Genomic DNA, 456,565 nt, shown 5'->3' with positions numbered 1-456,565 from the left:
CCACCGAACAGGATCGCAAGATGGCGGCGCTGCTCGGCGTTGATGTCGACAAGACCATCTCCATCACCTTCATCATGGGTGCAGCACTCGCCGCGGTCGCCGGCACCATGTATCTGATGTATTATGGTGTTGCCTCTTTCAGCGACGGCTTCATTCCCGGCGTCAAGGCATTTACGGCAGCCGTTCTGGGCGGCATCGGCTCGCTGCCGGGCGCTGTTCTCGGTGGCCTACTGATCGGCCTGATCGAATCGCTGTGGTCGGCCTATTTCTCCATCGCCTACAAGGATGTCGCGGCTTTCGGCATCCTGGCTTTCGTGCTGATCTTCAAGCCGACCGGCATCCTTGGTCGCCCGGAAGTCGAGAAGGTGTGATCCCATGGCCAATATCGCTTCCGAAAACACCTCTTCCGGCCCCAGCCTGATGGCGACAGCCGTGAAGGAGGGCCTGATTGCGGGCGTCATCTCGTTCGGCATGTTCATTCTTTATGTCGGCATCGTCACCTATCAGGACATCAACAACCAGCTGATCTGGGGCACGCGCTGGGGCCTTCTGGCGATCTTCGTCGCCGTTGCCGCCATCGGCCGCTTCCTTATGGTCGGCTTTATCAAGCCGTCGCTGGATCGTCGCAAGCTGGCCAAGGCCAAGAGCGGCGTTCTGGAGATTTCCGAGGAAAAGGGCTTTTTCCACAAGCACTTTCTGAAGCTGGCGCTGGTTCTGCTGCTGCTTTATCCCGTTATCGCGGTGCAGCTCTTCGGTTTCCAGGGCTCGCTGAAATTCGTCGACAATTTCGGCATCCAGATCCTGATCTATGTGATGCTGGCCTGGGGGTTGAACATCGTCGTCGGCCTCGCCGGCCTGCTCGATCTCGGCTACGTCGCCTTTTATGCGGTGGGCGCCTATTCTTATGCGCTGCTCTCCAGCCAGTTCGGCCTGTCGTTTTGGGTGCTGCTGCCCGTTGCCGGCATTCTGGCAGGCTTCTGGGGCATCATCCTCGGCTTTCCGGTGCTGCGCCTGCGCGGCGACTATCTGGCAATCGTCACGCTCGCCTTCGGTGAAATCATCCGTCTCGTGCTGCTTAACTGGACGGATGTGACCAAGGGCACTTTCGGTATTTCCGGCATCGCCAAGGCGTCGATCTTCGGCATCTGGTCGTTCGATGTCGGCGCGCCGAACAATTTCGCCAAGGCGTTCGGCCTGTCGATGTCCTCGGCCTATTACAAGATCTTCCTGTTCTACGTGATCCTGCTGCTGTGCATGCTGACGGCCTATGTCACCATCCGCCTGCGCCGCATGCCCATCGGCCGGGCGTGGGAAGCGCTGCGTGAGGACGAGATCGCCTGCCGTTCGCTCGGCATTGATACGGTCATCACCAAGCTCACCGCTTTTGCCACGGGCGCAATGTTCGGCGGTTTTGCCGGTTCCTTCTTCGCCGCCCGTCAGGGGTTCGTTTCGCCGGAAAGCTTCGTGTTCCTCGAATCCGCCGTCATTCTCGCCATCGTCGTTCTCGGCGGCATGGGCTCGCTGACCGGCATTGCCATTGCGGCGCTCGTCATGGTCGGCGGCACCGAGCTTCTGCGCGAAATGGAGTTCCTGAAGCATGTCTTCGGGCCCGATTTCACGCCGGAACTCTATCGTATGCTGCTGTTCGGGCTTGCCATGGTCATCGTCATGCTGTTCAAGCCGCGCGGTTTCGTCGGCTCGCGTGAACCCACGGCTTTCCTTAAAGAACGCAAGGCCGTCTCCGGCAGCTTTACCAAGGAAGGTCACGGTTGATGGCTTCCGGAACAACTACAATGACACCCAATACCACTGGCGACACGATCCTCAAGGTCGAACATCTCTCGATGCGCTTTGGCGGCCTTATGGCCATCAACGACTTCTCCTTCGAGGCGAAGCGCGGCGAGATCACCGCATTGATCGGCCCGAACGGTGCGGGCAAGACCACGGTCTTCAACTGCATCACCGGCTTCTACAAGCCCACCATGGGCATGATCACCATGCGCCAGCAGGATGGCGAGACGCATCTACTCGAGCGCCTGCCGGATTTCGAAATCACCAAGAAGGCAAAGGTGGCGCGCACCTTCCAGAACATCCGCCTGTTTTCGGGCCTGACCGTTCTGGAAAACCTGCTGGTGGCGCAGCACAATGCGCTGATGAAGGCCTCGGGTTACACGATCCTCGGCCTTCTCGGCCTGCCCGCATACCGGCGGGCGGTGGATGCCTCTATCGAAAAAGCCAAATACTGGCTGGAAAAGGCCGATCTGATCGATCGCGCCGACGATCCGGCGGGCGATCTGCCCTATGGCGCGCAGCGCCGCCTGGAAATCGCCCGCGCCATGTGCACGGGGCCGGAGCTGCTTTGCCTCGATGAGCCGGCCGCCGGTCTCAATCCGAAGGAATCCCTGGCGCTCAACACGCTGCTGCGCGGCATCCGCGACGAGGGTACGTCGCTGCTCCTCATCGAGCACGACATGTCCGTGGTGATGCAGATTTCCGACCACGTGGTGGTTCTGGAATACGGTCAGAAGATTTCCGACGGCACGCCGGACCATGTAAAGAACGACCCGAAGGTCATCGCCGCCTATCTAGGTGTCGAGGATGATGAAGTGGAAGACGTGATTGCGGAAGAACTCGACGGAGGAGCGGCCTGATGTCCGGTGAACCGCTTCTGAAAGTCCAGGGTGTCGAAACCTATTATGGCAATATCCGGGCTCTGGCCGGTGTCGATGTCGAAGTGAAGAGGGGCGAAATCGTCAGCCTGATCGGCGCCAATGGCGCTGGCAAGTCGACGCTGATGATGACCATCTGCGGCAGCCCGCAGGCGCGCGCCGGCCAGGTGATCTTCGATGGCGAGGACATTACCCAGCTGCCGACCCATCTGATCGCCCGCAAGCGCATCGCCCAATCGCCCGAAGGCCGCCGGATTTTCCCGCGCATGACAGTGCTGGAAAACCTGCAGATGGGCGCCAATCTCGATAACCTGAAATATTTCAAGGAAGACGTCGAGAAGATCTTCGTGATGTTTCCGCGCCTGAAGGAGCGTCAGAGCCAGCGCGGCGGCACGCTTTCCGGCGGCGAGCAGCAGATGCTCTCCATCGGCCGCGCGCTGATGGCGCGTCCGAAGCTCCTGCTGCTGGACGAGCCTTCGCTGGGTCTCGCTCCGCTGATCGTCAAGGGCATTTTCGAGGCGATCAAGAAACTCAATCAGGAAGAGGGTCTGACCGTCTTCCTCGTGGAGCAGAACGCCTTCGCCGCGCTCAAGCTTTCCGACCGCGCTTATGTGATGGTCAACGGCAAGGTGACGATGAGCGGTTCGGGCAAGGAACTGCTCGCCGATCCACAGGTACGCGCCGCCTATCTCGAAGGCGGACGGCACTGAAAGATTTTACTTGCGCCGGAAATTTTGCGGCGCAAGACTGCAAACGGCGGTCCGTCGTCCTTTGGTCAAAACCTGAAGGATCCATGTCGGGGCGTAAACAATAAAATGCCCGGCGGCAAACGACGGGACGACAGACAAGGCAGGGCCTGGGTATTCAGCCCGGCACTGATGGGGAAAGAGATGCAGGGCCTTTTTTTCGAGACGGATAACGGCGTGCGGTATGTTCTGCGCGCGTTGGTTGTTCTTCTGGGTTTCTGGACGGCTTGGCGCACCGGCAAATCCGTTGCCGACGGCTGGGGTGGTTATACGCGGGTGGTGATCTACACGCTCGCGCTCGGCGTGGTGATGCGGTTTTTGCATCACGCGCTGTTCGATGGGCCGTTCATCAACGGCTTCTACTACGTGTTTGACGTCGTTCTTCTTCTGGTTTTTTCCAGCATCGGTTTCCGCATGCGCCGGACGAGCCAGATGGTCAATAATTACTATTGGCTCTACGACCGCACGTCGGCATTTTCCTATAAAAAGAAAAATTGACAGCCGGTATTTTCCGGGGTCACTAATACTCGGCAGAGTGGAACGTTTCCTGTTCGGTTAAGGTGGGTACTGAACAGGTCCTCGCAAACAACCCATCCAAAGGAACTGGGAGTAAAGTAATGAAGAAGTCTCTTCTTTCCGCTGTCGCGCTGACCGCCATGGTCGCGTTTGGCGGTTCGGCCTGGGCCGATGTCGTGATCGCCGTCGGCGCACCGCTGACCGGCCCGAACGCTGCTTTCGGCGCTCAGATCCAGAAGGGTGCCGAACAGGCTGCGAAAGACATCAATGCCGCCGGCGGCATTAATGGCGAGCAGATCAAGATCGTGCTGGGCGACGACGTATCCGACCCCAAGCAGGGTATTTCGGTCGCCAATAAATTCGTCGCTGACGGCGTGAAATTCGTTGTCGGTCACTTCAACTCCGGCGTTTCCATTCCGGCGTCCGAAGTTTACGCCGAAAACGGCATTCTCGAAATCACGCCTGCCGCGACCAACCCTGTGTTCACCGAGCGCGGTCTGTGGAACACGTTCCGCACCTGCGGCCGTGACGACCAGCAGGGCGGCATCGCCGGCAAGTATCTTGCCGATCATTTCAAGGACGCCAAGATCGCCATCATTCACGACAAGACGCCTTACGGTCAGGGCCTTGCCGATGAAACCAAGAAGGCAGCCAATGCCGCCGGCGTGAAGGAAGCCATGTACGAAGGCGTGAATGTCGGCGACAAGGACTTCTCGGCGCTGATCTCCAAGATGAAGGAAGCCGGCGTTTCCATCATCTACTGGGGCGGCCTGCACACCGAAGCCGGCCTCATCATCCGCCAGGCGGCTGACCAGGGCCTGAAGGCCAAGCTCGTCTCGGGCGACGGTATCGTATCGAACGAACTGGCTTCCATCGCCGGCGACGCGGTTGAAGGCACGCTCAACACCTTCGGTCCTGATCCGACACTGCGCCCTGAAAACAAGGAACTGGTAGAGAAGTTCAAGGCCGCCGGTTTCAACCCGGAAGCCTATACCCTCTACTCCTATGCAGCCCTGCAGGCGATTGCCGGCGCTGCCAAGGCAGCCGGTTCCGTGGAGCCTGAAAAGGTTGCCGAAGCGCTGAAGAAGGGTAGCTTCCCGACGGCGCTCGGCGAGATCTCCTTCGATGAGAAGGGTGACCCGAAGCTTCCTGGCTATGTCATGTACGAGTGGAAGAAGGGTCCGGACGGCAAGTTCACCTACATCCAGCAGGGCAGCTAAGCCTTTTTTTGCGACCCCCTATCGAAGCCCGGCAGTAATGCCGGGCTTTTCTTTTGCGCGACAGGCGCCACACTGGAGACAATAAGGCGAGAGACAAAACCTCCAGAAAACTGCAATGAGGGGTGGCAATGGCGATGAAACGGGTGGTGTCTCTAATCCTTGGTCTTGCCATGCTGGCGGTGGTGCTCGGTGGCGTTCATCTCTTCAGCAAATCCCGGACGACGCAATTGTTCGGAGTGATCATTCCGAGGGTCGAGACGCCGAAGCCGGTGGTGGCCCTGACGTTTGACGACGGGCCCTCGGTGCGTTTCACGCCTGAGGTCCTGGCGATCCTGAGGGAACGGGGGATCAAAGCGACCTTTTTCCTGACGGGCAAGGAAACTGAAGAATACCTGCCGCAGGCCCGCATGATCGTCAGCGATGGCCATCAGGTTGGAAACCACAGCTATACGCATTCCAACATGGCCTTGATGGGGTCCGCGCGGATCAGGGACGAGATCGAGCGCACCGATGCGGCCATTAGGACTGCGGGTCATAAAGGTGAGATCATGTTCCGCCCGCCCTATGGCAAGAAGCTGCTCGGCTTGCCATGGTATCTATACCGGCATGACCGGAAAACAATCATGTGGGATGTTGAGCCGGAATCCTATCCAGATATCGCCGAGGATGCAGCGGCTCTTGCGAAGCACGTTATCGAGCACACGAAAAACGGCTCGATCATCATCATGCATGTCATGTATCGCAGCCGCGAGGCTTCACGGCAGGCCTTGCCGCTGATCATCGATGGACTGCGTCAGCGCGGGTTCGAGTTTGTGACCGTGTCGCAGCTGCTGGAAAATCGCTGAGACAGCTGCGCTCCGTCCAGCCGCTCCAAAATGAAGTCAGCACGCTCTTCGACGCCTGATTTCGGAAGGACGACGGTTTCATAGTCAAGAGCTTGATAATCCCTGACGAGGCGGTCGTATTCGGCCACGGCCGCGGCAAAATCATGCCGACGCTCCGTGTCTGCCTGATAGATTTCCGGCCAGGGCGGGGTAAGGAAGACCAGCCTGTTATAGCGATGTTCACGTTGCAGCGTTTCGATGAGGGGGTCACCGCTGACCTCGCGTAGAGCCGAGGCGGCGTCGATCAGGCCGCGATCGAAGAAGACGGTGCCGTGCTCTGGCGCATGCTGACGGTCTTCGAGCGCCACAGCGATGGCGCGGCGCGCAAAGGCTTCGAGGTCTATCCATGGCAGGGCGGCGCCACCGTTGCGGGTTTCTTCGATGACGATGCGGCGGCCGGGTTCCTCCACGGTGGCGAAACCGCGCCGGGCGAGCTCGGCGAGAAGCGTGGATTTTCCGCCGCCGGAGCAACCGGAGAGGATGATGAAACGGTTCATGGGTGTGCGTTCCTGTATTGGGGTTCAGGGCAGGGGGTGGTGATTTTTTGGGAGGTGGTTGCCGCCTATTTCTTCTCCCCCGCCGGGGCGAAGGTGGCCCGAAGGGCCGGATGAGGGGGCTAGCTCCCCGAATATCTTTGCCCTCGCCCCCTCATCCCGCTGCCGCGGACTTCTCCCCGGCGGGGAGAAGAAACAAGAGGAGGGCGCTCGGCTAATCAGCGAGGGCTCGTCGCTCGGGCCTAAACATATATTAGCTTACCACATCACGCGCCGCTATTCACCCCTGATGCAGAATATGCGCCGCCTTGACCGCGGCAGAGGCGCGGTTCTCCACGCCGAGCTTCACATAGATCTGTTCGAGATGCTTGTTCACCGTCCGGGCCGACAGGCCGAGAATATCGCCGATATCGCGGTTGGATTTGCCCTTGGCGATCCACAAAAGCACTTCGGATTCCCGCGTGGTCAGCGCGAAATGCTCTTTCAGAAGGTGGTCATCTGACTTCTCGTTGGCGGCGGTCAGGCGAAACAGATGCTCATCCGGACCCATCGCGCCGAGGAAGGAGAGCTGCAAGGCCGGGCGTCCGGCCTGGGTGATCGTCAGCGGTGCATCGCGACCGGTTTCCGACGCTGCCCTTTCGCCAAGCCAGCGGCCGATATGGCTGACGACGATTTCCATGCCGTCATCCCGGCCGGTCGCAGCATTGACGAGCCGCGTTGCCTGCGGCGTAGACCAGTGGATGGCTCCATTGGCGCGCACGGCAAGCAGGTGTCGGCCGGCGGCGTCAAGCGCCACGCGGGCGCTTTGCGCGGAACGGGCATTGGAAAGATGCACGCGTATGCGGGCGCGCAGCTCATCGATATTGATCGGCTTGGTCAGATAATCGACGCCACCGGAGTCCAGCGCCCGCACCACATGTTCGGTCTCGGTCAGTCCCGTCATGAAAATGACGGGCACCTGCGCTACCGCCGCATTGGCCTTCAGGCGGCGGCAGGTTTCGAAACCGTCCATGGTGGGCATGACGGCGTCGAGCAGGATGATATCGGGCGTGATGCGTTCGGCAATGTTGAGCGCGGCCTGTCCCGATGTGGCGATGAGGGCGGAAAAGCCGGACTGTTCGAGCGCGTCGGTCAGGAATCCCAGCGCTTCCGGGCTGTCATCCACCAGCAATACGATGTCTCTCGGGGCCGCCGCCTGAGCGCTCATGCCTTGAGGTCTCCCCTGTCACTGTCTTCGAACCGCTTGAGAAAATGCGCGTAACCGGCCAGATCGAAAGCCTGCACATAGGCGCCGAGCTCCTGCGTGAAGGGTAGGTTTTCCGTGTTACGGGCAAGATCGGCGAGTTTCGCTTCGATGCCGCGTATGTAGCCTATTTCGCCCAGCCGCTGCAAATCCTGGATGTGAATGGCGCCCGGATGGACGATCTCGGCAGGCGGCTGCGGCTCCGGCGCGGGGGGCAGATCGGTATCGTAAATCCATTTCAGCCCGAGATGCACGGCGAGCCTGTCGCAGAGGTGGCGGATATCGACCGGCTTGGCGATGGCGTCGTTGTGATTGTCATCGCCGGCGCCCGCGACAGTGCCGTCGCCGATATTGGCTGAGAGCATGATGAGCGGGGCCGTCTGACCCGCCTCGCGCAGTTTCGTCACCAGCTGCCAGCCGGTCATGCCGGGCATGGAAATATCGATGAGGAAAAGATCGGGCTTCACCCCTTCGATAAGGGTGAGGCATTCGGGGCCGGATTGCGCCGTCAGCACGACGAAATCGAGCGGCGAAAGCACCTGCCGCATCAGCTCGCGATGATCCTCGTTGTCATCGACCACGACGATGGTGCGGCGTGGACCGGAATAGGAGCGGATGGTCTTTTCCGGCGCCGGCGCCGTGCTTGGCCGGTGCACGGCGGATAGCATGAGGCGCACGCGGAAGGTGGAGCCTTTGTCCTTTTCGCTGGAAACGGAAATCTCGCCGCCGAGCGTATTTGTCAGAAGCCTTGTAATCGTCAGACCGAGGCCAAGCCCTGGCATCGGGCGCACGCTTTCGGCCTCGCCACGCTGGAAGGGTTCGTAGATGCGGGCGAGGTCCTTTTCCGCAATGCCACGGCCGGTATCGGACACGGTGAAGCTCGCCACCTGGCTGCGATAACCGACATCGAAGGTGACGGCGCCATGATCGGTGAACTTGATGGCGTTTGAAAGCAGGTTGACGAGGATCTGGCGCAGCCGCTTTTCATCGGTTCGCACATATTGCGGCAGAGCGGGCGAGCGGTCGTGGCGGAATTCCAGCCCCTTGGCCTGCGCCTGCGGGCGGAACATATCGACGATCTGATCGAGGAAATCCTGAATGTTGATCTCGTTGGAATAGACCTGCAGGCGGCCCGCCTCGATCTTGGAAATATCCAGCAGTCCGTCGATCAGGCCCGAGAGGTGGTCTGCCGAGCGGCGGATGACCTTGATCGCCGATTGCCGGGGAGGGGGAATGGTCTCGTCGCGCTCGAGGATCTGGGCATAGCCGAGAACGGCATTCAGCGGCGTGCGCAGCTCGTGGCTGAGGCCGACGACATAACGGCTCTTGGCGCGGTTGGCGGCCTCAGCCGTTTCCTTGGCATCCTGAAGGGCCGCATCTGTCTTCTTGTGGGCGGCGATTTCCTTCAAGAGCAGCGTGTTCTGGCGGGAGGATTCCTCTTCCGCCACCACCCGGCTGTCATGGGCAAGGACGAGGAACCAGCAGACGATGCCGGCAATGACGGCGAAGACGAAAAACACGATGAGGATGGTGCGGTTCACCACATCTGCCGTTTCCGGCGAGGCCGTGCCGACCTGATGCGCGATCATGGCGAGAATGCCGCCGATTGTGGTGACGGCAATCGCCGCCGCCATGCCGTAGCGCCCGAGGCGTGTGGCGAGTTTTGCCACAAGCTGTCTCGGCAGGAAGGTCTTGGCGACGGTGGCGACCTGATAGTTCAGCTTCGCCTTCGGCTTGCACATGTCGTGGCAGCGGCTGTCCAGCGAGCAGCAGAGCGAACAGATCGGCGCGGCATAGGCCGGACACCAGGCCATGTCCTCAGGCTCGAAAGGATGCTCGCAGATGGAGCAGGTGATGCTGCTTTCTTCGCGCCACTGCTGGCGCGGCTTGCGGGCAAGGTAGAATTTGCCTTTGGTGCCCCAGGCAATCAGCGGCGAGGCGATGAAGGCGACGATGAGTGTGAGATAGGGCGCGAGCGAGGCGGCGAGCGGGCCGAAGGTGCCGAAATGCGCCATCAGCGCAATTGTGGCGGAAAGCGCCATGGAGCCGACGCCAACGGGATTGATGTCGTAGAGATGGGCGCGCTTGAACTCAATGCCCGGCGGGGCAAGGCCGAGCGGCTTGTTGATGAAGAGATCGGCCGAGATGGTGCAGAGCCACGCCATGGCGATGATGGAGAAGATGCCGAGTGTTTCCTCAAGCAGCCGGTAGATGCCGAGTTCCATCAAGAGCAGCGCAATGGCCACATTGAACACCAGCCAGACGACGCGGCCGGGGTGGCTGTGGGTGAGGCGGGAGAAGAAATTCGACCAGGCGAGCGACCCCGCATAGGCGTTCATGACGTTGATCTTCAGCTGCGAGACGACCACGAAGGCGACCATCAGCAGCATCGCCGCCGTCTGGTTTGGGATCATGTAGCCGAAGGCAGTGAGATACATTTGCGCAGGATCGGCGGCGCGATCGACCGAAACACCGGAACTGAAGGTGAGCACGACAAGGAACGAGCCGGCCAAGAGCTTCGGTACGCCGACGACCACCCAGCCGGCGCCGGCCAGAAAGACGGCGATGCGGTGGCGCAGGCGGCTCTGGCCTTCGGCGGGGAGGAAGCGCAGGAAATCCACCTGTTCGCCGATTTGCGACATCAAAGCCAGAATGACGGCCGAGGCCGCGCCGAATTCCACGAGATTGAAATCCGCGACGGTGCCCGGCGGGCCGGAGGCGTGGTGGATGCCGGCAAAGGCGCGCCAGAGATCGTATTTCTCCCAGTCCATCAAGGCGATGAAGATGAACGGGAGGATGTTCAGCACGATCCAGAAGGGCTGGGTGATGATCTGGAAACGGCTGATGAGGCGCACACCGTGGGTGACGAGCGGAATGACCATGACGGCGGAGATGATGTAGCCGATCCACAAGGGAATGCCGAGCGCCAGCTCCAGCGCGCCGGACATGATCGACGCCTCGATGGCGAAGAGCATGAAGGTGAAGGCGGCGTAAATCAGCGAGGTGATGGTGGAGCCGATGTAACCGAAGCTTGCGCCGCGTGTCAGCAGATCGATATCGACGCCGTGGCGGATGGCATAACGGCTTATCGGCAGGCCGACGGCCAGCATGGCGACGGCGGCGACAAGGATGGCGTAAAAAGCGTTGGTGGTGCCGTAGGAAAGCGTGATTGCCCCGCCGATGGCTTCCAGCGCCAGAAAGGAAATCGCGCCGATGGCGGTGTGGGAAATGCGGTTGGAGGAAAATTGCCGGGCGCTCTTGGCGGTAAAACGCAACGCATAATCTTCCAGCGTCTGGTTGGCGACCCAGCGGTTATATTCGCGCCTGACGGGGATGATGCGTTGCCGTGCCGCCATGCCTATTGAGCGCCTTTCCGCCCGCGGCCTTTCACAGGCGCACCGACATGCCGCCATCCACCGTCAGCACATGGCCGTTGACGAAGGAGGCCGCGTCGCTGGCCAGAAACAGGGCCGCACCGGCAATCTCGTCCGGTCTGCCCCAGCGCTCCAGCGGTACACGAAGCTTGGCAAAGGCCACCATCTCAGGATTTTCGGCAAGGGCGGCGTTGGTTTCGGTGGCGAACATGCCCGGCGCAATCGCGTTGCTGGTGATGCCGCGCGCGCCATATTCCACCGCGATGGCCCGCATGAGGCCCGTCAGCCCCTGCTTGGCGACAGGATAGATCGCATCGCCCGGCCGCACGATGTGGCCGAGGATGGAGGTGATGGTGATGATGCGGCCATGGGCCTTTGCCGCCATGGCCTCCGCCGCATCCCGCGACAGGGAAATGGAAGAGGTGAGGTCTGTGCGGATCAATTCCAGCACGTCCTCGTCGCTGAACTCGGACAGCGGGCGGCGGTCGCGCGCGCCGACATTGTTGACGAGAATATCGAGGTGGCCGAGTTCGCTCATGATGCGCTGGACCAGCGCCGCCCCGGCTTTGGTATCGGCAATATCGAAGGCGGCATAATCCGCCTTTCCGCCCGCTTCGCGCAACGTGTCGACCGCCTGTTGCAACGTCTCTGCATTGCGGCCGGTCAGCCAGACATGGGCGCCAGCTTCGGCGAAGGCTTTGGCGATTTCAAAACCGAGACCGCGGCCGCTGCCGGTGATGATGGCGGTGCGGTTCTTGAGGGAAAATTTTTCGAGAATGCCCATCGTTCACCTTTCTGCTCGGAAGCACATGGCCTGCTTTGAGGTACCGGGGCGAACCCTGTCCGGGTCAAGGAAGCAGCGATGCCATCGCTCAAAACCACGCAGATGCCTGCGCCGGGATGACTATGCCGCATGTGGCGACGGGCGAAAGGTCATCTGCCCGCCTTGCCGTTCGGTGGACAGAAAAATGGCGTCGCCCGGTTCGGGCGACGCCATCAATTCGATATCAGGCAGCAGCCGACTTTGCGAGCGGCACTTCCGCGATCGTCTTCAGAACGACGGAAGCGATCTGGTAGGGGCAGCCCTGCGAGTTCGGACGACGGTCTTCAAGGTAACCCTTGTAACCGTTGTTGACGAAGGAGTGCGGAACGCGGATCGACGCGCCACGGTCTGCCACGCCGTAGGAGAACTTGTTCCACGGAGCGGTTTCGTGCTTGCCGGTCAGGCGCAGATGGTTGTCCGGACCGTATACGTCGATGTGCTCTTTCCAGTTCTTGGCAAAAGCGGCCATGAGGGCTTCGAAATATTCCTTGCCGCCAACTTCACGCATGTACTTGGTGGAGAAGTTGCAGTGCATGCCCGAACCGTTCCAGTCGGTGTCGCCGAGCGGCTTGCAATGGAATTCGACGTCGATGCCATACTGTTCGCAAAGACGCAGCAGCAGGTAACGAGCGATCCAGATCTGGTCGGCGGCGCGCTTGGAGCCCTTGCCGAAAATCTGGAATTCCCACTGGCCCTTGGCCACTTCGGCGTTGATGCCTTCGTGGTTGATGCCGGCTTCGAGGCAGAGATCAAGGTGCTCTTCAACGATTTCGCGGGCAACCGAACCGACGTTCTTGAAGCCGACGCCCGTGTAATAAGGACCCTGCGGAGCGGGGTAGCCCTGTTCCGGGAAGCCGAGCGGGCGGCCGTCCTGGTAGAAGAAGTATTCCTGCTCGAAGCCGAACCATGCATCTTCGTCGTCGAGGATGGTTGCGCGGCTGTTCGACGGATGCGGGGTGACGCCATCGGGCATCATGACTTCGCACATGACGAGCGCACCGTTGGAGCGGGCCGGATCCGGGTAGATCGCGACGGGCTTCAGCACGCAATCGGAGGAGTGGCCTTCGGCCTGCTGCGTGGAGGAGCCATCAAAGCCCCAAAGCGGCAGCTGCTCGAGTGTCGGAAAATTCATCGAATTCCTTGATCTGGGTCTTGCCGCGCAGGTTGGGGACCGGCTTGTATCCGTCCAGCCAGATGTACTCGAGTTTGAACTTAGTCATTACGAACCTCTCATAGGTAACAATGCGAAGCCTTGAGGCCTCCCGCGGCTTTCACCACCGGAAGCGCATTCGCGTTCAAGGGCTGACCCCTTAGATGCATGCCGCGTGCCAGATTCGCGATATCCGGCGATTTTTTCGAAAAATCTTTCAGGGGCCGTTGGCGCAGGGCCTCTGGATTTCCTGCAAACGGGCTTCTGTTGCGACGCAGCAGGGTAAATCACCCCTCAAGTTTCATCATTGAATCCTGATAGATAGCTGGCGCCCGGCAGTCCCATGCGATGCTGCGATGCGGGAAATTCAATTGCGCGCGAGGGATTGGCATTTGCCCTAAAAACCAGCGCTTTCGGAATGGTTTTTCTTGTCGAAACCACTGTCTATGCCTATATTTTCCGCAACGTGATTTTTTTTTAATCAAAGGGAGCGAATCCGGCTTTCACGGGTTTGATTCCATGACCAAGTGCTTCGATGCAAACAGAGTGAGATGACCGAAATGGCGACTGGCTTTCATCGTGAGACGGCAACGATCTACCAATTCCCTGTTGGCGGGCGCGCCGGCGCGTCCAAGTTCCGTACAAATGGCTTGAGCGACCTCGAACGCGAGGCGAGGGAGCCGCATGTGGATTTCGGCTCCTGGTATCATGACGAGGCGATCCGGGACGAAGAGAGCGACCGCAAGCCGCATTCTTGATGTGAAACGTTGCCGCGCCTTTCTTTTCCCCGCCGGGGAGAAGAAACAAGCCGAGACCTCTCGGTCTACATAGGCCGCTCTGTCCGGTAGTCCCGTCCCCTGCACCTTTCGCCACCCCGCCTACGTCAATTGACGTATACGGTTTCGCGCTTACGAGATCGATAGTCCCTCCAGCAGCGGCCGAAGATGCCGCTGAGCCTCCACGAGAGGCCAACAAGGAGAGGGGTCCTTCCGATGATGTTCCGCAAGACGCTCAGTGCCGCGCTGCTTGGCGCAATCCTGTCCACCACCGCCTTCCACGGCGCCTTCGCTGCCGATGACACGATTAAGGTCGGCGTGCTGCATTCTCTTTCCGGTACGATGGCCATTTCAGAAACCACGCTGAAAGACGCCATGCTGATGCTCATCGATGAGCAGAACAAAAAGGGTGGCGTTCTCGGCAAGAAGCTCGAAGCCGTCGTGGTCGATCCGGCCTCCGACTGGCCGCTTTTCGCCGAAAAGGCCCGCCAGCTGATTTCGCAGGACAAGGTCGCCGCCGTTTTCGGCTGCTGGACGTCCTCCTCGCGCAAATCCGTTCTGCCTGTGTTCGAAGAGCTGAACTCGATCCTGTTCTATCCGGTTCAGTATGAGGGTGAAGAATCCTCGCGCAACATCTTCTACACGGGTGCCGCCCCCAACCAGCAGGCCATTCCGGCCGTCGATTACCTCGCCAATACCGAAGGCGTCGAGCGCTGGGTTCTGGCCGGCACGGACTATGTCTATCCGCAGACCACCAACAAGATCCTGAAGGCCTACCTGATGTCGAAGGGCGTCAAGGAAGAGGACATCATGATCAACTACACGCCGTTCGGTCATTCCGACTGGCAGACGATCGTGTCCGACATCAAGAAATTCGGCTCGGCCGGCAAGAAGACCGCCGTTGTTTCCACGATCAATGGTGACGCCAACGTGCCCTTCTACAAGGAACTGGCCAACCAGGGCATCAAGGCCGAAGACATTCCGGTCGTCGCCTTCTCCGTGGGCGAAGAAGAGCTTGCCGGTCTCGATACCGCGCCGCTGGTCGGCCACCTTGCCGCCTGGAACTACTTCCAGTCCGTTGATGCGCCAGTCAATGCCGAGTTCATCAAGACCTGGCATGCCTTCACCAAGAACGACAAGCGCGTGACCAACGACCCGATGGAAGCCGCCTATATCGGTTTCAACGCCTGGGTTAAGGCCGTGGAATCCGCCGGCACGACCGATACGGACAAGGTTCTCGACTCGATCATCGGCGTTTCCGTGCCGAACCTCTCTGGCGGTTATTCAACCGTCATGCCGAACCACCACATCACAAAGCCGGTGCTGATCGGCGAAATCCAGGCCGACGGCCAGTTCGAAATCGTGCAGCAGACACCGCAGGTGGTGGGTGACGAATGGTCGGATTACCTGCCGGACTCGAAGGATCTGATCTCGGATTGGAGAAAGCCGATGTCCTGCGGCAACTTCAACGTGGCGACCGGCAAGTGTGGCGGTAAGGGTAGCTGATTAGCGGGGGCGCTGTGATGGGCCGCTCCCTTAGTGGGGGCGGTTTTATCATTGGAAACTGAACAAGCATGCCCCCCTCTGCCCGGCAGGGCAGAGGGGGTAAGCCGCATACTCCTCGCCAAAAATACACCGCCGCTCCAAGGAACCCGACATGACGATCCGATCTTTTCTCGGAGCCATCTTCCTCTGGCTCACCATGGGGATCGCCGCCCAGTCCCTCGCGCAGAGCGACCCAAAGGCGCTGATCGACCAGCTCGGCACGGCTGATTTCAAGCAGGCCGAAGTGCTGATCGGGCAGATTGCCGCCACTGGCGATGCGCGCGTGGTTCCGGCGCTGGAGGCATTTGCGGCGGGTGATCTCTACGTGCGCAAGTCAGACAATCTCGTCTTCATGACCAAGCCTGCCGGTTCCGATTTCACGCTGATCGACCCGCTGACGGGTGAAAGCGCCGGCTCGGCGCCGAAGGCGACCGTTACCAAGATCAGGGTGAACAATAATCTTCGCCGCGTCATCCGCGCCGCGATGGGCGGGCTGACGTTGCTCAGCCCGGAAAAATCCGTGCGGCTTGCGGCGGCTGACGCCGTCCTGAAAGCGCCAAGCGCTGAAAATCTCGAATTGCTGGAAGCGGCCATCGCCAAGGAAACCGATAAGGAGGTGCGGACCCGGATGGAGGAGGCGCGGGCCGTCTCGCTGCTCTCCTCCGGCCGCCCCCTTGAGGTGAAGAAAGAAGCGATCGCCACCATCAAGGCCCTTGGCGGGCGCGATGCGATCAGCATTCTGATGGCGGCGACGCCATCGGTCGATCCGAGCCTGAAACCGGATGTGGACGAGGCGATTTCCAGCATCGAGAGTTCCCTTGCCTTCTGGGATTACGCGCAGAATGTCTGGTACGGCCTGTCACTTGGTTCCGTGCTGCTGCTCGCCGCCATCGGCCTTGCCATCACCTTCGGCGTCATGGGCATCATCAACATGGCGCATGGTGAAATGGTGATGATCGGTGCCTATTCCACCTTCATGGTGCAGGAGTTGATCCGCAGTCATTTGCCCGGCCTGTTCGACTGGTCGCTGGCGATTGCCCTGCCGGCCGCCTTTCTGGTCACGGCCTGCGTCGGCCTCGTCATGGAACGCGGTGTCATCCGCTATCTCTATGGACGACCTCTGGAAACGTTGCTCGCCACCTGGGGCATCTCGCTGATCCTGCAACAGGGCGTGCGCTCCATCTTCGGCCCCACCAATCGGGAGGTCGGCAGCCCGAGCTGGATGTCCGGCTCCTTCAGCGTCGGTTATCTCAATTTCACCTGGAACCGGGTGTGGATCGTCTGTTTCTCGCTCTCCGTCTTCTTCGCGTTGCTGGTTCTCCTGAAGCGCTCCGCCTTCGGCCTGCAGATGCGCGCCGTGACCCAGAACCGCCGCATGGCGTCTTCCATGGGCATTCGCACGCCTTGGGTGGATGCCTTCACCTTCGCGCTCGGTTCCGGTGTCGCCGGGCTTGCGGGCGTCGCGCTGTCGCAGATCGACAATGTCTCTCCCAATCTCGGCCAGAGCTACATCATCGACAGTTTCATGGTGGTGGTGTTCGGCGGGGTCGGCAATCTCTGGGGAACGCTGGTAGGCGCCCTGTCGCTCGGCGTGCTCAACAAGTTTCTTGAGCCGACGGTGGGCGCCGTGCTCGGCAAGATCCTCGTGCTCGTTCTTATCATCCTGTTCATCCAGAAGCGGCCGCGCGGTCTCTTCGCACTCAAGGGAAGGGCGATCGAAGCATGATTACCGGCTTCCTCCTGCGCGCGCTCGATCGCCGCATTTCCATCGCCATCGGCATCATCCTTGCCATCGCCGTGCTGGTTCCCGCCTCCAACCTGCTGCTGCCAGCCGACAGCGCGTTCCGCATCCCGACCTATATCATGTCGATGCTCGGCAAATATCTGGCCTATGCGCTGCTGGCGCTCGCGCTTGATCTGGTCTGGGGTTATTGCGGCATTCTCTCGCTTGGCCACGCCGCCTTCTTTGCGCTCGGCGGTTATGCCATGGGCATGTATCTGATGCGGCAGATCGGCACGCGCGGGGTCTATGGCCATCCGGTGCTGCCTGATTTCATGGTGTTCCTCAACTGGAAGGAATTGCCGTGGTTCTGGCACGGCTTCGACATGTTCTGGTTTGCGGCGCTGATGGTGCTCGTCGTGCCGGGGCTGCTCGCCTTCGTCTTCGGCTGGTTCGCTTTCCGCTCGCGCGTCAATGGCGTTTATCTCTCGATCATTACCCAGGCGATGACCTATGCGCTGCTGCTTGCCTTCTTCCGCAACGACATGGGTTTCGGCGGCAATAATGGCCTCACCGATTTCAAGGATATTCTTGGGTATTCCGTGCAGGCGGATGGCACCCGCGCCGTGCTGTTTGCCATGACGGCCGTGATGCTGGCGCTCTCGCTTTTGATCGCGTCGGGCATCGTCAATTCCAAGTTCGGCAAGGTGCTGGTGGGTGTGCGGGATGCCGAAAGCCGGGTGCGCTTTCTCGGTTTTAGGGTGGAAAACATCAAGCTCTTTACCTTCGTCGTTTCGGCGATGATGGCGGGGATTGCCGGTGCCCTGTTCGTGCCGCAGGTGGGCATCATCAATCCCGGCGAATTTTCGCCTGCCAACTCCATCGAAGTGGTGGTGTGGACGGCTGTCGGCGGGCGCGGCACGCTGGTCGGGCCGATCATCGGCGCGGTGCTGGTCAATGGCGGCAAGAGCTATTTCACTGGCGCGTTCCCGGAATTCTGGCTGTTTGCGCTCGGCGGTCTCTTCATCGCTGTCACGCTGTTCTTCCCCAAGGGCATCGTCGGTACCGTGCAGCATTATCTGGCCGGACGGCGGGAAAAGCGGGTTGCAAGCGCGGCGCGTGAGGCTGGCAACGACAGCGCGGTTGCGCAACAGGCGGCGGAGTAAGCCCATGAACACGGTTTCTGAAAACAGAGCGAAAAGCCTGCTTTATCTCGATGGCGTTTCCGTTTCCTTCGATGGGTTCAGGGCGCTGAATTCCCTCTCCTTCGTGGTGGAGCCGGGCGAGCTTCGCGCCATCATCGGCCCGAATGGTGCTGGCAAAACGACGATGATGGACATCATCACCGGCAAGACGCGACCGGACACGGGCACGGTTCTCTTTGAAGACAGTATCGACCTCACCAAGAAGGATGAGGCCGACATCGCCCAGCTTGGCATTGGCCGGAAATTCCAGAAACCGACGGTGTTTGAAAGCCATACCGTGTGGGACAATCTGGAACTGGCGCTGAACCGCAAGCGCGGCGTGTTCGCAACCCTGTTCTACCGGCTGACGGAAGAAGACAAGGCGCGCATCGAGGAAATCCTCGCCACCGTGCGGCTTGGCCACCGCCGCGGCGATCTCGCCGCCAATCTCTCGCATGGGCAGAAGCAGTGGCTGGAAATTGGCATGCTGCTCGCACAGGAGCCGAAGCTTCTCTTGGTGGACGAGCCGGTGGCGGGCATGACGGACGCCGAGACGGCTGAAACCGCGGTGCTCCTGAAGGAAATCGCCAAGACGCGTTCGGTGGTGGTGGTTGAGCACGATATGGGCTTCATCCGCGAGCTGGGGGTGAAGGTGACGTGCCTTGCCGAAGGCTCGGTGCTGGCTGAGGGGTCGATCGACTTCGTGTCGAGCGATCCGAAGGTGATCGAGAATTATCTGGGGCGGTGATGGTGGTGTTTGCGTTTGCGTTTGCCGTGACCGTACCCCCCTCTGCCCTGCCGGGCATCTCCCCCTCAAGGGGGGAGATCGGCAAGTGGCTTACACTGCGCCTGATCGCTCCCTCTCGATGGAGTGGGTGGGTGCAGCATCTGATCTCCCCCCTTGAGGGGGAGATGCCCGGCAGGGCAGAGGGGGGTAGCGCCGCCCACCATACCGTCATTGGAGTTTCACCATGCTGACAGTCGACAACATCAACCTCCACTACGGCGCAGCGCAGGCGCTCCGCGGCGTGTCGCTGAAGGCCGAGATGGGCAAGATCACCTGCGTTCTCGGCCGCAACGGCGTCGGCAAAAGTTCGCTGCTGCGGGCCGTGACCGGCCAGCAGGCCACCAGCGCCGGCACGATCCGTTTCGGTGATGCGGCGCTTGACGGGCTGGCACCTTACCAGCGGGCAAAACGCGGCGTCGGTTACGTGCCGCAGGGGCGCGAGATTTTTCCGCTGCTGAGCGTCCAGGAAAATCTGGAGAGCGGTTATGCGCCGCTGTCGCGCAAGGAGCGGTTCATCCCGGATGATATTTTCAGCCTGTTTCCGGTGCTGCAGACCATGCTGTCGCGCCGCGGCGGCGATCTCTCCGGCGGTCAGCAACAGCAGCTTGCCATCGGCCGGGCGCTGGTGACGCGGCCGAAAATCCTCGTTCTCGACGAGCCGACCGAGGGCATCCAGCCGTCGATCATCAAGGATATCGGCCGGGCGATCAAATATCTGCGCGATTCCACCGGCATGGCGATTTTGCTGGTTGAGCAATATCTGGATTTCTGCCGCGAACTTGCCGACTACGTCTACATCATGGACCGCGGCGAGATCGTGCATGAGGGGCTGGCAGAAACGCTGGATACGCCGGAAGCGCGGCGGCATTTGACGGTGTAAGGCTTCGCGCACCGATCACGGCATAAAAATGGTCGATTAATATTTTGAAAGTCTATGCGCCTGCGCATGGCTTTCATGCGTAATTTTAGCGTTTCATTAAGTAAAAGCCTATGGTATTGGGCGGATGAAATGCTGCATGCGAGACACAGGAAAAGTCTATTCGCACGCCGCGACAGTTGATCCCTTACATTCCACGCACGTCCGACGTATCGTCGGGAAACTGTGCCAATAAAGGCGTGTCAATGATTCAAGACTTTGCAGTGGGCCGGGCCTCCCGGTTGGTTCGTTCCGCACGCAGCCTGCTTCTTGGGCTGGCGATCAGCGCAGGCGCAGGAGCCGCAGCGTCGGCATCGACCTGCGGTCAGGGTATTGGCCCCGGCATGGAACCGGGTCGGCATGATTTTTCCATTCTCTCTAACGGGCAAAAACGCGACGGCGTCTATTTTGTTCCATCCGCCTATGATGGAAATAAGCCCCTGCCTGTCGTATTCGATTTCCACGGCTCGAACAGCAATCCGCATGGCCAGCTGAACCGCAGCGGCTGGGACAAGCTCGCAGAGCGTGACGGTCTCATGGTCGTGGCGCTGGCGGGCAGCCTGAACGGCGAGTTGCCGGGCACCCATGCCTGGAATGTCCCCGGCGTTACAACACGCCCCGGCGGGCTGGACGAGGTGAGCTTCATTCATGAAGCGATTGCCATGGTGAAAGGCAAGTTCTGCGTCGATGAGGAACGTTTTTACGGTTCCGGTTATTCTGGCGGCGGGCGCATGCTGTCGCAATTCATCTGCACCGGAGCCAAGGATTTTAATGCCGCCGGTTTTGTCGCGTCGCTGCGCGCGGGTTATCCGCTGGAGACCGAAGGCAAATGGGCACCGGATGCGGCAAGCTGCACACCGGCGCGGCCGATGTCTATCATCGCCTTTGCCGGGCTGAAGGATCCAGCCAATCCCTATCAGGGCGGCGGCAAATCCTACTGGCAATATAGCGGCGAGACGGCGCTGAAGCGCTGGGCTGAAATGGACGGTTGCAAGGGCGCCGCCAAAAGCAAGGTGGGCGAGAGCTTCACGGTCAATTCTTACGATGTCTGCAAGGCAGGCGCTCGTATCCAGTCCTATGTCATCAACGACTGGGACCACGCCTGGCCGCGCGCCACCATGAAGGCCGAGGTTCTGGCCGCAAACGCCGTTGTTACCCGCAAGCCGGGCGGCGAGCAGACACCGAAGGCGGAGCCCGCCGTGGAGCGCAAGATGCCCACAGGCGAAGTGACGCGGACTGTTGATGCAGCCGAGAGAATGTGGGATTTCTTCCGAAACACGGAAGGTCAGCTTGTCGTGGACGCCGTCGTCAAGAAGGATTGCGTCGCCAAGGCCAATCCCGCTTCCGCAACCGCTTCGGAGACCCCGTGCAGCAGCAACAGCAAGCCATCAGCCCTTCCGGTTGCGAAGACGCTCAACCTGTCCGGCAACAGCGCGCCCGTGGCAGAGGACGCATTGTAACCAAGGCAGTTGAAGGGCGCAGCCGGCTGGACGAATTGTTTCAGGAGGGCTGCGCCAAAATCCGCCTGCCGGAAACCTACTCGAACGAAGCAGAAGCCATTCTCATCAATTCCTCCGGTGGTTTGACCGGCGGAGACGAACTTGAATGGCAGGCAGTCGCCGGCGCCGGTACCTCGCTTGTGGTCACCACGCAGGCCTGCGAGAAGGTCTACAAGGCGTCGTCGGGCACAGCCACCGTGACCGCGCGTGTTTCCGCCGGGCCGGGTGCGAAGCTGCACTGGCTGCCGCAGGAAACGATCCTCTTCGACCGCGCGTCGCTGACGCGAAGGCTGGAAGCCGATCTTGACCAGTCCTCAGAATTCATCGCCGTCGAAGCCGTGCTGCTTGGCCGCCAGGCCATGGGCGAGGTGATGACGCACGGGCTTTTCCGCGACCGCTGGCGCATTCGCCACGGCGGCAAGCTGGTGCATGCCGAAGAACTTCTGCTTGCGGGCGAGGTGGCGGCGCTGACCGCGAAACCTGCGGTTCTGGCCGGGCAGGTTGCCTTTGCCACGCTGCTTTACATCGGGCCTCTGGCCGAGGCGCTTCTGCCTAAAATCCGGGCGATTGCCGGGGAAAGCGGCGGTGCCAGCGAGTGGCAGGGCAAGCTCGTCGTGCGCGTGTCCGCTGCTGATGGTTTCTCCTTGAGAAAATTGCTTTTTCCGATCATTTCGCTCTTGCGAAACGGCGCGCCAGTGCCGAAAGTCTGGAATCTGTAAACCCCTCGGATCGTCTAGTGACAGGCGTTCTTCGGGGTCTGTCAAATGTCGGATCTGGTCTCCAGCAAACCTCGTTTGTGGAGCAGATGCCAAGCCGTGGGACGACGATGAACCTTAGCCCAAGAGAAAAAGACAAGCTGCTGATTTCCATGGCCGCCATGGTGGCGCGCCGCCGGCTGGAGCGCGGCGTCAAGCTGAATTATCCCGAAGCGATTGCGCTGATTACCGATTTCGTGGTGGAGGGCGCACGCGATGGCCGCGCCGTGGCCGACCTGATGGAGGCGGGCGCGCATGTCATTTCCCGTGATCAGGTAATGGACGGCATTGCCGAGATGATCCACGATGTGCAGGTGGAAGCGACCTTCCCTGACGGCACCAAGCTGGTGACCGTTCACGAACCGATCCGGTGAGGTGACGTATGGCGCTGGAACTTCGGCCCAATTGCGAATGCTGTGACCGTGATCTAGCGCCCGACAGCCGGGACGCGATGATCTGCTCGTTCGAATGCACTTTCTGCGCTGATTGCGTGACCGGCGTGCTCAAGGGCGCGTGCCCGAATTGCGGTGGCGAACTGGTGCGAAGGCCCGTCCGCCCGGCGGGAAAGCTCATCAATAACCCGGCATCGACAAAACGGGTGCTGAAGGCGGAAGGCTGCGCGGCAGCCACGGCCGCATAAGAACGATAAGGGGAACACCGATGAAACCAGGCGAAATCATTGCCGCCGAAGGCACCATCGAACTCAATGCCGGCCAGCCGACCGTGACGATCGAAGTGGCCAATTCGGGCGACCGGCCGGTGCAGGTGGGCAGCCACTACCATTTCTTCGAGACCAATGCGGGTCTCATTTTCGATCGCGAAAAGGCGCGCGGCATGCGTCTCGATATTCCGGCCGGCACGGCGGTGCGTTTCGAGCCTGGCCAGAAGCGGGAAGTGACGCTGGTGCCGCTTTCCGGCAAGCGGGAGGTTTATGGTTTCCGTCAACAGGTCATGGGGAGGTTATGAAATGGCGACGGCGCATTATCATGGAAGCTGCCAGTGCGGCAGCGTCAGCTTCGAGGTCGATGCCGATCTCGATCACACTGTTGTCTGCAATTGCTCGCGCTGCAAACGTCTGGGCTCCACGCTCGCCTTCGCGCCACGTGACAAGTTCACGTTGCTTTCCGGCGAGGGCACGCTGAGTGAATATCTCTTCAACAAACACAGGATCCATCATTTTTTCTGCTCCACCTGCGGCATTGAAAGCTTTGCCTATGCCGACGGGCCTGACGGTACGCCGATGGTGGCGGTCAATGCCAATTGTCTCGATGGCGTCGATCCGCGGGCGCTGAAGCCCGCAGGCTTATGACGGCGCGGCGGCCTGAGCGATGGCGATCAGCAAGAACAACCTCGTCATGACCGCTCTCATCTGCGTAACCGCCGGTATTTCCATGCCGGTTGCCGCGCAGGAGCCGAACTGCAAGGAACCGCAGACGCAGGCGGACATGACGATTTGCGCCGGCAAGGATTACGAAAAGGCCGACAAAGAGCTCAATGTCGCTTATCAGAAGCTGCGCAAGCTGCTCATCGAACGTGACAAGGCGGCGGATGCGGATGGAAAGGGTGCAACCGACGCGCTGGTGACAGCTCAGCGCGCATGGGTGGCGTTCCGTGACGCCAATTGCGCACTTGCCGGTTTTCAGGCGCGTGGCGGCTCAATGGAGCCGATGCTGATCTCTTCCTGCCTGGCCGAGACGAGCGGCAAGCGGGCGGAAGAACTGCGCCAACTCTCGGAAGGTTTCTGAACCCATGGGGCGGCGGATCACGATCGTCGGAAACGGGGAGCTCCCGCCAGGCGCGGCCCTGCTTATCGACCGGTCGGATATCGTCGTCCGTTTTAATGATTGCCGGTCTCTTGGGCTGGGCGGTACGCGCACCGATGTCGTGGCCGTGTGCAACACCGGGCGGCCGGGCCGTGAGATGACCGAGGGAAGCGAATGGCGCGAGAGCCATGGTGTGCGCCAAGCCGCCGCCATCTGGTCGGTGCGCGATCCTGCGAAATTTGCCGAAATGGAACCCGGCATCCGCGCAGCCTGGCCGGAACTCACTGATTTCTGCGCCGATTATACCGGCGAATTCGCGGCCATCGCACGAGCTGGCGGCAAGAGCCATGTCGTTATTTCTCGCGGTGTGCATGAGAGGCTCGATACGGCGCTCGAAGCCTATAAGCCCGCACCATACGTCTGCCCCAGCACCGGGCTCGTTGCCATTGCCCATGTTCTTGAAAATGTCAGCGGCGATGATGACGAGGTGACGATTGCCGGTTTCAGCCACCAGGGCTGGAGCGGCCATCCCTTTACCGCCGAACAACAGCTGGTCGATGCCCTTGCGGGAACGGGCCGGCTGACACGATTTTCCCCCACATCGATTTTCTCCGCGTCCGAAGGAGCCTGAACCCATGCCATACAAGATTTCCCGCGCCGCCTATGCCGGCATGTTCGGCCCGACCGTTGGCGACAAGGTGCGTCTTGCTGATACCGAACTCTTCATCGAGATCGAGAAGGACCACACGACCTATGGCGAGGAAGTGAAATTTGGCGGTGGCAAGGTCATTCGCGACGGCATGGGCCAGAGCCAGGCGACGCGGGCAGAGGGCGCTGTCGATACCGTCATCACCAATGCCGTCATCGTTGACCATAGCGGCATCTACAAGGCAGATGTGGGCCTGAAGAACGGCCGCATTCACGCCATCGGCAAGGCGGGCAACCCGGATACGCAGCCGGGTGTCACGATCATCGTCGGCCCCTCGACGGAAGCGATTGCCGGCGAAGGCAAGATCCTGACGGCCGGCGGCATGGACGCGCATATCCATTACATCTGCCCGCAGCAGATCGAGGAAGCGCTGATGAGTGGTGTGACCTGCATGCTTGGCGGCGGCTCCGGCCCGGCGCACGGCACGCTTGCCACCACCTGCACCGGCGCATGGCATATCGAGCGGATGATCGAAAGCTTCGATGCTTTCCCGATGAACCTCGCGCTTGCGGGCAAGGGCAATGCCTCTCTGCCGGCTCCGCTGGAAGAAATGATCCTCGCCGGTGCCTCCTCGCTGAAGCTGCATGAGGACTGGGGCACGACGCCCGCCGCCATCGACAATTGCCTGACGGTGGCCGACGAATATGACGTGCAGGTGATGATCCATACCGACACGCTGAACGAGAGCGGTTTCGTGGAAGACACGGTTGCGGCTATCCGGGGCCGCACCATCCACGCTTTCCACACCGAAGGGGCGGGCGGTGGCCACGCGCCTGACATCATCAAGGTCTGCGGTAATCCCAACGTCATTCCGTCCTCGACGAACCCGACGCGGCCTTACACCGTCAATACGCTGGCGGAACATCTCGACATGCTGATGGTATGCCACCACCTGTCGCCGTCCATCCCCGAAGATATCGCCTTTGCCGAAAGCCGCATCCGCAAGGAAACCATTGCGGCGGAGGATATTCTCCACGATATCGGCGCGTTTTCGATCATTTCCTCCGATAGTCAGGCCATGGGCCGTGTCGGCGAGGTGGCGATCCGCACCTGGCAGACCGCTGACAAGATGAAGCGCCAGCGTGGCCGCCTGAAGGAAGAGACCGGCGAAAACGACAATTTCCGTGTTCGTCGTTACATCGCCAAATATACCATCAACCCGGCCATCGCCCAGGGTGTCAGCCACGAGATCGGCTCCATCGAAGTCGGCAAGCGTGCCGATCTGGTTCTTTGGAACCCGGCGTTTTTCGGCGTGAAGCCGGAAATGGTGCTGCTCGGCGGCTCGATCGCTGCCGCGCCGATGGGCGATCCGAATGCCTCCATTCCCACGCCGCAGCCGATGCATTATCGGCCGATGTTTGCCGCCTATGGCAAGCTGCGCACCAATTCCTCGGTGACCTTTGTCTCGCAGGCGTCGCTGGATGCCGGCCTTGCCCAGCGCCTTGGCGTCGCGAAGAAGCTGCTGCCGGTGAAGAATGTGCGCGGCGGCATTTCCAAGGCCTCGATGATCCACAATTCGCTGACGCCGCATATCGAGGTTGACCCCGAGACCTATGAAGTACGTGCGGATGGCGAGCTTCTGACCTGTGAACCGGCGACCGTGCTGCCGATGGCGCAGCGTTATTTCCTGTTCTGACGGCAGGCGCTCTTGAGACGCCTGACACGATGGATCGGCGGCGGCCTGCTGCTGCTCCTCCTGCTTCTTGTGCTGGGCACGGTTGCGCCGCGCCCGTTTTTTGCCGAGCAGGTGGGTGAAGGCGAAAAGAGCAGGGAAATCCTGCTCTTATCCAACCCGATCCACACCGATATCGCCCTGCCGGTTGATGACGATCTGCGGCGGGTCTTTGCCGCGTTGCAGGAGGGTGGGATCGCGGTCAATCATCCAGCTGCGGCCTATCTGGTGTTCGGCTGGGGCGGCCGCTCGTTTTACATTCAGACGCCCACCTGGGCCGATTTGAAACCGATGCCGGTTCTGCGCTCTTTCACGCTGGACAGCTCCGTCATGCATGTGGATGTGACAGGTGATTTTCCCGCTGATCTCGCCGGAGTGAAACGGCTTCGAATTTCCGAAGCGGGTTATCAGCGTCTCGTCGCGGGCATCCGGGCGAGTTTTGCCGGAAATGATGACGGTGTCAGGCCGGTATCCGGCGCCGGCTACGGCCTGACGGACGCTTTTTTCGAGGCGAATGGCCAGTTCAATGCACTCGCCGGCTGTAACACGTGGTCAGCCGCGATGTTGCGGGAAGCGGGCGTTCAAACCGGTTGGTGGACGCCCTTGCCGCCGCTGTTACGCTGGTCGATAGACCTGCACAATTGATCCCCAATTCCGTGCGGCATTTCGCGCATTTGGCGGCTGGAATCCCATTTTTATGCTGCACCGCAGCGCGTCTTGCGCTATGGAAACGGCAAAAGAATTCCGCGCGGATCGATCCCAAGCGATGCCTCGCAAAACGCCAGAACAGGAGACAAGACATGCTCGGCAAAAAAGTGCCCGCCGTAACCTTCCGCACGCGCGTTCGCGATGAGGCCGTTGGCGGCCCGAACCCCTTCCGTTGGCAGGACATGACCTCCGACGATTATTTCAAGGGCAAGAAGGTCGTCCTCTTCTCGCTGCCCGGCGCTTTCACGCCGACATGCTCGACCTACCAGCTTCCTGATTTCGAAAAACTCGCACCCGAGTTCCGTGCGCTCGGCGTCGATGAAATCTATTGCCTGTCGGTCAATGATGCTTTCGTCATGAACGCCTGGGCCAAGGGTCAGAACCTCGAAAACGTCAAGGTCATCCCTGACGGTTCGGGCGAGTTCACCCGCAAGATGGGCATGCTGGTCGCCAAGGACAATCTCGGTTTCGGCATGCGCTCCTGGCGTTACGCCGCCGTCATCAACGATGGCGTCGTCGAGCAGTGGTTCGAGGAAGAAGGCTATTCGGACAATTGCGATAGCGACCCCTACGGCGTTTCCTCGCCGCAGAACATTCTGGAAAACCTGAAAAGCCGCGCTGCGGCCTGATTTTGGTTTTACGATTTTTACGAAGGCCCGGCCGCAATACCGGGCTTTTTCGTTTTCTGGGACGTGATTGTTTTTCGCGGTGCCGCCTCATCCGCACACCGTCACCCCGGACCAGATCCGGGGTCCAGTGCGATCAAGTCCTTGATCGCGAAAGACTCCTCTCACGGCGCAGACGCGCCGTGACTGGATGCCGGATCCAGTCCGGCATGACGGAGGAGTAGTTGCCGGACGCCTCAAGTCTTTCTGCCGGCAATGCCGGCCTTTTTCACGCCTTGCATTGTATCCACCTTGAAATCCCCCCGCCTATCCGTCAAAAATCAGACCCCCAAAGACTGTTTCTGAAACGGATCATCCCATGCTGCGCGTCACCTCCTATCACCCGGCCGGAACCCCTGCCGACGAGCCCTCCGGCTATGTCACGCTGGCGCATGACCAGCGGCATCTGCGCCGCAAGCTTCTGCACCTGCAGAATGACGAGATGGTGATGCTAGACCTGAAGGAAGCCGTGCTGTTTGCCCATGGCGACCTTTTGGTGGTCGAAAACGGCGATCTGATCAAGGTTCGTGCGGCGGATGAAAAGCTGTTCGAAATCAAGGCGAAGGACCGCCTTCACCTGATCGAGCTCGCCTGGCATCTGGGCAACCGGCATCTTTCGGCGCAGATCGAGGAGGAGCGTATTCTCATCCTGCGTGACCATGTCATTCGAGCCATGCTGGAAGGTCTGGGCGCCACAGTGCGCGAGGTGGAAGAGCCGTTTCAGCCGGCGCGCGGCGCTTATCACGCCCATGGCGGCCACTCGCATGGCCATGATCACGGGCACGGGCATGGCCACCACCATCATGATCACGGCTGAGGCGTGAGCGGGGAAAGCGGCGTCGCCGCGCTGCTGCGCCTGATGGCCTGGATGTCGCCGGCGTTTCCTGTCGGCGGCTTTTCCTATTCGGGCGGGCTGGAAAAGGCGGTGGAGGACGGGCGTGTGCGTGATGCCGCCGAGTTGAGCGGCTGGGTGGAAACGCTGCTGCACCACGGCAGCCTGTGGAACGACGCGGTTTTTCTGGCAGATGCCTGGCGATGCTCGCAGGATGCCGCAGCACTCGGCGAAACCGCTGATCTTGGCCGCGCGCTCGCCGGTTCGGCGGAGCGTTATCGGGAGACAGTGCTTCTGGGGGACGCCTTCGTTTCCGCCGCCAGCGCCTGGCCGCACGAGGTTCTGGAGCTGTTGCCGAAAGAGGCTCCCTATCCCGTTGCCATAGGCGCTGTGGCCGCTGGCCACGGCGTGCCGCTGCGCGAGACGCTTGCCGCCTTTCTGCATGCAGGTGTTTCACAGATCGTTTCTGCCGCTATCCGTCTCGGCGTCGCGGGCCAGAAAGATGGCGTTGCCATTCTCGCCGCAAGCGAGGCGGGGATTGCCGAGGTGGCGGCACGGGCCGTCCAATCCACGCTTGATGACCTCGGCAGCGCCACGATCATCGCCGATACGGCGGCGATGCGTCATGAAACACAGGGGACACGGCTTTTCCGTTCGTGAAAGCGACGGCAATCGATGGGGCGAGCGCGTGCCACTTGTTTCTTCTCCCCGCCGCGGAGAAGGTCGCGGCAGCGGGATGAGGGGCAAGGGTAGAGATATACCGAGAGCCAGCCCCCTCATCCGACCCTTCGGGCCACCTTCTCCCCGGCGGGGAGAAGAAACAAGTGGCACGATCCTTGCGTATATTTGAGCTGTTGAGTGGTTGTCGTAAGATTGGACCACAGCATAGTGAAGGGAACAGAGTGATGAAATCGGGTAATGGTCCGCTGCGCGTTGGGATTGGCGGGCCGGTGGGTTCCGGCAAGACGGCGCTGACGGAAAAGCTCTGCAAGGCGATGAGCGCCGATTATTCGGTCGCCGTCGTCACCAATGATATCTATACCAAGGAAGATGCCGAGGCACTGGTGCGCATGCAGGCGCTGCCTTCCGAAAGGATCGTCGGGGTGGAGACGGGCGGTTGCCCGCATACGGCCATTCGCGAAGATGCCACGATCAATCTGCAGGCGATTGCGGGGCTCAACCAGCGCTTTCCCGATCTCGACGTGGTCTTCATCGAATCCGGTGGTGATAACCTCGCGGCGACCTTTTCGCCTGATCTTGCCGATATCACCATCTATGTGATTTCCGTCTGCCAGGGCGAGGAAATTCCGCGCAAGGGCGGGCCGGGCATCACCCGTTCGGACCTGCTCGTCATCAACAAGAAGGACCTTGCGCCCTATGTCGGTGCCGATCTGACCGTCATGGACAGTGATGCGACCCGCATGCGCAACGCCATGCCGTTCGTGTTTACCGACATGAAACGGGGCGATGGCGTGGACCGCATCGTCGGTTTCCTGAAAGAGCAGGGCGGTCTCTGAATAATGACGATGCCCCGCCGTTTCGGCGCTTACGAAGTTTCCCGTTTTGTCGACGGTGTCTACAAGGCACCGGTCAGCCATCTCATTCACCGCCAGGGTGCCGAAGCGCTGGCTGCGGCCCTTGCCGGCCATCACGGCGAAACAGTGGATATGGACGTCAACTGCTTCACGCTTTCGGGACCTGAGGGCATCTGGCTGATCGATGCCGGCTGCGGCACGGCCTGGGGCGAGGCCTATGGCCATGCCCGCGCGGCTATGATTGCCGCCGGTATTCAGCCCGATGATGTCAGCCGTGTCATCCTCACCCATATTCATGGTGATCACGCGCTGGGCCTCATCGATGGCGACCGGCCTTATTTTCCCAAGGCGGAGATATGGGTGCCGGAGGCCGATCTTGCCTTTTTCACCAGTGCAGAGGCGCGAAAGACATTGCCGCCCGCCCGGCAGGGCGGTTTCGATCTGGCTGCCCGCCTGATCGATATTTGCGGCGCGATGTTGCGGCCGATCTCGGTGGGGACGGTTGCCGAGGACATAGAGGCAATCGCGGTGCCCGGTCATACGGCCGGACAGATGGCTTACCTCATAGGAAGAGACGATAAGCGGTTGATGTTATGGGGCGATGTGCTGCATGTCGGGGACATGCAGGCGGCCGATCCCGGAATTGCTTTTGTCTATGATATCGATTCTGAACTCGCCCACGCGACGCGTCTCGAAGCGTTGTCGGCGGCGGCTGACCATGGTTGGCTGGTGTCCGGCGGCCATCTCGGCGGCTTTTTTACGGTCGAGCGGCGGGGCGACAGTTTCGGTTTTATGCCGCAGCCTGGATGACTTCCGTGCAATACCCCGAAGGGCGGAATGCCTGATGGCCTCCCGCCCTTCGTCCTCTCCCCGTATTTTCAGATCTGTTTCAGCGCCGCCACGTCATTGACCTGGACGATGCGACCGCGCACCGTGACGCCGGACTTTTTCAGGGTGGAGAAGGCGCGGGAGAGGGCCTCCGGCGCAAGGCCGAGCTTGCCGGCGAGCAGGCTTTTCTGGAACGGCAACCTGAGCGAGAAGGATGTCGCGTCGCGCGGGCCCTGATTGATGAGGTAATGGGCGACACGCTGCGGCGCCGTCTGCAGGCGGTCATTGGCAACGCAGTCCATGGCGGCCAGCAGGCTGTTGGACAGGCAGCGCATGACGGCCTTGGCGATGGCCGGTTCCTGATCGATCAGGCTGCGCAGCCTGGTGAGTTCGAAACGCGCCACGGTGCAGCTTTCCGCCGCCTGCGCGCTGTAACGATAGGTGTCGCTACCGAAGATCAGGCATTCATTGAAGGTATCGCCGGGGCCGCTGACGCGCACGTCCGCCTCGCGGCCGTGCCTGTCCAGCCGGTAGAGCCTGACATAACCCGACAGCACGCAATAGAAATGCTGGGCCAATTCGCCTTCCTTAAAAAGCACATGGCGGGCATTCACATTGGTGATGGTCGCCGCCTCCATCAGCTTCAGCGCCACCGCGTCATCCGCGATCCCGATCAAGGGCGCACGCAGCAGAATGTTCCTGTCCCTGTTGCTCAGCTTCACGGTCTTGTTCACGTCCATTCGGCTCCCGCTCAAACCTTTTGCCGGGCTGTCCGAAGCGATACGAAACCGGGGATGTTCCTTGCCCCTCACGCCCATCTGCACTGAACTCATCGCATTATCCTCGACCGGCAATTCCCGATGCGAGAGAGACTAGCAGTTCAGGTGGAAAGCGAATTGATTTCGATCAAACGGGGGTGCGGCCGTTGTGAGGAAGGAAATGATGGGGCTGCTCATGCTTCCAATCACAAGGGAAATATGGAGCGAGCGCGTGCGGCATATTTCTTCTCCCCGAGGGGGAGAAGTCCGCGGCAGCGGGATGAGGGGGCGAGGGTCGAGATATCAGGAGAGCTTGCCCCCTCATCCGACCCTTCGGGCCACCTTCTTCCCGGCGGGGAGAAGAAACGATCTGCTATGTCGTGCTCTCCCAAAGTATATGGAAACGCCGGGCACATGACCCGGCGTCTCAATCTTCAAGCTGCAGCATTCACTCCGCGGCAAGCGGCGGCAGTCGCAATATATTGCTGCCCTTGTCCGCGGCCTTGTCGCCGCTGCCCTTTTCCATGCTCGCCACCCGTGCCTCCAGCGAGGAAAGCGCGAGGCTGTTTTCGCGGGCGATCTCCGAGAGTTTCTCGTTGGAGAGGGCCTCTTCCTCCTCTTCCTTCTTGCCGACGAAACGGCCGAAGAGGTGGGCGAGCAGACGCGACAGGTCGTCCATTATCAGGAAGAAGGCCGGCACCACGATCAGCGACAGCACCGTGGAAACGATGATGCCGCCGATGACCGCAATCGCCATCGGTGCGCGGAACGAACCGCCTTCGCCGACGCCGAGCGCGGAGGGCAACATGCCTGCCGACATGGCGATGGAGGTCATGATGATCGGGCGGGCGCGCTTGCGGCCGGCCTCCACCATGGCATGCACCCGCTCCATGCCGTGACGGCGCATTTCGATGGCGAAATCCACCAGCAGGATGGCGTTCTTGGTCACGATGCCCATCAGCATCAGGATGCCGATGAGAACCGGCATGGAGAGCGCGTTCTGGGTGATGATGAGCGCGACTGCCACGCCGCCGATGGCAAGCGGCAGCGAGAACAGGATGGTGAAGGGCTGGATGACATCCTTGAACAGCAGGATGAGCACGACCAGCACCAGCATCAGGCCAAGCAGCATGGCGTTGACGAAGCCCTGCTGCATTTCGCCCTGCACCTTGGCGTCACCGCTTTCGGCAAGCCGAACGCTTGCCGGCAGGTTGGTTTCCGAAACGATGCGCTTGAACTCGGCCGTCGACGTATCGAGCGCCGTGCCGAAAGGCACATCCGAGCCGATGGAGACGACGCGGTTGCGGTCGTTGCGCTTGATCGAGCTCGGGCCTTCCGAGTAATCAATATCGGCCACGCTGTAGAGCGGCACCAGCGAACCGGAGGCGGTCTTGATCTTCAAGGCGCGGATGGTGGCGAGATCGCGGCGGGTATCGAGCGAAGCCTGCACGCGGATCGGGATCTGCCGGTCATCCAGCGAGATTTTCGTCAGCTGCGCATCGATATCACCGATGGTGGCGACGCGCACGGTCTGCGAAATCTGCTGCGGCGTGATGCCCAGGCGGGCGATCTCATCCTTGCGCGGGCGGATCTGCAGTTCGGGACGGGGCAGAGCGCCTTCCGAACTGACATTGGCAAGGATGGGCGAAGCGCGCAGGCGGCTTTCGAGAATGCCCACGGCGTCGTTCAGATCCTTCTCGTTGGTTGAAAGGAAGTTGAAGGAAAGCTCGCGTTCCGCGCGGTCGTTCAGCTTGATGATGCGAACATCCGCAATGCCACGCACCTGCGCGAAAATATCCCGCTCGACATCCCATTGCGGACGTGTACGGCCCTTCTCCTCCAGCTTGGGAAGATATTGGCCTATGAGCGGAATGGAGCCGAGCCCCTTGTTCACGAGGGTTTTCAGCAGCGAGTGATCGATATGCTCAAGGATGACATTGACGGTGGCGCGGCGCAGCTCCAGGTCCCCCTTGGGCGAAGCACCACCGAGGATGAAGACGCTTTCCACGCCGTTGATGTCACGGATCGCCTGGTAGATCTGCGTTGTCGTGCGGTCGGTCTCATCCAGCGTCGCATTGGGCGGCAGTTCAACGGACAGGGTGACGCGCGAGGCGTCATCAGGCGGCAGGAAGCTGCCGGGGACCTGGCTCAACAGCATCACTGAGGCGATGAGGAAGGCAATCGCTCCCAATAGCGTGAGATAACGCGCCCACCATTTCCGTGTGGTGGCGGTCACCATGCGCGTATAGGCCTTCATCAGCCTGCCGTCATTGTCGTGGTGATCGTCCATCGCGTCTTCGGCGCGCATCAGATAGGCCGCCATCAGGGGCGTGATGAGACGGGCCACTGCCAGCGAGAAGAATACAGAGAAGGCGACAGTGAGGCCGAACTGGATGAAGTACTGGCCCGGAATACCCGGCATGAACGAGACGGGCACAAAGACGGCGATGATGGTGAAGCTGGTCGCGATGACGGCAAGCCCGATTTCATCGGCTGCTTCGAGGGCCGCTCGATAGGGTGTCTTGCCCATCTTGATATGGCGGGCAATGTTCTCGATTTCCACGATGGCGTCATCCACGAGAATACCCGTGGCGAGCGTAAGCGCGAGGAAGCTGACGAGGTTGAGCGAAAAGCCCATGATGTCCATGATCCAGAAGGTCGGGATCGCGGAAAGCGGCAGCGCCACGGCGGCGATCAGTGTCGCGCGCCAGTTCCGGAGGAAGAGAAGGACCACGATAACGGCGAGGATCGCGCCTTCGATCAGCGTGTCCAGTGCGGCCTTGTAGTTGCCATAGGTGAAATAGACGGCGTCATCGACCATCTCGATCGAGACATCGGGGTGGTCCTTGCGGACCTGATCGAGACTTTGCGCGACGGTTTCGGCGACCGAAACCTCGCTCGCGCCCTTGGAGCGGAACACCGCAAAGGTGACGGCCGGATTGCCGTTGAAGCGCGAGAAGGACTTCTGCTCTTCATATGTGTCCGTAACCGTGCCGAGTTCGGAAAGCTTGACGAAGCGGCCGTTGGAAAGCGCAATCGTGGTGTTGGCAAGCTGGCTTACATCGCGTGTATCGCCCAGCGTGCGGATGGTCTGCTCGTTGCCGCCCACCTGGCCGCGGCCGGAGCCGAGGTCGATATTGGTGCCGCGCAGCTGGCTGTTGACTTCTGTCGCGGTGATGCCATAGGCATCGAGCTTTTCGGGGCTGAGCGAAACGCGCACCTCGCGGTCCGCGCCGCCGTAACGGTCGACCTTGCCGATGCCGGACTGGCCCTGCAGCGAGCGCTTGATCGTGTCATCCACGAACCAGGACAGTTCCTCCAGCGTCATGTTCGGCGAAGAGACGGCGAAGGTCTGGATCGCCTGTCCCTCGACGTCGATCTTGCTGACGACGGGCACTTCGATATCGGAGGGAAGATCGCTGCGGATCTTGTCGATGGCGTCCTTGGTGTCCTGAACCGCTTCTTCCGTCGGTTTTTCGATGCGGAACACGACCGTTGTCGTCGACTGGCCGTCGACCACGGTGGACTGAATTTCGTCGACGCCACTGATGGCGGCAACGGCGTCCTCGATCTCCTTCGTCACCTGCATCTCCAGTTCGGAGGGCGAAGCCCCGCTCTGGGTCACGGTGACGGCGACGACGGGCACGTCGATATTCGGAAAACGGGTGATCGGCAGCGTATTGAACGCCTGCATGCCGAGCATCATCAAAAGCGCGAAGCCGAGAAGCGGCGCAATCGGGTTACGGATTGACCATGCGGAGAAGTTCATTTCATTCCCTCAGTCAGTTGGACGCAGCCGTCTGGGCTTCCACCGGTCTTATCCGGTCACCATCACGCACGAATGCTCCAGCTTTCTCGACAACCTTGTCTCCAGCGGCAAGGCCGCTGACGATCTCGATGAATCCACCGTCTTCTATGCCGGTCTCGATCTTCACCTGCTTGACGACGTCGCCCTCTACCTTGCGGGTGGTCGAGCCTTCACGCCCGGAAGTGACAGCCGAAAGCGGCAAGGCGAGCGCATTCGTCTCCTCGATCACGATCTCTGCGCTGGCATACATGCCCGATCGCGCCGGGCTGTTTTCCGGCAGCACCACATGCACGGAACCGAGGCGCGTCGTCGGATCGACGGTCGGCGAAACGAGGCGCACCTTGCCTTCTATTTTCGCTCTTCCGCCAGCAACCGTCAAATAGGCTTTCTGGCCGACTTTCACGTTTTGAATGTCGGTTTCGGAAAGATCGGCAACAAGTTCGATGGCGCCGTCCTTGATGACGGTGAAAAGCGGGTTTCCGGCGCCGCTGGCAATCGCGCCCACCTTGGCGTTCTTGGCTGAAACGATGCCGGCGACCGGGGTTTTCACGCCGGTGCGCGTGAGCTTGAGATCGATATCGGCGATCTGCGCGTCAACCACCTTGATGTCGGCTTCGCCGGCGGAAACGGCCTGCTTAGCCGCATCGAGGCGAGCCTGCGCCACCTGCGCGAGGGCTTCGGTCTTTTCCGTTTCGGAAATGGAGCCTGAACCGGTCTGGCTGAGCTTGGCGGCGCGGTCGCGCTGGCGAAGGGCGTCTGCCAGATTGGCCTGCGCCTCCAGCACCTGCGCCTTGGACTGGGTGACGGAAGCTTCGGCCTTGGCCTTGTTGGCTTCGAGCTGGCTCTTTTGCAGGACGAGGCTATCGGAGGACAGGACGGCCAGAACCGCATTCGCCGCCACCCGGTCGCCGATATCGGCGTTCAACGTGTCGATCGACAGGCCGTCGACCAGGGGCTGGACGTAGATTTCGTCCACCGGGCGGATTGTGCCTGTCGCGATAACACGGTCCACGAGGTCGCGCTTTGCGACATGCGCGACGATGATCGAGGGCACGTTCTGCTGTTTCACCGGCGCCTGTGCCTCTCCCTCCGCGGCTGCTGGAAGGGGAAGCGCCGTTGCGGACAGAAGAAGAAGGAAAAGAATGCGGTTAAACGTGACTTTATGCTGCATATGTCTTGGCTCGCGCAATATCCGCTCACATGTCCTGCAGGCTGCGGCCCGTATCTTAAAAGGTCATGCGATGGCGAATGTGAAACAAGGGATCACAATACTCCCTTTTCGATCCTCCCGATTCGAACGCCCCTCAACGCGAATCTCAAGCACCTTTGCCCTGTGCTTTTTCTACAAGATCAAATTTGGCAGTCTTGTGGGCGGGACTGTAATTCTTGTTGTCGTGCAAATCAATCCGCATAGCCACGAGGGTTGATATACATTTTTGTATAGGTCGAGGTGTTGTAATTGGTTTGATGGGTTACCAATGCGTGACGCGGCCTGGAGTTCTGAGAACGCTTAATACGCCGTCATCCTCGGGTTTGACGCGGATCCAGGCACATCGCCGCAACCGAAACGTCGGTAGATCCTCGGGTCAAGCCTGAGGATGACGGAAGAGAGGTTGTCATTCAAGAAAATCGCGCGGTCATCGCCGCGCGATACAATCTTTTCGCCTGCGCCTACTTCAACGCAGCGTCGGTAATTTCGGTCGTATATGCGCCCGAGGGCTCCTTGGTGATAACGGGGTCGGAGCCGCCGCCGAGCAGGGTCTTTACTGTTCGCTCGTAATCCGCCTTGTCGAGAGCACCCTTCGAGCCGGCCGTCAGCTTTGCCACTTCGCCCATCATGCGCTTCTGGTGCTTTTCGGTCTGCGCGCCGGAGGCGTCGTTTTCGAGAACGATATCGGCGGCCTCGTCAGGGTTTTCCTCGGCCCATTTCCAGCCCTTCATGGAGGCACGGACGAATTTGACCATGTCCTCCTTGAACTTGGCGTCCTTCAGCTTGTCTTCTAGAACGTAGAGCCCGTCTTCCAGCGTCGCCACGCCTTCGTCTTCATATTTGAAGGTGACGAGGTCATCAGGCTTGATGCCGGCATCGAGGACCTGTCCATATTCATTATAGGTCATGGTGGAAATGCAGGCGGCCTGTTTCTGCAAAAGCGGATCGACGTTGAAGCCCTGTTTCAGCACGGTAACGCCATCGGCGCCGCCAGTGGTCGGAATTTTCAGGTGCGCCATCCACGACAGGAACGGATATTCATTGCCGAAGAACCAGACGCCCAGCGTCTTGCCCTTGAAATCCTCGGGCTTCTTGATGCCGGTTTCCTTCAGGCAGGTCAGCATCATGCCCGATGATTTGAATGGCTGGGCGATATTGACCAGCGGCACGCCCTTTTCGCGGGTGGCAAGCGCAGACGGCATCCAGTCGACGATGACATCAGCACCGCCGCCGGCCAGAACCTGCGCGGGCGCAATATCCGGGCCGCCCGGCTTGATATCGACATCGAGGCCCTCGGCTTCATAAAAGCCCTTGTCCTTGGCGACGTAATATCCGGCGAACTGCGCCTGGGTGACCCATTTCAGCTGAAGGGTGATCTTGTCGGCTGCCTGAGCGCTAAATGCGGTCAGCAGTGACGCCCCGGCAAGAAGCATGGATGCAAGTTTCATTTTCATCGCTGTTCCCTTTTTCGTTATTTACGTTCGTCCCCCACGGACGGACGGATGCCAGAAGGTGACGGCCCGTTCTGCGAGCGCCACAAGACCGTAAAAGCCCGAACCTGCGAGCGCCGCCACGGCAATCTCGGCCCAGACCATATCGACATTGCTGCGGCCCATCTCTGCCGAGATGCGGAACCCCATGCCGACGATGGGCGTGCCGAAGAATTCCGCGACGATGGCGCCGATCAGGGCGAGCGTGGAATTGATCTTCAGCGCGTTGAAGATGAAGGGCCAGGCGGCGGGCAGGCGCAGCTTTATCAGCGTGGGAAACCACCCGGCGGCATAGGTGCGCATCAGGTCGCGCTCCATGTGGCTGGCGGCAGCAAGCCCCTGCACCGTGTTCACCAGCATCGGGAAGAAGGTCATGATGACGACGACGGCGACTTTCGACTGCCAGTCGAACCCGAACCACATCACCATGATGGGTGCGACGCCGACGACCGGAAGGGCGGAGACGAAATTGCCGATGGGCAGAAGACCGCGTTGCAGGAAAGGCGAGCGGTCGATGAGGATGGCGACGAGGAACCCGAGGCCGCAGCCAAGGACATAACCCGTCAGTACGGATTTGATGAAGGTCTGGCGGAAATCCGCCCAGAGGATCGGCAGCGAGCCGAGAAGGCGGGCGAGAATGGCGCTCGGCGCCGGCAGCAGGATGGGCGGCACGGAAAATCCGCGGACCACCCCTTCCCAGAGAACCAGAATGGCAAGGCCGAACAGCAGCGGCACGGCGAGGCGGCTTATGCGTTTCGCGGTCTGGGAAATAAAGGCATGGCGTACCAGCCATTCGTTGAAGGCCCAGGCCGCAAGCCAGAAAAGGATAGCGCCGATAAACCAGCCGGGGTTGGTCATGGCCGTGCTCCCATTCGCTTGAGGACAGCGGCATGGGCGACGCCGATGATCGATACCAGAATGGCGGCGACACCGGCTGCCATGAACAGCGCCGCCCATATCTGTACCGTCTGGCCATAATAGGAACCGGAGAGCAGGCGCGCGCCGAGACCGGCGACGGCCCCTGTCGGTAGTTCTCCGACGATGGCGCCGACGAGCGCGATGGCGATGGCGATCTTCAGCGATGTGAAGAGATAGGGCAGGGCGGCGGGCCAGCGCAGCTTCCAGAAGATCTGCGCCGGTGAGGCATTATAGGTGTGCATCAGGTCAAGCTGCAGGGTTTCGGGGCTTCTTAAGCCCTTCACCATGCCGACGACGATGGGGAAGAAAGAGAGATAGGTCGAGATCAGCGCCTTCGGCAGCAGTCCGGAAATGCCGATGGAGTTCAGGACAACGATGATCATCGGCGCGATGGCGAGAATGGGGATCGTCTGGCTGGCGATGATCCACGGCATGACGGAGCGGTCCATGGCGCGGTTATGGATGATTGCGACCGCCAGCAGGATTCCCAGCACCGCGCCGATGGCGAAACCGAGCAGCGTGGCCGAAAGCGTGATGCCGGCGTGGTAGACGAGGCTGCGCTTGGAGGTGACGGCCTTGTTGACGGTGGTATCCCAGAGTTCCGCGATGATCTGATGCGGGGCGGGGAGAACCGGGCGCTCCTGTGCGAAGGTTTGCGGCAGGAGTTCGAGGAAGCCCGGCGTCTGGCCAGCGCGGGTGGCCTGGTCGCGGGCGAAGGGCATGTTGAGGTAGATGACGGCGAGATGCCAGAGGACGAGAATGGCGAGGAGGACGGTGAGGATGGGGAGGACGCGGTGGCGGAGGAGGGTCATGGGTTGGCCCTCAGTGGGTGAGGTTTATTTGCGCGTTGAGGGTGGGGCTTACCTCTAACTTGTGGGTGGAGCTTACCCCCCTCTGTCCTGCCGGACATCTCCCCCTCAAGGGGGGAGATCGACTCGTGGTGGGGTCTCGCCCGTCTCAACGTTTGCGAATGAAGCGGTGGTCGCGCCTCTTGCCGATCTCCCCCCTTGAGGGGGAGATGCCCGGCAGGGCGGAGGGGGGTAACGCTGGCGCTGACCTCACCCCTCATAGCTATGCCCCGCCTTCAACCCCTCGCGCACCCGATGCGCAATCGCCAGAAACTCCGGCGTCTCGCGAATTTCCAGCGGCCTTTCGCGCGGCAACGTGGATTCAATCACATCGGTCACCCGGCCCGGCCGCGGTGACATCACGACGATCTTGGTCGAGAGATAAACCGCTTCCGGAATCGAGTGGGTGACGAAACAGATGGTCTTGCCGGTCGTATCCCAGAGTTTCAGCAGCTGTTCGTTCAGATGATCGCGAACGATCTCGTCCAGCGCGCCGAAGGGCTCGTCCATCAGAAGCAGGTCGGCATCGAAGGCGAGCGCGCGGGCGATGGAGGCGCGCTGCTGCATCCCGCCGGAAAGCTGCCAGGGGTATTTCTTGCCGAAGCCGTTGAGGTTGACGAGGTCCATGGTGCGGTCGATGCGCTCGCGCTGCTCGGCCTTGCTGTAACCCATGATTTCGAGCGGCAGGGCGATGTTCTTTTCGATGCTGCGCCATGGATAGAGCGCGGCGGCCTGAAAGACGTAGCCGTAGGACCGGTCCTTGCGGGCATTTTCCGGCGTGGTGCCGTTGACGGTGATCTCACCCGACGTGTGTTTTTCGAGATCGGCGATGACCCGCAGAAAGGTCGTCTTGCCGCAGCCGGAAGGGCCGATGAAGGAGACGAAGTCGCCCTTTTTCACGTCGAGATCGACATTGGACAGCGCGTGAACCGGGCCGTCCCCCGTTTCGAAAGTGAGGCCCAGTTTTCTGGCGGAAACGACGGAGTAGGAAGAGGCCTGGTTCATCGCGGCTTGGTTTCACTTTCCGTAAGTGCGGCGCGCGCCAGCGGCAGCATCTGGGTTTCCGTCAGTCTGGCGATGGTGACGCCGGGGGTGCGGTCGAGATCGAGCCAGCGGACTTCCTCGATTTCCGCCTGCGGGGTGACCTCGGAATGAAGCCTGGCGGTAAAGGCATGGGCGACGACATCAGCGCCCGGCTCATTGGCTGCTTCCTCGCGAAAGATGCCTTCATAACGCGCGGCATTTTCGGGCAGCGTCAGGCCGATTTCCTCGGCCAGCTCGCGGTGAAGCGCCTGTTCCGGCGTTTCGCCTGGATCGATCTTGCCGCCCGGCTGCATGAACTGCGTGGTGCCGCGCTTGCGCACCACGAGCATCTGCCGCTTCTCGTTGAGGAGAATGGCGGCGGCGATGAGGATTTCGCGTTTCGGCTCGCTCATGATCACACGCCCGATGCCGGAATGCCCGTGCGTTCCACCTTGCGTGGCGATACGAGCTCCTTCCAGGTGGAAAGCGCCTGGCTGACGGCCGGATAGGGATCGCGGGCGATGAACTGGCCGTGGCCGGCCTGTGTCTCGATGGTGCCTTCCTCAATGCTCACCAGCCCGCGCGAGAGCGTGTAACGCGGCAGACCCTTTACCTTCTGCCCTTCGAACACGTTGTAATCGATGGCCGATTGCTGGTTTGCCGCACTGATGGTCTTTGTAAGCGCCGGGTCCCAGACAACGATATCGGCGTCGCTGCCGACAAGGATCGCGCCTTTTCTCGGATAGATGTTGAGGATCTTGGCGATGTTGGTGGAAGTGACGGCGACGAACTCGTTCATCGTCAGCCGGCCGGTTGCCACGCCATGGGTCCAGAGCAGCGGCATGCGGTCTTCCAGCCCGCCGGTGCCGTTCGGGATCTTGCGGAAATCACCGAGGCCGAAGCGTTTCTGCTCGGTCGTGAAGGCGCAATGGTCGGTCGCCACACATTGCAGCGAGCCGGAGGCGAGACCCGCCCAGAGGCTGTCCTGATGCTGACGGTTGCGGAAGGGCGGTGACATGACGCGGCGGGCGGCGTGATCCCAGTCGGGATTGGCATATTCGCCTTCGTCGAGGATCAGGTGCTGGATCAGCGGCTCGCCATAGACCCGCATGCCGTTTTGCCGGGCGCGGCGGATGGCTTCATGGGCCTGTTCGCAGGAGGTGTGGACGACGTAAAGCGGCGCACCGGCCATATCGGCGATGATGATGGCGCGGTTGGTGGCCTCGCCTTCGACGGAGGGCGGGCGGGAATAGGCGTGTGCCTCCGGCCCGACATTGCCTTCCGCCATCAGTTTTTCCTGCATCTGCGCGACGATATCGCCGTTTTCCGCGTGCACGAAGGGAATGGCGCCGAGCTCCGCGCAGCGCGAGAAGGAGGCGAACATCTCGTCGTCATTCACCATCAGCGCGCCTTTATAGGCCATGAAGTGCTTGAAGGAATTGATGCCCTTTTCCTGAACCACCGTCTTCATCTCGTCGAAGACCTGCTCGCCCCACCAGGTGACGGCCATGTGGAAGGAGTAGTCGCAATTGGCGCGCGTCGCCTTGTTGTCCCAGCGTTGCAGGGCATCGAGAAGCGACTGCCCCGGCTCCGGCAGGCAGAAATCCACCACCATGGTCGTGCCGCCGGAAAGCGCCGCCCGCGTGCCGCTCTCGAAATCATCGGCGGAATAGGTGCCCATGAAGGGCATTTCCAGATGCACATGCGGATCGATGCCGCCGGGCATCACGTAACATCCGCTCGCATCCAGCACGGTGCCGCCGGTGAGATCAGGTCCAATCTCGGTGATTTTGCCATCCTCGATCTTCACATCTGCCTTGTAGGTGAGGTCGGCGGTGACGATGGTACCGTTCTTGATGATGGTGGCGGTCATTGAACTATGTTCCCGGTGGCGAGGGCTGGCGAATAACGGTCGGGATGATCGGGCAGGAATATCTCGGCGTTCAAGACAGCGAGGATGGTATTGAGCGTGGAGGAGAGGTCTTCGAAAACGTCATGGTTCCAGAAACGTAGAACGGCGTAGCCGTGGCTGTTCAACCAGCGCGTTCTTTGCAGGTCATGCCTGGAGGCGGCGTGCTGCGATCCATCCAGCTCGACGATCAGCATTTTTTCTCGGCAGACGAAATCGGCGACGTAAGCGCCAAGTGGGACCTGTCGACTGAATTTGAAACCGTTCAGCCTGCGGCCCTTGAGTTCATACCAGAGGCGGTATTCGGCGTCGGTCTCCCCGCGGCGGAGTTTTCTGGCCTGCGCGGTTTTGCCTGGATGGCGTTTTGCTGCTTTTTTAACGGTGTGATTGACCATGACCCTTGCCCCCTCATCCGGCCCTTCGGGCCACCTTCTCCCCGGCGGGGAGAAGAAATGGGAGGCACCGTCGCAGGTTTTTACGACGCTAGTGATAATGGCAAAAACATCGCTGCCGGTTTCTTCTCCCCGCCGGGGAGAAGGTGGCCCGAAGGGCCGGATGAGGGGGCCTGCCATCGTGGGCACGGTCATTCCACGATCTCCGCAGTCTCCAGCACCGCATGCAGCAGCACGTCGCAGCCGGCCTTTGCCCATTCGGGTGAAATTTCCTCCGCCTCGTTGTGGGAAAGCCCGTCCACGCAGGGGCAGAAGATCATGGTTGAGGGGGCAACTCTGGCCGTCCAGCAGGCATCGTGGCCGGCGCCGGAGATGATGTCCATGTGGCTGTAGCCCAGTCTTTCGGCGGCGGAGCGTACGCGCCCGACCAGTACGGGATCGAAGGTGACGGGGTCGAAATGGCCGATGGCTTCGATCGAGCAGCCGACGCCGAGTTCTTCGGCGATGGCGGGCACCTCGCGCTCGAAGATGGCGCGCATGCTGTCGAGCTTTGCCTGCGAGGGGGTTCTGAGGTCGATAGTGAAGACCACTTTGCCGGGCAGCACGTTGCGGGAATTGGGCGTGAAGATCATCTGGCCGACGCCAGCCACCGCGCCCGGCTGGTGGGCCATCGCCACTTCCTGCACCTTTTCGAGAATGCGGGCGGCGGCGAGGCCGGCATTAACGCGCATGGCCATCGGGGTGGAGCCGGTGTGGGCTTCCTTGCCGGTCAGCGTTACTTCCAGCCACCACAGGCCCTGGCAATGGGTGACGACGCCGATCTGTTTATTTTCTGCCTCGAGGATCGGACCCTGTTCGATGTGATATTCGAAATAGGCGTGCATCTTGCGCGCGCCGACCTCTTCCTCACCCAGCCAGCCGATGCGCTTCAGTTCCTCGCCATAGGTCTTGCCGTCGGTGTCGGTGCGGCTATAGGCGTAATCGAGATCGTGAATGCCGGCGAAGACCCCCGACGCCAGCATGGCAGGCGCAAAGCGGGCGCCTTCCTCGTTCGACCAGTTGGTGACGACAATGGGGTGTTTCGTGCGGATATTGAGGTCGTTAAGGCTGCGCACGACTTCCAGACCGGCCAGCACGCCAAGCACGCCGTCATATTTGCCGCCGGTCGGCTGGGTATCGAGATGGCTGCCAATATAAACGGGTAGCGCGTCCGGGTCCTCGCCGGCGCGGGTGGCGAACATGGTGCCCATGCGGTCGACGCCCATTGTCAGGCCTGCCGCTTCGCACCAGCGCTGAAAAAGGCGGCGGCCTTCCGCATCCTCATCCGTCAACGTGCGGCGATTATTGCCGCCGGCAATGCCGGGGCCAATCTTCGCCATATCCATCAGACTATCCCACAGACGGTCGCCATTAACCGTCAAGTTCTTACCCGCCGTCATGAAGTGTCGTCCTCACCTGTTTTGTTTTTATCAAAGCAAAGCTTGTGCCGTTCCCTTTTTTGCCGGTTAAGATAACAGCCATTGCCTTGTGGCGGCGATGATGGATAAATTGACCGGCTGGTAAACATTGCAAATTCGCGATGGCGTCAGCAAGGGAATTTGTGACGAAACGCAGTAATTTTGCCTAAGCTATGAACGTCGATTATTTTTTAAGCATACTGTAGCGGCAATTGCATTGAAAAGAAACAGAGAGCTGAGAATGGCCATACCGCGCGCAGCGAAAACACAGAAGCGGACCCGCATTCAGGAGGAAAAGCAGGAAGCGATTCTTGAAGCCGCGCTCAGTGTTTTTTCCACGAATGGGTTCCGCGGCTCCACCATCGACCAGATTGCGGAAGCGGCCGGCATGTCGAAACCGAACGTGCTTTATTATTTCCGCACCAAGGAGGCGATGCATCGGGCCCTGATCGAGCGGGTGCTGGACACGTGGCTCGACCCGCTGCGCGCTTTCGATGCCGAGGGTAATCCTGAAAGCGAGATCCGCTCCTATATTCGCCGCAAGCTGGAAATGTCGCGTGATTTTCCGCGCGAAAGCCGGCTGTTTGCGAACGAAATACTGCAGGGCGCGCCGCATATCGAGGATGAATTGAAAGGCCCGTTGAAACAGCTGGTGGATGAGAAGGCCGAGGTGATCCGCGCCTGGGTGAAGGCCGGGCGGATGGCCAAATGTGACCCTTACCACCTCATTTTCTCAATCTGGTCGACCACCCAGCACTATGCCGATTTCGATGTACAGGTGCGGGCGGTTCTGGGCGACAAGAATGGCGGCGAGGGACGTTTCGAAGACGCGGCCCGCCATCTGGAACAGCTTTTCATGGGCGGGTTGCGGATAAGCGGCTGATCGGCCTGCTTCTCGCGATTATGTGATAAGCCCTCCGCATAAAAACATGAGGAAATTTATCACCTTTATACTTTACTCCAAACTCATCTTTATTATGGTGCCGGCATCCCGAACGTCGGGGCCCGATATCGGGGTATCAAAAACCAACCGGCAGGTGAGGGAATGGCACGCAAGGAAAAGAAGAAGGCCGAACGTGGCGGCAAGCAGGGCAAAGGCGCTCCCCAGACCGAGCGGGACGTGGCCGAACAGCAGCTTTCCGGTCCGAAAAGCTTTCTTTATGTCGGCGGCCGTGACTGTCAGGTTGCCCATCTTCGCCAGATCGCCAGCAATTTCGGCGCCGAACTGATCCACCACGACGGCGGCCTGCGTGAGGCGGTTTCGCGCATCGATACCGTGCTTCCTTCCGTCGACTGCGTTTTCTGCCCGATCGACTGTATCAGCCACGATGCGTGTCTGCGGGTGAAGTCCGGTTGCAAGAAATTCGGCAAGACGTTCATTCCGCTGCGCAATGGCAGCAAATCCAGTCTGGAGCGGGCGCTGCAGACGATGAATGAACGGAGCCCCAGCGATGAGCGACGAGCGCAATAATTTTCCCGACGAGCACCGCACCGCGGACAGGCCGTGTGGTGTGGAACTGCACAAGATGGCCGAACAGGCGAGCGATCCGGCCACGACGGAATTTTATGACATCATCGGCGAACGCGAAAGACGCAGCCGCGTTGCCGGAAGCGGCGGCAGTGTGGTGACCTTTCCTCATCAGCGCGCCCGCCAGCCGGGTGAAACGACGGCCTTTCAAACAGGTGTGGCCGCTGAAAAAGGCCGCAACATTCTGCCGTTTCGCTGGACGCGTGGTTAGCGTTAAATCCTTGCCGAGAGGGCAAGATGGCGCCAGGTGTGAGGGAGCTCAGCTCGCACTCCGGGTGACGATGCAGATGCCCTAAAAACAATCAGCCTTTCGGCTTCAGAAACGCTCCCGCGCACAACACCAGCCAACCCGCGATCATGCCGATGCCGCCCAGGGGCGCAGCGTATGGAAACAGGCTATGGCCGGAAAAATGCCTGATAACGAGATCGCCGGCGAAGATCCCCGTGCCGAGACCGAGCATCAAGCCCGCCGGAATGGCGGTCCTGATGCGATCCGCACCGATATGGAGCGCGATAAGAACCGGCGCATGCGCCAGCGCCATGGCGGAAGCATTACCGAGCATATATGTTTCGCCGGTATGGGTGGCAGCGGCGGCTAGCATGACGCCGGCAGCACCCAGCAGGCTGCCCAGCAACAGAATGAAGGCCCGTAATCTGGCCCCGGGCACGGTCGCTATGGTCGCGTTCTGCGTGGTCATTGGCTGTCCGCCTCCCGGTTCTGCATGTGAAAGGCGAGCCTCTCGATCGGGGGCCATATGATCTCGCGCAGCTTCGGGTTTTCGATCGTCTCCTCCATGGCGCGGCGGAAGCAGAGCAGCCATTCATCCCGCTCGGCAGGGCCGATCGGGGCGACGAAATGGCGGCGGCGCAGCATCGGGTGGCCGTGCTTCTCGACGTAGACCGGCGGTCCGCCAAGATATCCGGTCAGGTAATCGTAGAACTTTGCTTCGCTGCCGGAAAGATCGGCCGGATGGATGGCGCGGCAGCGGGCTGCTTCTGGCAGGGTATCCATCAGTTGATAGAAGCGCCGGGTGAGCGCCCTGACGGTCGCATCGCCACCGATCGCTTCATAAAGGGTAATGGTTTCGCCGGTCATAATCCGCCTCTTGTGGCCCTCCGGCTCTTATCGCTCCGTGGAGCCGGAAGAGCAACAGGCACGGGCAGGGTGCGACATTTCGGACATCACACCGAAAAGTACTCAGTTTTCACTTTCGATGGATCGTCGGATAGTCTCAACAGCAGTTTTAAGCGGTGCCACATAGTCGGTGACAACCGCCCAAACGATGTCGTCAGCGATTTTGTGGTATTCATGACGCAAAATATTACCGATACCGCGAACCTGCTTCCACGGGACATCCGGCGCCAGCTCCAGCAAGTCTTCGGGTAGGTGGCGGGATGCCTCGGAAACTATTTCCAGAGCGCGCTGCACAGCAAGTTTGAGAAGCCAATTTTGCTTGAAATCAGCAAGTGACAGACCTGCAGTATGGTTTTCAATGCCGTTTATGGCTTCCAGAATTTCGGCAAGAACAGGCTCGACCTTACGTGCGGCCATCAAAATATCCGCACCGCGGATTGTTCGATGTCATTGCGGAGCAGCGGGTGCAGGCTATTGCGTGTCGTCACGTCCACTTCCACCGCCAATTCCTCTTCCAGAAACTGCTTGATACCGACGAGATCGAGCAATGAGAAACGGCGACCCGGATCATAGTCAATGAAAATATCCAGGTCGCTCGAGGCAATGGCTTCATCACGGGCCGTCGAGCCAAAAAGATAAAGCGAGGTTGCGCCCATGCTTTCCACCGCTTGGGCGTGTTGCTTGAGTTTGCTGATGGCGTCCGCTTTCTTCATACAAGCAGTCTACACCATCGCGTATGCGGCATCCACTCTCATCCAAAATTTCGGATAAGGTCGAGCCCCTTGCTCAAAAGCGTCTCGGCCTCATCCTGATTGGCAGCTTCGACGTAGCAGCGCATTTCCGGCGCGTTGCCTGACGGGCGGAAGTGGATGGTGCTGCCGTCGGTCAATGACACGCGCAGGCCGTCGATGTCGCTCAGGCCTTTCACCGTGCCAACCGGGGCGAGGAAGGCTTCGAGATTGGTGCGCGAGGCGCGCAGATGCGCCATCAGGGCGGCGCTCTTTTCCTGCGCGAAATTTTCCAGGCGGTCGGCGGCGGCGACCGGAAGGTTATAGGCGGCGGCGATTTGCGACAGCGGTTTTTTCTGCTCCGACGAAAGAAGCAGCACGGCGAGAACGGGCAGGAAGCTGTCACGCGTGGGCAGCGGCGAGAGGGGCCTGCCGTTGAGCGTGAAGGAAGAGGCCGTCAGCAGGCCGCCATTCGCCTCGAAGCCCATCACGCCGTTCTTGCCGGCTGAAAGGGCGTCTGCCATGCCGGCAATGACGAAAGGCGAGCCAACCTTCGTACGAACGACCTCAAAGGAACCATTGGCCTCGATGCCGGAATTGGACGTTACAGGGGTGACAACGACGCCTGCGCCAAGGAAATTGGCGGTGATGAGGCCAATGAGGTCGCCGCGCAACGGTACGCCCCTCTCATCGGCCAGCAGGGGACGGTCACCGTCGCCATCGGCGGAAACAATGGCGTCGAGACTGTGCTCAGGAGCCCATTTTTTGAGAAGCGAAAGCGTCTCCGGCGAGACCGCCTCCGTATCAACGGGGATGAAGGTCTCCGAGCGGCCGAGCGGAACGACATCGGCGCCGTAATGGGCGAGAACGTCGACAAAGAGATCGCGCGCCACCGTGCTATGCTGGTAAACACCGATCTTAAGGCCTGAGAGAGCCTTTTCCGGCAGCAGCGCGATGTTGCGTTCGTAGAATAGTTCGGCTGCGATGGCGGAATGGTCTTCGGCAGTCGCCGTTTCGTCGCTGATGCCTTCCGCTTCGATTTCGGCGGCGAGGGCTGCGATGGCCGTCTCGTCCTGCTTGTCGATTTCGCCATCCGGGCGGTAGAACTTGATGCCGTTGCGGTCGGCCGGGATGTGGGAGCCCGTGATCATCAGCGCGCCCGCCTTCAGCGAAAGAGCATAAAGCGCCAGAGCCGGGGTGGGCACCGTGCCGCAATCGAACGGCGTGAGGCCTGCCTTTTTCAACGCCGCGATGCAGGTGGCGGACACATCGGGGCTCGAATCGCGGAAATCGCGGCCAACGAGAATGGGGTCGCCCGCCTTTGCCTGGCCCGATGTGAGAAGGTGCCTCGCAAATGCCGTGGCATAGACGGCCGACGCTTTTCCTTTCAGATCGACGGAGAGGCCACGAAGGCCGCTCGTTCCAAATTTCAGGCTCATTCTCAACTCCGCTTCCGTAAAATCCTTGAGGGCCAAATGGATAGTTCAAAAATGTAACGCTTGAAAGAACCGTATCGATCCATTCACGTCAATCCTCCCCTTCCCTGGAGGCCGCGAATAGGCGATGATGACGGCAATGATGCGGGTAACCTAAAATTCACCCGTCATATTTAAACTTGTCCGTCGATAGCGGCTATGGCGACGATGAGGATCATCGGTTGCCGGCTTTTTTTGGTTCGTTCGAGTTGGATTGGCTGATGTACAGGCTTCAAAAGGCGGGACATAAGCAGGTACGTCCGCTCGATGAAAAAACGGCGCCGGCCGCGAAAACTCATGGTTCCCTGCTGGATGATCTGGTGGATGACGACGAGGTTTTCGAGCGCACGGTGCTGAAAGAGCATCTCGAGCCGAAACCGGCCGCGGCTGCCGTCGAGCCCGCTCCGGCCGCGAGATCGGTGAAGGCGTCGTCGCCCAGCGGAAATCTGGCCGCAGCATTGCCGGGCCTCAGCCATATCGACAGGATCGGCGTTGACGACGTCCTCATCTGGCTTCGCAGGGGCATCGTCTGGATCGTTCTGGCAATCATTCTCTGCGTCGCGGCTGCGCTCAGCTATGCGTATATGACGCCGCCACGCTACACGGCCTATACGGATATCGTCGTCAATCCCTCCAATCTCAACGTTGTCAACGACGGCGTGTTCTCGCCGAACCAGCAGCGTGACACGCAGATTCTCGAAGTCGAAAGCAAGCTGCGCACGATCACGTCGCGCAACGTGCTGGCGCGGGTGGTGGAGGAACTGAAGCTCGATCAGGATCCGGAATTCATCAGCCCGCCGCCGCTCGCCCGGCTGAAGGCGATGTTTTCATCCAGGCCGGAAGATGGCGACAACCGGCTCGGTGCACTCCGCTCCCTCGGCGACCGGGTCGCAGCGGAACGCGACCCACGCTCCTTCGTGGTGACGCTTTCCGTCTGGACCAATGATGCCGACAAATCCGTGACGGTCTCAAAGGCCATCGTGAAGGCGTTTGAAACCGAGCTGTTCCAGACGACCTCCGACAGCAGCCAGCGTGTCGTCGACGATCTCAGGAAGCGGCTTGAGGAAATGCGCGAGAATGTTACTGCGGCTGAAAAGCGGGTGGCCGATTTCCGTCGCGAAAACGGCCTGCAGGAGAATAATGGCCAGCTTGTCAGCAACCTGGCCTCCGGTGAGCTCAATGCACAGGTTCTCGCGGCCCAGCAGCGCGTCATCCAGGAAGAATCCCGGCTGAAGCAGATGGAGGCGGCAATCGCGCAGAACCGCACGCAAAGCGATGCGATTTTCGATAGCCAGACCATGAACACGATCCGGGCGCAATACAGCACCCTGCAGCAGCAGATCGGAGCCATGACGCTGACCTACGGCGCGCGTCATCCGCGGCTGGCGACTGCAGGTGCGGAACGGGCCATGCTGGAACGCGGCATGGCCGACGAGGCGCGGCGCATTCTGCAGGCAGCCAAGACAAATGTCGCCGAAGCGCGCTCCTCGCTCGATGCGCTGCGACTGAAAGCCGTGGCGGAGCGTGCCAATGTCTTTACCGATAACGAAGCGCAGGTGCGGCTGAGGGATCTTGAGCGCGACGCCCGCTCGGCAGCGGCGATCTATGAGACCTATCTTACCCGGTCACGCCAGCTCGCCGAACAGCAATCGATCGATTCCACCAATGTCCGCGTTATTTCGCAGCCGGTTGCGCCGAACTCCAGAAGCTGGCCGCCGGGCAAGCTGGTCTTCCTCGTCGCTGGCGGCGCGGGCGGCCTGTTTCTCGGCCTCGCCATTGCGATCGCACTCGGGCTGTGGGGTTATCTGCGCCGGGACGATCATGCGGAAGCCGCGGCGCGTTAAACCTGGGACCCCGCGCCGACTTATTCTTCCGAGATCAGGCCATCATAAACTTCGAGGAGAGCGGCGGCGATGGCCGCACCCAGCGCATTGCCGGCATCGCGAATGCCTGCCTCGTCGCCATCACGGACGGAAACGGCGAGATCGGACGCCTCGTTGGCAACGATTTCCTTCGCCCGTTCTATTGCCCAGAGGCCGAAATCGCCGCGGTTGTCGATTGAAATGGTTTCCATGGCCGGGACCTTTGTCATTGATGTTTCCGTCCATTAAACCATCGGACGCCAAACGGGAATAGGCGAGGGGAAGGTCATTCAACCAGCGGGCGTGCAATTTCCCCGCCTCAAGCGGAGGATTTATAAAAATATTAATGATAGTTCTTCGTAGTGTTTGAAGCCTTCTATTTTATGCATATGCGTGCCCATAACAATGAAACGATGCCTATCTTGGACGCCGGACAGATTATGACAGGGAGAGAGATGCCGCAGACGGAGGAGACTGGTCATTCCTGGCCGGTTATTTCTCTTGCGTCCCTACCCATTACTGACGCAACCATCGATGAAACCGCGCGGGATTTCATCCTGCGTGCAACGACGGAGCGTACGCCGGGTGCAAGGCCGTTTTATTCGACATCCGCAAACGGTCAGGTCATCGCGCTCTGCCACCACGACCGCGAATTCGACGCCATGCTGCGGCAGGCGGACCAGATTCACGCCGACGGCATGTCGCTGGTGATCTTCTCCCGCAAGTTCTGTGCCCGGGCGTTGAGAGAACGGGTTGCAACGACGGATCTCGTCCATGCGGTGGCCAAGCGCGCCGAAGAGACGGGCAGCCGGTTTTATTTCCTTGGCGGTTCCGAAGAGGTGAACCGTGCGGCGGTCGAGGAAATGCAGAGGCTTTATCCGCGCCTCGTCTTTTCGGGACGCCATAATGGTTATTTCAGTCCGGGTCGCGGGGACGAAATCATTGCCGATATTGTCGCCTCGAAGACCGATATTCTTTGGGTCGGCTTCGGCATTCCGCTCGAGCAGCGCTTCGTTTCGCGCAATCTGGACAGGCTTTCCGGCGTCGCCGTGATCAAGACCTGCGGCGGCCTTTTTGATTTCATTGCCGGCAAGAACAGCCGGGCGCCGCAGTGGATGCAGGATATGGGGCTGGAATGGCTCTACCGGGCGATGCTTGAGCCGAAGCGTCTTGGAAAACGTTACCTGCTGACCAATCCGATCGCCATATATTCGCTGCTGAAGTATCGCTTTGGCGCTTCGGGGCAGAACCGCTAGATCATTGCGCCGTCTTGCCCGATAAATGTAAGGTTTTTCTAACTTATTGAATCAGCGCGCTGCGGCGCCGAAACCCGTTGCAACTGCGAACGGCTGCGCTACACTGCACAAATATTACAAATTTATTCGAATCAGAGATATTTCGAGGCCATCAATGGTGATTACGTCCATTTCTCTTTTCATATATGGAATTGGCACCGTTACCTCTCTCGCCATGACCTATATTGAAGGCGCCCGCCGCGACAAGAACTGGGATTTTTATCGGGTAACCGGCATTGTCCTTTGTTTTTTCTGGCCGGTGCTCGTGCCGCTTCTCGTACTTGCGACGGCCTTTTCGTCTTTCGGTTTGCAGAAGCGGCCCGCGAACCCGATGTCGTTCGGCAGGCAAAAGACGCTGGGTTAAACGTGACGGTAAGATCGGGCGTCAGCTTTTCTTCGCCGGTGCCTTATAGGGCGTGAGCGTGATGCCGAGGCTCGCCATCACCCGGCCCACGGACATGAGGGGCGGATGGGTGGCGGGCAGCAGCGAACCGGTTTTCAGCAATGCGGAAACGGCACGGAAGAGCGACAGGCACAGGCTGACGGCATTTTTGGCGGCGAGCAGCAGTCCGCCCTTCAGGCCGGGGCGGCGGGCGCGATCGATGCTGTAATTGATGATGCCGGTCCGGAGCGAGCGCTCCATGATCCAGCGCGGCGCCATGCGGCTTTCCGGCACGTATTCGATGATGAGGGCGTTCGCATTCCAGGCGAATTTGAAATCGGCCTTGCGGCAGCGTGTGAAGAAATCCATGTCGCCGCCGCCGAGGAAGTTGAACCGCACGTCGAATTCCGGCTTCGGCAAGGTTTCGAACACTCGCCGTGAAATCAGGCAATTGCCCGAGCCGTGGATCTGGTCGACCGGGCCGGTCGGTGCTTCTATGGAACCGAACAGCGGATGCGAAAGAACCGCCCTGGAAGCCGGGGCGTCGAATTCGCGATTGACGGGTCCGCCGACGATATCGGCGTCGAAGGATTTCGCCGCCGAGACCATTTGCCCAAGCCAGACGGGGGAGGCGGCCTCGTCGTCATCGATCATCAGAAACCATTGCGCGGAAGGATAGCTCTGCCGGGCGGTGCGGAACGCCGTATTGATGGCGTAACAATTGCCCTGTGTCGGTTCTACCAGGGCCAGCCCGGCCATGTCGTTTTCGGCAAAAAAGGCGCGCGCAACAGCGAGACCCTGCTGGCCTGCACCATCATTATCGACCACGACGACCGCGAAGGGAAAATCGACCTTCTGGGCTGCAAGCGATGCAAGTGTCTTCTTCAGGCCTTCCGGCCGGCGGAAACTGGGGATGCACACCACCGCTTCCGGCATGATATCGGACATGGAAACTCCTAAATTCCGGCAAGTGCTGCGGCGGAAAAAACGACGGCCCGGAGGCTCTGGCGCGGGCGATGAATGACGGTGTCGGCCAGTGCCGAAAAGGCTTCCCGGTAACGGCGGGCACGAAACGCCTGGGCAACGGTATAGGCGTTCATATGGTTTTCGGATTTGCGGCGAAGCCGTCCGAGCTCCTGCGGGGGAATGGCTGCGACGATGGCGGGATCGGAAAACACGGCTTCGATTGCCGGTTCGCAATCGCGGAAGGTCAAGAGCCGGTTCATCATAACGCTCGTCCGGTGAACCCGATAATCGAGGACGTGGCGGCCGGGAAGATAAACAAAGCGGCCCGCGGCGGCTAGCCTGCACCAGCCGTACCAGTCTTCCGCATACCGCAGGGTCTCGTCGAAGCCGCCGAAATCCTGGAAGATTCGGGTTCTGACCAGCATGATGCCGCCATTGACGATGAAGTTTCCGCCGAGCAGCGGCCGAAGGATGAAGCCGTCAGGCTTTTCGCGGCGACGGATGAGGTTGCGACGGCCGATCTTTGCACCGTTTTCATCGATACGCTCGTAATCGCCATAAACGGCAACGACATCCGGGCCGGTGACGCCGGCGCAAAGCGCCGCGACGGCGCCAGGCTTCAGGCGGTCATCTGCATCGAGAAACATCGTCCACTCGCCACGTGCCTGCGAAAGACCGAAATTGCGAACCGCGGAAACGCCCTGCCGTCCCTGCGGCCGGGCAAGCAGTTTAACGCGCGGATCGGAAAAACCCTGCACCTTTTGCGCCGTGCTATCAGTGGAACCGTCATCAACCACCAGCACCTCGCAGACGGTTTTGCCCTGAAGCAATGCGCTTTCGATCGCCTCCACGATGTAACGCTCGCCATTGCGAACGGGGATGACAATCGAAACGGATATCAAGCTTTAAACTCCGTGAGGCATGGGCCAAGAATTCGCATGGCGAAGTTACTACCGGATTAAGCGGCGCTGGCCAATTATGACGTGGTATAGCGGCGGTTAACCTTGCAAATCTTTAATATCCTTTTGGCATGATCAGAATGTTATGTTTTGAGAATGGAGCGTGCCGGGTCCATCCGGATGTGCGGGAACGCTCCGACATTTTGGGCTGCGCATCGTTGCTGGCGAAAATCGATCCCGGTTTTCCCTCGATGCGCCGGGGTTGTGGAGGCGGATGAATGCGGATCGGGCGGCGGAATTTTCTGGGCGGTGCGGCAAGCGCGGGCCTTTTGCACGCCCTGACCGGCACGGCCTCTGCCGCGCAGAAAAAAACCTCGACCAAAACCGCCCCTTACGGCGCGGCCATTTATCTGCCTGACCTCACCGCCGATAGCCGCATCGGCGAGGCGATCGTGAAATATTGCTCGCGCATCACCCCCGTGACTGAAATGAAATGGGAGGTCATGCGGCCATCGGAAGCGGTGTTCGATTTTGCGCCCGCCGATGCACTCGCCAACTTCGCGCGCCAGCACAAGCTTTCCATGCATGGCCATCCGCTCATCTGGTACGCCTCAAATGCCCCCTGGATTGCCGGCATCGGTGGCAGCGGCAAGGTCGAGAAGCTGATGGAAACCCATATCGTCAAGGTGATGGAGCGTTACGGGGATGTCGTTCATAGCTGGGACGTGGTGAACGAACCGATCCCGGATGTTCCCGGCAATGTGCGCGCCCGGCGTGACGCCTGGTATTACGGCGCCGGGCCGGACGCCATCAAGAAGGCCTTCGATATTGCCCATCAGGTCGATCCGAAAGCGCAGCTCGTTCTCAATGAATATGACGTGGAATTCGCGGTCGAAAAATCGCCGGCCAAGCGCGAGGCGTTCCGCAATCTCATTCTCGAGCTTCTGGAAAAAGGGGCGCCCATCAACGCCATCGGTCTGCAGGGGCACCTGCGCGGCGGCTGGCCGATCGCCAAGGACGAGCTTGCCGCCTTCGTGACGGAAATGCGCGGTTACGGCCTTGCCGTTCTGGTGACGGAGCTTGATGTGATGGACCAGACGCTGCCCGGTCCGGAAGCGGAACGCGATTTGCTGATCAACGGTCAGGTCCGGGATTTTCTTGAGGCGGCCTCGGCCGGCGGCCCGCTTTCCTCGATCACCACATGGGGTATTTCGGACCAGTATACCTGGATCCGCTGGGCCTATCCGCGTCGTGACGGCACGGCGAACCGACCGTTGCCGCTCGACTGGAGCTTCAACGAAAAACCCATGATGGCCATCATCAATGAATTCCGGAACCGTGGTGCGTGACTATGAATGCTGAAATGCCGCTTCCTCCCGTCCAGAAAGCGCTGCAGGTCAATCTGCATCCCTTCGACGCTCCGCATGCCGCATTGACGTTGCCGCATCAGCTACGGGTCTGGGGCGGACAGGTGGACCGCATTCTGCTGACTGTCGATACCGGCCAGGTGGGGGCGGGTCGCTACAAGGGCAAAGGCTTCGAAGCGTCGCGCAAACGACTTTTCGACATGCTGGAGGAAATGCAGATCAACTATCCGCATCTCGTCGTCGATATCGTCGATTACAGCGATGAGGCGCGCAAGGCGGTGTCCGAGACCTTCTTTTCCCGGTCGGCGGTTCCCTATCCCGCCAAGGCTTTCGACGGCGGTCCTTTCCACGTCTATTTCCACGGTCTTAAACGGGCCAACGCCCGTTACGTACTGCACATGGACAGCGACATGATGTTTGGCGGCGGCAGCCAGAGCTGGTTTTCCGAGGCGATCGCGCTGCAGAAAGCCAATCCGGATGCGCTGTGCATCACGCCGTTTTCCGGGCCGCCGACAGTGCGGGGCGATCTCGATATTTCCCGCCATGTCGGCATGCCCGGCGTGAAGAACATTCCTGAGCCGCGCAAGTTGCCGTCGCGTATTCCCACCTGGCGCTTCGCCACCGTTTCCACACGTCTTTTCATGATCGACATGGAACGCTTCGCCAAGCGGATCGGTTCGCTGGAACTGCTCAGGCCCGATGTCAAACGGCGCATCCGCTCCTATGCCTATAATCAGCAGCCCGTCTCGATGCCTGCTGAGGAGGTGTTGAGCACCAACATGATGCGCAGCGGCGTCTACAGGCTGGATTTTCTCGGTACGGGTAAAGGCATGTATTCACTGCACCCGCCTTATCGCTCGCCGGAATTCTATTCGGCGCTCGCTTCCATCGTCGAGCGGATCGAAAAGGGCGATATACCCGAAGGTCAGCTCGGCGATTTCGATATCAACGGATCGATGGTGGACTGGACCAGCGCGCTGGCGGCCAAGACACGCTCCAAACGTTACGCGAAGGCCCTGCGCCATCTGATATCGGCCAATGTGGGTCGTTTTACCAAGGCTTGAGGCGGCGGCCCGGCTCGTGTCGGTCTGCGCGGGGCCTCAATAATCGGTGATGAGTTTGCTCCAGCTCTCCGAGCATAGTCCGCCTATATAGATATCCCCGGCCAGCGCCCTTTCCCTCAGCAGATCGTCCCGGGTGGCCATGCAGAAATATCCGTCATGGCGGAAGCTCATGTGGTTCTGGCGGTAAAGCGCGTTGATCAGAAAGGGCTGCGCCATGCCAGTGACATGGGCGTAATTCTCATTGTCAAAATGGTGGAACAGTGTGTTGAGGACATCGTTTTCGCGGCCGGCATCACAGACGAGATTGAGCACATAGGCGGTTCGCGCCGGCTGCCCGAAAAACAGGGCGGCTCCCATGACATGACCTTCGGCCGTCTCGATCGCCAGGCTTTTCAGTTCGCCCAGGCTCTCATTCGTCCTGCTCATGCCGATCAGCCAGTGAAATTCGTCATGGGACCATTCCGGGCGGACGGAAAAACGCTCGATCATCGGCAGCGCTGCGCGGCGGAAGGTTTCGAAATCCACTTCTTTTACCCTGGCGCCCGGAGCCTGCTGCGGCCTGAGGCCTTTTTTCCATTTGCGCAGAACGCCGTCCACGAAGCCGAGCGCCGCCAGGGCAAGCGTTGTCTTGGCCAGTTTCGAACGGCGCGGCATGCGCAGTGCGATGGTTGAGAAGGGCTTCAGCGCCTTATGCCATTGCAGGCTTTCGATGGGCAGCATGTTGCCGCCGGTCGCAACCCAATGGTCGGCGCTGACAGGCGAGGCTGTATCCGAAAACAGCATGTCGTGTTTCGATGCCCGCATGCCGCGGGACAGGCGCGCGGCCCCGAGTGCGCCAAGTTTTCCATCCGACGCGAAAGCACAGAGCAGGCGCGCCGTAACGGTTCTTCCATTGGCGACAAACCGCATGGGCACGGCCAGAATGACGCTTGTCACGCCATTCTCTCCCGCATCGTAAACTACGCTGCCGTAATCCGGATCAAAAACGGGGCTGCTGAAGAACAACGTCTCTACATAGGAGCGAAAATCGAAGCTCGTCGTGGGCCCTGTCTTCCTGAATGCGCTGTTCAGTACCCGCTCGACAGCCGGCACGTCGTCCCTGCGCATGGGGCGGACGCCGGTTGAGCTTTGCGGCGCCGGGCATCGCGTCGACTGACCGTTATCGCTATCGTCCGTCCTAGTGTGCCTCGGAACGTCCACCCTGGGTCTCCAGCCTATGCGCATTTACGAAATCAACCCAAAGATATATCTTGAGTTGTTAATATACGCTAAATAGAGTATCTGCTGGCTGCGTGAGTATACCTCCGGCATGCGAAGACGGTTCTCTTGTCGTGCAAGTAGAGGCGGGCTTTTCGGGCAGGAATTTCGTGGTAAATATTAAGGAAATCAGCGCATTAAATTTTCGATGCGAAGTTAACGCCTGAGAGCCGTTCTTCAGAGCGCAGCTTCTTTCCCGGCAGTCCTTCTCCGTTTCTAACCCTTTGACCTCGTTCCGGAAGCGCGGTCGGAAATGACGGAATTACTATTCTTCCGTGCATTATATATAACTAAAAAATAGGATTTTGGGAGGATATTCGGGTAACCGGATAAAGCATCGGACGGGATGCCGAGGCGGTGGAAAGAGGAAGAGAAAAACCCCTTATGGATGCACCGCATGACGGACAGGGGCGTGGCTACTGGCGGGACGCATTGTTTTATGTGACGTTCCTGTACTTCACAGTCGGTTTTTCGCCCTATATCTCGCTCTCCTCCACCTATCTGGGCTCCGCCATGGCGGCCGGGTCCAACCTGCTCAACCAGCTCACCGCAGTCATCCTGCTCTGCAGTTTTGTGGCATTCATGGCCAGGGAGCGCTCGTTCTCCATCATCCTTGCGCCGCGCCTGCTGACAGCGGCAATTTTCGGCTGGTTCGCCTTGACCTCGCTTCTCGGTGAAGCACCATCGTTTTCTCTACGTCGGCTTGTCATGTGCGCCATCATCTGCGTGCTCGCCGGCGGGTTCCTGCAGCTGCCGCGCACCGAGCGGCATTTTACCACGCTGCTCGCCACCTGCGTCCTCATCATATTGTTCCTGTGTTATTTCGGCGTCGTCGCCCTGCCTTCGCGGTCCATTCACCTGGCAAGCGATGCGCTGGAGCCGCTGCTGGCCGGCAACTGGCGCGGGGTCTTCCAACACAAGAACGAGGCCGCATCGGTCATGGCGGTGCTGATCATCGTGTCGATTTATCTTTGCAGGCGCTGGTCCTTCATCGGCGGCCTCTCGGTGCTGCTGCTGTCGGTTTTCTTCCTGGTCAAGACAGGTGGCAAGACGGTGCTTGGCCTGATGCCGATCATCGTGGCAACCGGCTGGTTCATCGTTCGCTGGCCCCGGTGGCGTTATATGGTCGTGACCCTGCTTCTTTTGTTCTGCGCGGCCGTGACCGTGGGCACCACGGTAGACCCGGTGTTTTCACAGATGCTGACGAAAATGGGCATCGACGCCAGCTTTACGGGCAGAACCGATATCTGGGCTGTCGCCATCGATTACATCCGCAAAAGCCCGATCCTCGGATATGGCTACCAGGCCTTCTGGCGCAGTGATACGCTGATGTCGAGCTTCACCGAAGACAATAGCTGGGCGACCACCGCGCCGGCCTCCCATAGCGGCTATTTCGACCTGCTGCTGGAAGGTGGCGTACCGGGACTGGTTCTGGTGCTGATGTGGATTTATCTGCTGCCGCTCCACAATCTCGGCAAAATGGACAGCGCCACGCGCAACAGTCCGTTGACGCGGCTTTATGTCGGCGTCTGGCTTTACGTCCTGCTATACGGCTTTCTGGAGACCCTGTTTCTTCTGAGCGCGGGTTTCGTCTGGTTTTTCCTGCTCGTCGCGATGATGGGCCTGCATCTGCAGGCCCATGCCAGCCTCGTCGAGGAAGAGGCAGAGCGGGAACCCGGCCAGTCCGGCGGCCCCGTGCGCAGTGCAGCGAAGCCGGGCGGGCCGCCTGCCGCACAACCGCAGGTCCTGCATTCCCGTTGACGGTTCGAGATGCGCCGCCACCGCCGGCCGCGCTGCGTCGGGTAATGATGCAAGATCACTGCTCCATACTGGTTCCATCATTTGATGTCGCGGGCAGCAGCTGCACCGCGAATCCCTGTCGGCACCTGCAATTTTTCGGCGTGAAGAAATTATAAAGTTTTTGATCATAATTATTTTGCGATAAAAGGAATCACGAGCAGCCCATCGATCGGCTCTGCTCAGCTTTTCCTCAAGATGCGGCCTGGCGCCTGGCCTTTCAGGGGCGCCATGCCACGGGGGGAGACGACCTGTGCGTATTGCAGGGACAGGCCCGGACTTTCTTCGGCGTATGCATGATGCAGAGGCAATCCCAGCCGATGATGCGGCTATCGAAGCCCTGATGACCGGGGTCCTCGACGTGCCATGCCAGCCTTGCCGAACACCTCCTGTGGCACGGGGAAGGAGCGGTTTTTTCATGACGTGAGGTTTCCGTGTCCTTTCTCCAGAACGCCAGCATCCGCACAAAAATTCTTTCCCTCATTCTGCCGATCTGCATCGTCGGTCTTGGCGCCACCGGCTTCATGTCCGACCGCTACAAGCACGCGGACACGGCCTATTCCGATTTTATCGCCAAAGACAACGCCGCCCTGGTGGAGCTTGCCCGGGCAAACCGAAACCTGCAGTCCATGGCCTATGGTGCGTATCAGATCATGGTTTATGACGCCAATAGCCCCGACTTTAAAATCGTGAAGCAGGAATATGCGGGGGACAGGGCAGAGGTGGTAACGCGGCTGGACGATGTCAAAGCCATTTTTCCGGAAGAGACAGCAGCACTCGACGGGCTGTTGCGAGACGTCAAGGCCATTATCGACATCACGGACAAGGCCGTGGAATTCGGTTCGGCCAACCGCAACCAGGAATCCGCTGCGGAGCTTCTGAAGGCTGACGTTGCCATGCGCGCTACGGGCGCCGACATCGCCAATCTTCTTGACAGGCTTGCCAAGGGTGTCGTCAAGGGAAGCGACGACCTGACCGATCAGACCAATTCGACCATCCTCACCTCGCTGATGGCTGTCGGCGTTGCTTTCGCGGCCGGCATTATTCTGGCGCTTTTCGTGGCTTCGCGCGGCATCACCGCGCCGATTGCCCGCCTGCGCGAGCGCATGGTCTCGCTGGCCGCCGGTGAAACGACGGCGGAAATCGACGGAATGGCACGCAAAGACGAAGTCGGCCAGATGGCGCAGGCGGTTCAGGTTTTCCGTGAAAATGCCATCGAGCGCATTCGTCTCGAGCGGGAAACCGAAGCGAACCGCAGCCTGTCGGAACAGGACCGGATCGACCGTGAGCAGCAGAAGGCGAAGGAAGCGGCCGACGTCAAATTCGCCGTCGACAACCTCGCTGCCGGTCTCTCGAAACTCTCCGACGGCGATGTCTCCTACCGCATCCGCGAGCCGTTCACGACAACGCTCGATACCGTGCGCAACGATTTCAACACATCGGCGGAAAAGCTGCAGGCAGCCCTGACCCGTGTTGCGCAGAACGCCAACGGCATCGGCGCGGGGGCAAACGAAATCAAATCGGCCGCTGACGATCTGGCGAGACGTACCGAACAGCAAGCGGCGGCCGTGGAGGAAACCGCCGCGGCCCTGGAGGAGATAACCACGACCGTGCGGGATTCCACCAAGCGCGCGCAGGAGGCGGGCCTGATCGTCAGTCGCGCCAAGGCGGGCGCGGAACAATCTGGCGAAGTGGTGCGCCGCGCCGTGGTCGCCATGGAGCAGATCGCCAATTCTGCCAATGAAATCAGCAATATCATCGGGGTGATCGATGAGATCGCCTTCCAGACCAACCTGCTTGCTCTGAATGCCGGCGTGGAGGCCGCCCGCGCCGGTGAGGCCGGCAAGGGCTTCGCCGTCGTGGCCCAGGAGGTGCGCGAGCTTGCGCAACGCTCCGCCCATGCTGCCAAGGAGATCAAGGCGCTGATCACCACCTCGAACGATCAGGTGCAGCAGGGCGTGCAGCTGGTGGGTGACACCGGCAAGGCGCTGGTGACGATCGTATCCGAAGTGCAGGAAATCAACCGCCACGTGGTTTCCATCGTGGAGGCTGCGCAGGAGCAGTCCTCGGGACTGCAGCAGATCAACACCGCGGTCAACCAGATGGATCAGGACACCCAGAAAAACGCGGCGATGGTCGAAGAAACCAATGCCGCAAGCCACAGCCTGGCCAAGGAGGTGGCCTCTCTCAACCAGTTGCTGTCGCAATTCCGCCTCGGCGACAGCGCCTATCAGCCGCAGAGCCAGCCCGCGCCGGTGCGCACCGCCGCCGGCGGCGAAAGACCGGTGGCATCACCCGTGCGTGCGCTCGGCCACAAGCTCGCTGCCGCCTTCGCGGGCAATGCCGCCGTCGACAGATCGAGAGATGAATGGCGTGAGTTTTGATCCTGCGACTTCATTCGCCTGAAACCAGCGCCCGGTGCTTCGACCACCGGGCGGCTTTTTGCCTCTGGGTTGTCGAAGAACGGATAGCTTATCTCAGACCACCACTGATCCGCCGCCGCCAGCCTTCGCCCATCGCCTTTAATGCTTCAGTAATATCGATCGGGACGGAGTCTAGCGGCGTTTTCGGGGAAGACTGTTGCGACGCGCAATTGTCAAGCACGCTGCCTAGCGGATGAGGCAACGCCATACATGCTTTCCATAGGCTCCGTCGAAAAACGAAGCGTGGCAATCCGGGTGAAAAGTTCTCCGTAAAATGGCGCGCCACGCCGGGTGAAGATGATAACTACGTTTACGCTATAGCACTCCTTTAACTCGGTTCGAAGCCTACATGCTCCGCTGCGGGATGGCATTCAGTCAATTGCAGGGCGGGAGTGCCCGGAGCGACTATTGGCTCGATGCGAGCTGAGCCAAAGCCACGATTGGCGTCTTACGCAAAAGTGTCGGCGCCTTGCGCCAATGCTTCCGTCTGGTCCGCCTGCCATTCTTGTTGGCGTTCTTAGCAACAGGGATCAACAGCATGCCGGAAAAAATCTGGTTCATTACAGGTGCATCCAGGGGCTTCGGCCGCATCTGGACCGAAGCTGCACTGGAACGTGGCGACAAGGTTGCCGCCACAGCCCGCAACACGGAAAGCCTCTTGGAACTCGCCAGCTGTTTCGGGGATAGCGTGTTGCCCCTTCAGCTCGACGTCACCGATGCCGAGGGCGTCAGGCAAGCCGTTGCAGACGCGCACCGGTACTTCGGACGGCTGGACGTTGTCCTCAACAACGCCGGCTATGCATTGGTCGGCGCGGTCGAGGAAATCGATGAACAGGATCTTCGCGCCGAGCTGGACACCAATGTGTTCGGAATGCTCCGCGTCATCCAGGCGTCACTTCCCTATGCGCCGCTGCGGGAGCAAGCCTTCGCAGCCGGAGCGAAGATGGAATTCGGCGATCCGCGTTCGACGGGCGCGGCCATCCTGAAGCTGGTGGATGTGCAAACCCCGCCGTTGCGGTTTTTCCTGGGCACAGAAGGCCTGCCGGTGGCACGCGCCGCCTATTCCGCGCGGCTTTCTACCTGGGAGGCATGGGAGCCCGAATCCAACGCCGCTCAGGGCAACGGCAAACAGCATACCATTGCGACGCTGTAAGAGCCGATCGACCAGAAACATCCAGGCCATACGGCCAAGTACCGAGGATTACTAGAGTGCATACATTGACGGCATCCCGCCGATCGCTGCTTCTCGCGGCGTTGGCCATGACAAGCTTGGCCATGGCTGGCTCCGCATTCGCTCAGCATACACAGCAAGACGCCATACTTGGCAAGTGGGCGGCAGATGACGGCAGCGTAAAGCTCGAGATGTTCAAAGCGGGCGCGGAGTTTCGGGCGCACCTTCTCTTCGGGAACCAGATCATGGAAGGCGACAATACGACCTTCAAGAGAGACGCCAAGAACCCTGATCCTGCCTTGCGAAGCCGCTCGCTCGAAAACATCGTATTCATCCACGGACTGCGTTGGGATAATGGCGAATGGACCGGAGGCTCGCTTTATGACGCCTCGTCCGGAAGGACTATCGTTGCAACGTCGAGATGAAGGGCAACAAAATGCTGCTCAGAGGCTATCTCGGCATCTCGCTTTTGGGGCAGACTAGAGGGTTTCATCGCTTTTGAAGCCACGCTGCTCCCACGTCGCGAAGGCCAACGTGGGCGCGACGGGCCGTTTCCCCTGGAAGCCGAAACTGACCGCTGCGTCCAATCGAAAGACTGCATCACTGCAAGTTTGCGAAGCTTGCACTTACACACCCTATTCCAACCCGCCGGAGACCTATTTGCAAAGCGATATACTGACGTTTCTCAAGTCCTGGGCGGCCAAGCCGCTTCAGGTGGCCGCCATTGCGCCGTCGGGCCGCGCGCTCGCCGATCTGATGACCCGTGACATCGGAACATTGACCGGGCCGGTGATCGAACTTGGCCCTGGAACGGGAGTTTTTACCCGTGCCCTTGTGGCACGGGGCGTGGCTTTGCAAGACCTCACGCTGATCGAGTACGGCTCCGCATTTACCGATCTCCTCGGTTCGCGATTTCCCGGTGCACGGGTGATCCAGATGGATGCGGCCCGACTTAAAGGCGTCAGCTTCGACGAACTGCAGATGGTCGGCGCCGTGGTAAGCGGATTGCCGCTTCTCAGCATGCCGCCTCGCAAAGTCATGGCAATCCTTGCGGGATCGTTCTGGCATCTGCGGATCGGAGGCGCATTCTATCAGTTCACCTACGGCCCGCGCTGCCCTGTATCACGCCCGATCCTCGATCGGCTCGGCCTCAAGGCGAGCTTCGTCGGCAAGACAATGCAGAACGTACCGCCTGCCGCAGTCTATCGCATTGTCCGCCGCGCTCCTCTGAGCGCTCTGCTCCCTGCTGCGACACCGGGCTAACGGCGACCCGCTCGGCTATCCCCGTTTCTGTGCTCGATAATGGCTCAATGAGACAGCATTCGCTGGCAGGCACCTTACTGCGCGCCGCGTTGCGGGTGCTTCGCGCCAATATCTTGGCGTAATGAGCAAATTTTGTGGCATATTGCGCCAATGTGATGGCGTGTCGTCTTCGCTATTTGATGTCCAGAAGACATTACCGCCTTGGCACGGCGGCAAAAGCAATCGGTTCAAACAAAAAGGAACGACGCACATGGCCACCAAAGTTGCACTCGTCACCGGCGCTTCGTCTGGTATCGGTGAATCCACCGCTCTCAAGCTCAAGGAGCTTGGCTACACAGTCTATGGCGCGGCCCGCCGCGTTGACCGGATGCAGCATCTGACCAGGTCCGGTATCCGAATTCTGGCAATGGACGTCACCGATGACGCGTCCATGCAGGCCGGTATCGACACGATCATCGGCGAATCCGGTCGCATTGACGTTCTCGTCAACAATGCCGGATACGGCTCCTACGGTGCGGTCGAAGACGTGCCAATGGAAGAGGCGCGCGCCCAGTTCGATGTCAACGTCTTCGGTGCGGTGCGGCTGATACAGCTTGCCTTGCCGCATATGCGGGCGCAACGTTCGGGCACGATCATCAACATCACCTCGATGGGCGGCAAGATCCACACGCCGCTTGGCGCCTGGTATCACGGCACGAAGTTCGCACTGGAGGCGATCAGCGACTGCCTGCGCATGGAAGTACAGCCTTTCGGCATCGATGTCGTCGTGATCGAACCCGGCGGTATCAAGACCGAATGGGCCGGCATTGCCGCCGACAAACTGAAACAAACGTCCGGTCATGGCCCTTACGCCGTGCAGGCCAACGCCATGGCGCAATCCATGATCGGTGAAGCCAGTGTCAAGCGCCAGTCTCCGCCGCAAATCATCGCCGACACGATCGCCAAGGCGGTGACCGCCGCCAAGCCCAAGACCCGCTATGCGATCGGCTTTGGAGCCAGGCCCATGATCTTCATGCGCGGCATCCTGTCCGATCGCGCCTTCGACGGCATGATGCGGATGGCGACCGGCATCGCCAAGGCCATGAAGAGCCAGAAAGTCTAGTCGGAGTGTCCTTGATGCGAGATATTCTGAAGAACGACATCGATGACGCCCGGGTCGCTTCAGCGGGAGTTGATACGCAGGACATCATCAATCCGGCCACCGGCCCGGTGGCGAGTCGACTGCGGGCGGCTCAGGTGATCCTGAATGGCGCTCAGGCTCGCTCTTGCGGTGCCTTTGCGTTGGTTAAAAGCAATCCGGTAACAGCCGCCGCCAGGCTTGGCGAGTTTGAAGAATATCTGGAGACGAAGGCGATCGTAGGAGGTCGATGATGGTGCAGGTCGACAAATGCAAGGTCCCGCAAGCGTTCTGGCGGGCGGCTGAGCAGTTCGGTGTTCCGCCCGCCGCGCTGTTGCGGCAGGCCCGGCTGCCGGCAACGCTTCATCTGGGCGCACAGGCCTTCGTCACCACGGCACAATATTTTGCACTGATGCAGGCAATAGCGGACCTGTCAGGCGACCCCGCGCTTGGCATCCGGATGGTGCAATCGGTCGATACGGCGGTTCATCCGCCGTCGAGCCTCGCTGCCTTCTATGCCCGTGACTATCGCGATGGGCTGACCCGGCTCGCACGGTTCAAGCGCCTGTGCACGCCGGAGCAATTGCAGATTGTCGAGGCCAATGGAGATTGCATCATATCTGCAGAATGGCCCTTCGCCATCGCAGCAGAACCCGGCATCTCCGTCGATATTACGTTCGCCACGTTGGTGGAGCTGGGACGGCGCGCTACCGGGCGCGCCATCGTGCCACGACGTTTGGATCTAACCCGACCGGGACCGGTGGGCGCCATTTATGCGGACTATTTCGGCTGCCCAATCCGCACCGAGGCTCCGCGCAACCTTCTGGTACTCGACACCGCCGACCTCGATCGTCCGTTCCCGGGACACAATCCCGAGATGCTCGAGATGCTGACCCCGGCGCTAAGGGCGGCGCTCGGTGAGTTGGAAGCGCAAAGCTCCATTTCTGAACAGGTGAAGATCGTGCTGAAGCGCAGCCTTGCGAGCGGCCAGCCTGGCCTTTCCGACGTGGCGAAGCAACTGGGCATGAGCGATCGAACCCTCCAGCGTCGCATCACAGGAGAAGGCTCGACCTTCCGTGACTTGCTGTCAGAAGCGCGCCGGGATCTGGGTCGCCATCTCTTGATCGACCCGGCTACGGACATCGATGAAGTGGCCTGCCTGCTCGGCTATCAGGACACCACATCCTTCTACCGCGCATTCCGGGAATGGGAAGGTATGCCCCCGAACCGCTGGCGCGAATCGAACATGAAGAGGCCTCACGCGCCTGAAACAGCCGGTCTGCATTGATGTGGTGAAGCCGTGCGGGAGGGGCATGATTGTAATCCTCTTGGAAAAGGAGCAGCCGGATGACCCGTCGCATCCTAATTGCCGGTAGTACCGGATTGGTGGGCGGCCTCGTTGGTACACGGCTGGCTGGCAGACCCGACGTTGATGTTATCCGCCTCGTGCGAAAAGGGGCGTCGGCGTCCGGCCATGCTATCGATTTCGAGCGGCTTTGCCAGGAGCCCGCAGGCGCATTGGAGTCGGTCGCGCCTGACGGCGTCGATATCGCTATCTCCTGCCTGGGAACGACGATAGCCACGGCCGGCTCGCAAGCCGCGATGTTCCGCGTTGATCACGACTATGTTCTCGCGGTCGCTCAAGGTGCGAGAGCGCTCGGCGCGCGCCAGTTCATCCTCGTGACCGCGGCAGGGGCCGGCGGACCGGGATTCTATCTTCAGACCAAGGGCAAGATCGAACAGTCCGTCACGGCTCTCGGCTTCAAACGGGTCGATATTATCCGCCCCGGCTTCCTGCTCGGCACACGCGGCGAGCGGCGAGTGTGGGAAGCGATCGGCCAAAGGATTTTCGCAGTGCTCACGCCGATACTGGTTGGCCAATTGTCGCGGTACGGCGCTATCCCCGCAGATACGGTGGCCGATGCAATCGTCACACTCATCGGACAGGCGGCATCCGGTTGCAACATTCATGAGAATAATGACCTGCGCCGACTCGCGGCACCAGCGAGCTGAAAATTACTCGATCCACTTTCGATGGAACGGTGGCCATCTCAGGGATCAGCTCCTGCCACCAAACGAGGATGACGTCTGCTGGCAACAGTTGGCCCCCAATACCCACAGTCGGGGTCGATCGGATCAAAGAGCATAATCGGCGGTATGTAGCTGACCGCGTGGGATTCGAACATAGACGCCGAAGTAATCGGCTGATGCTTGGCTACTTCATAAGCAATGTCGGCTTTTGGGAAGTCTCAAGTGTCCGTCGAACGGCCGGAATGAGGACACATTCCCGCCATACCAGGCCGCAACGTATTCTTGTGGCAATCACTCGACCGAAAGCGATTCGAACTTTTCCGCCGCCGAACGCCGCCGTTCCTACGCTCTTTCGCGCGATCCGACCCCTGCCAGACATAAAGGCGTAGGTTCAGCAGCCATAGAGTACTGTAGAGGGAAATCGGCGGTATTTGGCGCACCCGACAGGATTCGAACCTGTGACCTTTGGAATCGGAATCCAACACTCTATCCAGCTGAGCTACGGGTGCAGCGGCCACGCTTGAATCGCGTGCAGCGGTTGGTTCATACCCTAGCTTTCTTTCCGCATCAATGACTAAAAATCCAAGATTTGCGAAACCTTGCCAGTTTTCGAGACCGCAGGGTGAAGAGGGCCGGAAGTGCGGGCGTGCGGTTTTTGGGCGTCTTTGCGAGCGGGGCTGCGTCGTTTGGCGTCCCAGGTCTCGCGGAAATCGATTTCACTTATAAGTAGTAGCTTGTCACGGATCCCGCATGCAGTTTCAGCATGTTCATCCGTCGTGGACCGGAGTGCCCGTATGCCTGCCAGACAAGGGTGGCCCCGCGGTTCCGGCCCCTCAAAATTGGCGGGTAAATAGTCATGCTTTCGGCGCAGATTTTGTCGCCAGATGGCGGGCAGCATTGGGTTTCCGACCATTAACTGTCAAATTCTTATACAATATTAGTATCATCTACATTTATTTAGGATACAGTTTCGTGACTTTGTCAGTTATGATTTCGGCAGGGTAAAGGACGAATCAGGCGGGGGATCGGATGGCTTTGCGATTGGCACATAGCAACGGGCCGCGGACGGAAAAGGTCGAAAGCGGCAGCGCGCAAACGACGCATCTCACCGCGATCGATTACGGTTTGCTGACGACTGCGATCAGCTACCATTTGCGGCACTCGCAACTTGCCGTGGCAAACGGTTTTTCCGATGTGCTGGCGGAGCAGGGATTGCGGCCGGCCGATTTTTCCGTTCTCGTCATCGTCGGCGGAAATCCGGGCCTTAAACAAAGCGATGTGGCCGAGGCGCTCGGCATCCAGCGGGCTAATTTCGTTGCCATCGTCGACAGCATGGAAGAGAAAGGTCTGCTCGTCCGCCGCAGGTCGGAAGAGGACAGGCGCGTTCATTTCCTCGACATGACGGCCGAGGGTAGCCGTCTTCTCGACCGCCTTTCCGATGTCTGGCGCGACCGCGAGGAAAAGCTGATCGACCGTATCGGCGGCAAGAAGGCCCGCGACCAATTGCTGGCGCTGCTCGGCCGCCTGCGTGACTGACGTCCGGCGCCGGTGTTTCCCCATGCTCAGATCGGCAATGCTGGCCGGAAGGGCGGCGGATTTCATCCGTGGTGGCACGTTGCCCCCGGTTATCCGGTAATCTCCATCACGGCAGCCTGATATCCCTCGGTCCGATTTGCGTTGCAATTTGTCTGCGAAACGGTCAAGACGCATGGAATTCCCGTGCCATGCGGTGCCGCGCGGCAGCGAGCGACTGACCGGAAAAGCCAGAGACGGAAACACCATGCTGAATATCGATACGAGTCATCCGCTTTATCGTCCCCTGTGGGTGCGGTTGCTTATCGTCGGTTTCTGTGTGGCATGGGCTGTCATCGAATTCGTCAATCGCGAGTTTTTCTGGGGAACCGTCGTGGGCGGCATAGGCGTCTATGCGGCCTATGAACTGTTGGTAAAATTCAAACCCGCAAGCGACGGCGACAAGGGTGGGGACGGGGCGGTTGCGCCCGCCGCCGAAAATCCACCCACCGATAAGGACGATGCCGGCTGACGCGTCGCGATTTTCCGTTCATCGCCTGTCTTGAGCTGCCCGCCTCTTACCGGAAATGCTCTCGCATCCGAAGCATGCGGAGCGCCTGGTCGATCAGGAGATTGGCTGCCGTCATGCGCAGTGTCGCATTGTGCCGGAACTGCGGTTTCACCCGGTCGGGATGATTGAGGCGGGCGAAGGCGCGGCGCTTTTCCGCGAGCGTTGCCGCAGTGTCGGTCTCCTGGATCGCCAGTTCCGCCGAAACATCGGCAAGTGAGGTCTTTTCGAGGTGGGCCGGCATCGGTTCCGGTTCGCTCTCCGGTTCCGGCTGGGGTTCCGCCGGTGGCGCGGGGTCTTCCAGGAAGGCGAGATAAGCGTCGAGATTGCCGTTCGCAGCCGCCGGCGCTTCGATATGCGTATCGACAACGAAGCCTGAGCTGAAGCCGGCAATGCGGTGATCCGCGGGCGGGGGCGGCTCTGCGCCTTCGTCTTCTTTCTCCTGCTCCAGTCTTTCGACGACAGACTGGAAAACGGATTGTCCGAAGAGCATACGGCTGTTCCTTCGCCGGTCACGATTTCCGGCCCTTGTAGCGGATGAAGGTGGCGTCTGGCTTGCCGCCGTCACTGGGCAGTCAGCTTGCGGCTTTCATCCAGCACCAGATCGTAAAGCAGGCGGGCGCTGGGCGGCAGGACGCGCCCCTTGGTGGTGATGATGCTGTAGGGCTTGACGACCAGTTCGAAATCCGTCGGCAATATGCGGGTCCGGCCGATATCGGCCCGCTGGCCGGCCACGAATTCGGCCATGTCCTGCGCAATCGGCGCAATGGCATCGGTGTTGCAGACAAGCGCAAGCGTGAGAACCACGGATGGCGTGTTGATGACGTTGCGCGGCATGGCGACGCCGTGGGTAAGGAAGACATCCTCCATGGTGCGCCGCAAAAGCGCGCCAGGGGGCTGGAACACCCAGTCGTAACCGGAAAGATCCTGCAGGGTGACGGGATCGCCGCCCAGAAGCGGGTGACCTTCGCGCACCACCAGACAGGCGCGCTCAATGCCGATTTCGTGGATGGAGAACAGGCCTGGATCAAAGTCATCCGGTATGCGGCCGATGATGAAATCGTGGCGCGCAGCCAGCAATTCCCGCGCCAGCACGTTGCTGCTCTCCACCTGAACATTGATTTCAATGCCGGGATAGGTGTCCATGGCCCGTCTTATGGCGGGAACCACGAGGCTGATGGCGGGCGCGGTCACCGCGCCGATGAAAACGGATCCGCCGCTGCCGGACTTCATCTGATTGAGTTCGCGACTCGCCTCACGCAGCTCCAGCAATATGGTGCGCGCCCGTCGCGCCAGCGCCTCGCCGAACTTCGTCAGAACCACACCGCGCGATGCTCTCTGACAGAGCGGCGATTTGACGATCGCTTCCATTTCCGAGAGCATGCGCGAGGCCGCCGGCTGCGTCATGTTCATGGCGGCGGCAGCCGCGCTGACCTGCCCGTGCTCCTCGATCATGACCAGCATGCGCAGGTGGCTCATCTTCAATCCGGCCCGCAGCAACGGGTTGTCTTCAAAGACAAAAAGGGCATCCGTTGTTTGCGCCTGCTCATACACTTTCTGGTTGCTCATTCGCGATTTTATACCCCTCATCGGTTTTTGTATCGATTTAATATATCATAATTGATATATGGAAACTGATTTATTCTATTTGACAGTTATATGGATTCAGAACAATTTGCGGAATGCCGGGGAGGAGCGGCAGCTGTTCCATTTCGCAATTGCGAAAAGGGAGCGAGCAGGGCGCGGCTTCTTCCTCTGACGGCATGAATTTCCTGGTGCACCGCAACATGCGGGTCCAGAGAAGGGCTCAAGGGAGAGAGTTAATGAAGTCCATTATTTCGCTGATGGCAGCTTGTGCCATCGGTGCTGCGTCTTTCGCAGTGCCGGCTTTCGCACAGGACAAGGGCGCTGTTGGCATCGCCATGCCGACCAAGTCTTCCGCGCGCTGGATCGATGACGGCAACAACATCGTCAAGCAGCTTCAGGAAGCTGGTTACACGACCGACCTGCAGTATGCCGACGACGATATTCCGAACCAGCTTTCCCAGATCGAAAACATGGTCACCAAGGGCGTCAAGGTCCTCGTGATCGCCTCGATCGACGGCACCACGCTGTCGGACGTGCTGAAGCAGGCCGGCGAGCAGGGCATCAAGGTCATCGCTTATGACCGCCTGATCCGCAACAGCGGCGACGTCAGCTACTACGCCACCTTCGACAACTTCCAGGTTGGCGTTCTGCAGGCGACTTCGATCGTCGACAAGCTTGGTCTGAAGGATGGCAAGGGTCCGTTCAACATCGAACTCTTCGGCGGCTCCCCTGATGATAACAACGCCTTCTTCTTCTACGACGGCGCTATGTCTGTTCTCCAGCCTTACATCGACAGCGGCAAGCTCGTCGTGAAGTCCGGCCAGACCGGCATGGACAAGGTCGGCACGCTGCGCTGGGATCCGGCAACGGCCCAGGCCCGCATGGACAACCTTCTCTCGGCCTACTACACCGACGCCAAGGTTGACGCCGTTCTGTCGCCTTATGACGGTCTTTCCATCGGCATCATCTCCTCGCTGAAGGGCGTTGGTTATGGCACGAAGGATCAGCCGCTGCCGGTCGTTTCCGGTCAGGACGCTGAAATCCCGTCCGTGAAGTCGATCATTGCCGGCGAACAGTATTCCACCATCTTCAAGGACACCCGCGAACTCGCGAAGGTTACCGTGAACATGGTGAATGCCGTTATGCAGGGCAAGGAGCCTGAAGTGAACGACACCAAGACCTATGAAAATGGCGTCAAGGTTGTTCCGTCCTACCTGCTGAAGCCGGTTGCAGTAACCAAGGAGAACTACAAGCAGGTTCTCGTCGATGGCGGTTACTACAAGGAAGACCAGCTGAAATAAGCCTGATACACATGCGGGGATGGCTTGGCGTCATCCCCGTTTTTCCATAAAAATAAAAACGCCGGAATTAATCGGGCGCTGGATTGCGATATGGCCAATACCATTCTCGAAATGCGGAACATCACCAAGACGTTTCCGGGCGTGAAAGCGCTTGAGAACGTCAACCTCAAGGTTAAGGAAGGTGAGATCCACGCACTCGTCGGTGAGAACGGCGCGGGAAAGTCGACCTTGATGAAGGTCCTTTCCGGTGTTTACCCCGCCGGCACCTATGAGGGCGAAATCCACTATGAAGGCGCAGTGCGAAACTTTCGCGCCATCAACGACAGTGAAGATATTGGTATCATCATCATTCACCAGGAACTGGCGCTCGTGCCGCTCCTGTCGATTGCGGAAAACATCTTCCTTGGCAACGAGGTCGCCTCGAACGGCGTGATCAGCTGGCAGGAGACCTTCAATCGTACCCGCGAACTTCTGAAGAAAGTGGGCCTGAAGGAATCACCGGAGACGCTGATCACCGATATTGGCGTCGGCAAGCAGCAGCTGGTCGAAATCGCCAAGGCGCTGTCGAAAAGCGTGAAGCTGCTTATCCTTGATGAGCCGACCGCTTCGCTGAACGAAAGCGATTCCGAGGCGCTGTTGAACCTGCTGATGGAATTCCGCAAGCAGGGCATGACCTCGATCATCATCACCCACAAGCTGAATGAAGTGCGCAAGGTGGCCGACCAGATCACCGTGCTGCGCGACGGCATGACCGTGAAGACGCTCGACTGTCACAAGGAAGAAATCAGCGAGGACGTCATCATCCGCAACATGGTGGGCCGCGATCTCGAAGATCGTTATCCGCCGCGCGACGTGCCGATCGGCGAAACCATCCTCGAAGTGAAGAACTGGAACGCCTATCACCAGCAGCACCGCGACCGCCAGGTTCTGCATGATATCAACGTCACCGTGCGCAAGGGCGAAGTCGTCGGTATTGCCGGCCTGATGGGGGCAGGGCGCACCGAATTTGCGATGAGCGTGTTCGGCAAGTCCTATGGCCACAAGATCACCGGTGAAGTGCTGATCAACGGCAAGCCAGTTGACGTCAGCACCGTGCGCAAGGCAATCGATGCCGGTCTTGCCTATGTCACGGAGGACCGCAAACATCTCGGTCTCGTGCTCAACGACAACATCCTGCACAACACCACACTCGCCAATCTTGCCGGCGTCTCGAATGCCAGCATCATCGACGACATCAAGGAAATGAAGGTGGCGAGCGATTTCCGCACGCGCCTGCGCATCCGCTCGTCGGGCATCTTTCAGGAAACGGTCAACCTTTCGGGCGGCAACCAGCAGAAGGTTGTGCTCTCCAAGTGGCTGTTCTCCAATCCCGACGTGCTGATCCTCGATGAACCGACCCGCGGTATCGATGTCGGCGCGAAATATGAAATCTACACCATCATCAACCAGCTCGCTGCCGATGGTAAAGGCGTTCTGATGATCTCATCGGAAATGCCCGAACTGCTCGGCAATTGCGACCGCATCTACGTCATGAACGAAGGCCGCATCGTCGCTGAATTGCCGAAGGGAGAGGCGAGCCAGGAAAGCATCATGCGCGCTATCATGCGCTCAGGGGAGAAGAACTCATGAGTTCGGCAAACACAACAAACGAAGAAAGTAACGTCGTCTCGGTCACATCCTATATTCGCTCCAATATCCGCGAATATGGCATGCTGATCGCGCTCGTCGCCATCATGGTTTTCTTCCAGTTCTACACCGGCGGCATCCTGTTCCGCCCCGTGAACCTGACCAACCTCATCCTGCAGAACTCGTTCATCGTCATCATGGCGCTGGGCATGCTGCTTGTCATCGTGGCCGGGCATATCGACCTTTCGGTCGGTTCCATCGTCGCCTTCGTCGGCGCGATCGCGGCCATACTGACCGTGCAATGGGGCATGAACCCCTTTCTGGCGGCATTGATTTGTCTCGTCATCGGCGGCATCATCGGTGCGGCCCAGGGTTACTGGATCGCCTATCACCGCATTCCGTCCTTTATCGTGACGCTGGCGGGCATGCTGGTGTTCCGCGGCCTGACGCTCTTCGTGCTCGGCGGCAAGAACATCGGTCCGTTCCCGACCGATTTCCAGATTATCAGCACCGGCTTCCTGCCCGATATCGGCGGCATTGAAGGTCTCAACACCACCTCTATGATCCTGACGGTGCTGATTACCGTCGTGCTGTTCTATCTCGCATGGCGTCGCCGTGTCGTGAATGTGAAGCATGGCATCGATGTCGAGCCTTTCGGTTTCTTCATCGCCCAGAACCTGCTGATTTCGGCCGCGATCCTGTTTCTTGGCTACCAGCTTTCCACCTATCGCGGCCTGCCGAACGTGCTGATCGTGATGCTTGCTCTCGTTGCGCTCTACAGCTTCGTGACGCGTCGCACGACGATCGGCCGTCGCATTTACGCCATGGGCGGCAATGAAAAGGCGACCAAGCTTTCGGGTATCAACACCGAACGCCTGAGCTTCCTGACCTTCGTCAACATGGGCGTTCTGGCTGGTCTCGCCGGCATGATCATCGCGACCCGCCTCAACTCGGCAACGCCGAAGGCCGGCGTGGGCTTCGAGCTTGACGTGATCGCGGCCTGCTTCATCGGTGGTGCTTCGGCATCCGGCGGCGTTGGCAAGATCACCGGTGCGGTCATTGGCGCCTTCATCATGGGTGTCATGAACAACGGCATGTCGATCGTCGGTCTCGGCATCGACTTCCAGCAGATGGTCAAGGGCCTCGTGCTGCTCGCCGCCGTGTTCTTCGACGTCTACAACAAGAACAAGGGCTGATCGGCTCACCCCTATCGCAGTCCAAAAAGTGGCCGGTTTCCGGCCACTTTCATAAGATGCAGGCGCAAGGCGCCGCGTAGAAGAGATAAAGGCGCACTGCGCCGGAGGAAGGAAATCCCGTGCTCATTTCACAGATTAAAGATGCCAGCGGCAACATCACCGTAGCGGTTCGCGAAGAAGGCGGAGAGGCACGCGCAGTCAAGGGCGCAGAGTCCGTTTATGCGCTTGCCATGGAAGCCGCCAATGGCGACAAGAACCTTGCAGATGTCATTTCCGCGCATGGTCTGGGCGATGCCGTCGATCTTGAAAAGGCTTATGCCGAAGGTCGCTTCCTGCCGCCGATCACCCATCCCGATCCGGCCCATCTGCATCTGACCGGCACCGGCCTTACCCATCTCGGTTCGGCCGCGACCCGCGACAGCATGCACAAGAAAACCACGGAAGCCGCCGAGGAAAGCCTGACGGACTCCATGAAGATGTTCCGCATGGGTCTGGAAAACGGCAAGCCGAAGGCCGGTGAAAAGGGCGTTCAGCCCGAGTGGTTCTACAAGGGCAACGGCCATGTGGCGGCAGCGCCCGGTGCGGCGCTCACCTCGCCTTCGTTTGCGCTGGATGGCGGCGAAGAGCCTGAGATGGCAGGCATCTACGTGATTTCCGACAAGAGTGAAGCGGTGCGTATCGGCTTTGCCGTCTCGAACGAGTTTTCCGATCACGTCACCGAGCGGATCAACTATCTCTACCTCGCCCATTCCAAGCTGCGCCCGGCAAGCTTCGGCCCGGAAATTCGCGTCGGAGCTCCGCCGTCCGATATTCGCGGCACCTCGCGCATCCGTCGCGGTGATAAGGTCATCTTCGAAAAGCCGTTCGTTTCGGGTGAAGACAACATGTCCCATACCTTCGCGAACCTCGAATATCACCACTTCAAATATGGCCTGTTCCGTGCGCCTGGCGATGTGCATGTGCACATGTTCGGCACGGCAACACTTTCCTTCGCCGAAGGTATCAAGCCGGAAGCGGGCGACGTCTTCGAAATCGAAGCCGCCGGTTTCGGCCTGCCGCTGAAGAACCCGCTGGCGGTCGATGCGGAAGAAGAGATCGTGGTTCGGCAGATCTGATCTGCGAAAGTAGCACGTAAAGGGTTGAGGTGTGGTCTCGGAGTATTCCCACCTGTCAACGTCATCCTCGGGCTTGACCCGAGGATCCACAACCCGGCGCTCACATGGATCTTCGGGTCTAGCCCGAGGATGACGCTAGAGTTTAGGTTTTGTGTCCAATCGTCCCTTTGCGAGGACGATTTTCAAGCGGGCTCTTGTCAGCCATCACCGTTAGTCAGATGCGAAACATCCGCCAGTGAAACGACGGCGCGGTTCTGCCAGTAATCGTCTTCCTTCAAATGCGTTATGCTGCCGGAGCGCGCCGGAAAGCTGACATAACCGGCGCTGTCGATCGGCATCTTGATCCATGCCGCGATGACGAAGGTCAGGGCGAAGCCATGGGTCACGATGATCTGCGTGGCGCAGGGCCGCGCGATGATCATGTCCACGGTCCGATATACCCTCTCAGCAAATTCGCGTCTCGTCTCGCCATCGGCAATACCGCCACGATGGTCAAGGCGATTATGGTGCGGTGCCGGGATTTGACGCTCATCGAGCCATTGCTGCGGCATGCCTTCGGCCTCACCGTAGCTCATTTCCCTCAAGTCACGCATGGTCTCCATTCGCTGCCCGAAGCGTTCCGCGATGATTTCTGCGGTCTGCGAGGCGCGAAGCAGGTCGGAGGTGAAGATTTCCACGGGCTCACCACCGACCAGCGTCGCCAGTCTGGCAGCCGCCGCCCTGGCATCGGTCCTGCCGTGCGGCGTCAGTCCGGTATCATACCAGCCGCCGACCCGGTTCTCGACATGGTGGACCGACTGAGGATGAGTTACGACATAGATGTTCTTCACGGTGGCGTCCTGTTTCTTTGCGGTCAGCCCTGTTCAAATCCCCAGAGCTTGCCTTCTCCCACTTCCACCGAGTTCCCGGAGGGGTCGCGGATATAGACGGAATAGCTATCATTCGGCCAGCGGTGATAGTGCTCGATAGGAATCCTGAGCGTTTCGAAGTGCGCTTTCCAGCCGTCCACCTCCGACTTGTCCCTTGCGTAAAAGCAGAAGTGGCCTTCACCTGCCGTGCCATGGCGAGGGATGGGATTATCGGGATCGGCCTTGCGCGACTTCTCGGGGTCGAAAACCAGCAGTACCTGCCGCCCGCACCTGAAAAAGACGAAGCTTCCGGGCACCTTGCGGATGATCTCCAGCCCGAAGACATCGCGGTAAAAAGCCTCGGCGGCTTCGAGATCATTCACATAGATCGCGGTTTCCATGATGGCTGTTGGCGGTTGCATGGTGCCTCCTATGGTCGAGATGTGGTGAGGAATGATGGGTAGGCGGCGGGCGGCGTCATGTCTTGTAGGTCAGCACCGTAAGATCGTGCTTGCCGACGCCCCGTTCGAGGATGGTCCAGCCGCAGTTGAGGTAATAGTCCTCAAGACTTGCCTCGCAGCAGAGGTAGCACGTCTCGTGACCGAGTTCGGCGGCCCTTTTTGTTGCGGCCTGCATCAACGCGCGCGCCACGCCAGAGCGTCGGCGGTCTTCTTCCACCCACAGGGCCGCGACCCAGGGAAGATAGTGCGGGCGCTCCTCGAGATCGCAATGAATGAGAAAAGCGGAGCCGACATAGGCGTCGCCATCACGGGCGACGAAACCGGTGGGGAGGGCGTGAGGATTTGTCATCTCTTTCAGGTGCTCGAGGACATCGCCCACCTTGAGGCCGCTATCTTGCCACCAGGCCGTCCAGACCCTTTCTGCTATGATGGGTCCATGCGACTGGCAGTCGCGATAGTCGGAAATGCTGTACAATGCCGTCTCCCGGCCGGTTTTGTCCCAAAAGGATAAACCGGATCATGCTTTCAACTGAGAACGGCGATTAAAACGGGTGCTGCGCCTTTTTGCAACCGTCAACCTGTCGCGGTTGGTCAGTGCTTTTTGGCCGTGACATGCAGCCAGTCTGTCGGCAGCTTGTCGTAACCGCTTCCCTGCCGGGCTTCGATCTCTACGCCCGTCCAGTCATATTGCCCGTAAAGCTCCTCCAGCCATGACCTGGACGGATAATTGTAATAGCGGCCGAACGTATCGCGTCCTTCAGCCTCTCCGGCCTTGAAGCTCGCATAAAAGATGCCGCCCTGTTTCAGTGCCGTGTGGATGCGGCCGATGATGCCCGGCAGGGCAGGGCGGGGCACGTGCAGCAGGCAGGCATTGGCCCAGATGCCGTGATAGCGTCCGACCTCATCGATATCTTCGAACAGCAATGTCCTGACAGGAATGCCGAGTCGGGCTTCCGCAGCCTTCGCTATATCGGGCGTTCCATCGGTGGGATGCACGTCGAAACCGGCTGCCAGCATATATTCGCTGTCCTGCCCGCCGCCGCATCCAAGTTCGAGGATGGTCGCGCCTTTTTCCAACTGCGACAGAAATGTCTTGAGATGCGGGCGGTCTGCTGCCTGCCCGCGGGTGGTATAGGCGGTTGCGTTGTCAGTATAGAAACCGATCGTATCGTCGTCTCTGGCGGCCATGATCTCAGCTCTGGGACTGGCTCTGGCTCTGCGATTGCTGCACGGTAACTGAAACGCTCAGCGTCTCACCGGCCGGGCCGATGCGCATGCCAGATATAGGCGCGCAATCGCGATAGCAGAGACCGGATGCGATGCGGACATAACGGTCATCGGGGCAGATATTGTTGGCGGCGTCGAAGCCGACCCATCCAAGGCCCTGCAGATGCACCTCGGCCCAGGCGTGGGTAGCGGTTTGTTCCTCCACCGCCTCCATCATCAGATAACCGGATACATAACGGGCAGGCAGGCCCATCTGCCGGGCAGCGGAAATGAGAATATGGGCGTGGTCCTGACAGACGCCCCTGCCAGCCTCCAGTGCCGCTTCGGCCGTGGTTTCGATGTCGGTGGAGCCGGGAACATACTCCACCTTGCCGTGAATGTTTTCCATGAGATTGTGGAGGCGGGCAAGCTCGCTCTCGCCGACGCTCACCTTCACCAGTTCGCGTACCAGCTTTCCCGGTTTGGTCCGCGGCGTTTCCCGCAGGAAGAGCCAGAGCGGCGCGTTGCCGATGTGGTGACCGAACACGCCGGCCTTGTCCTGCGTGTTCACCGTGCCGCTCGCCACCACTTTGACCCGCTGCTGTGGGCCTTCCGTTTCCACCAGCGCGACGCGATTGCCGAAATGGTCGTCATAGGTCACTTCCACGGTGGCGCCATCGACCGAGACATCCCAGTCCTCCACCGTCTGGCTCGGGCCGGTCTGCGGTGTCAGGCGCAGCCGCTGCAAGGCATAGGGCATCGGCTCGTCATAGACATATTCCGTCGTATGGGTGATTTTCAGACGCATAAGCTGTCCCCGTCTACGCGCTCATTGATAGAAGCGGTAGCCTTCCGTTATTTCCTGTCCCAGTTGCCCGTTGCGATGGACGAATCTTTCCAGAAACTCGTGCAGGCCCTCGTCCATGACCCGGGCGATGGTGGTCGCGCGCAGACTGTCGCGGATGCTTTCCGCCGTATCGTGTGCCTTGTGCCGCTCGCTGTAGTCCTCGGCGATGTAATTGAGGTTGCTGGCGATCTTCTCGTAACAATAGGCAAGCGAACGCGGCATGCGTCCATTGAGAATGAGGAAGTCGGCGATGTTGGCCGGTTTGTATTCCGCATCATAGACCCAGCCATAGGAACGGTGGGCCGAAACCGAGCGCAGAATGGATTCCCACTGCGCATTGTCGAGCGATGAGCCGACATGCGCCACAGCTGGCAGCAGCACGTAATATTTGACGTCGAGAATGCGCGCCGTATTGTCGGCGCGTTCGATGAAGGTGCCGATACGGGAGAAATTATAGAGATCGTTGCGCAGCATTGAACCGTGGAAGGCGCCGCGCACCAGACCGGCGCGGTGTTTGATCACGTCGATGGTCTGCGGCAGTTCCGCATGGTTGAGCTTGCGGCCGAGGATGTTCTTCAGCTCGATCCAGAATTCGTTGGTGGCTTCCCATGTCTCGCGCGTCAACGCCGTGCGCACCATGCGGGCATTGTTGCGCCCCGCTTCGATGCAGGACATGACGCTGGATGGGTTCGATTTCTCGCGAAGAAGATAATCGATAGCATTTGCCGCCGTCACCTTTTCGCGTGTTTCGAGGAATTCCTCGTGCACGCCCGCGCTTTGCAGCACGCCGTCCCAATCCTCGTCGCCGCTGCCTGAGCGCGTCAGTGAAACGCGCAGGCCCGCATCGATGAGCCGGGCGATGTTTTCAGCGCGCTCAATATACCGGAACATCCAGTAGAGCCCGTTTGCCGTTCTGCCCAGCATGGCTTAATCCTCCAGTACCCACGTATCCTTGGTGCCGCCGCCCTGGCTGGAATTGACCACCAGCGAGCCCTGCTTGAGCGCAACGCGGGTCAGGCCGCCGGGAATGATCTGCACCTTGTCCGAAACAAGCACATAAGGACGCAGATCGACATGGCGCGGCGCGATGCCGTTCTTGACCATGATCGGCACGGTGGAGAGCGACAGCGTCGGCTGCGCAATATAGTTGGATGGGCGTGCTTTCAGCTTTTCGGCAAACAGCGCCCGTTCCTTTTTCGATGCGGTGGGACCGACCAGCATGCCGTAACCGCCTGAACCGTGGACCTCCTTGACGACGAGATCGGCAAGGTTGTCGAGAACGTATTTCAGGCTGTCCGGCTCGGAACAGCGCCAGGTCGGCACGTTTTCTAGGAGCGGCTTGCGGCCGGTATAAAATTCGACGATCTCGGGCATGTAGGAATAGATCGCCTTGTCGTCGGAAATGCCGGTGCCGGGGGCGTTGGCGATGGTGATGTTGCCGGCGCGATAGACATCCATGATGCCGGGAACGCCAAGCGCCGAATCCGGCCGAAAAGTCAGCGGGTCGAGGAAGTCGTCGTCGACGCGGCGGTAGAGAACGTCGATGGCCTCATAACCGCGTGTCGTGCGCATCTTCACCTTGCCGTCCATGACGCGAAGGTCGGAACCTTCCACCAGTTCCACACCCATCATGTCGGCGAGGAACGAGTGCTCGTAATAGGCGGAATTATAGATGCCGGGGGTCAGCACCGCGACGCGCGGCTTGCCGGTGCAGCCCGGAGGGGCAAGCGAGGCAAGCGACTGGCGCAGCAGATAGGGGTAATCCTCCACCCGTCGCACGCGGTTTTCATGGAAAAGTTCCGGGAACATCTGCATCATCGTTTCGCGGTTTTCCAGCATGTAGCTGACACCGGAAGGCGTGCGGGCATTGTCTTCCAGAACATAGAACTGGTCTTCGCCGGTGCGGACGATATCCGTGCCGACGATATGGGTGTAGACCCCGCCAGGCGGCGTGAAGCCGATCATTTCCGGCAGGAAGGCTTCGTTCTTTTCGATGATCTCACGGGGGATGCGCCCGGCGCGGATGATTTCCTGTTTGTGGTAGATATCGTCGAGGAAAGCATTGAGGGCGAGAACACGCTGTTCGATGCCCTGGGCCAGTTTGCGCCACTCACGGCCGGAGATGATGCGCGGGATAATATCGAAGGGTATCAGTTTTTCTGAACTATCGGCGTGGCCATAGACTGCGAAAGTAATGCCGGTTTTTCTGAAGATGTTTTCCGCGTCTTTTGATTTCTGGATCAGGTGTGCCCTGTCCTGCCGGCTGTACCATTCGTTATAGTTTTCATATGGGCTTCGCGGCGTGTTGTCCGCATTTATCATTTCGTCAAATGCCAACTTCGATGTCCCCTTTTTTGCCATATGAATACAACGACAAATGCAATGCAAGAACTATGCAGGCCTCCCCGAGAAGATTTTTTGTCGCTCTAGAGTTTTAAAAAAGAAGCGTTTTTTCGGCTTCCGCCTATAAATGCGGCATCGGCAAATTGGTTGCGGGGCGACGAGCGGTGTAAGCGGGCGGTGGCGCTGTTTGCGCCGTGGGCGAATGCATAAATTTTGTTCGCTCGCTTTCGGTTGATGAATGTCCGGCGTCGCATCAGAAAATCTGAAAGATGTGATCACCAAAACGCCTTTGACCTTTTGCCGGGATGCGGATACCGCCATGCTGAACACCCGGCTCGACTATTCGCCGGTTCGCGTGAAGCCGCAGAAATATCAATTCGCCGTCTGTTCCGCACCGGTAGCGGACATCATGCTACACAGAGGATGCGCCTATGTCGCTCGACCGTTTGGCTCCGGCCATCTTCGTCTTTCTCTGGTCGACGGGCTGGGTCACCGCCAAATATGCGGTCTATTATACCGGGCCGCTGACCTTCCTCTGTCTGCGCTATCTTCTGGCGGGCGTTTTGCTGTGGGCGATCTGCCGCTTTTCGTCCATCCAGTGGCCCGAAAGTCGTGTCGATATCTTCCGGGCGATCCTGTCAGGCGTCTTCCTGCACGGTCTTTATCTCGGCATGATCTGGTGGGCGATAGGGCAGGGCGTGCCGGCGGCGATCGGCGGCATTATCGCCGGCCTGCAGCCGCTGATGACGGCGGTGGCCGCCCGTTTCATGATCGGCGAAAGGATTTCGCCGCTGCAGCGCGCCGGCCTGCTCATCGGCTTTGCCGGCATCGCCATCGCGGTGCTGCCGAAGGTCATGGCCGCGGGTGCTGGCGGGCTGTCGGTGCCGCTTTACGCCGTGGCGGTGAATGTGCTGGGCATGACCTCGGTCACCTATGGCACGCTCTACCAGAAGAAGTACGTGCATGGCGGCAACATCATGGCGGTGGCAACGCTGCAATATGTCGGCGCGCTGCTGGTAACGGTTCCCTTCGCGTTTCTGCTGGAAGATGGGCATGTGGACTGGAGCCTCGGCCTTGCCGCCACGCTCGCCTGGTCTGTCGGCGCGATTTCCATCGGGGCCGTGGCGCTGCTTCTTTATCTGATCCGGCGCGGCCAGGTTTCGCGCGCCGCTTCGCTGATCTATCTCGTGCCGCCGCTTGCCGCGGTGGAAGCCGCCCTGCTTTTCGGCGAGACGCTGACGCCTGCAATGATTGCAGGCACGGTTCTGGCGGTGACAGGCGTTTATCTCGCCAATCGCAAACCTGCCGCATCGGTTGCGGCGGGTTAATTACTGCAACCTCATATTAGGGGTTTGTTAACCATAAAATTATACCTCTCGTTAATCACATGATTTGGCGGGGGTTACATGTCTATTTCACGTCGTGGTGTTCTGTTTGGATTGCCGCTGTTTCTGGCTGGCTGCGCAAACACCGGCATCGGCCAGCACAGGCTGGATTACGCGGCGAAGCCGGAGGAAAAATTCCCGCTTCCCGCCATGCATCTCGATAAGGTGAAGCCCGAACTGCGCCGGCAGGAGGTGGCCTATGATACGCGCCATCCGGCTGGAACGGTGGTTGTGGATACGCCGGCGCGGCGGCTTTATTATGTTCTCGGCGACGGTCGCGCAATGCGCTACGGCGTCGGTGTAGGCCGCCAGGGTCTTGCCCTGAAGGGTGACGCCTATATCGGTCGCAAGGCGGAATGGCCATCCTGGACACCAACCGCGAACATGATGCGCCGCGATCCGCGCAATCTGAAATTCGCAGCCGGCATGCCCGGCGGCCCGAACAATCCGCTTGGCGCCCGCGCGCTCTATCTTTATCGCGGCGGCAACGACACCATGTTCCGCCTGCATGGCACCAACCAGCCGCAGTCCATCGGCCACGCCATGTCGAGCGGCTGCATCCGCATGCTGAACCACGACATCATCGACCTCTATAGCCGCGTGCCTGTCGGTTCGAAGGTGGTGGTGCTGCAGGCGTGAGGCGGGACGGTTTTTCCGCCTGTTGCGATCGAAAAAATGTCTGAAGCCCTGAGTTGATTTTTCTGTAAGAAAGTCAATTTTCTATGGTGAAATCAACTATTTGTAGAAAATGGCGTTTTGAGTATTTTAGGTAGTTCTGCAATATCGGAAACGTGATTTCCGCTATTTCGGAGGTGTATCCATAAACGTGCCATCGCGCTCTTATCGGCGCTTCACCACTTCAACGGGGACACATCAACATGGCAATTTTCGATTCTCTCTCCCGCTATCGCCCACAGGCACTCGGGGCGCTGCGCATCATGACGGCGCTGCTTTTCATTTCGCATGGAACGCAGAAGCTGTTCGGTTTTCCGGCATCGCAGATGGAAGGCTCCCTGCCGACGATGCTGCTGGTGGCGGCGATTCTGGAATTCGTCGGCGGCATTCTCGTGCTGATCGGCCTTTTCACGCGTCCGGTCGCATTCATCCTGTCCGGCCAGATGGCGGTTGCCTATTTCATCGCGCATGGGCCGAAGAGCTTCTTCCCGGCACTCAACGGGGGTGATGCCGCCATCCTGTTCTGCTTCATCTTCCTCTATCTGTTCGTGGCCGGTCCGGGCGCTTTCTCGGTGGATGAGCGCCGGGCCTGATCTGCCTGACCGGACATCGATTTGTTTTGCCGAAACCCCGCGTGGTCAACGCCGCGCGGGGCTTCTTTTTAGAGCAGGATCGATACTTCGGCCGCGGCCGAAGCATAGGCGCCTGTTTTCCGGTTAAGAACGGGTCACCCTCAATCTAGTTGGAAATCGATCCGTGTCCTCTGAGAACCCCATCGCCCGCGAATTGCTGCTTCTGGCCCTGTTGTCCACGCTGTGGGCCGCATCCTACACTTTCATCAAGATCGGGGTGGAGACCATTCCGCCCCTTACCTTCATCGCATCGCGCACAATGATCGCCGGTCTGCTGCTCTTCGCGGTGATCCGGCTGCGCGGGTTGCGTTTGCCTACGGATTTAGCGACGTGGCGGCTGTTCTTCATTCAGGCCTGTATCAACAGCGTTCTCCCCTTCACGCTGATCGCCTGGGCTGAACAGAGCATCGATGCCGGCCTCGCCGTCATTCTCAATGCCACGACGCCGATCTTTACCTTTCTTCTCACGGCGCTCGTGATCCGGCATGAGGCAGTCAGCGGGCGCAAGCTGTTCGGCACGATTGCTGGCATGACGGGCGTTTGCCTCATTATCGGCATGGAGGCACTTGATGGGGCGGGCGAGGCGATATGGAGCCAGCTCGCCGTGCTGACAGCGGCATTTTCTTATGCCTGCGCGGCCATTTTCAGTAAAAATTTCAAAGGGCTCGATCCGATCATGCCGGCCGCCGGCTCGCTTATCTGCGGTGCTGTCCTGCTGCTGCCCGTGAGCCTGATTGTCGACCGACCCTGGACCTTGTCGCCTTCGGCGGCATCACTGGCGGCGCTGTTGTGCCTTAGTGTGTTTTCGACCGCGCTCGCCTTCATGATCTATTTCCGGCTGATGCAGACGCTCGGTTCGGTCGGTACCACCTCGCAGGCCTATCTCAGGGTGCCGGTCGGGGTCGCCATCGGCATGGCGTTTCTGGGGGAAATGCCGACGCCCGCCATGTGGGGTGGGCTCGTCTGCGTGATTGCGGGCGTGCTGGCGATGACCCTGCCGTCACGGCGTCGTCCGGTCGCGCAGGGGAACTGAAGGCGAAGAAAAGCCCCGCTACCGGGTGTGGCTGCGGGGCTTAATTATTGGCGAGCGCGTGCCGCTTGTCTTCTCCCCGGCGGGGAGAAGAAACGCCCGGCAATGCCGCGGCGTCCTCAATCCATTCAGAACGACTTAACGGTTGCGGCCGCGATGGCCGTTGCCGGAAGCGCGTTTTTCCTGACCGTTGCCGCCGGCAGGGGCGTGGCGGTTGGCGCCGCTGCCGCCGGGCTTGCGGGCCGGACGACGATGCTTGCGCGGGCCAGCCGGGCGGCCTGCGTCGCCTTCGGCCTGCTTCACGCGCTTGAAGTCGGATGTGACTTCAAGATCATTGTCCGCATCGCGCGGCGCGTGGTGGCGAGACGGGCGGGATTCGCCGTTGTGGCGTCCGCCTTCGCGCGGGCCGCGCTGCTGGCCGCCATTGTTATTGCGTCCGCCGCGGTTGTTGTTGGGGCGCGTCGGGCTGGCAAGACCGGCCGGGCGTTCACCAGAAGCAACCGGAATATCGATCTTCATCAGCTTTTCGATGTCGTGCAACAGGCGGGTCTCGTCCGGTGCGCAGAAAGCAATGGCGATGCCGTCGCGGCCGGCACGGGCGGTACGGCCGATGCGGTGGACATAAGCGTCCGGTACTTCCGGCAGGTCGTAGTTGAAGACGTGCGTCACGGCCGGGATATCGATGCCGCGGGCCGCGACGTCGGTTGCGACCAGAACCTTGATCTCGCCGTCCTTGAAGCCCTTCAGGGCGCGCTCGCGCTGGCCCTGGCTCTTGTTGCCATGGATGGAGGCGACCTTGAAGCCGATATGTTCGAGATGCTTGTAGAGCTTCTCCGCACCGTGCTTTGTGCGCAGGAATACGATGGCGCGGCCATCCGGGTTCTCGTTGAGCGACTTCTTCAGAAGCTCGGTCTTGTCGTTCTTGCCGGCAACAAAGTGGACATATTGCTCCACCTTGTCGGCTGCCTTGCCGGGCGGGGTCACTTCGACCTTCAGCGGATCGGTCAGGTAGCTGTGGGCCAGATCGGCGATCGCCTTCGGCATGGTGGCGGAGAAGAGCAGCGTCTGGCGCTTGGCGGGCACCATCTTCGAGATCTTGCGCAGATCGTGGATGAAGCCGAGGTCGAGCATCTGGTCCGCTTCGTCCAGCACCAGATAGGTGACCTTGGAGAGCGAGATGGCGTTGCGGGCGATGAGGTCAAGCAGGCGGCCGGGGGTTGCCACCAGAATGTCCGTGCCCTTTTCGAGCTGGAGTTGCTGCTTGTTGATCGATGCGCCGCCAACCACCTGGTTGATGCGCAGCGGCGTCTTCTTCACGAAAGCGCGGAGGTTTTCGCCGATCTGGTTCACCAGCTCGCGGGTCGGGGCAAGGATGAGCGTGCGGCAGGTGCGGTTTGCCGGGCGGTCCGCCTGCTTCATTAGCATTTCGATGATCGGCAGGCCGAAAGCGGCGGTCTTGCCGGTACCGGTCTGTGCGAGGCCGATCAGGTCGCGGCCTTCGAGCAGCAGCGGGATGGCTTTTGCCTGAATGGGGGTCGGGGTTGTGTAGCCAAGCTGGGTAACGCTGGCAACAATCTTTTCGGAGAGGCCGAGTTCGCTAAAACTGGTCAATATAATGCCTTTCGGGGCGCCAAAAACCAATCGTCCGGAACAGGGCTGCTGTCCGGCGGTTTCGGCGTCAAGAACCCCGCGTGAATTGGGAACTTGTGGGTTGGAATAACTTTCTGCGCATCAGTGCGGCACATGCCGTCTTCTGTATTCTCTGCGCTTTTCCTTCATGCGGGCCAAGTCTCTCTCGGACCAAGTCTTCTCAACATACGCTGCAGCTCACGCGGCTGCCGAAGGTGAAAGCTTGACCGGCATGTGGGCGTTTTACTCGCCAAAGTCAAGCGATAGTTTCATGACATGGCTGCCGGACGGCGCATGGCAGCCATGCGGAACGCCGCCGCCAGCTGGCCGAAGAGTTGAGTCGCAGCGAATAATTATGGTTAAAAAAGTGTATTGCCGGGCAGGGCGCATAGCAAAAACAGATTTTCTCACATAACGTTTTTGCGAGTCATCTAGAAATATTTGATTCGACAAAAGTGAAACTGCACGCTGTGGAGTATCGATTGACCGAGGGCAGCGGGTTGCTGGAAAAGGCTTGCAGGGCTGTGGCCGCCCTGAACCTGCCCGCGTGCATCAAGGACAGCGAGCTGCGCTATCTCGTGGTCAACGCCGCCTACGCACGGTTGATGGGGCGTCCCCTCAGGGCGTTCGAAGGCCACACCAGCCTTTCCCTCTCGGCTGATATCCGTGATGCGGAGCGGGAGGACAGGGAGCGCCGTTCACTCGTTTTTGCAACGGACGAGGTGATCGCCTGCCATGCCTCGGTTTCCTCCCTGCCATACACGCTTCGCTGCGAGCGCTTCACCGATGATGACGGCAGCCTGTTCCTGTTCGAAACGGTGGAAGACATGCCCTTGGGCGTTCTGACGGGGACGGCGGACATCGGCGGGGCGTCGGACCTGCTGTTCAGTAGCGGCCTCATGGATTTCATCGATGCCGGCATCGTCGTCTACGATGCGGAAAACCGGCTGGTTTATTGCAATGCCCGTTTCGCGGAGTTCTATAGCGGTTTTGGGGTCGAGCTGAAGCCGGGCATCCGGCTCGAGGCGCTGATGGAGGCGCTCTATTTTTCGAGCGGATATCGTCGCGTCAAAGAAGACGACCCTGCGTTCGAAGGCTGGATGCGGGAGCAGTTGCGTGATTTTTCCCTGCCCTATCTCGAAAGGGTGGAGCAGTTCGCCGATGGCCGCTGGGTGCGCATGGTCAACAAGCGGCTGGAAAACGGCATGCTGGTTGGCCTGCGCATCGATGTGACCGAGTTCAAGGCGCACGAGACCCTTCTCAGCGCCCAGATCCGCGAGACCTGGTTGCTGCGCGCTGCCCTCGAACAATTGCCGGTGGGGGTTTTCCTGAGGGATCAGGACAGGCGGCTGACCTATGCCAATGCCGCCTATGATGCATTTCTCGGCGGCAATCTCGCCGACTATATCGGCAAGACCGAATCCGAAATGTTCCCGCAGAATGGCTCCCAGTTCCAGCAGGAAAACGAACGGATCTTGCAGACCGGGGAGGCGCTCGAACGCACGGGAAACATGCCTCAGCGCAACGGACGAGCCATTCCCGTCATCACGCGGCTCGGCCGCGTTGCGACACCGGATGACGAATATTACCTCGTGGGTTCCGTCACCGATGTCAGCCTCCTGCAGGAGCGGGAGAAGGCGCTGATCGCGACACAGGCCGAAGCCGAGGCGCTGCATCGCCAGCTCGAAGCGGTACTTCACGCGCTGCCCGTGGGGGTGCTGCTTCTCAGCGCCGATCTCGTCATCGAATATGTCAATCCGTTCTTCTACCAGGTCTGGGGCGAAATCGGCGGCGAGAAATCACTTGTGGGCAAAGACTATCGCGAATTCATGAGGATGAATTTCGATAGCGGCCTTTATGATTATGGCGATCGGCCTTTCGACGAGGTCTATAGCGAGCGGGCGCAGCGGCTCCTGAAGGATGAGGCCTTTGCCCCCCGCGAGGTGCGCAGCAAAAGCGGCAAGGTGACCGTCATCTCCAAAACGCGCCTCGAAGGCGGAAAAATCCTCAGCACCTATGCCGATGTGACGGATGTGCGAATGCGCGACGCCGAAATCAGCAAGGCGAAGGCCGAGCTGGAGCGCGTCGGCGAATATATGCAGGGCGCGACGCGCGCTATGGCGCAGGGCCTGGTGCTGGTGGAGCAGGGCACGATCATCATGTCCAACGAGGCGATGGCGCGGATGTTCGATGTGCCGCCCGAGCTGCTGGAAAAGGATCGCGACTGGTCCGGCTTCTTCGCCCATTGTGCCGCGCGCGGAGATTTCGGCACGGCCGAGGAAGCGGCCGCGATGCTTAATGCCTGGAAAGACAACATTGCCGCCAACCGGCCGTTCTCCTGGCTAATCCATGTCGCCGGCAAGAGCTGGCTCAACCTGGAAGCCACCAACAGTTCCGGCAATTACTGGCTCGTGATCGTCACCGACGTGACCGAGATGAAGATGCGCGAAGGCGAATTGCAACGTCTGCTTTCGCGGGCGGAAGCGGCGGACCGCGCCAAATCGGAATTTCTGGCCAATATGAGCCATGAGATCCGCACGCCGATGAACGGCGTGCTTGGCATGGCGGAGCTTCTGGCCAAATCCAACCTCGATACGCGCCAGAAGACTTTCACCGACATCATCGTCAAGTCAGGCAATGCGCTTCTGACGATTATCAATGACATCCTCGATTTCTCCAAGATCGAAGCCGGGCAGATGAAACTGCGCAGCGTATCTTTCGATCCGGCGGAAGCCGTTGAGGATGTGGTTTCGCTCCTGTCCTCGGCGGCGCTGGAGAAGAACATAGAGCTGGTGGTGCGGATCGATCAGTCGGTGTTCGGCAAGGTCATCGGTGACGCCGGACGCTTCCGCCAGATTGTTACAAACCTCGTCGGGAATGCCGTCAAGTTCACCGAAACCGGCCATGTGCTGGTGGAGCTTTCTGCGCAGTCAGCGGAAGCTTCGGAGGCTATCCTGTCGCTGCGTGTCGAAGACAGCGGGATCGGTATTCCCTCCGACAAGCTGGAGACGATCTTCGACAAGTTCAGCCAGGTCGATAGTTCCGCCACGCGCCGTCACGAAGGAACCGGGCTCGGCCTGGCGATCACCGTCGGCCTTGTCGGGCTGTTCAACGGCAAGATCGATGTCGTCAGCGAAGTGGGCAAGGGGTCGAGTTTCGAGGTCAACATCCCGTTTCAGATGACCGAAAGGCGGAGGGATGTCCCACCTCTTTCGGTGGCGATCGAAAATATCCGGGTGCTCGTCATCGATGACAACGATGTCAACCGGCGCATCCTGACGGAGCAGCTGCAAAGCTGGGGCATAGACGGCCATGCCGTCGAGGGTGGGCCCACGGGCCTTGCAGTGCTGCAGGAAGCCGCAGCGGTGGGTCTTTCGATCGACGCCATCATTCTTGATTATCACATGCCTGTCATGAACGGCCTGGACGTCGTGGAGCGGATCAGGGCGGATCGCCGTTTCGACGACATCGCCATCATTTTCCTCACGTCCATGGATGTCGTGGGTGACGAGACGCTCTTTACCGATCTCAACGTGCAGGCCCATTTGATGAAGCCCGCGCGGGCGCGGCTGTTGCGCTCCACCCTGTTCGACGTGGTGCGCGACGTGCGGCTGAAACGCGCGCGGCCGGAAGCTTTCGCAGGTGTCTCGGACGGCGGTTCGTCCCGGCCGGAAGGTCCTGCTTCAGAAAAGAAGCGGCGGGCAGAGGTGCCGACAGTTTCCGTCCGGCTGCGGCCCAGCCTGATCGATGTGCTGGTGGCCGAGGACAATGACGTCAACCAGATTGTTTTCACGCAGATTTTGCAGCAGACGGGTCTGCGGTTCCTGATCGTCGGCAATGGGAAAAAGGCCGTTCAGGCGTGGGAGGAATATAATCCCGCGATCATCCTCATGGATGTCTCCATGCCTGTCATGAACGGGCATCAAGCAACGCAGGCGATCCGGACGGCCGAACTTGCGGCCGCCGAAGGCCGGCATGTGCCGATCATTGGCGTGACGGCCCATACGCAGGATGCTGACCGCGATCTATGCCTGCAGGCCGGCATGGACGATTATCTGTCGAAGCCCATCAGCCCCGAAATTCTCGAAGACAAGATCGCCCAGTGGCTGGGTGAAGATATTCCGCGTCGGGTATCTGATGACGCAACCGGTCGCTGATGTCGTTTTGGTCAAACCGGGGGCCTGGTGCCGCAGAGCATTTCCCGTTTTCCTGCGAAACCCTTGCGTCGTTCCACATCAAAACCGGCGGCGATGAGATTGCGGCGGACGAAGCCTGCGGCGGCATAGGTGGCGAAGGTGCCTGCCGGCGCCGTCCTGGCGAACAGTGCCTGCATGATCTCCAGCGACCACATGTCCGGGTTGCGCGCAGGTGCGAAACCATCCAGGAACCAGGCATCGAAGGTTTCGTGGCTGTTGGAAATACCGGCGAGCGCCTCGCCGCAGACCACCGTCAGGCGTGTTTCACCATCGAGTTCAATCTCCACCTTCCCCTTCGGTTCGGCGGGCCAGAGGGCGGTGAGCGCCCTGCGTTCGGCGTCCACCTCCGGCCAGCGGCAAAGTGCCCGGCCGATCTCGTCCGCCTTCATCGGGTAGAGTTCGAAGGAGATGAAATGCAACGTGGAGCGGCCGTTGCGGACCTCTTTCCATTGGCGCCATGTCTCGCACAGATTGAGCCCGGTGCCGAAGCCCAGTTCCCCGATGCGGAAGACGCCTTCGCGTTCCCGCCAGCGTTGCGGCAGGCCGTTTCCTGACAGGAAGACGTGGCCACATTCCAGCCTGCCATCCGTCTGGCAATAAAAATGGTCGTCAAAAGCCAGCGAATAGGGCATATCCCCGTCACGCCAGTCGAGTGCAGTGTGGGTTTCGCCGGTTGCCGAACCGGCCTGTGCGCCAGTCTCTCTGATAGTGTCGTTGGAATCTTTCATGGCTAAAGCCGATAATCCCGCTTTCGAACAGGGTCAATCACCAAGAACGCCTTTGCCTGCTTCCGTCCCTCTCCTGATCGTCGGGGGTGGTATCATGGGTCTATGGGCTGCGGTTAAGGCGGAACGGCTCGGCATCGATACGTTGCTGGTGGAGGCGGACCACCCCGGTGGCGGCGCGAGTGGCGGGCTGCTCGGCGCGCTGATGCCTCATATGCCGGACCGCTGGTCGGACAAGAAGCAGTTCCAGTTCGCCGCCCTCGTGGCGCTGGAAAAAGAGATCGCCGGGCTGGAGGCGGAAACGGGGCTTTCCGCCGGTTATCGCCGCTCTGGCCGGATCATCCCATTGCCGAAGCCGCATCTGCGTCCCATCGCCGAGCGGCATGAAAGGGATGCGCAGGAGAACTGGGTCTCGGGTGAGCGCCGGTTCCATTGGCATGTCGGTGACAGCCCTGCGGTTGCGGGCTGGGTGGATGACGCGGCTGGCGCAGCGGGTTTCGTGTTCGATACGCTGGCGGCGCGGGTGGCTCCGCGTGCAATGATTGCGCTTCTTTCGGCATTTCTCGGCAAGGCGCGGCATGTGCGGTTGATCAAGGGTTGCCGCGTCCTTTCGCTTGACGCGGAGACAGGCCGGGCGGCGCTGTCTTCGGGTGACGAGGTCGTGTTCGGCCACGCCGTGATCGCCAACGGACATCGATCCTTTCCCCTGATCCGGGACGCACTGGGTCTCGACACCGGCCTGGTGCTCGGGCAGCCGGTGAAGGGGCAGGCGGCGCTGCTCGACGCGGCAGTCGATCCGGCCATGCCTGTGGTGTTCCTGAACGGTCTTTACATCGTGCCGCACGAAGACGGAACGGTCGCCATCGGCAGTACCAGCGAAGATTGTTTTTCCGACCCATTCGATACGGATGAGAAGCTGGAAAAACTGCTTGCGGATGCGGCTGCGATTGTCCCCTGCCTTGGCGGGGCGCCGGTTCTCGAACGCTGGGCCGGGCTGCGGCCGAAGGCTGCGGGCAGAGACCCCATGGTGGGAACGGTTGCCGGTCACCCGAAGCTTGTGGCATTGACGGGCGGCTTCAAGGTGAGCTTCGGTCTTGCCCATTCTCTTGCCGATGCCGCGCTACAGGCCGTCTGCGGAAAGGCACCGGACGTGCCACGGAGTTTCCAGCTTCAAGAACACGTGAACATAGCCATGGCGGGCATCGGAAAGTTCTGACCAGACCGCTTACGTCGTTAATCTGTCACGCAAATCACTTATTTGCTGGCCTGCAACGAGGCAGGTTTGTCCGCTTTTGCGGCGAGGTGACAGCGCATGCGATACGCCATTCATTTCACGCCTTCCCCCAATGACCCCCTGACGCAGGTAGCCGCTGCGTGGCTGGGGCGCGATGCCTATTCCGGTCAGGCGGTTGAGCCGCCCGGTATGATCGATCTTGGCATGCAGGAGATTTCCTATCACACGGCCCTGCCGCGTCGGTATGGTTTCCATGGCACCATCAAGGCTCCTTTCCGCCTTGCCGAGGGTCAGTCCGAAGCGGCGCTCCTGCGCGACCTGATGTATTTTTCCGGCAGGCAGGAACCCTTTCCGTTGCCGCAACTTGTGGTGGCGAGGCATGACAATGTCTTCAGCCTCGTCCCCGAACGGCCCTGTGAAGTGCTGCATTTTTTCGCGGCCCGCGTCGTGCAGGAATTCGACCGTTACCGGGCGCCTCTCACAGAGGCGGAGATCGAGCGTGCCGATCCGGACCGGCTGTCGGCCTCGCAGCTCACCAATCTGCACCGCTGGGGCAGCCCGCATGTGATGGACGAGTTCCGGTTCCAGATGTCGTTGACCGGCGGTGTGGAACCTGCCAGCAGCCAGAGGATCGAGCGGGCCGTGCGCAAGGTGTTCGAGCCGCTGCTGTCCCGGTCCCTGCAATTTTCCAGCCTTGCGCTCTTCATCGAGGATGAGCCGGGAGCGCCTTTCCGGGTGCACTCGCTTCATCCCATGGGCCGCGTTTCCGCCCGCAAGATTGCCTGACTCGCGCGTCATCATAATCGTATACAAAAAAGCTTCGGAATGTCGGCAAAATTGATCTCGACATTCCGTATGCGAATGCTACCGTTCGACATCGCATATTCGAAGTGCGCTGCGTCATCCGTCTGGATCAGGCATCTTCGAAGTTCTGTTTGTGTCTCCGAAATCGGTTGCCGATTGGGAGAGATGGTCTGGGTGGCTGAATGATTTCCGAAAACTACTCCCGCAATCTGGTGGGCTATGGCCGCAATGTTCCCGATCCGAAATGGCCGGGCGGTGCGCACATTGCCGTGCAATTCGTCATCAATTACGAAGAGGGCGGCGAGAGTTGCATTCTCGACAATGACAAGGCGTCGGAATCGCTGCTGTCGGAAATCGTCGGCGCCCAGCCCTGGCCTGGCCAGCGCAACCTGAACATGGAATCGATCTATGAATATGGCTCGCGCGCCGGCTTCTGGCGGCTGTGGCGCATGTTCACCGGGCTTGGCGTCACCACCACCGTTTACGGCGTGACCGCAGCCATGGCCCGCAACCCGGAAGCGGTTGCGGCGATGAAGGAAGCGGGTTGGGAAATCGCCAGCCACGGATACCGCTGGCTGGAATACAAGGATTTTTCCGAGGAGGAAGAGCGTAAGCACATCGTCGAAGCGGTCCGTCTGCACACGGAGGTCACCGGCGAACGTCCCTATGGCATGTATCAGGGCAAGCCCTCGGACAATACGCTGCGGCTTGTCATGGAGGAGGGTGGTTTTCTCTATTCGTCGGACTCCTATGCCGACGATCTGCCCTATTGGGTGAAGGGTGTGAAGGATGAGCCTTTCCTGATCATTCCCTACACGCTTGAGACCAACGACATGCGGTTTGCCACGCCGCAGGGCTTCAATTCCGGCGACCAGTTCTTCACCTATCTGAAGGACGCTTTCGACGTGCTTTATCAGGAAGGTGTCGAAGGTGCGCCGAAGATGATGAGTGTCGGCCTGCATTGTCGTCTTGTCGGCCGTCCGGGTCGCGCAGCGGCACTTCGCCGCTTCATCGAATATGTGCTTGGCCACGAAAAGGTGTGGATCCCGCAGCGCATCGAGATCGCCCGTCACTGGCATGAGCATCACAAGCCGGAGGCGCTTTGATGCTGACGCGTGAGGACTTCGTTACCCGTTTTGGCGGCGTGTTCGAACATTCGCCATTCATTGCCGAGCGGGCCTATGACGCTGGTGGGGCCGGCCTGGAACTGACGGCGAAGGCGGTTCATGCCGCGCTTAGCGCGCAGTTTCGCGCGGCTTCCGAGGCGGAAAGGCTTGGCGTTTTGCGGGCGCATCCCGATCTTGCCGGGAAGCTGGCAATTGCCGGCGAGTTGACGGCAGACAGCCGCAACGAACAGGCCGGTGCCGGGCTCGATAGGCTTACCCCGGAAGAGCACGCCCGTTTTACCGAATTGAACAGCGCCTATACCGATAAATTCGGTTTTCCTTTCATCATCGCGGTCAAGGGGCTGAACAGGCACGATATACTCTCGGCCTTCGAGACACGCATAGGTAACGGCGCAGCCGAAGAATTCGCGACCGCCACGGCGCAGGTTGAAAAGATCGCCTGGCTTCGTCTTTGCGCAATGCTGCCGGAGGGATGATTGGCGCGTTGCGACCATTCTGCTAGAATCGCGCCGTTTGGAGATGACGATGAGACCTTCCGAGGTGCTGGAAAAGAACAGGGAAGCGATCCGCGAAGCGACGAAACGCTTCAATGCGGCAAATCCCCGCGTGTTCGGCTCCGTCGCCCGCGGCGAGGACAGGCCGGACAGCGATCTCGACATTCTGGTGGACGCGCTGCCGGGTACGACGCTGTTTGATCTCGGCGGTTTGCTGGAGGAACTGAAGACGATGCTTGGTGTCGAGGTCGATGTCGTCACCTCGGGCGGCTTGCATTCGGATATTCGGGCGCGCGTTCTGAAGGAAGCCAAAGCGGTATGAGTACGGATCGGCTTCTGCTCTATCTGAAAGAGATCGATGTTGCTGCTTCCAGGATACGGGATTTCATTCAGGATATGGATGAGGCCGCTTTTTCTTCCGACACGCGCACGCAGATGGCGGTGATGATGGGTCTTGCCCTGATTGGCGCGGCGGTCGCCAAGCTCGACAGGCACTACCCAGCGTTTTTACAGCAGCACCCGGAAATCCCCTGGATCAAGATGAAGGGTATGCGCAATCTGATCGTGCATGATTACTTCCGAGCAGAACTCTCGGTCGTCTGGAAAACGATAACGCAGAGTATTCCGGATTTGCAGGCGCGCCTCTCCCTTCTCCGAAACTGGCATGCCCAAGGTGAATGACATTTGACTGATTTTCTCAACATACAACCTCTTACCAAGGAGGCGTTTGCCTCCTTCGGCGACGTGATCGAAACAACACCTTCTTCCATGCGGTACATCAATGGCGGCCAGACGGAGCGGCATCATGCGCTCGCAGCGCCGGAGGCGGCAGGCGAGGGGGCACGTGTGATCCTCAATATCTTCCGCGGGCAGCCGCGCGCCTTTCCGCATGAAATCGAGATGATGGAGCGGCATCCGCTCGGCAGCCAGAGTTTTTCGCCGCTTTCCGGCCGGCCCTTCCTCGTGGTCGTTGCCGAAGACGATGGCGGCCGGCCGGGGCGGCCTCGGGTGTTTCTGGCGCGGGGCGATCAGGGCGTGAATTACCGCCGCAATGTCTGGCACTATCCGCTGATGCCGTTGCAGGCGGTTTCGGATTTTCTGGTTGCCGACCGTGACGGGCCGGGCAACAATCTGGAAGAGTATTTTTTCGACAGGCCCTATGCAATCGCGGAGCCCAGCCTATGACCGGTCTGACAACCCATGTTCTCGACGCCGCGCACGGCACGCCTGCCGAGGGGCTGGTGATCGATCTCTACCGGCTCTCCGGTGATCGCCGTGACAAGCTGAAGACGGTGCAGACAAATGGCGACGGCCGTGTCGATGGCGGGCCGCTGCTCGTTGGCGACAGTTTCAGGGCCGGTGAGTATGAGCTGGTTTTCCATGCCGGCGATTATCTGCGAGGAAAGGGTGTCGTGCTTCCGAAGCCGGCCTTCCTCGATATTATCCCGATCCGTTTCGGCATTGCCGATGAGAGCGGTCATTACCATGTGCCCTTGCTGCTCTCGCCTTATAGCTATTCCACCTATCGAGGAAGCTGACACCGATGATCTTTGCCGCCATTGCCGATATTCACGGAAACTGCGCCGCGCTGGAGGCGGTGCTTGAGGATATCGCCAGGCTCGGTATCGAGGACATTGTCAATCTCGGCGATTGTTTCAGCGGTCCGCTGGAGGCCGGTTTTACCGGCGACATGCTGGTCGGCAACTGGATTCCCAGCATCCGCGGCAATCACGACCGGGAACTGATCGAGCGTGCGCCGGAGGAGATGGGGAGCTGGGAAAGGCCCGCCGATGCGCAGCTGAGCACTGCGCACCGGGACTGGTTGCAAACTCTTCCGTTCAGCATGGTGTTCAAGGACGTCGCTTATTGCTGTCATGGTTCGCCCCGTGACGATCTGGAATATTGGCTGGAAACGCTGTCGCCTGAAGGTGTCCTGAAATTGCGGCCTCTGGCCGAAATCGAAGCCATGGCTGAGGGTATCACGCAGCCGCTGATGCTTTGCGGCCATACCCATATCCCACGCGCCGTGCAGCTTTCAGATGGCCGGCTGATCGTCAATCCGGGCAGCGTCGGCTGTCCTGGGTGGAGGGACGATACGCCTTTCGATCACCACGTTGAGGCCGGTCACCCGCTCGCCACCTATGCGGTTCTCGAAGAAACCGCACGCGGCTGGCAGGTCTATTTCCGCAATATCCGTTACGACAACCTGGCCATGTCCGAAATGGCTCGGGTCAACGGTATTCCTTATCTGGCCGATGCGTTGGAAAACGGCTGGCTGAAGCGCTAGGGATCACCCCTCGCTGGTCATCACCACACATGCATAAGAGCGTGCCTTCAGCGCCTTGCAGGCGGAGACTGCCGAGGACTGGTCTTCGAAGCCGGTGAAGCGGGCTCTGTAGAGCGTCGCCGATCCGCTCTGCACGGCTTCGGTGTAGGGGGCGATGCCGGAATAGTTGCCGATATTGGAGCGCGCATTGGCGAGCAGCGAGCGGGCGGCGGCTTCGCTGTCGGTGGCGGCGATCTGCACCTCCCACCGGCTGCGCTGGCCGGAAGGGGCCGCGGCGGGAGCAGGCCGCGGGATGGCCGAGACCTGCATCATGTCCGCCACATCGGCGTTTGCGGTGGCAATCTGCATGGCAACCGGATCTGCCCGGCGCTCGGCGAACATCGGCAGCGGCACGGCAGCCGGCGGCACGGCGGCGGCAACATCGAAGGTGCGGCTGACATTGGCACTGGCGACGAGCTGTTCGGTGTTGCGGCCTCTCGATGCCTGCGGCACGGCCTTGTCGAGAAGTGCAGCCATCTGGGCATCGCGGCTGCGCGCGGTCTTGCCGCCCAGCACGACGCCGACGACGCGGCGGCCATTGTGATTGACTGCACTGACGAGATTGAAGCCGGAGGCGTTGGTATAGCCGGTCTTGATGCCATCCATCCCCTGATAACGATACATCAGATTGTTGTGGCCGCGGATGCGCTTTCCACGAAAATTGAAGGATTGCGTGGCGAAGAGACCGTATTCTTTGGGAAAATCCCGTTGCAAGGCAAGACCGAGCTTCGCCATGTCGCGTGCCGTCGTCACCTGAGACTTGTTGGGCAGGCCGGACGCGTTGCGGAAGACCGTTTTGGTCATGCCGAGCTGGCGGGCCTTGCGGGTCATCATCTCGGCGAACCGTGCCTCGGAGCCGCCGAGGTGATCGCCCATACCTTCGGCCATGTCATTGGCGGATTTGACGATCATGCCGTAGACGGCTTCGCGCACGGTGAAGGTCTGGCCCTGACGCACATAGAGCTTCGAGGGGATGACCGATGCCCCATTCTTGGACATGGTTATCTTCTGGTCCCAGCGAAGTTTGCCGGCATGCAGCGCCTCAAAGGTCAGGTAAAGCGTCATCATCTTGGTGAGCGAGGCGGGGTGGTTCAGCACATCGGCATTGCGGGCGGCCAGAACCTTGCCGGTATTGGCGTCCATGATGAAATGGGCATAGCCCGCCTGCGCCGGCGACGCATGGAGCGAGAGGATCGCGCAAAAGAAGGCGAGTGCAAAAATCCAGGCACCCGCCATTCCCCGTTTGATCATTCCCGACATAGTTCACCCCTTTTGTTCGATCGCCGCGCTGGGCAAAGTTTTACTGACACTTTCCGGCAACAAAACCGCTAAAACTTTAGAGATCGCTTTCATGCTTAATTAAGTATGAATTTCAACCCGACAGCTGCCCTCACAATTTCCTTGAAAAGAAACCAACCATCCGGTATGTTTTTTGGCATGACAAACGCTCATGAACGCAAGAAGCAGCCTGAGGTGGTGCGCCGCAATCTACTCGATTGCGCGGCGAAACTTGCTGCTGAGCAAGGGGTTGCAGCACTTTCCGTGCAGGCGGTGGCGGATGCGGCGGGAGTGACCAAGGGCGGGCTGTTTCACCATTTTCCTTCCAAGCAGGTGCTGCTCGAAGCCGTCATGACTGACCTTCTGGCGGCGCTGGACAACGAGATCGATGCGCTCATCTCACAGGATCGTGAAGCTTCTGGAAGCTTTACGCGGGCCTATGTGAACGCGGTTTTCTCTGATCGGGGCAGGGATTCGGGTCGGCAATGGGCAGCGATCTCGGTTTCCATGGTCGGCGAACGGTCGCTTCGGCGCATGTGGAACAGTTGGATCGAGGGTCGTCTTGTCCGTCATAAAGAAACGGATGACGGGGTGGTACTGGAGATGGTGCGGCTGGCTGCCGACGGCATCTGGTTTGCCGATCTGCTGGCCGACGACGGCAAAGCGGGTGGCGACAGGGCGGCTCTGAGGGCCCGGATGATCGCCCAGACGAAGAAGGATACCTGACGATGAATACCGCGGTCTTCACTTATGGCGCGCTTGTCGCAGCCATTGTCTGCGAGGTAATCGCCACCTCCTTCCTGCAGCAATCGCAGCAGTTCACCAGGCTGGTGCCGACAGTGCTGATGGCGTTGTTTTACGGTGCAGCCTTTTATCTTCTGTCGTTCACGCTGCGGGCGCTGCCGGTCGGCGTGGCCTACGCGATCTGGAGCGGGCTTGGCATCGTGCTGATTTCCGGCATCGGATATTTCGTGTTCCGCCAGACGCTGGATATTGCCGCCGTCATCGGCCTCGGCTTCATCATCACCGGCGTGGTGATCGTGAATGTATTTTCGAAGACGGTGGGGCATTGAGGGGCTGGGTGGTGTAGCGCGAAGGCTATACCGACCGCCTCATCCCGGCTTTGAGCCGGGATCCGGCGCGATCAAGTCTTTGATCGCGAGAGACTCTTTCGCGGCGCAGACGCGCCGCGGCTGGATGCCGGATCTAGTCCGGCATGACCGTAGAGAGGTCCGCGAGCTGTGGTTGCCATGCCGGAAGTTCTGCCCTTCTGACATCACGCCAGAATGCTGCGATCCACATCGGTAATCAGCCGCTTGCCGCAGAGCGCCATGCTGACATCCATTTCCTTGCGGATGATCTCGAGCGCTGTCGTCACGCCCTGCTTGCCATCCGCACCGAGGCCATAGAGAAAGGGCCGGCCGATATAGGTGCCCTTTGCGCCAAGCGCCACGGCCTTCAGCACATCCTGACCGGAGCGGATGCCGCCATCCATGTGCACCTCGACCCTGTCGCCAACGGCATCGACGATTTTCGGCAGCATGGCGATGGAGGAGTGCGCGCCGTCGAGCTGGCGGCCGCCATGGTTGGAGACGATGATGGCATCGGCGCCGGTATCGAGTGAAGCGCGGGCGTCTTCCTCGTCAAGAATGCCCTTGAGGATAAGTTTGCCGCCCCAGCGTTCCTTGATCCATTCAACGTCTTTCCAGGATAAACGCGGATCGAACTGCTCGGCCGTCCAGGAAGAGAGCGACGAGAGGTCGGAGACGTTCTTGGCGTGGCCGACGATGTTACCAAAGCTGCGGCGCTTGGTGCGCGCCATGTCCAGGCACCATTTGGGCCGGGTCGCCATCTGCCAGATGTGTTTCGGGGTGAATTTCGGCGGGGCCGAGAGGCCGTTGCGCAGATCCTTGTGCCGCTGGCCAAGGATCTGCAGGTCGAGCGTCAGCACCAGCGCCGAGCACCCGGCGGCCTTGGCGCGGTCAATGAGGTTGTTGACGAAGTCACGGTCCTTCATCACATAAAGCTGGAACCAGAAGGGTTTCGAAGTGACGGAGGCCACATCCTCGATGGAGCAGATGCTCATGGTGGAGAGCGTGAAAGGCACGCCGAATTCCTCCGCCGCCTTGGCAGCCAGCATTTCGCCATCGGCATGCTGCATGCCCGTAAGGCCCGTAGGGGAAAGCGCTACCGGCATCGAAACCTTCTCGCCGACCATTTCGGTGGCGAGCGATCGGTCGGTCATATCCACCAGCACGCGCTGGCGCAGCTTTATCTTGGCAAAATCATCCTCATTGGCGCGGTAGGTGCTTTCCGTCCATGCGCCGCTATCGGCATAGTCAAAAAACATTTTCGGCACACGGCGCTGCGCCTGGTTTTTCAGGTCAGCTATGGTCAGGATTTTGCCCATGGATAAAGCCTTCACATTTGAATGATGGCTTCACTTAACATGAATAGCAGGGTTGCGACATCGAAATCGTCATTGGTGTTTCACCAAAAAGCGCGCAGGGACAGTTCGCAGCCAAGTACGAGCAGGCAGATGAGGAACCAGCGCCGAAATGTCGCCGGGCTAACGATATGGCGGATTTTCTGGCCGAGCCACATGCCGAGAAGCGCTGGCAGGACGGCGAGTGCGGAAAGCGACAGATGCTCGACATGAAAAGCATTCTGAGAAGCGAGACCGGCGGCAAGTGCAAGGGTGGAAATGGTGAAGGAAAGGCCGAGTGCCTGCACCAGATCGTCTCGGCTAAAACCCAGCGATTGGATATAGGGCACTGCGGGTACGACGAAAATTCCGGTGCCGCCGGTGAGAAGGCCCGTCACCAGCCCCATGATGGGGGAGAGTTTTGGTTCCAGCCTTGCCGGTATTGAGATCGGTTTGGCAAGCAGGCTGTAGGCTGCGTAAACCGCGAGGCACAGGCCGAGCGCTGAGGTGGTCCAGACGCCGGTGCCCGCCGTCATCAGCCGGATGCCGATGAGGGTGCCGAGGGTGATAGCGATCATCATCGGCCATAGCCGCTTCACGATGGCCCGGAAATCAGGCCCGGCCAGCAATTGCCAGATATTGGTGATGAAGGAGGGCAGGATGAGCAGGCCGGCGGCGATGACTGGGGGCATGAAGAGGCCGAGCACGCCCATGGCAACAGTCGGCAGCCCCATGCCGGTCACGCCCTTGACGATGCCGGCAACGATAAATGTCGTGAGGATCATCAGCAGGGTGGTTGTGTCTAGGTTCGGCACCGGGCACTCCAGAGGTCATTCGCATTTCGTCCGAAATGGCGTCAGGCAATCATGTGGAGCGAGCGAGTGCCACTTGTCTCTTCTCCCCGCCGGGGAGAAGGTCGCGGCAGCGGGATGAGGGGGCAAGCTCTCCGAAATCCGGCAACGTTGCCTCCTCATCCGACCCTTCGGGCCACCTTCTCCCCGGGGGGAGAAGAAACTAGCGGCACACGCTCGATCCAATAGGTGACGGATGTAAACGAGTTAGCCGCTTTATGTTTCGGCCGCAGCCGAACTATGCCAGCACGCTCTTCATCGGCTGGCCGGCCACATAGGTCTCTACCACTGTGCGGTCGTCGCCCATGGTCAGCATCAGGAAGAGTTCTTCCGTGAGGCTTTTGACCACCTCCATCTTCAGGGCCATGGCTGACGTCGAGGAGGCGTTCAGCACCGTGATGTCGGCATCCGTGCCGGCCTCCAACGTGCCGATGCGGTCGACCATGGAGAGCGCTTCGGCATTACCACGGGTCATCAGATACCAGCTTTCCAGCGGGTTGAGACGTTCGCCCAGCAATTGCTGGATCTTGTACGCCTCGTCCATGGTGCGCAGCATGGAATAGCTCGATCCGCCGCCGATATCGGTGGCAACCGCGATACGAACAGGCTTTTCGCGCCTTTGCAGCTTTTTCATCGGGAAGAGGCCGGAGCCGATGAAGAGGTTCGATGTGGGGCAATGCACTGCCACCGCGCCGGTTTCCGACAGCACATCCGCCTCGCGATCGGACAAATGAATGGCATGGCCGAGAAGGGTCTTTTTGCCCATCAGGCCGTAACGCACATAGATGTCGGTGTAGTCGGTCGCTTCAGGGTAAAGCTCGCAGGTATATTTGATCTCGTCCAGATTTTCAGACAGATGCGTCTGGATGAAGAGATCGGGAAACTCCTGCGCCAGCGCCTGTGCTGCTTCCATCTGTTTCGGCGTGGAAGTGATGGCGAAGCGCGGGGTGATGGCGACGTGGTTGCGGCCCTTGCCGTGCCAGTCGGCGATGACCTGGCGTGTCTCGTCATAGGAAGTTTCCGGCGTATCCAGCAGGCCCTGCGGGGCATTGCGGTCCATCATCACCTTGCCGCCGACCATCAGCATGTTGCGCTTCATGGCTTCCGCGAAGAAGGCGTCGGCGGAGGTTTTGTGCACGGAGCAATAGGCGGCGGCCGTTGTCGTGCCGTGGCGCAGAAGCTCGTCGTAAAAATGCGTGGCGATGCGTTGAGCATGCGCGGTTTCGACGAAGCGGCATTCTTCCGGGAAGGTATAGGTGTTCAGCCATTCCAGCAGGTTGGCGGCATAGGAGCCGATGACCTGCATTTGCGGGAAATGCAGGTGCATGTCGATGAGGCCCGGCACGATAAGGTGCGGGCGGTGGTCCTTTTCCTCGACGTCTTCGGGTGCTGTCTTACGGATATCGGCGTATTCGCCGATGGCGGCGATCTTGCCGTCTTCGAGAAGCAGGCCGCCATCTTCAATATAGAGATAGCTTTGCGTATCGTCGATTGCGAGCGGCGCGCGGCGGAAGCTCAGCAGGCGGCCACGCAGCAGAACCAGGCTCATTCAGTCTTTCCTTCGGCTTTTCCAGCCCCGGAAACCGCACTTTCATACCATGCGGTCAGCACCTTGCGCTCATCCGGGGTGATGGCGGTGATGTTGCCGGGAGGCATGGCATGGCTGCGCCCGGCTTGCAAATAGATTTCACGCGCGTGGGCGGCGATCTGTTGGTCGGTTTCGAGCTTTACCGATTTCGGCGTGAAGGGCACGCCGTCCCACGCCGGCTCGGCGGCATGGCACATGGAACAGCGACCCTGAACGACGTCACGGGCCTTGGTAAAATGGGCATCGCTGACGAATTGCTGCTGCATGGGTGAGAGGGTGGCAGCCTTCTCTTCCTGTTCGCCGGTCAGCACTTTCGGCACGGTGGAAAGCCACATGATGACGATGAAGATGAGGGCGGTCGCAAGCCATGTCCATGTCGGCTTGCCCTTGCGGGCATGGGTGGTGTTGAACCAGTGGCGGATGGTGACGCCCATCAGGAACACCAGCGCTGCGATGATCCAGTTAAACTGCGTGGCAAAAGCCAGCGGATAATGGTTCGACAGCATGAAGAAGATGACGGGCAGCGTCAGGTAGTTGTTGTGCAGCGAGCGCTGTTTGGCGATGCGGCCATATTTCGGGTCCGGCGTTCGCCCGGCGATCAGGTCTGCGACGACGATCTTCTGGTTGGGGATGATGATGAAAAAGACGTTCGCCGACATGATGGTGGCGGTAAACGCACCCAGATGCAGGAAGGCGGCGCGACCGGTGAAGACCTGCGTGTAACCCCAGGCCATCGCCACCAGCGCGACATAAAGCACGATCATCAGGCCCCAGGTATTGTTGCCGAGCGGCGATTTGCAGAGGAAATCATAAAATAGCCAGCCGATGGCGAGCGATGCCAGCGACAGGGCGATGGCCTGGAACTGAGTGAGATCAAGCACGGAATGGTCGATGAGGAACAGGTCCGCGCCGCCATAATAAACGATGCAGAGCATGGCGAAGCCGGAAAGCCAGGTGACGTAGCTTTCCCATTTGAACCATGTCAGGTGCTCGGGCATCTGGGCAGGGGCGACCAGATATTTCTGGATGTGGTAAAAGCCGCCGCCATGCACCTGCCATTCCTCGCCATAGGCCCCCGGCGGCAGATGCGGCCGCTTGACCAGCCCGAGATCGAGCGCGATGAAATAAAAGGATGAGCCGATCCAGGCGATGGCGGTGATGACGTGGAGCCAGCGGACGGCAAAGGCCATCCATTCCCACGCAATGGCGTATTCGTACATGCGGTTCCCCTGATCCTTGTGCAGCGCACCTTGCGAGAAATTTGGCCTTTAGGGAAGGGAAAAGCAGAGACCTGGCAGAGATTGTTCACAATGCAAAGCGGTTGTGTCTGCAATCCTGGGCCGGTCCGTTCCGGCTGGGCGATCAAGCCCTCGAAAGCTGGAAACGGTCTATCCTGTCGTTGAGTTTGTGCTTAGCTGGCTAAGGCGACTCAGCTATGATCCTGTGTGCAGCCTGCTGATGTGTTAGAATATCAGGCTGTGGACTCTCGCGCCGATGCGCAGGGCTCCCATGACATGTTTCGCTGGCGGTTTTTCCGAAAGCGGGCGCTGCGAACCCTGGGCGGAGCAGATCAGGGGGCAGGTGTCGCAGTTCCCGGTGCCATTGTGTCCGGGTGTGAGTGATATGAGATTTTAAGTCAAGGGACGCAATGATCTTCCGGCTGCCGCCGTTGTTTTCAACGGAGACCGTGCCGATGCGCCTTGTTCTGACGGTTCTTTTTCTGCTTTTTGCATTCAGCGCCACCGCGCTTGCCCATGAATCCCACAAGGGATTCAAATATGAAAGCTACTGCTGCAACGGCGATGCCGAAACCGGCGACTGCCAGATGATCCCAACACGCAGCGTTCGGGTGACGTCTGATGGTTACGAGGTCTCGCTTGCGCCCGGCGATCACCGCATGGTCACGCGACGTCACGTTTTCAACTGGTCCCAGAGTCAGGCGCGTCGATCCGAAGACGGCGAGTACCACCTCTGTCTGTTTCCGGATGAGGATACGCCGCGGTGCTTTTATGCGCCGGATATGGGGTATTGAGGCTGCTGCTGCGGCCGGCTTTCCTCGATCCGCTTCAAAATCCAGTCGCGGAACAGCCTTATCTTGCGAATGTTCCGGCGGTTTTCGGGGTAGACCAGCCAGTAGTTCTTGCCCTCGCTGCTAAGATGCTCGAAGGGTTGATAAAGGCGGCCGAGCGCAATCTCATCGGCATAGAGTTCCGGGGTGAGCATGGCGACGCCCTGGCTGGCGATCGCCGCTGCGGCCTCGAAGGCCTGCACATTGAGACGGCTGCGGGGATAACGGTCGAGACCGGGATTTTCAACGCCCACTTCCTTGAACCACTGGCTCCACCAGATATCGCCGGGATCGATGATGCGCAGGCGCAGCAGATCTTCCGGGCGGTGCAATCCGCCGATGCTGTCAGCAAGACTTGGGTGCAGCATCGGCGTATAAACGCCGCGCAGCAGTTGATGGTAGATCAGCCCTTTACCGTTATCTTTGCTCCAGCGAATGGCGACATCGCAGTCTGATTGGGAAAAATCGATCAGTGAGCTCGATGTATCAAGCCGCACCGCGATTGAGGGATGTTCAAGCTGGAAAGCGCCCAGATGCCGAGAAAGCCAGCGCGACGCAAAGGTGGCGGTTGAGTGGATTGTCAGCGTTGCGTCGGGCGCGTCGCGCACGCTATCGACAGCCTCCTTTAAGGTATTAAAGGCTTCCGCAACTTTCGGCGCTAATTTTTCTCCAGCCTCGGTCAGCGAGACTTGCCGCGCCTTTCTTATGAAGAGCGGCTCTCCGATATTCTCCTCCAGCAATTTCACCTGATAGCTGACTGCCGTCTGCGTCATGCCCAATTCCTCGCCGGTCTTGGTGAAGCTCATGTGTCTTGCGGCGGCTTCGAACACCCGCAGGGCATTCAGGGGGAACTGGCGTGACATTTTCATGGATAAGTTCTCTTTATGCCAATTGCCGAAGGTTTCATTGGTTTTAATTCGGAAATCAGAGCATTTTTAGCGCAATTCATCAACTGAGCTTCTGACATTTTTGAACGGAGACGAACATGCGCACAGCACTCTTGCGCGCGTGGTCCCGCCTGCGCGCGGGCCTGCGGACAGCGGAACGGTTTACCCTTGACAGCCTCCAACCCGACAATCTGGCGGATGAAAGCCTGCCGGACGCGCTCAAGCGAGATCTAGGCCTTGAGGATGGCCGTATTGATTACCGCTGCGGCGGGTTTCGGCAGCGGAAAATGCTTGAAGCAACTCGGCTGCCACAAGGGCCGCTATAACGGCGGGACGCTTGTCCCTGACGCTGCTGCCGCCGATGGGTAGGATGAGTTTCGCAAGAAGGGAAGGCGGCTCGTCTTCCCGCTCCAGCCAATGGGCAAAGGTAGCGCGTTTGGTCTTCGAGCCGATCATGCCGACATAGGCGAGATCGTTGCGAGCGAGCGCCTCCTTCGCGATCATGAAATCGAGTGCATGATCGTGGGTGACGATGACCGCGGCCCCATTTGCCGGGATTTTCCGAACGAATGCCTCCGGCATGGGGGTGAGTATGGACGCCGCTGCCGACGGAAGATCGCGCAGTTCGTTTTCGCGTGTTTCGATCACGGTCAGGGTCAGGGGCAGCAGCGACAGGGCCTCAGCCAGCGCCTTGCCCACGTGGCCGGCACCAAAAATGAAAACGGCGGGCTGCTGCTCGGCTTCGCCCTTCTGCCTTGCCTCAAGCGCGGCGGCAATATCCGCCGTGACCAGCCGAAAGCGCAGGAGGGTGCGCCCGCCGCAGCATTGGCCGATTTCGGGGCCGAGCGGTATATCCATGCGGTCTTCGGCAACACCGCTGCGCAGCATGGCGCGGGCATGGTCTATCGCCATATATTCGAACTGGCCGCCGCCGATGGTTTCCCAGATGGCCTCCTGGCTGACCAGCATGAAGGTGCCGGCCTCGCGCGGTGACGAGCCTTTCACGGCTTCGATTTCCACGAGGATTGTGGAGGTGTAGCGGGCGAGGAAAGTGGAGAGGGAGGCGTCAGGCATTGGGGCTGGCCCCCTCATCCGGCGCTGCGCGCCACCTTCTCCCCGACGGGGAGAAGAAACCCGGAGCACTGGCTCCGTCCATCTTACGTGCTTGCAGGAAGGGTGAGGCGATGCGGCATCTTTCTTCTCCCCGACGGGGAGAAGGTGGCCCGAAGGGTCGGATGAGGGGGCTCGTCCGCATGGATACGTCCTCCCTCAAACCTTCTTCAACCGTTCCACCGCCATCAGCACCCGCTCCGGCGTTGCCGGCGCATCGAGGCGCGGGCAGACCTTGTAATCTGCCACGGAGGCGACGGCCATGGAGAGGGCTTCGAGAACCGAGATGGCCAGCATGAAGGGCGGTTCGCCCACGGCCTTGGAGCGGCCAATGGTGGGTTCGGCATTTTCCGACCATTCCGCCAGCCTGACGTTGAAGCTCTTCGGCCGGTCGGAGGCGAGCGGGATCTTGTAGGTGGAAGGCGCGTGGGTGCGCAGCCGCCCCTTGCCGTCCCACCACAATTCCTCCGTGGTCAGCCAGCCCATGCCCTGCACGAAGGCGCCCTCGATCTGGCCGATATCGATGGCCGGGTTGAGCGACTTGCCGACATCGTGGAGGATATCGGTACGTTCCATCAGATATTCGCCGGTCAGCGTATCGATCGATACTTCCGAACAGGCCGCGCCATAGGCGAAATAATAAAACGGCGTGCCGCGTCCCGCGGCGCGATCCCAGTGGATTTTCGGCGTCTTGTAAAAACCGGCGGCGGAAAGCTGCACGCGGGCGAAATAGGCCTTTTTGATGAAGTCGTTAAAGGCGATTTCTTCGAGGCCGATGCGCACCCGGTTCGGCAGGAAGACGACTTCCTCTTCCGGCACGTTCCAGTTCTCGGCAGCGAATTTGACCAGTCGCTCGCGGATCTGGCGTGCGGCGTCATAGGCGGCCATGCCGTTCAGGTCGGTGCCTGACGAGGCGGCGGTGGCTGAGGTGTTCGGCACCTTGCCTGTGGTGGTGGCGGTGATTTTCACCCTGTTGATATCCACCTGGAAGGCATCGGCCACGACCTGCGCCACCTTGGTGTAAAGGCCCTGGCCCATTTCGGTGCCGCCATGGTTCAGATGGATGGAGCCGTCATTATAGATATGCACCAGCGCGCCGGCCTGGTTGAAGGCGGTCATGGTGAAGGAGATGCCGAATTTGACAGGGGTGAGCGCAATGCCCTTGCGGATGACCGGGCTGGTTTTGTTGAATTCGACGATCGCCTCGCGTCGTGCGCGATAGTCGCTTGACGTCTCCAGCTCCTCGACAACGCGGGCGATGATGTTGTCCTCGACTTCCTGATGATAGGGCGTCGTGGTGCGGCCGGAACCGGTCTCGCCGTAGAAATTCAGCTTGCGGATATCGAGCGGGTCCTTGCCGACGGCATAGGCGATTTCTTCGATAAATCGTTCCGCGCCGAGCATGCCCTGCGGGCCGCCGAAACCGCGAAAGGCGGTGTTGGAGACGGTGTGGGTTTTGAGCGGCCGCGAGGTGAGGTGCACATGTGGATAGAAATAGCTGGAATCCGCATGGAACAGCGCTCGGTCTGTGACCGGGCCGGATAGATCGGAAGAAAAACCGCAGCGGGCGGCATAGGTGGCATCGACGGCGTGGATGCGGCCCTCATCATCGAAGCCCAGCTCGTAATCGACGCGGAAATCGTGGCGTTTGCCTGTTGCCGTCATGTCCTCGTCGCGGTCCGGCCGGATTTTCACGGCCCGGTTCAGCTTCTTGGCGGCGATGGCGCAGAGCGCGGCGAACTGGTTGCCCTGCGTTTCCTTGCCGCCGAAACCGCCGCCCATGCGGCGCACCTGCACGGTGACTGCATTGGATGGCACCTGCAGGATGTGGCTGACGATGTGCTGGATTTCGCTCGGATGCTGGGTGGAGCTCCACACCGTCACATCATCGTCTTCGCCCGGCACCGCCATGGCGATGTGGCCCTCGAGGTAAAAATGTTCCTGTCCGCCGATCCGCATCGTGCCGGTGAGGCGGCGTGGCGCGACATCCATTTCCAGCTTCGCATCGCCACGCTTCAGCGTCATCGGATCGATGACGAGCGCGCCGCCATTTTCAATCGCTGTATCGATGTCGGTGAAATGCGGCAGATCCTTATAGGTGATCTTTGCTTTCCGGGCGGCCTTGCGAGCAATATCGCGCGTCTCGGCGAAGACCGCGAAGATCGGCTGGCCGTGGAATTCGACCTTGGTTTCGGCAAGCAGCGGCTCGTCGTGACGGCCGCCGGAGGAAATGTCATTTTCGCCGGGCACGTCCTTACCGGTCATCACCCAGAGAACGCCCGGTGTGGCTTCGACCTCGGAGAGGTCTATCGACACAATTTCCGCGTGGGCACGGTCCGCCATGCCCAGCGCGCCGTGGAGGAGGCCCGCGGGTTCGGGAATATCGTCGATATATTCGGCGCTGCCCGTCACGTGCTTGTGGGCGGAATCGTGCCGGAGCGAGGTGTGCATCGGGCCGTCGATTTCGGTCTTGGTCTTGTCGAAGCTTGTGGTGTCCATGGTTCAAGCCTCCTCCAGCGAGAAGCGGGCAAGTTCCTGCTTTTCCCCTGCTGTCTCGAGGAAAAACCGTGTCAGCAAATTCTTGGCCGTCAGTTGCCGATATTCGGCGGTCGCCCGCCAGTCGGTCAGCGGGGTGAAATCCTCGTCCAACGCATCGCGCGCGGCATCAATCGTGTCCTGCGACCACGCTTTACCGAGAAGCGCCGCCTCTAGATGTGCAGCGCGTTTCGGCGTACCGGCCATGCCGCCGAAGGCGATGCGGATGTCTTCGACTGCGCCCTCAGCATCAAGCGTCAGATTGAACGCTCCGCACAGCGCGGAGATATCCTCGTCGCGGCGTTTGGAAATCTTGTAGACGGCATAGCGGCTTGCAGGATTCAGGAACGGAATGAAGAGCTTTTCGACGAATTCGCCGCTCAGCCGGTCCTGTTTGCCGTAATCGATGAAATAGCTTTCCAGCGGCAGGCTGCGGTTTCCCGAGGAAGAACGCAGGGTCAGCGTCGCGTTAAGCGCGATCAGCGCCGGCGGTGTATCTCCGATAGGCGAGCCATTGGCGATGTTGCCGCCGATGGTGCCCATGTTGCGCACCTGCTCGCCGCCGAGACGATCGAACAACCGGGCAAGCGGCGGGAAATGCTCTGCGATGGTCTTGAAGGCCTGGCTGTAGGTGACGCCCGCGCCGAGCGTGATACCGTCTTCGCCCGCCGTGATGGTCTGCAGGTCGCCGAGATTATTGATGAAGATGACAGGGTTCAGCGCCCGCATCTGCTTCGTCACCCACAGGCCGACATCGGTTGAGCCGGCAACGATGGTCGCTTTCGGCTCCGCGGCGTAGATTTCGGTAAGATCAGCAAGCGTTGCCGGAATTATGGTGCGGTCTTCGCCGCTGACGATCGTGATCGTCTCGTTTTCGCGGATCGCCCAAAGCCGCGCCATGATATCGGTGCGGTCCCGTTGCAGCGGGTCGAACAGGGCGCTCGGGCGGGCGGCAGCGATTTTTTCGGCGGCCTTTACGATCGGCTCGTAACCCGTGCACCGACAGAGATTGCCTTGCAGCGCCTTCTCGATATCGGCGCGGCCGGGGTTTTCGCTGGTCAGCCACAGGCCGTAAAGCGACATGATGAAGCCCGGCGTGCAGAAACCGCATTGCGAGCCGTGGAAATCCACCATGGCCTGCTGCACGGGGTGCAACGTGCCGTCGCGGGCTGCCAGATGCTCCACCGTCACGATATGGGTGCCGTGCAGCGAGCCCAGAAAACGGATGCAGGCATTGACGCTTTCATAACGCAGCGAACCGTCCAGCAGCCGCCCGACCAGCACCGTGCACGCGCCGCAGTCGCCTTCGGCGCAGCCTTCCTTGGTCCCGGTCAACCGCTTGCTGATGCGGAGGTAATCGAGAAGCGTATCCGTCGGTCCGAAATCCCTAAGCGAGATGGTTTCGCTGTTGAGGATGAAGCTGATCGCGTCTTTCATGCAATGCCTTGCTGTTTGACCGGCTGCCGAGCCGGTTTCTTGTTGTTCATCTATGCACGCCCCGGCGGGCATATCGATTTCCGTTTTGGCAATTCATTCTTTCCATAATGGAAAGAAAATTTGGCGATTATTGTGCCGTCCATCCACCGTCGACGGAAATATGCGTGCCGGTGATGTTGCTGGCGGCGTCGCTGGCCAGGAATATGGCCGCGGTCGCGACATCATCGACGGTGACGAATTGCTTCGTCGCCTGCAATTCCAGCATCACGTCGTTCTTCACCGCCTCTTCGCTGATGCCACGCACCTTGGCCATCTCAGGTATCTGTTTTTCCACCAGCGGGGTGAGCACATAACCGGGACAGATGGCGTTGACGGTAACCCCGGTCTGCGCAAGCTCCAGCGCCGCCGTTTTCGTCAGGCCCATGATGCCGTGTTTGGCCGCCACATAGGCCGATTTGAACGGCGAGGCGACGAGGCCATGGGCCGAGGAAATGTTGATGATGCGGCCTTTGCCAGCCTTCTTCATCAGCGGTATCGCGGCGCGCATGGTATGGAAGGAACTGGTCAGATTGATGGCGATGATCCAGTCCCATTTTTCCGTCGGAAACTCCTCGATGGGCGCGATATGCTGGATGCCGGCATTGTTGATGAGCACGTCGACGGAGCCGAGCTTATCGTGCGACGACTGGATGAGATCGGCGATCTCGTCCGGTTTCGTCATGTCTGCGGGATGGTAAAGCACGCGCCCGCCGCTTTCGGCTTCCAGCACCAGACGGAGTTTTTCGATCTCGTCCTCGTCGCCGAAACCGTTCAGCACGACATTTGCGCCCTCCCTTGCAAATCTCTGGGCAATGGCAAGGCCGATGCCGCTCGTGGAGCCTGTCACGATAACTGTCCGATGCATGCTTTCCCCTTTTTGCATTACTTCGCACATATTTAACCAGCGTATGCCCAAGAAGGCAGGCTGGCAATCGCCATTTCTGTCCGGGGTCACAGGACACGGATCCGGCGGCGCCCATCCATTTTTTCGAAGCTAAACTTCCATATTATGCGTTTGTCTGCGGGGGCCTCAGTCCCTATCTCTCGGACAGGCAAACAGAGGTATGTTCATGGAACTCGGTCTTTACACTTTCGCGGATGTCAACCCGAACCCCGCCGATGGGCGGGGGCCGGAAGGCGCGCGCCGGCTCAGGGAGCTTCTGGAGGAAATCGAACTTGCCGACCAGGTAGGTCTCGATGTGTTCGGGCTCGGCGAACATCACCGCCCGGACTATGTTGTGTCCTCGCCCTCCACCGTGCTTGCTGCGGCGGCGGTGAAGACGAAGAACATACGTCTGACGAGCGCCGTTTCGGTGCTGAGTTCGGATGATCCCGTTCGCGTGTTCCAGCAGTTTTCCACCGTCGATCTCCTGTCGAACGGCCGTGCCGAGATCATGGCGGGGCGCGGCTCCTTCATCGAATCCTATCCGCTGTTCGGTTATGATCTGGAAGATTACGACGTGCTGTTTGCCGAAAAGCTCGATCTGCTGCTGGCGCTGCGCGAACAGGAAATCGTCACCTGGTCGGGCACCAAGCACCCGGCCATCAACGGTCGGGGCGTTTATCCCCGACCGCTGCAGGAACGTCTGCCTGTCTGGATCGCCGTTGGCGGCACGCCGCAATCTGTCGCCCGCGCCGGCGCCATGGGGCTGCCGGTAGCGCTCGCCATCATCGGCGGCGAATATCGCCGGTTCGCGCCGCTCTTCGATCTCTACCACGAGGCTGCCCGGCGGGCCGGTCAGGACAAGACGACACTGCGCACCAGCATCAACGTGCATGGCTTCATTGCCGATACCACCGACAAGGCGGCCGATCAGTTTTACGGTCCGCAGGCGGAGGTGATGAACCGCATCGGCCGCGAGCGCGGCTGGGGGCCGACCAACCGCGCCCATTTCGATGCAGCGCGTGGCCCGGAAGGCAATCTTTTTCTCGGCGAGCCGGAGCTGGTGGCAGAAAAGATCATCAAGGCGCATGGGGTATTCAGGAATGATCGCTTCCTGCTGCAGATGGCCATCGGCCTGATGCCACATGATCAGATCATGCGCGGCATCGAGCTTTATGGTACGAAAGTCGCTCCGATCGTCAGAAAAGAATTGACGGGGAGCGCCGATCCGGTGAAAGCCACGGCCTCATGATTACCAAGGCGGGCGCCACGAGACCCGCCATTCACAATGACGGAAAGACATATGGTTATCTCCACCGACGAAGAACTGGTCATGCTGAAGGATATCGGCCGCATATGCGCCGTTGCCATGCAGACCATGGCGGATGCGCTGGAACCGGGCATCACCACGGCCGAACTGGATGCCATCGGCCGCAAGGTGCTCGAGGATAACGATGCGGAATCGGCGCCGGAGTTCTGCTACAAGTTTCCCGGTGCGACCTGCATCAGCGTCAACGAGGAAGTGGCCCACGGCATTCCGGGAGCGCGCATTATCAAGGCGGGCGACCTCGTCAATATCGATGTCTCGGCCGTGAGGAACGGTTTTTTCGGCGACACGGGTTCGTCTTTCGCCGTGCCGCCGGTCAAAAAGGAAATCGAGCGGCTGTGCCGCGATGGCAAGCGCGCCATGTGGACAGGCCTGCAGCAGGTGAAGACAGGCCGGCCCTTTGCCGACATCGGTAATGCCATCGGCGCTTTCGCCAAGAAAAACCGCTACACGCTGATCACCAATCTGGCGAGCCATGGTATTGGCCGTTCGCTGCACGAGGAGCCGAAGGAACTGGCGACCTGGCCGGATAAGGATGAGCGGCGCATCATGCAGGAAGGCATGGTCTTCACAGTCGAGCCATTTCTTTCGACGGGGGCTTACTGGGCGGAAGACGGCGATGATGATCCGTGGACGCTCTATAGCGATCCGAGCGCGCCGACGGTGCAATATGAACACACCGTGGTCGCGACCAAGAACGGGCCGCTGGTGCTGACGCTCGCGGACTGACGACGCCTCCTTAGCCGCCTCGTTTTCGCTGTCGGAGCGGGCGCGTGCCGCTTGTTTTTCTCCCCGGCGGGGAGAAGTCCGCGGCAGCGGGATGAGGGGGCAAGCTCTCCGAAATCCGGCAACCTGGCCCCTTCATCCGACCCTTCGAGCCACCTTCTCCCCGGCGGGGAGAGGAAATAAGTGGCACCCTCGATGCTCACCGCGTGACCGATAACGACCGCTTATAACGCCGATCAAAATAACTCGCTTGTCCCTTATCCTCCCCGTTGCGATAAGCCATGCATGAGCATCGACAAGCCACTTTCCGCCAGACATCTGACAGCGCTCGGTTTCGCCGGTGCCCTGATGATGGCCTCCGCCATGGGCTTCGGCCGTTTTTCCTTTACGCCGATCCTGCCCGGCATGATGGCGAATGTGCCCCTGTCCGCGGGGGATGCGGGGATCGTGGCGGCTGGTAACTTTGCCGGTTATCTGGCGGGTGCGGTTCTCGCCGCCTATTCATGGGGCTCGGGACGGGAAAGGCTGGTGGCGCTGAGCGGCCTGTTTGCAACCGGAGCGCTTTTGTTGGCGATGGCGGCTTTCAATTCCGTCGCCGCTTTCACAGTCATCCGGTTTCTCGCCGGCATAGCCAGTGCGCTGACCATGATCTTCACCTCGCAGATCGTCATCGGCCATGCCGTCAAGGCCGGCAGGGACAATATCCAGGCGTTGCATTATGGTGGCGTTGGCGCGGGGATCGCAATCTCCTCGCTTGCGGTCTATCTCATCGGTGTCGTGTTCGATGGGGGTGGCGCCTCGTGGCGGGAGGAATGGATCGCCGGCGCCGTCTTCTCCTTCCTGACCTTTATGCTCGTCTTCAGGATATTGCCGGCAGGCCCGCCGCGGCATGCTTCCGCGGTGGCGGAACCGCCGCTCAGCTGGACACGACCGCTTTTCCTGACGACGTTGGCCTACGGTCTTTTTGGCTTCGGTTATGTCATCACAGCCACCTTCATCGTGGCGATAGCGCGCATGGCAGCAGCCGGTGTTTTCGTGGAGTTCCTCGCCTGGTTCATCACCGGCTGCGCCGCTGCGGTATCCCTGTTCCTCTGGAAGCCGCTATTGAGGGCGCAGGGGCTGAAACGTGCTTTCGTGATCGTTCTTGCCGTGGAAGCCGTCGGCGTCTTCGCCTCCGTGATGCTGCCGCCCGTGTCCGGTGTGCTCATGGGCGGTCTGCTCCTGGGGCTGACCTTCATGGTCATCACCGCTTACGGGCTACAGCTCGGCCGGGAATTTGCGGGTCCGAGCCCGCGTCGCGCCTTTGCGCTGATGACGGCCGCTTTCGGGACGGGCCAGATCGTCGGGCCGCTTGCCGCCGGCTGGATTGCCGAGGCGACGGGAAGTTTTACCGCGCCCAGCGTTCTCGCCTCCGCCGTGCTCGTCGTCAGCATTCTGCTGATGCTGCCGGTGCTCGCCACGGAGCGGCGTGGTTAAGGCCGCGGGCCGCTGTCTCTTCCCCTTTCATCCTGCGTTTCCGCTGGGTATCGTCCACGGACTCTGCCTTACATCTTGTTAAGGTCAGCGCTTCGCCGTTGCTGTGCACAAATTTCTGCCCTAGGTTCGGGCAATCTAGTGCTTCGCCAATAATGGCTGATTTCAAACGCGCGTGAGTTCGAAACGTGTTTCATTCCTTCTTTCCCAAACCGAAATTGTTCTTCACGTCTGCCTTCGTCTGGGCGATGGCCATGATCGGCGTTTGGTATGCCGGCGGCCGCAATTGGGGCGCCGCCATTGGTCTGCCGCCTTTGCCTGCCGGACAGGAGCCTGTCATCGGCGTTTCGGTTTTCTGGTCCACGCCGTTCCTGTGGTTCTACATCTATTACGCCGTTGCCGCGCTGATCTTTTCCGCATTCTGGTTCTGGTATCGGCCCCATCGCTGGCAAAACTGGTCAGTGCTCGGTTCGGCGCTTATTATTTTCGCGACGTATTTTTCGGTGCAGGTGAGTGTTGCGGTGAATGCCTGGTACGGGCCGTTCTACGACCTCATCCAGCAGGCTCTGGCGCGAACGGCGCCTGTTACGGCTGAGCAGCTATATATGGGGTCGCTTGGTTTCGCAGGCATTGCCTTCGTCGCCATCTTCGTTGGCGTTCTAAATCTGTTTTTCGTCAGCCACTACATTTTCCGGTGGCGCACGGCGATGAACGAATTCTACATGTCGAACTGGGATCGTCTGCGGCATATTGAAGGTGCCTCGCAGCGTGTGCAGGAAGATACGATGCGCTTTTCCTCCACGGTCGAGGGGCTGGGCGTGGGCTTCGTGCGTGCGATCATGACTCTGATTGCATTTCTACCTGTCCTGTTCACTTTCTCGGAAACCATCACGGACCTGCCGTTTTTCGGGACCGTGCCGCATGCGCTGGTATGGGCTGCGATCGTTTGGTCAGTGTTCGGAACCGTTTTCCTGGCGCTCGTGGGTATCAAACTGCCCGGCCTCGAGTTCCGCAATCAGCGCGTCGAAGCGGCGTATCGAAAAGAACTTGTCTATGGTGAAGACCATGAAGATCGCGCGGATCCCCTGACCATCAGCGAGTTGTTCGCGAATGTCCGGAAGAATTATTTCCGCCTCTATTTCCACTATCTCTACTTCAACGTCGCCCGCATCTTTTATCTGCAGGCGGACAACATCTTCGGCACACTGGTACTCATCCCGTCGATCGTTGCCGGCAAGGTAACGCTCGGGCTGATGAACCAGGTACTCAACGTCTTTGAACAGGTCCGTGGCTCGTTCCAGTACCTCGTCAACTCATGGACGACCATTGTTGAACTCCTGTCGATCTACAAACGTCTTAAAGCTTTCGAAGCGGCCATCGAAGGGCAGGAACTGCCTGAAATCGACCAGCGCTACCTGCTTCGGGAAGCAAGAGGCGGCGAGCTGGATGCTGATCGCCCATGACCAAACAAAAAGGCGGCCAATCGGCCGCCTTTTTTCATGAACAGGTTTCAGCCCTCGGTCTTCGCCTTCTTGCGCGCCTCGATCATCGGCATGGCTTCAGCATAGCTCACACAGGCGACATCGGTCTTGTGGCAAACCTCGCGCAGCAGCCTTTCATAGGCGTTCCAGTAGGCGCCGCCATTCATTTTCACGAAGTGAAAGCCCATCTGCAGGGGAATGCGTTCGCCATTGTACTGCCTGTCGAAAGCGTTGCGGAAGGCAGTGTAGGCGCGCTCTTCGAACTCGCTCGAGCGATCGGGCGTTTCGACGCCGACGGAGTGGCGGATGAAGAGGTTGTAATCCATGGCAATGATCGGGCGGTTGCCCGGGCCTTCGGGTATCAGCGGCAGGCCGAAATGCTGGATACCTTCCCGCTCCACCGGCCATTCCGGTCCCTTGGTGATGCTGGTGGCGTCGTAAACGAAGCCGTGCTTTTTCTGCGCGGCGGTCAGCGCCGGACCCTGCGACAGATAGGGTGCACGGAAACCATTGATCTTTTTGACCATGTCGCGCCAGCCTTCGGGCTCCTCGCCCTTCTTGCCGATCATCTGCCAGGCGTTTTCCAGCGTGCTGGTGAAGGTGGTGAATTCGCCGTCCCACTGTTCGGCGGTCCATTGCCCGCCGTCGAAATGGCCGCAGGTGTGGTTGGCGATCTCGTGGCCTTCGCGATAGGCGGCCCAGATGTTTCTAAGCCTTGCCTCCACCTCATCCGGCGACTGGCCGAAGCCGACATTGGAGCGGCCGGCCTTCTGGCCCGGTCCCTGATAGGTCTTGGCGCTGGTCTTGCGATCCATCACCAGCGTACAGGCGAGAAAATACGTGAAATGCGCCCCGACTTCTTTCGCCGTCGTCCGGCTTCTTTCCCACAGGGTATTGTCGCCCGCACCGTCGAAGGAAACGATGACAAGCTGCTTCGGCTTCTGCACCTCTTGCGCAAAAGCGGGAAGGGCGGCGAGAAGCGACAGGGAAAAGGCGGCAAAGGGGCGAAACATCAGTCTTCCGTCATATGAACACCGTGGCCTTTTGCGGGTGGAATAAGGCGAAGCTTTGAATAGTCTGGCGTTTTCATGACTTTCAGCCTAATTCCTGTTCTTGACTGCGGTGATTGAGCCGCTTCGTTCCACTCCGGGGGCCGTGTTCCATGCTTTTTCTCGCACTCTGTCTTGCCTTGTTTTTGCTCACCCATCTCCTGAAGGTGATCGCACCGCAGTTTCGCGCGCGCATGATCGCGACGATGGGTGAAGGGCCATTCAAGGGCGTTTATTCCGTCGTCAGCCTCATCACGCTCGGCCTTGTCATTTACGCTTTCGGCGAAGCGCGGCAGGAGACGGGCATGCTGTGGTATCCGCCGGTCTGGATGAGCCACATCGCCATTACCCTGATGTTGCTGGCGATGATCTGTCTCGTGGCCAGCCTCATCCCGGCTGGCCATATCGCAACGAAGACCAAACATCCGCTCATTCTGGCCGTCAAAATCTGGGCGCTCGCGCATCTTCTCGCCAATGGAGAAACGTCTTCGATCCTGCTTTTCGTGTCGTTCCTTGCCTGGGGCGTGGTGATGCGGATTTCGCTGAAGCGCCGGGAACGGGCAGGTGAAAAAGTGGTCCGGGACTTCGTTTCAAGCCGCTACGATCTGGTGGCGGTCGTCGGCGGCATCGTTCTGTGGGGGGCTTTCATCCTGAAACTGCACGAATGGTTGATCGGCGTTCAGCCCATCGCCATGTAGGAAATCGACGTTTCCCCCTTACATATCAGGCAAAATAGGCTAGAAGGCCGACCATGACCCGGTTGGCCTTACTTTTGCCGATCCGGGTAAGCGGCTTGGTATGTCCGCGGACGGATGGATCGGGACACGATCTCCGCGCGGGTAACGGAGAATTTGATGGCAAACGAGAATGATACCTTTATCCGCGAAGTGAACGAGCAGATCCGCTCCGAGCAGCTGTCGCGCTTCTGGGGCCGTTACGGTATCGTGGTCGTGGGTGCCGCCGTCCTCGTTGTTCTCGGTGCCGCCGGTGCCGGCATATACGAATACTGGAACACCAGCCGTGCCTCCAATTCCGGCGATCAGTTCCTGGCGGCCCTGACGCTCGCTTCCGAAAACAAGACGGATGAGGCGCTGAAGGCCTTCGCCGATCTCGAAACCTCCGGTCACGGCAACTATCCCGTTCTGGCGAAGTTCCGTTCGGCAACGCTGCTGTCACAGAAGGGCGATGCGGCCGGTGCGATCGCCGCCTTCACCGCGATCGGCAACGATAATTCCGCGCCGCAGGTCTTCCGTGATGCCGCCAAGGTTCGCGCCGCCTGGCTGCTGGTCGATAATGGCACTTATGATCAGGTGGCTGCGCTTGCCGAACCGCTCAGCACTGACGGCCAGACCATGCGCGCTTCCGCCCGCGAGGCGCTCGGTCTTGCCGCCTATAAGGCTGGCGATTTCGCCAAGGCCAAGCAATGGTTCGAGCAGATCGTCGGCGACACGCAGGCGCCGCGCAACGTCACCAACCGCGCGCAGATCATGCTCGATAACATCACCGCTTCGGGCAAGGCTGCCTAACGCCGCTGCCCCGCCCGAGATCGCGCCGACAATCTTCGCATTGCCAAAGCGATCCAACGCATTATTTTACGCATGTCCTTTGCCCAAAACAGGTAACGTTTTGGGCAGACGTGCTTTAAGGAACCAGGATCAATGAGCTTCACCGTCGCCATAGTCGGGCGCCCCAATGTCGGCAAGTCCACGCTTTTCAACCGTCTCGTCGGAAAGAAGCTGGCGCTGGTGGATGATACGCCCGGCGTGACCCGCGACCGCCGGCCTGGCGAGGCAAAGCTCGTCGACCTGCGTTTCACCATCATCGATACCGCCGGTCTGGAGCAATCCGGGCCGGAAACGCTTCAGGGCCGCATGTGGGCCCAGACGGAAGCGGCGATCGACGATGCCGACGTGACACTCTTCGTCGTGGATGCAAAGGCAGGCCTGACGCCGGCCGACGAGACGCTGGCGGAAATGCTGCGCCGACGCGGCAAGCCGGTGGTGCTGGTGGCCAACAAGTCCGAAGCGCGCGGTTCCGACGCCGGTTTCTATGATGCCTTCACGCTCGGTCTTGGCGATCCTTGCCCGATCTCGGCCGAACACGGCCAGGGAATGATCGACCTGCGCGACGCCATTGTCGAGGCAATCGGCGAAGACGTCGCCTTCCCGCCGGAGGTGGACGAGGCGGAAACGGATATCGTTCTGCCACGCAGCGAGCCCGGCAGCGAGGACGAGGAAGACGAAGAGCCCGTCTATGACGAGACCAAGCCGCTGCGCGTCGCCATCATCGGCCGGCCGAATGCGGGCAAGTCGACGCTGATCAACCGTTTCCTCGGCGAAGATCGCCTTTTGACCGGCCCCGAAGCCGGTATCACCCGCGACAGTATTTCCGTCGAATGGGACTGGCGCGGCCGCACCATCAAGATGTTCGATACGGCTGGCATGCGCCGCAAGGCCAAGGTGACGGAGAAGCTGGAAAAGCTCTCGGTTGCGGATTCGCTGCGCTCCATCCGCTTCGCCGAAACCGTCGTCATCGTGTTCGACAGCACCATTCCGTTCGAAAAGCAGGATTTGCAGCTGGTCGATCTCGTCATCCGCGAAGGCCGCGCCGCCGTGCTCGCCTTCAACAAATGGGATCTCGTCGAAGACCCGCAGGCCTATCTGGCCGATCTGCGTGAAAAGACCGAGCGTCTGCTGCCGCAGGCGCGCGGTATTCGCGCCGTGCCGATTTCCGGACAGACGGGGTATGGTCTCGACCGGCTGATGCAGAATATCATCGATACCGACAAGGTCTGGAACCGCCGCATCTCCACCGCAAGGCTTAACCGCTGGCTCGACGCGCAGACCACGCAGCACCCGCCGCCGGCCGTCTCCGGCCGCCGCCTGAAGCTGAAATATATGACGCAGGTCAAGGCCCGTCCGCCCGCCTTCATGATTTCCTGCACGCGGCCGGAAGCCATTCCGGAGAGCTATACGCGGTATCTCGTCAATGGCCTGCGCAAGGATTTCGACATGCCGGGCGTGCCGATCCGCGTGCATTATCGCGGCTCGGACAATCCGTTCGAGAGCAAGGCGAAGAAGAGACGTTGATTCTGGCGTGAGACGTCGCGGCAATTTTCTTCTCCCTGCCGGGGAGAAGAAACAAGCGGCGGACGCTCATCCAACGCCTTGTTTTGAAGAGTAAAAATCATGCTGATCAAGCAGACCGACTATCAGCGGATCTACCGCGTCATCAACAGCCTGCTCCTCGCCCAGAATGCCGATCCCGCTTCGGCCTCGATGTATTTCAGCACTTTCAGCGCCTTCATCCTGCAGCAGCACTACAAGGTGAAAGCGGTGCCGAAGGGCGGGCTTGCGGCCTATAATCTTGGCGGAAAGGTGCTCCTGTTCGCGGATCATCGCGACGATGGTTACGTGACAGGTGCGGGCGAGAATTTCCACTGCTGGATCGAGGCCGATGGCTGGGCGATCGATTTCATGGCGCCGGCTTTTGCTGATAGCGCCCGGGGGCTGTCGGTGCCGGCAAAAATGTTCCAGCGGCCACTCTCCGCCATGGCGGCATCCATCAACGATCTCGGCCAATCCGGCGATTTCTTCTATCGTTCGGAGCCTGAAGCAACAGCCAGGCGCTTTGCCGAATGGCACAAACAGGCGGCGATCGGAGATATGGCAAGCGTCGCCGCCAACTGGTTCCGCAAGTCACCCAAGCAGATGGCCGCATCTCTTTCGGTCAAGGACCGAGACGGAAAGGAACGGGCCGTGCCGCTGACGGGAGAATCTCTGGTCGGTGCCTGGTAGGCACCGGTTTATCGGACTAAAGGACGGCCAGCGTAATCTCGCGGCAGCCGCCTGACGTCAATCAGCAGCCCGACCCCGTTCTAAAGATAACGGCAGTCGCGTCCTGATCGCCTTGTGACATTCCCGATCGGTTTCGTCCACTATCCCTGAAGAAAATCTCGGGGATCGACTCATGCAAGTTGGGAGCGGGAGAGCAGCGGCAGCGATTTGCCAGCGGCATGAATGACATTGTCGAGGAATTGCCTGGATGCCTTTTCCCAGCTGTAGCTCCTGGAGAGCGCCAGCGCCGCCTGGGGCGAACAATGAAGGGCGGCAAGACAGGCATCGCGAAGATTGTCGTCCAGCGCTCCGGCCGCCGGGTTGCCGCCAAGGATGTCGATTGGTCCGGTAACGGGGAAGGCGGCCACGGGCACGCCGCTTGCCAGAGCTTCGAGAATGGTGTTGCCGAAGGTGTCTGTCTTGGACGGGAAAACGAAGACATCGGCCTGCGCATAGGCGTCGGCAAGATCCTCGCCGGTCTTGACGCCGGTGAAAAGGACGTCAGGGTATTTTTCCTGCAATTCATGGCGGGCGGGGCCGTCGCCGATGACGACCTTAGATCCCGGCAGGTCGAGATCGAGGAATTCCGGCAGGTTCTTCTCCACCGCTACACGTCCCACGGTCATGAAAATCGGTCTCGGCAGGTCGAAGGGCAGCTTTGCCTTCGGGCGGGGATGGAAAAGCTCGGCGTCGATGCCGCGGCTCCAGCGTTTGAGGTTGCGCACGCCGCGCGCCTCCAGTTCTGTCTCAAGGCTTGGCGTCGCCACCATGCAGGTGTTGCCGCCATTGTGGAACCAGCGCACGAAGGCATAAAGCCAGCTTTCCGGCACGGGAAAGCGCGCCGCCACATATTCGGGGAAGCGGGTGTGATAGCTGGTTGAAAAACGCATGCGGTTCTTGACGCACCAGCGCCGCGCCATGAAACCCAGCGGCCCTTCTGTGGCAATATGCACGAAGGAGGGCTGGCTTTTTTCGATCTCCGCCGCCACGCGGCGATAGCCGGCAACCGAAAGGCGGATTTCCGGATAGGTGGGGCAGGGGATGCTGTAAAAACTCTGCGGCGTCACCATGCGCACATCGACGCCGAGCCGCGCGAGTTCGGTATTGGTGTTTTCGATCGAGCGAACCACGCCGTTGACCTGCGGGTGCCAGGCATCTGTGACAATCGTGATTCTCGTCATGAACACCGATCCTGCTCATCTGCGCACGGGCGAATCCCCATTGCCCGGCTTCCGCCCGTATATGCGGCGCGCGTGTTACAGGATCATGTCAGGGTCTGTGACGGCTGCAAAACCTTGTTTGCTGGCCGGGCGTGGCGGCTATCCGACGAGAGGGAGCAATTCGGGGCTGATCAGCGCGCCGTGGTGGCCAATCACGGTTGCCGCCGCCCTAGCGGCAAAAGTGGCCGCTTCTTCCGGAGAGCTTCCGGTCACATAACGGGCGAGGAAGGCGCCGTTGAAACTGTCGCCGGCGCTCGTCGTGTCCACCACCTCAACGGCCTTCATCGCCGGGGCGTGGCTACGGTTGCCGCCGAAATCGAGTGTTGCGCCCTTGGGGCCGTCCTTCACAACGATGTTTTCAACACCGAGCGAACGGTAACGGGCAATGGTCGCTTCCACGGAGGTATCGCCGAAATGGCTCGCCTCGTCGTCGAAGCTCGGCATGACAAGCGTCGCGGCGCGGGCGCCATTGGAGATCGTCTCCAGCATGATGTCCTTGTCCGCCCAGAGGCGCGGGCGGATGTTGGGATCGAAGACCACGAGCTTGCCCGTCGCCCTGGCGCGGCGCAGTTCCGCAAGGAATGTATCGACATCATGGGCAGAGGCGAGGATGGCGAGCGTAATGCCGGAGAAATAGACGACGTCGGCGTTTTCGACCGTTTTGCGCAGGTGGTCCGCGTCCGCAGCGAGCTGTCTTGCCGCCGCGGCATTGCGCCAGTAGCTGAAGGTGCGTTCGCCGTCTTTCAGGTTGATCAGGTAAAGGCCGGGCGTGCCGCCCTTGATGCGGCGGATTTTTTCCGTGCCGATGCCGGCTTCCGCAATGAATGCCAGCATGTCTTCCGAAAGCGGATCGTCGCCGAGTGCGGTGAAATAATCGACGGACCAGTCCTCTGGCAGGCAGGCGCGCGCATACCAGGCGGTATTGAAGGTGTCGCCGGCAAAACCCTTACGCAGCAGCCCGTTGCCGGCCTGCGACAGTTCCACCATACATTCGCCAATCGACAGAAATCGTCCGCCCACGCCGTCATCCTCCCGTTTTTTCCAGCCATGCGGCTTACGACGAGTGCGCGCTGCTGACAAGGTGGTTTTGGCCGTTTGTGCAGGTGCGAAGTTAAGGTTTACGCGGAGGCGGCGGCTTTATATTCTCTGCGTCAGACACGATCAGGAGATTGCCGATGACGTTATCCCATGCCCCGGTCCACAAACCCCAAGCGCAATCGGACTGGTGGAAGGGAGCGGTGATTTATCAGGTCTATCCGCGTTCGTTTCAGGACACGACGGGCGACGGCTATGGTGATCTCGCCGGCGTGACCAAGCGCTTGCCATACATCGCCTCGCTCGGTGTCGACGCAATCTGGCTTTCGCCCTTCTTCACCTCGCCCATGGCGGATATGGGCTATGACGTCTCGGATTATTGCAATGTCGATCCGCTGTTCGGCACGCTCACTGATTTCGATGCGCTGATGGCCGAGGCGCATCGTCTCGGCTTGAAGGTCATCATCGACCAGGTCATCTCGCACACGTCGGACCAGCATCCATGGTTCGTGGACAGCCGGGCGAGCCGGACGAACAGCAAGGCTGACTGGTATGTGTGGGCCAATCCCAAGCCGGACGGCACGGCACCGACGAACTGGCTTTCAGTTTTTGGCGGGCCGGCCTGGGAGTGGGATGGCGTGCGCAAGCAATATTACATGCACAGCTTCCTGACGTCGCAACCGGACCTGAACTTCCACAATCCCGAGGTTCAGGATGCGCTGCTGGAAACGGTACGCTTCTGGCTGGATCGCGGCGTGGACGGTTTCCGGCTCGATACCGTCAATCACTATTTCCACGACAAGCTCCTGCGTGACAACCCGCCGCTGTTCGACGAGGAAAGCTTCGGGCTCGACGCTTCCGACGTCAACCCCTACGGCATGCAGGACCATCTTTATGACAAGACCCGGCCGGAAAATATCGGTTTCCTGAAGCGCTTCCGCGCACTGCTCGATGAGTATGAGGGCCGCGCCACCGTGGGTGAAGTGGGTGACGGCGCGCGATCGTTGAAGACCGTTGCTGCTTACACGTCCGGCAACGACAAGCTCAACATGTGCTACACCTTCGACCTTCTGGGGCCGGATTTCACCGCCAAACACATCCGCGGGTCGGTCGAGACTTTCGGCAAGGTGGTGACGGACGGGTGGGTCTGCTGGGCCTTTTCCAACCATGACGTGGTGCGCCATCTCAGCCGGTTTTCGGAAGGCGCCGAAGAACAGACGCGGGTTGCCAAGCTTGCCATCTGCGTTCTCGCCAGCCTGCGCGGGTCCATTTGCCTCTATCAGGGCGAGGAACTTGGCTTGACGGAGGCTGAGCTGGCTTTCGCTGATTTGCGTGACCCCTATGGCATCCGCTTCTGGCCAGCCTTCAAGGGGCGCGATGGATGCCGCACGCCGATGGTCTGGGAAACAGGCAAGCAGAATTCCGGCTTTTCGACCGCTGAAAAACCGTGGCTGCCGGTGCCCTATGCGCATGCCATGCACGCCGCGGATGCGCAGGAACGAAGGCCGGACTCGATCCTGAACCATTACCGGGCGGTTCTGTCGTTCCGGAAAAGCCATGGCGCGCTGCGTGACGGGGACATGACGTTCCTGAAAACCAATCTCGACGTGCTGGCCTTCACGCGTTACAGGGGCGAGCATACGCTGCTTTTCGTTTTCAACCTGACGCGCAAGCCGGTGGAGTTTCCCATCCCCAGGGGCATGAACGTGACGACAATCCTGCCGATGCCGGGTTTCGAGCCGCTGTTTGATGGCGGCATCGTCAAGCTTGAGGGGCTGGACGTGTTTTGCGGGAGCGTTGAATGAGCGGGACTTTCGACGTCCGAAATGCTGGCGACTATCCGGATGACTGGTGCCTTCTGCGACACCGTCTCTGGCCCGATACGGCGCCTGAAGACCATCGGGCTGAGTTGCAGGACGTTTGCGAAACCGGGGCTGGATTTATCGTTCACGATCTTGACGGATCGGCCATTGGTTTTGCCGAGGTCAGCCTGCGGCGGGATTACGTCAACGGCTGCGATACGTCACCCGTGGCGTTTCTTGAGGGAATCTACGTGGAGGAGGCGTTTCGCAGGCAGGGCGTCGCCGCCCTTCTGGTGGAGCAGGTGACCCGATGGGCCATCGACCAAGGCGTCAGCGAACTTGCCTCCGATGCCGATATCGCCAATCTCAGCTCCCATCGCACGCATGCGGCCCTGGGATTTGAGGAAACGGAGCGCGTCGTTTATTTTCGCAGGTCGCTGATCCCGAAGCGATAAGCTGCCTGTGCTGATCCGCGAAGAGTCTCTGGCTGCGGGGCGGGTTGCCACCGCCGCATGTGACGTCATGGCTTTGTCTTAACGTCGTAACGAAGCTATTTAAGTATATTCATAATTTAGAATGTTTATATTATCGTTTTCCTCCGCATAAATAATGGTTTCGCATTTATTTCGGCTGTAATGCAAGTCTTGGGCAAGCTTTCGGCGTCAAACATCGAGTCCTGTATATTTCCATCACCACTCGTTAGTGAAGCAGGAATTGTCATGTCCGTTTCAATCAAGAATTTCAATCAGCCCAATAGCGGTAATACTAGGTCCTCAGGCGGCAAAGCCAAGGCTGCCCTTCCGTCCATCCGCGATGTATTTCCTTCCGGGAAATCGGCGGCCCGCACATCCTCATCGACACCAGCGGCAAAAACCTCTTCGGCCGACTATATCGCGTCGCCCGCTTTCATGCGGAATTTGAAAGCGAAGCTCTCGTTGGCTGGCGACGATCCGGCGCAATATCTGCGCTCCCGGGCAATGGTAGGCGCTCTCGAGCGCGGGGCCCTGCAGGTTACCAATCCCACTCAGGGTAAAACGATCAATGCGTGGGATCCCAACCAGAAAAATGCAACGCCGACCACAGCTACCGATACCGCCAAGACCAACTGGGTCGACTTCCTCAATACTCAACTGAAGCGCAGCGAAGACGGTGCGCTTTCCAAGGACGGAAACGGGAGTTATGTCGAAAAGGCGACGGGAAAAAATGCCTATTTCGGCAGGGTCGCGGGCAAATATTATTATGTCACCTGGCCTGCGGAGACGAAGGCATGAGGCCGCGCCAGCGGCGTCAAAAACGGAGGCGAAGCGTTCTTCGCTGCCGCTGGTCGCCAAGCCACCATCAGATCAGTGCAAACCGGTCCACATCCACCATGCCCATGTCGGAAATCTTGAGATGGGGGATGACGGGCAGGGGCAGGAAGGCGACCTGAAGGAAGGGTTCTTCCAGCGTGGTGCCCAGCGCATAGGCTGCTTTTCTCAGGGTGTGCAGCGTATCGCGAACGGTCTCGTAGGGTTCAAGGCTCATCAGCCCGGCGACGGGCAAAGCGATTTCGCCTGTCACCCTGCCGTCTTCCACCACGACAAAACCGCCCTTGATTTCGCCCAGCCGGTTAGCGGCCAGCGCCATGTCGTCTTCGCTCACCCCGACAACGCAGATATTATGGCTGTCATGACCGACGGTGGAGGCGATGGCGCCCTTTTTCAGGCCGAAACCTTGAACGAAACCATTGGCATGGTTGCCGTTCTTGCCGTGGCGTTCGATGACGGCGACCTTGATGATATCGTTTTCGAGATCGACGGTGGTCTGGTTGCCGTCCGTCGGCAGTCTGTAGCGACGGTGCTCGGTAATGATCTTGCCGGGAAGCACGCCCATGACAGGGCTTTCGCCTTCCGTGACCGGCACGCCAAAATGCGAGGCGAGCACGGGTCTTGCCTTGACGCTGTCGAGACCGACCGGTGCGACCGGTTTGCGCGTGGCAAAGAGCGCATCGTCGACGATCCGGCCGCCGGAAAGAACCATGCTGGCTTTGCAGCTTTGCAGACTGTCGATCACCACGAGATCGGCGCGCCAGCCCGGCGCGACCAGGCCGCGATCGCGCAGGCCAAAGGCTTTGGCGGCGGAAATAGAGGCGGCGCGATAGATGGCGAGCGGTTCCACGCCGCTGGCGATCGCGGTGCGGATCATGTAGTCGAGATGGCCCTGTTCGGCGATGTCGAGCGGGTTGCGGTCATCGGTGCAGAGCGCCAGATAGGGGGACAGCCGCTCGGTTATGATGGGCATCAGGGCATGCAGGTCTTTCGAGACCGAGCCTTCGCGCACCAGAATGTGCATGCCCTTGCGGATTTTCTCCAGCGCTTCCGTCGCACTCGTGCATTCATGCTCGGTGCGGATGCCGGCAGCGAGATAACCGTTCAGCGCTGTTCCGGAAAGAAGCGGTGCGTGCCCGTCGATATGCTGGCCCTGAAAAGCCTCCAGCTTCGCCATGCACACCGGGTCCTTGTGGATGACCCCGGGGAAATTCATGAATTCAGCAAGGCCGATGACCTTCGGGTGGTTCCGGAACGGCAGCAGCTTTTCAATCGGCAGGTCGGCGCCAGCGGTTTCCAGGTCAGTGGCGGGCACGCAGGAGGAAAGCTGCACGCGGATGTCCATGATGGTTTCCATGGCGCTGTCGAGGAAGAACTGAAGCCCCTCCACCCCGAGCACATTGGCAATTTCATGAGGATCGCAAATGGCGGTGGTGACGCCATACGGCAAAACGCAGCGATCGAACTCATGCGGTGTCACCAGCGACGATTCGATATGGAGATGCGTATCGATGAAACCGGGGACGACGATTTTGCCGGAAATATCGATTTCCCGGTAACCCTCATAGCTTTCACCGGTTCCCACGATCGTATCGCCACAAATGGCGATATCCGAGGCAACGAGTTCTCCGGTGACGAGATCGAAGAAGCGGCCGTTCTTGAGAACCATGTCTGCCGGTTCACGGCCCGTACCCTGGTCGATGCGCTTTTCAAGTCTGGAATTCATGCGGCTTTCTTCGGCTCCTGATTTACGTCGTATGCGGGAATCTTCATTATTTACATTCGAGGGTTGTTTCTGGATCTATTCGAATTGATTCTTTGAGTTTTAAATATATCGAGAGTAAAAAATTTTCATATTTGTGGTATCTAATCTTCGAGGTTCAAGTTTAGGCGGGATTGGGAAGGCTTGACTTCACCTTTATAGTTCAACCGGTTGTGCGCCGGCATTTTTACGAATTGCGGTTTTAGGTTATATTCCCGGGAAGGAAAATAAAAGCGTCTGATGCTCAAACGAATTTCCACCCAGCAACTAACACTTGGTATGTTTATCGAAGCGGTCGAAGGAACGCTTTCGAATCAGGGATTTTTAAAGCGGCACCGCTTTCTTTTGCGGCAGGAGGAATTGATGCGGCAACTGAAATCAAGCGGCGCTGAAAGCATCATCATCAACACGGCCAGGGGATACGATACCGAAGGCGGCAGGCGTTCGGCTGCGGTTTCGCTGGCGCCGGACAAATGCCCGGAAACCATTGCCGCCGTAACCCATGCGGTCCGATCTGCCGCAGGCACTATTTCCGAGACCTTTGCTTCCGCAGAAGCCGGCGGCCTTGTGTCGCTGAAGGGCATGGCGGCGGCGGCGGGCAAGATTTCCGATGCCGTGCAGTCGAACCCGGCGATCTTCATCGGGGTTACCCGCCTGAAATCGAAAGATGAAACGACTTTCGTGCACTCGGTTTCCGTCAGCGGGCTGATGATCCTCTTCGGTAATTATCTCGGGCTCGACCGCGGAACGGTCGATCTGCTCGGCGTCAGTGGCCTGCTGCATGATATTGGCAAGGTGGAAATACCCTCGTCCATTCTCAACAAGGCGGATGGGTTGAGCACCGACGAACGCAAAATCATCAATCTCCACCCGGCATTCGGGCGGGAAATATTGTCGCGAAACGAGCAGATGCCTGAGATGGTGCTTGATGTCTGCTTCAATCATCATGAGCGAATTGACGGCGGCGGTTATCCCAGCGGGCGTGCCGGCAGCGAGATCAGCCTTTACGCGCGTATCGCGGCCATCTGCGACGTTTACGACGCCGTGACTTCGGTCAGACCCTACAAGAAGCCATGGACGGCGAATGACGCGCTGACCTGGATGCTGCGTCGGGAGGGACATTTCGACCTGCAGCTGCTGAAGAAATTCGCGCTTTGTATTTCCGCTGCGCTGCCGAGGGGTTAGTTGCCGAGGAAGATCGCCATGTTCAGGCTGTCGATATAGCGCCCGTCGATCAGAACGGCATCGCGGGCCCGGCCCTCATGCACAAAGCCGATTTTTTCGTACAGCGCTATGGCTCTGGCGTTGTCCGCATGCACGCTCAGCTCGACACGATGCAGCCCGCATTGACGGGCGGAATCGAGCGCTCGCCGCATCAGCTGCGCGCCAAGTCCCTTGTCACGGTAGGCCTGTAGGATACCAATGCCGAGTGTGCCGCAATGGGCGCGGGTTACTCTGTCCTGGCGGCGAATGTCGCACCAGCCCGCCACTTCGCCATCCGCAACTGCAACGAATTGCGGATGGTTGTTCTCGATCATGTCGAGAACGAAGGCGCGCACCGCATCGAGCGGCGGCGCCTCCAGGAAGCTCAGATATTTCCGCTCGCGCGATACCGCATCGAGCGCACGGTGAAAGCTCTCAACGTGCTCCGCCCGTATCGGCTCGATGTTGGTGGTATCGGCGGCAGCCATCACGCGGCTTTCGTCTTCGCCTTGCGGGTCAGATGCACCACCACGTTCTCGATCATGCGCATGCCGGCGTCCTGGCCAAGCGTCATGATCGATTCCGGGTGGAACTGAACGGCAGCCACGGGTTCCTTGGCATGTTCGATGCCCATGATCGTGCCGTCCTCGCTTTCGGCCGTGATGATGAAATCACGCGGCAGGGTGGAGGGGTCGGCAAAGATCGAGTGGTAACGGCCAACGGTCACTTCCTTGCCGAGACCGGAGAAGACGAGGCCCGGTTCCAGCACGCGGATGCGCGAGGGTTTGCCATGCATCGGCACCGCAAGCTGGCGAAGCTCGCCGCCATAGGCTTCCGCCAGAGCCTGAAGGCCGAGGCAGACGCCGAAGACCGGCAATTCGCGGGCGCGGGCCGCCTTGATCGTCGCCTTGCAGTCGAAGTCCGTCGGGCTGCCCGGTCCGGGGGAAAGCACGACGAGATCGGGCTGGAAGCGATCGAATACGTCGGCTGCGACCGGCGATCTGACGGTGGAGACGGTCGCACCGGTCTGGCGGAAATAATTCGCCAGCGTGTGGACAAAGCTGTCTTCGTGATCGACAAGCAGGATCTTCACGCCAGTACCGACCTTGGCCGCATCGCGCTTGGTGGAAGCGGCGTTGGTGGCTTTCGCGTCGCGAATGGCTGATATCATGGCGGACGCCTTGAGTTCGGTTTCGGCTTCTTCTTCCTGCGGATTGGAATCGTTGAGCAGGGTCGCACCCGCACGCACCTCGGCAATGCCGTCCTTGATCCGGATGGTGCGCAACGTAAGTCCGGTGTTCATGTCGCCGTTGAAGCCGACCATGCCGATGGCGCCGCCATACCAGGCGCGCGGGCTCTTTTCATGGCCTTCGATGAAGCGCATGGCCCAGAGCTTCGGTGCGCCGGTGACGGTCACGGCCCAGGCGTGGCTGAGGAAGCCATCAAAGGCGTCCATATCGTCCCGAAGGCGGCCTTCAATGTGGTCCACCGTGTGGATGAGGCGCGAATACATCTCGATCTGGCGGCGGCCAATGACCTTGACCGAACCGGGTTCGCAGACGCGGCTCTTGTCGTTGCGGTCCACATCCGAGCACATGGTCAGTTCGGACTCATCCTTCTTCGAGTTGAGCAGCTTCAGGATCTGCTCGCTATCGGCAATCGGATCGTCACCGCGCTTGATGGTGCCTGAGATCGGGCAGGTCTCGATGCGGCGGCCGGAGACGCGCACGAACATTTCCGGCGAAGCGCCGACCAGATATTCCTGATGGCCGAGATTGATGAAGAAGGAGTAGGGGGACGGGTTGATCGCCTTCAGGCGGCGCGAAATCGCCGACGGGTTGCTTTCGCAGCGTTCCATGAATTTCTGGCCGGGGACGACCTCGAACAGATCGCCGCGGCGGAAGCTTTCCTTGGCCTTCACGACAAGTTCGGAATATTCGCCGGGACGGTGATCGCCCTTGGGCGGGATCGTATCGGTTGTCTTGAAGGGATCGGGTGCTATGTCGGAGGACTTGCCGTCCGTCGTCACGCCGCCCTTTTCGAAATCGTAACGGTCGATCCAGGCCTTGGCGGAATAGTGATCAACGACCAGGATTTCATCGGGCAGGAACAACACCATGTCGCGCTGGTCTTCCGGGCGCGCCAGCGACAGCTTGATGGCGTCGAACTGGAAAGCGAGGTCGTAACCGAAGGCACCGAACAGGCCGATTGCCGAATCCGCGTTCGAATAGAAGAGGTCGACTATGGCGCGCAGCGCAGTGAAGACGGTCGGGATTTTTGAGCGTTCTTCTTCGGTGAAGACGCGGTCCGGTTCGTTGACGGTGAGATCAAGACGACGCGTGGTGGAAGCGCCGAGCGTGAGATCGGGCGTCGCCTTCAGCTTTTCGGTGATGAAGGAAAGCAGTACTTCGCCGCGGCCATTATAGGCCTCAATCCACATCTTGCGGCCAAAACAGGAAATTCCGAGCGGTGGGTCGATGATGGCCGTGTCCCAGCGCGTGTAGCGGCCGGGATATTCATAGTTGGACGAGAAAACCGCGCCGCGATGGGAATCGAGTTTTTCGACATAATTGTCGATGGCGTTGGCATAATCGGCAGGCCGGCGCTTTCGGCTGACCTTGATGCCGCCTTTCGTCTCGTAGGTTTCCGCTCCGTCATCCTGAATGATCGTTACCATTTCTTTCGCACTTCCCGTTGTTCAGGCCCGATGACAGGCGGCAAGATAACAAAAAAGCCGCCTGAAAATTCGGGCGGCTTGGACTTTGTCTGAAGACATGACTGGTCAAGGCCGCGTAAAGCTGCTCCACCACCAGTTAGCAATGTTCTTAGACACGATGTTCATGCGAAAATTGTTAGCGTGCACGATCCGCCTTGGCAAGCGGATTTCGGCAGGGGAATGAACCTTACGGGCCGCCGCCGCGTTGCACCCCTGCCGAAACGGTCAGGAGTGCCCCGTAAAATGCTTCATCGCCTGTGTCTTCTGGTAACCACCCTCGCACTGATTTCTGCCTCTGAACCGCCGGCGCAGGTGCCGGTGCCGCAGCCGAAACCGGGTGAGGGGCAGTCCTCCACCCCTTCGGAAAAGCCATCCGACGAGACGCCGCAAAGGCCGGCGGAAGCACCCAAACCCGTTCCCAAGCCGCAGCCCGAGGAGCAGCCGGTCGCGAAACCCGATGCTTCCGGAAACCAGCAATCCGATGGTGAAAAGACACCCGCAGACAAGGGTTCCGATGACGCCAAGAAGGAAGGCGAGGACAAGGATGGCGTGGAGCAGAAGAAACCGACTGTCGAAACGGCGAAACCTGATGAGAAGCCACCGGAGCCGGTGAAGCCGGAGGACCCGGCCGCACTCCAGGCATGCCTTGCCTCCTTGAAGGGGATCGGTGCAGAGTTCAAGCAGCTTGAGCCGATCCGCGATACGGAACAGGGGTGCGGCATCGACGCGCCTGTCGAGCTTTCCGTGGTTCTGCCTGGCATCAAGCTTGAGCCATCTGGAACCATGCGCTGTGAAACCGCGCTTGCGCTTTCACGCTGGACCAAGGAGATGATGGTGCCGGCGACGGCTCTCGCTTTCCCGGACAGAAAGGTGACCGCGATCGCCAACGCTTCGACCTACATTTGCCGCAACCGCAACAGCGCGGAAAACGGCAAGATTTCCGAACATGCCAAGGGCAATGCCGTGGATATTTCTACCATTTCCTTCGATAAGGGCGAGCCGCTGGTGATGAAGCCACGCGGTGAGGACGGGACGCCGGAAGGCGCTTTCCAGCGCACGATTACCGCTGCCGCTTGCCTGTTTTTCCGCACCGTCCTTTCGCCCGGCAGCGATGCTACCCATCAGGATCACCTGCATCTCGACGTGCTGGAGCGAAAAGGCGGCTATCTCTATTGCCGCTGACAAAAAGGGGCGACCCGAAAGGCCGCCCGACTGGAGTTGATGCTTCCGCCCCGGATTTAGAACTTCTGGGTCAGGGAGATTTTGAAGGTGCGGCCTGCTTCCGTGTAGAAATCGACCGGCTGATTGACCGTGCTGACCGAATTCGGGTTCACGTCGCGGACGCCGACGGCATTCCAGTATTTCCTGTCGAACAGGTTGTAGATGCCGGCCTGGATGCGCAGGCCCTTGGTCTGCTCGGGTTCCCACCAACCGGTCAGGTTGAAGACGCCGTAACCGGGGGCGTCGAAAGTGTTGGCCAACCTGTCGTCACGCATGCCGGCGGAGAAAACGCCCGTAAGTTCCGTGCCCCAGACATCCTGCGCATAGCCGACGCCGAGGACGGACTTGAACGGTGCCACCGTGCGGATGAACTCGTTGGTGTCGGTGTCCTTGCCATAGGCGTAGGCGAGCGAAGCGTGGGCGAAGAAGCCGTTTGCCAGATCCTTGCGGACCTTGGCCTCCACACCGGAGATTTCGACGTTGTTGCGGTTGCGATAGGTAAAGAGCGATCCGTTGCCCCTGCCGCCGAAGCCGGGGAAGAGCGTTGTCGAGGTCGTATATTGTTCGATGAAGTTCTTGTACTTGTTGTGGAACAGCGTCAGGCTTCCCGTCAGGTCGCCGGAGGCGTAGTTCGCACCGATCTCGAAACCGTTGCTGGTCTCGGGATTGAGGGCGGAGTTGCCGACAACAGCGTAACCGGAGCTGACGTTGGAGAAGTTCAGATACAGTTCGTTGATCGTCGGGGCACGATAGGCCATCGACCATTGTGCGAAAAGCTGTAGTTCGGGCGTGACGTCATAGGTGGCAAGAAGCTTCGGCGAGAAGCGCGAGCCGCTATTGCCGCTCGGCAGGCCGAATGTTCGGTAGCCGCTGTTGCTGGAAACGGAGCCATCGGGATCGTAATCGTAGGAATCGAAGCGCAGGCCGGGGGTCAGGCGGAAGCCGTTGCCGAAGGCGATTTCGTCATCGAGATAAAGGCCGAGGCTCTTGCCGCTCACGTCAGGCATGTCCGATTGCGACGATGAGGTCGAACCGGCCGTATTGGCGAAAAGCTCCTGGCTGAAATCGGTGGTCATGGCGTTGCCGCCGAAACGGACGGTGTGCTGCACGCCGCCAAGCTCGAACCCGGATTCCAGGCCGCCGACGATACCGAAGGCGCTGTTGCGCATGCTGTCTTCGCGAATATAGAGGGAATTATTGGTCAGCCGGTCGCCGGCGCCGGATTCCTTGGAGAGGCGCGTCCAGTAGAGCGACAGATTGGCGGCATCGATCACGCTGTCAGTCGAGGGCGCCTCGTATTCATAATCAAGCGAGACGCGGTCGCGCTCAGTGTCCTCGTAACCGCGGTAATCGCCGATGCGATAGGTCGAGCCCGATACGCTGACACCCTGAAGGGTTTTCATGTCGCTGCGGTCTCTCAGCGAATACCGTTCGGCAGTAAGTCCTATGCGGTGGCCACCTTCCAGATCCTGGCGGATCTTGAACATCAGGTTGCTTTCATAGGTGTCGGCGGGGTTGGGCTTGGTGCGGCGCGTGCCGTAGATGTCGGCCGTACCCTTGTTGTCCGTTTCATTGCCGCGTTTGTAGGAGCCCTGGAACAGGACCGAGGTGTTCTCGATCTTCTTGGCGACGGCGAGCGATCCGCCCACGCTTCTGTCCTCGCTGTCATAGGTGGTCTTGGCGACACCGCCCCAGTCCCTGCCTTCACCGATCAGGTCCTCCGGTTCGAGCGTGCGCAGTACCAGAGCGCCGCCAAGGGCACCGGAGCCGATGCGGCTGGAATCGGCGCCACGCACCACATCGACCGTCGAGAGCGAGGAAAAATCGAAGCTTGAGCTTGTGTCGCTGAGGGTGGTGGTTGCCTGACCCTGACGGGCGAAATTGTTGAAGTAAGGAACGGGAATATTGTCGATCAAAGTGACGACGCGTGCGCCGCCGAGGCCGCGAATGAACAGGCCGCCGGGCCGGCCGGGCTTGGCATCGACGTAATCGACGCCCGGTTCCGTACTGTTGCCGAGGTCCTTGATGCTGCCGATGTCCTTCTTGCGGATGTCTTCCGCAGTCGTCTGGCTCGCCAGCGGCGTATCGGCGACGGCATTGGCGCTTTTTACGCGCTTGCCCTTGACGACGATTTTTTCGAGCGTGGTGGTGCCATTGGTACCGGAAGCGGCATCCTGTGCCTGTGCGTGGCCGGTCAGGGGCAGAAGAGACATGGCGGTGCAGAGAAGCAGCGCGGAATGCGTGCGTGAGATGGACATTGATTACCCCCGAATATGCGCGCACAGGAGCTACGGCGCGCAAAAACGCGCCGCGCTCAGGCGCGGCTGGATATGTTCTGATTGGTTACGGGCGAGCCGATAAGCGAGGACTAAAAAACATGACGATAACTGTCAACATATTATATATGACTTTTTGCATCATGTTTTAAAGCGGGGCGCTATGTTGCAAAAATATTACGTTTGCGGTCCGTGGCCAAAAAAGATGGGTCAGGGCGAAAACGCCACGATGCGGTCAAAGTGCCGACATTGATGCTTGCTACGATCTTCGCGGCCAGTTTACATGGCGAAAGAAAGCATACCCGAAAATAACAGTTTAATAATCGGATACGGAAATGAAGTCTCTTGAACTGCTCGTCGAGCGGATCATTCTCTCCAGCCGCTGGCTGCTGGTCGTTTTTTATCTCGGCCTGGTCGCGGCACTGGCTGTCTACGCCTTTTCTTTCGCGCTCAAGTTTCTGAAAGTTGCGAAGAACGTTTTTACCTACGACGAAGCCGACATGATCCTTGCCATGCTGGGCCTGATCGATGCGGCACTCGTCGCCAGCCTGATCGTCATGGTGATGATTTCCGGTTACGAGAACTTTGTCAGCCGTTTCGACGATGCCGATGCGGAGGTTTCGTTTCTGGGCAAGCTTGATGCCGGAAGCCTGAAAATCAAGGTCGCGTCGTCAATCGTGGCCATTTCGTCCATTCACCTGCTGCAAATCTTTCTCAATGCCAATCAGTACTCGGACAGCAAGCTGATGTGGTTCACGATCATCCATCTGGCTTTTGTCGCCTCGGCGGTCATGCTTGGTTTCCTGGAGAAACTGATGGCCAAGCCGAAGGACAAGGCCGAAAAGCCGGTGCTTTAGCAGGGTAATCCAGACGATATGAAGGTCGCAACCCCGTCATGGCCACGCATTTTTTCGCTCCTGGCGTCAAGACCCGGCGCGGAGAAGGGGCGTGAATGGTGAAGACGGAGCGTCAGGCGAGGCTATGCGATGATCTGTCGGCTGCTGCCGACAAGTCCCAATGGCTGGAGGCGCTGCAGGAAGTGATGCACGCTTTCGGTTACGCCTATGTGACCCTGCTGCTCCTGCCCGGCGGCCAAAATGCCTATGGCTTGCCGACGGTCATTGAAAGCAGCCTGCCAATCTGGGTCGTGAATGCGATGACCAGCGACGGTGCGCTCGGGGATTGTCCCGTCATCAGGCGCGGCGCATCATCGATGATGCCGCAATATTGGTCGTTGCAGGACCCGGACATTGCGTGTGAAACGCTTCAGGATGCCGTATCCTCCGTGCGCAGCATGGGCATCACTTCGGGTCTCATGGTCCCGGTACACGGCATGAACGGCAATCGGTATCTGATGAATTTCGCAGGCGATCGCGATACCCTGCAACAGGCCGCGCTGAACGAGCTGGGCATGATCGCGCTACATGCGCTGGAGGTCTATGACCGGCTTTGCCGCACCGGCTCCAGAGGGCCTTCACCGCTGACGAAGCGGGAACTCGACGTGGTGCGGTGGACGGCGCAGGGGAAGACCTCTGTGGAGATTGCCGAGCTTCTCTCCATCTCGGAACATACCGTCAACGCCTATATGAACAACGCCATCCGCAAGCTCGACTGCGTGAACCGCACCCAGCTGGTGGCCAAGACCATACGCCTTGGCCTGATCGTCTGATCGGTCCCGCCCTTCGGGGAAACCTGCGCCTTATCGGTCGAGAACCGAGCGAAGCTCGACGAGATTGGAGCGAACCCGCAAAACGTAAAATCCCATGGTTGCCAGGTGCGACGGCATGATCCAGCCGCTCTCGTCACCATTGGAGATGATCGCCGGCTGGATGCGCAAGGCTGCGCGGGTCTGCAGGAGCGTGTCGTTCCACAGGTTCGTGAGGTTGCGTTCGCGGATGACCTGCGCGAAGTCGGATCCGGCTGCGGAAAGTACGCCATAATAACCGTAGAGCTGGCCATAGGCGAACCAGAAACGGTCGTCGGCGCGGGTATCGAACCAACCGCCATTATAGTTTTCCGAACGCTCACGCAGGATGGCCGATGTCGAGCCGATATCGCCGGCAATGCGGTCGATGAACTGGATCAGGTTGTCGGCGCGGGTGTCGAAGACGGCCTTGCAGGCGACGAGCTCGCCATTGAAGGCCTGGAAGCTGCGGATCGCGGCGCGGTAATAGCTGGGGGTCGGCGTCTTCGGGCCGAAAGGATCGAGACCGAAATACCAGGAATATTCGCTGAACTGCATATTGCCACGCGCTTCCTGGAGGTTGTTGTTGATGCCCGATGTCCCGCGCACGCGCCCGAGCGTATCCACCAGCTCCACCGAGGTGCGGCGCACGGCTTGGTTCACGCCGCGCTGGAATGAAGCCTTGTTGTCGAGAAACGGTGTGCTATCCCAGTCCATGCCGAAGAGACCGAGGCGATAGAGCAGCATGGAGGAAATCCATGCATTCTGGTTGACGTTGAAATCGGTGAGATCGGCGGCAGCGTCAACGATGGCCGAGCGCTGGCACACCGGCGCGGATGTGTTGGCGGCTGCACCGGTTGCGCCAGCGGGCGACGTCGGGGAGGCGGCCGGCAGTTCCTGTCCGGGCGGCACGGTCCGTTCAGCAAGCTTGTAACGGGAAATGTAATCCGGATCGAAATTGCTCCAGACCTGCGTTTGCCAGACGAAATATCCGTAGAAGCCGGCAAGCAGGATGAGAACCAGAGCGATCGGGCCCTTGATGAGCCAGTTGCGGCCGCTGTACCAGCCATGGGCGGCCATGAAGGGCCATAAAAGCCAGGCGACGAGAAGACCGGCGGCCCTGCCGATGGCACTGAAGGCTGCCTGAATCGTGGCGGTGATCCGGTCTATCATGTCGTCATAGTCTCCTCTGCCCGTGGGGCTGGATGCCGGAATAAAACCGCCATCCGGTGGGGCGCCCTTCGGCGCCTGGTCGGACTCCGGTCATTTACTGTCCTGCAGATATGTCCCGGTCAACCGGGATGCAACATGATTGCGAAACTTTTCTCAACCTGCGGTCCGCGCCCGCCACCATCGCTCTCTATACGGACTGCGACGTAACGGCCGCCGCGGAGCCGGAGGGCAAGCAGTCAGAGGCCGAGCCTGGCGATCTCCTCATTCAGCCGGTCGCGTGCCTTTTTCGGCAGTTTGCCGCTCTTGACGGCATCGAGGTTGGCCGGCACGGCGTCGCCCACGACAACGAGCGCGACCATGCCCATGCCGAGATGCGGCGTGCATTTGACGACGTAGGCGCCTTCCTTCTCGACCGTCAGCTTAACCGCCTCGTTCATCTTGCCCTTGAACTCGGAAACCCCCTCGGGGATCATATCCTTCACGGCTGCCGCGTCATGGCCCTTGTCCACCGGAATGAAGGTGATGACGTCACCTACGGCAGCCTTGACGGTTGCGGGCTCGAAGACCATCGCCTGACCATCGCCGCCCTTGTTGAGCATCTTCACTTCGATTTCGGCAGACAGGGCGGGGAAGGCAAAAAGTCCAGCAATGACGAGGCTGGCAAATCCGGCAATTTTGTTCTGCATAATTTTGCTCCTGAGAGAAAGCACATCCAAGCGGATGTGTCCCCGCCGTTCTAGCGCAGGAGCCGGGCGGTCATCTTTGCGAAAAATCAAATGCGGCAACCGGACGCAGCCGCTCAGCCGCCGTTGAACGTCTCCACCCAGTGGCGGCGGCAGAAGGAAACATATTTTTCGTTGCCGCCTACCTCAATCTGCGCGCCTTCCGTGACGACATTTCCTTCATTGTCGAAGCGGGCCACCATCGTCGCCTTGCGGCCGCAATGGCAGATGGTGCGGATTTCGCGAAGCTCGTCGGCAATCGCAAGCAGTTCTTTCGAGGCAGGGAAGAGCTTGCCCTGGAAATCCGTGCGCAGACCATAGGTCATTACCGGGATGTCCAGCCGGTCGACAATCTCGGCAAGCTGCCAGACATGGTGTTCTGAGAGGAAATTGGCCTCGTCGACGAAAACGCAGGCGACGGGCGCCTGTACATGCAGGGCCGATACTTCAGCGAACAAATCGGTATTTTCATCGAAGGTCAGGGCGTCGGAGGACAGACCGATGCGCGAGGCGACACGGCCGACGCCGGCGCGGTCGTCAAACGCGGCCGTGAAGATCAGCGTGCGCATGCCGCGCTCCTGATAATTATAGGACGCCTGCAGCAGCATGGTCGATTTGCCGGCATTCATCGTCGAATAATTGAAATAGAGTTTTGCCATTATCCACTCCCGGAGCGCCTTCGCGCCTTTCGGACGCCTCGCAACCTCACGAAACGGCGCGCCGGATTTCACCAGGCGATCACAAAGCCCGGTCCGATGCCGCATCAGGCGTCTTTTGACGAGGAAGATGTGGATTGAAAAGTGCGCAGGCGCGAAAAACACAGATTTCTGCGGTCCGCTCTTTCCCATTTGCAGGTTCGAATCCCGACGCTTTTGCCGTTTTTGTCGCAAACGGGCGGGCCAAAGCACGCAAATGCACGCGAGTTGATTGTGGCCGGAAGATATTGATAATGGCAAGGGAACGAAAAAAAGGGAGCAAACAATGTTTGCAAATAGACGTCGCTGTCTGGTTCTGGCCGCAGCAATCTCCTCCATGACGTTCAGCGCGGCCGGTGCCGCCGAACCGGCAAGCTGCGGCACGGTGCGGTTTTCCGATGTGGGCTGGACCGACATCACCGCCACAACGGCCACCGCCACGGTGCTACTGAAAAGCCTAGGCTATGAAACCGACGTCAAGCTTCTCTCGGTTCCCGTTACCTATACATCCCTGAAAAACAAAGACATCGATGTCTTCCTCGGCAACTGGATGCCGACCATGGAAGGGGATATCGCGCCTTATCGCGAAGACAAATCGGTCGAAACGCTGCGGGAAAACCTGACCGGCGCCAAGTATACGCTGGCGACCAACGCCAAGGGTGCCGAACTCGGCATCAAGGATTTCAAGGACATCGCCACGCACAGCGACGCGCTTGGCGGCAAGATTTACGGCATCGAGCCCGGTAATGACGGCAACCGCCTGATCCTCGACATGGTGGCCAAGGATACATTCGGATTGAAGGCGTTCGAAGTCGTCGAATCCTCCGAGCAGGGGATGCTGTCGCAGGTCGCCCGCGCGGAAAAATCCGGCGAGCCGATCGTTTTCCTCGGCTGGGAACCGCATCCGATGAATGCGAATTTCAAGCTCACCTACCTGACGGGCGGCGATGAGGTCTTCGGTCCCAACTTCGGTGGTGCGACGATCTACACCAATGTTCGCAAGGGTTATGTCGAGGAATGCCCCAATGTCGGCGCCTTCCTCAAGAACCTGCAATTTTCCCTGCCCATGGAAAACGAGATCATGGGCAAAATCCTGAATGACGGGCTTGAGGGCGAAGCTGCCGCCACCGCATGGCTGAAGGCCAATCCGGCTGCGGTCGAGCCCTGGCTCGCCAACGTCAAGACCAAGGATGGCAGCGCCGACGCCCTGCCCGCCGTCAAGAAGGCGCTTGGCCTTTAAAACGCAAGACTGTGCATGACTGTATCCGGCCTGCGCGACAGGCTGGATACAGCGGGAAATATCGATGCCCATGCATGACCTTGCCCGCGCATTTTCAACGCATTGCAGGTCATGCGCCAGCACCGCGTCCGGCCGCCGTCTGCCGGTCGTTTTTTCTGCATTTGTTTAAGAAAGGTCTTTTCTTACCGTGGAATGGCTCAGCGCTCCTGAAAACCGCCTGCCCGTCGGCCGATATGCCAAGGAGGCCATCGACTGGCTGACCGGCAATCTCGCTTTTTTCTTCGATTGGCTTTCCTTCATTTTCCAAAGCGTCATCAACGCCCTGCTTTATGTGCTCCAGGCGCCGCATCCGCTGGTCATCGTGGCGATTGTCACGGCGCTTTCGGCCTGGACGCGACGCTCGATCGGCATGCCCGTCTTCACCGCACTCGGCCTGCTGCTCATCATCAATCTCGGCTATTGGAAAGCGACGACGGAGACGCTGGCGCTGGTGATCGCCGCCAGCGCCGTGTGCATGATCATCGGCATACCGCTTGGCATATTGGCGGCGAGGCGCAAATGGATCTATGCCGGCATGCGCCCGGTGCTGGACCTGATGCAGACCATCCCCACCTTCGTTTATCTCATTCCGGCGCTGGTGCTGTTCGGCCTTGGCATGGTTCCGGGGCTGATCGCCACCGTCATCTTCGCCATTCCGGCTCCGGTGCGGCTCACACGCCTCGGCATTGTCTCCACGCCGCCGGCGCTGGTCGAGGCGGCCGTCGCCTTCGGAGCAACGCCGTCGCAGGTGCTGCGCAAGGTGGAGCTGCCCTTTGCCGCGCCGCAGATCATGGCCGGTCTTACCCAGACGATCATGCTGTCGCTGTCGATGGTGGTCATTTCCGCGCTTGTCGGCGCCAATGGTTTGGGCGTGCCTGTCGTGCGCGCCTTGAACACCGTCAATATCGCCATGGGCTTCGAGGCGGGATTGTGTATCGTCATACTGGCGATCGTTCTTGACCGGCTTTTCCGCCTTCCCGGTACGGAGGATGATCTATGAGTGACGCCATCATCTTCGGAAATGTCGATATCGTCTTTGGCGACCGGCCCGATGCCGCGCTGCCGATGATCGACAGGGGCAGTACGCGCGACGAGATCAATGCCGAGACCGGGCTGGTGCTCGGTGTCGCCAATGCATCGCTGTCCGTCAGCGAAGGCGAGATACTCGTGCTTATGGGGCTTTCCGGCTCGGGCAAGTCGACGCTGCTCAGGGCCGTCAACGGGCTTGCGCCCGTGGTACGTGGCAATGTGGGGGTGAAGACCAAGACCGGCTTTGTCGATCCCTATCGCTCAACGGCCAAATCGCTCCGCGACCTGCGCATGCATACGGTTTCCATGGTGTTCCAGCAATTCGGTCTTCTGCCGTGGCGTAACGTGGCCGACAATGTCGGTTTCGGGCTCGAGCTTTCCGGCGTACCGGAAGCGGAACGCAAACGCATGGTGGCCGAGCAGCTCGAACTGGTCAATCTTTCCGCCTGGGCCGACCGCAAGGTGGGAGAGCTTTCCGGCGGCATGCAGCAGCGTGTGGGACTGGCGAGAGCGTTTGCCACCGGCGCGCCGATCCTGCTGATGGACGAACCATTCTCGGCGCTCGACCCCCTTATCAGAAGCCGCCTGCAGGATGAGCTTCTCGAATTCCAGAGCCGGCTGAAGAAAACGATCCTCTTTGTCAGCCACGATCTGGATGAGGCTTTCCGCATCGGCAATCGTATCGCCATGATGGAAGGCGGACGCATCATCCAGTGCGGGACGCCGCAGCAGATCGTCAAGCAACCGGCCACGCAATATGTCGCGGATTTCGTGCAGAATATGAACCCGATCTCCATGCTGACCGCTGCGGATGTGATGAAGCGGGGCGTAGATGAACGCAACGGCCAGATGACCGTTGCGGCCACCGCCCGCCCGTCATCCCCCCTGATCGACATTCTCGATGCGCTGGCCAAACATTCCGGCGCAATCGGTGTCGTCGACAATGGCGCGATCGTCGGCACGATTTCCGCTGACGAAGTCGTGGCAGGGCTGACCCGTCATCGCAAAAAATAACTGGCTTTTGCCAGGAAACAAAAGGGACCTCCCTCACCGGGGGTCCCTTTTGTTTTTCCGCAGATATTCCGGGCAAGTTACCTTCCCCCTGTTGGAAAGAGTATCTTTGACATCATAAGTTATGCATGAAAATTATTACTAATAAAAACCATATTGCAAATTTCGAGAAAATTGCGCAAAGTAAAACTAGATTCTGTAGCGCGTTGCTAAATTTAAGGTGGTATAAGCTTAAAGCCTCAAAATCGGTCGCGGGTTATGGTGATTTGGGAGCTGAAATTTTTATCATTTGTTGCTTATGAATACTTATTCTAATACATGTTTTTATTGTAAATGTGATAAAAATCAGGCAGAACGCCGATATTTTAGGTGAAGTGTCTTAGATGGATAATTAGTGAAGAATAGTCTTTGAAAGGGACACGATATAAGCAAGATTTAGGTATATACAACGTATCCACCGAATTATAAAAACACCTTTTGGAACACCTATAATAGCCACCATGACCGTCTTTCCGACTGTCATCAGGAGACTTGAGCGTATGGATAACCAATCTCTGTCGGAACATAGCATCGCCGCTGCAGACTTGCTCTCAGCGATGGCGAATCCCAAGCGCCTGATGATCTTATGCACGTTGGTGGATACGGAAGTGCCGGTCGGTGTTCTCGCCTCTCAGGTTGGTCTCAGCCAGTCCGCTCTTTCGCAGCATCTTTCGAAATTGCGGGCCCAGCGGCTGGTAAAGACACGACGGGATGCGCAGACCATCTATTATTCCAGCAACTCCGAATCCGTTAAGAAAATCCTGGCCTCCCTTGAGGAAATTTATTGCCAGGCGCAGAAGAGCAGCAAGACAGCCGCCTGATCCGGGGCCGTCAGGCCTCCGGCAGCATTGAATTGAAACCGGCGCTTGACGCCGGTTTTTCGTTTGTGAGTTACCTGACCGGGCGGTGATCCCGCAAGGAGCGCGCTGGTCTTTGCGCCGGGTGCGATCAGCGGGCGGGCACAGCCTGCATCTGCTGCTTGAGCAGGGTTGCTGCAGCCGCATATCCGCCGTCAGCGCCGTCCACGAAATGCATGTGATCCCGTGAAAGCGGGGAGGGTACGATACAGGTCATCAATGCGGCGTCCTGCTCATGCAGGCCGAAATAACAGCTTCCAGACAGGCGGCCTTGCTCCAGCCGGTCGCGAATTTTTTCGAGCCTTGCGCCGTCGATATCCACGGTCATCTTCAAACCGTCGTCGAATTTCCTGAAATCGGTATTGCTGGCGACGGAGCGCCGATAGCGCTCCGCATTGAACCGTCCGAGCGAAAGACCCGTCAAGCCGAGCAAATTGATAAGCAGGGTCTCGCCGAGAATACGGGACGAACGGCGCAACTGGCCCCAGACGTCGCGATGGGCCGCTCCTGCGCGTGCCTCGAGATTCAGTCCCTCCCGCACGAAACCGAGCTTCGGGCCCTCCTCAGGCACGGGGTGGCCATGCCTTCCGTCCTGCTCGGCCAGATCGACAAGATCGGTAACAAGCTTGCGGAATGCCGGCATGTCCCGCGACTGCCCCGGCACCGCTATGATGGATACAACCTTGCCACGGGTCGCCGGAATGGGATTCCAGCGGCATGAGAGGCCGGTCAGATCCGGGCGTTCGCCTGCGGCTGCGGTGGGCAGGATATAAAGGCCTTCCTTCATCCGTGCTTCAGCCCAGCTATTGCCGCCACCTGAAAACATCGCATAGGATACATCGTCGCTTGCCTGAAAACGCGCGACGCGCACATCGAAGCCATTCTCACGAATATCCTCAACCGGAACCAGCGCTACCCGCATCGTAAGGTCGAGATCGTCCTTCACCCAACGCTGAACGGAAGAAAGAGCGGCGCTGGCAAGCGGCAGCCCGCCCGGGGGCACGGTGACGGCGGCGCCATCGCCGCCGAAAACGAAGGGCAGGTCGTGACGTCCGAGACTGTTCGACACACCGGAAATGACCGCCGCGCCGGCCATGTTCACCGCCTTGTATCGGCCGGTCTGGATCGCCGCCGTTGAATCGACGATATCGGCGATGGCAAGCCCCCATCCCGGTGGCAGGGCACGATAAAGCGTCGGATCAACCACGTCCTCAAAGCGCTGGAAAACGGGCAGGCCCGTCAGAAATTCGTCATCTGCTGTGATCATGCCGCGATTATCCTCCAGCGGCGGCCAAACGCCAACCATTTCCATGGGGCGATACCGTGCTTCGGAGTGATAGGATCATGGCCCGCTTCGCGTTTGATTTACCTCTAATAGACCTAATCCAGCAAAGGTGACTTGCATAGATCATCAATCCTTCCGTATGAGTTGAGTGGAAGGCTCGGAATTCAAAAATGGAACGAGTTTTCGCCGGGAGGCGTCCGATAGTTTCATTCGGTCGGCGCCCATGGCGCTCACCGGGTCCCGCGACCCCCTTTAAGGAGACACCAGGATGAAACTGAAGACATTGACCAGCGTGACGCTTGCAGCGTCCTTCGCATTCGCACCCCTTGCCCATGCCGAAATCGTCATCGGCCTGATTGCGCCGCTTACCGGTCCTGTCGCCGCTTATGGCGACCAGGTCAAGAACGGCGCCCAGACGGCAGTCAATGAAATCAACAAAAAGGGCGGCATCCTCGGCGAACAGGTCGTGCTGAAGCTGGCCGACGATGGCGGCGAGCCGAAGCAGGGCGTTTCAGCCGCGAATCAGCTGGTTGCCGAAGGCATTCACTTCGTCGTCGGTCCGGTGACGTCCGGCGTCGCCATTCCCGCTTCGGACGTCTTTGCCGAAAACGGCGTGCTGATGGTGACGCCGACGGCGACTGCGCCGGGCCTTACCAACCGCGGCCTTTCCAACGTCTTCCGCACCTGCGGTCGCGATGACCAGCAGGCCGAGGTTGCGGCGAAATACGTTCTCGCCAACCTCAAGGACAAGAAGGTCGCCATCATTCACGACAAGGGCGCTTACGGCAAAGGCCTGGCAGATGCCTTCAAGGCGACGCTGAATGCCGGCGGCGTGACCGAAGTTCTCTACGATGCCCTGACGCCGGGCGAAAAGGACCTCGGCGCGCTGACGGCACGTCTGAAGTCCGACAATGCCGAGATCATCTATTTCGGCGGTTACCATCCGGAAGCCGGTCTTCTGGTGCGCCAGTTGAAGGATATCGGCTCCAAGGCTGCCGTTATCGGCGGTGACGGCCTGTCGAACAGCGAGTTCTGGAACATCGGTTCGCAGGCTGGCGAAGGCACGATCTTCACCAATGCTTCCGACGCGCTGAAGAACGCTGATTCCAAGGCTGCCGCGGAAGCGCTGAAGGCCGCCAACATTCCGGCGGAAGCCTTCACGCTTAATGCTTACGCTGCTGTCGAAGTCCTGAAAGCCGGCATCGAAAAGGCTGGCGCCAAGGATTCCGAAGCGGTTGCCAAGGTCCTGAAGAGCGGTGAAGCCTTCCCGACCGCAATTGGCAAGGTCACCTATGGCGAAAGCGGTGACCTGACCTCGCAGACCTTCTCGCTGTTCAAGTGGCAGGACGGCAAGATCGTCGCAGCCGAATAAGCTGACCTTACCGGCCGCACCTGTTGCGGCCGGTTTCATTTTATGGCCTGAAGAGGGTGAAGGCAGCATGGCCGATGCCGGGACGCGCATAGACGGAGATATCGCTTTCGAGCGGATATTCCCCATCCTCAGGATGTTCGACGAGGCCAAGGCACGGGAGTTCTATATCGATTTTCTCGGTTTCGAGGTCGACTGGGAACACCGCTTCGGCGAAAATTTCCCGCTCTACATGCAGATTTCACGCGCCGGAATGGGGCTGCATCTCAGCGGCCATCATGGCGATGCGACACCGGGCTCGAACATCTTTGTCACGATGCACGGCGTTCATGCCTTTCAGCGCGAACTGGCAGCGAAGGATTATCGCTTCATGAAGCCGGGTGTCGAAGAGTTGCCATGGGGCGACGTGATGGAGGTGACCGACCCCTTCGGCAACCGCATCCGTTTCTGCGAACAGAAAAGCCGGCCATGAGGCCTTGAAGGCCGCTACGGCTCTTGACCTTTGTCATGGTTTGAACGATAGAACGCGCAAATTGCGAACCGCGCGCACGGGTACCCCCGTGCGCGCGGTTCGTGCGTTTTGGGACTTGATGATGCAATTCGTTCGCATCCGCACGGGGACAGAAAATGAACGTTGAAGGCAATGCGCTGGTCAGGAAGCTCGCATTCTGGGGCATTCCGCTTTCTTTCGGTGTGCTCGGCCTGAAGCTCGTGGCCTGGTGGGTTACCGGCTCGGTCGCGCTGCTGTCCGACGGTCTGGAATCGACCGTCAACGTGGTCGCGGCTTTCATCGCCTATTTCGTCATTCGTTATGCGCAGAAGCCCGCCGATGACGACCACCAGTTCGGCCACCATAAGGCGGAGTATATTTCCGCTGTTGTCGAAGGGGTGCTGATCGTTGTCGCCGCCCTGCTGATCGTGCAGGAGGCCTGGGGCGCACTCTTCAATCCGAGACTGCCGGAAGCGCCGGTACTTGGTCTTGCCATCAATGCCGCGGCCGGGATCATTAACGCTGTCTGGGCGACAATATTGATCCGCGTCGGCAAACAGTATTCTTCGCCGGCGCTTGCGGCCGACGGCCACCACATCATGTCTGATGTCGTGACATCGGCAGGCGTACTTGTCGGCCTCGTCCTGGCATTGCTGACGGGCTATGCCATTCTCGATCCCGCGCTTGCCATTCTCGTGGCCGTCAACATTCTGTTTCAGGGCTCGAAGGTCATCCTGCATTCGCTGGGTGGCCTGATGGATCGGGCAGTGGAGCCCGAGGAGGATGAGGCGATCAAGAAGGCGATCGCAGCCAATTCCGGTGGCATTATCGGTGTCCATGATCTCAGAACCCGCCGCGCCGGTTCGGCCGCCTTCATCGATTTTCACGTCGTCGTACCGGCGATCATGACGGTGCGTGAGGCGCATGATATTTGCGACCGCCTTGAAGATGCCATAAGGGACGTCATACCGGGCGCCAGCCTTGCCATTCACGTCGAGCCGGAAGGCGAAAAGGCGCATGGCGTCAAAGTGATCGTTTAAAAAACAGGAGTTTTCCATGTCCGTGACGGATGTTTCCGGCCTGTCGCAGCTGGGCACGAAGGTCGATACGCCAGAGAGCCCTGAAAAGGCCGTTCTCGAAAAGGTGCCCAACGGCAATGCCGGCACCGATTATGTCGTGCGCTTTACCGCGCCCGAATTCACCTCGCTCTGCCCGATGACCGGCCAGCCGGATTTCGCCCATATCGTCATCGATTATATTCCCGGCGACTTTCTGGTGGAATCGAAGTCGCTGAAGCTGTTCCTGCAGTCCTTCCGCAACCATGGCGCATTCCATGAGGATTGCTCGGTCTATATTGCCAAGCGCCTTGTGGAGTTGCTGCAGCCGAAGTGGCTGCGTATCGGCGCCTACTGGTATCCGCGCGGCGGCATTCCGATCGACGTCTTCTGGCAGACCGGACCGGCGCCCGAGGGCGTGTGGCTGCCGGATCAGGGCGTTGCCACTTATCGCGGCCGCGGCTGATCCGGCTCTTTAGGTGATAAAAAGCTCAGACGAACGAGCTATCGTCGCCTGAATCGAAATCGGCATCATCGGCGCTGTCGTCGTAATCGGCCTGCTGGATATCATCGTCATTGTTATCCTGCGGGCTCGCGCTGTCACCATAATAGTTGTTGATGACCGTTTCTTCGACCGGCGCATTGCCAGTGCCGCTATTGCCGCCGAAGGGCGAGCCGAGGCCGAGCGACGACATGTGGCTGCCGAAGATGCCGCTCAGCGAGTTCGCAAGCAGCATGCCACCTGCAACGCCGGCTGCGGTGCCAAGCGCGCCCTGCAGGAAACCGCCGCCAGACCGGCCGGCTGCTGCCGGCTGCTGACCCCACGGTCCACCGGGCTGCTGCTGGGCTGCCTGCGATGCCCACGGACCGGCCGTCTGGCCAGCGGTATCGTTGCGCCACGAGGCCGGCGCGGCAGCAGCAGGTGCTGGTGTCGGAGCTGGCGGCTGCGGCTGGCCGGTGCCGAAGATGGAACTGAGAAAGCCGCCCTGCGCTGCGGCCTGAGGGGCCGGGTTGGCGCTTTCCAATGCGTGGATGCGCTCTTCGAGCTGCTTGATATGGGCTGCTGCCGCTTCCAGTCCCTTCTCCTGCACGATCACCGCCTGAGCGAGATAATAGGGAGCTGCGGGCTGATCGCGCACGGCGTCTGCGATCAACGTTTCCGCCTCGCGGTCACGCGGGGTGGCGGATGCGGCCTTGGTTCTTTCGAACAGGCCCTTGAGAAGCTGGCTTTCTTCCGGTGACATGTGCTGCCTCCTTACCGTGAAGCGAAATTCTACGATAAGGAGGTAGGCCACAATTTTGGCTTTTCAAAGCGGTCCGAATTTTAAATTTCGGTAATGATCCTCAGCCGCCGAAAGCGAGCGAGAGGCCCGCAATCGCCGTGAGCGCGCCAACCGTGCGGCTGGCGACCGAGCCGAAGCGGGCGATGCCGAGACCGAGGGCGATGCCGGCAAGGTGCAGGATGGCGGTGGCGATCATGAAGCCGATGCCGAATTGCAGCGCGCCCGCGCTGCCGAGTTCGCCGCCATGCGCATGGCCGTGGAAAAGCGCGAAAGCGCCGACAACGGCCGCGGCTGCTGCGGTGGGAAGCTTTGCCGCCATGGCGACCAGAAGGCCAAGGCCGATGACGGAGGCGAGAATGGCGGGTTCGACGAAGGGAAGGTCGATGCCGTAAACCGCCATCAGGAAGCCCACAGCCATGGTGCCGACGAAGGCGGCGGGCACGATCCACAGCGCCCTTCGATCACTTTGCGCGACAGCAATCTGGGAGGCCCAGATGCCGACCGCCACCATCGCCAGAATATGATCCGCACCGAAGAAGGGGTGAGAGACACCGGCCATGAAGGAGCCGTGTTCTTCCGGGTTCAAATGCGCGAAAGCGGGCAGGGTGGTAAGGCCGAGCGCGGCGGCTGCAAGGCTTAGTCTTTTCAGCATGGTTCCCTCTTAAGATTATCGCCGCCCACCTGCTGTCTTGGGGTTCGCGCAGCGTGCGGCACTGCAATGAGACGCTGACGATATCGCGAAGACGAACGAGCTGTCCATGCGTCATCTGCCGGGGGTGCTGTTTATTGTTCGGGCGCGAACCTTGTCTTTTTTGCTCATTGCCTTACGTAACAAGTCGCACTATGTCCGAAGGGCATGCACGAATTTTGCTGGAGAGAGCCGTTGATGAACGAAGACGAAGACGACAAGAGCAAGGAACTGCCGATCGGCAAGGAAACGGAAGCGAATCTTTTCAAGTCGCGTTCGATCTTCATCTATGGTGGCATCACGCAGGAACTGGCGCAGAAGGTCTGCACGCAGCTCGTGGCCCTTGCCGCCGCCAGCGACGACGACATCCGCGTTTACGTCAATTCTCCGGGCGGTCATGTCGAATCGGGTGATTCCATCCACGACATGATCAAGTTCATCAAGCCGAAGGTTTACATCATCGGCACGGGCTGGGTCGCCTCCGCCGGCGCGCTGATCTATGTTTCGGTGCCGAAAGAACGTCGCCTTTGCCTGCCGAACACCCGCTTCCTGCTGCACCAACCCTCCGGCGGTACGCGCGGCATGGCGTCCGACATCGAAATCCAGGCTCGCGAAATCATCAAGATGAACCAGCGCCTGATCAAGATCTTCTCCAAGGCCACCGGCCAGAGCGAAGAAAAGATCGCCAAGGATATCGATCGCGATTACTGGCTCGGCGCGGAAGAGGCCAAGGACTATGGCCTCGTCGGCAAGATCGTCGAAAGCCAGTCGGAACTCTGAGTTCCGGATTTTCAGTCGAGAAAGCCCGTGTCGGTGAAAACCGATGCGGGCTTTTTCCTTTCGGGCCGTTGTTATTTCATCATATCGCAGGCCTTCATCATGTCGGCTTTCTTCATCTTGTCCATTTCCATACCGGCCTTGTGCATGCAGGCCTTCTTGCCGGTCACGGACATGCCATCTTTTTTCATCGTCTCCATTTTCATCGCGTCGGGCTTCGTGGGGTCGGTCTTCATGCCGTCGGCATGGGCGATGCCCGTGAGGGAAACAGTAGAGAGCAGGGAGGCGGCGGCAAAGGCGGTGAAAATGCGGGTCATGAAGGGTCTCCTCTGGACGTTATTGAATGTCCGCCGGCATCATGTCGGGGATCACGATTGTCCATTCGGGAGAAATGGGCGGTCGTTACAGCTTCACACGTTTGTGACAAGATCTTCGGGCGAGATTTTTCAAACCACCGTGTAACAATATGCTGCCGACCGCGAATAACCCGATAGTGACAATGACAGGCAGCCTTTCAGAAGACACTTTAAAGACGCTGATGCTGCGTTCCCTCGACGGGGACGAAGGCGCCTACAGGCATTTGCTTCATGCCCTGCGCCGGCTGCTGACTGCTTACTACGGTCGGCGCATGGACGCCGCTTCAAGGGGAGAAGTGGAAGATCTTGTGCAGGAAACGCTATTGTCGCTGCATGCGAAGCGGGCGACCTATGATCGCTCAAGACCGTTCACGGCCTGGTTTTTTTCGATAGCGCGCTACAAGCTCATCGATCACTATCGCAGGGGCGCGCGCATGCGGGGGGAGGTGGAGCTGGATGAGACCCTGGAGGCGGATTGGTCTGTCGACGCCGTCACCGCGCGGATGGATGTCGAACGGCTGCTCGAGGATTTGCCGGAGCGGCAACGCGAGCTCATTCGCAGTGTGAAGCTTGAAGGGAAGTCCATCGCCGAAGCGGCAAAAAAAACCGGCCAGACCGAGCTTGCGGCACGAGTCGGCATTCACAGGACATTAAAAACCCTGGCGGCGAAGTTGCGAGGCGACACGTGAAGAAGACGGAAGATATTATCGAGCGACTGGCAGCAGATCTCAGGCCCGTTCCGGCTTTTGCGCTCGAGCGTCGGCTGGCCTTTGCAGCCCTGCCGGCGCTTGGCGTTTCACTTCTGCTGATGTTCATCATTTTGGGACCGCGCGGCGATATGCGGGATGCGGTGAGCGAGCCAGCTTTCTGGGTGAAGTCTTTCTACAATGCCCTGCTGGCGATGGTCGCTTTTTTCGCGGTCAGGCGTCTTGCCCGGCCGGAGGGAGAAAGAAGCTGCCTGTTTGTCGGGATCGCGGTGATCGTTTCGGCAATGGCGGTGATGGCCTTCGTACAGCTGGGATTTGCCCTGCCTGAAGCCTACCGCAGGCTCATCCTGGGTTCTTCAGCCCTGCATTGCCCGCTCTTGATCGTCGCCTTTTCTGTTCCGGTGTTTTTTGCGAATTTTGCCGCTCTCAAACGATCTGCTCCTGCCGATCCCGCCCTGGCAGGTTTTGCTGTGGGACTTGCGGCCGGAGCGGCCGGAGCCTGGGTCTATTCCTGGTTCTGCAGCGAAAACGGCCTGGCCTTCGTGCTGATCTGGTATTCGCTGGGTATTCTCCTCACCGGTCTGATCGGGGCCTTCGCCGGTTCACGTCTTCTCCGCTGGTGAAGGCAGGTTTCCTGTTGTGTCGTGTCCGCTCATGCCGGCGCTGTGGGCTGTCAGGGGCCGGCACGATCCTTATCGTGTGTTACTGACCGAGGTTTGCCGGCACTGCGAAGGCTGCAAACTGGGTGAACTGCTTGCCCGGGTTGAAATTATCGTCCGAGGCGATGACAAAGAGCTGTTTGCCATCCACGACCGGTCCAAAAGCAAGGCTTTCGATATTGTCTATGTCGAGGCCGAAGTCGCCTTCCTTGATTTCGAACCATGCCGATTTGGAAACGGCGGCCACGGATGCCGGATCGATCCTGTCCTTGCCGAGAATATTCTCGGCGCGGGAGAGGTCGACGACGAAGAAGCGGATATGGTTGCCGACCCCGGAGGCGAAATTGCGCTCGACGGCGACGAGGCGGCCGTCCGGCAGGGCCGCAAGAGCGGAGAGGCCATTGTCATTGTATTTCGGCTCGGCGGCTGTCGGTGTGTTGGAGATCGCCTCCGTCACATAGATATGTTCAGCGACCGGCTTCAGGGTCGCGGTATCGATGACGAGAATACGGGCCGGGCTGCCCGCCTGCGGCGTCGCCTTCGGGCCATCCTGAATGAGCGCATTTTCGGTGGCGGCGATCAGTCTGCCAGGTGTCAATGTCAGTCCTTCGAAGCCGAGATTGTTTTGCACGCCCCTGGTCTTCGCGTCATCGATGAGATAGGCGTCGGGCAGCGCCAGCCGTTTGACATCGCTTCCATCGAGGTTTGACACATAAATCGCCGGCTGGTTTTTCAGGTCGCGTTCCGAAGACCAATAGAGCTTGCCGCCCTTGGGGTCGAGTGTGATGCCTTCCGCGTCGATGCCTTTGGGAGCGAAGGCCGCGCCGGTCTCATCCTTCAATTCATGCATGGCGGCGATATTGAGGGTGGCGACGCCTTCCGACACCGCCAGTTCCAGCTCGTAATAACGGGCCGGGCCCTTTTCCACGCGGTCGTCGGAAATTGCGAGATAACGCCCGGTTTCGCTGTCGAAAGCGAGATCGGAGATCCCGCCGAAGGTGACGCCATCGATGGAGAGGCCAGAGGGAACGACGATCTGGCCCAGAAAGGCCGGCTGCGGCAGGGTCTGGGCAGCCGCCGGAAGGGCTGCAAAACCCAGGGCTGCAATGGTGACGATACGAAACATGAAGCTCCCTCCTGTGGCGGATGATCCGTTGCGATGCAGGGAGGATTAGCGTGCTGCCGCTAAACTTTGATGACGTTTTCCATGCCGGCGTACCCGAAGTCCGGCGGTTCATCTTGCCAAGCCCCGTCTTTTTTGATCCTGAATATAGCCATGCTTCATCCAGAGCGTGCTGCTATCTTCAGATTCGCGCTTCACGCTTCAAATTTGTTCGTGTCCGTCGCCAGTGCAGATCGCTGCGGTTTCTTGCGACGGGCAGCAGGCCGCAGAGTGCTTCATGCTGAGAGATTTTTCCGTCCAGAGCCTGTTTATGGGCTGCCTCACCGCCTTTGTCGGTTTCGCCAGTTCCTTTGCCGTCGTGCTGCAGGGCCTCAAAGCCGTGGGCGCGACCGATTTCGAGGCCGCGTCGGGACTGATGGCACTTTCGGTGGCGATGGGGCTTTGCGCCATCGTTCTTTCCGTCGCCACCCGGCTGCCGGTCAGCATTGCATGGTCGACGCCGGGCGCCGCACTTCTGGCCACGACGGGCGTGATCGACGGCGGTTTTCCTGCGGCTGTCGGCGGCTTCATTGTCTGCGCCGTCCTGATCATCGTTGCCGGCCTGTTCAAGCCGCTCGGACGGGCGGTTGCCTCCATTCCGGCGCCACTCGCCAATGCCATGCTGTCGGGTGTCATCATCGGCCTGTGTTTCGCCCCGATCAAGGCGATCGGCTTCAACCCGGCGCTTGGCCTGCCGATCATTCTGGCGTGGATTGTCGTGGGGGCTTTCAGGCGGCTGTTTGCAGTACCTGCGGCCCTTGCCGCCTTCGTGCTGGTGATGATTTTCGGCGTCGATATTCCGGCGGGTGCGTTCGATAGCGTCGCGCAATCGCTGACGCCGCCGATGGAATGGGTAACGCCCGTCTTCAGCCTGCATGCCGTCGTCTCCATCGCGCTGCCGCTCTTCATTGTCACCATGGCCTCGCAGAATATTCCCGGCATTGCGGTGCTGAAGGTCAATCACTACGACCCGCAGCCCGGCCCGCTTTTCGCCGCGACCGGCTTTTTCTCGCTGCTTTCCGCGCCCTTTGGCGGCCATGCGGTCAATCTTGCGGCAATAACGGCGGCGATGTGCGCGGGCGAGGATGCCCATCCTGATCCAAAGCGGCGCTATTGGGCGGCGATCATCGGCGGTGTCGGCTATATTATTTTCGGTCTGCTAGCCGGCGTGGTCACGGCCTTCGTGGCGCTTGCGCCGCCCATCCTCATTCAGGCGGTGGCGGGGCTGGCGCTGGTCGGCGCCTTTTCCGGCTCAGCGGTCGCCGCGTTCAAGGACCCCGAAACCCGCGAGGCTGCGGCCATCACTTTCCTCATCACGGCCTCCGGCCTCTCCTTCGGCGGCGTTTCCGGTGCTTTCTGGGGCTTGATCGGCGGCGGGTTGATGATGGCGTTGCAACGGTTGGTAAGGCGTGGTTAGATAGTGGAAATGGTATAGTTTTTATATTATATTCTCATGGAATTCGAATTTGATCCCGCCAAGAGCGCTGGCAATAATGACAAGCACGGGATTGATTTTGTCGATGCTCAGGCGTTGTGGCACGACAAATTCGGTTTGACCGTTACCGCGCTGGGCGTCGGTGAAGAGCGGTTTGCGCTCATCGCTCTTCTCGGCAGCAAATTATGGCTCGCAGTGCATACGCTGCGGGATGGGCGTATTCGAATCATTTCCGTTCGGCGCGCCCGTGAGTTAGAGAGGCATCATTATGAAGACAATAAGCGCAGAAGAATTCGACAGAATGGCTGATGATGGCGAGGACATCGGTGAGTATCTCGACTGGACAACGGCGCGGCATCTGAATATCGAGCCCAAACGTGTCAACATCGATTTTCCGACGTGGGTCGTCAACGACCTGGACAATGAGGCTCGGAGACTTGGGGTGACCCGGCAGTCGCTTGTCAAATTGTGGATCGCGGAAAGGCTTGAGATCGGCCGACACGCAAAATAGGCCTGCACCGCACAAGATCACTTGTCAGACCGCCAGCCGCTGTTTATACACATCGCCATGAGCAACAGCATCGCAACCATTTCCGGCATGAGCGCGCAGATTTCTGCGAAGGCCTCGCCGTGCGGTGCACTCTCGCTTCTTAGCCTCGACCTTACACGCGGTTGCCGGGTCCAGTGAGGAGCGCCCGGCGGCCGAAAGCCCGCTGGTGCAAACGCTCCTCATCTCGAAATCTCATTTTATACTGGATTTAGGCCCTCAAGGGCCGCGCATCCGCCGATGGCTTGAATAAGCCCGCGGATGGCGCAAGGAGGAAGCGACATGGACGCCAAGACCACCACTGTTTCCAAGGGCATGACCGACGCGAGCGTGAAGTATCGCCCTTATCCCACGATCAACATCCCCGACCGCACCTGGCCTTCCAAGACGATCACCAAGGCGCCGATCTGGTGTTCGGTGGACCTGCGCGACGGTAATCAGTCGCTGGTCAACCCAATGGGTCACGACCGCAAGGCCCGCATGTTCAAGCTGCTGCTCGAAATGGGTTTCAAGGAAATCGAGATCGGTTTCCCTTCCGCGTCGCAGACGGATTTCGATTTCGCCCGCTGGTGCGTGGAAGAGGGCAATGTGCCCGATGACGTCTCGTTGCAGGTTTTGGTGCAATGCCGCCCGGAACTGATCACCCGCACCTTCGAAGCGCTGGAAGGCGCTAACAAGCCGATCATCCATTTCTACAATTCGACATCGGAACTGCAGCGCCGCGTGGTGTTCGGCAAGGATGTGCACGGTATCAAGCAGATCGCCGTCGATGCGGCCAAGATGATCACCGACATGGCGGCCAAGGGCCGGCGGCGGCTACCGCTTCGAATATTCGCCTGAGAGCTTTACCGGCACAGAGCTGGAAGTGGCGCTGGAAATCTGCAACGCCGTCGTCGAGGTTGTGAAGCCGACGGCCGACAACAAGCTGATCTTGAACCTGCCATCGACGGTGGAAATGGCGACGCCGAACATCTATGCCGACCAGATCGAATGGATGTGCCGCAATGTCGACAATCGCGAAAACGTCATCATCTCGCTCCACCCGCATAATGACCGCGGCACGGGCATTGCGGCGACCGAGTTGGGCCTGATGGCGGGTGCGGACCGCGTTGAAGGCACCCTGTTCGGCAATGGTGAGCGCACCGGCAATGTCGATGTCGTGACGCTGGCGCTGAACATGTATACGCAGGGTGTGGACCCTGAGCTGGACTGCCGCGATATCGAGCGCATCAAGGCGGTCTATGAATATTCCAACGAGATGACGATCCCCGAGCGCCACCCTTACGTGGGCGAACTGGTCTACACGGCGTTTTCCGGCTCGCATCAGGACGCCATCAACAAGGGCATGAAGGCGATCAAGGTCGCCAATCATCCCGTCTGGGAAGTGCCCTATCTGCCGATCGATCCAAAGGATGTGGGACGCTCATACGAGGCGATCATCCGCATCAACTCGCAATCCGGCAAGGGTGGCATCGCCTATATCCTCCAGCAGGATTACGGCATCAACCTGCCGCGCAATTTGCAGGTGGAGTTCCGCGAGGATATCCAGCGCATCACCGATGAAGAGGGTGTCGAGCTGCCGGCCAAGCGCATCTATGAGCGCTTTATCGAGCGCTACGTGACGCAGCCGAATGCGCGCCTCAAATTCGTCGATCACCACACCTATCCGGCCGGCGATTTCAAGGGCGTGCGCATCGTTGCCGCCGAGATCACCGACAATGGTGAGGTGAAGCGCATTGAAGGCAAGGGGACCGGTCCGATCGACGGGTTCATCAATGCGCTGTCGGTTTATCTCGGCATTGATCTCTCGGTGAACGATTATTCCGAGCACTCGCTGCAGCACGGCTCGAATGCCTCGGCCATCGCTTATGTCGAGATGGAACATCCGGGCGGCAAGCTGTTCGGAGCAGGGGTGAATACGAATATCGTGGCGGCTTCGCTGGAAGCGATCGTTTCTGCGGCCAACCGGGTGCTGGAAGAGCGGGCGAAGTAAGGCTGGCGTTGAGGGTGGGGCAAAGCCCCCCCCTCTGTCCTGCCGGACATCTCCCCCCAAGGGGGGAGATCGACTCCCGGACAGGTCTCGCCCATCTCAACGTTTGTGAATGAAATGGCGGTAGCGCTTTCCGCTGATCTCCCCCTTGAGGGGGAGATGCCCGGCAGGGCAGAGGGGGTAAGCCGCACGCGCTAAGGTTTACTCCTCCGGGCTCTGCTCCGCAGGCCGCGAAAACCCCAGCGGCCGCCCGTTTTCATAAAATACCCTGATATCCTCAAGCGCGACACCCGTTGCCGTCTCATTGAGGCTGTGCCGTTCGCAGGTCACGTTCCAGGTGCCGGGACCGCCGGAGATGTTGAAGAGATTATAGGCCGCGCGCGGTTTTTCTCCACCGGGCCCCTGGCTGGCAGAGGCGATGCCGACCACGGGAATGTGGTCTTCACCATGGTGCGTGTTCAGCCAATAGACTGTGTTCAAATGTGTATGGCCATGCAGCACGAGCTCCGCACCGCCGACGCCTAGCGCCGCGGCGAAACGGCGTATGCCGATCATGCGCTTGTGCGTTGGGGCGGCGCCACGGATCGGCGGGTGGTGAATCATCACGACGCGGAACAGCCCCTGTTCCCCGGCTTTTTTCAACAGTTCCGCGGTGGCGCGCGCCTGCCGGTTGCCGAAATAGCCGGTGGCCGAGAAAGGTGGCGTCGCAATCGAGGTGGAGCAGCCGATCAGCGCGATGGGGCCGCGCACGCGCATATAGGGGAATATCTTGCGGTCGTCGTCCCACTCGGCAGGGTCGCCATCGCCACGAACATAGGGGTACCAGGCCTGCATGGCCTTGTCATGCGCGCCGGACACATAGGCGTCGTGATTGCCGGGAACGACGGAGGTCTTTTCGGGGTCACCCACCTCTTCCAGCCAGTCGGCGGCGGCGCGAATTTCAATGCCGGTCGCAAGATTGACGAGATCGCCGGTGATAGCCAGATGATCCGGTGATTTTGTCTCCAGATCGTCCAGCAGCTTTTCCAGCGTATCGGTGAAGAGATGCTTGCGGCGGTTGCGATGCCAGTTGACGAAACCGGTGATACGCTTGGATGCAAGTTCGCGAAAAGTGAGTTTTGGAAGTGGCCCCAAATGGACGTCTGAAATATGCGCAAGTTTGAACATGGCGGCAGAGATAACCTATGATATGCCGCACGTCCAACAAAAGCCGGCAGGCGGGGAGAAACAGGGTGAATGACGAGACAACCGGGCGGCAGGCCCGTCCGTTCCATATGCGCGTCTTCATTCGTTTGCTGCATTTCGTTTTTCTGTTCACGCGCGGCGCAACTCTTGGCGTGCGTGCCGCCTGCTATGATGGAACCGGCAGGATTTTCCTCGTCCGCCACACCTATCTGCCGGGCTGGTATCTGCCGGGTGGAGGGGTGGAGCGGGGTGAAACCCTGCTCGCGGCGCTTCACAAGGAAATTCGGGAGGAAGGCAATCTCGAAGCCACGTCAAAGCCTGAGCTTTTCCATGTTTATCTCAATCTGGAAGGCAGCAATCGCGACCATGTCGCGCTTTATCGGCTTGAGGTTACCCAGACCAAGCCGAAAAAGCCGGATCATGAAATTGCCGAAAGCGGCTTTTTCGATCTTTCAAATTTGCCCGAAGGGGTGACGGGCGCAACCCGTCGCCGCCTTGCAGAACTTGCCGGCGAGGCGGCGCTCGCCGATCACTGGTAGCAGTGTCCACCCTCGTCAGGAAAGCGGGTCGCGGCCATGGGCCTTTGTCAGGTCCAGCTCGGGGCCGATGGGCACGATGCCTGTCGGATTGATGGTGCGGTGGCTGCGGTAATAATGTTCCTTGATATGGCGCATATCGACCGTGTCAGGCACGCCCGGCGTCTGGTAAAGATCGCGCAGGTAACCCGTGAGGTGCGGATAGTCGTGGATGCGGCGGATATTGCACTTGAAATGGCCGACATAGACGGGGTCGAACCGAACCAGTGTGGTGAACAGGCGCCAGTCCGCTTCCGTCTGCTCCGAACCTAACAGGAAACGGCGGTGCTTCAGCCGGTCTTCCAGCATGTCCAGCGTTTCGAAGACCTTGACCGCATTCTGCTGATAGGCATCCTGCGTTGTGGCAAAGCCAGCCTTGTAGACGCCATTATTGACGGTGTCGTAAATCACGTCGTTCAACGCGTCTATTTCGGCGCGCAACGTCTCGGGATAATAATCGGTCTGCGAGCCGGTGAGGTCGTTGAAGGCGGAGTTGAACATGCGGATGATTTCTGCCGATTCGTTGGAAACGATGGTGCCGCGCTTCTTGTCCCAGAGCACCGGCACGGTCACGCGGCCGGAATATTTGGGATCCGCTTTGGTGTAGACCTGCCAGAGCGAGGATGAACCGAAGAGGTGATCCTCGGTCGCACCTGGCGTCCGCTCACCTCCAGGCTTAAATTCCCAGCCGTTTTCCAGCATCAAAGGGTCGACAACCGAGACCGAAACAAGCTCTTCCAACTTTTTCAGCTTGCGAAAAATCAGGGTTCGGTGCGCCCAGGGGCAGGCGAAGGAGACATAGAGGTGGTAACGGTCCTTCTCCGCTGCGAAGCCGCCTTCTCCTGAAGGGCCGGGTGCGCCATCCGCCGTTATCCAGTTGCGAAATTGCGAGGCGCTGCGCTTGAAATGCCCCTTGGTTTCCTTGGTGTCGTACCAGACGTCTTTCCATACGCCTTCCACCAGCATGCCCATGACGATCTCCTTGATTGTTTCCTTGGTGGCAATCCTACCCGTTTCACTCGTTGTCGCGAACCCGCAAGGCATTGAACAATGCGTTTCCGTGCCGCAGAGCTGGAATGGGGCGGCGACGAGATTTGTTCTGGACGGGTCGTTATTTTCCTGATAATTGCGATTTTCACAAATCTGAGGAAATTTTTGATTATGATCGAACTACGGATGCTCCGACGACGCTGACGCTCCTGAACGCCCTAACCGGCGCAGCCGTCATCTATTGTCGCATCCGCATTCTGGAAGTTTCGGTCTCTTCATGTCCAAGCACGATCTTGTCTACCTCACCGAGGACGCGTCGCACGACGCCATCATCGAAGTCATCAACGAAGAAGCATTTGGCCCCGGCCGGCACACCCGTGCGGCAGCACGCATCCGCGAGCAGGGTCCGCATGACCGGTCGCTCTCCTTCGTCTGCGCCGATGATGGCGAGACGATTGCCTCGGTGCGCATGACGCCGGTTCTGGCAGGCAATGTGAAGGGTCATATGCTTGGCCCGCTTGCGGTTCGGCCCTCTCACAAGAACAAGGGCATCGGCCGGGAACTCGTCCGGATCGCCATTGCGGCGGCAAGGCGCAAGGGCTCCGAAGCCGTGATACTGATCGGCGATCCGCCCTATTACATGCCGCTCGGGTTCGAGAAGGTCGCTTATGCGGCGCTTGATTTTCCGGGGCCGGTTGATCCGAACCGGGTGCTGGTCGTGCCGCTTGGCAATGACGTGCACCAGCGGCTGAAGGGCAATATCGGCTGGCGCAAATGCGAGGCCGTGATGCCGGCCGCGACAGTGGAAGATGAGGGTTTCGAGGCGCCTCTTCGGGTTTACGGGTGACGGGATATCCGAAGAGCTTTTTGCTTCTTGGCGCAACATAAGCCCCGTCATTCCGGCCTTGAGCCGGAATGCAGCCAGGCCAAGTCTTTGGGCTGAAAAGGACTCTTCCCACGGCGCAGACGCGCCGTGACTGGATCCCGGCTCGAGGCCGGGATGACGGAAGGGGCGTTGCGCGCTATGGCAAACATCGAGACTGCCGTGCAGATCTTTTTTTCTGGTAAAATCTTCTTCCGGTAGCCTGTTTCGAAACAACGCGTCTCCCTCCACAGAATTCAATTCCGTTTCCTCCCCCCATACGATAGCAAGTGAAAGTCGGTTTTTGCGAAGGGACGAGGCATGACGGCAATCACCATGAATGATGCGCTGGAGCGCGCGGGCGCAGGCGCCTATCAGCGCAGGCTGATGGGCATATTCGGCCTCGTCTGGGCGGCGGATGCCATGCAGGTTCTGGCCGTCGGTTTCACTGCGGCCTCCATTGCCGCAACCTTTGGGCTGACGGTGCCGCAGGCGCTGCAGACCGGAACAGCGTTCTTTTTCGGGATGTTGCTGGGTGCTGCGGGTTTCGGACGGCTGGCGGACCGTTACGGCCGTCGCCGGGTGCTGATCGTCACGGTGGCCTGTGATGCCCTGTTCGGCGTGCTTTCGATATTCTCGCCGGATTTCACCATTCTGCTTGTCCTGCGCTTTCTCACCGGGGCCGCCGTGGGCGGCACGCTGCCGGTGGATTATGCGATGATGGCGGAATTCCTGCCCGCCAAGAATCGTGGGCGCTGGCTCGTCTTTCTGGAAGGTTTCTGGGCTGTCGGGACGCTGATCGTGGCGCTTGCAGCCTGGGGTGCCAGCCTTGCCGGTGTTGCCGATGCCTGGCGATATATCTTTGCCGTAACCGCGTTCCCGGCTGTCCTCGGCCTTGGCCTTCGCTTTCTCGTGCCGGAATCGCCGCTTTATCTCCTGCGCACGGGTCGGTCGGAGGAAGCAAAGGCCGTCGTCAACCGTATGCTGGTCACGAATGGCCGCGCCCCGCTCGATGCCGGGACAGGGCTTTTCCAGCCTGAAGTGTCCAAGGGGCAGGGGATATTTTCACCGGCGCTGCGCCAACGCAGCATCATGATCCTCTCAATCTGGTTTCTCGTTTCCGTTTCCTATTACGGCGTCTTCACCTGGATGCCGGCGAAGCTGGCGGGAGATGGCTTCGGTTTCGTACGCGGTTATGGTTTCCTTGTGCTGGTGGCGCTGGCACAGATCCCCGGCTACGCGCTCGCGGCCTATGGTGTCGAAAAGTGGGGTCGCAAGCCGACGCTGATCGGCTTCTGCCTGCTCTCCGCGCTCGGATGCCTGCTTTTCACGCTTGCTTCCGGCGGTGCGATGATTGCCGCCTCGCTTCTCATCATGAGCTTTGCGTTGCTCGGCACCTGGGGCGCTCTCTATGCATTCACGCCGGAACTTTACCCGACGGAATCACGGGCAACCGGCATGGGTGCCGCAGGGGCGATGGCGCGGCTTGGCGGCCTGCTGGCGCCATCACTCCTCGGTTATGCCATTGCGCAGGGTTTTGGTGTCGCGATCGGCATATTTGCCGGGCTGCTGGTACTGGCCGCCATTGCGGCGACGATGATCAATGCGGAAACGCGCCAGGTGGCGCTGACATAGGGTGTCAGTGCGGGACGATGGCCTGACCCTTGAGGATCAGGCCATTCTGTTCGGCTTTATAGCGTCGTGTAATTCACCGGCAGCCAATCATAATTGGTGCTGTCGGTGCGCACATGACCGATGCCGGGGAAGGCGATATGCGCGCCTGCCACCAGATATTTGCCTTCCACCGCCTGTTTAAATGCCAGATCACGCGTGGCGACGGCTGCCTTCTGATCGACGTCGAATGCGACGGCGACATCAGGTTCATCGAACTGGAGGATATCGCCATGGGTAATATCGCCCCAGAAGACGATTTTCTGGCCGTTGCTTTCGAGAACGATGCCGCTGTGGCCCGGCGTGTGGCCGGCGTAAAGGACTGAGCCGAGACCGGGAACCGGCGCGGCATTGTCGCCGAACGTCTCGAACTTGCCGGCATCGATATAGGGCTGGATGCTTTCTTTGGCTTCGGCATAGCCCTTCTTCAGCGCCTCCGGTGCTGCCTTGGCCTTTGCCTCGTCCAGCCAGAAAGTGGCTTCGCGCTTGTTCACGCGCAGGGTCGCATTGGCGAAGACGCGCTTGCCATCCGCGGAGAGACCGCCGGAATGATCTGTATGGATATGGGTGAGAACGACATCATCTATCTCATCCGCTTTGTAGCCGGAGGCTTCGATATTGGCGACGAGCCTGCCGAGGCTTGGGCCAAGATAGGAGCCGGTGCCGGCATCGATCAGCACCAGCCTGTCACCGGTGTTGACGAGAAACGCATTGACGGACGTAGGCGTCTCTTCCGGAAGGAACGCATCCTGAAGCGCCTTCGTCGCATGTTCCGATGTGGTGTTGGTGTAGATTTTGGCAAGCGGCAGCGCAATGACGCCGTCCGAAAGCGCAGTAACTTCCACCTTGCCGACCATCAGCCGGTAGAAGCCGGGCGCCTGCGTGGCGACAAGCGGTGCCTTGGCAAATGCGACGGTGGGCGCAACAAAGGGGGCGGCGATGAGGGCGCTGGCGGCGCCTTTGAGAAGTGAGCGACGTGATGGCATTGAAGGCTCCTGGGTTTAGGAATGTCTTGAAACTTTCCGATCTCCAGTTAAGTGTAGGCAGGTTAGCAATCAAATCGATGTGACTTATGCAAACTATCGATCATTTCAATCTCCGTTCCTTCGACCTCAATCTCCTCGTCGCTTTCGATGCGATGATGGAAGAGATGAACGTCACGCGCGCGGCACGGCGGCTGAAAATCCAGCAACCTGCCATGAGCCATAATATCTCCACCCTGCGCACACTGTTTCAGGATGAGCTGTTCATTCGCGTGGGGCAGGAAATGAAGCCGACGGCGCGGGCGCTCAATCTGGCGGGGCCGGTACGCCAGGCGCTGAGACAAGCGCAGGCGGCGGTGCTGACGGCTGATGTGTTCGATCCGGCGACCGAGCGGCGGACGTTCCGGCTCGGCATGTCCAGTGAGGTGGAGCTGCTGCTTTTGCCGGATCTGTCCGCGCGGCTGCGCGAGATCGCACCCGGTATCCGTATCCTTGCGCGCAACGGGCAACAGCAGGAAATCACCGCTATGCTGGATACGGGCGTGATCGACATGGCTGTCGGATGCACCTATTCGAAGGAACAGCGGCACCATTGCGAACCGCTTTATTCTTCCAGCGTGCTCTGCTGCTTCAACCCGGCTCTGCTCGATCTGCCCAATCCCGTTGGACTGGACGCCTATCTGTCGGCCAAGCACGCGGTCATATCACAGACCGACAGTCTGCATGGCTGTATTAAGGACGCGCTGGAACTGACCGGACTGGAAATCGACGTCGTCGCCGCTGCGCCGGATTTTCTTTCGGTGCTGGCAACGGCGCGCTCCTCAGCCGTGCTGGCGACCGTGTCTTCGCGCATTGCTCAGCGTTATGCGCCCATGCTGGGACTGGAAGTGAGCCCGGTGCCGGTGACGTTGAATTTCCCCCCTGTCGCCATGGTCTGGACATTGCAGACCGATGCGGATGCGGGAGCCGTGTGGCTGCGTCAACAGATTCGCGACACCATGGGACGCACGGTCGACAGCGAGGTGTCGGGCATCGCCGCCTGAAATTTGCGTGGCCGGCGCTCTAGAACCGTTTCTCCAGCCAGGTGATGGATTGGCCGCTGGAGAGTGGCCCAAGCGAGCCGATCTTGGTGAAACCGTACCGTTCGTAAGTCCTCAGCGCATCCGGGTTCATCGTGTCGATATAGGCGCCCATACAGCCGCGCTTTTTCGCCTCGTCTTCGGCCATGGCCAGAAGTTTCGCGGCCGTGCCTTGTCCGCGCATCGTCTCCGGCACGAAAAGAAGCTGCACATAAAGCCAGCCGCGGGCGGTGTGGCCCACCAGGCCGCCGGTGACCTCATTGTCGTCATTGCGGATGGTGATGATAATGTCGCGTTTGTCGCTTTCGCCGAAACGAGCAAGATTATAGGCCACCAGAGGATCGCGGATGGCTTTTTCGGCCTCTGGATCGGCGGCATCGCTTAAAACGAAATTCATATTCATCTTCCCCGGCCGCCGGGCGGTGGCCGTTTCCCGTTTACGTGCCGAGACGAGGGGAAGGCCCCACGATCTTTGCTGGAACGCCCTTACCGGCCTTCACGCCACCATAGAGCGGAGAAGGCAAGCAGCAACGCGCCTAGCCCGGCGAAACCTGCAAAGAGCGGCAGGGTGTTGACGCCTTTCAGCACCGTCTCGTCGGTCATGCGTATCAGCATGCGATCCTCATCGGCAACCCTGATATCGCCGCGGACCGGCAATATATCCGGCAGTGCGACCCGGTCGGAATTATCGGCGACACGGTGCACGCTGCCTTTGGTGGCATCTGCCAGCGGCTTCAGCGTTTCGGTCGTTGAAATCATCGCCTTGAATTCGGGTGCGTCCACTGCGCCAACATGGACGAGGGTGGTGAAATCGCCGTTCTTGATTTCGAACAGGCCGGTCTCATCCATGCGGCGTTCGATCCTGTAGAGACCGGGCTCGCTGCTGGTGAAAGCCATGTTTTCGGTTTTGCCGGAAGGGAAACGCACGCTGGCCTGACCGGGATCGTCACCGATGGTCTGACGGGTGATCTGCAGGGTGCGGCCGTTGGCGCGCGCCGTCAGCGCCTCTTCCTCAAGCTCGGGTTCTTTCATCAGCCAGTGGGCGATGCGGCGGTAAAGCGCCACATGCGGGCCGCCGCCTTCATAACCACGCGCCCAGAGCCAGCCCTGATCCGACAGCAGCATGGCGACACGGCCTTCACCCTGGCGGTTGAGCACCAGCAGCGGGTTCTGACCATCGCCCAGCATCACGGTCTGGCCCTGCGGCGGGTCGACGCTGATGGTGCGGAACCAGCGGCCCCATTGCGGCGGCTCATTGCCCGATCCCTCTAGCCCGCGGGTGACCGGGTGTTTCTTGCCCGCTTCCGAAAGACGCGGATAGAAGGCAGCCTGATGCACCTGCCCGGTCGGCTGCGCCGGCAGCACGGAGGCCAGAGGCGTCATGGCGATTGAATCCTGACCGGCATGTTCCGGCCCGGCGGCAATCAGCAGCGCGCCGCCTTTTTCGACATATTGGGCGATGTAATCGTAATAGAGGATCGGCAGCACGCCGCGATGCTGGTAGCGATCGAAGATGATGAGATCGAAATCATTGATCTTCTCGACGAACAGCTCCCGTGTGGGGAAGGCGATCAGCGAGAGTTCGTTGATCGGCGTGCCGTCCTGCTTTTCCGGAGGACGCAGAATGGTGAAATGCACCAGATCGACCGAGGCGTCGGATTTCAGGAGGTTGCGCCATGCCCGCTCGCCGGCGTGCGGTTCGCCGGAGACGAGCAGCACGCGCAGGTTCTGACGGATGCCTTCGATCAGATGAACGGCGCGGTTATTGGCAACAGTCACTTCGCCCGGGATTTCGGCGACGGAAAATTCCATGACATTGTTGCCGCCGCGTGGGACCTTGAAGCGGAACGGCGTCGGCTGACCGGGTGTCGCCTGTAGTGTGGCGATCTCTTCGCCATTCATCTTCACCGTCACCTCAGCCGCGCCACCGCCTGCCGGGCGTCCGTCATCGAAGACGCGCAGCGTCAGTTGCTGTTCCTCATTGACGATGCCGAAGCGCGGGGCGCGAACGATTTCGATACGGCGGTCGAACTCATCAGCCTTGCCCGTGATCAGGCCGTGCACGGGCGCGCGGAAGCCGAGCGCCTGCTCGGCGTTGGGCAGGGCATTGGGAATATCGTGAATCTGGCCATCGCTCAGGAAAATCGCGCCACCCACGCGGGAAGGCGAGACATCCGAAACGGCGGAGGACAAGGCCGAGAAAAGCTGGGTCGAGGGCGAATCGCTCTCGCCATTGTCGCGCACTTCAACGATGCGCGGCTCGATGCGCGGGAAGCGGGACAGCCGGTCTTTCAGCGCGTTAAGCGCCGTATCCGTCATCTGCGGCCGGTCCTGCACGTCCTGGCTCTGCGAGCGGTCCACGATAACGGGGACGATGGTGGAAAGCGGTTCGCGCTCCTCCTGCGTCAAAAGCGGATTAACGATGGCGGCAAGCAGGGCAGCGAGCGCCAGCCCGCGCAACCATGCGCCACGCACGCCGCGCCACAGGCCGATGAAGGAAAGGAGAAGTGCTGCGACGGCCAGAACGGCGATCACGATCCATGGCAGGAAGGGGGCGAAGGTCAATGTCATGTCACTGCCCCAACCGTTCGAGAAGTGCCGGAACATGGACCTGATCGGCCTTGTAGTTGCCGGTCAGCATATACATCATGATGTTGACGCCGGAGCGGAAGGCATGTTCGCGCTGCATCTCGTCAGGCGGCACGGTGGGCAGAACCGGTGCGCCCTGCGCATCGACGGCCCATGCGCCGGCGAAATCATTGCCGGTTATCATGATCGGCGTCACGCCGTCCCCGGAGGAGGAGAGGCCGGAGGTGGTCTTGGCGGCACCCTGACGCGATTCCACCCAGAGCGGCGAGCCATTGTAACGGCCGGGGAAATTGGTGAGCAGGTAGAAGGAACGCGTCAGGACGTGATCCTCCGGCACGGGCTCCAGCGGCGGAATATCGATATTGGCGAGGATCGCCTGCAAACGCTCGCCATTGGCTGTGGTCGCGCCGGTATCGAGCGAGGAGAACTGGTCACGCGTATCGAACAGCACGGTGCCACCGGCGCGCATATAGGCGTCGATGCGCGAGATGGCGGCGCTGGACGGCATGGGCGCGGAGGCCGAAACCGGCCAGTAGATGATTGGGTAGAAGGACAATTCATCCTTGGAAATATCAAGGCCGACAGGCTGCCCGGGCTCCAGCGTCGTGCGCCAGGTCAGGAATTCGCTCAAACCCTGCAAACCCTGTTCTGAAATGCGGTCGACATCGTCTTCGCCGGTGCGGACATAAGCGAGATGAGTGGTGTCGAGCCGCTCGAATATCTGCTCGTCGCCGGGTTTGGGATCGTCGGCGCGGGCGTCGTTTGGCGCCATGGCGGCAAAGGCACCAAGCGCCAGCAGCATTGTGGCCACTGTGGCGCTTCTGGCTTTCGGCAGGCGGGCAAAGGCACCGTTCATGAAAAGCACGATCAGGCTGTCGGCAATCAGCATCAGGAAGGCAACGATGAAGAGGGCGGGACGCAGCGATTTCGCCGTCTCGCCAATCAGCGCTTCACTTGACGTGCTGACACCGGCGGCCGAGGTATCGAGCGGGCGCAGCGTCGCACCTGCGGGCAGGAGATTGAGAGCCACGAAACCATCCTCTGTGCCGTAAAGGCCGGGGGGATTGTCGAAACCGGTGCGCGGAAGCTGGCCCGCGCGCATTTCCAGCGGCCGGGCAGTGCCGATTTCGGCAGATAGCGCGCCTTCCGCCGTCAGCAGCCGGAAGGGTGGCAGAGCGGCGGCCGGGGCATTGGCGGAAGCCGAAGCGCCGCCCGCCTTGGACAATTGCACAATACGGCGAAGCATATCGACGAAGTGGCCAGATATCGGCAGGTCGGACCAGCTGGCCTCGGCGCTGACATGGAACAGCACGATGCGGCCCGCCTCGACGTTGCGGGTGGTGACGAGCGGCGTGCCATCGGCAAGGCTTGCCCACGTGCGTTCGGCGAGGTCCGGTGTCGGCTCGGCCAGAACCTGACGTTTGACGAGAATGCCATCGGCTTTCGGCATGCCGGCGAAAGCGCCGAATGCAGGGAAATCGGCAAGCGGTTGCGGTTCAGCCCAGGAGAGTGCGCCGCCGAGCGCGCGTTCGCCCTGTCTCAGCGTCACCGGCACCAGCGGGTCGTCGGCGGGGGCTGCAGCAAGGCGTGGCCCGGCGAAGCGGATCAACGTGCCGCCGCCCGCAAGCCATTTTTGCATCGGCTCATATGTTTCCTGCGGCAGGCGGCCGATATCGGCCATGACAATGACGGAGGGGTTGGATTGCAGGATTTCCGGGATGGCCTGCGCCAGATCGGCCTGCCGCTGCGGAATGAGATCGACGAAGGGCTGAAGTGCGCGGCTGATGTAATAAAGCGGTTGCAGCAGCGGCTGGAAGTCGTTGCCGGTTTCGCCTGCCAGCAGCGCCACGCGGCGGCGGCGGAAGCCGTCATCGAGAAGATGCACTGCACCCGCCGTGGAAACACCTTCAAGGGAAAGACGGGCGAAATCGTTGCGCAATTCGAAGGGTGCTTCCACCGTTGCCGTTGTTTCAGCCTGGCCGGGGGCGAAGGTGGCGATGCCATTGGCGAGGATGCGGCCCTGGCTGTCCTGCGCGTTGACCGTCAACCGGGCAGCTTCCGCAGTATCGAGCCTTGAAAGCGAAACGCACATGGCGTCGGCATTGTTGGTTGCGCCCGTTATCGCGGCAATGGCCTTGCCGTCGCCGCTGACGATACGGAATTCGGCTGGTGAAAGACTGGCCAGCGTTTTCAGGGCGCTTTCGTCCTGCGCCGTCTGCACGCCATCAGCGATATAGGCGAGGGTGCCGGGGGTCGTGCCGTTAAGCGCTTCGGTGATGGCTTCGGCCGTACGGACACGATCGGGCACGAGCGGCTTCGGTTTTGCCGCTGCCAGCTTTTCCAGGGCGACCGCTGTCGTTCCGGGTACGGCGTCATGTTCGGCATCGGCTGTAAAAGCGATGGCGACGGGGCGCTCGGCACGCTCTGCATCCCCGATCAGGGCTTCCGCGGTCGCCACGCGCCGCTCCCAGTCGGGCGCAGACGCCCAGCTATTGTCAACCACCAGCACCAGCGGGCCGCTGCCGGCGATGCCGCTGTTGCGTGGATTTACCACCGGATCGGCGAGAGCAAGAATCACGGCGGCGGCAAGCGCCATGCGCAGCAAGGTGAGCCACCACGGGCTTTTCGACGGCGTTTCCTCGCGTTTCAACACCGTCGCCAGAATCTTCAGTGGCGGGAAGACCTCTGCCTTGGGGCGCGGCGGGGTAAGCCGCAGCAGCCACCAGATGGCAGGCAGCGCGAGCAAGCCGAAGAGGATGTAGGGACTGGTGAAGACGAAAGGCAATGCGCTCATCGGCGGCCACCGCCTTGCCCACCGCCCTGTGCCGGCGCGCCGGAAAGATACATGTGCATGGCCACCAATGCCTCGGAAGCGAGATGGTCGGTGCGGTGGAACACGAAGTTCCAGCCCAGCCGGCGAAGCGACGAGGAGAGTGCCTCGCGCCTTGCGAGATAGGCGCGGGTATAGTCTTCGCGAATGGTCTCGGCGCGGCCGGACACCAGTTTTTCGCCGGTTTCCGGATCGCTAAATTCGGTGCGGCCGGAATAGGGGAAGGTTTCTTCGGCCGGGTCGGCAATTTCCACCACGTGGCCGCGCAAGCCCCGTCGTGCGAGCGGTGAAATGCGCTCCATCACGGCCTGTGCATCATCGAGAAAATCGCCGATCAGCACGATGTCGCTCGCGCCACGGATCATGCCCGTTTCCGGCATGCCTTCGGTCGGCGGCGCATGCATGATCGCGGTGGCGAGCCGTTCGGCGGCATTCCGGGCCGAAACCGGTTCCATGATACCGGGGCAGCCGATGCGCTCGCCGGAGCGCGCGAGGATTTCCGCCAGCGCCAGCATCAGCACCAGGGCCCGGCTTTCCTTGGAAACGGAACCGAGGGTCGATTTGAACATCATCGACGGCGACATGTCGGCCCAGAGCCAGATTGTATGGGCCGCTTCCCATTCGCGATCACGTACATAGGTATGGTCGTCGCGGGCGGAGCGCCGCCAGTCGATGCGCGAGAGACTTTCGCCTTCTGCATAGGGCCGGAACTGCCAGAAATTTTCGCCGATACCGCGCTTGCGGCGGCCATGCCAGCCTGCGGTGACGGTGTTGGCGATGCGCTTTGCCTCGACCATGCAGTCCGGCACCAGGGCGGCGCGCTGGCGCGCGCGCGCCAGAACTTCGCTACCCGGCGTCTTGTCTACGATCTGGCCGATGGATGCCACATGCAGTCCTTTCGCGAACGTCGCTTCAGTTCTTCGCCTGCTCCACGAGGGCAGCGATGACATCGCGCACCGACATGCCTTCGGCGCGGGCCGCAAAGGTCAGCGCCATGCGGTGTTCCAGCACCGGTTCGGCCAGCGCATAGACATCGTCAAGCGAGGGCGCGAGCCTGCCTTCGTAAAGCGCACGCGCACGGGCCGTCAGCATCAGCGACTGGCCGGCGCGCGGACCGGGACCCCAGGCAACGTTCTTATCGGTCAACTTGTTGCCGTGGCCGGGGCGGGCGGAACGGACGAGCGACAGAATGGCGTCCACCACCTTGTCGCTGACCGGCATCTGGCGGATGAGCGCCTGTATCTCCATCATGCGGGGCGCATCGATGACGCCGCGTGCTTCGCCCGAGGCGGTGCCCGTGGTGTCGAGCAGGATCTGGCGTTCGGCGGCAAGTTCGGGATAACCGACATCCACCTGCAGCAGGAAGCGGTCGAGCTGGGCTTCGGGCAGCGGATAGGTGCCCTCCTGTTCCAGCGGGTTCTGCGTTGCGAGAACGTGGAACGGCTTCGGCAGCTCATAGGTCTGGCCAGCCATGGTGATGTGGTATTCCTGCATGGCCTGCAGCAGCGCGGACTGCGTGCGCGGGCTGGCGCGGTTGATTTCATCGGCCATCAGCAACTGCGCAAAAACCGGTCCCTTGATGAAGCGGAACGAGCGGCGGCCGTTTTCATCCTGGTCCATGACTTCGGAACCGAGAATATCTGACGGCATCAGATCCGGGGTAAACTGGATGCGGTTGGCGTCGAGGCCAAGCACGGTGCCGAGTGTGGTGACGAGCTTGGTCTTGGCAAGGCCGGGAACGCCGACAAGAAGGGCATGGCCGCCGGAGAGGATGGCGAGAAGCGTGTTCTGCACCACCTTTTCCTGGCCGAAGATAACCTTGGAGACTTCCGCGCGGATCGCCGCAATGTCGGACAGCGCCTTTTCGGCCGAGGCGATGATCGCCTTTTCATCGAGGGTTTCGCCGGTATTCATCACGCCCATGTCGCTCTCCTCATACCTTCGCCGCTGTCACATTTGCATTCCGGTTTTACTGGCCGCCAGCCGGAACGGATTTTGCGCTGCATATAGCTTATTGCTCTCTTGGCCGCTGACAAGCGCCATTCGAATGACTATGTCGTGACTTAGTATTTCCTTATCGGCAAAGCGAGACTCGAATATGGCAGCGGAGACGATAAATTCGGCTGATGATGCGGCTGGCCTTGCGGCGTTGATTTCCCGCGCCGCGGAACAGACCGGTGACGCCAGGCGCGGACCGGCCCCGGTGGACCGCTGGAATCCACCCTTTTGCGGCGATCTCGACATGGAAATCCGCGCTGACGGCACCTGGTTCTACCTCGGCACGCCCATTGGCAGGGCGCCGCTGGTGCGGCTGTTTTCGACCGTTCTGCGCAAGGATGAGGATGGCAAAACCTATCTTGTAACTCCTGTGGAAAAAGTCGGCATCCGGGTCGTCGATGCGCCTTTCGTCGCCGTGGAAATGAAGGTGACGGTGGGCGAGGAGGATGGGGAGCCTGTGCTCACTTTCCGGACGAATGTTGGCGACGTGGTAGAGGCGGGGCGGGAGCATCCGCTGCGGTTTGAAATTTCGGGCGAAAACCGCGAGTTGAAGCCCTATCTTCTGGTCCGCGGCCGTCTGGAAGCGCTTGTCTCGCGAGCCGTGATGTACGACCTCGTCGCCCTCGGTGAAGTGATCGAGGTAAACGGCGTCGACATGTTCGCGGTGCGCTCGGGTGGCGTCGTTTTTCCAGTCATGCCCGCCAATGAACTGGAACGGCTTTCGCAATGACGACCACGACAATAGGCCTCAAGGCTTTTACTGCCAGCGACTTCCGCCGCCGGGTGCTGCAGGAGGGCGAGGGCGTGGCCGAGCGCGAAAATGGCGACCATGTCCTCAATCCGGGCGTGGTGCTGTCCGGGAACGGCATCAAGCTGAAAGACGCCGCCGTGCTGGTCCCGGTTATCGATGACGGCAATGATGCCCGGGTGATCTTCACCCAGCGCACCTCCACCTTACGCAAACATTCAGGCCAGATTTCCTTCCCGGGCGGCGGTATCGACGCCGAGGACCGCACGCCGGAAGAGGCAGCATTGCGCGAAGCGGAGGAGGAAATCGGTCTGTCCCGGTCCTTCGTGGAAACGGTGGGGCGATTGCCGGATTATATCTCCGGCACGGGTTTCCGGATAAAGCCGGTGCTGTCCGTTGTTCGGCCGGGCTTCGACCTCACGCTCAATCCGGCGGAAGTGGACGAAGTTTTCGAGGTGCCGCTGTCCTTCCTGATGAACCCTGAAAACCACGCGCGCGGTAGCCGCATCTTTCAGGGGAAGGAGCGGTTTTTCTATGAAATGCCCTATGGTGAACGCTACATTTGGGGCATTACGGCGGGCATCGTCAGGACGATTTACGAAAGGTTTTATTTATGAACAGCCTTGCCGGCCAGGACTGGTTCGAAAAACCGGCGCTGAAGCGCATTTTCGCGCTTTTGAATGCCGATGGCGGCGAGGTGCGGATCGTCGGCGGCGCGGTGCGCAACGCGCTGATGGGCCTGCCGGTGGTCGATATCGACATGGCCACGACGCTGACCCCCGACGTGGTTGTTGCGCGGGCCAAGGCTGCGGGCATCAAGGCGGTGCCAACAGGCATCGAGCATGGCACGGTAACGCTGGTCATCGACGGTGAAGGTTTCGAGGTAACGACGCTGCGCCGCGATGTGGAGACCAATGGCCGCCACGCACAGGTGGCCTTCGGCACCGACTGGCAGACCGATGCCGAGCGGCGCGATCTCACCATCAATGCTCTCTATGCCGATGAAAAGGGCGAGATCATCGACCTTATCAACGGGTTGCCCGATATCGAAACCGGAACCGTGCGCTTCATCGGCGACGCGGCGACGCGAATTTCGGAAGATTATCTGCGGATTCTCCGCTTTTTCCGCTTTTTTGCCCATTATGGCTCTGGCCGCCCGGATGCCGATGGCTTGCGAGCCAGCGCACGGGCCAAGGACAGGCTGGCGACGCTTTCGTCCGAGCGGGTGTGGAGCGAGTTGAAAAAGCTGCTTTCGGCCCGCGATCCTTCCCGCGCCCTGCTCTGGATGCGGCAATCGGGCGTTCTAACGGAAATTCTTCCCGAAACCGAGAAATGGGGTATCGACGCCATTCACGGTCTGGTCGCGACGGAGCAGGCTCTTGGCTGGGCGGTAGATCCAATGCTGCGGCTTGCCGCGATCGTGCCGCCGGATGGCGAGAGGATGGCCTCTCTGGCCGCGCGGCTGAGGCTGTCGAAGGCAGAAGCTGCCTACCTTGCCCATTGGGCCGCGGCCCCGCCGGCAGATCCCGAACTGAAGGAGACGGCGCTCGACCGGCTGCTTTATCGTCAAGGTGTCGAAGGCGTGAAGACGCGGCTGAAACTCGCGCTTTCCTCCGCTCGTGCCGATATTTCGGCCGGCGAGACAGCCATGCAGAAGGTTGCGCGGTTTTCGACACTGCTGGCGAGGGCGGAGAAATTCCAGAAGCCCGGATTTCCGTTAAGCGGTGCAGACGTGATGGCAGCGGGAGTCGCGGCCGGTCCGCAGGTCGGCGAGGTGCTGAAAAGCCTTGAGGAAAAGTGGATCGACGTCAATTTCTCGCTTGACCGGGCAGCGTTGACCGCCCGGCTTAAAGAGATGCTTCAGAACTGATATTGCCAGAGCGCTGACACTCCGGTCTAAGCCGCATTCGCCTCGTCGCGGATGCGGGCCTTGATGTTCTCGATCATATTTTCGCGGATAACGGTTTCGCCGTGGGCCGAGCGCATATGCTCCACCGTGCGGCGGACGACTTCAGCATCGTCATCTGCGCGTGTATGCCAGGCGCAGCCCGGCACGAGCGTTCCACATTCAAAAAGTCTCATGGTCTTGCCTCCCTGCTTCAGAAAAAGGCAGCATTGAAGTGACGTGCTGCCCTTCCGTTATGAAACAAAAGTCCGCCGCTTATGTTCCAAAGCGGCGTCCTTGAGCGCTGATACCGGACTTATTCGGGCATCGCCCAGCACTGGAAAACGGAGGACGTCCCGGCCGGCGGGATTTTTGTGCTGGGTCGTTCGTCGTTATCCGCGCGCTTCACGGCTTTTCCGGCGAGCGTGCGTTTCACCTGTTCGACATAAAAAGAATGCGGCAGTTCGCGATCGCCTGTTGAGCGCATTTCGGCGGCCAGGCGGTCAATCAATGCGGTGGTATCGATGGATTGCGATGCTCCCTCAGCGGAAGCAGAAATAGGCATGCTGTTCGAAGTAATCATGACGATAGCTCCTCCAGTACGTCTGCGGAAGGAGACTACCACTGCCTTGATTTTTCCATAAGTCCTAATTTACGCTATTTGCGACAAAATGGCTGATAAGCGTCAAATTTGCGTGAGGTTTTCAGGGCCAGCGCACTACCGGCGGCAGGGAGGACAAGATCGATTCGACATTGCCGCCGGTCTTCAGTCCAAAGATGGTGCCGCGATCGTAGAGAAGGTTGAATTCCACGTAGCGGCCACGGCGAATAAGCTGCTCGTCGCGGTCCTCTTCCGTCCAGTTCTGGTTGAAATTGGCGCGGACGATCTTCGGATAGACCAGATTGAAGGCCCGGCCGACATCCTGCACGAAGGCGAAATTGGCGTCCCAGCCGCCATTTTGCTCTTGCGGATGCAGCCAGTCGAAAAAGATGCCGCCGGTGCCGCGCGGCTCGTCGCGGTGCTTCAGGTAGAAATACTCGTCGCACCACGTCTTGTATCGTGGATAGTCCGCCACGGGATGGCGGTTGCAGGTGATCTCGAAGGCGCGGTGGAACAGCTGGGTATCGGCGTCCTGTTGCGTCCGCCTGCGGCCAAGCACCGGCGTCAGGTCGGCGCCGCCGCCGAACCAGTGGCTGGTGGTGACGACCATGCGGGTATTCATATGCACGGCCGGCACATTGGGATTGACCGGATGGGCGATGAGCGACAGTCCCGATGCCCAGAAGCGCGGGTCTTCTTCAGCGCCCGGTATCTGCTTGCGGAATTCCGGTGAAAATTCGCCGTAGACGGTGGAGGTGTGCACACCAACCTTTTCGAAGACGCGCCCTTCCATCATAGACATCTTGCCGCCGCCGCCTTCACCATTGTCACGCAGCCAGTCTTTCTGGACGAAACGGCCCGGTTCCTGATCGGACAAGGGGCCGGTCAGTTCGTTTTCCAGGGTTTCGAAGGAGGCGACGATGGTGTCGCGCAGATGCTGGAACCATGCCTGGGCAACGGCCTTCTTGTCTTCAATGTCCTCGGGCAAGCCCTTCGGCAAGATCGGCCGTTCCATGTCTCATTCTCCTGCGGTGTAGTCTGTCATGCCGCCTCTAGCAGGTGTTTGCGCCGCGCACAAATTCGACTCGCCAAGTCAGCGTGTCGACACTATCTTTAAAGACGTAGGTGCCAGAGGTGAATATCATGACGAAATTTACCGGACCGCCGCCCCTCGACGGGCTGAAGCGCAGAATTGCCAATCACCGCAGGGAGCGCGACAGCGCCGGCGGCGAACAAAAGCGTGAGGGCATGTTCGTGCGGCAAACGTTTTGTCTGGGACGCGAAGAAGCCCGCGCCAAGGCCCGAGAATGGTTCGACAGCTTTCCCAAGGCCGCTTACTGGACGGAAGTGGAAAGCTGGCGGCAGCTGGAAGGTGACCGCATCGAATTCACTATGCGCCGGCTTCCCTCGGCAGACTGATTTTTAGAGTGCTTTCGTCTTTCCGTACCGAAAAAACGGACCAGATTTTCTAAAATCCTCTAGGCGCGCGGCTCAGCATATCGCAAACGGCTTTCGATCAGCACGCCGCTTTCATCCAGAATGGGGTGCGCCACCGAAACGATATGGGCGTTGATACGCTTGAGGTCGCGCAGCATGTCGAGATGCAGCGAGCTTGTCTGCATGCTTTCCGTCAGCCCGTCGCGCAGCCGCTCCAGATGGCGGTTGGAGGATTGTTTTTCGAGGCGGCGAATATCCACCTTGCTTTCCATCAGCCTGCGGGCAAGTTCGAAATCGCCGGTCACCAGAATGCTCTGGGCGGCGCGCAGGTTCTCGATGGTCATGTCGAACAGGGTCTTCAACTCCTCATAACCGTCATCGGAAAATTTGAAGCTGTTCAGCACCTTCTTGCGGATCTGTTCGCAAATGCCCTTTTCGATGATGTCGCCGATATGTTCGAGGTTGATGGCATAATCGATGATTGCGATCGAACGGCGGGCATCCTCATCGTCAAGCCCCTTGCGGCCGAGCTGGGACAGATAGACCTTTACTTCCTGCTGGCGGCGGTCGACCTTTTTTTCGAGCAGGGATATTTCGGCAAGTGGCGCCAGGTCGTTGTGCTTGAAGGCGTTTTCGGCGCGGATCAGCATTCGCTCGATGCTGTCGCCGACGACCAGGACCTCCCGCGTTGCATTGGCCAGTGCCACCACCGGCGTTGCCAGCGCCTGTTGATCGAGGAAATTCGGGCCGTCTTCGGCTTTCGGATCACCGGGAACCAGCTTCGTCATCAGATCCGAGATGAGGCCCGAGAAGGGCCATGCGAGCGCGGCCAGGATGACGTTGAAGATGAGATGGGCGTCGACCGGCAGTTTCGCGGGTGAAAGCGGCAATTGCTGCAGGAACTCCGCGCCATAGGAGGCGAGCGGCAGGGCGATGAGGCAGCCAGTGGTGCGCACCGCGAGATTGCCTATGGTGATGCGCCGCGCCGAGGCGGGGCCGGAAAGCGTGGCGATGACCGGAGGAATGGCGCCGCCGAGATTGGCGCCGAGAATGAGGACGATGACGAGGCCGGTGGAAAGCGTTCCGGTGGCCGCAAGCGACAGGATCAACACCACCACGGCAAGGCTGGAGGAGGAGACGAAGGCAAGCACCGCGGAGAAAATCAGCGCAACCGGCCAGGCCCCGTCGAGCAGGCCGATAAAGACGGCAAGCGCGGGCGAGGCGCGCATGGGCTCGGTCGCGCCGCTCAGCAGATGCAGTGACAAAAGCATCAGGCCGATGCCGATCAGCGCCGTTCCGCCGCCCTGCCTGGCGTTGGAGCTTCCCTTCTTGAGCACGATGCCCGCGAGGATCAGAAGCGGTGACAACCATTCGACGCCCGCCGCCACGATCCACGCGGTCACGGCGGTGCCGACATTGGCGCCAAGCAGCACAACCTGCGCCATGCGCGGCTTGATGAGGTCACGTTCGGCGAAGGAGGCGACGGTGAGAGCGGTTGCCGTGGAGCTCTGCAGCGCGACGGTGGCGAAGAAGCCGGAAAAGAAGGATCGAGGCGCGTTCTGGGTGCCGGTGGCGAGTACGCTCCTCAGTTTCACGCCAAAGGCACGGGTCACGCCATCCTTCACCTGGGCGAGGCCGAAGAGCAGCAGCGCGACCGCGCCGAGAAGATTGACGATGACAATGGTGGACTGCATGCGACGTCTCCACACACCCGCCGGCGGACCGTCTCGGCGAGGGCGATTTTTATTGTCCGGCTAATCAGTATAGGAGCGTGAACGCCTCCGGTACAGGCCGGGTTGCGACAGTTTCGCGGCAAAAACGGCCAATTTTCAAATTTGCCTGAAAAATTGGCTGTAAAGATGGCAGGTCAGGACCATGAGGTCTGGCGCAAGGCCTCGCCGGTGACCATCGCAGCCGACATCGCAACGTTGATCGAGCGCTGCCCGGCGACCATCGGAATGATGATTCGCTCATCCGCCTTTTCATGCACGTGATCAGGCACGCCCGCACTTTCGCGGCCAAAGAGCAGGATATCGTCGGCACGATAGGTGATATCAGTATAGGGCTGGGCTGCCTTGGTGGAGGCGAGGACGAGCCGCCGGCCGGTGGTTGCCCGCCATTCCTCGAAGCGATCCCAGCTGACATGGCGCGTGAGGGCGGCCGCCGCAATGTAGTCCATGCCGGCCCGTTTCAGATTGCGATCCGAGATGTCGAAACCTGCGGGTTCGATGATGTCGACGCCAAGGCCAAGGCAGGCGGCCAGCCGCAGGATGGTGCCGGTATTGCCGGGAATGTCGGGCTGGTAAAGGGCGATTCTGATTTCGGTCGTGGTGCCGGACATGGAGATCTCACTGCGGTTGCTGTGCTCGTCCGATTATCACGCGCGGACAGGGGACGACAGGCAGTTTGCGAAAAGTCCCTCTCGGGTGTCATTCCAGACCGGATATTCATGCGCGTGACACACTGGGCGGCTACCCATTCACCAGTACATCATCAGGCTTGCCCGAACCATCGGGAACGGTTGACGTCGGCCTACTTGAGCCGGATCTTCTGCACGCAGGAACAGGGGGATAGCATGTCCGAACGGGTGAATTTCGTCCATCTGACCGATCTGCATGTGGGCAATCCGCAGGTGCAGGATGACGATCTTTATTCAGAGACCTCGGCCACGCTTTCCACGACGCTTGCGCAGATCAAGGCGCTGGTGCCGCCGCCCGAATTCATCATCGTCAGCGGCGATCTGACCAATCGGGGCGATGCCGGCAGCTATGAGGAGCTCAAGCGTCTGATAAAGGAAGCGGAACTCGGTATGCCTGTGCTCTTCGCGCTCGGCAATCACGACCGCCGCGATGGATTTTATCCCGTGATGCTCGATCGCCACGAGGATCTGGACGAGCCCTATGACCATGCCGAGGTGATTGCCGGCATTCACATCATCGTCATGGACACCAGCGTTCCCGGCAAGGTCGGGGGTGCTTTCGAACCCGGACAGGTCGAATGGCTTGAGGATGAGCTGGAAAACCATCCCGAATTGCCGAAGCTGCTGGTGATGCACCATGCGCCGGCGCTTGATTTCGACCGTCCCGATGCGGAGTGGGAATCCCTGTCCTTTGACGATACCGAGATTCTGGACGAGCTGCTGTTCGAACATGATGTCATTGGTATTCTGGCAGGCCACATCCATTACGACCGCATGTCACACTGGCAGGGCATTCCCATCGTGGTCGGTATCGGCCAGCATTTCGCGACCGATCCTCTATGGCTGCATGAGGGCGTACGCATGCTCTCCGGCGCATCTTTCGCCATCGGCACGATAAGGGATACCGGCCTGACCGTCACCTTTGCCCCGCAGCCCAGCGACCGGCGGGAACTCAAGCGCCATACTCAGGCCGGAATGATCGAGTTGATCACGGAATATGAGAGTGGTCAGGCGCAGGACGCAGCCGAATAAGGCGGTGCAGCACGGCAGGCGGCGGTCGGAAACCTTTGCGGGTAAATCCGTCCCTTTGTGCTACTCGACACATCTCGAGTTTTCGAGCGTGTCGGTGTCTTTCCGGCTGGTCATTGCTTAATTTTTGCGCTACAAGGCCATATCTTCAACACCAGCCAAGGGAGGTTCTTATGCCAAATGACATTCGTATTCGCCTCCCGGCCCCAGTAGTGCTGCTGCTGGCCTAGGTGTTACTCCGCGGCTCGGCCGCGTTTCCCATATTCCGATTCGTCATGTGGCTGTCACGGCCATGTTCAAAGACTTTTCCGTTCCGTCGTGGGCCATATTGCGTCCGCTTACCTTTGACGACGGGGCGATTTATTGCCGGAGCTTGGCCTATGTTTGGCTGGTTTGAAAAACGTCTCGATCCCTTTCCGTCTTCGACGCCTTCCGTGCCGCCGAAGACGCTTCTGCCGTTCCTGTGGCATTATGTGAAGCCCGCCTGGCCGTGGCTGCTGCTGCTCGGCCTGATGTCGATGGGCATCGCCGTTGCGGAAGCGATGCTTTACAAATTCCTCGGCAATATCGTCGACTGGCTTTCCACGGCCAATCGCGAGACGTTTTTTGCCGATGAGGGCTGGCATCTGATCATCATGGCCGGGCTGGTGCTGTTTCTGCTGCCGCTGATGGGCGCGATCCACACCATGACGATGCACCAGACGCTTGCCGGCAATTTCGGCATGATTGCGCGCTGGAAAATGCACCGTTTCCTGCTGCGCCATTCCATGACGTTTTTCGCCAATGAATTTGCCGGCCGGGTTTCGACCAAGGTCATGCAGACGGCGCTGGCGATCCGCGAAGTGGCACTGAAGGTCATCGACGTCTTCGTCTACGCGATCAGCTTTGTCGTTTCGATGCTGTTCATGGTCGCGGCTGCCGATTGGCGACTGGTTATCCCCCTTTTGGTCTGGCTGGGTATCTACATGGGTATCCTCGCCTATTTCGTGCCCAAGCTCGGCCGGCTGGCGCAGGAGCAGGCCGATGCGCGCTCCATGATGACGGGCCGGATCGTCGACAGCTATACGAATATTTCGACGATCAAGCTGTTTTCCCATGCGGGCCGCGAGGAGAGATACGCGCGTGAGGGCATGAACGTGTTTCTCGGAACCGTTCACCGCCAGATGCGCAAGATTTCCGGCTTCAACATCCTGATCGACCTGAACAATGCGGTGGTTCTGTTTTCAACGGCCGCGCTCGGTCTCTATTTCTGGATGCAGGGTTCGGTGACGGCCGGTTCGGTTGCCATCGCCATCAGCCTTGCGATGCGCGTCAACGGCATGTCGCAGTGGATCATGTGGGAAGTCACCTCACTGTTCGAAAATATCGGCACGGTCTATGACGGCATGTCGATGATGACGAAGCCGCATGACATCGTCGACGTTCCGAAGGCTCCGGAACTTGCGGCCCCGCAGGGCGGCATCCGCTACGACAACGTCCGCTTCCACTATGGCAAGAACAAGGGCGTGATCGACGGGCTGACGCTTGATATCAAGCCGGGCGAAAAGGTCGGTCTGGTCGGGCGTTCGGGGGCGGGCAAGACGACGCTGATGAACCTGCTGCTGCGTTTTTACGATCTGGAAGGCGGCAGGATCACCATCGACGGTCAGGACATCTCCAAGGTGTCGCAAGACAGCCTGCGAGAATTGATCGGTGTCGTGACGCAGGATACGTCGCTGCTGCACCGCTCGATCCGCGACAACATTGCCTATGGTCATCCGGAAGCCACCGACGAGCAGGTGATTGCGGCAGCAAAGCGGGCCAATGCCTGGGATTTCATCGAAACGCTGGTCGACATGCATGGTCGCCAGGGCCTCGATGCCCAGGTAGGTGAACGCGGCGTGAAACTGTCGGGCGGCCAGCGCCAGCGTATCGCAATTGCGCGCGTCTTCCTCAAGAATGCGCCGATTCTGGTACTTGATGAGGCGACCTCGGCGCTCGATTCAGAAGTCGAGGCGGCAATTCAGGAGAACCTGTTCTCGCTTATGGAAGGCAAGACGGTGATCGCCATCGCCCACCGTCTCTCGACGCTCACCGAAATGGACCGGCTGATCATTCTGGACAAGGGCCGGATCGTGGAAGCGGGCAGCCATGCGGAACTGGTGGCAATGGGCGGCATTTACGCCGATCTGTGGCGGCGCCAGTCCGGCGGCTTCATAGCCGATCACGAGGCGGAAGCGGCCGCGGAGTAAGGAAAGACGGAGGGCGGGAAACAGGGTTCCCGCCCTCCGTCTTTTATTCCTGCCTTTTTCAGTTCCCGAACGTTACCGAAATATAATCTCTCACCGTAGCCTCCGCGGCTGTTCCCGCACCGGGAATCCGCCTATATCCGGATCATGCTCATTACCCGCATCTTCGAGTATTTCGAGAACTGGATAAAGCCCTTCGACCGCAAGGACGATTTGCGGCCGCCGGAAAGCACGTTCGCCTTCATCTGGTTCTATATTTCGCAGGCGAAAGCGCCGTTCTTCGCGATGCTGGTGCTGGGTGGGCTGACTGCGGCCATCGAGGCGGCGCTTTTCTGGTTCGTCGGCCGGCTTGTTGATATTCTCTCGACGGTAAAACCGGAAGAAGGCTGGGCCGGGTTGCTTTCCACCCATGGCGGCGAACTCGTCGGCATGCTTGTCCTGATCGGCGTCATCCGCTTCATCGTCACGATGCTGACGGCGCTGGTGGATCAGCAGATCATCACGCCCGGCTTCTACAACCTGGTGCGCTGGCAATCCTACATGCATGTGGCGCGGCAGTCGCTGACCTTTTTCCAGAACGATTTTTCCGGCCGCATCGTCACCAAGGTCTGGTCCGGCGGGCAGGCGGCGGGCGACCTTGTGACCTCGTTGATGGAAAGCGTATGGTTCGTCGGTATCTATTCCGTCTCGATGCTTTTGCTGATCGGGGGGCTGGACTGGCGGCTTGCGGTCGTTGTCGTTGTCTGGGTGGCGATCTTCTCGCTGCTGGCGCGCTATTTCGTGCCGCGCATCCGCTATCATTCAAAAGAAACGGCGGAAGCCGCCTCCATGCTTTCCGGCCGCATGGTAGATGCCTACAGCAATATCCAGACCCTGCGGCTGTTCGGGCGCGACGACGCCAATGACCGCTACATGCGGCAGGGCTTCGATATCTTTCAGCGTGCGACGATGACGTTCACGCGGTTCATTACCGGCGTGCGGGCATCGATGGCGCTGCTGTCAGGCGTTATGATCACGTCCATGGCGGCTCTCTGCATCGATCTGTGGCTTTCCGGCAAGATCAGTTCCGGTGCGGTGGCCTTCACGCTGGCGCTGGTGCTGCGTCTCAATTTCCTGCTGGGGCGCCTGATGACGCAGTTCAACGGCATCATGCGCAATTTCGGCACGGTGCAGAACGCCGCCGAGTTGATCTCTCAGCCGATCGGTCTCGTCGATGCGCCTGACGCGGTTATGCTGGAGGTTAAAAAACCGAGCATTCGTTTCGAGAATGTCAGTTTCCACTATGGCCGAAAGAACGGCGTCATCGACCATCTCAATCTCGACATCCGGGCAGGGGAAAAGGTCGGCATCGTCGGACGCTCCGGCGCGGGAAAATCCACCCTCGTTAATCTGCTGCTGCGGTTTTACGATGTCGAGAAAGGACGCATTCTCATCGACGGGCAGGATATTGCGGGGGTAACCCAGGAATCGCTGCGGGCCCATATCGGCATGGTTACGCAGGACACCTCGCTGCTGCATCGCTCTATCAGGGACAACATCCTGTTCGGCCGCACCGACGCCAGCGAAACGCAATTGCAGGAGGCGACGCGACGGGCCAAGGCGGACGACTTCATCAAGCGGCTGGAGGATCAGCGCGGACGCACCGGTTTTGACGCCCATGTGGGCGAACGCGGCGTGAAACTCTCCGGCGGCCAGCGCCAGCGTATCGCCATTGCCCGTGTGATGCTGAAGGATGCACCAATCCTCGTGCTTGATGAGGCGACCTCGGCGCTCGATTCCGAGGTAGAGGCTGCGATCCAGAGTAATCTGGACGAGCTGATGCAGGGCAAGACGGTGCTGGCAATCGCCCACCGCCTTTCGACCATCGCGGCGCTCGACCGGTTGATCGTGATGGATCAGGGGCGCATCGTCGAGCAGGGCACACATTCGGAACTGGTCTCGCGGGGCGGACTCTATTCGGAGCTCTGGGCGCGGCAATCGGGCGGGTTTCTCGCGGCAGACGAGGCGATCCCGTAAAGCGCGGCGCTATTTGCCGATCATGAAGTCGGCCATCAGGCCGTAATGATTGGAGCCGAGACTGTCCGGCAGGCGCGTGGTTTTTATCAGCGTTGCCGGTTCACGGGCGAAGATATGGTCGATGGCTATGCCGAAACGTCCTGCTTCCGTTGGCCAAGTCGCGGGCTCCCAGGGCGCTTTCCTGAGATCGTTGGCGGCCAGAAAATCCCGCATATCGGGAGCGATGCTTGCCGAATTGAAGTCTCCTGCAAGAATGAGCGGCCCGGTGACGCGGTAGAGAATTTCGCTGACCTCGTCCAGCTCGTCGCGGTGATAATCGTCGAAATAGGGCTTGGTAAGATGGGCCGCGGCAAGCGTGACTTCCCTGCCGTCGAGATCGATTTTGGCGATCGCGAAACGGTCGCGGCGCAGGTCGCTAAGACTATGAAAATGGCCTTCGTGCAAAGGCCGCTTCGACAGGATCACGAGGTCACAGCCCGGCGTTCCCTCGAAGCAGCCCAGCCTGTGCGGATATGTCTGTTGCAGACGCGGCAGAGCCGATTGCAGAGCGTCCGCTTCAAAGAGATAAACCGCATCGGCGTGTGATTCGACAATCGCGTCGGCAATCAGCTCCGCATTGGCGGCGTTATCCATCAGCACATTGAAGGAAAGCAGCCGGAACGGCTGCGCATCCGGTGCGGCCGTGGCCGATGTCGAAAAATCCAGAAGCATGGCCACCGCATGGACGGCGAGCGCAATCGACCAGACCAAGAGCACGGCGGAAAAGGCGTCGCGCATGAGCCAAAATACCAGCCATGACAACAGGATGCAGATAATGGCGATATGAAGCTGGAAGCTGGTGACGAAGGCAAGAAGCCAGAAATCGGTGATGTAGCGCAGACTGGCAATGACGAGAACGGCAGCAACCGCCGTGGAGACCATGCACGAGAGCTTCGCCGTCATCCGAATCCCTGCTTTCCAAGCTCTCCCTCGTAGTCTCCTAACATGGCGCCTTTGGGTGCACAATGTTGCCCGACTGCCAGAGGCGGCGAAAAAATGAGAAGCAAATCGGGCGCTTCGGGCAGAATTACGGCAGCTTTGTGTGCTTTGCTCTTGCCAAGTCGGTCAATATTTTGCGATCACACAGAGTGACGCGGTTTCTTGATGCCGCAGTTGTGTCCAGGACGGTGGGACGGAGATTGTCCTGGATCAAATCATAGCGGGAGGACTCATGCGATTTACGGCAAAAACAGCGCAGAGGATGGTGTAGCGGTGAGCGAGCACGTAACCAATCACGACGCTTCGGGTGAACCGACCCGTCGCGATTTTCTTTATCTAGTGACAGGAATGGCGGGCGCCGTCGGTGCCGCCGCAGTTGCATGGCCTTTCATTGACCAGATGCGCCCCGATGCATCGACGCTGGCGCTGGCCTCCATCGAAGTGGATGTCGCGGCGGTCGAGCCGGGCATGTCACTTACCGTCAAGTGGCGCGGCAAGCCGATTTTCATCCGCAACCGCACGGAAAAGGAAATCGAGGAAGCCAAGGCGGTCGCTCTTGGCGAACTCAAGGATCCGGTGGCGCGCAACGCCAACATTGCCGCCGACGCGCAGGCGACCGATATTGACCGTTCCGCCGGCGAGGGTAAGGAAAACTGGATCGTCATGGTCGGTTCCTGCACCCATCTCGGCTGCGTTCCGCTTGGCCAGGCCGGCGATTTCGGCGGATGGTTCTGTCCCTGCCATGGCTCGCACTACGATACGGCGGGCCGCATACGTAAGGGTCCGGCGCCGCAGAACCTCGCCATCCCGACATTTGCATTCACATCCGATACCGTGATCAAGATCGGATAAGGGGACAGATATTCATGAGTGGTCATTCCAGTTATCAGCCGTCTACCGGCATCGAGAGGTGGATCGATTCGCGGCTTCCCTTGCCGCGCATGATCTATGACAGCTTCGTTGCCTATCCTGTCCCGCGTAATTTGAACTACGCCTATACTTTCGGCGCGATGCTTTCCGTCATGCTGATCGTGCAGATCCTCACCGGCGTCGTGCTGGCCATGCATTATGCGGCCGAAACGACGGTTGCCTTCAATTCCGTCGAAAAGATCATGCGCGACGTCAACCACGGCTGGCTGCTGCGCTACATGCATGCCAACGGCGCGTCGTTCTTCTTTATCGCGGTTTACCTGCACATCGCCCGTGGCCTCTATTACGGCTCCTACAAGGCGCCGCGTGAAATCCTCTGGATTCTTGGCTGCGTCATCTTCCTGCTGATGATGGCGACGGGCTTCATGGGCTATGTTCTGCCCTGGGGTCAGATGTCCTTCTGGGGCGCGACCGTCATCACCGGCTTCTTCACGGCGTTTCCTGCCATCGGCGAATGGATCCAGCAGTTCCTGCTCGGCGGCTTTGCCGTGGATCAGCCCACGCTGAACCGCTTCTTTGCGCTTCACTATCTGCTGCCCTTCATGATTGCGGGCGTCGTTATCCTGCATATCTGGGCGCTGCACGTCACCGGCCAGACCAATCCTACCGGCGTTGAAGTCAAGAGCAAGACCGACACCGTTCCCTTCACGCCCTATGCGACGCTGAAGGATGCGCTCGGTGTTTCCGTGTTCCTGATCGGTTATGCCTGGTTCGTCTTCTACATGCCGAACTTCCTTGGCCACCCTGATAACTACATCATGGCAGATCCCTTGAAGACCCCGGCGCATATCGTTCCGGAATGGTACTTCCTGCCGTTCTACGCCATGCTGCGCGCCATCACCTTCAACATCTGGGTCATCGATTCCAAGCTGGGTGGCGTTCTCGTGATGTTCGGCGCAATCGTCGTGCTGTTCTTCCTGCCCTGGCTCGATACGTCGAAGGTTCGCTCCGCCGTCTATCGTCCCTGGTACAAGATGTTCTTCTGGCTGTTCGTGGTGAATGCCATCATGCTCGGCTGGCTGGGTTCGCGCCCGGCGGAAGGCACCTACGTCATCATGTCGCAGATCGGCACGCTTTATTACTTCGGTTTCTTCCTCGTCATCATGCCGATCCTCGGTCTGGTCGAAACGCCCCGGCGTATTCCGAATTCGATTACCGAGGCCGTTCTCGAAAAGAACGCCGCCAAGTCGGGTGCCGCGCCTGCGGCTGCCGAAATCTGAGCGCGAAGGAAGGATGACGACAATGAAGAAGCTTGTAACGAGCATCGCGCTTTTCGCCGCCATCGGCTGTTCCTTCACCGTCGCCTCGGCGGCGGAGGAGAGCCATGACCTCGCCACCAAGACGGAACATGCGATTGCCGGGGGCCACTTCCCGGTGATCAAGCCCGAGGAGCAGAGCTGGTCATTTGCCGGTCCTTTCGGCAAATATGACAAGGGCCAGCTGCAGCGTGGTCTCAAGGTCTACAAGGAAGTCTGCTCGGCCTGCCATTCCATGAGCCTTGTCTCTTTCCGTACGCTGGAGGATCTTGGCTATTCGGAAGAGCAGGTAAAGGCTTTCGCCGCTGAATATGAAGTGCAGGACGGTCCGAATGCCGACGGCGAAATGTATAATCGCAAGGCCGTGCCGTCAGATCATTTCCCGTCGCCATTCCCGAACCATGAGGCGGCTGCTGCCGCCAATGGTGGCGCCGCACCGCCAGACATGTCGCTGCTTGCCAAGGCGCGCGGCGTGGAGCGTGGTTTCCCGCAATTCATCATCGACATGATCCCGATCGTCGGCGGTTATCAGGAGGGCGGCCCGGATTACATCCATGCGCTGCTGACCGGATATCAGGACCCGCCGGCTGGTGTTGAAGTGGCCGAAGGCACACATTTCAATCCGTATTTCGTCAGCGCGGTCGCGTTGAAGATGGCGCCGCCGATCAGCGCCGATCAGGTGACTTACGACGATGGCGCGCCGCAGACCGTGGATCAGTATTCCAAGGATGTGGCCGCCTTCCTGATGTGGGCTGCAGAACCGCATCTGGAAGAGCGCAAGCGCACCGGCTTCATGGTCATGGTGTTCCTGTTCATCTTCACCGCGCTGATCTACCTCACCAAGAAATCGGTCTACGCCAACAAGGAACATTGATCGGCACTACGGTGCCGGCAGTCATCGGCCCCCATGGTCTCCATGGGGGCCTTTTTATTAGAAGTCTGGCATTGACCTGGTTGTCGTTCACAAGATGCGGATTTGCGATGCTCCATACCGATCGCGTTGGCCGAAGGTTGCGCCGGTCCTTTTTAGTTGGTGCGCCGCCGTCAAGTTGATAGGGTGGCCCGAACCATCCATTTCCCATTTTTAACTGGAAATACCATGACCGTTATCGCTTCGGAGCTTTCCGCTGCCATCCGTTCCATTCCCGACTATCCGAAGCCGGGCATCATCTTCAGGGACATCACCACGTTGCTTGGCAATCCCCGCGCATTCCGCCGCGCCGTGGACGAACTCGTGCAACCTTATGCGGGAACGAAGATCGACAAGATCGCGGGCATGGAAGCGCGCGGCTTCATTCTGGGCGGCGCGGTGGCGCATCAGCTTTCGGCCGGCTTCGTGCCGATCCGTAAGAAGGGCAAGCTCCCGCATGCCACTGTAAGGGTTGCCTATAGCCTGGAATACGGCGTCGATGAAATGGAAATGCATGTTGATGCGGTGCAGCCGGGTGAAAAGGTCATTCTGGTCGATGATCTGATTGCGACCGGCGGGACTGCCGAGGGCGCGGTCAAGCTTTTGCGCCAGATGGGCGCGGAGATCGTCTCCGCCTGCTTCGTCATCGATCTGCCTGATCTCGGCGGCCGCAAGAAACTCGAGGACCTCGGTGTCGAGGTACGGACTCTGGTGGAATTTTCCGGTCATTGAGCGGCGGGTGGGGCAGGTCGCAATGACATGCCCCGAAGCTCGCTTATTCGAATTCCAGAACCCCGCTCTGGAAAGTCAGGACGGTCTCTCCCGACTGGTTGACCCCTTCGTTAAATGTCGTGTTCAGCCAGATACCGGCCCGGGATTCCAGCGCCCGGGTATCGAACAGGGTGACGAAGTAGGTGACATCGTCTCCCGCGAAGACCGGCTTTTTCCATTTAAGTTCGCGAAAGCCCGGTGAAGGGCCGAGTTTTGGCGGTTCAAGGCCCTCAAGCTTCAGTCTTTTAACCTCTTTGGCCCAGTACGACAGAAAACACTTCATCCAGCCTGCACCAGTGTGCCATCCAGATGCGCAAAGTGCGCCGAAAACGCTGTTCTTTGCGGCTTCGGCATCAAGATGAAATGGCTGCGGATCGAAATCGCGGGCGAAGCGAATAATGTCGTCGGCGGAAAAATGCAGCGTATCGAGGGTCACTCGTTCGCCGATCGGGGAGAGTTCTGCCAGTCTCATGCCGCAATACCTCCATTGCTGCGCATCAGGAACATCACGGTGTTTTCGCCGTGCGACACCAGAACGCCGCGCTGGTTATAAAGCTCGTGGCGAAATTTCACGAGGCCGATACCGGGGCGCGAAGCCGAAGGGCGCTGCTCCAGCACGATGGATTTCCCAGAAAGCGTATCTCCTGCCAGAACCGGCTTCTTCCAATCAACGTAGTCGATGCCGGGGCTGCCCTGCGACGTCGAATCCGAGATATAGCTGTCCGCCATCATCCGCATCAGCAGACTGCAGGTGTGCCAGCCGGAAGCTGCAAGCCCACCAAGAATGCTCTGGCGGCCTGCTTCTTCGGAAAGATGCATGGGTTGCGGATCGAATTCGCTGGCGAAAGCAATGATCTGCCCTGCGGAGATCGGTTGCGGTCCAAGCGGAAACTCCCGCCCTACCGTGAAATCCTCGTAAGCATAGGTCGCGACCGGCGCCATGGTTTCCTCCCTTCGCACAGTCAATACCGTCGCATCTAAGAGGATTTTTCCCTTTACGTAAAGGTCAAATCGGTGGCGCAATATCGGAGCGGGAAGGCGCTATGGAGCGAGCGGATGCGTCTCGCATCTTCCCCCGCCGCGGAGAAGGTCGCGGCAGCGGGATGAAGCGGGCGAAGGTAGTGAGCTGCGGCAACGTCGCCCTTCATCCGACCCTTGGGGCAATCTTCTCCCCGGTCGGGGAGAAGAAACAAGCGGCTGGGTCCGCCCCATAAAAGAAGCAAGCCCGTTCAGATCAAATCAGGTATTAAAGCGGAAGTGGATGACGTCACCGTCCTGAACCACATATTCCTTGCCTTCGTCGCGTCCCTTGCCAGCTTCCTTGGCGCCGACTTCGCCCTTGTAGGTAACGTAATCGTCAAAGCCGATGGTGAAGGCGCGGATGAAGCCGCGTTCGAAATCGCTGTGGATGACGCCGGCGGCGGCGGGTGCTTTGGTGCCGCGCACGATCGTCCATGCGCGTGTTTCCTTGGGGCCGACGGTGAAATAGGTGATGAGGTCGAGCAGGTGGTATCCCGCACGGATCAGCCGGTCGAGGCCGGCCTCGTTAAGACCAAGGGCCGAGAGGAATTCTTCGGCTTCATCGGCTGGAAGCTGCGCGACTTCGGCTTCGATCGCCGCCGAGATGATCACGCATTCCGCACCCTGTTGCTTCGCCATTTCTGCGACGGCTGCTGTGTGCTCGTTGCCGGACGATGCGTCGGCTTCCGAGACGTTGCAGACATAAAGCACCGGGTGCGATGTCAGAAGGTTGAGGCCTTTGAGGATTTCGATTTCCTCGTCCGCCAGTGTCTTCAAAAGCAGGCGTGCCGGCTTTCCGTCGGTGAGCAGCGCGATGACGGCTTCCATGACAGGCAGTTGGGCCAGCGATTCCTTGTCCTTGCTGGTGGCGCGCTTGCGCGTCTGCTCGACGCGGCGTTCCAGGCTTTCGAGATCGGCGAGCATCAGCTCGGTCTCGATCGTTTCGGCATCGCCAACCGGGTTGATGCGGCCTTCGACATGGGTGATATCGTCGTCTTCAAAGCAGCGCAGCACGTGTACGACGGCATCGACTTCGCGGATGTTGGCGAGGAACTTGTTGCCGAGACCCTCGCCCTTCGATGCGCCGCGAACCAGACCGGCAATATCGACGAAGGAGATGCGGGTCGGGATGATTTCCTTCGAGCCGGCGATGTCGGCGAGGATTTTCATGCGCGCATCGGGCACCGCCACTTCGCCGGTATTCGGTTCGATGGTGCAGAAGGGATAGTTGGCGGCCTGTGCGGCGGCCGTTTTCGTCAGCGCGTTAAAAAGAGTGGACTTGCCGACGTTCGGCAATCCAACGATACCGCATTTGAAGCCCATGGCTTGAAACCTGTCCGTTTGAAAGAATTCGTTGAGGAGCCTTTTGCGGAAAGGGCGGGGGAAGGTCAAGCCCGCGGGTCGATTTGGGCCGGCAAAGGCTTCTTAAAGGCGAGGAATTCCTGACAGACTTGCCGATGGCGTGGTTGCGGCGCAATATAAGCGGGTCAAGCGATCGATCTTTCGTCATCAACGGGGTTTTCCCATGAGCAACCGCGATGAACGGCAGGCACGAGCGGCCATGATGAGCGACAGTCCTGTCGATCTCAAACCAAAACCGAAGGTCAAGCCAAAGCTGGAGCGGCCGAAGCTCTACAAGGTCATTCTGCTGAATGACGACTATACGCCACGTGAGTTCGTGACTGTGGTGCTGAAAGCCGTGTTCCGCATGAGCGAGGAGGCCGGCCACCGGGTGATGATGACGGCGCACCGTTTCGGCAGCGCGGTGGTCGTCGTTTGCGAACGTGATATTGCCGAGACGAAGGCCAAGGAGGCGACCGATCTCGGCAAGGAAGCGGGATTTCCGCTGATGTTCACGACCGAGCCGGAGGAGTGAGCATCAATCCTGCCGGATCTGGAAGCCGGTCTTGTTCTGCACGAAGCCGCAGCTTTCGTAAAAGGCGTGAACCTCCGGGCGTTGTTGCCCTGTCAGCAGCATCACCTTGTAACAATTCGCCGCAAAAGCCGCCTCGACGGCATGGCGCACGACCGCGCGGCCATATCCGCGGCCGCGACGGTTTTCCATTGTCACCACGTTTTCGATAAGAGCATAGGGACGGGCGGCGCGCGTGAGATTTGGAACAATCTGCAGCGTGGCGGTAGCGACCGCTTCCTCGCCTTCGGTCGCAAGAAACACGGTCAGACCCGGCTGAGCGAGCATGGCCGCAAAAGCCGTCTTTGCTTCTTCTGTCGTCATTTCCGGGTCGGATGGATTAAGCGCCCGGTAGAGATCAAGCAATCCAGCCAGATCGCTGGTTCCTGCTTCGCGCAGGGTGATGGTCTTCGAAGACATTCGCGATCTAATCCTTCTTGCCGAACATCCGCTTCAGCATCTCGGCCATCGGCCCGGTCTCCGGCAGCTTTTTAGGCTGGGCGCTGTTGCGTGCCTGGTGGATATGAGACTGCGCGGTTGGTTTGGCCGCCTTGGCCGGCTTCTCGGCTTCGGGCTTGCTGCCCGTGGCCAGCGCCAGCTTGTTCATCAGCTGGGAATCCTCCGCCTTCACCAGCATGGCGGCGTTGTCGGCAATCGCATCCAGCAGCGGCTCCAGCCAGACCCGGTCGGCCTTGGCGAAATCGCCCAGCACATGGCCATGCACGCGCTCCTTGTCACCGGGATGCCCAATGCCGAGGCGCAGGCGTCGGTAGTCCTTGCCGCAATGGGCGTCGAGCGATTTCAGGCCGTTATGGCCACCGTGACCGCCGCCAGTCTTGATGCGCACGCGCCCGGCCGGAAGATCGAGTTCGTCATGGATGGCGATGATGTCCGCCGGCGTGAGTTTGAAGAAGCGCATCGCTTCGCCCACGGATTCGCCCGACAGGTTCATATAGGTCTGCGGTTTCATCAGCAGGACCTTTTCTCCGGCGATCTCGCCTTCGGAAATCTCGGCCTTGAATTTCTTTGACCAGGGCGCGAACGAAGGCAGGCGCTGTAACGCATCCACCGCCATGAAGCCGATATTGTGCCGGTTTCCGGCATATTGCGTGCCGGGATTACCAAGTCCTGCGATGATCTTCATGAAGCATGTCCGCGTTGTGCCTGATGATGCTGTTGTCACCACCCTGAAATCCGCTGGCTGTCAATCTTTTTGTGGGGTTGCGGCAGTGCCGGCCGACGCTCAGGGCCTGATGAGATCGTAACGGTCGAAGATCCGCTGTTGTGTCCCGTCGGCGATCAGCTCATCGAGACGGGCCTGCAATTTCGCGATAACCTCGTCCGGCACGCTCTTGTTGCAGGCAAGCCCAAGCTGCTGTCTCGACAGCGTTATCACTTCCCTGAAAGTGTGCGCCGGCAGGCTTTTGAAGGTGCTTTCCGACATGGGCATAAGGTCGATGCGTCCGGCCGTCAGCTTGTGAAGCGTGATCTCGAAATCCGCGCCGACATCCACCTGCGGAAAACCGAGCGTTTCCAGAAGGGTTTCGGTGTAGTCGCCGCGCTGGGTTCCAACCCGGTATTTCTTGGCGTCTTCGAGGCTCACGACATTGATATTCGCCTTGCGCCGCGCCACGAGAATGTTGCGATCGATATGGATTGGCGAGACCCATTTGAAGAGCTTTTCCCGCTCGGCGGTCCTGGCCGTGGCGAAGGCACAATGCATCGGCTGTGTTGTGGCGAGGGCGATCGCCCGGGCCCACGGCATGACGGCGACCTCGTAGCTGGTGCCGGTGTCCTCAAGAATGATCTTGAGCTGGTCGAAATAGACGCCGCGTACGCTGCCGTCACTGCCCTGCAGGTTGTAGGGCGGGTAGACTTCCGTGGTCAGGAAAAGCTTGGCCGCGCAGACGGGATTGGCAAGAGCAAGAAAGACCAGGCAAAAGCGGATCAATCCCATAACTACTCCCCGCGGCTCAGGCTTGTCGCGCCGCTGTGCGGCTTTGTCCAGACCCGGCCTCATAGGCGGCAATCAGCCGCTCGACGGGCTGCGGGCGAGCGAAAAAGTAACCCTGGCCATAATCGGCACCCATATCCGCCAGAAGCAGCTTCTGCTCCTCCGTCTCGACACCCTCGGCGATGACAACGCAATTCATCTTGTGCGAGATGGCTGCGATACCTTCGACCAGCATGCGGTTGCGCTGCCGGATTTCCACCGTATCGTCGCAGATCGAGCGGGTGAAGGATTGGTCGATTTTTACAATATCGACCGGAAAGCGGCTGAGATAGCTGAGCGACGAGTAACCCGTGCCGAAATCATCCAGCGCGATGCGGCAACCCAGCTGATGGATGGCGGTGAGGATCGCCCGGATCTGCGGATCGTCCTTCATGATGACCGCTTCGGTGATTTCGATGACCAGCCGCCCGGGAAGAATGCCGTGCCGGTGCAACAGTCCGGCAATGCGTGTCGGCAGTCCCGGTTCGAACTGCAATGGCGAAAAATTCACCGCCACATAGGTTTGCGCCATGCCCGGCAGGCGCGACAGCCTGGCGAGATTGGCGACCGACTGATCAAGGATCACGTTGCCGATACGGTGAATGGTTCCGTTCTCTTCCGCAAGGCTGATGATGGCAGCAGGGGAAAGCAGCCCCTTATCCGGATGGTTGAGGCGCAGCAAGGCCTCGAAACCCGCTGTCTGGCCGGTTGCAATGTTTTGAATTGGCTGAAAATAGGCCTCGAACCAGTCTTCGGAAAGCGCCTGCGCGATATCCCGTTCCAGTTCCGCATGTTCGCGGGCCCTGTCCATGATCGAGCTGTCGAAGACCTGGGAGCCGTTCTTGCCCGTCCGCTTGCGGGTATACATGGCCATGTCGGCGTTCTGCAGAAGCTCGGAGGCACTCGCGGCGTGAAGGGGGGTAGACCGCCATACCAATACTGGCGCTGAGGCGGATGCTGTTGTTCTCGATTTCGAATGGAGTGTCCAGCAGGGTGCAGATGCGCTCACAGAACTGCAGGGCGCGCTCTTCCACCTTGTCACCGGCCAGCAGGATTGCGAACTCGTCTCCGCCCAGACGCGAGGCGCTGTCCAGCGGTGTCAGCAGCGGCTGCAGTTTTAATGTGAATTCGCGCAGAACGGCATCGCCTGCGGCGTGACCGAGATTGTCGTTGATGGCCTTGAACCGGTCGAGATCTATGAACAGGCACGCGAGTTCGCTGCCGTTCCTGTCCGCATCGCGAATCTGCAGGTCGAGGATGGCCTCGAAGCCCTGACGGTTGAAGAGGCCGGTCAGATGGTCGGAAATGGCCTGCTGGCGATTACGCTTTTCCGACTGCCGAAGTTCGGTCACGTCGGTCATAACGCAGAGGCAGGTGCTGTGATGGGCCGTATCGCTGGAATCGAGGGCTTTTTCGAGGATAAGGGCATCCATGACGCTGCCATCCCTGCAGTGGAAGCGAACGGTGATGCCTGCCTGTTGGGTGTCAGCCGCCTGATGCGCCGCCTTGCGTTCCTGGAATAATGTCCGGTCATCGGGGTGGATGAGGTCGGCGAAATTCAGGCCGAGTATTCTGGCGCGGTCATAACCGGTCGCCTGCACCCAGTAGTCGCTGACGGCGGCGATCCTGTCGTGCCTGTCCAGCGAAAACAGCATGGCCGGCGTGCGGTTGTAGATTTCCGTCTTGCGGGCGTGGGCGTTCTTTATCTCCAGCTCTTCTTTTTCGAGCTGGCTCTGCATTTCGTTGAAGCTTTTCGCCAGCCGGCCGATCTCGTCTTTCGACCGCCAGTCGACGTGGTGGCGGGAGCCGAGGCGTCGTGTCGCTTCTATTGCCGCGGCCAGCCGCATCAGCGGGCGGATGACCATGAAGCGGTTACCGGCAATGGCGGCAAGGACCATGGTGAGAATGGCGAGGATGAAAATCGTGATAAAGGCCAGTTCGGTGCGGCTGAGGGAGGTCAGAAGACCGACATCATCGTAATATACCGTCAATTGGCCGACCGTGACGGGCCCCTTGGTCGTCTTGTAGATGACATCGCGTGTCGTCGAGGCGGCATCCTGGATGATGTCGCTGCCGGCGGTCTGAACGACATCAAGCTGGCCGGACGTATCCTTGACCTCGACCATACGGATCATGGGATCGGAGACAAGGGTTCCGGTAATCTGGTTTATCGTGTCGTCATCGAGGTCCCACAGGGGGCGGGCCAGCGCCTGCGTATTCGTCGACAGCAGAATTTCGATATGGTTGCGCTGGCTGCGAATAGCCTCGTTATAGGAAAGTGTCAGCAAAAGCGTGAAGAGCGGGGCGACCACTGTAAGAAGTGCGCCGGAAACAATCGCGATAAAGCGACTTTCGACGGAATGAGCCATGTTCGATTGCAGCTACCCTTTGCCCCAGACTTGCTGCGCCCTGTTTCATCCTTTCGGACAGAGATGCGTCAGATTCCGGGCCGAGCCCTTTCCCCACGCTATTTCTCGACCCGCCGGTGTTTCCATGAGGGCGCAAGGGTATCGTTTCATGGAAGTGTTAATCGACGCTGAAACAGGGCCCGCATCGCTGGCGGGGAGCGGGCTTTCTGTTTTTAAAGTTCATAAAAACTAAAAGGCCCGTTCCGGAAACGGAACGGGCCTCGTTCTTCAAAGCTGTCCGGCCTTGTGGCCGCCGATTTTATTCCTCGGAAGCTTCTTCAGTTGCTTCTTCTTCAACGCCTGCTGCCGGGGCAACGATCGTTGCGATCGTGAAGTCACGGTCGGCGATAACGGGCGTGATGTTCTTCGGCAGCTTGACGTTCGAGATGTGAACGCTGTCGCCGATCTTCAGGCCGGAGAGATCAACCGTGATGGCTTCCGGAATGTCGTTGGCCGGGCAGTGGAATTCCACCGTGTGGCGAACGATGTTCAGAACGCCGCCGATCTTGATGTCCGACTTTTCTTCGTTTTCGAAGTGAACCGGAATTTCGACGTTGACGAGCGTGTTGCCCGAAACGCGCAGGAAGTCGACATGCATGGTGAAGTCGCGGACCGGATCAAGCTGGTAATCCTTCGGGAGAACCTTGATCTTCTTGCCGTCGACGTCGATCGTCGCAACCGTCGTCATGAAACCGCCGGCGTGGATACGCTTGGTGACTTCGTTGGTGGACAGGGCGATAGAAATGGGGGCCTGCTTGTCACCATAGATGACAGCGGGAATCAAACCGTTGCGGCGAAGTTCACGAGAGGACCCCTTACCAACTCGTTCGCGCGCCTCGGCCTTGAGCTCATACGATTCTTTGCTCATGGCAATTCCTTTCGAGGTTATATGGAGAGTTCATGCCCGCGGGCGCTGAACTGGGGAGGCGGCAAGCGCCATCCCACCCGCGTTGCCTCCAAGGGTGTCTACACGGGTGCGGGCGCTATAATACAAACGGGAGACAAAGACAAGAGAGGCCTGCTTTTCGATCGCACGCCTTGCGGGTTTATTAGGTTGTACTAATTCACTCGCATGTTGCAACTTTTAATATGTGCTTATCCATTCATGTAAACCGGGCGAAAACTTGGCGAATGATAAGGCTACGCGAAATTCCAATTGCGTAGATGACAATGCTCAAAGTTCTCCAGTGCCTTACCATCGATCACGACTATCGATATACCGTCGCAGCGGTTTTCGTCTGCATGCTCGGTAGTTTCGTGTCGATGCGCCTTTTTTCGAAAGCACGCCTGGCGACGGGGGTGCAGAAGGTCAACTGGCTGTTTCTGGCAGGTGTCAATGGCGGCGCGGCGATATGGACAACCCATTTCGTGGCGATGCTGGGCTATGTTGCCGCGGGTGACGTGGGATACGATCCGTATCTGACCGGGCTGTCGCTTCTGATTGCGATTACCACAACGACTGCCGGTTTCGGAATTTCTGCCTATGGCGGACGCAGCGTGCTGGTGGAAGCCGGCGGAATCATCCTTGGTCTCGGCATTGCAGCCATGCACTACACCGGCATGGCGGCCTACAATGTTCAGGGCATGGTTTTCTGGGATCAGAACTATGTCATCGCGTCCCTCATGCTGGGGGCAGTGCTGGGCGCCGTTGCAGTCAATCGGGTCTCGCGGCCCGTCAATCGGTTCTGCCAGTACAGCGCGGTGGCGTTTCTGATCCTGGCGATAGCGTCGATGCATTATACCGGCATGGCCTCCATGTCTTTCGCCTTCGACCCGCGCATCGTCATTCCTGAAAATCTGCTGCCGCCGGCCATCATGGGCGGAGGCGCCATTGCGGTAACGCTGTTGCTGCTGGCACTGGGGCTTTCCACTTATGTCATCGACGCCCAGTCCACCCAGCAGGCAGTCGCCCGCTATCGCCATCTTTCCCTGCACGATCCGCTGACCGGCATTCCCAACCGGGCAGCCTTCATTGAACATCTCAATCGTCGCACCCGTCATATTTCGTTGGGCGCACACACCGCGCTTCTTTCCATCGATCTCAACCGTTTCAAGGAAATCAATGACGTTCACGGCCATGCGGCGGGCGACGCCGTGCTTCGCACCATCGCCGACCGGGCGAGTTCCGTGCTGAAGGCCGGCGAATTTCTGGCGCGCATGGGCGGTGATGAATTCGTGGCGATGACAAATTCCTATTATACCCGCGCCGACGGCACCGAATTCGCCCAGAGGCTGATCGACCAGATCAGCAGGCCGGTGGAATGGAACGGGCAGACATTTTCGGTCGGTGCGAGTGTGGGCATTTCGGTCCGCAATACCGGCTCCATCGACGCCGATACGCTGATGGCGCAGGCGGATGTCGCGATGTACCGGGCAAAAAGCGGCAGTTCGGATACGATCTGCTTTTACGATAAATCGATGGATGAGGCCGCGCGTGAGCGCAATGTGCTTGCCGTCGCCATGCGCAGCGGCCTCGCCAATAACGAGTTCGAGCTTTATTACCAGCAGCAGAACGACACCAGAAGCGGCAGTATCGTCGGCTTCGAGGCGCTTTTACGCTGGAACCATCCCGATCGGGGCATGATTTCTCCCGCCGAATTCATCCCGATCGCGGAGCAGACGGGGTTCATCGTCGAACTCGGCGAGTGGGTTCTGAGAGAAGCCTGCGCGCAGGCGGCACTCTGGAAAAAATCGCTTTCCATTGCGGTGAATGTAGCGCCGCAGCAGCTTGCGGATAACGAGTTCCCGGACAAGGTCGAAAAAATCCTGGCAGAAACGGGCCTTGCGCCTGAAAGGCTCGAGCTGGAAATCACCGAGGGCAGCATCATCGCCGATCACCGCCATGCGCTTGTCACCATCCGCAAGCTCAAGGCGCTCGGCGTCAAGATCGCGATGGATGATTACGGCACGGGCTATTCCTCGCTTTCGACGTTGCAGAGTTTCCCTTTCGACAAGATCAAGATCGACCGCGCCTTCATCGACGGGCTGTCGACCAATGTGCAGTCCGAAGCGATCGTGCGTTCGACGCTCATTCTGGCGCATAGCCTGAATATTCCCGTGCTTGCGGAGGGTGTGGAAACCAAGGCCCATGTCGAGTTCCTGCGCCGCGAAGGCTGCCTGCAGGTGCAGGGCTTCTTTTTCGGCAAGCCCGGTCCGCTGACATCCATTGCCAGCCTCGTGGATGACACCTTCCTGTCCGTTGAGGACGAACCGGAGGTCACTGCCGGCAGGCGTTACTTCAAGGCGGTCTGACCGTCAGCTGCGCCTCCGATGCCGGTCGCGAAGTTTTTTGTTGAAACATCGACGCTTCCAGCGCACCATCGCCCAAAAGCTTTGGGAGGAGCGCATGCCGACAGACATCGCCCATGCGGAACGCGTGTATGAAACCGCACGCCACCGTTCCGCAGCCGCAAGTTCGCCGATTGTCGCCTCGTGGCGTCGCTGCATGGTCAAGCACCGTCTTGCACCGGAAGAAAATCGCAAGCCGATCTTTCTCAGCGAGACGGAGTTTCGGCGCGCCCGTGAAAGTGCGGCTGGCCTGATTGCCGAAAGCACCGACGAACTTGACCGAATTTTCCACAGTGTCGGGAGATCCGGCTGCTGCCTGCTCCTGACCGATGCTCAGGGCGTTGCGCTGGAGCGGCGAGGCGCGTCCGGCGATGATCGCGATTTCCGGGCGCTCGGCCTCTGGTCCGGCGCCGTCTGGAGCGAAGAGAGCGTTGGCACAAACGGCATAGGCACCGCGCTCGTCGACGAGCGTTCGGTGGTTGTCTATCGTGACCAACATTTCTTCACGTCGAATACGGAACTGTGCTGCACCACGGCTCCCATTCGCGATCATACCGGCCGGGTGACGGGTGCGCTCGATATTTCCACCTGCCGCGATGACATCAACGAGATGACCTTTTCTTTTGTCACCCAGGCGGTGAAGGACGCGGCGCAGCGCATCGAGGGCAATCTGTTCCGCCGTGCCTTTCCGGGGGCACGCATCGTCGTCGTGCCAAGTGGGTTCGGGGCGGCGCTTTCGCTGCTCGCCGTGGATCAGGACGATCTCGTGCTCGGCGCGACCCGCGCCGCTCGTCTTGCGCTGAAGCTGGACGATGCCCGCATCGCGCAGGGTCTCCCGGCCGCGGATATCCTGCAGGAACAGCGCCATGACAGCGGTTCCGACCTCGCGGAAGCGGAGCGTTCGGCGCTGCGGCGCGTGTTGTCGCGCACCAACGGCAATGTCACGCAGGCCGCGTCCTTGCTCGGCATCAGCCGGGCCACGCTTCATCGCAAGATGAAGAAATTCGACGTTCATTGACGTTCTTGTTGTTGCGATCCGGCCGATCGCGCCGGATCAACGCGGCTTTGTCGCAGATGTGAGACAATGTGCGCTGCGGAACCGCGTCGCCCCTCTACCGAACCGCGCCATCTGGGCCCACCTTCCTTTCATGCGGTCCGCTCAGGATCGTTTTCATCAGGGAGGATGAAATCATGAATATTCAGGTTCAGCAGAAAGCGGGCGAAGCGCCCTTCAAGCTGAAATACGGCAATTACATTGGCGGCAAGTGGGTGGAGCCGAAATCCGGCCGCTACATGGACAATCTCTCGCCGGTGACCGGCCACAAGATCTGCGAAGTGCCGCGTTCGGATGCAGCCGACATCGAGTTTGCGCTCGACGCGGCCCACAAGGCCCGCGACAAATGGGGCAAGACGAGCATAACCGAGCGCTCCAATATCCTGCTCAAGATCGCCCAGCGCATTGAAGACAATCTAGATCTCATCGCCCGGGCTGAAACCTGGGATAACGGCAAGCCGCTGCGTGAAACCACCAATGCGGATATCCCGCTCGCCATCGACCATTTCCGCTATTTCGCAGGCTGCATCCGCGCTCAGGAAGGCACGATCGGCGAGATCGATAACGATACCGTCGCCTATCACTTCCATGAACCGCTCGGTGTCGTCGGCCAGATCATTCCATGGAACTTCCCGATCCTGATGGCTGCGTGGAAACTCGCACCGGCGCTTGCAGCAGGCAATTGCGTGGTGCTGAAGCCGGCCGAACAGACGCCGGCCTCCATTCTCATCGTGATGGAGCTGATTGAAGACCTTCTGCCGCCTGGCGTCCTCAACATCGTCAATGGTACTGGCCTTGAAGCCGGCAAGCCGCTGGCGCAGAGCAACCGCATCGCCAAGATCGCCTTTACCGGTTCCACCTCGGTCGGCAAGGAAATCATGCGTTATGCCGCCGACAACGTCACCAACATCACCTTGGAACTGGGCGGCAAGTCGCCGAACATCTTCTTTGCCGACGTGATGAACGAGGACGATGCCTTCCTCGACAAGGCGCTCGAAGGTTTTGCCTTCTTCGCGCTGAACCAGGGTGAGGTCTGCACCTGCCCCTCTCGTGCTCTGGTGCATGAATCGATCTATGACCGCTTCATGGAAAAAGCGATCAAGCGCGTTCAGGCCATCAGCCAGGACGATCCGCTCAATCCGTCGACCATGCTGGGCGCACAGGCCTCGCAGGAACAGTTTGACAAGATCATGAGCTATCTGGAGATCGGCAAGAAGGAAGGCGCCAAGGTTCTGACCGGCGGCGACCGCAAGACGCTGTCGGGTGATCTGAAGGACGGTTATTACATTCAGCCGACCGTCTTTGAGGGCAACAACAAGATGCGGATTTTCCAGGAGGAAATCTTCGGACCCGTTGTCTCCGTCACGACCTTCAAGACGGTGGAAGAGGCGCTCGAAATCGCCAATGACACGGTTTACGGTCTCGGCGCTGGCGTCTGGAGCCGTGACACGAACATCGCGTATCGCGCCGGGCGGGGCATCGAAGCAGGCCGTGTGTGGACGAACTGCTATCACGTCTATCCGGCGGGTGCGGCCTTCGGCGGCTACAAGCAGTCTGGCATCGGTCGCGAGACCCACAAGATGATGCTCGACCACTACCAGCAGACCAAGAACCTGCTCGTGTCCTACAGTCCGAACAAGGTTGGTTTCTTCTGAGGTCCTCCCCGGAAGCCGGCGAGGGGCTGTGGTGCCAGGTCGCCGGCGTGTTCCCAGGGGCTTCTGCCCCTGGGAGCCCGGATCGGGTTTTCAGGCAAAATAAAAGGCCGGAGGTTTTGCCTCCGGCCCTTTTTGTTTCGCATCACGCCGCGTAACGCTGGTCTCGCCGGCGGGGATCGCCCACGGAGAATTGCCCCACCTGTTCGGTCAGGCCATCCGCCTCGTTGGCGAGCGAGAAGGCGGCGGCCGTTGTCTCCTCCACCATGGCGGCGTTCTGCTGCGTCACGTGGTCGAGTTCATTGACGGAGGCATTGATCTCGCTGAGACGGCCGGATTGTTCGCGCGACGCGGTGGCGATTTCGCCGATCTGGTCGTTGACCGACTGGATGCGTTTCTGGATCTGTTCCAGGCTTTCACCGGTCTTCAGCACCAGCGCCACACCGCTTTCCACATCACCCGCAGAGGTGGCGATGAGCTGCGTGATGTCGCGGGCGGCGGCGGCCGATTTCTGGGCCAGTTCGCGAACTTCCTGCGCCACAACTGCAAAGCCCTTGCCGGCCTCGCCGGCGCGCGCTGCTTCAACACCGGCATTCAGCGCCAGAAGATTGGTCTGGAAGGCAATCTGGTCGATGACATCGATGATCTGGCGGATTTTGGCCGAAGAGGTCTCGATGCGTTCCATGGCAACGATCGCTTCTTTGACGACAGCCGTTGATCTATGGGCATCCTGCATCGTATCCGCCGTAGCGGCGACGGCGACATTGCAGCGCGACAGCGACAGATTGACAGCCTGCGTCATGTCTCCGAGCGCCGCTGCCGCCTCCTCGAGGGCTGCTGCCTGACGTTCTGTGCGCCGCGACAGGTCTTCCGAGGCGCTTTTCAGCTCGCCGGAACCGGAGCGGATGGCATTGGCGCTTCCGCCGATATTGGAGATCGTCGCTTCCAGCCCTGCCATGGAGTTGTTGAAGTCGATGCGCAGATGATCGAGTGACGGAACGAAGGATTTTTCGATGCGAAGATCGAGCCTGCCGGCGGCGAGATTGGCAAGACCGGTGGCGAGCGCGTCCACGGCTTCTTCCAGTTCCCTGGCGCTTCTTGCCTTCTCCATCTCGCGCTGGGCGCGTTCCTCGTCCAGTTCTTCACCCTTGCGGTGGGCTTCGGCTTCCATCCGCTGCTTGTCCAGAATGCCCTGGCGGAAGGATTCCAGCGCGCGAGCCATGGTGCCGATCTCGTCGCCACGGGAAACTGCCTTGATCTCGATGTTGTTTTCACCGCCGTTCAGGCGTTCCATAAGACCGGCTAGTCCGGTCAACGGCTTGGTCAGGCTCGCGGAAACGAAAATCCCGATCAGCGTCATTATTGCAAGTACGGCCAGCGTTGCGACCGCTGCCCAGAAGGCGAGATCGTTGGCAGCGGCGAGAACCTTGCTTTCCTGCTGGCCGATGGCAAGAAGATGTTTCTGTCCGAAGACGGCGACCGGACGATAGGCATAGAAGATATTGCCCGCAGGGGTCTGCGCCATGACCGTTCCGGCGTCGTTTACGTTGGAAAGGGCAGCGAGACTTTCGGAAACGGCAGCATCCGCACCGCCCGAGAGGACGCCAGCCCTGAGTTTCCCGTCGGCGCTCAGGAGAACGGCGTCGTCGATGGTCTTGCCGGTTTCCTCGGGCGTCACCACCGCGCCGATGCGATCGGCGGCGATGCGCATGATAACGGCACCCTTGCGCTGGAGCTGACCCCAGTTGGAGACGGCGAGCGGCATGCCGATCATGGCCGAATTATTCTCGCCATCGCTGAAGCCCGTGGTGCTGACGACGCCGTCCTTGCCGGCTTCGATGCGGTCGAACAGCTCCTTGATCGCGGCGTTCTGCGGTTCCGTTACATTGGTCAGGAAGTTCTTTCCCTTGGTCACGGAATAGATAATCAGGCCGTTCTTGTCGATCACGTAGATATCGCTGACGCGGGTATTACGCCAGACGCTGGCAATGGCGGCGTTGATGGTCGCATGACGAATGGCGTAGAGCAGCCGCAACCCTTCGCCGTTGAAGGAGGCGCGCTCCTCTTCGGAGACGCCCTCTCGGCGGAAAGCCTGGATGATGGCGTCCTTTTCCGTTGGAACAACGGTGGTCATTGTTTCCAGCGCCTGGGCCACCGCGGCATTCTGCGACAGTTCGGAAATGCTCTGTTCGACGCGCAACGTATAGGCATCAAGCTGCTTGGACTGGTTGCCTGCAACCGTTTCGAGCCTGATCTTGCTGGCGTCGATCAGCCCCGATTTACCCATCTCGTAGGACAGCAGCCCCACCGACAGGCAGGAAACCAGTGTCGCACCGGTAACGAGCGCGGCAAATTTGGCTTTGATTGACAATGATTTAGCTTTGACAGCAGTCGGATTTCCACCCGGCATCCTGTTTTCCTCCCCCCAAAAAACGTGGCCGTACCGTTGCAAAAATTGTTTACGGTCGCGTTAAAGGACAGGGAATTGTAGGATAATTTCCCGCATGGCGTGAAAAAATCGAAGAGCCGCGCCGATAGGCACCACGTAATAAAACTGCAACAGAACGGGCGCATATCCAGCGAAGATCAACGGCTGTTCATGTTCATGCAAGCTTTTCACGCTCCTTCTCTCGCCACAATCGATGATGTTTGCGGAACCCGCGCAGACGGATGTGACGGAGCCAATTTGCGATCTGCCCCGGATTTTGCCGTTGTCGTGCCCATGCACAATGAAGAAGCGAGCGTTGAAACGCTGGTGGCAGAGATCGTGAGCGCCTGTGCGCCGGTCGGCCGCTTCGAGATCGTTGTGGTGGATGACGCTTCTTCTGACCGCACGGCGGAAGCGGTTATGGCGCTCGCTGCCCGTTACAGCATGTTGCGGCTGGTGCGGCACGACCGCCAGGGCGGTCAATCGGCTGCGATCCACAGCGGAGTGCAGGCGGCGCGCGCGCCTATCGTATGTATGCTGGACGGCGACGGCCAGAATCCGCCGGATAATCTGCCGGCACTTCTTGCACCGCTTCTGTCCGCCAATGCACCGCGCCGGCTTGGGCTGGTGGCCGGCCAGCGCGTCGGCCGGCGCGACACGCTGGGAAAACGCCTTTCCTCCCGCTTTGCCAACGGGCTTCGGGCGCGAATTTTGAAGGATGGCACGCGCGATACCGGCTGCGGCCTCAAGGCCTTTCGCCGCGACGCCTACCTCGCTTTGCCCTATTTCGACCATCACCACCGCTACTTCCCGGCGCTGTTCAATCGTGACGGCTGGCAGGTCGCCCATGTCGACGTCACGCACCGGGCGCGGCTGCATGGAAATTCCCATTATACCAATATCGGCCGGGCGCTGGTGGGCATCCACGACCTGATCGGCGTCGCATGGCTTTTGCGCCGGCGCAAGCGGTCAAGCTGGGCTGAAACTTTCATAACGGAGACATTGCCGTGAACGTACCGGCTTTATGGTCCATGCTGCATGTGAACAGCTGGGAAGAATTCGTATGGGTCTTGACCGGTTTCATGGGCCAGATGCTGTTCACCATGCGTTTTCTGGTTCAATGGATTTCATCGGAACGGGCGAACCGGTCGGTCATGCCGGTGGCTTTCTGGTATTTTTCGATTCTTGGCGGTGTGGTGCTGCTCTCCTATGCACTGTGGCGGCGCGATCCGGTCTTTGTTCTCGGGCAGGCATCCGGCCTCTTTATCTATGCTCGAAATCTCTGGTTGATCCATGCAGAACGCCGCCAGCATGCATGAGGCGACGACCCTGCCTTATGCGCGGGCAGGCGTTGAGCGCCAATGGCTGACATTCGCGTTTTCGGCGATTGTCCTCGTAACTGCCCTGCGCGTCCTTGGGCTCGCCTTCAACCGCACCGACCTTTTTGTCGATGAGGCGCAATACTGGCTGTGGGGTCGCGAAATGGCGCTCGGTGCCTATTCCAAGCCACCGCTCATCGGCTGGCTTATTCGTGCGGCCACCATTCTGGGCGGCGGGGAGGGCACGTTTCAGGTGCGGCTCGCCGCACCCGTCGTGCATGGCGTTGCGGCGGCGGCCATTTTTGTGCTCGGCCGCATGATCTATGATGTCAGGCTGGCCTCGCTTGCGGCGGTGATCTATCTGACCTTGCCAGCCGTGACGCTCGGCAGCCTGCTGATCTCGACCGATACGCCGATGATGCTGTTCATCGTGCTGTCGATGATATCCGTGCGCAAGCTTGCGCTCGCCCGCAGCGAGGGCAGGGCGGCGTTGGGTTGGAGCATCGCTCTGGGTCTCTGTTTCGGCCTCGGGCTGATGTCGAAATATGCGATGATCTATTTTCTGCCGTGCTTCATCGCCGCCGGCTGGCTTTGCGAAGCATGGCGGATCCGGCTGCGTGACGCGGCCATTGCTGCGCTCGTCTGCGTTGCCGTCATCGCGCCCAATCTGTGGTGGAATGCGGCCCATGATTTCATGACGGCACGCCACACCGCCGACAATGCCAACTGGCACGGTGTCCAACTCAAGATCGGCTCCGCGCTTGAATTCTTCTTTTCCCAGGCAGGTGTGGTTGGGCCATACGTCTTCGTCGGCATGATTGTTGCGACAATCCGCGCAAAAACCGGTGAAGCACGGGCGCTCGTCGCTCTTTCTGTACCGATCGTGCTTTTGATCACGGCACAGGGCCTCATGTCGCGGGCACTCGCCAATTGGGCGGTGGGAGCTTATGCGGCAGGCGTACTGCTGGCGGTGCCGATCCTGGCATCGCGACGTTGGCTCATCGTATCCACACTGGTCCTCGGCGGCATCGTCGCAATCGCGCTGCCGCTGGTGACGATAGTGGGAACGGGCTTGCGCCTGCCGAACGGTAAACTGGCGATGGCACGTTATCTTGGAAGCTCCGAGCTGGTATCGACCGGCCTGTCGCGGGCGCGTGAAGCAGGTGCGGACGCTATTGTCGCCAATGATCGTTCGATATTGGCCGAACTCTTTTACCAGTTGCGGGACGAGAAACAGATGTTGACGCGTGGGCTTCCGGAAACCGGCGTGCCGTCCAGCCATTATGCCCTTCTTTATCCATTGAAGCCGGGCGAAGCGAAAAATCCGCTGTTTCTGGCAAGTGCCGATGGCTTGCCGGCGTGTCTTGCAGGCGAGGCGCCGGTGGCGCACTGGACCGCCGGCCCGGGCTTTGTCGAGGGCAGGGAAATCGGGCTGTGGCGCCTGCCACCACAGTGCATCCCGGAGAGCGCCAATGGACAATGATCTCTCGCATATGCGGATCACCATCTGGGTTACGTTCGCAGCGCTTGCGCTGGTGATCCTGTTTGCGACCTTTCCCTCTATAGATCTGCGCTTTTCCGCCCTGTTTTTCTCGCCGGTGGGCCAGCCATGGCCTGGCCGGGAGCCGTTTCCCGAATGGCTGCGCGACACGTTGCGGGAAGGTGTCGAGCTCGCCGCGCTTCTGACTTTCCTGGTCCTCGTCGGCAATCTCCGGCTCGGCACTTCGCAGCGAACCGGCTGGCGAGTCTGGGCGTTCCTTTGTGGCCCTGTGATCCTCTGTGCCGGGCTGCTGGTCAACGGCGTGCTGAAGGCCATGATCGGTCGCGCGCGTCCGTTCAGCGTTACCGAATTTGGCGGGCATCAGCTTTTCACGCCACCTTTTCAGTTCAGCACGCAATGCTATTCGAACTGTTCGTTTTCTTCGGGTGAAACCGCGCTGATCGCGAGTTTTTTCCTGCCCCTCTGTGTGCTTGTCTGGCCGCGCCTGCGGCCCTATGGGCGATGGGTAGTTGGTGCCCTTGCCGCCGGGGCAATCATTCTCATGTCCGGTCTTCGCATCGCGGCCGGCGGGCATTTCCTCAGCGATGTGGTGATGTCCATCCTATTTTCGGCCCTGACGACACTGTTTCTGTACCGGGTGCTGGCGATAAGCCACCACCGTCACCTCTTCAGCGGTGCTGCCATCTCGGCCGATACGATCAGCCTTTGGCGCAATGGCCGCCACGCCATACTTACCCGCGTTCGGGGCTGGTGGCCGAAAATCAGGGCTGCAGCCACCCGTCTCCAACGGCCCCCGGACACGGGTGCGGCGTCGTCTTAGTTGGGAGTTCGAGGTGCAGCATCGCTTGGGTGGGAGCGAGCGGCAAGACAGTTCCGACTTATCCTCGGGGTTGTCCCTATTGCCCGCGCGCCTTGATTTTATCGACGTGGTTAGCTCCTCGGCACAAGGCCGAGGATCACGTTGAGTGAATATGCGCCCACTTTGGCTCAAGCGCATGCCGGAAAAACCGGCAGACGTAGGCAACCCTCAGCGTGATTGCTGAATTTATTCAGTCGAACAGGCCGGAAACCGACTGTTCCTGCGCGGTCCGGTTGATTGCTTCGCCGAGCAGGCCGGCGGTGCTCACCACGCGGATATTATGCGCGGACTGGACACCGGTGGTCGGCTGGATGCTGTCGGTGATGACGAGTTCGCGCAGCTTGGAAGAGGCCACGCGGGCCACCGCGCCGCCGGACAGTACGCCATGGGTGATATAGGCAGTAACGCTGGTCGCGCCCTTTTTCAGCAGGGCTTCAGCGGCGTTGCAGAGCGTGCCGCCGGAATCGACGATGTCGTCAATGAGGATGCAGTCCTTGCCGGAGACATCGCCGATGACGTTCATGACTTCGGATTCGCCGGGACGGTCACGGCGCTTGTCGACGATGGCCAGAAGACAGTCGAGGCGCTTGGCCAGCGCACGGGCGCGAACCACGCCGCCGACGTCAGGCGAAACGACCATGACATTGTTGGTGTCGTAGTGATCCTTCACGTCGCGGGCGAGAATCGGTGCTGCAAAGAGATTGTCGGTGGGGATATCGAAAAAGCCCTGGATCTGTCCGGCATGAAGATCGAGGGTGAGAACGCGGTCGGCGCCGGCTTCGGTAATGAGATTGGCAACGAGCTTGGCGGAAATCGGAGTGCGGGGGCCGGCTTTGCGGTCCTGGCGGGCGTAACCGAAATAGGGAAGCACCGCGGTAATTCGTTTGGCCGAGGAGCGGCGCATGGCATCGATCATGATGAGCAGTTCCATCAGATGATCATTTGCCGGGAAGGAGGTGGACTGGACGATAAAGACGTCCTCGCCGCGCACGTTCTCGCTGATTTCTACGAATATTTCCTGGTCAGCAAACCGCTTTACAGTGGCATTTCCGAGAGGAACATTAAGATACTTGCAGATCGCTTCGGCAAGGTGCCGGTTCGAATTGCCTGCGAAAACCTTCATTGCGGCCGCCTGTTTCCATGCCATCGCCTTGCGCCACGGGGCTCAATCCGCCGTAACCAAGCGTCGTTCAAGGGGAGGAACATCCGGCTGAAAAGCCTTTGCCGGATACGCCTTGTTGCCATGCGCGCCTTAATAGCGCTGTTGCTTCCGATTGCAAGAGGACTCCGCGCTTTCACAATGATTTTCGTGAAATCTCTGTGACTTCTCCCGTCGTTTCACCTCATCCGCTTTGAGACTGCTTCCATGACGTGTAGTCGTTGAGTGTTTTTGCAGCGATGTCCTGCATGACTTTGTCGGTCACGGCGGCCCATGGATCACTGCCTCGCGCGGTCACTGCCTCCTGCCCCTGCAGGCGGTGCAGCCGCACGCCATTGGCGTCGAGAATGTCCCACACGTATACGACATTGACCTTGCCGCCATCGGCAAAGGCGGAAAAATATCCCTTCAGAATATTTTCGGCGGAATTGTCGTTGGATGCGCGGATTGTCAGCCCTTTGGCCCGCGCTTCGGCCCCCAGTTGGCGGGATAGCGGTGTCACCGCCTGTACCGGTGCGCCGATGATGGGCAGGAAGCGGATGGAATTCGCGGCGGTGGCAGGTGCAAGGGAAGCCGTCTGCTGTGATGGCGGTTGTTGCGTGACGGCGGGGGCCGCGGCCGCTGTCTGGTTCTGACGGAGCGGTTCCCCGTACTGGCTGCCATTGGACAGCGCCTGTGCCTGTGCCTGCAGGGAGTTCTGGGGTGCATAGGCAGGGACGGACGATGCGATTGCCGGCCCGCCTGCGGGTGCGCGGTCGGCGGCTGCCGCCATCTGGTCGAGATCACCCTGTGTTACCGGCGTCGACTGTGATGCATTGTGGCCGACATCCACCTGTGGCGTCAGCGCTTCCGTGGTGTTGCAGCCGGACAGGATCAGTGCCAAAGCCGGAACGATGAGGGCAACCCCCAACCGGCTCATGCGATTTTCCCTCTCATGTTCCGCTCCTTCTTGCCCAAGGTGGCGCAATGTAAGGGCGGTTTTCCCGCTGTGTCAAACCCGGGGGCGATTTAAGCTGTGAGAAGATCGAGGCTGTGACGCGACAGTGGCTCCGGCGCGCCGTCCGTGGTCAGATATGTCTGGCCGAGCGTCATGGCCGTGCCGGAATCGGAATCCATCACGATCATATGCACGAAGAGTGTCATGTCGGGCGTGATCTCCTGCGGGTTGCCGGCATGGAACATCTGATGCTCCATCCAGGAGGGCGAAAAACGCGCGCCGAGCGAGTAACCGCAGGAGTTCAGCCGATGGCGGGTGAGGCCGCGCTCGTCCATGACGCGGGCATGCACATCGAAGACATCGCCAAAGGTCTTGCCCGGCCGCAGCACCTCCTCGATGGCGGTGAGGTTTTGCAGGCAGGCGCTGTAAAGCTCCTTCTGGCGGAAGTCTTGTTCGCCGATCACCACCGTGCGCATCATGGCGGCATGGTAATGGGCGCTGACGCCGGCCCATTCCAGTGTCAACTGATCCTTGTTGTCGAGGACACGACGGCCTGCCTTGTAGCGGCATAGAAGCGCATCCGCGCCTGAGCCGATGATGAATTCATTGGCGGGGTAGTCGCCGCCGCCCGCGAGCACGGCACCCTGCATTGCCGCAAGAATGGCGGCCTCGTCCGCGCCGGGCTTGATGAGCGGCAATGCTGCATCGAGAGCCTCATCGGCCAGCTGGCCAGCCTTGCGGGCATAGGCGATTTCGGCGGGACTTTTGACGAGCCTGAGGGTGCTGACGAGATACGACGCATCGGCCATCTGGCCGAAGCTCGCAAGCTGGTGATCCAGCAGGCGGGCGACACGGCCGGTCATGCCGTGGGTGTCATATTCCACGCCGATCTTTGCGCCCAGAAGGTCCAGATCGCTCAGCAGGTTTTTGAGATCGAGCGTCGGGTCGGCATTGGGTCGATCGACCCAGAGGAGGACGTTCTCGATGATCGAAGTATTGCGGGCCTGACGCAGATCGGCCGAGCGTGTCAGCAGCGTCATGGAGCCGTCCGATTTCACCACCAGCGTCTGGAAGAAGCAGTAGCCGAAAGTATCGTAGCCGGTCAGCCAGTACATGCTTTCCTGGGCGAAAAGCAGCAGCGCATCCAGCTTCTCCTCGGCCATTTTCGCGAGCAGGCGCTCGCGGCGGGCATCGAATTCCGAAAGCTCGAAATGCAGGGCCATCTTAGTCCTCCAGAATTGCGATTGCGGAAATCTGCCGGCCGTAATCGGGTTCGGCGCGGTGGGTGGTGCGGCGGTAGGAATAGAAGCGTTCTTCGTCCGGGTAGGTGCAGAGACCAAGATTTTCCGCCTTCACACCGGCTTTGGTCAGGCGGTCGATGGTGAACTGCTTGAGATCGAACAAGGCGTGGCCCTCTTTCTCCGCTCTGGAGAAATAATCCGCGTAAGCGGGCTCGATATCGGTGAAACGCGCGACATATTCCGGCCCGACCTCATAATTGTCCTGGCTGATGGAGGGGCCGAGCGAGGCAGCAATACGATCGCGGCTGGCCCCGAGCTTCGTCATCGCCTCGATCGTGTTTTCCAGCACGCCGAACAAAGCACCCTTCCAGCCGGCATGGGCGGCACCCACGACGCCCGCTTCCGCATCGGCGAACAGGATGGGGCCGCAATCGGCGCTCAACACGCCGAGGACGAAACCGGGTGTCGCTGTCACCATCGCATCTGCCTGCGGACGGCTGCCGTCATAGGTTCCGTCAACCACGACAACCTCGGGGGAGTGGACCTGATGGACCGTGGCGAGGCGGTCTGGGGCAAGGCCGAACCATTGGGTTACGCGGCGGCGGTTTTCCTGCACCCGTTCCGGCTCGTCATCAGATCCGAGCCCGACATTGAGGCCTTGATAAAGACCATCGGAAACGCCGCCCTGCCGGGTGAAAAAGCCATGGCGGATGCGATTTTTATCGAAGGCGGCGAGGAGGGGACTCTGGATGGGGAGCGGCAGCGTTACGTTCTGCATGGTGCGGGAGTTCCTTGGAGAATTTCGCTGTAGCCCAGTGGAGCAGGGTCAAGCGAGATGTTTCCTGTTGCCGCGGCGTTGCGCGGCGTGTGTGATGCAGTGTGCCTGCTTCGTGTGTCGCGACGATGTTGGCCCAGAGGTTATTACGCTGTCAATCCACCGCACGAAACGGCAGAAGATGGAGCGCGGGACTGGAAACGGCGATGACTTTGAAAAGTTCCCCCATCTTGCCGGCGCCTTCGCCGGCGAGGCGGTTGACGGCTTCGGCGATGGCGAGGGTCTGGTCCGCGGTTGCCTTGGCGGCGAGCGCGCCGGCCCGTTCCTTGAGGCCGAGGCCGTAGAGGAAATCGCCCTGTCTCAGGGTGCCGTTAACGTGAACACCGGTCGCCTCGGCCGTTTTCACAAGACTGTCGAAATCGACATGGCTGGTCAGATCGGCTTCGCCTGGATGGGCGAGCGGCGGATCGAAGGCATGGTTGCGCATGGCCTGCAGCGTGTCGCCATAGCCGGCAACCAGATGGCCGTAATCAATGGCGAGCGCGGTGCCGCCATGGGCGGACAGGCGCTGGCAGATTGCGGTCATCACCGCTTCCCGGGCAGGCGAAATCTCGAATATCGTGCCAAGCGGCTGCCGTTCGGGCTGCGGCGGAAGCAGCGCCGGGTCTATGCTGGCAAGACCCGTGGAGAAGACGAGGTCGCCATTGGCATCGAGGCTGACCACGCGTTCGCGGAAACCCTGCGGCGTCCTGACGAATTGCCGGATCGGAATGGCGTCGAAAAGTTCGTTGGCGACAAGCAGCAGGAAACCATCAGGCACATCGTCGAAACTGTCATGCCATGCCAGTCGACCCGCATGTTCGGCCAGCGTTTCCTTCTGGATGGCGGAAAGGCGGGGGCTTGTCTCCACCAGATGCACCCGCATCGTCTCATAGAGCGGCGGCGCGATGCGGCGGATGACGCGCAGCATGTCCGCCATCATGGTGCCGCGGCCGGGGCCGATTTCCACCAGCCGGGTTTCAGCGGGTGCACCGTGCCTCTGCCACGCATGAACCACGAAAACACCAAGCATTTCACCGAAAAGCTGGCTCACCTCCGGGGCGGTGATGAAATCACCCGAACGGCCGAAGGGCTCGCGGCTCTTGTAATAGCCATGTTCCGGATCGGCGAGGCAAAGTGAAAAGAAGTCGGTTACGCTAAGCGGACCGTTGAGCCGGATAAGTGATTTGATGCGTTGCGCGAGCGGTGTGGTCATGGCTGGCCATACCGCTTTAGGCGACTTTTGTCGCGCGGCGCGCGCGCAGGACGGCCCAGAGGCCCAGAAGGAACATTGGAGTGGACAGAACCATGCCCATGGTCAGCCAGTTGCCGGCGAGGTAACCGATCTGCGCGTCCGGTTCGCGAAAGAATTCCACGAAGATGCGTGACAGCGCATAACCGCAGACGAAGATGCCAGTGACGGTGCCGGGCCGCTTCAGAGCCTTGAAGGCGTAAATGGCGATGGCCAGAACGATGGCCAACACGAGGCCTTCGAGGCCAGCCTCATAAAGCTGGCTCGGATGGCGCGCGAAAGGGCCGCCTGTGGGAAAGACGACCGCCCATGGCACATCGGCAATGCGGCCCCACAACTCGCCATTGATGAAATTGGCAATGCGCCCGAAGAGCAGCCCGATGGGCGCCACGGCCGCGACGATATCGAACATGCTCCAGACAGGAATGTCGTTCTTGCGGGCGAAAAGAAGCATGGCGATCGTCGTGCCGATCAGGCCGCCATGGAACGACATGCCGCCATTCCATATTTCGATGGCTCTGATGGGATTGGCGGCGACCGCAGCGAGATCGTAGAACAGGATGTAGCCGATGCGTCCACCGAGCACGATGCCGCCAGCAGCCCACAGGATGAAATCGTCAAGATGCTGCGCCGAGATGGGTGAGGCGTCGTTAGGCCACAGGCGATCCGTGCGGGCGAGGCGGCGGGCGTAAAGCCAGCCGAGCATGATCCCCGCAACATAGGCGATGCCGTACCAGTGGATCGCCAGCGGACCGATGGACAACGCTATCGGGTCGATGTTCGGGAAGGGCATGATGGCGAGTGAAGTGGGAGCGGCTATCAATCCGTATATATTCCGTCATCGTTGCTGGGCGGACAACGGATCATCCATTGTCTCAAAGGACCGGGCGATGATGCTCACCGGTTCTTTGACGCCAAGGAAAATGGCGATTGCGGTGGCGGCGGTCAAGGTGATTCTTTAAGCTATGGCTCAACATACCAAAGGTGACGCAAGCTCTTGGGATTTTTTCGATTTCGCTTGCAAGGCGACGGTGGAGTGCCTACCTGAATGCTATCAACAGCGGGCAAGACGATGCCCCTGAACCGACGAAGGATGAGCGCCATGAGCACGACAGGCACCAATCGTTTTCTGGATGAATTCGCCAAGCTGATGACGGATGCGGCCGGCGCGGCCCAGGGCGTGCGCAAGGAAGCCGAGGCTGCGTTCCACGCACAGGCCGATCGCTGGCTGAACAGTCTGGATGTCGTCCGGCGCGAGGAATTCGACGTCGTGCGGGAGATGGCTATCCAGGCGCGGGATGAAAATGACGCCCTGCGCGCCCGGATCGAGGCTCTCGAAGCAAAGCTTTCGGCCACGAAGGACTGATTCTTCATCACTTTTCTCAGAAGCCCCGGATCGCAGGCGATTCCGGGGCTTTTTGTTTTTCGGCTCTCTGTGGCCGACTTGATCTCCGGTTGCCGAAAGTCGTGCTCAGACGCGAATTTTTTGGGCCTGTGGACACTTCCAAAAAACACAATCGGCAGAGTCGCTTAAGACTCTCGCCTGAGGTGATGGGGGAGAAGATATCCACTGCTCAAAAAGCAAAAATGGCGAGCGAGGGGTGGCAGCGGGACTCGGCCATTATACACTGATTTTAAATGATGATTCGAAAAGACCGGTAAGCTCCAGACAGGGTGAATGCGTTATTCTGGTGGTGTCGGGCAATCGTCTCAAATGTTTATCCCGGTTTGTATGTGCGTTTTGTGCCCGGCGTTCAAAACACGACATTCCGACCGGCTGAGAAGGTGCCGCATGAGTCTGATAGAATTTGAAATTGAGCGTCAGTCCAATCCCGTCGATATGATCGAGATTGTCGCTGCCTCGAATGACTGGTCGTTCGAGCGTTCGGGCGAGGACGAGATCGCCATGACTGTGGCGGGCCACTGGGCCGATTATCACGTTTCGTTTGCGTGGATGGAAGATTTCGAAGCGCTGCATCTTGCCTGCGCCTTCGACATCAAGGTGCCCGATCACCGTGTCAACGAAGTCATTTGCCTGCTGTCGCAGGTCAACGGTCAGGTGCTGATGGGGCATTTCGATCTGTGGCGGCAGGAAGATGTCGTGATCTTCCGCCAGTCGCTGCTTCTGTCAGGCGGTGCCGAGCCGAACAACCAGCAGGTAGAAGTGCTGCTCTCCAGCGCGCTGGAGGCCTGCGAGCAATATTATCAGGCATTCCAGTTCGTCGTCTGGTCGGGTCTGGATGCGAAAAGTGCAATCGAAGCGGTCATGTTCGAGACCGTTGGAGAAGCGTAACATGGTGTACAAGGCTTCCGGGCCGCTCGTCCTCGTGGGCGCCGGCAATATGGGCGGCGCCATGCTGTCTGGCTGGCTGAAAAAGGGCGTGCCGGGATCGCAGGTCATTGTCGTTGACCCGCGGCCCTCCGACGCCATGCGCACAACGATTACGGAAGCGGGTGCGGCCCATAGCGAAAGCGCGCCTGAAGGCGTCAAGGCCGGCATTCTTTTCGTGGCAGTGAAACCGCAGATGATGGAAGCAGTGCTGCCTTCGCTGAAGCCCCTGCTGGGCCCGGAAACGGTCGTCGTTTCCATCGCGGCGGGCACCACCATTGCCACCTTCGTTTCGCATTTCGGTGCGATTGCCGCGGTGCGCGCCATGCCCAATACGCCAGCGATGGTGGGCCGTGGTGTTACCGGCGCATATGCAAATGAACTTGTGACACCCGAGCTTAAAGCCGTGGTGGACGGATTGCTGAAGGTCAGCGGTCCGGTCGAATGGGTGGATGCCGAAAGCGATATCGATGCCGTGACCGCGGTTTCGGGCAGTGGGCCAGCCTATGTCTTTTATCTCGTGGAATGCATGGCTGAAGCCGGCCGCAAAGCAGGTCTGCCGGCGGATGTGGCCATGCGTCTGGCGCGTGAAACCGTGGCTGGCGCCGGCGAGCTTCTGCACCAGTCCTCCGACGAGGCGGCGCGCCTGCGCCAGAATGTGACTTCGCCGGGCGGCACCACGGCTGCCGCACTTTCCGTGCTGATGGCCGAAGACGGCATGCAGCCCCTGTTCGACAGGGCGGTCGCCGCTGCCAAGACCCGCGCTGAAGAACTGGCGGGCTGAGGAGGCGGGCGATGAGCGGCGAAATTTCCTATGCCGATTTCGAGAAGGTGGATATCCGCGTCGGTACGATCGTGGAAGCCGAGCCTTTTCCCGAGGCGCGCAAACCCGCAATCAAGGTGAAGATCGATTTCGGGCCGGAGATCGGCATCAAGAAGTCCTCGGCGCAGATCACGGTGCACTATACGCCGGAAAGCCTTATCGGCCGGCAGGTTCTGGGCGTGGTGAATTTTCCGCCGCGCCAGATCGGGCCGTTCCGCTCCGAGGTCCTGACGCTTGGCTTTGCCGACGCCAATGGAGATATCGTACTCGCTGCGGTTGAAAGGCCGGTGCCTAACGGCGAGAAAATGTGCTGATTGGCGGCCTGCCGTCAAGCCGGGATTTTGACGATAACCCTCAATCCGCCCATCGGGCTTTTATCCAGCGACACGTCGCCGCCATGGCTGCGGGCGATGTCGCGGACGATGGAAAGGCCAAGGCCGGTGCCCGAGGCATTGAGGTTGCGCGCCTCGTCCAGTCGGAAAAACGGCTTGAATACATCCTCGCGTGAATTCTCCGGAATGCCCGGTCCGTCATCGTCAAAGGTCATGATAATGGAGCGTGGCGCCTTGCGGATATCGACGTGGAGGTTGCTGGCGTAACGCCGGGCATTTTCGGCGAGATTGGCGACGAGCCGTGAAAGTGCGTTCGGTCGCGCGATGATCCTCTCGATATTATAGAGTTCGTAGCTGAATTTCTTGCCGTGCAGTTCGAAATCATGGCCGATTTTTTCGAGAAGTGCGGGAAGCTCCAGCGTGCCGACATCCTCTTCCACATCGGTACGGGCAAAGGTCAGATAGGCTTCCAGCATCGACTGCATGTCTTCCACATCCTTGTCGAGCCCCTCGATATCCGGATTGTCGCCGGCGAGCGCCAGCTGCAGCTTGAAGCGGGTGAGGATGGTGCGCAGGTCGTGGCTGACACCGTTCAGCATGGCGGTGCGCTGCTCCATCTGCCGTTCAATGCGCTCCCGCATCAGGATGAAGGCAAGGCCCGCCCGGCGTACTTCATCCGCGCCGCGGGGAGAATAGGCGCTGACCTTCTGGCCCTTGCCGAAATTCTCCGCCGCCTTGGCAAGCGCTTCTATCGGCTTGATCTGGCCGCGCAGGAAGAGGATCGAAATGGCGATGAGCACCAGCGATGCGCCAACCATCCAGACAAGGAAGATGTGGGTATTGGAGGCATAGGCCGCGCTTCTGCTGGTGAAGACGCGGAGCGTCTTGTCATCGAGCTGGACACGGATTTCCACCAGTGAGCCGTTGCCATAGGTATCGATCCAGAAGGGCCTGCCGATCTGTTGGCTGAGCTGGTTTGCGAGGATGGTATCGAGAATCGAGAACAGCGGCTCCGGCCGTGGCGCGGGCAGGTCCGTCTTGGGCTCAATATAGACGCTGAGACCCAGCTTGTCGCGGGCGATGCGGATGACCCGCTGATAGTCATCCTCTTCGGGGTCTGTCTGTAGAAGTTCGATGATCGCGGCGATATCCCGGGTCACCGCTGCCGAAAGGCGTTCGGTCACCAGCTGCCAGTGGCGCTCCATGAAGACGGCCGCGACCACGGCCTGCAGCAGGATCATCGGCAGGATGATGATGAGGAGCGAACGGGTGTAAAGCCCGGTGGGCAGCCAGTGTCGCAGCCATCTGCCGATGGAGCGCCAGGTCTTTGCGACGGCGCTTTTTTTAAACGTGTCGAGAAAATCGAGGCTCGCCATGGTCGTGCGTTCGCCCTTCGTTGGGTGCTCGTCAGTCCACGCTGAGGCGGTAACCGATGCCACGCACCGTTTGCAGATAGACCGGGTTGGCAGGGTCGTCCTCGATCTTGCGGCGAAGACGGTTGATCTGCACGTCGATCGTTCTTTCGCCCACTTCCGACTCCGCTTCCACCAGCTCGTGCCGCGGAATGGTATCGCCGGCGCGTAGCGCAAAAAGCAGCATGATCTCCTGTTCGCGATCTGTCAGGCGGATCGTTTCCGGACCGCGCCGCAGTTCCCTCCTGGGAATGGAGAAGCTGTAGGGGCCGAACATGATCTGTTCGATCTTGGGCGTGTCCGGGGAGGTGTTGCGCCGCAGAATATTGTTGATGCGCAGGACCAGTTCGCGCGGATCAAAAGGCTTGGCGAGATAATCGTCCGCTCCCGCTTCCAGCCCGGCAATACGTGAATCCGCTTCCGAGCGGGCGGTCAGAAGAATGACCGGCACGGATTTGTCTTCGTTCAGCGAGCGCGTCAGCGAAAGCCCGTTCTCTCCGGGCATCATCACGTCGAGGATCAGCAGATCGAAACGGATGCCCACCATCTTGCGGCGGGCTTCTGCTGCATCGGCCGCAACGGAGATGCGATATCCCTTGTCGCCAAGAAAACGCTGCAGGAGATCGCGGATGCGAGCGTCATCGTCGACGATCAGGAGATGAGCCGCATCGTCGTCCGCTGGTGGACGTTTTGCCGGAGCTTGCGCCATCGTCACTCATCCTCCACGCTGGTCATCGTCGCCGGGCTGCGCATCTGCGCCAGAAATTTGCGCACGCAGGCGCGCGCATCGGGACCGAGGCCTTCCAGCGCGCGGTCGATGCGGCGTGATTGTGGTTCGCTGAGCGCCAACGCCAGTTCGCGGCCTGTCAGCGTCGGATAGAGCCGGCGCTGGCGGCGGTCTTCAGGACCTGCCATCTGGCGGATGTAACCGTCGTCGATCAATTGCTTCAACACTCGGGCGAGGCTCTGTTTGGTGATCTGCAGCGTATCGAGCAGATCCGCCACGGTCATGCCCGGCTGCCGGCTGACAAAATAGACCACCCGGTGATGCGCGCGTCCATAATCAAGTTTCGACAGGATGACGTCGGGATCGGAGACGAAATCGCGATAGGCGAAAAACAGCGCTTCGATCGTGTCGAAGTCAATCTTGCCGTCGTCAACCTTCGGCAGTGCCGGTGTCTGTCTGGCGGCGGCGGTTTTGAGCGATTGCGGTGGCACTGCGGTTCCTTCATATTCTGCGGCTGTCTGATCATATGTTGCAGGCGTCGATGCGCCAATATTCTGTAAACATAGCCGAAAATGCGTCCGCTCGGGAGAATGCCGCGATCATTTTCTGTTGCGGTGGATAATATGGCGAGGGTGCCGGTGCAACTGGAATCCTGAGCGACCTTTACCGCAAATACAAAAGAGCGCGGAAACTCCGCGCTCTCAAGCATTACTGTGGTCATGGCCGTCTTACTGGTAGACGTAGACGATACGACGTGTCGAGGGTTCTACGAGTACAGGTACATCGTTCACCCGCACATACCGATACTGATAATCTGGAACTTCAACCAGACGGGTATCGGCCGGCAGGACGCTGCCAACGGCAATGTCACCGTCATAGGTGATGGTATCGGCAGGGTGCTCGTCGATATAGGTGATGACCGACTGCGGCGGATCGACTTCGCCGACGCGGCCCAGATTCGGATCGCCGGGGTTCGGTTCAGCCTGGACACTCGAAGTTTTTTCGTAGGTCACGACCGGCACGCTGAGTTCCGTGCGGCGTTCCTTGAGAATGACGGGCGAACCTTCATACATCACGTTCAGGTAATCGGCATGGGCCCAGCCGCGCAGACCGTTCACCTCGATGCGACACCAGCTGCTGCCTTCCATGCAGCCGTCCAGCACGGCATTGCTGCCACGCGTGGCGAGGCCGACTTCCGGATAGTCGTCACCGGGGCCAGACCGGACAGAAATATCCGAGGCGGTTGTTGCGACCATGGCGGCATTTGCATAGCCTGCCATCAAGGCGAAGGCGCCACCAGCGATCAGCATTTTAAGCGTCTTGTCCATGTGTCTCACTCCTTTCAAGACTGGTGCTACAACGTCGCAATCCCCAGGGCGTTCCACATTTTTCGGGAAGATCATGTCTCATCAAGCCGCCTCTTCGTGTTATCTAACTGTATGGAATAGGGATTTTCTTCGTGAATTCGCCGCTGAGAACAAGGCGACCTGTCGCCATTGTGCCGCAACCGGTAGCGGGCTATAGGATGGCTGATCTTTCAGACAGGAGACACGGGATATGGGAAAGTTGCAGGCCGGGATTATTCCGGTCACGCCATTTGAGCAGAATTGTACCGTCCTGTTTGATCAGGACACCAAGGAAGGCGTCGTCGTCGATCCTGGCGGGGATGTGGACGTCATTCTTCAGGTGGTTGCTGAAAACGGCATCACGCTCAAGGAAATATGGTTGACGCACGGCCATCTCGACCATGCCGGTGGTGCGGATGAGTTGCGCAAAAAACTCTCCCTGCCGGTGATCGGGCCGCATGAAGATGACCGGCCCCTGCTGGAGAGAATTGAGGTGCAGGCGCAGAAATACGGCATCAGCGGTCTGAAGAACGTCGTGCCGGATTCATGGCTGAAGGAAGGTGACAAGGTTTCCTTTGGCGATCACGTGTTCGAGGTCTATCATTGCCCGGGGCACGCGCCTGGTCACGTAATCTATTACAACCGCGACCAGAACTTCGCCCATGTCGGCGACGTGCTGTTTGCCGGGTCGGTGGGACGCACGGATCTGCCGGGTGGAAACCACGAGCAGCTGATGGCGTCCATTCGCGATAAGCTGCTGCCGCTTGGCGACGATGTCGGTTTCATCTGCGGCCACGGCCCGGGCGGACGGCTGGGTGAGGAGCGGCTGACCAACCCCTATCTCAAGGGACTGTGAGCGCCGGACGGCTGCGGCCTGCGGCGCGCACAAAAAAACCCGGCATTCCTGCCGGGCTTCAACTAGAAAAGAAAGCCGTTTTAGGGTCAGCCAGCAATCTGCAGATTGACTGCCTTCGGCCCTTTGCCGCGACGATCCGGTTCCGTGTCGAAGCTCACTTTCTGATTTTCTGAAAGTCCGGACAGGCCGGAAGCCTGTACGGCAGAGATGTGAACAAAGATATCAGCGCCACCATTGTCTGGCTTGATGAAGCCGAAGCCTTTGTCTGTATTGAAGAATTTTACGGTGCCAGTTTCGGCCATGCATCAGGTCCTTTTCGCTCTGCCCGCGTTCAGCTACAGGCAGCATTACAGTTTTGCCCCGCGTGGGCGTTGGCAGGCAGTTTTTGACTATTGAGAAAATGGACCTTCGCAGCGGGAAGTAATGGCGTTCTCATCCAACGTTTTTCGTCCCACCGCCCGAGGTTTATAGCGTCCCCAGTGCGCAAATTTATAGGCCTTCCCATGCTCGCAAATTGCCCGAACCGCAGTAGATTGCTGCGTTTATCGAAAATTGGCAAGCAAAAGTTTTTACGGGCTTTTTGTCAGATAAAAAACCTGCGGTAGAGTTACGCGTGGGAACCGCACATTTTTTTCGCATAAGTGATAGTTGATGAAATAATTGCCGGTCGGTCTGAGCTTTCCCGGCAAAAATTTGGACGCGTGACCGCGATTTCCCGAGAAAACAGAAAAAACAGTTCTTTTCGCGTCACGCCGCTTCTGTCGCGGTTTTTTGCCGTTTGCGCGTCAGTTCCGGTACCAATTCCACGATCAGGATGGCGGTGAAAATGATCAGGCAGCCGACATAGCCGGCACTGGAAATGGTTTCCTTGAGGAAAATCGAGGCCAGCAGGGCGCCGAAGAGCGCCTCCGACGACAGGAAAATCGCGGCCTGCGGCGCTGTTGTGTAGCGCTGGGCAATCACCTGAAGCACAAAGGCAAGGCCGGAAGAAACGAGGCCGACATAGAGAATTTCCACTATCGACGCCTCGATGGCGCCCATGCTGATCGGTTCGGACACAACGCCGATCATGCAACTAAGAAGGGAGCAAACCGCGAATTGTGTGCAGGAGAGCGCAAGCGGCCGGCCGCTTTCGGAGACGAAGCGCCCTGCTAGCGTAATCTGGATCGCCCAGAAGAAAGCGCAGATGATGCTGAGAATATCCCCTTTCGTCAGCGTCTCGAAGGCGCCGCCGGAAAGGAGGAATATACCGCCGAGCATCATCAGCGCGCAGGGCCAGACGACCCAGTGGGGGTGACGGCGGTAAAGCAGAACGGCAATCACGGGCACGAAAATGACATAGAGCCCGGTCAGGAAGCTGGAATTAGTGACCGTCGTGGTCAGCAGCCCGACCTGCTGGGTGGTGGCGCCGCCGAACAGCGCAAGACCGACGAGAATGAAGCTGCCGATCTGACGCGGGCGGGGCGGTGATTTCAGGGACCGGGTTTCCATGAGCGCGAAGGGCAGCACGGCGATGGCGGCGATGGCGAAACGCAAACCGACGAACCAGAAAGGGCCAATCGAGGCCATGGCTGAGGATTGTGCGACAAAGCCGCCTCCCCAGATTGCTGCGGCGAGCAGAAGCAGCATATTGGCCTGAATTCGCGTCATTATTGGCACCAGCAATGCGGGGCCGGGAGATCATTGACGTCACGGCCGGGCAAACAGGGGATTTTGTGAGGTGTCATCCAGCTGTGTCGGACGACTGTTTCCCGGGTGCTTTAGCAGCAACATGCCGATGCCGCAAGTCGAGGGGAGGGCCGTTATCTATAACGGCGGGCCTCGTCCTTCAGGCTGCGCCGGGTAAGCATCAGGCCGCCAAGGCCGAGGCCGACGAACGCCGCGGCCGAGAGGACGATGAGCAGGATATGCGGACCTGCCTTCGTCGTCGCAGCCACCTGCGGTATGGCGGAGGTATGCAGGGTGTCCACCGCTTGCGCAGCCGCATTGGCCGATGTCGCGATGCCGGCTGCCATGGTGATGATGACAAGAAAAGCCGCGACCGCCATCCAGAGGGAAAACAGCGTTCTCTGTGCCCTTAACCTTTCAACGGAAGTGCGGTCGTTGGTAAACATGGCTGTCGCCTCTTGTCCCTGTTCTTAAAGGACAAAAGAGGCTTCGAAATGGACGGCTTGGAGACCGAATTCTGGCGTTCCGCGGCATTTATTGCGGCAATATTGTGGCGGGGGCGTTTTTGAACCGGAATTGGCGTCAGAGGCCGCGTTTTCCGAAGGTCCGAGTCTGGCGAAGGGGATGCGCGTCAGAGGTGCGCTCCTCACGGAAAAAAGCCGCGGAGCCTTTTTCCATTCGTGCGGCAGGGGAAAAATATGCGCTGCCCAGCTCGGGAAAGCGCGCGTCGAAACTGGTGGGCGCAAGTTCCGGTTTTGCCAGAATGTAGCCCTGCATCAGAAAAACGCCGAGTTCTTCACATTGCTCCACCTGCCAACCGGTTTCCAGCCCCTCGAAAACCGGCTCTATCCCATCCTCCCGAAACTGGCTGACAATGACGCGCAGGAGAGCGGCGCCCGCAGAATTCTGCATGAAGTCGCGCACCCAGCCCGCTTCGAATTTCACATAGTCCGGCTTGATGAGCTTTACCCGTTCGATGGCGGTATCGCCGGCGCCGTAGTCATCGAGCGCCACGCGAAAGCCGATATCGTGCATGTGGTAGGCGAAATCTGCGACCATCTGGGTGTCGGAGGCCTTCTTCTCGGAGATTTCGCAGACGATACGGTCTGCCGTCATGCCGGCCTCGTGGGCTGCGAGACGCATGCGCTCCACTTCCTGCCGCATCTTGGCTGGCGTCTGGAACAGGCCGGGATGGAAATTGACGAAGATGCGCGCGCGGGAGCGGCTGAGCCTGCCGGTGTTGAGAATGTGGACGGTCCGCAGGATGCTGTCGATATTTTCGATGTCTTCCGGTGCCACCAGCGAGAAAAATTCACCTGGTGTTACCGGTTCGCCGTTGCGGTGGGGGCGCACAAGACCTTCGAAGGAATCGATGTCCAGCGGGCCGCCTGATGTGCGACGGAATATGGGCTGCAGGGCGGACTTGAGGTTGAAGCTGTTATAGGCGGTGGACCATGTGCCATCGGCCTCGCGGACAAGACTGGAAAAGATGCTTTTGGGCGCCATTTTTCAACCAGCTATAGAGAGACACGACCCCTAGGCTCGCGAATGTAGCTCAACAAGCGTTACTTCCGGGTTAAGGAAGGCTTAAATTGTACCCCACGGCGGATAGGCTGGCTTTTGGCCTTGAAACTAGGCCCGTCTTTCGACATAGAAATTGCCGCAGCAGACGAGATTTCCAAGCTCTGCGATGTCAACCCCAATAGGACCGATTAAAAATGGCCTTCCTTGCCGACATTCTCTCCCGCGTAAAGCCATCCGCCACCATCGCCGTTAGCCAGAAAGCCCGCGAGCTTAAAGCGCAGGGCCGCGATGTGATTAGCCTTGGCGCCGGCGAGCCGGATTTCGATACGCCCGACAATATCAAGGAAGCGGCCATTGACGCGATTAAACGCGGTGAAACGAAATACACGCCTGTTTCCGGCATTCCGGAACTGCGCAAGGCGATTGCCGACAAGTTCAAGCGTGAAAACGGCCTCGACTACAAGCCGGAGCAGACGATTGTCGGCACCGGCGGCAAGCAGATCCTGTTCAACGCTTTTATGGCGACGCTGAACCCCGGTGATGAAGTCGTTATCCCGGCGCCGTACTGGGTCAGCTATCCCGAGATGGTCTCGATCTGCGGCGGTACGCCGGTATTCGTCGACGCGACGCTGGAAGACAATTTCAAGCTGAAGCCGGAAGCGCTGGAAAAGGCGATCACGCCGAAGACCAAGTGGTTCGTGTTCAACTCGCCGTCCAACCCGTCGGGCGCGGCCTATTCGCACGACGAGTTGAAGGCGCTGACCGATGTGCTCGTCAAGCACCCGCATGTATGGATCCTCACGGATGACATGTATGAGCACCTGACCTATGGCGACTTTAAATTCGTCACGCCGGTGGAAGTAGAGCCTTCGCTCTATGACCGCACGCTGACGATGAACGGCGTTTCCAAGGCCTATGCCATGACCGGCTGGCGTATCGGTTACGCTGCCGGCCCGCTGCCGCTCATCAAGGCCATGGACATGATCCAGGGCCAGCAGACCTCGGGCGCGAGCTCCATCGCACAATGGGCCGCGGTCGAAGCCTTGAACGGCACGCAGGATTTCATTCCGGCGAACAAGAAAATCTTCGAAGGCCGCCGTGACCTGGTCGTCTCCATGCTCAACCAGGCCAAGGGCATCAGCTGCCCGGCTCCGGAAGGTGCGTTCTACGTTTACCCGTCCTGCGCCGGCCTGATCGGCAAGACCGCGCCGTCGGGCAAGGTCATCGAGACGGATACGGATTTCGTCTCCGAGCTTCTTGAAGCCGAAGGCGTTGCCGTTGTGCAGGGCTCGGCCTTCGGTCTCGGCCCGAACTTCCGCATTTCCTATGCCACCTCGGAAGAGTTGCTGGAAGAGGCCTGCAAGCGCATCCAGCGCTTCTGCGCCGATTGCCGCTGATCGGTTTGTAACCTCGATTGAAGAAGCCCGGCAGCGATGCCGGGCTTTTTTCGTTTCGGTCAGAGCCCCAGGAACAGCAGCATGATGAAGGTGGCGAAGAGAATGAAATGCGTCATTCCTTCAATCGCGTTGGTTTCACCGTCATTGAGGTTGATGGCGGCGGCGATGAGGGTGATGAAGACCATGACGGTCTGAACGGGCGTCATGGCCATGATGAAGGGCTGGCCGGTATAGAGCGCGATACCCTCCATCACGGGCACGGTCAGGATAACCGTCGAGAGCGATGCGCCCATGGCGATATTGACCACGGCCTGCATACGGTTGCGCAGGGCGGACCTGAGCGCGGTGAGGATTTCCGGCGATGCCGAGATCGTCGCCACCACCACGGCCATCAGCGCTGGCGGTGCGCTGGTGCCTTCAAGACTTTCGCCCAGGAAGGCGGACATGAATTCCGCCAGTACGCCGATCAGAACCACGCCGGCGATGATGAGGCCGATGGAGAGTGGTACGTTGCCTTCATCGTCCTCTTCCGCATGGCTGCCTGCTGGCTGGCCGGCCGGATGTGGCTTTCGAGGGTAAGTGTAGCTGAAAAAATAGCTGTGCGGGCCCACCTGCATTTTGAGGAACAGCGCATAAAGCGCAATCATCGCCACGATTGTGAACACCGAGTAGATGTGCCAGCTCTGTTCAGGAATGAACTCAGGCACTATCATCGATATGCTCATGGCCGTCAGGATCATCACGCCATAGGTCTTGCCGGAATCATCGTTATACGGCTGTTCTCCGTGGCGAAGGCCTCCAAGAAGCGCGGCGAGACCAAGAATGCCGTTGATGTCGATCATCACGGCGGAATAGATCGTATCCCGCACCAGCGTGGGTGAACTGGATTCGCTCATGATGATGGCGAGTATCAGCACTTCCACCGCAACCGCCGACAGCGTCAGGATCATGGTGCCATAGGGGTCGCCCACCTTGGCGGCCAGGATTTCGGCGTGATGGGCAACCCGCATCGAGACGAGAACAATGAGCCCGATCAGCACGACGGCAGCGATGATCGTCGCCGTCTTTCCCGCTTCGAAGATTGCATGTTCGGCCAGATAGGCGACGATTGCCGCCGGTATCGCCAGAAGCAGCATACGCTCCTGTTTCAGAATAGAACCCGCCATTGATTTCCCTTCCCCCGGATCGGCTTAGGCTGTGACGTATCGTCCCTCAGATCAAGCAGGATTTGCGCTTGAGTGCTTTTGGTAGGATAGTGATGTCGCAGGACATGCTGCTCATGCCGCGGTGTCCCCATCGGGTGCAATGCTTGAAGCGCGGTTGTGGTTGCCATGTCGCCTACCGAAACAGGAGGAACATGCATGACCAAAGTGGTGTATGAAATCGTCGAACATGACGGAGGCTTTGCCTACCGCATGAACGGCGCTTATTCCGAAACATTTCCTACCTATGCGGATGCCGTCGAGGCTGCGCGAATCGTCGCTGCCGAACAGCAGGTGGGTGGCGATGACGAGGAAATCAGCTATCAGGATGAGAGCGGCCACTGGCATGAAGAATACAGCCAGGGCGGCGACCGCCCGGAAGCCGAGGTGGTGGATAAGACAACGCAGCAGGCCGAACCGTTCTGACGGGCGATCCGTGGATTTTAAGCAAACCAGGATCGCTTTTCCGTTCCGCCGGTCCCTTTCAGGTGCGGATCGCGGGCTGCCTCGTATCGACGCGGTATTGCCTTAGCGCCGTTTCGGTGGCGCGCCCGGATCGGTTTCCTTGAGATGACCCTTGAGGCCTTCGACCAGGGCGCTGAAGACGGCGCGGCATCGCGGTGAGGTCTTGAGGTTTTCGTGCATCGCGACCCAGGTATGGAGCGGGATATCGATGTTCGGCAGAACCTGAACCAGTCGCGGGTCCTTGCGGGCCAAGCCAATCTGACAGACGCCGATGCCCGCGCTGGCGCGGATCATGGCAAGTTGTGCAAGGTTGCTGTCGGCGCGTATTTCGAAGGAAATTTCCTCAACATCGGGGATGTCAGGATCGAGCGAACGCATCCGCTGGATGGCCGCCCGGATGAACGGCGTCTTGCGGTCAAAACCAACCATCCGGTGGTGGTTCAGGTCTTCCATGCTCTTTGGCGTTCCGGCTTTTGCCAGATAGTCGCGCGTCGCATGAAATCCCAGACGGAAATTGCCGATGTAACGCATGACGATCGCGTCCTGCAGCGGCTCGGTCATGCGAATGGCAATATCCGCCTCGCGTCTTAGAAGGTCTTCCAGCGTATCTGATAATGACAGCTCGATTTCGAGCCGCGGGTGAACCTCCTGCATGGCCGTGATAATCGGCGGCAGCATTTCGACGCCGATGATGTCAGATGCGCTGATGCGCACCGTGCCTTCGATCTTGCCGACTTCGCCGGAGGCCGCGCGCATGAGGGCGGCGGTCGTCGCCGCCAGATTTTCCGCATAGGGGCGGAGCGCAAGGGCTGCTTCCGTCGGCATCAAGCCGTGCGGCGAGCGGATGAACAGAGGAAAGCCGACGGCCTCTTCCAGCGCGCCGATATGACGTCCCGCCGTCGGCTGGGTGATGCCAAGCTCGCGGGCGGCGGCGGACAGCGAACCGTCGCTCAGCACGCTAAGGAAGGTGCGATAAAAATCCCAGCTGATGTCGCGGTTCTTGCTCATAAAATTTTGTATAGCCGATCCACTGATTTCGATAATTTCGTATATCGCGAAACGCGACGATACTCCATCCCAGAACAAGGAGTACGGCGATGATATATGAAAACAACGCAAATTCAGCAGAGAATGATCGGCCACTGGCGCTGGTTCTGGGCGTGAATGGGGGTGTCGGCGGCCAGATCTCCCGTATGCTGCAGCAACGGGGATGGCGCGTGAGGGCGATGACGCGGCGGAAGGCGGCTTCCCACATCACTGGCGATGACGAGTTCGTGGTGGGTGACGCCATGAGCGGTCAGGACGTCTTGAAGGCGGCACAAGGTGTTCGGCTGATCGTCCATGCGGTTAATCCTCCCGGATACCGCGATTGGGAGAAGCAGGTATTGCCGATGCTGGACAACACGATCGCGGCTGCTGAAAGCTGTGGGGCGAGGATTGTTTTCCCGGGGACCATCTATAATTTCGGCTCTGACGCCTTTCCGCTGCTGAGCGAGGAGAGCCCGCAAAAGCCCTTTACCCGCAAGGGCGCATTGCGTGTGGAGATGGAGCGGCGGCTTAGATTGGCTTCAATGCGCGGCGTGCCGGTGCTGATCGTCCGGGCGGGCGACTTCTTTGGGCCAGATGCGAGAAACAACTGGTTTTCGCAGATGCTGGTGCGGCCCGGCAGGCCGGTTCGCAGCGTGCAGAACCCTTCCGCCCGCCATGCAGGACACCAATGGGCTTATCTGCCTGACGTGGCGGAAACCGTTGGCCGACTGCTCGACCGTGCAGACGAGCTTCCGGCCTTTGCCGTCTATCACATGGAAGGTTTCTGGGATTTCGACGGGCTGCAACTGATTGAAGCGATCGAGCGGGTTGTGGGCCATCCGGTCAAGCGGCGACGTTTATCCTGGACAGGCATCAAATTGGTTGCGCCGTTCATTCCGCTGTTCCGCGAAGTGCTGGAAATGCAATATCTCTGGCAGATGCCGATCAGGATGAGCAATCGTAAGCTGACGGATTTCCTTGGAAGCGAGCCGAAGACACCTATCGACATTGCGGTGGCGACCACTTTGGCGGGTCTCGGCTGCCTTGACGAGAGGCCGCAGCCGTCGAACCTTGCGCATCCGGCCGACGCCGAAGGCAGGGCGTGATGGGCGCGGTTGCGAACGGAATGTCGACCAGGCGTCGCGCCTTTGCCGCGATTTCGGCAAGCGTGCCCGTGCTGATCTTCGCTCAGGTGCTGCTGGCCGGGCTGTCGATCTATTACGATGGATCGCTGCTGTCGCTGCACAAGGGGCTCGGCCTTTTGATCGCCGTTCCGATCCTGTCGCTGGCGGTCCTCGCTTTGCGATACGAGGACCTGCGGCCCAATCTTGGCCGTTCGCTGGTGCTGCTTGCTATCTATTGTCTGCAGGTGGCGCTGATGAGCATCGGTCGGGAAACGGGCAATGGGCTGTTGCAGGCGCTGCATCTGCCCAATGCCTTCGTAATGGGCGCCTTTTCCGATTTTGCCGCCCGGCAGGCGAGAAGCGCGCAATGAACGAAAACGCCGCATCGCTTTTCAACGATGCGGCGTCTTTTTCATTGCTATTGGGCGAGGGCCGGATAGTCGGTGTAACCTTCGGCGCCGCCGCCATAGAAGGTCGGCTGGTTCGGTTCGTTCAGCGGCGCGTCGTTTTTCAGGCGGCGCACCAGATCAGGATTGGCGATGAAGGCCTTCCCGAAAGCAACGGCATCAACCTTGCCACTTTCCACGGCTTCGATGGCGCTCTGCCTGTCGTAACCATTGTTGGCGATCCACAGGCCCTTGCCCCCGGCATTGCGATAAGCCGCCTTGAAGGACGCGTAATCGAAAGGCTTGTCGCCCTGCTTGAAATCGCGCGGACCGCCCGTCGCCCCTTCTACGACATGGATGAAGGCGAGATTGCGCTTGCCCAGCTGCTCCAACCACGTAATTATAGAGCGGTTGCGGATCAGCCTCGAAAATATCGTTGGCAGGGGTAACTGGCGAGAGGCGGATGCCGGTGCGGCCGGCGCCGATCTCTTCCGCCACCGCGTCGACGACTTCCAGCAGGAAGCGAGCGCGGTTTTCGATGGAGCCACCGTAATCATCCGTGCGCTGGTTGGTGCTGGATTTCAGGAACTGCTCGATCAGGTAACCATTGGCGGCATGGATTTCGACGCCGTCGAAACCGGCCTCCAGTGCCGCGCGCGCGCCGCTGCGGTAATCCTCGAGGATGAGGCCGATATCGTCGATGGTGAGGGCACGGGGCTCGGAGGTTTCGGCAAAGGCACCGGTGCCGTCATCATTGATGATATAGGTCTTCGATTTGGCGGTGATGGCCGAGGGGGCGACCGGCTGGCCACCATGCGGCTGCAGCGAGGTGTGGGAAATTCGGCCCACATGCCAGATTTGGGCAACGATCTTGCCGCCCGCCGAATGAACGCCGTCGGTGATCTTTTTCCAGCCTTCAATCGCTTCCCGCTTATAAAGACCGGGAACATCGGCGTAACCCTGGCCCTGCTGGGAAATGGGCGTGCCTTCAGTGACGATCAGGCCGGCTGTCGCCCGCTGCTCGTAATAGGTGGCGTTGAGATTGTTGGGAATGGCGCCCGGGGAGCGATTGCGGGTGAGAGGGGCCATGACGATGCGGTTGGCGAGTGCGATATCGCCGGCCTGTGCCGGTTCGAAAAGACTGGTCATGCGACTTCACTTTCTGGTCGGTTGGCGAAATTGCGCGGCAGGCGCGCTATCCTGATATGGGTGCCGGTGCGAAACCGTGTCGCGGTTCCCGTCCGGCACCCCGGGGCTCAAAGCTTGGGAGGCTCAGAGATTGGTTTGCAGATAATTGCGGAAAGCATCGATGGTTTCCTCGTTGCGCTCAAAAAACACCCATTGCCCCACCTTCTTCGACCTTATGAGGCCCGCCGCCTGCAATACCGCAAGATGCGAGGAGACGGTGGATTGCGACAGGCCGCTGATCTGAAACTGGTTGGCGCAAACACCCATGCTGAGCGGATGCTCCTGACAGAAGTGACTTTCCGGAGACTTCAGCCATTCCAGAAATTTCAGCCGTGCGGGGTGCGAAAGGGCTTTGAGGACTTCCTCCGGGTTCATTGGGGTTTCTTCAATATCTGACATACCCGATATTTATATCGACCATTATCGATATACAATTCACGTCTCTGTGAGGACCGCAAGGGCGCGGTGGCATCGGCAAAAAAAAGGCCGCTGGATATTTCCGCGGCCTGATAAGTTTGAAGGTCAAAACCTCCAGAGGGGAACAGCTGTCGCGTGCCTGAGCGAGCGTGACAGCCAACCAAGATATGGTGGGAGCGACAATGCAAAACAAGGTTGCATCATCCGATATTTCGCCAATTTGGAGAAAATTCTTGCGGGTAAAAAAAGAGGGCCGCCGGATGTATCCAGGGCCCTTTAAGTGTGAAGGTCAAAAACCTCCAGAGGGGAACAGCTGATGCGGTGGAACTGGGAGGAAAAGCCACCGTGTGCATCAGCTGAGAGCGATATGGTGCTTTTTTGTGCACGAAACAATTCTTTTTTGTGCAGGTCAGGCATGCGTCGGGTGCAGGCCTCGATATTTCAGGTATATTTTATGTGCAAAGCTGGCAAAGGGCGACTGGTCGCCCTTCCATGAATTCCCCTGTATTTCCTTGAAAAATAACGTCTATTTCAGCCGTTCGGCTATTTAAACGTCAGAAATTCCAGTTGCGCGCCTTGGCGACGATAAAATCGCGGAAGGCCTTCAGCTTTGCAGCATTTTTCATCTCGTCCGGATAGCAGAAATAGGTGTCGAATGACGGAATGTCGGCCGCGAGCGATAACTGGATGAGGCCGGGGTCCCGGCCGACAATGTAATCCGGCAAGCAGGCGATACCTATTCCCAGCAGGCAGGCGCGCTTGATCGAGGTCTGGCTGTTGATCTGCAGATGCGGGGTGCGGGTATTGTCGGAAGACCGCCCGGCATTTTCGAGCCAGTTGACATCTAGCAGGTAGTTCGGCGCGGGTTCGCCAAACGAGATGATGCGATGGTTGTCCAGATCCTCAACCGACTGGGGCTCGCCATGGCGATTGATGTAAGACGGCGCGGCATAGACGTGCATGTGCACCGTGAACAGCTTGCGCTGGATGAGGTCCGATTGCTGGGGCTGGCGCAGGCGAATGGCGCAATCTGCGTGGCGCATATTCACATCCAGCTCCTCATTGTCGAGGATGAGCTGGATCGACATTTCCGGATAGAGCTGCAGGAATTCCTGCACCTTGTCCGTCAGCCAGCCCTGACCGAGGCCCACCGTCGTCGTGACGCGGAGCTTGCCGCTCGGCTTTTCAGTCGTTTCGGTGAGCTGCATCTTCACCGTTTCGAGCTTCAGCAGCACATCGTGAGCGGTGCGATAGAGCAGTTCGCCCTGTTCGGTAAGAATCAGGCGCCGCGGGCGTGGCGATGAAACAGCTTGACGCCGACATCCTGCTCCAGCGCGCTGACCTGGCGGCTGATGGCCGACTGGGACAAATGCAGCTTGTCGGCAGCATGGGTGAAAGACCCTGCTTCGGCTGCGGCATGAAATATGCGCAGTTTATCCCAGTCCAATGGCATTGCCATGCCTATCCTGCCTTTCAGTTATTCCGCTGCGACAGCAAGCGGTTGATGCGCGGTGAGATAACGTTCCGCTTCCAGCGCGGCCATGCAGCCCATGCCGGCGGCGGTGATTGCCTGACGGTAGATGTCGTCGGTGACGTCGCCGGCCGCGAAAATGCCCTCCACGTCGGTGGCGGTGGAATCGGGAGCGGTCCACATATAACCGTTGTCCTTCAGCTTCACCTTGCCCTTGAATAGCTCCACGGCAGGCGCGTGACCAATTGCGACGAAGACGCCGTCAATGGGCCTTTCGCTGATCGCGCCGGTTTTGGTGTCGCGCAGCTTGACGCCGGAAACGGAGGGCGGCATCGGCGGTTTTGCGGGCGCGCCGGTAATTTCGGCAACTTCCGTGTTCCAGAGGATATTGACGTTGTCCTTGGCAAAGAGCCGTTCCTGAAGGATTTTTTCCGAACGGAAGCTGTCGCGTCTGTGCACGACCGTTACCGTCTTGGCGATATGGGCGAGATAAAGCGCCTCTTCCACGGCGGAATTGCCGCCGCCCACCACGATCACATCCTTGTTGCGATAGAAGAAACCATCGCAGGTGGCGCAGGCGGAAACGCCGAAGCCCTGGAAATGTTGCTCGCTCTCGATGCCGAGCCACTTGGCCTTGGCGCCGGTGGCGATGATCAGCGTGTCGGCGGTCCATACCTGGCCAGAATCGGTCTTCACGACGAACGGGCGAACGCTGGTTTCAACTTCGGTCACCAGGTCACTGACGATTTCCGCGCCGACATGCGTCGCCTGCTTCAGCATCTGGTCCATCAGCCACGGGCCCTGGATAGGGTCTGCAAAGCCCGGGTAATTCTCGACATCGGTGGTGATCATCAGCTGACCGCCCTGTTCCATGCCGGCGATCAGCACCGGCTTCAGCATTGCGCGCGCCGCGTAGATCGCCGCCGTGTAGCCTGCGGGACCGGAGCCGATGATCAATACCTTGGTATGGCGGGCAGGCATGGGAAATTTCCTTCTCAATAGCAGGGTCTTCAGTCGAGGGCCTTCCAGCCGCGGCAGGGCGGACGGGCCATAACCCCTTCGTTGGCGGGTATTTAAGGTTGTCTAGTGCCTTTATTCAAGGGCAGCCTTGCGTTACCAACAAGGCAGTTGTGGATGCACGCGCAATTTTGTGACCGGTTGGCGGCATATTGTTGCGAATCCCGCGCCGAATAGTACAAGGAAGTTCTCCAGCTTAACGAGGTACTCCTCCGTGACCAGCGTCGAACTCGATGCCATCGATCTGAAAATCCTGCGCGAATTGCAGCGTGACGGGCGCATGACCAATGTGGAACTGGCCGAAAGGGTCGGTATCTCGGCTCCTCCGTGCCTAAGGCGTGTGCGCAAGCTCGAGGAGGCGGGGGTGATCGAGGGTTATCACGCCATGTTGAACGCGCCGAAGCTCGGTTTTGATCTCGTCGCCTTCTGCATGATCGGTCTCAAGCGCCAGTCGGACAGCAATCTGAAGGCCTTTGCCGCGGCGACGGCCGGGTGGCCTCTCGTGCGCCAGGCCTGGATGGTATCCGGCGAAAGCGACTTCCTGTTACATTGCGTCGCAAGAAACCTGACGGAATTTCAGGACTTCGTGATCGAGGTTCTGACTGCGGATGAGAATGTCGATACGGTGCGCACCATGCTGACCATCCGTCAGGTCAAGCGCGTCGGTCTCGTGGAAATCTGATTTTCCGGTTTGCGACGCATTACCCCCGCCGCAACGCCTCATAGACTTCGCCAAGACTGGCCGCTTCTTTTTCCAGCGGAAAAGTGCTGCGCACATGCGCAAGTCCGGTACTCGCGTGGACTTTGGCCATGGCGGGATCGGCGAGATAGGTCTTTATCGCATCCCTCAGTGATGCATAGTCCCCCGCTTCAACAACCGCCCCGGTCTCGCCCTTGACGATCATTTCCTCGTAGGCACCGGCATTGCTGGCGACGACGGCCGTTTCCGAGGCCATTGCTTCAAGCGGAGTCAGCCCGAAGCCCTCGTTGCGCGAAGGCGCGACATAGAGCGTCAGCCGCCTGTACCACGGCTTGATGTCATCAACTTCACCCTGAAACACGATACGATCTGCGAGGCCGGCGGCCCTGACATCTGCTTCAAGGGTTTCGGCAAAAGCCTTGTGTTCCGCCGTCACGCGGCCTGAAACCACAGCTGTCCATTGCGGATAGGCGGGCAGAAGTTCGATCATGGCACGCACGAAAAGATCGGTGCCCTTCTGGTGGCGGACCCGCCCGAAGCAGCCGATCAGATATTGTCCCGGCAAGCCGGTCGCGGCTATCGTGTCCTCAGGACCGGTTGCCGGATGGAAAAGTTCGGTATCCACGCCATGCATGACAACGCGATGGGGCACTTCAAGAAATGAGCCCGAGCGGATGTTGGTGGCCACCACGGCATCCATCCTGGAGATCAGGAAACGGGTGTAGGCGGAATGCCGCCTCTGCGCGGCCGAGGTGAAGAGAAGCTTCACCCTCATGCGCAGCACATCACGCATGAAAATTCCCGGCAACATTTCGAGGTTGCGGCGGGCATGCCAGATGCGCGGACCGCCAAACGGGCCGCCTTGCCAGAGCCGCCACAGGTCGCGGAAACGCACATGCGGCAGATGCGGCGGCAGGCCGGGGCCGATGGTGGCGACCTTCTGTCCCATCCGGTTCTGCACCGGTATCAGCTGAACGATTGTGGAGGTGACGCCGGAGAGCCTGCGTTTGAAATTCGGCGCAAGCACCTGCACATCTTTCAGGCTGACGTGGGACAAGATGGGCTTCCGTCTTTGCGGCTGGTTCAGGGGAGCAACAGGTCAAAAGCAATGCGCCCGCTGGGGGGCGCATTGCATGGGGCAATCAGCCCCACTGAACCGCGAGGATCTCGTAACCCTTGGCGCCGCCAGGCGCGTTGACTTCGATGCTGTCGCCAACTTCCTTGCCGATCAGGGCGCGGGCAATCGGCGAAGAGATGGAAATACGGCCGGCCTTTACGTCGGCTTCCTGGTCGCCGACGATCTGATAGGTCTTTTCCTCATCGCTGTCTTCGTCAACCAGCTTCACGGTGGCGCCGAACTTGATCTTCGAACCCGACATCTTGGAAAGGTCGATGACTTCAGCGCGCGCCGTCAAATCTTCGAGTTCCGTGATGCGGCCCTCGTTATGGCTCTGCGCTTCCTTGGCAGCATGGTACTCGGCGTTTTCCGAAAGGTCGCCATGGGCGCGCGCTTCCGCAATCGCCTCGATGATGCGGGGGCGTTCCTCCTGCTGGCGCCAGCGAAGCTCCTCCTGAAGCTTGACGAATCCACCCTGGGTCATCGGTACTTTTTCTACCATTTTTTTATCCTTCGCATTCCGGTCGCTTTACCTGCAGACACAAAAAGAAACAGGTTCCGGAGGGGAACTCCGGAACCATGCCAAAATCATAACTGAGCGGACTATATCAGAAGACGACAGCGAAATGCCAGCAAATTTGAGGCATCAATATTTCTTTGTCTTTCCAATGACTTGAATATCCTGATTGACAATCCTCAAGAGAACATATAGTGAACATTACTATGAAGAAGTCAATCAGGCAACGGCTGGCCATTCTCTCTGACGCCGCGAAATACGACGCCTCCTGTGCATCGAGCGGGACGGCGAAACGGAACTCCGCAGCCTCTGGCGGATTGGGCTCGACAGAAGGGTCTGGCATCTGTCATGCCTATGCGCCGGATGGGCGCTGCATATCGCTCCTGAAAATCCTGCTCACCAATTTCTGTATCTATGATTGCGCTTATTGCATCAACCGTTCTTCCAGCAATGTGGAACGGGCGCGGTTTACCGCAGAAGAGGTGGTGTAGCTGACGCTCGAATTTTACCGGCGCAACTATATTGAAGGGTTGTTCTTGTCCTCGGGTATCATCCGTTCCTCTGATCACACGATGGAGGAGATGGTGCGTGTGGCGCGTGAACTGCGGGTCACCCATGGCTTTCGTGGTTACATCCACCTCAAATCCATTCCGGAAGCGTCTCCGAAATTGATCGAGGAGGCGGGGCTTTATGCGGATCGGTTGTCGATCAACATCGAGTTGCCCACCGATAGCGGCATCGGCCGTTTTGCGCCGGAAAAGCAGCCCGCCAATATTCGCCGCTCTATGGCCGATATTCGCCTGAAGATCGAGGAGGCGGGCGAGCCTACCGTCAGAACGCGAAAAACCAAGCGTTTTGCGCCCGCCGGACAGAGCACGCAGATGATCGTGGGCGCCGACGGCGCCGATGACAGCACCATTCTTTCCACCAGCGCGCGGCTCTATGGAAGCTATGGTCTGCGGCGCGTCTATTATTCGGCGTTCAGCCCAATTCCGGATTCGTCGAAGAACCTGCCACTCATCAAGCCGCCCCTGATGCGCGAACACCGCCTCTATCAGGCGGACTGGCTTTATCGTTTTTACGGTTTCGATATCGGCGAGATAACCGCTATCGGCGGAAACGGCATGCTGGATCTTGACATCGACCCGAAGCTTGCCTGGGCATTGAAGCATCGCGATCAGTTTCCGGTAAACGTCAATGCGGCGGATCGCGAAATGTTGCTGCGTGTACCCGGTTTCGGCACCAAGACGGTTGCCTCGATTCTCTCGTCGCGGAAGTTCCGCAGCCTGCGGCTGGAAGATATCGCCCGCTTCGGCGTATCTCTCAAAAAGGTGAAGGCCTTTATCGTCGCTGAGGGATGGACACCGGGCAAGCTGATCGAACGGCCGGATCTGCGCGCGATGTTTGCGCCGCAGCCTGAACAATTGTCGCTGTTGTGATGTATGGCCCTGTGCTGGAGGGGCGGGGGGATTTCACCGAGTGGCGCGATGCTGCGCGCGCGGCGCTTGCGGCCAATGTACCGCCGGAGAAGATCGACTGGCGGCTGCAGGATGACGGGTTTGGGCTTCTCGACTTTTCCGGTGCGCCATTGCCAACGGAGGGCGCCGCCCCGGTTTCCGTATCTGCCGCATTTGTCGCACTGGCGCAGGCCGTCATCTGCCACAGCGATCCCGGCCGTTTCGCGCTGCTCTACAGGTTATTGTGGCGGCTGAAACGGGATCGGGCCCTGCTGCAGTTCAAGTCCGATCCGGATGTTTCCGATGTGCGGCTGCTCGAAAAGTCTGTCCGTCGCGATTATCACAAGATGACGGCCTTCGTGCGTTTCAAGGAGTTGCCATTGCCGCAAGGGCAGGCCGGGCGACGGCGGTTCGTGGCGTGGTTCGAACCGGACCATTTCATCATCGAACGTACGGCTCCGTTTTTTCAACGTCGCTTCACCGACATGGACTGGTTGATTGTCTCGCCGAAGGGCAGCGCCCGATGGGACGGAAACCTGCTGCAGACATCACGGGAGGCTGCCGCCAAGCCTGATCTCAAGGATGAAACGGACGATCTCTGGCGGACCTATTACGCCAATATTTTCAACCCGGCCCGCTTGAAGATCAAGGCCATGACAGCGGAGATGCCGAAGAAATACTGGAAGAATCTGCCGGAAGCCGAGCTCATCCCTGACCTGATTCTGGGCGCGGAGGCGCGGGTGCTGGAGATGGCGGCGAAGGAGGCGAGCCAACCGAAGCCGTTTCACCATCGCCTCCAGGCAGCGGCTTCCGCACGGGAAGAGCAGCCACCTTTGCCGGGTGGCACGCTTGCTTCGCTGGCGCATGAAGCGCGCCACTGCACACGGTGTGCCCTGCATTGCAAGGCGACGCAGACCGTTGTTGGTGACGGGCCGGAAAACGCGAAGATCATGGTCGTCGGCGAGCAGCCGGGCGATCACGAGGATCTGGCCGGAAAACCTTTTGTCGGCCCCGCCGGCCAGCTGTTCGACAGGACGCTCAGCGAGATCGGTGTGGACCGCGGCGGGCTTTACGTTACCAATGCCGTGAAACACTTCAAATACGAAACGCGCGGCAAACGGCGTATACATCAGCGCCCCAATGCGGGGGAAGTGGAGCAATGCCGCTGGTGGCTCAACCAGGAAATCGCGCTTGTTCAGCCGAAGCTGATCGTTGCGATGGGTGCGACGGCGCTATATGCGCTGACCGGCGGTAAAGAAAAGGTCTCGGAGATTCGCGGCCGTCCCCTGCCAATGCAAGAGGGGCGGACGCTTTTTGTCACCGTGCACCCATCCTACCTGCTCCGCCTCCCTGATGAGCAGGCTAAAGAGATGGAAATCAAGAAATTCAAACAGGACATGCTTTATGTAAGAAATTTTGAATAGTCTTTTCTAAGTATATATTCTATCGAATATCAACTTGGCGTTGTTATGCTTTACGCATCGTTAGTTTTTCGTTTTAATTGAAATTTATTCGAGTCATTTTATATGTCTCATCAAAATATTTATAGACGGGCGTATTATGCTTGGTGAACTTGACCTTGCAACAGTCATACTAATGCAAAAATGCTCCTACATCGTGGGGCTAATGAGTTTTATCTATTTGATGCTGACCAATCGTGGCCTGCGCGGTCCTGTCACTCTTGCCGCGGGCTTTGCGGCAATGGCCGTCGGCTCAACGCTTGCCGGATATGGCGAGTGGAAGATATTGTCGCCGGCCTTGTGGCGGTTGGGCAGTATCGTATCCGGTATTGCAGGTTATGCGCTTATCTGGCTTGGTCTTAAAACGTTGAGCGACGGCCGTTTTGTATCGCAGAAAACTCTGCTTGGGACTTGTCTTGTCGTGGTGCTCGGGATTGTCATCGCGTATGAGGTGGCGGAGAACAATGCGTTGCGCGCTGCGCTGTTCAATGGCTGTGCGGCGCTTGCCTATCTCGGCGCGGCCGCGGTGCTGTTTAGCGGCTGGCGCAAGGAGCCGCTTCTTTCCCGCATCGCGCTGGGCGCGATCACTACCGTCTCGGGGCTGATTTCACTTCTGGTGGTAAAGGGGGTGCTTTCACCCTCTCTCGCCTCCATCAACATCGTCAATGCGTTCTTCCTCATCATTATGCTCAACTTTGCGATTGCCCTGTTCGTGATGGTGCTGGTGGCTGAACGCTCGGAGCGGAAACTGTTGATCCTTGCCAATACGGATCCGCTGACAGGCGTGAAGAACCGGCGCTTCTTCTTCCAGACGATGCCCACAAGGCCTGATCCCACCGATGCGACAATGCTGCTCGATATCGATCACTTCAAATCGATCAACGACCGCTTCGGCCATTCCGTCGGTGACAGCGTCCTGCAGGAAGTGGCAAAGCGGATCGGCGGCAGTATTCGCAGTGGCGACGTGCTGGCCCGTTATGGCGGCGAGGAATTCATCATCTTCCTGCCCGGCGCAGGAAGCCAAAAGGCGTCAATGATAGGCGAGCGCATTCGCAACGCGGTTGCTTTGAAAGAGGTGGACTGCGGCGGGCTGCGTGTCGGTGTGACAATCAGCATCGGCATTGCGACAAGCGGCGAGATACACTGTGATCTCCAGACGCTGGCCGACATGGCCGACCGTGCGCTGTACCGCGCCAAGAGCGAAGGCCGCAACTGCGTCCGGGAAGCACTGGCGGCTTAAAGCCTGCCGTTTCAGATGCTATTCGCTCTCATTCGATTTTTGGCCCATGTCATGGCCTACCTCTCGCTCACGCTGCCTGAGGGCTTCTTTCAGAAGAATTTCGATCTGCGCGTTAATGCTGCGCAGCTCGTCGCTCGCAGTCTGGCGGACAGCGTTCAAAATCACCGGTTCGATGCGCAGTGGGAAAGCTACACGCATCGGGCCGGGCGGTCGTCCAGTCATGCTTTTACTCCAGATGCGGCTTCAGGAACTGGGTGATCGGCGATGGCGGAGAATTCTCGGGACAGGGAAAAATCGTCATCGGCCTGCGGGTGGAAATGATGTTTTTTTGATACCGGCGTTGGATTGCAGGTGTATTACGCAATGAGAAACGCCGCCAACCTGGTGGTTCGCGGCGTTCATTCAGTTCGTCAGGCTTTCTTGCTGATCTCTTAGTTGAAGTAGCTCTGCAGCGGCTTCACTTCCAGATTGCCGGCCTTCAGCGCCTTGATGGCGAGGGCGGCTGCTTCGGCACCTGCCATCGTCGTGTAATAGGGCACCTTCTGCATCAACGTTGCGCGGCGCAGAGACTTGCTGTCTGAAATTGCCTTGTTGCTGTCGGTGGTGTTGATGACGAGCTGGACCTGACGGTTGCGGATTGCGTCCTCGATATGCGGACGGCCTTCCTGCACCTTGTTGATCTTTTCGGCGTTGATGCCTTTTTCGGCAAGGAAACGCTGGGTGCCGCCGGTGGCCAGCACTCTGAAGCCGCTTTCCACGAGAATGCGGATGGCGGGCAGAACGCCTTCCTTGTCCTCATCACGGACCGAGACGAAGACCGCGCCGGAGCGCGGCAGGTCAACACCGGCGCCGAGCTGGCTCTTGGCGAAGGCGAGCGCGAAATCAGTGTCGAGGCCGATGACTTCACCGGTCGAGCGCATTTCCGGTCCGAGCAGAATGTCGACGCCGGGGAAGCGCGCGAAGGGGAAGACGGCTTCCTTGACGGCAATGTGCTTGAGGTTACGCGGATCAGGCTTCTCGCCGTAAGCGGCAATCGCCGGATCGAGCTTCTCGCCCGCCATGACGCGGGCGGCGATTTTGGCGATCGGCGCGCCGATTGTTTTCGCGACGAAAGGCACGGTACGCGAGGCGCGCGGGTTGACTTCGAGAACGTAGATCGTGCCGTCCTTGATGGCGTATTGAACGTTCATCAGGCCGCCAACCTTGAGCGCCTTGGCAAGCGCCGTCGTCTGGCGCTCCAGTTCGTCGAGCGTTTCCTTGCTGAGCGAACGCGAAGGCAGCGAGCAGGCCGAGTCGCCCGAGTGGATGCCAGCCTCTTCGATGTGCTCCATGATGCCGGATACGAAGACGTTTTCGCCATCGCACAGCGCGTCGACGTCCACTTCAACGGCGTTGGTCAGGTAGCTGTCGAACAGCAGCGGGTTCTTGCCGAGCAGGGTGTTGATCTGGCCGGTCTTGTCGTTCGGGTAACGCTGCTTGATGTCCTCGGGTACGAGACCCGGAACCGTGTCGAGCAGGTAGGTCTGGAGCTGGCCTTCCGAATGGATGATCTGCATGGCGCGGCCACCCAGAACGTAGGACGGGCGAACCACCAGCGGGAAGCCGATTTCAGAAGCGACAAGGCGGGCCTGCTCGACCGAATAGGCGATGCCATTGTTCGGCTGGGCGAGATCGAGCTTCATCAAGAGCTTCTGGAAGCGGTCGCGGTCTTCGGCAAGGTCGATCATGTCAGGCGCGGTGCCGAGGATCGGGATACCGTTCTTTTCCAGCGCTTCTGCAAGCTTCAGCGGCGTCTGGCCACCGAACTGCACGATGACGCCAACGAGTTCACCCTTTTCCTGTTCGGCGCGCATGATCTCGATCACGTCTTCGGCCGTCAGCGGCTCGAAATAGAGGCGGTCGGAAGTGTCGTAGTCGGTGGACACCGTTTCCGGGTTGCAGTTGATCATGATCGCTTCAAAGCCGGCATCCTTCAGCGCGAAGGCGGCGTGGCAGCAGCAATAATCGAACTCGATGCCCTGGCCGATACGGTTCGGGCCGCCGCCGAGGATGACGACCTTCTTGCGGTCGGAGACCTGCGCTTCAGAGCGGGCGGCGCCGACGAAGGGCATTTCATAGGTCGAATACATGTAGGCAGTCGGCGAGGCGAATTCGGCGGCGCAGGTGTCGATGCGCTTGAAGACCGGGCGGACGTTCAGGCTGTTGCGCAGTTCGGCCACTTCCTTCGGACGCTTGGAGGTCAGGCTGGCGAGGCGGGCATCGGAGAAGCCCATGGCCTTCAGCATGCGCAGGTTTTCGGCGTCCTGTGGCAGGCCGTGCTCGCGGATGCGGGCTTCCGTATCGACGATGGCCTTGAACTGGGCGATGAACCAGGGGTCGATCTTCGAGTTCTCGTGGACTTCCTCTTCGGTCATGCCCATGCGCAGCGCCTGGGCGACCATGCGCAGGCGATCCGGCGTCGGCGTGCCGATGGCAGCACGGATCGCGTTCTTGGAGCCTTCGCCCTCTTCGTAACCGGGAATTTCGATTTCATCGAGACCGGTAAGGCCGGTTTCGAGACCGCGCAGCGCCTTCTGCAGGGATTCCGCAAAGGTGCGGCCGATGGCCATGACTTCACCGACCGACTTCATCGCGGTGGTGAGGATCGGCGACGCGCCCGGGAACTTCTCGAAGGCGAAACGCGGGATCTTGGTGACGACGTAGTCAATCGATGGTTCGAACGATGCCGGGGTGGCGCCGCCGGTGATGTCGTTTTCGAGTTCGTCCAGCGTGTAGCCGATGGCCAGTTTGGCGGCGATCTTGGCGATCGGGAAGCCGGTTGCCTTGGAAGCCAGCGCAGAGGAGCGCGACACGCGCGGGTTCATTTCGATGACGACGAGGCGGCCGTCCTTCGGGTTGACGGCGAACTGCACGTTGGAGCCGCCGGTTTCCACGCCGATCTCACGCAGCACCGCAATCGAGGCGTTGCGCATGATCTGGTATTCCTTGTCGGTCAGCGTCAAGGCTGGCGCGACAGTGATGGAGTCACCGGTGTGGACGCCCATCGGATCGATGTTTTCGATGGAGCAGATGATGATGCAATTGTCCGCGGTGTCGCGGACCACTTCCATCTCATATTCCTTCCAGCCCAGAACCGATTCTTCGACCAGAACTTCCGTCGTCGGCGAGGCGTCGAGGCCGCCGGAGACGATGTCGAAGAATTCCGAGCGGTTATAGGCAATGCCGCCGCCCGTGCCGCCCAGCGTAAACGACGGGCGGATGATGGCGGGCAGGCCGACATGATCGATGGCCTGGGCGGCAATGGCCATGGCGTGGGCCATGTAACGCTGCTTGCGGTCGGTTTCGCCGAGGTTCCACTGGTTTTCGAGGTCGTCCAGCGCCTTGTCGAGTTCGGGGCCGGAGAGCTTGCCCTTCAGCTCCGCCCGCGCAGCTTCATGCTTCTTGCGGTCGGCATCCTTGATTTCAGTGGCGTTGGCGAGCATCGAGCGCGGGGTTTCAAGGCCGATGCGGGCCATGGCTTCGCGGAAGAGGGCCCGGTCTTCGGCCATGTCGATGGCTTCGGGCTTCGCGCCGATCATTTCGACATTGTAGCGGTCGAGAACGCCCATGCGCTTGAGAGAAAGCGCGGTGTTGAGCGCGGTCTGGCCGCCCATGGTCGGCAGCAGCGCGTCGGGACGCTCCTTTGCAATGATCTTGGCCACGACCTCAGGGGTGATCGGCTCGACGTAGGTGGCGTCCGCGAGACCTGGATCGGTCATGATCGTCGCCGGGTTGGAGTTGACCAGAATGACCCGGTAACCTTCTTCCTTCAGCGCCTTACAGGCCTGCGTGCCGGAGTAATCGAATTCACATGCCTGACCGATAACGATCGGTCCCGCGCCGATGATGAGGATGGACTTGATATCTTGGCGCTTCGGCATGGGCTCTCTCGTTCCGCTTTTCGGTTGCGCAAAACACCGGCCAGGGTGGAAGATCACCGGCCGGGGAGCGCAATTCAAATGTTTTCAGGCTAGAAGCGGCTTATAGGCAAATGTTTTTGAGAACGGAACCCCATAAATTCCGGAATCGACAGAAACTCTTAACGGGCAGGGGCAAGCGCGGTAAAACGGGCCTGTACCGCCGCAGCATAGGAGCGACTGACGGGGATCTCGGAACCGTCCCTTGTCATGAGAAGCAGGCGGCCTGTCTGTTTACGCAGCGCGACGACATCCGTATCGGCAATCCAGTGGGAGCGGTGCACCTGCAAGCCCTGCGTCTCGCCAATCTCCTTCAGCGCATCGGCAAAACGCAAGAGGACGAGTTGACGCCCGCGCGTGGTGACGATTTCGGTATAATGGTCCTGCACTGAGAGCCGCAGCAGTTCGCCACGCTTTTGCGGTGGAATCCGCTCCAGCAGCGGTGCGAGGCCCTTAGCGTGTTTGATGTCTTCGTCTCTGACCTTAGAGGCATTGGCCGTCGTCTCGAACGACTGGCAGGCGGTGAGATAACTCAGCAGGCAGAAGATGGCGCAGAGAGGCAGGGAGGACAGGCTGCTCTGCACAAAGGGGCCGAAACCCATTTCCCTGCCTGAAAAGACCCCGTTTGTGATGGTAAGCAAGAGCCCGATCGGCAAGGCGGCCGTCAGCGAGCCGATCATCATGCGCGCCAGCATATTTTCGATGCGGCCGGCAAGGATGCTGTTGGCGATGATGGAAAAGGATATGGCAAATATCCAGGCGCCGGCCTGAATGATTGTCCAGTAAAGCAACCGGTCGGCGAAGCTCATGGTTTCGCTCGTTCCGAAGGGCCCGGTCACGATGAAGATCGCCAGCACCGCGAGGAATGTCAGCCACAGCCTGCGCGATTGCAGAACGGCGTGCATTTCACGAAGCGTGGACTGCAGATACGGGTGATCCACGAAGTTTTCCTGCTGATGGCGCCAATCCGTTTTTCCTGTCCGCATGTTTCGCCGAAATTGCCGGTGATTTCAACCGAGCCGAAACAGCACCCATGTCATTCCAGCCTCTGTTAGACGCACCGCTCGCCGTGCAATTCCATGTCGCCACCGTCATGCCCGCAGCCATTCTCGGGGCCTTCATCTTCCTGCGTCCCAAGGGAACCGCCATCCACCGGCTGCTCGGCAAGATCTGGGTGATGCTGATGGTTTCGACTTCCATTTCAACCTTCTTCATCCATGAATTGAGGATGTTTTACGGTTTCAGCCCGATCCATCTCCTCTCCGCTTTCACGATATATGGCTGTCTGCAATCGATCTACTTCGCCCGGCGTGGCGATATCAGACGCCATATGCGGATTATGCAGAGCGTTTATCTGGGCGGCATCGTTATTGCGGGAGGATTCACCTTCGTTCCCGGACGCCTCATGAATAAGGTTGCTTTCGGTGGCGGCGGAGCGGGATTTGTGGCCGTTTCCGCCGGCGCTCTGGTCTTTGCCTTCCTGTTTCTGACCGTGCTGAAACAAAGACGCAGAGCCGCATGAAAGACTCCGCTGACCGCCTCTGCTTTCTTCCGGAACAAGATGTATTATAGTGCCGTTATAAGGCAGCTTGTTGAGGCGATAGTCGCCGGGAGAATAGCATGGAATGGAGAGGGCGCCGCCAGTCGGACAATATTGAGGATCGGCGCGGCATGTCGGCGGGGCCGAGTGATCCTTTTTCCCGAGGCGGGATGCGCGTGCCAATCGGGCGTCGCGGCGGCGGTATCGGGATTGGCGGTCTTCTGGTCATTCTGTTGATCAGCTGGGTGCTCGGCATCAACCCGCTGACGCTGCTGACCGGCGGCGATCTGTCGATGGATGGCGGCGGTACGACGCAATCGGGGACCCAGCAGTCCGGCACGCGACCACAGGGGCAATCGTCCGACGAGACGACCGCCTTCGTCCGCACCGTTCTTGCCGAGACCGAGGATACGTGGAGCGGCATTTTCCAGTCGGCAGGCGAAACCTATCAGAAGCCGACGCTGGTTCTGTTCTCCGGGCAGGTGTCTTCCGCCTGCGGTTATGCTTCCGCTGCCAGCGGTCCGTTCTATTGCCCGGGCGACCGTAAGGTCTATCTCGATACCAGCTTCTTCAAGGAACTGGACCAGCGTTTCGGCGCGGCTGGCGATTTCGCGCAGGCTTACGTGATTGCGCATGAGGTCGGCCACCACATCCAGAACCTGACCGGCGTTTTGCCTGAGTTCAACCGCCGCCGTCAGTCGATGAGCCAGACGGACGCCAACAAGATGTCGGTGCGTGTGGAGCTTCAGGCGGATTGTTATGCGGGCATCTGGGGCAAGTTTACCGAACAGAAGGGCATTCTTGAGACCGGCGACCTTGAGGAAGCCCTGAACGCCGCCCACCAGATCGGCGACGATACGCTGCAGAAGCAGACTCAAGGCTATGTGGTGCCCGATAGCTTCAACCACGGCACCTCGGCGCAGCGCATGGAATGGTTTAAGCGCGGCTTCCAGAGCGGCCGGGTCGAGGACTGCGATACTTTCTCGGCGAATATCTGAGGAGAGGGGGCTTTTCAGCCCCCTTTTCGTTTAGCGCATCAAGAGCGCCACGACATACATGCCGAGGGCGAAGATGGTATGGGCCACGAGGTTGAGGACGCGAACCTTCGTTGGGTTCGGTGTCTTCGATGCAGCCCAGCCAATGCCGAGACCCGGCTGCAGCAGGAACCAGCCTGCGCCCACCGTTATGATGCCGACGACCCACGGCGCTATGAAGGACGGGTTTGCAAACCAGGCGGGCGGGACCACCAGGGCAAGAATGACACCATAGAGAATCCCGACGGCGTAATGCGAAATCCAGCCGAGCGCCAGTTCATGCTCGTAGGGTTCAGCCGTGGCGATGCTGTCGTGAAATATCCTGCCTTTCGGCACATGCCAGAACCAGCGGCCGACCGGCGCCCAGTTCGGGGCGGACTGGCCGAAAAACCGGTGCAGTATGATTGCCCATATGTCCATAAACACGGTGCCGCCAATGCCCATGGCAATGCCGCGCCAAATCAGTTCCAGCATGAATCCCTCCGCATGATCATGATCGATCAAGCTCTAGCGGATCGTGTGAATGGCGGGAACCGACTATTAGGAGGGTGGACAAAAAAATGGCCGGATCGCTCCGGCCATGAGGTGAGAAAGGCGTAAGATTTCACCTCCGTCATGCTCGGGCGTGTCCCGAGCATCTGCGACGTATGTTTTACACGAGACGTGGTTGGATCCTCGGGACAAGCCCGAGGATGACTTCGAGCGTGGTGATGGTTGGCCATGATCCGGTGCTATAACGATCGGCCAATATCCATTCTCCCTTAAGCAGCCCGCCCATATTCCGCCTGCCGCCGCGTAGCCGTGGCGAGCTGGAACTGCGCTAGCAACTCATTCAGCGCCGCCGCTTCCGAGGCGAGGCCATGACTTGCTGCCGTCTGCTCCTCGACCATGGCGGCATTCTGCTGCGTGCCCTGATCGATGGTGTTGATGGCGGTGTTGATTTCCTGGAGGCCGGTCGACTGTTCGCGCGATGCGGTGACGATCGCGTCGATGTGGCGGTTGATCTCCTGCACTTCGCGGACGATGGTTTCCAGCGCCTTGCCGGCATTGCCGACGAGTTCGACGCCGGACTGCACCTGCGAGGTGGAGGCGTTGATCAGCGTCTTGATCTCCTTTGCCGCATTGGCGGAACGCTGGGCAAGTTCACGGACTTCCTGGGCGACAACCGCAAAGCCCTTGCCGGCCTCACCGGCGCGGGCGGCTTCAACACCGGCATTCAGCGCGAGCAGGTTGGTCTGGAAGGCGATCTCGTCGATCACGCCGATGATGTTGCTGATCTCTGACGATGATTTTTCGATGCCTTCCATGGCGCGCACGGCATTTTCCACGATGACGCCGGACTGTTCGGCATTGCCGCGGGCGCGGTCGACCAAGCGGCCGACTTCTTCCGCACGGCGGGCGGAATCCTTGACAGTCGTGGTGATTTCCTCAAGCGCCGCCGCCGTTTCTTCCACGGAGGCTGCCTGCTGTTCGGTGCGTCGCGCCAGATCGTCGGCTGACTGGCGGATTTCGCCGGCACCGGCATCGATCGCAAGCGCGTTCTGTCCGACGGTGCTCAGCGCAGCATTCAGCTTCGCAACGGAATTGTTGAAGTCGTCGCGCAGGCGATCGATGCGGGACACAAACGGTGTATCGATACGATAATTGAGATCGCCGTTGGAGAGATGAGCAAGACCCTTTGCCAGTGAATCGACTGCAAACTGAATATCGGCCGCGTCTTTTGCTGCCAGTCTTTCCCGCTCGTTACGCTCCTGTTCGGAAAGTGTGCGGTTCTGTTCGGCGTCCCCTTCGAGCCGCAGGCGTTCCATGGCGTTCGAGCGGAACACGGCAACGGCCGCAGCCATTGAGCCGATCTGATCGGTGCGTTCCTGGCCAGGAATGGCGACTTCGAGATTGCCGGCAGCCAGGCCTTCCATGGCGGAGGTCATCTGCGTCACCGGGCGAACGATGAAGCGGGAGAGCACGGTCGCCAGCAGGCCGATCATGATCGTGGCGGCGAGAATGGTGGCGATGGTGGCGGCCATGCGGAACTGCCCGATGGCGCCATAGGCAACATCGGAATCAACAACAAAGCCAAGATACCAATCGACCGAAGGCAGGCCGGCAACGGGAATGAAACTGGTGATTTTGCCCTTGCCGTCGATTTCCGTCTGGGAAATTGCAGAAGAAATCACCGGCGTATCGACTTTGAAGAGATCGGTCAGCGGTTTGTCGACGAATTTTGCATCGGGGTGGATGAGAATCTTGCCATCCTTGCTGACCAGGAAGGCATACCCGTCCTTCCCGGCATCCACGGACGTGATCATCTTGACCAGGGAGTCGAGCGAGAAATCGCTGCCTGTCACACCGGCAAGCTTGCCGTTGACGGAGACGGGAATGGCGGCCGTGATGATGAGCCCGCCGGTCGAGGCGTCGTTATAAGGCTCGGTCAGCACCGTCTTGCCGGCTTTCACCGCATCCAGGTACCACGGGCGTTTGCGTGGATCGTAACCTTCCGGCAGCGGTGTCTTCGGGAAGGTGGTGAAGGTGCCGGTTTCCGCATTGCCAAAATAGGTGGACATGAATTGCGCGGTCAGCACCTCATTCTCCAGAAACTGCAGCTTCGCACCGTCCTCGGGAAGCTTGGCAAGCGTCTTTGCCACGGTTTCCGTCAGCATGATGCGGCCATTCAGCCAATTCGCGATGCTCTGGGCGGCCTGCTTGCCGGAAGAATCGATATTTTCCGCCACCGCTTCGGTGGTGACCCGATGCTGAAGGCTGTCGATATAATACGAGAAGCCCGCAAAGGCGGCGACGACAAGAGATGACGCGGCAACCAGAATGCGCGTCATAAGATTGGTTTTCTTTGGCAAGCTACAGATCCTTGAAGCCCGATGCACCGATAAGGTCATCTTGAACAATGGTTGGGGAAACATGCCTCGAAGGCGGGAATATTCTGCGTCATGCAGCTTATGATTTTAGAAGAACTATTCGATGTTCTAATGGATAACGGCGAATGGTAAAATTCGACTAAACTTGTGTTTGGTGAGGGCTCGTATTGCGAATTTGTCGAGCCTTTTCAGAACTGCGTAATTTTTAACCATGCACTGCTGCCGGTTGCATGCAGACAGCGATTATTTTATTCATCCTCGTGCTGCCGTTGCGCAAATCGCGGGCAACGGCCAATGTTCGGGTGAATTACAATGTCTTCGTCGGTTGTTGCAGGAACCGTTCCGTCCGGATCGGGGTCGTGGTTTTCGCATTTCAAGGCTACGCTTGTTCTCGGAATCCCTCTTATTGGCGCGCAGCTCGCGCAGCTTGGCATCCATACCACCGATATGGTGATCGTCGGTCAGCTGGGGGCCGAGAAGCTGGCGGCGATGGTGCTGGCCGGGCAGTTCTTTTTTGTCGTTTTTATTTTTGGTACAGGCTTCTCGGTCGCCGTTGTGCCCATGGTGGCGCAGGCTTACGGGCAGGGCGATGCGACATCTGCGCGCCGCTCGTTGCGCATGGGCATGTGGGTGGCGATCGCGTACTGGCTTCTGACGCTGCCGATCTTCATGAATGCCGAGCGCATCCTGGTTGCGCTTGGGCAGAACCCAGATGTTGCGTCGCTGACAGGCCATTATCTCGCCATCGCCAAGTTCGGCCTGCTGCCGGCATTGTTGTTTTATGTGCTGCGCGGCCTTGTCAGCGCCATCGGCCGGGCAGGCATCATTCTTTATGCCACCATCATCATGCTTGTCATGAATGGCATACTGGCTTACGCGCTGGTTTTCGGACATTTCGGGCTGCCGGCCATGGGCATGAATGGCGCGGCCGTGGTTGCGGTCATCGTCAACGCCTTCAGCTTCATCTTCATCGTGGCGTATGTGCAGACGCGCGAGGAAACGAAGAAATACGAGCTGTTCGTGCGCTTCTGGCGGCCAGACTGGCATGCGCTTTTTGAAGTGCTGCGTCTTGGCCTGCCGATCAGCATCACCATTCTTGCCGAGGTGACCCTGTTTGCTGCCGCCTCGATCCTGATGGGGCAGATCGGCACGGTACAGCTCGCGGCGCACGGCATTGCCCTGCAGCTCGCTTCCATCGCCTTCATGATCCCGCTCGGCCTTTCGCAGGCTGCGACCGTTCGCGTCGGCGTGGCGCGGGGCCAGGGGGACTTCAAGAACCTCATCCGCGCTTCCATCATGATTTACGCCATCGCCTGCGGCATCGCCCTGTGCGGTGGCATCCTGTTTGCGGCGGTGCCGGAATTTCTGGCGAAGTGGTTCCTCGATCCGAAATTGCCTGAGGCCGCCGAGGTGCTCGCTTATGCCAGCAGCCTCGTGGTGATTGCCGGCATCTTCCAGCTTGTCGATGGCATTCAGGCGGTCACGGCAGGCCTGCTGCGCGGGTTGAAGGACGCCCGCATACCGGCGATGCTGGCGTTGATCTCCTATTGGCCGATCGGCCTGGCGCTTGCCTGGACCATGGCTTTTCCGCTCGGTTTCGGCGGGCGCGGTGTCTGGTTCGGCTTTGTGATCGGTCTTTCGACAGCCGCCGTTCTTCTCACCATCCGCTTCGTGCTGCTTGTGAAGCGTGAAATGAAAACGGCCCGCTGAGAAGCGGGCCGTATGTAACGTCCGGATTGGAAAAGTATCAGCGCTCGGCGAGCGCTGCCTCACCCTTCTTTTCACGCAGCAGGTTGACGAAGCGGCGGAAGAGATAGTGGCTGTCCTGCGGGCCCGGCGATGCTTCCGGGTGGTGCTGGACGGAGAAGACCGGCTTGCCGGTGATGCGCAGGCCGCAATTGGTACCGTCGAACAGCGAGATGTGGGTCTCTTCGACGCCCTCGGGCAGCGACTTGGTATCCACCGCAAAGCCGTGGTTCATCGAAACGATTTCCACCTTGCCGGTCGTGAAGTCCTTGACCGGATGGTTCGCGCCATGGTGGCCCTGATGCATCTTTTCGGTCTTTGCGCCAACCGCAAGGCCGAGCATCTGGTGGCCGAGGCAGATGCCGAAGATCGGCAGGTCGGTCTTGATGAGGTTCTGAATGACGGGAACGGCATATTCGCCCGTCGCGGCTGGGTCTCCGGGGCCGTTAGACAGGAACACGCCATCCGGCTTCAGCGCCATGATGTCTTCAGCCGAAGTCTGGGCCGGAACGACCGTGACCTTGCAATCGAGACCGGCAAACAGGCGCAGGATGTTGCGCTTGACGCCAAAATCGACGCAGACGACGTGATACTTGGCATCGGCTTCGCCGAGCGTGCCGTAACCCTTGTTCCAGACCCACGGCGTTTCAGCCCAGGTGGAAGACTGGCCGGAGGTGGCTTCTATGGCGAGGTCGAGGCCGACGAGGCCGCTCCATGCCTTGGCTTCCGCCTTCAGCGCTTCGATGTCGAAGACGCCGTTCGGATCATGGGCGATAACCGCGTTCGGGGCACCGTTTTCGCGGATCCATGCCGTCAGGGCGCGGGTGTCTATGCCGCAGAGGCCGATGACGCCGCGGGCCTTCAGCCAGGCATCCAGATGCTTGACGGCGCGGAAGTTCGAAGGGTCGGTGATGTCGGCCTTGAAGATGACGCCGACGGCGCCGCGCCGGGCGGCGGGCGTCAGGTCTTCGATATCTTCTTCATTGGTGCCGACATTGCCGATATGCGGGAAGGTGAAGGTAACGATCTGGCCGAGATAGGAGGGGTCGGTGAGGATTTCCTCGTAACCCGTCAGCGCCGTGTTGAAGCAGACCTCGGCCTGAACCTTGCCGGTTGCGCCTATGCCTGTTCCTTCAATCACCGTGCCATCGGCAAGAACAAGCATTGCGGTCGGTTTGCGGGTAGTCCAGGGCGCTGTCTCGGTCATCTCGTTCCGTTTCTGCCGCTTCGCACCCCGCCTCTTGAAAGGCAGGGGGTAAGGGGCCATTTTTGTCGCAGGCTTCGTGACATAAAGGGGCGCGCGATAAAGCTCGCGTTCCGACCCTTCGTTAAAATCTCGTGCAGGTGCCGGAAAATAACGAAAGCAGCCCAAGCGGTCAACCGCAGGGCCAAGATTTACGTGGAATTAAACCATCGTATTTTCAAGGTCTTATGCATTTGATTTGCTTGAGCGTGTCGGCTCGTTTATGTCGTTTCGCAAAATGAGGTGGAAAGTTTCCGTATCGAGAAGCTGCGGAAAGCGCTTTCCCAAGGAGAAGAAAAATGATGCGCGACACGTTCGCAAACGCTTTGAAGGACGCATTGAAGGCCCGTGATGCACGCCGCACCTCGACCGTGCGTCTCATCCAGACGGCCATCAAGGATCGCGATATCGCCAATCGCGGCGTGGGCAAGGACCCCGTCAGCGATGAAGATATCATGCAGATTCTGACCAAGATGGTGAAGCAGCGGGAAGAATCCGCCAGCATCTATGAAGGTGCGGGCCGTCCCGAACTTGCCGCTCAGGAGCGCGAAGAAATCGTCATCATCAAGGAATTCATGCCGGAAGAAATTCCGGCCGAGAAGGTGCGCGAACTTTGCCAGGCCGTCATCGCCGAAACCGGTGCTTCCGGCCTGCGTGACATGGGCAAATGCATGAATGCGCTGAAGGAACGTTATCCCGGTCAGATCGACTTTGCGAAGGCCTCTGGCGTCGTGAAGGATCTGCTGAAGTAGGTTTGCCGCTCCAGAAAAACCAAAAGCAGGGCAGCCATGGCTGCCCTGTTTTTTTGTCCGCAGAGACCCACTCAGGTGAACCGAAATGTTGTCATGCGCAGGTATCAAGGGCGGCGTAAAAGCCCGCTCGGCTGCGGCATAAAAATCCGGCAGTCCGAACAAAACAAGTGGTATGATCGCATTTGCCCCATTTGTTTTGTCACATCCAAAGGCTTGTTCGCTGGTGGGATATTAACAACGGAGTGGGTCGTGAATTTCAGTCTCGATGCAGCATCGGTAGCCGATATGTCTGCTGTTCAAAATATGATGCAATTATACACGCATGATTTCTCCGAATTTTGGGCTGGGACGCCGCGAGGTGAACTTGGCCAAGATGGCAGATTTCCCGATTATCCGATCGCGCCGTATTTTGAGTGCCCCCGGTGGTCAGCTTTCCTGTTTAAGATAGACGATAAGCCTGTTGGATTTGCACTTATCAATGATAAGGGCCACTCGGCCTTACCGACCGAATATTCCGTCGGAGAGTTTTTCATCGTGCGAAAGTATCGCGGACAGGGGCTTGGTCTGATTGCGGCACAGAGACTTTTTCATCGGTACCCGGGGGCCTGGGAAGTTGCCGTCGCCAGAAAAAACACGACGGCGCTGGTATTCTGGCAGGGAGCAATCCGGAAATGTGCCGCTGAGGGCAGCGTTTCCGAACTGGACTGGAACCGTCCTGAATGGAATGGCGCCATCTTCCGGTTTCGCATTTGCGCATAGGAACGCGCCGGAGCCAGAAGTATAGCGAAAAAGTAAAGGCAGGGCAGATGTGGGCTGCCCTGCCTTTTTCTGTCGACGAAAACGCATTCCGGCGGATCAGAATGCTCTCAAGCGCAGGCGTTTTTCGGGGGACGTGCCTGCGGGCGTCGGCAGATTTCTGCGATTTCGTTGCTTTGGCTGTGGCTGTGTTTTTACATCGCGCGGACGGACTGCTCAAATTACAAAAACATAATTTTTAGTGATGATGCAGCGCCACAAATTTGCCTAAAGCAGGCGCAAAGGGCTTTGCCAGCTTTTGCGCCACCCTGTGAATAACGGGTATTGTGGCTGTGAACTGGTTCATAGGGTTGGTGCTGGCGCCATTCTGCGCTTATATGAAAGACTGGCCTCGAACAGGTAACCCATGCGCTTTTCCAACTCTTTCCTTGATGAGATACGCGACCGCGTGAACATCTCCGATGTGATCGGCAGACGTGTGTCCTGGGACAAGAAGAAGACCAATGCGCCGCGCGGGGATTATTGGGCCTGCTGCCCGTTCCATGGCGAAAAAAGCCCGAGCTTTCACTGTGAGGACCGCAAGGGGCGGTATCATTGCTTTGGTTGCGGCGTTTCCGGCGATCATTTCCGCTTTCTGACCGAGCTTGAGGGCTTAAGTTTCCCGGAAGCCGTGCAGCAGATCGCCGATATGGCCGGCATTTCCATGCCGCAGCCCGATCCGCAGGCGGAGAAGCGGGAGCGTGAGCGCACCTCTCTTCAGGACGTCATGGAAATGGCGACGCTGTTCTTTCAGGATCAGCTGCAAACGGCGCTCGGCGCTCGGGCTCGGGCTTATCTGCGCGATCGCGGGCTGACCGGGCGTACCATCGAGACTTTTCGGCTGGGTTATGCGCCTGATAGTCGCAACGCGCTGAAGGAGCATCTTGCAAGCAAGGGTGTTTCCAAGGAGCAGATGGAAGCCTGCGGGCTGGTGGTCCATGAAAACGTGCCGGTTTCCTATGACCGTTTTCGCGACCGCATCATGTTCCCGATCCTGTCCTCGCGGGAAAAGGTGATTGCCTTCGGCGGCCGCGCCATGGCTTCGGATGCGGTGGCGAAATATCTCAATTCCAACGAGACCGAGCTCTTTCACAAGGGCAATGTTCTCTATAATTTCGCCCGTGCACGTCGGGCCGCACAGGCGGCGGGCGGCACGGTCATTGCAGTCGAAGGGTATATGGATGTCATCGCGCTTTATCAGGCGGGCGTCGAAAATGCCGTCGCACCGCTCGGCACTGCCTTGACCGAAAGCCAGCTCGATCTGCTCTGGAAGATGTCGCCGCAGCCGATCCTCTGCTTCGATGGCGACGGCGCCGGCATTCGCGCCGCCAACCGTGCCGCTGATCTCGCCTTGCCACATATCAAGCCGGATCGCTCCGTCAGCTTCGCGCTTCTGCCCGACGGCAAGGATCCGGATGATCTCGTGCGTCTGGAGGGTAGGGCGCCTTTCGACCGCGTTCTTTCCGAGGCAAAGCCGCTGGCCGCGATGATCTGGAGCCGCGAGACCTCAGGCGTTACTTTCGATACGCCGGAAAAGCGTGCCCAGCTTGAGAGCCGCCTGCGGCAGATCGTGGCCGTTATTGGTGACGAGACGGTGCGGCGCTTCTATCAACAGGACATGCGTGACAGGCTGAATGCCTTCTTCCAGCCGCGCTTTCAGGCAAGCGGGCAGCAGGGTGGCAATTTCCGCCGCAATGGCGCACAGGCGCCGGGGCGTGGCTTTCAGCGCAACGCACCGGGCCGGGGTGGGGCTATGGCGACATCTGCCAGCAGTATTTCTGAACGGTTGGCGCAATCCGGCCTCGTCAGGGGTTATCAGACCAAGCCGTCGCTTCGGGAGAGCGTTCTGGCCATCACCATCGTCAACCATCCCGAACTGCTTCTCGAGGAATATGACGAGATCGCCGCGATCGACTATGAGAACCGTGACCTGCAACGCCTGTGGTCTACGGTTCTGACCTACGCGGCCGAAAATGCGGCTGCGATATCGCGGGCGGGGCTGATCGAGCGCCTGTCGCAGCAGGGCTTCGACGTGCTGCTGAAAACCATGGATCAGCAGGTGCGCAATGCCCGTCTGTGGACGGCGACCGGCGAGGCGGCGATGGAGGATGCACGGGAAGGTTACGTGCAGGCGCTTTCCCTGCACAAAAGGACAAAGTCGCTCCTCTGGCAGAAAAAGGAGCTGGAGCGCGAAATTGCCGAGGCGACGGATGATGAGCGCGGGACCCTTCTGGTGCGCGCGCTTGCCGAGGTTCAGCTGGAGATCGGCCGAATGGAAAATCAGGAGGCCATCATCGATGGTTTCGGGGTCATGTCCGGCCGGGTGAAGGGACCGGCCGTCGGTCATGGATGATCGTCGCGGCAAGAATTGAAAGGTGTGTGGGGTTGCCTTTTGCGGCAGGCGTCCTAAATAGGGGATAGTCTGGTGATAATTCGCAAAATGCGGCTCTTTTTAAGAATTTCCGTGGCTGTCTCGCCTTCAAAGGCTTGACGGGGCGGGAAATAGCGGGAATCACCAATTCAGGAAAAGTAAGGTGGAATGAGCCTTGGCGGATAGAAATTGCATGAGCAAGCATTTCCGGGTGCACTGTCCTTGCATTCTGCCTGAGGCTGCCGTGGTTAATCGGCAATTAAAGATCACTCCGTTAGGTGTCTGACAGTGATTCGCGGCAATGCGCCGGATGCTCAAGGGGCGGACGGCGATGCGGCGGAACAGGTGTTAGCGTCAGGGAAAGCGACGAGATAGATGGCAACCAAAGTCAAAGAAAACGAAGAAGCAGAAAACGAACGCGACGGTGCGACGGACGGCCCGCTTCTCGACCTTTCGGATGACGCGGTCAAGAAAATGATCAAGGCCGCCAAGAAGCGCGGCTATGTGACGATGGACGAGCTGAATTCCGTCCTGCCGTCCGAAGAGGTGACCTCCGAGCAGATCGAAGACACGATGGCGATGCTGTCCGACATGGGCATCAACGTGATCGAGGACGAGGATGCCGAGGAAGCCGCCGGTGGCGATGACGACGGCGATTCCGATGGTGACGATTCCGAGGGTGGCGAACTTGCGCCTTCCAGCGGCACCGCGCTTGCGACCGCCAAGAAGAAAGAACCAACCGACCGCACCGACGACCCCGTGCGCATGTATCTGCGCGAGATGGGTTCTGTCGAGCTTCTGTCGCGCGAAGGCGAAATCGCCATCGCCAAGCGCATCGAGGCTGGCCGCGAGACGATGATTTCGGGCCTGTGCGAAAGCCCGCTGACGTTCCAGGCGCTGATCATCTGGCGCGACGAACTCAACGAAGGCACCACGCTGCTGCGCGAGATCATCGATCTCGAAACGACCTATTCCGGCCCGGAAGCCAAGGCTGCGCCGCAGTTCCAGAGCCCGGAAAAGATCGAGGCCGACCGCAAGGCCGCCGAAGAAAAGGAAAAGACCCGCAAGCTGCGTGCTCCGACCGGTGACGAGGATGTCACCGATGTTGGTGGTGACGGCCTGCCGCCGGAAGAGGAAGAAGAGGACGACGACGAGTCCAATCTTTCCCTTGCCGCGATGGAAGCCGAACTGCGTCCGCAGGTCATGGAAACGCTCGACACCATTGCCGACACCTACAAGAAGCTGCGCAAGCTTCAGGATCAGCAGGTGGAAGCGCGTCTGGCCTGCACCGGTACGCTTTCTTCCGGCCAGGAGCGCCGTTACAAGGAATTGAAGGATCAGCTGATCACGGCCGTGAAGTCGCTTTCGCTGAACCAGAACCGCATCGACAGCCTTGTCGAGCAGCTCTACGACATTTCCAAGCGTCTGATGCAGAACGAAGGCCGGCTGCTGCGCCTTGCGGAATCCTATGGCGTCAAGCGCGACAGCTTCCTCGAGCAGTATCACGGTGCGGAACTCGATCCGAACTGGATGAAGTCGATCGCCAATCTGGCCGCCCGCGGCTGGAAGGAATTCGCGCGCGAAGAAAGCAACACGATCCGGGAAATCCGCCAGGAGATCCAGAACCTCTCCACGGAAACCGGCATTTCCATCGCCGAATTCCGTCGCATCGTTTCGATGGTGCAGAAGGGTGAGCGCGAAGCGCGCATCGCCAAGAAGGAGATGGTCGAGGCCAACCTGCGTCTCGTGATCTCGATTGCGAAGAAGTACACGAATCGTGGTCTGCAGTTCCTCGATCTCATTCAGGAAGGCAATATCGGCCTGATGAAGGCGGTGGACAAGTTTGAATACCGTCGCGGTTACAAGTTCTCGACCTATGCGACATGGTGGATCAGACAGGCGATCACCCGCTCGATTGCTGACCAGGCCCGCACGATCCGTATTCCGGTGCACATGATCGAAACGATCAACAAGATCGTTCGCACCTCGCGCCAGATGCTGCACGAGATTGGCCGCGAGCCGACCCCGGAAGAGCTGGCCGAAAAGCTGGCCATGCCGCTGGAAAAGGTGCGCAAGGTTCTGAAGATCGCCAAGGAGCCGATCTCGCTCGAAACCCCCGTGGGTGACGAAGAGGATTCGCATCTCGGTGACTTCATCGAGGACAAGAACGCGCTGCTGCCGATCGACGCCGCCATTCAGGCGAACCTGCGCGAAACGACCACCCGCGTATTGGCCTCGCTGACACCGCGTGAGGAACGTGTTCTGCGCATGCGCTTCGGCATCGGCATGAACACTGACCATACGCTGGAAGAGGTCGGCCAGCAGTTCTCGGTTACGCGCGAACGTATTCGCCAGATCGAGGCGAAGGCGCTGCGCAAGCTCAAGCACCCAAGCCGCTCGAGAAAGCTCCGCAGCTTCCTCGACAGCTAAGCTTTTGCTTCCTTTAAAATTGAACCCGGTCAGTCAGCTCTGGCCGGGTTTTTTGTTTTCCGCACTGGCGAACTCTGCGACAAGCCTTATGTGTGAGGCAGGCGATCCGCTTCCGCTGGATATGTCCGGGTTCGATTTGGTTCGGTAAGATGCAACAGGTTTCGGCAGGCAGGTGGCGGTGGAAGGGATGGGCTATGCCCGTCTCCGTTCTTCTGCATCTTGTCGTCGTGGCGATTTTCCTTTTCGAATTGCCGGAGCGTGTAGCCGAGCCGCAGGAACCGGAAAGCATCAGCGTCGATCTGGTGCCACCGCCTGAGGAAAAAAAGGCAGAAGAGGCCCCGCCGCCCGGTGAGGAGAAGGCGAAAGAGGAAAAACCGCAACCTCCGCCACCACCTCCCGCGCCACCGGCTGAAGAAGCGAAACCGGTGCCGCAACCGCCGGCGACGTTGCCTTCCATCGCCATCCGGCCGGACGAGGCGCAGGCAGACCCTGAGGACAAGGCCGGCAAGACTGAAGAAGCGGAAAAGACACAGCCATCCGCAGAACCGCCGCGCGAGCCCGAGAAAGCGGCCGAGGAAAAGCCTGCGCCCGCCGCCGCCAACAGCGACCTCAAAGCTTCCGCCGAGCAAGGAGAGATCGCGGTTGCGCCGATGAAAGAAGAAACGTCACCGGAGCAGCCGCCAGTACCGCAACCAAAGCCGCCTGAGGAAAAGCCTTCTGAGGCAATGGAAAACAAGCCCGCGAAACTTCCTGCGGCTAAGAGTTTGCTTTCATCGGCTCTACTGACACTGGCGCAGAGACGGCAGATGTTTGGCGATCTACCGCCGCGGCGTCGTATCGTGCAGCTTTGCCAAGCGGAAGCACTGGCCCAAATAAGACAGGTTTACGCTGATACCCGTGGCATGTATGGCTTTTCCGACACGGGCGGACGTATATCGGGCAATGTTCTTGACGCTACTGGCGGCGCATTCAACGTCGGAGACGTCTGGCGCGATGTCACGTTTCAATGCGAGGTGGATGTCAATAACTATGCAGTGACGGCCTTCAGAATTAAGATGGGGGACGTCATCACGCCAGCTGAAGCAAGGAAACGGGGTTTCACCGGTCGGTAGCAGATCGGTCGTCGAATTAAAAATGATCCGCCCCCAAACGCACGGAAAACCTCGGTTGACGTTTGTCACTTGTCGCTCAAACGCGCTCCGTATCGCCCACCAAAACCCCAATCCCGGCCATCAGCGCGTCCTCATCATAGGGCTTCCTGATCACCGGAACAGCGCCGAATTCATCCGGCACCATGCTGCCATCGGCGTAGCCGGTAGCGAACATGAACGGGATGCCACGGCGGTGAAGTTCCCGGGCGACGGGAATGGAGGTGTCCGAACCGAGATTGATGTCAAGAATTGCCACGTCAGGCACATAGCTTTTCAGCTTTTCAATTGCCATCGCAGACGAAGTCGCCGTTTCGATGGTTTTGATGCCGTTATCCTCGAGCATGTTTTCGACGTCCATGGCGATCAGCATCTGATCTTCGACGAGTAATATTTTCAACGGCTCCTCCCGGTTATAGCGGCTGGATTGCCGCGCGGGCTCATTTTCTGTGGGTACTTCGACACTTTCGGTGGCCGACGAGACATGACGGAAGGGCAGCATAATTTCTGCCTCCAATCCATCGGGCAAATAGCGCAACGTACTGCGTCCGCCGAGATCGTAAGGAATGCTGCGGCTGATCAGCGCCGTGCCGAAGCCGGCGCGGGATGGCGTCGGCAGTTTGGTGGTCAGCACTTCCCGCCACTCGATTTCGCAATCGCGGTTTTCGTTGACCCACCAGCGCACATGCAATTGCCCACCGTTCTGCGAAAGCGCGCCGTATTTGGCGGCGTTCGTCGCCAGTTCGTGCAGAACGAGCGCCATGACGGAGAAGGCGCGCGAATCAAGTGTGACGTGGGGACCTTCGAGTTTCACCGTCCTTTCCGGGGAACGATGCGGCGACAATTCCGCGTCGAGAAGATCGCGCAGCGCGCCGCCGCCTTCGCCTCGGATGATCTGATCATGGGCAAAGGACAAGGCTTGAATACGGCCCTTCAGGGCAGCCACATATTCCTGCAGGGTCTTGCCTTCCTGTGAGGGATTGCCGACCAGCGATTTGATGATGGCGAGAACATTCTTGACGCGGTGGTTGAGCTCCTCGTTCAACATGCGCTGCCGCACTTCGGCGCGTTCCCTTTCGCCGGCCATTAGCTCGCTGTGATGGAAGGCGACCTCGACCAGCGCAATTCTGGCGGCTTCTGCTATTTCCCGGTCATCTTCCGACCAGGGCTGCGCCCTCTGATGCACCGTCTCTTTCCAGATCGCGAAACTCTTGCGTGGTGTGAGACGGTCCCCCATCGGGCCGGTTTCATAAGATTTTTCCGGATTGCCGGCCCAGTTCAGATTTTGCACGATCTCTTTGCGGAAAAACAGGAGATAGTCCTGTTTCACCTGAGAAAGTGGGATGGCGAGCATTCCAGCTGCCGTGTCGGCGTAGATTTCCGCCTCAGGTATCGCCTGCGACAGCGCATGGGTCGCCCAGACCCTGCCTTCCGAAGCCGAGGCGACGAAACGCGCGAGCCTTGGAATGGCGTCATGCGGTGGCGTTGCGCCATGGCCGTGCCAGTTGTTGTCTACCCAGAGACCTACACCATCACACGGCATCAGATCGGCAAAATCCTGAAAACTGTCGATCAGCAGTTCTTCGATATTGGCGTGGTGCGCGGCGAGCCGCAGGAAGCGATCGAGCGCGGCATGGGCATGGTTGACGGTGTCCAGCCGACGTTTCTGCTTGAGGACCTGCAAATGCATGGAGAAGAATTCTCCAAACATTTCAGCGGCAATCCTCACCGGCATGGTCAGGACGCGCGGGGAATAATGGTGACAGGCGATCAGACCCCAGAGGGCGCCATCGACAATCACCGAAATCGACATGGACGCGGCGACGCCCATATTTCGAAGATACTCGCAATGGATGGGAGAGACGCTGCGCAGATGCGCGAAAGAGAGGTCGAGCGGTTCGCCGGAGATATCGAGGGCGGGCAACACGGGAATTCGTGTGCCGCTGGCATCAGAGATGATCCGGAGCGTGTTCTTGAGATAAAGCGTGCGGGCCTGCTGGGGTATGTCGCTGGCGGGGAAATATTGGCCGAGGAAGCTTTCCAGTTCCGGTTGCTTTGCTTCCGAGACGACCTTGCCGGCTCCATCTTCCTCAAAGCGGTAAATCATTACCCGGTCGTAGCCAAGCGTCGCCTTTACCAGCCTGGTCGTTCTGGAGATGAGGCTTTCCACGCTGTCCGCCTCGCGAATGCGATCCACCATCTTGCGTGCGGTGCCCAGGGGCTGGGTTTCGCTGCGGGACGGTTCGAATTCGATGATCGTGGTGGATTTGTAGCGGTGAAGCGAAATGTCGAAGCTTCTGCCATCGCCCATTTCCGTTGCGGGCAACATGGCCGGGCGCGTTGTCCTCCCGGTTACAGTCAGCGCGTTGCGGAGGTTGTGTACGAGGTCCTTGCCCAGAACCTCTTCGGCGGTCCGGCCATTGATATCGCCTTCCACACCCAGAATGTCGCAGCAATTTGCCGAATGCCGCAGCACCATGCGCAAAGCGTTATCGCAGGCGATGAGACAGCCGTGGGGTTGAATATAGCCGGGGATATGGATGGGCTCGCGGTCGCAATTGGTCAGATCGACACGATAGTCAGTGGGTGCCATGAGAAAGTCTTTCGCACCCTGTGTCAGTCCTGCGCTGTAAATGCCGTGTTCGTCTGTGGAAGGGATAGCCTGGATAATTCATTATTATATTGCCAACCCTTCCCCGTTTTATGCAACTGCAGTGGCGGTTTTCCGTTCTGCTGTCATGGGCTGTTATCGCCCTGTCGTCTTATACCTATCGCCATCGGATAGAATTTGACATGGTGCAACGTTCGCAGCGCCGATTTTGTTCCCGACTATTTGAAAGAAAAACGTGCCGCAGAAGAAAATAATCATCTCTACCCACGGGCAGGGCCTTTACGAGTTTACCTCTGAAGCAAAAGGCTTCGTAAATCAGGCCGGGGTAACGGAAGGCTTGCTGACAGTCTTTGTCCGGCACACGTCCTGTTCCCTGCTCATCCAGGAAAATGCCGATCCCGACGTCCGGCGCGATCTCACGGAGTTTTTCTCCCGTCTCGTCCCGCCTTCTAGCGATCCTTCCATGCGGTGGGTTGTCCACACCCTGGAGGGGCCCGACGACATGCCCGCCCACATCAAATCGGCGCTCACAATGGTTTCCATCGGCGTTCCCATCACGGATGGCAGGCTCGTGCTTGGCACCTGGCAGGGCCTTTATCTCTTCGAACATCGCGATCAGTCGCATCGGCGCGAAGTCGTGCTGCATATCTCGCCGTGATGTGCGGATCCTGATCGGGGTGTGCGCGTTAACCACCCTGAACGCCTGCTGAACATTCGGTTCTGCTGATATTCAGATGGACGAGTCTAGGGTCTCGTCAATCGCCGGGGGATGTTCCCCCGCCGTCAAAGAAACAAACGGAGTGAGTTCATGTTCAGCACCTTCGCAAAAGCCGGCCTGGCTGCCCTCATCGCCCTTGGTGGTATTTCCGTCACCGCTCCAGCTGCTTCGGCCGGCTCGGATGTACAGTTCCGAGTTCAGGTTCAGGATGGTTATGGTCATCGTCCCGGCTGGGGCCGCCCGGATCGCCCGCGCCGTGGCTGCTCGCCCTGGCTTGCGGAAGAAAAGGCAAGCCGCATGGGTCTTCGCCGCGCGCGTGTTGTTGATGTATCTCCGCGCCGCGTCGTCGTTGCAGGTTTTGACCGCCACGGCCGTGACCGCATCGTATTCGCCAATGAGCGCGGCTGCCCTGTGATCCGCCGCTAAAGGCAGCGATCCTGATCGATCTGCCGGCATCCCCGTCCCGGCAGATGGACAAAACGCCCCTCGCTTCCTGCACGGTAGCGAGGGGCGTTTCATTTTATCTGTGCTATCGCGGAGGCTGAGCCGGTGCGGGCGACCCAAAAGCCGCCCCTTGCCGATTACTGCTCGAGCGCGAAGGTGACGTTGACCACAACGCTGTAGCTGTTTTCACCAGAGGCAATCGGGACACTGTCCGCTTCCTTCGCCATGGAGGCGCGCATCATGGCCTGCGGCACCGGCATCGGGCGCTGCGTGTTTTCGGTGATCTGGATAACGCGGCCGAGCTTTACGCCAGCAGCTTCCGTCAGGGTCTTGGCCTTGGAAAGAGCGTCGGCCACGGCCTGTTTGCGAGCCTCGGTGACGGTGGCTTCAGGCTTGTCGTTGGTGAAGCTGATGTCTCCACCCTGGTTGATGCCGAGCTTGACGGATGTATCGAGGATCGCGCCGAGTTTCTTCAGATCCCGCACCCGAACGGTCAGGCCGTTGGATACCTGGTAACCGGTGATTTCGGGAGCGACATAGACGCCGTCCTTTGGCTCATAATGCTTGTAAAGCGGCTGCACCGAGAAGTTGCTGGTCTGCAGGTCACGATCCTCGATCGCCGCCTCCTTCAGTGCCTTCAGAACATCGGCCAGCGCCTTTGAATTTTCCGAAAGAGCGGCCGCCGCGGTTTCTGCCTGCTTGACGACGCTGAACGACAGGATTGCCATATCAGGAGCGATGGCCGCCTGGCCTTCGCCGGAAACGCTGATTGTGGCTTCACGCGGGGTGGCCTCCTGCGCGAGCAACTGGCCGGAGAGCGGCATCATGGCTGCTGCTGTCATTGCGGTAAGTGCAAAAAGGCGGGCCGATTTTGTCTTCATGGTGTTTCCTCGTTGATTGAGTCCCTTGAACGGGTATTGCCTTAGATTGTGTAGCTAATACGGCGGCACTGTTTAGCGAAAGCATCAATGGCTTGTCGGGCTGTAAAAATTGCGTTAGAGCGTGACCACCGGATTCGAACCATTGCGAAACCGGTGTTTCGGATAGCGTTTTCCGAAGGGGCCTGTAGCTCAATGGTTAGAGCCGGCGGCTCATAACCGCTTGGTTGGGAGTTCGAGTCTCTCCAGGCCCACCATTTTTCTTTTTTTTATCAGATGGTTGTTGATTTTCTGTGCTGATCGCAGGGGTGCTGTCGCGCCGCACGCAGTATCGGTGAGAGCGCGTGGTGGGGATGAAAATCGTATCCCGCCATCTCATTCGCTGAAAGCAGCCCGGCTTGCCATTTGAAGCAAACCAGGCCGCAGGATCGGACATCAGTTGCAGACCCGCATGCTTTCGGTGTGCCAGCCGCCGTCATAGGAATTCGGAACCCGCCGGTCTTCAAACCAGCAGCGCGGCGGCGGCGGTGGCGGTTCGTAATAACGGGGGCCGCTATTATTGGCGATGGCGCCGCCGATCAGGCCACCGATGACGCCTGCGGCGAGGCCTCCGGCAATGGCTGCGCCATCATTGTGGCGACGGTGTTCGCGATAGGGCGGTGGCGGCGGGCCGCCACGGTCGTAGCCCCGATCGTAACGCGGACGGTAGGGATAGTCCTGCGCGCTGGCGCTGCCATAGGATGCGAAAATGCTGCCAGTGGCAACAAGCGCGGCAATCGTGGAAAGAATTATCTTTTTCATCGGGCTACTCCATAAGCCTGCTTCGGGAGATAGAGGCTCATTATGCCCGCATGATGGCACGGAAGTGCTGAACGGCTTGTGAATGTTTCATTTTTACGGAGTTCATATTGTTCCGTTTTTTCGCAGAGCGGATCGTAGCCTGCGCTGATCCTCTGCAACGAAAAAAGCCCGGCGGATGGCCGGGCTTCGGGTCTACAAAACTCGATTGTGATCAGAACTTCACGCCGAGGCCCACCTTGACGGTGTGCTGGTCAAGGTCGGTATTGATGCCAAATATGTCCTTGTCGCCGTAATCGTTGTAACGATATTCCAGCCTGCCGAAGACATTGTCGGTGAAGGCGTAATCCAGACCTGCGCCAACCGTGTAGCCGTTGAAGGTGGCGCTATCCTTGCCGGCGCCGGGGGTGTCGATGAAGCCGCGTGTGGCGGTCCAGCCGGCGGTGCCATAAAGCAGGGCGCGATCGAAGGCATAACCAACGCGGCCACGAACGGACCCTTGCCAGTCGGTGCCAATGTTCACACCCGCATAATCATTGTCATTCCAGTTATAGTCGACGTCACCCTCGATGCCGAGAACAAAATTATTGTCGAACTGGTAATTGTAGCCGGCGAAGGCGCCGAGAATGCCGCCATCGAAATTATCCGAGCCTATGGGGGCACCGGCCGAAAAATCACCATTTGCCCAGCCCGCGCCACCTTGAATACCAAGATAAGGACCAGACCAGGTGAAGACCGGCAACGTTTCCTGTGCGACCGGAGGCGCCGGTGTTTCGTAGACGGCATCCGCGGCCATTGCGGTGCTGGCCGAAAGGGCCAGGAGCGACGTTACGATCAGCGTTTTCATCGTTTTCTCCCTGAGCTGACTGATATGTAGCATAGTTTAGTAACTTTTAATATGGGGTGGCTTTCGGCGGTGCCAAGGGGCGGCTTGTCGTCCCTGCCGGCTGGCCTACTGACCTCCATGCCGCGGCGTTTCGTTATGTCCCGCCATGCTGTTCTGATGCTGCGAACGTCTTCGGCGGCGTTTGGTTCCTTTCGCCGTTCTTTCTGAGGACGGCAATGCCGGCGCCATCTGTCACGCTTGGTTGTCTTGACACCGGGGGGAGCACCCATAGAGTTGTGGCTGACGGCTGCGATGCCGGTACGTCGCGCCATATGCTAGAGGCTCGAGCCGCCGTTGAGATAATACCCCAACGACCGCCTCGCGCGGCCGTTTGTGGCTGGAAGGGCATGGGAGGGCAGAAACGTATGGAGCTTTATTTTAGCGGAGGAGGGGCGACGTGATTGTCGGAGCCGTTCTCAGCGCCATTCTTCTCCTCACCCTTATTGCATTTCCGCGGCATCTAAAACCGGTGGTCATCTGCCTGCTCCTGATATGGGCCGGCACGGCTGCCTTTGTCATTTACGACTGGCGTCGCAGCAGCCAGCGGTTGGAGCATATCGTCGCGACTGCCGGGTTCGAGGCCGCCTGTCCGGATCCTGCACTGCCCATTCGCGTCAGCTTCCGCAATGATAACAATGTCGCGGTGCAGCGTCTGACCTACACGCTGGAGGGCTTCGAACCGGCCTTTCGAGCTTCCGTATCGTTCGATCCCTATCAGGTCAGCGAAAGGCGGATCGAAGCCGGGGAAACCTTCGCCGCCTGCCGGACATTTCGCCTGCGCAACAACGAGCGGGTGGAACCGCAAAGGCTGGAGTGGCGGGTTACCGTCATTTCCGCCGAATTTGATTGAAGAGATCACACCGGTGCCGGCAATCACGGTATTTTGAGAATTTATGCTTGGGTCCAAAGGCCCTGCATTGCAACCGCTCCATGGGCCTGCCGTGCCCCGGCTGCTTGCGAAGCGCACGGGCCGCGACGGGGCGTGACTTGTTTTCGCCGGTTTGCGGTGTCATCTGCCACACATTGGATTGATGTCGCGGGTTGATGTTTTGCGTATTTTTCTGAAGTTTTTGAAGATCACGGCCATTGGCCTCGTTGCCCTCCCGGTTTTGGCCGGCGCACATATGGGCATCGGCCAGCTGACGGGGAATTTTCACGAGGTCATTCCCGGCGAGCTTTATCGTTCGGCTCAGCCGAGTGGCAAGGACATCGCCGCTTACGCCAAGGCCTATGGCATCAAGACCATCATCAACCTGCGCGATGAAAAGCGTGAAGCCTGGTATGATACCGAAAGCAAGGCCGCGAAAAACAACGGCATCCGGCTGGTCGACTATCCGCTGAGCTCAAGCGAGAAAGTCTCGGTGGAAGATTCAGAAACGCTGGCGGCGGTGCTGCGCAACGCGGAAAAGCCTGTTCTCATCCATTGCGAACATGGGGCGAACCGCACCGGGCTTGCCTCTGCGATCTATGTTGCCGCCGTGGCAGGCAAGAGCGAGGCGGCCGCCGAGTTTCAACTTTCGCCCTATTACGGCCATGTGCCGATCCCCGGCATCGGGCGTTATGAAATGTATCAGTCCTGGGATGACTTCGAGGAAACAATCGGGTTTTGACTGTTGCTTTATCCTCGGCCCAATGCCGGGGATCTAACCGCGTTGCGTCCGGCCGATAGGCTGCAGATGCCCGGGACAAGCCCGAGCATGACAGTGGAGAAGTCTTCGAACGCCGTTGCGAACAACGCGCTTAATAAACCCCGCCGCTTTCCCCGATCACCCTTGTCAGGCTGCCCGTAGCCGGGAAAAGCGGGATGAGGCAGGCCTGGAGGGCGTGGTATATATCACCCTTGCCTGGGAACAGCGTGTGAGCGGGAACCAGATTTTCCGTCAGTTCCTCATGCCAGCCGCCATTTTCATGGTCGATGAAGCTGTTGGCGATCGTGCTCCAGATGCGGCGGTAGCTGTCTTCATAGAAAGGGTCCGCCGGCAGGTTTTCGTTGAGAAAATGGGCCGCACCCGCCGCTTCGCACATTGGCCACCAGAGCTTTGCCCGCTTGTCGGGAGTGTCGTTCCAGTCGAGCGTATAAAAGAAGCCGCCCTTTTCCCGATCCCAGCCAAGCGCCATGGACTGCACGAACAGCGATTTGGCGGCCACCGGCATCCAGTCGTGGCGGCGATCACCCAACACCCAAAGCTGGAGTAGGAGGCGCGCCCATTCCAGCCAATGGCCGGGGGTGGAGCCGGAGGGACGGAACATCTCGTTGCCGCGATAGTCCTTGTCGAGTGTCCAGTTGTCGTCGAAATGCTCCGGAACCCGGAAATCCAGTTCACCGGCGCGACGGCGGATGAGAAGATCGGCGATGCGTTCGGCCTTGCCGAGGTAGTTTTTGTCGCCGGTCACCTCATAGGCGGCCATCAACGCTTCGGTCAGATGCATATTGGAATTCTGGCCGCGATAATTATCGATGGGCGACCAGTCGCGGTTGAATTCCTCGGCGATCGCGCCGTGTTTTTCTTCCCAGAAACGGGTTTCCAGCACTTCGGTAATATCGGCCAGCATCTGGTCGGCGAGCGGGTGGCCGACGGTCTTGGCGGAGGAGGCGGCCAGAAGCACGAAGGCATGGCCGTAACCCTGCTTGGTGGCGTCCACGGGGCCGGCATCGTTAACCTGCCAGAAATAGCCGCCATGCTCGCTGTCGCGATGCCTGTTCCAGAGATAGGTCATGCCGTGGTCGACAATATCGCCACAGCCCGGACGTCCGAGCAGATGGCCGATGGAGAAGCAATGCACCATGCGCGCGGAGGCATGGATGCCGCGCACGGGATCGTTTGCCTGCAACGGCGCGCCCTTGCCGTCCAGATCGAAGAAGCCGCCGGCGGGATTGAGCGCCCGGTAGTGGAAGAAGTCGAAAAGCCCCTCGGCCTGTTTTACCAGCCACTGGCGGTGCCAGGGCAGGGTATTCCAGTTTCGGCTGTTGTGATCGTCCTCAGACATCGCGTCCTCCATGCGGTTTGCTGCTTCGGCTTATATCCTTGCCTTATAAGCCTGTCATCTGTCAGCGATATTTCGTAACGTGACGCAACGACGCAAAGCCATGTCTGTCCCTTGAAGATATATTGACATAAACATATCTTTATGTGACTTGACGACTTGCGATCTTGCAAATCGAAATGAGGAGTGTGCCCGTGTTTGACGATCTGTTTGGCCCTGAGGGGGCAAAGCGCGACGGCGCGGAAATTTTCAAGGCGCTGCGCGAAGCCGCCAGCGAGCGCATCCTCATTCTCGACGGCGCCATGGGCACGCAGATTCAGGGTCTCGGCTTTGACGAAGATCATTTTCGCGGTGATCGCTTCATCGGCTGCGCCTGCCACCAGCAGGGCAATAACGACCTTCTGATTCTGACCCAGCCGGACGCTATCGAAGACATCCACTATCGCTACGCCATGGCGGGTGCGGATATTCTCGAAACCAACACGTTTTCCTCGACCCGCATCGCGCAGGCCGATTACGAGATGGAAAATGCGGTCTATGACCTCAACCGCGAGGGTGCGCAGATCGTCCGCCGCGCCGCCCAGCGCGCCGAGCGGGAAGATGGCCGCCGCCGTTTTGTCGCTGGCGCCATCGGCCCCACCAACCGTACGGCCTCGATTTCGCCAGATGTCAACAATCCCGGTTACCGCGCCGTCAGCTTTGACGATCTGCGTATCGCCTATGGCGAGCAGATCGACGGCCTGATCGATGGCGGCGCCGATATCATCCTCATCGAGACGATCTTCGATACGCTGAACGCCAAGGCGGCGATCTTCGCCTGCGAGGAGCGTTTCGAGGCCAAGGGCATCCGCCTGCCGGTCATGATCTCGGGCACGATCACAGACCTATCCGGCCGCACGCTTTCCGGCCAGACGCCGTCTGCCTTCTGGAATTCGGTGCGCCACGCCAACCCCTTTACCATCGGCCTCAACTGTGCGCTCGGTGCGGATGCCATGCGTCCGCACCTGCAGGAGCTTTCAGACGTCGCCGACACCTTCGTCTGTGCCTATCCGAATGCAGGCCTGCCGAACGAGTTCGGACAGTATGACGAAACGCCTGAGATGATGGCGCGTCAGGTGCAGGGTTTCGCCCGCGACGGCCTCGTGAACATCGTTGGCGGTTGCTGCGGCTCGACGCCGGAGCATATCCGGGCGATTGCCGAAGCGGTCAAGGATTACAAGCCGCGCCCGATCCCCGAGCACAAGCCCTTCATGTCGCTTTCGGGCCTTGAGCCCTTCGTGCTCACCAAGGACATTCCCTTCGTCAACGTCGGCGAGCGCACCAACGTCACCGGCTCGGCCAAGTTCCGCAAGCTCATCACCGCCGGTGATTACACGGCGGCGCTGGCCGTTGCCCGCGATCAGGTGGAAAACGGCGCGCAGATCATCGACATCAACATGGATGAAGGCCTGATCGATTCCGAAAAGGCGATGGTGGAGTTTTTGAACCTCATCGCTGCCGAGCCCGACATCGCCCGCGTGCCTGTCATGATCGACTCGTCGAAGTTCGAGATCATCGAGGCAGGTCTGAAATGCGTTCAGGGCAAGTCGATCGTCAATTCCATTTCGCTGAAGGAAGGCGAGGAGAAGTTTCTCCAGCAGGCGCGGCTCGTCCACAATTATGGCGCGGCAGTCGTTGTCATGGCCTTTGACGAGGTGGGGCAGGCGGATACCTATCAGCGCAAGGTGGAAATCTGCGCGCGGGCCTACAAGCTGCTGACCGAAAAGGCCGGGCTGGCGCCTGAGGACATCATCTTCGATCCGAACGTCTTTGCTGTCGCGACAGGTATCGAGGAGCACAATAATTACGGCGTTGATTTCATCGAGGCCACCAAGACCATCCGCGAAACCATGCCGCTCACGCATATTTCCGGCGGCGTTTCCAACCTGTCCTTCTCCTTCCGCGGAAACGAGCCCGTGCGTGAGGCGATGCATGCCGTGTTCCTTTACCACGCCATTCAGGTCGGCATGGATATGGGCATCGTCAATGCCGGCCAACTTGCGGTCTACGACAACATCGATGCCGAACTGCGCGAGGCCTGCGAAGACGTGGTGCTGAACCGCCGCGACGATGCGACCGAGCGTCTGCTTGAAGTGGCCGAGCGTTTTCGTGGCACGGGTGAGAAGCAGGGCAAGGTGCAGGATCTCTCCTGGCGCGAGCTTCCCGTCGAGAAGCGGCTGGAGCATGCGCTGGTGAACGGCATTACCGAATTCATCGACGCCGATACGGAAGAGGCGCGCCAGAAGGCGGAGCGTCCGCTGCATGTCATCGAAGGGCCGCTGATGGCCGGTATGAACGTGGTCGGCGATCTCTTCGGCTCGGGCAAGATGTTCCTGCCGCAGGTGGTGAAATCCGCTCGCGTGATGAAGCAGGCCGTTGCCGTGCTTTTGCCTTACATGGAAGAGGAAAAGCGCCTGAACGGCGGCTCCGAGCGCAGTGCCGCCGGCAAGGTGCTGATGGCGACCGTAAAGGGCGACGTGCACGATATCGGAAAGAACATTGTCGGCGTCGTTCTCGCCTGTAACAATTACGAGATCATCGATCTCGGCGTCATGGTGCCGACGACGAAAATCCTCGAAACGGCAATCGCCGAAAAGGTGGATGTGATTGGCCTTTCCGGTCTCATTACGCCGTCGCTGGACGAGATGGTGCATGTGGCCGCCGAAATGGAACGACACGGTTTCGACATCCCGCTCTTGATTGGCGGCGCGACGACAAGCCGTGTGCACACAGCAGTGAAAATCCATCCGCGTTATGAGGCGGGGCAGGCGATCTATGTGACTGACGCCTCACGCGCCGTGGGCGTCGTGTCGGCACTTCTCTCGGCCGAGCAGAAGCCGGCTTATATCGACGGCATTCGCAGCGAATATGCCAAGGTGGCGGAAGCCCATGCCCGCAATGAGCGCGAAAAGCTGCGCCTGCCGCTTTCCCGTGCCCGTGAGAATGCACACAAAATCGACTGGTCGACCTATAGCGCCGTCAAGCCGCAGTTCTTCGGCACCAAGGTGTTCGAGACCTACGACCTGGAAGAGCTTTCCCGGTACATCGACTGGACGCCCTTCTTCCAGACCTGGGAGCTGAAGGGCCGTTTCCCGGCCATTCTCGAAGACGAAAAGCAGGGAGAGGCGGCGCGGCAGCTTTATGCCGATGCGCAGGCAATGCTTGCGAAAATCATCGAGGAGAACTGGTTCCGGCCGCGTGCGGTGATCGGCTTCTGGCCTGCCAACGCTGTCGGTGACGATATCAGGCTGTTTACCGATGAGAGCCGCAATGAAGAGCTGGCGACCTTCTTCACGCTGCGTCAGCAGCTTTCCAAACGCGATGGACGCCCGAATGTGGCGCTCTCCGATTTCGTCGCGCCTGTCGATAGCGGTGTTGCCGATTATGTCGGTGGCTTCGTGGTGACGGCCGGTATCGAGGAAGTGGCGATTGCCGAGCGGTTCGAGCGGGCCAATGACGATTATTCGTCCATTCTCGTCAAGGCGCTGGCTGATCGTTTCGCCGAAGCCTTTGCCGAGCGCATGCATGAACGGGTGCGCAAGGAGTTCTGGGGTTATGCACCGGAAGAGGCCTTTGCCGGTGAAGAGCTGATCGGCGAGGCCTATGCCGGTATCCGCCCGGCACCCGGTTATCCGGCCCAGCCCGATCACACCGAGAAGAAAACGCTGTTCGCCCTGCTCGACGCCACCAATGCGGCGGGTGTGGAACTGACGGAAAGCTATGCCATGTGGCCGGGCTCTTCTGTCTCCGGCCTCTATATCGGCCATCCTGAAAGCTATTATTTCGGCGTTGCCAAGGTGGAGCGTGATCAGGTGCTGGATTATGCGCGCCGCAAGGATATGCCGGTTGAGGAAGTGGAGCGCTGGCTCGGTCCGGTGCTCAACTACGTGCCGACGAACGGCGAGGAGAAAATCGATAGCGCGGCCTGATGGTTCACGCATTGCCGGGACAAATAAAAAGCGCGGGTCTTGCCCGCGCTTTTTTGTTTACTGTGGAACCTACGACCGCAATGCCGCCAGTTCCTCAATACCGACATGGCTCTCTATCTCGCTGCCGCGCAGATAGAGGTAGAGACCGATCGCGAAGGCGAGGACGGCGATGAAGACCAGATACCAGGCGTGGGCCATGGGGTTGATCGCAAGCGCCGTCGTCACGCCGATCGGCGTCAGCCCGCCGAAGACGGCATAAGAGACGTTGTAGGCGAAGGAGAGGCCGGAGAAACGGACGGATGCCGGGAACGCCCGCACCATGACGTAGGGCACCGCACCGGCCATGCCGACCGAAAGGCCCATGACGCCGTAAAGCAAGAACATGGTCTGAAGCGAGGTGCCGGCGTAGCTGTAGAAGGTGAAGGTGGCGATACCGAAGAAAATGCTGGCGCCCATGAAGAAGAGGCCGGAGCCGATACGGTCGATCAGCGCGCCGGCAATGATGACGCCGAAGATCAGGAACAGCGTGCCGAAGCTGGTGCCGGCGAGCGCCTGCGTTGGCGTATAGCCGTAGAGCTTTTGCAGGAAGGTCGCCGTCATCAGCGTGGTGACGACGATTGCCGCTGACAGAACCCAGGTCAGCAGGGCGGAGATGATCACGCCGCGCATATGGTGCTTCAGCACCAGCCCGAGCGGCAGCTTGTCCGTCAGTGACTTCGACTTCTTCATTTCCATGAAGATCGGCGTCTCTTCCAGCCAGCGGCGCAGATAAACGGCGATGAGGCCGAAAATGCCGCCGAGCAGGAAGGGGATGCGCCAGGCGTAACCGGCCACGTCTTCCGGCGTGAAAAGCGAATTGATGGCAAAGGCGATCAACGAGCCCAGCATGATGCCAAAGGAAAGACCGGAGGTGAGGAAACCACAGGCAAGCCCGACCCGGCGGAAGGGCACGTGTTCGGCAACGAAGGTCCAGGCGCCGGGCACTTCACCGCCGATGGCGGCACCCTGCAGCATGCGCAGGATGATGAGCAGGATGGGAGCGGCCACGCCAATGGTGGCGTAGGTCGGCATCAGTGCCATGCCCAGCGTGGAAAGAGCCATCAAGAGGATTGAGAAAGCGAAGACACGCTTGCGGCCGTAACGGTCGCCATAATGCGCCAGTACGATACCGCCGAGCGGCCGCACCAGATAACCGGCGGCAAAGATGCCGAAGGTCTGGATCATCACCAGCCAGTCCGGCATCTCAGGCGGGAAGAACAGATGGCCGATCACGGTCGCGAAAAATACGAAAATGATGAAGTCGTAAAATTCGAGCGCACCGCCCAGGGCCGAAAGGCCGAGCGTTTTGTAATCCTGGCTATTGAGGGGCCGGGCTGCCGCCGGTGTGATGGTGGGAGACATGAGGCTGCTTCTTTTCTAAATTTCGTATTACTTATGGGAATGCGGCAAGCGCAGCGCGATTTCAAGCCTTATGCTGTTCAATCACTCAGGTATTTCGATGGGCTGTCGAGAAAGCGCCGCAGGAAGATTATGGTCTCCAACTCGTCATAAAGACGTTCGGTGATGCCATCCTCGTCGAAATGATAAATCGTTGCCTCTGGAATGGCCAGAAGGACGGGCGAATGGGTGGCGATGATCAATTGCCCGCCTCGATCGGCCGCATGGCGGATGAGCGCGGCGAGTTCGAGCTGTTTCTGCATTGAAAGCGGGCTTTCCGGTTCGTCCAGAAAATAAAGACCGGCACCGTGCAACCTCTGCTGCATGATGTCCATAAACCCTTCGCCGTGGGAGCGGCGGTCGAGGATATTGTTCCTGACGATCCTGCGAAATGTCTCGGGCGTTTCCTCTGGAAAATTCTCGCCTTTTTTCAGTGCCTTTTCCCGCTCCCAGCGAAAATCGTCCAGCGCTTCCTCATTCTGGCGGCGGATATAACCAAGCACGTCTTCGGCGCGCAGAAACATGCGGATTTTCGGATATTTCTTGCGGGCGAAATAGAACGACTTCGCTACGGTCTCGGCGTGCTGAAGGTAAAGGTCGCCGGTTACCTGACCGTGATTGCCGATGGCATAGGCAGTCATTCCCGCCGCCAGTCCTTCCAGCAGTGTTGATTTGCCCGAACCGTTATTGCCGGCGAAAAAGGTGATCGGCGTCTTGAACTCAAGACGTTGCAGATGGCGCAGCGCAGGGACGGAGAAGGGATAGACGTCGCTTCCGTCGAGGTTCTCTTTTGTGGTTACGCTATCGAGAAACAGCATGTTGGGCTCCTCCTGACGGAAGACACTTAAACGGTGCCCCGTGTCAAAAGCCATTATCCCTATTCGAAACGGTCGATGATGCTGATGCCGCTTTCCCTGAAGCTGTCCATGGCGGGCAGGGCGGTTGCGGCCTCGGAAAGCGTGATGTGGCGGCCGATCAGCTTTTCCGGCGCGAGCCTGCCGCTTTCGATCATAGCCAGCATGTCCTCATAACGCCACGCCTGCATGCCGTGGCTACCATAGATCTCCAGCTCATGCGCGATCACCCGCGCCATGGGAATGGCGGGCATGGCGTGGTCGGCGAGCATGAGCCCCACCTGCACATGGCGGCCGCGCCGGCGCAGGTTGCTGATGGAGTTGCAGCAGGTCTGCGGGTGGCCGAGCGCATCGACAGAGACATGTGCACCGCCACCCGTCACCTCGCGAACCGCCTCGGCAACATCGGCAACCGCGCGGCTGTTGATGGTGGCGGTCGCGCCGAGCTGCCGCGCAAGTTCGAGCTTGTCTTCGGCAATGTCGATGGCGACGACCTGCGCGCCGAGGCCGGCGCCGATCATGATGGCGGAGAGGCCGACGCCGCCGCAGCCATGCACCGCCAGCCATTCGCCGCCCTTCAGGCGTCCCTGATCGGTTACGGCACGGAAGGAGGTGGCGAAACGGCAACCGAGGCCGGCGGCGGTGGCGTAGCTCATCGTATCCGGCAGATGCACGAGGTTCTGATCGGCATAATCGATGGCGACATATTCGGCGAAGGAGCCCCAATGGGTGAAGCCGGGCTGGAACTGCGCCTCGCAGACCTGCTGGTTGCCGGAGCGGCATTCATGGCAATGACCGCAGCCGGAGACGAAGGGCACGGTGACGCGGTCGCCGGTCTTGAAGCGGGTGACGTTTTTGCCGACAGCGGCAATCACCCCGGCGAATTCGTGGCCGGGAACATGCGGCAGGCGAATATCCGGGTCATGTCCCATCCAACCGTGCCAATCACTTCGGCAAAGGCCGGTGGCCTTTACCTCGATGACCACACCGCCATCTGTCGGTTCCGGATCCGGCAGGGACGCGACAACGGGGGTCTCACCGAATCGTTCGTAATAAAGCGCGCGCATCATGGCCTCACATCGTTGGTATGCAGGTTCGAAGTCATACCTGCTCTACCATCTCCCGCAAATGGGCGAAGCGGTTTTGCGTCTGGAAAAGCGTTTTAGTCCTTGATGAGCATCAGGTCGCCGGCTGCGAATTTCAGCGTGACCTGCTCACCGACGGCGGGCGGTGCTGTGCCGGGATCGTTGAACATGTCGAATGACAGCGTGGATCCGCCGAGATCGAGGCGGGTGCGGATGACCGAGCCGAGGAACTGGCTGGAGGTGACCGTGCCGGAAATGGCGACATCGCCTTTCGCGTCGCTGCCGAGCGAACCCGCTTCAGGGCGCAGGGCAAGGGTGATTTTTTCGCCGTTTGCCGCATTGACCGGCTTTTGCAGGGTGATCTGCTGCTCCCCGACCTGGATGGTGTTGGATGAGGAGTCCGCCACGATCGCGTCGATGAGGTTCAGCGTGCCCACGAAGGAAGCGACGAAGCGGGTCGCGGGCGTGTTGTAGATATCAAAGGGCGAGCCGATCTGGTCGGCGCGGCCGGCATTCATGACAACGATGCGGTCAGAAATCGACAGGGCCTCTTCCTGATCGTGGGTCACGAAAATGGTGGTGATGCCGAGTTTCTGCTGAATCTGGCGGATTTCTTCGCGCAGCGAAACACGAATCTTGGCGTCCAGTGCCGAGAGCGGTTCGTCCAGCAAAAGCACTTCCGGCTTCGGCGCGAGCGCACGGGCCAACGCCACGCGTTGCTGTTGGCCACCCGACATCTGGTAGGGATAACGGTCAGCCAGATGCTCCAGGTGGATGAGCTGGAGCATTTCTTTCACGCGCGCGTCGATTTCGGCTTTCGGTTTGCCAGCGACTTTCAGGCCGAAGGCGACGTTTTCATAGACGTTCATGTTCGGGAACAGCGCATAAGCCTGGAACACCATGCCAATATTGCGCTGGTTGGGCCGGAGCGTTGTCTGGTCCCTGCCGTTGATGACGATCGAGCCTCCGGTCGGGATTTCGAAACCGGCGATCATGCGCAGTACCGTGGTCTTGCCGCAGCCCGATGGCCCGAGGAAGGAGACGAACTCGCCCTTTTCGATGGCCATGTTGAAATCATGTACGACCTGGACGGAGCCGAAGGATTTCTTGATGTTGCTAAGTGTCAAAAAGCTCATGAAATATTGTCCTCAGGCCTTGGGAGGCGCGCCCTTCTGGTAGCGTGAAACGAGTTGGATCAGACCGAGGCAACCCCAGGTGATGCCGAAGGAAATCACGGCAAGCGCGGCCGGTTCATAGGCGCGGTTGGCACCCAGCAGCTGCATGTAGGGGCCGAAGGCCGGGCGGTTCAAAAGGGCTGCCATGGTGAACTCACCGATGACGATGGCAAAGGTCAGGAAGGCGCCCGACAGCACGGCGACCAGAACATTGGGCAGGATGATGCGCGAGAGGATGGTCGTCCAGCCCGCGCCAAGGCTCTGCGCCGCTTCCGTCAGTGTCGCCACGTCGATGGTTCTGAGGCCGGTATCGACGGCGCGGTACATATAGGGCAGGGCGAGCGTGGCATAACCGAACATCAGAAGCAGGTTGGTGCCGAAGCTCGTGCCGGTCAGCGGCAGCCAGCTGGAGGTGTTGTAAAGCCTGATATAACCGAAGACGATGACGATGGCCGGGATGACCAGCGGCAGAAGCGTGATGAATTCGATATAGGGGCGCAGGCCCGGCAGTTTCAGACGCACCCAATAGGCGGTCGGCACCACCAGCAGGACGCCGAAAATGATGGTGAACAGCGCCATGACGACGGAATAGCTGAAGGTTTCCTGGAAGCGCGGGTCGCCCAGCACCTTGGCATAAGCGTCGAAAGAATATTCGCCGCGCCGCATTTTCAGCGAGAAATTGGTCATGCCGATCAGCGGCAGGGCGAAATAGAGCAGGCCGAAAATCAGCGCGCCCCAGGCGAAGAAACGCTTCATTTCAGCCACCTTTCGCTGCGGGCGCGCAGCCAGATATAAAGTGCATTGGCAATGCCTGTCACGACGATCATGCCGAAGGCGAGCGCGTAACCGAGATGCGGATTGCCGAGAACGTCGCCGCGAATCTGCGCGAAGAGCAGGATCGGTACGATGTTGAGCGAGGAGCCGGTGAGCGCAATTGCGGTGGCCACTGCGCCGAAGGCATTGGCAAACAGCAGCGACATGGTGCCGAGCAGCGACGGCAGCAAGATCGGAAAGGCCACCATGCGCCAATATTGAAAGCCGGTGGCTCCGAGAATTTCCGCCGCTTCGCGCCATTCGCGCTTCAGGCCGTCAAGCGCGGGCGTGATGATGAGGATCATCAGCGGAATCTGGAAGAACAGATAGGTGACGGTGAGACCCCAGAAGGACAGGATGTTGAAGCCGAGCATCCTGAGATCGATGCCGACCTGCGTCTTCAGGAAGACGGTCAGGAGGCCGACCGGGCCAAGCGTGGCGATGAATGCGAAGGCAAGCGGTACCCCGGCGAATTGCGAGGCGACGCCTGAAAAGGTGAGAAGCGGTCCGCGGATACGCTGCGGCAGACCACCGAGCACTACGGCCGCGGCGACGGCAAAGCCGATGAGGCAGCCGAGCGCTGCAGAAGCGAGGCTGATCTTTATCGAGATCCAGTAGGCCGAAAGGATGGATGCGGTAAAAAGCCCTGCAATATTTTCAAGCGTGAAAGTTCCGTCTGTCCGCTGGAACGCGCCAACGACGATCTTCATCGTCGGCATAATCAGAAACAGCAGCACAAAAACGGCAAAAGGTACGACGCCTATCCAATGCAGCGGCAGCTTTCTGCGCGCGTCGGATGGTCCGCCGGTGTTGGTTGATGGCATCCTTGTCCCCAAACGCCGTTTTCAAACGGTCTGTCTATAAAGGTCTATATTATAAAAGAAGCACCCCGGCTTTGATCGGCCGGGGTGCGTTTTCAACAATTTACTTCACGTTCGCGCCGACAACGCTATCCCAGCCGCCAGTGACGGCCGCCTTGTTGGCATCGACTTCCTCGAGCGTCGGGAAGATCGCCTTTTCATAGGCTGCTGCCGGCGGCAGGCTGTCGATCAGGTCCTGCGGAACCTTGCCGGCCTTGACCATGGCGTTGAAGCGGATCGGGTGGCAATAACCCTTCAGCCAGCCGAGCTGACCGTCGTCGGAGTAGAGGTGCTCCATCCACAGCTTGGCAGCATTCGGATGCGGGGCGTAAGCGGAAATGCCCTGCACGTAAACACCGGCGAGAACGCCCTTCTCGGGAACGACGACTTCCGTCGGCGGGTTGTCGTTCAGCGTCTTCTTCCATGACAGCGCATTATAGTCCCAGGCAACGATAATCGGCGTGGCACCCTGTGCAAGTGTACCGGCCTTGCCAATAGTCGGCAGGAAGTTGCCAGCCTTGTTGAGGTCGGCGAAATATTTCAGGCCGGCTTCACCGGCTTCCTTGCCGGATTTTGCTCCGGTTGAAAGACCGGCGGCGAGAACACCGAGGATAGCCTGGTTGGAGGCGCGCGGGTCACCCGCAAGCGCGACCTGACCGGAATAGTCAGCCTTCAGAAGGTCTGCCCAGTCCTTCGGCGTTTCCTTGACAAGATCCTTGTTCACGAAGAACGACATCACGCCGTAATAGTCGCCGTACCAGTAACCTTCGGGATCCTTGACGTTGTCAGGAATTTCGTCCCAGGTGGAGACCTTGTAGGGCTGCAGCAGGCCTTCGGCCTTCATCTGCGGGCCGAAAGCAAGACCGACGTCAATGACGTCAGGCGCCTGCGGGCCCTTATTGTCCTTGTTTGCCTTGACTGCTTCGACTTCGTCGGCGGAGCCGGCGTCGGGGTTCAGTTCATTGACGGTGATTTCCGGATATTTCGCCTTGAAGGCGGCGATCACGTCGCCGTAACCACACCAGTCGTGCGGCAGGGCGATGGTGGTCAGCATGCCTTCCTTCTTGGCGGCGGCGATCAGTTCGGCGCTCGGCTCAGCGGCGGCAATAGCGGTGGAGGCGATGACCAGTGCGGTGGTTGTAGCAAGCAGTCGGCGGCAGTGAGAGATCACTTTTTTCTCCTCTTCGTGTTCTCATATTGCGGACGCTGATACGGATTCTCGATGAAGCTAATGTGACGGCTGGATGGCAATTCATTTATCCGGATTCCGCCACTTTAAACCCATTTTCCGCCATTATCGGGCTTTTTGCCAGCAATTGCGGGAGTTGACCGTTTTTGTCCGTTAGACCAGATGCGTTCCCCAGCTTGGTTTTTCCCCTGCTTTATCGTGCTGGTAGCGATCGCAGGTATCCAATCAGCGTGCGGCATCGGCGTCAAGTCGTATGCCGGCTACGCATATTCACGTTCTGTCAGGGCGTCGGAACAGGCGTGTCTGTTCAAACAGGCCCTCCAGTGCGTTCATGCGTTCCTTGGTTTCGTCCCACGTGCCGCTCTGCACCGCTTCGATCAGCGCCTCGACGACAAAAAGCGTAACGACAGACGAATCCCACGCGGACGGGGCCTCTATTTTGACCCGGAAAATATGCAGCGCATGACGCGCCACCGGCGATGTCCACTGGTCGGTAAAGAGGATTATCTGCACCCCATTTGCCTTGGCCACCTCTGCCAGCGTCGTCATATCGTGCTCGTAACGGCGGATGTCGAAAATGACGAGCACATCGCCGGCGCTCATATTCAGCATATATTGCGGCCAGGCGCTGGAGTTGGACGACATCAGCGTTGTCTTCGGCCGTATCACCTGCATGTGGGTGAAGAAATATTCGGCAATCGCACCGGTGATGCGCCCGCCGACGAAGTAGATGCTGCGCTTGCGGTCGGAAAGCAGCGCGGCGGCATTGTCGAAGACGGCGGTATCGAGATCCCCAAGCGTATCGCGCAGATTGCCGGTAATGGCGTCGGCAAAACGGTTGAGAATGTGCAGGCCCGGCGCATTGGTTGCCCAGCGGTCATGTTTGGCCACCGGACCGGAGATCGTCGCTTCCAGCTCCTGGTGCAGATGCGCCTGAAATTCGGGGTAGCCCTTATAGCCGAGCTTCTGCACCATCCGCGCCACTGTCGGGGTGGAAACACCGGCATTTTCGGCAATCGTGGTGATGCTGCCGAGGCCGGACACCGGATAATTGCCGAGCAAGCTTTCTGCCAGCCGTTTTTCGGAACGTGTCAGCGCGTCGTAATGGGCATGGATGACGTCCGACACGGTGGCCGCGGTGTTGCGCAAATCTTTCCCCTTCCGGTCTTTCTGCCGGTGTGTGCGCTAAAATAAACATCTCTGCCCGTGATTGAGTCAATGGAAAAATGAAGAGAAAATTTCAAAATTCCATTTGACACCTGCCATAATGTGAAGAATTCTTTTCGCCGTTAGGGAAGACGGTTTTCCGGGTGGGGTACGTGCATGACGGTGCGTTCGCGGTTTTTCACAGAAGCGGAAGGGCAGGCCGTTGGCATCGAGAATGCCGGTGCGGCGGGCGATGTCCTGCTCGTCTGCGAACATGCTTCGGCCACCGTCCCGCAAAGATTAAGCACGCTCGGCCTGTCGCCCGAGGTTCTTTCAAGTCATGTGGCATGGGACCCCGGCGCTCTGGCCGTTGCCCGTCTGCTTTCGGAGAAGCTCGACGCGACGCTCATTTATCAGAGGTTTTCCCGCCTGGTCTATGATTGCAACAGGCCCCCCGAATCGCCGTCCGCCATGCCGGTAAAAAGCGAAGTATATGATATTCCCGGCAATTTCGACCTCACCGAAGCGGAGCGGTTTGCCCGAACGTCAGCGCTGTATGTGCCGTTTCACGACCGGGGTGAGCGAGATCATCGCCGAGCGGCAGGCGAAGGGCCGCAAGGTGGTGGTGGTGACCATCCACAGTTTCACGCCGGTTTATCACGGCCGGTTCCGCGAGGTTGAGATCGGCATCCTGCATGATACCGACAGCCGTCTCGCTGACGCCATGCTGACAGGTGCCGAAGGGGCCTCGCTCACGGTCAATCGCAACGATCCTTATGGCCCGGAAGATGGCGTGACGCATACGTTGCGACTGCATGCGCTGCCGGACGGGCTTTTGAACGTCATGATCGAGATCCGCAACGATCTGATCGCCGATGAAGGAGAGCAGGCGAACATCGCCGCATTTCTACACGAGCTTATGGGAAAGGCACTCGCATCGATCGACGAGTGAGGGAGCAGGGGCCGGCCGATGGTGAACACACCGGGGTCAGGCATCGAAGGGAGACTGCCGCCATCCGGTCAAAGAAGCCGGAAAACGAAGCGGTACGGGAACAGCAGATGCGTGCGGCGCGATCCGGGAGTTTCCTGATGGCGCCGAAGACTGGGGCACAATCGGCCAATAACGGCTGACTGGCTTGTTTTTTTCTTATCAGGAGAGAAGGGCATGGACAGTTCATCGTCAGGCGTCAGCTACAAGAAAGCTGATGCATCCTATTTCGAAAAACGCGGACTATCCCGTTATGCGGGCGTGTGGTCGCTCTGGTCGCTTGGCGTCGGCGCGGTCATATCAGGGCATTTTTCCGGATGGAATTTCGGTTTCTCCACTGGCGGCTGGGGCGGCATGCTGGTGGCGGGCATCATCATCGCCATCATGTATCTCGGGCTGACATTCTCGATCGCCGAAATGAGCCCGGCGCTGCCACACACGGGTGCGGCCTATTCCTTCGCCCGCACGGCCATGGGCCCATGGGGCGGCTTCATCACCGGCCTTTGCGAGAATGTTGAATACGTGCTGACGCCGGCGGTCGTCGTCACCTTCATCACAGCCTATGTGAACTCGATTCTCGGCCTCGATCCGGCCTATTCACCCTTCGTGTGGATAGCGTTTTACGCTATATTCCTTGCGCTAAACGTCTTCGGGCTTGAGCTTTCCTTCAAGGTGACGCTCGTCATCACGCTGATTTCGCTCGCCGTTCTGGTGTTCTTCTGGATCAGTGCCATTCCCAATATCGATTTTTCGCGTTTTGCGCTCAACATCGGCGTCGGACCTGATGGCAAGGCGGTGGAACTGCCGGAGGGCGGTGGCTCGTTCTTCCCGTTCGGTTTTTCGGGCGTTCTCGCCACGCTGCCTTTCGCGGTCTGGCTGTTCCTCGCCATCGAGCAGCTGCCGCTCGCGGCTGAGGAATCCGTCGATCCGAAACGCGACATGCCGAAGGGTATCATCCTTGGCATGGTCACGCTGATGGTTTCGGCCTTCATGATCGTGCTGCTCAACCCGTCGCTGCCGGGCGTCGGCGCCTTCCATCTCAGCTCCTCGCTTGAGCCGCTGCTTGATGGCTTCAAGGCGATCTATGGCGATGGCGGTGTCGTGCTGCTTGGTCTCGTCGCGCTTACCGGCCTCATCGCCAGCTTCCATACGATACTCTATGCGCAGGGTCGCCAGATCTATTCGCTGTCGCGTGCGGGTTATTTCCCGACGGTGCTGTCGATCACCCACTCGAAATACCGCACGCCATACGTGGCCAACATCACCGGCGCGATCGTCGGCCTTGCGGTCATGCTGGTCATCTGGTTCGCGCTGGGTGCGGAACAGGGCGGCAGCATCATCGGCAGCGTGCTTTTGAACATGGCTGTGTTCGGCGCGATGTTCTCCTACATCATGCAGGCGATTTCCTTCATCCTGCTTCGGAAGAACCTGCCGCATATCGAGCGGCCGTTCCGTTCGCCCTTCGGCATTCCAGGTGCGGTGCTGACTGTCATCATCGCCATCGTCACGCTGCTTTACCAGATCCAGGATCCGAACTTCACAAAGGGCGTGCTCTGGGTCGCCGTCTGGTTTGCGGTCGCCATCGCCTATTTCGCTTTCATCGGCCGTCATCGCCTCATCCTCTCGCCGGAAGAGGAATTCGCGCTGGAGCACAAGCAGGCTGCCATGGCAGCGGCGGCTGCAAAGGCCTGATGCTTAAACAAACGGGCGGCCGCATTCCGGCCGCCCGGTCACGACAATAAAGGGAACGGATAAAATGACGAGCTACACATTTGACGCGCTTAAAATGGATGTCGCCGAAGGGCGCATCGACACGGTTCTGGCCTGCCTTGTCGACATGCAGGGGCGTCTGATGGGCAAACGGTTCCAGGCTGAATTCTTCGTCGAAAGCGCCTTTGAGGAAACCCATAGCTGCAACTATGTGCTTGCCACCGATATGGAGATGGAGACCGTTCCCGGTTACAAATCCTCCAGCTGGGAGAAGGGTTACGGCGATTATGTCCTGAAGCCCGATCTTTCGACGCTGCGCCGTGTGCCGTGGCTGGAAGGCACGGCGCTGGTGCTGTGCGACGTGCTCGATCATCACACCCACGAAGAGGTTCCGCATTCGCCGCGCGCGCTTCTCAAGAAGCAGGTGGCTCGGCTGGAGGCCATGGGGCTGAAGGCCTATATGGCGACCGAACTTGAATTCTTCCTCTTCGACCAGACTTTCGACGCGGCGCGCGCCAGCGGTTACAAGGGGCTGAACCTCGCCAGCGGCTATAATGAAGATTACCACATCTTCCAGACGACCAAGGAGGAAAATGTGATGCGGGCGCTGCGCAAGGGCCTGCAGGGGGCCGGCATTCCTGTTGAAAATTCCAAGGGCGAAGCGTCCGCGGGGCAGGCGGAGATCAATGTTCGTTATGCCGATGCGCTGACCATGGCAGACAGGCACGCGATCATCAAGAACGCCACCAAGGAGATCGCGTGGTCCAAAGGCAAGGCCGTGACGTTTCTCGCCAAGTGGAACTACAATGCCGCCGGCAGTTCCTCACATATTCACCAGTCGCTGTGGAGCCTTGACGGGAAGACGCCCGCGTTCCTGGACAAAGATGCGGAGCACGGCATGTCGCAATTGATGCGGCATTATGTTGCCGGGCTGCTGGCCCACGCCAGTGAAATCACCTATTTCCTCGCCCCGTACATCAATTCCTACAAGCGTTTCATGGCGGGTACCTTCGCGCCCACAAAAGCGATCTGGAGCCTCGACAACCGCACGGCGGGATATCGCCTCTGCGGCGCCGATACCAAGGGCATCCGCATCGAATGCCGCGTGGGCGGCTCCGATCTCAACCCCTATCTCGCCATGGCCGCCCTGCTTGCAGCAGGCATTGACGGCATCGAAAATAAACTTGAACTTGAGCCCGAATTTGTCGGTGATGCCTATGGCGGCAAGGACGTGCGCGAGATACCCAAGACATTGCGTGACGCCACTGCGTTTCTGGACGGATCGAAAATGCTGCGCAGCGCCTTTGGCGACGATGTGATCGATCATTACGTCCGCGCCGGGGCGTGGGAACAGGAAGAATACGACCGCCGCGTGACCGACTGGGAAGTGGCGCGCGGTTTCGAACGAGCCTAATCATTACGGGAAAACATCATGACCATGATCCAGAATATCTCGCCCATCGACGGCTCGGTTTATGCCGAGCGGGAGGCGATGTCGCTGGAGGCGGCACGGGCCGCCGTTTCAAAGGCGCGCAAGGCGCAGAAGGACTGGGCTCGACGCCCGCTTGAGGACCGCGTTCAGCTGGTTCTGAAAGGTGTCGCACGCCTCAACGAGATGGTGGATGAGGTCGTGCCGGAACTTGCCCATATGATGGGCCGTCCGGTGCGCTATGGCGGCGAGTTCAAGGGGTTTAACGAACGCTCCAACTATGTCGCCTCCATTGCAGCCGATGCGTTGGCGCCGCTCGTCATCGAGGAAAGCGGCAATTTCGAACGCCGCATCGAGCGTGAGGCGCATGGCGTGGTCTTCGTCATAGCGCCCTGGAACTATCCTTACATGACGGCGATCAACACCGTCGCGCCGGCTTTGATGGCCGGCAATACGGTCGTCATCAAACATGCGGCGCAGACGCTGCTGGTGGGCGAGCGCATGGTGCGGGCTTTTGTCGAGGCCGGTGTGCCTGACGATGTTTTCATCAATGTCTTCCTCGACCACGGCACGACCTCGGCGCTCATTTCCGAGGGCCTTTTCAACTTCGTCAACTTCACCGGTTCGGTGGAAGGCGGCCGCGCGATCGAGCGCGCCGCTGCCGGCACCTTCACCGGTCTCGGGCTTGAACTCGGCGGCAAGGATCCCGGTTACGTCATGGAAGATGCCGATCTCGATGCCGCCGTCGATACGCTGATGGATGGCGCCACCTATAATTCCGGGCAATGCTGCTGCGGCATCGAGCGCATCTACGTCAACGAAAACCTCTATGACGCCTTTGTCGAGAAGTCGGTCGCGTGGGTGTCAAACTACAAGCTCGGCAATCCGCTGGAGCAGGAAACCACGCTCGGGCCGATGGCCAACAAGCGTTTTGCCAAGGTGGTTCGTGCGCAGATTACCGATGCCGTCTCGAAGGGGGCCAAAGCACTGGTCGATCCGAAGCTGTTTCCTGCCGATGATGGTGAGAGCGCCTATGTCGCGCCGCAAGTCCTCGTCAATGTCGATCATTCGATGGAGTTCATGACCGAAGAAACCTTCGGCCCGGCGGTGGGCATCATGAAGGTGAAGAACGACGACGAAGCCATCGCCCTGATGAATGACAGCAAATACGGGCTGACCGCCTCACTCTGGACACAGGATGCCGCCCGCGCCGGGCGCATCGGTCGCGAAATCGAAACCGGCACCGTGTTCATGAACCGCGCGGACTATCTCGACCCGGCGCTTTGCTGGACCGGTGTGAAGGAAACGGGCCGTGGCGGTTCGCTCTCCGTCCTCGGTTTCCAGAACCTGACCCGTCCGAAATCCTACCATCTGAAGAAAGTCACGAAATGAATATCGTCGCCAACTGGAGCTATCCCACCGCCGTCAAGCTTGGCCGTGGCCGGATCAAGGAATTGGCGGAAGCCTGCAAGACGCTTGGTATCAAGAAGCCGCTTCTCGTTACGGATCGCGGCCTTGCCAATATGGCGATCACCGCGCATGCGCTGGATGTGCTGGAAGAGGCGGGTCTCGGCCGGGCGATCTTCGCCGAGGTCGATCCGAACCCGAACGAAATCAACATGGAAGCGGGTGTGAAGGCCTATCGCGATGGCGGCCATGACGGCGTCGTCGCTTTCGGCGGCGGCTCGGGCCTCGATCTTGGCAAGACCATCGCCTTCATGGCTGGGCAGACCCGCCCGGTCTGGGATTTCGAGGATATTGGCGACTGGTGGACCCGCGCGGACGCCTCAAAGATCGCGCCCATTGTCGCGGTTCCAACGACGGCCGGCACCGGTTCGGAAGTCGGTCGCGCCAGCGTCATCACCAATTCGCAGACGCATGTGAAGAAGATCATCTTCCATCCGAAGCTCTTGCCCGGCGTCGTCATCTGCGATCCGGAGCTGACGGTTGGTATGCCGAAAGTCATCACGGCCGGCACGGGCATGGATGCTTTCGCCCATTGCCTGGAGGCCTATTCCTCGCCCTTTTATCATCCCATGAGCGCCGGTGTGGCGCTGGAGGGTCTGCGTCTCATCAAGGAATTCCTGCCGCGCGCCTATAAGGATGGCACGGATATCGAAGCGCGCACCAACATGATGGCGGCGGCGGCCATGGGGGCGGTTGCCTTCCAGAAGGGCCTCGGCGCCATCCATTCGCTCTCGCATCCGATCGGCGCTGTCTACAACACCCATCACGGCATGACCAATGCCGTCGTCATGCCGGCGGTGCTGCGTTTCAACCGTCCTGCCATCGAGGACAAGATTGCCCGCGCCGCTGCCTATCTTGGCATTTCCGGCGGTTTCGACGGCTTTTATGACTATGTGCTGGAGCTTCGCAAGGAACTCGGCGTGCCTGAGAACCTCACCGCCATGGGCATCAAGCCGGATCGTATCGACGAACTGGCGGCGGAAGCGATCAAGGACCCGAGCTGCGGCGGCAATCCAGTGCCGATGACGCTGGAAAATACGAAGAAATTGTTCGAGGACTGCTTTTAAGGGGTAGGCACAGCACCATGAGGTTCTCAGTTTTTTCGCCATTGCTCGCAATGGCGTTTCTAAGCATACCCGTCGTGGCGCAGGCCGCTTCATTTAAGGAGCTTTCCGGTCAGGGCTATAAGGTGGGGGCCCTGACGAACAATAAAGCGGGAAACCAGGGATGGAATTTGTCCAAGGGCTCAGATCGCTATTTCTGTGAAATGCGCGCAACTATGGCGTATTCGGGAAAGAAGGGCATTGTGTCCTTCACCAGCGCTGGACGCTTGATCAAGCTTGATCGCGCAACTGTTGAGAAAAGGGTGGGCGGTTCCCTGGATCTGCCAAAATATGAAGACCTCAAAGCCGGCCGCCTGCGGGCTGACGATGTGGGTTCCTGCCGAAAGCTAACGTGATCAATATGATGGCAGAGGCCCGCGATATCAGTCGCGGGCTTTTCTCATAGCGCTTCGTCCCGGCGTTAGTGTTTTATTAACCCTGTTCGTTAAGATTATGGAAAGCACCATGAAGTGCGTCGGTGCGTGAATGAGCATGAAACGGCTCTGACAAACAGGGGGTATCATGTCAGTCATCACTTTCGCCAATACCAAGGGCGGCGCCGGAAAAACCACGGCCGTGCTGCTTCTGGCGACCGAACTCGCCCGTAGCGGCCATCGGGTGACGGTTCTGGATGCCGATCCGCAATTGTGGATTTCCCGCTGGTACGAACTCTCGGGCATGGTAGAAAACCTGTCAGTGATTTCGCATGTGACGATGGCTTCGCTTGAAGGCCACATTCGCGAAAACCGGGCCAATACAGACTGTTTCATCATTGACCTGCCCGGCGCAAAAACGCCGCTTTTGACCATGGCGCTCGGTATCTCCGATCATGTTCTGATTCCGGTACAGGGATCGGCCATGGATGCGCGTGGCGCTGCAGAAGTTCTCGATCACATCGAATTCCTGAACCGCAAGATGGGCAAGGCGATCGCCCATTCCATCGTGCTGACACGGGTCAACGCCATGGTGGCAACGCGTTCGCTGTTGCTCGTCAAGATGCTGCTGGCGGAAAAGAACGTCTCCGTGCTCAACACGGCGATTGTCGAGCGGGCGGCCTATCGCGATATTTTCGACTATGGCGGCACGCTTCTCTGTCTGGATGGCAAGAAGGTCAGCAATATCGACAAGGCGGTAGAAAATGCGGCGGCCTTTGCCGAGGAAGTCATCAACCTCCTGCCGAAAAGACTTCCGAGGCGCGTTGCGCACCTGGCACGTCTCGTGACACGCAGGGCTGCCTGACCTCGCGTTGCGAATCCCGCCCGGTTGCGGCGACGGTGCGACGGTTTGGTGAAATGGGTTCCCCACCAAAATGCGGAGAAGAGGCGGCCTTTACGAGGCGCTCCCACGTCCTCTTCATGGCGCGAAATTTTTGCTTGATTTGGAAATGATCGTTTCCTATATTCCGCTCATGAGCAATTTCAGCCAGCCCCTTTCCCCGGAACAGCGCCATCGCGGCCGCCCGCGCGAGTTCGATCTTGAACGCGCGCTCGATGGCGCGATCAAGGTATTCTCGCGGCGCGGTTATCACGCCACCTCGGTAGGCGATCTTACCGATGCGATGGAGCTGGCCCAGGGTAGCCTCTACAAGGCCTTCAAGGATAAGAAAGCCGTCTTCATCGCGACGATGGAGCGCTACAGGATCATACAGACCGAGCGTTTTGAGGCAGCTGTGGCCGGTTTCGACACCGGTTATGAGCGGGTGAGAGCGGGGCTGATGTTTTACGCCGAACGATCCCACGGCGGCGTCGGCTCCGACGGATGTCTGGTGGTTGGTGCCGCTGCTGATCTGGCGGCACTGGACGACGACATCGCCGTTGTGGTCGAGAGGGCCGTGAAGGCGAGGGAGCGGATCGTCGCCCGCCTCGTTGCCGAAGGGCAGAAGGATGGTTCCGTGCGGTCCAAGGCCGATCCCGATGATCTTGCGCGGGCGATGCTGTGCATGATGTACGGTATGCGCGTGGTGGGAAAGACAGGGCGGAGCCTTAAAGACATGGTGGCCGTGGTGGATATTGCCATGAGGCTTGCCGAGTAATTTTGTGAATATTTAGGAAACGATTGTTTCCATATTGGAGAAAATGATGACGACGCGTGTAATTGATGGCGATGATATTCAGGCACCATCCATTTCCCCGGCTTTGACTTTCCTGCTGGCGACAGCCTGCGGATTGATCGCGGCCAACCTTTATTATGGTCAGCCGCTTGCCGGCATCATCGGTGCGGAGCTCGGTCTTTCCGCTGGCGCGACGGGGCTGATCGTGACCCTGACACAGATCGGTTACGGTGTCGGTCTGCTGTTTGTCGTGCCGCTCGGCGATCTCGTGGAAAACCGCAAGCTGGTCGTCGGCTCCGTCTCCATGGCGGTGCTTTCCCTTGCGGCCGCAGCATTCGCGCCACATGCGACGCCGTTTCTGATCGCAGCCTTCCTGGTAGGGGTCAGTTCGGTGGCGGTGCAGGTCATCGTTCCCTATGCGGCCCATATGGCGCCGCACGCCATTCGCGGGCGGGTGGTCGGCAATGTCATGAGTGGGTTGATGGCCGGCATCATGCTGGCGCGGCCGGTTTCCAGCCTTCTGTCGGAAATTGTCTCCTGGCGCGGTGTGTTTCTGACGTCTGCGGCCGTCATGGCGCTTCTTGCCGTGGTGCTTTTCCGGCTCCTGCCGACCCGTATGCCTGAAGCGCGGCTGAGCTATGGCGCCTTGATGGCTTCGATGGGCCGGCTGGCGCTTCACACGCCGGTCCTGCGGCGGCGGGCGATCTATCATGCCTTTCTCTTCGCGGCCTTCAGCCTGTTCTGGACCACGACGCCTCTTTATTTGAGTGGGCCGCATTTCAATCTCAGCCAGGGTGAGATCGCACTCTTCGCACTGGCTGGTGCGGCCGGCACCGTCGCCGCCCCGATTGCCGGGCGGATGGCGGATCGCGGCTGGACGCGGGCGGCGACATTCTTCGCACTGCTGGCGGTAGCACTCTCTTTCGCCGTCACGCATCTTGCGCCCGAGGGATCGCATCTGGCGCTCGCCATTCTTGTCATTGCCGCAATCGTTCTGGATTTCGGTGTCACTACCAATCTGGTGCTCGGGCAGCGGGCGATCTTCACGCTGGGGGCGGAATTCCGCAGCCGCCTGAACGGCATCTATATGGCGACGTTTTTCATGGGCGGTGCAATTGGTTCCGCCGTTGGCGGCTGGGCCTATGCGGTTGGCGAATGGCAAGCCGCCTCCTGGATCGGCTTTGCTCTTCCGGTAACCGCGCTGCTATATTTCCTGACGGAAAAGCGCGACTGAAACGTCATAACTAAAAAAGCCCGGACCGCCGGGCTTTTTCCTTTTCTTCCAGTCGATTTATTCCGCGAATTCGACCACCACACCGGGACGGACCATTTTCGCCAGTTCGGTGGCATCCCAGTTGGTCAGGCGAATACAGCCATGGCTGTTCGTCTTGCCGATCTTCGAGGGTTCCGGCGTGCCGTGAATGCCGTAGGTCGGCTTCGACAGGGCGATCCAGACCGTGCCGACAGGACCGTTCGGGCCCGGCGGGATCTGCAGGATCTTGTCGTTCTGACCCTGCTTGAAGTTGATCTTGGGATTATAGGTGTAGCCCGGATTGAGCGCGATACGCTCTACCGTATGGGTGCCGCTTGGCGAGGGCGTGTCCGTGGAGCCGATCGTGGCTGGATAGGCGGCAATCAGATTGCCGTCCTGGCCATAGGCGAAGACCTGCTTGATACCCTTGTGCGCAACGATGCGGGCGACCTGCCCCTTCTTCGCCTCGCCGGGATTGACGACCTTGATGATAGTGCCGGGCACGGAGAAATCGACGCCGGGGTTCAGCTCTTTCAGATAGTTCTCATCCATATGGAAGCGTTCGGCCAGCGCTTCCGAGGTCGACGTGAAGGAAAGGGCAGGAAGCTGCGATTTCTCGGCATAGTCGTCCGGGATGGAGGCCACGTAGGGGCCGGCGGCATCGGCGGCGGTGATCGTGTAATCCACAATCGGCATGCCGCCCGAGGCGCGCAGGCGTTCCAGAATGTCTTCTGAATTGTTCGGGTCGAGCTTTTCGCCCGTCATGTCCTGCCAGGCGGCTATGGCCTTGTTGACATTGTCGCCCATCTTCCCGTCGATCACGCCGGGGGAGATGCCCTCGCGGTCGAGGAAGGTCTGGAGCGCGACGATTTCCTGGCGGGAACGGTTGACCGGCGTCGTTACCGGCGTATGCCGCTCGATCAGGTGGTCCGGTTGCGGAACGGCGGCCGTGGTGCTTTCTCCCGGCATCGGCTGGCCGAGCGGGCCGCTTTCCACCGCGCCGGGGGCTGGCACGGAACCGGTGGAGAGATTCTCATCGGAGCCGTCGCCGCGATATTCACGATAATCGCGCACGTTGCCGTTGTCCTGATAACCGTAGTCGCGCGGCGGCTCACGATACTGGCCACCGGGGGCGGGTGGATAATAGGTGGTGTCGCGCTGGCGTACCTGCTGCCGCTGCTGGTAGCCGGAGGGCATTTCGGTGGCCAGCAGGTTGCCGTACTGGTCGTAGAACACGGTACGACCCATTGCGTCACGGCTGATGACGATGTCGCCACGTTCCGGCATGAAATCGAGAACGCGGCCATCTGGCGTAACCAGCATGGTCTGTTCGCCATAACGCTGCTGCGCGCCAGCCTGTAGCGGAGCGAAAATCGACGCCACGGCGATCGTCAGGCCCAGAGCTGCGTTAAGAAACTGTTTCACGATTCTGCTATCCCTTGCTTCGTCACCGATAAACACACCGTAATCTTGACCCTATTGTGAAAAAGGTGAATTCGCGGTTAATGCAATCTTAATTTCCGTCACGGTTAGTAGCGTTTCCGTGAACCATGCGTTTTTACTGCCACAGGGAGGTTGTCTTGCGTTCGTTTCAGGCTGGCAGATCGCCACGCATTTTCCTCGATGAGACCTCCGTTTTCGATATCGGCGCCTGCGTCGTCGATGGCATAGACATCGCGCCCGGCCGCGCCATTCCCGATGATGGCGATGCGCGTATCGACCACTCGCTTGAAGGCTTTCTTTTTACCTGTGGTCCCGATCATATCCGTCATCCCGAACCGATTGATGGTGACCGCGAGGGGCGTCGATATCCCTTGCATGGCTCCTTCTCCTCGCATCCCGCAACGATCACCGCGTTCGATGTTCTCGAGTCCAATGCGCTGGCGCGCGTCGAGGTTCCCGTGAAGCTTGCCGATGGCGGCACGGCGCTGCTGGAACGGACATGGAAGATCGATGGCGAAAGCGGCGAGGTCAGCCTCGATGACAGGATCGTCAATACGTCCGGGCGGCCGATCCCAGTATTCCTGATGTACCATATGAATGTCGGCGCTCGCCTGTTTGACGATGCGGTGCGGCTTGAAGGCGCAATGCTGGATGGCGGCGGCCATGGCTGGCGTTTTGGCGAGGAGCCGGGCACTGTTTTCTGCGTCTCGGCCGGCAAGACTGAATGGGCGGAATTGAAACTCGGCCCGATTGCGGCCATTGGCGGGAAGACGCTCACCGTGCGTTTTCGCACGGAGACGCTGCCCTATCTGCAGATGTGGCGCAACCAGCAGGCACCGGCGAACGTGCTCGGCATCGAGCCGGTTTCGCATCGCTGGGTGGGGCGTAGCGAGCTTGAGGCAGCCGGTGAGTTCAATATTCTTCAGCCGGGCGAAAGCCGTTCCTTCGGTCTGCGCTTTTCCATCCTCTGAGCCGTACCGAATGAAGACCGGGCATCATTGACGCATGGGATTTGACCGCTTACATCGGATGCGGATTTCTAGATCGTTTTGGCTTTTCTTCGAATCGCCAAAACGATCTAGCTCTTTGATTTTACGCGTTGTCCGGACGTAAAAGCGTTTCCGCTTTTACTGGAAACGCTCTAAGGATGACGTCCAGCGGCGCGGACGCCGGTTTCAGGAGGCATGACATGGATATCAGGCGCATAGACGACGAATATTCGGTAACTGGACAGATCAGCGTCGCCGATCTGGATGAGATCAAGGCACTCGGCTTCAAGTCGATCGTCTGCCACCGCCCGGACGGCGAAGAAGACGGTCAGCCGCTTTTTGCCGATATTGCCGAGCGTGCAGAGCAGCTTGGCCTGACGATCATGCATGTGCCGGTCGGCCGCTACGGCGTCGACGCCGATGCCGTTGCCGGCATGGTGGATGCGCTCGATGAATTGCAGCGCCCGATGCTCGGCTATTGCCGTTCCGGCGCGCGCTCCACGGCGATCTACGAAAAGACCCATCACCTGCGCGGCTGATTTTTCGCGCGTCATTCTATTTTTCAAGTGCCAATCAACAGGAGTTTTCCATGACCATCAAGCGTATCGAGCCGGGCAAGCGCATGAGCGGCGCCGTCGTTCACGGCAATACCGTTTATCTGGCCGGCCAGGTTGGCGAAGGTACGAGCGTGACGGAACAGAGCAAGTCGGCTCTCGCTGAAGTCGACCGCCTGCTGGCCGCTGCCGGTTCCGACAAGTCGAAGATCCTGCAGACCATCATCTACCTCTCCGACATGTCCACCTTCGGCGAAATGAACGCTGTCTGGGAAGGCTGGATCGACCCGGCAAACCCGCCGGCCCGCGCCACCAGCGAAGCCGCGCTGGCAACGCCGGATTACAAGGTTGAATTCATCGTCACCGCTGCTCTCTGAGCATCAGTCTGATCTTTAAGAAAAGGCCGGGTCGCGGAATGCGGCCCGGCCTTTTTGATGGGATGGGGTCAAAAACTCTCCCCGTCATGCCGGGCTTGACCCGGCATCCAGCCACGGCGCGTCTGCGCCGTGAAAAGAGTCTCTCGCGATCAAGGACTTGATCGCGCTGGACCCCGGATCTAGTCCGGGGTGACGGCGCGGCGCGGCGACATGGCCACAAAATACCAAGTAGAAGCAATTTTCATGTTTTTTGAATCGCTTGCGTCCGTCACCTCACCGGCGAAGCAAGCGCCTTCTCAAACTGCTTCAACGTCTCCACCCGCTCCGCAAACCATAGTCGCGCCAGATCATTTGCCGAGGCGAAATCGATACCATCCGGATCGATGGAGGTGATCGTCCAGCGGCCAGCCTTTGCGCCAGCTAGAGCGGCGAGCCGAGCTGCTTCGCCCTTGATGGCGTTAAGGCGGGTCGCTTCGCTTTCCGCCGCCGCCATCAGTTCTTCTGCGCCTGACAGATCGGTGCGCAGATCGGCGGGGATGATATTGCTGGCGTTGCGGGCCGGGCCGCCATTAATCTGCACGCCTTCCGTCCGCAGCCGGTAAAGCCTTGTGTCGGGAAGGGAGAGATAAAGTTTCGCTTTGGGGTAGCGGGCAATGTAGCGCGCGATGGCGATCGGCACTTCATCCGGGCTGATTTGTTCCGCCCTGCCCACCAGTGTCAGGCGCGGCAGCGTCAGCGCGTCACCCTTGCCGAAAGGGGCGAGTGTCAGCGAGATACGAGAATCGCTTTCCATATTGCGGGCGTGCAGCGTCAGCCCGGCCGCGAAGAAGAACGGCGTGCCATCCGGCTCGATGCCGATATTGGTCGCGGTTGTATAGGGATAACCGCTGACGGGATCGAGCGTGGCGAGTGCTGCCGTGCGGGACGTGTGCAGCACATCGCGGGCCACGCGCACTGCCTCGAAAGGCGCGCCGGCCGAGGGCTCGATCTTCGCGCCGCGTGGGGTGATGACGGGAGGGGCTGTATCCGGCATGGCGTTTCCTAAGCTGTGAGTCACAGTCAGGATTTACACCATGCCGAAGCCATGTCCATGCGCGATATCAGCTTCGGGTTCTGATCTGCGTCAGGGTACGCGTCGGCGTGATCGCTTCCGCATCCAGCTTCACCTCGATGATCGCCGGTTTGCCGCTTGCCCGTGCCCGTTCGAAGGCGGAGGCGAAGTCTTGCGTTCTTTCCACCGTTTCGCCGTGTCCGCCATAGGCTTTGGCAAAGGCGTTGAAATCCGGATTGACGAGATCGGTGCCGCTGACACGACCGGGATATTCCCGCTCCTGATGCATGCGGATCGTGCCATAGGTGCCGTTATTGACCAGCAGGGTGATGATTGGCAGCCCGTAACGCACGGCGGTGATGAATTCCTGCCCGTGCATCATGAAGCAACCGTCACCGGCAAAGCAGATCACCTCGCGCTCCGGGAACAGGTGCTTGGCGGCCACCGCCGCCGGCAGGCCGTAACCCATGGAGCCTGATGTCGGGGCCGATTGCGTGTTGAAACGGCGGAAGCGGTGGAAGCGGTGCAGCCAGGTGGCGTAATTGCCGGCGCCATTGGTGAAGATGGCGTCTTCAGCAACGTTCGCCTCGATCCAGTCCATGATCGGACCCATCTGCACGGCGCCGGGGCCTGTATGCGGCGGCGTTGACCATTTGAGATAGGCCTCATGCATTGAGGCCGTGCGATCGGCCCAGGCGGCATTGCCGGCAAGATCGATGGAGGCAAGGGCGGCAACGAAATCGTTCGGGGAGGCGCAGATAGCGAGGTCCGGCCGATAGACGCGGCCGAGCTCTTCCGCCTCCGGATAGATATGGATGAGCTTCTGCGACGGGTAGGGAATATCGAGCAGCGTATAACCGGAGGAGGGCATTTCGGAGAGGCGGCCACCGAGCAGCACCACGAGGTCGGCTTCCTTGATTTCCCTGGCCAGTGCCGGGTTGATGCCGATGCCGACATCGCCTGCGTAGGAGGGGCTCAGATGATCAAACAGCATCTGGCGGCGGAATGAACAGCCCACGGGAAGTTTGTGCTTTTCCGCAAAAGCCTTGAAGCCCGTCACGCTTTCCTCGGACCAGCGGGTGCCGCCGGCGATGAAGACCGGGCGTTTTGCCTCGCCCAGCATTTTGGCGAAGGCGGCCATTTGCGACAGGCCTGGATGTGCCTCGACGGGCGTATAGGGCTTTGCCTCGGGAGCTTCGACCTCTTCCACCAGCATGTCTTCGGGCAGCGTCAGCACCACGGGGCCGGGGCGGCCGGAAGTGGCGACGGCAAAAGCGCGGGTAACGAATTCAGGGATGCGGCGGGCATCATCGATCTCGCCCACCCATTTTGCGAATTCGGTAAAGGCGCGGCGATATTCCACTTCCTGAAAGGCCTCGCGCTCGCGGGCATCCCGCTGCACCTGACCGATGAACAGGATCATCGGAATGGAATCCTGCCTTGCAATGTGCAGGCCGGCCGAGGCATTTGTGGCACCGGGGCCACGGGTCACCATGCAGATGCCAGGCTCGCCCGTCAGCCGCCCCCAGGTATCGGCCATCATGGCTGCGCCGCCTTCCTGACGGCAGACCACGGTTTCGATGCCGCTTTCATAAAGCGCATCCAGAACGGCCAGATAGCTTTCGCCTGGAACGCAGGAAACGCGGGAGACACCATTGGCCTTCAGCGCTTCGACGATCAATTGCCCGCCTGTTCTTTTCATTCCGGCTGCAGTCATGGCGTCGTGGTCCTTTCGATGTTTTCCAGTTCGGCCAGCACCTGCGCCTGATGTTCGCCGAGCTTAGGGCTCGGGTGTTCATAACGCAGCGGCGTCTGAGACATGATAATGGGTGTGCGGACACCGGGGATGACAGTGCCGTCTTCCGCCTCCAGATCGATACGGAGGCCGCGTGCCTTCACCTGCGGATCCGCGAACATTTCCTCGATGGAATTGATCGGTCCGGCGGGGACGGCGTTCTTCTCGCAGGCGGTCAGAAGATCGCGCTTCTGCCATTTCAGCGTCTCCGTGGAAACGATCTGCCGCACCTCGACCTTATGCGCCACGCGGGCCTTGTTTGTCGCGTATCGCTCGTCATCGGCGATCGCGCCGATGCCGAGGATATTGCAGAGGCGGCGGAACTGACCGTCATTGCCGACCGCGAGGATCAGGAAGCCGTCGGCCGTTGGCACCACCTCATAGGGGGAGATATTTGGGTGGGCGTTGCCGAGCCGGACGGGAGGCCTGCCGGAGATCAGGTAATTCATGTTCTGGTTGGCGAGAACGGCCGATTGCACATCGAGAAGCGCCATGTCGATATGCTGGCCTTCGCCAGATCGAATGGCGTGGATCAGGGCCGCCTGAATGGCCGATACGGAATAGATGCCGGTGAAGATATCGGCAACCGCCACGCCTGCCTTCATCGGCTGTCCGTCGGCTTCGCCCGTAATCGACATGAAGCCGGACATGCCCTGCACGATATAATCGTATCCGGCGAGATCGGCATAGGGCCCGGTCTGGCCGAAGCCGGTGATGGAGCAATAGATCAGCTTCGGATTGAGCGCCCTGAGGCTTTCGTAATCGAGGCCATATTTTGCAAGTCCGCCGCGCTTGAAATTCTCGATGACGACATCGGCGGTGCGCACCAGCCGGCGCACCAGTTCGCAGCCCTCGGGTGTTTTGAGATCGGCGACGATGGAGCGTTTGCCGCGATTGGTGGCGTGGTAATAGGCGGCGGAGAGGTTTTCTCCGTCATCGCTCTCAACGAAGGGCGGTCCCCATGCGCGTGTATCATCGCCGCCTTCGGGGTTTTCGACCTTGATAACGTCTGCGCCCATATCGGCCAGCATCTGCCCCGCCCAGGGACCGGCGAGAACACGCGCCAATTCGATGACGCGGATGCCCGATAGCGGCGGTTTCCTGTTCGGCTTGTCGGTCATCTATCCCCCGGTACTTGGTGTCTGCCGGTTTATAGACCGCTGCTTGCCGCGTCGCATGTGATTTTATCTCATGGACTTATTCCGTTTTGGAACGGCACTAAACTGGGGCTGATACGGCAGCTTCGACATTCGGTATTTTGAGAGTCCCCTAATTCCGTCATTCCGGCTCAAGGCCGGAATGACGGGGAGGGCGTTTTACTGTCATCCACGACGCGGCCGCACCAGGCGGCAAAATCCGCCGCGACGGCCTGCCAGCCGATTTCGTTCAGGGTTTCGTGCCGCATGCCGTTGTAAATCGTGTGCTCGACATGGCTGAAGCCCGCCTCCCGGAAACGTTCGGCAAGCCACACGATCTCCCTGCCGTCATTGGTGGCGGCGTCCTCATCACCGCTCACCAGCAAAAGCGGCAAAGCCTTCGGCAGACGCTCGATAAGTTTCGGGCCGCGATAGGAGAGTGCAAAGACATCCTGCCAGAGGGAAACGCTCGCCTCGAACTGGCAGAGCGGGTCTTCCACATAGGCGTCAACCGCCGCCTTGTCGTGGCTCAGCCAGTCTGCATGGGTGCGCTTTTCCGGCATTTTCGCGTTCCAGGCGCGGAAGGTGGCTTTCGGCAGGATGGCGCTCGGCACATCCGAGCCTTTCAGCATTTTTTCCAACCGCAACACAATCTGCGCGAAACGGCCCATAAGACCGGGATTGAGATTGGAATTCCAGATCGACAGACCATCGAAGGCGTCGGGGTAACTGACAGCGGTATTGAGCGCCACGAGGCCCCCCATGGAGTGGCCGAACAGGATCACCGGCAGGCCGGGATGCCGCTCGCCGGCCAGCCGGCGCATCGCCATGACGTCGGCCACGACCTTGTCCGCGCCATCCTTCCAGGCAAAGCGGCCGAGAGGCGCATCCGCCGCTTTCGTGCGACCGTGGCCGCGATGGTCGTGGGCATAGACCTCGAAACCCTGTTGCGCCATGACGTCGGCAAAACGGCGGTAACGGCCCGCATGTTCCACAAGGCCGTGGCAGATCATCAGCACGCCGCGGGCGGGAGCAAGGGCGGAAGGTTGATGTCGGAAGGCGATGGATGCGCCGGAAGGGGCTTCCAGCCTCTCAATCCGGCTGAATGCGAAGTTATCGGTCGTCTCATTCATCGTCGCACCCGTCGTCTCATCGCGCAGCGTGTCATAATCATGGGGTCATAATCGTGCCAGAGGTTGCCCCAAGGTCCTATTTACCCTACATAGCGGCAAATTTCCCGATACGTACTCTTAAAAATCCGATGTGGAGCATTCGCTACAATGGCACGTCAATTCATCTATCACATGGCTGGGCTGAACAAGTCCTATGGCGCGAAGAAGGTTCTGGAGAATGTGCATCTCTCCTTCTACCCTGACGCCAAGATCGGTATCCTCGGCCCGAACGGCGCGGGTAAGTCGACCGTTCTCAAGATCATGGCCGGCCTTGACAAGGAATATACCGGTGAGGCGTGGCTCGCCGAAGGTGCGACGCTCGGTTATCTCGAGCAGGAGCCGAAGCTCGACGAAAACAAGACCGTGATGCAAAACGTCATGGAAGGCGTGGCGAGCAAGACGGCGATCGTTGACCGCTACAACGAGCTGATGATGAACTATTCCGATGAAACGGCGGAAGAGGGCGCGAAGCTTCAGGACATCATCGACAGCCAGAACCTGTGGGACCTCGAAAATCAGGTCGAAATGGCCATGGACGCCCTGCGCTGCCCGCCCGGCGATTCGCCGGTGACCGGCCTTTCGGGTGGTGAGCGCCGCCGCGTGGCACTGTGCCGCTTGCTGCTGTCGCAGCCGGACCTGCTGCTGCTCGACGAACCGACCAACCATCTGGACGCTGAAACCATCGCCTGGCTCGAAAAGCACCTGCGCGACTATCCCGGCGCCGTGATGATGATCACCCACGACCGCTACTTCCTCGACAACGTCACGGGCTGGATTCTCGAGCTCGATCGTGGTCGCGGCATTCCTTACGAGGGCAATTACTCCGCTTACCTGCAGGCGAAAGCCAAGCGCATGCAGCAGGAAGCCCGCGAAGATGCTTCGCGTCAGAAGGCCATCAGCCGCGAACAGGAATGGATCGCCTCCAGCCCCAAGGCCCGCCAGACGAAGTCCAAGGCGCGTATCAAGGCCTATGACGAGCTGGTGGAAGCAGCGGAAAACCGCCGTCCCGGCGATGCGCAGATCGTCATTCCGGTCGCCGAGCGTCTGGGCCGCGTCGTCATCGAGGCTGAGAACCTCACCAAATCCTATGGCGACCGCGTGCTGATTGAGAACCTGTCCTTCAAGCTGCCCCCGGGCGGTATTGTCGGCGTCATCGGCCCGAACGGCGCTGGCAAGACCACGCTGTTCAAGATGATCACGGGTCAGGAGCAGCCGGATAGCGGTTCGATCACGGTCGGTGATACCGTCCAGCTCGGTTACGTCGACCAGAGCCGCGACGCGCTGGCGGGTGACAAGACCGTGTGGGAAGAAATCTCCGGCGGCAACGACATCATCAAGCTCGGCAAGTTCGAAGTGAACTCGCGCGCCTATTGCGGCGCCTTCAACTTCAAGGGCGGCGATCAGCAGCAGAAGGTCGGCAACCTCTCGGGTGGTCAGCGCAACCGCGTGCACCTTGCCAAGATGCTGAAGGCGGGCGGCAACGTACTGCTGCTCGACGAACCGACCAACGACCTTGATACGGAAACGCTGGCAGCGCTCGAAGAAGCGCTGGAAGCTTTCGCAGGCTGCGCCGTTATCATCAGCCACGACCGCATGTTCCTGGACCGCCTCGCGACCCACATTCTCGCTTTCGAGGGTGACAGCCACGTGGAATGGTTCGAAGGCAACTTCGAAGACTACGAAAAGGACAAGGTCCGTCGCCTCGGCCCGGAAAGCATCAAGCCCGGCCGCGTGAGCTACAAGCGTCTGACACGCTGATCCGTTTGTCATCACTTCAAAAAGGCCCGCCGCAAAGCGGGCCTTTTTCCGTGTAATAAGTGGAGATGATCGTCTCGCGCGGCACTTTGCGCTTGCATCTCGCGCCACATCGACATAAAGATATCTTTATATCTTGATTAGCTTGCGAGGCGCGGCAGAGTGGCGTTCGGTCTGGACAAATTGGTGGATCTCCTGAAGGCGGCGGGTGAGCCGACGCGCTTCCGGTTGCTGGCGCTTCTTTCGGCCGGCGATCTGACGGTGACCGACCTTACCGAAATCCTTGGCCAGTCGCAGCCGCGTATCTCCCGTCACCTCAAGCTTTTGACGGAAGAGGGGCTGATCGAGCGTTATCAGGAAGGTGCGTGGGCCTATTTTCGCTTGCGGCAGGATGGCGAGCCTGCGGGTGTCGTTCGGCAGTTGCTTGCAGCGGCCTCGCCTTCCGACGCGGTTCTTCAGCGTGACAGTGAGCGACTGGCCGCCGTCAAGCGGGTGAGGGCGGAGCGGGCGCAGGATTATTTCAGCCGTAATGCGTCCGCCTGGGACGAACTGCGTCGCCTGCATGTCAGCGACGAAGCCGTGGAAGGCGCGCTACTGAAGCTGGTGGGCACCACGCCCGTCGATTCGCTGCTCGATCTCGGCACGGGCACCGGCCGTATCCTGCAGCTTCTGAGCGGCATTTATCGCCGTGCCATCGGCGTGGATGCGAGCCGCGACATGCTTTCGGTGGCACGCGCCAATCTGGACAAGGCGGGCGTGGTGAACGCCTCCGTGCGCCATGGCGATATTCTCAATCTGCCGCTTGAGGGACAGGATTTCGATTTGATCGTCATCCATCAGGTGCTGCATTTTCTCGACCAGCCGGAGATCGCCCTTTCGGAAGCCGCGCGTATGCTGCGTCCGGGCGGTCGGTTGATCGTCATCGATCTTGCGCCGCATTCCTTTGAATATCTGCGCGACGAACACGCGCATGTGCGGCTAGGCTTCTCGCACCCGCTGATGGAAGAGTGGATGAAGAAGGCTGGGCTTTCTCTGGAGCGTGCCGTCGATCTGCATTCTGAAAAGGCGTCCGACGAAGCTCTGGACGTCACGATCTGGGTTGCCCGCGACCAGCGGCTGCTGATGGCAGACGATGTGGCGCAAGAGGCGGTTTTACTTCGCTCCGGGAGGGCATGATATGTTGAGGTCGGAAACCGCACGCCGTGATGGCGACATCCGGTTGTCTTTCGAATTTTTCCCGCCCAAGAACGCCGAGATGGAAACCCAGCTCTGGGAAACGGTTGCCGAGCTCAAGAAGTGGAACCCGGATTTCGTCTCCGTCACCTACGGTGCCGGTGGTTCCACCAAGGCGCCGACGCTGGACGCGGTGCGCCGGATGATCGGTGACAGCCACCTGGCGACGGCCGCACATCTGACCTGCGTGGACGCGAGCCGCGATGAGGTGCACCAGGTCGTCGACGAGTTCCGTAATGCGGGCGTTCGTCATTTCGTGGCGCTGCGCGGTGATCCCTCCACTGGTATCGGCACGGCTTACCAGCCGCATCCGCAGGGTTACGAGAACGCCGCAGCGCTGGTAAAGGGCCTCAAGGAGCTGGGCGACTTTGAGATTTCGGTCTCCGCCTATCCTGAAAAGCATCCGGAAAGCGCAAGTGAAGCTGTTGATATCGACATGCTGAAGCGCAAGGCGGATAATGGCGCTACCCGGGCGCTGACGCAGTTCTTCTTCGATAATGACGTGTTCGAACGTTACATGGAACGGGTTACGGCGGCGGGGATCACCATTCCGGTGGTTCCGGGCATCATGCCGATCCAGAATCTCACCCAGCTCAAGCGTTTCGCCGGACGCTGCGGCACAAGCATTCCTGCGTTTCTGGATGAGCGTTTTGAAGGCTATGACGAGGATCTGGAGGGCCGCGCCCGCGTGGCTGCAGAGGTTGCGGCCGAGCAGATCGCCGATCTCCAGCGGCGCGGCGTCAATGAGTTCCACCTCTATACCATGAACCGCGCGCCGCTGGTTGATGCCGTGCTTGAAAATCTGGGCCTGGAGCGTCTGCGTCGCAGCGCCGCGTGATTTCAGCCAGGCTATTTTCGGACAGAAAAAAGCGCAGGTCCCTCGGGGCCTGCGCTTTTTAAATTCGTGTCATCTACGGTTCTTCACTGCGTTTGGTCTTCACGTCTCGTCAGATGAAAAGCATCATCGCTACGAACAAAAACGCCAAACCGACTGCCAAGGCATTGAGAGATTTTGTAAGTCCCATGGGTGCCTCCTCTTGTTGACAGCTTCGATAATATGACCGTTTTGTGGCAGTTGAAAAGCGGTTTTTGTGATGCGGTGCAGCACGTCTTTCAGGGTCTCAAAAAAGGAATTTCCGTAATTATTTGAAAATGAATGGTTATTTTCTTATCACGCAGTGCTTCATATGTTTAAAAAAAGTAAATGACCGGGGTTTTATCCCCAGTCATCCGGTCGAGATTAGCGATTTCCGCCTTGATTCCGGCCGACAGATTAAGGGCCGGAGAGCAGCGTTAAGACAGGTTAAAGCGCCTGTAGAAGAGCTGCCGTAGGCCAGCCGTCCGCCGGCATGCCGAGGCGCTGCTGTTCCTTCTGGATGGCGACGCGGGTGCCAGAACCGAGAATTCCATCCACCTTGCCGACATTGTGGCCGCGTGCTTCGAGCTTGGACTGAAGCTGCTTCATGGTGGCGTCATCAAAGCCGGGATCTGGGTTGCCCTTGTCATAGACCGGGCCGCCCATCAGGCGGGTAGCGAAATAGGCAGCCGAGGTCGTGTAGATGAACGACTGGTTCCATTCCAGATAGATGTTGAAGTTCGGATAGGTGAGGAAAGTGGGACCCTTGCGGCCCTGCGGCATGATGAGTGCGGCGGGAAGGGAGGCGAAGTTCTTGTTGCCATCGCGCGGGGTGACGCCAAGCGCAAACCATTCGCCGGCGGTCAGCGGGCCGCCAAGGCCGGATTTTTCCCAGGGCAGGTTCTCGGGGAGGGAAACTTCCTGAATCCAGGGTTCGCCCTTTTTGAAGCCGAGGTGCTGGATGAATTTTGCAGCCGTTAGAATGGCATCGGGCGCACTGCTCTTGACGTTGATGTGGCCGTCACCATCACCATCGACGCCGAAGGCGATGATATCCTTCGGCAGCATCTGTACCTGGCCGATTTCGCCGGCCCATGCGCCCGTATTGGTGGCAGGATCGAGATCGCCATGCTGAACCATTTCGATCAGCGCGAGCAGCTGCGGGCGGAAGAGCTCCGGGCGGCGGCAATCATGCGACAGGGTTACCAGCGCGTTGCGGGTGTTGAAATCGCCCTGAACGGCGCCAAAATCGGTCTCCATGGCCCAGAAGGCGGCAATGACGCCAGCGGGCACGCCGAACTCGTTTTCGGCGCGGGCGAAGGTGGAGGAGAGCTCCTGCAGCTTCTTGCGGCCGATATCAAGGCGGGCCTGGCTGACGGTGCGCTGCGAGAATTCGAGGAAAGTCTGGCGGAAAACGCCCTGCGCGCGGTCACGCGATAGCACCTTCTGGTCGATCTGTGCGCCCGCCAATGCCTTCTGGATCGCATCTGCCGGAATGCCCTTGGCAAGCGCATCGGCCTTGACGCCTTCAAGAAACGTACCGAGATCACCACCGCAGGCGACCTGCTTGGGATCGTCAGGCGATGCAACCGGTGGCGTGGCGAGGGCTGCGCTGGAAGACAAAAGAGACAGAGCGGCGGCAAAGATGATGCTGCGCGACCGGAACGTGGGCATGGGAATTTCCTCGATAGGTTGTTAGCCCGCTTTACCCATATGTTTGCGACAAAAAAACGGATCGGGCGATCTGACGTGGTTGAACAACGCCGAATTTTGGAAAGTGTTGCTTCTTGGCCGTCCTATTTGGCCGAAGCGATCCATTTCCGCCAGTTTTTCTCGCTTCCGGCAAAGACATTGATGTCGGTCGGGCCATTCACGCCGGGTACGACGCCTGTTGCGGTGTATTGCCAGAAGGCCCATTGCCGGTCTTCATAGATCTTGGTCGGATGCGCGGCGACGGACCGCACCCAGAAATGATAGTCCTTGAACTGGCCGACGAGATTGTCGCGGTGGAAATCAACCGAGGTATAGATAATCGGACGTTTGCCGTAATGGGCTTCGATGCGGTCGAGGAAGCGCTGCATTTCGGCGCGTACGATGCCGGGAGCCGGGCGCGTCTTGCAGGTGGGGGAGGCAGGGTTCCACTCCACGTCGAGAACCGGTGGCAACGTAACGGCGTCCTTCGGCACGTTGCGAATGAACCAGTCGGCCTGCGCGTCTGCCGTCGAGCAGAAATAATAGAAGTGGTAAGGCGCATGCAGAATATTCGCGGCTGCGGCGCTGCGCCAATGGTCGCCGAATTTCGGATCGATTCGATCCGACCCCTCCGTTGCCTTGATGAAGACGAATGACACGCCCGACTTGCGCACGGTCTGCCAGTCGACATCGCCATTCCATTTGGATACGTCGATGCCGTGCACCTCATGGCGGTGCGGGTTGTTGACGCCGAAATCCTGCGGGTCGGTATCGGAAAATTTTGGCTTGGATACGGACGCGGTTTCGAGCAGATCGTAACTCGTGGAGGTGCAGCCGCCGATCAATAGCAAAGCCGACAATAGTGCCGATAAACGCAGCCGCATTGGAACCCTGATGAAAATATTGCCCCTATACGGCCGCCAAAACGGCGCGCCGTATCTCCCGATTTACGCATAACATGGTAAACAAACTGATATGGCAAGTGGCAACGTGCTTTTTGCACCCGACAGTCGCTGGATTTGAAGCGATTTGCGCATTCATCGCCGAATAAGGCGCTGCAGGAGCCTTGACGGTGACGCCCCTCGGCGCTGCGCGGGGTCCGTTCTACCTTCTGCAATCAGGCGTCGGCCAGGATGCGGTGGATTTTCGGTTGCTGCGCTTCAATGACCGGAAGGGTAATGACAGCCCGCCAGGCGTAACCACGGGCGATTTCCTCAAATTCGAGGTTGCCATCAAAACGGCCTGCCATATTTGCCAGGACATAGCGAAGATTGGCGCGGGGCGTAACATGGAAGCGCGTGAGCCAGCCGTGCAGGAGCGTGCGGAACCACTTCGGCAGCTGTTCCTGCTGGCCGAAATCGACAATATGCAGCGCGCCACCGGGTTTCAGCGCCTTGAGCGCCTGTTCCACTGCCTTTTCCCAGTCCGGTATCATCGACAGCGCATACGGAATCATGACCCGGTCGAACCCGTCGGGCTGACCGAACTCGGAGGGGCGGAAAGCGGTGGCGTCGGCCACGCGTAAAATCGGGCGTTCCGCCCTGCCGGCGAAATTCTCGGCTGCGGTCAGCAGCATTTCGGCAGAGATGTCGAGGCCGAATAGTTTGGCGTCAGGAAACCTGCGGCCGGCCAGCAGCAGGTTGCGACCGGTGCCGCAGCCGACTTCCAGGAGCGTGCCGCCCTTTGGTACGTTCAGGCCGGAAATGGTCCGGTCGCGGCCAAGAAGGTAATATTTGCGGGTGATATCGTAGATATGTCGCTGGTGGCGATACATGCGGTCCATCAGGCTCGCATGTGCACTATCTGCAAGACTTACATTCTCACCGACGGTTTTCATGCCATAGCCCTCTGGTAAATATGGAAACCGCCATAAATGGCCGAGCGGTCCAAGGCGTTGAGCTCGCTGGAGCGCTCTTCCAGATAGACCCACTGATTGCGGATATCGGGGGAAAGCCGGCCTTCGATCACGCTCTTTTCGGCTGCGGTGCGGAAGATGACGCGAGCGCCCGATGCGGCGGTGCGGCTGATCTGCGACCACAATTCGTTGAGCTGCACATCCGTCATCCAGTCCTGCGCGTCCAGGAGGATATAGCGGTCGACGGCGCTTGCCGGCTTTTTGGAGAGAAGCTCGGTGTAGGTGGCGTGATGCACGGCGACGCGCGCCGTATTGTTGCGGATTGTCTCGTAATATTCGGACTTGAGATAGGCGGGCAAAGAGCCTTCATGCGGCTCCGGATAACGGCGTGCAAAGGCCTGCCAGGCAAAATAATTGTCGCTCAGCGGAAAGTTGCAGGCGAGTTTTTCCAGCCGCTGCTTCAAAACCGAGGCAACCGTGCCATCATCGGAAAGGCTTGCCAGTTCGTCATATTGGCGGGGCGGAATGCCGAGACCGAAGAGGGAGCTTTTGCGTTTCGTCAACCAGCGGACCACCTTCTTGTCGAAGAGCGGCGCGACCTTGCTGTCGAAAAACTGGCGCTGTTCTTCGAGCGTCCGGGTCCTGGCCATTTCGGTGAGCTTCACACCGTGCAGCCTGGCCATGAGATGGCCTGCGCCGATGAAGCGTCCGAGCAGGCCGGTGTGATAGATGTTCCTGTCAAACACCGAAATGCGACGACGGCCGGAAAGCGTGCGCTTCGACCAGTAAGCCTTGGTCGTGGCATCAAGATGTTCGGCGATGAAGCGATCGTAACCGTGGCTATTGCTGCGCATATTGGCGCGGCCGAAGTGACGCACCACGTCCTGATGGGCGGGCAGATGGCGGAAGGCGGCGAGCTTCAGCTTGTTCAGCGCAATGTGATGCGGATTGAGGTCAACCACGTCGATTCTGGCCGGGTTGCGCGAGAGATAGGCCAGCATGTTGCAGCCGCCGGAACCGATGGTGACGATACGGTGACCTTCGCCAAGCTCCATCGCCTCCATGTCGATCTCGGGATCTTCCCAGATTTGCGGATAGACGAGGCCGGAGAAAAGAACGCCGAAGAACCGTTCGGAGAGGCCGCTTTTCGAGAGAGCCTTGTGCTGGAGCAATGCGGACTTCAGTTTCGTGTTCTTGCTGAAGCCGGTCTTGGGTGCCGCACTCGTCATTTGTTCACCTCTCAGTCGATTGAGAGGCGTCTACAGCCGTGACGCTACAGTTTGATGACAGGGGCTGTGGGCGAAGGCGGGGAATGATGGAGACGCTGGAAAACCAGACGGGGCCGGCAGTACGGTACACAAAGAACCGCCCCAGCGCCGGATGGGGAGGCGACTGGCGCCGCTACGGATACGTCGCCTCGGGCTTGTCCCGAGGATCTGCACGTCCTGATATTTGCGAGGTTTTCAAATCCTTGGGACAAAACCAGGGATGGCGAAAGGAAAATGCCCGACGCTCAAGGACAAACGGCTGCACCGCGCTCAGAGCGACGCCAGAGGCGATCACTTGCGCAGAACGTGCAGCATGCCCTTGCGTTTTGCATCGTAATAATAACCGCGCGCGTAAAGCCTGACGGCGTTGTCGCGGTCGTTGCCCGCTACCACCCATGCGCCGCGTAAATATTTGACGGCGTATTTGAGATTGGTTTCGGCGTCGAACAGGCCCGAGGCGGGGCCATCGAAGCCCATGGAGCGTGCCGTAGCGTGCCTAATCTGCATCAGGCCGAAGTTACCGCTGTTATAGGCGCCGGGATTATACCGGCTTTCGCGCTGCACCACGCGATGAACCAGGTCTTCCGGTACATCATACATGCTGGCGTATTTGGAAATCAGCCCGCTCAATTTTTCGCGTCCGGCAGGTGGCGTATTAAGCGGCGCAGTCATCGCTTCATTCTGCCGGATGGCGGCAAGGGCGGCGTTGGTCGGCCCGGCGGCATAGGCGAGAACGGTGCTGTCCGGCTTGGGCAGCGGAATGACTTTGCGTTCGGCCGTCAGTTCGGTGCCGATGGAGGGTGAGCCGGGCGGCGGCGGTGCCGGCGGGAAGCTGCCCTTGACGGCAACCACCTGCGGCAGATCGGCCGCGGCATTATGGGAGGCAGGTTTGGCCGTCGCAGCCGCCGTTTCGATGGCTGCCGCCGCGGGAGCGGCGCTTGCCGGTGCGAGTGCTGCGGCCGCGGTGGGTGCAGATGCCGCCACGGCGGCTTGGGCGACCTCGGTCTGCTGCGGCTGCATCTGGGCAGTGATCGCAGCGGCGGCAGCTATTTCGGAAGCCGGCGGCAGCGCCACGCGTCCGCCCTTGACGGCGACGGCTGTGGGAAGTGCTGCTGCCTGAGAAGAGGCTGCGGTTTCGGCGGTCTGAACCGATGCAGCTGTCGGGGTTGCTGCTGCGGCCTCGGTCGCTGCTGGCTGCGCGGATGTCGACGCAGGAGTGGTCGCGGGGTTGACCGTTGCGATTTTAGGGCCGTTTGGCCCATCCTTCGCGGTATATTCGACGCTGGTGCATGCGCTCAATGCAAGTGCCAGACCCACGGTGGAAGACAGAAGAAGTGTCCTTCTTCCGCGGAATTTGCCCGAATTTCGCATGTTGCCGCCTTCGTTATGCCTGTCTTTCGATACCCCCGCGTCGAGCGAAGCAGGCAGTGTCCCGTCGAGCTTCATTAACCTATTGTAAGGAAAGCGGCAAGCCGGGAGGCGACTTGCAGTGTTTCAGGCCGCGATGCGCCTGTATCCGGCGCTGACCGCGCGGCCGGAAATGAAGTGCGTGCGGTACTTCTGGCGGATTTTCTTGTCGCCAGACATGCGCCGCACCAGTGCCAGAGTCGATTCGGGAAACAGCCCCTGCACGATGAGAATGGCCAGAGCCAGAAGCAGGACTACGGCCTGCGCCACGGCAAACGTCTCTACCGCATTGCCGGTGGTGGAGATGAATTGCGGCAACAGCGCCAGGAAGAAGGTGAAATAGCGCGGCCTCAGGGCGGCGGTTGCGTAACAATCTCGGAACGTTCCGCTCCCGGACTTGCCAGCCAGATTGTCATTATCGGCATTGGCCGCCTGGGCGGCGGGAGTGGCGAAAGTCCACAGGAAAAACAGCATCAGCCAACCGAGCCCGGCCCATTGCACGATTTCCACGAAAGACTGCGGCATATAGGCAAAGCCGGCCACAGGAATGGCTGAAATCGTCATGGCGGTTACGATACCGAGAGCGCCGCCGCTGACGGAAGCCAAAAGCGTCTTTTTGCTGCGGATGGCGGCATAAGAGGCGACAGAAAATACAAGGGGAGAGGGGAGTGCGAACACCACGGCACATGCTGCGCAAAAAATCAGCCAGGCCTGTCCAGACATTCTCTTCCTCCTTGCCCTCCCTGTCGCCGTCTTATTTTAGCCTACCGTAAAATCAGGCCGCTGTGAACGGCTGACCGACATGTTCCATCACTTCGGTAAACCATTTGGCAGAGAGGTCGAAATGCTTTCCGCCCTTGATACGCGGAAATTCGATGGTCCGCAATTTGCCATTCTGGTCTTCGTCGTGGCCGGTGACACCGGAGACCTTGTTGAGTGCGCTTTCCACGGCGAGATCGACCATGCCCTGGATGAGGCGCAGATCGTCACCATTGGCGGGGGCAGAGCGGGCGAAATAGCCCGATTTTTGCACCATGGAGCGTTCTGCGCCGATGAGGCTGGCAAACTGCTTCTGGAACCAGCCGCCGACATTGATCGTGTCGATCTTCACATGGCCGAAGGCATCGCGCTTTACCGCTTCGCCGGAAGCCTCGCGTTCAGCGACGATGGAATCGAGACCGGCACCTTCGGAGACGAACAGCGTGACGTAGCCGTGTCTGTCCATGATTTCCTTCAGGCGCTCGGCTTCCGCTTCGATGTCGAAGGCCATTTCCGGCAGGTAGATGCCGTCGATGTTCTTCATCTGCGTGTTCATCATCAGGCCTTCGACATATTCGTTGCCGTTGGTCTTCTGGATATAGGCACGGGCGGTGGCCGCCGTCAGCCAGCCGCAATGGCGGCCCATGACTTCGTGGATAACGAAGGTTTTGGGGGCTGCGCTCTGCTCGTTGCTGACATTGTCGAAGAAGGACGCGCCGACTTCGGCGGCCGTCCAGGCGCCAAGCGACTGCTTGATCGGAACCACGTCATTGTCCACCGTCTTCGGCAGACCGACGACGGTGAGGTCGTAGCCGTTGGCGCCGAGATAGGCGGCGAGGTCCGCTGCGGTCGTATTGGTGTCGTCACCGCCGATGGTATGAAGAATGGTGACGCCGTCGGCCGCCAGCCGCTCGGCAGCGACACGAAGCGGATTATCGCCTTCCTTGACGAGGCCGCGCTTGGCGCAATCGGCGGCGTTGGTAAGCTTGACGCGGCTGTTGCCGATCGGCGAGCCGCCGTAACGATGCAGCAGATGCGCCTTTTCCCGCATGTCTTTGCTGATTTCGATGCGATCACCCAGAAGCACGCCCTGATAACCGGAGCGGTAAGCGATGATGTCGATCTCAGGCGCTATATCGCTGTATCGTTCGATCAGGCCGCCCACGGCCGAAGAGAGACAGGGCGCAAGGCCACCCGCGGTCAGCATTGCGACTTTCTGTTTGGCCATCATGGCTCTCCTTTTGCGTATACTCAAACACATGTCTGGACATGTCTGGCAAATGGATGCGACAGCCGCGTGTAGGTGTAAAGTGAATTATCAAGAAAAACGCCGATTTCTCGCGCTTTTTCAGCGGCTTGACCTGACCGGGCAAATATAATCGTTTCAATAGGCCCATTGCGGACACGGGCCCAGTGCCCTGTGGAAAACCCGGAGTTCCGTTCATCCCGCTATCTTGTTCCTGAAGCAAAACTGTCGCAAAGATGAATAAAAGTTAATGCCGCTTACCCGCTGTGGATATTGCATTCGCGGCAATATCCCGTCATGCTTGCGGTCATGATGTTCGATTTCGCCTGTTTGCAAATTTCATCCCTGTGGGAACGGCTGCTCGGCGCAATCGGCGACGCGGCAGGGAACGCGCTTGGTCGCGTGGTGGAAGCCATCCGCACCCTGTTCGAAGGTGATCCGGAAACGCGCCGCAAGGTTTCTTTTTCCGTGGCCATCATCGCGCTTTCCGCCAAGATGGCGAAGGCCGACGGCATCGTCAACGATGCCGAGGTGCGGGCCTTCAGGCAGATTTTCGATTTTCCGGAAGAAGAAGCCAAAAACGTAGCCCGTCTTTATAACCTCGCACGTCAGGACGTTGCGGGTTACGAAGCCTATGCGGAGCGGCTGGCCGGTCTTTGCGGTTCCGGTCACGATAATTGCGAGATGCTGGAAAGCGTCATCGACGGCCTGTTTCATATCGCCAAGGCGGATGGCCTGATCCACGAGCGTGAGCTCGCCTTCCTCGGCCGTATCGCGGAAATCTTCCATATCACCGAAGATCATTTCGAAACGATCATGGCGCGGCATGTGCATATGGATGGGCGCGATCCCTACCGCGTGCTCGGTGTTTCGCCGTCCGACGACTTCCTGGATATCCGCAAGCGTTACCGTTCGCTGGTGGCGGAGCATCATCCCGACAAGCTCATCGCCCGTGGCGTTCCCATGGAATTGCATGCGGCTGCGAATGAGCGTATGGCGGCTCTCAACGCCGCCTATGCGGCCATCGAGAAAGAACGCCGCGTCGCATGAGTGAATGTCTGCCGGATTTTACCCCGGATTTCGGGGGCGCAACTGTTGCGCCTTCGCCTAATCACGGCGAGAGGATCGGCGTGCCCGGTCCCGATATCATTCTTCTTCATTATACCGGCATGACGACAGCCGATGGCGCTCTGTCGTGGCTCTGCAATCCCGAAAGCCAGGTATCGAGCCACTACTTTGTTTTCGAAGACGGGCGCATCGTCCAGCTTGTGCCGGAGACCCGACGTGCATGGCACGCGGGAAAAAGCTCCTGGGCCGGGGACGAGGACATCAACTCCCGCTCCATCGGCATCGAAATCGCCAATCAGGGTCATCCCGGCGGGCTGCCGGAATTCCCCATGGAGCAGGTGGAAGCCGTCATCGAATTATGTCGCGATTGCGGCCAGCGGTGGCATATCGCCCCTGAAAGGGTGCTTGCCCACTCGGACGTGGCGCCGATCCGCAAGGTCGATCCGGGCGAAAAATTCCCGTGGGACATCCTGTCGCAGCACGGTGTCGGCCATTGGGTTGAACCCGCGCCAATCCGCGGCGGGCGTTTTTTCCAGCGCGGCGACCATGGCCAGCCCGTCGAAGCGCTGCAGTCGATGCTGTCCATCTACGGTTACGGCGTTGAAATAACGGGCAATTATTGTGAAAAAACCGAGGGCGCCGTGGCGGCGTTCCAGAGGCATTTCCGGCCCGCACTGGTGGATGGCATTGCGGATTTTTCCACCATTGACACCCTGCACCGGCTGATTGCCAGCCTGCCGAAATTTTCGGTCGCCTGAACGCAGTTTCTGGAAAACGAATCCCGGTTTGCCGCGCTCCGCAAGTCGCTTTTTTTGGGTTGCCACAGTTAATCCGCATTGAGGAAGTTTAAGAACAGCACTGTATGCGGTGACGTTCTTCAGGGGAACCTGCCGTCAATATCAATCAAGGAGACCGGACAGCGGAGAGTCGCGATCGACTTTCCGGGCGTTGACTAATTGTGCCGATTCATTGTTCCGGTCCTCCGATCTGGAGACTTTTTCTACATATGAACAGGGTTGTTGTTGCTGTCGTAGTGGGTATTGCTGTACTCGCTTCGCAGGCGGGGATTGCTTTTGCCAAAGATGAAGACGTGAAGACCAAGACCGTGACGCTGGAGAATTTCTTCCGCAAGCCCGGTTATCCCATGCCAGAAAAGAGCCTGCCTTCTTCGCTCAGGAACGATTATTCCGATCTGATCGTCAAATATGCCAAGCGTTACGGCGTTCCCACCAATCTGGCGCATGCCGTGGTTTCGGTTGAAAGCAAGTTCAACCCCAAGGCTCGTGGCAGCGCCGGCGAAGTCGGGCTGATGCAGATCAAGCCGGCAACGGCGCGGATGATGGGTTATCGCGGCACGACCAAAGCGCTGTACGACCCCGAGACCAACATTCGCTGGGGCATGCAATATCTGGCGACGGCGCATCAGTTGGGCGGCGGTCAGGTTTGCAGCACGATCCTGCGGTACAATGCCGGCCATGGCGCTACCCGCATGAACCCGGTCTCCAAGCGTTATTGCGGCAAGGTGCAGGCGCTGCTGGCCGGCTGAGGCCTCCATCGTCTGAGAAATTGCGAAAAGCGATTCCGCTTCCACCCGGCATGCTGTAGTCAGAAGCAAAGCTGATACGGAGCATGACATGCCGGATTTCAAATATATCGTCGTCGGGGCCGGGATGATGGGAGCGGCTGCGGCGCGGCATCTCTCAGTGCAAACGGATGGCGTGGTGCTGATCGGCCCGGGTGAACCCGCCGATCCCAAGACCCATAAAGGCGTGTTCTCAAGCCATTACGACGAGGCGCGCATCACTCGCGGGTTTGACGGCGATCCCGTCTGGGCGGAACTGGCGCAACGTTCCATCCACCGTTATGACGAGATCGAGGCTAAGAGCGGCATCCGCTTTTTCACCGAAGCGGGCTGCCTGTTCACCGGCAACGGCAAGGGTCTTGCCGGTGATTATGTCTCGCGCGCCCTTTCCTCGGCCGACCGTCTAGGCCTTGGCGTAGAGACGCTGGGCCATGATGTGCTTGCCGACCGGTTCCCGATGTTCTCCCTGCCAGCCGATCACGGCGGTTATTTCGAGGCGCGGAATGCCGGTCACGTCAATCCACGCGCCCTGGTGAAAGCGCAGTGCGCCATCGCGGAAGCGCAGGGCGCACGGTTGCTGCGCGAGACGGTGGCGCATATTCGCGATACCTCCCGCGGCGTTGAGGTTTCGACCCGCGAAGGGGCCATCCACACCGCCGAAAAGGTCATCGTAGCCGCCGGCGGTTTTACCAACATGGCAGAACTTCTTCCATCGTCGGTCGATATGGCGGCAACGGGCCGAACCATCGTGTTTTTCGAGTTGGATGAGGCAAGGCAGGCCCTGTTTGGAGCGATGCCATCCACCATCGTCCTCGCGGAAACCGAGGACGACATCGTCTACATCCTGCCGCCGGTGCGTTATCCCGACGGCAAGGTCTATCTGAAGATCGGCGGCGAGAGCGAGAAGGGCAGGCTGGAAACGCTGGCTGACGCGGTTGGCTGGTTCCATTCGGACGGCACGCCTGAGGAGGTGGAGTTTTTGAAGAAGCGGGCGCTATCACTGATGCCGGAGCTTGCCGGCTGCCCCGTGACCTCCGGCTCTTGTGTCGCCTCCATCACCCGCAGCGGCTATCCCTACATCGGCTATACGCTATCTTCCAACATCGCGGTTCTGACCGGCGGCAATTTCGTTTCCGCCAAATCTTCGGACGAAATCGGACGGCTGGGAGCCGTGCTGCTTTTGAACGGTCAGCTGGCAGAGGATGAGTTCGCCGCCGAAATGGCCCCGGTTTTCGTCTGACATTTTCGGGCGAAGCGGCTAAAAGGTTTCGACGGAAGTGAGCGGGTAAAGAGGGGCGGCATGTCGGGACATTTCAAATATATCGTCGTGGGCCCCGGCATGATGGGTGCCGCCGCCGCCCGTCATCTGGCCGAAACAGTGGATGGCGTCGCGCTGATCGGTCCCGGTGAACCTGCCGACATCAAATCGCATCAGGGTGTGTTCGCCAGCCATTATGACGAGGCGCGGATTACCCGCACCATCGATGGCGATGCCGACTGGGCGTTGCTCGCTAACCGTTCCATTGCACGTTATGGCGATATTGCGACACGCAGCGGTGTCGAGTTTTACGCGCCGGTCGGCTGCCTGATGGTTGGACCTGAGCGGGGCGGCGCCAATCCCTTTGTCGATGATGTTCTGAAGGCGGCTGCTCGGCTCGGGGTTTCCACGGAACTCCTGGATGACCAGAGCCTGAAAAGCCGCTTTCCCTATTTCTCCTTCGAACAGAGCTGCGAAGGCGTCTTCGAGAGGGATAATGCCGGTTACGTCAATCCCCGCGCGCTGGTGAAAGCACAGACCATACTGGCGGAAAAGGCGGGTGTTACGCTGATCGACGATATCGTTGTTTCCACGCGGGAAGAAAGTGGCCGGGCATCGGTTCATACGGCATCAGGTGCGGTTTACACCGCAGACCGGGTGTTGGTGGCGGCTGGCGGCTTCTCGATTACCAAAGATCTGTTGCCCCAGCCGGTAGCGCTGGATGTCTATGCCCGCACCGTTGCTTTCTTTGAGATAGATGAGGGTGATCTGGATCAATATGCCGGCATGCCGTCGCTGATCTACGAGCCGCGCGATACGACAAAACATATCTATCTTCTGCCGCCGGTCCGCTATCCCGATGGCAAATTCTACCTGAAGATTGGCGGCGATCCCGATGACAAGCGGCTCGGCAGTGATCCGGAAATCCGGGAATGGTTCCGTTCCGGCGGACGTGAAAGCGTGCGGGATCATCTCGCTGACATCGTCGGAACGCTGGTGCCTGCCATCGATCTCTCGCGTGTCTCGATGGCCGCCTGTGTCGTCTCCAAAACCGGCAGCGGTTATCCCGCCATTGGTTTCACAGCCTCGCCGCGCATCGCCGTTCTGACCGGTGGTAACGGCACGGCGGCCAAGAGCTCCGATGAGATCGGACGGCTTGGCGCGTTGCTGCTACGAGACGGAGAAATCGCCGACGGTGCTTTCTCGACGGATTTCAAACCCGCATTTCTTTAATCTTGGCCGTCGCTTTTCGGTGGCTTTCGCTGCGGAACATGGTTATGCAGCCCATGCCAGTTGGCCGGGCAGCCGCGCTTTACCAATGTCGAAAGACGGTAAGGTGAGGAAAGTCCGGGCTCCACGGAAATACGGTGCCGGATAACGTCCGGCGGGGGCGACCCCAGGGAAAGTGCCACAGAGAGCAAACCGCCATGCATCGCATGGTAAGGGTGAAAGGGTGGGGTAAGAGCCCACCGCGCTTCTGGTAACAGCGGCGGCAAGGTAAACCCCACCGGGAGCAAGACCGAATAGGGATGACACGGGGCGGGCGAAAGCCCGTTCACAGCCGGTTTCCGGGCCCGTCATCCGGGTGGGTTGCGCGAGGCGGCATGCAAATGCCGTCCCAGATGAATGGCTGCCACGTTCCGGGTCAAACCGGGGCCATACAGAACCCGGCTTACAGGCCAACTGGCGAATTTCCTCTTCGGCTTCGAGGGTGGAAATTTTGGCGGGATGAAGACATCCTGTTGTTTCATAAAAGAAAATATATTTTTCCATGATGCATTTTTGCGTCGTGAAGGCGGGTTGCTGCGCGCAAAGTAAACCATTCGTTAAACTTAACGGCTTATGAATTTCCGATGCGAAGGCGGTATCGTGCCGGCTTCATCCCATTGACGCCCATAGTGTCCCATGGTATCCCAAATGCACACCACATTGGGTCGTGTTTTTGACCCGCAATCGCTGAAACGAGTGAGGAGCCTGCAAGGGGCTGCTGCAGGGCACGTCGCCCTGGCGCTTGGCGATGTGTCGTGCGTACCGGTGTCGGCTGCGGGGCGGATGAATCGCTTTGCGGCATGCGGTTTTGGCGAGTTGAGTAATGGACCGCTTTTTATCGAACGTGACGAACAGGATCGACGCCAAGGGGCGCGTTTCGGTTCCGTCTCCGTTTCGTTCGGTGCTGGCGAAGCGCGGCATTCAGGAGCTTTATTGTCTCCAGGATTTTGCGTTTCCGGCAATCAGTGTCGGCGGTCCGGATCTGCTGGAGCGCTACGAGCGGCAGATCGCGTCCATGGATGCCTTCTCGCCGGAAGCGAACGCAATGTCGCTGCTGGTTCACGGCGGCGGTGTTTTCATGAAGCTCGACCAGGAAGGTCGATTGATGGTGACGGATTTTGTGCGGGAATTCACCGGCATCTCTACCGAGGTCACCTTCGTCGGACGAGCGGATCATTTTCAGCTTTGGCAACCGGATGCGTTTTTGGCGGCGCAGGCGGAAGCAAGAGCGGGGCGCGGTTTTTCGGCTGCTCGCCCCGCCTAGGACGGGGACAGTCAATGGCGGCGAATTCTGGCGGACGATCTTCTGATGCCGATGGCGGACCTCAGCGCCATATCCCCGTGCTGCTTCGTGAAGTCATCAGCGCGCTTGAACCCGCCCCCGGCAAAATTATTCTGGATGGCACTTTCGGCGCCGGCGGCTATACCCAGGCCATTCTCGATCACGGCGCAAATGTCATCGCACTAGACCGCGATCCAACGGCGATCTCCGGCGGTCAGGCAATGGTCGCAGCCAATGGCGGCCGGCTTTCGCTCATCCAGTCGCAATTTTCCGATCTCGCGAAACATGCGCCCGAGGGCGGCCTTGATGGCGTCGTTCTCGATATCGGCGTATCCTCCATGCAGATCGACGAGGCGGAGCGCGGTTTTTCCTTCCAGAAGAACGGCCCGCTCGACATGCGCATGTCCGCTTCCGGCGTTTCGGCAGCCGATGTCGTCAACCGCGCCAAGGTTGGCGATCTCATCCGCATCTTCGGTTTTCTCGGGGAAGAAAAGCAGCCGGGTCGCATTGCCCGCGCCATTGAGAAGAAGAGGGCGGAAGAGCCTTTCCGCACCACGCGCGATCTGGCGGGCCTGATCGAGATCGTCACGCCACGGAAAGCCAAGGACAAGATTCATCCGGCAACGCGGGTCTTCCAGGCGCTGCGTGTTTTCGTCAATGATGAGCTGGGTGAGCTGGCGCAGGCATTGTTTGCCGCCGAGCAGGTTCTGAAGCCCGGAGGTCGGCTGGTCGTCGTCACCTTCCATTCGCTGGAAGACCGTATCGTCAAGAAATTCTTCTCCGACCGTTCGGGCAAGGCAGCCGGTTCCCGGCATCTGCCGATGGTGGAGGACAAGCCCTCCATTTTCGAGAATATCGGGAAGCCGATGATTGCTGCCAGCGACGAGGAGGCGGAGCTTAATCCGCGGGCCCGTTCGGCCAAGCTCCGCGCTGGCCTGCGCACCACGGCAACGGCGCGCGCTGCGGATTTCTCGATATTCGAGCTTCCCGATCTCGCCAGCCTTGAAAAGATGGGAGGCTGATATGCTGCGCACTTTCGATGTCATCTTGATGGGGGTCATGGTCGCTGCGGCGGTCGTGACCTATTCGATCAAGCACAAGGCCGATCTCAAGCTTGAGGAGGTCCGCAAGCTGGAGGCGGAAATCAAGCTTGAGAAAGATACGATCGATCTCCTGCGCGCTGACTGGGCGCTGCTGACGCAGCCGAACCGTCTGCACCGTCTCGTCAATGCCTATCAAACGGAACTCGGTCTTTCGCCGACACTGCCGACGCAACTGGCGCAGCCGCGCGAGCTGCCGATGCTGCGTTCGCAATTGCCGCAGCCGCCCGAGCCGGAAGGCATGAGCGTCGAGGATGTCATCGCCGCTGCCGTCAATGGCTCCAAACCCGGCGCGACGCTGGGCGGCGCTTCCAAGCCAAAATCACCGCCGGCAGGCCAGATTGCCGTCAACGGCGTGCCGGTGCCTACGCCGCGCGCCCGTGTTTCTCGCCCGGCACCGGCACCCGTGCCCGTTGCCTCCGCCACCGCCGGTGATGAAACCGACATGGACGACACGATAACAGGATCGGTGAACCGCTGATGTCTTTTCTCTCCCGCGCCATGGTTTTGAAGAGCAAGGCTCACTTTTCCGCCAGCACGACCGGCATCCACACCGATCATGCGGCGTTTGAAGGCGCGCGCAAGAAGCGCGCGGCGCAGGCGAAAAGCCGCGTCGGCCTTCTCATTTTTGGTTTTGTCGCCTTTTACGCCGTCGTCGGCGGCCGTCTGGTGCAATATGGCATGGCAGAGCAGGAGACGGTGTCGAGCATCGCGCCAGCCGACAGGCTGATGGCGTCGCGCCCTGATCTTCTCGACCGTAACGGCGAGGTGCTGGCCACCGATATCCGCACCGTCTCGCTGTTTGCCGAGCCCCATCGTATCGTCGATATTGACGAGGCCATCGAAAAGCTGCGCACCGTCCTGCCGGATCTCGACCAGCGTACGACCTATCAGAAGCTCTCCTCCAATTCGCGGTTCCAGTGGCTGCGCCGCCAGTTGACGCCGAAGCAGCAGAGCCAGATTCTCGCGCTTGGTATTCCCGGCATCGGCTTCCGTCCGGAAAAGCGCCGCTTCTATCCCGGCGGACCGACCGCAGCGCATGTCGTCGGTCACGTTAATATCGACAACCGCGGTGTTGCCGGCATGGAGCGTTACGTCGACAGCCAGGGTCTTGCCGATCTCACGGCGCTTGGCATGACGAGCGATCAGCCGCTCGAGCCTGTGAAGCTTTCCATCGACCTGCGCGTGCAGTCCATCGTGCGCGAAGTCGTGACTTCGGCCATCACCAAGTTCCAGGCGATCGGCGCCGGTGCCGTGGTTCTGGATGTGCATACCGGCGAAGTGCTGGCCATGGCCTCGGTGCCGGATTACGATCCGAACAACCCGGCCGAAGGCGCGAAGGAAGGCTGGCTCAACCGCATGTCGAACGGCACGTTCGAAATGGGCTCCACCTTCAAATCCTTCACCATTGCCATGGGTCTTGATTCGGGCCGCGTCCGCCTCGGTGATATGTTCGACGCGCGTTACCCGATCCGCATCGGCGGCTTCACCATCAAGGACTTCCACGGCAAGGGCCGCATGCTCTCGGTGCCGGAAATCTTCCAGTTTTCGTCCAATATCGGTACGGCCAAGATTGCCGATACCGTTGGCACCGAAGGGCACAAGGAATTCCTGACGCGGCTTGGTCTTCTCACCCGCATGCAGACCGAACTGCCTGAAGTGGCGCTGCCTTCGCAGCCGCGTGAGTGGAAGAAGATCAACTCCATCACCATCTCCTTCGGCCACGGCGTTTCAACCACACCGCTGCAGACGGCGGTTGCCGGTGCGGCACTCGTCAATGGCGGCAAACTCATCGAGCCGACCTTCCTGCCGCGCACCCGTGAACAGGCGGATCAGGTGGCAAAGCAGGTGCTGAAACCCGGCGCCAGCAAGGATATGCGCTTCCTCTTCGAATGGAACGGCGTCAACGGTTCAGGCCGAAATGCGCGCGTCGATGGGTTCAACGTCGGCGGCAAGACCGGCACGGCCGATAAGGTCGTCAACGGCCGTTATGTGCACGACAAGAACTTCAACGCCTTCCTGTCAGCTTTCCCGATGGATGATCCGCAATATGTGGTGCTGTCCTTCATCGATGAACCGAAGACCGACAAGGGCAATGGCGCGGCACTCGCCGGCACGTCCGCAGCGCCCATGGTGCACGATATCATCAGCCGCACGGCGGCGGTGCTGGGTGTGAAGCCGAAGTTCGGCAAGGATGGCTCGGCCTTGCTCGTGTCTTATTGATTGTTAGCTTATGATGTTCCGGCGATTCGTGCCGGGGGGACAAGACGGAAACAGTCGATGAATTTGCGAGATATATCCGGAAATGCGTTTCCGGAATTGAAAGAATTGCTCCTGTCTGAGATCGGGGCGATCGAAATCGGGGGGATCACCGCAGACAGCCGCAAGGCTGCGCCGGGCAGCCTGTTCGTTGCGGTTTCTGGCACCAAGGCTGATGGTGCGACCTATGTAAAGGATGCGGTTGCCAAGGGTGCCGTTGCCGTTGTTTCCGGGCACGCGGTGGAAGCCGAAGTGCCAGTTCTGGTCGTCACCGACCCACGCCTTTATCTCTCCCTTGCCGCCTCCCGCTTTTACGGAAAACAACCGGAAACCATGGTCGCCGTCACCGGCACCGCGGGAAAGACCTCGGTTGCCTCCTTCGTGCGGCAGATCTGGGCTTTCGCCGGCCATGCCGCAGCCCAGATCGGCACAACCGGTGTCATCGCTCCCGGCCGGGAGGATTATGGCGCGCTGACGACGCCCGATCCGGTGACGCTGCATGCGCTTCTGGCCGAGCTTGCGAGCGAGGGCGTCACCCACGCGGCGATGGAAGCTTCCAGCCACGGTCTCGACCAGCGCCGCCTCGATGGCGTGCACCTTTCTGCCGCCGGCTTCACCAATCTTGGCCGCGACCACATGGATTACCATCCAACCGTCGAGGATTACATGGCCGCGAAGATGCGGCTTTTCGATACGCTGATGGAAAAAGGCGCTCCCGCCGTGATCTTCGCCGATGACCCTTGGTCGGACAAGGCGGTTCATGCGGCGCGCGAAGCGGGTCTCGATGTCCGTACCGTCGGACGGAACGGGCAATATCTCGCTTTGAAGCGCGTCGAGCATTTCCGCCACAAGCAGATGATCGAAGTGCATCATGACGGCGTCATCCACGAAGTCGATATCCCGCTGGCGGGTGATTTCCAGGTGGCCAATGCGCTGGTTGCCGCCGGTCTTGCCATGTCGACGGGTGTTCCCGCCGCAACGGCGCTCAAGGCGCTCGAAAAGCTTGTCGGCGCTGCCGGCCGTCTCGAACTGGTGGGACAGACGAAAAACGGCGCGCTTGCCTATGTGGATTACGCCCATAAGCCCGATGCGCTGGAAAACGTGCTGACCTCGGTCCGGCCCTTCACCTCCGGCCGCATCATCACCGTGTTCGGCTGCGGCGGCGACCGCGACAAGGGCAAACGCCCGATCATGGGCGAGGTCGCGACCCGTCTTTCCGACATCGTCATCGTCACGGACGACAATCCGCGCTCCGAAGACGCGGCGACGATCCGCTCCGAGGTGATGGCGGCGGCGCCCGGCGCTCTGGAAATTGGCGACAGGTCCGAGGCGATCCGCCATGCGGTGTCGATGCTGTCGCATGGCGATACGCTGATCGTCGCGGGCAAAGGGCATGAAGAAGGGCAGATCGTTGGCTCCGTGACACTGCCTTTTTCCGATCATGAACAGGTGCGCACTGCACTGGCAGCGCTGGAAGGATCGAAAATTTGAGCTGGTTATGGACAGTCGCCGATATGATCGCCATCACCGCAGGACGCCCGGTGGGCAACCTGCCGACAGGAATCACCGGCATTTCCATCGACAGCCGGACGGTGAAGCCGGGCGAAGCTTTCTTCGCCATCAAGGGTGATCGTGTCGACGGTCACGACTATACGAGTTTCGCGGTTGCCAACGGGGCAGGACTTCTGGTCGTTGCTGAAGCCAAGCTACCAGCGCTCGGCCGCCTGACGGTGCCGATGATCGTGGTCGAAGATGTTCTTGCAGCCCTTGGCAAGCTTGCCATCGCGGCGCGTCAAAGAACATCGGCGCGCATCATCGCGGTGACCGGCTCGGTCGGCAAGACGACGACGAAGGAAATGCTGCGGCAGGCGCTCGCGCCATCGGGCCGGGTGCATGCGGCGGTGGCTTCCTTCAACAACCATTGGGGTGTGCCGCTGACGCTGGCCCGCATGCCTGCCGATACTGAATTCGGCGTGTTCGAAATAGGCATGAACCATTCCGGCGAAATCCGGCATTTGGTGAAGATGGTCCGCCCACATGTGGCGATCATCACCACCATCGCGCCTGCCCATCTCGGCAACTTCAACAACATCGAAGAGATCGCCGCCGCCAAGGCGGAGATTTTCGAGGGCGTGGAGCAGGGCGGTTCCGTCATCCTCAATCGTGACAATGCCCAGTTCGAGCAGCTTGAAGAGGCGGCGCAGGAGCAGGGCATCGAACACATCCTGACCTTCGGTCAGCATGCCAAGGCGGATTTCCGCCTCGCGGATTTCGAGAGCACGACGACGGGCTCGACGATCTGGGCGATCCTGAACGGCGAAACCAGCGAGCTGCATCTCAACATTCCGGGCCGGCACATTGCGGACAATGCGATGGCGGTGCTCGGCGCCGTGGCGATCACGGGCGCCAATCTCGACCGCGCTTTCGAAGCGCTGGGATCGCTTGAGGCGGTGAAGGGGCGTGGCCAGCGCCACCATCTGCAGATCAACGGCGGCTCCTTCCTTCTGATCGATGAAAGCTACAACGCCAATCCTGCCTCCATGCGGGCGTCGATCGCCGTGCTGGCGGAAACGCCGACGCAGGGCCATGGCCGTCGCGTTGCCGTCCTCGGCGACATGCTGGAGATGGGCGAATTTTCGGCGCAACTACATGAGGAATTGGCGGGGCCATTGCTTGCGGCGGGTATCGAACATGTGTGGCTGGCAGGCGAGGCGATGGCCGCTTTGCGCGACGCGCTGCCTGATAGCGTCACCGTCATCTGGTTCCCGACGACGGCGGAACTCACCGATTTCGCCCTGCAATGGGTGCAACCGGGAGACGCGCTGATGGTAAAATCGTCACTTGGCCTCGGTTTCGGCAAGATTGTCGCCGCCCTGCTTGACAAGTATCCGGCATTCCCCGAGACGGAACGCCAAGTCTGAAATAGCCTTTTGAAAGGGCAATTATGCTGATCTGGCTCGTCGAACTGTCGGAAAAAATTCAAATCTTCAACCTGTTCCGGTACATCACCTTCCGGGCGGGGGCGGCGATGTTCACCTCTGCGTTGATCGTCTTCCTGTTTGGACCGGCCATCATCAATTCGCTGCGCGTGCGCCAGGGCAAAGGCCAGCCGATCCGCGCCGATGGACCGCAGACGCATTTCAAGAAGGCCGGCACCCCGACCATGGGCGGCTTGATGATCCTCGCCGGCATTCTCGGCGGTTCGCTGCTCTGGGGCGACCTGTCGAATGTCTATGTCGTCGCCGTTCTAATGGTGACGCTTGGTTTCGGAGCCATCGGCTTCTATGACGATTATCTGAAAGTGACGAAACAGAGCGACAAGGGTTTTTCCGGCAAGGCTCGTCTCGGCATCGAATTCCTGATCGCGGCGATTGCCGTGTTTTTCATGATGAAGATGGCGCTCGCTTCCGCGCCGCATGGCGGCACGCTCGGCAGCTCCATCGCTTTTCCCTTTTTCAAGGAATTCGTGATCAATCTCGGTTATTTCTTCGTGCTGTTCGGTGCTTTCGTCATCGTCGGCGCGGGGAATGCGGTGAACCTGACCGACGGTCTTGATGGTCTCGCCATCGTGCCGGTCATGATCGCGGCCGCCACTTTCGGTGTGATCGCCTATCTCGCCGGTAACGCCGTTTTTGCCAATTACCTGCAGATCAATTTCGTGCCCGGCACGGGTGAACTCGCCGTTATTGTCGGCGCCGTCATCGGTGCCGGCCTCGGTTTTCTGTGGTTCAATGCGCCGCCCGCCGCCATCTTCATGGGCGATACGGGTTCGCTCGCGCTGGGTGGCCTGATCGGCTCCATCGCAGTCGCCACCAAGCACGAGATCGTCATGGTCATCGTCGGCGGCCTCTTCGTCATGGAAACCCTGTCGGTCATCATCCAGGTCTTCTGGTTCAAGCGCACCGGCAGGCGCGTCTTCCTGATGGCGCCGATCCATCACCATTTCGAGAAAAAGGGCTGGACGGAAAGCCAGGTGGTCATCCGTTTCTGGATCATCTCCGTTGGCCTCGCGCTGCTTGGCCTCGCTACCCTGAAGCTGAGGTGAGCGATGATCCCGGTCACGTCGTTTAAGGGTAAGAAAGTCGCTCTTTTCGGGCTCGGCGGTTCGGGTCTTGTCACGGCCCGGGCGCTGGTCGCCGGCGGTGCCGACGTCGTGGCTTTCGATGATAATCCTGACAGTGTCGCAAAGGCCGAGGCCGAGGGCATCAAGACGGCGGATCTCCGGACGATTGACTGGTCGAGTTTCTCCTCCTTCGTGCTGGCACCGGGCGTGCCGCTGACGCATCCGAAGCCGCACTGGTCCGTCGATCTGGCGAAAGCCTCCGGCGTCGAGATCATCGGCGATATCGAACTCTTTGTCCGTGAACGTCGTGCGCACGCGCCGGATTGCCCCTTCATCGCGATTACCGGGACCAACGGCAAGTCGACCACCACGGCGCTGATCGCACATATTCTGAAATCGGCTGGTCGCGATACGCAGCTTGGCGGCAATATCGGTACGGCGGTACTGAGCCTCGATCCGCCTAAGGCGCAGCGCTTCTACGTTGTTGAGTGCTCATCCTACCAGATTGACCTGGCACCCACGATCAATCCGACTGCCGGCATTCTTCTCAACCTCACTCCCGATCATCTCGACCGGCATGGCACGATGCAGCACTATGCCGACGTCAAGGAACGGCTTGTTGCCGGCAGCGGCACGGCGATTGTCGGTGTCGACGACAGCTACTCGACGCTGATTGCCGATCGCGTTGAGCGTGCCGGCGTCAGGGTTGAGCGCATTTCCAAGCGCAATGTCGTTTCCGAAGGTCTTTATGCCGAGGGCAGCCGCATCCTGCGGGCGCATGGGGGAACTTCGTCGTTACTGGTCGATCTCGATGGTATCCAGACGCTTCGCGGCAGCCACAATGCGCAAAATGCGGCGGCGGCAATTGCGGCCTGCCTTGCAGTCGGTGTTTCCGAGGATGAAGTTTGTGCAGGTCTCAAATCCTTCCCCGGCCTCAAGCATCGCATGCAGCCGGTTGGCCGACGCGGCAATGTCACCTTCGTCAATGACAGCAAGGCCACCAATGCAGATGCGGCGGCACCTGCGCTTTCGAGCTTTGACCGCATTTACTGGATTGCCGGCGGTCTGCCGAAGGCCGGCGGGATTACCAGCCTTTCACCGCTTTTTCCCGCGCATCGCAAAAGCCTATCTGATCGGCGAGGCGGCGGCTGAATTTGCAGCGACGCTCGGTGAAGCGGTGCCCTATGAAATATCCGGCACCCTGGACAAGGCCGTGCAGCATGCGGCGGCGGATGCGGAAAAAGACGCGACGCCCGGCAATATCGTGATGTTGTCCCCGGCTTGCGCAAGCTTCGATCAATATAAGAACTTTGAAGTCAGAGGTGATTCGTTTGTCGCGCAGGTCGCGGCGCTCGATGGCATGACGATGCTCGTTCACTCTGGAAAAGGGGGCTGAAGGCCATGGTAAGCCGAGTTGATCGCGGTCCGGTCGCGGAATGGTTCTGGACCATCGACCGTTTCTTTCTGGCGGCATTCATCGCGCTGATGGGCATCGGCCTGATGCTGTCCTTCGCGGCGTCGCCGGCCGTTGCCGAGCGTATCGGCCTCAACAGCTTCTTTTTCGTTGAGCGTCAGGCCATGTTCATGGTGCCATCGCTGGCAATCATGGTCGGCTTGTCCTTCCTGTCGCCGCGCCAGGTGCGCCGCGTGGCGGTCATCATGCTGATCGCCTCGCTGCTGATGATGATCTTTGCACTGTTCTTCGGCATCGAGGTGAAGGGCGCGCGGCGGTGGATTTCCATCGGCACTTTCTCGATCCAGCCGTCGGAATTCATGAAGCCGGCTTTCGTCATCGTCTGCGCATGGCTTTTTGCAGAGCGGGCGCGTCATCCGGAAATTCCGGGCAATCTCTTTGCGATCATCACCTTCGGAATCGTGGCCGCACTTCTCATCGCCCAGCCTGACTTCGGCCAGACGATCCTGACCTCCGTTGTCTGGGGCGGCATGTTCTTCATGGCGGGTGTGCCGTGGTTCTGGATCATCATGCTCGGGGGTCTCGGCGTCGGCGGCATCATCTCCGCCTATCTCATGCTGCCGCACGTGGCCGGCCGTATCGACCGTTTCTGGACGGGTGAGGGCGACACATTCCAGGTGGACACGGCGCGTGAAGCGATCATTCGTGGCGACTGGTTCGGTCGCGGACCGGGTGAGGGTATCGTCAAGCGCATCATTCCCGATAGCCATACCGACTTCATCTTCTCGGTTGCAGCGGAAGAATTCGGCATCGTTTTCTGCATGTTTCTTGTTGCCATCTTCGCCTTCATCGTGCTGCGCGGCCTGTCGCACGCCTTCAAGGAAAAGGACGATTTCTGCCGCTTCGCCGTGGCTGGCCTTGTGCTGCAGATCGGCATGCAGTCGATGATCAATATCGGCGTCAATCTGGAACTGATGCCTGCCAAGGGCATGACCTTGCCGCTGATTTCCTATGGTGGTTCGTCAATGATGGCGATATGCGTGACCGCCGGTTTCCTTCTGGCATTGACACGCCACAGACCCGAAAAGCGGGCGCAGGAGCGGAGTTTCTTCCGCGTCGGTTCCGGCGTTCCCGCGGAGTAAACGATCATGAGCAAGGGTATTGTTCTTCTTGCCGCCGGTGGAACCGGCGGCCATGTGTTTCCGGCAGAAGCGCTGGCGCATACGCTGAAGGCACGCGGTTATCAGGTGCATCTCGTCACCGACAGTCGCGCCGAGCGTTATGCGGGCAAGTTTCCCGCAGATGAAATTCATGTGGTTCCGTCTGCCACCATCGGCTCCAAAAACCCAATTTCCGTGGCGGGTTCGCTCTGGAAGCTCTGGGTTGGCCTGCGCGCGGCGCGTCGGCTGGTCGCAAAACTGAAGCCGGTCGCGGTTGTCGGCTTCGGCGGCTATCCGACCGTGCCGCCGCTGCTGGCCTCCACCGGGCTTGGAGTGCCGTCGATCATTCACGAACAGAACGCCGTGATGGGCCGCGCCAACAAGGCACTTGCCGGGCGGGTAAAGGCAATTGCCGGCGGCTTCCTGCCGCCCGCCAATGGTCAATATTCCGAGAAGACCGTCGCGACCGGCAATCCGGTGCGCCCAGCGGTGCTGGCCGCCTCTGAAATACCCTACACCGCCTCGCAGACAGGCGAGCCTTTCCAGCTCGTTGTCTTTGGCGGCAGCCAGGGCGCACAGTTTTTCTCGAGCGCGGTACCCGCCGCAATCTGCCTCCTGAAAGACGAGCAGCGCAAGCGCATCGTCGTCACCCAGCAGGCGCGGCCGGAAGACAAGGACAGCGTCATCGCGTCCTACCAGAAGCTCGGCGTGAAGGCGGATGTTTCGCCTTTCTTCGGCGATATGGCGTCGCGTATCGGCGAGGCCGATCTGGTCATCAGCCGCTCGGGCGCTTCGACGGTATCGGAGCTTTCGGTGATCGGCCGTCCGTCGATCCTCGTGCCTTATCCGCATGCGCTGGATCATGATCAGGCGGCGAACGCGGCTGCGCTTTCGGCGGCGGGTGGGGCAAGCGTCATCAAGCAGGCGGAGCTCTCGCCGCAGAAGCTCTCCGGCCTGCTGGCCTCGGCGCTTGCCGAACCCGAGCGGCTTTCCGCAACGGCGGCGGCGGCGAAGGCAACCGGCAAACCACACGCGGCGGATGTGCTGGCCGATCTGGTGGAGGCGATTGCCTCCGGCCGGTCCGTACAGGAATTCAAGAAGAATATTGAAGGAGTTGGGGCATGAAGATGCCGAAAGCCATAGGCCTTGTGCATTTCATCGGCATAGGCGGGATCGGCATGAGCGGCATTGCCGAAGTGCTTCACAATCTCGGCCACCGGGTGCAGGGATCGGACCAGGCCGACAGCGCCAATGTGCAGCGTCTGCGTGACAAGGGCATCGAGGTTTTTGTGGGCCACACGGCTGACAATATCGGCGATGCAGAGGTCGTCGTCGTTTCGACCGCGATTAAGAAGAACAATCCGGAGCTCGTCGCCGCGCGGGAAAAGCACCTGCCGATCGTGCGCCGCGCGGAAATGCTGGCCGAGCTGATGCGCTTCCGTAACGCGATCGCCATCGGCGGCACGCACGGCAAAACGACGACGACCTCCATGGTCGCCACGCTCCTGGAAGCCGGCAATCTCGACCCGACCGTCATCAATGGCGGCATCATCAATGCCTATGGCACCAATGCCCGCATGGGTGAGGGTGAGTGGATGGTGGTGGAGGCCGACGAGTCCGACGGCACTTTCCTGAAGCTGCCGGCCGACGTCGCCGTCATCACCAATATCGATCCGGAACATCTCGACCATTACGGCAATTTCGACGCCGTACGCGCCGCATTCCGTCAGTTCGTCGAGAATGTGCCTTTCTACGGTTTCGGCGTCATGTGCCTCGATCATCCCGAAGTACAGGCATTGGTTGGCCGGATCGAGGACCGCAAGGTCATCACATATGGCGAGAACCCGCAGGCCGACGTGCGGTTTTCGAATGTGCGCATCGACGGTACGCGCTCGGTTTTCGACGTGGAAATCCGCCGTCGCCGCACCGGCAAGATATTCTCGTTCAAGGATCTCGTCCTGCCGATGCCGGGCCGCCATAACGTTTCGAATGCGACAGCGGCAATCGCGGTTGCCAATCGTCTCGGTATTTCGGAAGCCGACATCAAGAAGGGGCTTGCCTCCTTCGGTGGTGTCAAGCGACGTTTCACGCTGACGGGCGAAGCCAACGGGGTGCAGGTTTTTGACGATTACGGTCACCACCCGGTCGAGATCAAGGCTGTGCTGAAGGCGGCGCGGGAAGCCTGCAAGGGCCGCATCATCGCCGTACACCAGCCCCACCGCTACAGCCGTCTTTCGAGCCTGTTTGATGATTTCGCGCATTGTTTCAACGATGCCGATACGATTCTTCTTGCTCCGGTTTATGCGGCGGGCGAAGATCCCATCGAAGGCGCAAGCTCCGAAGCGCTGGTTTCGGCCATCAAGGCCGCTGGCCACCGTGACGCGCGTTTCCTCGAAAAGCGGGAGGACCTTGCGTCACAGGTCGCAGCCATTGCGAATCCGGGTGATTTCGTGGTTCTCTTGGGGGCTGGGAATATCACGCAATGGGCAGCGTCGCTGCCTTCGGAATTGAAGAGCATATCAGGAAAGTCTGAATGAGACAGGTCGATGGGGTTAAATTGCTGGGGAGGCTCGGCGACGGGGTAAAGGAATTGCGGGGACGTCTGACACCGGATGCGCCTATGGACCGCGTGACGTGGTTCAGAGCCGGCGGTCTTGCGGAGGTGATGTTCCAGCCGCACGATACGGATGATCTGATTGCCTTCCTGAAAATTCTGCCGGAAGATGTGCCGCTGACCGTGGTTGGCGTCGGCTCGAACCTTCTGGTGCGTGACGGCGGTATTCCGGGCGTGGTCGTGCGCCTGTCCGCCAAGGGCTTCGGCCAGGTGGAGCTTGCCGGTGAAAACCGCATCAAGGCGGGCGCGATCTGCCCGGACAAGCATATTGCAGCCATGGCCATGGATAATGGCATTGGCGGCTTCCACTTCTATTACGGCATTCCGGGCTCCATCGGCGGAGCGCTGCGCATGAATGCGGGCGCAAACGGCGGCGAGACGCGTGAACGTGTCGTGGAAGTCTATGCGGTCGACCGTCAGGGCAACCAGCATGTGCTTTCCAATGCCGATATGGGCTACAGCTATCGCCATTCCGGCGCCGACGCAGGCCTGATCTTCACCGGTGCGCTCTTCGAGGGTTATCCCGAGGACAAGGCTAAAATCCGCGCCGATATGGATGCGGTGCGTCATCACCGTGAAACCGTGCAGCCGATCCGCGAACAGACCGGTGGCTCGACCTTCAAGAACCCCGAAGGTCATTCCGCATGGGAGCTTATCGATGAGGCGGGCGGTCGTGGTCTCGTGATCGGCGGCGCGCAGATGTCATCACTGCATTGCAATTTCATGATCAATACCGGCCATGCGACCGGTTACGATCTGGAATATCTTGGCGAGACCATCCGCAAGCGCGTGTTTGACAAATCGGGCATCCGGCTGGAATGGGAAATCAAGCGGCTCGGGCTGTTCATGCCCGGTCGTGAAGTGGAGCCTTTTCTGGGGGCTTGATGCCAGTCGGCCTTGCTAAGATGTGAACACATTAAAGCCCGCGAAACTCTCGTTTCGCGGGCTTTTTGTTACTGTCGGTATCTATGGACTCAGACTTCGTCCTTGCGGGACAGAAGAATGCAGGCGAGCGTGATGAGCGCGGATACGCAGAGGTAATAGCCGACATAGCCCATGCCGTAGTTCACCTGCAGCCATGTGGCGATGTAAGGCGCCAGCGACGCGCCGAAGATGCCGGCCATGTTGAAGGTGATGGAAGAGCCGGTATAGCGGACGCGGGTCGGGAAGGGGGCGGCGAGCGCCGTTCCGATCAGGCCGTAGGTCATGCCCATCAGCATCATCGCCAGAGCTGCGAAGACGAAGATCGAGCCTTCGCTGCCGGTCATCAGGCCGGGCAGCAGGAAGGAGAACAGGCCGATCAGCACTGTCGTCAGGATCAGAATTTCGCGGCGACCGAATTTTTCCGCAAGCTTGCCGGCAATCGGAATGAAGATACCGAAAACGACGGAGCCGAGGATCTGCACTTCCAGCGCGTCGAGGAACGGAATTTTCAGGACCTTGACGTTGTAGGAGAGCAGATAGGCCGTGCCGATGTAGAAGAGCACGAAGGTGGCGAGCGCCACAAAGGTGCCGAGCACGAGGCTGCGCTTGTGGTTGCGGAATAGTTCCGCAACCGGCACGGCCACACGTTCTTCCTTTTCGATGGCCTTCTGGAAGTCGGGCGTTTCGGTGATCGACAGGCGAACCCACATGCCGACCGCGATCAGGATGATCGAGGCGACGAAGGGAATGCGCCAGCCCCAGCTGAGAAGCGCTTCCTGCGACATGAAGTGCAGCAGGATCCAGAACACGCCTGACGAGAGGAACAGGCCGACGGGTGCGCCAAGCTGCGGGAACATGCCGTACCAGCTGCGCTTGCCGGGAGGGGCGTTTTCCGTCGCGAGCAGGACGGCACCGCCCCATTCGCCACCGAGACCGAAGCCCTGGCCGAAGCGGCAAAGTGCGAGCAGCAGCGGCGCCAGAACGCCGGCCGTCTCATATGACGGCAGCAGGCCGATCACGACCGTCGAGACACCCATGGTCAGCAGCGCCGCGACAAGCGTCGTCTTGCGGCCAACGCGGTCGCCATAGTGGCCGAAGACCACGGCGCCGAGGGGGCGGGCGAAAAAGGCGATGGAGAAAGTTGCGAAAGACGCCAGAAGCGCCGTCATCGGATCATTGTTCGGGAAGAACAATGTCGGGAACACGAGCACTGCGGCCGTGGCGTAAACGTAGAAATCGAAAAACTCGATGGTCGTACCGACCAGACTGGCAGTGAGAACTCGTGCAGGCGAATTTGTCTTTACAGCGTTCGAATTGTCAGCGGTCGGCGATACCGGAGATATCGCGTCGGTCATGGTATTGGTTCCATTTTGGATGATTGCAATGTCATGCCTTGGGAGGCGACATCTGCGTTAACGCAATTTTTGTTCTTATGGAATGCTAAAAAAGAAATAATGCAGATAATGTGATCGGTCAGGGCGACACGTGTGGTCACGGCCTTGGAGAACGTTCGTCGATTGAGAGACTGATTCAGGCCGCGGTTTTAAAACGCTGAAACGGCAGATAATTTGCCTGGGGAATAATCCTGTCTGTTAACGTTTCGGCCTTGCCTTTGTCGCGCGGCAGCAGACGCGCCGGCGTCGTTTTATTTCCGATCATTGAAAACCTGCATGTTGCATTCCGCGCAACTCTCTGATTCCAAGGAGGGAATTCGGATCAATGCTGATTCTTTAACAAACTCGGCATGTTGGGCGCGGCGGTTAACGAAAGTAAACGATTCATTAACCTTAATGGCGTTTAACTGGTCTCAAGGGTCATGTGCCAGAATCACCGGTTTGTGAAATCCGGTCGGTTCGGAGCGTGGTCCGTAACGGAGAGTTGGTGTCAGAGGTATCGATGAGCGGCAAGCACGTAGCTGTTCTTATGGGTGGATTTTCGTCGGAGCGGCCGGTCAGCCTGTCGTCGGGCAACGCTTGCGCGCAGGCTCTGGAAGACGAGGGCTACAAGGTCACCCGTGTCGATGTCGGCCGCGATGTCGCCGCCGTGCTTGATGCGCTGCGCCCGGACGTCGCTTTCAACGCGCTGCATGGGCCCTTCGGCGAAGACGGCACCATTCAGGGCATCCTCGAATATCTCGCCATTCCCTATACCCATTCCGGCGTGCTCGCCTCGGCGCTTGCCATGGACAAGGCGCAGGCCAAGAAGGTTGCTGCTGCTGCCGGCATTCCTGTCGCCGCCGAGCGAGTCATGAACCGCTTCGATTTCACCAGCGAACATCCGCTGGCGCCGCCTTATGTGGTGAAGCCGGTGCGCGAAGGCTCGAGCTTCGGCGTCGTGATTGTCAAGGAAGATCAGTCGCACCCGCCGCAGATCCTCACGTCCTCTGAATGGAAATACGGCGACCATGTCATGGTCGAGCGTTATATACATGGCCGCGAACTGACCTGCGGGGTGCTCGACGGCGAGGCGCTGGGCGTCACCGAAGTGGTGCCGCTCGGTCACAATTTCTATGATTACGATGCGAAATACGCTGCTGGTGGCTCGAAACATGTCATTCCCGCAGAAATTTCACCGAAAATTTACCAAAAAATTCAAACACTGGCGGTTATGGCGCATCGGGCGATCGGGTGCCGTGGCGTAAGCCGTTCAGACTTTCGTTACGACGACCGTTTCTCAGAAGATGGCGAAGTTATCTGGCTTGAAGTGAATACACAGCCGGGCATGACGCCGACCTCCCTGGTGCCTGAAATGGCGGCCCATGCTGGCCGCTCCTTTGGTAACCTTGTCAGCTGGATGGTGGAGGACGCTTCGTGTTTGCGGTGATCGGCAAAAAGTCGACGGCAAAAAAGCGCGAGCAATTCGCGGCGGCGGCCAGTGCCGACGATCGCATGGTGTTGCCGCGTCCGCTGCGTCGCGTCGTGCGTTTCGGCGTCAGCCTTGCGACCGGACGTATCCACATTCCCGCCCATACCGGTACGATTGCGGCCGTCGCCTTTTATGCGGCGACCGGGCTTTATGGCATGTCACTCGGCGGCCATACGAATATCGTCACGCAGGCAACGACCTCCGCGGCCGGTTTCGCCGTTGAGGACGTGAAGGTCTCCGGCAACCTGCAGACCTCCGAAATCGATGTCTTCCAGCTTCTCGGTCTCGATGGCAGCACGTCCCTGATCGCGCTCGACATCGACGCCGCGCGCCGCAAGCTGGTGCAGCTTCCCTGGGTTGAGGATGTCGATATCCGCAAGATCTATCCGAAGACGGTCGAGGTTCGTCTGAAGGAGCGTGAGGCTTTTGGCATCTGGCAGCACGGCTCGGAGCTGTCGCTGATCGAAAAGAGCGGCAGTGTCATTGCGCCGCTGCGTGACAACAAGTTTGCCTCGCTGCCGCTTTTCGTCGGCCGCGACGCGGAAACCGGTGCTGCCGGTTTCGTCGAGCAGCTGGCTGACTGGCCGGAAATCCGCAGCCGCGTCCGAGCCTACGTGCGTATCGCCGGCCGCCGCTGGGACCTGCATCTCGACAACGGCATCGTCGTCAAGCTGCCAGAAGAAAACCTGCCGCAGGCGCTGCAGTTGCTCGCGCGGCTCGATCTGGAAGAGAAAGTTCTGTCGCGCGATGTCGCTGCCGTGGACCTGCGCCTGTCCGACCGTACGACGATCCAACTGACCGAAGGTGCCGCCGAACGCCGCCAGGCTGCCGTCGATGCGCGCACCAAGGCTCTCAAGAAAGCGGAGAAGAACACATGAGCTTTTTCGGTTCTTCCCATTTCGGTCTGCCTCGTCTGAAGCCGCTTTCTTCCAAGCGCAGCCACATCGTTTCGGTGCTCGACATCGGCTCGACCAAGGTCGTGTGCATGATCGGCCGGCTGACGCCCCGTCAGGAAAGCGAAATCCTGCCTGGCCGCACCCACAAGGTCGAAATCATCGGCATCGGCCACCAGCGTTCGCGCGGCGTGAAGTCAGGCGTGATTGCCGACCTCGACGCGCTGGAAGGCGTCATCCGTCTTTCAGTCGATGCGGCTGAGCGCATGGCGGGCCTGACCGTCGACAGCCTGATCGTCAATGTTTCCGCCGGCCGCCTGGCGAGCGATATCTACACCGCGAGCATCGATCTCGACGGCCAGGAAGTGGAAGCAAGCGATCTGCGCAAGGTTCTGGTGGCGGCAAGCCAGCAGTCCATGCGTCAGGACCGGGCGATCCTGCATTCGCTGCCGACGGGCTATTCGCTGGATGGCGAGCGCGGTATCCGCGATCCGCTGTCGATGTACGGCGATCTTCTCGGCGTTGACATGCATGTGGTGACTGTCGAACGCACGGCGCTGAAGAACCTCGAACTTTGCGTCAACCGCGCGCATCTGTCCGTCGAGGGCATGGTGGCGACGCCCTATGCCAGCGGTCTAGCAGCACTTGTGGACGATGAAGTCGAACTCGGCTGCGCCGCCATCGACATGGGTGGCGGCACGACGACGATCTCGGTTTTTGCCGAGGGCCGGCTCATCCATACGGACGCGATCGGCCTTGGCGGCCATCACGTCACGACAGATCTTGCACGAGGCCTCTCGACACGAATCGAAGATGCGGAGAGACTGAAGGTGGTGCATGGTTCGGCTTTGCTGAATGGCGCGGATGAGCGCGACATGATTTCGATCCCGCCGATTGGCGAAGATGATCGCGATCAACCATCGCAAGTTTCAAGAGCATTGGTTACCCGCATCGTGCGGGCACGTATCGAAGAGACGCTGGAATTGATCCGTGATCGTATCCAGAAGTCCGGCTTCAGCCCCATCGTCGGCAAGCGCGTCGTCCTGACCGGCGGCGCGAGCCAGCTGACGGGGCTGCCGGAAACGGCGCGGCGCATTCTTGCCCGCAACGTTCGCATCGGCCGCCCCATGGGCGTGGCTGGTCTTCCGGTCGCGGCAAAGGGCCCGGCATTTTCAACCGCCTGCGGACTGATGATCTATCCGCAGGTGGCGGACATCGAAATTCATGCGGCGCAAGGCGGAATGTTCTCGCCGTTTGGTAACGGTAGCGGCCGGATAGCCCGGGTGGGGCAATGGCTGAAAGAGAGTTTTTGAGTAGCCTCGGGGCGCAAGCCGGAGGTTTCAGAGTTGAGTTTCAAGAATCGGCCAGCGGGGCGATGCGGCCAGAGAAAGAAGGAATGTTAAAATGACGATACAGCTGCAGAAGCCTGATATCACAGAGCTGAAGCCACGCATCACCGTCTTCGGTGTCGGTGGCGGTGGTGGTAACGCTGTCAACAACATGATCACGGCTGGCCTCCAGGGCGTCGACTTCGTTGTCGCCAACACGGATGCCCAGGCGTTGACCATGACGAAGGCAGATCGGGTCATTCAGCTCGGCGTCAACGTCACTGAAGGTCTCGGCGCCGGTTCCCAGCCGGAAGTCGGGCGCGCTGCCGCTGAAGAATGCATCGACGAGATCATCGATCACCTTAACGGCACGCATATGTGCTTCGTCACCGCCGGCATGGGCGGCGGCACCGGCACCGGTGCTGCTCCCGTCGTCGCGCAGGCCGCGCGCAACAAGGGCATCCTGACGGTCGGCGTCGTCACCAAGCCTTTCCACTTCGAAGGCGGCCGCCGCATGCGTCTTGCCGAACAGGGCATCGAGGAACTGCAGAAGTCCGTCGATACGCTGATCGTCATTCCGAACCAGAACCTCTTCCGTATTGCCAATGACAAGACGACCTTTGCGGACGCCTTCGCCATGGCTGACCAGGTTCTCTATTCCGGCGTTGCCTGCATTACCGACCTGATGGTGAAGGAAGGTCTCATCAACCTCGACTTCGCCGACGTCCGTTCGGTCATGCGCGAAATGGGCCGCGCGATGATGGGCACCGGCGAGGCTTCCGGTCCGGGCCGCGCAATGCAGGCTGCGGAAGCGGCGATCGCCAACCCGCTGCTCGACGAAACCTCGATGAAGGGTGCGCAGGGCCTCTTGATCTCCATCACCGGCGGTCGCGACCTCACCCTCTTCGAAGTCGACGAAGCTGCGACCCGTATTCGCGAAGAAGTTGATCCGGATGCGAACATCATCCTCGGCGCAACCTTCGATGAAGCGCTTGAAGGCCTCATCCGCGTCTCCGTCGTTGCAACCGGCATTGACCGCGTTGCAGGCGTCGGCGAACAGAACGTTGCCGAAATGCGCGCCGCAGCCGCCGCTGCAAAGCCGCTTATCCGTCCTTCCGCGGCCGTTGCTCCCGCTCCGGCCGCAGTACAGCCTGCCGCAGTTTCGCAGGCACCGAAGGCCGTAGACCCCATCGCCCAGACCATCCGTTCGGCTGAGGCCGAAATGGAACGTGAACTCGGTTTTGCCGCACATCAGCAGCCGGCCCAGGACTTCCGTCCGCAGAGCAAGCTGTTCGCATCCTCTCCGGCTGAAGCACCGGCGGCACTTCGTCCGGCCCAGCCGGTTCAGCAGGCCGCTCCGGCTCCGGTTGCTCCGGCACCGGTCTATCACGCTCCGGAACAGCATGCTGCTCCGGCACCGCGCATGCAGCAGCCGCAGGCTCCCGTCTATCAGGAACCTGCACCGGTTGCCCGCCAGCCTGAGCCGGTTCGCATGCCGAAGGTCGAAGACTTCCCGCCGGTCGTGAAGGCCGAGCTGGACCACCGCACCCATGCCGCTCCTGCTGCCCAGGAAGAGCGTGGCCCGATGGGTCTTCTGAAGCGCATCACCAACTCGCTTGGTCGCCGCGAAGAAGAAGAAGTTCCTTCCGACATGATGGATGCGCCGAGCATGGCGCCGCAGCGCCGCGCACCGCTTTCGCCGGAAGCAAGCCTCTACGCACCGCGTCGCGGCCAGCTCGACGATCACGGCCGCGCAACGCCTTCATCGTCCAGCCACCACGATGATGACCAGCTGGAAATCCCGGCCTTCCTGCGCCGCCAGTCCAACTGAGGGCGATTCCATTAGCCTCTCGAAACGCCCGGATCCGACGATCCGGGCGTTTTGTTTATTTTACGTTATTAACACTAAATTAATTAGCGTTGTCAGCTACTTACGCATGTAACAATCCGAAACGAACAGTGATTTGTCGTGGCACGTACATGTGCGTATGTATGAGGCTGGGTAAAGGAACAGACTGACTTCGCCGGTCGTTAAAACCCGGCTTGAAAACTTGAACGGCGCTGGCCCCAAGCGGCGCGGTTTGCAAAAAAGGCATACACTAATGACTATCGGACTGCTCGGATTTCAGACAACTATCGCACATGCCGTTCAGCTTAAAGGCATTGGCGTGCATTCCGGCAATCCGGTCTCGATGACGTTCCAGCCCGCAGAAGCTGGAACGGGCATCGTCTTCCATCGCCTCCATGACAATGGCAGCGTCACCGAGCTTAAGGCAGTGTCTGCCAATGTCGGCAATACCGATCTGTGCACCGTGCTTGGCCGTTCGCTTTCCCAGTCAGTAGCGACGATCGAGCATGTCATGGCCGCCATCTACGCCATGGGCCTCGACAACCTTGTCGTCGAGGTAGACGGTCCGGAAGCGCCGATCATGGATGGCAGCTCTGCTCCCTTCATTGAAGCGATCGAATCGGTCGGCATCAAGAACCTTGGCGTGAAGCGCCGCTATATCAGGGTCACCAAGCCGGTGCGTATCGATTCGGGTGCGTCCTGGGCGGAGTTCCGTCCCTATGACGGTACGCGCTTCGAGGTCGACATCGATTTCGACACGCCGCTGATCGGCAAGCAGTCCTGGAAGGGTGACCTGACGGCAGAGACGTTCAAGAACGAACTGTCGCGTGCCCGTACTTTCGGCTTTATGCGTGATGTCGAGCGCCTTTGGGCCGCCGGTTATGCACTGGGCTCCTCGCTTGAGAATTCGGTTGTCATTTCCGACGACAACAGCGTCATCAACATGGAAGGCCTGCGTTACGCCAAGGACGAGTTCGTCCGCCACAAGACGCTTGACGCGGTGGGCGACCTGGCACTTGCGGGCGCTCAGTTCATCGGTTGCTACCGTTCTTATCGCGGTGGTCACAAGGTCAATGCCAATGCGCTGAAGGCCCTGCTGAGCGACCGTACGGCTTACGAGATCGTAGAGGCTCCGGCCGCACGCAACCAGATGGTGCGCGCCCGCGAATTTGTGGCCGTCAATATGCCCGAATTCGCGCCCTGGTCCGCGTAAGGTCTTTTGAAGGCTATCAATTGACAGAAAAAGCCGCTCCTTCGGGGCGGCTTTTTCGTGAGACGGAGCAGGAAGTTGCAAATTATCGCCGGATAATCGTGCGATTGCATGGGGTGATGCCATAAAAATGCGTTAATGCGTCATCATTGCGTTGCCCTGCGGATGCTTTTATGGCTAGAACGCCAATACAAAGCCGATGCTTATGTATTTGCGCGGGAAGTGGGAACTGTCGAATGAAGCATGTAGGGTCTGGTGCAATGAAGGGTACGATGCGGGGGATCGCCGTTTCGTTGATGTTGGTCGGCGCGAGCGTCGTCGTCACTGCCTGCCAGTCCGATCCCGATATCGACATCACCAAGCTTGGCGTGGAGACCGATCCGCCTGACGTTCTGTACAAGCAAGCGCTGGCGAACATGAACAAAGGCAATATGACGGAAGCCTCACGCAAGTTCGAGGCGATCGACAAGCAGTACCCCTTCACCGAATGGGGCCAGAAGGCGCTTGTCATGCAGACCTTCATTGCCACGCGCACCAACAAGAACGATGTGGCAATCACCACCGGTAGCCGTTTCCTGCGGCAATATCCCCGTTCCAAGGATGCCGCTTACGTTCAGTACATGATCGGTCTTGCCTATTCGAAGCAGATTTCCGACGTCACGCAGGACCAGCGCGCCGCGCAGCGCACAGTTGAGGCGATGAACAAGGTCGTCAACGATTATCCCGATTCGGAATATGTCGCGGATGCGCAGGCCAAGATCCGTTTCGCCCGCGATCAGCTTGCCGGCCGCGAAATGCAGGTCGGTCGTTATTACCTTGAGCGCAAGGAATATCTCGCCGCCGTGTCGCGTTTCCGCATCGTCGTCGAGCAGTACCAGAACACCAACCAGATCGAGGAAGCGCTGGCGCGTCTGACGGAAGCCTATTACGCGATGGGCCTGGTGGACGAAGCGCAGACTGCGGCTGCCGTTCTCGGCAACAACTATCCCGACAGCCAATGGTATGCGGATTCCTACAAGCTGCTGAAGGGCCAGGGCCTGGAGCCGCGTGAGAATAAGGGGTCCTGGATTTCGCGCGCCGGCAAGAAGCTCATCGGCGCCTGAGACGGGGCATAGGCCATGCTGGTCCAGCTCTCAATTCGCGATATCGTTCTCATCGAAAGGCTCGACCTCGGTTTCGAGGCGGGCCTTTCCGTGTTGACGGGCGAGACGGGTGCGGGCAAATCCATTCTTCTCGATAGTCTCTCGCTGGCGCTTGGCGGCCGCGGCGATGGCGGCCTTGTGCGCCACGGGGAGGAAAAGGGGCAGGTCACCGCGACTTTCGAGGTGCCGAACAATCATCCGACACGGCTTCTCCTGCGCGAAAACGGTCTCGATGACGATGGCGACCTGATTTTCCGCCGCGTGCAATCTTCCGACGGGCGCACCAAGGCCTATATCAACGATCAGGCCATCAGCGTGCAGATGATGCGCCAGCTTGGTCAGATGCTGGTCGAGATTCACGGCCAGCATGATGATCGTGCGCTTGTCGATACGGATGCGCACCGCACGCTGCTGGATGCCTTTGCCGGGCTGAGCGAAGAGGCTCGCGCTGTTCAGGCATTCTATCGCACCTGGAAAGATGCTGACCGGGCCTTAAAGACGCATCGCGCAAAAGTCGAGGCTGCGGCGCGAGAGGCGGATTACCTGCGCTCTTCCGTCGAGGAATTGGAAACGCTTTCGCCGCGCGATGGCGAGGAGGATGAACTGGCCGAACGCCGGGCGGTGATGCAAAAATCCGAACGCATCGCTGGCGATATTGCTGAAGCCAGCGAGTTCCTGAACGGCAATGCTTCGCCCGTGCCTGTCATAGCATCCATGATGCGGCGTCTGGAGCGCAAGAGCCACGAGGCTCCCGGCCTGCTGGAAGACACCGTGCAATTGCTGGATGCCGCGCTGGACAATCTTTCCAATGCGCAGATGGAAGTGGAAGCGGCGCTGCGCCGCACAGAATTCGATCCGCGCGAGCTGGAGCGGGTGGAGGAGCGGCTGTTCGCGTTGCGCGCCGCCGGACGCAAATATAATGTCGCCGTGCCAGACCTCCCCGCTCTCGCCGAAAAAATGGTGGCCGATCTCGCCGATCTCGACGCCGGCGAAGAAAAGCTTGGCAAGCTCGAGGCCAATCTCGGCGTCGTGAAGGCTGATTTTGACCGTGCCGCGCAGTCGCTTTCCGACAAACGCCGTAATGCAGCGGAAGCGCTTTCCAACGCTGTCATGGCCGAGCTTCCGGCGTTGAAGCTGGAGCGGGCGCGGTTTACCGTCGAGGTCACCTCCGATCCCGAGCAGGCGACGGCCGACGGCATCGACACGGTGGAATTCCACGTGCAGACCAACCCGGGCACGCGCCCAGGTCCGATCATGAAGGTCGCATCAGGCGGCGAATTGTCCCGCTTCCTGCTGGCGCTGAAAGTGGCGCTGGCGGATCGCGGTTCGGCGCCGACCCTGGTGTTCGACGAAATCGACACGGGTGTCGGTGGCGCGGTGGCGGATGCCATCGGCCAGCGGCTGCGCCGCCTGTCCAAAACCGTGCAGGTCCTTTCCGTCACCCATGCGCCGCAGGTGGCGGCACGGGCGGCGACCCATCTTCTCATTTCAAAGGGTCCGTCCGGCGATGGAAGCGAGCGTATCGCCACGCGCGTCGCCACGATGGAGCCGCAGCACCGCACCGAAGAGATCGCCCGTATGCTTGCTGGCGCGTCCGTGACGGACGAGGCAAGGGCTGCTGCCGCTCGTCTTCTAGCAGCCAAGGACTGACCCTTCGCGGCAATGCCAGTGCAGTGCCTTTCGGCATTGTGAGTCCAGCGGCAAAACTGTTTTTAATGTTTGTTATTTCGGCTAAAAGCGTTCGGTAATTCCGAAAAGAGGCCGTCATGTCGAAAGACCAGAAACCCGTTGAAAACCTCACCGAGCTTGAAGCCTCTTCGGAGCTTGCATTTCTGGCGGCCGAGCTTGCCCGCCATGACGCGCTTTACCACGGCAAGGATGCGCCGGAGATTTCCGATGCGGAGTATGACGCGCTGAAGCGGCGCAACGACGCCATCGAAGCGAATTTCCCGGCGCTGGTGCGGGCCGACAGCCCATCGAAAAAAGTAGGCTTCGCGCCGCTTCCGACCTTTGCGCCCATCGTGCATGCGCGACCGATGCTGTCGCTCGACAATACGTTCTCGGAAGAAGATCTGCGCGACTTCGTCAGTTCGGTTTATCGTTTCCTCGGGCATCTGCCTGATGACTCCATTGCTTTCACTGCGGAACCGAAGATCGACGGGCTTTCCATGTCCATCCGCTACGAAAACCGCAGGCTGAAGACAGCGGCGACGCGCGGTGACGGCACGACCGGCGAAAATGTCACTCCCAATATCAGGACCATCAAGGAAATTCCGAACGAGCTGCCCGCCGATGCGCCCGATGTGGTGGAAGTGCGCGGCGAGGTCTATATGGCCAAAAGCGACTTTCTGGCGCTCAACGCGCAGATGGAAGCGGAAGGCAAGCAGACCTACGTGAACCCGCGTAATACTGCCTCCGGCTCCCTGCGTCAGCTGGACGCCAATGTGACGGCGAAACGCAAGCTGCGGTTTTTCGCCTACGCCCTCGGCGAGGTTTCGAATGGCGGTCAGCCGACGCGGATTGCTGATACCCAATATGGCATCGTCGAGAAGTTCAGGGAGTGGGGTTTCCCGGTTAATCCGCTGATGAAGCGATTCACGTCCGCCCAGCAATTGCTTGAGCATTACAATGAAATCGGTGTTGCGCGGCCCGATCTCGATTACGATATCGACGGTGTGGTCTACAAGGTCGACCGGCTTGATCTGCAGGAACGGCTGGGCTTCCGCTCGCGCAGCCCGCGCTGGGCGACCGCGCATAAATTTCCAGCAGAGCAAGCCTTCACGACGGTTGAAAATATCGAAATTCAGGTCGGCCGCACCGGCGCGCTGACGCCTGTCGCGCGTCTTACTCCCATCACTGTCGGCGGTGTCGTCGTTACCAATGCCACGCTGCATAATGCCGATTATATCGAGGGCATCGGGAATAGCGGTGAGCGCATCCGCCCGGAAGATCACGATATCCGCATCGGCGACACTGTTATCGTGCAGCGGGCCGGCGATGTCATTCCGCAGGTGCTGGACGTGCTTCTGGAAAAGCGACCGGCCGGCGCGGCAAAATATGCCTTCCCGGAAAAATGTCCGGTCTGCGGCAGCCATGCGGTGCGGGAGCGTAATGAAAAGACCGGCAAGCTCGATTCGGTCACGCGCTGCACCGGCGGTTTCGTCTGCCGGGCCCAGGCAGTGGAGCATCTGAAACATTTCGTCTCGCGCAATGCCTTCGATATCGAAGGGCTGGGCACCAAGCAGATCGATTTCTTCTTCGAAAGTGACGATCCTGCGCTCTCGATCAAGACCGCACCCGACATCTTCACGCTGAAGGCGCGCCAGGATGCTTCTCATCTGACCAAGCTCGAAAATATCGACGGTTTCGGCAAGGTCAGCGTCAGGAAGCTGTTCGACGCCATCGATGCCCGCCGCGAGATCGATCTGCACAGGCTCATCTTCGCGCTGGGCATCCGCCATGTGGGTGAGACTACGGCGAAGCTTCTGGCGCGATCCTATGGCACTTACGACCATTTCGAAGAAAGCATGAAGGCGGCGGCGGATCCCGCAAGCGATGCGTGGGCCGAGCTTAATGCCATCGACGGCATCGGCGAGGTGGTGGCCCGCGCCATTATCGAGTTCTACAAGGAGCCACGCAATCTCGACGTCATCGATCGGCTGATAAGGGAACTTCGTCCGAAAGAGGCGGAAAAGCCTTCAACGGAAGGGAGCCCGGTGGCAGGCAAGACGGTGGTGTTTACCGGCTCGCTGGAGAAGTTTACCCGCGACGAGGCGAAGGCCCGGGCGGAAAGTCTGGGCGCCAAGGTTGCCGGTTCCGTTTCGAAAAAGACCGATATTCTGGTGGCGGGGCCGGGAGCGGGCTCCAAGCTTGCCAAGGCGGCGGAACTGGGCGTGCAGACCATGGATGAGGACGAGTGGCTGGCCCTGATCGGCGGCTGAGGGGCCGTCATGGAAATATTGTCCTCTGCCGCTAGAGCTTTGTGCCTGAGACGGAGGGTAAGGCATGGATGACCGCATCGTCGTCAGTGCAGAGCAGGTCCGGGCGCTGGTTGACAGCCAGTTTCCTCAATGGGCGGCGTTAGATGTTCGGCCGGTGGAACTGAGCGGCTGGGACAATCGCAGTTTTCGCCTTGGCGATGAAATGCTCATCCGCATGCCGAGCGCCACCCGTTACGTGGCGCAGGTCGAGAAGGAGCATCGATGGCTGCCAACGCTTGCGCCTTTCCTGCCTTTTCCGATCCCTGCTCCAGTAGCGCTCGGGCAGCCGGGGCAGGGTTATCCGTTCCGTTGGTCGGTCTATCGCTGGCTCGAAGGGGAACCGCTTGCTCAGCATCTGGAGAAGGTCGATCTGTCGGTCATTGCCATTGATGTCGCCACGTTCTTGAAATCATTACACGAGGCGGATGCTGTGGATGGCCCGGTCGCAGGGGCGCATAACTTTCATCGCGGGGGCTCGCTTGCAGTCTATGACGGGGAAGCGAAGGCCTCGACGGCGCGGCTTGCCGATGAGGTTGATCAGGCGTTGGCTACGGAGATATTGCAGCTTGCGCTTTCGAGCCATTGGCAAAAGCAGCGGGTGTGGGTGCATGGCGATATTGCCGAGGGCAATCTGCTGGTGAAGGATGGCAGGCTTTCGGCCGTCATCGACTTCGGCAGTTCCGGCGTAGGCGATCCGTCTTCTGATCTCATTCTCGCGTGGAATGTGCTTGATGCTGAAAGCCGGGCTGTTTTTCGCAGAGCGCTCGATCTGGATGAGGCCACATGGCAGCGCGGGCGCGGGTGGGCCTTATGGAAGGCGCTGATCGTTCTGGATGCCGAGCGCGGCCGTAACGAAAAAATGGCCGAATGGTCGCGCCGGACCATTCGGGAAGTGTTTGCCGACCACTTGCGCAGCTAACCGACTATCGAAGTCGTGCCATCACGTGGGCATCAACGTATTTGCCATCTCGATAGGCGTCGTTGCGCAGGGTGCCTTCAAGTTCAAAACCGAATTTCTCGTAAAGCCGGATCGCGGGGAGATTGTCGGTGAAGACGTTGAGTTCGATGCGGCGGATATCGTGCCAATTATCGGCGGTGTCGATCAAAGCCGCCAGAATATATGTTCCGACACCTCTGCCGGCAAAATCGTCGTGGACACTGATTACCAGATCGGCGATGTGGGACTGTCTTCCTGCCCTGCGGAACAGTCCTGCATTGGCAACGATCTTTCCCCGCCATTCGCCAACGATGGCGATATCGTTTGGGCCGCGGTTCTCCATCGATTTTCGTGTTTTTTCAACCGACTGAAATGGTTGTCGAAGCGTGCCGTGACGGACGCCGGGCAGGTTGAACATTTCTGTCAGGGCTTCAGCGTCGTCCAGACGCGCGGCGCGCAGGACCACTTCATTCAAGCTGAATTGCGAATCTTCATTATCGGCAAATTTCACAGTCTGCATGCCTGTCTCCTTGGGCGTATGGGAGCAGGAGTGCGAACCCTGCTGACTGGCAGGGTGGAAATGGATCGCTTAACGCGACGACATACCTTCCCCTGCCGGGTGGCCGGTGATGGTGTGACGACGGGTGGTGTTCTGCTTCGCGATCATGGGCGCACAATGCTTTTGCCGTGTAATTCTGTCAAGCAGGTGCATTGCGCAGCAGGCTTCTGAGTTTTGACGGCAGCCTGCCGTCGATCGCCGCGAGACCCGCAGCAATCATCGCCATGCCGGCGAAGTGCTTCATTTCCAGTTGCTCCCCTAGAAGCAGGGAACCGAGCAGGATGGCGCTGACGGGGATGAGGAAGGTGACGAGGGCAAGGTTGGTGGCGCCTGCGCTGGCAAGAATGCGGAAGAAAATGAGATAGGCGAGCGCCGTCGAGAGCAGTGCGATGCCGACAAGCGCGCCCCACGTGCCGAGGCTCGGCATGGCGAGTGTCCATGGTTTGTCGATGAGAAGGGCGGCCGGGATCAGCATCAGTGCCGAAGAGGAAATCTGGCCGGTGGCGGTCATCAGCGGCGGCACGCCCATGGCCTTGAAGCGGCGGCCGAATATGCCCGCGAAGGCATAAGAGATGGCCGCGCCGAGCACGGCGATCTGGCCCCAGAGGCCGGATGAGCCGGTAAAGGCGGCGGGGCCGATCATGGTCGCCACGCCGGCGAAGCCGACCAATACGCCGGTCAGCTTATTGCCAGTCATCTTTTCATCAGTGGTGAGAAAATGCGCGACGATAACCGTGAAGAGCGGCGTTGTGGCATTGAGGATCGAAGCCAGTCCGCTGGCAATATGGGTCTGGCCCCAGACGATCAGGCAGAAGGGAATGATGTTATTTAGAAGGCCCATGCCGAAAAAGGCGCGCCACACCGCCCATTGCCTCGGCAGGCGAAGGCCCATGATGCGGCAGACGATCTGAAGCGCGATTGCCGCAAGGGTAACACGCAGTGCGACGATGGTGACGGGAGGCAGTTCCTTGACCGCAACACCGATGAAAAAGAACGATCCGCCCCACAGGAGCGAAAGCGCGACGAGCATCGCCCATTCGCGGGCATCCATCTGTTTCTGTATCGCCATTATCATCTCCAACGCATGAGCATCGACATGATCGCAGACGGGATCCCCGCCATCCACCCGATATAGGTTGAGTTAATCTCAAGCTCGGAGGCAATGGGTTTTCACGTCGCTTTGTGTCTTGTTGCGTCCATTTACTCTCTGTTTTATGGTGTTTTCAAACGATTGTTTCTCGTTCGATAATTGAGTTGAGCTAAATCATGTCCGCCGAACTCCCGTCTCTGAAAGGGCTGCAGGCCTTCGAGGCCGCAGCGCGCTATCGCAGCGTCACGCTTGCCTCCAACGAGTTGAATGTCACGCCCGGCGCCGTCAGTCTGCAAATCCGGGAGCTGGAGGCGCGGCTTGGTGTGCAATTGTTTTTTCGCAAGCCGCGTAGCATCCAGCTGACGCGCGAGGGGGAGCGTTATTACGGCGCGCTCCGCACCGCTTTCCGGATGATGCGCGAGGCGACGGCGGAGCTGACAGCGCGGTCTGAGATCACCGTTTTGACGCTGAGCTGCACACCGACCTTCGCCGTGCAATGGCTGATGCCGCGATTGCCCGCCTTCCAGCAGCAGCACCCGCAGGTGGATGTGCGCATCAGCGTCACGAACCGATTGGTGGATTTTTCGAGGGACGACGTCGATCTGGCCGTCCGGCACGGTTTCGGACGGTACGAAGGGCTTGAGAGCATCCGCTTCATTGATGACAGCACGTTGCCGGTCTGCTCGCCCCAGCTTCTTGAAAAATACGGCCCGCTACGGGAAGCGGGCGATCTGAAATCGGTCCCGCTGCTGCATGATGAAAACCGCAATGAATGGCGGCGCTGGCTGGAAGCGGCAGGTGCAGCGGAAGTCGACGCGTCCGGCGGCACCGTTTTCATCGACAGCAACGGCGCGCTGGATGCCGCCAAGGCCGGGCATGGCATTGCACTGACCCGGCGTTCGCTCGTTTCCCGCGAGCTTGCCGAAGGTGCATTGATTGCGCCATTCGGTAAGGACATGGCCAGCACGCTCGCCTATTTCCTCGTTTATCCCAGGCGTATGCTCGATAATCCCGATCTCGTGACGCTCATCGACTGGATGCTTTCGGAAGCGCATTCCAGCGAAGCCGGTTCTCTTTGAGGCCGATCCGGTTTATGCCGGAAGAAACAACGGGAATCACTCTTGAAAACCATCGCCATCGACTTCGAAACCGCCAATGAAGAGCGGGGCAGCGCCTGCTCCGTCGGCCTTGCCTGGATAGAAGACGGGGCGATCGTTCGTGTCGAGGAACGGCTGATCCGGCCGAAGGACATGCGGTTTTCGCCCTTCAACATCGCCGTGCACGGCATCCGCCCTGCCGATGTCGAGGATGCGCCGGAATTTCCCGAGGTGATGGAGGAGTTCATCGACGACTTCCATGGTGCGACGATGATAGCCCACAATGCCGCCTTTGATTTCAGCGTCATGCGCGCGTCCTTCGACAAATATCGACAGTCCTATCCCGATCTTTCCTATCTGTGCAGCGTCAAGATCGCCCGGCATGTCTGGCCCAATCTGGTGTCGCACAAGCTGAATGTGATCGCTCATCACCTTCAGCTGCGTTTCGTGCACCATAATGCCGCGGAAGATGCCGTTGTCTGCGCGGCCGCGTCGATTGCGGCGGCCAAGGCATTGAGTGTCGCCCATATCCACGATCTGCCGGAGAAAATCGGCATGGTGGCCGGGCGACTTACTGCCACGGGCTACCAGCCGTGCAGTATGAAAAAACGGCCTGCCGCCCGGGTTGCGTAACGGTGGCTTCCACCTATGTTTGAAGCAGCGTAACGGAGAAGATGCGATGACAAAGAAAACTCTGTCGGGCTTGTTTGCGGGCTTTCTGGTGTTGCTTCCGGTGACTGCGGCAAATTCGCAGGTGGTTGGCGAGGTCGGCGTCGACTGGATCGGCAATGATATCATGATAGAGGCGATCGCTGATCCGAAGATCAAAGGCGTGACGTGCCATGTGACCTATTTCGAGCGTGGCGTCATCGACAGGCTGAAAAACGGCAACTGGTTCGAAGACCCCTCCAACAACGCCATTTCCTGCAGCCAGACCGGGCCGGTGGAGATTGGTGACATCAATCTTTCGAAGGGCGGCGAAGAGGTATTTCGGCAGGGGATGTCGCTGGTCTGGAAGAAACTCGTCGTCAGCCGCGTCTACGACAAGGCCAATGATACGCTGATTTATCTGGTGCACGCGCGGGAACTGACCGATGGTTCCGCCAAGATGGCGATATCGACGGTGCCGCTCTATAACCAGCAGGTGACATGGGAAAAGGGCAAGCCGTAAGGCTCGCCCCCGCAATTGCCATGTCGATGCCGTGGATTACGCGGCTTCGCGCGCCAGTTCGTCGGCGATAACCGTATCGAGGTTGAGGAAGCAGACCATGCTTTTTTCCAACGCGACGATGCCGCGGCAGAAGCTGCGCTGTTCTTCCGGAATGATATCGGGCGCGGGCTGCAGGTCTTCGGAGCGGATGGTCATCATGTCGGAGACCTGTTCCACCAGAAGGCCGACCAGCTTGCCGCCGATATCGGTAACGATGATGGCGGAGCGCTCGGAGGGCTCGGTCATTTTCATGCCGAGGCGGCCGGCCATGTCGATGACGGGAATGACGGCGCCGCGCAGGTTGATGAGGCCGAGAACATAGGGCGGGGTGTGCGGCATCGGGGTCACCGGCGCCCAGCCGCGGATTTCGCGGATCGCCATGATATCGATGCAGAATTCCTGATCGCCCAGATGAAAGGAAACGATTTCGAGATATGCGCCGGATTGCTTGATGGCGTTGGACATGACGGCAGGTTTCCTCTGATGGCTCTCTAACAGGCCCACGCAGGATTGAGCTTTATGCGGCGGCCGGAGAATGGACCGGGAGACATCATGTCGAGGCTTGAAAAGCCGCTGGGGTCATAATGCATGGCAAGATTTTAAACTTTCCCTAACAATTCTCCATCTCGCCACGGCAAACTCCAGTATTTTACCGGTTTTCGACTGTGCGTGGACGGGCTATGATAGGAACATGAACGCGCTCGTTTCCTATCCTCTGAAGTTTATTCTGGCTGGACTTTCCGTGGTGGCTTCGCTTGCCATCGTGCTTCTTGCGTTTGACGGCTGGGTGCGGCACGGCACCGATATTTTCCTTTCCGCCGTGCAGAACGGTATCGCCTGGTGCCTGTGACGCCGCGCCGTCGTCGGGCTTTGTGACAAATCAGCGCGGTCGGCTCAAATACGGCCAGTTGATTTGCCGTCGCCGCCGTCCTTCGCTATCTGTCTGTCGGACGCCCGGACACGGCGCCGGCTTTCGGGGTAGGATTGGACAATGAGAAATATTCGCATCGTATTGTGGGCGGTCGTGCTCGTTCTAGCCGGCGTCGTCAGCTGGCTGACGATCGAAATGACGAAGACCCGCGAGCAGATGGTGGAGACCGCCTATGGCGTGCCGTTCGAACTGACGGCTCAAACGGGTCAGCCGATTACCGAAAAAGCCTTTCAGGGCAAGCCGACAGCGCTGTTCTTCGGTTTCACCCATTGCCCGGAAGTCTGCCCGACGACCCTGTTCGAGCTGAATGGCTGGATGGAGAAGGTGGATCCGGCCGGCGACAAGCTGCAGGCCTATTTCGTTTCCGTCGATCCCGAGCGTGATACGCCTGAAATCATGCAGCAGTATGTGTCCAACGTGTCGAAGCGGATCACCGGCATTACCGGACCGGCCGACAAGATTGCCGAGACGCTGAAAGGCTATCGCATCTATGCCAAAAAAGTGCCGGTGGATGAGAAGGACCCGAACGGCGATTACACCATGGATCACACGGCATCCGTTATCCTTCTCGATGCCAATGGCCGTTTTGCGGGAACGATCGCCTATGGTGAAAATCCCGATGTTGCCGAGCAGAAGCTTCAGAACCTGCTAAAGGGCGCGAAGGTTTAATTGCGTTCGGCTTATTGGACTGAGTGCGGTTTTGTGGCAAAGGCAGATTGAACAGCCGAAGCCAGAGGAAACAGCCTGCCGTGAGCGAAATCCGACTTTACGTCACCACGACCGAAATCAAGGCCGGTGAAATTCTCGATTTGATGTCGGACTATTTCGGCGAGGAGGATGTTGCGATCGCCACGACCGAGGTGGACGAGAAGCGTGACATCTGGGAAGCCTCTGTCTATTTGATGGCGGAGCAGGAAGAGGAATTTCGCGAGCGCATCAGTACGCTGCTTGCGCCGGCCTTTCCGGGCCTTGTCATCGAGAAGGAGATTGTTCCTGATGTCGACTGGATCGCCAAATCGCTTGAAGGTTTGAAGCCTGTCCGGGCAGGGCGTTTCATTGTTCACGGCGCTCATGATCGCGACAAGGTGCGGCCGAACGATCTGGCCATCGAAATCGAGGCGGGACAGGCGTTCGGCACCGGCCATCATGGCACGACGGCGGGGTGCCTCGAAATGATCGAAGAGGTTCTGCGGGCGCGGCCCGTGCGCAACGCGCTCGATCTCGGCACTGGCAGCGGCGTTCTGGCCATCGCCGTGCGCAAGATGCGTCCTATTCCCGTGCTTGCGACGGACATCGATCCCGTCGCTGTGAGGGTGGCGAAGGAAAATGTCCGGCTTAACGGCATTGTTTCGGGCATGGTGCTGGAGACGGCGCCGGGTTTTCACTCGGACGCCTTCCGCAAGCATGGCCCGTTCGATCTCATCATCGCCAATATTCTCGCGCGGCCACTCATCAAGATGGCGCCGCAGCTCGTCACGCATCTGGCACCCGGCGGCACTGTCATCCTGTCGGGCATTCTGGCGTCACAGCGCTGGAAGGTGCTTTCCGCCTATAATGGCGCAAGGCTTTCCCATGTCCGCACCATCTGGCGCAATGGCTGGGTGACGCTGCATCTTCGCAAGGACTGAAGCTCTCGCAACATTTATTGCGGACAGAAGAAAAAGGCGGCGCTTTCGCGCCGCCTGAAAACCCGCGAGCCTGGGAGGAGCTTGCTCAAGCGGGTAGACGTATTCCTGTCCGGACGCGGGGTAGGGAGGAATGCCGCGCCGGATAAAATCAGAATACGTAGCTGGACTTTGCCTTGCGACGCAGATCGGCGCGGTTCATGCCGAGCGCTTCGAGCGACTTGTCGTCGAGGTTCAGAAGGGCGGCGTTGACATGACGGCTGACCTGACGCTCGCGTGCTTCAACGACGCGATCGAAGGCTGTGCGGAGGAAAGATTTTGCCATTGCTTCAAATCCTTGTTTGCCAGGAGAGTGTTTCTCTCGCTGTGTTGATCTTGATATAAGCGATGTGTTTTTGTTTGGTTAGAGGGTATATCTCAGGGTAGGAATGCATTTTTTGCATATCGCTAAGCCTTCAGTATTACTTATTTCGCAAAATATGCCCAATTTATCACCGCAATCCCGGGCATCACTTATGGCTTGAAACCGGCTTTGTCCGCGTGGCATTGTCGTTGCGCGCCAACGATTTGATGGTGCCGACAAACAGTTTTCTCCATGACAGTTCCCGAAAGATGCCCATGTTCCAGACCTTCGAAAACAAATCCGCGCCGCAATTCGGCAAGGCTCGCGTCGAGGCGCTGCGCGCCGGTTTCGATGCCCTCGGTATCGATGGGTTTCTGGTGCCGCGCGCCGATGAATATCAGGGAGAATATGTGCCTGAGTGCGCCGAGCGCCTCTCATGGTTGACCGGATTTACCGGTTCCGCCGGCATTGCACTGGTAACGCGGACGGAAGCGGTGGTATTCGTCGATGGGCGCTATACGACGCAGCTAAGCTCGCAGGTTGACCAGACAGTGTTCACTGGTGGTGATCTGGTCGGTGCGCCACCTTCCGTCTGGCTTGCCGAACATGCTCCAAAGGGTTTCCGGCTTGGTATCGATCCGTGGCTGCACACCGGCGCCGAATTGAAGCGGCTGGAAAAGGCGATCGCCGGCAAGGGCGGTTCAATCGTTCTTCTGGAAAAGAACCCGCTCGATGCGCTGTGGCAGGATCGTCCCTCCGAACCGCTGGAGCCCGTCGTCATCCAGTCAGAGGCATTTACCGGCAAACTGGCGAAGGAGAAGATTGCCTCACTGGCGGAAACCGTTTCCGCAAAGGGGGCGGATGCACTGCTGGTGACCGACCCTTCGTCAATCGCCTGGATTTTCAATATTCGGGGCAACGACGTGCCGCATACGCCGCACCCGCTCGCCCGCGCGATCATTTATGCAGATGGCAGGGCCGATATTTTTCTCGACAAGCGCAAGACCGGCATCGAGGCCGAGGCCTATCTGGCGCAGCTCGCGACACAGTTGCCGCCGTCGAAGATCGCGGATCGCCTGCACGCCATTGCCAGCGCCAAGGGCCGGGTGATGGTGGACGCCGATCTGACGCCAGTGGCGCTGACCGGCGCAATTACCGCAGCGGGCGGCTCCCTGATCGAGGAAGCCGATCCAGTCCGTCTGCCGCGCGCGCGCAAGAACAGAGCTGAGCTTGCCGGTTCCGCCGCCGCCCATGTGCAGGATGGAGCGGCCATGGTCGAATATCTCTGCTGGCTGGATCGCCAGCAGCCCGGCACGGTGACGGAAATCGACGCCGTCAAGGCGCTGGAGGCGGCTCGCGTCAAGGTGGGGCAGGGGCTGCAAAACCCGCTCAAGGATGTCTCTTTCGACACGATTTCCGGGGCCGGCGCACATGCCGCCATCATCCATTACCGCGTCACGACAGATACGGATCGAACACTTGCCAATGGTGAGATGTTCCTCGTCGATTCCGGTGCGCAATATGTCAACGGCACCACGGACATCACCCGCACCGTTGCTATCGGCACCGTTCCGGAGGAGCAGAAGCGCTTCTTCACGCTGGTCCTGAAGGGCATGATCGGCATAAGCACCGCACGGTTTCCAAAGGGAACGCGCGGTTGCGATCTCGATCCGCTGGCGCGCATCGCTCTCTGGAAAGCTGGCGCGGATTATGCCCACGGCACCGGCCACGGTGTCGGTTCCTATCTTTCGGTGCATGAGGGGCCGCAGCGCATTTCGCGGCTGTCGACACAGGAGCTTTTGCCCGGCATGATCCTGTCGAACGAGCCGGGTTATTATCGTCCCGGCGCCTTCGGCATCCGTATCGAAAACCTTATCTATGTGCGCGAGGCGGAGGAGGTGGCCGGAGGCGACCAGCCGATGTTCTCTTTCGAGACGCTGACATGGTGCCCCATTGACCGACGGCTGGTGGTCACCGCACTTTTAACTGACGAGGAGCTCAACTGGCTAAATGCCTACCACGCAGGCGTGCTGGAGAAGGTTTCTCCCCTGATAACCGACGAAGAAGTCAAGGCGTGGCTCGTTGCGGCGACCAAGCCATTGGAGCGGGTTGCTTAAAGCAGCCCGAAATGCCGGATGGCGATGACGATGGCCCAGCCGACGGCGAGCATCGTCAGGCCGGGAAAGCGCAGGCAGACCAGAAGGGCGCCCACCATGCCGATCTTCACCTCGTATCCGCCTTCAAAAAAGGCGGGTGCGACGAGTGTGGTGAGAACCGCCACGGGAACGGCGTTCAGGCCCGCCTCCATCCGCGGCGGGATGGATTTCATCCGCGTCATCAACACATAACCGCCGATGCGGGTGAGATAGGTGGCGATGGCGGCGAGTGCGATCAGGAAAATCGTGTCTGCGTGCAGAACGTTACTCATGGCGTTTCCACCCCATTCTCAGAATTCGTCGCGCCATTCGGTTTCGGCGGATAGAGGACCGCGACGAGAATTCCGGCGACGGCGCCGAGACTGACATGCCACGGCGAACCGACGATGTGATAGGCAATCGTTGCGCCGACTGCACTTGCCAGCATGACAGGGTAGAAATTTTCTCGCTGACGGAAGCTCAGCACCATGCCCATGAAATAGATCGGGAGCAGGACATCGAGACCGATGGCTTTCGGGTCGCCGATCATATTGCCGAGCGATGCGCCGAGAATGGTCATGGCCAGCCACAGCACATAAACGGGTGCCGCAAAGCCCATGTACCAGGAAAAGCCCACCGTGCCGGTATTTTCGTATTTCCTCACCGATTCGGCGAATTGCGGATCCACCAGCACGAAGAAACCCGCGGCCTTCTGCAGGAATGACCAGTTCGAGATCATTCGGGCAATGGCGGCGGAATAGAGGATATGGCGGAAATTGACGGCGAACACGGAAAGAACGATCAGCCAGGGGGCAACCTTCTGGCCGAACAGTTCGATACCGACGAGCTGGCTTGCGCCGGCGTAGACGGTGCCGCTCATGATCGTGGCTTCGGTGACGCTCAGCCCGTTATCGACCGCGACCGCGCCGAACAGCGCACCGAAAGGGGCGGCGGAGAGGGCGATCGGGAAACCGCCCTTCAATCCCTCGCGAAAATCTTTATTGAACATCTCTGGAACTCCTTGCCGCCGCTCTATCGCCGTCCCGTCCGACTGGCAAACGAATTGCATGAATGGATCGATTGATTAACTTGAAGCTTCCGTTACGGTATGGTGCCGGCTGACGGTCTCGTCGCCGTCTTCCGACGCCGCTAAATAATCAGACCATGGAAGATCGATGCTGGAGAAGCAGGAGAAGGCCGCGTTGGCCGCACGTGTCCGGGACTATCTTGCCCGGGAAGCCGAAGCTGAAATCGGCCTTCTGCAGGCGGAAATCTTCGTGGATTTTCTGGCGGAGGAATTGGGATATGTGTTCTACAATCAGGGGCTTCGCGATGCGCAGGCGGCGATTCTGAGACGTCTTGAGGACGCGGCGGGGGATATAGACGTGCTGGAGAAACCGAAGCCGCGCTGATGCACCCACTGCGCAGAGGCCTATCAAAAGGGCTCCTGTGGCGAGCACGGCAATCGGTAAACTGGTAGGCGCAGCTCCCTTTAATCGCCCAATATGTCGCGGCTTTTAAGAATGATCGCGCCTTTTTCACGCATCGTCGCAATAGCGGCTTTTATACCCTGCGGGTCGATGCCGCGGCTGGCATCTTCGATGAAGCGGACCTTGACGCCGGGCAGCATGTCCAGCGCATCGAGCACCGAAAAACTGACGCAATAATCGGTGGCGAGGCCACAGACATCGAGTTGCGTCACGCCCTGTCGGGTCAGATAATCGGAAAGCCCCGTCGTCGCGCCCTGGTCATTGTCGCGAAAGGCGGAATAGCTGTCGACAGCGGGGTTTTCGCCTTTCTGCTGAATGTAGTCGAAAGCTTCCGTCTTCAGATCCGGGTGGAATTCCGCATCCGCCGTGCCCTGCACGCAATGGTCGGGCCACATCATCTGCGGTTTGCCGGAGAGTTCGCCCATGTCGAAGGGTTTCTTGCCGGGATGCTGCGAGGCGAAACTGCCGTGGTTTTCCGGGTGCCAGTCCTGCGAGGCGACGATGAGGTCGTAGCCGCCATTGTCGATCAGGGCATTGGCAGTGGGCACAACCTTGTCTCCATCGGCAACGGCCAGATTGCCGCCCGGGCAGAAACCGTTCTGAATATCGATGAGCAGCAACGCCTTCATGATGGCCTCCCTTTTCCGGGCAGGATGCCAAGCTGCTCCTGGGGGATCAAGCCTTTTTCCGCCTGCCCGGCATGTGCTGTGGTGGGGAGCAGCGACCTTTCATGTCGCACTCCTGCCGCATTTCCAGCAAATTTCCGGCAAAGTCGGAAATTACCTGACAATACGGCGGAAATTTTTCAAGGCCAATGACGCCATTAGGGCGCTTCCCCGGGACCACGCGGTGCACAAGCACCCGGTATCCGCGTAAGTCATTGTTTTGCCTTAGCCCCACAATGCGCAGACCTTAACGAAATATTTTTGCAGGGACTCGTAAACACTTTGGTTACCATAATTCGTCATGCTTCGAACCAGTCAGTTCCGAAAGCGGCCCGGTGTTCGCCCGTTCTTCGGATGTCCCAAAATCCCTCCGGCGTCGGCCGGGTATGCGTGAACGGTTCGAGTAACGAGTATCATGGCGTTTTCTGCTGCGGCCTATAACGGCGCCGGTCTTGCCGGTTCGCATTCCCTCAAGAGAGGCAAATCCTTCTCGTTCGGGCGAATGTCGGCGCTTCTTGGTGGCGGTGCCTTTGCCGGCCTTTTTGCCTTTGCCGCTTTCGCTTCGCTGCACAGCATGGCCGCCGCCTCGCATGGCGTCGGACAATTTGAAAAGACGCTTGTGGCAAGGCTGGATACCGCCGAGGCGGCGATTGCCCGCACGGCGGCGCGTGATATTCACGTCCGCAAGTTTTCGCGCCTGAGCGACCACAGTCACGGCCAGCAGAAGGCCGTCCGCCTTGCCGGCATCATGCCGGAGATCGGCGCGAAAGAATTCGGCGAACGATTTGGCGCGGCGGCAAACGCCAAAGGACAGGCGACCGTCAAGGAACTTGCCGCGCTTCAGCCTTCCGCGATCGTCGATTCGGCGCTTGGACGCACCTCCGAGGTTGCCTATCAGAGCGCCGTTCCGCAGCATCCGGCATTCGAAGTGGCGCTGGCCCGACCGCAGGTCGAGGAAGAGGCAAGCAGTCTGCTCCCCGACGACGTGCCGCTGCCAAGCTTCAGACCTGATGTCGCGACAGCTCAAACGGTCGAGCCGTCACCGCGTCCTGCGGCAACTGCCAAGGCGGATGAGCGCGTTCCCGCTGTCGCCTCTGCGCCTGCTTTCGATGCGCCCGTTCCGCTGCGGGCGCCGCAGGCGCCGAAACAGAGCACCGGCGCCATGCTGGCCTTCGCGAAACCGGATAATCCGATGCGTGAGCCAAGCAAGATGGATGCGGTTCCGTGGCCTGACCGTGGCAATGGCACGGCGATCTACGATATTTCTTCCGGTGTGGTGCACATGCCGAATGGCGAGAAACTGGAAGCGCATTCCGGTATTGGCAAGATGCGCGACAATCCCGATTATGTTCACGTCAAGATGCGCGGGTCCACACCGCCTTCAAGCTACAAGCTGACAATGCGCGAGGCGCGCTTCCACGGCGTTGAAGCCATTCGCCTGACGCCGGAAAATGGTGTCAATCCGCACGGCCGCGACGGGCTTCTTGCCCATACATACATGCTAGCGAAACGCGGCGAGTCCAATGGCTGCGTCGTGTTCCGCGACTATTCCCGCTTCCTCGCGGCCTTCAAGCGCGGTGAGGTCAAGCGCATGGTGGTCGTGCCGAAGCTGAACGGCAACCGCCCGACGCTCGCGAGCAGCGGTGGTAAAAGCGGCGGCAAGACGCTGCTCGGCATGTTCTCGCGCGGCAGCGACTCGTGATTGCGCGAATATTTAACGGCTGCGCCGCTGCGTCAGCACCATGCCGGCCAGAATGAGCAGGATGCCGAGAGCGCTGGCCCAGATTTTCGGCGGATGATCGCTGAAAAGATCGAGCATCACACCTGAGACCATCTGGCCGCTTATGACCAGAAGCGCGGTGTTGACCGCGCCGATGCGGGGGATGAGCCAGCTTCCCGAAGCGATGAAGACGACGCCGATGGGGCCGCCGATAAAGGCAAGCCAGGGTGCATCGGCCGCACCCGGTGGAATGAGGCCGCCGACAACGAGTCCGATCACGGTCAGTACGGCAAAGCCGACGATGTGGTTCCAGAAAGACGCGATGAGCGGCGAGTTTGACAGGCTGAGCCGGCCGTTGATCTGGCGGCTCAGCGCCACGAAGACGCCGCCGGTAAAGGCCATGGCGATCCAGACGATCATGCCGTTCTCCCGACAAGGATGATGAGTGCGCTGCCGCACAGAATGAGCGCCACTGCCGCCATGTCCCGAAGGTCCGGCTTTCTTCTGGGCAGTTCGAACAGACCGAAAATATCAGCCAGAAGGCTGAAGATGACCTGTCCACCAAGTCCGAGCGCAATGGTTCCCGAAAGCGCAAGCGGTGAATTGACGGCGGTGGAGGTGAGGATGACGATCGCGGCACCCACAACGCCGCCGCAATAGGCCCAGAGCGGCGCTTTCGGTTTTGCCGGGGCCGAAAGGTCTTTCTTCGAACGCATGATAGCCAGATAGACCAGCGCCGCCACCGTGCCGGTGCCGTGCGCCGTCCAGGAAGAAAACAGCGCGTTGCCGTAATGGGCCAGCTGTCCGTTGAAATGCACCATCAGCGTCAAGAGACAACCGCTGGCGAAGGCGGCGGCGAGATGCAGCGGATTCAGGCGTGGATGCGTCGTGTCTGTCATGTCGGATCGGAAAAGCTGAAGATGGACACGAGCTTTAGCCCATCTGCGCCTGAATCGGAATCGAATTGCGAGAGCTGGCGGATTTGGACGGGATTATCCTGTGCGTTGCGGAACAAGCGATGTGGCCACGCATTATTGCAGCATGAAGAAAACGACACGCAAACCGTTGAACCGGATGACGATTTTCGTCGTCTCGATTTTTATTGTCGGAGCCGTTGTGGCGGCAATTTATCTCATCGGCTTCACGCCCGGCGAAGTGTAAGACGGAGCGATCAATGACCGGCTGGGGCGGCGTTGCCCTTGCCGCGTTCCATTGCAACGCGCGCCCTGGCGACCGCGAAGCGAATACCGCGCAGCAGGAACCGGCTGGTTTCCAGATAGGCCCGATAGGGCAGGACAGTGAAATACCGCCAGCGCGGCAGGCGGTAAATGCGCAGATTGTTCTGGATCTGGCTTTCACCATCCGCATCCTGTGTGGCGCAGAGCGGATAGATGAAGGCGGCCTTCAAGCCGGAGAGATATTCAAGATCGAAGGCGATATCGTAGGCGAGCCGCATCGGGATGAGCTTCGATATCCATTGCCCGGCGCGACGGTTGACGAGATAGGCGCCTGAGCCTTTTTCGCGTGTCAGCGCAATGGCGAGCGAGCGCCCGTTCGAGAGCGGACGGAACGGAAATTTCCGGCCATTGCTGACCGTCGTGAGACGCAGCAAGTCCCAGTCTGAGCCATTCAGCGCCGCCTCATCAATCGCATTTAGAAAATCATCATCGAAGATCACGTCATCCTCGAGGATGAGCGAGATATCGGCATCGCCTTCCATGAATTTTCGGGCGCAGGCGACATGGCTGAGATAGCAACCGATTTCCGGAGGTGACGTGCGGCGGCCATGCATCAGCATATAGGAAATTTCGCTGAATTCCGGGATTGGATAATTCAGCTCCCTGCCATTGACGCCTGGGATGCGCTCCGCCTTGAGACCCATGGCATCAAGGCGCGCGGTCATATCCGCGAGGCGCTTGGTGGCGCCGTCCATGTTGATCAGGAAAACCGCAAGCTTGCGCTGGCTTTTCGGCAATATATGCAAAGCAGTCCTCACCCGGTTCTCACATCCCATTGCAACTCCTTTATTGCAATGGCGTGACGTGGGCTATGGGAAAAGCGGCCTTCAGGCACTCATAGTTGTTGAATCAAACCTTTTCCACAAATCCATCCAGCACGCGCTTCTGGCCGGCGCGGTCGAAGTCGATGGTGAGCTTGTTCCCCTCGATGGCAGCGATATTGCCGTTGCCGAACTTGATGTGGAAGACGCGGTCGCCGACGAAGAATTTTGACGGCGTGTCGGCCACGGATTTGGCCACCAGTTCCCCATCAATAGTGCGGGTGCGCGGGCCGCTTTCGCCATAACCGATTCGTTCTACCGCATGGCCGGAGCGCGTGCCCCAGTTGTCGCGGGTGGCATCGCTACGGTTCTGCTGCGCACGCTTCCAGCCCGGGGTGGAATAGGTGTTCGCAAAGGGATCTGCCTTGTCGAAACGCGATTGTCCGTAGCCACCACGCCCGCCATAACCGCCGTAATTGCTGTCGGATGCTGCGACATCGACATGGGCGGGCGGCAGTTCATCCAGAAAGCGCGAGGGCAGGGTGGATTGCCACAGCCCGTGAATGCGCCGGTTCGAGACGAACCAGATATGGCAGAGTTTCTTGGCACGCGTAATGCCGACATAGGCAAGACGACGTTCTTCCTCCAGACCGGAGCGGCCGCCTTCATCCAGCGCCCGCTGGTGCGGAAACAGGCCTTCTTCCCAGCCGGGCAGGAAGACGGTGTCGAATTCCAGACCCTTGGCGGAATGCAGCGTCATGATGGAGACGGCATCGAGATTTTCGTTCTGCTCGGCATCCATGACGAGGGCGACATGCTCGAGGAAACCGCGCATGCTTTCAAAGGCTTCCATCGAGCGGATGAGTTCCTTCAGGTTCTCAAGGCGTCCGGGCGCTTCGGCCGTCTTGTCGGCCTGCCACATGGCGGTATAGCCGCTTTCGTCGAGAATCTGCTCGGCAAGCGTGGTGTGCTCGGTGTTTTCGAGCAGACCCTGCCAGCGGCGGAAATCCTGCACCACATCGAACAGCGCCTTGCGGGCCTTCGGTTTCAGCTCGTCGGTTTCGATGATGTCGGCCGCCGCCGCCAGCATCGGAATGTCGCGGGCACGCGCATAGTCGTGCAGGTTGCGGATCGTCGTATCGCCAAGGCCGCGCTTGGGCGTATTGACGATCCGCTCGAAGGCGAGATCGTCGGCCGGCTGGCAGACGAGGCGAAAATAGGCCATGGCATCGCGGATTTCGAGGCGCTCATAAAAGCGCGGGCCGCCGATGACGCGGTAATTGAGGCCGAGCGTGACAAAACGGTCTTCGAATTCGCGCATCTGGAAGGAGGCGCGGACGAGGATCGCCATGTCGTTCAGCATATTACCTTTGCGCTGAAGCTGCTCGATCTCTTCGCCGACTGCGCGGGCTTCCTCCTCCGAATCCCAGGCAGCATGCACCACGACCTTTTCGTCGTCAGGGCTGCTGCGTTCGGTAAACAGCGTCTTGCCGAGGCGTCCCTCATTATGCGCGATGAGGTGGCCGGCCGCGCCGAGAATATGCTCGGTGGAGCGGTAATTGCGTTCGAGCTTGATGACCTTGGCGCCGGGAAAATCCTTGTCGAAGCGCAGGATATTGTCCACTTCCGCGCCGCGCCAGCCATAGATCGACTGGTCGTCGTCACCCACACAGCAGACGTTTTGCGGCTCGCCCTTGGCGCGCTGCGCAAGCAGCCGCAGCCACATATATTGCGCTGTGTTGGTGTCCTGATATTCGTCCACCAGAATGTAACGGAACTTCTGGTGGTACTCCTTCAGAATGTCGGCGTGGCGGCGGAAGATGCTGATCGGGTGCAGCAGCAGATCGCCGAAATCGCAGGCGTTCAGCGTTTTCAGCCGGTTCTGATAGGCGGTATAGAGCTCGCGGCCCTTGCCATTGGCGAAGGCGCGGCTGTCACCCTCCGGAATATCCGGCGGCGTCAGGCCCTTGTTCTTCCAGCCGTCGATCATGCCGGCGAACTGTTTGGCCGGCCAGCGCTTGTCATCGAGACCTTCTGCCTGGATGAGCTGCTTGATCAGCCGCACCACGTCATCCGTATCGAGAATGGTGAAATCCGACTTCAGGCCGACGAGTTCGGCGTGACGACGCAACAGCTTGACGCCGATGGAGTGGAACGTGCCGAGCCAGGGCATGCCCTCGACCGCGCCGCCGACGAGAACGCCGATGCGTTCCTTCATCTCGCGGGCGGCCTTGTTGGTGAAGGTCACGGCAAGGATCTGGCTGGGATAGGCCCGGCCCGTTGCGAGAATATGGGCAATGCGGGTTGTCAGAACACGGGTCTTGCCGGTGCCGGCGCCGGCGAGGACGAGAACCGGCCCGTCCAGCGTTTCCACGGCATCGCGCTGTTCCGGGTTGAGGCCGGAAAGATAATCGGGTGCGGCACGCGTTTGATCGCGCGCAGCCATGGCGCGGGCGGCAATGCCAAGCCCGCCGCCGTTTTCCGAAGGGGCATTGTTCGTCGCCCTGCGCGGCGCCACGGGTTCCTCATCGAAGAACGGCATATCGTCAAAACTGTTGCTCATGCGGCCCAATGTAGTGATTCGGGATATAAAGGCCAGAACCGTGTTCTGCTTTTATTCCGGTATCGCTGCTCAAAATGCCTATTCCAAGGCATTATTTCGGGTTCATGCCCTCTGGTCGGCATCAAAAGCGGCATCGACAGGCACTTGAAGGGCCACTGCAAGCTGGTTGGTCTTGGCGGCGAGCGCGATAATCCGCATCAGATCGGCATGCTGTTCATTCGTCATGCCCTTGGCTTTCGCGGCCGCCGTATGGGAATGGGCACAATAGGAGCAGCCATTGGTGACGGACACTGCGATGTAAAGCATTTCCTTCACCAGAGGGTCGAGCGCCGAGGGTGTCGCCATCACCGCCTTGACCTCGGCCCATGTCTTTTCCAGAAGATCAGGATCAAAGGCGAGGTAAAGCCACATATTGTTGATGAAGTCCGATTTGCGGGTGGTGCGGATATCATCGAACACCGCTTTCACGCGCGGATCGGCTTCGGGATTTTGTGTTTTCGTGACGGTGCTCATGGCTTCCTCCGGCTCATTTCGTGCTGACAGACTACCGCGCTGAACAATATTTGCGATAATATAGCGTTTATGGTGTGTTCGACGAGAATCCATCACAAATTACAATTACGTAAGAAACGTATTTGTGCGTTGCCTCGTTTTAAACGACGGGGAATACTGCTGATGTCCCGAAGCCTGAGCTTCAGGGGCTTTCTTATGCTGCGATGATCAACCGGAGAACTATATGCGGGTCTGGAAACAGGTGGGTGTCAGTCTGGCCGTGGTGGGGGCAGGTCTCTGTCTCTGGGGCGTCTATTCGCCCGACGCCCGCAATATGCTCGCCAGCATCGGGCTGGTCAAAGCACCCGCTGCTTCGGTCGAAGTCGCCGCAGCCGGCGGACCGGCGGCCGGCGCGCCGACGGGACAGAATGCGGGTGGCGCACGCCGCAACAATAACGCCACACTGGTTGTGACCGCCCCTGTGAAGAAAGGCACGGTCAACGACCGGTTGAACGCCATCGGCAATGGCGAGGCGATCCAGTCCGTCGTCGTCATGCCGCAGGTTTCCGGCACGCTTTCTGAAATTCGTACATCGTCCGGTGCACGCGTCGTGAAGGGGCAGGTGCTGGCGCGGCTCGATGACGAGGAGCAGGTGATCGAACGCGACAAGGCGCAGGTGGCGCTGCGCAGCGCCGTCGAAAAATCCAATTCCTACAAGAACCTGAAATCCGTTTCCCGCCTCGACGTGCTGGATGCCCAGATTGCCGAAGAAGCCGCCAAGCTTGCGCTGAGCACCGCCGAACTCAATCTCAAGCGGCGTGATATCGTCGCGCCCATCGAAGGCGTGGCCGGTATCGTCGCCGCCAATATCGGTGACAATGTCACGACGCAGTCCACCATTGTCAGCATTGACGACCGGTCTGAAATTCTCGTCAATTTCTGGGCTCCCGAGCGTTTCGCGACTGCGATCAAGATCGGCATGCCGGTGGAGGCCACGTCGATTTCGCGCCCGGGTGAGACTTTCAAGGGGGAGATCGAGGCCGTCGACAACCGTGTCGACGAGGCGAGCCGCACCATCCGCATCCGGGCGAAGTTCGGAAATGAGAAGGATGAGCTGAGGGCGGGCATGTCATTCGGCGTCACCATGCGCTTCGCCGGGGAAACTTATGCCTCGGTTGATCCGCTGGCCGTGCAGTGGGATGCGGAAGGCTCCTATGTCTGGCGTGTGGCTGACAATAAATCCAACAAGGTGCGGGTGCAGATCGTGCAGCGCAACCCGGATGCCGTTCTCGTCAAGGCTGAACTGGCGGAAGGCGAACCTGTCGTGATTGAGGGCCTGCAGCGCGTGCGCGAAGGCGGGGCGGTGCGGGTCGGCAACCAGCCCAAGCCCGAGGAGGTTGCCAGCCAATGACGACCCAGCCGCCTTCCGGTCAGGATTCCAAGCTCGCCTTTACCGCATTGTTCGTGCGTCGGCCAATTCTGGCAGCGGTCCTTAACACGCTGCTGGTCGTTGCCGGCCTCGCCGCTCTGGTCGGCGTCGAAGTGCGCGAACTGCCCGACGTCGACCGGCCGACGATCAGCGTCAGGACCACGTATGAAGGTGCCGCGCCTGAAACGATCGATCAGGAGGTAACACAGACCATCGAAGGTGCGGTGGCGCGTGTCAGCGGCATCAAATCCATCGCGTCCAACTCACAATTCGGCACCAGCCGCGTGACGATGGAATTCGGCGACAATGTCGACATGGCCGTTGCGGCCAATGATGTGCGCGACGCCATTGGCCGCGTCACCAACCAGTTGCCCGACGATGCCGACGAGCCGCAGATCATCAAGGCGGATTCCGACAGCCAGCCGATCATGCGTCTTGCCGTTACATCCTCCACGCTCAGCATGGAAGACCTGACCAAGCTGGTGGATGACGAGATCATCGACCGCCTGGCCGCCGTCGATGGTGTGGCGGACGTGGAACTTTACGGCGATCAGGAAAAGGTCTTTCGAGTAGACCTCAACCAGGCGGCACTCGCCAGCCGCGGTTTGACGGTGACCGATGTTTCCAACGCGCTTGCAAGCGCTGCCCTCGATGTCCCGGCGGGTTCGCTGAAAAGCACGACGCAGGATATCGTCGTGCGCGCCACCGCGAGCCTGACAAAGCCCGAGGATTTTTCCAATCTTCTCATCAAGAACAATATCCGCCTCAGGGACGTGGCGACCGTCATGCTGGGGGCGGACGACGAATCTACGTCGCTGCGCTCGAACGGCGTTCAGGGCGTCGGTCTTGGCATCATCCGTCAGGCACAGTCAAACACGCTCAGTATCTCGACCGGTGTGAAAGCCGCCGTCGACGCCATGTCGGCCAATCTGCCGGAGGGCACGCGTGTCGTCGTGACCAGTGACGATGCCGTCTTCATCGAAGGCGCGCTGCACGAGGTCGAACTGGCGCTCGGGCTCTCGGCGATCATCGTCGTTGTGGTGCTTTATCTCTTCCTGCGCGACTGGCGCGCCACCCTCATTCCGGCGATCACCATGCCGGTGGCGCTGATTGGCACCATCGTCGCCATTTATATGGTCGGCTTCTCCGTCAATATCCTCACACTGCTCGCCATCGTTCTGGCAACTGGTCTGGTGGTCGATGACGCCATCGTTGTGCTGGAAAATATCGTGCGCCGCCGGGCGGAAGGCATGGGGCCCCGGGCCGCTGCCGTTCTCGGCACCCAGGAGGTGTTTTTCGCCGTCATCGCGACGACGGCGACGCTGGCTGCCGTGTTCATTCCGCTTTCTTTCCTGCCGGGTCAGCTTGGCGGCCTGTTCCGTGAATTCGGTTTTGTCCTGGCCTTCGCGGTGGGTTTGTCCTCCATCGTGGCACTGACGCTGTGCCCGATGCTTGCTTCGCGCATGCTGAAGGAGGGGCTGAAGGAGCCGACTGGGCCGCTCGCCTGGTTCGGTAATGTCTTTGCCTCCACATACAAGTCGACGCTGTCCGCCTGCCTCAACAACCCCCTCATCGTCATCGTCGTTGCGCTCATCTTTTCCGGCCTGTCGTGGATCGCCTTCGGCATGATCCAGAGTGAATTGACGCCGCGCGAGGACCGCGCCTCTATCATGATGCGGGTCACCGCGCCGCAGGGCGTCAGCCTCGAATATACCCGCGACCAGTTGCAGCGGATCGAAGAAAACCTGCAGCCGCTTCGCGACAGCGGGGAAATCCGTAACATCTACTCCATCACTGGCATGAACGGCTCGTCCAATACCGGCTTCATGGTGCTGACGCTGGCGCCCTGGGCCGACCGAGATCGCACTCAGAACCAGATCGCTGCCGATGTCACCTCTGCCGCCAACAAGGTTCCGGCGTTGCGGGGCAACGCGATGCAGCCGAACAGCCTCCGCATTCGCGGCGCCGGCAACGGATTGCAGATGGCGATGGTCGGCAGCAATTATGCGGCGCTGACAGAGGCGACGCAGAAATTGCTGCTTTCCATGGAAGAAAGCGGCCTGTTTGATACGCCACGTTTCGACAACGAACCCAATCAGGCGCAGATTTCGGTCTCCATCGACCGTGAGCGCGCGTCTGATCTCGGGATCGACATCACCGGCCTCTCTCGCGCCATGCAGTCGCTGCTGGAAGGGCGCTCGATTGTCGACGTCTTCGTGGATGGCGATGCGATCCCGGTGCGGCTCCTGTCCTCCACCCGGCCGATCAATGATCCGACCGATCTTGAGAATGTCTTCCTGAAGACGGGCGACGGCAAGATCGTGCCGATGTCGGTCATCGCGTCGCTCAAGGAAAATGCGGTTGCGCCGCAGCTCAACCGCGAACAGCAGCTTCCTTCCGTCGGCTTTACTGCCAACCTCAAGGACGGCGTTTCGCTGGGCGAGGCGCTGCAAAAGGTGAACGAGCTCTCGCAATCCGTCCTGCCGCCCGGTGCACGCTTGCTGCCGCTGGGCGAGGCTGCGACACTGGAGGAGAATTCGAGCGGCATGCTGCTGACCTTCGGTTTCGCGATTGCCATCATCTTCCTCGTGCTTGCCGCGCAGTTCGAAAGCGTGCTGAGTTCGATCATCATCATGTCAACGGTGCCGCTCGGCCTTGCCTGTGCCGTCATCGCGCTGCTCGTCACCGGCTCCAGCCTCAATGTCTACAGCCAGATCGGCCTCGTGCTGCTCGTTGGCGTCATGGCGAAGAACGGTATCCTGATTGTTGAATTCGCCAACCATCTGCGCGATCAGGGTGCGACCGTGCGGGAAGCTATCGAAAAAGCCACCAGCATCCGTCTGCGTCCTGTCATGATGACGATGATCGCGACCATCCTTGGCGGCGTGCCGCTGGTTCTGGCGCAGGGAGCCGGCGCCGAGGCGCGCATCGCGCTCGGCTGGGTCATCGTCGGCGGACTGGGCTTCGCGACGCTGGTGACGCTTTACATCACACCGGTCTCCTACCTGCTGATCGCCCGCTTCGCCAAACCGCAAGCGGATGAGGAAATCCGCCTTCACCGCGAACTGGAACTTGCCGCCCGCCGCAAGGCGCTGGAAGAGGACAAGCCGCTGCTTGCTGCGGAATAAAAACGGTTGCCGCCTTGCCGTCTGGCGCCATTGCGCGGCTGGACAAAGCGTTAACCTTATCCCATACCACCTGACGGAATTTCGTAACGGATCGAATCCTTTACGGGCTGATGTTGCGGTGGAGACGGACGATGGCGTTGAAAGATGTGGTGGCGGGAAAGCGTAACGAAGAGGGCATTGCGTCTGCGCTCGCCGTTCTGAAGCAGCAACTCGGCGACAGGCTCCAGACCGGACAGGCGTTTCGGGAGCAGCACGGCCACACCACCACCTATCTGACGCTCCAGGCGCCTGACGGCGTCGTTTTTGCCGAGAGTGCTGATGATGTGAAGGCCGTCGTGAAGGTCTGCTCGCAATATAAGGTGCCGGTGATTCCGTTTGGGACGGGGTCTTCGCTGGAAGGGCAGGTGAATGCGCCCAGCGGCGGAATCTGCATCGATTTCAGCCGGATGAATCGCATCATTGAGGTGAATGCCGAAGATCTTGATGTGACGGTGGAGCCGGGCGTGACGCGCGAGGACCTCAATGTCTATCTGCGCGATACCGGCCTGTTCTTCCCGATCGATCCCGGCGCCAATGCCTCGATCGGCGGCATGGCCTCGACACGCGCTTCCGGCACCAATGCCGTGCGTTACGGCACGATGAAGGACAATGTGCTCGCCGTTACCGCCGTCGTCGCCAACGGCGAGGAAATCCGCACCGCGCGCCGCGCTCGCAAGTCGTCTGCCGGCTATGACCTGACGCGGCTTTTCGTGGGGGCCGAGGGGACGCTCGGCGTCATCACTTCTGTGACGCTGCGGCTGCAGGGCATACCGGAAAAGATCGCCGGCGGCGTCTGCACATTCGACAGCATCAAGGCGGCCTGCGATGCCGTCATCATGACGATCCAGATGGGGGTTCCGGTTGCCCGTATCGAATTGCTCGACGAGGTCCAGGTTCGGGCCTGCAATGCCTATTCCGGCCTGAACTATGCGGAGAAGCCGACACTTTTCGTGGAGTTCCACGGCACCGAGGAAACGGCGGCGCTACAATCGCAGCAGTTCGCAGAAATCGCGGCTGAATGCGGAAGCATCGACTTCCGCTGGACAAGCGATGCCGCCGAACGCAACAAGCTCTGGAAGGCGCGGCATGACGCCTATTGGGCCTCGCGGGCGCTTGCGCCCCATCTCGACGGGCTTTCCACCGATGTCTGTGTACCGATTTCGAGGCTCGCGGATTGCGTGGTTGAAACGCAGCTGGATATCCAGGAAAACGGCTTTCTCGCACCGATCGTCGGCCATGCCGGCGACGGGAACTTTCATGTCCTTATTCTGTTCGATGGAAAAGATGCGGAAAGCGTAGCGAAAACCGAAGCCTTCGTTGCCCGTCTCAACCGCCGCGCCATCGCCATGGACGGCACCTGCACCGGCGAACACGGCATAGGACAGGGCAAGATGAGTTTCCTCGCCGAAGAAGCCGGCAATGCATTGGATGTGATGCGCGCCATCAAAATGTCGCTCGACCCGGACAACATTTTCAATCCGGGCAAGTTGTTCCGTCTTGTCTGATCGTTCTCACATTTGATTGGTACAAAAGGCTGCTTGCCGTTAAGGCAAAAAAGAATAGGTTTGCAGCGTTCGTGAAGGGAGATGCAGGTCAGTGCTCGGGCGTATTCTGGTTTTTCTGGGCGGACTGCTGGCGGTGGTGCTGTTTTCGGCGCTGCTTATTCCCTATTTCGTCGACTGGACGGATTTCCGCCGTGATTTCGAGGACCAGGCGAGCCGTATTCTCGGCAAGAAGGTTGTGGTGCATGGCCGCGTCGAGGCCCGCATCCTGCCGTTCCCTTCGGTAACGTTGCATGATGTCCGGGCCGGGACGGATGCCGATGGATCGCCGCTCATCCAGGTCGCGCGTTTTTCCATGGACGCCGAGCTCGCGCCCTTCCTTTCCGGCGAGGCGCGCATCTTTGACATGCGCATCGAGGAACCCAAGGCGAAGATCAGGCTGCTGAAAGACGGCACGCTGGACTGGATGCGTGGCAGCCGCGCGGAAATTCCCGCCCGAACCGTGGTTCTGGAAAGCGTCCAGATTGAGGGCGGCCAGATCGAGTTCATCGACGAGCAATCGGGCCGCAACCGCCTGATCACCGGTCTTACCGCCGATATGTCCGCCAATTCGCTGGCCGGACCATGGAAGGCGGACGGGCGGGCTGCCGTCGACGGGCATCCCGGCTCTTTCTCCCTCTCAAGCAGCGAACCTGATTATGCCAATGGCCGCATGGGCCTTCGCGTTCGTGTCGTGCCGGATGAGCATCCCGTCGAGGTCGATCTGGATGGCGTCATCGCCGCAGCGGCGGGAAAGCCCGCCTATAGCGGTTCCTTTTCTTTCAGTTTCAGGGAAGACGAAAAGCCGAAACAGGCCGGGCAATCACTCTTCTCCTCGCCGCGCACCCGCGGCAGTTTTGAACTGACCAATGAGAGCGTGCGTATACCGAGCTACCGCATGGAACTCGGCGGTAACGAAAATCCCTATGTCGTGACCGGAGAGGCGACGCTCGATACCGGCGCCAAGCCCGAATTCCTGCTGACGGCCGATGGCCAGCAGATTGATGTCGCACGTTTTGCGCCGCCTGTGGTGCAGACGGGCAAGACCTCGCGCCAGCCCACTGTTTCCGTGCGCCAGCGCATCGAGGCCTTTGCCGCCATGGTGGCGCGCATTCCCGTACCGCCGGTGCCGGGTAAGGCGAGCATCAGCCTTCCCGCCCTAGTTTCCGACGACACGACCATTCGTGACATCCGGCTGGATGTTCGGCCGCAGGGCAGCGGCTGGCAGGTGGTGAATGCGGTGGCGACGTTGCCAGGAAGAACCCAGCTGGAGGCCAAGGGATCGTTGACCCTTCTTGGTGGTCCGGCCTTCAACGGCAATATGCTCGTTGCGTCCAACCAGCCCTCGGGGCTGGCGAACTGGCTTTCCGGCTCCGTCGATCCGGCCATCCGGCAACTCAACGCCGCCGGCTTTTCTGCCGATGTCTCGTTGACGACGCTGAACCAGCGCTTCGACAATCTGGAGCTCGCCATCGGCGACGCGTCGCTGAAAGGCGAGCTGGAACGGCGCTCGGACGGCAAGACCTCCAATCTTTCGATCGATCTTGCGGGCAACGAAATCGACCTGGACGCGCTGAAGGCACTCGGCAGTCTGGCGCTTGGCGATCAGGTCGGAAGCTCGGTTCTCGACCACCGCATTACTGCGAAGTTCAAGGCCGACCGGTTCAACATAGCCGGGGTGACCGCCAATCATGTCGAGACCGCCTTCACGATGGCGGGCGGGGTTCTTTCGCTGGAAAATATGACGGCCGGCGATATCGCCGGTGCAGAGGTCAGGGCAAGAGGCGAATTGCAGGGGTCGTTGCTGAAATATGCGGGCAAAGGCACGGTGAACCTGCACGCAGCGGATATGCAGCCCTTCTTTACGATGCTGCAGCAGAAACTGCCTGCTCATCCCTTCCTCAGCCGCCTGGCGGCCAGCGCGCCATGGTACGCCAATTCCGACCTTGCAATGGATGTCTCGGTCAACAGCGAAAACGGCGGCGCCAATGTTGCCGTCTCCGGTACCGTTAACGGCAGCCGGCTGTCCGCCGTCGCCAAGATGCCGGATTTCCTGTCGATCACCGATGACACGGCCATGTCACTGGAAGCTGTCTTGAAAAACCAGTCGACGGCCATCCTGTTCGGCCAGGCCGGGCTTGACCCGTTGCCCTTCGACGCTGACGGCGAGGGCCTCCTGTCCGTCAAGCTCAATGGCACGCTCGGCGCGCCGGCACAGACCGATATCCGCTTCTCGACGGAACGCACACATTTTTCGGCGAACGGCTCCTTTGCCGTTTCAGCTGCCAATTTCGGTGAGGGCAGCGCCGATGTCGTTCTCGAAAGCGCTGATATCGAGCCCTATCTCATCATGAATGCCGTTGGGCTGCCGCAGCTCGGTGGGGGCATGGCGGTGAAGGCCAATGCGAAGGTTGTGGTGGATGGACAAAAAATTGCGCTTTCTTCTGTCGGCGGACAGGCAGGCGGTAATCCCTTCTCCGGCAATCTGACGTTCGAACGCGCCGCGCCCCATTCCGTCAGCGGCGATCTCTCAGTCCGGACCGCCGATCTCGCCTGGCTTGGCGACGCAATCTATGGTCCGGTGATCGATCCGGAAACCGGGGGCCTCAATGCCAAGCCGCTGGCCATGCCGGCCTTCCCGCAGCTCAAGGCGTCTCTGTCGCTCAAGGCGGAAAGCTTCGAGGCTGGACCTTTCGGCACGGTCACGGGTTTGACGGCCAAGGTAACGCATGATTCGGGCAGTCTCGCACTCGACGACATCACCGGCGGCTTCATGGGCGGCAAGATTGCGGGACGGTTTGCGATGTCCACGGGCGAGGGGGCGGGCATTTTCCGCACCAAGATCGCGGTAACCGACGCCAATCCGGAGCCGATCCTTTGGGCGAATGCGAACGGTCCGGTTGCGACCGGCCGCGTGGCCATTGATCTCACGGCAGAATCGACCGGCAAAAGCGTTGATGAAATGCTGAAATCAGCGGGTGGCTCGGGTGAAATCCGGGCCAGCGGGCTGGTGCTGAAGGGGCTCAATCCCGGTGCCCTGCCGCCAATCCTGCAGGCGGCGGATGGGTTGCAGCAGCCGATCGATGCTCCGAAAGTTCGGCCGCTGGTGGACCAGAGCCTGTGGCAGGGCGAGATCGGGCTCGGCGATGTATCCCTGCCGTTCTCGGTAAATGGTGGTGCGCTGCATTTCCAGAATTTGCGGGCGGCGATCGATCCATTGACGCTGACAGCCGATGCGATGGTTGATCTTGCTGCTTTCACGGTGAATGGCGACTTCGATCTCCTGTTCAATCCCGGCACCGAAACGGTTGCCGGCGCCGAACCGTCTTTGCGCCTGAATTACAACGGTCCGCTTGCTGCGCCAGCCCTGACAACCGACGTTTCGGCGCTCACCAACTACCTGTCCCTGCGGGCCTTCGAAAAGGAGCGGCGCAGGGTGGAGGCAATGCAGGCAAGCGTTCTTGAAAAGCAACGCCTGCGCCGCGAAGTGGCGCTTTATCGTTTTCGGGCGGCTGAGCGGCAGGCGGAAAAGGAACGGGCGGAGGCGGAAGCCAAGGCGAAGGCAGAGGAAGAAGCACGGCTGAAGGCTGCTGCCGAAGAACGTCTGCGGCAGGAAAAGGAACAGCAGGAACGGTTGCAGCAGCAACAGCAGCAGCCCGTGCCGCAGCCGCAGTCAGCGCCGGTTCTGGTGGTGCCACCGACGGAAAATGCAATCCGGGAACTCGCCCCGGAAAATGCTCCCGCCAATCCGTAATTTTCCGAAAAGGGCTCGGCGTCGCTTTTCATCTCTGCTTCGGTTCCATGTCCGCGGTCTGGACAGGCTCCGGTCGCCACCCCGCAATCCGGATTTTCAGGTCCGAAACGGTTGAAGAGGCAGTGAATGAAGGGGAGAAAGCTTTGCTGCTCCCGGAGAAACCATGGGTATCCCCATCGGGGGATGTCTGGACGGGGAGGTTTCGGACAAAGGCTGGAAACAAGGCTACGCAATACGGGAATGCCTTGCAGCGCAGATTAGTCCGCGAATGTTTAATGAATACTTTCGCAGCGTTACCAGTTTTCGGCGGGAATGTTTTGTAGTCGGCGAATATAAATTGCGGGGCTGGCGTCGCCGGGTGACTCCATCGTGAATTTATCGGGTCTTGAGCCAGTTCAGCACATAAACGCGTAGCGACGAAGACAGATTGCTGTCGGAGGGGCGGTTGTCATCGATTTCGGCCAGCAGGGCCGCGAAGCTGATCTTGCGTCTTTCCGCGATGATTTTCAGCTCGTCCCAAAAGGCGTCCTCAAGCGAAATACTGGTCCGGTGGCCGTGCAACGTCGTGGAATGCTTGCGGATCATCAGATCGGTCTTTGGCTGGAAATCTGAATCATGTTTTGCCGGCAAGCCCCTGTTTTACGATTCTTTTCCGATTTGCTGGCCCTGTCTGTCCCTAGGCAGGTCGGTCTCAGTCCTTCCGGGGCCCGTGAGCGTCGTTTTCGAGCCGGCTTTGGTCAAGTGCCTTTTCGGCCTTTTCGTTCAGGGCTGATGTGAGGTTCTTTTCGGCTTTGGTGCGTCCGAAGGACAGGCGGTTCTGCTCCGCCTGTTTTTCTTTTTCGCTGCGGGCCTTCTGCTTCCGGAACTGGCGCAGATTGACGATATCGGCGGCCATGCGGATACGTCTCCTCGGGTTTCGCGCTCAGGCAGGCGTTATTGCTTCTTGCGGAAAGCATCCAGCGAGACGACGGAGCCTTCCTTCTTTTCCTCGCCGGCCTTGGGCGTTTCGGAAGCGGAAGCCGCCTTCGCCTCGTGCGACACCGGATATGCGGTGATTTCCGCGTCTTCCGCTTCTTCCTCGTCCGCCAGGGGGACATCGAACTCAAGTTCGAAATTCACGGAAGGATCGTAGAAACCGCGGATGGCATTATAGGGAATGACGAGCTTTTCCGGTGTATCGGAGAAGGAGAGACCGATTTCGAAGCCGGTTTCGGTGACCTTCAGGTCCCAGAATTGATGCTGGATGACAATGGTCATCTGCTCGGCATATTTCGCCTTGAGGTGCTGCGAAATCCGCACACCGGGTGCACCGGTCAAGAAGGTAATGAAGAAATGGTGGTCGCCGGGCAGACGGCCGGTGGCGGCCACTTCGCCCAATACCTTACGAATAACGCCGCGAAGGGCATCCTGTGCGAGAATGTCGTAACGGATATGATCCTGCCCCATGCGGTCCTGTCTTTCCCTTATTCGAACGTCTTTTTCATGCACGGCGCGCCTTGGGTACCAAGGACGCTGTAACACTTTGAATCTCTGCGTAATCCTTGAGCCGGGATCAATTCCGATCCGGATGGTTACGCTTTGCTCAAGTATACGCAATGTCCCGAACGGCAGCAATGGAAAAGCCGATGCTGTCCGCAAGTCAGCTATCATATAACCAATTCAGGCAAAATGGAGAAGGTGGAGGTTTCTGTTGCCAGGTACCTCCGAACCCCGCCTCACGGGGCTAACCGTGAGGGCTTTAGAGCGGAATTCCCGCACCGCCATTAGGCAGCGAGAGCGTATTCCTTAGCGTTGTTGTCGTTTGCAACTACACTTGTGACCCGATAACGGCGGTATCATGCCGAGCAAAAGTTCGATCTTTACACCCTTGTCGATCCTATTTCGCCCCCATCAAAAGCCGGCCTTTCATCTTAAAGCCGCCGGTTTTTGGTGGAGGCGCCGGGTACCGCCCCCGGGTCCAATAGGTTTATTACACCGACCGTTTATCGCCATAGCCGGGTTGCCCCGGCAAGGCTCATATAGGCGTTTCGACCGGCTGAGAAAAGGGGGGAGATGACAATTCGATGAAAAGGTTTCGTGTTTGACGCCGGCAATTTAGACAATTCTTGACGACGAGGGATTGCTGTCTCATTCTCCCTGCAACCGGTCATTAGAAGCAACACCGGGCCGGGGACACACGAAGGAGTGGACATGACTGACTATCTCGCAGATGTGAAGAAATACGATGCAGCAGCCGACGAAGCCGTTGTCGGCAAGATCGTCAAACATCTCGGCATTGCCCTGCGCAACCGGGATTCCTCGCTGGTGTCCGCGTCCGATCCGGAAGAGCTTGCACGTGTGAAGGCTAGCTGGTGCGGCAAGAAGCTCGGTGTCACCGATGACAGCGCCGACAAGGCAATCGATGCCGTTGCGAAAGCCATGGCCGCCGACCGCTCAAAATCGCGCGTGACCTTTTATTACCTGGTCGCCAAGGAACTCGGAAAGCTTCAGTCGCTCTGATTTTCCCGGAAAAACGGGGATAAGCGTTTCCCCGGTGATTGGTTCTGCCGCCCTGTGCTATTATATCTGCCTGATATCAGGGAATCGGCGGCAGAACGCATGAAACAATATCTCGATCTTCTCCGGCATGTGATGGAAACCGGCTCCGACCGCGGAGACCGCACCGGCACCGGCACGCGCTCGGTGTTCGGTTACCAGATGCGTTTCGACCTTGCAGAGGGGTTTCCGGTCCTCACCACCAAGAAGCTGCATCTGCGGTCCATTATCCATGAACTCCTGTGGTTTCTGAACGGCGATACCAATATCGCCTATCTCAAGGAAAACGGCGTTTCCATCTGGGATGAATGGGCCGATGAGAACGGCGATCTAGGCCCGGTCTATGGCGCACAGTGGCGGTCCTGGCCCGCGCCGGACGGACGCCACATCGACCAGATCGCGCTTCTGATCGAGGGCCTGAAAACCAACCCGAACTCGCGCCGTCATATTGTCTCCGCCTGGAACCCGGCGCTGGTGGACGAGATGGCGCTGCCGCCCTGCCACTGCCTGTTCCAGTTCTATGTTGCTGACGGAAAGCTCTCCTGCCAGCTTTACCAGCGTTCCGCCGATATTTTCCTCGGCGTGCCGTTCAACATCGCGTCCTATGCTCTTTTGACTCTGATGGTCGCGCAGGTGGTTGGTCTGAAACCGGGCGATTTCGTCCACACGCTCGGCGATGCGCATATCTATGCCAACCATTTCGAACAGGCGCGGCTGCAGATGACTCGCACGCCGAAGGCCTTGCCGACGATGCGCCTCAATCCTGATGTTAAGGACCTTTTCGGCTTTAAGTTCGAAGACTTTACGCTGGAAAACTACGAGGCCGATTCAAGCATCAAGGCACCGATCGCGGTATGACCGAGCCGCGTATCATCATCATCGTCGCAGTGTCTGAGAACGGCGTCATCGGCCGTGACCTCGACATGCCGTGGAAGCTTTCCACCGACCTCAAGCGCTTCAAGGCGATGACGATGGGCAAGCCGCTCATCATGGGCCGCAAGACGTTTTTATCCGTCGGCGAGCGTCCGTTGCCCGGCCGCCCGCATATCATCGTCAGTCGTAATGCCGATTACCGGCCGCAGGGTGTCGATGTCGTCTCCTCACTGGAGGAGGCCTTGAAGCTCGCCAAAAGCAAGGCTGCGGAACTCCGCGTGGATGAGGTCTTCGTGGCCGGTGGTGGAGAGATCTACCGTCAGGCCATGCCCTTCGCCGATCAACTTTCCGTCACCCACGTCGCGGCAAAGCTCGATGGCGACACTTTTTTCCCGGAGATCGATCCCGTCGTTTTTGAGAAAACCGAGGAAATCCCGGCTCCCGCTGGGGAAAAGGACAATTATCCCGTTCTGTTTACCACGTATATGCGGAGAGCCGCGGCAAAGTGAACTATTTACCCAGATTGGGTATTTAGTTACCACCTCTGCGTTGAAACGAACGCTTCTCCTTCCTATAACGGGTCGATATTCCCGCCGCACGCGAGCAATCGCTTTCGAACGGAACCGGGAGAGGCTTTTATAAAGAGGTATTGATGCCCTGGAGCAATCAGAATGGCGGCGGCGGCCCATGGGGCGGCGGCGGTGGAGGAAACAACCAGGGCGGCGGTGGCGGCCCGTGGGGGCAGGGGCCTAACCGGCCTCGCGGCGGTGGCGGCGGCAATGGCGGTCCGCCCGATCTGGAAGAGATCATCCGGCGCAGCCAGGACCGTTTCAAAAATGTGCTGCCCGGCGGTTTCAATGGCGGCGCAGTTGCCATCGTGGTTCTCGTCGTGCTGGTTTTCCTCGGCATCCAGTCCATCTACACCGTCCAGCCGGACGAGCGCGGGGTGGAGCTGCGTTTCGGCCGTCCGAAGGACGAAATCTCGATGCCCGGTCTGCATTTCCATCTGTGGCCGATCGAGACGGTTGAAATCGTCAAGGTCACCGAGCAGCAGCAGAATATCGGTTCGCGGGCCTCGTCGTCCTCGTCGAGCGGCGTGATGCTCACCGGCGACCAGAACATCGTGAACGTTCAGTTCTCGGTGCTCTATACGGTTTCCGATCCGAAATCCTATCTCTTCAACGTCGACAGCCCGGCCGAGACGCTGCAGCAAGTTTCCGAAAGCGCCATGCGCGAAGTCGTCGGCCGTCGTCCGGCGCAGGATATCTTCCGCGATAACCGTCAGGCAATTGCGGCGGATGTGCGCACCATCATCCAGTCCACCATGGACGGTTATGGCGCCGGCATTTCCATCAATGCCGTGGCCATCGAAGATGCGGCGCCGCCGCGTGAAGTGGCCGACGCGTTTGATGAAGTGCAGCGTGCCGAGCAGGACGAAGACCGCTTCGTTCAGGAAGCCAATCAATACGCCAACCAGAAGCTCGGCGCCGCTCGCGGTCAGGCTGCGCAGATCCTCGAAGAGGCGAACGCCTACAAGTCGCGCGTCGTCAACGAGGCGCAGGGTGAGGCGCAGCGCTTTGTCTCCATCTATGACCAGTATCGCACCGCGCCTGACGTGACCCGTCAGCGCATGTTCCTGGAAACGATGGAACAGGTCCTGAAGGGATCCAACAAGATCATCATCGATGAAAAACAGGGCGTGGTGCCTTATCTGCCTCTGAACGAGATCATGCGCAACAATCCGGGCGCAGCACCGCAGGGAGGCAACTGATATGGGTAACCGTCTTACAGCCGTTCTCGTCGGTCTCGCCGTCCTGCTTTTTCTCGGTTATTCGTCGATCTTCGTGGTCAACGAGCGCCAGCAGGCCATCGTCGTCCGCTTCGGTGAAATCCAGGACGTGAAAACAGCGCCGGGCCTCTATTTCAAGCTGCCCTTCGCCTTCATGGATGCTGACCGCGTGCAATATATCGAGAACCGCGCCTTGCGTTTTGACCACGATAATATCCGTGTTCAGGTTTCCGGCGGCAAGTTCTACGAGGTCGATGCCTTCGTGGTCTACCGTATTACGGATGCGCGCCGCTTCCGGCAGACGGTCTCCGGTGACCAGATGTCGGCTGAATCGCGCCTGCGCACCCGTCTCGACGCATCGCTGCGCCGGGTTTACGGTCTGCGCGGCTTCGAATCGGCGCTGTCCGACGCACGTGCGTCGATGATGCAGGAAGTGCGTGACGATCTGCGTCCCGATGCGGAATCGCTCGGCATCAGCATCGTCGATGTCCGCATCCGCCGTACCGACCTGACGCAGGAAGTCTCCCAGCAGACCTTCGAACGCATGAAGTCGGAGCGTCTGGCGGAAGCCGAACTGATCCGCGCCCGTGGTAACGAAGAAGCGCAACGCCGCCGCGCTATCGCCGACCGTCAGGTTGTGGAACTGGAATCCGACGCTCGCCGCCAGTCCGAAGTTCTGCGCGGTGAAGGCGATGCGGAGCGTAACAAGGTGTTCGGCGAGGCTTTCCAGCGCGATCCGAACTTCTTCGAGTTCTATCGTTCCATGTCGGCCTATGCCAACGCACTGAACGGCAATGGCACGACGCTGGTTCTGTCGCCGGACTCGACCTTCTTCCGTTATTTCAACAATATCGACGGTGCGGCACCTGCCTCTCCGGCCGCGCCCGCACCGGCGCCGGCGAACTGATGGCGGATAAAATGAATTTGGAGGGGCCGGTTTTTACCGGCCCTTTCTTTTTGAGGTGTTGCGCTCTGAAATTCATAAAATTGTGGGTCAGCGGCAATAATCTTCTGTCTTTCATCATATGGAAACCGGAAGATGTCGCCTACGCCTGGCCACGACAGAGACAATTACAAAGCTGCTTTTACTTTCGCCATAGTAGGATTTGCATCATTTTCATTGATGGACGCTGTTTCAAAAATTCTCAGCGGCTTGCACTCTCTTCCTCAAGTCCTCTTTTTCTCCGGAATTTTCGCGATCTTTTTCGGTTTGTTGCTTGCCAAGCCGTTGGGTGGATTCAAAATTAATTCGGTTAAGGGATGGGCGGTGGTCTCTGCTCGGGGACTCATGTCCGTCGCCATGATATGGCTGACGTTGTATGCGATCTCTCGTATGCCAATCGCCAATGTTTATTCGATTCGCTTCACGAGCCCGATCATCACGATATTTTTGGCTCTGGTGTTTTTGAACGAACGTCCTGTCGGGCTTCAGTGGCTGTCCGCCCTTCTAGGCCTTGCCGGCGTATTGGTCGTTCTGCAGCCGAGCGGCATAATAGACAGCCTAGCCGTTGCCCTCGCCTTTGCTGCCGCTTTTGCGCAGTCGGCATCGACCATCATGGTGAGACGATGGAGGGCCCAATCGACTCCATTGGCGGATACCATGCTGCCCGTCATTATTCTGGTTCTCATCACCGGTGTCCTTCTCCCGGAAAGCTATACTCCGCCAACGCCGATTGAGTGGCTCTTTTACATTGGGGCAGGTGCATTGCTGGCAATCGGGAGATTGTGCCTCACGCTTTCGATCCGCATGGCTCAATCGTCCATCGTCGCGCCACTTCAATATACCCAACTTCTGTGGAGTTTGTTGTTCGGCTACCTATTTTTCTCGGAACAGCCCGTTTTGCTTTTGTGGTCGGGCTACTGCCTTGTTTTCGTCAGCGGAGTTATTGGGCTAATGTTCAGCCGGACGACGCGGCCCGCTCGATGACCGCCGTGTGCCCTCTGCGTTTTTTTCTGGAAACCATTACTATTGACAATAGGTGTTTGCCTCGTCCTCGCTTTTCTGTACGGCTTTGAGACGCGATGAGGTGGCGGAATCGATTGCCTGTTCACGAAAAGGTATTTTTACACTTCATCATTCCGCCTTATGCTTTGACGATATATGCAGGGCAAGACGATTTGAAACGCGAGGACGCATATGGCCGTGACCCTTCTTTCGCCTTTTCGCAGCAGCATTTCCGCAGTCGCGGTAATAGCGCTTGTTGCGGGCAGCTTTGCGGCGCCGCTTCCGGCGGGCGCGCAAAGCCACGGGCCGGAATCTGTTGCCGATCTTGCCGAGCCGCTGCTGGATGCGGTGGTGAATATTTCCACGTCGCAGAACGTCAAGACAGATGGCAAGGGGCCGGTTCCGCCACGTCTGCCGGAAGGTTCGCCCTTCCAAGAGTTCTTCAAGGATTATTTCGACAGCCAGAAGCCGGAAGGCGGTGAAAAGGTCAATTCCCTCGGGTCCGGTTTTGTGATCGATCCCGCCGGTTATGTCGTCACCAACAACCACGTCATCGAGGGTGCCGATGCCATCGAGGTGATTTTCCCGAATGGCTCGAAGCTCAAGGCGACGCTTGTCGGCACCGATACCAAGACCGATCTTTCCGTTCTGAAGGTGGAGCCAAAAACGCCGCTGAAGGCGGTCAAATTTGGCGATTCGCGCAGCATGCGCATTGGCGACTGGGTAATGGCGGTCGGTAACCCCTTCGGGCTTGGCGGATCGCTGACCGTTGGCGTCATTTCAGCGCGCGGCCGCAATATCAATGCCGGCCCTTATGACAATTTCATCCAGACGGATGCGGCCATCAACAAGGGTAACTCCGGTGGACCGCTCTTCAACATGAAGGGCGAGGTGATTGGCATCAATACGGCGATCATTTCGCCGAGCGGCGGTTCGATCGGTATCGGTTTCGCCGTGCCGACGGAGCTTGCACAGAACATCGTTCAGCAACTGATCGAATTCGGAGAGACCCGCCGCGGCTGGCTGGGTGTTCGCGTCCAGCCGGTCACGGACGATGTGGCCGCGAGCCTCGGCATGGACAGCGCCAAGGGCGCGCTGATTTCCGGGGTCGCCAAGGGCGGCCCGGTGGAAAACGGTCCGATCCAGGCTGGCGACGTCGTGCTGAAATTCGATGGCAAGGATATTCACGAGATGCGCGACCTTCTGCGGATCGTGGCGGAAAGCCCGGTCGGCAAGGAAGTCGATGTCGTCATCCTGCGCGACGGAAAGGAAGAGACCGTCAAGGTCAAGCTGGGCCAGCTGCAGGATACCACGGATGAGAAGGCTTCGACTGACGACCAGCAGACTGACGACGGCGACAGCGATGTGATCGCGCCGGAAGACAATGATGGCGGCGACGATCAGGCCCAGGATCAGACTCCGGAGGTGCGTGAAGCGCCGCAGAGCGTGCTTGGCATGAATCTCGTTGTGCTCAGCAATGAGTTGCGGACGGAAAAGGGCATTGCCGAGAGCGTTGAAGGCGTGCTGGTCGCAAGTGTCGATCCGGGTTCGCCTGCAGAACAGAAGGGCATGAAGGCAGGCGATGTGATTGTGGAAGTCGGACAGGACTTCATGGAGGTTCCCGGCGACGTGCTGGTGCGGGTGAATGGTCTGAAATCGGAAGGCCGGAAGAACGCCCACATGATGGTGGCCGATGCGCAGGGCAATCTGCGCGTGGTGGCGCTGCCGCTGGAATAACGCTTTCCGCACGGTCGGGCAGGAATCGGGTGGTTCCGATGCTGCCGGCTCTTTAAGCCTTGGCCTCCACCGAACGGAGACCAAGGCTATGAAATTACTTGAAAACAAAGTCGCCATCATCATCGGCGCGTCATCCGGCATCGGCCGCGCAACGGCGCGCCTGTTTGCCGCTCATGGCGCCGCCGTCGTCATCAATGCGCGCGGCGAAAAGGCGCTGGACGAGGTTGCCGCCGAGATTCGTGAGGCGGGCGGACATGTGCACACGGTTGCCGGCGACGCTGGCGTTGCGGAAACCCATTCCCGTTTGGCCGAGGCGGCCACCGACGTTTTTGGTGGTCTCGATATCGCCGTCAACAATGCGGGCGGCGTGGGTGCCGCCAAGCCGCTGGCGGAGATTTCGCCTGACGAATGGGATTACGTGCTTAACGTCAACCTGACTTCCGCCTTTCTTGGCGCGCGCTGTCAGATTCCGCTGATGCTGAGGCGCGGCGGCGGTTCTATCGTCTTTACCTCAAGCTTCGTCGGCACCAGTGTCGGCATACCGGGCATGTCGGCTTATGGCGCTGCGAAGGCCGCGCTGATGGGGCTGGTGAAGGGTATTACAGCCGATTATGCCGCCAGCGGCGTTCGCGCCAATGCGTTGTTGCCCGGGGGTGTGAACACGCCGATGGCAGGGGATCAGGCACAAAAGGACTGGGCCGACGGCCTGCATGCGATGAAACGCATCGCCCAGCCCGAGGAAATAGCGCAGGCAGCGCTTTTCCTCGCCAGCCCGATGGCGAGTTTTGTCGCTGGCGCGGCGCTTTTTGCCGATGGTGGCAACGCCGCGGTGAAATAATTCCGGACCGGCGGGTCACGACGTCAACGCGCCCGCCATTGCTCCAGCGTCAGCGCATAGGTGACGTGCGGACGCAGATGGGGATGCGTCTCTGCGGGCACGCGGGGATGGTCGAAATCCCGCGAGGGATCACGTTTCAGCCCGATTCGCTCCATCACGGCGGTCGAACGGTGGTTGTTCCAGACAGCGAAGGAGACGATTTCCGGCGTCTCCTTTTCGTCAAAGGCCATCACGAGCAGCGACTGCGCCGCTTCGGTGACATAGCCATGTCCCCAGAAACGGGTGGCGAGCCGCCAGCCGATCTCCATGGTGCCGACCGGGAAGGGCGGGTCGAGATTAAGGACGGGCGAAATACCGCAAAATCCCATGGATTCGCCTGTTTCCCGCTGCTCCATCGCATAGAAGCCATAACCACTACCGCGGATCATGCCATTGATGGTTTCGAGAACCGCGTCCGCTTCCTGATGGCTGCGGCGGAAGGGGAAAAATTCCATGACCTTCTCGTCGGCATTGATTTCACGGAAAAGGTCTCGGTCGCTCTCCTTCCACTCCCGCAGAATAAGTCTTGGGGTCTCGCGAATGATCATGGGGTGACAAAGTCCGTCTTTCGATAACCCTGAATATAAAGAAGCGCCGTCAGGTCGCCATGGTCGATGCGCATCTGCGCTTCGGCCGCCACGGCCGGCTTGGCGTGCAGGGCCACGCCCGCGCCCGCCACATGCAGCATGCCCAGATCATTGGCTCCATCGCCAACCGCCATCGCCTCATCTGGAGAAATGCCGAGTTTGGCAGCAATATCATTCAACGCATCCTCCTTGGCCTGTTTTCCGAGGATGGGTTCGGCAACGGTGCCATCAAGCTCGCCATTTGCCTCACCAAGCAGATTGGCGCGGTTCTCGTCAAAACCGAGCACCGCGGCGACACGGCTGGTGAAGACGGTGAAACCGCCTGACACGAGGGCCGTGTAATAGCCTTTCGCCTTCATGGTGGCGATGAGTTCCTTGCCACCCGGGGTCAGCGTGATGCGCTTTTCGATGACCTCATCGATGACAGCAACCGGCAGTCCTTTCAGCAACGCGACGCGCTCCCGCAGTGCCGGTTCAAAGGCGATTTCGCCGTTCATGGCGCGTGCGGTGATGGCTGAGACCTTGTCCTTCAGCCCGACTTCAGCTGCCAGCTCATCGATGCATTCCTGACCGATCATGGTCGAATCCATGTCTGCGATCAGGAGTTTCTTGCGACGCTGGTCCTGCTCCTGGATTACGATATCGATCGGCTGGCCGGCGAGGGTGTCAGCGATAGCCCTGTGTGCCTGCTCTATTGCGGTGCCGGAGGGCAGTGCGATATCGCAGGCAATCCCGTCCGCCAGCCAGTAGAGGCCCGATGCGTTCACGGCCTTCGCGGCCGCTTCGCCGAGGGCCGGTGTCAGAACAGGATTTGACGGATTGGCGATAAGCGTGGCAACCAGAGCCATGATGAAAAACCTTGATGAGAATTTTGATGCGATCCTGATAACCGGCCCGACGGCTAGCGGCAAGTCCGCGCTTGCGCTTCGTCTGGCTGCGGAGCGGGACGGTGTCGTCATCAATGCCGACAGCATGCAGGTTTACGACACGCTGCGCGTGTTGACCGCCCGACCGTCCGAAGACGAGATGGAGGGGGTGCCGCATCTCCTCTACGGTCACGTGCCGGCGAGCAGCCTCTACTCCACGGGCGAATGGCTGCGGGACATCTCCACTGTGCTTGCCGATCTGCGCGGGCAGGGGCGTTTCCCCGTCATCGTCGGCGGCACGGGGCTTTATTTCAAGGCGCTGACAGGCGGGCTTTCCGACATGCCTGCCATTCCGGACACGATCCGTGAGCCGATGCGGGCCCGGTTGATCGAAGAAGGCGCAGCCATCCTTTACGCCGAGCTTGCCCGGCGCGATCCCGTCATGGCCGACATGCTCCAGCCGGGAGACGGCCAGCGTATTGTCCGCGCGCTGGAGGTGCTTGAAGCGACCGGGAAGTCCATCAGGGATTTTCAGCTTGCCCGTGGCCAGATGATCGTTGATCCGGACCGGGCGCAAAAACTCGTGGTCCTGCCGGAGAGGCCGGTATTGCATGCGCGTATCAACCGGCGTTTCGAAGCCATGATGCATAGCGGTGCGGTGGAGGAGGTGCAGGCGCTTCTCGCCCTCGATCTTCCGGCCGATGCCACCGTCATGAAGGCGATTGGCGTTGCCCAGATTGCTGAAATGCTGGCCGGGCGCATGAGCACGGCGGATGTAGTTGAAAGATCGGCCGCTGCAACCCGACAATATGCCAAACGGCAGATGACATGGTTCCGCAACCAGATGGATGAAGACTGGATGCGTATTCAGCCGTGAAGGAACTCAATCTTTCCTGTAGAGACTGCCGAGCGGTTTCTTGAGCAGGCTTTCACGCAGCGACGGGCGTGTATCACCCTGGGGACCATTCTGCGCCTGCATCTGGAAACCGGCTTTGCGCAACTCGTTGACGGCGCTGGAGGCGGTGTCGGTGCCTACCGGATTTTGTGATGCAGGCAGGGCGCGCCCAGGTAGCATGTCCGGGCGGTAGGGTTCGTATTCCTCGCTTACGGCCGCCCCCAGCTCCCGCTTCCAGGGATCGATATCGGCCGCGTCGAGAGGCCGCGCGGTCGGTTCCGCCGGATCGGAAAAGGCCGCTTCCACGCTCTGCTGAAAGCCTGTGATAACCGGCCTGCTTGCGGCGCGCATGCGGGTGACGATGGCGTTCAGGTCAACGGTATCGGGCGTTTCCTGGCTGGCGTGGCTGATCGTGCCGCTCGCCTTGGGCAATTTGATGGTGGGCACCCGGTCGAAACGCATGCGCATTGGCACCCCGACTGCCTCGCCGAAGGCGATGGCTTCGCCATTGCCGATGGAGGAAAGAAAGCTTGTGGTTGAGGCCGATGCGTTCGGCACAGCCGAGAGAATGATCTTCTGGTCGATCTCGTTCGACAGCCGCATGGCGAAAACAGTCGAACATTGCGACAGGATTGTCTGATCCAGCTCACTGGGTCTCTGGGTGATGATCCCCAGCGAAATGCCGTATTTCCGGCCTTCCTTGGCAATCTGGGCGATGGATTGCCGGGTGGGGAAAAAGCCGCGCTCGGGGTCGGCGGGAACATAACGGTGCGCTTCCTCGCACACCACGAGCATATGCAGCGAACCGCGCGCCAGCACCGCCAGTTCGAAGGACATACGGCAAAGAACGGAAACCACCGAGTTTACCACTTCGGACGGGATGCCCGACAGTTGGAATACCGAAATCGGTTTGCCTTCCCCGGGAATGCGGAAAATATGCGCCACCGTTTCCAGAATCGTGTCGCTGATCGTATTGCTGGAGAACATGAAATTATAACGCGTGTCGTTGATGGCCGAAAGAATGCGGCCTTTCAGCGTGCGCAGCGCCGGTTTTTCGCCACGCCCCTCCAGCCGCCCGATGCGCTCGTCGATGAGGGCGAGAAGATCGGCGATGCGGTAGGGAACCGGCGTGTCCGGTGTGATCGCGCTCTTGTCGGAGGTGCGGCGAACGGCCGAACCTTCGGTTCCGCGAAACGCTTTTTTCGCCTCGGGAATCAGATCCCGCAGAACATCCATTTCCTCCGGCACGGGTTTGCGGCCGCGGAACACAACCTCCGCGAACTCCTCAAGGCGCATCAACCAGAAGGGAAGGTCCAGCGTATCGGTGTCGATGACGACGGAATGATCTGGGAAGGCGGCGGCGAATTCGTTGTGCGGATCAAGAATGAGGACACGCAGTTTCGGGTCGGTCTCGATTGCCTTGTTCAAAAGCAGGGAGACCGCAGTGGTCTTGCCCACACCGGTCGAACCGACAACGGCGAAATGTTTGGCCAGCATCTGCGGAATATTGATGGCGGCATTGATCGTATCGTCCTGCGTCAGCTTGCCGATGACGCAGGCGTCGCGCTTGCCGCCGTCGTAAATCCTGGAGAGGTCGCTCGCACGGATACGATGCGCGACCGCGCCGAGATAGGGATAACGGGAGATGCCGGTGGAAAAGCGTTCGCTGCCATCTTCGGTGCGATAAACCTCGCCCACGAGTTCAACGTCGATCAGCAGCCTGTTCGGCTTGTCTGGCGCCCAGTATTCTTCGCCGGTCCGCATGGCAAAGACAAGCGCGGCGACGCGGCTCGTGCCCATTTCAATGGAGATCAGGCGTCCGACGGACCAGAGCTGCGATACGTCTGTGGTGCCCGGTTCGGTTTCCGCAACAATGGTGGCGCGTGCGCCGTCGCAGGCGATGACACGGCCGAGCATGCGGTTCGCCGGCTGCTCGCCGGATCGCCGTTCGTTTTCGCCCATGCGGGACGCGTTATGAAACGTGTCGTTACTCACATTTTTTCCCGGTACATGCGGATGATCGCGGTGGTTCCGGCAGCATCTGCCTTCCCGGTATAAAAGATTATGCTTAACAACAGGTGTATCGCTTGTGTTCGAAAATTTCGCGCAGCCGCGCTTTCCGGCAATAAAAGAAGGCGACGGTGATTTTTTCATGCAATATGCGTTGACGGCTGGGGCTTTTGTGGCTAACACTCCGGCCCATGAAAAATCTTAACGTACTTATCGTGGTGGGACGGCGCATGGGCAGGATGGTGTAACCATCCGGCGAAAGCACCCATGCGCTGAACGAGGCTCCTCTAGGGGCCTTTTTTTATGTCTTCAAACAGGCCCTCGGGCTCCTCGATATCCAAAGCCAAAGCGGGATGGAAACAGGCAATGACGGATAAGGACAATACGGACAACAGCAATCGCATGACAGGTGCGGAGATCGTTTTGCGGGCGCTGAAGGACAACGGCGTCGAGCACATCTTCGGTTATCCCGGCGGCGCCGTACTTCCGATCTATGACGAGATTTTCCAGCAGGAAGACATCCAGCATATTCTCGTGCGCCATGAGCAGGGCGCTGGCCATGCGGCTGAAGGTTATGCCCGCTCCACCGGCAAGGTCGGTGTCATGCTCGTCACCTCAGGTCCCGGCGCGACCAATGCAGTTACTCCCCTGCAGGATGCGCTGATGGATTCCATTCCGCTCGTCTGCCTGTCCGGCCAGGTTCCGACCACGCTGATCGGCTCGGACGCGTTCCAGGAATGCGATACTGTTGGCATCACGCGCCCCTGCACCAAGCACAACTGGCTGGTGAAGGACGTCAACGAACTGGCTGGTATCATCCATGAGGCTTTCCGCATTGCGCAGACCGGCCGCCCGGGTCCTGTCGTTGTCGATATCCCGAAGGACATCCAGTTCGCCACCGGCACCTACACGCCGCCTTCGGCTGCCGTCCAGCAGAAGAGCTACAAGCCGAAGGTTCAGGGCGACCTTAATGCCATCCATGCCGCCATCGAACTGATGTCGAAGGCGAAAAAGCCGGTTTTCTACACCGGCGGCGGCGTCATCAATTCCGGCCCGGAAGCAACCCGGTTGCTGCGTGAACTGGTCGAGCTGACCGGCTTCCCGATCACGTCGACATTGATGGGTCTCGGCGCCTATCCGGCGTCCGGCAAGAACTGGCTCGGCATGCTGGGCATGCACGGTTCCTACGAAGCCAACATGACGATGCATGATTGCGACGTTCTCGTCTGCGTCGGCGCGCGTTTCGACGACCGTATTACCGGCCGCATCAACGCTTTCTCGCCGAATTCGAAGAAGATCCATATCGATATCGATCCCTCCTCGATCAACAAGACGGTTCGCGTCGACGTTCCGATCATTGGTGATGTCAGCCATGTCCTAGAAGACATGGTTCGCCTGTGGCGCGCTTTGCCGAAGAAGCCGGAGAAGGCGCAGACTGCAGAGTGGTGGTCACAGATCGAGCGCTGGCGTGCCCGCAACTCCTTCGCCTACAAGAATTCCAACGATGTCATCATGCCGCAATATGCACTGCAGCGGCTTTATGAGGCATCGAAGGGGCGTGACACCTACATCACCACGGAAGTCGGTCAGCACCAGATGTGGGCGGCGCAGTTTTTTGGCTTCGAGGAGCCGAACCACTGGATGACCTCGGGCGGTCTCGGCACCATGGGTTATGGCCTGCCTGCTGCCATCGGCGTTCAGGTCGCGCACCCCGAAGCGCTGGTTATCGACATTGCCGGTGACGCCTCGATCCAGATGTGCATTCAGGAAATGTCCTGCGCCATTCAGTACGGCCTGCCGGTGAAGATCTTCATCCTCAACAACCAGTATATGGGCATGGTGCGCCAGTGGCAGCAGCTGCTGCACGGCAACCGCCTGTCCAACTCCTATACGGAAGCCATGCCCGATTTCGTGAAGCTGGCCGAAGCCTATGGCGCGGTTGGCATGTATTGCGACGACCCGAAGGAATTAGATGACAAGATTGCCGAGATGATCGCAGTCAAGAAGCCGGTCATTTTCGATTGCCGCGTTGCCAATCTCGCCAATTGCTTCCCGATGATTCCGTCTGGTAAGGCTCATAACGAGATGCTGTTGCCGGATGAGGCGACGGATGAAGCAGTTGCCAACGCCATTGACGCCAAGGGCCGTCAGCTAGTCTGAGCCGGGAGAGGAAAAGGACATGAACGCACACCTACAACCCACCGGCTCCGCCTACTTCATTCAGAAGGAAACGGCTGCCGTCGAAAACCACACGCTGTCGGTTCTCGTCAACAACGAGCCCGGCGTGCTGGCCCGGGTCATCGGCCTCTTTTCCGGCCGTGGCTACAACATTGAAAGCCTGACGGTTTCGGAAACCGAACATGAGGCGCATCTGTCGCGCATCACCATCGTGACGCGCGGCACGCCCATCGTGCTGGAGCAGATCAAGGCGCAGCTGGAACGGATCGTGCCGGTGCACCGGGTTCTCGACCTGACCGTTCGCGCCCGCGAACTGGGGCAGGAGCGGCCGATCGAGCGGGAAGTGGCGCTGATCAAGGTTGCCGGCACCGGTGAAGTCCGTGCCGAGGCGTTGCGGCTTGCCGATGCGTTTCAGGCCAAGGTCGTGGATGCGACGGTGGAACATTTCATTTTCGAAATCACCGGCAAGTCGTCGAAAATCGACCAGTTCGTGGCGATAATCAAGCCGCTCGGCCTGATCGAAATCTGCCGCACGGGCATTGCCGCGATGAACCGTGGGTCGCAGGGGATGTAATTTCTCCGAGTGCGGAGCAAGTTCCCTTCGGTGCGAATTGCGGTTTGCGGCGGCTGGACTTGTAAATGTTTTGAACGCTCTCTTCGTCATGCTCGGGCTTGTCCCGAGCATCTGCGAGATCTCAGTTTTGTTGGACGTGATTGAATCCTTGTCCCGAGCCCAAGGATGACGTCAACTAAATATCAAGATTTTTCATCACCTTAGACCGCGGCATTCGCCGCGGTTTTTTTTATAACCTTCGTGCGGCTCAATATTCAACCATGTTGTTGACTTTCTGTGGCTCTCGTCTATATTCAACAACATGGTTGAATTATCCGCTTCACATCTAGACACTGTCTTTCATGCCTTGGGCGACGCCACGCGACGCACGATGCTGCGAGATCTTTCCCGCGGTGAGCGAACGGTGACACAGTTAGCTCAGCCGTTCGACATCTCGCTCGCTGCGGCTTCAAAGCACATCAAGGCGCTGGAAAATGCGGGGCTCATCCGCCGCGAGGTGAGGGGGCGTATCCATGTCTGCCGCCTTGCGCCGGAACGGCTGGAAGAAGCGCATGAATGGCTGGATTTCTACCGGCAGTTCTGGGGCAGCCGCCTCGATATTCTTGAGCAGATGCTCAGGGAGGAAGATCAGGGAAAAACCCCTGCAGATGGAGGAAATGACAATGGCTGATATTGCAATGCCTGACACCTATGGTCGCCTCGTTGAACCGACGACCCTGAAAATCGAGCGGCTGCTGCCGGGGCCGGTCGAACGGGTATGGGCCTATCTGACGGAAAGCGACCTTCGCCGTCGCTGGCTGGCTTCCGGCGAGATGCGGCTTGCCGCCGGCGCACCATTCGAGCTGGTGTGGCGGAATGATGAACTTTCCAATCCACCCGGACGCCGCCCTGAGGGCTTTTCCGAAGAGCACAGAATGGCTTCCCGCATCATTACGGTTGTTCCGCCGCACCGCCTTGTCTTCACATGGGGCGAGGGTGCCGAGGTTTCCATCGAACTCCAGGCTCTTGGTAAGGACGTGCTCCTGACGCTGATCCATCGCCGGCTGGCGGATCGCACCACAAGGCTCAATGTCAGCGCCGGTTGGCACGTGCACCTTGATGTTCTCGCTGCCCGCCTTCAGGAGGAGGAACCGGGACCCTTCTGGGAAACATGGCTGGGTCTGAAAGAGGAATATGAGCACCGGATACCGCAATAGGCACGGTGCGTTCTCGTGATGCAACGGCGCGGCTTGCCGCGCCGTTTCGATTGGTCCGCCTGATTTTCCCTTGGGCGACAGGGCTGCCTACGGGACTTGGCGTTCACATTCCGATTCAACCGCTTGAGCGATTGATTCAGAAGTGTTTCCTAACCGTTTGTTACGTCACAGCATTTCCAGCGCCGTCTTGCGCGTTGGCGGGGGGAAGACAGCGTCCAGTGCGGCCCAGTCCTCCTCGGTTATATCAAGATCGGTCGCGCCGCGATTTTCTTCGACGCGCGCGGCATTCGAGGATTTCGGGATCGCGATGACGCCTTCCCTTTCCAGCAGAAAGGCCAGAGCCAGTTGCGCCGGGGTCGCCTGATAGGCCTTGGCGATGCGTATGAGTTCATGGTTCTTGAGAATACGGCCCTGTTCTATGGGAGAATAGGCCATCAGTGGCACGCCGTGTTGCTGGCACCAGGGCAACAGCGAAAACTCCGGCCCGCGTCGGGACAGATTGTAAAGTACCTGATTGGCGGCGCAGTTCCTGCCGCCAGGAACGGCGAAAAGCTCTTCCATGTCGTCCGTGTCGAAATTGGAGACGCCCCAGTCGCCGATCTTGCCGTCCATCTTCAGTCTTTCGAAAGCCGCCACGGTTTCTTCGAGTGGGTGCTCTCCGCGCCAGTGCAGCAGATAGAGATCGATGTGGTCGGTGCCGAGCCGGGCGAGGCTGCGCTCGCAGGCGTCAGCAGTGCCGGTGGCACTGGCATTCCAAGGATAGACCTTGCTTACCAGAAACACGTCTTCGCGATGATTGACGATAGCCCTGCCGACTATCTCTTCCGATCGGCCGTCCGCGTACATTTCCGCAGTGTCAATCAACGTCATGCCAAGGTCGATGGCCCGTCGGATACTTTCAACCTCCTGCTCGGCGGATGATCTCGTCTCCCCCATGTTCCACGTCCCGAGGCCGAGGGCTGGGACCTCTTTTCCGGATGGGAGGGCAACGTAGGGAATGTCATCATACATCGTTTCGCTCCAGGGTTTTCGCGGAAAGAATAAGCCTTTGTTCCGACTTCTCAACCCGGCACGGGCGGGATCGATCCATCAAAAAAATTGACCTCGTCGATCGGTTTGCCGGGCTGGTCTGATGGCGGTCCCGTGGGTAGGGTTGCCTTCACAGGAGAGATCATGACTGCCGAGACATTTATCGCGCTGGTGCTGTTTGCCTTCACCACCTCCATCACGCCCGGTCCGAACAATATGATGCTGTTTGCTTCCGGCGTGAATTTTGGTTTCCGTCGCACCGTCCCGCATATGCTCGGCATCGGTGCGGGCTTTCTTTCGCTGCTGATCGGGGTCGGATTTGGCCTCGGGGCACTGTTGCATTCGGTACCGGCACTTTACACCGGGCTGAAATTTGCGGGTGGGCTTTATCTCGTCTGGATCGCGTGGAAAATCGGAACGTCCCGCAGCCTCCATGAAGGCACGGCGGCTTCGCAGCCGATGAGTTTTCTTGCAGCAGCGGCGTTCCAGTGGGTCAATCCCAAGGCGTGGGTGATGGCGGTTACGGCAATGGCGACATATACGGACGAGACGCAGTATTTCCTTACCGTAATGCTTGTGGGGGTGGCCTTCGCTGCCGTCAATCTTCCCAGTGTTTCCACCTGGGCCGGTTTCGGCTCGGCGCTTCGCGACTGGCTCTCCGTTCCAGTCCGGCTCAAATGGTTCAACATCAGCATGGCCGTGCTTCTCGTCATCAGTCTCTGGCCGATGCTGAAATAACGGCTCCACTCGGCGACCCTATGTCGGGAACTGCCGGTAACATTCCTCGGCGATCGCCTGTACCTCGGCTCGCGTCAGTTCCGCGGAGACGGCGTAACCCAGCTCGTTGTCGATCCAGTAGAAGGTCTCGATTCCGTCGGCGCTGGCCATGCGGAAACTGGTTGTGCGGTTTTCCTCGTTGTGGCCTATCAGCACCGTCACCCGCCTGCCGGTCCTGTCCTGGTACATCAACATCGCACCCGGCTTGCCGCTGACGGGGATAAGACGCCCACCGACGAGGTCATATCCAATCTTCGAAAGATCGGGAATCGCGAAGGGGTAGCCGAGCCGCTTGCCAAGCCAGGTTGCCAGATGCTGCTGTTCCCCGGCCCCCACCTCTACGGGATGACGCACTTCGCTCGCGTAGATGAGATAAGCGGATTTCGCCTGGGCAGGAATGTCCGTCGTCAGCGATGCCAGCACCACATCCTGCGGCGTGGAAGCGGACCACGGCAGAAGCCTGCCGGCTGCCGCACCCGCCGTGAAGATCAGGAAGGCTGCCGCGGTTCGCAGGAGAAGGGGTTTAAGCCGCCAGGCGCGTGCGACCTTTTCGCGAGTCAGCATCGATGCGTCACGCGGATGTGCGGCGGCATAGGAGGCGAAGGCATTTCTCAGGCTGTCGGCCTGTCTCTTCCAGTCTTCCACCCGGCTCTGCTCTTCCGGTCTTTCCGCGAGCCATGCCTCGACAGCCGCGCGGTCATCGTCGGAAAGAAGCCCGTCGACATAGGCGTGCAGGTCGTCTTCGGTTATGGCATCAGCCCGTTTCATCGTGGTCTCCGCAGGGGAATGATATTATCCGCCGCCAGATGCTGGCGAAGGGTTTCGCGGGCGCGGGACAGTCTGGACATGACGGTGCCGAGCGGGATCGACAATGTCTCCGCCGCCTCCTGATAACTGTAGCCCTCCACCGTCACCAGCATCAGTACGGCGCGCATCTCAGGCGAAAGCAGCGCAAGCGCGCCGTGCAGGCGGTCGTTCTCCAGCGTATCGCCCAGCGTTTCGGCAGCGGCGATCGTTTCATCGAGACTTTCCGAAGGATGCCGTTGCTCTGTCCGGTGGCGGTTGCGATAAAGATTCGTCATTATCGTGTAGGCCCATGATTTCAAACCGGTTCCGCGCCATGTTGCTTTATTGGCCAGCGCCTTTTCGACGCAGTCCTGCAACAGGTCCTCTCCATCGGTATCTGAGCGCGAAAGGCTGCGGGAATAACGGCGCAGCATCGGTATCAGGGCCAGCATCTCCGCTTCGAAGCTGCCGGCCGCGGGGGACTGTCTCCCCCGCGTCGCAGCTTCCATCTCGTCAGGGTTTTGCTGCATCCCACACACCGTTCACGCCGTCGCCGGTGGCATCGCCCTTCTTGGTGTCCTTGATCCAGTAATAGAGCGGCATGCCGTCCTTCGCCCATTGCTTCTTGCCGTCCTTGCGCGTCACGATGGAGTAAGCCCCTTCGGCTTTCGCATTCTCCGCAGCGAAGAAGGGCGGCCAGTTCGTGGCGCATTTGTCATAACAATTGGATACGCCCTTCTTGTCATTCTTGAAAGTGTAGAGCGTCATGCCTTTTTCACCTGCGAGCACATTGCCTTTTGCGGTCTTGACCGTTTCGACCGCCGGGGCGGCATAGGCTGTTCCGGCAAAGGCCAGAACGAGGGCGGGGACGATGAAGCGGATTTTCATGGACATATCCTCCTTGGTTCGGGCGGGCTCGAGCCGCCGGCACAACAAGAGACACCGTTGGTCCGTGATTTATTCCCTTCGCAAAATATTTTTTTCAGCAGCCTGATGACGAACGGGGAAAACCGGTCGTAAACCTGCGCTTCAGCGCTCACGATATTCATCTTTCGTTCTTTTTCTGTTGCGTACCGGGCTCGAATCCTGCGATGAGGGCGCATGTTATTTTCACCGCAACAGGACGAAGCGCTCAAGGCTGTTTCCCGCTGGCTCAAGGAAGGCCGGTCGCCGGTTTTCCGGCTGTTCGGCTATGCCGGAACCGGCAAGACCACGCTTGCCAAGCATTTTGCGGAAAACGTCGATGGAGAGGTGCTGTTTGCGGCCTTCACCGGCAAGGCGGCGCAGGTGCTGCGTTCGCGCGGCGCGACCAATGCCCGCACCATCCACTCCCTGATCTACCGCCCGCGCGGAGAGGAGACGGTGGAAGACGAAGAAACCGGCAAGACCTCGATTGCGCCGATGTTCTCCATCAACCGCCAGAGCCCGCTCGCCAAGGCGGCGCTCATCATCATCGATGAATGTTCGATGGTAGACGAACAGCTTGGCAAGGATCTGATGAGTTTCGGCACGCCGATCCTCGTGCTCGGCGATCCCGGCCAGCTGCCGCCGGTTTCGGGCGGAGGCTTCTTTACCGAGCAGGAGCCGGATTATCTGCTGTCGGAAATCCATCGCCAGGCGAAGGACAATCCCATCATCCATCTTGCCATGGATGTGCGGGAAGGCCGGGAGATCATGCGCGGCGATTATGGTTCCGCGCAGGTGATCTCCAAATCCGAGGTGACGCAGTCGCTGGTACTCGATGCCGATCAGGTGCTGGTTGGCACCAACCGCACCCGCCGCCGCTATAATCAACGTCTTCGCGAGCTGAAGGGTTTTACCGCCGATTATCCGCAATCGGGCGACAAGCTGGTCTGCCTTCGCAACGATCCTGCCAAGGGCCTGCTCAACGGCTCGCTGTGGCAGGTGATGAGTTCGTCGCGCGAGACGGTGAAGCCTGGTATCAACCTGATGATCCGGCCTGAAGACGACGATATGGATCGCGGTGCGGCCAAGATCAAACTGCTGAAGGCGGCCTTCGAGGACGTGGAGACCGAAATTCCGTGGTCCACGCGCAAGCGTTATGACGAATTCGATTTCGGCTATGCGTTGACGGTGCACAAGGCCCAGGGTTCGCAATGGAATAACGTGGTTCTCTTCGATGAGAGTTATGCGTTCCGGGACTCGCGCGAGAGGTGGCTTTACACCGCCATTACCCGCGCGGCTGAGACCCTGACCATCGTTCGCTGATCCTGATCAGGCGCGGATGACGCCGAGCAGAACCGCCTTGGCCACCGCCTGAAAACGGTTGCTGGCGCTGAACTTGCCGATAATCTTCGCTTCGAGGATGTTAAGCTCGTTTGCCGAAAGACCAAGGGCGCGGGCGAGCCTGACAGGGGCGTATCCTTCCGCCATGAGTTCGAGACATTTCCGTTCAGGATCGGTTAGCGCGATGTCGTTTGCCTGTCCCCTCTCGGCCGCGTCCGCGCCATCTTCGTCGCTATCGGTGACGAGCAGTTCCTCGATCTGCTGGGCCTGGCGCTGGAGCGTGGAAAGCTCCGCCGTCAACTCTCGCTTTCGCTGCCTTAGTGCGTCGCGAAATATATCGTCTGCCTCTTCCTGCGAGAGAGAACGGACCAGTTTTTCCATGATCTCCGTAATCGAAGCCACGGAAATACCGACTTCGCGGCAAACGTTGATAACGGCCATGCGCTGGACGTTGCGGTGAGAATAGACCCGCATCTGTCCGATGCGTTTAGACGTCAGCAGTGCCTTTTCTTCGTAAAAATGCAGGGTACGGTGGGTCACTCCGAAGATATTGGCCATGTCGGCGATCGGAACCGGTTCCGCGGGCAGCGATGAGGGCAGGCTTATATCCGGTAGAAAGCTGTTGACCCTTAGATTGGGTTTGTCCTCGTCGCCGTGACTTTCGAACGGCATCCGGCCATCCTGCATTGTCTCCCCCTTCGCGCTCTCCGGCAGCGTGTCTGCCTTTTTAAAGGCGTCTGTTGCTTATTCCCCCGCAACAGACCGTTTTTCGATAAAAACATAATGCCAAACGCTACATCAAAACCGGAACGTGTCATGCGCACTTTCGTTCCCGGTATGATAAAAAATTTATCAGCCTCCTTGCGGTCGGCGTCAACCTGCGTGAAACAGGATGTCAATTCCGAACCGGAGCCCGATGCCATGCCCGCAAAACTCTCTGTCAATCTGAACGCAATTGCCATGTTACGCAACCGCCGCGATCTTCCGTGGCCGGATGTCGCGCATTTCGGGCATATTGCACTGGAGGCGGGGGCGAGCGGGCTGACTGTACACCCGCGGCCTGACCAGCGCCATATCCGCTTCTCGGATCTACCGGCCCTGCGCGCGCTGATCGATGACAGGTTTCCCTCCGCGGAGTTCAACATTGAAGGATATCCGAGTGAGGATTTTCTCCTTCTGTGCGAAAAGACCCAGCCCGAACAGGTCACACTCGTACCTGACGATCCGTCGCAGGCAACCTCAGATCATGGCTGGGATTTCCGCGAGCATGCGAAATTTCTGAAGCAGGTCGTCGGACGGCTGAAATCGGGCGGCATGCGGGTGTCGCTTTTCGCAGATGGCGACGGCGAACGCGAGCCGGTGGAACTGGCGGCTGAGACGGGCGCTGCGCGTATCGAACTTTATACCGGGCCCTATGGCGGCTGTTATGACGATCCGCACAAGGCCGATGTGCTCGTCGAGACGCTTGGGCGGACGGCGGACCATGCTGCGGCGCTCGGACTTGCCGTCAATGCGGGCCATGATCTCACCGTCGCGAACCTGCCAAAGCTGATGAAACGTATCCCTTATCTGGCCGAGGTTTCAATCGGCCACGGGTTGACGGCGGATGCCCTGGAATATGGCATGGCGGAAACAGTCCGGCGTTTTCGGCAGGCCTGCGGTCAGGCTATTTCATAACCAAAGCCAATTTTTTCGCCTATGTTCTGCCTTGCGCATGCTCCGTGCGCGAGGGCGGCGGGAGATATGTCGGAACCGGTCCCGCCGAACTAGGTTCTGGGTTGAGTATCGGCGTTTCCGATAGTCGGAATTCACTTTCCGGACCGATGCTCGGGCTTTTGAAGGCAGAGACATATGCAAGAACATCATGTTGTCGTCGTGGGTGGAGGCTTCGGCGGTTTGCAGCTGGTACACGGGCTGGAGGGGGCCTCTGTCCGCATCACATTGATCGATCGTCGCAATCATCACCTTTTCCAGCCATTGCTTTATCAGGTTGCGACGACTGCGCTGGCGACATCCGAGATCGCGTGGCCGATCCGTCATCTCTACCGCGATCGCAAGGAGGTCACGACGCTGCTTGCCGAGGTGACCGGCGTGGATCGGGCGGCCCGGACCGTGCATCTCAACACCGGTGAAACGATCCGCTTCGACACTTTGGTGCTGGCTACAGGCGCACGCCACGCCTATTTCGGTCACGATGAGTGGGAGCGTTCCGCGCCGGGTCTCAAGACGCTGGAGGATGCGACAACGATCCGCCGCCGCCTGCTTCTGGCTTTCGAACGGGCCGAACTCGCGACCAGCGAAGACGAACGACAGGCACTGCTAACCTTTGTCATCATAGGGGCAGGCCCGACCGGCGTGGAAATGGCAGGCATGATTGCAGAGCTTGCCCATAAGGCGCTGCCGGCGGAATTCCGCAACGTTGACACCCGAAAGACCCGCGTGCTGCTCGTCGAGGCTGGTCCCCGCGTGCTGCCGGTCTTTACGGAGGATCTTTCGGCCTATGCCAAGGAGGCGCTTGAGAAACTTGGCGTCGAGGTTCTGCTCGGAACGCCGGTGACGGCCTGCAGCGACGAGGGCGTGACGGTGGGCGAGACCCATTATCCATGCCGTACGGTCGTCTGGGCCGCCGGCGTGCAGGCTTCTCCCGCGGCCAAATGGCTCAATGCCGCCGCCGACAGGGCAGGGCGGGCCATTGTCGGGCCACAGCTTAATCTGGAAGACGATCCCGATATCTTCGTCATCGGCGATACCGCCGCCGTCAATCAGGAAAACGGCAAGCCGGTGCCGGGTATTGCGCCTGCGGCAAAGCAGCAGGGCGCTTATGTCGCGAAGGTCATCAAGGCGCGGCTTGACGGCAAGCCGTTTCCTTCACCCTTCCGCTACAGCCATCAGGGCAATCTTGCCACGATCGGCAAACGCGCCGCGGTGATCGATTTTGGCCGGTTCAAGCTCAAGGGCGTGCTGGCATGGTGGATATGGGGACTTGCCCATATCTATTTCCTGATCGGAACGCGTTCGCGGCTGGCCGTGGCGTGGAGCTGGCTTTGGATTTACTTGAGTGGCCAGCACAGCGCGCGGCTGATCACCCAGAAAGAAACGCTGAAGGACGAGGCGTGAGGCAAGCGACAAAGAAACGGCGGGAAGCATGGCTTCCCGCCGTTTCCTGTTTCGCCGTTTCCGGACGCATCAAGCGTCGAGCGACGCCATGTCGATGACGAAGCGGTAACGTACGTCGCTCTTCAGCACGCGCTCATAAGCCTCGTTGACGTCCTTGATGTCGATCTTTTCGATTTCGGACACGATGTCGTGCTTGCCGCAGAAATCCAGCATCTCCTGGGTTTCCTTGATGGAGCCGATCATAGAGCCAGCCAGAGAACGGCGGCCGGGGATGACCGAGAAGGCGTGCACGGGGATCGCATGTTCAGGCACACCGAGAAGCACCATGGTGCCATTGACCTTCAGCAGGCCGAGATAGGCATTCCAGTCGATTTCCGCCGAAACGGTGCACAGGATCAGGTCGAAGGTACCGGCGAGCTTTTCGAAGGTCGAGGCATCGCTGGTGGCATAATATTCCTTCGCACCAAGCTTAAGGCCGTCTTCCTTCTTGGAGAGTGTCTGCGAAAGCACGGTGATATCCGCGCCCATGGCTGAACCGATCTTCACGCCCATATGGCCAAGACCGCCCATGCCGACGATAGCCACCTTCTTGCCCGGACCGGCATTCCAGTGCTGAAGCGGCGAATAAAGCGTGATACCAGCGCAGAGCAGGGGAGCGGAGGCGTCGAGCGGCAGGTTTTCCGGAATGGAGAGGACGTAATCTTCCCGCACGACGATATGGTCGGAGTAACCGCCCTGCGTGGCGGTCTTGCCGTCGCGTTCGACGGAGTTATAGGTCTGCACGAGACCCGGCATGTACTGTTCATTGTCGAGATCGCGCGTGGCGCAACCGACGCAGGAATCGACAAAACAGCCCACGCCGACATGATCACCGACCTTGAATCTGGTGACCTTGGAGCCAACGGCGCGGACGACACCGGCGATTTCGTGGCCCGGAACGATCGGGTAGACGGCGTTCTTCCATTCGTTGCGGACGGTATGAATGTCGGAATGGCAGATACCGGCATATTTGATATCGATGACGACGTCGTCATCATTCGGCTCGCGGCGTTCGAAGGTGAACGGGGTAAGCGGCTTCGACGCATCTGTCGCAGCGTAACCTCTTGCAATAGCCATCTGAATATCCTTTCGGGAGTTGGGGACGGCGGAATATGCAATGGAAGAACGAACGGGCGTTAGAGCGATCCTCCTAGCTTTTTGCACGATCCTGCAAAAATATGATGGTGCGCTCTTTGCGCGGGCCGAGAGGCTTTCTAGATAGATGACATCAAATACACCTCTTCCGTCAGTCAAGGGATTTCCCCTATGTCCTTGTCGTTCAATGTCTATCAGGAAATTGCTTCCATCGCCGCGCGGCATGCTACCAGCGACGGCGAGGTGCAGACGGCAATCGGCTCCCTTGGCATCAGCCGGCGTACGACTCCGAGCGCTCCCTGCCACGGCAGTTATCGCCCTTGTCTCGCCCATGGTGATCCAGGGATCGAAAAGCGTCCAATTGGGGACGGACACCATCAACTACGGTGCCGGCGATTATCTCCTGACATCGCTTGATCTGCCGGTTGCGTGGCGGGTGGTGGAGGCGAGCAGGGAAGTGCCGCATTTCTGCATCTCGCTTGCCATCGACAGTGAAAAGCTGCTCGATCTCATGCGGCGTGTTCCTATCGATCCGCCGGTGGAGCCGACGAATGCGCAGCGCGGCATCGTGGTCAACACAGCCACGCCGGAACTTCTCGATGCGGCCATCCGCCTGCTGCGCCTGCTCGATCGTCCCGCAGACATTGCCGCCGTGGCGCCGCTCATCGAACAGGAAATCCTTTATCGCATTTTGACCGGACCGGCCGGCAGGCAGCTGATGAACATCATTGCCGCTGGAAGTCACGGCAACCGCATCGCCCGCGCCATCGCATGGCTGCGCGAGAATTTCGCACGCCAGCTGCGCGTCGAAGACCTTGCAGATCACATCGGCATGAGCGTGTCGTCCTTCCATCATCATTTCAAGACGATCACGGCCATGACGCCGGTCCAGTACCAGAAGCAGCTTCGCCTGCATGAGGCGCGGCGGCTCATGCTGCTGGAGCGACTGGATGCCGGCACCGCGGGCCATCGCGTCGGTTATCAGAGCCCTTCGCAGTTCAGCCGAGAATATAGCCGCTTTTACGGGCTGTCGCCGTCACGGGACGTCGATGCATCGCGCGAGATTGCGGCGGGGTAGACTGGGGCTGTGCATTCGTAGCGGGTCGTCGGTGGGTGTGGCTTACCCCCCTCTGCCCTGCCGGGCATCTCCCCCTCAAGGGGGGAAATCAGCAAGAGGCCCCTTTCGCCACTCCATCCTCGACCGCTGAGATGGTCGAAACCTAGCCGCATATCGATCTCCCCCCTTGAGGGGGAGATGCCCGGCAGGGCAGAGGGGGGTAAGCCACACCCACCGACGACCCGCTACCACACACAACCGCTTGAAGACGTACCCCGCGTGCTATTCATCCCACGCCGCACCGCGTCAATTCTCATCCCCCTCTAAAGAATCCGCTTGACCGCAACGCCGCCTCCGCTTAAATGGCGCTCGAACCGTACCGTACGGTACATCAATCGAGCCCCTTGGAGTGGAAAGACTTGGCTTCCGACCCGATCACAGCGCAGGAATTTTCGCCGCGCCAGAACGCCGTTCTGGACCAGGCATTGCGTCTATTGGTCGAAGGCGGTGAGAAAGCGCTGACCACATCGGGGCTGGCGCGCGCCGCCAACTGTTCCAAGGAAAGCCTTTACAAGTGGTTCGGTGATCGCGATGGCCTGCTGGCGGCGATGATCACCTTTCAGCAGAGCAAGGTCCGCACCTTCGAAAAGGCGGGTGACCGCGTCTCCGCACCGCAGCTTGCCGATCACCTCGAGGTTTTCGCCCATGACCTGCTGGATGTGCTGGCAGGCGACGTGTCATTGGCGCTTAACCGTTTGGCGATAGGGCAGGCGAGCCGGGATGGCTCGAAGCTCGGTGATCTGCTGCTGGAACGTGGTCGTCGCCAGATCGACCGCCGCGCCCGTGGGCTGATCGAGGCAGGTCGCCGTTCCGGTTACCTGCGTTTCGATGATGCCGAAGAGGCATATCGCAGTTTTTACGGCCTTATCGTCTCGGATCTGCATGTGCGCATGCTGCTGGGCGAGGCGCCGGACAAGGATTTTTCTGCCCGGGCGAAGAAGGCGGTCATTGCCTTCCTGACCCTCTACGGCACGGAAAAGGTACATTCGGAACTGGGCGGCAAGGTCGCTTAAGCTTCCGGTTCAGACAACTGAGAGACAAGCATTAGGGAAGGACCATAAAATGCGCGTTTATTATGATCGTGATGCCGATCTCAATCTCATCAAGTCCAAGAATGTCGTCGTCGTCGGTTACGGCTCCCAGGGCCGCGCCCATGCGCTGAACCTCAAGGATTCCGGTGCCAAGAACGTCGTCATCGCTCTCAAGGCCGGTTCTCCGACCGTCAAGAAGGCCGAAGCCGATGGCTTCAAGGTCATGACCGTTGCCGAAGCCGCCGAGTGGGGCGACCTGCTGATGATGGCAACGCCTGACGAACTGCAGGCCGACATCTACAAGGCCGACATTGCCGGCAACATCCGTGATGGCGCAGCGATTGCTTTCGCACACGGCCTCAATGTTCACTTCGGCCTCATCGAGCCGAAGGCATCGCTCGACGTCGTCATGATCGCACCGAAGGGCCCTGGCCATACGGTTCGCGGCGAATACCAGAAGGGCGGCGGCGTTCCCTGCCTCGTTGCCGTTCACCAGAACGCTTCGGGCAACGCCCTTGAACTCGCTCTCTCCTACGCCTGCGGCGTTGGCGGCGGCCGTTCGGGCATCATCGAGACCAATTTCAAGGAAGAGTGCGAAACCGACCTCTTCGGCGAACAGGTCGTTCTCTGCGGCGGTCTCGTCGAACTGATCCGCGCTGGTTTCGAAACTCTGGTCGAAGCCGGTTACGCTCCGGAAATGGCCTATTTCGAGTGCCTGCACGAAGTGAAGCTGATCGTTGACCTGATCTATGAAGGCGGCATCGCCAACATGAACTACTCGATCTCCAACACCGCAGAATGGGGCGAATACGTCACCGGTCCGCGCATCATCACTGCCGACACCAAGGCTGAAATGAAGCGCGTCCTGCACGACATCCAGACCGGCAAGTTCACCTCCGAGTGGATGCAGGAATGGAAAGCCGGCGGCGCTCGCTTCAAGGGTATCCGTCGCAACAACGACAGCCACCAGATTGAAGAAGTCGGCGCCAAGCTCCGCGGCATGATGCCCTGGATCGGCAAGAACAAGCTGGTCGACAAGGCCGTCAACTAAGCTTCATTGCTTGATGAAAATTTTGGAGGCCGGGGCGAAAGCTCCGGCCTTTCGTTTTCGATGTGCCCTCACATGATGGCGTCGTCTTCCTCGACGATAACGGAAACGGGAAAGTGATCGGAAAAACCGCCGAGATTGACATTTTTGACCGCGTCGCCCTTCGACAGGCCGAAGCGGATAGGCCCCTCGTTCTTGCTGTGACTGACCATGGCGGCGATGGCTTCGACTTTTGCGGTTTCTTCCCGCACCTTGAAACCGTTGCTGCCGACAAGAAGTGATCTGGAGACGAGAATCTGGTCGAAGATATTGGCATCGCCGTTAAAGTAGAGCGTGCCATAAATCGTTCGCGCTGAACCGACGGAATCCATCACCAGCTGGCGCAGGTAGTTCCAGGCAAGATTGTAGAACATGGCCGATTGCGAGTTTTCGACATCGTCGCGCTCGCGGGTGGAATTGGCGTGGTAGCGCAGTGATGCATCGGAAGGATCGTCGTTGAAGTCGCCGAAGGCGATGACGGCGATGTCGTTGCCTTTCTCTTCCCTGATCCGCTGGTGCCAGTAGCCCAGCGTTTCGCCGGCTGTCATGCGAAAACCGGCGCTTTCCACCGCGCCGCCAGAGCGCGACGGCCAGTGGTTGGAGAGCGCGATAAGCTGGCGGCCGCCCTTGGTGATGAAGGTGCATTGGGTAATGTCGCGCGTGCCGGTGCGGCGCATGACGAAATGGCTGAAAATCTCGTTCTCGTTGATCAGTAGTTTTTTGCTGTCGTAGATGAAGGCGGTGTCGATGCCGCGCTGGTCCTTGCTGGAATCGGCGTGCACAACGCGATAGGCTCGCGTGGGCATGAGATCGTTCAGATGTTCCGCCAGCGTCTCCAGCACAAAACGGTTCTCGACTTCGCAGACACCCAGCAGATCCGGTCCCGCGCCGCCGATCTGACTTATGATCAGGCCGAGCTGTTTGACCTTGGTTTTGAACAGGTCTTCGGTCCAGCCTTTCAGATCGTTCTTCAGGCGCTCGTCAATCCACGGCTCGAGCGCCGGATAACCCTCCGGCGCAAACAGGTTTTCGACATTCCAGAATGCCAGGACATATCGTGTCATGATACCTCACCCCTCCGGTTGGTTTTGCGAACCCAGGGGAAGTTTTTGCCACAACAACTTTAAATTGTCATGACGGGTGAGATACCCGGCCCATCTTGTCGTGCGATCTTACTTGCCCGGCGGGATGACGCCCTTCGTCAGCAGAAAGCAGCCGTAAAACCGCGTCTCGCCCGTCGTGATGACGCAATAGGCCTGCTTGGCTTTTTCGTAGAAGGCAAAGCGTTCAATGCCGTACATGGGGGCGGACTTTCCTTCCGCCGCGTCGATTTCCTTCTGCACTTCGGTCTGTACCGGTTCCAGTTGATCGGGCGCGCCCATCACTTCCATGCGGCCGACTGAGGGCTGCAGCGGGGTATCGAGCGGCAGGACGGACAGGATCGCTTTCATTGCGCGGGCAGCGGAGACGTTGTCGATGTGAAGAACTTTGCCGACTGTGGTGTGGCGGGCAACAGAGTCGGAGGGGAAATTGGTGTCCGAGATCACCAGCGTGTCGCCGTGACCCATGGCGCGCAGCGCGTGCAGAACGTCGGCATTCAGCGCCGGGTCGATATTCTTCAGCATGTCCTCAAACTCCCATGATGCTTTCGCCGTGTCGTGGCTCGCGTGCAATCCAGCCGGAAAACCCCGTGGCGTCAATCGCAAAGGTGTGATTGTGAAGCTTCGCGCAAGGGTGTATTTGGCTTTGTCCGCGAAATCGGCCTCGATTGAGACCAGTTAAGGGCAATGTGCAGGGAGGCAGAAATAATTCGAAAAACTGATAAGTCAGTATTGCTGACGTATCGACATTTCTGTAAAGATGCACGCATAAAAACGACACAAGAGGAAACGTACCCATGCTCAATTGGGAACAAATTTTCGCCACGCGCTCTTCGCGCATGAAAGCGTCTGAAATCCGCGAACTGCTGAAGCTGCTCGAGCAGCCCGACATCATTTCCTTTGCCGGCGGTATTCCGGACCCCGCTCTTTTCCCAGCAGAGGAGTTTCAGCAGGCTTACGCGGAGATTTTTTCCGGCGCGCAGGTCAATGCCGCGCTGCAATATTCCGTCAGCGAAGGTTACAAGCCGCTGCGCGAATGGCTGGCGGGCGAAATGGACAAGATCGGCATCGAATGCACCGCCGACAACGTCTTCATCGTTTCCGGTTCGCAGCAGGGTCTCGATTATCTCGGCAAGCTGTTCCTGTCGCCAAAGGATACGGCGCTGGTCACCTGGCCGACCTATCTCGGCGCGCTCTCGGCATTCAATGCCTATGAGCCCAACTATGACCAGCTGAACCCCGGCGGTAACCGCACGCCCGAGGCTTACCGCGAAACCGCGGCCAAGCTTGGCGGTTCGGTGAAGTTCGCTTATCTATCGGCCGATTTTTCCAATCCGACCGGCGAAACCGTCGATCTGGCCGGACGGCAGAAGCTCCTGGAGCTTGCTGACGAGCTCGATATCGCCGTCATAGAAGACGCGGCTTATCAGTCGCTGCGTTATGATGGCGAAGCCGTTCCGCCGATCATGGCGCTCGACATTGCCCGTTCGGGCGGCATTGAAAACACCCGCACCATCTATTGCGGCAGCTTCTCGAAGACGCTCGCTCCGGGTCTGCGCGTCGGTTACATCGTCGCTTCCGCTCCTGTCATCCGTAAGCTGGTGCTGATGAAGCAGGCCGCCGACCTGCATTCCTCGACGATCAACCAGATCGCCATCGAACGCGTCGCCTCGCGCGGCTTCGACAAGCAGGTGGCCAAGATCAAGGCAGCCTATAGCGCACGCCGCGATGCGATGCTGGCGGCGCTCGAGAAGTACATGCCGAAGACGACCAGCTGGACGAAGCCGGAAGGCGGCATGTTCATCTGGGTGACGCTGCCTGAGGGCATGGATGGGGCGGCGCTGCTTGCCAAATCCATCGCCACCGAAAAGGTTGCGTTCGTTCCCGGCCGTGCTTTCTTTGCGGATGGTTCGGGCACGAACACGCTGCGCATCAGCTTCTCCTGCGCCAACGAGGCGATGATCGAGGAAGGCATGAAGCGCCTCGGGCGGTTGATTGCGACGGCTCAGGCGGAAACGGCTGAGGTAGTTCCGGCGATTTGAGGGTTGCGAGGTTTTTCGGCGGCGACGGGGGTTGTGGCTTCACCCCCCTCTGACCTGCCGGACATCTCCCCCTCAAGGGGGAGATCGACTCGCGGTTAAGGTATCGCCTATCGCAACAGTTGAAAATGAAGTGCTGTCAACGCCTCTTGCCGATCTCCCCCCTTGAGGGGGAGATGCCCGGCAGGGCAGAGGGGGTGAGCCGCAAGCACCAAGAGGCACTGTTCCCCTCAATCCCGCTGGCCCCAACAGATCACACCACTAAAATCCTGCCTGTCACATACATGTTATGCAATCATGTTTAAGCGGTCCCACCGAACAACAGGGACTGGATCCATGAAAACGCTGCTCTCCGCTTTCACCGCCATCGTATCGCTTGGCTTCATCGCCACTGCTGCCAATGCCGCCGATCTGGTGCTTTATACCAGCCAGCCGAATGAGGACGCGCAGGCGACCGTTGACGGGTTCAAGGCTGCCAATCCCGGTCTCGAAGTCGAGTGGGTGCGTGACGGAACGCCGAAAATCATGGCCAAGCTGATGGCGGAAATCAGCGCCGGCAATCCGGTTGCCGACGTGCTTCTGATCGCCGATACCGTGACGCTGGAGCGCATGAAGCAGGCCGGTCAGCTGCTCGCCCACAAGTCTCCCGAAGCCAAGAATATCGATGCCACGCTCTATGATGCAGACGGCTTCTATTACTCCACGAAGCTCATCACGACAGGCATAATGTACAATACGGCCGCCGCGATGAAGCCGACGAGCTGGAAAGATCTGGCGAAGGCGGAAGCCAAGGGTCTCGTGACCATGCCGAGCCCGCTGACGTCGGGTGCCGCACTGATCCACGCGCAGACGCTTGCCGCCGCAAATGGCCTCGGCTGGGATTACTACAAGCAGCTGAAGGCCAATGAAGCCATTGCCGGCGGTGGCAACGGCGCGGTGCTGAAGTCCGTCGCTTCGGGCGAAAAGGCTTACGGCGTGGTGGTCGATTACATGCCGATCCGTGAAAAGGCCAAGGGCGCACCGGTCGAATTCGTCTTCCCGGAAGAGGGCGTTTCTGCTGTCACCGAGCCGGTCGCGATCATCAAGGGCACCAAGCACGAGGAAGCGGCCAAGAAGTTTGTCGATTACGTGCTTTCGGAAAAGGGCCAGCAGGGCTTCGTCAAGCTCGGTTACATCCCTGTCCGTGCCGATGCCGGCATGCCGGAAGGTTTCCCGGCCCGCGACAAGATCAAGGTTCTGCCGCTCAGCGCTGCCGATGCACTGAAGAATTCCGAACAGGATCTCAAGACCTTCTCCGATATTTTCGGTTCCAAGGGCTGATAAATCGGAATGACCCGTTCCAAGGCTTATGGAAACAGCCAGCCGCGCTGGCTGTTTCCTTTTGTGGTGAGTGTTGTTTTTGCGCTGAGCGCGCTGCCGCTCGGACGCCTCGCCTATACCGGCGTCGTTTCGTCACTGAATGGTGACATATGGCGACTTCTGGCCGATCCGGCGCTCTGGGATGCGGCGCTGAACACGCTCTCCACCTCGTTTTTAGGCATGCTGATTTCACTCGGAATCGGCGGCGCTTTCGCGCTTGCCCTGACGCTCTGCGACATCCGCGGCAAGTCGATCTTAAGCTTCCTGTTCATGCTGCCGATGATGATCCCGCCGCAGGTGACGGCGCTGTCGTGGATCGGCATGACCGGCCCGTCGAGTACGCTGCTGAAGGCCATCGGTCTCGCGCCGGCGATGGGTTCGCCGCAGCCGCTTTATTCAATCGCTGGCATCGCACTCTTGCTCGGTGTGCAGCACGCGCCGCTCGTCTATCTGTCGCTGCGCGCGGGGCTGCTCGCCTTACCGCAGGATGGCATAGAGGCCGCCAAGCTTTCCGGGGCTTCACCACGGCGCGTTTTGTGCGATATCATCCTGCCGCTTTCCACGCCTGGACTGATCGCGGGCGCGGCGATCTCCTTCGTCTCCAACGTCGGCAATTTCGGCATTCCGGCGATCCTCGGCATCCCCGCTTCGATCTTTACCCTGCCGACGCTGATCTACAGCCGTTTTGCCAGTTTCGGTACCAGCACCTTCGGTGATATCGCCATTCTCTCGACCATGATCGCCATCATTTCCGTCGCCGGGCTTGCGCTGCAGGAACGGGCGATGAAGGGGAGGGACTATCGCATCATTGGCCTTTCCGGCAAGGCGGCGACCTTCCGGCTTGGGCTGTGGCGGGTGGCGGCGGAGCTTGCCCTGTGGCTCGTGCTGTTCTTCATGCTGGTGGCGCCGCTGACGGCGCTGGTGGCAAGCTCGCTCGCGCCTGCCTATGGGGTGCCGCTCAGCCTCAAGACCGCGACGCTGCATGCCTATGAAGAGTTGCTCTATCGGCAGAGCGTAACCCGCACGGCGTTCCGCAATTCGCTGTTTCTGGCGACGACGACATCCTTGTGTCTCCTGGCGGTGACAGTGCTGACGGCTTATTTCCTCGTGCGTGGCAAAAGCCGGTTCATGTTCCTGCTTTCGGCGCTGGTGGATATTCCCTATGCGCTGCCGGGGGTGGTGATTTCCGTCTCTTTCGTGCTGCTTTTCGCCGCTCCCATTCCATTGCTCGGCATTACGCTTTACGGCACGATCTGGATCATTCTGCTTGCCTATTTCTCCTCTTTCTTCGCGGTCAGCCTGAAACCAATGGTCAGCGCTTTCCTGCAATTCGATCCATCGCTGGAAGAGGCAGCAAGGCTGTCGGGCGCGGGTTTCTGGCGACGGCTCAAGGATATTATCCTGCCGCTGGTCGGGCCCGCGGCAGGGGCTTCCGTCATCCTCGTGTTTCTGATCGCCTGCAACGAGCTGACGGTTTCGGCGCTCCTTTGGTCTGCCGGCACACAGACGCTCGGCGTGCTCATCTACAACCTCGATGACAGCGGCAGCTTCGATCTCGCCTCGGCGCTATCGGTGCTTGTCGTCATCATGGTGATTTTCCTCATGCTGCTGCTCGAAATTCTGGGGCGCTATCTGCCAAAAGGAGTTGTGCCTTGGCGAAACTGATCCTTAACCGCCTGTCGAAGAGCTTCGGTGCCGGTTCGAAACCGGCCGTGGACGATGTTTCTCTCACTGTGCGGGAAGGCGGCTTTCTGGCGCTGCTCGGACCCTCCGGCTGCGGCAAGACCACAGTGCTGCGCATGGTTGCCGGGTTCGAACAGCCGACGGATGGTTCCATCCTGCTCGGCGAGCGGGTGCTGGCCGATGCCGGCAGCATGGTGGCGCCGGAGCGGCGCAACATGGCAATGGTGTTCCAGTCCTATGCGCTGTGGCCGCACATGTCGGTTGCCGACAATGCCGGCTACCCTTTGAAGGTGCGCGGTATTACGGGCGAAAAATACCGCGAGAGGGTGCGTCAGGCGCTTGCCGCCGTCCGACTTGAGAGCTTCGCGGATCGCCGTCCCGCCGAACTTTCCGGTGGCCAGCGGCAGCGTGTTGCGCTCGCCCGCTGCCTCGTCACCGAGCCTGACGTCGTATTGCTCGATGAACCGCTCGCCAACCTCGACCGGCATCTGCGGCAGGAAATGGAAGAGACATTTCGGGATTTCCATGCCCGTTCCGGCGCGACGATGATCTATGTCACTCACGATCAGGCGGAAGCCATGGCGCTGGCAACCGATGTCGCCGTCATGTCGCACGGCAAACTGCTTCAGGTCGCGGCGCCTGCGGAGCTTTACGCGCGGCCGGAGGGCAGGCTGGTCGGGTCGCTGGTCGGGCAGGGGACGATCCTCAGCCTCCCACTGCCGGAAGGGGCATCGCGCGATCTCGACTGGTCCGCACTTCGGGCGGCGATGGAGAGAGGCGCGGGAGCATCGCGGGCCGACGTGCTTGTGAGGCCGCAGGATGTGGTGCGGGACGCGGAAGGCATTGCCAGCACCGTCACCTCGGTTCTGTACGAGGGCGAGCGTTATGCCCTTCGTCTTGACCTGCCGGATGGGCAGGCGGTCAGGGCCTATTCGCGTGAAGCCGCAGCTGTGGGTGACAGGCTTCCGGTTGCCATTCGCAGCGGGTGGCGGCTTTAGAGCGCACGCACTGCCGAACGCTGGAAAGGCGGAGCGACACCGGCTAAGCTGGGGTCGCAGCAATGGGAATGATTCATGTCGCTTCGGCTTGCCACCTTCAATATCGAAAATCTTCTTACCCGTTTCGATTTCACCGGCTTTCGCAACCAGACGCGACGCGACAGGGCGATCCAGCTTTTTGATATCAGGGACGAGGCGACCTATCAGGCCCTTGAAAGTGCGCGGATGGTCTCATCCACCGACGATACGCGCCAGCTTTCGGCGCTCGCCATCGCCGACGCGGATGCCGATATTCTCTGCCTGCAGGAAGTCGACAACATGGCGGCCCTGCAGGCCTTCGAATATGGCTATCTCTATCGCATGGTCGGCAATGGCTATCTGCAGAAATATCTGGTCGAGGGCAATGACAGCCGCGGTATCGATGTCGCGGTCGTCATGCGCGAGGAGACGCGGGATGGCGAGAAGATCGAGGTGGTCGACATCAAGAGCCATGCGGCACTGACCTATCGCAATCTCGATCTCTTCAATCCGGAACTCGCCGCGACCAACCAGATCGATGACAAGATATTCAAACGGGATTGCCTTGAAATCGATCTGAGGATCGGCGGCAAGCCGCTGACGCTTTACGTCACGCATTTCAAGTCCATGACCAATGCCCGTGAAGCATTGGACGCCCGGCTCGGCACCATGCCGATCCGCGAGGCGGAAGCCATGGCTGTGCGCCGCATCATCGAAAATCGCTGGGGTGCGGGCAATACGCGCAACAAGAATTTCGCGATCTGCGGCGACATGAACGACTATCAGGAACGCGTCGCGATTGCCGGTGACAGGCGCAATGGCTACAGCTTCACGCCCGTCGAAGAGGCAAGAAGTGCGCTCGATGTCTTCACTGCCGACGATTTCGTCATCAATCCTATGCTGCGTCGCGATGTCATGGACCGCTGGACGCTCTATCATTCGCGGGGCCCACAGGAGCAGCATTTGTGCCAGCTTGATTACATCTGGCTTTCTCCGCGCCTGGCCGAAAGCAACGCGACGCGGGTTCCCGAAATCGTCCGCGCCGGCCAGCCTTATCGCACCATCTTTCCGCCGGGGCAGGAGGTGGAGCGTTATCCGCGCACTGGCTGGGACCGCCCCAAGGCTTCCGATCATTGCCCAGTCGTGATGACGCTGGACCTGATCTGACGTCGTCGGCGGTCGGAAACCGGTGGCTTCTAACCGTTGGCGGCTTTCGGGAAATAGGTGGCCCAGACCCGGTTGCGACCTGCGCGCTTGGCTTCATAAAGCCGGTCATCGGCAATCGCGATCAACTCGTCCCAGCTGTTGACCGCCCGCGCTTCCTGCCAGACGACGCCAAAGCTCGCCGTCAGCGACAATCCACTTTGTTCATCCACGATCTGGGCTTCGATCAGGCGGCGGAGGCGGTCGGCCGTTGCCGTTGCCGTGGCATGGCTGACATCCTGCAGCACCACGACGAATTCTTCGCCGCCATAGCGGGCAAGAATGTCGTTCTTGCGCAATGCACCCCGCAACAAAGCCGCGGTCTTTTGAAGTGCAATGTCACCCATGGCATGGCCATAACGGTCATTGATCGATTTGAAGTGGTCGATGTCGACGATCATTACGCCGAGCGACTGACACTGGTCCTCGCCCGTCAACAGGGAACGAACGGCCTTTTCGAGCGCCCGTCGGTTGAACACGCCCGTCAGCGCATCCGTCTCGGAAAGTGCGCGTAACTGTTCGGCCAGCGCGCGCTGCTGGTTCTCCATTTCGCCCTTCTGGCGAAGCTGCTCCCGCAGGAAGTCGAGTTCCTGGAACATCTTCTTCACCTCCGGGGCGACCCTGTCCTCATGCTGCGCCTCTGAAAGATCGCCCGCGGCGATGGCCGCAATCTGTGCCTGAACGGATTGCATGGGCCGGAACAGCGCTGTTTTGTAGACAGATGTGAGCCGTAGCAGGACCAGAACCGCAATACCTGCGAGAAAAAGCGATGTGGCGCCGTAGATCAGCGCTTCCTGCTGCTTCTTTTCGAGTCGCGCGCGTGTCTCGGCCAGAATGAGATCGCGCAACGTATCGGATGAACGCATCCCCGAAATATAGTTCCTGGAAAATTCAAGCACGCTCGGCTGGGCGGACGGCATGGCGATCACGATCGTATTCTGCGCGTAGCGCAGCGCCTGACCGAAATAATAGGTTTCGAGATCGCGGAACGCCCTGTCCAGTCGCGGCGTGGAAAGATAGGCGGCGGTGTAGTTGGTCAACGATGCCTTCAGTGATAGCAGGCTCTGCATCTCCGCATCGAACTTGGCGCGATAACCCAGCTTTTCCTGTCTGTTCGCCCGCAGACTCATGATCACATAGGAGCCGAGGCGGCCGATCCTGTCCCGCATGACACCGGCGGTGCCCGTCATCGCGATGTCTATCGCCACATCGGGCGTCACCTTGATGATGGCACGCGCTGCCTTGCCACGCAGCAGATTGACACTGTCGGCGGCCTTGAACATCGATGATATGGCGCCCGACATGGCCGTGTGGCTGCGTGCTGACAGTGGCAGGGCGGCTACCTGATCCACCGCGTTGCGGGACTGCGCGAGTTTCTCGCGGGTCTCGGCCAGCGATTTCGCCAGCTCCGGCTGGGTCCTGATGTCGTCGGCGAAGGAAGCTTCCAGTTCCGACAGCTTGTCGTCCGTTGCCTTGCGCGCGGCAGCGAGAGCTGCAACCAGATCCTGTTCAGCGGTGGATGCGCCCATCACATTGTTCGCGGGACCGCGCTCCGCCGAAACCAGCCATGCGGACTGGAGAGCGGTTTCGAAGCGGGTGAGCTGCGCCGCGTTGGTGCGGTAACGCAGATAGTTGGAAACGCTTGGCAGCGCGGCAAGTGTGGCCAGCAGGATGGAGCTCGCGGCGATGACGATCGTGCCCGTTAGCTGAATTTTCTGTATGCTTGCGCGCATTTGATGCGTTGTTCTCACTCAATCGGGTATAATTCATCACCATTTTAGCCGCGCCGCGTAAATACTTCGCTTATATTGCTGCGCTTTTGCCGTCTTGACGATCCTGCGGCCTGGCCTGCGGGCATGGTGTGGAAAAGCGCGCCGCCCGTGCTGCGTGATCAGTTTTTGCTTTACACCCGGTCAGAATCTGATAGTTGGCAAGGCACTGGATTGCCCTTGTAGCTCAGTTGGTAGAGCACCTGATTTGTAATCAGGGGGTCGCGGGTTCGAACCCTGCCGGGGGCACCAGTATTTTCAAGGATTTGGCCTGTCTTTCATACGCACTGCACGACTGATGTTCGTGCAGTGGCTACGGCTTTATGTGATAGAGCTTGTGCACGATCGTCCAGTTGCCGTCGTGCTCCAGCAGGGACAGATATTCGTAAAAATCCATACCGTCGAACCGGGTTGTCAGCTTTACCGAGGCGCTGTCTCCCTCCTTGTCGATGCCGAGGATTTCGAAGGCGGGGTCGTGATCGGGAAGGCCGCGTTCGGTTTTGCGGACCTGATCGACAAAATCCTCCAGAGACAGCCATTCAGTCGCGCCTTCGAATGTGCCGACGATGCTGGCGCGCGGGTCAAAAACATCGCGCATCAGGCCTTCATCCGCATAGGCCATGGCGTGCACATAATCCGTCACGGTCTGGGTAATGGTTTGCGGCATCGGATCGTCCCTCCCTCGGATCCAAAAGGGGAGCTTACACCCCTTGGCGACATTCCACCATAACCTCCTGAAAATGCGCCTGTTCGGGGCACATGACGATCTCTCGTGGCGGCCCGTGCTGGAGGCGGTTCCGATGCCGGTCGACGTTTTGCGGCCACTGTCCACAATTTTGTCCCGGCTGTCGTTATAGTCGCCTTGGGTCCGACAAATTTCGGCATCAAGGGGCTTTTTCGCCAGAGAGACCCTCTCGTGCGGGAGCGCGTAAATTCGTGTTCTGCCGGTTTAAGCGCCGTCGCGGGGTGCCGCACGGGGCGGATTTGGCCTATGATCCGGTTGCTGACCGGTTGAGAGTGGTAGCAGCGTGCGGGTAACAGTTTGCGTTTGAAGGTGTTTTTGTGATTGATCCCTATGTTTTGCTTGGCGTGGAGCGGGATGCCGACGAGGCGGCGATCAAGTCGGCCTACCGCAAGGTTGCGAAGGCTGCTCATCCCGACAGCGGTGGCGATGCCGAGCAGTTCGCGCGCCTGCAGACAGCCTATGAACTTCTGAAGGATCCCGTGCGCCGCAAGGTCTTCGATGACACGGGTTACGATCCGCAGCTTGCCGATGCCAAGGATCTCAAGGGCCTGCTGATGCTGGAAACGCTGGTCAATGAATTCATTCTGGATGAGCGGGAACCCGGCAGTTTTGATCCCGTGGCTGCCATGCGCCGTAAGCTGACCGACGATATTCTGAAAAGCCGCTTCCATATTCTGGAACTCGAACGGCACCGTACCCGGGTGCGTAAACATATGGACCGTCTCGGACGGAAGCCGGAAACCGATGTGCTGAGTTCGATGCTCCGCGCCCGAAGCCAGTCCATAGCCGAAGCCATACGCAACGCGGAGGCGCAGATCGAGGCGATAGAACAGGCCTATACCATGCTCGAGGGCTATTCCTACGAGCTGGAGAGCGTGACGCTCGCCGAGCCGTTGCTGAAGGGCGAGGCGGCGGAGTAACTGCCTGTCATGGGCCGTTGACGAGGGCGAGTATAAGCTGGTGAACCCGCCCGCCCGGGGACAGCTCATCCCGGTCGAAATCTCGGCCGCGTTGCCGCTGCTCGTTGGAAAGCTCACCCAACCTTTGCTGCAGAACAGCGCGCACCTTCTGGCATTTGGGATCGTCTTCCGCCCGTAGCCCGGTGCTGAAGGCTTCGATCTTTCTCACCATATCGAGAATGTGCTCGCCATGAACTCGCTCATGGGTTTCCACCCCGGAAATGAAGGTCTTCCAGCTGGCGGCGACGGCGGCCGGCAGATGGGCAGGTGCCTTTGGCCAGGTGTAGATGATGGTGAGATTGGGTCTGGCACTGGCCAGCACACAGGCACCGTCGGGCTGCGGTCGGTAGTCTCTCCGCCACGTCAGCTTGAAGGTGGTGTGGGCAATGGCCTGCACGCCCGCAGTCGGGCCGCGCTCGCCGATGGACTGATAAAGCGCACCGCCCGTATTGCCGCTGACGGCATAGGTCTTTATCTGCTCGGCGGGTTTCCAGCCGGTGGACTGTGCTGATAGCGGAAGAGCGCTCAGCAACATGATTGCGGCGCTGACGGTGAATTTGGGGAGGCTGTTGACGGGCACGCATCGATCCTTGCAGGTTGCGCGCCGAAGATAGGCGAGAGGCGGGCAGTGAGGCAAGGGTGCGGGCGGTGGGAATGCTGCCTGATGTTCAGACTTCCACGCATGAAAACCCCCGCGCCGGAGCGCGGGGGGACAAGCCTCGACTGCAGGGGTAATCAGTCGTCCAGCTTGTCGTAATCGAGCTTCGGAGCGTTCTGCAGTGCATCCTTGGTGGTATCGACAAAGGCCTTCCATGTGCCGTTGTCATTATGAACGGCCACGGACGCCGGATCGAGCACCACGTAGCTCTTGTCGATGCCCAGGAAGCCGCCGACGCTGGCCACGAGGCCGATCACCGCCTTGCCATCGCCGATCACGACGTCTTCGATTTCGCCGATGTTTTCATTCTGGGCGTTATAGATATCCATGCCATCAAGCTGGGAAGCGGTGAGATCGGTCTTCTGGACATTGACGAACTTCAGCGGGCCGGTTGCCTTCGTACCCATGGTAATGCCGGGGCCCGACAAGGTCGCATCCGCGCCGGCAGCAGGAGCCGTGGCAGCCGTCTGGGCAAATGCCACGGAAGAGGAGAGCGCTGCTGCGGCAGCGAGAGCGATGACATTGATTTTCATGATGTTTCTTCCCTTTTTATGCTGAACATTGCGTTCGGAGAAGAAACGGTGAGGAGCCGATTTGGTTCCTCATGGGATGACACGAAAATTTGGTCTATGGTGAAAAAGAAACAGGCGTGCGTCGAAATCGGGAGGATGTCATGGCGAAAAACACGGTGACTGAAGATGCGGAGCAGACCGCACCATCAGACTTCATCGACCGGAAGATCGCGGAGCTGGGCGACTGGCGCGGCGAGACGCTCGCGCGTGTTCGCGCGGTGATCCAGAAGGCCGATCCGGAAGTGGTGGAAGAGGTGAAGTGGCGCGGCGTTCCGGTCTGGTCGCATGCGGGCATTCTGTGCACCGGCGAAACCTATAAAAGCGCGGTGAAGATGACTTTTGCGAAGGGCGCCTCTCTGGAGGACCCGTCAGGCCTGTTCAATTCGAGCCTTGAGGGCAACACGCGGCGCGCCATCGATTTTCACGAGGGCGATGTCGTTGATGAGGAGGCGCTGGCAGCGCTGATCCGCGCTGCGGTGGCGTTGAACGTGGCGGGAAAAAGCGGAAAGAAGCGGGGATAAAGCCGGGCGGTGTCACCGGCAAAGAACGACAGATCGTGATTTAATCGCGGTTGGCATCCGCTGTCTTGTCCCACTCTCCGTCGATGAATTTCAGCGCATCGATGATCGAAACCTTCCACACGGACCAGACGTGGTCGCCATCCGTCACCCGCAGTTCGGATTTGCGGTTGTCCGCCTGGAGGGTCTCATGCAGGGCAATGGCACCGCGCCAGAGGAAGAAGCCATCGTCATCTCCCACAGTCAAATAGGTGGCGGGGAGATCCTGACTTTCTGCGACATGCTGTGCGACGAGGGTGAAGACATTCGTTTCGTTAAAGAGACGTGCATCGAAAGGGGTGCCAAAGGCGCCGGAGAAATGATCACCGGTTGAGGGAAGCACGATGCCGCTGGTGACGGTGGTGCGGTCGACGCGGTGGAAAAAGGCGCTGTCCTGAATGAGCTTGAGTTCGGCGGGTGTCTTGTCGAGAGCGGAGGCGGGCACGTTTTGCCAGATGGCGCCGGACAGGCTGGCGACGGCGCCATAGAGGTCCTCGTGGCCGTAGGCGAGATGCAGGGAGCCGAAACCGCCCATGGAAAGGCCGGCAATGGCGCGGCCTTGACGATCTTTTCGCACGGGCACCGTTTTTTCGATCTGGTGGCGCAGATCGCCGGTGAGGGCGGTCTCGTAATCGCCGGGACCGCCGACGGCGGCAGAATCCACATACCAGCTGTTTTTCACGCCGGGCATCACGACAACCAGAGGGCGGATGGTGCCAGCCTCGATGAGCGTGTCGAGCGTCTTTTCAATATTGCCGAGATCGCGCCAGCTGTTCTGGTCGCCGTCATGGCCGTGCAGGAGGTAAAGTACAGGCCAGCCGTTTTCGGGCGGCGGACCTTCGGGGCGATAGATATTGACAGGGAGCGGCGCGTTCAGGGCGGCGCTGTGAAAGGTGGCGTCTTCGATATGGCCGGCGAAGGCTGAACCGGAGGACATGAACAGACAGAAGGCCATAAGTTTTTTTTGATACATATGGGTCTCCTGTCATCATTACCGAAAACGATCAACGTTCCCCGGGCCTACGCGTTCCTGATTTCATAATGTTACGGCAATGCTGTTCGCGCAAGTTTGCGCGCGGTCTGGCGATTGCGACGCCGCAAACGTGGTTTAACAAGCCCACTTCATTAAGCTGCTTTTTTCAGGTTCCAACAGGATGACATTGCCATTATCGCGTTTTGCCTGCCTGTCTGTTTTTCTCCTGTTCGTCGCCGGTTGCATGACCGTACCGATTTCCAGCATTCCCAAGCTGATGCGGCAGGATTTTCTGACGATGGATTTCGAGCATGTGCGGGTCGGATTGCAACTGCCAGCCAATCTTTCCCTCCGGTCCGGTGACGCCGTGATGATCACCCGCAGCAGGACGGACGGCGCGCCCGAAGAAACCGTTGCGACCTACGCGCTGGTGGCGGATACGGATGCGGCTGCGCTCGCTAAATTCCGGCCGGAAAAACGGGATGGTATGTTGGCGAGCGTATGGCGGGTAAAGCCCGAAGACGTCGGAAGGCTCGCGGAGCTACAAGAGCGGGTGCGCCGTTCCCGCGCGCAGGGTCCACGTATCAGGGGCAGTACCGAGATCAAGATCGTGAAAGCCTGCTTCAAAGGCACGTTTCCCGCTGGCCCGATCTATTCCTCGATCTATATGAAACCGGCGGAAAACGAAGACTATATTCCCACATCGCTTGATGCGGATCTGGTCAAGCTGTTCGGGGCAACCGCGGTCAAGTCGCTGATCACGCCTTGTGAAGGCTGACAGGCGCCGCCGGCATGCGCAGGCGGCGCTGACATGAACGATGGGAGCCTTAGCCGCTGTTCATGTCAGGCGGGCCTTGCACAGAGCGCATCAGCGGCCCGGACGGCCAGTCTTGCCCTTGGTCCGGCTTTTTCGCTTCTGCTCGCCGGCATCTTCATAGGAACCGGCGCCGATCTTGCCACGGACCAGCGGCCGCGGATCGTCCGTGGCGCGTTCGGGCTGGCCTTCCAGCAGGGGGGAGAACCTCTTGCCGGGTTCGGTCGCAGGCTTATCGGGCACCGCGCCCCTTACGGGCTTTTCGGTACGACCCACGGTCATCTCGTCCAGCGTGTTCTTGCGGAAAAGCGGTTTTCCTGCGTCGGAGCCCGGACCCATCTCGTCCAGCGAAGGTTTAGCGAAGAGAGACTTTCCGCTTTCGTTCGTGGAAGCGGCATCCCCGTCTGCCCTGCCGGATGTCTCCCCCTCAGGGGAGGAAATCGACAAGTGGCTCCGTCTGTTGTTTTTCCCGCCACCCTCGACCGCACGTGCTTCTTCCTTGGCCATGGGGTCGTCCATGGTGGCGAGTTCGGCTGCCTTGAGGCGTTTGATTTCGTCGCGCAAGCGGGCGGCCTTTTCAAAGTCGAGGTCCGCTGCGGCGTCGCGCATGGATTTTTCCAGCGCGTTGAGATGGGCCTGGAGATTGTTGCCGACCAGATGACCGCCATCGGCGAAGCCCTTGCCGGAAACGCCTGAAATATCGGCTCTTACGTGGTCGCGTTCATACACGGAATCAAGAATGTCGGAGATCCTCGCCTTGACCGATTCCGGCGTGATGCCATGTTCCTGGTTATAGGCCATCTGCTTTTCACGGCGGCGGGAGGTTTCCTCCATCGCCCGCTTCATCGAACCGGTGATATTGTCGGCATAAAGGATGACCTTGCCATCGACGTTACGCGCGGCGCGGCCGATGGTCTGGATCAGCGAGGTCTCCGAGCGCAGGAAGCCTTCCTTGTCTGCGTCGAGGATGGCTACGAAACCACATTCCGGAATATCGAGGCCCTCGCGCAGCAGGTTGATGCCGACGAGCACGTCGAAAGCGCCGAGGCGCAGGTCGCGGATGATCTCGATGCGCTCCAGCGTGTCGATATCGGAGTGCATGTAACGAACGCGGACACCCTGTTCATGCAGATATTCGGTGAGGTCTTCGGCCATCCGCTTGGTCAGCACGGTGCAGAGCGTGCGGTAGCCCTTGGCGGCGGTCTCGCGGATTTCGCCGAGAACATCGTCCACCTGGGTGCGGGCGGAGCGGACTTCGACCGGAGGATCGATGAGGCCGGTCGGACGGATGACCTGTTCGGCGAAAACGCCGCCGGATTGCTCCATTTCCCAGCCTCCGGGGGTGGCGGAGACGGAAATGGTCTGCGGGCGCATGGCGTCCCATTCCTCGAAGCGCAGGGGACGGTTGTCCATGCACGAGGGCAGGCGGAAGCCATATTCGGCCAGCGTTGCCTTGCGGCGGAAGTCGCCGCGATACATGCCGCCGATCTGAGGAACGGTGACGTGGCTTTCGTCGATGAAGATCAGCGCGTTGTCGGGAATATACTCGAACAGGGTCGGCGGCGGCTCGCCCGGATTGCGGCCGGTGAGATAGCGTGAATAGTTTTCGATGCCGGCGCAGGAGCCCGTGGCCTCCAGCATCTCGACATCGTAGCGCGTGCGCTGTTCCAGACGCTGGGCTTCCAGCAGGCGGCCGGCTTTTTCAAGCTCGGCGAGGCGCAGCTTCAGCTCTTCCTTGATCGACTTGATCGCGCCGTTCAGCGTCGGGCGCGGTGTCACATAGTGCGAATTGGCGTAAATCTTCACCGATTGCAGGTCGCCGGTCTTATGGCCGGTCAGCGGGTCGAATTCGGTGATGGATTCAATCTCGTCACCCCACATGGAAATGCGCCAGGCCGCATCTTCAAGGTGGGCGGGGAAGATCTCGATCGTATCACCGCGCACGCGGAAGGAGCCGCGCACGAAGTTGATGTCCTGCCGCTTGTATTGCTGGGCCACGAGGTCGGCAAGAAGCTGGCGTTGATCCAGCTTGTCGCCTACCTGCATCTGGAAGGTCATGGCCGTATAGGTCTCGACGGAACCGATACCATAGATACAGGAAACCGAAGCGACGATGATACAGTCGTCACGTTCGAGAATGGCGCGGGTTGCGGCGTGGCGCATGCGGTCGATCTGCTCGTTGATCGACGATTCCTTCTCGATATAGGTGTCGGAACGCGGCACATAGGCTTCCGGCTGGTAATAATCGTAATAGGAAACGAAATACTCCACCGCATTGTTTGGAAAGAAGTTTTTGAATTCGGAATAGAGCTGGGCCGCCAGCGTCTTGTTGGGCGCAAGAATAACGGCCGGACGCTGTGTGGCCTCGATCACCTTGGCCATGGTGAAGGTCTTGCCGGAGCCGGTGACGCCGAGCAGCACCTGCGAGCGGTCGCCGGAATTGAGGCCTTCGACGAGATCGGCAATGGCGGTCGGCTGATCGCCGGATGGCTTGTAGTCCGTCACCATCTCGATGGCGATGCCGCCTTCCGATTTCGGCGGACGGGCCGGCCTGTGGGGTGTCCACAGCTTGCCATCCTTGAAGAGCGGGTTGCCGCTTTCAATCAATTTAGAAAGCGCGTCCACCGTCGCCGTCACCGCGCCCGGTGCCAGGGACTGGGCATCCTCCAAGGAGACATCGAGCCCTGCCACAGGATTGAGACCCGCGGCGGCGCGCGTTTTCGGATCGCTCGACGCGCCGATCGAAACGCCGCGCGCCGTTTTGGACGCGGTGGTCTTTTTCGCCGTCTTTGTGGCGGCCTTTTCCGCTTCCTTGCGCGCTTCTATTTCGATCTTCTTGCGGTGCTTGCCCGCCTTCGAAGCGATTTCGCGCTGGGTCTCCACGGAGGATGCTTCCGCTTCCGCCTCAAGTTGCTTGACCCAATCGGCAACGCTGCCGCCGAGCGGCGCGCCTTCGAATGACGATTGCGGAGCTTCCTCGAAGCCCGAGGGCGAGGAGGTGGAGTTTTTCGGTGATCTGGCCATGGGCGAAATATGGAGAGAGTCACGCGCAAAGGGAAGGGGAGACAGTGAAAAAATGAGTACAAAAAGGAAACGGAGCATGCGGAACAAAATTCCGCCGGATGCGTTGCGTAGCGGCTGAACACGGCCTTGCCGCGATCCGTAGAAATCGATTCCGGTTTTCGGCCGGATGCGCTAGAGCAAATCCATTACGGCAGGATGAGGGATCCCCTCAGACTGCCTTCTTCTGCTGCATTTTACGACATCCCTCTTTTTTCCAGGACCCATCATGCCGTTCTCAATCAGCCCTGCCCACATCTGGCCTGTCCTGATGCTCATCGCCTCCAATGTTTTCATGACCTTCGCCTGGTACGGCCACCTCAAGCACAAGGGCAGCGCGCTCTTTCTGGCGATTGTCGCCAGCTGGGGCATCGCCTTTTTCGAGTATGTGCTCGCCGTTCCCGCGAACCGCATCGGTTCGGAGGTTTACTCCACCGCACAGCTCAAGACCATTCAGGAGGTCATCACGCTCGCGGTCTTCGCGCTGTTTTCGATCTTCTGGCTGAAGGAAAGCATCACCATCAACCACGTCATCGGCTTTGCGCTGATCGCTTTCGGTGCTTCCTTCATTTTCCGGTCCTGAATAGGAGGAGACTCGCGCTTTGCCTGCCCAGAACCATCGCAACGGACAAGAGGTGATGTATCGATGAAAATACGGCCTGCAAGACTTGACGATGCAAAGGGAATGGCAGCGGTTCAAAACGAGATATTCGCGGCCGGCCTTCGAAAAGCGCCGACGGACGTCGCGGCGGTGCTGGAGAATTACATCCAGCACGCCGACCGTATCGAGTGTTCGGTCGCGGAGGATGAAGACGGGCATATCCTGGGCTTCCAGTCGCTGCGTTATGCACGGGCGGACAATCCCTATGGCGTGGCGGAAGGGTGGGGCATCATCGGCACCCATGTCAGTCCGCAGGCGGCGCGAAGAGGCGTTGGATCCGCCCTCTTCGCCGCGACGCGCAGGGCGGCGGAGGCGCGGGGCCTCAAGAATGTCGACGCCAGCATCGGCGCGGACAATGCGCTCGGGCAGAGTTATTATGATGCCATGGGCTTCATGACCTACCGCCAGCCGGAAGGGTTGGTCTGCAAGGTTTACCGACTGGACTAGATGCGGCGTGCCGCTGCCGGTCAGGTATTGCTCTGATGGTCAGCTGCGATTGTCGTTTTCGGAATATTGCAGGCGGGCCTTGCAGATGCGGACGTGGTTTTCGTCGGCCCATTGGACCAGCAATTGCATCGGTACCAGAAACGAGCGGCCAAGACCTGTCAGCTCATACTCCACGCGCGGCGGCACCTCGGCATAAAGCGTGCGCCGGATGAATCCATCCTCCTCCAGCCGCTTCAGCGTACGGGACAACATCTGCTTGGAAATGTCGTCAATCCTGCGGTTCAACTCGTTGAAGCGCAGCACGCCGCCCTGCAGCGCTTCGAGAACCAGAAGGCTCCATTGGTCTCCGATGCGGTCCAGCACATCCCGAATGGGGCAGGGCTGCTCGAAGTCGAAGATTTCTTTCGTCTGCGTATCCGACATTTCGATTACCCCATATCCTTGCAGGTCATCGCCATGTGACCAGATCACCGGCTGCTGACTTCTTGCGGCCGGGGACGCGATACCATAGCTCTTTCTTTCGGTCTATTATTTAGACCAGCGACAATAGCAACAAAAGGAAGAAGCCATGGCTAAAATCGCGCTCATCGGTGCGTCCGGCAATGCCGGGTCCCGTATTCTCAAGGAACTTTCCGACCGGGGGCATCATGTTACGGCCATTGCCCGCAGCCCCGAAAAGATTGCCACCCTGCCGAACGTCGTTGCAAAGAAAGGCGATGTCTTCGATCAAACCGGACTTTCAAAACTGCTTGCAGGTCACGATGCCGTGATCAGTTCGGTGCATTTCACGGCGAGCGACCCGGTGACGCTGATCGAGGCCGTGCGTGCCTCCGGCGTTCCACGCTACCTCGTGGTTGGTGGCGCCGGCAGTCTTGAAATCGCGCCCGGCCAGCGTGTCGTCGACCTGCCGGATTTTCCTGCCGCTTACAAGGCCGAGGCCACCAAGGGTGCGGAGTTTCTTGATTTGCTGAAACAGGAAACGCAGCTCGACTGGACCTTTCTTTCGCCTTCCGCCGAGTTCGTGCCGGGTGAAAGAACGGGCAAATTCCGCATCGGCAAGGACAATCTTCTGAGCAATGAAGATGGTAGCCGCATTTCCTTCGAAGACTACGCGATTGCGCTTGTCGATGAAATCGAGAAGCCGCAGCATTCCCGCCAGCGCTTCACCGTCGGTTATTGAGAGGTATCACCCATGAATGTCATGACACGTCGTCTCGCCATCGCCGCTCTCGCTCTTGCGCCCGCATTGACAGCCGTTCCGGTGCTGGCCGAAACCGCCGGGCGGGATTTCGCCCGGGAAGAGGCCAATCGCAAGCTGGTGATCGAGTTTTACGATACCGTCTTCAACAAGCACGAAGTGGAAAAGGGTGCTGCCGTTATTGTCGACAGCTACAAGCAGCACAATCCCATGGTTCCGGATGGCAAGAAACCGTTCGTGGATTACTTCATCGGCCACTTCAAGGAAAACCCGCAGTCCAAGGCGCGGATCGTGAGAAGCGCCGCGGATGGCGACCTTGTCTATCTGCATATTCATTCAACAGAAAAGGACGGAGACCGGGGCAGGGCCATCGTCGATATTTTTCGGGTGACCGATGGCAAGATCACCGAGCATTGGGATGTAATCCAGCCCGTGCCGGAGACGGCGGCGAACAACAATACGATGTTCTGAGGCGACGAACTTTTGAGGCAGGCGGGCACGCCGGGATCGTGCCCGCTTGCCGGAACGGGTAAACTTCAGGCCAGAAGATCGTAAGTACGGAAAATCCAGGCGATCTGGTAAATCAGCGCAAAGATGACGAGAAACCGATGGAAACGGCGGTTCTCGATGAAGATCGCCAGCGTGAACAAAATGACGTAGATGGCGGTGCGTATAAGGTATTCCGGACCAAGTGAGGCGAGATAGTGCTGGCCTTTCAGCAAAGTATCCCCGACATCGGTGACGAAAAGGGCTGCCAGAAAGGCGAAGAACCAGCTTTTGCGGGAAAGGAAATAATCCTCATATCCCTTGTACTCCTTCATCTCCGTGGGAAAGAGCAGAACGCACAGGAAATAAAACAGCGAGCAGAACAGGATCAGGAAAAGGAACGCGCCGAAGCCCAATACATGGCCTGTGGCAGAAAGCCGGTGCTCCCACCACCAGAAATGCACCAGCATCAGAAACAGGAACGCCACCCAGCCGATGTGCAGGGGATAAATCCGTTCTTTTTTGGGATGCTGCACGAAACCTGCAAGGCCGGTCAGCAATCGGGCGAGGCTGAGGCCGACCACCATGCCCATGACCGCGCGGATGTGCGAATAGGCTTCTGCGGCGTTGACGGCGGCCTCCATCGCTCCTACTCCGCCGGAGGAATGGGCGTCGGTTGCCCGTTTTCGTCCATCGCCACCATGATGAAGGTGCCGGCGGTTACCTTTTCCAGCTTGTCGTAACGCGACCGCTGCGCCCAGGCCTCTACCGTCAGCGTGATGGAGGTGCGGCCGACGCGGGCAATATCGGTATAGATGGACAGCGTGTCGCCGATCTTCACCGGCAGCTCAAAGGCCATTTCCTTGACTGCCGCCGTGACCACGCGACAGCGAGAGCGTTCCGCCGCACGAATGCCGCTCGCCAAGTCCATCTGTGACATGACCCAGCCCCCGAAAATATCGCCGGCCGGATTGGCGTCGGCCGGCATGGCGAGCGTTCTGAGCGTCAGCTCGCCGGTCGGTTTGATGGTCTGGTCGGTCATGTTGAGATGTGCTCCGTGCGAATGACAAAGGCGCAGCATGCGATGCGCTTTGTGATTTCGCAAGGAATGGCAAGCGTCAGGACGACGCTTTGCCCAGAAATTGCTGCGTTGCGTAAAGGGCGATGGCCGCCGCGTTCGACACGTTGAGCGATTTGATCGCTCCCGGCATATCGAGACGGGCGAGCGCCGAGACGGTCTCGCGGGTCTTCTGGCGCAGGCCCTTGCCTTCGGCGCCCAGCACCAGTGCGATTTTTTCGCCGCTGAAGGTCCGTTCAATCGGGGCGGGGCCCTCCGAATCGAGCCCGACCGAGAAGAAGCCGAGCTTGTGCAGTTCACCCAGCGCATCGGCGAGATTGGTGATCTGGATATAGGGGATGAGTTCCAGCGCGCCTGAGGCGGATTTCGCGAGCACACCCGACTCGGTCGGGCTATGGCGCATCGTGGTGATGACGGCGCCCGCATTGAAGGCGACTGCCGAGCGCATGATGGCGCCAACATTGTGCGGATCGGTGACCTGATCGAGCACGAGAATGAGTGGGCTATCCTTCAGCGCGCCCAGCCGCTTGACCTGCAGCGGCCGGGTCTCCAGCATCACGCCCTGATGGATCGCCTCAGGCCCCAAAACCCTGTCGATATCCTGCGGGGATACTATTTCGACCGGGAAGGGCTGCGCCTCCGCCTCGCCGATATCGAGACGTGCAAAGGCATTCTGGGTAACCGAAAGCTTGACGATCTGCCGCTCCGGATTGGCAAGGGCTGCGCGTACGGTATGCAGGCCGTAAAGGTGCACCTGGTCGGGCGCAAGTTGCGGCGGCTTCCAGTCGTCGGCGCCGCGGTTCCGGCGCTTCGACTGCGGCGGGGTCGGAATTTCACCGCGCTCGCGCTTCGCGTCGCGCACGGCACGACGCAGGTTGGCGTAATGTGTGTCGCGGGTGGATTTGTTGTTGGGATCGTCTTTGCTCATGGCGCCTTATATCTCCGGCGCGTGCCGCGCACCAGCCCCCGTGATAATCCACAGGGCTGCAAGGGGATTGAATTTTTTCCCGAAAATTCGTGAAAGGGCGTGTTGACAGAAACGAACGAGGCCGTCATATACGCGCCACAGACGACGCAACGGCGCTTCGCCGCAGCGAAATCTGAAGAGCTTGGTCGCTTGATCCTCGCAGATAACTGGAGGGATGCCCGAGTGGTTAAAGGGGACGGACTGTAAATCCGTTGGCTACGCCTACGTTGGTTCAAATCCAACTCCCTCCACCATTCTGCACGGATCGAAATCGCCACCGCGGGTATAGCTCAATGGTAGAGCAGCAGCCTTCCAAGCTGAATACGCGGGTTCGATTCCCGCTACCCGCTCCAGCTTCCTCTCAGTAAATCACCTTATCGCTGTGCGACGTGTTTCGCGTCTCCGGGTTGTGCCGTGAGCATCCAGCCGATGCGGTGATGGGCTTTAGTTTATCCTATACGCCATGAATGCCGCGCCCCCAGTCGCGCTCAATAAGGCGAACGGCACTGGCTTCTTGTGCCTGCGGGCGCCAGGTAGCTGTTATCAGTAGGGTGATAGGATGCGTAACGCGCCGCGCACCATTTTACGTGATTTATTTCGGCCTGAGACAGGGCGTATCCGTCAGGCGTGGCTTCTTCCCCGGTTCCCGCGGCAAAGGCGGATGCGGGATAACCGCGCTGGCCCGAATTTTGTGCCTGCGTTTCATAGGCTGGCTGTATGAGGCTCAACGCCTCAGCGGGCATAACAAAAGCGGCAGATAATGCGACGCCAAGAGCGAGCGCGGAGATGGTCTTCGGCATCCTCAACATCGATAAATCCTCATTATTCGTTCGGGATGCTAACGAAAATTTAGGAATTTCGTTCCGATGGAGGCTTGACGCCACACGAAGACGTGATTCTTCGGCTTGATCGGAGAGCGTGGGTTCGGAGCGGGCCTCATGGGGAATCCGAGGCGCGGCAGGATGGATTTATGCTCGCTCAACCAGACTTTGTATCCATGCCGCACTGCTCGTTGACAAGCGGAAAATCCGGTCAGATAGTCGACCGGCAATCATGCAAACGGGAGTCTTCAATGTTGAACAGGGTTGTCATTCTCTCATCCTTTGCGCTGCTGGCATCGGCGGCGTTTGTCTCCCCCGCTGCCGCACTCACCATGAAGGAGTGCAGCGTAAAATATCAGGCAGCGAAAGCTGACGGGTCCGCCAAGGACATCAAGTGGAACGATTATCGCGCCAAGTTCTGCGGCAGCGAGGCGGCGGCTGAAGATGCGGCCGACGACAAGCAGGTCGCGGCCACAACCGAGAAGGAACCCGAAAAAGCGACGATCAAGGCTCCGAAGGGCGTCGCTTTCCCGAGCGCTGTTGACAAGAAATATTCAAGCGAGACGCCGGCAAAGGCCCGCCTTAAAACCTGTGTCGACTCCTATCACAAGAACAAGAATGACGGTACGCTCGGCGATCTGAAATGGATCCAGAAGGGCGGCGGCTACTGGAGCCTGTGCAACACGGCGCTGAAGAGCTGAGGCGGGCAGGGGCGGCGGTCGGTTTCCGCCGCCCTGTCCCGAGCCGATATCGCATGAAGCGTGTAGCGCTGGAGGCGAAGACCCGCGCGCTGGCGGATTTGTGCGTCCTGCTCCGTCCATCGACCCCATTTCGGGCGGGTAAAATATCCGAATAGCCTGTGATTCAGCCTCTTGGTAGACAGGCTGATCCCTGCGGTTTATCCGCATCCAGCAATTCAACGGTTACGGTTGTCGAGCAACGGCCGTCCGGCGATGGGGGCGGATGACCAGACGGTTTCGAAATTATCTCGTAGTTCTGGCCATATCCTTGGCAATGTGGGCTGTGATTCTCGGCATTGTTTACTGGCTGTTTCGATAGCCAGCCCCGCTTGGGGTGGATTGCAATGATGCACGCGTCCAGCGGCAATGAATCGGGGATATGGCGGCGGTTCCTGGAGCTGCCGCAATTTGGCTTTGCTGGCGTGACCTTATGACGGGGTCAAACCAGGAAGGCCCATCATGAAGAAATCCGTTGCAGCCCTCTATCTTGCCGCTCTAACCCTGCCGGCTGCCTCCAGCGCGCTTGCCGAGGATCTGGTGATTCCGCTTCCTGGGGATACAACGGTTGAAAAAACCGATGCCGTCTATCGGTGCGGCGCCGAGACGGTGGAGGCGGTTTATTACAATGCCGGCGACATCAGTCTTGTTCGGCTGGGCTTGAAGGACGGCGTTATCGTCGCCGCCAATGTTGTTTCAGGCTCCGGAGCAAAATACCAGGGCGGCGCTCGTGTCTGGTGGTCCAAAGGAGACGAAGCCGATCTCTACGATGTGATGGCGGATCCGGACATGAAACAGCCGGTTCATTGTGTGGAAGAGAAAAAAACCTGATCGCCATGATATTCATGGAGCGGCGGCAGGGCGGTTTTGAAAACCGTGCCATGCCGCCGGTCAGTGTCAGGCTGCATGCTCAGCCAAGAACAAGCGACGCTACAAGCGCCAGCAGAATGAGAGAACTGGCGACGACGCCAAGCTTCATTCGGCGAAGACGACGGGTACGTCCGCCGCTCCAGTCATAAGCCATTGGGAGCTCTACCTTTCTTTTTATTATTATGACTTATAAGTAGCTCCCTAGGCTTGCCCGTGGCTGACCTCAATTGCCAGAATCCACCGGCGACAAATCACGATTTCCCAATCTTCTCCGGATGTTGCAGCGAAGGCGACAGCTGATTCCCCGCTCGTTCCACCAACGCAAAGGCCGGGTGGTCGGTGAGCTGGCCCCCGTCATGCAAAAGGCCCGGAAAGCGAGGCTTCCGGGCCTTCTGAAAGTGTGTTTCTGCAGGTGGCTCAGCCGAGATAGGCCTGAATGTAGGGCAGGACTTCGAGCGTGCCGTGATACAGCATGTTGAGCGCCACGTAGATGATGACCATCAGGCCGAGATAGGAAATCCAGCGGTAGCGGTGCAAAAGCTTGGCGACGAAGTTGGCTGCAAGTCCCATCAGCGCGATCGAGACGATGAGTCCGATGACCAGAACAGTCACATGTTCCTGCGCGGCGCCGGCGACGGCGAGCACATTGTCCAGCGACATGGAGACGTCGGCGATGACGATCTGGGTTGCTGCCTGGAAGAACGTCTTGTGGCCCTTGGTCAGGTCGGCCTCTTCATCCGTCACCTCGTCCTCGATGGATCCCGAAGCTTCGCGCAGTTCGCTCCACATCTTCCAGCAGACCCAGGCGAGCAGCAGGCCGCCAAAAAGTTGCAGGCCGACGATGGCAAGAAGCTGTACGGTGACGGCGGCAAACGCGATGCGGAGAACCGTGGCGGCGATGATGCCGACAAGGATCGCCTTGCGGCGGAGATGCGCGGGAAGACCGGCGGCGGCAAGGCCGATGACGATGGCGTTGTCGCCTGCCAGAACGAGATCGATCGCAATGACCTGTAAGAATGCCGTGAAACCGGCGGCTGTGAAGATTTCCATTGGCTGGTCCTGAAACGGATAGAGAGGCGGCGCGGGGAAAAGCGGCGGTCGAGACATGCATGGTAGCGCGGCAGCGCCCGTTTCCGCTCGCCCGTCTCCCCCCGGCGATGAAGTGTCCTTAAGCCATCGAGCCGCCCCAGGTAAAGAAGTTGTGATGGAAATATCTTAATTAGTGATCGGCTGCGACTGAAAAGGCGGCTCGTCTTTATCTCTGTGTGATGCCACGGCGCGGGTTTGAATGTCGCAAAACATACACCATATACGCCCCACAAGGCACGCTTAGAGCGCGCGCGAAGGCGCTTTCACAATTAAGTCTTGCGCATTCGCTTACAAAGCCTTAAACGGCGACACCAAACCGGTTCGCCGGGGAAACTACTTCACGTTCACAGGAAGCAATTCACATGGCAAAGAGCAAGTTTGAGCGGACGAAGCCGCACGTCAACATTGGCACGATCGGTCACGTTGACCATGGCAAGACGTCGCTGACGGCAGCAATCACGAAGTTCTTCGGCGAGTTCAAGGCGTATGACCAGATCGACGCGGCTCCTGAAGAGAAGGCTCGTGGTATCACGATCTCGACGGCACACGTTGAGTACGAGACGGCCAACCGTCACTACGCTCACGTTGACTGCCCCGGCCACGCCGACTACGTGAAGAACATGATCACCGGTGCTGCCCAGATGGACGGCGCGATCCTGGTTTGCTCCGCCGCTGACGGCCCGATGCCGCAGACGCGCGAGCACATCCTGCTTGCCCGTCAGGTTGGCGTTCCGGCCATCGTCGTGTTCCTCAACAAGGTCGACCAGGTTGACGACGCCGAGCTTCTCGAGCTCGTCGAGCTTGAAGTTCGCGAACTTCTGTCGTCCTACGACTTCCCGGGCGACGATATTCCGATCATCAAGGGTTCGGCGCTTGCCGCTCTTGAAGATTCCGACAAGAAGATCGGTGAAGACGCGATCCGCGAGCTGATGGCTGCGGTTGACGCCTACATCCCGACGCCTGAGCGTCCGATCGACCAGCCGTTCCTGATGCCGATCGAAGACGTGTTCTCGATCTCGGGCCGTGGTACGGTTGTGACGGGTCGCGTTGAGCGCGGTATCGTCAAGGTTGGTGAAGAAGTCGAAATCGTCGGCATCCGTCCGACCTCGAAGACGACTGTTACCGGCGTTGAAATGTTCCGCAAGCTGCTCGACCAGGGCCAGGCTGGCGACAACATCGGTGCACTGGTTCGCGGTGTTAACCGTGACGGCGTCGAGCGTGGTCAGATCCTGTGCAAGCCGGGTTCGGTAAAGCCGCACAAGAAGTTCAAGGCAGAAGCCTACATCCTGACGAAGGAAGAAGGCGGCCGTCATACGCCGTTCTTCACGAACTACCGTCCGCAGTTCTACTTCCGTACGACTGACGTGACCGGCATCGTGACGCTTCCTGAAGGCACGGAAATGGTTATGCCTGGCGACAACGTCACCGTTGACGTCGAGCTGATCGTTCCGATCGCGATGGAAGAAAAGCTGCGCTTCGCTATCCGCGAAGGCGGCCGTACCGTCGGCGCCGGCATCGTCGCCTCGATCGTCGAGTAATCTTAAGGCCTGAAAAGGCTTGACGAAAACCCCGCTGGAGACAGCGGGGTTTTTTGTTTTGTGTCTCGCGCCTGGAGGATGGGAGCTTTCGTTCCTCGGTCCCGGCTGCTACTTCATTGCTGGGGAGATGATGAGGAGTATCATGAAGAAGCGCATTCTGTTTACCGGTGGTTCCGGCAAGGCCGGACGGCATGTGATCCCGTGGCTCATCGGCAAGGGATATGAGGTCCACAACATCGATCTCGTTCCGCTCGACAGGCCGGGCGTGACCAATCTCATCGTCGATATCACGGACAGCGGGCAGGTTTTTAATGCCCTTTCCATGCATCGGAACTTCGCGGAGCTCGAAAGCGGGAAGGGTGTTCTGCCGTTTGATGCGGTGATCCATTTTGCTGCGATTCCACGCATTTTGATCAAGCCGGACAACGAGACGTTCCGTATCAACACCATGGGAACCTATAATGTCATCGAGGCCGCGATAAAGCTTGGCATCCGAAAGGTAGTGATAGCATCGAGCGAGACCACATACGGGGTCTGTTTCGCCGAGGGCGAGAAGGATTTTCACCACTTCCCGCTTGAAGAGGACTACGATGTCGATCCGATGGATTCCTACGGACTGTCGAAGGTGGTGAATGAAAGAACCGCGCGGGCCTTTGCCGAGCGAAGCGGATACGACATTTACGCGCTGCGAATCGGCAATGTCATCGAACCCGATGAGTATGAGAAGTTTCCCGATTTCTTTGCTCATCCGGAAACACGCAAACGCAACGCCTGGGGCTACATCGACGCACGTGATCTCGGCCAGATCTGCCATCTTTGCATTGAAAAGGATGGCCTCGGTTATCAGGTCTTCAATGCCGTTAATGATACAGCTACGGCAACGGTCCCCACGCGCGAGCTTGCCCGGATATATTTCCCTCAGGTGCAATTCCGCCGGGAGATCGGAGAGCATGAGGGATTGATCTCCAACCGCAAGATTCGCGAGATCCTTGGTTTCAAGGAAGAGCATGACTGGCGGAAATACGTCAAAACCTGACGGGTGCATGATTTTCGGGGGCAGAGTGGAAAAAACAAAAAACACACTTGCCATTCTTTTCCCTGCACCTTAAAGGAGCGCATACCGAATTGGCCCAGCGATTTCGCGGCCGGTTCAGGTGATTAAGGGGTATAGCTCAGTTGGTAGAGCGGCGGTCTCCAAAACCGCAGGTCGGGGGTTCGAGCCCCTCTGCCCCTGCCACTTTCCATTCGCAAGCGCGGTTTTCGCTGCATGGCAGATGGGGCCGGTTTACCGGCGAATTTCGCCGAATGTCGATTTCCTCTTGTTAAAAGTGGAATCGGTGTTTATGTAGGGTCAAAACAGACACGCGGTGCGTGGGGCTGATTAGTTCGGCTTTACGCGCCGTAATTGCGTGGGCAGTCAATGGCATCCAAAACCAATCCGTTTACGTTTCTGCAGCAGGTTCGCGCCGAAGCGTCAAAGATCACTTGGCCGTCGCGCCGCGAGACCATGATTTCGACGGCTATGGTGCTGGTGATGGTCATTTTCGCGGCTCTGTTCTTTTTTGCTGCTGACCAGCTCATTGGCTGGATCCTCAGCCTTGTGCTGAACGTCGGCCGGTAACGGATTGAACGGAGAGTAAAGATGGCAGCGCGCTGGTATATCGTTCACGCATATTCGAATTTCGAAAAGAAGGTCGCCGAGTCGATCGAGGAAAAGGCCCGTCAGAAGGGTCTGGACCATCTTTTCGAGAAAATCCTCGTGCCGACCGAAAAGGTGGTCGAGGTGCGCCGCGGCCGCAAGGTCGATAGCGAGCGCAAGTTCTTTCCGGGTTACGTGCTGGTGCGCGCCAACCTGACGGATGAGGCTTATCACCTCATCAAGAACACGCCGAAGGTTACCGGTTTCCTCGGTTCGGACAGCAAGCCTGTTCCGATTCCGGACTATGAAGCCGAGCGTATCCTTGGTCAGGTTCAGGAAGGTGTCGAGCGTCCGAAGTCTTCGGTTTCGTTCGAGATCGGCGAGCAGGTTCGCGTCTCCGACGGTCCTTTCGCGTCATTCAACGGCGTGGTTCAGGACGTGGACGAAGAGCGTTCGCGCCTGAAGGTGGAAGTTTCGATTTTCGGCCGCGCAACGCCGGTCGAGCTGGAATACAATCAGGTCGAGAAGGTCTGATTGGCGGGGCGATGCCCCAAGCGCGTGGAAGGCTAACTGGCTCTTTAAGCCGGGGCAGGGCGCCGCACCACGCAACCGCAGCCGCCGGAGAAATCCGGCTTAAGAGAAGCCGGGCAACCGGTTTGAATTGAAAGGCAGAGAGATATGGCTAAGAAAGTTGCAGGCCAGCTCAAGTTGCAGGTAAAGGCTGGGTCGGCCAATCCGTCCCCGCCGATCGGTCCGGCACTTGGTCAGCGTGGCATTAACATCATGGAATTCTGCAAGGCGTTCAATGCCGCCACGCAGGAAATGGAAAAGGGTATGCCGATCCCGGTCGTCATCACCTATTACCAGGACAAGTCCTTCACCTTCGTCATGAAGCAGCCGCCGATGACGTACTGGCTGAAGAAGGAAGCAAAGATCACCTCCGGTTCCAAGACGCCTGGCAAGGGCGCCAAGGTCGGCTCCATCACCAAGGCTCAGGTCAAGTCGATCGCTGAAGCCAAGATGAAGGATCTGAACGCAGCCGACATCGAAGGCGCAATGGCAATGGTTGAGGGCTCTGCCCGCGCCATGGGCCTGGAAGTGGTAGGTTGATCATGGCCAAGGTAGCAAAGCGCATTCAGAAGATCCGCGAAGGCGTGGATCCGAACAAGCTCTACGTTCTCACCGACGCCATTTCGATGGTCAAGGAACGTGCAGTCGCCAAGTTCGACGAAACCGTTGAAGTTTCGATGAACCTCGGCGTTGACCCGCGCCATGCGGACCAGATGGTTCGTGGCGTTGTCAACCTGCCGAACGGCACCGGCCGTGACGTTCGCGTCGCCGTCTTCGCCCGTGGCGCCAAGGCTGATGAAGCCACGGCTGCCGGCGCTGACGTTGTTGGTGCGGAAGAACTGGTTGAAATCGTTCAGGGCGGCAAGATCGACTTCGATCGCTGCATCGCGACCCCGGACATGATGCCGCTCGTCGGCCGTCTCGGCAAGGTACTCGGCCCGCGTGGCATGATGCCGAACCCGAAGGTCGGAACCGTGACCATGGACGTTGCCGGTGCTGTCAAGGCATCCAAGGGTGGCGCTGTCGAATTCCGCGTCGAAAAGGCCGGTATCGTACACGCTGGCGTTGGCAAGGCTTCGTTCGACGCCAAGGCTCTTGAGGAAAACATCAAGGCTTTCGCCGATGCGGTCATCAAGGCAAAGCCGGCTGGCGCCAAGGGCAACTATGTCAAGCGCGTCGCGATTTCCTCGACCATGGGTCCGGGTGTCAAGATCGACCCTTCGTCGGTTACGGCTTAATCAATTCTCGCGCTTCCGGAGTGAAGTGTGAATAAAAGAATTTCCGGCTCCCAGGAGCCGGAGATTTCCGGGGAAACCCGGAACTCCTGTCCGAGATTGCGGGTGGCCATGTCCTTCGGGGCCCGGCCTTAATCATTTAGCCTGCATGAGACGGGTGAGGCTGGATTTGAGGCATCTGTCGATGCCTGACTGTCCGGTTCGAACCTGGTGTGCCTGTGCCTGAAGCCGTTTGCGGCGACAGAGCGGGGGACAGGATCCTCGAGCGTCGCTCGGGATCTTTGTAAAAAGGTCCCTTGGGGCAAAGGCAAACCCGACGGGTTCACAATCATGTGGCCCCGTCTACTGGAGACAGACAGTGGAAAGAGCGGAAAAACGCGAATTCGTCACGGAGCTGAACGAAGTCTTCAAGGCTTCCGGTTCGGTTGTCGTGGCCCACTATGCTGGTGTCACCGTTGCGCAGATGAACGACTTCCGTTCGAAGATGCGCGCTGCCGGAGGCACCGTCAAGGTCGCGAAGAACCGCCTGGCCAAGATCGCTCTTCAGGGTACGGAGTCGGAAGGGATGACCAATCTCTTCAAGGGACAGACGCTGATTGCATACAGCACTGACCCGATGATCGCTCCGAAAGTCGTCATGGATTTCGCCAAGACCAACGACAAGGTCGTTGTTTTGGGCGGCGCCATGGGCGCAACCACGCTCAACGCCGAAGCAGTCAAGTCGCTCGCGACCCTGCCTTCGCTGGACGAGCTGCGCGCAAAGCTGCTGGGCCTTCTCAATGCCCCGGCAACTCGCGTCGCTACGGTTGTCGCCGCACCTGCAAGCCAGCTGGCTCGGGTGTTCTCGGCTTACGCCAAGAAGGACGAAGCCGCTTAAGGCGGTTTTTCGCTGTAAATATTCAAACTGGTTCGAACTGAACAAAAGGAACTATCAAAATGGCTGATCTCGCAAAGATCGTAGAAGACCTCTCCTCGCTGACCGTTCTGGAAGCTGCAGAACTGTCCAAGCTTCTCGAAGAAAAGTGGGGCGTTTCCGCTGCTGCTCCGGTAGCCGTTGCTGCTGCTGGCGGCGCTGCTGCTGCTGCTGCTCCGGAAGAAGAAAAGACCGAGTTCGACGTTATCCTGGTTGACGCTGGCGCCAACAAGATCAACGTCATCAAGGAAGTTCGCGGCATCACCGGCCTCGGCCTCAAGGAAGCCAAGGACCTCGTTGAAGGCGCTCCGAAGCCGGTCAAGGAAGCCGTTTCCAAGGCTGAAGCTGCTGATCTCAAGAAGAAGCTTGAAGACGCAGGCGCCAAGGTTGACGTTAAGTAATCTTGCGATTGCTGGCGGGAAGGGGCTTAATGCCCCTTCCCGTCGTCATCGTTTTTAAAACTCATTACCCAAAAGCCGCGTGAAAATGGCTTTTGGGTAATGGGTTCTTCAAGAGAATGGTTCCGAACCGGCTCATCAAGGCAATCCGGCCTGATCGATCCGGGATGTGGAACGAGATTGAGGATACCCATTGATTGACGGGATCGACTGGCCATCGGTTCCCGTCCGTTGCAGGCCCGGATGCAATTTTTAAAGGAGCGACGATGGCTCAGACCCTTTCGTTTAACGGTCGCAGGCGCGTACGCAAGTTTTTCGGCAAAATTCCAGAAGTAGCGGAAATGCCGAACCTCATTGAGGTTCAGAAGGCTTCGTACGACCAGTTTCTCATGGTTGACGAGCCCAAGGGTGGCCGTCCCGACGAGGGATTGAATGCCGTTTTCAAATCCGTATTCCCGATCACCGATTTTTCCGGCGCCTCCATGCTCGAATTCGTATCCTACGAATTCGAAGCGCCGAAGTTCGACGTCGAGGAATGCCGTCAGCGCGATCTGACCTATGCAGCGCCGCTCAAGGTGACGCTGCGCCTCATCGTGTTCGATATCGATGAAGATACGGGCGCGAAGTCCATCAAGGACATCAAGGAACAGTCCGTCTACATGGGCGACATGCCGCTCATGACCAATAACGGCACGTTCATCGTCAACGGCACCGAGCGCGTCATCGTTTCGCAGATGCACCGTTCGCCGGGCGTGTTCTTCGATCACGACAAGGGCAAGAGCCATTCTTCCGGCAAGCTGCTCTTCGCTGCCCGTGTCATTCCGTATCGCGGTTCCTGGCTCGACATCGAGTTCGACGCCAAGGATATCGTCTATGCGCGTATCGACCGTCGCCGCAAGATTCCCGTCACCTCGCTGCTGATGGCGCTTGGCATGGACGGCGAAGACATTCTGTCGACCTTCTACACCAAGGCTTCCTATGAGCGTGACGGCGACGGCTGGCGTATTCCGTTCCAGCCCGAAGCGCTGAAGAACGCCAAGGTCGTCACCGACATGATCGACGCCGATACCGGCGAAGTGGTCGTCGAGGCCGGCAAGAAGCTCACGCCGCGCCTTATCCGCCAGCTCTCCGAAAAGGGCCTCAAGGCGCTGAAGGCGACCGACGAAGACCTTTACGGCAACTATCTGGCCGAAGACATCGTCAACTACGAGACGGGTGAAATCTATCTCGAGGCCGGCGACGAAATCGACGAGAAGACCCTCGGTCTGATCCTGCAGTCCGGTTTTGACGAGATTCCGGTTCTCAACATCGACCACGTCAATGTTGGCGCCTATATCCGCAACACGCTGTCTGCCGACAAGAACGAGAACCGCCAGGAAGCCCTGTTCGACATCTACCGCGTCATGCGTCCGGGTGAGCCGCCGACCATGGATTCGGCGGAAGCGATGTTCAACTCGCTGTTCTTCGATGCAGAGCGTTACGATCTTTCGGCCGTTGGTCGCGTGAAGATGAACATGCGCCTCGACCTCGACGCGGAAGACACCGTGCGCACGCTGCGCAAGGAAGACATCCTCGCCGTCGTCAAGATGCTGGTCGAACTGCGCGACGGCAAGGGCGAAATCGACGACATCGACAACCTCGGCAACCGCCGTGTGCGTTCTGTCGGCGAGTTGATGGAAAACCAGTATCGTCTGGGCCTTCTGCGCATGGAACGTGCGATCAAGGAACGTATGTCCTCGATCGAAATCGATACCGTGATGCCGCAGGACCTGATCAATGCGAAGCCGGCAGCTGCTGCCGTTCGCGAATTCTTCGGTTCCTCGCAGCTGTCGCAGTTCATGGACCAGGTGAACCCGCTTTCGGAAATCACCCACAAGCGTCGTCTTTCGGCTCTTGGACCGGGTGGTCTGACCCGCGAGCGCGCCGGCTTCGAGGTCCGCGACGTTCACCCGACCCACTACGGCCGTATTTGCCCGATCGAGACGCCGGAAGGCCCGAACATCGGTCTGATCAACTCGCTTGCAACCTTTGCCCGTGTCAACAAGTACGGCTTCATCGAGAGCCCGTACCGCAAGATCACCGACGGCAAGGTCACGAACGACGTTATCTACCTCTCCGCCATGGAAGAGGCGAAGTATTACGTCGCGCAGGCCAACGCGCCGCTCAATGAAGACGGTTCTTTCTCGGAAGAGTTCGTCGTCTGCCGTCACTCGGGCGAAGTTATGCTCGCACCGCGTGACAACATCAACCTGATGGACGTTTCGCCGAAGCAGCTCGTTTCGGTCGCAGCGGCTCTCATTCCGTTCCTGGAAAACGACGACGCCAACCGCGCTCTCATGGGCTCGAACATGCAGCGTCAGGCCGTTCCGCTTCTGCGCGCAGAGGCGCCTTTCGTGGGCACCGGCATGGAACCGATCGTTGCGCGTGACTCCGGCGCTGCAATCGCGGCTCGCCGCGGCGGTGTCGTCGACCAGGTCGACGCGACGCGTATCGTTATCCGCGCCACGGAAGATCTCGATGCAGGCAAGTCCGGCGTTGACATCTACCGTCTGCAGAAGTTCCAGCGTTCGAACCAGAACACCTGCGTCAACCAGCGTCCGCTGGTGTCCGTCGGTGATATCATCTCCAAGGGTGACATCATCGCGGATGGTCCGTCGACCGACCTCGGTGACCTGGCTCTCGGCCGTAACGCGCTCGTCGCGTTCATGCCCTGGAACGGCTACAACTACGAAGACTCGATCCTGATGTCGGAGCGCATCGTTTCCGACGACGTGTTCACCTCCATCCACATCGAAGAGTTCGAAGTGATGGCGCGTGACACGAAGCTTGGTCCGGAAGAAATCACGCGCGATATTCCGAACGTTTCGGAAGAAGCGCTGAAGAACCTCGACGAAGCCGGTATCGTCTACATCGGTGCGGAAGTTCAGCCGGGCGACATCCTCGTCGGCAAGATCACGCCGAAGGGCGAAAGCCCGATGACGCCGGAAGAAAAGCTTCTGCGCGCCATCTTCGGTGAAAAGGCTTCCGACGTTCGCGACACCTCCATGCGCATGCCTCCGGGCACGTTCGGTACGGTCGTGGAAGTCCGCGTCTTCAACCGTCACGGTGTGGAGAAGGACGAGCGCGCGATGGCTATCGAGCGCGAAGAGATCGAGCGTCTGGCGAAGGACCGTGACGACGAGCAGGCGATCCTCGACCGTAACGTCTACGGCCGTCTGATCGACATGCTGCGTGGCCAGGTTTCGATTGCCGGTCCGAAGGGCTTCAAGAAGGGCGTCGAGCTCTCCAACGCCGTCGTCTCCGAATATCCCCGCTCGCAGTGGTGGATGTTCGCCGTCGAGGACGAAAAGGCCCAGGCTGAGATCGAAGCACTTCGCGGCCAGTACGACGAATCCAAGTCGCGCCTTGAGCAGCGCTTCATGGACAAGGTCGAAAAGGTCCAGCGCGGCGATGAAATGCCTCCGGGCGTCATGAAGATGGTCAAGGTCTTCGTTGCCGTTAAGCGCAAGATCCAGCCGGGCGACAAGATGGCCGGCCGTCACGGTAACAAGGGCGTCGTCTCGCGTATCGTTCCCGTCGAGGACATGCCGTTCCTCGAAGACGGCACGCATGTCGACATCTGCTTGAACCCGCTCGGCGTGCCTTCGCGAATGAACGTCGGCCAGATCCTCGAAACCCACCTCGCATGGGCATGCGCAGGCATGGGCAAGAAGATCGGCGAGATGCTCGAAGAGTATCGCAAGACGATGGACATCAGCGAGCTTCGCAGCGAGCTGACGGAAATCTACGCGTCTGAAGCCAATGACGAGGTTCAGCGTTTTGATGACGACTCGCTCGTCAAGCTCGCCGAAGAAGCCAAGCGCGGTGTTTCCATCGCGACTCCGGTTTTCGACGGTGCGCATGAGCCTGACGTTGCCGCGATGCTGAAGAAGGCAGGTCTGCATGAATCCGGTCAGTCCGTTCTTTACGACGGCCGTACCGGTGAGCCGTTCGACCGCAAGGTCACCGTCGGCTACATGTACATGATCAAGCTGAACCACCTTGTCGACGACAAGATCCACGCTCGTTCGATCGGTCCTTACTCGCTCGTTACCCAGCAGCCGCTGGGCGGCAAGGCGCAGTTCGGCGGTCAGCGCTTCGGGGAAATGGAAGTCTGGGCTCTGGAAGCATACGGCGCGGCTTACACGCTGCAGGAAATGCTCACCGTCAAGTCGGACGACGTGGCTGGCCGTACCAAGGTTTACGAAGCGATCGTCCGTGGCGACGACACCTTCGAAGCCGGTATCCCCGAGAGCTTCAACGTTCTCGTCAAGGAAATGCGGTCGCTCGGCCTGTCCGTCGAGCTGGAAAACTCGAAGATCGAGAACCAGCCCGAAGACCAGCTGCCTGACGCGGCGGAATAAACACGACAGAGGCGGGCGCCTGAGAGGGCGCCTGCCGGTTTCCCGAGCGGTCTTTGCGGTTCGGGATACTTTCGCCGCATTATGCGGTTAATCCGTATTTAAAGCTCTGGACGGCGACCCGGGAAGAAGCCGGTCCAGATGCAAACAGGGGCAGCAGCTAGCCTCTCAAGGAGACAAGGCATGAACCAAGAGGTCATGAATCTTTTCAATCCTCAGGTGCCTGCGCAGCATTTCGATTCCATCCGGATTTCGATCGCTTCGCCGGAAAAAATCCTGTCGTGGTCCTACGGCGAGATCAAGAAGCCGGAAACCATCAACTACCGTACGTTCAAGCCTGAGCGTGACGGTCTTTTCTGCGCGCGTATCTTTGGGCCGATCAAGGACTATGAGTGCCTGTGCGGCAAGTACAAGCGCATGAAGTACAAGGGCATCATCTGCGAAAAGTGCGGCGTCGAAGTCACGCTGTCGCGCGTTCGCCGTGAGCGCATGGGCCATATCGAGCTCGCAGCGCCGGTTGCCCACATCTGGTTCCTGAAGTCGCTTCCTTCGCGTATCTCGACCCTGCTCGACATGACGCTGAAGGATGTCGAGCGCGTTCTCTATTTCGAGAACTACATTGTCACGGAACCCGGTCTCACCTCGCTCAAGCAGAACCAGCTTCTGTCTGAAGAAGAGTACATGATCGCCGTCGACGAGTTCGGCGAAGACCAGTTCACCGCCATGATCGGCGCTGAAGCCATCTATGAGATGCTGGCTTCGATGAACCTCGAAAAGATCGCCGGCGACCTGCGTGCCGAACTTGCTGAGACCACGTCGGATCTCAAGCAGAAGAAGCTGATGAAGCGCCTGAAGATCGTCGAGAACTTCATGGAATCGGGCAACCGTCCTGAATGGATGATCATGAAGGTCGTTCCGGTCATTCCGCCGGACCTGCGTCCGCTGGTTCCGCTGGATGGCGGCCGTTTTGCGACGTCCGACCTTAACGATCTCTATCGCCGCGTCATCAACCGTAACAATCGTCTGAAGCGCCTGATCGAGCTTCGTGCGCCTGGCATCATCATCCGCAACGAAAAGCGTATGTTGCAGGAATCCGTCGATGCGCTGTTCGACAACGGTCGTCGCGGCCGCGTCATCACGGGTGCCAACAAGCGTCCGCTGAAGTCGCTCTCCGACATGCTCAAGGGCAAGCAGGGCCGTTTCCGCCAGAACCTTCTCGGCAAGCGCGTCGACTATTCCGGCCGTTCGGTCATCGTGACCGGTCCGGAACTGAAGCTGCACCAGTGCGGCCTGCCGAAGAAGATGGCGCTCGAACTGTTCAAGCCGTTCATCTACGCCCGTCTTGACGCCAAGGGTTACTCCTCGACCGTCAAGCAGGCCAAGAAGCTGGTTGAAAAGGAAAAGCCTGAGGTTTGGGATATCCTCGACGAGGTCATCCGCGAACATCCGGTTCTCTTGAACCGCGCGCCGACGCTGCACCGTCTGGGTATCCAGGCTTTCGAACCCATGCTGGTCGAAGGCAAGGCCATCCAGCTGCACCCGCTCGTCTGCACGGCCTTCAACGCCGACTTCGACGGTGACCAGATGGCTGTTCACGTTCCGCTTTCGCTGGAAGCGCAGCTGGAAGCGCGCGTGCTGATGATGTCGACCAACAACATCCTGCATCCGGCAAACGGCCACCCGATCATCGTTCCTTCGCAGGACATGGTTCTCGGCCTGTATTACCTGTCGATCATGAACCAGAACGAGCCGGGCGAAGGCATGGCCTTCTCCGACATCGGTGAGCTGCATCACGCACTTGAAAACAAGGTCGTGACGCTGCATGCCAAGATCCGTGGTCGCTTTAAGACCGTGGATGCCGATGGCAAGCCGGTTTCGAAGATCCATGAGACGACCCCCGGCCGTATGCTGATTGGCGAACTTCTGCCGAAGAACGTCAACGTGCCTTTCGACGTCTGCAACCAGGAAATGACCAAGAAGAACATCTCCAAGATGATCGACACGGTCTACCGTCATTGCGGCCAGAAAGACACGGTCATCTTCTGTGACCGCATCATGCAGCTCGGCTTTGCCCATGCCTGCCGCGCCGGCATTTCGTTCGGCAAGGACGACATGGTCATTCCTGACAGCAAGGTGAAGATCGTTGGCGACACCGAAGCTCTCGTGAAGGAATACGAACAGCAGTACAATGACGGTCTCATCACCCAGGGCGAAAAGTACAACAAGGTTGTCGACGCCTGGGGCAAGGCAACCGAAAAGGTCGCCGAAGAGATGATGGCACGCATCAAGGCTGTCGAGTTCGATCCGGAAACGGGCCGCCAGAAGCCGATGAACTCCATCTACATGATGTCTCACTCGGGTGCTCGTGGTTCTCCGAACCAGATGCGTCAGCTGGGCGGCATGCGCGGCCTGATGGCGAAGCCATCGGGTGAAATCATCGAGACGCCGATCATCTCGAACTTCAAGGAAGGCCTGACCGTTAACGAGTACTTCAACTCGACCCACGGTGCCCGTAAGGGTCTCGCAGACACCGCCCTGAAGACCGCGAACTCGGGTTACCTGACCCGTCGTCTCGTCGACGTCGCGCAGGATTGCATCGTCAACTCCAGGGATTGCGGCACCGACAAGGGCCTCACCATGACTGCCATCGTTGATGCCGGTCAGGTGGTTGCTTCGCTCGGCGCGCGTATCCTCGGTCGTACGGCTCTCGATGACATCGACAACCCGGTCACCGGCGAGAACATCGTCAAGGCTGGCACGCTGATCGACGAAGCCGACGTGGCTGCCATCGAGAAGGCTGGCATCCAGTCCGTTCGCATCCGCTCGGCGCTCACCTGCGAAGTGCAGGTTGGTGTCTGCGGCGTCTGCTACGGTCGTGACCTTGCACGCGGAACGCCTGTCAACATGGGCGAAGCCGTTGGCGTTATCGCCGCTCAGTCGATCGGTGAACCTGGCACGCAGCTCACCATGCGTACGTTCCACCTTGGTGGCACGGCAAACGTGGTCGACCAGTCGTTCCTCGAAGCGTCTTATGAAGGCACGATCCAGATCAAGAACCGCAACATCCTGCGGAACTCCGAAGGCGTTCTCATCGCCATGGGCCGTAACATGTCCGTTACGATCCTCGATGAGCGCGGCGCGGAACGTTCCACACAGCGTGTGGCTTACGGTTCGAAGATCTTCGTTGATGATGGCGACAAGGTAAAGCGTGGCCAGCGTCTTGCAGAGTGGGACCCCTACACCCGTCCGATGATGACGGAAGTGGAAGGTACCGTTCACTTCGAAGACCTCGTCGACGGTCTCTCCGTTCTGGAAGCGACCGACGAATCCACCGGCATCACCAAGCGTCAGGTCATTGACTGGCGCTCGACGCCGCGCGGTTCGGATCTCAAGCCTGCGATCGTCATCAAGGACGCGTCCGGCGCTGTTGCGAAGCTTGCCCGTGGTGGCGAAGCCCGCTTCCAGCTCTCGGTCGACGCCATCCTGTCGGTCGAGCCGGGTGCGAAGGTCTCCCAGGGTGACGTGCTTGCACGTTCGCCGCTGGAAAGCGCCAAGACGAAGGACATCACCGGTGGTCTGCCGCGCGTTGCGGAACTGTTCGAAGCCCGTCGTCCGAAGGATCACGCCATCATCGCAGAGATCGATGGTACGATTCGCCTCGGCCGCGACTACAAGAACAAGCGCCGCGTGATGATCGAGCCTGCGGAAGACGGCGTCGAGCCGGTCGAATACCTGATCCCGAAGGGCAAGCCCTTCCACCTTCAGGAAGGCGACTATATCGAAAAGGGTGAATACATCCTCGACGGTAACCCGGCGCCGCACGACATTCTGGCGATCAAGGGCGTGGAGGCTCTGGCTTCCTACCTCGTGAACGAAATCCAGGAAGTCTACCGTCTGCAGGGCGTTGTGATCAACGACAAGCACATCGAGGTGATCGTTCGCCAGATGCTGCAGAAGGTTGAAATCACCGATGCTGGCGATAGCCAGTACATCGTGGGTGACAACGTTGATCGCATCGAGCTCGATGACAACAATGACCGCGCTGATCGAAGAAGGCAAGAAGCCTGCCTATGGCGAGCCGGTTCTGCTCGGCATCACCAAGGCTTCGCTGCAGACGCCGTCCTTCATCTCGGCCGCATCCTTCCAGGAAACCACCAAGGTTCTCACGGAAGCTGCGATTGCCGGCAAGACGGACACGCTGCAGGGCCTCAAGGAAAACGTCATTGTCGGCCGTCTCATCCCGGCCGGTACCGGCGGCACCATGACGCAGATCCGCCGCATCGCCACCTCGCGCGACGACCTCATTCTCGAGGAACGCCGCAAGGGTACCGGTGCAGGTTCTGCAAACCAGATGCTGCAGGACATGACGGATCAGGCTCCGGCTGCCGAGTAAGGTCAAACAGGGCAGGGGCTTTGCGGAGCCCCCCAAAGTTCGAAGCAAAACGCCCGGAGCAATCCGGGCGTTTTTGTTTTTATGGACAGAGGCAGGGCGCCTCCACCGCCGCCCGGCATTCCTGCATATGCAACAGGGTTAGTCCTGTTTCCGGATGTTATAGCGGGTCAGGACAGAGAGGCGCCGAACAAGATCGGTCTGGCCTGCGCTGCCGGTCTTGGCATAGATCGACTTCGCGTTGCTGCGCACCGTTTCATGGGAAATCTGCAATTGCTTCGCCACTGCCGGTAGCGAAAGTCCTTTCATGATCTCCAAAGCCACGCGTGCCTCGCCTCTTGTGAGGTCGTATAGCCCCTTCAACAACGCGCTTGCGTCGGCAATGGTGCCGGTGGGCTGCGATATGAGCACGATGGCGTTGCCTTTCGGAGATAAGTCGAGCGCCTTCTTGCGCAGTGGTATGACGTGAAGAATGCAGGGTCTATCTTCACCAGCGGGGAGAGGGAAGGAACCGGCATCGTGCCCGGCCAGCGCTTTGTACAGGAGCCGGTTCACCCTCTCGTCAGCAATGGCAATACTGTCGCGTGTGGGGGCGGCGAAACATTTCTGCAGTGACAGGAAGAGATCGTTGGCCGAGAGAATGAGGCCGTTTGCCTGCAGCACGGCTGCCGGAGCGCCAATGGCATTGAGGCCGAAGGTCATCGCGTCGGCTTTCTGCCGTTGCAGCCGCGTTGCGAGCGCAAGGCTACGGGCGATATGTGGCCTCAGTCCGGCGAGTGCAGCCATCGTATCAGGCCGGATTATGCCAGCTTCCAGCCTGTGTTCAAACAGCACTGTCATCTCCGGATGGCCGGGCGGCGCGACCTGTGTCGTCGCACCATAGCCCAGGCCGCGGGGCTTGAGGAACTCACGGACGATCGGCAGTTCGGCCCATTCATCAGGGGTGAAGACGTCGAAATCCTGCACGAAGGCGAACCGGCCTTCACGGGCAGTACGCGTAAGGCGATCATTGCGGTGATTCCAGCCTCCCGCCATGTAGTCCTTCATCAGTTCTTGAAAGTTGGGCGTGTGCAGCCAGGCCTGGTCTTCCCCCTTGCCCCAGGTGATGGCGCCGCCCCAGAAACCGAGGCGGCCGCCGGCATTTGCCAGAACCTGCGACCAGCGGTCGGGAAAAAGCGCCGCTTCATAAATGTCATCGATAATGTCTGACGACGATAAAGTATCCAACCCGACCCCGAAATTTTGCGTCGGAACTATTCTAAGCCTATGTTTGCACGGCATTCAATCTTTTAAGAATCAATACTATTATTCAGAATATATATTCTATAAGTGACTTAATATATTGACAAGCTTTCCAAAAGGGTCGCGTACGAACATGCGACGTACGCCCCAGGACTCGACGGTGGGGCCGTATTCTATCGGCAGTCCGGCTGCGACGATCCGGTCGCGGACCTCGTCGAAATTGTCGACTTCTATGGAGAAGTCCGGCACATCTGTGCCGGAACCGCCTTCGCGCGCAAAGCTTAGCTGCGCCGGCGCCTTGAGCGGGCTGGCATGGGTGACGATCCAGCCGTGATCCATGGCGACCGGCATGCCGAGGATATCGCCATAAAAGACCTGCGCCAGCGCGGGGTCGGAGGTAGCGATGTTGGCGACGACACGTCTGACCGCCATGGCCAAGGCTCTTCAGGCGAAGCGGATGATGGCGACTTCGCCTTCGAGCGCGCCCTGATAGGCCGAGGCGTGCGGCTCTTCATCGGGAATTTCGGTCAGCATGCCGATCTGGTCGAGATCGGCTTCGATGAAGCCTTCCTCGGAAAGCGCATTCAGCGTTTCGCGAACGGCTGTGTCGTCATCCGGCGCCCTGAGGATGACGTGAATGTCGATACCCTCGGAGTTGTCGGTTTCGTAAGCCTTGCCGATGACGATGAAGACCATCGGCTCGTCGCGTCCGTTGTCGTTGTCGGGGAGGGTGCTCATGACGCGGTTCCTTGATCTTTCGTTGCTGTCATCAGGGCAGGGGGAATCGGTTCCGCCCGCGGGGCGGCCATGTCCGGCCAGCCTGAGGGAATCAATAGACGGATTTTATGAAAAGCCAAAGGCCGGAGGTTAAAATCGCTGCCGTTGATGCCGACTTATGGTATAGGGAGGGGGAAATGGCGTTGCGGTGGCGTTCGTGGCCCCGGGCGCGGGCGCAAAATGCGGATTCACCCTTGACGAAAGCTGGCTAAAACAGTAGTACGCCCGCCATCGGAGCCTCTGTGGGTGCTGGCCGTTCGGTAAGCTTTTTCCCGAACATCATCTCAAACGGGTCTCCATTGCACGTAGAAGACACGAATGTTGCACGCAAGACGCCTCATCCGGTGTCCTCTGCTCTTGGTGGTCCATCCGTGAAACCGGATCGGGCCACGTTTTGCGCATGAGGATATATGCGTGCATCGTCGCCGGCAACGGCATAGCCGCCACCCGTGAGGGTGGCTAAAGTAGTTTTTGCAAGGGATGGTTATATGCCTACCGTAAACCAGCTGATCCGCAAGCCTCGCCAGGCACAGGTAAAGCGCAACAAGGTTCCTGCCCTGCAGGAAAACCCGCAGAAGCGTGGTGTTTGCACCCGCGTTTACACGACGACCCCGAAGAAGCCGAACTCGGCTCTGCGTAAGGTTGCCAAGATCCGCCTCACCAACGGCTTCGAAGTCATCGGCTACATTCCTGGCGAAGGTCACAACCTTCAGGAACACTCTGTCGTCATGATCCGCGGCGGCCGCGTGAAGGACTTGCCGGGCGTTCGTTACCACATCATCCGCGGTGTTCTCGATACCCAGGGCGTCAAGAACCGCAAGCAGCGCCGTTCGAAGTACGGTGCGAAGCGTCCGAAGTAATTTCGGCAACAACAATTCGGCGCTGCGCGAGGTTCTCCGCGTGGTATAGCGTCAATAACATTGAGAGACAAAAAGTATGTCCCGTCGCCATAGTGCAGAAAAGCGTGAGATCAACCCGGATCCGAAGTTCGGTGATCTGGTCGTCACCAAGTTCATGAACGCCATCATGCTTCACGGCAAGAAGTCGGTAGCAGAAAGCATCGTTTACGGCGCGTTCGACGTCGTTCAGGGCAAGACGAAGCAGGAGCCGCTCGCCGTGTTCCATTCGGCCCTCGACAATGTTGCGCCGCATGTTGAAGTGCGTTCGCGCCGCGTTGGTGGTGCGACATACCAGGTTCCGGTTGATGTTCGTCCCGAGCGTCGCCAGGCCCTCGCAATCCGCTGGTTGATCACTGCTGCGCGCAAGCGCAACGAAACGACCATGATCGATCGCCTCTCCGGCGAACTCATGGACGCTGCGAACAACCGCGGCTCCGCCGTCAAGAAGCGTGAAGACACGCACAAGATGGCCGACGCTAACCGCGCATTCTCGCATTACCGCTGGTAATCTTAACCGATCGCATATCGAAAGGCAGTCCATTATGGCTCGCGAATATAAAATCGAAGACTACCGCAATTTCGGTATCATGGCGCATATCGACGCCGGCAAGACGACCACCACCGAGCGTATTCTCTATTACACCGGTAAGTCGCACAAGATCGGCGAAGTTCACGATGGCGCAGCCACGATGGACTGGATGGAGCAGGAGCAGGAGCGTGGTATCACCATCACGTCCGCTGCGACCACGACCTTCTGGAAGGGCCGTGACGGCAAGACCCGCCGCTTCAACATCATCGACACCCCCGGCCACGTTGACTTCACCATCGAAGTCGAGCGTTCGCTGCGCGTTCTCGACGGCGCCATCGCGCTGCTCGACGCCAACGCCGGTGTTGAGCCGCAGACGGAAACCGTCTGGCGTCAGGCTGAGAAGTATCATGTTCCGCGCATGATCTTCTGCAACAAGATGGACAAGACCGGTGCTGACTTCTACCGCTCGGTAGAAATGATCAAGACCCGTCTCGGCGCCACTGCCGTTGTCATGCAGCTGCCGATCGGCGCTGAGACCGAGTTCAAGGGCGTTATCGACCTGATCGAGATGAATGCTCTCGTATGGCGCGACGAGTCGCTCGGCGCCCAGTGGGACGTCGTCGAGATCCCCGAGGACATGAAGGCCAAGGCTGAAGAATATCGCGAAAAGCTGATCGAGACGGTTGTCGAGATCGACGAAGAAGCGATGGAAGCCTACCTCGAAGGCAACTACCCGGACAACGACAAGATTCGTGAACTCGTTCGCCGCGGCACCATCGACGTGAAGTTCCACCCGATGTTCTGCGGTACCGCGTTCAAGAACAAGGGCGTTCAGCCGCTCCTCGACGCCGTTGTCGACTATCTGCCTTCGCCGCTGGACATCCCGGCGATCAAGGGCATCGACGCCAAGACGGAAGCCGAAATCGAGCGTCACGCTGACGATTCCGAGCCGCTTTCCATGCTCGCGTTCAAGATCATGAACGACCCCTTCGTTGGTTCGCTCACTTTCGCACGCATCTACTCGGGCAAGCTCGAAAAGGGCACGTCTGTCATGAATACGGTCAAGGACAAGCGCGAGCGCGTCGGCCGTATGCTTCAGATGCACTCCAACAGCCGTGAAGACATCGAAGAAGCCTATGCAGGCGACATCGTTGCTCTGGCTGGCCTCAA

The 456,565-nt window shown here is 59.5% G+C and carries 417 protein-coding genes, 6 tRNA genes, 2 other RNA genes and 12 pseudogenes (2 of these 437 only partly in view); 254 read left to right on the top strand and 183 right to left on the bottom strand.

The window, feature by feature from the left end; genetic code table 11:
- The 7 genes from QE453_RS20430 to QE453_RS20400 all read left to right on the top strand — a co-directional run.
- Positions 1–371, top strand: partial view of a branched-chain amino acid ABC transporter permease gene (locus tag QE453_RS20430; protein WP_004443357.1) — the end only. 532 nt of this gene lie to the left of the window's left edge; only the last 371 of its 903 coding nucleotides appear in the window; the start codon falls outside the window, past its left edge; it ends in the stop codon at positions 369–371.
- A gap of 49 nt (positions 372–420) precedes the next feature.
- A complete protein-coding gene (gene livM, locus QE453_RS20425) occupies positions 421–1,773 on the top strand; it encodes a high-affinity branched-chain amino acid ABC transporter permease LivM (protein ID WP_373887383.1) in 1,353 nt (450 codons plus the stop codon).
- Positions 1,773–2,651: an ABC transporter ATP-binding protein gene (locus QE453_RS20420; protein ID WP_034498713.1), complete on the top strand. Its 879-nt coding sequence runs from the start codon at positions 1,773–1,775 to the stop codon at positions 2,649–2,651. The genes livM and QE453_RS20420 overlap by 1 nt, the downstream gene beginning before the upstream one ends.
- Complete coding sequence (locus QE453_RS20415) at positions 2,651–3,379, top strand: ABC transporter ATP-binding protein (protein WP_004443349.1); 729 nt, start codon at positions 2,651–2,653, stop codon at positions 3,377–3,379. The genes QE453_RS20420 and QE453_RS20415 overlap by 1 nt, the downstream gene beginning before the upstream one ends.
- A gap of 180 nt (positions 3,380–3,559) precedes the next feature.
- The gene (locus QE453_RS20410) at positions 3,560–3,913 is read left to right on the top strand and encodes a DUF6867 family protein (protein ID WP_004443347.1); all 354 of its coding nucleotides are present in this window, start codon (positions 3,560–3,562) and stop codon (positions 3,911–3,913) included.
- A 119-nt stretch (positions 3,914–4,032) separates the two neighbouring features.
- The gene (locus QE453_RS20405; protein ID WP_004443345.1) at positions 4,033–5,151 is read left to right on the top strand and encodes a branched-chain amino acid ABC transporter substrate-binding protein; all 1,119 of its coding nucleotides are present in this window, start codon (positions 4,033–4,035) and stop codon (positions 5,149–5,151) included.
- A gap of 128 nt (positions 5,152–5,279) precedes the next feature.
- Positions 5,280–5,996, top strand: coding sequence for a polysaccharide deacetylase family protein (locus QE453_RS20400; protein ID WP_309777857.1), 717 nt, complete (start codon positions 5,280–5,282; stop codon positions 5,994–5,996).
- Here the strand turns inward: QE453_RS20400 and QE453_RS20395 are convergent.
- The 5 genes and pseudogenes from QE453_RS20395 to QE453_RS20375 all read right to left on the bottom strand — a co-directional run bounded on the left by QE453_RS20395 (position 5,945) and on the right by QE453_RS20375 (position 13,189).
- On the bottom strand, positions 5,945–6,532 hold the full coding sequence (locus QE453_RS20395; protein WP_309777855.1) for an AAA family ATPase: 588 nt from the start codon (positions 6,530–6,532) through the stop codon (positions 5,945–5,947). The genes QE453_RS20400 and QE453_RS20395 overlap by 52 nt on opposite strands.
- Positions 6,533–6,809: 277 nt before the next feature.
- Positions 6,810–7,736, bottom strand: coding sequence for a response regulator (locus QE453_RS20390; protein ID WP_004443339.1), 927 nt, complete (start codon positions 7,734–7,736; stop codon positions 6,810–6,812).
- Positions 7,733–11,128, bottom strand: coding sequence for an ATP-binding protein (locus QE453_RS20385; protein WP_309777853.1), 3,396 nt, complete (start codon positions 11,126–11,128; stop codon positions 7,733–7,735). Before QE453_RS20385 ends, QE453_RS20390 begins: the two co-directional genes overlap by 4 nt.
- 31 nt (positions 11,129–11,159) lie before the next feature.
- Positions 11,160–11,930: an SDR family oxidoreductase gene (locus tag QE453_RS20380; protein ID WP_244455465.1), complete on the bottom strand. Its 771-nt coding sequence runs from the start codon at positions 11,928–11,930 to the stop codon at positions 11,160–11,162.
- A 223-nt stretch (positions 11,931–12,153) separates the two neighbouring features.
- A pseudogene (locus tag QE453_RS20375) lies at positions 12,154–13,189 on the bottom strand (glutamine synthetase beta-grasp domain-containing protein).
- A 481-nt stretch (positions 13,190–13,670) separates the two neighbouring features.
- On the opposite strand from QE453_RS20375, the gene QE453_RS20370 reads away from it, so the two are divergent.
- From QE453_RS20370 to QE453_RS20270, 21 genes and pseudogenes are all read left to right on the top strand, one after another.
- Positions 13,671–13,877: a DUF2735 domain-containing protein gene (locus QE453_RS20370; protein WP_162719335.1), complete on the top strand. Its 207-nt coding sequence runs from the start codon at positions 13,671–13,673 to the stop codon at positions 13,875–13,877.
- Positions 13,878–14,111: 234 nt separating this feature from the next.
- Positions 14,112–15,401 (top strand): urea ABC transporter substrate-binding protein, encoded by a 1,290-nt coding sequence (gene urtA / locus QE453_RS20365; RefSeq protein ID WP_004443324.1) that lies wholly within the window; start codon positions 14,112–14,114, stop codon positions 15,399–15,401.
- Positions 15,402–15,552: 151 nt separating this feature from the next.
- Positions 15,553–17,166, top strand: a complete 1,614-nt coding sequence (gene urtB / locus QE453_RS20360; protein WP_112557341.1) for an urea ABC transporter permease subunit UrtB — start codon at positions 15,553–15,555, stop codon at positions 17,164–17,166.
- Positions 17,163–18,326, top strand: a complete 1,164-nt coding sequence (urtC, locus tag QE453_RS20355; protein WP_035210611.1) for an urea ABC transporter permease subunit UrtC — start codon at positions 17,163–17,165, stop codon at positions 18,324–18,326. Before urtB ends, urtC begins: the two co-directional genes overlap by 4 nt.
- A gap of 4 nt (positions 18,327–18,330) precedes the next feature.
- Positions 18,331–19,092: an urea ABC transporter ATP-binding protein UrtD gene (gene urtD, locus QE453_RS20350; protein WP_004443315.1), complete on the top strand. Its 762-nt coding sequence runs from the start codon at positions 18,331–18,333 to the stop codon at positions 19,090–19,092.
- A gap of 223 nt (positions 19,093–19,315) precedes the next feature.
- Positions 19,316–20,011 (top strand): urea ABC transporter ATP-binding subunit UrtE, encoded by a 696-nt coding sequence (gene urtE / locus QE453_RS20345; protein ID WP_063948236.1) that lies wholly within the window; start codon positions 19,316–19,318, stop codon positions 20,009–20,011.
- A 242-nt stretch (positions 20,012–20,253) separates the two neighbouring features.
- On the top strand, positions 20,254–21,507 hold the full coding sequence (locus QE453_RS20340) for a polyhydroxybutyrate depolymerase (RefSeq protein WP_309777851.1): 1,254 nt from the start codon (positions 20,254–20,256) through the stop codon (positions 21,505–21,507).
- A complete protein-coding gene (locus QE453_RS20335; protein WP_034498717.1) occupies positions 21,414–22,265 on the top strand; it encodes an urease accessory protein UreD in 852 nt (283 codons plus the stop codon). The genes QE453_RS20340 and QE453_RS20335 overlap by 94 nt, the downstream gene beginning before the upstream one ends.
- A gap of 107 nt (positions 22,266–22,372) precedes the next feature.
- Complete coding sequence (locus tag QE453_RS20330; RefSeq protein ID WP_004443305.1) at positions 22,373–22,675, top strand: urease subunit gamma; 303 nt, start codon at positions 22,373–22,375, stop codon at positions 22,673–22,675.
- Positions 22,676–22,683: 8 nt separating this feature from the next.
- On the top strand, positions 22,684–22,941 hold the full coding sequence (locus tag QE453_RS20325; protein ID WP_045532186.1) for a DUF1272 domain-containing protein: 258 nt from the start codon (positions 22,684–22,686) through the stop codon (positions 22,939–22,941).
- A 20-nt stretch (positions 22,942–22,961) separates the two neighbouring features.
- A complete protein-coding gene (locus QE453_RS20320) occupies positions 22,962–23,267 on the top strand; it encodes an urease subunit beta (protein WP_006699550.1) in 306 nt (101 codons plus the stop codon).
- Position 23,268: 1 nt separating this feature from the next.
- Positions 23,269–23,626, top strand: a pseudogene (locus QE453_RS20315) (GFA family protein).
- Between the two features lie 3 nt (positions 23,627–23,629).
- The gene (locus QE453_RS20310; protein WP_082074323.1) at positions 23,630–24,046 is read left to right on the top strand and encodes a lysozyme inhibitor LprI family protein; all 417 of its coding nucleotides are present in this window, start codon (positions 23,630–23,632) and stop codon (positions 24,044–24,046) included.
- 4 nt (positions 24,047–24,050) lie between these two features.
- Positions 24,051–24,695 carry a hypothetical protein gene (locus QE453_RS20305; protein WP_004443297.1) on the top strand — a complete coding sequence of 215 codons (645 nt, stop codon included), beginning with the start codon at positions 24,051–24,053 and terminating at the stop codon, positions 24,693–24,695.
- 4 nt (positions 24,696–24,699) lie between these two features.
- On the top strand, positions 24,700–26,409 hold the full coding sequence (ureC, locus tag QE453_RS20300; protein ID WP_004443293.1) for an urease subunit alpha: 1,710 nt from the start codon (positions 24,700–24,702) through the stop codon (positions 26,407–26,409).
- Positions 26,410–26,421: 12 nt separating this feature from the next.
- Positions 26,422–27,090 carry a TIGR02117 family protein gene (locus tag QE453_RS20295; protein ID WP_244455471.1) on the top strand — a complete coding sequence of 223 codons (669 nt, stop codon included), beginning with the start codon at positions 26,422–26,424 and terminating at the stop codon, positions 27,088–27,090.
- Positions 27,091–27,245: 155 nt separating this feature from the next.
- The gene (locus QE453_RS20290; protein ID WP_006699556.1) at positions 27,246–27,782 is read left to right on the top strand and encodes a peroxiredoxin; all 537 of its coding nucleotides are present in this window, start codon (positions 27,246–27,248) and stop codon (positions 27,780–27,782) included.
- Positions 27,783–28,137: 355 nt separating this feature from the next.
- A complete protein-coding gene (ureE, locus tag QE453_RS20285) occupies positions 28,138–28,635 on the top strand; it encodes an urease accessory protein UreE (RefSeq protein ID WP_244455472.1) in 498 nt (165 codons plus the stop codon).
- Positions 28,636–28,638: 3 nt separating this feature from the next.
- On the top strand, positions 28,639–29,310 hold the full coding sequence (locus QE453_RS20280) for an urease accessory protein UreF (protein WP_244455473.1): 672 nt from the start codon (positions 28,639–28,641) through the stop codon (positions 29,308–29,310).
- Positions 29,311–29,555: 245 nt separating this feature from the next.
- The gene (gene ureG / locus QE453_RS20275) at positions 29,556–30,167 is read left to right on the top strand and encodes an urease accessory protein UreG (protein ID WP_004443279.1); all 612 of its coding nucleotides are present in this window, start codon (positions 29,556–29,558) and stop codon (positions 30,165–30,167) included.
- A 3-nt stretch (positions 30,168–30,170) separates the two neighbouring features.
- Positions 30,171–30,995, top strand: a complete 825-nt coding sequence (locus QE453_RS20270; protein WP_309777848.1) for an MBL fold metallo-hydrolase — start codon at positions 30,171–30,173, stop codon at positions 30,993–30,995.
- 68 nt (positions 30,996–31,063) lie between these two features.
- On the opposite strand, the gene QE453_RS20265 is transcribed toward QE453_RS20270, so the two are convergent.
- The 11 genes from QE453_RS20265 to QE453_RS20215 all read right to left on the bottom strand — a co-directional run bounded on the left by QE453_RS20265 (position 31,064) and on the right by QE453_RS20215 (position 44,808).
- Entirely contained in the window at positions 31,064–31,753 is a 690-nt protein-coding gene (locus QE453_RS20265) for a Crp/Fnr family transcriptional regulator (RefSeq protein ID WP_006699560.1), read from the bottom strand.
- A gap of 466 nt (positions 31,754–32,219) precedes the next feature.
- A complete protein-coding gene (locus QE453_RS20260) occupies positions 32,220–35,540 on the bottom strand; it encodes an efflux RND transporter permease subunit (protein ID WP_004443274.1) in 3,321 nt (1,106 codons plus the stop codon).
- A 13-nt stretch (positions 35,541–35,553) separates the two neighbouring features.
- Positions 35,554–36,750: an efflux RND transporter periplasmic adaptor subunit gene (locus tag QE453_RS20255; protein WP_006699561.1), complete on the bottom strand. Its 1,197-nt coding sequence runs from the start codon at positions 36,748–36,750 to the stop codon at positions 35,554–35,556.
- 500 nt (positions 36,751–37,250) lie between these two features.
- Complete coding sequence (locus QE453_RS20250; RefSeq protein ID WP_072494763.1) at positions 37,251–38,243, bottom strand: ABC transporter substrate-binding protein; 993 nt, start codon at positions 38,241–38,243, stop codon at positions 37,251–37,253.
- A gap of 21 nt (positions 38,244–38,264) precedes the next feature.
- Positions 38,265–39,137, bottom strand: coding sequence for an ABC transporter permease (locus QE453_RS20245; RefSeq protein WP_309777846.1), 873 nt, complete (start codon positions 39,135–39,137; stop codon positions 38,265–38,267).
- Positions 39,134–40,009 carry an ABC transporter permease gene (locus QE453_RS20240; protein ID WP_309777844.1) on the bottom strand — a complete coding sequence of 292 codons (876 nt, stop codon included), beginning with the start codon at positions 40,007–40,009 and terminating at the stop codon, positions 39,134–39,136. The genes QE453_RS20245 and QE453_RS20240 overlap by 4 nt, the downstream gene beginning before the upstream one ends.
- 246 nt (positions 40,010–40,255) lie before the next feature.
- Complete coding sequence (locus tag QE453_RS20235; protein ID WP_278066965.1) at positions 40,256–41,050, bottom strand: ABC transporter ATP-binding protein; 795 nt, start codon at positions 41,048–41,050, stop codon at positions 40,256–40,258.
- Entirely contained in the window at positions 41,047–41,481 is a 435-nt protein-coding gene (locus QE453_RS20230) for an NUDIX domain-containing protein (RefSeq protein WP_004443258.1), read from the bottom strand. Before QE453_RS20230 ends, QE453_RS20235 begins: the two co-directional genes overlap by 4 nt.
- Positions 41,482–41,483: 2 nt before the next feature.
- Positions 41,484–42,941, bottom strand: a complete 1,458-nt coding sequence (hydA, locus tag QE453_RS20225) for a dihydropyrimidinase (RefSeq protein ID WP_309777841.1) — start codon at positions 42,939–42,941, stop codon at positions 41,484–41,486.
- Positions 42,938–43,564, bottom strand: coding sequence for an endonuclease domain-containing protein (locus tag QE453_RS20220; protein WP_309777839.1), 627 nt, complete (start codon positions 43,562–43,564; stop codon positions 42,938–42,940). Before QE453_RS20220 ends, hydA begins: the two co-directional genes overlap by 4 nt.
- Positions 43,561–44,808 (bottom strand): Zn-dependent hydrolase, encoded by a 1,248-nt coding sequence (locus QE453_RS20215; protein WP_004443253.1) that lies wholly within the window; start codon positions 44,806–44,808, stop codon positions 43,561–43,563. The genes QE453_RS20220 and QE453_RS20215 overlap by 4 nt, the downstream gene beginning before the upstream one ends.
- A gap of 259 nt (positions 44,809–45,067) precedes the next feature.
- Here QE453_RS20215 and rutR point away from each other — a divergent pair, with 259 nt between their 5' ends.
- The 3 genes and pseudogenes from rutR (at position 45,068) to QE453_RS20200 (ending at position 46,565) form a co-directional block, all read left to right on the top strand.
- Positions 45,068–45,709, top strand: coding sequence for an HTH-type transcriptional regulator RutR (rutR, locus tag QE453_RS20210; RefSeq protein ID WP_082182803.1), 642 nt, complete (start codon positions 45,068–45,070; stop codon positions 45,707–45,709).
- 264 nt (positions 45,710–45,973) lie between these two features.
- Positions 45,974–46,297 (top strand): annotated as a pseudogene (locus QE453_RS20205) (DUF2325 domain-containing protein); the annotation flags it as partial.
- Complete coding sequence (locus tag QE453_RS20200; RefSeq protein ID WP_112556905.1) at positions 46,278–46,565, top strand: hypothetical protein; 288 nt, start codon at positions 46,278–46,280, stop codon at positions 46,563–46,565. The pseudogene QE453_RS20205 and the gene QE453_RS20200, both read left to right, overlap by 20 nt.
- Positions 46,566–46,656: 91 nt before the next feature.
- Here the strand turns inward: QE453_RS20200 and QE453_RS20195 are convergent, their stop codons facing one another.
- The 5 genes from QE453_RS20195 to uppO form a co-directional block, all read right to left on the bottom strand.
- Positions 46,657–47,052, bottom strand: a complete 396-nt coding sequence (locus QE453_RS20195) for a DUF423 domain-containing protein (RefSeq protein WP_309777833.1) — start codon at positions 47,050–47,052, stop codon at positions 46,657–46,659.
- Positions 47,049–47,450 (bottom strand): group II truncated hemoglobin, encoded by a 402-nt coding sequence (locus QE453_RS20190; protein ID WP_037091753.1) that lies wholly within the window; start codon positions 47,448–47,450, stop codon positions 47,049–47,051. Before QE453_RS20190 ends, QE453_RS20195 begins: the two co-directional genes overlap by 4 nt.
- A 102-nt stretch (positions 47,451–47,552) precedes the next feature.
- Positions 47,553–47,906, bottom strand: coding sequence for a DUF86 domain-containing protein (locus QE453_RS20185; RefSeq protein ID WP_006699571.1), 354 nt, complete (start codon positions 47,904–47,906; stop codon positions 47,553–47,555).
- The gene (locus QE453_RS20180) at positions 47,906–48,202 is read right to left on the bottom strand and encodes a nucleotidyltransferase family protein (protein WP_006699572.1); all 297 of its coding nucleotides are present in this window, start codon (positions 48,200–48,202) and stop codon (positions 47,906–47,908) included. The genes QE453_RS20185 and QE453_RS20180 overlap by 1 nt, the downstream gene beginning before the upstream one ends.
- Positions 48,203–48,240: 38 nt before the next feature.
- Positions 48,241–49,656, bottom strand: a complete 1,416-nt coding sequence (gene uppO / locus QE453_RS20175; protein ID WP_112556909.1) for a polysaccharide biosynthesis phosphomannomutase UppO — start codon at positions 49,654–49,656, stop codon at positions 48,241–48,243.
- 257 nt (positions 49,657–49,913) lie between these two features.
- On the opposite strand from uppO, the gene uppM reads away from it, so the two are divergent.
- Positions 49,914–51,536 (top strand): polysaccharide biosynthesis protein UppM, encoded by a 1,623-nt coding sequence (uppM, locus tag QE453_RS20170; RefSeq protein WP_309777830.1) that lies wholly within the window; start codon positions 49,914–49,916, stop codon positions 51,534–51,536.
- 20 nt (positions 51,537–51,556) lie between these two features.
- Here uppM and QE453_RS20165 read toward each other — a convergent pair whose 3' ends face one another.
- Positions 51,557–51,766 carry a hypothetical protein gene (locus tag QE453_RS20165; RefSeq protein ID WP_003491679.1) on the bottom strand — a complete coding sequence of 70 codons (210 nt, stop codon included), beginning with the start codon at positions 51,764–51,766 and terminating at the stop codon, positions 51,557–51,559.
- A 243-nt stretch (positions 51,767–52,009) separates the two neighbouring features.
- Between QE453_RS20165 and uppL the strand changes: the two genes are divergently transcribed.
- Complete coding sequence (gene uppL, locus QE453_RS20160; RefSeq protein ID WP_004443235.1) at positions 52,010–52,810, top strand: polysaccharide biosynthesis UDP-hexose transferase UppL; 801 nt, start codon at positions 52,010–52,012, stop codon at positions 52,808–52,810.
- 154 nt (positions 52,811–52,964) lie between these two features.
- Positions 52,965–53,213: a hypothetical protein gene (locus tag QE453_RS20155; RefSeq protein ID WP_022556783.1), complete on the top strand. Its 249-nt coding sequence runs from the start codon at positions 52,965–52,967 to the stop codon at positions 53,211–53,213.
- 21 nt (positions 53,214–53,234) lie between these two features.
- On the opposite strand, the gene uppJ is transcribed toward QE453_RS20155, so the two are convergent.
- Together uppJ and uppH are read right to left on the bottom strand one after the other, a co-directional pair.
- Positions 53,235–54,179 (bottom strand): polysaccharide biosynthesis UDP-hexose transferase UppJ, encoded by a 945-nt coding sequence (uppJ, locus tag QE453_RS20150; protein WP_309777827.1) that lies wholly within the window; start codon positions 54,177–54,179, stop codon positions 53,235–53,237.
- Between the two features lie 8 nt (positions 54,180–54,187).
- Positions 54,188–55,099, bottom strand: a complete 912-nt coding sequence (gene uppH / locus QE453_RS20145; protein ID WP_004443231.1) for a polysaccharide biosynthesis endo-1,4-beta-xylanase UppH — start codon at positions 55,097–55,099, stop codon at positions 54,188–54,190.
- 275 nt (positions 55,100–55,374) lie between these two features.
- On the opposite strand from uppH, the gene uppI reads away from it, so the two are divergent.
- Together uppI and uppG are read left to right on the top strand one after the other, a co-directional pair.
- Entirely contained in the window at positions 55,375–56,445 is a 1,071-nt protein-coding gene (uppI, locus tag QE453_RS20140; RefSeq protein ID WP_309777826.1) for a polysaccharide biosynthesis UDP-hexose transferase UppI, read from the top strand.
- Positions 56,446–56,447: 2 nt separating this feature from the next.
- Complete coding sequence (gene uppG / locus QE453_RS20135) at positions 56,448–57,527, top strand: polysaccharide biosynthesis glycosyltransferase UppG (RefSeq protein WP_167497219.1); 1,080 nt, start codon at positions 56,448–56,450, stop codon at positions 57,525–57,527.
- 36 nt (positions 57,528–57,563) lie between these two features.
- Here the strand turns inward: uppG and QE453_RS20130 are convergent, their stop codons facing one another.
- Complete coding sequence (locus QE453_RS20130; protein ID WP_006699580.1) at positions 57,564–58,634, bottom strand: hypothetical protein; 1,071 nt, start codon at positions 58,632–58,634, stop codon at positions 57,564–57,566.
- A gap of 534 nt (positions 58,635–59,168) precedes the next feature.
- Between QE453_RS20130 and uppW the strand changes: the two genes are divergently transcribed.
- From uppW to QE453_RS20085, 9 genes are all read left to right on the top strand, one after another.
- Positions 59,169–60,545, top strand: coding sequence for a Wzy-type polysaccharide biosynthesis protein UppW (gene uppW / locus QE453_RS20125; RefSeq protein WP_309777824.1), 1,377 nt, complete (start codon positions 59,169–59,171; stop codon positions 60,543–60,545).
- Between the two features lie 470 nt (positions 60,546–61,015).
- Positions 61,016–62,965: a methyl-accepting chemotaxis protein gene (locus QE453_RS20120; protein ID WP_309777823.1), complete on the top strand. Its 1,950-nt coding sequence runs from the start codon at positions 61,016–61,018 to the stop codon at positions 62,963–62,965.
- A gap of 577 nt (positions 62,966–63,542) precedes the next feature.
- On the top strand, positions 63,543–64,157 hold the full coding sequence (locus QE453_RS20115; protein WP_045532145.1) for an SDR family NAD(P)-dependent oxidoreductase: 615 nt from the start codon (positions 63,543–63,545) through the stop codon (positions 64,155–64,157).
- 107 nt (positions 64,158–64,264) lie between these two features.
- Positions 64,265–64,600, top strand: coding sequence for a DUF2147 domain-containing protein (locus QE453_RS20110; protein WP_244465104.1), 336 nt, complete (start codon positions 64,265–64,267; stop codon positions 64,598–64,600).
- A gap of 235 nt (positions 64,601–64,835) precedes the next feature.
- Positions 64,836–65,438, top strand: coding sequence for a class I SAM-dependent methyltransferase (locus tag QE453_RS20105; RefSeq protein WP_045532144.1), 603 nt, complete (start codon positions 64,836–64,838; stop codon positions 65,436–65,438).
- Between the two features lie 250 nt (positions 65,439–65,688).
- Positions 65,689–66,540, top strand: coding sequence for an oxidoreductase (locus QE453_RS20100; protein ID WP_244455482.1), 852 nt, complete (start codon positions 65,689–65,691; stop codon positions 66,538–66,540).
- 14 nt (positions 66,541–66,554) lie between these two features.
- Positions 66,555–66,809, top strand: a complete 255-nt coding sequence (locus tag QE453_RS20095; RefSeq protein WP_045532140.1) for a hypothetical protein — start codon at positions 66,555–66,557, stop codon at positions 66,807–66,809.
- Positions 66,809–67,843, top strand: a complete 1,035-nt coding sequence (locus tag QE453_RS20090) for an AraC family transcriptional regulator (RefSeq protein WP_045532329.1) — start codon at positions 66,809–66,811, stop codon at positions 67,841–67,843. Before QE453_RS20095 ends, QE453_RS20090 begins: the two co-directional genes overlap by 1 nt.
- A 59-nt stretch (positions 67,844–67,902) precedes the next feature.
- Entirely contained in the window at positions 67,903–68,568 is a 666-nt protein-coding gene (locus tag QE453_RS20085; RefSeq protein WP_045532138.1) for a hypothetical protein, read from the top strand.
- Positions 68,569–69,018: 450 nt separating this feature from the next.
- Here QE453_RS20085 and QE453_RS20080 read toward each other — a convergent pair.
- A tRNA-Arg gene (locus tag QE453_RS20080) sits at positions 69,019–69,095 on the bottom strand.
- Between the two features lie 520 nt (positions 69,096–69,615).
- Here QE453_RS20080 and QE453_RS20075 point away from each other — a divergent pair.
- Positions 69,616–70,122, top strand: coding sequence for a MarR family winged helix-turn-helix transcriptional regulator (locus QE453_RS20075; RefSeq protein WP_006699582.1), 507 nt, complete (start codon positions 69,616–69,618; stop codon positions 70,120–70,122).
- 244 nt (positions 70,123–70,366) lie between these two features.
- Entirely contained in the window at positions 70,367–70,630 is a 264-nt protein-coding gene (locus tag QE453_RS20070) for a hypothetical protein (protein ID WP_006699583.1), read from the top strand.
- A gap of 46 nt (positions 70,631–70,676) precedes the next feature.
- On the opposite strand, the gene QE453_RS20065 is transcribed toward QE453_RS20070, so the two are convergent.
- Positions 70,677–71,159 (bottom strand): hypothetical protein, encoded by a 483-nt coding sequence (locus QE453_RS20065; RefSeq protein ID WP_112766648.1) that lies wholly within the window; start codon positions 71,157–71,159, stop codon positions 70,677–70,679.
- A gap of 71 nt (positions 71,160–71,230) precedes the next feature.
- Positions 71,231–72,235, bottom strand: coding sequence for a LysR family transcriptional regulator (locus QE453_RS20060; RefSeq protein WP_004443150.1), 1,005 nt, complete (start codon positions 72,233–72,235; stop codon positions 71,231–71,233).
- Between the two features lie 254 nt (positions 72,236–72,489).
- On the opposite strand from QE453_RS20060, the gene chvE reads away from it, so the two are divergent.
- The 4 genes from chvE to araD1 all read left to right on the top strand — a co-directional run bounded on the left by chvE (position 72,490) and on the right by araD1 (position 77,491).
- Positions 72,490–73,554: a sugar ABC transporter substrate-binding protein ChvE gene (gene chvE / locus QE453_RS20055; protein ID WP_004443148.1), complete on the top strand. Its 1,065-nt coding sequence runs from the start codon at positions 72,490–72,492 to the stop codon at positions 73,552–73,554.
- Positions 73,555–73,644: 90 nt separating this feature from the next.
- A complete protein-coding gene (gene gguA, locus QE453_RS20050; RefSeq protein ID WP_022556773.1) occupies positions 73,645–75,183 on the top strand; it encodes a sugar ABC transporter ATP-binding protein GguA in 1,539 nt (512 codons plus the stop codon).
- On the top strand, positions 75,180–76,376 hold the full coding sequence (gene gguB / locus QE453_RS20045; RefSeq protein WP_004443145.1) for a sugar ABC transporter permease GguB: 1,197 nt from the start codon (positions 75,180–75,182) through the stop codon (positions 76,374–76,376). Before gguA ends, gguB begins: the two co-directional genes overlap by 4 nt.
- A gap of 119 nt (positions 76,377–76,495) precedes the next feature.
- Complete coding sequence (gene araD1, locus QE453_RS20040) at positions 76,496–77,491, top strand: 2-keto-3-deoxy-L-arabinonate dehydratase AraD1 (protein ID WP_309777817.1); 996 nt, start codon at positions 76,496–76,498, stop codon at positions 77,489–77,491.
- Positions 77,492–77,688: 197 nt separating this feature from the next.
- Here araD1 and QE453_RS20035 read toward each other — a convergent pair whose 3' ends face one another.
- The 7 genes from QE453_RS20035 to QE453_RS20005 all read right to left on the bottom strand — a co-directional run bounded on the left by QE453_RS20035 (position 77,689) and on the right by QE453_RS20005 (position 83,190).
- Complete coding sequence (locus QE453_RS20035; RefSeq protein ID WP_309777815.1) at positions 77,689–78,321, bottom strand: histidine phosphatase family protein; 633 nt, start codon at positions 78,319–78,321, stop codon at positions 77,689–77,691.
- Between the two features lie 23 nt (positions 78,322–78,344).
- Positions 78,345–78,761, bottom strand: coding sequence for a VOC family protein (locus QE453_RS20030; protein ID WP_309777813.1), 417 nt, complete (start codon positions 78,759–78,761; stop codon positions 78,345–78,347).
- A 55-nt stretch (positions 78,762–78,816) separates the two neighbouring features.
- A complete protein-coding gene (locus QE453_RS20025; RefSeq protein WP_309777811.1) occupies positions 78,817–79,275 on the bottom strand; it encodes a GNAT family N-acetyltransferase in 459 nt (152 codons plus the stop codon).
- 116 nt (positions 79,276–79,391) lie between these two features.
- A complete protein-coding gene (locus QE453_RS20020; RefSeq protein ID WP_022556769.1) occupies positions 79,392–79,988 on the bottom strand; it encodes a bifunctional 2-polyprenyl-6-hydroxyphenol methylase/3-demethylubiquinol 3-O-methyltransferase UbiG in 597 nt (198 codons plus the stop codon).
- 4 nt (positions 79,989–79,992) lie between these two features.
- Positions 79,993–80,814: a transglutaminase family protein gene (locus QE453_RS20015; protein WP_004443136.1), complete on the bottom strand. Its 822-nt coding sequence runs from the start codon at positions 80,812–80,814 to the stop codon at positions 79,993–79,995.
- Between the two features lie 21 nt (positions 80,815–80,835).
- Positions 80,836–81,777, bottom strand: a complete 942-nt coding sequence (locus QE453_RS20010) for an alpha-E domain-containing protein (protein ID WP_004443135.1) — start codon at positions 81,775–81,777, stop codon at positions 80,836–80,838.
- 3 nt (positions 81,778–81,780) lie between these two features.
- Positions 81,781–83,190: a circularly permuted type 2 ATP-grasp protein gene (locus QE453_RS20005; protein WP_006699591.1), complete on the bottom strand. Its 1,410-nt coding sequence runs from the start codon at positions 83,188–83,190 to the stop codon at positions 81,781–81,783.
- Positions 83,191–83,627: 437 nt separating this feature from the next.
- Here QE453_RS20005 and QE453_RS20000 point away from each other — a divergent pair, with 437 nt between their 5' ends.
- From QE453_RS20000 to QE453_RS19985, 4 genes are all read left to right on the top strand, one after another.
- Entirely contained in the window at positions 83,628–84,524 is an 897-nt protein-coding gene (locus QE453_RS20000) for a DMT family transporter (RefSeq protein ID WP_278066954.1), read from the top strand.
- A 78-nt stretch (positions 84,525–84,602) separates the two neighbouring features.
- Entirely contained in the window at positions 84,603–85,220 is a 618-nt protein-coding gene (locus QE453_RS19995; RefSeq protein WP_004443131.1) for a L,D-transpeptidase, read from the top strand.
- Positions 85,221–85,459: 239 nt separating this feature from the next.
- Positions 85,460–85,849 (top strand): DoxX family protein, encoded by a 390-nt coding sequence (locus QE453_RS19990; protein ID WP_004443130.1) that lies wholly within the window; start codon positions 85,460–85,462, stop codon positions 85,847–85,849.
- Between the two features lie 163 nt (positions 85,850–86,012).
- Positions 86,013–86,921 (top strand): DMT family transporter, encoded by a 909-nt coding sequence (locus QE453_RS19985; protein ID WP_072494740.1) that lies wholly within the window; start codon positions 86,013–86,015, stop codon positions 86,919–86,921.
- 135 nt (positions 86,922–87,056) lie between these two features.
- Here QE453_RS19985 and QE453_RS19980 read toward each other — a convergent pair whose 3' ends face one another.
- Positions 87,057–88,529 (bottom strand): DEAD/DEAH box helicase, encoded by a 1,473-nt coding sequence (locus QE453_RS19980; RefSeq protein ID WP_004443127.1) that lies wholly within the window; start codon positions 88,527–88,529, stop codon positions 87,057–87,059.
- A gap of 500 nt (positions 88,530–89,029) precedes the next feature.
- Here QE453_RS19980 and QE453_RS19975 point away from each other — a divergent pair, with 500 nt between their 5' ends.
- Positions 89,030–92,704 carry a response regulator gene (locus QE453_RS19975; RefSeq protein WP_309777808.1) on the top strand — a complete coding sequence of 1,225 codons (3,675 nt, stop codon included), beginning with the start codon at positions 89,030–89,032 and terminating at the stop codon, positions 92,702–92,704.
- A gap of 11 nt (positions 92,705–92,715) precedes the next feature.
- Here QE453_RS19975 and mnmD read toward each other — a convergent pair whose 3' ends face one another.
- Positions 92,716–93,471, bottom strand: a complete 756-nt coding sequence (gene mnmD / locus QE453_RS19970; RefSeq protein WP_022556762.1) for a tRNA (5-methylaminomethyl-2-thiouridine)(34)-methyltransferase MnmD — start codon at positions 93,469–93,471, stop codon at positions 92,716–92,718.
- Between mnmD and QE453_RS19965 the strand changes: the two genes are divergently transcribed.
- The 9 genes from QE453_RS19965 to QE453_RS19925 all read left to right on the top strand — a co-directional run bounded on the left by QE453_RS19965 (position 93,470) and on the right by QE453_RS19925 (position 99,414).
- Positions 93,470–94,684 (top strand): FAD-binding oxidoreductase, encoded by a 1,215-nt coding sequence (locus QE453_RS19965; protein WP_034498736.1) that lies wholly within the window; start codon positions 93,470–93,472, stop codon positions 94,682–94,684. The two genes, mnmD and QE453_RS19965, sit on opposite strands and share 2 nt — an antisense overlap.
- 96 nt (positions 94,685–94,780) lie before the next feature.
- The gene (locus tag QE453_RS19960) at positions 94,781–95,488 is read left to right on the top strand and encodes a DUF1045 domain-containing protein (protein WP_004443119.1); all 708 of its coding nucleotides are present in this window, start codon (positions 94,781–94,783) and stop codon (positions 95,486–95,488) included.
- A gap of 200 nt (positions 95,489–95,688) precedes the next feature.
- Entirely contained in the window at positions 95,689–96,612 is a 924-nt protein-coding gene (puuE, locus tag QE453_RS19955; RefSeq protein WP_174150260.1) for an allantoinase PuuE, read from the top strand.
- Positions 96,612–97,109, top strand: coding sequence for a 2-oxo-4-hydroxy-4-carboxy-5-ureidoimidazoline decarboxylase (uraD, locus tag QE453_RS19950; RefSeq protein ID WP_006699599.1), 498 nt, complete (start codon positions 96,612–96,614; stop codon positions 97,107–97,109). The genes puuE and uraD overlap by 1 nt, the downstream gene beginning before the upstream one ends.
- A gap of 49 nt (positions 97,110–97,158) precedes the next feature.
- Positions 97,159–97,449 (top strand): nucleotidyltransferase family protein, encoded by a 291-nt coding sequence (locus QE453_RS19945; RefSeq protein WP_004443113.1) that lies wholly within the window; start codon positions 97,159–97,161, stop codon positions 97,447–97,449.
- Positions 97,446–97,808, top strand: coding sequence for a DUF86 domain-containing protein (locus tag QE453_RS19940; RefSeq protein ID WP_035211918.1), 363 nt, complete (start codon positions 97,446–97,448; stop codon positions 97,806–97,808). Before QE453_RS19945 ends, QE453_RS19940 begins: the two co-directional genes overlap by 4 nt.
- Before the next feature lie 3 nt (positions 97,809–97,811).
- Entirely contained in the window at positions 97,812–98,312 is a 501-nt protein-coding gene (locus QE453_RS19935) for an ureidoglycolate lyase (protein WP_309777805.1), read from the top strand.
- On the top strand, positions 98,309–98,665 hold the full coding sequence (uraH, locus tag QE453_RS19930) for a hydroxyisourate hydrolase (RefSeq protein ID WP_037089711.1): 357 nt from the start codon (positions 98,309–98,311) through the stop codon (positions 98,663–98,665). The genes QE453_RS19935 and uraH overlap by 4 nt, the downstream gene beginning before the upstream one ends.
- 5 nt (positions 98,666–98,670) lie before the next feature.
- Positions 98,671–99,414, top strand: a complete 744-nt coding sequence (locus tag QE453_RS19925; RefSeq protein WP_309777803.1) for a metallophosphoesterase family protein — start codon at positions 98,671–98,673, stop codon at positions 99,412–99,414.
- Between the two features lie 3 nt (positions 99,415–99,417).
- Here QE453_RS19925 and QE453_RS19920 read toward each other — a convergent pair whose 3' ends face one another.
- Positions 99,418–100,689, bottom strand: a complete 1,272-nt coding sequence (locus tag QE453_RS19920; protein ID WP_072494733.1) for a D-alanyl-D-alanine carboxypeptidase — start codon at positions 100,687–100,689, stop codon at positions 99,418–99,420.
- 189 nt (positions 100,690–100,878) lie between these two features.
- Between QE453_RS19920 and QE453_RS19915 the strand changes: the two genes are divergently transcribed.
- Positions 100,879–101,457: a TetR/AcrR family transcriptional regulator gene (locus tag QE453_RS19915; protein WP_080822963.1), complete on the top strand. Its 579-nt coding sequence runs from the start codon at positions 100,879–100,881 to the stop codon at positions 101,455–101,457.
- A 2-nt stretch (positions 101,458–101,459) separates the two neighbouring features.
- Positions 101,460–101,804, top strand: a complete 345-nt coding sequence (locus tag QE453_RS19910) for a multidrug efflux SMR transporter (protein WP_004443106.1) — start codon at positions 101,460–101,462, stop codon at positions 101,802–101,804.
- A gap of 203 nt (positions 101,805–102,007) precedes the next feature.
- Here QE453_RS19910 and QE453_RS19905 read toward each other — a convergent pair whose 3' ends face one another.
- From QE453_RS19905 to puuD, 4 genes are all read right to left on the bottom strand, one after another.
- Positions 102,008–103,141, bottom strand: coding sequence for an alpha-hydroxy acid oxidase (locus QE453_RS19905; RefSeq protein ID WP_004443103.1), 1,134 nt, complete (start codon positions 103,139–103,141; stop codon positions 102,008–102,010).
- A gap of 80 nt (positions 103,142–103,221) precedes the next feature.
- A complete protein-coding gene (locus QE453_RS19900) occupies positions 103,222–103,941 on the bottom strand; it encodes a sulfite exporter TauE/SafE family protein (protein WP_112635546.1) in 720 nt (239 codons plus the stop codon).
- Between the two features lie 304 nt (positions 103,942–104,245).
- A complete protein-coding gene (guaD, locus tag QE453_RS19895; protein WP_044459632.1) occupies positions 104,246–105,556 on the bottom strand; it encodes a guanine deaminase in 1,311 nt (436 codons plus the stop codon).
- On the bottom strand, positions 105,553–106,815 hold the full coding sequence (gene puuD / locus QE453_RS19890) for a urate hydroxylase PuuD (RefSeq protein ID WP_173614791.1): 1,263 nt from the start codon (positions 106,813–106,815) through the stop codon (positions 105,553–105,555). Before puuD ends, guaD begins: the two co-directional genes overlap by 4 nt.
- Positions 106,816–107,288: 473 nt before the next feature.
- On the opposite strand from puuD, the gene QE453_RS19885 reads away from it, so the two are divergent.
- Entirely contained in the window at positions 107,289–107,627 is a 339-nt protein-coding gene (locus QE453_RS19885) for a hypothetical protein (RefSeq protein WP_006699610.1), read from the top strand.
- On the opposite strand, the gene QE453_RS19880 is transcribed toward QE453_RS19885, so the two are convergent.
- The 5 genes from QE453_RS19880 to QE453_RS19860 all read right to left on the bottom strand — a co-directional run bounded on the left by QE453_RS19880 (position 107,603) and on the right by QE453_RS19860 (position 114,536).
- Complete coding sequence (locus QE453_RS19880) at positions 107,603–108,532, bottom strand: LysR substrate-binding domain-containing protein (protein WP_309777801.1); 930 nt, start codon at positions 108,530–108,532, stop codon at positions 107,603–107,605. The genes QE453_RS19885 and QE453_RS19880 overlap by 25 nt on opposite strands.
- Positions 108,533–108,769: 237 nt before the next feature.
- Positions 108,770–109,624 carry a xanthine dehydrogenase accessory protein XdhC gene (gene xdhC / locus QE453_RS19875; RefSeq protein ID WP_006699611.1) on the bottom strand — a complete coding sequence of 285 codons (855 nt, stop codon included), beginning with the start codon at positions 109,622–109,624 and terminating at the stop codon, positions 108,770–108,772.
- A 195-nt stretch (positions 109,625–109,819) separates the two neighbouring features.
- A complete protein-coding gene (xdhB, locus tag QE453_RS19870; protein WP_309777796.1) occupies positions 109,820–112,159 on the bottom strand; it encodes a xanthine dehydrogenase molybdopterin binding subunit in 2,340 nt (779 codons plus the stop codon).
- A 3-nt stretch (positions 112,160–112,162) separates the two neighbouring features.
- Positions 112,163–113,632, bottom strand: coding sequence for a xanthine dehydrogenase small subunit (gene xdhA, locus QE453_RS19865; RefSeq protein ID WP_309777794.1), 1,470 nt, complete (start codon positions 113,630–113,632; stop codon positions 112,163–112,165).
- Positions 113,633–113,759: 127 nt separating this feature from the next.
- Positions 113,760–114,536 carry a 3-hydroxybutyrate dehydrogenase gene (locus QE453_RS19860; protein WP_004443086.1) on the bottom strand — a complete coding sequence of 259 codons (777 nt, stop codon included), beginning with the start codon at positions 114,534–114,536 and terminating at the stop codon, positions 113,760–113,762.
- Between the two features lie 205 nt (positions 114,537–114,741).
- On the opposite strand from QE453_RS19860, the gene QE453_RS19855 reads away from it, so the two are divergent.
- The 4 genes from QE453_RS19855 to sbmA all read left to right on the top strand — a co-directional run bounded on the left by QE453_RS19855 (position 114,742) and on the right by sbmA (position 119,543).
- Positions 114,742–115,806, top strand: a complete 1,065-nt coding sequence (locus QE453_RS19855) for an LLM class flavin-dependent oxidoreductase (RefSeq protein WP_004443085.1) — start codon at positions 114,742–114,744, stop codon at positions 115,804–115,806.
- Between the two features lie 51 nt (positions 115,807–115,857).
- Positions 115,858–116,610: a type I methionyl aminopeptidase gene (gene map, locus QE453_RS19850; RefSeq protein ID WP_309777792.1), complete on the top strand. Its 753-nt coding sequence runs from the start codon at positions 115,858–115,860 to the stop codon at positions 116,608–116,610.
- A gap of 282 nt (positions 116,611–116,892) precedes the next feature.
- Complete coding sequence (locus tag QE453_RS19845) at positions 116,893–118,083, top strand: MFS transporter (protein ID WP_022556741.1); 1,191 nt, start codon at positions 116,893–116,895, stop codon at positions 118,081–118,083.
- Positions 118,084–118,268: 185 nt separating this feature from the next.
- Positions 118,269–119,543 carry a peptide antibiotic transporter SbmA gene (gene sbmA / locus QE453_RS19840; RefSeq protein ID WP_006699415.1) on the top strand — a complete coding sequence of 425 codons (1,275 nt, stop codon included), beginning with the start codon at positions 118,269–118,271 and terminating at the stop codon, positions 119,541–119,543.
- 47 nt (positions 119,544–119,590) lie between these two features.
- Here sbmA and QE453_RS19835 read toward each other — a convergent pair whose 3' ends face one another.
- On the bottom strand, positions 119,591–120,574 hold the full coding sequence (locus tag QE453_RS19835; RefSeq protein WP_112554143.1) for a polysaccharide deacetylase family protein: 984 nt from the start codon (positions 120,572–120,574) through the stop codon (positions 119,591–119,593).
- A 149-nt stretch (positions 120,575–120,723) separates the two neighbouring features.
- On the opposite strand from QE453_RS19835, the gene QE453_RS19830 reads away from it, so the two are divergent.
- The 4 genes from QE453_RS19830 (at position 120,724) to QE453_RS19815 (ending at position 124,407) form a co-directional block, all read left to right on the top strand.
- Positions 120,724–121,308 (top strand): NnrU family protein, encoded by a 585-nt coding sequence (locus tag QE453_RS19830; protein WP_006699417.1) that lies wholly within the window; start codon positions 120,724–120,726, stop codon positions 121,306–121,308.
- Between the two features lie 156 nt (positions 121,309–121,464).
- Positions 121,465–122,136: a tetratricopeptide repeat protein gene (locus QE453_RS19825; RefSeq protein ID WP_004443073.1), complete on the top strand. Its 672-nt coding sequence runs from the start codon at positions 121,465–121,467 to the stop codon at positions 122,134–122,136.
- A 132-nt stretch (positions 122,137–122,268) separates the two neighbouring features.
- Positions 122,269–123,699: a ribosome biogenesis GTPase Der gene (gene der / locus QE453_RS19820; protein ID WP_004443070.1), complete on the top strand. Its 1,431-nt coding sequence runs from the start codon at positions 122,269–122,271 to the stop codon at positions 123,697–123,699.
- 99 nt (positions 123,700–123,798) lie between these two features.
- The gene (locus tag QE453_RS19815; protein WP_309777787.1) at positions 123,799–124,407 is read left to right on the top strand and encodes a DUF2026 family protein; all 609 of its coding nucleotides are present in this window, start codon (positions 123,799–123,801) and stop codon (positions 124,405–124,407) included.
- Between the two features lie 170 nt (positions 124,408–124,577).
- On the opposite strand, the gene QE453_RS19810 is transcribed toward QE453_RS19815, so the two are convergent.
- Positions 124,578–125,627 (bottom strand): bifunctional monoglucosyl/glucuronosyl diacylglycerol synthase, encoded by a 1,050-nt coding sequence (locus QE453_RS19810; protein WP_004443066.1) that lies wholly within the window; start codon positions 125,625–125,627, stop codon positions 124,578–124,580.
- 138 nt (positions 125,628–125,765) lie between these two features.
- A complete protein-coding gene (locus QE453_RS19805) occupies positions 125,766–126,686 on the bottom strand; it encodes a sugar kinase (RefSeq protein ID WP_169692046.1) in 921 nt (306 codons plus the stop codon).
- 155 nt (positions 126,687–126,841) lie between these two features.
- On the opposite strand from QE453_RS19805, the gene QE453_RS19800 reads away from it, so the two are divergent.
- The 3 genes from QE453_RS19800 (at position 126,842) to QE453_RS19790 (ending at position 129,774) form a co-directional block, all read left to right on the top strand.
- Entirely contained in the window at positions 126,842–128,506 is a 1,665-nt protein-coding gene (locus QE453_RS19800) for an alpha-glucosidase family protein (protein ID WP_037089731.1), read from the top strand.
- Positions 128,503–128,958, top strand: coding sequence for an aminoglycoside 6'-N-acetyltransferase (gene aac(6') / locus QE453_RS19795; RefSeq protein ID WP_309777785.1), 456 nt, complete (start codon positions 128,503–128,505; stop codon positions 128,956–128,958). The genes QE453_RS19800 and aac(6') overlap by 4 nt, the downstream gene beginning before the upstream one ends.
- Before the next feature lie 264 nt (positions 128,959–129,222).
- On the top strand, positions 129,223–129,774 hold the full coding sequence (locus QE453_RS19790; RefSeq protein WP_309777783.1) for a hypothetical protein: 552 nt from the start codon (positions 129,223–129,225) through the stop codon (positions 129,772–129,774).
- Between the two features lie 67 nt (positions 129,775–129,841).
- Here QE453_RS19790 and ade read toward each other — a convergent pair whose 3' ends face one another.
- Positions 129,842–131,536, bottom strand: coding sequence for an adenine deaminase (ade, locus tag QE453_RS19785; protein WP_309777781.1), 1,695 nt, complete (start codon positions 131,534–131,536; stop codon positions 129,842–129,844).
- Positions 131,537–131,812: 276 nt separating this feature from the next.
- Between ade and QE453_RS19780 the strand changes: the two genes are divergently transcribed.
- Positions 131,813–132,757 carry an HD-GYP domain-containing protein gene (locus QE453_RS19780; RefSeq protein WP_309777779.1) on the top strand — a complete coding sequence of 315 codons (945 nt, stop codon included), beginning with the start codon at positions 131,813–131,815 and terminating at the stop codon, positions 132,755–132,757.
- Here the strand turns inward: QE453_RS19780 and QE453_RS19775 are convergent.
- Both QE453_RS19775 and QE453_RS19770 read right to left on the bottom strand, forming a co-directional pair.
- Positions 132,754–133,263, bottom strand: coding sequence for a GNAT family N-acetyltransferase (locus QE453_RS19775; protein ID WP_244455550.1), 510 nt, complete (start codon positions 133,261–133,263; stop codon positions 132,754–132,756). The genes QE453_RS19780 and QE453_RS19775 overlap by 4 nt on opposite strands.
- Positions 133,263–135,452 (bottom strand): anthranilate synthase, encoded by a 2,190-nt coding sequence (locus QE453_RS19770; RefSeq protein ID WP_022556731.1) that lies wholly within the window; start codon positions 135,450–135,452, stop codon positions 133,263–133,265. Before QE453_RS19770 ends, QE453_RS19775 begins: the two co-directional genes overlap by 1 nt.
- 282 nt (positions 135,453–135,734) lie before the next feature.
- Between QE453_RS19770 and QE453_RS19765 the strand changes: the two genes are divergently transcribed.
- Positions 135,735–136,673, top strand: a complete 939-nt coding sequence (locus tag QE453_RS19765) for an extensin family protein (protein WP_107339103.1) — start codon at positions 135,735–135,737, stop codon at positions 136,671–136,673.
- 56 nt (positions 136,674–136,729) lie between these two features.
- On the opposite strand, the gene QE453_RS19760 is transcribed toward QE453_RS19765, so the two are convergent.
- On the bottom strand, positions 136,730–138,970 hold the full coding sequence (locus QE453_RS19760; RefSeq protein WP_309777776.1) for a TonB-dependent hemoglobin/transferrin/lactoferrin family receptor: 2,241 nt from the start codon (positions 138,968–138,970) through the stop codon (positions 136,730–136,732).
- A 353-nt stretch (positions 138,971–139,323) separates the two neighbouring features.
- Between QE453_RS19760 and QE453_RS19755 the strand changes: the two genes are divergently transcribed.
- Both QE453_RS19755 and QE453_RS19750 read left to right on the top strand, forming a co-directional pair.
- Positions 139,324–139,845 carry a TIGR00645 family protein gene (locus QE453_RS19755; protein WP_004443046.1) on the top strand — a complete coding sequence of 174 codons (522 nt, stop codon included), beginning with the start codon at positions 139,324–139,326 and terminating at the stop codon, positions 139,843–139,845.
- 95 nt (positions 139,846–139,940) lie between these two features.
- Positions 139,941–140,657 (top strand): helix-turn-helix transcriptional regulator, encoded by a 717-nt coding sequence (locus QE453_RS19750; protein WP_004443044.1) that lies wholly within the window; start codon positions 139,941–139,943, stop codon positions 140,655–140,657.
- A 30-nt stretch (positions 140,658–140,687) separates the two neighbouring features.
- On the opposite strand, the gene QE453_RS19745 is transcribed toward QE453_RS19750, so the two are convergent.
- The 3 genes from QE453_RS19745 to QE453_RS19735 form a co-directional block, all read right to left on the bottom strand.
- Complete coding sequence (locus QE453_RS19745; RefSeq protein ID WP_244455552.1) at positions 140,688–141,845, bottom strand: DUF2333 family protein; 1,158 nt, start codon at positions 141,843–141,845, stop codon at positions 140,688–140,690.
- Positions 141,846–142,081: 236 nt separating this feature from the next.
- Positions 142,082–142,531: a pseudoazurin gene (locus QE453_RS19740; protein ID WP_006699430.1), complete on the bottom strand. Its 450-nt coding sequence runs from the start codon at positions 142,529–142,531 to the stop codon at positions 142,082–142,084.
- A gap of 113 nt (positions 142,532–142,644) precedes the next feature.
- Positions 142,645–143,226: a thymidine kinase gene (locus QE453_RS19735; RefSeq protein ID WP_004443038.1), complete on the bottom strand. Its 582-nt coding sequence runs from the start codon at positions 143,224–143,226 to the stop codon at positions 142,645–142,647.
- A 373-nt stretch (positions 143,227–143,599) separates the two neighbouring features.
- Here QE453_RS19735 and QE453_RS19730 point away from each other — a divergent pair, with 373 nt between their 5' ends.
- The 4 genes from QE453_RS19730 (at position 143,600) to QE453_RS19715 (ending at position 147,441) form a co-directional block, all read left to right on the top strand.
- On the top strand, positions 143,600–144,502 hold the full coding sequence (locus QE453_RS19730; RefSeq protein ID WP_373887382.1) for a choline ABC transporter substrate-binding protein: 903 nt from the start codon (positions 143,600–143,602) through the stop codon (positions 144,500–144,502).
- 187 nt (positions 144,503–144,689) lie between these two features.
- Positions 144,690–145,541, top strand: coding sequence for a choline ABC transporter permease subunit (choW, locus tag QE453_RS19725; RefSeq protein WP_004443035.1), 852 nt, complete (start codon positions 144,690–144,692; stop codon positions 145,539–145,541).
- On the top strand, positions 145,538–146,584 hold the full coding sequence (gene choV, locus QE453_RS19720) for a choline ABC transporter ATP-binding protein (RefSeq protein WP_004443032.1): 1,047 nt from the start codon (positions 145,538–145,540) through the stop codon (positions 146,582–146,584). The genes choW and choV overlap by 4 nt, the downstream gene beginning before the upstream one ends.
- Before the next feature lie 536 nt (positions 146,585–147,120).
- Complete coding sequence (locus QE453_RS19715; protein WP_003524068.1) at positions 147,121–147,441, top strand: helix-turn-helix transcriptional regulator; 321 nt, start codon at positions 147,121–147,123, stop codon at positions 147,439–147,441.
- A 127-nt stretch (positions 147,442–147,568) separates the two neighbouring features.
- On the opposite strand, the gene QE453_RS19710 is transcribed toward QE453_RS19715, so the two are convergent.
- A complete protein-coding gene (locus QE453_RS19710; RefSeq protein ID WP_244455553.1) occupies positions 147,569–148,744 on the bottom strand; it encodes a DUF3095 domain-containing protein in 1,176 nt (391 codons plus the stop codon).
- A gap of 286 nt (positions 148,745–149,030) precedes the next feature.
- On the opposite strand from QE453_RS19710, the gene QE453_RS19705 reads away from it, so the two are divergent.
- The 4 genes from QE453_RS19705 to queF all read left to right on the top strand — a co-directional run bounded on the left by QE453_RS19705 (position 149,031) and on the right by queF (position 152,142).
- Positions 149,031–150,134 (top strand): branched-chain amino acid ABC transporter substrate-binding protein, encoded by a 1,104-nt coding sequence (locus QE453_RS19705; RefSeq protein WP_004443027.1) that lies wholly within the window; start codon positions 149,031–149,033, stop codon positions 150,132–150,134.
- Between the two features lie 67 nt (positions 150,135–150,201).
- Positions 150,202–150,603: a glyoxalase superfamily protein gene (locus QE453_RS19700; protein WP_112554114.1), complete on the top strand. Its 402-nt coding sequence runs from the start codon at positions 150,202–150,204 to the stop codon at positions 150,601–150,603.
- Between the two features lie 155 nt (positions 150,604–150,758).
- Positions 150,759–151,661, top strand: coding sequence for a cation diffusion facilitator family transporter (locus tag QE453_RS19695; RefSeq protein ID WP_309777769.1), 903 nt, complete (start codon positions 150,759–150,761; stop codon positions 151,659–151,661).
- Positions 151,662–151,677: 16 nt separating this feature from the next.
- Complete coding sequence (gene queF / locus QE453_RS19690) at positions 151,678–152,142, top strand: preQ(1) synthase (RefSeq protein ID WP_004430149.1); 465 nt, start codon at positions 151,678–151,680, stop codon at positions 152,140–152,142.
- A 25-nt stretch (positions 152,143–152,167) separates the two neighbouring features.
- On the opposite strand, the gene QE453_RS19685 is transcribed toward queF, so the two are convergent.
- Together QE453_RS19685 and QE453_RS19680 are read right to left on the bottom strand one after the other, a co-directional pair.
- Positions 152,168–152,920, bottom strand: a complete 753-nt coding sequence (locus QE453_RS19685) for a DUF2076 domain-containing protein (protein WP_045532072.1) — start codon at positions 152,918–152,920, stop codon at positions 152,168–152,170.
- Between the two features lie 100 nt (positions 152,921–153,020).
- A complete protein-coding gene (locus QE453_RS19680; protein WP_004443023.1) occupies positions 153,021–153,611 on the bottom strand; it encodes a HupE/UreJ family protein in 591 nt (196 codons plus the stop codon).
- A 234-nt stretch (positions 153,612–153,845) separates the two neighbouring features.
- Between QE453_RS19680 and QE453_RS19675 the strand changes: the two genes are divergently transcribed.
- Positions 153,846–154,427 carry an ATP-dependent Clp protease proteolytic subunit gene (locus tag QE453_RS19675; RefSeq protein WP_003523060.1) on the top strand — a complete coding sequence of 194 codons (582 nt, stop codon included), beginning with the start codon at positions 153,846–153,848 and terminating at the stop codon, positions 154,425–154,427.
- A gap of 71 nt (positions 154,428–154,498) precedes the next feature.
- On the opposite strand, the gene QE453_RS19670 is transcribed toward QE453_RS19675, so the two are convergent.
- Positions 154,499–154,741 (bottom strand): pentapeptide MXKDX repeat protein, encoded by a 243-nt coding sequence (locus QE453_RS19670; RefSeq protein ID WP_142184971.1) that lies wholly within the window; start codon positions 154,739–154,741, stop codon positions 154,499–154,501.
- Between the two features lie 182 nt (positions 154,742–154,923).
- Here QE453_RS19670 and QE453_RS19665 point away from each other — a divergent pair, with 182 nt between their 5' ends.
- Together QE453_RS19665 and QE453_RS19660 are read left to right on the top strand one after the other, a co-directional pair.
- A complete protein-coding gene (locus tag QE453_RS19665) occupies positions 154,924–155,469 on the top strand; it encodes a sigma-70 family RNA polymerase sigma factor (RefSeq protein WP_048902735.1) in 546 nt (181 codons plus the stop codon).
- Positions 155,466–156,110, top strand: a complete 645-nt coding sequence (locus QE453_RS19660; protein WP_035209199.1) for an NrsF family protein — start codon at positions 155,466–155,468, stop codon at positions 156,108–156,110. The genes QE453_RS19665 and QE453_RS19660 overlap by 4 nt, the downstream gene beginning before the upstream one ends.
- Before the next feature lie 79 nt (positions 156,111–156,189).
- On the opposite strand, the gene QE453_RS19655 is transcribed toward QE453_RS19660, so the two are convergent.
- On the bottom strand, positions 156,190–157,272 hold the full coding sequence (locus QE453_RS19655) for an esterase-like activity of phytase family protein (RefSeq protein WP_035209200.1): 1,083 nt from the start codon (positions 157,270–157,272) through the stop codon (positions 156,190–156,192).
- Positions 157,273–157,546: 274 nt separating this feature from the next.
- On the opposite strand from QE453_RS19655, the gene QE453_RS19650 reads away from it, so the two are divergent.
- The 4 genes and pseudogenes from QE453_RS19650 to leuA all read left to right on the top strand — a co-directional run bounded on the left by QE453_RS19650 (position 157,547) and on the right by leuA (position 161,283).
- Positions 157,547–158,725 carry a benzoate/H(+) symporter BenE family transporter gene (locus QE453_RS19650; RefSeq protein WP_142184967.1) on the top strand — a complete coding sequence of 393 codons (1,179 nt, stop codon included), beginning with the start codon at positions 157,547–157,549 and terminating at the stop codon, positions 158,723–158,725.
- Positions 158,726–158,761: 36 nt separating this feature from the next.
- Positions 158,762–159,052 (top strand): BrnT family toxin, encoded by a 291-nt coding sequence (locus QE453_RS19645; RefSeq protein ID WP_309777764.1) that lies wholly within the window; start codon positions 158,762–158,764, stop codon positions 159,050–159,052.
- Positions 159,012–159,254 (top strand): type II toxin-antitoxin system BrnA family antitoxin, encoded by a 243-nt coding sequence (brnA, locus tag QE453_RS19640; protein WP_004443014.1) that lies wholly within the window; start codon positions 159,012–159,014, stop codon positions 159,252–159,254. The genes QE453_RS19645 and brnA overlap by 41 nt, the downstream gene beginning before the upstream one ends.
- Positions 159,255–159,572: 318 nt before the next feature.
- Positions 159,573–161,283, top strand: a pseudogene (gene leuA / locus QE453_RS19635) (2-isopropylmalate synthase).
- A gap of 198 nt (positions 161,284–161,481) precedes the next feature.
- On the opposite strand, the gene QE453_RS19630 reads toward leuA, so the two are convergent.
- Positions 161,482–162,447 carry a metallophosphoesterase gene (locus QE453_RS19630; protein ID WP_004443010.1) on the bottom strand — a complete coding sequence of 322 codons (966 nt, stop codon included), beginning with the start codon at positions 162,445–162,447 and terminating at the stop codon, positions 161,482–161,484.
- 65 nt (positions 162,448–162,512) lie between these two features.
- On the opposite strand from QE453_RS19630, the gene QE453_RS19625 reads away from it, so the two are divergent.
- Complete coding sequence (locus tag QE453_RS19625) at positions 162,513–163,004, top strand: NUDIX domain-containing protein (RefSeq protein ID WP_006699445.1); 492 nt, start codon at positions 162,513–162,515, stop codon at positions 163,002–163,004.
- A gap of 15 nt (positions 163,005–163,019) precedes the next feature.
- Here QE453_RS19625 and QE453_RS19620 read toward each other — a convergent pair whose 3' ends face one another.
- Complete coding sequence (locus tag QE453_RS19620) at positions 163,020–164,012, bottom strand: glutathione S-transferase family protein (RefSeq protein WP_309777761.1); 993 nt, start codon at positions 164,010–164,012, stop codon at positions 163,020–163,022.
- Positions 164,013–164,307: 295 nt separating this feature from the next.
- Here QE453_RS19620 and QE453_RS19615 point away from each other — a divergent pair, with 295 nt between their 5' ends.
- Together QE453_RS19615 and QE453_RS19610 are read left to right on the top strand one after the other, a co-directional pair.
- Entirely contained in the window at positions 164,308–164,877 is a 570-nt protein-coding gene (locus QE453_RS19615) for a GNAT family N-acetyltransferase (protein WP_107339111.1), read from the top strand.
- A gap of 336 nt (positions 164,878–165,213) precedes the next feature.
- Positions 165,214–166,527, top strand: a complete 1,314-nt coding sequence (locus QE453_RS19610; RefSeq protein WP_309761071.1) for an MFS transporter — start codon at positions 165,214–165,216, stop codon at positions 166,525–166,527.
- 56 nt (positions 166,528–166,583) lie between these two features.
- Here the strand turns inward: QE453_RS19610 and QE453_RS19605 are convergent, their stop codons facing one another.
- Positions 166,584–167,549, bottom strand: coding sequence for an MBL fold metallo-hydrolase (locus tag QE453_RS19605; RefSeq protein ID WP_309777758.1), 966 nt, complete (start codon positions 167,547–167,549; stop codon positions 166,584–166,586).
- An 86-nt stretch (positions 167,550–167,635) separates the two neighbouring features.
- On the opposite strand from QE453_RS19605, the gene QE453_RS19600 reads away from it, so the two are divergent.
- Complete coding sequence (locus QE453_RS19600) at positions 167,636–168,589, top strand: LysR substrate-binding domain-containing protein (protein ID WP_022556707.1); 954 nt, start codon at positions 167,636–167,638, stop codon at positions 168,587–168,589.
- A 19-nt stretch (positions 168,590–168,608) separates the two neighbouring features.
- Here QE453_RS19600 and QE453_RS19595 read toward each other — a convergent pair whose 3' ends face one another.
- From QE453_RS19595 to QE453_RS19575, 5 genes are all read right to left on the bottom strand, one after another.
- The gene (locus QE453_RS19595; RefSeq protein WP_004442995.1) at positions 168,609–169,022 is read right to left on the bottom strand and encodes a GNAT family N-acetyltransferase; all 414 of its coding nucleotides are present in this window, start codon (positions 169,020–169,022) and stop codon (positions 168,609–168,611) included.
- Between the two features lie 89 nt (positions 169,023–169,111).
- Positions 169,112–171,196 carry a hypothetical protein gene (locus QE453_RS19590; RefSeq protein ID WP_309777756.1) on the bottom strand — a complete coding sequence of 695 codons (2,085 nt, stop codon included), beginning with the start codon at positions 171,194–171,196 and terminating at the stop codon, positions 169,112–169,114.
- Between the two features lies 1 nt (position 171,197).
- Positions 171,198–174,008 (bottom strand): DUF4159 domain-containing protein, encoded by a 2,811-nt coding sequence (locus QE453_RS19585; RefSeq protein ID WP_309777754.1) that lies wholly within the window; start codon positions 174,006–174,008, stop codon positions 171,198–171,200.
- On the bottom strand, positions 174,005–174,931 hold the full coding sequence (locus QE453_RS19580) for a DUF58 domain-containing protein (protein ID WP_004442988.1): 927 nt from the start codon (positions 174,929–174,931) through the stop codon (positions 174,005–174,007). The genes QE453_RS19585 and QE453_RS19580 overlap by 4 nt, the downstream gene beginning before the upstream one ends.
- Before the next feature lie 25 nt (positions 174,932–174,956).
- A complete protein-coding gene (locus QE453_RS19575) occupies positions 174,957–175,967 on the bottom strand; it encodes a MoxR family ATPase (protein ID WP_004442986.1) in 1,011 nt (336 codons plus the stop codon).
- Between the two features lie 175 nt (positions 175,968–176,142).
- Between QE453_RS19575 and QE453_RS19570 the strand changes: the two genes are divergently transcribed.
- From QE453_RS19570 to QE453_RS19560, 3 genes are read left to right on the top strand one after another with little or no spacing between them, the layout of a single operon-like run.
- Positions 176,143–176,772, top strand: a complete 630-nt coding sequence (locus QE453_RS19570; protein ID WP_004442985.1) for a DUF1285 domain-containing protein — start codon at positions 176,143–176,145, stop codon at positions 176,770–176,772.
- Positions 176,769–177,407 carry a CoA pyrophosphatase gene (locus tag QE453_RS19565; protein WP_309777752.1) on the top strand — a complete coding sequence of 213 codons (639 nt, stop codon included), beginning with the start codon at positions 176,769–176,771 and terminating at the stop codon, positions 177,405–177,407. The genes QE453_RS19570 and QE453_RS19565 overlap by 4 nt, the downstream gene beginning before the upstream one ends.
- A complete protein-coding gene (locus QE453_RS19560; protein WP_153776219.1) occupies positions 177,404–178,660 on the top strand; it encodes a CCA tRNA nucleotidyltransferase in 1,257 nt (418 codons plus the stop codon). Before QE453_RS19565 ends, QE453_RS19560 begins: the two co-directional genes overlap by 4 nt.
- 26 nt (positions 178,661–178,686) lie before the next feature.
- Here the strand turns inward: QE453_RS19560 and QE453_RS19555 are convergent, their stop codons facing one another.
- From QE453_RS19555 to hemF, 3 genes are all read right to left on the bottom strand, one after another.
- Complete coding sequence (locus QE453_RS19555) at positions 178,687–178,872, bottom strand: DUF1059 domain-containing protein (RefSeq protein ID WP_004442982.1); 186 nt, start codon at positions 178,870–178,872, stop codon at positions 178,687–178,689.
- 119 nt (positions 178,873–178,991) lie between these two features.
- Positions 178,992–179,258 carry a hypothetical protein gene (locus tag QE453_RS19550; protein WP_004442981.1) on the bottom strand — a complete coding sequence of 89 codons (267 nt, stop codon included), beginning with the start codon at positions 179,256–179,258 and terminating at the stop codon, positions 178,992–178,994.
- A 121-nt stretch (positions 179,259–179,379) separates the two neighbouring features.
- Complete coding sequence (gene hemF, locus QE453_RS19545; RefSeq protein WP_004442979.1) at positions 179,380–180,291, bottom strand: oxygen-dependent coproporphyrinogen oxidase; 912 nt, start codon at positions 180,289–180,291, stop codon at positions 179,380–179,382.
- 128 nt (positions 180,292–180,419) lie between these two features.
- Here hemF and QE453_RS19540 point away from each other — a divergent pair, with 128 nt between their 5' ends.
- Entirely contained in the window at positions 180,420–180,695 is a 276-nt protein-coding gene (locus QE453_RS19540) for a hypothetical protein (RefSeq protein WP_004442978.1), read from the top strand.
- 59 nt (positions 180,696–180,754) lie between these two features.
- Here the strand turns inward: QE453_RS19540 and QE453_RS19535 are convergent, their stop codons facing one another.
- Together QE453_RS19535 and QE453_RS19530 are read right to left on the bottom strand one after the other, a co-directional pair.
- A complete protein-coding gene (locus QE453_RS19535) occupies positions 180,755–182,407 on the bottom strand; it encodes a Na/Pi cotransporter family protein (protein ID WP_309777750.1) in 1,653 nt (550 codons plus the stop codon).
- A 173-nt stretch (positions 182,408–182,580) separates the two neighbouring features.
- Positions 182,581–183,054, bottom strand: a complete 474-nt coding sequence (locus QE453_RS19530; protein ID WP_004442975.1) for a tRNA (cytidine(34)-2'-O)-methyltransferase — start codon at positions 183,052–183,054, stop codon at positions 182,581–182,583.
- 234 nt (positions 183,055–183,288) lie between these two features.
- On the opposite strand from QE453_RS19530, the gene QE453_RS19525 reads away from it, so the two are divergent.
- The 3 genes from QE453_RS19525 (at position 183,289) to QE453_RS19515 (ending at position 188,405) form a co-directional block, all read left to right on the top strand.
- Positions 183,289–184,164, top strand: a complete 876-nt coding sequence (locus QE453_RS19525) for a phosphodiesterase (RefSeq protein ID WP_037089774.1) — start codon at positions 183,289–183,291, stop codon at positions 184,162–184,164.
- A gap of 377 nt (positions 184,165–184,541) precedes the next feature.
- The gene (locus QE453_RS19520; protein WP_045532037.1) at positions 184,542–186,392 is read left to right on the top strand and encodes an ABC transporter ATP-binding protein; all 1,851 of its coding nucleotides are present in this window, start codon (positions 184,542–184,544) and stop codon (positions 186,390–186,392) included.
- Positions 186,393–186,536: 144 nt separating this feature from the next.
- Complete coding sequence (locus tag QE453_RS19515) at positions 186,537–188,405, top strand: ABC transporter ATP-binding protein (RefSeq protein WP_309777747.1); 1,869 nt, start codon at positions 186,537–186,539, stop codon at positions 188,403–188,405.
- A 9-nt stretch (positions 188,406–188,414) separates the two neighbouring features.
- Here QE453_RS19515 and QE453_RS19510 read toward each other — a convergent pair whose 3' ends face one another.
- Positions 188,415–189,347, bottom strand: coding sequence for an endonuclease/exonuclease/phosphatase family protein (locus tag QE453_RS19510; protein WP_309777746.1), 933 nt, complete (start codon positions 189,345–189,347; stop codon positions 188,415–188,417).
- Between the two features lie 309 nt (positions 189,348–189,656).
- Between QE453_RS19510 and petA the strand changes: the two genes are divergently transcribed.
- The 4 genes from petA (at position 189,657) to QE453_RS19490 (ending at position 193,211) form a co-directional block, all read left to right on the top strand.
- Positions 189,657–190,235 carry a ubiquinol-cytochrome c reductase iron-sulfur subunit gene (petA, locus tag QE453_RS19505; protein WP_004442965.1) on the top strand — a complete coding sequence of 193 codons (579 nt, stop codon included), beginning with the start codon at positions 189,657–189,659 and terminating at the stop codon, positions 190,233–190,235.
- Positions 190,236–190,249: 14 nt separating this feature from the next.
- Positions 190,250–191,533, top strand: a complete 1,284-nt coding sequence (locus QE453_RS19500) for a cytochrome b N-terminal domain-containing protein (protein ID WP_004442963.1) — start codon at positions 190,250–190,252, stop codon at positions 191,531–191,533.
- A 22-nt stretch (positions 191,534–191,555) separates the two neighbouring features.
- On the top strand, positions 191,556–192,443 hold the full coding sequence (locus tag QE453_RS19495) for a cytochrome c1 (RefSeq protein ID WP_004442961.1): 888 nt from the start codon (positions 191,556–191,558) through the stop codon (positions 192,441–192,443).
- A 225-nt stretch (positions 192,444–192,668) separates the two neighbouring features.
- A complete protein-coding gene (locus QE453_RS19490) occupies positions 192,669–193,211 on the top strand; it encodes an adenine phosphoribosyltransferase (protein WP_004442960.1) in 543 nt (180 codons plus the stop codon).
- 43 nt (positions 193,212–193,254) lie between these two features.
- On the opposite strand, the gene QE453_RS19485 is transcribed toward QE453_RS19490, so the two are convergent.
- The 3 genes from QE453_RS19485 to ychF form a co-directional block, all read right to left on the bottom strand.
- Entirely contained in the window at positions 193,255–193,722 is a 468-nt protein-coding gene (locus QE453_RS19485) for a MaoC family dehydratase (protein WP_309777745.1), read from the bottom strand.
- Positions 193,719–194,192, bottom strand: a complete 474-nt coding sequence (locus tag QE453_RS19480) for a MaoC family dehydratase (protein ID WP_309777743.1) — start codon at positions 194,190–194,192, stop codon at positions 193,719–193,721. Before QE453_RS19480 ends, QE453_RS19485 begins: the two co-directional genes overlap by 4 nt.
- A 297-nt stretch (positions 194,193–194,489) precedes the next feature.
- Positions 194,490–195,593 carry a redox-regulated ATPase YchF gene (ychF, locus tag QE453_RS19475; RefSeq protein WP_004442957.1) on the bottom strand — a complete coding sequence of 368 codons (1,104 nt, stop codon included), beginning with the start codon at positions 195,591–195,593 and terminating at the stop codon, positions 194,490–194,492.
- A gap of 241 nt (positions 195,594–195,834) precedes the next feature.
- Here ychF and clpS point away from each other — a divergent pair, with 241 nt between their 5' ends.
- Positions 195,835–196,146 (top strand): ATP-dependent Clp protease adapter ClpS, encoded by a 312-nt coding sequence (gene clpS / locus QE453_RS19470; protein WP_006699463.1) that lies wholly within the window; start codon positions 195,835–195,837, stop codon positions 196,144–196,146.
- Positions 196,147–196,149: 3 nt separating this feature from the next.
- Here the strand turns inward: clpS and QE453_RS19465 are convergent, their stop codons facing one another.
- The 5 genes and pseudogenes from QE453_RS19465 to QE453_RS19445 form a co-directional block, all read right to left on the bottom strand.
- A complete protein-coding gene (locus QE453_RS19465) occupies positions 196,150–196,602 on the bottom strand; it encodes a GNAT family N-acetyltransferase (RefSeq protein ID WP_309777741.1) in 453 nt (150 codons plus the stop codon).
- Between the two features lie 7 nt (positions 196,603–196,609).
- Positions 196,610–197,326, bottom strand: coding sequence for an aminoacyl-tRNA hydrolase (pth, locus tag QE453_RS19460; RefSeq protein WP_220329392.1), 717 nt, complete (start codon positions 197,324–197,326; stop codon positions 196,610–196,612).
- Positions 197,327–197,425: 99 nt separating this feature from the next.
- Entirely contained in the window at positions 197,426–198,139 is a 714-nt protein-coding gene (locus QE453_RS19455) for an ABC transporter substrate-binding protein (RefSeq protein WP_048902733.1), read from the bottom strand.
- A 16-nt stretch (positions 198,140–198,155) separates the two neighbouring features.
- Positions 198,156–200,544 (bottom strand): annotated as a pseudogene (locus QE453_RS19450) (EAL domain-containing protein).
- A gap of 298 nt (positions 200,545–200,842) precedes the next feature.
- Positions 200,843–201,451: a 50S ribosomal protein L25/general stress protein Ctc gene (locus QE453_RS19445; protein WP_004442950.1), complete on the bottom strand. Its 609-nt coding sequence runs from the start codon at positions 201,449–201,451 to the stop codon at positions 200,843–200,845.
- Between the two features lie 302 nt (positions 201,452–201,753).
- Between QE453_RS19445 and QE453_RS19440 the strand changes: the two genes are divergently transcribed.
- The 3 genes from QE453_RS19440 (at position 201,754) to adh (ending at position 206,580) form a co-directional block, all read left to right on the top strand.
- Complete coding sequence (locus QE453_RS19440) at positions 201,754–203,835, top strand: bifunctional diguanylate cyclase/phosphodiesterase (RefSeq protein ID WP_309777737.1); 2,082 nt, start codon at positions 201,754–201,756, stop codon at positions 203,833–203,835.
- 94 nt (positions 203,836–203,929) lie between these two features.
- Positions 203,930–204,889: a helix-turn-helix domain-containing protein gene (locus tag QE453_RS19435; RefSeq protein ID WP_006699467.1), complete on the top strand. Its 960-nt coding sequence runs from the start codon at positions 203,930–203,932 to the stop codon at positions 204,887–204,889.
- A 173-nt stretch (positions 204,890–205,062) separates the two neighbouring features.
- Entirely contained in the window at positions 205,063–206,580 is a 1,518-nt protein-coding gene (gene adh, locus QE453_RS19430; protein WP_112766604.1) for an aldehyde dehydrogenase, read from the top strand.
- 142 nt (positions 206,581–206,722) lie between these two features.
- On the opposite strand, the gene QE453_RS19425 is transcribed toward adh, so the two are convergent.
- Positions 206,723–208,987 (bottom strand): methyl-accepting chemotaxis protein, encoded by a 2,265-nt coding sequence (locus QE453_RS19425; protein WP_045532019.1) that lies wholly within the window; start codon positions 208,985–208,987, stop codon positions 206,723–206,725.
- Between the two features lie 189 nt (positions 208,988–209,176).
- Between QE453_RS19425 and QE453_RS19420 the strand changes: the two genes are divergently transcribed.
- From QE453_RS19420 to QE453_RS19405, 4 genes are read left to right on the top strand one after another with little or no spacing between them, the layout of a single operon-like run.
- Entirely contained in the window at positions 209,177–210,016 is an 840-nt protein-coding gene (locus QE453_RS19420; protein WP_309777734.1) for a glycosyltransferase family 2 protein, read from the top strand.
- Between the two features lie 20 nt (positions 210,017–210,036).
- Positions 210,037–210,324 carry a lipid-A-disaccharide synthase N-terminal domain-containing protein gene (locus QE453_RS19415; protein ID WP_035209260.1) on the top strand — a complete coding sequence of 96 codons (288 nt, stop codon included), beginning with the start codon at positions 210,037–210,039 and terminating at the stop codon, positions 210,322–210,324.
- Positions 210,299–211,807, top strand: a complete 1,509-nt coding sequence (locus QE453_RS19410; RefSeq protein ID WP_244455571.1) for a glycosyltransferase family 39 protein — start codon at positions 210,299–210,301, stop codon at positions 211,805–211,807. Before QE453_RS19415 ends, QE453_RS19410 begins: the two co-directional genes overlap by 26 nt.
- Positions 211,797–212,645 (top strand): phosphatase PAP2 family protein, encoded by an 849-nt coding sequence (locus QE453_RS19405; RefSeq protein WP_037089792.1) that lies wholly within the window; start codon positions 211,797–211,799, stop codon positions 212,643–212,645. The genes QE453_RS19410 and QE453_RS19405 overlap by 11 nt, the downstream gene beginning before the upstream one ends.
- A gap of 229 nt (positions 212,646–212,874) precedes the next feature.
- On the opposite strand, the gene QE453_RS19400 is transcribed toward QE453_RS19405, so the two are convergent.
- From QE453_RS19400 to lgt, 6 genes are all read right to left on the bottom strand, one after another.
- Positions 212,875–213,807: a ribose-phosphate pyrophosphokinase gene (locus tag QE453_RS19400; RefSeq protein WP_003522877.1), complete on the bottom strand. Its 933-nt coding sequence runs from the start codon at positions 213,805–213,807 to the stop codon at positions 212,875–212,877.
- Positions 213,808–214,027: 220 nt separating this feature from the next.
- Positions 214,028–214,762 (bottom strand): hypothetical protein, encoded by a 735-nt coding sequence (locus tag QE453_RS19395; RefSeq protein ID WP_137068869.1) that lies wholly within the window; start codon positions 214,760–214,762, stop codon positions 214,028–214,030.
- 89 nt (positions 214,763–214,851) lie between these two features.
- Positions 214,852–216,003 (bottom strand): Xaa-Pro peptidase family protein, encoded by a 1,152-nt coding sequence (locus QE453_RS19390; protein WP_004442939.1) that lies wholly within the window; start codon positions 216,001–216,003, stop codon positions 214,852–214,854.
- 1 nt (position 216,004) lies between these two features.
- The gene (pgeF, locus tag QE453_RS19385; RefSeq protein ID WP_004442938.1) at positions 216,005–216,799 is read right to left on the bottom strand and encodes a peptidoglycan editing factor PgeF; all 795 of its coding nucleotides are present in this window, start codon (positions 216,797–216,799) and stop codon (positions 216,005–216,007) included.
- Positions 216,800–216,950: 151 nt separating this feature from the next.
- On the bottom strand, positions 216,951–218,051 hold the full coding sequence (locus QE453_RS19380) for a class I SAM-dependent methyltransferase (RefSeq protein WP_309777731.1): 1,101 nt from the start codon (positions 218,049–218,051) through the stop codon (positions 216,951–216,953).
- A 16-nt stretch (positions 218,052–218,067) separates the two neighbouring features.
- Positions 218,068–218,880, bottom strand: coding sequence for a prolipoprotein diacylglyceryl transferase (lgt, locus tag QE453_RS19375; protein WP_309778187.1), 813 nt, complete (start codon positions 218,878–218,880; stop codon positions 218,068–218,070).
- 309 nt (positions 218,881–219,189) lie between these two features.
- Here lgt and QE453_RS19370 point away from each other — a divergent pair, with 309 nt between their 5' ends.
- The 4 genes from QE453_RS19370 to QE453_RS19355 all read left to right on the top strand — a co-directional run bounded on the left by QE453_RS19370 (position 219,190) and on the right by QE453_RS19355 (position 221,553).
- Complete coding sequence (locus QE453_RS19370; RefSeq protein WP_004442935.1) at positions 219,190–219,453, top strand: accessory factor UbiK family protein; 264 nt, start codon at positions 219,190–219,192, stop codon at positions 219,451–219,453.
- A gap of 426 nt (positions 219,454–219,879) precedes the next feature.
- Positions 219,880–220,380 carry a YbjN domain-containing protein gene (locus tag QE453_RS19365; protein WP_004442934.1) on the top strand — a complete coding sequence of 167 codons (501 nt, stop codon included), beginning with the start codon at positions 219,880–219,882 and terminating at the stop codon, positions 220,378–220,380.
- Position 220,381: 1 nt separating this feature from the next.
- Positions 220,382–221,200, top strand: a complete 819-nt coding sequence (gene proC, locus QE453_RS19360) for a pyrroline-5-carboxylate reductase (RefSeq protein WP_004442932.1) — start codon at positions 220,382–220,384, stop codon at positions 221,198–221,200.
- 11 nt (positions 221,201–221,211) lie between these two features.
- Complete coding sequence (locus QE453_RS19355; protein WP_004442931.1) at positions 221,212–221,553, top strand: tRNA-binding protein; 342 nt, start codon at positions 221,212–221,214, stop codon at positions 221,551–221,553.
- Positions 221,554–221,567: 14 nt separating this feature from the next.
- Here the strand turns inward: QE453_RS19355 and QE453_RS19350 are convergent, their stop codons facing one another.
- The 4 genes from QE453_RS19350 to QE453_RS19335 form a co-directional block, all read right to left on the bottom strand.
- The gene (locus QE453_RS19350) at positions 221,568–222,947 is read right to left on the bottom strand and encodes an ATP-binding protein (protein WP_309778186.1); all 1,380 of its coding nucleotides are present in this window, start codon (positions 222,945–222,947) and stop codon (positions 221,568–221,570) included.
- Positions 222,948–222,978: 31 nt separating this feature from the next.
- Positions 222,979–223,692: a response regulator gene (locus QE453_RS19345; RefSeq protein ID WP_006699625.1), complete on the bottom strand. Its 714-nt coding sequence runs from the start codon at positions 223,690–223,692 to the stop codon at positions 222,979–222,981.
- A 2-nt stretch (positions 223,693–223,694) separates the two neighbouring features.
- The gene (locus tag QE453_RS19340; protein ID WP_004442928.1) at positions 223,695–224,201 is read right to left on the bottom strand and encodes a MarR family winged helix-turn-helix transcriptional regulator; all 507 of its coding nucleotides are present in this window, start codon (positions 224,199–224,201) and stop codon (positions 223,695–223,697) included.
- A 237-nt stretch (positions 224,202–224,438) separates the two neighbouring features.
- A complete protein-coding gene (locus tag QE453_RS19335) occupies positions 224,439–225,038 on the bottom strand; it encodes a DUF1236 domain-containing protein (RefSeq protein WP_004442927.1) in 600 nt (199 codons plus the stop codon).
- A gap of 229 nt (positions 225,039–225,267) precedes the next feature.
- Between QE453_RS19335 and QE453_RS19330 the strand changes: the two genes are divergently transcribed.
- Positions 225,268–225,912 carry an MBL fold metallo-hydrolase gene (locus QE453_RS19330; protein WP_309777730.1) on the top strand — a complete coding sequence of 215 codons (645 nt, stop codon included), beginning with the start codon at positions 225,268–225,270 and terminating at the stop codon, positions 225,910–225,912.
- A gap of 86 nt (positions 225,913–225,998) precedes the next feature.
- Here QE453_RS19330 and QE453_RS19325 read toward each other — a convergent pair whose 3' ends face one another.
- The 4 genes from QE453_RS19325 to QE453_RS19310 form a co-directional block, all read right to left on the bottom strand.
- Entirely contained in the window at positions 225,999–226,214 is a 216-nt protein-coding gene (locus QE453_RS19325) for a cold-shock protein (protein WP_003494703.1), read from the bottom strand.
- A gap of 445 nt (positions 226,215–226,659) precedes the next feature.
- Complete coding sequence (locus QE453_RS19320; RefSeq protein WP_309777728.1) at positions 226,660–227,562, bottom strand: DMT family transporter; 903 nt, start codon at positions 227,560–227,562, stop codon at positions 226,660–226,662.
- A gap of 152 nt (positions 227,563–227,714) precedes the next feature.
- Positions 227,715–228,026 carry a hypothetical protein gene (locus QE453_RS19315; protein ID WP_004442924.1) on the bottom strand — a complete coding sequence of 104 codons (312 nt, stop codon included), beginning with the start codon at positions 228,024–228,026 and terminating at the stop codon, positions 227,715–227,717.
- A 136-nt stretch (positions 228,027–228,162) separates the two neighbouring features.
- Positions 228,163–229,086 (bottom strand): EAL domain-containing protein, encoded by a 924-nt coding sequence (locus QE453_RS19310; RefSeq protein ID WP_309777726.1) that lies wholly within the window; start codon positions 229,084–229,086, stop codon positions 228,163–228,165.
- Between the two features lie 212 nt (positions 229,087–229,298).
- Between QE453_RS19310 and QE453_RS19305 the strand changes: the two genes are divergently transcribed.
- Positions 229,299–230,501: a pyridoxal phosphate-dependent aminotransferase gene (locus QE453_RS19305; protein WP_004442922.1), complete on the top strand. Its 1,203-nt coding sequence runs from the start codon at positions 229,299–229,301 to the stop codon at positions 230,499–230,501.
- A 59-nt stretch (positions 230,502–230,560) separates the two neighbouring features.
- Here QE453_RS19305 and QE453_RS19300 read toward each other — a convergent pair whose 3' ends face one another.
- Positions 230,561–231,667, bottom strand: a complete 1,107-nt coding sequence (locus tag QE453_RS19300; RefSeq protein ID WP_309777724.1) for a calcium:proton antiporter — start codon at positions 231,665–231,667, stop codon at positions 230,561–230,563.
- 195 nt (positions 231,668–231,862) lie between these two features.
- On the opposite strand from QE453_RS19300, the gene QE453_RS19295 reads away from it, so the two are divergent.
- Positions 231,863–232,129, top strand: coding sequence for a DUF2188 domain-containing protein (locus QE453_RS19295; protein WP_004442919.1), 267 nt, complete (start codon positions 231,863–231,865; stop codon positions 232,127–232,129).
- Positions 232,130–232,231: 102 nt separating this feature from the next.
- Here the strand turns inward: QE453_RS19295 and QE453_RS19290 are convergent, their stop codons facing one another.
- Positions 232,232–233,176, bottom strand: a complete 945-nt coding sequence (locus QE453_RS19290) for a LysR family transcriptional regulator (RefSeq protein ID WP_174150199.1) — start codon at positions 233,174–233,176, stop codon at positions 232,232–232,234.
- An 89-nt stretch (positions 233,177–233,265) separates the two neighbouring features.
- On the opposite strand from QE453_RS19290, the gene QE453_RS19285 reads away from it, so the two are divergent.
- Positions 233,266–234,303, top strand: a complete 1,038-nt coding sequence (locus tag QE453_RS19285) for an NAD-dependent epimerase/dehydratase family protein (RefSeq protein ID WP_244455576.1) — start codon at positions 233,266–233,268, stop codon at positions 234,301–234,303.
- Positions 234,303–234,692: a DUF6220 domain-containing protein gene (locus QE453_RS19280; protein ID WP_244455577.1), complete on the top strand. Its 390-nt coding sequence runs from the start codon at positions 234,303–234,305 to the stop codon at positions 234,690–234,692. Before QE453_RS19285 ends, QE453_RS19280 begins: the two co-directional genes overlap by 1 nt.
- Positions 234,693–234,739: 47 nt before the next feature.
- Here QE453_RS19280 and QE453_RS19275 read toward each other — a convergent pair.
- The 4 genes and pseudogenes from QE453_RS19275 to trxB all read right to left on the bottom strand — a co-directional run bounded on the left by QE453_RS19275 (position 234,740) and on the right by trxB (position 238,764).
- Positions 234,740–235,856, bottom strand: a pseudogene (locus tag QE453_RS19275) (alkene reductase).
- Positions 235,857–235,979: 123 nt separating this feature from the next.
- Complete coding sequence (locus tag QE453_RS19270; RefSeq protein WP_004442911.1) at positions 235,980–236,270, bottom strand: helix-turn-helix transcriptional regulator; 291 nt, start codon at positions 236,268–236,270, stop codon at positions 235,980–235,982.
- Positions 236,271–236,866: 596 nt separating this feature from the next.
- A pseudogene (locus QE453_RS19265) lies at positions 236,867–237,765 on the bottom strand (LysR family transcriptional regulator VtlR).
- Positions 237,766–237,789: 24 nt separating this feature from the next.
- Complete coding sequence (gene trxB / locus QE453_RS19260; protein WP_112766592.1) at positions 237,790–238,764, bottom strand: thioredoxin-disulfide reductase; 975 nt, start codon at positions 238,762–238,764, stop codon at positions 237,790–237,792.
- Between the two features lie 250 nt (positions 238,765–239,014).
- On the opposite strand from trxB, the gene QE453_RS19255 reads away from it, so the two are divergent.
- Positions 239,015–239,482, top strand: a complete 468-nt coding sequence (locus tag QE453_RS19255) for an Lrp/AsnC family transcriptional regulator (RefSeq protein ID WP_004442906.1) — start codon at positions 239,015–239,017, stop codon at positions 239,480–239,482.
- A 19-nt stretch (positions 239,483–239,501) separates the two neighbouring features.
- On the opposite strand, the gene QE453_RS19250 is transcribed toward QE453_RS19255, so the two are convergent.
- Together QE453_RS19250 and greA are read right to left on the bottom strand one after the other, a co-directional pair.
- Positions 239,502–240,557 (bottom strand): glycosyltransferase family 4 protein, encoded by a 1,056-nt coding sequence (locus tag QE453_RS19250; RefSeq protein ID WP_035209285.1) that lies wholly within the window; start codon positions 240,555–240,557, stop codon positions 239,502–239,504.
- A gap of 85 nt (positions 240,558–240,642) precedes the next feature.
- On the bottom strand, positions 240,643–241,119 hold the full coding sequence (gene greA / locus QE453_RS19245; protein ID WP_003522847.1) for a transcription elongation factor GreA: 477 nt from the start codon (positions 241,117–241,119) through the stop codon (positions 240,643–240,645).
- Positions 241,120–241,340: 221 nt separating this feature from the next.
- On the opposite strand from greA, the pseudogene QE453_RS19240 reads away from it, so the two are divergent.
- The 3 genes and pseudogenes from QE453_RS19240 to QE453_RS19230 all read left to right on the top strand — a co-directional run bounded on the left by QE453_RS19240 (position 241,341) and on the right by QE453_RS19230 (position 245,291).
- Positions 241,341–242,573: pseudogene (locus QE453_RS19240) on the top strand (putative DNA modification/repair radical SAM protein).
- On the top strand, positions 242,573–244,015 hold the full coding sequence (locus QE453_RS19235; RefSeq protein WP_244455579.1) for a UdgX family uracil-DNA binding protein: 1,443 nt from the start codon (positions 242,573–242,575) through the stop codon (positions 244,013–244,015). The pseudogene QE453_RS19240 and the gene QE453_RS19235 overlap by 1 nt, the downstream one beginning before the upstream one ends.
- 136 nt (positions 244,016–244,151) lie before the next feature.
- Entirely contained in the window at positions 244,152–245,291 is a 1,140-nt protein-coding gene (locus tag QE453_RS19230; RefSeq protein ID WP_244455580.1) for a GGDEF domain-containing protein, read from the top strand.
- A gap of 18 nt (positions 245,292–245,309) precedes the next feature.
- Here the strand turns inward: QE453_RS19230 and QE453_RS19225 are convergent, their stop codons facing one another.
- The 3 genes from QE453_RS19225 to QE453_RS19215 all read right to left on the bottom strand — a co-directional run bounded on the left by QE453_RS19225 (position 245,310) and on the right by QE453_RS19215 (position 250,188).
- Complete coding sequence (locus tag QE453_RS19225) at positions 245,310–245,513, bottom strand: hypothetical protein (protein ID WP_006699640.1); 204 nt, start codon at positions 245,511–245,513, stop codon at positions 245,310–245,312.
- Positions 245,514–245,722: 209 nt separating this feature from the next.
- Positions 245,723–249,211: a carbamoyl-phosphate synthase large subunit gene (gene carB / locus QE453_RS19220; RefSeq protein ID WP_244455581.1), complete on the bottom strand. Its 3,489-nt coding sequence runs from the start codon at positions 249,209–249,211 to the stop codon at positions 245,723–245,725.
- Positions 249,212–249,369: 158 nt separating this feature from the next.
- Complete coding sequence (locus tag QE453_RS19215; protein ID WP_244455582.1) at positions 249,370–250,188, bottom strand: LytTR family DNA-binding domain-containing protein; 819 nt, start codon at positions 250,186–250,188, stop codon at positions 249,370–249,372.
- A 92-nt stretch (positions 250,189–250,280) separates the two neighbouring features.
- Here QE453_RS19215 and QE453_RS19210 point away from each other — a divergent pair, with 92 nt between their 5' ends.
- On the top strand, positions 250,281–250,769 hold the full coding sequence (locus QE453_RS19210) for a DUF2306 domain-containing protein (protein ID WP_174150195.1): 489 nt from the start codon (positions 250,281–250,283) through the stop codon (positions 250,767–250,769).
- A gap of 98 nt (positions 250,770–250,867) precedes the next feature.
- The gene (locus QE453_RS19205; RefSeq protein WP_004442894.1) at positions 250,868–251,785 is read left to right on the top strand and encodes a neutral zinc metallopeptidase; all 918 of its coding nucleotides are present in this window, start codon (positions 250,868–250,870) and stop codon (positions 251,783–251,785) included.
- Positions 251,786–251,815: 30 nt separating this feature from the next.
- On the opposite strand, the gene QE453_RS19200 is transcribed toward QE453_RS19205, so the two are convergent.
- Both QE453_RS19200 and QE453_RS19195 read right to left on the bottom strand, forming a co-directional pair.
- Positions 251,816–252,295: a DUF2938 domain-containing protein gene (locus QE453_RS19200; protein ID WP_037089825.1), complete on the bottom strand. Its 480-nt coding sequence runs from the start codon at positions 252,293–252,295 to the stop codon at positions 251,816–251,818.
- A 287-nt stretch (positions 252,296–252,582) separates the two neighbouring features.
- A complete protein-coding gene (locus QE453_RS19195; protein WP_279612380.1) occupies positions 252,583–254,673 on the bottom strand; it encodes a methyl-accepting chemotaxis protein in 2,091 nt (696 codons plus the stop codon).
- A 330-nt stretch (positions 254,674–255,003) separates the two neighbouring features.
- On the opposite strand from QE453_RS19195, the gene QE453_RS19190 reads away from it, so the two are divergent.
- Positions 255,004–256,401 (top strand): MATE family efflux transporter, encoded by a 1,398-nt coding sequence (locus QE453_RS19190; protein ID WP_037089827.1) that lies wholly within the window; start codon positions 255,004–255,006, stop codon positions 256,399–256,401.
- 37 nt (positions 256,402–256,438) lie between these two features.
- Here the strand turns inward: QE453_RS19190 and carA are convergent, their stop codons facing one another.
- Positions 256,439–257,644 (bottom strand): glutamine-hydrolyzing carbamoyl-phosphate synthase small subunit, encoded by a 1,206-nt coding sequence (gene carA / locus QE453_RS19185; RefSeq protein WP_045531978.1) that lies wholly within the window; start codon positions 257,642–257,644, stop codon positions 256,439–256,441.
- Between the two features lie 338 nt (positions 257,645–257,982).
- On the opposite strand from carA, the gene QE453_RS19180 reads away from it, so the two are divergent.
- The 5 genes from QE453_RS19180 (at position 257,983) to QE453_RS19160 (ending at position 265,140) form a co-directional block, all read left to right on the top strand.
- A complete protein-coding gene (locus tag QE453_RS19180; protein WP_004442886.1) occupies positions 257,983–258,432 on the top strand; it encodes a GatB/YqeY domain-containing protein in 450 nt (149 codons plus the stop codon).
- Between the two features lie 36 nt (positions 258,433–258,468).
- Positions 258,469–259,191, top strand: coding sequence for a GNAT family N-acetyltransferase (locus QE453_RS19175; protein ID WP_052114186.1), 723 nt, complete (start codon positions 258,469–258,471; stop codon positions 259,189–259,191).
- Between the two features lie 403 nt (positions 259,192–259,594).
- Positions 259,595–261,580 carry a DNA primase gene (gene dnaG / locus QE453_RS19170; RefSeq protein WP_269842348.1) on the top strand — a complete coding sequence of 662 codons (1,986 nt, stop codon included), beginning with the start codon at positions 259,595–259,597 and terminating at the stop codon, positions 261,578–261,580.
- Positions 261,581–261,973: 393 nt separating this feature from the next.
- The gene (gene rpoD, locus QE453_RS19165) at positions 261,974–264,028 is read left to right on the top strand and encodes an RNA polymerase sigma factor RpoD (protein WP_004442883.1); all 2,055 of its coding nucleotides are present in this window, start codon (positions 261,974–261,976) and stop codon (positions 264,026–264,028) included.
- Between the two features lie 194 nt (positions 264,029–264,222).
- Complete coding sequence (locus QE453_RS19160) at positions 264,223–265,140, top strand: DUF930 domain-containing protein (RefSeq protein WP_309777711.1); 918 nt, start codon at positions 264,223–264,225, stop codon at positions 265,138–265,140.
- 76 nt (positions 265,141–265,216) lie between these two features.
- Here QE453_RS19160 and QE453_RS19155 read toward each other — a convergent pair whose 3' ends face one another.
- Complete coding sequence (locus QE453_RS19155) at positions 265,217–267,769, bottom strand: HWE histidine kinase domain-containing protein (RefSeq protein ID WP_309777705.1); 2,553 nt, start codon at positions 267,767–267,769, stop codon at positions 265,217–265,219.
- A gap of 253 nt (positions 267,770–268,022) precedes the next feature.
- Between QE453_RS19155 and QE453_RS19150 the strand changes: the two genes are divergently transcribed.
- Together QE453_RS19150 and QE453_RS19145 are read left to right on the top strand one after the other, a co-directional pair.
- The gene (locus QE453_RS19150; RefSeq protein ID WP_045531971.1) at positions 268,023–268,445 is read left to right on the top strand and encodes a secondary thiamine-phosphate synthase enzyme YjbQ; all 423 of its coding nucleotides are present in this window, start codon (positions 268,023–268,025) and stop codon (positions 268,443–268,445) included.
- A 150-nt stretch (positions 268,446–268,595) separates the two neighbouring features.
- On the top strand, positions 268,596–268,931 hold the full coding sequence (locus QE453_RS19145; RefSeq protein ID WP_004442876.1) for a hypothetical protein: 336 nt from the start codon (positions 268,596–268,598) through the stop codon (positions 268,929–268,931).
- A 155-nt stretch (positions 268,932–269,086) separates the two neighbouring features.
- On the opposite strand, the gene QE453_RS19140 is transcribed toward QE453_RS19145, so the two are convergent.
- Positions 269,087–269,830, bottom strand: a complete 744-nt coding sequence (locus QE453_RS19140) for an SIMPL domain-containing protein (RefSeq protein ID WP_022556640.1) — start codon at positions 269,828–269,830, stop codon at positions 269,087–269,089.
- A 178-nt stretch (positions 269,831–270,008) separates the two neighbouring features.
- Here QE453_RS19140 and QE453_RS19135 point away from each other — a divergent pair.
- Positions 270,009–270,084 (top strand) — tRNA-Ile (locus QE453_RS19135).
- A gap of 178 nt (positions 270,085–270,262) precedes the next feature.
- Here the strand turns inward: QE453_RS19135 and QE453_RS19130 are convergent.
- The gene (locus tag QE453_RS19130) at positions 270,263–270,628 is read right to left on the bottom strand and encodes a hypothetical protein (protein WP_004442874.1); all 366 of its coding nucleotides are present in this window, start codon (positions 270,626–270,628) and stop codon (positions 270,263–270,265) included.
- A gap of 211 nt (positions 270,629–270,839) precedes the next feature.
- Positions 270,840–271,472, bottom strand: a complete 633-nt coding sequence (locus QE453_RS19125) for an outer membrane protein (protein ID WP_022556638.1) — start codon at positions 271,470–271,472, stop codon at positions 270,840–270,842.
- 436 nt (positions 271,473–271,908) lie between these two features.
- On the opposite strand from QE453_RS19125, the gene QE453_RS19120 reads away from it, so the two are divergent.
- Both QE453_RS19120 and QE453_RS19115 read left to right on the top strand, forming a co-directional pair.
- Positions 271,909–272,361, top strand: coding sequence for a hypothetical protein (locus QE453_RS19120; protein ID WP_004442872.1), 453 nt, complete (start codon positions 271,909–271,911; stop codon positions 272,359–272,361).
- 199 nt (positions 272,362–272,560) lie between these two features.
- Positions 272,561–273,121, top strand: a complete 561-nt coding sequence (locus tag QE453_RS19115) for a dual specificity protein phosphatase family protein (protein ID WP_034498853.1) — start codon at positions 272,561–272,563, stop codon at positions 273,119–273,121.
- Between the two features lie 130 nt (positions 273,122–273,251).
- On the opposite strand, the gene QE453_RS19110 is transcribed toward QE453_RS19115, so the two are convergent.
- A complete protein-coding gene (locus QE453_RS19110; RefSeq protein ID WP_309777701.1) occupies positions 273,252–274,511 on the bottom strand; it encodes an AGE family epimerase/isomerase in 1,260 nt (419 codons plus the stop codon).
- A 179-nt stretch (positions 274,512–274,690) separates the two neighbouring features.
- On the opposite strand from QE453_RS19110, the gene metH reads away from it, so the two are divergent.
- Entirely contained in the window at positions 274,691–278,464 is a 3,774-nt protein-coding gene (metH, locus tag QE453_RS19105) for a methionine synthase (RefSeq protein ID WP_309777699.1), read from the top strand.
- Between the two features lie 69 nt (positions 278,465–278,533).
- On the opposite strand, the gene QE453_RS19100 is transcribed toward metH, so the two are convergent.
- From QE453_RS19100 to QE453_RS19060, 9 genes are all read right to left on the bottom strand, one after another.
- Entirely contained in the window at positions 278,534–279,865 is a 1,332-nt protein-coding gene (locus QE453_RS19100) for an MFS transporter (protein ID WP_244455589.1), read from the bottom strand.
- Between the two features lie 77 nt (positions 279,866–279,942).
- On the bottom strand, positions 279,943–280,719 hold the full coding sequence (locus tag QE453_RS19095) for an AAA family ATPase (protein ID WP_153776193.1): 777 nt from the start codon (positions 280,717–280,719) through the stop codon (positions 279,943–279,945).
- 59 nt (positions 280,720–280,778) lie between these two features.
- Entirely contained in the window at positions 280,779–281,822 is a 1,044-nt protein-coding gene (locus QE453_RS19090; protein WP_004442864.1) for a zinc-dependent alcohol dehydrogenase family protein, read from the bottom strand.
- A 95-nt stretch (positions 281,823–281,917) separates the two neighbouring features.
- Complete coding sequence (locus QE453_RS19085) at positions 281,918–282,976, bottom strand: ABC transporter ATP-binding protein (RefSeq protein ID WP_022556631.1); 1,059 nt, start codon at positions 282,974–282,976, stop codon at positions 281,918–281,920.
- A gap of 12 nt (positions 282,977–282,988) precedes the next feature.
- Positions 282,989–283,771 carry an iron ABC transporter permease gene (locus tag QE453_RS19080; protein ID WP_004442862.1) on the bottom strand — a complete coding sequence of 261 codons (783 nt, stop codon included), beginning with the start codon at positions 283,769–283,771 and terminating at the stop codon, positions 282,989–282,991.
- Entirely contained in the window at positions 283,768–284,652 is an 885-nt protein-coding gene (locus QE453_RS19075; protein WP_037089843.1) for an ABC transporter permease subunit, read from the bottom strand. The genes QE453_RS19080 and QE453_RS19075 overlap by 4 nt, the downstream gene beginning before the upstream one ends.
- Positions 284,653–284,752: 100 nt before the next feature.
- Positions 284,753–285,859 (bottom strand): ABC transporter substrate-binding protein, encoded by a 1,107-nt coding sequence (locus QE453_RS19070; RefSeq protein ID WP_006697730.1) that lies wholly within the window; start codon positions 285,857–285,859, stop codon positions 284,753–284,755.
- A gap of 288 nt (positions 285,860–286,147) precedes the next feature.
- Entirely contained in the window at positions 286,148–287,026 is an 879-nt protein-coding gene (locus QE453_RS19065; RefSeq protein WP_004442858.1) for a MurR/RpiR family transcriptional regulator, read from the bottom strand.
- 66 nt (positions 287,027–287,092) lie between these two features.
- A complete protein-coding gene (locus QE453_RS19060) occupies positions 287,093–287,299 on the bottom strand; it encodes a hypothetical protein (protein WP_309778192.1) in 207 nt (68 codons plus the stop codon).
- Between QE453_RS19060 and QE453_RS19055 the strand changes: the two are divergent.
- The 9 genes and pseudogenes from QE453_RS19055 (at position 287,201) to QE453_RS19015 (ending at position 297,004) form a co-directional block, all read left to right on the top strand.
- Positions 287,201–287,975: pseudogene (locus tag QE453_RS19055) on the top strand (N-formylglutamate amidohydrolase). The gene QE453_RS19060 and the pseudogene QE453_RS19055 overlap by 99 nt on opposite strands.
- A gap of 213 nt (positions 287,976–288,188) precedes the next feature.
- Positions 288,189–289,703 carry an amino acid permease gene (locus QE453_RS19050; RefSeq protein WP_022556629.1) on the top strand — a complete coding sequence of 505 codons (1,515 nt, stop codon included), beginning with the start codon at positions 288,189–288,191 and terminating at the stop codon, positions 289,701–289,703.
- A gap of 64 nt (positions 289,704–289,767) precedes the next feature.
- Positions 289,768–291,135, top strand: coding sequence for a glutamine synthetase family protein (locus QE453_RS19045; protein WP_309777698.1), 1,368 nt, complete (start codon positions 289,768–289,770; stop codon positions 291,133–291,135).
- An 18-nt stretch (positions 291,136–291,153) separates the two neighbouring features.
- Positions 291,154–292,542, top strand: a complete 1,389-nt coding sequence (locus QE453_RS19040) for an aldehyde dehydrogenase family protein (protein WP_309777697.1) — start codon at positions 291,154–291,156, stop codon at positions 292,540–292,542.
- Positions 292,539–293,684 carry an iron-containing alcohol dehydrogenase gene (locus tag QE453_RS19035; protein ID WP_309777696.1) on the top strand — a complete coding sequence of 382 codons (1,146 nt, stop codon included), beginning with the start codon at positions 292,539–292,541 and terminating at the stop codon, positions 293,682–293,684. The genes QE453_RS19040 and QE453_RS19035 overlap by 4 nt, the downstream gene beginning before the upstream one ends.
- Before the next feature lie 17 nt (positions 293,685–293,701).
- On the top strand, positions 293,702–294,076 hold the full coding sequence (locus tag QE453_RS19030; protein WP_309777695.1) for a hypothetical protein: 375 nt from the start codon (positions 293,702–293,704) through the stop codon (positions 294,074–294,076).
- A gap of 166 nt (positions 294,077–294,242) precedes the next feature.
- Positions 294,243–294,959 (top strand): ParA family protein, encoded by a 717-nt coding sequence (locus tag QE453_RS19025; RefSeq protein WP_004442847.1) that lies wholly within the window; start codon positions 294,243–294,245, stop codon positions 294,957–294,959.
- Positions 294,960–295,104: 145 nt separating this feature from the next.
- Entirely contained in the window at positions 295,105–295,752 is a 648-nt protein-coding gene (locus QE453_RS19020) for a TetR/AcrR family transcriptional regulator (protein WP_309777692.1), read from the top strand.
- Between the two features lie 46 nt (positions 295,753–295,798).
- Positions 295,799–297,004 carry an MFS transporter gene (locus QE453_RS19015; protein ID WP_309777691.1) on the top strand — a complete coding sequence of 402 codons (1,206 nt, stop codon included), beginning with the start codon at positions 295,799–295,801 and terminating at the stop codon, positions 297,002–297,004.
- Positions 297,005–297,061: 57 nt separating this feature from the next.
- Here QE453_RS19015 and QE453_RS19010 read toward each other — a convergent pair whose 3' ends face one another.
- Positions 297,062–298,447: a L,D-transpeptidase gene (locus tag QE453_RS19010; RefSeq protein ID WP_309777689.1), complete on the bottom strand. Its 1,386-nt coding sequence runs from the start codon at positions 298,445–298,447 to the stop codon at positions 297,062–297,064.
- A gap of 155 nt (positions 298,448–298,602) precedes the next feature.
- On the opposite strand from QE453_RS19010, the gene QE453_RS19005 reads away from it, so the two are divergent.
- From QE453_RS19005 to QE453_RS18995, 3 genes are all read left to right on the top strand, one after another.
- Complete coding sequence (locus tag QE453_RS19005; RefSeq protein ID WP_080822954.1) at positions 298,603–299,436, top strand: aldose 1-epimerase family protein; 834 nt, start codon at positions 298,603–298,605, stop codon at positions 299,434–299,436.
- A 218-nt stretch (positions 299,437–299,654) separates the two neighbouring features.
- Complete coding sequence (locus tag QE453_RS19000; protein WP_003522797.1) at positions 299,655–299,993, top strand: TIGR01244 family sulfur transferase; 339 nt, start codon at positions 299,655–299,657, stop codon at positions 299,991–299,993.
- A 50-nt stretch (positions 299,994–300,043) separates the two neighbouring features.
- Positions 300,044–300,385 (top strand): RidA family protein, encoded by a 342-nt coding sequence (locus QE453_RS18995; RefSeq protein ID WP_004442838.1) that lies wholly within the window; start codon positions 300,044–300,046, stop codon positions 300,383–300,385.
- A 268-nt stretch (positions 300,386–300,653) separates the two neighbouring features.
- Here the strand turns inward: QE453_RS18995 and QE453_RS18990 are convergent, their stop codons facing one another.
- The 4 genes from QE453_RS18990 to QE453_RS18975 all read right to left on the bottom strand — a co-directional run bounded on the left by QE453_RS18990 (position 300,654) and on the right by QE453_RS18975 (position 305,500).
- Positions 300,654–301,418, bottom strand: a complete 765-nt coding sequence (locus QE453_RS18990; RefSeq protein WP_035209345.1) for a HugZ family protein — start codon at positions 301,416–301,418, stop codon at positions 300,654–300,656.
- 67 nt (positions 301,419–301,485) lie between these two features.
- Positions 301,486–303,153: a thiamine pyrophosphate-binding protein gene (locus QE453_RS18985; RefSeq protein WP_309777687.1), complete on the bottom strand. Its 1,668-nt coding sequence runs from the start codon at positions 303,151–303,153 to the stop codon at positions 301,486–301,488.
- The gene (locus QE453_RS18980) at positions 303,150–304,352 is read right to left on the bottom strand and encodes a CaiB/BaiF CoA-transferase family protein (RefSeq protein ID WP_072494648.1); all 1,203 of its coding nucleotides are present in this window, start codon (positions 304,350–304,352) and stop codon (positions 303,150–303,152) included. The genes QE453_RS18985 and QE453_RS18980 overlap by 4 nt, the downstream gene beginning before the upstream one ends.
- Before the next feature lie 167 nt (positions 304,353–304,519).
- Positions 304,520–305,500 carry an alpha/beta hydrolase gene (locus QE453_RS18975; protein WP_309777685.1) on the bottom strand — a complete coding sequence of 327 codons (981 nt, stop codon included), beginning with the start codon at positions 305,498–305,500 and terminating at the stop codon, positions 304,520–304,522.
- A 147-nt stretch (positions 305,501–305,647) separates the two neighbouring features.
- On the opposite strand from QE453_RS18975, the gene ettA reads away from it, so the two are divergent.
- The 3 genes from ettA to metF all read left to right on the top strand — a co-directional run bounded on the left by ettA (position 305,648) and on the right by metF (position 309,365).
- Positions 305,648–307,297 (top strand): energy-dependent translational throttle protein EttA, encoded by a 1,650-nt coding sequence (gene ettA, locus QE453_RS18970; RefSeq protein ID WP_022556616.1) that lies wholly within the window; start codon positions 305,648–305,650, stop codon positions 307,295–307,297.
- A 159-nt stretch (positions 307,298–307,456) separates the two neighbouring features.
- Complete coding sequence (locus QE453_RS18965) at positions 307,457–308,470, top strand: metalloregulator ArsR/SmtB family transcription factor (RefSeq protein ID WP_004442828.1); 1,014 nt, start codon at positions 307,457–307,459, stop codon at positions 308,468–308,470.
- 1 nt (position 308,471) lies between these two features.
- Positions 308,472–309,365, top strand: a complete 894-nt coding sequence (gene metF, locus QE453_RS18960) for a methylenetetrahydrofolate reductase [NAD(P)H] (RefSeq protein WP_006697742.1) — start codon at positions 308,472–308,474, stop codon at positions 309,363–309,365.
- A 465-nt stretch (positions 309,366–309,830) separates the two neighbouring features.
- Here the strand turns inward: metF and QE453_RS18955 are convergent, their stop codons facing one another.
- The 7 genes from QE453_RS18955 to QE453_RS18925 form a co-directional block, all read right to left on the bottom strand.
- Complete coding sequence (locus QE453_RS18955; RefSeq protein WP_244455598.1) at positions 309,831–311,057, bottom strand: lytic murein transglycosylase; 1,227 nt, start codon at positions 311,055–311,057, stop codon at positions 309,831–309,833.
- A gap of 122 nt (positions 311,058–311,179) precedes the next feature.
- Positions 311,180–311,959, bottom strand: coding sequence for a GH25 family lysozyme (locus QE453_RS18950; RefSeq protein ID WP_004442823.1), 780 nt, complete (start codon positions 311,957–311,959; stop codon positions 311,180–311,182).
- A gap of 233 nt (positions 311,960–312,192) precedes the next feature.
- A complete protein-coding gene (locus tag QE453_RS18945) occupies positions 312,193–312,912 on the bottom strand; it encodes a class I SAM-dependent methyltransferase (protein ID WP_006697744.1) in 720 nt (239 codons plus the stop codon).
- Entirely contained in the window at positions 312,909–314,159 is a 1,251-nt protein-coding gene (locus tag QE453_RS18940) for a DUF3419 family protein (protein WP_309777682.1), read from the bottom strand. Before QE453_RS18940 ends, QE453_RS18945 begins: the two co-directional genes overlap by 4 nt.
- 330 nt (positions 314,160–314,489) lie before the next feature.
- Positions 314,490–315,569 carry a lytic transglycosylase domain-containing protein gene (locus QE453_RS18935; protein WP_072494946.1) on the bottom strand — a complete coding sequence of 360 codons (1,080 nt, stop codon included), beginning with the start codon at positions 315,567–315,569 and terminating at the stop codon, positions 314,490–314,492.
- Positions 315,570–315,692: 123 nt separating this feature from the next.
- Complete coding sequence (locus QE453_RS18930; protein WP_309777680.1) at positions 315,693–316,328, bottom strand: LysE family translocator; 636 nt, start codon at positions 316,326–316,328, stop codon at positions 315,693–315,695.
- Between the two features lie 52 nt (positions 316,329–316,380).
- Positions 316,381–317,592: a pyrophosphate--fructose-6-phosphate 1-phosphotransferase gene (locus QE453_RS18925; RefSeq protein WP_004442813.1), complete on the bottom strand. Its 1,212-nt coding sequence runs from the start codon at positions 317,590–317,592 to the stop codon at positions 316,381–316,383.
- Between the two features lie 327 nt (positions 317,593–317,919).
- Between QE453_RS18925 and QE453_RS18920 the strand changes: the two genes are divergently transcribed.
- The 18 genes and pseudogenes from QE453_RS18920 (at position 317,920) to murB (ending at position 337,564) form a co-directional block, all read left to right on the top strand.
- Positions 317,920–318,660, top strand: a complete 741-nt coding sequence (locus QE453_RS18920; protein ID WP_034498855.1) for a DnaJ family molecular chaperone — start codon at positions 317,920–317,922, stop codon at positions 318,658–318,660.
- On the top strand, positions 318,657–319,436 hold the full coding sequence (locus tag QE453_RS18915; protein WP_107339236.1) for an N-acetylmuramoyl-L-alanine amidase: 780 nt from the start codon (positions 318,657–318,659) through the stop codon (positions 319,434–319,436). The genes QE453_RS18920 and QE453_RS18915 overlap by 4 nt, the downstream gene beginning before the upstream one ends.
- 248 nt (positions 319,437–319,684) lie before the next feature.
- On the top strand, positions 319,685–320,224 hold the full coding sequence (locus tag QE453_RS18910; protein ID WP_004442810.1) for a lytic transglycosylase domain-containing protein: 540 nt from the start codon (positions 319,685–319,687) through the stop codon (positions 320,222–320,224).
- An 88-nt stretch (positions 320,225–320,312) separates the two neighbouring features.
- Positions 320,313–321,500: an FAD-dependent oxidoreductase gene (locus QE453_RS18905; protein ID WP_309777678.1), complete on the top strand. Its 1,188-nt coding sequence runs from the start codon at positions 320,313–320,315 to the stop codon at positions 321,498–321,500.
- A gap of 60 nt (positions 321,501–321,560) precedes the next feature.
- The gene (locus tag QE453_RS18900; protein ID WP_006697751.1) at positions 321,561–322,751 is read left to right on the top strand and encodes an FAD-binding oxidoreductase; all 1,191 of its coding nucleotides are present in this window, start codon (positions 321,561–321,563) and stop codon (positions 322,749–322,751) included.
- A 56-nt stretch (positions 322,752–322,807) separates the two neighbouring features.
- Positions 322,808–323,209: RNase P RNA component class A (rnpB, locus tag QE453_RS18895), an RNA gene on the top strand.
- Between the two features lie 401 nt (positions 323,210–323,610).
- Entirely contained in the window at positions 323,611–324,051 is a 441-nt protein-coding gene (mraZ, locus tag QE453_RS18890; protein ID WP_004430734.1) for a division/cell wall cluster transcriptional repressor MraZ, read from the top strand.
- A 14-nt stretch (positions 324,052–324,065) separates the two neighbouring features.
- Positions 324,066–325,091: a 16S rRNA (cytosine(1402)-N(4))-methyltransferase RsmH gene (rsmH, locus tag QE453_RS18885; RefSeq protein WP_309777676.1), complete on the top strand. Its 1,026-nt coding sequence runs from the start codon at positions 324,066–324,068 to the stop codon at positions 325,089–325,091.
- A gap of 1 nt (position 325,092) precedes the next feature.
- A complete protein-coding gene (locus QE453_RS18880; RefSeq protein ID WP_004442805.1) occupies positions 325,093–325,650 on the top strand; it encodes a hypothetical protein in 558 nt (185 codons plus the stop codon).
- Positions 325,650–327,392 carry a penicillin-binding protein 2 gene (locus QE453_RS18875; RefSeq protein WP_004442804.1) on the top strand — a complete coding sequence of 581 codons (1,743 nt, stop codon included), beginning with the start codon at positions 325,650–325,652 and terminating at the stop codon, positions 327,390–327,392. The genes QE453_RS18880 and QE453_RS18875 overlap by 1 nt, the downstream gene beginning before the upstream one ends.
- 57 nt (positions 327,393–327,449) lie before the next feature.
- Positions 327,450–328,919 carry a UDP-N-acetylmuramoyl-L-alanyl-D-glutamate--2,6-diaminopimelate ligase gene (locus QE453_RS18870; RefSeq protein ID WP_108081445.1) on the top strand — a complete coding sequence of 490 codons (1,470 nt, stop codon included), beginning with the start codon at positions 327,450–327,452 and terminating at the stop codon, positions 328,917–328,919.
- The gene (locus QE453_RS18865) at positions 328,916–330,349 is read left to right on the top strand and encodes a UDP-N-acetylmuramoylalanyl-D-glutamyl-2,6-diaminopimelate--D-alanyl-D-alanine ligase (protein ID WP_309777675.1); all 1,434 of its coding nucleotides are present in this window, start codon (positions 328,916–328,918) and stop codon (positions 330,347–330,349) included. The genes QE453_RS18870 and QE453_RS18865 overlap by 4 nt, the downstream gene beginning before the upstream one ends.
- Positions 330,350–330,372: 23 nt before the next feature.
- Positions 330,373–331,473, top strand: coding sequence for a phospho-N-acetylmuramoyl-pentapeptide-transferase (gene mraY, locus QE453_RS18860; RefSeq protein WP_309777673.1), 1,101 nt, complete (start codon positions 330,373–330,375; stop codon positions 331,471–331,473).
- Between the two features lie 3 nt (positions 331,474–331,476).
- Positions 331,477–332,887: pseudogene (gene murD / locus QE453_RS18855) on the top strand (UDP-N-acetylmuramoyl-L-alanine--D-glutamate ligase).
- A gap of 5 nt (positions 332,888–332,892) precedes the next feature.
- The gene (gene ftsW / locus QE453_RS18850) at positions 332,893–334,047 is read left to right on the top strand and encodes a putative lipid II flippase FtsW (RefSeq protein ID WP_004442795.1); all 1,155 of its coding nucleotides are present in this window, start codon (positions 332,893–332,895) and stop codon (positions 334,045–334,047) included.
- A gap of 6 nt (positions 334,048–334,053) precedes the next feature.
- Positions 334,054–335,190, top strand: a complete 1,137-nt coding sequence (murG, locus tag QE453_RS18845; RefSeq protein ID WP_309777671.1) for an undecaprenyldiphospho-muramoylpentapeptide beta-N-acetylglucosaminyltransferase — start codon at positions 334,054–334,056, stop codon at positions 335,188–335,190.
- Positions 335,187–336,602, top strand: a complete 1,416-nt coding sequence (gene murC / locus QE453_RS18840; RefSeq protein WP_004442790.1) for a UDP-N-acetylmuramate--L-alanine ligase — start codon at positions 335,187–335,189, stop codon at positions 336,600–336,602. The genes murG and murC overlap by 4 nt, the downstream gene beginning before the upstream one ends.
- Positions 336,599–337,564 carry a UDP-N-acetylmuramate dehydrogenase gene (gene murB / locus QE453_RS18835; RefSeq protein WP_004442789.1) on the top strand — a complete coding sequence of 322 codons (966 nt, stop codon included), beginning with the start codon at positions 336,599–336,601 and terminating at the stop codon, positions 337,562–337,564. The genes murC and murB overlap by 4 nt, the downstream gene beginning before the upstream one ends.
- Positions 337,565–337,653: 89 nt before the next feature.
- On the opposite strand, the gene QE453_RS18830 is transcribed toward murB, so the two are convergent.
- Entirely contained in the window at positions 337,654–338,958 is a 1,305-nt protein-coding gene (locus tag QE453_RS18830) for an MFS transporter (RefSeq protein WP_004442787.1), read from the bottom strand.
- 175 nt (positions 338,959–339,133) lie between these two features.
- Positions 339,134–339,262 carry a hypothetical protein gene (locus QE453_RS18825; RefSeq protein WP_004442786.1) on the bottom strand — a complete coding sequence of 43 codons (129 nt, stop codon included), beginning with the start codon at positions 339,260–339,262 and terminating at the stop codon, positions 339,134–339,136.
- A 237-nt stretch (positions 339,263–339,499) separates the two neighbouring features.
- Between QE453_RS18825 and QE453_RS18820 the strand changes: the two genes are divergently transcribed.
- From QE453_RS18820 to QE453_RS18780, 9 genes are all read left to right on the top strand, one after another.
- Positions 339,500–340,426 carry a D-alanine--D-alanine ligase gene (locus QE453_RS18820; protein ID WP_004442785.1) on the top strand — a complete coding sequence of 309 codons (927 nt, stop codon included), beginning with the start codon at positions 339,500–339,502 and terminating at the stop codon, positions 340,424–340,426.
- The gene (locus QE453_RS18815; protein ID WP_022556596.1) at positions 340,414–341,346 is read left to right on the top strand and encodes a cell division protein FtsQ/DivIB; all 933 of its coding nucleotides are present in this window, start codon (positions 340,414–340,416) and stop codon (positions 341,344–341,346) included. Before QE453_RS18820 ends, QE453_RS18815 begins: the two co-directional genes overlap by 13 nt.
- Entirely contained in the window at positions 341,343–342,674 is a 1,332-nt protein-coding gene (gene ftsA, locus QE453_RS18810; RefSeq protein WP_309777669.1) for a cell division protein FtsA, read from the top strand. Before QE453_RS18815 ends, ftsA begins: the two co-directional genes overlap by 4 nt.
- Positions 342,675–342,765: 91 nt before the next feature.
- Entirely contained in the window at positions 342,766–344,520 is a 1,755-nt protein-coding gene (ftsZ, locus tag QE453_RS18805; protein ID WP_309777667.1) for a cell division protein FtsZ, read from the top strand.
- Positions 344,521–344,791: 271 nt separating this feature from the next.
- Complete coding sequence (gene lpxC / locus QE453_RS18800; RefSeq protein ID WP_004442781.1) at positions 344,792–345,751, top strand: UDP-3-O-acyl-N-acetylglucosamine deacetylase; 960 nt, start codon at positions 344,792–344,794, stop codon at positions 345,749–345,751.
- A gap of 233 nt (positions 345,752–345,984) precedes the next feature.
- Entirely contained in the window at positions 345,985–346,851 is an 867-nt protein-coding gene (locus QE453_RS18795) for an outer membrane protein assembly factor BamD (RefSeq protein ID WP_006697761.1), read from the top strand.
- A gap of 15 nt (positions 346,852–346,866) precedes the next feature.
- Positions 346,867–348,540 (top strand): DNA repair protein RecN, encoded by a 1,674-nt coding sequence (gene recN / locus QE453_RS18790; protein ID WP_004442779.1) that lies wholly within the window; start codon positions 346,867–346,869, stop codon positions 348,538–348,540.
- A 116-nt stretch (positions 348,541–348,656) separates the two neighbouring features.
- Complete coding sequence (gene ligA / locus QE453_RS18785; protein ID WP_280170641.1) at positions 348,657–350,831, top strand: NAD-dependent DNA ligase LigA; 2,175 nt, start codon at positions 348,657–348,659, stop codon at positions 350,829–350,831.
- A 64-nt stretch (positions 350,832–350,895) separates the two neighbouring features.
- Positions 350,896–351,789 (top strand): aminoglycoside phosphotransferase family protein, encoded by an 894-nt coding sequence (locus tag QE453_RS18780; protein ID WP_309777665.1) that lies wholly within the window; start codon positions 350,896–350,898, stop codon positions 351,787–351,789.
- Between the two features lie 4 nt (positions 351,790–351,793).
- On the opposite strand, the gene QE453_RS18775 is transcribed toward QE453_RS18780, so the two are convergent.
- Complete coding sequence (locus tag QE453_RS18775) at positions 351,794–352,327, bottom strand: GNAT family N-acetyltransferase (RefSeq protein WP_035209694.1); 534 nt, start codon at positions 352,325–352,327, stop codon at positions 351,794–351,796.
- A gap of 178 nt (positions 352,328–352,505) precedes the next feature.
- Positions 352,506–353,435 carry a DMT family transporter gene (locus QE453_RS18770; RefSeq protein ID WP_045531911.1) on the bottom strand — a complete coding sequence of 310 codons (930 nt, stop codon included), beginning with the start codon at positions 353,433–353,435 and terminating at the stop codon, positions 352,506–352,508.
- Between the two features lie 197 nt (positions 353,436–353,632).
- Between QE453_RS18770 and gcvA the strand changes: the two genes are divergently transcribed.
- The 3 genes from gcvA to QE453_RS18755 are packed head-to-tail and all read left to right on the top strand — an operon-like array spanning position 353,633 to position 355,724.
- Complete coding sequence (gene gcvA / locus QE453_RS18765; protein ID WP_004442772.1) at positions 353,633–354,535, top strand: transcriptional regulator GcvA; 903 nt, start codon at positions 353,633–353,635, stop codon at positions 354,533–354,535.
- Between the two features lie 42 nt (positions 354,536–354,577).
- Positions 354,578–355,186, top strand: coding sequence for a 3'-5' exonuclease (locus tag QE453_RS18760; RefSeq protein ID WP_044459616.1), 609 nt, complete (start codon positions 354,578–354,580; stop codon positions 355,184–355,186).
- 46 nt (positions 355,187–355,232) lie between these two features.
- Positions 355,233–355,724, top strand: coding sequence for a CreA family protein (locus tag QE453_RS18755; RefSeq protein ID WP_004442768.1), 492 nt, complete (start codon positions 355,233–355,235; stop codon positions 355,722–355,724).
- A gap of 36 nt (positions 355,725–355,760) precedes the next feature.
- On the opposite strand, the gene QE453_RS18750 is transcribed toward QE453_RS18755, so the two are convergent.
- Positions 355,761–356,228 carry a chemotaxis protein CheW gene (locus QE453_RS18750; protein ID WP_003522339.1) on the bottom strand — a complete coding sequence of 156 codons (468 nt, stop codon included), beginning with the start codon at positions 356,226–356,228 and terminating at the stop codon, positions 355,761–355,763.
- A gap of 226 nt (positions 356,229–356,454) precedes the next feature.
- Between QE453_RS18750 and QE453_RS18745 the strand changes: the two genes are divergently transcribed.
- From QE453_RS18745 to QE453_RS18735, 3 genes are all read left to right on the top strand, one after another.
- Positions 356,455–356,613 carry a hypothetical protein gene (locus QE453_RS18745; protein ID WP_309777662.1) on the top strand — a complete coding sequence of 53 codons (159 nt, stop codon included), beginning with the start codon at positions 356,455–356,457 and terminating at the stop codon, positions 356,611–356,613.
- Positions 356,614–356,754: 141 nt separating this feature from the next.
- On the top strand, positions 356,755–357,363 hold the full coding sequence (gene sco / locus QE453_RS18740; protein WP_022556589.1) for a cytochrome oxidase assembly protein Sco: 609 nt from the start codon (positions 356,755–356,757) through the stop codon (positions 357,361–357,363).
- Between the two features lie 80 nt (positions 357,364–357,443).
- On the top strand, positions 357,444–358,322 hold the full coding sequence (locus tag QE453_RS18735) for a 50S ribosomal protein L11 methyltransferase (RefSeq protein WP_004442762.1): 879 nt from the start codon (positions 357,444–357,446) through the stop codon (positions 358,320–358,322).
- A gap of 148 nt (positions 358,323–358,470) precedes the next feature.
- Here the strand turns inward: QE453_RS18735 and QE453_RS18730 are convergent, their stop codons facing one another.
- Positions 358,471–358,644 (bottom strand): hypothetical protein, encoded by a 174-nt coding sequence (locus tag QE453_RS18730; RefSeq protein WP_003522343.1) that lies wholly within the window; start codon positions 358,642–358,644, stop codon positions 358,471–358,473.
- A gap of 293 nt (positions 358,645–358,937) precedes the next feature.
- Here QE453_RS18730 and QE453_RS18725 point away from each other — a divergent pair, with 293 nt between their 5' ends.
- Positions 358,938–360,779, top strand: a complete 1,842-nt coding sequence (locus QE453_RS18725; RefSeq protein WP_309777660.1) for an aminopeptidase P family protein — start codon at positions 358,938–358,940, stop codon at positions 360,777–360,779.
- On the opposite strand, the gene QE453_RS18720 is transcribed toward QE453_RS18725, so the two are convergent.
- Positions 360,776–361,090 (bottom strand): AzlD family protein, encoded by a 315-nt coding sequence (locus tag QE453_RS18720; RefSeq protein ID WP_006697773.1) that lies wholly within the window; start codon positions 361,088–361,090, stop codon positions 360,776–360,778. The two genes, QE453_RS18725 and QE453_RS18720, sit on opposite strands and share 4 nt — an antisense overlap.
- On the bottom strand, positions 361,087–361,806 hold the full coding sequence (locus QE453_RS18715; RefSeq protein WP_309777659.1) for an AzlC family ABC transporter permease: 720 nt from the start codon (positions 361,804–361,806) through the stop codon (positions 361,087–361,089). The genes QE453_RS18720 and QE453_RS18715 overlap by 4 nt, the downstream gene beginning before the upstream one ends.
- A gap of 166 nt (positions 361,807–361,972) precedes the next feature.
- Here QE453_RS18715 and QE453_RS18710 point away from each other — a divergent pair, with 166 nt between their 5' ends.
- Entirely contained in the window at positions 361,973–362,209 is a 237-nt protein-coding gene (locus QE453_RS18710) for a DUF2164 domain-containing protein (protein ID WP_006697775.1), read from the top strand.
- 80 nt (positions 362,210–362,289) lie between these two features.
- Here QE453_RS18710 and pncA read toward each other — a convergent pair whose 3' ends face one another.
- Positions 362,290–362,916 (bottom strand): bifunctional nicotinamidase/pyrazinamidase, encoded by a 627-nt coding sequence (gene pncA, locus QE453_RS18705; RefSeq protein WP_112553893.1) that lies wholly within the window; start codon positions 362,914–362,916, stop codon positions 362,290–362,292.
- Positions 362,917–363,367: 451 nt separating this feature from the next.
- On the opposite strand from pncA, the gene QE453_RS18700 reads away from it, so the two are divergent.
- Positions 363,368–364,654, top strand: coding sequence for a DUF2778 domain-containing protein (locus QE453_RS18700; RefSeq protein ID WP_045531901.1), 1,287 nt, complete (start codon positions 363,368–363,370; stop codon positions 364,652–364,654).
- Positions 364,655–364,666: 12 nt separating this feature from the next.
- On the opposite strand, the gene QE453_RS18695 is transcribed toward QE453_RS18700, so the two are convergent.
- The 5 genes from QE453_RS18695 to QE453_RS18675 all read right to left on the bottom strand — a co-directional run bounded on the left by QE453_RS18695 (position 364,667) and on the right by QE453_RS18675 (position 369,747).
- On the bottom strand, positions 364,667–365,092 hold the full coding sequence (locus QE453_RS18695; protein WP_022556583.1) for a DMT family transporter: 426 nt from the start codon (positions 365,090–365,092) through the stop codon (positions 364,667–364,669).
- Positions 365,089–365,571, bottom strand: a complete 483-nt coding sequence (locus tag QE453_RS18690; protein WP_045531899.1) for a DMT family transporter — start codon at positions 365,569–365,571, stop codon at positions 365,089–365,091. Before QE453_RS18690 ends, QE453_RS18695 begins: the two co-directional genes overlap by 4 nt.
- Before the next feature lie 272 nt (positions 365,572–365,843).
- Positions 365,844–366,656 (bottom strand): glycosyltransferase family 25 protein, encoded by an 813-nt coding sequence (locus QE453_RS18685; protein WP_034498809.1) that lies wholly within the window; start codon positions 366,654–366,656, stop codon positions 365,844–365,846.
- A 103-nt stretch (positions 366,657–366,759) separates the two neighbouring features.
- Positions 366,760–369,234, bottom strand: a complete 2,475-nt coding sequence (locus tag QE453_RS18680) for a UvrD-helicase domain-containing protein (RefSeq protein WP_309777656.1) — start codon at positions 369,232–369,234, stop codon at positions 366,760–366,762.
- 102 nt (positions 369,235–369,336) lie between these two features.
- Complete coding sequence (locus QE453_RS18675) at positions 369,337–369,747, bottom strand: carboxymuconolactone decarboxylase family protein (protein ID WP_004442748.1); 411 nt, start codon at positions 369,745–369,747, stop codon at positions 369,337–369,339.
- A gap of 223 nt (positions 369,748–369,970) precedes the next feature.
- Between QE453_RS18675 and QE453_RS18670 the strand changes: the two genes are divergently transcribed.
- The 4 genes from QE453_RS18670 (at position 369,971) to QE453_RS18655 (ending at position 379,617) form a co-directional block, all read left to right on the top strand.
- A complete protein-coding gene (locus tag QE453_RS18670) occupies positions 369,971–371,137 on the top strand; it encodes an efflux RND transporter periplasmic adaptor subunit (RefSeq protein WP_037089914.1) in 1,167 nt (388 codons plus the stop codon).
- A complete protein-coding gene (locus QE453_RS18665; RefSeq protein WP_022556577.1) occupies positions 371,134–374,283 on the top strand; it encodes an efflux RND transporter permease subunit in 3,150 nt (1,049 codons plus the stop codon). The genes QE453_RS18670 and QE453_RS18665 overlap by 4 nt, the downstream gene beginning before the upstream one ends.
- Before the next feature lie 131 nt (positions 374,284–374,414).
- Positions 374,415–375,827: an FAD-binding oxidoreductase gene (locus QE453_RS18660; RefSeq protein WP_022556576.1), complete on the top strand. Its 1,413-nt coding sequence runs from the start codon at positions 374,415–374,417 to the stop codon at positions 375,825–375,827.
- Positions 375,828–375,918: 91 nt separating this feature from the next.
- Positions 375,919–379,617, top strand: a complete 3,699-nt coding sequence (locus QE453_RS18655; RefSeq protein ID WP_309777652.1) for an AsmA-like C-terminal region-containing protein — start codon at positions 375,919–375,921, stop codon at positions 379,615–379,617.
- 375 nt (positions 379,618–379,992) lie between these two features.
- Here QE453_RS18655 and QE453_RS18650 read toward each other — a convergent pair whose 3' ends face one another.
- From QE453_RS18650 to ssrA, 4 genes are all read right to left on the bottom strand, one after another.
- Positions 379,993–380,202, bottom strand: a complete 210-nt coding sequence (locus tag QE453_RS18650) for a ribbon-helix-helix domain-containing protein (RefSeq protein WP_035209777.1) — start codon at positions 380,200–380,202, stop codon at positions 379,993–379,995.
- 106 nt (positions 380,203–380,308) lie between these two features.
- Positions 380,309–380,512 (bottom strand): DUF4169 family protein, encoded by a 204-nt coding sequence (locus tag QE453_RS18645; RefSeq protein ID WP_107339257.1) that lies wholly within the window; start codon positions 380,510–380,512, stop codon positions 380,309–380,311.
- A 38-nt stretch (positions 380,513–380,550) separates the two neighbouring features.
- On the bottom strand, positions 380,551–381,063 hold the full coding sequence (locus tag QE453_RS18640) for an SspB family protein (protein WP_309777650.1): 513 nt from the start codon (positions 381,061–381,063) through the stop codon (positions 380,551–380,553).
- A gap of 230 nt (positions 381,064–381,293) precedes the next feature.
- Positions 381,294–381,665: a transfer-messenger RNA gene (ssrA, locus tag QE453_RS18635) on the bottom strand.
- Positions 381,666–381,807: 142 nt separating this feature from the next.
- Between ssrA and QE453_RS18630 the strand changes: the two genes are divergently transcribed.
- The 8 genes from QE453_RS18630 (at position 381,808) to QE453_RS18595 (ending at position 389,334) form a co-directional block, all read left to right on the top strand.
- Complete coding sequence (locus QE453_RS18630; RefSeq protein ID WP_004442740.1) at positions 381,808–382,116, top strand: DUF2853 family protein; 309 nt, start codon at positions 381,808–381,810, stop codon at positions 382,114–382,116.
- Positions 382,117–382,215: 99 nt separating this feature from the next.
- The gene (locus QE453_RS18625; RefSeq protein WP_004442739.1) at positions 382,216–383,010 is read left to right on the top strand and encodes a thymidylate synthase; all 795 of its coding nucleotides are present in this window, start codon (positions 382,216–382,218) and stop codon (positions 383,008–383,010) included.
- Positions 383,007–383,534 (top strand): dihydrofolate reductase, encoded by a 528-nt coding sequence (locus tag QE453_RS18620; RefSeq protein ID WP_309777648.1) that lies wholly within the window; start codon positions 383,007–383,009, stop codon positions 383,532–383,534. Before QE453_RS18625 ends, QE453_RS18620 begins: the two co-directional genes overlap by 4 nt.
- Before the next feature lie 143 nt (positions 383,535–383,677).
- Positions 383,678–384,796, top strand: a complete 1,119-nt coding sequence (gene hflK / locus QE453_RS18615; protein ID WP_004442737.1) for an FtsH protease activity modulator HflK — start codon at positions 383,678–383,680, stop codon at positions 384,794–384,796.
- A 1-nt stretch (position 384,797) separates the two neighbouring features.
- Positions 384,798–385,721 carry a protease modulator HflC gene (hflC, locus tag QE453_RS18610; protein WP_004442736.1) on the top strand — a complete coding sequence of 308 codons (924 nt, stop codon included), beginning with the start codon at positions 384,798–384,800 and terminating at the stop codon, positions 385,719–385,721.
- 132 nt (positions 385,722–385,853) lie between these two features.
- Positions 385,854–386,741 (top strand): DMT family transporter, encoded by an 888-nt coding sequence (locus QE453_RS18605; protein ID WP_112635572.1) that lies wholly within the window; start codon positions 385,854–385,856, stop codon positions 386,739–386,741.
- A 210-nt stretch (positions 386,742–386,951) separates the two neighbouring features.
- Entirely contained in the window at positions 386,952–388,496 is a 1,545-nt protein-coding gene (locus tag QE453_RS18600) for a Do family serine endopeptidase (protein ID WP_309777647.1), read from the top strand.
- Between the two features lie 88 nt (positions 388,497–388,584).
- Positions 388,585–389,334 carry an SDR family oxidoreductase gene (locus tag QE453_RS18595; RefSeq protein WP_309777645.1) on the top strand — a complete coding sequence of 250 codons (750 nt, stop codon included), beginning with the start codon at positions 388,585–388,587 and terminating at the stop codon, positions 389,332–389,334.
- A 23-nt stretch (positions 389,335–389,357) separates the two neighbouring features.
- Here the strand turns inward: QE453_RS18595 and QE453_RS18590 are convergent, their stop codons facing one another.
- Positions 389,358–389,921 carry a GNAT family N-acetyltransferase gene (locus QE453_RS18590; RefSeq protein ID WP_004442733.1) on the bottom strand — a complete coding sequence of 188 codons (564 nt, stop codon included), beginning with the start codon at positions 389,919–389,921 and terminating at the stop codon, positions 389,358–389,360.
- Positions 389,918–390,808, bottom strand: coding sequence for a phosphoserine phosphatase SerB (gene serB / locus QE453_RS18585; protein WP_309777643.1), 891 nt, complete (start codon positions 390,806–390,808; stop codon positions 389,918–389,920). The genes QE453_RS18590 and serB overlap by 4 nt, the downstream gene beginning before the upstream one ends.
- Here serB and miaA point away from each other — a divergent pair.
- Positions 390,807–391,703: a tRNA (adenosine(37)-N6)-dimethylallyltransferase MiaA gene (miaA, locus tag QE453_RS18580; RefSeq protein WP_282455971.1), complete on the top strand. Its 897-nt coding sequence runs from the start codon at positions 390,807–390,809 to the stop codon at positions 391,701–391,703. The genes serB and miaA overlap by 2 nt on opposite strands.
- Before the next feature lie 6 nt (positions 391,704–391,709).
- Here the strand turns inward: miaA and QE453_RS18575 are convergent, their stop codons facing one another.
- Entirely contained in the window at positions 391,710–393,716 is a 2,007-nt protein-coding gene (locus QE453_RS18575; RefSeq protein ID WP_022556567.1) for an ATP-binding protein, read from the bottom strand.
- A gap of 381 nt (positions 393,717–394,097) precedes the next feature.
- On the opposite strand from QE453_RS18575, the gene QE453_RS18570 reads away from it, so the two are divergent.
- From QE453_RS18570 to QE453_RS18555, 4 genes are all read left to right on the top strand, one after another.
- Complete coding sequence (locus QE453_RS18570) at positions 394,098–395,891, top strand: acetolactate synthase 3 large subunit (RefSeq protein WP_309777641.1); 1,794 nt, start codon at positions 394,098–394,100, stop codon at positions 395,889–395,891.
- A 19-nt stretch (positions 395,892–395,910) separates the two neighbouring features.
- Positions 395,911–396,483 carry an acetolactate synthase small subunit gene (gene ilvN / locus QE453_RS18565; protein WP_004442728.1) on the top strand — a complete coding sequence of 191 codons (573 nt, stop codon included), beginning with the start codon at positions 395,911–395,913 and terminating at the stop codon, positions 396,481–396,483.
- A gap of 301 nt (positions 396,484–396,784) precedes the next feature.
- Entirely contained in the window at positions 396,785–397,153 is a 369-nt protein-coding gene (locus QE453_RS18560; protein ID WP_006697797.1) for a helix-turn-helix transcriptional regulator, read from the top strand.
- Positions 397,146–397,679, top strand: a complete 534-nt coding sequence (locus QE453_RS18555; RefSeq protein WP_035209722.1) for an SRPBCC family protein — start codon at positions 397,146–397,148, stop codon at positions 397,677–397,679. The genes QE453_RS18560 and QE453_RS18555 overlap by 8 nt, the downstream gene beginning before the upstream one ends.
- A gap of 165 nt (positions 397,680–397,844) precedes the next feature.
- On the opposite strand, the gene QE453_RS18550 is transcribed toward QE453_RS18555, so the two are convergent.
- Positions 397,845–398,690, bottom strand: coding sequence for an aldo/keto reductase (locus tag QE453_RS18550; RefSeq protein ID WP_309777640.1), 846 nt, complete (start codon positions 398,688–398,690; stop codon positions 397,845–397,847).
- A gap of 162 nt (positions 398,691–398,852) precedes the next feature.
- Here QE453_RS18550 and QE453_RS18545 point away from each other — a divergent pair, with 162 nt between their 5' ends.
- On the top strand, positions 398,853–399,446 hold the full coding sequence (locus tag QE453_RS18545) for a LysE family translocator (RefSeq protein WP_004442723.1): 594 nt from the start codon (positions 398,853–398,855) through the stop codon (positions 399,444–399,446).
- An 18-nt stretch (positions 399,447–399,464) separates the two neighbouring features.
- Here the strand turns inward: QE453_RS18545 and QE453_RS18540 are convergent, their stop codons facing one another.
- The 3 genes from QE453_RS18540 to QE453_RS18530 are packed head-to-tail and all read right to left on the bottom strand — an operon-like array spanning position 399,465 to position 401,165.
- Positions 399,465–400,253, bottom strand: coding sequence for an anti-sigma factor (locus QE453_RS18540; RefSeq protein ID WP_309777638.1), 789 nt, complete (start codon positions 400,251–400,253; stop codon positions 399,465–399,467).
- Positions 400,250–400,801: an RNA polymerase sigma factor gene (locus QE453_RS18535; protein WP_309777637.1), complete on the bottom strand. Its 552-nt coding sequence runs from the start codon at positions 400,799–400,801 to the stop codon at positions 400,250–400,252. The genes QE453_RS18540 and QE453_RS18535 overlap by 4 nt, the downstream gene beginning before the upstream one ends.
- Positions 400,785–401,165, bottom strand: coding sequence for a hypothetical protein (locus QE453_RS18530; RefSeq protein WP_051634433.1), 381 nt, complete (start codon positions 401,163–401,165; stop codon positions 400,785–400,787). Before QE453_RS18530 ends, QE453_RS18535 begins: the two co-directional genes overlap by 17 nt.
- A gap of 207 nt (positions 401,166–401,372) precedes the next feature.
- Between QE453_RS18530 and QE453_RS18525 the strand changes: the two genes are divergently transcribed.
- Positions 401,373–402,500, top strand: a complete 1,128-nt coding sequence (locus QE453_RS18525) for an ATP-dependent RecD-like DNA helicase (RefSeq protein ID WP_004442716.1) — start codon at positions 401,373–401,375, stop codon at positions 402,498–402,500.
- 6 nt (positions 402,501–402,506) lie between these two features.
- Here the strand turns inward: QE453_RS18525 and QE453_RS18520 are convergent, their stop codons facing one another.
- On the bottom strand, positions 402,507–403,205 hold the full coding sequence (locus QE453_RS18520) for a MerR family transcriptional regulator (RefSeq protein WP_072494615.1): 699 nt from the start codon (positions 403,203–403,205) through the stop codon (positions 402,507–402,509).
- A 234-nt stretch (positions 403,206–403,439) separates the two neighbouring features.
- Here QE453_RS18520 and QE453_RS18515 point away from each other — a divergent pair, with 234 nt between their 5' ends.
- Both QE453_RS18515 and QE453_RS18510 read left to right on the top strand, forming a co-directional pair.
- Positions 403,440–404,195: a pyridoxine 5'-phosphate synthase gene (locus QE453_RS18515; protein WP_048902722.1), complete on the top strand. Its 756-nt coding sequence runs from the start codon at positions 403,440–403,442 to the stop codon at positions 404,193–404,195.
- Positions 404,196–404,369: 174 nt separating this feature from the next.
- A complete protein-coding gene (locus QE453_RS18510) occupies positions 404,370–405,635 on the top strand; it encodes an NAD(P)/FAD-dependent oxidoreductase (RefSeq protein ID WP_244455623.1) in 1,266 nt (421 codons plus the stop codon).
- A gap of 69 nt (positions 405,636–405,704) precedes the next feature.
- Here the strand turns inward: QE453_RS18510 and QE453_RS18505 are convergent, their stop codons facing one another.
- Entirely contained in the window at positions 405,705–406,751 is a 1,047-nt protein-coding gene (locus tag QE453_RS18505) for an NAD(P)-dependent alcohol dehydrogenase (RefSeq protein ID WP_004442709.1), read from the bottom strand.
- 189 nt (positions 406,752–406,940) lie between these two features.
- Here QE453_RS18505 and QE453_RS18500 point away from each other — a divergent pair.
- The 3 genes and pseudogenes from QE453_RS18500 to ilvC all read left to right on the top strand — a co-directional run bounded on the left by QE453_RS18500 (position 406,941) and on the right by ilvC (position 409,968).
- Positions 406,941–407,847 (top strand): annotated as a pseudogene (locus QE453_RS18500) (AraC family transcriptional regulator N-terminal domain-containing protein).
- Positions 407,848–408,245: 398 nt separating this feature from the next.
- Positions 408,246–408,899 carry a TetR/AcrR family transcriptional regulator gene (locus QE453_RS18490; protein WP_004442706.1) on the top strand — a complete coding sequence of 218 codons (654 nt, stop codon included), beginning with the start codon at positions 408,246–408,248 and terminating at the stop codon, positions 408,897–408,899.
- Between the two features lie 49 nt (positions 408,900–408,948).
- Complete coding sequence (ilvC, locus tag QE453_RS18485; protein ID WP_309777635.1) at positions 408,949–409,968, top strand: ketol-acid reductoisomerase; 1,020 nt, start codon at positions 408,949–408,951, stop codon at positions 409,966–409,968.
- A 68-nt stretch (positions 409,969–410,036) separates the two neighbouring features.
- On the opposite strand, the gene QE453_RS18480 is transcribed toward ilvC, so the two are convergent.
- Together QE453_RS18480 and QE453_RS18475 are read right to left on the bottom strand one after the other, a co-directional pair.
- Positions 410,037–411,068 carry an endonuclease/exonuclease/phosphatase family protein gene (locus QE453_RS18480; RefSeq protein ID WP_309777634.1) on the bottom strand — a complete coding sequence of 344 codons (1,032 nt, stop codon included), beginning with the start codon at positions 411,066–411,068 and terminating at the stop codon, positions 410,037–410,039.
- A 108-nt stretch (positions 411,069–411,176) separates the two neighbouring features.
- A complete protein-coding gene (locus tag QE453_RS18475) occupies positions 411,177–411,629 on the bottom strand; it encodes an RbsD/FucU family protein (RefSeq protein WP_309777633.1) in 453 nt (150 codons plus the stop codon).
- Positions 411,630–411,901: 272 nt separating this feature from the next.
- On the opposite strand from QE453_RS18475, the gene QE453_RS18470 reads away from it, so the two are divergent.
- From QE453_RS18470 to QE453_RS18450, 5 genes are all read left to right on the top strand, one after another.
- Entirely contained in the window at positions 411,902–413,146 is a 1,245-nt protein-coding gene (locus tag QE453_RS18470) for a PLP-dependent aminotransferase family protein (protein WP_004442697.1), read from the top strand.
- A gap of 333 nt (positions 413,147–413,479) precedes the next feature.
- Entirely contained in the window at positions 413,480–414,463 is a 984-nt protein-coding gene (locus QE453_RS18465; protein ID WP_004442696.1) for an ABC transporter substrate-binding protein, read from the top strand.
- A gap of 9 nt (positions 414,464–414,472) precedes the next feature.
- Positions 414,473–416,167 (top strand): iron ABC transporter permease, encoded by a 1,695-nt coding sequence (locus QE453_RS18460; protein WP_309777632.1) that lies wholly within the window; start codon positions 414,473–414,475, stop codon positions 416,165–416,167.
- Positions 416,155–417,183 carry an ABC transporter ATP-binding protein gene (locus QE453_RS18455; RefSeq protein ID WP_309777630.1) on the top strand — a complete coding sequence of 343 codons (1,029 nt, stop codon included), beginning with the start codon at positions 416,155–416,157 and terminating at the stop codon, positions 417,181–417,183. The genes QE453_RS18460 and QE453_RS18455 overlap by 13 nt, the downstream gene beginning before the upstream one ends.
- Before the next feature lie 75 nt (positions 417,184–417,258).
- Positions 417,259–418,368, top strand: a complete 1,110-nt coding sequence (locus QE453_RS18450) for an endonuclease/exonuclease/phosphatase family protein (RefSeq protein WP_072494609.1) — start codon at positions 417,259–417,261, stop codon at positions 418,366–418,368.
- A gap of 29 nt (positions 418,369–418,397) precedes the next feature.
- On the opposite strand, the gene QE453_RS18445 is transcribed toward QE453_RS18450, so the two are convergent.
- Positions 418,398–420,137 (bottom strand): GGDEF domain-containing protein, encoded by a 1,740-nt coding sequence (locus QE453_RS18445; protein ID WP_309777629.1) that lies wholly within the window; start codon positions 420,135–420,137, stop codon positions 418,398–418,400.
- A gap of 212 nt (positions 420,138–420,349) precedes the next feature.
- On the opposite strand from QE453_RS18445, the gene QE453_RS18440 reads away from it, so the two are divergent.
- Positions 420,350–420,425 (top strand) — tRNA-Thr (locus tag QE453_RS18440).
- A gap of 61 nt (positions 420,426–420,486) precedes the next feature.
- On the opposite strand, the gene QE453_RS18435 is transcribed toward QE453_RS18440, so the two are convergent.
- The gene (locus QE453_RS18435) at positions 420,487–420,840 is read right to left on the bottom strand and encodes a nuclear transport factor 2 family protein (protein ID WP_004442686.1); all 354 of its coding nucleotides are present in this window, start codon (positions 420,838–420,840) and stop codon (positions 420,487–420,489) included.
- 395 nt (positions 420,841–421,235) lie between these two features.
- Between QE453_RS18435 and QE453_RS18430 the strand changes: the two genes are divergently transcribed.
- Positions 421,236–421,838: a J domain-containing protein gene (locus QE453_RS18430; protein WP_003522436.1), complete on the top strand. Its 603-nt coding sequence runs from the start codon at positions 421,236–421,238 to the stop codon at positions 421,836–421,838.
- A gap of 7 nt (positions 421,839–421,845) precedes the next feature.
- On the opposite strand, the gene QE453_RS18425 is transcribed toward QE453_RS18430, so the two are convergent.
- On the bottom strand, positions 421,846–422,412 hold the full coding sequence (locus tag QE453_RS18425; RefSeq protein WP_153776300.1) for a DUF922 domain-containing Zn-dependent protease: 567 nt from the start codon (positions 422,410–422,412) through the stop codon (positions 421,846–421,848).
- Positions 422,413–422,612: 200 nt separating this feature from the next.
- Positions 422,613–423,068, bottom strand: a complete 456-nt coding sequence (locus tag QE453_RS18420; protein WP_004442682.1) for a PRC-barrel domain-containing protein — start codon at positions 423,066–423,068, stop codon at positions 422,613–422,615.
- A gap of 140 nt (positions 423,069–423,208) precedes the next feature.
- Between QE453_RS18420 and QE453_RS18415 the strand changes: the two genes are divergently transcribed.
- Complete coding sequence (locus QE453_RS18415) at positions 423,209–423,628, top strand: DUF1801 domain-containing protein (protein ID WP_004442680.1); 420 nt, start codon at positions 423,209–423,211, stop codon at positions 423,626–423,628.
- A gap of 40 nt (positions 423,629–423,668) precedes the next feature.
- Here QE453_RS18415 and QE453_RS18410 read toward each other — a convergent pair whose 3' ends face one another.
- On the bottom strand, positions 423,669–424,637 hold the full coding sequence (locus QE453_RS18410) for an alpha/beta hydrolase family protein (protein ID WP_309777628.1): 969 nt from the start codon (positions 424,635–424,637) through the stop codon (positions 423,669–423,671).
- Between the two features lie 181 nt (positions 424,638–424,818).
- Here QE453_RS18410 and QE453_RS18405 point away from each other — a divergent pair, with 181 nt between their 5' ends.
- Positions 424,819–425,415: a hypothetical protein gene (locus QE453_RS18405; protein WP_309777627.1), complete on the top strand. Its 597-nt coding sequence runs from the start codon at positions 424,819–424,821 to the stop codon at positions 425,413–425,415.
- A gap of 90 nt (positions 425,416–425,505) precedes the next feature.
- On the opposite strand, the gene uvrB is transcribed toward QE453_RS18405, so the two are convergent.
- Complete coding sequence (gene uvrB, locus QE453_RS18400; RefSeq protein WP_137068804.1) at positions 425,506–428,475, bottom strand: excinuclease ABC subunit UvrB; 2,970 nt, start codon at positions 428,473–428,475, stop codon at positions 425,506–425,508.
- Positions 428,476–428,740: 265 nt separating this feature from the next.
- Between uvrB and QE453_RS18395 the strand changes: the two genes are divergently transcribed.
- Positions 428,741–429,094 (top strand): DMT family protein, encoded by a 354-nt coding sequence (locus QE453_RS18395; protein ID WP_003507620.1) that lies wholly within the window; start codon positions 428,741–428,743, stop codon positions 429,092–429,094.
- Positions 429,095–429,196: 102 nt separating this feature from the next.
- Entirely contained in the window at positions 429,197–429,619 is a 423-nt protein-coding gene (locus QE453_RS18390; RefSeq protein ID WP_309777626.1) for a GNAT family N-acetyltransferase, read from the top strand.
- A 39-nt stretch (positions 429,620–429,658) separates the two neighbouring features.
- Here QE453_RS18390 and QE453_RS18385 read toward each other — a convergent pair whose 3' ends face one another.
- Positions 429,659–430,042: a helix-turn-helix domain-containing protein gene (locus QE453_RS18385; protein ID WP_004442667.1), complete on the bottom strand. Its 384-nt coding sequence runs from the start codon at positions 430,040–430,042 to the stop codon at positions 429,659–429,661.
- Between the two features lie 145 nt (positions 430,043–430,187).
- Between QE453_RS18385 and QE453_RS18380 the strand changes: the two genes are divergently transcribed.
- Together QE453_RS18380 and QE453_RS18375 are read left to right on the top strand one after the other, a co-directional pair.
- A complete protein-coding gene (locus tag QE453_RS18380; RefSeq protein ID WP_309777624.1) occupies positions 430,188–430,799 on the top strand; it encodes an NAD(P)-dependent oxidoreductase in 612 nt (203 codons plus the stop codon).
- Between the two features lie 12 nt (positions 430,800–430,811).
- Positions 430,812–431,288 (top strand): nuclear transport factor 2 family protein, encoded by a 477-nt coding sequence (locus tag QE453_RS18375; protein ID WP_207587199.1) that lies wholly within the window; start codon positions 430,812–430,814, stop codon positions 431,286–431,288.
- 65 nt (positions 431,289–431,353) lie between these two features.
- Here QE453_RS18375 and QE453_RS18370 read toward each other — a convergent pair whose 3' ends face one another.
- The 3 genes from QE453_RS18370 to QE453_RS18360 all read right to left on the bottom strand — a co-directional run bounded on the left by QE453_RS18370 (position 431,354) and on the right by QE453_RS18360 (position 433,309).
- Positions 431,354–431,947 carry a hypothetical protein gene (locus QE453_RS18370; protein ID WP_022556543.1) on the bottom strand — a complete coding sequence of 198 codons (594 nt, stop codon included), beginning with the start codon at positions 431,945–431,947 and terminating at the stop codon, positions 431,354–431,356.
- A gap of 5 nt (positions 431,948–431,952) precedes the next feature.
- Positions 431,953–432,345 (bottom strand): acyl-CoA thioesterase, encoded by a 393-nt coding sequence (locus QE453_RS18365; RefSeq protein ID WP_004442658.1) that lies wholly within the window; start codon positions 432,343–432,345, stop codon positions 431,953–431,955.
- A gap of 76 nt (positions 432,346–432,421) precedes the next feature.
- Positions 432,422–433,309, bottom strand: coding sequence for an RNA methyltransferase (locus QE453_RS18360; protein ID WP_309777621.1), 888 nt, complete (start codon positions 433,307–433,309; stop codon positions 432,422–432,424).
- A gap of 208 nt (positions 433,310–433,517) precedes the next feature.
- Between QE453_RS18360 and QE453_RS18355 the strand changes: the two genes are divergently transcribed.
- Positions 433,518–433,602 (top strand) — tRNA-Tyr (locus QE453_RS18355).
- Positions 433,603–433,627: 25 nt separating this feature from the next.
- Positions 433,628–433,701: transfer RNA gene (locus QE453_RS18350), tRNA-Gly, on the top strand.
- A gap of 135 nt (positions 433,702–433,836) precedes the next feature.
- Here QE453_RS18350 and QE453_RS18345 read toward each other — a convergent pair.
- Positions 433,837–434,157 (bottom strand): BA14K family protein, encoded by a 321-nt coding sequence (locus QE453_RS18345; protein ID WP_004442654.1) that lies wholly within the window; start codon positions 434,155–434,157, stop codon positions 433,837–433,839.
- Between the two features lie 263 nt (positions 434,158–434,420).
- On the opposite strand from QE453_RS18345, the gene QE453_RS18340 reads away from it, so the two are divergent.
- The gene (locus QE453_RS18340; RefSeq protein ID WP_004442652.1) at positions 434,421–434,870 is read left to right on the top strand and encodes a hypothetical protein; all 450 of its coding nucleotides are present in this window, start codon (positions 434,421–434,423) and stop codon (positions 434,868–434,870) included.
- Positions 434,871–435,368: 498 nt separating this feature from the next.
- Positions 435,369–435,737, top strand: coding sequence for an MliC family protein (locus QE453_RS18335; RefSeq protein ID WP_112557187.1), 369 nt, complete (start codon positions 435,369–435,371; stop codon positions 435,735–435,737).
- A 456-nt stretch (positions 435,738–436,193) separates the two neighbouring features.
- Here QE453_RS18335 and QE453_RS18330 read toward each other — a convergent pair whose 3' ends face one another.
- A complete protein-coding gene (locus tag QE453_RS18330; RefSeq protein ID WP_309777619.1) occupies positions 436,194–436,826 on the bottom strand; it encodes a TerC family protein in 633 nt (210 codons plus the stop codon).
- A gap of 401 nt (positions 436,827–437,227) precedes the next feature.
- Between QE453_RS18330 and tuf the strand changes: the two genes are divergently transcribed.
- From tuf to rpoC, 11 genes and pseudogenes are all read left to right on the top strand, one after another.
- Entirely contained in the window at positions 437,228–438,403 is a 1,176-nt protein-coding gene (tuf, locus tag QE453_RS18325; RefSeq protein ID WP_004442617.1) for an elongation factor Tu, read from the top strand.
- A gap of 142 nt (positions 438,404–438,545) precedes the next feature.
- Complete coding sequence (locus tag QE453_RS18320; protein WP_309777618.1) at positions 438,546–439,439, top strand: NAD(P)-dependent oxidoreductase; 894 nt, start codon at positions 438,546–438,548, stop codon at positions 439,437–439,439.
- Between the two features lie 125 nt (positions 439,440–439,564).
- Positions 439,565–439,640: transfer RNA gene (locus QE453_RS18315), tRNA-Trp, on the top strand.
- Between the two features lie 183 nt (positions 439,641–439,823).
- Positions 439,824–440,024, top strand: coding sequence for a preprotein translocase subunit SecE (gene secE, locus QE453_RS18310; protein ID WP_004442643.1), 201 nt, complete (start codon positions 439,824–439,826; stop codon positions 440,022–440,024).
- Positions 440,025–440,045: 21 nt separating this feature from the next.
- Positions 440,046–440,576, top strand: a complete 531-nt coding sequence (gene nusG / locus QE453_RS18305; protein ID WP_003523721.1) for a transcription termination/antitermination protein NusG — start codon at positions 440,046–440,048, stop codon at positions 440,574–440,576.
- A 144-nt stretch (positions 440,577–440,720) separates the two neighbouring features.
- A complete protein-coding gene (rplK, locus tag QE453_RS18300) occupies positions 440,721–441,152 on the top strand; it encodes a 50S ribosomal protein L11 (RefSeq protein WP_004442641.1) in 432 nt (143 codons plus the stop codon).
- Between the two features lie 2 nt (positions 441,153–441,154).
- Positions 441,155–441,850: a 50S ribosomal protein L1 gene (rplA, locus tag QE453_RS18295; RefSeq protein WP_003507704.1), complete on the top strand. Its 696-nt coding sequence runs from the start codon at positions 441,155–441,157 to the stop codon at positions 441,848–441,850.
- Positions 441,851–442,205: 355 nt separating this feature from the next.
- Positions 442,206–442,724, top strand: a complete 519-nt coding sequence (rplJ, locus tag QE453_RS18290; protein ID WP_004442637.1) for a 50S ribosomal protein L10 — start codon at positions 442,206–442,208, stop codon at positions 442,722–442,724.
- A gap of 59 nt (positions 442,725–442,783) precedes the next feature.
- Entirely contained in the window at positions 442,784–443,161 is a 378-nt protein-coding gene (gene rplL / locus QE453_RS18285; RefSeq protein WP_004442635.1) for a 50S ribosomal protein L7/L12, read from the top strand.
- A 263-nt stretch (positions 443,162–443,424) separates the two neighbouring features.
- Positions 443,425–447,561, top strand: coding sequence for a DNA-directed RNA polymerase subunit beta (rpoB, locus tag QE453_RS18280; protein WP_022556539.1), 4,137 nt, complete (start codon positions 443,425–443,427; stop codon positions 447,559–447,561).
- A gap of 180 nt (positions 447,562–447,741) precedes the next feature.
- Positions 447,742–451,951 (top strand): annotated as a pseudogene (rpoC, locus tag QE453_RS18275) (DNA-directed RNA polymerase subunit beta').
- 138 nt (positions 451,952–452,089) lie between these two features.
- On the opposite strand, the gene QE453_RS18270 reads toward rpoC, so the two are convergent.
- From QE453_RS18270 to QE453_RS18260, 3 genes are all read right to left on the bottom strand, one after another.
- Entirely contained in the window at positions 452,090–453,175 is a 1,086-nt protein-coding gene (locus tag QE453_RS18270) for a helix-turn-helix transcriptional regulator (RefSeq protein WP_112557245.1), read from the bottom strand.
- Between the two features lie 96 nt (positions 453,176–453,271).
- Positions 453,272–453,622, bottom strand: coding sequence for a VOC family protein (locus tag QE453_RS18265; RefSeq protein WP_244404862.1), 351 nt, complete (start codon positions 453,620–453,622; stop codon positions 453,272–453,274).
- Positions 453,623–453,634: 12 nt separating this feature from the next.
- The gene (locus tag QE453_RS18260; protein ID WP_003523731.1) at positions 453,635–453,928 is read right to left on the bottom strand and encodes a hypothetical protein; all 294 of its coding nucleotides are present in this window, start codon (positions 453,926–453,928) and stop codon (positions 453,635–453,637) included.
- 527 nt (positions 453,929–454,455) lie between these two features.
- Here QE453_RS18260 and rpsL point away from each other — a divergent pair.
- From rpsL to fusA, 3 genes are all read left to right on the top strand, one after another.
- A complete protein-coding gene (rpsL, locus tag QE453_RS18255) occupies positions 454,456–454,827 on the top strand; it encodes a 30S ribosomal protein S12 (protein ID WP_003507760.1) in 372 nt (123 codons plus the stop codon).
- A 76-nt stretch (positions 454,828–454,903) separates the two neighbouring features.
- A complete protein-coding gene (gene rpsG, locus QE453_RS18250) occupies positions 454,904–455,374 on the top strand; it encodes a 30S ribosomal protein S7 (RefSeq protein ID WP_004442621.1) in 471 nt (156 codons plus the stop codon).
- A gap of 34 nt (positions 455,375–455,408) precedes the next feature.
- Positions 455,409–456,565, top strand: partial view of an elongation factor G gene (gene fusA, locus QE453_RS18245; protein WP_004442619.1) — the 5' portion only. 943 nt of this gene lie beyond the right edge of the window; the window shows 1,157 of its 2,100 coding nt (coding positions 1–1,157); it begins with the start codon at positions 455,409–455,411; the stop codon falls past the right edge of the window.

The sequence above is a fragment of the Agrobacterium sp. SORGH_AS_0440 genome (assembly GCF_031453135.1).
In the GTDB taxonomy this organism is placed as follows: Bacteria; Pseudomonadota; Alphaproteobacteria; order Rhizobiales; family Rhizobiaceae; genus Agrobacterium; species Agrobacterium pusense.
This window is presented reverse-complemented; position numbering and strand designations above follow the sequence as displayed.

Coding starts and splice junctions, on each gene's coding strand:
- livM (WP_373887383.1), top strand. CDS start 421: ATGGCGACAGCCGTGAAGGAGGGCCTGATTGCGGGCGTCATCTCGTTC.
- QE453_RS20420 (WP_034498713.1), top strand. CDS start 1,773: ATGGCTTCCGGAACAACTACAATGACACCCAATACCACTGGCGACACG.
- QE453_RS20415 (WP_004443349.1), top strand. CDS start 2,651: ATGTCCGGTGAACCGCTTCTGAAAGTCCAGGGTGTCGAAACCTATTAT.
- QE453_RS20410 (WP_004443347.1), top strand. CDS start 3,560: ATGCAGGGCCTTTTTTTCGAGACGGATAACGGCGTGCGGTATGTTCTG.
- QE453_RS20405 (WP_004443345.1), top strand. CDS start 4,033: ATGAAGAAGTCTCTTCTTTCCGCTGTCGCGCTGACCGCCATGGTCGCG.
- QE453_RS20400 (WP_309777857.1), top strand. CDS start 5,280: ATGGCGATGAAACGGGTGGTGTCTCTAATCCTTGGTCTTGCCATGCTG.
- QE453_RS20395 (WP_309777855.1), bottom strand. CDS start 6,532: ATGAACCGTTTCATCATCCTCTCCGGTTGCTCCGGCGGCGGAAAATCC.
- QE453_RS20390 (WP_004443339.1), bottom strand. CDS start 7,736: ATGAGCGCTCAGGCGGCGGCCCCGAGAGACATCGTATTGCTGGTGGAT.
- QE453_RS20385 (WP_309777853.1), bottom strand. CDS start 11,128: ATGGCGGCACGGCAACGCATCATCCCCGTCAGGCGCGAATATAACCGC.
- QE453_RS20380 (WP_244455465.1), bottom strand. CDS start 11,930: ATGGGCATTCTCGAAAAATTTTCCCTCAAGAACCGCACCGCCATCATC.
- QE453_RS20370 (WP_162719335.1), top strand. CDS start 13,671: ATGACCGAAATGGCGACTGGCTTTCATCGTGAGACGGCAACGATCTAC.
- urtA (WP_004443324.1), top strand. CDS start 14,112: ATGATGTTCCGCAAGACGCTCAGTGCCGCGCTGCTTGGCGCAATCCTG.
- urtB (WP_112557341.1), top strand. CDS start 15,553: ATGACGATCCGATCTTTTCTCGGAGCCATCTTCCTCTGGCTCACCATG.
- urtC (WP_035210611.1), top strand. CDS start 17,163: ATGATTACCGGCTTCCTCCTGCGCGCGCTCGATCGCCGCATTTCCATC.
- urtD (WP_004443315.1), top strand. CDS start 18,331: ATGAACACGGTTTCTGAAAACAGAGCGAAAAGCCTGCTTTATCTCGAT.
- urtE (WP_063948236.1), top strand. CDS start 19,316: ATGCTGACAGTCGACAACATCAACCTCCACTACGGCGCAGCGCAGGCG.
- QE453_RS20340 (WP_309777851.1), top strand. CDS start 20,254: ATGATTCAAGACTTTGCAGTGGGCCGGGCCTCCCGGTTGGTTCGTTCC.
- QE453_RS20330 (WP_004443305.1), top strand. CDS start 22,373: ATGAACCTTAGCCCAAGAGAAAAAGACAAGCTGCTGATTTCCATGGCC.
- QE453_RS20325 (WP_045532186.1), top strand. CDS start 22,684: ATGGCGCTGGAACTTCGGCCCAATTGCGAATGCTGTGACCGTGATCTA.
- QE453_RS20320 (WP_006699550.1), top strand. CDS start 22,962: ATGAAACCAGGCGAAATCATTGCCGCCGAAGGCACCATCGAACTCAAT.
- QE453_RS20310 (WP_082074323.1), top strand. CDS start 23,630: ATGGCGATCAGCAAGAACAACCTCGTCATGACCGCTCTCATCTGCGTA.
- QE453_RS20305 (WP_004443297.1), top strand. CDS start 24,051: ATGGGGCGGCGGATCACGATCGTCGGAAACGGGGAGCTCCCGCCAGGC.
- ureC (WP_004443293.1), top strand. CDS start 24,700: ATGCCATACAAGATTTCCCGCGCCGCCTATGCCGGCATGTTCGGCCCG.
- QE453_RS20290 (WP_006699556.1), top strand. CDS start 27,246: ATGCTCGGCAAAAAAGTGCCCGCCGTAACCTTCCGCACGCGCGTTCGC.
- ureE (WP_244455472.1), top strand. CDS start 28,138: ATGCTGCGCGTCACCTCCTATCACCCGGCCGGAACCCCTGCCGACGAG.
- ureG (WP_004443279.1), top strand. CDS start 29,556: ATGAAATCGGGTAATGGTCCGCTGCGCGTTGGGATTGGCGGGCCGGTG.
- QE453_RS20270 (WP_309777848.1), top strand. CDS start 30,171: ATGACGATGCCCCGCCGTTTCGGCGCTTACGAAGTTTCCCGTTTTGTC.
- QE453_RS20265 (WP_006699560.1), bottom strand. CDS start 31,753: ATGGACGTGAACAAGACCGTGAAGCTGAGCAACAGGGACAGGAACATT.
- QE453_RS20260 (WP_004443274.1), bottom strand. CDS start 35,540: ATGAACTTCTCCGCATGGTCAATCCGTAACCCGATTGCGCCGCTTCTC.
- QE453_RS20255 (WP_006699561.1), bottom strand. CDS start 36,750: ATGCAGCATAAAGTCACGTTTAACCGCATTCTTTTCCTTCTTCTTCTG.
- QE453_RS20250 (WP_072494763.1), bottom strand. CDS start 38,243: ATGAAAATGAAACTTGCATCCATGCTTCTTGCCGGGGCGTCACTGCTG.
- QE453_RS20245 (WP_309777846.1), bottom strand. CDS start 39,137: ATGACCAACCCCGGCTGGTTTATCGGCGCTATCCTTTTCTGGCTTGCG.
- QE453_RS20240 (WP_309777844.1), bottom strand. CDS start 40,009: ATGACCCTCCTCCGCCACCGCGTCCTCCCCATCCTCACCGTCCTCCTC.
- QE453_RS20235 (WP_278066965.1), bottom strand. CDS start 41,050: ATGAACCAGGCCTCTTCCTACTCCGTCGTTTCCGCCAGAAAACTGGGC.
- QE453_RS20230 (WP_004443258.1), bottom strand. CDS start 41,481: ATGAGCGAGCCGAAACGCGAAATCCTCATCGCCGCCGCCATTCTCCTC.
- hydA (WP_309777841.1), bottom strand. CDS start 42,941: ATGACCGCCACCATCATCAAGAACGGTACCATCGTCACCGCCGACCTC.
- QE453_RS20220 (WP_309777839.1), bottom strand. CDS start 43,564: ATGACCGTGCCCACGATGGCAGGCCCCCTCATCCGGCCCTTCGGGCCA.
- QE453_RS20215 (WP_004443253.1), bottom strand. CDS start 44,808: ATGACGGCGGGTAAGAACTTGACGGTTAATGGCGACCGTCTGTGGGAT.
- rutR (WP_082182803.1), top strand. CDS start 45,068: ATGGCCATACCGCGCGCAGCGAAAACACAGAAGCGGACCCGCATTCAG.
- QE453_RS20200 (WP_112556905.1), top strand. CDS start 46,278: ATGAGCGACGAGCGCAATAATTTTCCCGACGAGCACCGCACCGCGGAC.
- QE453_RS20195 (WP_309777833.1), bottom strand. CDS start 47,052: ATGACCACGCAGAACGCGACCATAGCGACCGTGCCCGGGGCCAGATTA.
- QE453_RS20190 (WP_037091753.1), bottom strand. CDS start 47,450: ATGACCGGCGAAACCATTACCCTTTATGAAGCGATCGGTGGCGATGCG.
- QE453_RS20185 (WP_006699571.1), bottom strand. CDS start 47,906: ATGGCCGCACGTAAGGTCGAGCCTGTTCTTGCCGAAATTCTGGAAGCC.
- QE453_RS20180 (WP_006699572.1), bottom strand. CDS start 48,202: ATGAAGAAAGCGGACGCCATCAGCAAACTCAAGCAACACGCCCAAGCG.
- uppO (WP_112556909.1), bottom strand. CDS start 49,656: ATGAGCCTGAAATTTGGAACGAGCGGCCTTCGTGGCCTCTCCGTCGAT.
- uppM (WP_309777830.1), top strand. CDS start 49,914: ATGTACAGGCTTCAAAAGGCGGGACATAAGCAGGTACGTCCGCTCGAT.
- QE453_RS20165 (WP_003491679.1), bottom strand. CDS start 51,766: ATGGAAACCATTTCAATCGACAACCGCGGCGATTTCGGCCTCTGGGCA.
- uppL (WP_004443235.1), top strand. CDS start 52,010: ATGCCGCAGACGGAGGAGACTGGTCATTCCTGGCCGGTTATTTCTCTT.
- QE453_RS20155 (WP_022556783.1), top strand. CDS start 52,965: ATGGTGATTACGTCCATTTCTCTTTTCATATATGGAATTGGCACCGTT.
- uppJ (WP_309777827.1), bottom strand. CDS start 54,179: ATGTCCGATATCATGCCGGAAGCGGTGGTGTGCATCCCCAGTTTCCGC.
- uppI (WP_309777826.1), top strand. CDS start 55,375: ATGCGGATCGGGCGGCGGAATTTTCTGGGCGGTGCGGCAAGCGCGGGC.
- uppG (WP_167497219.1), top strand. CDS start 56,448: ATGAATGCTGAAATGCCGCTTCCTCCCGTCCAGAAAGCGCTGCAGGTC.
- QE453_RS20130 (WP_006699580.1), bottom strand. CDS start 58,634: ATGCGCAGGGACGACGTGCCGGCTGTCGAGCGGGTACTGAACAGCGCA.
- uppW (WP_309777824.1), top strand. CDS start 59,169: ATGGATGCACCGCATGACGGACAGGGGCGTGGCTACTGGCGGGACGCA.
- QE453_RS20115 (WP_045532145.1), top strand. CDS start 63,543: ATGCCGGAAAAAATCTGGTTCATTACAGGTGCATCCAGGGGCTTCGGC.
- QE453_RS20110 (WP_244465104.1), top strand. CDS start 64,265: ATGACAAGCTTGGCCATGGCTGGCTCCGCATTCGCTCAGCATACACAG.
- QE453_RS20100 (WP_244455482.1), top strand. CDS start 65,689: ATGGCCACCAAAGTTGCACTCGTCACCGGCGCTTCGTCTGGTATCGGT.
- QE453_RS20095 (WP_045532140.1), top strand. CDS start 66,555: ATGCGAGATATTCTGAAGAACGACATCGATGACGCCCGGGTCGCTTCA.
- QE453_RS20090 (WP_045532329.1), top strand. CDS start 66,809: ATGGTGCAGGTCGACAAATGCAAGGTCCCGCAAGCGTTCTGGCGGGCG.
- QE453_RS20085 (WP_045532138.1), top strand. CDS start 67,903: ATGACCCGTCGCATCCTAATTGCCGGTAGTACCGGATTGGTGGGCGGC.
- QE453_RS20075 (WP_006699582.1), top strand. CDS start 69,616: ATGGCTTTGCGATTGGCACATAGCAACGGGCCGCGGACGGAAAAGGTC.
- QE453_RS20070 (WP_006699583.1), top strand. CDS start 70,367: ATGCTGAATATCGATACGAGTCATCCGCTTTATCGTCCCCTGTGGGTG.
- QE453_RS20065 (WP_112766648.1), bottom strand. CDS start 71,159: ATGCTCTTCGGACAATCCGTTTTCCAGTCTGTCGTCGAAAGACTGGAG.
- QE453_RS20060 (WP_004443150.1), bottom strand. CDS start 72,235: ATGAGCAACCAGAAAGTGTATGAGCAGGCGCAAACAACGGATGCCCTT.
- chvE (WP_004443148.1), top strand. CDS start 72,490: ATGAAGTCCATTATTTCGCTGATGGCAGCTTGTGCCATCGGTGCTGCG.
- gguA (WP_022556773.1), top strand. CDS start 73,645: ATGGCCAATACCATTCTCGAAATGCGGAACATCACCAAGACGTTTCCG.
- gguB (WP_004443145.1), top strand. CDS start 75,180: ATGAGTTCGGCAAACACAACAAACGAAGAAAGTAACGTCGTCTCGGTC.
- QE453_RS20030 (WP_309777813.1), bottom strand. CDS start 78,761: ATGCAACCGCCAACAGCCATCATGGAAACCGCGATCTATGTGAATGAT.
- QE453_RS20020 (WP_022556769.1), bottom strand. CDS start 79,988: ATGGCCGCCAGAGACGACGATACGATCGGTTTCTATACTGACAACGCA.
- QE453_RS20015 (WP_004443136.1), bottom strand. CDS start 80,814: ATGCGTCTGAAAATCACCCATACGACGGAATATGTCTATGACGAGCCG.
- QE453_RS20010 (WP_004443135.1), bottom strand. CDS start 81,777: ATGCTGGGCAGAACGGCAAACGGGCTCTACTGGATGTTCCGGTATATT.
- QE453_RS20000 (WP_278066954.1), top strand. CDS start 83,628: ATGTCGCTCGACCGTTTGGCTCCGGCCATCTTCGTCTTTCTCTGGTCG.
- QE453_RS19995 (WP_004443131.1), top strand. CDS start 84,603: ATGTCTATTTCACGTCGTGGTGTTCTGTTTGGATTGCCGCTGTTTCTG.
- QE453_RS19990 (WP_004443130.1), top strand. CDS start 85,460: ATGGCAATTTTCGATTCTCTCTCCCGCTATCGCCCACAGGCACTCGGG.
- QE453_RS19965 (WP_034498736.1), top strand. CDS start 93,470: ATGGCTAAAGCCGATAATCCCGCTTTCGAACAGGGTCAATCACCAAGA.
- mnmD (WP_022556762.1), bottom strand. CDS start 93,471: ATGAAAGATTCCAACGACACTATCAGAGAGACTGGCGCACAGGCCGGT.
- QE453_RS19960 (WP_004443119.1), top strand. CDS start 94,781: ATGCGATACGCCATTCATTTCACGCCTTCCCCCAATGACCCCCTGACG.
- puuE (WP_174150260.1), top strand. CDS start 95,689: ATGATTTCCGAAAACTACTCCCGCAATCTGGTGGGCTATGGCCGCAAT.
- uraD (WP_006699599.1), top strand. CDS start 96,612: ATGCTGACGCGTGAGGACTTCGTTACCCGTTTTGGCGGCGTGTTCGAA.
- QE453_RS19945 (WP_004443113.1), top strand. CDS start 97,159: ATGAGACCTTCCGAGGTGCTGGAAAAGAACAGGGAAGCGATCCGCGAA.
- QE453_RS19940 (WP_035211918.1), top strand. CDS start 97,446: ATGAGTACGGATCGGCTTCTGCTCTATCTGAAAGAGATCGATGTTGCT.
- uraH (WP_037089711.1), top strand. CDS start 98,309: ATGACCGGTCTGACAACCCATGTTCTCGACGCCGCGCACGGCACGCCT.
- QE453_RS19925 (WP_309777803.1), top strand. CDS start 98,671: ATGATCTTTGCCGCCATTGCCGATATTCACGGAAACTGCGCCGCGCTG.
- QE453_RS19920 (WP_072494733.1), bottom strand. CDS start 100,689: ATGGCGGGTGCCTGGATTTTTGCACTCGCCTTCTTTTGCGCGATCCTC.
- QE453_RS19915 (WP_080822963.1), top strand. CDS start 100,879: ATGTTTTTTGGCATGACAAACGCTCATGAACGCAAGAAGCAGCCTGAG.
- QE453_RS19910 (WP_004443106.1), top strand. CDS start 101,460: ATGAATACCGCGGTCTTCACTTATGGCGCGCTTGTCGCAGCCATTGTC.
- QE453_RS19905 (WP_004443103.1), bottom strand. CDS start 103,141: ATGGGCAAAATCCTGACCATAGCTGACCTGAAAAACCAGGCGCAGCGC.
- QE453_RS19900 (WP_112635546.1), bottom strand. CDS start 103,941: ATGATCCTCACGACATTTATCGTTGCCGGCATCGTCAAGGGCGTGACC.
- guaD (WP_044459632.1), bottom strand. CDS start 105,556: ATGAGCCTGGTTCTGCTGCGTGGCCGCCTGCTGAGCTTCCGCCGCGCG.
- puuD (WP_173614791.1), bottom strand. CDS start 106,815: ATGTACGAATACGCCATTGCGTGGGAATGGATGGCCTTTGCCGTCCGC.
- QE453_RS19885 (WP_006699610.1), top strand. CDS start 107,289: ATGCGCCTTGTTCTGACGGTTCTTTTTCTGCTTTTTGCATTCAGCGCC.
- QE453_RS19880 (WP_309777801.1), bottom strand. CDS start 108,532: ATGAAAATGTCACGCCAGTTCCCCCTGAATGCCCTGCGGGTGTTCGAA.
- xdhC (WP_006699611.1), bottom strand. CDS start 109,624: ATGCCTGACGCCTCCCTCTCCACTTTCCTCGCCCGCTACACCTCCACA.
- xdhB (WP_309777796.1), bottom strand. CDS start 112,159: ATGGACACCACAAGCTTCGACAAGACCAAGACCGAAATCGACGGCCCG.
- xdhA (WP_309777794.1), bottom strand. CDS start 113,632: ATGAAAGACGCGATCAGCTTCATCCTCAACAGCGAAACCATCTCGCTT.
- QE453_RS19860 (WP_004443086.1), bottom strand. CDS start 114,536: ATGCATCGGACAGTTATCGTGACAGGCTCCACGAGCGGCATCGGCCTT.
- QE453_RS19855 (WP_004443085.1), top strand. CDS start 114,742: ATGGAACTCGGTCTTTACACTTTCGCGGATGTCAACCCGAACCCCGCC.
- map (WP_309777792.1), top strand. CDS start 115,858: ATGGTTATCTCCACCGACGAAGAACTGGTCATGCTGAAGGATATCGGC.
- QE453_RS19845 (WP_022556741.1), top strand. CDS start 116,893: ATGAGCATCGACAAGCCACTTTCCGCCAGACATCTGACAGCGCTCGGT.
- QE453_RS19835 (WP_112554143.1), bottom strand. CDS start 120,574: ATGTTTCGCCCCTTTGCCGCCTTTTCCCTGTCGCTTCTCGCCGCCCTT.
- QE453_RS19830 (WP_006699417.1), top strand. CDS start 120,724: ATGCTTTTTCTCGCACTCTGTCTTGCCTTGTTTTTGCTCACCCATCTC.
- QE453_RS19825 (WP_004443073.1), top strand. CDS start 121,465: ATGGCAAACGAGAATGATACCTTTATCCGCGAAGTGAACGAGCAGATC.
- der (WP_004443070.1), top strand. CDS start 122,269: ATGAGCTTCACCGTCGCCATAGTCGGGCGCCCCAATGTCGGCAAGTCC.
- QE453_RS19815 (WP_309777787.1), top strand. CDS start 123,799: ATGCTGATCAAGCAGACCGACTATCAGCGGATCTACCGCGTCATCAAC.
- QE453_RS19810 (WP_004443066.1), bottom strand. CDS start 125,627: ATGACGAGAATCACGATTGTCACAGATGCCTGGCACCCGCAGGTCAAC.
- QE453_RS19800 (WP_037089731.1), top strand. CDS start 126,842: ATGACGTTATCCCATGCCCCGGTCCACAAACCCCAAGCGCAATCGGAC.
- QE453_RS19790 (WP_309777783.1), top strand. CDS start 129,223: ATGTCCGTTTCAATCAAGAATTTCAATCAGCCCAATAGCGGTAATACT.
- ade (WP_309777781.1), bottom strand. CDS start 131,536: ATGAATTCCAGACTTGAAAAGCGCATCGACCAGGGTACGGGCCGTGAA.
- QE453_RS19780 (WP_309777779.1), top strand. CDS start 131,813: ATGCTCAAACGAATTTCCACCCAGCAACTAACACTTGGTATGTTTATC.
- QE453_RS19775 (WP_244455550.1), bottom strand. CDS start 133,263: ATGGCTGCCGCCGATACCACCAACATCGAGCCGATACGGGCGGAGCAC.
- QE453_RS19770 (WP_022556731.1), bottom strand. CDS start 135,452: ATGGTAACGATCATTCAGGATGACGGAGCGGAAACCTACGAGACGAAA.
- QE453_RS19765 (WP_107339103.1), top strand. CDS start 135,735: ATGCTTCATCGCCTGTGTCTTCTGGTAACCACCCTCGCACTGATTTCT.
- QE453_RS19760 (WP_309777776.1), bottom strand. CDS start 138,970: ATGTCCATCTCACGCACGCATTCCGCGCTGCTTCTCTGCACCGCCATG.
- QE453_RS19755 (WP_004443046.1), top strand. CDS start 139,324: ATGAAGTCTCTTGAACTGCTCGTCGAGCGGATCATTCTCTCCAGCCGC.
- QE453_RS19750 (WP_004443044.1), top strand. CDS start 139,941: ATGGTGAAGACGGAGCGTCAGGCGAGGCTATGCGATGATCTGTCGGCT.
- QE453_RS19745 (WP_244455552.1), bottom strand. CDS start 141,845: ATGATAGACCGGATCACCGCCACGATTCAGGCAGCCTTCAGTGCCATC.
- QE453_RS19740 (WP_006699430.1), bottom strand. CDS start 142,531: ATGCAGAACAAAATTGCCGGATTTGCCAGCCTCGTCATTGCTGGACTT.
- QE453_RS19735 (WP_004443038.1), bottom strand. CDS start 143,226: ATGGCAAAACTCTATTTCAATTATTCGACGATGAATGCCGGCAAATCG.
- QE453_RS19730 (WP_373887382.1), top strand. CDS start 143,600: ATGACGTTCAGCGCGGCCGGTGCCGCCGAACCGGCAAGCTGCGGCACG.
- choV (WP_004443032.1), top strand. CDS start 145,538: ATGAGTGACGCCATCATCTTCGGAAATGTCGATATCGTCTTTGGCGAC.
- QE453_RS19715 (WP_003524068.1), top strand. CDS start 147,121: ATGGATAACCAATCTCTGTCGGAACATAGCATCGCCGCTGCAGACTTG.
- QE453_RS19710 (WP_244455553.1), bottom strand. CDS start 148,744: ATGATCACAGCAGATGACGAATTTCTGACGGGCCTGCCCGTTTTCCAG.
- QE453_RS19705 (WP_004443027.1), top strand. CDS start 149,031: ATGAAACTGAAGACATTGACCAGCGTGACGCTTGCAGCGTCCTTCGCA.
- QE453_RS19700 (WP_112554114.1), top strand. CDS start 150,202: ATGGCCGATGCCGGGACGCGCATAGACGGAGATATCGCTTTCGAGCGG.
- QE453_RS19695 (WP_309777769.1), top strand. CDS start 150,759: ATGAACGTTGAAGGCAATGCGCTGGTCAGGAAGCTCGCATTCTGGGGC.
- queF (WP_004430149.1), top strand. CDS start 151,678: ATGTCCGTGACGGATGTTTCCGGCCTGTCGCAGCTGGGCACGAAGGTC.
- QE453_RS19685 (WP_045532072.1), bottom strand. CDS start 152,920: ATGTCACCGGAAGAAAGCCAGCTTCTCAAGGGCCTGTTCGAAAGAACC.
- QE453_RS19680 (WP_004443023.1), bottom strand. CDS start 153,611: ATGCTGAAAAGACTAAGCCTTGCAGCCGCCGCGCTCGGCCTTACCACC.
- QE453_RS19675 (WP_003523060.1), top strand. CDS start 153,846: ATGAACGAAGACGAAGACGACAAGAGCAAGGAACTGCCGATCGGCAAG.
- QE453_RS19670 (WP_142184971.1), bottom strand. CDS start 154,741: ATGACCCGCATTTTCACCGCCTTTGCCGCCGCCTCCCTGCTCTCTACT.
- QE453_RS19665 (WP_048902735.1), top strand. CDS start 154,924: ATGACAGGCAGCCTTTCAGAAGACACTTTAAAGACGCTGATGCTGCGT.
- QE453_RS19655 (WP_035209200.1), bottom strand. CDS start 157,272: ATGTTTCGTATCGTCACCATTGCAGCCCTGGGTTTTGCAGCCCTTCCG.
- QE453_RS19650 (WP_142184967.1), top strand. CDS start 157,547: ATGCTGAGAGATTTTTCCGTCCAGAGCCTGTTTATGGGCTGCCTCACC.
- QE453_RS19645 (WP_309777764.1), top strand. CDS start 158,762: ATGGAATTCGAATTTGATCCCGCCAAGAGCGCTGGCAATAATGACAAG.
- brnA (WP_004443014.1), top strand. CDS start 159,012: ATGAAGACAATAAGCGCAGAAGAATTCGACAGAATGGCTGATGATGGC.
- QE453_RS19630 (WP_004443010.1), bottom strand. CDS start 162,447: ATGTTCAAACTTGCGCATATTTCAGACGTCCATTTGGGGCCACTTCCA.
- QE453_RS19620 (WP_309777761.1), bottom strand. CDS start 164,012: ATGGGCATGCTGGTGGAAGGCGTATGGAAAGACGTCTGGTACGACACC.
- QE453_RS19615 (WP_107339111.1), top strand. CDS start 164,308: ATGTCCAAGCACGATCTTGTCTACCTCACCGAGGACGCGTCGCACGAC.
- QE453_RS19610 (WP_309761071.1), top strand. CDS start 165,214: ATGACGGCAATCACCATGAATGATGCGCTGGAGCGCGCGGGCGCAGGC.
- QE453_RS19605 (WP_309777758.1), bottom strand. CDS start 167,549: ATGCCATCACGTCGCTCACTTCTCAAAGGCGCCGCCAGCGCCCTCATC.
- QE453_RS19600 (WP_022556707.1), top strand. CDS start 167,636: ATGCAAACTATCGATCATTTCAATCTCCGTTCCTTCGACCTCAATCTC.
- QE453_RS19595 (WP_004442995.1), bottom strand. CDS start 169,022: ATGAATTTCGTTTTAAGCGATGCCGCCGATCCAGAGGCCGAAAAAGCC.
- QE453_RS19590 (WP_309777756.1), bottom strand. CDS start 171,196: ATGACATTGACCTTCGCCCCCTTCCTGCCATGGATCGTGATCGCCGTT.
- QE453_RS19585 (WP_309777754.1), bottom strand. CDS start 174,008: ATGAGCGCATTGCCTTTCGTCTTCACCAGTCCCTACATCCTCTTCGGC.
- QE453_RS19575 (WP_004442986.1), bottom strand. CDS start 175,967: ATGGGCGTGATGAATACCGGCGAAACCCTCGATGAAAAGGCGATCATC.
- QE453_RS19570 (WP_004442985.1), top strand. CDS start 176,143: ATGGCAGCGGAGACGATAAATTCGGCTGATGATGCGGCTGGCCTTGCG.
- QE453_RS19565 (WP_309777752.1), top strand. CDS start 176,769: ATGACGACCACGACAATAGGCCTCAAGGCTTTTACTGCCAGCGACTTC.
- QE453_RS19560 (WP_153776219.1), top strand. CDS start 177,404: ATGAACAGCCTTGCCGGCCAGGACTGGTTCGAAAAACCGGCGCTGAAG.
- QE453_RS19555 (WP_004442982.1), bottom strand. CDS start 178,872: ATGAGACTTTTTGAATGTGGAACGCTCGTGCCGGGCTGCGCCTGGCAT.
- QE453_RS19550 (WP_004442981.1), bottom strand. CDS start 179,258: ATGATTACTTCGAACAGCATGCCTATTTCTGCTTCCGCTGAGGGAGCA.
- hemF (WP_004442979.1), bottom strand. CDS start 180,291: ATGGAACGGCCGATCTTGCCGAAGGGCTTGCCCGAGGACATTGAAGAC.
- QE453_RS19540 (WP_004442978.1), top strand. CDS start 180,420: ATGACGAAATTTACCGGACCGCCGCCCCTCGACGGGCTGAAGCGCAGA.
- QE453_RS19535 (WP_309777750.1), bottom strand. CDS start 182,407: ATGCAGTCCACCATTGTCATCGTCAATCTTCTCGGCGCGGTCGCGCTG.
- QE453_RS19530 (WP_004442975.1), bottom strand. CDS start 183,054: ATGTCCGGCACCACGACCGAAATCAGAATCGCCCTTTACCAGCCCGAC.
- QE453_RS19525 (WP_037089774.1), top strand. CDS start 183,289: ATGTCCGAACGGGTGAATTTCGTCCATCTGACCGATCTGCATGTGGGC.
- QE453_RS19520 (WP_045532037.1), top strand. CDS start 184,542: ATGTTTGGCTGGTTTGAAAAACGTCTCGATCCCTTTCCGTCTTCGACG.
- QE453_RS19515 (WP_309777747.1), top strand. CDS start 186,537: ATGCTCATTACCCGCATCTTCGAGTATTTCGAGAACTGGATAAAGCCC.
- QE453_RS19510 (WP_309777746.1), bottom strand. CDS start 189,347: ATGACGGCGAAGCTCTCGTGCATGGTCTCCACGGCGGTTGCTGCCGTT.
- QE453_RS19500 (WP_004442963.1), top strand. CDS start 190,250: ATGAGTGGTCATTCCAGTTATCAGCCGTCTACCGGCATCGAGAGGTGG.
- QE453_RS19495 (WP_004442961.1), top strand. CDS start 191,556: ATGAAGAAGCTTGTAACGAGCATCGCGCTTTTCGCCGCCATCGGCTGT.
- QE453_RS19490 (WP_004442960.1), top strand. CDS start 192,669: ATGACCGTTATCGCTTCGGAGCTTTCCGCTGCCATCCGTTCCATTCCC.
- QE453_RS19485 (WP_309777745.1), bottom strand. CDS start 193,722: ATGAGACTGGCAGAACTCTCCCCGATCGGCGAACGAGTGACCCTCGAT.
- QE453_RS19480 (WP_309777743.1), bottom strand. CDS start 194,192: ATGGCGCCGGTCGCGACCTATGCTTACGAGGATTTCACGGTAGGGCGG.
- ychF (WP_004442957.1), bottom strand. CDS start 195,593: ATGGGCTTCAAATGCGGTATCGTTGGATTGCCGAACGTCGGCAAGTCC.
- clpS (WP_006699463.1), top strand. CDS start 195,835: ATGAGCGACAGTCCTGTCGATCTCAAACCAAAACCGAAGGTCAAGCCA.
- QE453_RS19465 (WP_309777741.1), bottom strand. CDS start 196,602: ATGTCTTCGAAGACCATCACCCTGCGCGAAGCAGGAACCAGCGATCTG.
- pth (WP_220329392.1), bottom strand. CDS start 197,326: ATGAAGATCATCGCAGGACTTGGTAATCCCGGCACGCAATATGCCGGA.
- QE453_RS19455 (WP_048902733.1), bottom strand. CDS start 198,139: ATGGGATTGATCCGCTTTTGCCTGGTCTTTCTTGCTCTTGCCAATCCC.
- QE453_RS19445 (WP_004442950.1), bottom strand. CDS start 201,451: ATGAGCAAAGAATCGTATGAGCTCAAGGCCGAGGCGCGCGAACGAGTT.
- QE453_RS19440 (WP_309777737.1), top strand. CDS start 201,754: ATGCTCAAAGTTCTCCAGTGCCTTACCATCGATCACGACTATCGATAT.
- QE453_RS19435 (WP_006699467.1), top strand. CDS start 203,930: ATGCCGACAGACATCGCCCATGCGGAACGCGTGTATGAAACCGCACGC.
- adh (WP_112766604.1), top strand. CDS start 205,063: ATGAATATTCAGGTTCAGCAGAAAGCGGGCGAAGCGCCCTTCAAGCTG.
- QE453_RS19425 (WP_045532019.1), bottom strand. CDS start 208,987: ATGCCGGGTGGAAATCCGACTGCTGTCAAAGCTAAATCATTGTCAATC.
- QE453_RS19420 (WP_309777734.1), top strand. CDS start 209,177: ATGTTCATGCAAGCTTTTCACGCTCCTTCTCTCGCCACAATCGATGAT.
- QE453_RS19415 (WP_035209260.1), top strand. CDS start 210,037: ATGCTGCATGTGAACAGCTGGGAAGAATTCGTATGGGTCTTGACCGGT.
- QE453_RS19410 (WP_244455571.1), top strand. CDS start 210,299: ATGCAGAACGCCGCCAGCATGCATGAGGCGACGACCCTGCCTTATGCG.
- QE453_RS19405 (WP_037089792.1), top strand. CDS start 211,797: ATGGACAATGATCTCTCGCATATGCGGATCACCATCTGGGTTACGTTC.
- QE453_RS19400 (WP_003522877.1), bottom strand. CDS start 213,807: ATGAAGGTTTTCGCAGGCAATTCGAACCGGCACCTTGCCGAAGCGATC.
- QE453_RS19395 (WP_137068869.1), bottom strand. CDS start 214,762: ATGAGCCGGTTGGGGGTTGCCCTCATCGTTCCGGCTTTGGCACTGATC.
- QE453_RS19390 (WP_004442939.1), bottom strand. CDS start 216,003: ATGGCCCTGCATTTCGAGCTTTCGGAATTCGATGCCCGCCGCGAGCGC.
- pgeF (WP_004442938.1), bottom strand. CDS start 216,799: ATGCAGAACGTAACGCTGCCGCTCCCCATCCAGAGTCCCCTCCTCGCC.
- QE453_RS19380 (WP_309777731.1), bottom strand. CDS start 218,051: ATGACCACACCGCTCGCGCAACGCATCAAATCACTTATCCGGCTCAAC.
- lgt (WP_309778187.1), bottom strand. CDS start 218,880: ATGCCCTTCCCGAACATCGACCCGATAGCGTTGTCCATCGGTCCGCTG.
- QE453_RS19370 (WP_004442935.1), top strand. CDS start 219,190: ATGAGCACGACAGGCACCAATCGTTTTCTGGATGAATTCGCCAAGCTG.
- QE453_RS19365 (WP_004442934.1), top strand. CDS start 219,880: ATGAGTCTGATAGAATTTGAAATTGAGCGTCAGTCCAATCCCGTCGAT.
- proC (WP_004442932.1), top strand. CDS start 220,382: ATGGTGTACAAGGCTTCCGGGCCGCTCGTCCTCGTGGGCGCCGGCAAT.
- QE453_RS19355 (WP_004442931.1), top strand. CDS start 221,212: ATGAGCGGCGAAATTTCCTATGCCGATTTCGAGAAGGTGGATATCCGC.
- QE453_RS19350 (WP_309778186.1), bottom strand. CDS start 222,947: ATGGCGAGCCTCGATTTTCTCGACACGTTTAAAAAAAGCGCCGTCGCA.
- QE453_RS19345 (WP_006699625.1), bottom strand. CDS start 223,692: ATGGCGCAAGCTCCGGCAAAACGTCCACCAGCGGACGACGATGCGGCT.
- QE453_RS19335 (WP_004442927.1), bottom strand. CDS start 225,038: ATGGACAAGACGCTTAAAATGCTGATCGCTGGTGGCGCCTTCGCCTTG.
- QE453_RS19330 (WP_309777730.1), top strand. CDS start 225,268: ATGGGAAAGTTGCAGGCCGGGATTATTCCGGTCACGCCATTTGAGCAG.
- QE453_RS19325 (WP_003494703.1), bottom strand. CDS start 226,214: ATGGCCGAAACTGGCACCGTAAAATTCTTCAATACAGACAAAGGCTTC.
- QE453_RS19320 (WP_309777728.1), bottom strand. CDS start 227,562: ATGACGCGAATTCAGGCCAATATGCTGCTTCTGCTCGCCGCAGCAATC.
- QE453_RS19315 (WP_004442924.1), bottom strand. CDS start 228,026: ATGTTTACCAACGACCGCACTTCCGTTGAAAGGTTAAGGGCACAGAGA.
- QE453_RS19310 (WP_309777726.1), bottom strand. CDS start 229,086: ATGGCGCCCAAAAGCATCTTTTCCAGTCTTGTCCGCGAGGCCGATGGC.
- QE453_RS19305 (WP_004442922.1), top strand. CDS start 229,299: ATGGCCTTCCTTGCCGACATTCTCTCCCGCGTAAAGCCATCCGCCACC.
- QE453_RS19300 (WP_309777724.1), bottom strand. CDS start 231,667: ATGGCGGGTTCTATTCTGAAACAGGAGCGTATGCTGCTTCTGGCGATA.
- QE453_RS19295 (WP_004442919.1), top strand. CDS start 231,863: ATGACCAAAGTGGTGTATGAAATCGTCGAACATGACGGAGGCTTTGCC.
- QE453_RS19290 (WP_174150199.1), bottom strand. CDS start 233,176: ATGAGCAAGAACCGCGACATCAGCTGGGATTTTTATCGCACCTTCCTT.
- QE453_RS19285 (WP_244455576.1), top strand. CDS start 233,266: ATGATATATGAAAACAACGCAAATTCAGCAGAGAATGATCGGCCACTG.
- QE453_RS19280 (WP_244455577.1), top strand. CDS start 234,303: ATGGGCGCGGTTGCGAACGGAATGTCGACCAGGCGTCGCGCCTTTGCC.
- QE453_RS19270 (WP_004442911.1), bottom strand. CDS start 236,270: ATGAACCCGGAGGAAGTCCTCAAAGCCCTTTCGCACCCCGCACGGCTG.
- trxB (WP_112766592.1), bottom strand. CDS start 238,764: ATGCCTGCCCGCCATACCAAGGTATTGATCATCGGCTCCGGTCCCGCA.
- greA (WP_003522847.1), bottom strand. CDS start 241,119: ATGGTAGAAAAAGTACCGATGACCCAGGGTGGATTCGTCAAGCTTCAG.
- QE453_RS19235 (WP_244455579.1), top strand. CDS start 242,573: ATGTATGGCCCTGTGCTGGAGGGGCGGGGGGATTTCACCGAGTGGCGC.
- QE453_RS19230 (WP_244455580.1), top strand. CDS start 244,152: ATGCTTGGTGAACTTGACCTTGCAACAGTCATACTAATGCAAAAATGC.
- QE453_RS19225 (WP_006699640.1), bottom strand. CDS start 245,513: ATGACTGGACGACCGCCCGGCCCGATGCGTGTAGCTTTCCCACTGCGC.
- carB (WP_244455581.1), bottom strand. CDS start 249,211: ATGCCGAAGCGCCAAGATATCAAGTCCATCCTCATCATCGGCGCGGGA.
- QE453_RS19210 (WP_174150195.1), top strand. CDS start 250,281: ATGTCATTCCAGCCTCTGTTAGACGCACCGCTCGCCGTGCAATTCCAT.
- QE453_RS19205 (WP_004442894.1), top strand. CDS start 250,868: ATGGAATGGAGAGGGCGCCGCCAGTCGGACAATATTGAGGATCGGCGC.
- QE453_RS19200 (WP_037089825.1), bottom strand. CDS start 252,295: ATGCTGGAACTGATTTGGCGCGGCATTGCCATGGGCATTGGCGGCACC.
- QE453_RS19190 (WP_037089827.1), top strand. CDS start 255,004: ATGTCTTCGTCGGTTGTTGCAGGAACCGTTCCGTCCGGATCGGGGTCG.
- carA (WP_045531978.1), bottom strand. CDS start 257,644: ATGACCGAGACAGCGCCCTGGACTACCCGCAAACCGACCGCAATGCTT.
- QE453_RS19180 (WP_004442886.1), top strand. CDS start 257,983: ATGCGCGACACGTTCGCAAACGCTTTGAAGGACGCATTGAAGGCCCGT.
- QE453_RS19175 (WP_052114186.1), top strand. CDS start 258,469: ATGGCTGCCCTGTTTTTTTGTCCGCAGAGACCCACTCAGGTGAACCGA.
- dnaG (WP_269842348.1), top strand. CDS start 259,595: ATGCGCTTTTCCAACTCTTTCCTTGATGAGATACGCGACCGCGTGAAC.
- rpoD (WP_004442883.1), top strand. CDS start 261,974: ATGGCAACCAAAGTCAAAGAAAACGAAGAAGCAGAAAACGAACGCGAC.
- QE453_RS19160 (WP_309777711.1), top strand. CDS start 264,223: ATGCCCGTCTCCGTTCTTCTGCATCTTGTCGTCGTGGCGATTTTCCTT.
- QE453_RS19155 (WP_309777705.1), bottom strand. CDS start 267,769: ATGGCACCCACTGACTATCGTGTCGATCTGACCAATTGCGACCGCGAG.
- QE453_RS19145 (WP_004442876.1), top strand. CDS start 268,596: ATGTTCAGCACCTTCGCAAAAGCCGGCCTGGCTGCCCTCATCGCCCTT.
- QE453_RS19140 (WP_022556640.1), bottom strand. CDS start 269,830: ATGAAGACAAAATCGGCCCGCCTTTTTGCACTTACCGCAATGACAGCA.
- QE453_RS19130 (WP_004442874.1), bottom strand. CDS start 270,628: ATGAAAAAGATAATTCTTTCCACGATTGCCGCGCTTGTTGCCACTGGC.
- QE453_RS19125 (WP_022556638.1), bottom strand. CDS start 271,472: ATGAAAACGCTGATCGTAACGTCGCTCCTGGCCCTTTCGGCCAGCACC.
- QE453_RS19110 (WP_309777701.1), bottom strand. CDS start 274,511: ATGGAGGACGCGATGTCTGAGGACGATCACAACAGCCGAAACTGGAAT.
- QE453_RS19100 (WP_244455589.1), bottom strand. CDS start 279,865: ATGTCTCCCACCATCACACCGGCGGCAGCCCGGCCCCTCAATAGCCAG.
- QE453_RS19095 (WP_153776193.1), bottom strand. CDS start 280,719: ATGCTGTTTCTCGATAGCGTAACCACAAAAGAGAACCTCGACGGAAGC.
- QE453_RS19090 (WP_004442864.1), bottom strand. CDS start 281,822: ATGCGCGCGCTTTATTACGAACGATTCGGTGAGACCCCCGTTGTCGCG.
- QE453_RS19085 (WP_022556631.1), bottom strand. CDS start 282,976: ATGAGCTTTTTGACACTTAGCAACATCAAGAAATCCTTCGGCTCCGTC.
- QE453_RS19080 (WP_004442862.1), bottom strand. CDS start 283,771: ATGAAGCGTTTCTTCGCCTGGGGCGCGCTGATTTTCGGCCTGCTCTAT.
- QE453_RS19075 (WP_037089843.1), bottom strand. CDS start 284,652: ATGCCATCAACCAACACCGGCGGACCATCCGACGCGCGCAGAAAGCTG.
- QE453_RS19060 (WP_309778192.1), bottom strand. CDS start 287,299: ATGTTCGCAGACGAGCAGGACATCGCCCGCCGCACCGGCATTCTCGAT.
- QE453_RS19050 (WP_022556629.1), top strand. CDS start 288,189: ATGGACAGTTCATCGTCAGGCGTCAGCTACAAGAAAGCTGATGCATCC.
- QE453_RS19045 (WP_309777698.1), top strand. CDS start 289,768: ATGACGAGCTACACATTTGACGCGCTTAAAATGGATGTCGCCGAAGGG.
- QE453_RS19040 (WP_309777697.1), top strand. CDS start 291,154: ATGACCATGATCCAGAATATCTCGCCCATCGACGGCTCGGTTTATGCC.
- QE453_RS19035 (WP_309777696.1), top strand. CDS start 292,539: ATGAATATCGTCGCCAACTGGAGCTATCCCACCGCCGTCAAGCTTGGC.
- QE453_RS19030 (WP_309777695.1), top strand. CDS start 293,702: ATGAGGTTCTCAGTTTTTTCGCCATTGCTCGCAATGGCGTTTCTAAGC.
- QE453_RS19025 (WP_004442847.1), top strand. CDS start 294,243: ATGTCAGTCATCACTTTCGCCAATACCAAGGGCGGCGCCGGAAAAACC.
- QE453_RS19020 (WP_309777692.1), top strand. CDS start 295,105: ATGATCGTTTCCTATATTCCGCTCATGAGCAATTTCAGCCAGCCCCTT.
- QE453_RS19015 (WP_309777691.1), top strand. CDS start 295,799: ATGACGACGCGTGTAATTGATGGCGATGATATTCAGGCACCATCCATT.
- QE453_RS19000 (WP_003522797.1), top strand. CDS start 299,655: ATGGATATCAGGCGCATAGACGACGAATATTCGGTAACTGGACAGATC.
- QE453_RS18995 (WP_004442838.1), top strand. CDS start 300,044: ATGACCATCAAGCGTATCGAGCCGGGCAAGCGCATGAGCGGCGCCGTC.
- QE453_RS18990 (WP_035209345.1), bottom strand. CDS start 301,418: ATGCCGGATACAGCCCCTCCCGTCATCACCCCACGCGGCGCGAAGATC.
- QE453_RS18985 (WP_309777687.1), bottom strand. CDS start 303,153: ATGACTGCAGCCGGAATGAAAAGAACAGGCGGGCAATTGATCGTCGAA.
- QE453_RS18980 (WP_072494648.1), bottom strand. CDS start 304,352: ATGACCGACAAGCCGAACAGGAAACCGCCGCTATCGGGCATCCGCGTC.
- QE453_RS18975 (WP_309777685.1), bottom strand. CDS start 305,500: ATGAATGAGACGACCGATAACTTCGCATTCAGCCGGATTGAGAGGCTG.
- ettA (WP_022556616.1), top strand. CDS start 305,648: ATGGCACGTCAATTCATCTATCACATGGCTGGGCTGAACAAGTCCTAT.
- metF (WP_006697742.1), top strand. CDS start 308,472: ATGTTGAGGTCGGAAACCGCACGCCGTGATGGCGACATCCGGTTGTCT.
- QE453_RS18955 (WP_244455598.1), bottom strand. CDS start 311,057: ATGCCCACGTTCCGGTCGCGCAGCATCATCTTTGCCGCCGCTCTGTCT.
- QE453_RS18950 (WP_004442823.1), bottom strand. CDS start 311,959: ATGCGGCTGCGTTTATCGGCACTATTGTCGGCTTTGCTATTGATCGGC.
- QE453_RS18945 (WP_006697744.1), bottom strand. CDS start 312,912: ATGAAAACCGTCGGTGAGAATGTAAGTCTTGCAGATAGTGCACATGCG.
- QE453_RS18940 (WP_309777682.1), bottom strand. CDS start 314,159: ATGACGAGTGCGGCACCCAAGACCGGCTTCAGCAAGAACACGAAACTG.
- QE453_RS18935 (WP_072494946.1), bottom strand. CDS start 315,569: ATGCGAAATTCGGGCAAATTCCGCGGAAGAAGGACACTTCTTCTGTCT.
- QE453_RS18930 (WP_309777680.1), bottom strand. CDS start 316,328: ATGTCTGGACAGGCCTGGCTGATTTTTTGCGCAGCATGTGCCGTGGTG.
- QE453_RS18925 (WP_004442813.1), bottom strand. CDS start 317,592: ATGGCCAAACAGAAAGTCGCAATGCTGACCGCGGGTGGCCTTGCGCCC.
- QE453_RS18920 (WP_034498855.1), top strand. CDS start 317,920: ATGATGTTCGATTTCGCCTGTTTGCAAATTTCATCCCTGTGGGAACGG.
- QE453_RS18915 (WP_107339236.1), top strand. CDS start 318,657: ATGAGTGAATGTCTGCCGGATTTTACCCCGGATTTCGGGGGCGCAACT.
- QE453_RS18910 (WP_004442810.1), top strand. CDS start 319,685: ATGAACAGGGTTGTTGTTGCTGTCGTAGTGGGTATTGCTGTACTCGCT.
- QE453_RS18905 (WP_309777678.1), top strand. CDS start 320,313: ATGCCGGATTTCAAATATATCGTCGTCGGGGCCGGGATGATGGGAGCG.
- QE453_RS18900 (WP_006697751.1), top strand. CDS start 321,561: ATGTCGGGACATTTCAAATATATCGTCGTGGGCCCCGGCATGATGGGT.
- mraZ (WP_004430734.1), top strand. CDS start 323,611: ATGGACCGCTTTTTATCGAACGTGACGAACAGGATCGACGCCAAGGGG.
- rsmH (WP_309777676.1), top strand. CDS start 324,066: ATGGCGGCGAATTCTGGCGGACGATCTTCTGATGCCGATGGCGGACCT.
- QE453_RS18880 (WP_004442805.1), top strand. CDS start 325,093: ATGCTGCGCACTTTCGATGTCATCTTGATGGGGGTCATGGTCGCTGCG.
- QE453_RS18875 (WP_004442804.1), top strand. CDS start 325,650: ATGTCTTTTCTCTCCCGCGCCATGGTTTTGAAGAGCAAGGCTCACTTT.
- QE453_RS18870 (WP_108081445.1), top strand. CDS start 327,450: ATGAATTTGCGAGATATATCCGGAAATGCGTTTCCGGAATTGAAAGAA.
- mraY (WP_309777673.1), top strand. CDS start 330,373: ATGCTGATCTGGCTCGTCGAACTGTCGGAAAAAATTCAAATCTTCAAC.
- ftsW (WP_004442795.1), top strand. CDS start 332,893: ATGGTAAGCCGAGTTGATCGCGGTCCGGTCGCGGAATGGTTCTGGACC.
- murG (WP_309777671.1), top strand. CDS start 334,054: ATGAGCAAGGGTATTGTTCTTCTTGCCGCCGGTGGAACCGGCGGCCAT.
- murC (WP_004442790.1), top strand. CDS start 335,187: ATGAAGATGCCGAAAGCCATAGGCCTTGTGCATTTCATCGGCATAGGC.
- murB (WP_004442789.1), top strand. CDS start 336,599: ATGAGACAGGTCGATGGGGTTAAATTGCTGGGGAGGCTCGGCGACGGG.
- QE453_RS18830 (WP_004442787.1), bottom strand. CDS start 338,958: ATGACCGACGCGATATCTCCGGTATCGCCGACCGCTGACAATTCGAAC.
- QE453_RS18825 (WP_004442786.1), bottom strand. CDS start 339,262: ATGATCGGAAATAAAACGACGCCGGCGCGTCTGCTGCCGCGCGACAAA.
- QE453_RS18820 (WP_004442785.1), top strand. CDS start 339,500: ATGAGCGGCAAGCACGTAGCTGTTCTTATGGGTGGATTTTCGTCGGAG.
- ftsA (WP_309777669.1), top strand. CDS start 341,343: ATGAGCTTTTTCGGTTCTTCCCATTTCGGTCTGCCTCGTCTGAAGCCG.
- ftsZ (WP_309777667.1), top strand. CDS start 342,766: ATGACGATACAGCTGCAGAAGCCTGATATCACAGAGCTGAAGCCACGC.
- lpxC (WP_004442781.1), top strand. CDS start 344,792: ATGACTATCGGACTGCTCGGATTTCAGACAACTATCGCACATGCCGTT.
- QE453_RS18795 (WP_006697761.1), top strand. CDS start 345,985: ATGAAGCATGTAGGGTCTGGTGCAATGAAGGGTACGATGCGGGGGATC.
- recN (WP_004442779.1), top strand. CDS start 346,867: ATGCTGGTCCAGCTCTCAATTCGCGATATCGTTCTCATCGAAAGGCTC.
- ligA (WP_280170641.1), top strand. CDS start 348,657: ATGTCGAAAGACCAGAAACCCGTTGAAAACCTCACCGAGCTTGAAGCC.
- QE453_RS18780 (WP_309777665.1), top strand. CDS start 350,896: ATGGATGACCGCATCGTCGTCAGTGCAGAGCAGGTCCGGGCGCTGGTT.
- QE453_RS18775 (WP_035209694.1), bottom strand. CDS start 352,327: ATGCAGACTGTGAAATTTGCCGATAATGAAGATTCGCAATTCAGCTTG.
- QE453_RS18770 (WP_045531911.1), bottom strand. CDS start 353,435: ATGGCGATACAGAAACAGATGGATGCCCGCGAATGGGCGATGCTCGTC.
- gcvA (WP_004442772.1), top strand. CDS start 353,633: ATGTCCGCCGAACTCCCGTCTCTGAAAGGGCTGCAGGCCTTCGAGGCC.
- QE453_RS18755 (WP_004442768.1), top strand. CDS start 355,233: ATGACAAAGAAAACTCTGTCGGGCTTGTTTGCGGGCTTTCTGGTGTTG.
- QE453_RS18750 (WP_003522339.1), bottom strand. CDS start 356,228: ATGTCCAACGCCATCAAGCAATCCGGCGCATATCTCGAAATCGTTTCC.
- QE453_RS18745 (WP_309777662.1), top strand. CDS start 356,455: ATGAACGCGCTCGTTTCCTATCCTCTGAAGTTTATTCTGGCTGGACTT.
- sco (WP_022556589.1), top strand. CDS start 356,755: ATGAGAAATATTCGCATCGTATTGTGGGCGGTCGTGCTCGTTCTAGCC.
- QE453_RS18730 (WP_003522343.1), bottom strand. CDS start 358,644: ATGGCAAAATCTTTCCTCCGCACAGCCTTCGATCGCGTCGTTGAAGCA.
- QE453_RS18725 (WP_309777660.1), top strand. CDS start 358,938: ATGTTCCAGACCTTCGAAAACAAATCCGCGCCGCAATTCGGCAAGGCT.
- QE453_RS18720 (WP_006697773.1), bottom strand. CDS start 361,090: ATGAGTAACGTTCTGCACGCAGACACGATTTTCCTGATCGCACTCGCC.
- QE453_RS18715 (WP_309777659.1), bottom strand. CDS start 361,806: ATGTTCAATAAAGATTTTCGCGAGGGATTGAAGGGCGGTTTCCCGATC.
- QE453_RS18710 (WP_006697775.1), top strand. CDS start 361,973: ATGCTGGAGAAGCAGGAGAAGGCCGCGTTGGCCGCACGTGTCCGGGAC.
- pncA (WP_112553893.1), bottom strand. CDS start 362,916: ATGAAGGCGTTGCTGCTCATCGATATTCAGAACGGTTTCTGCCCGGGC.
- QE453_RS18700 (WP_045531901.1), top strand. CDS start 363,368: ATGGCGTTTTCTGCTGCGGCCTATAACGGCGCCGGTCTTGCCGGTTCG.
- QE453_RS18695 (WP_022556583.1), bottom strand. CDS start 365,092: ATGATCGTCTGGATCGCCATGGCCTTTACCGGCGGCGTCTTCGTGGCG.
- QE453_RS18690 (WP_045531899.1), bottom strand. CDS start 365,571: ATGACAGACACGACGCATCCACGCCTGAATCCGCTGCATCTCGCCGCC.
- QE453_RS18680 (WP_309777656.1), bottom strand. CDS start 369,234: ATGAGCAACAGTTTTGACGATATGCCGTTCTTCGATGAGGAACCCGTG.
- QE453_RS18675 (WP_004442748.1), bottom strand. CDS start 369,747: ATGAGCACCGTCACGAAAACACAAAATCCCGAAGCCGATCCGCGCGTG.
- QE453_RS18670 (WP_037089914.1), top strand. CDS start 369,971: ATGCGGGTCTGGAAACAGGTGGGTGTCAGTCTGGCCGTGGTGGGGGCA.
- QE453_RS18665 (WP_022556577.1), top strand. CDS start 371,134: ATGACGACCCAGCCGCCTTCCGGTCAGGATTCCAAGCTCGCCTTTACC.
- QE453_RS18660 (WP_022556576.1), top strand. CDS start 374,415: ATGGCGTTGAAAGATGTGGTGGCGGGAAAGCGTAACGAAGAGGGCATT.
- QE453_RS18650 (WP_035209777.1), bottom strand. CDS start 380,202: ATGATCCGCAAGCATTCCACGACGTTGCACGGCCACCGGACCAGTATT.
- QE453_RS18645 (WP_107339257.1), bottom strand. CDS start 380,512: ATGGCCGCCGATATCGTCAATCTGCGCCAGTTCCGGAAGCAGAAGGCC.
- QE453_RS18640 (WP_309777650.1), bottom strand. CDS start 381,063: ATGGGGCAGGATCATATCCGTTACGACATTCTCGCACAGGATGCCCTT.
- QE453_RS18630 (WP_004442740.1), top strand. CDS start 381,808: ATGACTGACTATCTCGCAGATGTGAAGAAATACGATGCAGCAGCCGAC.
- QE453_RS18625 (WP_004442739.1), top strand. CDS start 382,216: ATGAAACAATATCTCGATCTTCTCCGGCATGTGATGGAAACCGGCTCC.
- QE453_RS18620 (WP_309777648.1), top strand. CDS start 383,007: ATGACCGAGCCGCGTATCATCATCATCGTCGCAGTGTCTGAGAACGGC.
- hflK (WP_004442737.1), top strand. CDS start 383,678: ATGCCCTGGAGCAATCAGAATGGCGGCGGCGGCCCATGGGGCGGCGGC.
- hflC (WP_004442736.1), top strand. CDS start 384,798: ATGGGTAACCGTCTTACAGCCGTTCTCGTCGGTCTCGCCGTCCTGCTT.
- QE453_RS18605 (WP_112635572.1), top strand. CDS start 385,854: ATGTCGCCTACGCCTGGCCACGACAGAGACAATTACAAAGCTGCTTTT.
- QE453_RS18600 (WP_309777647.1), top strand. CDS start 386,952: ATGGCCGTGACCCTTCTTTCGCCTTTTCGCAGCAGCATTTCCGCAGTC.
- QE453_RS18595 (WP_309777645.1), top strand. CDS start 388,585: ATGAAATTACTTGAAAACAAAGTCGCCATCATCATCGGCGCGTCATCC.
- QE453_RS18590 (WP_004442733.1), bottom strand. CDS start 389,921: ATGATCATTCGCGAGACCCCAAGACTTATTCTGCGGGAGTGGAAGGAG.
- miaA (WP_282455971.1), top strand. CDS start 390,807: ATGATGAAAAACCTTGATGAGAATTTTGATGCGATCCTGATAACCGGC.
- serB (WP_309777643.1), bottom strand. CDS start 390,808: ATGGCTCTGGTTGCCACGCTTATCGCCAATCCGTCAAATCCTGTTCTG.
- QE453_RS18570 (WP_309777641.1), top strand. CDS start 394,098: ATGACGGATAAGGACAATACGGACAACAGCAATCGCATGACAGGTGCG.
- ilvN (WP_004442728.1), top strand. CDS start 395,911: ATGAACGCACACCTACAACCCACCGGCTCCGCCTACTTCATTCAGAAG.
- QE453_RS18560 (WP_006697797.1), top strand. CDS start 396,785: ATGGTTGAATTATCCGCTTCACATCTAGACACTGTCTTTCATGCCTTG.
- QE453_RS18555 (WP_035209722.1), top strand. CDS start 397,146: ATGGCTGATATTGCAATGCCTGACACCTATGGTCGCCTCGTTGAACCG.
- QE453_RS18550 (WP_309777640.1), bottom strand. CDS start 398,690: ATGTATGATGACATTCCCTACGTTGCCCTCCCATCCGGAAAAGAGGTC.
- QE453_RS18545 (WP_004442723.1), top strand. CDS start 398,853: ATGACTGCCGAGACATTTATCGCGCTGGTGCTGTTTGCCTTCACCACC.
- QE453_RS18540 (WP_309777638.1), bottom strand. CDS start 400,253: ATGAAACGGGCTGATGCCATAACCGAAGACGACCTGCACGCCTATGTC.
- QE453_RS18535 (WP_309777637.1), bottom strand. CDS start 400,801: ATGCAGCAAAACCCTGACGAGATGGAAGCTGCGACGCGGGGGAGACAG.
- QE453_RS18530 (WP_051634433.1), bottom strand. CDS start 401,165: ATGTCCATGAAAATCCGCTTCATCGTCCCCGCCCTCGTTCTGGCCTTT.
- QE453_RS18525 (WP_004442716.1), top strand. CDS start 401,373: ATGTTATTTTCACCGCAACAGGACGAAGCGCTCAAGGCTGTTTCCCGC.
- QE453_RS18520 (WP_072494615.1), bottom strand. CDS start 403,205: ATGCAGGATGGCCGGATGCCGTTCGAAAGTCACGGCGACGAGGACAAA.
- QE453_RS18515 (WP_048902722.1), top strand. CDS start 403,440: ATGCCCGCAAAACTCTCTGTCAATCTGAACGCAATTGCCATGTTACGC.
- QE453_RS18510 (WP_244455623.1), top strand. CDS start 404,370: ATGCAAGAACATCATGTTGTCGTCGTGGGTGGAGGCTTCGGCGGTTTG.
- QE453_RS18505 (WP_004442709.1), bottom strand. CDS start 406,751: ATGGCTATTGCAAGAGGTTACGCTGCGACAGATGCGTCGAAGCCGCTT.
- ilvC (WP_309777635.1), top strand. CDS start 408,949: ATGCGCGTTTATTATGATCGTGATGCCGATCTCAATCTCATCAAGTCC.
- QE453_RS18480 (WP_309777634.1), bottom strand. CDS start 411,068: ATGACACGATATGTCCTGGCATTCTGGAATGTCGAAAACCTGTTTGCG.
- QE453_RS18475 (WP_309777633.1), bottom strand. CDS start 411,629: ATGCTGAAGAATATCGACCCGGCGCTGAATGCCGACGTTCTGCACGCG.
- QE453_RS18470 (WP_004442697.1), top strand. CDS start 411,902: ATGCTCAATTGGGAACAAATTTTCGCCACGCGCTCTTCGCGCATGAAA.
- QE453_RS18465 (WP_004442696.1), top strand. CDS start 413,480: ATGAAAACGCTGCTCTCCGCTTTCACCGCCATCGTATCGCTTGGCTTC.
- QE453_RS18460 (WP_309777632.1), top strand. CDS start 414,473: ATGACCCGTTCCAAGGCTTATGGAAACAGCCAGCCGCGCTGGCTGTTT.
- QE453_RS18450 (WP_072494609.1), top strand. CDS start 417,259: ATGTCGCTTCGGCTTGCCACCTTCAATATCGAAAATCTTCTTACCCGT.
- QE453_RS18445 (WP_309777629.1), bottom strand. CDS start 420,137: ATGCGCGCAAGCATACAGAAAATTCAGCTAACGGGCACGATCGTCATC.
- QE453_RS18435 (WP_004442686.1), bottom strand. CDS start 420,840: ATGCCGCAAACCATTACCCAGACCGTGACGGATTATGTGCACGCCATG.
- QE453_RS18425 (WP_153776300.1), bottom strand. CDS start 422,412: ATGTTGCTGAGCGCTCTTCCGCTATCAGCACAGTCCACCGGCTGGAAA.
- QE453_RS18420 (WP_004442682.1), bottom strand. CDS start 423,068: ATGAAAATCAATGTCATCGCTCTCGCTGCCGCAGCAGCGCTCTCCTCT.
- QE453_RS18415 (WP_004442680.1), top strand. CDS start 423,209: ATGGCGAAAAACACGGTGACTGAAGATGCGGAGCAGACCGCACCATCA.
- QE453_RS18410 (WP_309777628.1), bottom strand. CDS start 424,637: ATGTATCAAAAAAAACTTATGGCCTTCTGTCTGTTCATGTCCTCCGGT.
- QE453_RS18405 (WP_309777627.1), top strand. CDS start 424,819: ATGACATTGCCATTATCGCGTTTTGCCTGCCTGTCTGTTTTTCTCCTG.
- uvrB (WP_137068804.1), bottom strand. CDS start 428,475: ATGGCCAGATCACCGAAAAACTCCACCTCCTCGCCCTCGGGCTTCGAG.
- QE453_RS18395 (WP_003507620.1), top strand. CDS start 428,741: ATGCCGTTCTCAATCAGCCCTGCCCACATCTGGCCTGTCCTGATGCTC.
- QE453_RS18390 (WP_309777626.1), top strand. CDS start 429,197: ATGGCAGCGGTTCAAAACGAGATATTCGCGGCCGGCCTTCGAAAAGCG.
- QE453_RS18385 (WP_004442667.1), bottom strand. CDS start 430,042: ATGTCGGATACGCAGACGAAAGAAATCTTCGACTTCGAGCAGCCCTGC.
- QE453_RS18380 (WP_309777624.1), top strand. CDS start 430,188: ATGGCTAAAATCGCGCTCATCGGTGCGTCCGGCAATGCCGGGTCCCGT.
- QE453_RS18375 (WP_207587199.1), top strand. CDS start 430,812: ATGAATGTCATGACACGTCGTCTCGCCATCGCCGCTCTCGCTCTTGCG.
- QE453_RS18370 (WP_022556543.1), bottom strand. CDS start 431,947: ATGGAGGCCGCCGTCAACGCCGCAGAAGCCTATTCGCACATCCGCGCG.
- QE453_RS18365 (WP_004442658.1), bottom strand. CDS start 432,345: ATGACCGACCAGACCATCAAACCGACCGGCGAGCTGACGCTCAGAACG.
- QE453_RS18360 (WP_309777621.1), bottom strand. CDS start 433,309: ATGAGCAAAGACGATCCCAACAACAAATCCACCCGCGACACACATTAC.
- QE453_RS18345 (WP_004442654.1), bottom strand. CDS start 434,157: ATGTTGAGGATGCCGAAGACCATCTCCGCGCTCGCTCTTGGCGTCGCA.
- QE453_RS18340 (WP_004442652.1), top strand. CDS start 434,421: ATGTTGAACAGGGTTGTCATTCTCTCATCCTTTGCGCTGCTGGCATCG.
- QE453_RS18335 (WP_112557187.1), top strand. CDS start 435,369: ATGAAGAAATCCGTTGCAGCCCTCTATCTTGCCGCTCTAACCCTGCCG.
- QE453_RS18330 (WP_309777619.1), bottom strand. CDS start 436,826: ATGGAAATCTTCACAGCCGCCGGTTTCACGGCATTCTTACAGGTCATT.
- tuf (WP_004442617.1), top strand. CDS start 437,228: ATGGCAAAGAGCAAGTTTGAGCGGACGAAGCCGCACGTCAACATTGGC.
- QE453_RS18320 (WP_309777618.1), top strand. CDS start 438,546: ATGAAGAAGCGCATTCTGTTTACCGGTGGTTCCGGCAAGGCCGGACGG.
- secE (WP_004442643.1), top strand. CDS start 439,824: ATGGCATCCAAAACCAATCCGTTTACGTTTCTGCAGCAGGTTCGCGCC.
- nusG (WP_003523721.1), top strand. CDS start 440,046: ATGGCAGCGCGCTGGTATATCGTTCACGCATATTCGAATTTCGAAAAG.
- rplK (WP_004442641.1), top strand. CDS start 440,721: ATGGCTAAGAAAGTTGCAGGCCAGCTCAAGTTGCAGGTAAAGGCTGGG.
- rplA (WP_003507704.1), top strand. CDS start 441,155: ATGGCCAAGGTAGCAAAGCGCATTCAGAAGATCCGCGAAGGCGTGGAT.
- rplL (WP_004442635.1), top strand. CDS start 442,784: ATGGCTGATCTCGCAAAGATCGTAGAAGACCTCTCCTCGCTGACCGTT.
- rpoB (WP_022556539.1), top strand. CDS start 443,425: ATGGCTCAGACCCTTTCGTTTAACGGTCGCAGGCGCGTACGCAAGTTT.
- QE453_RS18265 (WP_244404862.1), bottom strand. CDS start 453,622: ATGGCGGTCAGACGTGTCGTCGCCAACATCGCTACCTCCGACCCCGCG.
- QE453_RS18260 (WP_003523731.1), bottom strand. CDS start 453,928: ATGAGCACCCTCCCCGACAACGACAACGGACGCGACGAGCCGATGGTC.
- rpsL (WP_003507760.1), top strand. CDS start 454,456: ATGCCTACCGTAAACCAGCTGATCCGCAAGCCTCGCCAGGCACAGGTA.
- rpsG (WP_004442621.1), top strand. CDS start 454,904: ATGTCCCGTCGCCATAGTGCAGAAAAGCGTGAGATCAACCCGGATCCG.